This window comes from Streptomyces sp. RB17 (assembly GCF_009604455.1).
In the GTDB taxonomy this organism is placed as follows: Bacteria; Actinomycetota; Actinomycetes; order Streptomycetales; family Streptomycetaceae; genus Streptomyces.
Genome location: NZ_WEGL01000003.1, coordinates 564,612 through 889,673, shown reverse-complemented (window position 1 = coordinate 889,673; position 325,062 = coordinate 564,612). Strand labels below are relative to the sequence as shown.

At 70.6% G+C, this 325,062-nt stretch carries 325 protein-coding genes, 5 tRNA genes, 1 rRNA gene, 2 pseudogenes and 1 riboswitch (1 of these 334 cut by a window edge); of the genes and pseudogenes, 238 read left to right on the top strand and 95 right to left on the bottom strand.

Annotation, left to right across the window (positions count from 1 at the left end; genetic code table 11):
- From rrf to SRB17_RS17840, 10 genes are all read left to right on the top strand, one after another.
- Positions 1 to 114, top strand: a 5S ribosomal RNA gene (rrf, locus tag SRB17_RS17885); the annotation flags it as partial.
- Positions 115 to 173: 59 nt separating this feature from the next.
- Positions 174 to 818: an HAD family hydrolase gene (locus tag SRB17_RS17880; RefSeq protein ID WP_153539586.1), complete on the top strand. Its 645-nt coding sequence runs from the start codon at positions 174 to 176 to the stop codon at positions 816 to 818.
- A gap of 93 nt (positions 819 to 911) precedes the next feature.
- Complete coding sequence (locus SRB17_RS17875) at positions 912 to 1,637, top strand: VC0807 family protein (RefSeq protein WP_153539584.1); 726 nt, start codon at positions 912 to 914, stop codon at positions 1,635 to 1,637.
- A gap of 80 nt (positions 1,638 to 1,717) precedes the next feature.
- The gene (locus SRB17_RS17870) at positions 1,718 to 2,932 is read left to right on the top strand and encodes an MFS transporter (protein WP_153539582.1); all 1,215 of its coding nucleotides are present in this window, start codon (positions 1,718 to 1,720) and stop codon (positions 2,930 to 2,932) included.
- Positions 2,883 to 4,055 carry an acetoin utilization protein AcuC gene (locus SRB17_RS17865; RefSeq protein WP_153539580.1) on the top strand — a complete coding sequence of 391 codons (1,173 nt, stop codon included), beginning with the start codon at positions 2,883 to 2,885 and terminating at the stop codon, positions 4,053 to 4,055. The genes SRB17_RS17870 and SRB17_RS17865 overlap by 50 nt, the downstream gene beginning before the upstream one ends.
- 144 nt (positions 4,056 to 4,199) lie before the next feature.
- The gene (locus SRB17_RS17860) at positions 4,200 to 5,015 is read left to right on the top strand and encodes a phosphatase (RefSeq protein ID WP_153539578.1); all 816 of its coding nucleotides are present in this window, start codon (positions 4,200 to 4,202) and stop codon (positions 5,013 to 5,015) included.
- Between the two features lie 129 nt (positions 5,016 to 5,144).
- Positions 5,145 to 5,357 carry a helix-turn-helix domain-containing protein gene (locus SRB17_RS17855; RefSeq protein WP_153539576.1) on the top strand — a complete coding sequence of 71 codons (213 nt, stop codon included), beginning with the start codon at positions 5,145 to 5,147 and terminating at the stop codon, positions 5,355 to 5,357.
- A gap of 147 nt (positions 5,358 to 5,504) precedes the next feature.
- Entirely contained in the window at positions 5,505 to 5,603 is a 99-nt protein-coding gene (locus SRB17_RS17850; RefSeq protein ID WP_003948845.1) for a 30S ribosomal protein bS22, read from the top strand.
- A 213-nt stretch (positions 5,604 to 5,816) separates the two neighbouring features.
- Complete coding sequence (locus SRB17_RS17845; protein WP_153539574.1) at positions 5,817 to 6,878, top strand: NAD-dependent epimerase/dehydratase family protein; 1,062 nt, start codon at positions 5,817 to 5,819, stop codon at positions 6,876 to 6,878.
- 24 nt (positions 6,879 to 6,902) lie between these two features.
- The gene (locus SRB17_RS17840) at positions 6,903 to 7,994 is read left to right on the top strand and encodes a lysophospholipid acyltransferase family protein (RefSeq protein WP_153539572.1); all 1,092 of its coding nucleotides are present in this window, start codon (positions 6,903 to 6,905) and stop codon (positions 7,992 to 7,994) included.
- Positions 7,995 to 9,053: 1,059 nt separating this feature from the next.
- On the opposite strand, the gene SRB17_RS17835 is transcribed toward SRB17_RS17840, so the two are convergent.
- From SRB17_RS17835 to SRB17_RS17825, 3 genes are all read right to left on the bottom strand, one after another.
- Positions 9,054 to 10,283: a DUF5667 domain-containing protein gene (locus SRB17_RS17835; RefSeq protein WP_323375802.1), complete on the bottom strand. Its 1,230-nt coding sequence runs from the start codon at positions 10,281 to 10,283 to the stop codon at positions 9,054 to 9,056.
- A 235-nt stretch (positions 10,284 to 10,518) separates the two neighbouring features.
- Positions 10,519 to 11,295 (bottom strand): ECF subfamily RNA polymerase sigma factor, BldN family, encoded by a 777-nt coding sequence (locus SRB17_RS17830; protein WP_323375800.1) that lies wholly within the window; start codon positions 11,293 to 11,295, stop codon positions 10,519 to 10,521.
- 407 nt (positions 11,296 to 11,702) lie between these two features.
- A complete protein-coding gene (locus tag SRB17_RS17825) occupies positions 11,703 to 12,623 on the bottom strand; it encodes an HAD family hydrolase (protein ID WP_153539569.1) in 921 nt (306 codons plus the stop codon).
- Positions 12,624 to 12,752: 129 nt separating this feature from the next.
- On the opposite strand from SRB17_RS17825, the gene SRB17_RS17820 reads away from it, so the two are divergent.
- The 10 genes from SRB17_RS17820 (at position 12,753) to SRB17_RS17775 (ending at position 28,021) form a co-directional block, all read left to right on the top strand.
- On the top strand, positions 12,753 to 13,043 hold the full coding sequence (locus SRB17_RS17820; RefSeq protein WP_153539960.1) for a glutaredoxin family protein: 291 nt from the start codon (positions 12,753 to 12,755) through the stop codon (positions 13,041 to 13,043).
- A 280-nt stretch (positions 13,044 to 13,323) separates the two neighbouring features.
- Complete coding sequence (locus SRB17_RS17815) at positions 13,324 to 14,088, top strand: redox-sensing transcriptional repressor Rex (protein ID WP_323375798.1); 765 nt, start codon at positions 13,324 to 13,326, stop codon at positions 14,086 to 14,088.
- Entirely contained in the window at positions 14,085 to 15,848 is a 1,764-nt protein-coding gene (locus tag SRB17_RS17810) for a glutamyl-tRNA reductase (protein WP_153539567.1), read from the top strand. Before SRB17_RS17815 ends, SRB17_RS17810 begins: the two co-directional genes overlap by 4 nt.
- Positions 15,845 to 16,804: a hydroxymethylbilane synthase gene (gene hemC, locus SRB17_RS17805; RefSeq protein WP_153539566.1), complete on the top strand. Its 960-nt coding sequence runs from the start codon at positions 15,845 to 15,847 to the stop codon at positions 16,802 to 16,804. Before SRB17_RS17810 ends, hemC begins: the two co-directional genes overlap by 4 nt.
- A complete protein-coding gene (locus SRB17_RS17800) occupies positions 16,801 to 18,513 on the top strand; it encodes a uroporphyrinogen-III synthase (protein WP_153539564.1) in 1,713 nt (570 codons plus the stop codon). Before hemC ends, SRB17_RS17800 begins: the two co-directional genes overlap by 4 nt.
- A 410-nt stretch (positions 18,514 to 18,923) precedes the next feature.
- The gene (locus SRB17_RS17795) at positions 18,924 to 19,622 is read left to right on the top strand and encodes an Abi family protein (protein WP_153539562.1); all 699 of its coding nucleotides are present in this window, start codon (positions 18,924 to 18,926) and stop codon (positions 19,620 to 19,622) included.
- Positions 19,623 to 19,676: 54 nt separating this feature from the next.
- On the top strand, positions 19,677 to 21,860 hold the full coding sequence (locus SRB17_RS17790) for an N-6 DNA methylase (RefSeq protein ID WP_153539560.1): 2,184 nt from the start codon (positions 19,677 to 19,679) through the stop codon (positions 21,858 to 21,860).
- Between the two features lie 94 nt (positions 21,861 to 21,954).
- A complete protein-coding gene (locus tag SRB17_RS17785; protein ID WP_323375796.1) occupies positions 21,955 to 23,568 on the top strand; it encodes a class I SAM-dependent DNA methyltransferase in 1,614 nt (537 codons plus the stop codon).
- On the top strand, positions 23,568 to 24,791 hold the full coding sequence (locus SRB17_RS17780) for a restriction endonuclease subunit S (protein WP_153539558.1): 1,224 nt from the start codon (positions 23,568 to 23,570) through the stop codon (positions 24,789 to 24,791). Before SRB17_RS17785 ends, SRB17_RS17780 begins: the two co-directional genes overlap by 1 nt.
- Positions 24,788 to 28,021: a type I restriction endonuclease subunit R gene (locus SRB17_RS17775; RefSeq protein WP_153539556.1), complete on the top strand. Its 3,234-nt coding sequence runs from the start codon at positions 24,788 to 24,790 to the stop codon at positions 28,019 to 28,021. Before SRB17_RS17780 ends, SRB17_RS17775 begins: the two co-directional genes overlap by 4 nt.
- 64 nt (positions 28,022 to 28,085) lie before the next feature.
- On the opposite strand, the gene SRB17_RS17770 is transcribed toward SRB17_RS17775, so the two are convergent.
- Positions 28,086 to 28,262 (bottom strand): DUF397 domain-containing protein, encoded by a 177-nt coding sequence (locus SRB17_RS17770; protein ID WP_153539554.1) that lies wholly within the window; start codon positions 28,260 to 28,262, stop codon positions 28,086 to 28,088.
- Positions 28,259 to 29,092 (bottom strand): helix-turn-helix transcriptional regulator, encoded by an 834-nt coding sequence (locus tag SRB17_RS17765; RefSeq protein ID WP_323375794.1) that lies wholly within the window; start codon positions 29,090 to 29,092, stop codon positions 28,259 to 28,261. Before SRB17_RS17765 ends, SRB17_RS17770 begins: the two co-directional genes overlap by 4 nt.
- 127 nt (positions 29,093 to 29,219) lie before the next feature.
- On the opposite strand from SRB17_RS17765, the gene SRB17_RS17760 reads away from it, so the two are divergent.
- From SRB17_RS17760 to SRB17_RS17750, 3 genes are all read left to right on the top strand, one after another.
- The gene (locus SRB17_RS17760; protein WP_323375793.1) at positions 29,220 to 29,693 is read left to right on the top strand and encodes an ATP-binding protein; all 474 of its coding nucleotides are present in this window, start codon (positions 29,220 to 29,222) and stop codon (positions 29,691 to 29,693) included.
- 345 nt (positions 29,694 to 30,038) lie between these two features.
- A complete protein-coding gene (locus SRB17_RS17755) occupies positions 30,039 to 30,959 on the top strand; it encodes a helix-turn-helix domain-containing protein (protein ID WP_323375791.1) in 921 nt (306 codons plus the stop codon).
- A 258-nt stretch (positions 30,960 to 31,217) separates the two neighbouring features.
- On the top strand, positions 31,218 to 31,898 hold the full coding sequence (locus SRB17_RS17750) for a hypothetical protein (RefSeq protein WP_153539548.1): 681 nt from the start codon (positions 31,218 to 31,220) through the stop codon (positions 31,896 to 31,898).
- A gap of 45 nt (positions 31,899 to 31,943) precedes the next feature.
- Here SRB17_RS17750 and SRB17_RS17745 read toward each other — a convergent pair whose 3' ends face one another.
- On the bottom strand, positions 31,944 to 32,936 hold the full coding sequence (locus SRB17_RS17745) for a phospholipase D-like domain-containing protein (protein ID WP_153539546.1): 993 nt from the start codon (positions 32,934 to 32,936) through the stop codon (positions 31,944 to 31,946).
- A gap of 230 nt (positions 32,937 to 33,166) precedes the next feature.
- Between SRB17_RS17745 and hemB the strand changes: the two genes are divergently transcribed.
- Positions 33,167 to 34,159, top strand: a complete 993-nt coding sequence (gene hemB / locus SRB17_RS17740) for a porphobilinogen synthase (protein WP_153539544.1) — start codon at positions 33,167 to 33,169, stop codon at positions 34,157 to 34,159.
- An 81-nt stretch (positions 34,160 to 34,240) separates the two neighbouring features.
- On the opposite strand, the gene SRB17_RS17735 is transcribed toward hemB, so the two are convergent.
- Positions 34,241 to 35,062 (bottom strand): DUF4253 domain-containing protein, encoded by an 822-nt coding sequence (locus SRB17_RS17735; RefSeq protein WP_153539542.1) that lies wholly within the window; start codon positions 35,060 to 35,062, stop codon positions 34,241 to 34,243.
- A gap of 142 nt (positions 35,063 to 35,204) precedes the next feature.
- Here SRB17_RS17735 and SRB17_RS17730 point away from each other — a divergent pair, with 142 nt between their 5' ends.
- Positions 35,205 to 36,359, top strand: coding sequence for a hypothetical protein (locus tag SRB17_RS17730; RefSeq protein WP_323375789.1), 1,155 nt, complete (start codon positions 35,205 to 35,207; stop codon positions 36,357 to 36,359).
- A 110-nt stretch (positions 36,360 to 36,469) separates the two neighbouring features.
- On the opposite strand, the gene SRB17_RS17725 is transcribed toward SRB17_RS17730, so the two are convergent.
- Positions 36,470 to 36,856 (bottom strand): VOC family protein, encoded by a 387-nt coding sequence (locus SRB17_RS17725; protein WP_153539540.1) that lies wholly within the window; start codon positions 36,854 to 36,856, stop codon positions 36,470 to 36,472.
- A gap of 72 nt (positions 36,857 to 36,928) precedes the next feature.
- On the opposite strand from SRB17_RS17725, the gene SRB17_RS17720 reads away from it, so the two are divergent.
- Positions 36,929 to 37,969, top strand: coding sequence for a YafY family protein (locus SRB17_RS17720; protein WP_323375787.1), 1,041 nt, complete (start codon positions 36,929 to 36,931; stop codon positions 37,967 to 37,969).
- Here the strand turns inward: SRB17_RS17720 and argS are convergent.
- Positions 37,905 to 39,683 carry an arginine--tRNA ligase gene (gene argS, locus SRB17_RS17715; protein WP_153539538.1) on the bottom strand — a complete coding sequence of 593 codons (1,779 nt, stop codon included), beginning with the start codon at positions 39,681 to 39,683 and terminating at the stop codon, positions 37,905 to 37,907. The two genes, SRB17_RS17720 and argS, sit on opposite strands and share 65 nt — an antisense overlap.
- A 149-nt stretch (positions 39,684 to 39,832) precedes the next feature.
- Between argS and lysS the strand changes: the two genes are divergently transcribed.
- On the top strand, positions 39,833 to 41,575 hold the full coding sequence (gene lysS, locus SRB17_RS17710; protein WP_323375785.1) for a lysine--tRNA ligase: 1,743 nt from the start codon (positions 39,833 to 39,835) through the stop codon (positions 41,573 to 41,575).
- Positions 41,576 to 41,650: 75 nt separating this feature from the next.
- Here the strand turns inward: lysS and SRB17_RS17705 are convergent, their stop codons facing one another.
- From SRB17_RS17705 to SRB17_RS17695, 3 genes are all read right to left on the bottom strand, one after another.
- Positions 41,651 to 42,880 carry a DUF2637 domain-containing protein gene (locus tag SRB17_RS17705; RefSeq protein ID WP_153539536.1) on the bottom strand — a complete coding sequence of 410 codons (1,230 nt, stop codon included), beginning with the start codon at positions 42,878 to 42,880 and terminating at the stop codon, positions 41,651 to 41,653.
- A 119-nt stretch (positions 42,881 to 42,999) separates the two neighbouring features.
- Positions 43,000 to 43,914, bottom strand: coding sequence for a DUF3558 domain-containing protein (locus SRB17_RS17700; RefSeq protein WP_194294034.1), 915 nt, complete (start codon positions 43,912 to 43,914; stop codon positions 43,000 to 43,002).
- Between the two features lie 113 nt (positions 43,915 to 44,027).
- A complete protein-coding gene (locus SRB17_RS17695) occupies positions 44,028 to 44,852 on the bottom strand; it encodes a DUF3558 domain-containing protein (protein WP_323375783.1) in 825 nt (274 codons plus the stop codon).
- 223 nt (positions 44,853 to 45,075) lie between these two features.
- On the opposite strand from SRB17_RS17695, the gene SRB17_RS17690 reads away from it, so the two are divergent.
- Positions 45,076 to 46,269 carry an RtcB family protein gene (locus tag SRB17_RS17690; RefSeq protein WP_153539534.1) on the top strand — a complete coding sequence of 398 codons (1,194 nt, stop codon included), beginning with the start codon at positions 45,076 to 45,078 and terminating at the stop codon, positions 46,267 to 46,269.
- Between the two features lie 82 nt (positions 46,270 to 46,351).
- On the opposite strand, the gene SRB17_RS45435 is transcribed toward SRB17_RS17690, so the two are convergent.
- From SRB17_RS45435 to SRB17_RS17680, 3 genes are read right to left on the bottom strand one after another with little or no spacing between them, the layout of a single operon-like run.
- The gene (locus SRB17_RS45435) at positions 46,352 to 46,519 is read right to left on the bottom strand and encodes a hypothetical protein (protein WP_194294033.1); all 168 of its coding nucleotides are present in this window, start codon (positions 46,517 to 46,519) and stop codon (positions 46,352 to 46,354) included.
- Positions 46,519 to 47,280, bottom strand: coding sequence for an SDR family NAD(P)-dependent oxidoreductase (locus SRB17_RS17685; RefSeq protein WP_153539532.1), 762 nt, complete (start codon positions 47,278 to 47,280; stop codon positions 46,519 to 46,521). Before SRB17_RS17685 ends, SRB17_RS45435 begins: the two co-directional genes overlap by 1 nt.
- A gap of 55 nt (positions 47,281 to 47,335) precedes the next feature.
- Positions 47,336 to 47,674, bottom strand: coding sequence for a YnfA family protein (locus SRB17_RS17680; RefSeq protein ID WP_153539530.1), 339 nt, complete (start codon positions 47,672 to 47,674; stop codon positions 47,336 to 47,338).
- Between the two features lie 153 nt (positions 47,675 to 47,827).
- Here SRB17_RS17680 and SRB17_RS17675 point away from each other — a divergent pair, with 153 nt between their 5' ends.
- Complete coding sequence (locus tag SRB17_RS17675) at positions 47,828 to 48,292, top strand: hypothetical protein (RefSeq protein WP_153539946.1); 465 nt, start codon at positions 47,828 to 47,830, stop codon at positions 48,290 to 48,292.
- Between the two features lie 73 nt (positions 48,293 to 48,365).
- Here the strand turns inward: SRB17_RS17675 and SRB17_RS17670 are convergent, their stop codons facing one another.
- On the bottom strand, positions 48,366 to 48,770 hold the full coding sequence (locus SRB17_RS17670; protein ID WP_153539528.1) for a winged helix-turn-helix transcriptional regulator: 405 nt from the start codon (positions 48,768 to 48,770) through the stop codon (positions 48,366 to 48,368).
- Positions 48,771 to 48,904: 134 nt separating this feature from the next.
- Here SRB17_RS17670 and SRB17_RS17665 point away from each other — a divergent pair, with 134 nt between their 5' ends.
- From SRB17_RS17665 to SRB17_RS17645, 5 genes are all read left to right on the top strand, one after another.
- Entirely contained in the window at positions 48,905 to 49,795 is an 891-nt protein-coding gene (locus tag SRB17_RS17665; RefSeq protein WP_153539526.1) for an NADP-dependent oxidoreductase, read from the top strand.
- Between the two features lie 100 nt (positions 49,796 to 49,895).
- Positions 49,896 to 50,981 carry an LLM class flavin-dependent oxidoreductase gene (locus SRB17_RS17660; protein WP_153539524.1) on the top strand — a complete coding sequence of 362 codons (1,086 nt, stop codon included), beginning with the start codon at positions 49,896 to 49,898 and terminating at the stop codon, positions 50,979 to 50,981.
- Positions 50,978 to 51,625, top strand: coding sequence for an FMN reductase (locus tag SRB17_RS17655; protein ID WP_153539522.1), 648 nt, complete (start codon positions 50,978 to 50,980; stop codon positions 51,623 to 51,625). Before SRB17_RS17660 ends, SRB17_RS17655 begins: the two co-directional genes overlap by 4 nt.
- A gap of 92 nt (positions 51,626 to 51,717) precedes the next feature.
- Entirely contained in the window at positions 51,718 to 52,437 is a 720-nt protein-coding gene (locus SRB17_RS17650) for a response regulator transcription factor (protein WP_323375831.1), read from the top strand.
- Entirely contained in the window at positions 52,438 to 53,847 is a 1,410-nt protein-coding gene (locus SRB17_RS17645) for a sensor histidine kinase (protein WP_153539521.1), read from the top strand.
- Positions 53,848 to 53,904: 57 nt separating this feature from the next.
- Here SRB17_RS17645 and SRB17_RS17640 read toward each other — a convergent pair whose 3' ends face one another.
- From SRB17_RS17640 to SRB17_RS17630, 3 genes are all read right to left on the bottom strand, one after another.
- Positions 53,905 to 55,731, bottom strand: a complete 1,827-nt coding sequence (locus SRB17_RS17640; RefSeq protein WP_153539520.1) for a phosphatidylglycerol lysyltransferase domain-containing protein — start codon at positions 55,729 to 55,731, stop codon at positions 53,905 to 53,907.
- A gap of 153 nt (positions 55,732 to 55,884) precedes the next feature.
- Positions 55,885 to 56,121 carry a hypothetical protein gene (locus tag SRB17_RS17635; protein WP_323375779.1) on the bottom strand — a complete coding sequence of 79 codons (237 nt, stop codon included), beginning with the start codon at positions 56,119 to 56,121 and terminating at the stop codon, positions 55,885 to 55,887.
- Positions 56,122 to 56,281: 160 nt separating this feature from the next.
- Positions 56,282 to 56,905, bottom strand: coding sequence for a CGNR zinc finger domain-containing protein (locus tag SRB17_RS17630; protein WP_153539516.1), 624 nt, complete (start codon positions 56,903 to 56,905; stop codon positions 56,282 to 56,284).
- A gap of 80 nt (positions 56,906 to 56,985) precedes the next feature.
- On the opposite strand from SRB17_RS17630, the gene SRB17_RS17625 reads away from it, so the two are divergent.
- Positions 56,986 to 57,762 carry an MBL fold metallo-hydrolase gene (locus SRB17_RS17625; RefSeq protein WP_153539514.1) on the top strand — a complete coding sequence of 259 codons (777 nt, stop codon included), beginning with the start codon at positions 56,986 to 56,988 and terminating at the stop codon, positions 57,760 to 57,762.
- Between the two features lie 142 nt (positions 57,763 to 57,904).
- On the opposite strand, the gene SRB17_RS17620 is transcribed toward SRB17_RS17625, so the two are convergent.
- Positions 57,905 to 59,323, bottom strand: a complete 1,419-nt coding sequence (locus SRB17_RS17620; RefSeq protein ID WP_153539512.1) for an MFS transporter — start codon at positions 59,321 to 59,323, stop codon at positions 57,905 to 57,907.
- Between the two features lie 248 nt (positions 59,324 to 59,571).
- Between SRB17_RS17620 and SRB17_RS17615 the strand changes: the two genes are divergently transcribed.
- Positions 59,572 to 60,453, top strand: coding sequence for a helix-turn-helix transcriptional regulator (locus SRB17_RS17615; protein WP_153539510.1), 882 nt, complete (start codon positions 59,572 to 59,574; stop codon positions 60,451 to 60,453).
- Between the two features lie 187 nt (positions 60,454 to 60,640).
- On the opposite strand, the gene SRB17_RS17610 is transcribed toward SRB17_RS17615, so the two are convergent.
- Complete coding sequence (locus SRB17_RS17610; RefSeq protein WP_323375777.1) at positions 60,641 to 61,540, bottom strand: LysR family transcriptional regulator; 900 nt, start codon at positions 61,538 to 61,540, stop codon at positions 60,641 to 60,643.
- 78 nt (positions 61,541 to 61,618) lie between these two features.
- Between SRB17_RS17610 and SRB17_RS17605 the strand changes: the two genes are divergently transcribed.
- The gene (locus SRB17_RS17605; RefSeq protein WP_228396092.1) at positions 61,619 to 62,644 is read left to right on the top strand and encodes an EamA family transporter; all 1,026 of its coding nucleotides are present in this window, start codon (positions 61,619 to 61,621) and stop codon (positions 62,642 to 62,644) included.
- Positions 62,553 to 63,164, top strand: a complete 612-nt coding sequence (locus tag SRB17_RS17600) for an NAD(P)-dependent oxidoreductase (protein WP_228396125.1) — start codon at positions 62,553 to 62,555, stop codon at positions 63,162 to 63,164. The genes SRB17_RS17605 and SRB17_RS17600 overlap by 92 nt, the downstream gene beginning before the upstream one ends.
- On the opposite strand, the gene SRB17_RS17595 is transcribed toward SRB17_RS17600, so the two are convergent.
- Both SRB17_RS17595 and SRB17_RS17590 read right to left on the bottom strand, forming a co-directional pair.
- On the bottom strand, positions 63,161 to 64,348 hold the full coding sequence (locus tag SRB17_RS17595; protein ID WP_153539508.1) for an SPFH domain-containing protein: 1,188 nt from the start codon (positions 64,346 to 64,348) through the stop codon (positions 63,161 to 63,163). The genes SRB17_RS17600 and SRB17_RS17595 overlap by 4 nt on opposite strands.
- Before the next feature lie 11 nt (positions 64,349 to 64,359).
- On the bottom strand, positions 64,360 to 64,611 hold the full coding sequence (locus SRB17_RS17590; protein WP_153539506.1) for a hypothetical protein: 252 nt from the start codon (positions 64,609 to 64,611) through the stop codon (positions 64,360 to 64,362).
- A gap of 119 nt (positions 64,612 to 64,730) precedes the next feature.
- Between SRB17_RS17590 and SRB17_RS17585 the strand changes: the two genes are divergently transcribed.
- Positions 64,731 to 65,222 carry an NUDIX hydrolase gene (locus SRB17_RS17585; protein WP_153539504.1) on the top strand — a complete coding sequence of 164 codons (492 nt, stop codon included), beginning with the start codon at positions 64,731 to 64,733 and terminating at the stop codon, positions 65,220 to 65,222.
- Between the two features lie 113 nt (positions 65,223 to 65,335).
- On the opposite strand, the gene SRB17_RS17580 is transcribed toward SRB17_RS17585, so the two are convergent.
- Positions 65,336 to 65,653, bottom strand: coding sequence for a hypothetical protein (locus tag SRB17_RS17580; protein WP_153539502.1), 318 nt, complete (start codon positions 65,651 to 65,653; stop codon positions 65,336 to 65,338).
- Between the two features lie 24 nt (positions 65,654 to 65,677).
- A complete protein-coding gene (locus SRB17_RS17575) occupies positions 65,678 to 65,938 on the bottom strand; it encodes a hypothetical protein (RefSeq protein ID WP_153539500.1) in 261 nt (86 codons plus the stop codon).
- Positions 65,939 to 66,203: 265 nt separating this feature from the next.
- On the opposite strand from SRB17_RS17575, the gene SRB17_RS17570 reads away from it, so the two are divergent.
- Positions 66,204 to 66,902, top strand: a complete 699-nt coding sequence (locus SRB17_RS17570; RefSeq protein ID WP_228396091.1) for a hypothetical protein — start codon at positions 66,204 to 66,206, stop codon at positions 66,900 to 66,902.
- Between the two features lie 33 nt (positions 66,903 to 66,935).
- Here the strand turns inward: SRB17_RS17570 and SRB17_RS17565 are convergent, their stop codons facing one another.
- Complete coding sequence (locus tag SRB17_RS17565; protein ID WP_153539498.1) at positions 66,936 to 68,708, bottom strand: SpoIIE family protein phosphatase; 1,773 nt, start codon at positions 68,706 to 68,708, stop codon at positions 66,936 to 66,938.
- A 180-nt stretch (positions 68,709 to 68,888) separates the two neighbouring features.
- Positions 68,889 to 69,326: a hypothetical protein gene (locus tag SRB17_RS17560; protein WP_003974483.1), complete on the bottom strand. Its 438-nt coding sequence runs from the start codon at positions 69,324 to 69,326 to the stop codon at positions 68,889 to 68,891.
- 573 nt (positions 69,327 to 69,899) lie between these two features.
- Between SRB17_RS17560 and hemL the strand changes: the two genes are divergently transcribed.
- The 8 genes from hemL to SRB17_RS17515 all read left to right on the top strand — a co-directional run bounded on the left by hemL (position 69,900) and on the right by SRB17_RS17515 (position 78,183).
- The gene (gene hemL / locus SRB17_RS17550) at positions 69,900 to 71,225 is read left to right on the top strand and encodes a glutamate-1-semialdehyde 2,1-aminomutase (RefSeq protein WP_153539496.1); all 1,326 of its coding nucleotides are present in this window, start codon (positions 69,900 to 69,902) and stop codon (positions 71,223 to 71,225) included.
- A gap of 59 nt (positions 71,226 to 71,284) precedes the next feature.
- Positions 71,285 to 71,944, top strand: a complete 660-nt coding sequence (locus SRB17_RS17545) for a histidine phosphatase family protein (protein WP_153539934.1) — start codon at positions 71,285 to 71,287, stop codon at positions 71,942 to 71,944.
- Positions 71,945 to 72,100: 156 nt separating this feature from the next.
- The gene (locus tag SRB17_RS17540) at positions 72,101 to 73,384 is read left to right on the top strand and encodes a hypothetical protein (protein ID WP_153539494.1); all 1,284 of its coding nucleotides are present in this window, start codon (positions 72,101 to 72,103) and stop codon (positions 73,382 to 73,384) included.
- A 115-nt stretch (positions 73,385 to 73,499) separates the two neighbouring features.
- Positions 73,500 to 74,090: a TlpA family protein disulfide reductase gene (locus SRB17_RS17535; RefSeq protein WP_228396090.1), complete on the top strand. Its 591-nt coding sequence runs from the start codon at positions 73,500 to 73,502 to the stop codon at positions 74,088 to 74,090.
- 1 nt (position 74,091) lies between these two features.
- A complete protein-coding gene (locus tag SRB17_RS17530) occupies positions 74,092 to 74,862 on the top strand; it encodes a cytochrome c biogenesis CcdA family protein (protein ID WP_323375773.1) in 771 nt (256 codons plus the stop codon).
- A 3-nt stretch (positions 74,863 to 74,865) separates the two neighbouring features.
- Positions 74,866 to 76,590 (top strand): cytochrome c biogenesis protein ResB, encoded by a 1,725-nt coding sequence (gene resB / locus SRB17_RS17525; RefSeq protein WP_153539492.1) that lies wholly within the window; start codon positions 74,866 to 74,868, stop codon positions 76,588 to 76,590.
- A complete protein-coding gene (ccsB, locus tag SRB17_RS17520; RefSeq protein ID WP_323375771.1) occupies positions 76,587 to 77,687 on the top strand; it encodes a c-type cytochrome biogenesis protein CcsB in 1,101 nt (366 codons plus the stop codon). The genes resB and ccsB overlap by 4 nt, the downstream gene beginning before the upstream one ends.
- Before the next feature lie 25 nt (positions 77,688 to 77,712).
- Positions 77,713 to 78,183: a hypothetical protein gene (locus SRB17_RS17515; protein WP_228396089.1), complete on the top strand. Its 471-nt coding sequence runs from the start codon at positions 77,713 to 77,715 to the stop codon at positions 78,181 to 78,183.
- Between the two features lie 14 nt (positions 78,184 to 78,197).
- Here SRB17_RS17515 and SRB17_RS17510 read toward each other — a convergent pair whose 3' ends face one another.
- From SRB17_RS17510 to SRB17_RS17490, 5 genes are all read right to left on the bottom strand, one after another.
- Entirely contained in the window at positions 78,198 to 79,613 is a 1,416-nt protein-coding gene (locus SRB17_RS17510) for a condensation domain-containing protein (RefSeq protein ID WP_323375770.1), read from the bottom strand.
- Positions 79,614 to 79,782: 169 nt separating this feature from the next.
- Positions 79,783 to 80,748, bottom strand: a complete 966-nt coding sequence (locus SRB17_RS17505; RefSeq protein ID WP_323375768.1) for an isopenicillin N synthase family dioxygenase — start codon at positions 80,746 to 80,748, stop codon at positions 79,783 to 79,785.
- 139 nt (positions 80,749 to 80,887) lie between these two features.
- On the bottom strand, positions 80,888 to 81,238 hold the full coding sequence (locus tag SRB17_RS17500) for a hypothetical protein (protein WP_153539490.1): 351 nt from the start codon (positions 81,236 to 81,238) through the stop codon (positions 80,888 to 80,890).
- The gene (locus SRB17_RS17495; RefSeq protein WP_323375766.1) at positions 81,235 to 81,882 is read right to left on the bottom strand and encodes a DUF6232 family protein; all 648 of its coding nucleotides are present in this window, start codon (positions 81,880 to 81,882) and stop codon (positions 81,235 to 81,237) included. Before SRB17_RS17495 ends, SRB17_RS17500 begins: the two co-directional genes overlap by 4 nt.
- A 208-nt stretch (positions 81,883 to 82,090) precedes the next feature.
- A complete protein-coding gene (locus SRB17_RS17490; protein ID WP_153539487.1) occupies positions 82,091 to 83,065 on the bottom strand; it encodes a quinone oxidoreductase family protein in 975 nt (324 codons plus the stop codon).
- A gap of 146 nt (positions 83,066 to 83,211) precedes the next feature.
- Here SRB17_RS17490 and SRB17_RS17485 point away from each other — a divergent pair, with 146 nt between their 5' ends.
- From SRB17_RS17485 to SRB17_RS17465, 5 genes are all read left to right on the top strand, one after another.
- Positions 83,212 to 83,544: a transcriptional regulator gene (locus SRB17_RS17485; protein ID WP_323375765.1), complete on the top strand. Its 333-nt coding sequence runs from the start codon at positions 83,212 to 83,214 to the stop codon at positions 83,542 to 83,544.
- A gap of 99 nt (positions 83,545 to 83,643) precedes the next feature.
- Entirely contained in the window at positions 83,644 to 84,939 is a 1,296-nt protein-coding gene (locus tag SRB17_RS17480; protein ID WP_323375764.1) for a hypothetical protein, read from the top strand.
- Positions 84,936 to 86,567, top strand: coding sequence for a vWA domain-containing protein (locus SRB17_RS17475; RefSeq protein ID WP_228396088.1), 1,632 nt, complete (start codon positions 84,936 to 84,938; stop codon positions 86,565 to 86,567). Before SRB17_RS17480 ends, SRB17_RS17475 begins: the two co-directional genes overlap by 4 nt.
- Positions 86,554 to 87,309, top strand: coding sequence for a hypothetical protein (locus SRB17_RS17470; protein WP_153539485.1), 756 nt, complete (start codon positions 86,554 to 86,556; stop codon positions 87,307 to 87,309). Before SRB17_RS17475 ends, SRB17_RS17470 begins: the two co-directional genes overlap by 14 nt.
- Positions 87,310 to 87,401: 92 nt before the next feature.
- Positions 87,402 to 88,349 carry a DMT family transporter gene (locus tag SRB17_RS17465; RefSeq protein WP_153539482.1) on the top strand — a complete coding sequence of 316 codons (948 nt, stop codon included), beginning with the start codon at positions 87,402 to 87,404 and terminating at the stop codon, positions 88,347 to 88,349.
- Here SRB17_RS17465 and SRB17_RS17460 read toward each other — a convergent pair.
- Both SRB17_RS17460 and SRB17_RS17455 read right to left on the bottom strand, forming a co-directional pair.
- Positions 88,246 to 89,127 (bottom strand): LysR family transcriptional regulator, encoded by an 882-nt coding sequence (locus SRB17_RS17460; protein ID WP_153539480.1) that lies wholly within the window; start codon positions 89,125 to 89,127, stop codon positions 88,246 to 88,248. The genes SRB17_RS17465 and SRB17_RS17460 overlap by 104 nt on opposite strands.
- Positions 89,127 to 89,414, bottom strand: coding sequence for a PLD nuclease N-terminal domain-containing protein (locus SRB17_RS17455; RefSeq protein ID WP_153539478.1), 288 nt, complete (start codon positions 89,412 to 89,414; stop codon positions 89,127 to 89,129). The genes SRB17_RS17460 and SRB17_RS17455 overlap by 1 nt, the downstream gene beginning before the upstream one ends.
- Positions 89,415 to 89,478: 64 nt before the next feature.
- Here SRB17_RS17455 and SRB17_RS17450 point away from each other — a divergent pair, with 64 nt between their 5' ends.
- Positions 89,479 to 90,936, top strand: coding sequence for a menaquinone biosynthesis decarboxylase (locus SRB17_RS17450; protein WP_153539476.1), 1,458 nt, complete (start codon positions 89,479 to 89,481; stop codon positions 90,934 to 90,936).
- Positions 90,933 to 91,835 carry a menaquinone biosynthesis prenyltransferase MqnP gene (mqnP, locus tag SRB17_RS17445; RefSeq protein WP_323375762.1) on the top strand — a complete coding sequence of 301 codons (903 nt, stop codon included), beginning with the start codon at positions 90,933 to 90,935 and terminating at the stop codon, positions 91,833 to 91,835. Before SRB17_RS17450 ends, mqnP begins: the two co-directional genes overlap by 4 nt.
- An 18-nt stretch (positions 91,836 to 91,853) precedes the next feature.
- On the opposite strand, the gene SRB17_RS17440 is transcribed toward mqnP, so the two are convergent.
- Complete coding sequence (locus SRB17_RS17440) at positions 91,854 to 92,462, bottom strand: rhomboid family intramembrane serine protease (protein WP_153539473.1); 609 nt, start codon at positions 92,460 to 92,462, stop codon at positions 91,854 to 91,856.
- A 96-nt stretch (positions 92,463 to 92,558) separates the two neighbouring features.
- Between SRB17_RS17440 and SRB17_RS17435 the strand changes: the two genes are divergently transcribed.
- The 7 genes from SRB17_RS17435 (at position 92,559) to SRB17_RS17405 (ending at position 97,274) form a co-directional block, all read left to right on the top strand.
- The gene (locus SRB17_RS17435) at positions 92,559 to 93,239 is read left to right on the top strand and encodes a UbiX family flavin prenyltransferase (protein WP_323375761.1); all 681 of its coding nucleotides are present in this window, start codon (positions 92,559 to 92,561) and stop codon (positions 93,237 to 93,239) included.
- Positions 93,240 to 93,320: 81 nt separating this feature from the next.
- A complete protein-coding gene (locus tag SRB17_RS17430; protein WP_153539471.1) occupies positions 93,321 to 93,776 on the top strand; it encodes an Lrp/AsnC family transcriptional regulator in 456 nt (151 codons plus the stop codon).
- A 41-nt stretch (positions 93,777 to 93,817) separates the two neighbouring features.
- Positions 93,818 to 94,981, top strand: coding sequence for an aminofutalosine synthase MqnE (mqnE, locus tag SRB17_RS17425; RefSeq protein ID WP_153539469.1), 1,164 nt, complete (start codon positions 93,818 to 93,820; stop codon positions 94,979 to 94,981).
- Between the two features lie 26 nt (positions 94,982 to 95,007).
- On the top strand, positions 95,008 to 95,667 hold the full coding sequence (locus SRB17_RS17420; protein WP_153539467.1) for a UdgX family uracil-DNA binding protein: 660 nt from the start codon (positions 95,008 to 95,010) through the stop codon (positions 95,665 to 95,667).
- Between the two features lie 16 nt (positions 95,668 to 95,683).
- A complete protein-coding gene (locus SRB17_RS17415) occupies positions 95,684 to 96,208 on the top strand; it encodes a GNAT family N-acetyltransferase (RefSeq protein WP_153539465.1) in 525 nt (174 codons plus the stop codon).
- A gap of 84 nt (positions 96,209 to 96,292) precedes the next feature.
- Entirely contained in the window at positions 96,293 to 96,604 is a 312-nt protein-coding gene (locus SRB17_RS17410) for a DUF4229 domain-containing protein (RefSeq protein WP_153539463.1), read from the top strand.
- Positions 96,605 to 96,614: 10 nt separating this feature from the next.
- Positions 96,615 to 97,274 (top strand): TetR/AcrR family transcriptional regulator, encoded by a 660-nt coding sequence (locus SRB17_RS17405; protein WP_194294032.1) that lies wholly within the window; start codon positions 96,615 to 96,617, stop codon positions 97,272 to 97,274.
- A 92-nt stretch (positions 97,275 to 97,366) separates the two neighbouring features.
- Here the strand turns inward: SRB17_RS17405 and SRB17_RS17400 are convergent, their stop codons facing one another.
- Positions 97,367 to 98,227, bottom strand: a complete 861-nt coding sequence (locus tag SRB17_RS17400) for a MaoC family dehydratase (RefSeq protein WP_153539461.1) — start codon at positions 98,225 to 98,227, stop codon at positions 97,367 to 97,369.
- A gap of 308 nt (positions 98,228 to 98,535) precedes the next feature.
- Between SRB17_RS17400 and SRB17_RS17395 the strand changes: the two genes are divergently transcribed.
- Together SRB17_RS17395 and SRB17_RS17390 are read left to right on the top strand one after the other, a co-directional pair.
- Positions 98,536 to 100,488 (top strand): AMP-dependent synthetase/ligase, encoded by a 1,953-nt coding sequence (locus SRB17_RS17395; RefSeq protein WP_323375759.1) that lies wholly within the window; start codon positions 98,536 to 98,538, stop codon positions 100,486 to 100,488.
- A gap of 145 nt (positions 100,489 to 100,633) precedes the next feature.
- Positions 100,634 to 101,542 carry a LysR family transcriptional regulator gene (locus SRB17_RS17390; protein WP_323375757.1) on the top strand — a complete coding sequence of 303 codons (909 nt, stop codon included), beginning with the start codon at positions 100,634 to 100,636 and terminating at the stop codon, positions 101,540 to 101,542.
- Here the strand turns inward: SRB17_RS17390 and SRB17_RS17385 are convergent.
- The gene (locus SRB17_RS17385) at positions 101,466 to 101,966 is read right to left on the bottom strand and encodes an ATP-binding protein (RefSeq protein ID WP_323375754.1); all 501 of its coding nucleotides are present in this window, start codon (positions 101,964 to 101,966) and stop codon (positions 101,466 to 101,468) included. The genes SRB17_RS17390 and SRB17_RS17385 overlap by 77 nt on opposite strands.
- 161 nt (positions 101,967 to 102,127) lie before the next feature.
- On the opposite strand from SRB17_RS17385, the gene SRB17_RS17380 reads away from it, so the two are divergent.
- Both SRB17_RS17380 and SRB17_RS17375 read left to right on the top strand, forming a co-directional pair.
- A complete protein-coding gene (locus SRB17_RS17380; protein WP_153539909.1) occupies positions 102,128 to 102,937 on the top strand; it encodes a helix-turn-helix domain-containing protein in 810 nt (269 codons plus the stop codon).
- Positions 102,934 to 103,179, top strand: coding sequence for a DUF397 domain-containing protein (locus SRB17_RS17375; RefSeq protein WP_153539456.1), 246 nt, complete (start codon positions 102,934 to 102,936; stop codon positions 103,177 to 103,179). The genes SRB17_RS17380 and SRB17_RS17375 overlap by 4 nt, the downstream gene beginning before the upstream one ends.
- Positions 103,180 to 103,181: 2 nt before the next feature.
- Here the strand turns inward: SRB17_RS17375 and SRB17_RS17370 are convergent, their stop codons facing one another.
- The 3 genes from SRB17_RS17370 to SRB17_RS17360 are packed head-to-tail and all read right to left on the bottom strand — an operon-like array spanning position 103,182 to position 104,908.
- Positions 103,182 to 103,853 (bottom strand): class I SAM-dependent DNA methyltransferase, encoded by a 672-nt coding sequence (locus tag SRB17_RS17370; protein WP_153539454.1) that lies wholly within the window; start codon positions 103,851 to 103,853, stop codon positions 103,182 to 103,184.
- Between the two features lie 30 nt (positions 103,854 to 103,883).
- Positions 103,884 to 104,198, bottom strand: coding sequence for an AzlD domain-containing protein (locus SRB17_RS17365; RefSeq protein ID WP_153539452.1), 315 nt, complete (start codon positions 104,196 to 104,198; stop codon positions 103,884 to 103,886).
- The gene (locus SRB17_RS17360; RefSeq protein WP_153539450.1) at positions 104,195 to 104,908 is read right to left on the bottom strand and encodes an AzlC family ABC transporter permease; all 714 of its coding nucleotides are present in this window, start codon (positions 104,906 to 104,908) and stop codon (positions 104,195 to 104,197) included. The genes SRB17_RS17365 and SRB17_RS17360 overlap by 4 nt, the downstream gene beginning before the upstream one ends.
- Before the next feature lie 68 nt (positions 104,909 to 104,976).
- On the opposite strand from SRB17_RS17360, the gene SRB17_RS17355 reads away from it, so the two are divergent.
- Positions 104,977 to 105,540 (top strand): helix-turn-helix domain-containing protein, encoded by a 564-nt coding sequence (locus SRB17_RS17355; protein WP_153539448.1) that lies wholly within the window; start codon positions 104,977 to 104,979, stop codon positions 105,538 to 105,540.
- 131 nt (positions 105,541 to 105,671) lie between these two features.
- Here SRB17_RS17355 and SRB17_RS17350 read toward each other — a convergent pair whose 3' ends face one another.
- A complete protein-coding gene (locus SRB17_RS17350) occupies positions 105,672 to 105,875 on the bottom strand; it encodes a cold-shock protein (protein WP_003992177.1) in 204 nt (67 codons plus the stop codon).
- A gap of 298 nt (positions 105,876 to 106,173) precedes the next feature.
- On the opposite strand from SRB17_RS17350, the gene SRB17_RS17345 reads away from it, so the two are divergent.
- From SRB17_RS17345 to SRB17_RS17320, 6 genes are all read left to right on the top strand, one after another.
- A complete protein-coding gene (locus tag SRB17_RS17345; RefSeq protein WP_323375751.1) occupies positions 106,174 to 107,022 on the top strand; it encodes a menaquinone biosynthesis protein in 849 nt (282 codons plus the stop codon).
- A gap of 98 nt (positions 107,023 to 107,120) precedes the next feature.
- Positions 107,121 to 107,546 (top strand): hypothetical protein, encoded by a 426-nt coding sequence (locus SRB17_RS17340; protein WP_153539445.1) that lies wholly within the window; start codon positions 107,121 to 107,123, stop codon positions 107,544 to 107,546.
- Positions 107,547 to 107,688: 142 nt separating this feature from the next.
- Entirely contained in the window at positions 107,689 to 108,432 is a 744-nt protein-coding gene (locus SRB17_RS17335) for a prepilin peptidase (RefSeq protein WP_153539443.1), read from the top strand.
- Positions 108,433 to 108,552: 120 nt separating this feature from the next.
- On the top strand, positions 108,553 to 109,752 hold the full coding sequence (gene mqnC / locus SRB17_RS17330) for a cyclic dehypoxanthinyl futalosine synthase (RefSeq protein WP_323375749.1): 1,200 nt from the start codon (positions 108,553 to 108,555) through the stop codon (positions 109,750 to 109,752).
- A gap of 7 nt (positions 109,753 to 109,759) precedes the next feature.
- Positions 109,760 to 110,365 carry a hypothetical protein gene (locus SRB17_RS17325; RefSeq protein ID WP_153539441.1) on the top strand — a complete coding sequence of 202 codons (606 nt, stop codon included), beginning with the start codon at positions 109,760 to 109,762 and terminating at the stop codon, positions 110,363 to 110,365.
- Positions 110,366 to 110,477: 112 nt separating this feature from the next.
- Complete coding sequence (locus tag SRB17_RS17320) at positions 110,478 to 111,173, top strand: demethylmenaquinone methyltransferase (RefSeq protein WP_323375745.1); 696 nt, start codon at positions 110,478 to 110,480, stop codon at positions 111,171 to 111,173.
- 15 nt (positions 111,174 to 111,188) lie between these two features.
- On the opposite strand, the gene SRB17_RS17315 is transcribed toward SRB17_RS17320, so the two are convergent.
- Together SRB17_RS17315 and SRB17_RS17310 are read right to left on the bottom strand one after the other, a co-directional pair.
- Positions 111,189 to 111,497: a PASTA domain-containing protein gene (locus SRB17_RS17315; RefSeq protein WP_323375744.1), complete on the bottom strand. Its 309-nt coding sequence runs from the start codon at positions 111,495 to 111,497 to the stop codon at positions 111,189 to 111,191.
- 109 nt (positions 111,498 to 111,606) lie between these two features.
- Entirely contained in the window at positions 111,607 to 112,125 is a 519-nt protein-coding gene (locus tag SRB17_RS17310) for a GNAT family N-acetyltransferase (RefSeq protein ID WP_323375742.1), read from the bottom strand.
- 96 nt (positions 112,126 to 112,221) lie between these two features.
- Between SRB17_RS17310 and SRB17_RS17305 the strand changes: the two genes are divergently transcribed.
- Positions 112,222 to 113,514 carry a geranylgeranyl reductase family protein gene (locus SRB17_RS17305; protein WP_323375741.1) on the top strand — a complete coding sequence of 431 codons (1,293 nt, stop codon included), beginning with the start codon at positions 112,222 to 112,224 and terminating at the stop codon, positions 113,512 to 113,514.
- 7 nt (positions 113,515 to 113,521) lie between these two features.
- On the opposite strand, the gene def is transcribed toward SRB17_RS17305, so the two are convergent.
- Both def and SRB17_RS17295 read right to left on the bottom strand, forming a co-directional pair.
- Positions 113,522 to 114,148: a peptide deformylase gene (gene def, locus SRB17_RS17300; protein WP_153539438.1), complete on the bottom strand. Its 627-nt coding sequence runs from the start codon at positions 114,146 to 114,148 to the stop codon at positions 113,522 to 113,524.
- A gap of 151 nt (positions 114,149 to 114,299) precedes the next feature.
- Positions 114,300 to 115,097, bottom strand: a complete 798-nt coding sequence (locus SRB17_RS17295) for a C40 family peptidase (RefSeq protein WP_153539437.1) — start codon at positions 115,095 to 115,097, stop codon at positions 114,300 to 114,302.
- Between the two features lie 752 nt (positions 115,098 to 115,849).
- Between SRB17_RS17295 and SRB17_RS17290 the strand changes: the two genes are divergently transcribed.
- From SRB17_RS17290 to nuoN, 14 genes are read left to right on the top strand one after another with little or no spacing between them, the layout of a single operon-like run.
- The gene (locus SRB17_RS17290; protein WP_003992243.1) at positions 115,850 to 116,209 is read left to right on the top strand and encodes an NADH-quinone oxidoreductase subunit A; all 360 of its coding nucleotides are present in this window, start codon (positions 115,850 to 115,852) and stop codon (positions 116,207 to 116,209) included.
- A gap of 13 nt (positions 116,210 to 116,222) precedes the next feature.
- Entirely contained in the window at positions 116,223 to 116,777 is a 555-nt protein-coding gene (locus SRB17_RS17285) for a NuoB/complex I 20 kDa subunit family protein (RefSeq protein WP_007383964.1), read from the top strand.
- Positions 116,774 to 117,544 (top strand): NADH-quinone oxidoreductase subunit C, encoded by a 771-nt coding sequence (locus tag SRB17_RS17280; protein ID WP_323375738.1) that lies wholly within the window; start codon positions 116,774 to 116,776, stop codon positions 117,542 to 117,544. The genes SRB17_RS17285 and SRB17_RS17280 overlap by 4 nt, the downstream gene beginning before the upstream one ends.
- The gene (locus tag SRB17_RS17275) at positions 117,541 to 118,881 is read left to right on the top strand and encodes an NADH-quinone oxidoreductase subunit D (protein ID WP_323375736.1); all 1,341 of its coding nucleotides are present in this window, start codon (positions 117,541 to 117,543) and stop codon (positions 118,879 to 118,881) included. The genes SRB17_RS17280 and SRB17_RS17275 overlap by 4 nt, the downstream gene beginning before the upstream one ends.
- Positions 118,878 to 119,744, top strand: coding sequence for an NADH-quinone oxidoreductase subunit NuoE (nuoE, locus tag SRB17_RS17270; RefSeq protein WP_323375734.1), 867 nt, complete (start codon positions 118,878 to 118,880; stop codon positions 119,742 to 119,744). Before SRB17_RS17275 ends, nuoE begins: the two co-directional genes overlap by 4 nt.
- Positions 119,741 to 121,090, top strand: a complete 1,350-nt coding sequence (gene nuoF, locus SRB17_RS17265; protein WP_323375732.1) for an NADH-quinone oxidoreductase subunit NuoF — start codon at positions 119,741 to 119,743, stop codon at positions 121,088 to 121,090. The genes nuoE and nuoF overlap by 4 nt, the downstream gene beginning before the upstream one ends.
- Positions 121,087 to 123,591, top strand: coding sequence for an NADH-quinone oxidoreductase subunit G (locus SRB17_RS17260; RefSeq protein ID WP_153539435.1), 2,505 nt, complete (start codon positions 121,087 to 121,089; stop codon positions 123,589 to 123,591). The genes nuoF and SRB17_RS17260 overlap by 4 nt, the downstream gene beginning before the upstream one ends.
- The gene (nuoH, locus tag SRB17_RS17255; protein ID WP_153539434.1) at positions 123,588 to 124,952 is read left to right on the top strand and encodes an NADH-quinone oxidoreductase subunit NuoH; all 1,365 of its coding nucleotides are present in this window, start codon (positions 123,588 to 123,590) and stop codon (positions 124,950 to 124,952) included. Before SRB17_RS17260 ends, nuoH begins: the two co-directional genes overlap by 4 nt.
- Positions 124,945 to 125,583, top strand: coding sequence for an NADH-quinone oxidoreductase subunit NuoI (gene nuoI, locus SRB17_RS17250; protein ID WP_153539433.1), 639 nt, complete (start codon positions 124,945 to 124,947; stop codon positions 125,581 to 125,583). The genes nuoH and nuoI overlap by 8 nt, the downstream gene beginning before the upstream one ends.
- Complete coding sequence (locus SRB17_RS17245; protein ID WP_153539432.1) at positions 125,583 to 126,425, top strand: NADH-quinone oxidoreductase subunit J; 843 nt, start codon at positions 125,583 to 125,585, stop codon at positions 126,423 to 126,425. The genes nuoI and SRB17_RS17245 overlap by 1 nt, the downstream gene beginning before the upstream one ends.
- Entirely contained in the window at positions 126,422 to 126,721 is a 300-nt protein-coding gene (nuoK, locus tag SRB17_RS17240; RefSeq protein ID WP_023547474.1) for an NADH-quinone oxidoreductase subunit NuoK, read from the top strand. Before SRB17_RS17245 ends, nuoK (SRB17_RS17240) begins: the two co-directional genes overlap by 4 nt.
- 15 nt (positions 126,722 to 126,736) lie before the next feature.
- A complete protein-coding gene (gene nuoL / locus SRB17_RS17235) occupies positions 126,737 to 128,683 on the top strand; it encodes an NADH-quinone oxidoreductase subunit L (protein WP_323375731.1) in 1,947 nt (648 codons plus the stop codon).
- 5 nt (positions 128,684 to 128,688) lie between these two features.
- Complete coding sequence (locus tag SRB17_RS17230; protein WP_153539431.1) at positions 128,689 to 130,260, top strand: NADH-quinone oxidoreductase subunit M; 1,572 nt, start codon at positions 128,689 to 128,691, stop codon at positions 130,258 to 130,260.
- Entirely contained in the window at positions 130,257 to 131,906 is a 1,650-nt protein-coding gene (gene nuoN / locus SRB17_RS17225; RefSeq protein ID WP_323375730.1) for an NADH-quinone oxidoreductase subunit NuoN, read from the top strand. The genes SRB17_RS17230 and nuoN overlap by 4 nt, the downstream gene beginning before the upstream one ends.
- Before the next feature lie 36 nt (positions 131,907 to 131,942).
- On the opposite strand, the gene SRB17_RS45430 is transcribed toward nuoN, so the two are convergent.
- Positions 131,943 to 132,101, bottom strand: coding sequence for a hypothetical protein (locus SRB17_RS45430; RefSeq protein ID WP_194294030.1), 159 nt, complete (start codon positions 132,099 to 132,101; stop codon positions 131,943 to 131,945).
- Between the two features lie 149 nt (positions 132,102 to 132,250).
- Here SRB17_RS45430 and recQ point away from each other — a divergent pair, with 149 nt between their 5' ends.
- Positions 132,251 to 134,233 (top strand): DNA helicase RecQ, encoded by a 1,983-nt coding sequence (gene recQ, locus SRB17_RS17215; protein ID WP_153539429.1) that lies wholly within the window; start codon positions 132,251 to 132,253, stop codon positions 134,231 to 134,233.
- Between the two features lie 27 nt (positions 134,234 to 134,260).
- Here recQ and SRB17_RS17210 read toward each other — a convergent pair whose 3' ends face one another.
- The 8 genes from SRB17_RS17210 to fahA form a co-directional block, all read right to left on the bottom strand.
- Complete coding sequence (locus SRB17_RS17210; protein ID WP_416237062.1) at positions 134,261 to 137,026, bottom strand: fumarate reductase/succinate dehydrogenase flavoprotein subunit; 2,766 nt, start codon at positions 137,024 to 137,026, stop codon at positions 134,261 to 134,263.
- Between the two features lie 11 nt (positions 137,027 to 137,037).
- On the bottom strand, positions 137,038 to 137,826 hold the full coding sequence (locus tag SRB17_RS17205) for an ABC transporter ATP-binding protein (protein WP_153539427.1): 789 nt from the start codon (positions 137,824 to 137,826) through the stop codon (positions 137,038 to 137,040).
- Positions 137,810 to 138,721 (bottom strand): ABC transporter permease, encoded by a 912-nt coding sequence (locus SRB17_RS17200; protein WP_228396087.1) that lies wholly within the window; start codon positions 138,719 to 138,721, stop codon positions 137,810 to 137,812. Before SRB17_RS17200 ends, SRB17_RS17205 begins: the two co-directional genes overlap by 17 nt.
- On the bottom strand, positions 138,718 to 140,073 hold the full coding sequence (locus tag SRB17_RS17195) for an ABC transporter substrate-binding protein (protein ID WP_153539426.1): 1,356 nt from the start codon (positions 140,071 to 140,073) through the stop codon (positions 138,718 to 138,720). The genes SRB17_RS17200 and SRB17_RS17195 overlap by 4 nt, the downstream gene beginning before the upstream one ends.
- Before the next feature lie 14 nt (positions 140,074 to 140,087).
- Positions 140,088 to 140,315, bottom strand: a complete 228-nt coding sequence (locus SRB17_RS17190) for a 4Fe-4S dicluster domain-containing protein (protein ID WP_153539424.1) — start codon at positions 140,313 to 140,315, stop codon at positions 140,088 to 140,090.
- Between the two features lie 46 nt (positions 140,316 to 140,361).
- Positions 140,362 to 141,150: a GntR family transcriptional regulator gene (locus tag SRB17_RS17185; protein ID WP_153539422.1), complete on the bottom strand. Its 789-nt coding sequence runs from the start codon at positions 141,148 to 141,150 to the stop codon at positions 140,362 to 140,364.
- 133 nt (positions 141,151 to 141,283) lie between these two features.
- Positions 141,284 to 142,222 carry a M56 family metallopeptidase gene (locus SRB17_RS17180; RefSeq protein WP_153539420.1) on the bottom strand — a complete coding sequence of 313 codons (939 nt, stop codon included), beginning with the start codon at positions 142,220 to 142,222 and terminating at the stop codon, positions 141,284 to 141,286.
- Between the two features lie 209 nt (positions 142,223 to 142,431).
- Entirely contained in the window at positions 142,432 to 143,649 is a 1,218-nt protein-coding gene (gene fahA / locus SRB17_RS17175; protein ID WP_153539418.1) for a fumarylacetoacetase, read from the bottom strand.
- 305 nt (positions 143,650 to 143,954) lie between these two features.
- Between fahA and SRB17_RS17170 the strand changes: the two genes are divergently transcribed.
- The 3 genes from SRB17_RS17170 to SRB17_RS17160 all read left to right on the top strand — a co-directional run bounded on the left by SRB17_RS17170 (position 143,955) and on the right by SRB17_RS17160 (position 147,399).
- Positions 143,955 to 145,199: an ATP-grasp domain-containing protein gene (locus tag SRB17_RS17170; protein WP_323375829.1), complete on the top strand. Its 1,245-nt coding sequence runs from the start codon at positions 143,955 to 143,957 to the stop codon at positions 145,197 to 145,199.
- 47 nt (positions 145,200 to 145,246) lie between these two features.
- A complete protein-coding gene (locus SRB17_RS17165; RefSeq protein ID WP_323375728.1) occupies positions 145,247 to 146,449 on the top strand; it encodes an FAD-dependent oxidoreductase in 1,203 nt (400 codons plus the stop codon).
- A 137-nt stretch (positions 146,450 to 146,586) separates the two neighbouring features.
- Positions 146,587 to 147,399, top strand: coding sequence for an HAD family hydrolase (locus SRB17_RS17160; RefSeq protein ID WP_153539414.1), 813 nt, complete (start codon positions 146,587 to 146,589; stop codon positions 147,397 to 147,399).
- Positions 147,400 to 147,608: 209 nt separating this feature from the next.
- Here SRB17_RS17160 and SRB17_RS17155 read toward each other — a convergent pair whose 3' ends face one another.
- A complete protein-coding gene (locus SRB17_RS17155) occupies positions 147,609 to 148,100 on the bottom strand; it encodes a transglycosylase SLT domain-containing protein (RefSeq protein WP_153539412.1) in 492 nt (163 codons plus the stop codon).
- 4 nt (positions 148,101 to 148,104) lie between these two features.
- Positions 148,105 to 148,287: riboswitch (cyclic di-AMP (ydaO/yuaA leader) on the bottom strand.
- Between the two features lie 564 nt (positions 148,288 to 148,851).
- On the opposite strand from SRB17_RS17155, the gene SRB17_RS17150 reads away from it, so the two are divergent.
- The 4 genes from SRB17_RS17150 to SRB17_RS17135 all read left to right on the top strand — a co-directional run bounded on the left by SRB17_RS17150 (position 148,852) and on the right by SRB17_RS17135 (position 153,483).
- On the top strand, positions 148,852 to 149,862 hold the full coding sequence (locus tag SRB17_RS17150; protein WP_323375726.1) for a polyprenyl synthetase family protein: 1,011 nt from the start codon (positions 148,852 to 148,854) through the stop codon (positions 149,860 to 149,862).
- A gap of 394 nt (positions 149,863 to 150,256) precedes the next feature.
- Positions 150,257 to 151,456: a LolA family protein gene (locus SRB17_RS17145; protein ID WP_153539410.1), complete on the top strand. Its 1,200-nt coding sequence runs from the start codon at positions 150,257 to 150,259 to the stop codon at positions 151,454 to 151,456.
- Positions 151,457 to 151,526: 70 nt separating this feature from the next.
- Positions 151,527 to 152,558, top strand: a complete 1,032-nt coding sequence (locus SRB17_RS17140; RefSeq protein ID WP_153539407.1) for an ABC transporter ATP-binding protein — start codon at positions 151,527 to 151,529, stop codon at positions 152,556 to 152,558.
- Positions 152,545 to 153,483, top strand: a complete 939-nt coding sequence (locus tag SRB17_RS17135; RefSeq protein WP_153539405.1) for an ABC transporter permease — start codon at positions 152,545 to 152,547, stop codon at positions 153,481 to 153,483. The genes SRB17_RS17140 and SRB17_RS17135 overlap by 14 nt, the downstream gene beginning before the upstream one ends.
- Here the strand turns inward: SRB17_RS17135 and SRB17_RS17130 are convergent.
- The gene (locus SRB17_RS17130) at positions 153,480 to 154,079 is read right to left on the bottom strand and encodes a flavodoxin family protein (RefSeq protein WP_153539382.1); all 600 of its coding nucleotides are present in this window, start codon (positions 154,077 to 154,079) and stop codon (positions 153,480 to 153,482) included. The genes SRB17_RS17135 and SRB17_RS17130 overlap by 4 nt on opposite strands.
- 325 nt (positions 154,080 to 154,404) lie before the next feature.
- On the opposite strand from SRB17_RS17130, the gene SRB17_RS17125 reads away from it, so the two are divergent.
- Complete coding sequence (locus SRB17_RS17125) at positions 154,405 to 155,379, top strand: hypothetical protein (protein ID WP_416237064.1); 975 nt, start codon at positions 154,405 to 154,407, stop codon at positions 155,377 to 155,379.
- Between the two features lie 12 nt (positions 155,380 to 155,391).
- Here the strand turns inward: SRB17_RS17125 and SRB17_RS17120 are convergent, their stop codons facing one another.
- The 3 genes from SRB17_RS17120 to SRB17_RS17110 form a co-directional block, all read right to left on the bottom strand.
- Positions 155,392 to 155,871 carry a VOC family protein gene (locus tag SRB17_RS17120; protein WP_153539378.1) on the bottom strand — a complete coding sequence of 160 codons (480 nt, stop codon included), beginning with the start codon at positions 155,869 to 155,871 and terminating at the stop codon, positions 155,392 to 155,394.
- 162 nt (positions 155,872 to 156,033) lie between these two features.
- Complete coding sequence (gene rarD, locus SRB17_RS17115; protein WP_153539376.1) at positions 156,034 to 156,987, bottom strand: EamA family transporter RarD; 954 nt, start codon at positions 156,985 to 156,987, stop codon at positions 156,034 to 156,036.
- Positions 156,988 to 157,097: 110 nt separating this feature from the next.
- Positions 157,098 to 157,952: an SDR family oxidoreductase gene (locus SRB17_RS17110; protein WP_153539374.1), complete on the bottom strand. Its 855-nt coding sequence runs from the start codon at positions 157,950 to 157,952 to the stop codon at positions 157,098 to 157,100.
- A gap of 97 nt (positions 157,953 to 158,049) precedes the next feature.
- Here SRB17_RS17110 and SRB17_RS17105 point away from each other — a divergent pair, with 97 nt between their 5' ends.
- Entirely contained in the window at positions 158,050 to 158,454 is a 405-nt protein-coding gene (locus tag SRB17_RS17105) for a winged helix-turn-helix transcriptional regulator (RefSeq protein WP_153539372.1), read from the top strand.
- A 17-nt stretch (positions 158,455 to 158,471) separates the two neighbouring features.
- Here the strand turns inward: SRB17_RS17105 and SRB17_RS17100 are convergent, their stop codons facing one another.
- The 5 genes from SRB17_RS17100 to SRB17_RS17080 all read right to left on the bottom strand — a co-directional run bounded on the left by SRB17_RS17100 (position 158,472) and on the right by SRB17_RS17080 (position 165,571).
- Positions 158,472 to 159,533: a 2-oxoacid:ferredoxin oxidoreductase subunit beta gene (locus SRB17_RS17100; protein ID WP_153539370.1), complete on the bottom strand. Its 1,062-nt coding sequence runs from the start codon at positions 159,531 to 159,533 to the stop codon at positions 158,472 to 158,474.
- The gene (locus tag SRB17_RS17095; protein WP_323375723.1) at positions 159,526 to 161,454 is read right to left on the bottom strand and encodes a 2-oxoacid:acceptor oxidoreductase subunit alpha; all 1,929 of its coding nucleotides are present in this window, start codon (positions 161,452 to 161,454) and stop codon (positions 159,526 to 159,528) included. Before SRB17_RS17095 ends, SRB17_RS17100 begins: the two co-directional genes overlap by 8 nt.
- A 268-nt stretch (positions 161,455 to 161,722) precedes the next feature.
- A complete protein-coding gene (locus tag SRB17_RS17090; RefSeq protein ID WP_323375827.1) occupies positions 161,723 to 162,382 on the bottom strand; it encodes a response regulator transcription factor in 660 nt (219 codons plus the stop codon).
- Between the two features lie 163 nt (positions 162,383 to 162,545).
- A complete protein-coding gene (locus SRB17_RS17085) occupies positions 162,546 to 163,889 on the bottom strand; it encodes a sensor histidine kinase (protein WP_153539366.1) in 1,344 nt (447 codons plus the stop codon).
- A gap of 500 nt (positions 163,890 to 164,389) precedes the next feature.
- Complete coding sequence (locus tag SRB17_RS17080) at positions 164,390 to 165,571, bottom strand: sensor histidine kinase (RefSeq protein WP_153539364.1); 1,182 nt, start codon at positions 165,569 to 165,571, stop codon at positions 164,390 to 164,392.
- A gap of 190 nt (positions 165,572 to 165,761) precedes the next feature.
- Here SRB17_RS17080 and SRB17_RS17075 point away from each other — a divergent pair, with 190 nt between their 5' ends.
- From SRB17_RS17075 to SRB17_RS16975, 21 genes and pseudogenes are all read left to right on the top strand, one after another.
- Positions 165,762 to 166,181, top strand: coding sequence for an NADH-quinone oxidoreductase subunit A (locus tag SRB17_RS17075; protein WP_323375721.1), 420 nt, complete (start codon positions 165,762 to 165,764; stop codon positions 166,179 to 166,181).
- On the top strand, positions 166,172 to 166,774 hold the full coding sequence (locus tag SRB17_RS17070) for an NADH-quinone oxidoreductase subunit B (protein WP_153539362.1): 603 nt from the start codon (positions 166,172 to 166,174) through the stop codon (positions 166,772 to 166,774). The genes SRB17_RS17075 and SRB17_RS17070 overlap by 10 nt, the downstream gene beginning before the upstream one ends.
- The gene (locus SRB17_RS17065; RefSeq protein ID WP_323375719.1) at positions 166,771 to 168,297 is read left to right on the top strand and encodes an NADH-quinone oxidoreductase subunit C; all 1,527 of its coding nucleotides are present in this window, start codon (positions 166,771 to 166,773) and stop codon (positions 168,295 to 168,297) included. Before SRB17_RS17070 ends, SRB17_RS17065 begins: the two co-directional genes overlap by 4 nt.
- The gene (locus tag SRB17_RS17060; RefSeq protein WP_323375718.1) at positions 168,294 to 169,262 is read left to right on the top strand and encodes a complex I subunit 1 family protein; all 969 of its coding nucleotides are present in this window, start codon (positions 168,294 to 168,296) and stop codon (positions 169,260 to 169,262) included. Before SRB17_RS17065 ends, SRB17_RS17060 begins: the two co-directional genes overlap by 4 nt.
- 80 nt (positions 169,263 to 169,342) lie before the next feature.
- On the top strand, positions 169,343 to 169,837 hold the full coding sequence (locus tag SRB17_RS17055; protein WP_153539878.1) for a 4Fe-4S binding protein: 495 nt from the start codon (positions 169,343 to 169,345) through the stop codon (positions 169,835 to 169,837).
- Positions 169,834 to 170,478 (top strand): NADH-quinone oxidoreductase subunit J, encoded by a 645-nt coding sequence (locus SRB17_RS17050; protein WP_153539360.1) that lies wholly within the window; start codon positions 169,834 to 169,836, stop codon positions 170,476 to 170,478. The genes SRB17_RS17055 and SRB17_RS17050 overlap by 4 nt, the downstream gene beginning before the upstream one ends.
- Positions 170,478 to 170,852: an NADH-quinone oxidoreductase subunit NuoK gene (nuoK, locus tag SRB17_RS17045; RefSeq protein ID WP_153539358.1), complete on the top strand. Its 375-nt coding sequence runs from the start codon at positions 170,478 to 170,480 to the stop codon at positions 170,850 to 170,852. Before SRB17_RS17050 ends, nuoK (SRB17_RS17045) begins: the two co-directional genes overlap by 1 nt.
- Positions 170,849 to 172,843 carry an NADH-quinone oxidoreductase subunit L gene (locus SRB17_RS17040; RefSeq protein ID WP_323375717.1) on the top strand — a complete coding sequence of 665 codons (1,995 nt, stop codon included), beginning with the start codon at positions 170,849 to 170,851 and terminating at the stop codon, positions 172,841 to 172,843. The genes nuoK (SRB17_RS17045) and SRB17_RS17040 overlap by 4 nt, the downstream gene beginning before the upstream one ends.
- A gap of 6 nt (positions 172,844 to 172,849) precedes the next feature.
- Positions 172,850 to 174,424: an NADH-quinone oxidoreductase subunit M gene (locus SRB17_RS17035; RefSeq protein ID WP_323375715.1), complete on the top strand. Its 1,575-nt coding sequence runs from the start codon at positions 172,850 to 172,852 to the stop codon at positions 174,422 to 174,424.
- Positions 174,421 to 175,941: an NADH-quinone oxidoreductase subunit N gene (locus SRB17_RS17030; RefSeq protein WP_153539356.1), complete on the top strand. Its 1,521-nt coding sequence runs from the start codon at positions 174,421 to 174,423 to the stop codon at positions 175,939 to 175,941. The genes SRB17_RS17035 and SRB17_RS17030 overlap by 4 nt, the downstream gene beginning before the upstream one ends.
- A 192-nt stretch (positions 175,942 to 176,133) precedes the next feature.
- Complete coding sequence (gene htpX, locus SRB17_RS17025; protein WP_323375713.1) at positions 176,134 to 176,997, top strand: zinc metalloprotease HtpX; 864 nt, start codon at positions 176,134 to 176,136, stop codon at positions 176,995 to 176,997.
- A 63-nt stretch (positions 176,998 to 177,060) separates the two neighbouring features.
- Positions 177,061 to 177,393 carry a gas vesicle protein GvpO gene (gene gvpO, locus SRB17_RS17020; protein ID WP_228396119.1) on the top strand — a complete coding sequence of 111 codons (333 nt, stop codon included), beginning with the start codon at positions 177,061 to 177,063 and terminating at the stop codon, positions 177,391 to 177,393.
- Between the two features lie 65 nt (positions 177,394 to 177,458).
- On the top strand, positions 177,459 to 177,920 hold the full coding sequence (gene gvpJ / locus SRB17_RS17015) for a gas vesicle protein GvpJ (protein WP_323375711.1): 462 nt from the start codon (positions 177,459 to 177,461) through the stop codon (positions 177,918 to 177,920).
- Entirely contained in the window at positions 177,917 to 178,642 is a 726-nt protein-coding gene (locus SRB17_RS17010; protein WP_323375709.1) for a GvpL/GvpF family gas vesicle protein, read from the top strand. The genes gvpJ and SRB17_RS17010 overlap by 4 nt, the downstream gene beginning before the upstream one ends.
- A gap of 54 nt (positions 178,643 to 178,696) precedes the next feature.
- Positions 178,697 to 178,963, top strand: a complete 267-nt coding sequence (locus SRB17_RS17005) for a gas vesicle protein GvpG (protein ID WP_153539352.1) — start codon at positions 178,697 to 178,699, stop codon at positions 178,961 to 178,963.
- A 27-nt stretch (positions 178,964 to 178,990) separates the two neighbouring features.
- Positions 178,991 to 179,614 (top strand): ABC transporter substrate-binding protein, encoded by a 624-nt coding sequence (locus SRB17_RS17000; RefSeq protein WP_153539350.1) that lies wholly within the window; start codon positions 178,991 to 178,993, stop codon positions 179,612 to 179,614.
- Between the two features lie 16 nt (positions 179,615 to 179,630).
- Complete coding sequence (locus SRB17_RS16995) at positions 179,631 to 180,746, top strand: SRPBCC family protein (protein WP_153539348.1); 1,116 nt, start codon at positions 179,631 to 179,633, stop codon at positions 180,744 to 180,746.
- Between the two features lie 75 nt (positions 180,747 to 180,821).
- Positions 180,822 to 181,142 (top strand): annotated as a pseudogene (locus SRB17_RS46365) (gas vesicle protein); the annotation flags it as partial.
- 290 nt (positions 181,143 to 181,432) lie between these two features.
- Positions 181,433 to 182,263, top strand: coding sequence for a GvpL/GvpF family gas vesicle protein (locus tag SRB17_RS16985; protein WP_323375708.1), 831 nt, complete (start codon positions 181,433 to 181,435; stop codon positions 182,261 to 182,263).
- Positions 182,260 to 182,508, top strand: a pseudogene (locus tag SRB17_RS46360) (gas vesicle protein); the annotation flags it as partial. The gene SRB17_RS16985 and the pseudogene SRB17_RS46360, both read left to right, overlap by 4 nt.
- Positions 182,509 to 182,608: 100 nt before the next feature.
- The gene (locus SRB17_RS16975) at positions 182,609 to 183,013 is read left to right on the top strand and encodes a gas vesicle protein K (RefSeq protein ID WP_323375707.1); all 405 of its coding nucleotides are present in this window, start codon (positions 182,609 to 182,611) and stop codon (positions 183,011 to 183,013) included.
- Between the two features lie 82 nt (positions 183,014 to 183,095).
- Here SRB17_RS16975 and SRB17_RS16970 read toward each other — a convergent pair whose 3' ends face one another.
- The 3 genes from SRB17_RS16970 to SRB17_RS16960 all read right to left on the bottom strand — a co-directional run bounded on the left by SRB17_RS16970 (position 183,096) and on the right by SRB17_RS16960 (position 185,640).
- A complete protein-coding gene (locus tag SRB17_RS16970; RefSeq protein ID WP_153539346.1) occupies positions 183,096 to 183,497 on the bottom strand; it encodes a YccF domain-containing protein in 402 nt (133 codons plus the stop codon).
- 130 nt (positions 183,498 to 183,627) lie between these two features.
- Positions 183,628 to 184,881: an APC family permease gene (locus tag SRB17_RS16965; RefSeq protein ID WP_153539344.1), complete on the bottom strand. Its 1,254-nt coding sequence runs from the start codon at positions 184,879 to 184,881 to the stop codon at positions 183,628 to 183,630.
- A 270-nt stretch (positions 184,882 to 185,151) separates the two neighbouring features.
- The gene (locus SRB17_RS16960; RefSeq protein WP_153539342.1) at positions 185,152 to 185,640 is read right to left on the bottom strand and encodes a YajQ family cyclic di-GMP-binding protein; all 489 of its coding nucleotides are present in this window, start codon (positions 185,638 to 185,640) and stop codon (positions 185,152 to 185,154) included.
- 224 nt (positions 185,641 to 185,864) lie between these two features.
- Between SRB17_RS16960 and SRB17_RS16955 the strand changes: the two genes are divergently transcribed.
- Positions 185,865 to 185,946: transfer RNA gene (locus SRB17_RS16955), tRNA-Tyr, on the top strand.
- Positions 185,947 to 186,010: 64 nt separating this feature from the next.
- On the opposite strand, the gene SRB17_RS16950 is transcribed toward SRB17_RS16955, so the two are convergent.
- Positions 186,011 to 186,493, bottom strand: coding sequence for a carboxymuconolactone decarboxylase family protein (locus tag SRB17_RS16950; protein WP_323375705.1), 483 nt, complete (start codon positions 186,491 to 186,493; stop codon positions 186,011 to 186,013).
- Between the two features lie 311 nt (positions 186,494 to 186,804).
- Between SRB17_RS16950 and SRB17_RS16945 the strand changes: the two genes are divergently transcribed.
- From SRB17_RS16945 to SRB17_RS46355, 3 genes are read left to right on the top strand one after another with little or no spacing between them, the layout of a single operon-like run.
- Positions 186,805 to 187,158: a DUF6233 domain-containing protein gene (locus SRB17_RS16945; RefSeq protein WP_323375704.1), complete on the top strand. Its 354-nt coding sequence runs from the start codon at positions 186,805 to 186,807 to the stop codon at positions 187,156 to 187,158.
- Between the two features lie 44 nt (positions 187,159 to 187,202).
- Positions 187,203 to 187,427 carry a hypothetical protein gene (locus tag SRB17_RS16940; RefSeq protein ID WP_153539340.1) on the top strand — a complete coding sequence of 75 codons (225 nt, stop codon included), beginning with the start codon at positions 187,203 to 187,205 and terminating at the stop codon, positions 187,425 to 187,427.
- A 42-nt stretch (positions 187,428 to 187,469) separates the two neighbouring features.
- Positions 187,470 to 187,682 (top strand): hypothetical protein, encoded by a 213-nt coding sequence (locus SRB17_RS46355; RefSeq protein ID WP_153539338.1) that lies wholly within the window; start codon positions 187,470 to 187,472, stop codon positions 187,680 to 187,682.
- Positions 187,683 to 187,822: 140 nt separating this feature from the next.
- Here the strand turns inward: SRB17_RS46355 and SRB17_RS16930 are convergent, their stop codons facing one another.
- Both SRB17_RS16930 and SRB17_RS16925 read right to left on the bottom strand, forming a co-directional pair.
- The gene (locus SRB17_RS16930) at positions 187,823 to 188,479 is read right to left on the bottom strand and encodes an SDR family oxidoreductase (RefSeq protein WP_153539336.1); all 657 of its coding nucleotides are present in this window, start codon (positions 188,477 to 188,479) and stop codon (positions 187,823 to 187,825) included.
- 291 nt (positions 188,480 to 188,770) lie between these two features.
- Positions 188,771 to 190,036 (bottom strand): amidohydrolase family protein, encoded by a 1,266-nt coding sequence (locus tag SRB17_RS16925; protein WP_153539334.1) that lies wholly within the window; start codon positions 190,034 to 190,036, stop codon positions 188,771 to 188,773.
- A 457-nt stretch (positions 190,037 to 190,493) separates the two neighbouring features.
- On the opposite strand from SRB17_RS16925, the gene SRB17_RS16920 reads away from it, so the two are divergent.
- From SRB17_RS16920 to SRB17_RS16880, 9 genes are all read left to right on the top strand, one after another.
- Positions 190,494 to 190,566: transfer RNA gene (locus SRB17_RS16920), tRNA-Thr, on the top strand.
- Positions 190,567 to 190,612: 46 nt separating this feature from the next.
- A tRNA-Met gene (locus SRB17_RS16915) sits at positions 190,613 to 190,685 on the top strand.
- A 90-nt stretch (positions 190,686 to 190,775) separates the two neighbouring features.
- Positions 190,776 to 190,940 (top strand): 50S ribosomal protein L33, encoded by a 165-nt coding sequence (gene rpmG, locus SRB17_RS16910; protein ID WP_003948671.1) that lies wholly within the window; start codon positions 190,776 to 190,778, stop codon positions 190,938 to 190,940.
- A 233-nt stretch (positions 190,941 to 191,173) separates the two neighbouring features.
- Positions 191,174 to 191,626, top strand: coding sequence for a MaoC family dehydratase N-terminal domain-containing protein (locus tag SRB17_RS16905; RefSeq protein ID WP_153539332.1), 453 nt, complete (start codon positions 191,174 to 191,176; stop codon positions 191,624 to 191,626).
- A gap of 7 nt (positions 191,627 to 191,633) precedes the next feature.
- Positions 191,634 to 192,062, top strand: a complete 429-nt coding sequence (locus SRB17_RS16900; protein ID WP_153539330.1) for a MaoC family dehydratase — start codon at positions 191,634 to 191,636, stop codon at positions 192,060 to 192,062.
- A gap of 113 nt (positions 192,063 to 192,175) precedes the next feature.
- Entirely contained in the window at positions 192,176 to 192,745 is a 570-nt protein-coding gene (locus SRB17_RS16895; protein WP_323375699.1) for a helix-turn-helix domain-containing protein, read from the top strand.
- Between the two features lie 82 nt (positions 192,746 to 192,827).
- Complete coding sequence (locus tag SRB17_RS16890) at positions 192,828 to 194,339, top strand: DHA2 family efflux MFS transporter permease subunit (protein ID WP_153539326.1); 1,512 nt, start codon at positions 192,828 to 192,830, stop codon at positions 194,337 to 194,339.
- A 44-nt stretch (positions 194,340 to 194,383) separates the two neighbouring features.
- A complete protein-coding gene (locus SRB17_RS16885) occupies positions 194,384 to 194,764 on the top strand; it encodes a DUF3291 domain-containing protein (RefSeq protein WP_153539323.1) in 381 nt (126 codons plus the stop codon).
- Between the two features lie 214 nt (positions 194,765 to 194,978).
- Positions 194,979 to 196,034, top strand: coding sequence for a UDP-N-acetylmuramate dehydrogenase (locus tag SRB17_RS16880; RefSeq protein ID WP_323375698.1), 1,056 nt, complete (start codon positions 194,979 to 194,981; stop codon positions 196,032 to 196,034).
- Positions 196,035 to 196,044: 10 nt separating this feature from the next.
- On the opposite strand, the gene SRB17_RS16875 is transcribed toward SRB17_RS16880, so the two are convergent.
- Positions 196,045 to 196,677: an NAD(P)-dependent oxidoreductase gene (locus tag SRB17_RS16875; RefSeq protein ID WP_153539321.1), complete on the bottom strand. Its 633-nt coding sequence runs from the start codon at positions 196,675 to 196,677 to the stop codon at positions 196,045 to 196,047.
- 106 nt (positions 196,678 to 196,783) lie between these two features.
- On the opposite strand from SRB17_RS16875, the gene SRB17_RS16870 reads away from it, so the two are divergent.
- Both SRB17_RS16870 and SRB17_RS16865 read left to right on the top strand, forming a co-directional pair.
- Entirely contained in the window at positions 196,784 to 197,395 is a 612-nt protein-coding gene (locus SRB17_RS16870; RefSeq protein WP_153539319.1) for a TetR/AcrR family transcriptional regulator, read from the top strand.
- A 44-nt stretch (positions 197,396 to 197,439) separates the two neighbouring features.
- Positions 197,440 to 198,198 carry a hypothetical protein gene (locus SRB17_RS16865; RefSeq protein WP_228396086.1) on the top strand — a complete coding sequence of 253 codons (759 nt, stop codon included), beginning with the start codon at positions 197,440 to 197,442 and terminating at the stop codon, positions 198,196 to 198,198.
- Here SRB17_RS16865 and SRB17_RS16860 read toward each other — a convergent pair.
- Positions 198,143 to 199,183 (bottom strand): adenosine deaminase, encoded by a 1,041-nt coding sequence (locus SRB17_RS16860; RefSeq protein ID WP_153539316.1) that lies wholly within the window; start codon positions 199,181 to 199,183, stop codon positions 198,143 to 198,145. The genes SRB17_RS16865 and SRB17_RS16860 overlap by 56 nt on opposite strands.
- A 136-nt stretch (positions 199,184 to 199,319) precedes the next feature.
- Positions 199,320 to 200,546, bottom strand: coding sequence for a pyridoxal phosphate-dependent aminotransferase (locus SRB17_RS16855; RefSeq protein WP_153539314.1), 1,227 nt, complete (start codon positions 200,544 to 200,546; stop codon positions 199,320 to 199,322).
- Positions 200,547 to 200,808: 262 nt separating this feature from the next.
- On the opposite strand from SRB17_RS16855, the gene SRB17_RS16850 reads away from it, so the two are divergent.
- From SRB17_RS16850 to SRB17_RS16805, 10 genes are all read left to right on the top strand, one after another.
- Positions 200,809 to 200,881: transfer RNA gene (locus SRB17_RS16850), tRNA-Trp, on the top strand.
- Between the two features lie 106 nt (positions 200,882 to 200,987).
- Positions 200,988 to 201,275 (top strand): preprotein translocase subunit SecE, encoded by a 288-nt coding sequence (gene secE, locus SRB17_RS16845; protein WP_153539312.1) that lies wholly within the window; start codon positions 200,988 to 200,990, stop codon positions 201,273 to 201,275.
- A gap of 80 nt (positions 201,276 to 201,355) precedes the next feature.
- A complete protein-coding gene (gene nusG, locus SRB17_RS16840; RefSeq protein ID WP_323375696.1) occupies positions 201,356 to 202,228 on the top strand; it encodes a transcription termination/antitermination protein NusG in 873 nt (290 codons plus the stop codon).
- A gap of 170 nt (positions 202,229 to 202,398) precedes the next feature.
- On the top strand, positions 202,399 to 202,833 hold the full coding sequence (rplK, locus tag SRB17_RS16835) for a 50S ribosomal protein L11 (RefSeq protein WP_023547415.1): 435 nt from the start codon (positions 202,399 to 202,401) through the stop codon (positions 202,831 to 202,833).
- Positions 202,834 to 202,935: 102 nt separating this feature from the next.
- Positions 202,936 to 203,661: a 50S ribosomal protein L1 gene (gene rplA / locus SRB17_RS16830; RefSeq protein ID WP_323375695.1), complete on the top strand. Its 726-nt coding sequence runs from the start codon at positions 202,936 to 202,938 to the stop codon at positions 203,659 to 203,661.
- Positions 203,662 to 203,840: 179 nt separating this feature from the next.
- A complete protein-coding gene (locus SRB17_RS16825) occupies positions 203,841 to 204,788 on the top strand; it encodes a hypothetical protein (RefSeq protein ID WP_153539310.1) in 948 nt (315 codons plus the stop codon).
- A 307-nt stretch (positions 204,789 to 205,095) separates the two neighbouring features.
- Positions 205,096 to 205,626, top strand: a complete 531-nt coding sequence (gene rplJ, locus SRB17_RS16820; protein ID WP_153539308.1) for a 50S ribosomal protein L10 — start codon at positions 205,096 to 205,098, stop codon at positions 205,624 to 205,626.
- Positions 205,627 to 205,733: 107 nt separating this feature from the next.
- A complete protein-coding gene (rplL, locus tag SRB17_RS16815; RefSeq protein WP_323375823.1) occupies positions 205,734 to 206,117 on the top strand; it encodes a 50S ribosomal protein L7/L12 in 384 nt (127 codons plus the stop codon).
- A 579-nt stretch (positions 206,118 to 206,696) separates the two neighbouring features.
- Positions 206,697 to 210,182, top strand: a complete 3,486-nt coding sequence (gene rpoB / locus SRB17_RS16810) for a DNA-directed RNA polymerase subunit beta (protein ID WP_153539306.1) — start codon at positions 206,697 to 206,699, stop codon at positions 210,180 to 210,182.
- A 100-nt stretch (positions 210,183 to 210,282) separates the two neighbouring features.
- The gene (locus tag SRB17_RS16805) at positions 210,283 to 214,182 is read left to right on the top strand and encodes a DNA-directed RNA polymerase subunit beta' (protein ID WP_323375693.1); all 3,900 of its coding nucleotides are present in this window, start codon (positions 210,283 to 210,285) and stop codon (positions 214,180 to 214,182) included.
- Positions 214,183 to 214,251: 69 nt separating this feature from the next.
- Here the strand turns inward: SRB17_RS16805 and SRB17_RS16800 are convergent, their stop codons facing one another.
- Both SRB17_RS16800 and SRB17_RS16795 read right to left on the bottom strand, forming a co-directional pair.
- Entirely contained in the window at positions 214,252 to 214,464 is a 213-nt protein-coding gene (locus SRB17_RS16800) for a hypothetical protein (protein WP_153539304.1), read from the bottom strand.
- A 98-nt stretch (positions 214,465 to 214,562) separates the two neighbouring features.
- On the bottom strand, positions 214,563 to 215,378 hold the full coding sequence (locus SRB17_RS16795; protein WP_153539302.1) for a hypothetical protein: 816 nt from the start codon (positions 215,376 to 215,378) through the stop codon (positions 214,563 to 214,565).
- A 286-nt stretch (positions 215,379 to 215,664) separates the two neighbouring features.
- Between SRB17_RS16795 and rpsL the strand changes: the two genes are divergently transcribed.
- The 6 genes from rpsL (at position 215,665) to SRB17_RS16765 (ending at position 223,981) form a co-directional block, all read left to right on the top strand.
- Positions 215,665 to 216,036, top strand: coding sequence for a 30S ribosomal protein S12 (gene rpsL, locus SRB17_RS16790; RefSeq protein WP_003948652.1), 372 nt, complete (start codon positions 215,665 to 215,667; stop codon positions 216,034 to 216,036).
- 2 nt (positions 216,037 to 216,038) lie between these two features.
- A complete protein-coding gene (gene rpsG, locus SRB17_RS16785) occupies positions 216,039 to 216,509 on the top strand; it encodes a 30S ribosomal protein S7 (protein WP_003992340.1) in 471 nt (156 codons plus the stop codon).
- Between the two features lie 39 nt (positions 216,510 to 216,548).
- Positions 216,549 to 218,675, top strand: a complete 2,127-nt coding sequence (fusA, locus tag SRB17_RS16780; protein ID WP_153539298.1) for an elongation factor G — start codon at positions 216,549 to 216,551, stop codon at positions 218,673 to 218,675.
- Positions 218,676 to 218,831: 156 nt separating this feature from the next.
- Positions 218,832 to 220,025, top strand: coding sequence for an elongation factor Tu (gene tuf / locus SRB17_RS16775; RefSeq protein ID WP_225824999.1), 1,194 nt, complete (start codon positions 218,832 to 218,834; stop codon positions 220,023 to 220,025).
- Positions 220,026 to 220,244: 219 nt separating this feature from the next.
- Complete coding sequence (locus SRB17_RS16770) at positions 220,245 to 223,259, top strand: glycosyl hydrolase 115 family protein (protein ID WP_416237061.1); 3,015 nt, start codon at positions 220,245 to 220,247, stop codon at positions 223,257 to 223,259.
- Positions 223,260 to 223,282: 23 nt separating this feature from the next.
- The gene (locus SRB17_RS16765; RefSeq protein ID WP_153539294.1) at positions 223,283 to 223,981 is read left to right on the top strand and encodes a serine/arginine repetitive matrix protein 2; all 699 of its coding nucleotides are present in this window, start codon (positions 223,283 to 223,285) and stop codon (positions 223,979 to 223,981) included.
- On the opposite strand, the gene SRB17_RS16760 is transcribed toward SRB17_RS16765, so the two are convergent.
- A complete protein-coding gene (locus SRB17_RS16760; RefSeq protein ID WP_153539292.1) occupies positions 223,978 to 224,439 on the bottom strand; it encodes an ATP-binding protein in 462 nt (153 codons plus the stop codon). The two genes, SRB17_RS16765 and SRB17_RS16760, sit on opposite strands and share 4 nt — an antisense overlap.
- Positions 224,440 to 224,577: 138 nt before the next feature.
- On the opposite strand from SRB17_RS16760, the gene SRB17_RS16755 reads away from it, so the two are divergent.
- From SRB17_RS16755 to SRB17_RS16560, 40 genes are all read left to right on the top strand, one after another.
- The gene (locus tag SRB17_RS16755; RefSeq protein ID WP_153539290.1) at positions 224,578 to 225,423 is read left to right on the top strand and encodes a helix-turn-helix domain-containing protein; all 846 of its coding nucleotides are present in this window, start codon (positions 224,578 to 224,580) and stop codon (positions 225,421 to 225,423) included.
- Positions 225,420 to 225,662 (top strand): DUF397 domain-containing protein, encoded by a 243-nt coding sequence (locus SRB17_RS16750; protein ID WP_153539288.1) that lies wholly within the window; start codon positions 225,420 to 225,422, stop codon positions 225,660 to 225,662. The genes SRB17_RS16755 and SRB17_RS16750 overlap by 4 nt, the downstream gene beginning before the upstream one ends.
- Positions 225,663 to 225,707: 45 nt before the next feature.
- On the top strand, positions 225,708 to 226,916 hold the full coding sequence (locus tag SRB17_RS16745; RefSeq protein WP_323375691.1) for a hypothetical protein: 1,209 nt from the start codon (positions 225,708 to 225,710) through the stop codon (positions 226,914 to 226,916).
- 430 nt (positions 226,917 to 227,346) lie between these two features.
- The gene (gene rpsJ, locus SRB17_RS16740; RefSeq protein ID WP_003948644.1) at positions 227,347 to 227,655 is read left to right on the top strand and encodes a 30S ribosomal protein S10; all 309 of its coding nucleotides are present in this window, start codon (positions 227,347 to 227,349) and stop codon (positions 227,653 to 227,655) included.
- A 16-nt stretch (positions 227,656 to 227,671) separates the two neighbouring features.
- Positions 227,672 to 228,316 carry a 50S ribosomal protein L3 gene (gene rplC / locus SRB17_RS16735; protein WP_129307396.1) on the top strand — a complete coding sequence of 215 codons (645 nt, stop codon included), beginning with the start codon at positions 227,672 to 227,674 and terminating at the stop codon, positions 228,314 to 228,316.
- Between the two features lie 8 nt (positions 228,317 to 228,324).
- Entirely contained in the window at positions 228,325 to 228,978 is a 654-nt protein-coding gene (rplD, locus tag SRB17_RS16730) for a 50S ribosomal protein L4 (protein WP_153539286.1), read from the top strand.
- Positions 228,978 to 229,397 (top strand): 50S ribosomal protein L23, encoded by a 420-nt coding sequence (rplW, locus tag SRB17_RS16725; RefSeq protein ID WP_153539284.1) that lies wholly within the window; start codon positions 228,978 to 228,980, stop codon positions 229,395 to 229,397. The genes rplD and rplW overlap by 1 nt, the downstream gene beginning before the upstream one ends.
- A 40-nt stretch (positions 229,398 to 229,437) precedes the next feature.
- Positions 229,438 to 230,274, top strand: a complete 837-nt coding sequence (rplB, locus tag SRB17_RS16720; RefSeq protein ID WP_153539282.1) for a 50S ribosomal protein L2 — start codon at positions 229,438 to 229,440, stop codon at positions 230,272 to 230,274.
- A 12-nt stretch (positions 230,275 to 230,286) separates the two neighbouring features.
- Positions 230,287 to 230,568: a 30S ribosomal protein S19 gene (rpsS, locus tag SRB17_RS16715; RefSeq protein WP_023547380.1), complete on the top strand. Its 282-nt coding sequence runs from the start codon at positions 230,287 to 230,289 to the stop codon at positions 230,566 to 230,568.
- Positions 230,569 to 230,611: 43 nt separating this feature from the next.
- Positions 230,612 to 230,959, top strand: coding sequence for a 50S ribosomal protein L22 (gene rplV, locus SRB17_RS16710; protein WP_019329637.1), 348 nt, complete (start codon positions 230,612 to 230,614; stop codon positions 230,957 to 230,959).
- On the top strand, positions 230,959 to 231,777 hold the full coding sequence (gene rpsC, locus SRB17_RS16705; RefSeq protein ID WP_055706471.1) for a 30S ribosomal protein S3: 819 nt from the start codon (positions 230,959 to 230,961) through the stop codon (positions 231,775 to 231,777). The genes rplV and rpsC overlap by 1 nt, the downstream gene beginning before the upstream one ends.
- A gap of 5 nt (positions 231,778 to 231,782) precedes the next feature.
- Complete coding sequence (rplP, locus tag SRB17_RS16700) at positions 231,783 to 232,202, top strand: 50S ribosomal protein L16 (protein WP_030788270.1); 420 nt, start codon at positions 231,783 to 231,785, stop codon at positions 232,200 to 232,202.
- Positions 232,202 to 232,426, top strand: a complete 225-nt coding sequence (gene rpmC / locus SRB17_RS16695; RefSeq protein ID WP_023547377.1) for a 50S ribosomal protein L29 — start codon at positions 232,202 to 232,204, stop codon at positions 232,424 to 232,426. The genes rplP and rpmC overlap by 1 nt, the downstream gene beginning before the upstream one ends.
- The gene (rpsQ, locus tag SRB17_RS16690; RefSeq protein WP_153539280.1) at positions 232,426 to 232,710 is read left to right on the top strand and encodes a 30S ribosomal protein S17; all 285 of its coding nucleotides are present in this window, start codon (positions 232,426 to 232,428) and stop codon (positions 232,708 to 232,710) included. The genes rpmC and rpsQ overlap by 1 nt, the downstream gene beginning before the upstream one ends.
- A 95-nt stretch (positions 232,711 to 232,805) precedes the next feature.
- Positions 232,806 to 233,174, top strand: coding sequence for a 50S ribosomal protein L14 (gene rplN, locus SRB17_RS16685; RefSeq protein ID WP_003998823.1), 369 nt, complete (start codon positions 232,806 to 232,808; stop codon positions 233,172 to 233,174).
- Between the two features lie 2 nt (positions 233,175 to 233,176).
- On the top strand, positions 233,177 to 233,500 hold the full coding sequence (gene rplX, locus SRB17_RS16680) for a 50S ribosomal protein L24 (RefSeq protein ID WP_153539278.1): 324 nt from the start codon (positions 233,177 to 233,179) through the stop codon (positions 233,498 to 233,500).
- Positions 233,500 to 234,057 carry a 50S ribosomal protein L5 gene (gene rplE, locus SRB17_RS16675; protein WP_153539276.1) on the top strand — a complete coding sequence of 186 codons (558 nt, stop codon included), beginning with the start codon at positions 233,500 to 233,502 and terminating at the stop codon, positions 234,055 to 234,057. Before rplX ends, rplE begins: the two co-directional genes overlap by 1 nt.
- 5 nt (positions 234,058 to 234,062) lie before the next feature.
- Positions 234,063 to 234,248 (top strand): type Z 30S ribosomal protein S14, encoded by a 186-nt coding sequence (locus SRB17_RS16670; protein WP_003948630.1) that lies wholly within the window; start codon positions 234,063 to 234,065, stop codon positions 234,246 to 234,248.
- Positions 234,249 to 234,461: 213 nt separating this feature from the next.
- Positions 234,462 to 234,860, top strand: a complete 399-nt coding sequence (gene rpsH / locus SRB17_RS16665; protein ID WP_004984520.1) for a 30S ribosomal protein S8 — start codon at positions 234,462 to 234,464, stop codon at positions 234,858 to 234,860.
- A gap of 24 nt (positions 234,861 to 234,884) precedes the next feature.
- The gene (gene rplF / locus SRB17_RS16660; RefSeq protein WP_153539274.1) at positions 234,885 to 235,424 is read left to right on the top strand and encodes a 50S ribosomal protein L6; all 540 of its coding nucleotides are present in this window, start codon (positions 234,885 to 234,887) and stop codon (positions 235,422 to 235,424) included.
- A gap of 3 nt (positions 235,425 to 235,427) precedes the next feature.
- Positions 235,428 to 235,811, top strand: a complete 384-nt coding sequence (rplR, locus tag SRB17_RS16655; RefSeq protein ID WP_014674380.1) for a 50S ribosomal protein L18 — start codon at positions 235,428 to 235,430, stop codon at positions 235,809 to 235,811.
- 43 nt (positions 235,812 to 235,854) lie between these two features.
- Positions 235,855 to 236,460, top strand: coding sequence for a 30S ribosomal protein S5 (gene rpsE, locus SRB17_RS16650; RefSeq protein WP_015658456.1), 606 nt, complete (start codon positions 235,855 to 235,857; stop codon positions 236,458 to 236,460).
- 2 nt (positions 236,461 to 236,462) lie between these two features.
- A complete protein-coding gene (gene rpmD / locus SRB17_RS16645) occupies positions 236,463 to 236,645 on the top strand; it encodes a 50S ribosomal protein L30 (protein ID WP_003974250.1) in 183 nt (60 codons plus the stop codon).
- Positions 236,646 to 236,647: 2 nt separating this feature from the next.
- Complete coding sequence (gene rplO / locus SRB17_RS16640) at positions 236,648 to 237,103, top strand: 50S ribosomal protein L15 (protein WP_030745257.1); 456 nt, start codon at positions 236,648 to 236,650, stop codon at positions 237,101 to 237,103.
- 244 nt (positions 237,104 to 237,347) lie between these two features.
- Entirely contained in the window at positions 237,348 to 238,661 is a 1,314-nt protein-coding gene (secY, locus tag SRB17_RS16635; RefSeq protein ID WP_323375689.1) for a preprotein translocase subunit SecY, read from the top strand.
- Positions 238,661 to 239,323 carry an adenylate kinase gene (locus SRB17_RS16630; RefSeq protein ID WP_153539272.1) on the top strand — a complete coding sequence of 221 codons (663 nt, stop codon included), beginning with the start codon at positions 238,661 to 238,663 and terminating at the stop codon, positions 239,321 to 239,323. Before secY ends, SRB17_RS16630 begins: the two co-directional genes overlap by 1 nt.
- Positions 239,324 to 239,424: 101 nt before the next feature.
- Complete coding sequence (gene map, locus SRB17_RS16625) at positions 239,425 to 240,261, top strand: type I methionyl aminopeptidase (protein WP_153539270.1); 837 nt, start codon at positions 239,425 to 239,427, stop codon at positions 240,259 to 240,261.
- Between the two features lie 173 nt (positions 240,262 to 240,434).
- Positions 240,435 to 240,656: a translation initiation factor IF-1 gene (gene infA, locus SRB17_RS16620; protein ID WP_003948620.1), complete on the top strand. Its 222-nt coding sequence runs from the start codon at positions 240,435 to 240,437 to the stop codon at positions 240,654 to 240,656.
- Between the two features lie 59 nt (positions 240,657 to 240,715).
- Positions 240,716 to 240,829, top strand: coding sequence for a 50S ribosomal protein L36 (rpmJ, locus tag SRB17_RS16615; protein WP_003998809.1), 114 nt, complete (start codon positions 240,716 to 240,718; stop codon positions 240,827 to 240,829).
- 192 nt (positions 240,830 to 241,021) lie between these two features.
- Positions 241,022 to 241,402, top strand: coding sequence for a 30S ribosomal protein S13 (gene rpsM, locus SRB17_RS16610; RefSeq protein WP_116148529.1), 381 nt, complete (start codon positions 241,022 to 241,024; stop codon positions 241,400 to 241,402).
- A 65-nt stretch (positions 241,403 to 241,467) separates the two neighbouring features.
- Positions 241,468 to 241,872 carry a 30S ribosomal protein S11 gene (gene rpsK, locus SRB17_RS16605; RefSeq protein ID WP_003956432.1) on the top strand — a complete coding sequence of 135 codons (405 nt, stop codon included), beginning with the start codon at positions 241,468 to 241,470 and terminating at the stop codon, positions 241,870 to 241,872.
- A 150-nt stretch (positions 241,873 to 242,022) separates the two neighbouring features.
- Positions 242,023 to 243,045: a DNA-directed RNA polymerase subunit alpha gene (locus tag SRB17_RS16600; RefSeq protein ID WP_003966937.1), complete on the top strand. Its 1,023-nt coding sequence runs from the start codon at positions 242,023 to 242,025 to the stop codon at positions 243,043 to 243,045.
- A gap of 117 nt (positions 243,046 to 243,162) precedes the next feature.
- Entirely contained in the window at positions 243,163 to 243,657 is a 495-nt protein-coding gene (rplQ, locus tag SRB17_RS16595) for a 50S ribosomal protein L17 (protein WP_153539268.1), read from the top strand.
- Between the two features lie 74 nt (positions 243,658 to 243,731).
- Positions 243,732 to 244,586, top strand: a complete 855-nt coding sequence (gene truA / locus SRB17_RS16590) for a tRNA pseudouridine(38-40) synthase TruA (RefSeq protein ID WP_323375687.1) — start codon at positions 243,732 to 243,734, stop codon at positions 244,584 to 244,586.
- 427 nt (positions 244,587 to 245,013) lie between these two features.
- Entirely contained in the window at positions 245,014 to 246,429 is a 1,416-nt protein-coding gene (locus tag SRB17_RS16585; protein WP_323375817.1) for a glycosyltransferase family 2 protein, read from the top strand.
- Positions 246,429 to 247,451 carry a glycoside hydrolase family 26 protein gene (locus tag SRB17_RS16580; RefSeq protein WP_153539266.1) on the top strand — a complete coding sequence of 341 codons (1,023 nt, stop codon included), beginning with the start codon at positions 246,429 to 246,431 and terminating at the stop codon, positions 247,449 to 247,451. Before SRB17_RS16585 ends, SRB17_RS16580 begins: the two co-directional genes overlap by 1 nt.
- Positions 247,448 to 249,220, top strand: a complete 1,773-nt coding sequence (locus SRB17_RS16575; protein ID WP_153539264.1) for an ArnT family glycosyltransferase — start codon at positions 247,448 to 247,450, stop codon at positions 249,218 to 249,220. Before SRB17_RS16580 ends, SRB17_RS16575 begins: the two co-directional genes overlap by 4 nt.
- A gap of 40 nt (positions 249,221 to 249,260) precedes the next feature.
- On the top strand, positions 249,261 to 250,565 hold the full coding sequence (locus tag SRB17_RS16570; RefSeq protein ID WP_153539262.1) for a UDP-glucose dehydrogenase family protein: 1,305 nt from the start codon (positions 249,261 to 249,263) through the stop codon (positions 250,563 to 250,565).
- The gene (locus SRB17_RS16565) at positions 250,566 to 251,321 is read left to right on the top strand and encodes a polyprenol monophosphomannose synthase (protein WP_153539260.1); all 756 of its coding nucleotides are present in this window, start codon (positions 250,566 to 250,568) and stop codon (positions 251,319 to 251,321) included. It begins immediately after the preceding gene.
- Positions 251,322 to 251,328: 7 nt separating this feature from the next.
- Positions 251,329 to 251,946, top strand: coding sequence for a GtrA family protein (locus SRB17_RS16560; protein WP_153539258.1), 618 nt, complete (start codon positions 251,329 to 251,331; stop codon positions 251,944 to 251,946).
- Here SRB17_RS16560 and SRB17_RS16555 read toward each other — a convergent pair.
- Positions 251,891 to 252,766, bottom strand: a complete 876-nt coding sequence (locus SRB17_RS16555; protein ID WP_153539256.1) for a hypothetical protein — start codon at positions 252,764 to 252,766, stop codon at positions 251,891 to 251,893. The genes SRB17_RS16560 and SRB17_RS16555 overlap by 56 nt on opposite strands.
- Before the next feature lie 257 nt (positions 252,767 to 253,023).
- On the opposite strand from SRB17_RS16555, the gene rplM reads away from it, so the two are divergent.
- From rplM to SRB17_RS16535, 4 genes are all read left to right on the top strand, one after another.
- Positions 253,024 to 253,467 (top strand): 50S ribosomal protein L13, encoded by a 444-nt coding sequence (gene rplM, locus SRB17_RS16550; RefSeq protein WP_276110719.1) that lies wholly within the window; start codon positions 253,024 to 253,026, stop codon positions 253,465 to 253,467.
- Between the two features lie 42 nt (positions 253,468 to 253,509).
- Positions 253,510 to 254,022: a 30S ribosomal protein S9 gene (rpsI, locus tag SRB17_RS16545; protein ID WP_100827765.1), complete on the top strand. Its 513-nt coding sequence runs from the start codon at positions 253,510 to 253,512 to the stop codon at positions 254,020 to 254,022.
- 146 nt (positions 254,023 to 254,168) lie between these two features.
- A complete protein-coding gene (glmM, locus tag SRB17_RS16540; protein ID WP_323375685.1) occupies positions 254,169 to 255,527 on the top strand; it encodes a phosphoglucosamine mutase in 1,359 nt (452 codons plus the stop codon).
- A 102-nt stretch (positions 255,528 to 255,629) separates the two neighbouring features.
- Complete coding sequence (locus SRB17_RS16535; protein ID WP_153539247.1) at positions 255,630 to 256,187, top strand: hypothetical protein; 558 nt, start codon at positions 255,630 to 255,632, stop codon at positions 256,185 to 256,187.
- Here SRB17_RS16535 and SRB17_RS16530 read toward each other — a convergent pair.
- Complete coding sequence (locus SRB17_RS16530) at positions 256,184 to 257,131, bottom strand: DUF389 domain-containing protein (RefSeq protein ID WP_153539245.1); 948 nt, start codon at positions 257,129 to 257,131, stop codon at positions 256,184 to 256,186. The two genes, SRB17_RS16535 and SRB17_RS16530, sit on opposite strands and share 4 nt — an antisense overlap.
- Before the next feature lie 22 nt (positions 257,132 to 257,153).
- Positions 257,154 to 258,122, bottom strand: a complete 969-nt coding sequence (coaA, locus tag SRB17_RS16525; protein WP_153539840.1) for a type I pantothenate kinase — start codon at positions 258,120 to 258,122, stop codon at positions 257,154 to 257,156.
- Positions 258,123 to 258,339: 217 nt separating this feature from the next.
- On the opposite strand from coaA, the gene glmS reads away from it, so the two are divergent.
- Positions 258,340 to 260,187, top strand: a complete 1,848-nt coding sequence (glmS, locus tag SRB17_RS16520; protein ID WP_153539243.1) for a glutamine--fructose-6-phosphate transaminase (isomerizing) — start codon at positions 258,340 to 258,342, stop codon at positions 260,185 to 260,187.
- A gap of 15 nt (positions 260,188 to 260,202) precedes the next feature.
- Here the strand turns inward: glmS and SRB17_RS16515 are convergent, their stop codons facing one another.
- The gene (locus SRB17_RS16515) at positions 260,203 to 260,982 is read right to left on the bottom strand and encodes an SDR family NAD(P)-dependent oxidoreductase (protein ID WP_153539241.1); all 780 of its coding nucleotides are present in this window, start codon (positions 260,980 to 260,982) and stop codon (positions 260,203 to 260,205) included.
- A gap of 92 nt (positions 260,983 to 261,074) precedes the next feature.
- On the opposite strand from SRB17_RS16515, the gene SRB17_RS16510 reads away from it, so the two are divergent.
- The 7 genes from SRB17_RS16510 to SRB17_RS16480 all read left to right on the top strand — a co-directional run bounded on the left by SRB17_RS16510 (position 261,075) and on the right by SRB17_RS16480 (position 267,496).
- Positions 261,075 to 261,446, top strand: coding sequence for a holo-ACP synthase (locus SRB17_RS16510; protein WP_153539239.1), 372 nt, complete (start codon positions 261,075 to 261,077; stop codon positions 261,444 to 261,446).
- A 44-nt stretch (positions 261,447 to 261,490) separates the two neighbouring features.
- On the top strand, positions 261,491 to 262,924 hold the full coding sequence (locus tag SRB17_RS16505) for an NAD(P)H-hydrate dehydratase (RefSeq protein ID WP_153539237.1): 1,434 nt from the start codon (positions 261,491 to 261,493) through the stop codon (positions 262,922 to 262,924).
- 216 nt (positions 262,925 to 263,140) lie between these two features.
- Entirely contained in the window at positions 263,141 to 264,043 is a 903-nt protein-coding gene (locus tag SRB17_RS16500) for a L,D-transpeptidase family protein (RefSeq protein ID WP_416237060.1), read from the top strand.
- 55 nt (positions 264,044 to 264,098) lie between these two features.
- A complete protein-coding gene (gene alr / locus SRB17_RS16495) occupies positions 264,099 to 265,262 on the top strand; it encodes an alanine racemase (RefSeq protein WP_153539235.1) in 1,164 nt (387 codons plus the stop codon).
- Between the two features lie 161 nt (positions 265,263 to 265,423).
- The gene (locus SRB17_RS16490; protein WP_323375683.1) at positions 265,424 to 266,683 is read left to right on the top strand and encodes an alpha/beta hydrolase; all 1,260 of its coding nucleotides are present in this window, start codon (positions 265,424 to 265,426) and stop codon (positions 266,681 to 266,683) included.
- Positions 266,649 to 267,161: a tRNA (adenosine(37)-N6)-threonylcarbamoyltransferase complex ATPase subunit type 1 TsaE gene (gene tsaE / locus SRB17_RS16485; protein ID WP_153539231.1), complete on the top strand. Its 513-nt coding sequence runs from the start codon at positions 266,649 to 266,651 to the stop codon at positions 267,159 to 267,161. Before SRB17_RS16490 ends, tsaE begins: the two co-directional genes overlap by 35 nt.
- A gap of 128 nt (positions 267,162 to 267,289) precedes the next feature.
- Entirely contained in the window at positions 267,290 to 267,496 is a 207-nt protein-coding gene (locus SRB17_RS16480; RefSeq protein ID WP_153539228.1) for a hypothetical protein, read from the top strand.
- Here the strand turns inward: SRB17_RS16480 and SRB17_RS16475 are convergent.
- Complete coding sequence (locus SRB17_RS16475) at positions 267,493 to 268,032, bottom strand: hypothetical protein (protein WP_323375682.1); 540 nt, start codon at positions 268,030 to 268,032, stop codon at positions 267,493 to 267,495. The two genes, SRB17_RS16480 and SRB17_RS16475, sit on opposite strands and share 4 nt — an antisense overlap.
- 128 nt (positions 268,033 to 268,160) lie before the next feature.
- Between SRB17_RS16475 and tsaB the strand changes: the two genes are divergently transcribed.
- The 5 genes from tsaB to SRB17_RS16450 all read left to right on the top strand — a co-directional run bounded on the left by tsaB (position 268,161) and on the right by SRB17_RS16450 (position 270,788).
- A complete protein-coding gene (tsaB, locus tag SRB17_RS16470) occupies positions 268,161 to 268,817 on the top strand; it encodes a tRNA (adenosine(37)-N6)-threonylcarbamoyltransferase complex dimerization subunit type 1 TsaB (protein ID WP_323375680.1) in 657 nt (218 codons plus the stop codon).
- Positions 268,818 to 268,834: 17 nt separating this feature from the next.
- The gene (gene rimI, locus SRB17_RS16465; RefSeq protein ID WP_153539834.1) at positions 268,835 to 269,308 is read left to right on the top strand and encodes a ribosomal protein S18-alanine N-acetyltransferase; all 474 of its coding nucleotides are present in this window, start codon (positions 268,835 to 268,837) and stop codon (positions 269,306 to 269,308) included.
- Positions 269,301 to 270,389, top strand: coding sequence for a tRNA (adenosine(37)-N6)-threonylcarbamoyltransferase complex transferase subunit TsaD (tsaD, locus tag SRB17_RS16460; protein WP_153539226.1), 1,089 nt, complete (start codon positions 269,301 to 269,303; stop codon positions 270,387 to 270,389). Before rimI ends, tsaD begins: the two co-directional genes overlap by 8 nt.
- Entirely contained in the window at positions 270,386 to 270,649 is a 264-nt protein-coding gene (locus tag SRB17_RS16455) for a hypothetical protein (protein ID WP_323375679.1), read from the top strand. The genes tsaD and SRB17_RS16455 overlap by 4 nt, the downstream gene beginning before the upstream one ends.
- A 66-nt stretch (positions 270,650 to 270,715) precedes the next feature.
- Positions 270,716 to 270,788: transfer RNA gene (locus SRB17_RS16450), tRNA-Arg, on the top strand.
- A gap of 40 nt (positions 270,789 to 270,828) precedes the next feature.
- Here SRB17_RS16450 and SRB17_RS16445 read toward each other — a convergent pair.
- The gene (locus SRB17_RS16445) at positions 270,829 to 271,677 is read right to left on the bottom strand and encodes a hypothetical protein (RefSeq protein ID WP_194294029.1); all 849 of its coding nucleotides are present in this window, start codon (positions 271,675 to 271,677) and stop codon (positions 270,829 to 270,831) included.
- Positions 271,678 to 271,944: 267 nt separating this feature from the next.
- Between SRB17_RS16445 and SRB17_RS16440 the strand changes: the two genes are divergently transcribed.
- From SRB17_RS16440 to SRB17_RS16415, 6 genes are all read left to right on the top strand, one after another.
- Positions 271,945 to 272,976 carry a LacI family DNA-binding transcriptional regulator gene (locus SRB17_RS16440; protein ID WP_153539222.1) on the top strand — a complete coding sequence of 344 codons (1,032 nt, stop codon included), beginning with the start codon at positions 271,945 to 271,947 and terminating at the stop codon, positions 272,974 to 272,976.
- A gap of 201 nt (positions 272,977 to 273,177) precedes the next feature.
- The gene (locus SRB17_RS16435; RefSeq protein ID WP_153539830.1) at positions 273,178 to 274,233 is read left to right on the top strand and encodes an LCP family protein; all 1,056 of its coding nucleotides are present in this window, start codon (positions 273,178 to 273,180) and stop codon (positions 274,231 to 274,233) included.
- Positions 274,215 to 274,937, top strand: a complete 723-nt coding sequence (locus tag SRB17_RS48495; RefSeq protein ID WP_153539220.1) for an FG-GAP repeat domain-containing protein — start codon at positions 274,215 to 274,217, stop codon at positions 274,935 to 274,937. The genes SRB17_RS16435 and SRB17_RS48495 overlap by 19 nt, the downstream gene beginning before the upstream one ends.
- A 75-nt stretch (positions 274,938 to 275,012) precedes the next feature.
- Positions 275,013 to 275,309, top strand: a complete 297-nt coding sequence (locus SRB17_RS16425; RefSeq protein ID WP_267133434.1) for an integrin alpha — start codon at positions 275,013 to 275,015, stop codon at positions 275,307 to 275,309.
- Between the two features lie 110 nt (positions 275,310 to 275,419).
- Positions 275,420 to 275,776, top strand: coding sequence for a YciI family protein (locus SRB17_RS16420; protein WP_153539218.1), 357 nt, complete (start codon positions 275,420 to 275,422; stop codon positions 275,774 to 275,776).
- Between the two features lie 45 nt (positions 275,777 to 275,821).
- Entirely contained in the window at positions 275,822 to 277,099 is a 1,278-nt protein-coding gene (locus SRB17_RS16415) for an RNA polymerase sigma factor (RefSeq protein WP_323375677.1), read from the top strand.
- A gap of 62 nt (positions 277,100 to 277,161) precedes the next feature.
- Here the strand turns inward: SRB17_RS16415 and SRB17_RS16410 are convergent, their stop codons facing one another.
- Positions 277,162 to 278,397 (bottom strand): THUMP-like domain-containing protein, encoded by a 1,236-nt coding sequence (locus tag SRB17_RS16410; RefSeq protein WP_323375675.1) that lies wholly within the window; start codon positions 278,395 to 278,397, stop codon positions 277,162 to 277,164.
- A gap of 90 nt (positions 278,398 to 278,487) precedes the next feature.
- Between SRB17_RS16410 and SRB17_RS16405 the strand changes: the two genes are divergently transcribed.
- The 4 genes from SRB17_RS16405 (at position 278,488) to groL (ending at position 282,621) form a co-directional block, all read left to right on the top strand.
- Positions 278,488 to 279,471 (top strand): polysaccharide deacetylase family protein, encoded by a 984-nt coding sequence (locus tag SRB17_RS16405; protein WP_153539214.1) that lies wholly within the window; start codon positions 278,488 to 278,490, stop codon positions 279,469 to 279,471.
- Between the two features lie 65 nt (positions 279,472 to 279,536).
- A complete protein-coding gene (locus SRB17_RS16400; protein WP_194294044.1) occupies positions 279,537 to 280,328 on the top strand; it encodes a polysaccharide deacetylase family protein in 792 nt (263 codons plus the stop codon).
- Between the two features lie 237 nt (positions 280,329 to 280,565).
- Positions 280,566 to 280,874, top strand: coding sequence for a co-chaperone GroES (gene groES / locus SRB17_RS16395; RefSeq protein WP_020132158.1), 309 nt, complete (start codon positions 280,566 to 280,568; stop codon positions 280,872 to 280,874).
- Positions 280,875 to 280,995: 121 nt separating this feature from the next.
- Complete coding sequence (groL, locus tag SRB17_RS16390) at positions 280,996 to 282,621, top strand: chaperonin GroEL (protein WP_153539212.1); 1,626 nt, start codon at positions 280,996 to 280,998, stop codon at positions 282,619 to 282,621.
- Between the two features lie 88 nt (positions 282,622 to 282,709).
- Here the strand turns inward: groL and SRB17_RS16385 are convergent, their stop codons facing one another.
- The 3 genes from SRB17_RS16385 to SRB17_RS16375 all read right to left on the bottom strand — a co-directional run bounded on the left by SRB17_RS16385 (position 282,710) and on the right by SRB17_RS16375 (position 285,138).
- A complete protein-coding gene (locus tag SRB17_RS16385; protein WP_153539210.1) occupies positions 282,710 to 283,417 on the bottom strand; it encodes an ester cyclase in 708 nt (235 codons plus the stop codon).
- Between the two features lie 77 nt (positions 283,418 to 283,494).
- Positions 283,495 to 284,268 (bottom strand): SDR family NAD(P)-dependent oxidoreductase, encoded by a 774-nt coding sequence (locus SRB17_RS16380; protein WP_153539208.1) that lies wholly within the window; start codon positions 284,266 to 284,268, stop codon positions 283,495 to 283,497.
- A 201-nt stretch (positions 284,269 to 284,469) separates the two neighbouring features.
- Positions 284,470 to 285,138, bottom strand: coding sequence for an MOSC domain-containing protein (locus tag SRB17_RS16375; protein WP_153539206.1), 669 nt, complete (start codon positions 285,136 to 285,138; stop codon positions 284,470 to 284,472).
- 80 nt (positions 285,139 to 285,218) lie between these two features.
- On the opposite strand from SRB17_RS16375, the gene SRB17_RS16370 reads away from it, so the two are divergent.
- The gene (locus tag SRB17_RS16370; protein ID WP_323375673.1) at positions 285,219 to 286,130 is read left to right on the top strand and encodes a LysR family transcriptional regulator; all 912 of its coding nucleotides are present in this window, start codon (positions 285,219 to 285,221) and stop codon (positions 286,128 to 286,130) included.
- Between the two features lie 107 nt (positions 286,131 to 286,237).
- Here the strand turns inward: SRB17_RS16370 and SRB17_RS16365 are convergent, their stop codons facing one another.
- The gene (locus tag SRB17_RS16365) at positions 286,238 to 286,567 is read right to left on the bottom strand and encodes a WhiB family transcriptional regulator (RefSeq protein WP_153539204.1); all 330 of its coding nucleotides are present in this window, start codon (positions 286,565 to 286,567) and stop codon (positions 286,238 to 286,240) included.
- Between the two features lie 380 nt (positions 286,568 to 286,947).
- Between SRB17_RS16365 and SRB17_RS16360 the strand changes: the two genes are divergently transcribed.
- The 4 genes from SRB17_RS16360 to SRB17_RS16345 all read left to right on the top strand — a co-directional run bounded on the left by SRB17_RS16360 (position 286,948) and on the right by SRB17_RS16345 (position 292,432).
- Positions 286,948 to 287,559, top strand: coding sequence for a response regulator transcription factor (locus SRB17_RS16360; protein ID WP_003948568.1), 612 nt, complete (start codon positions 286,948 to 286,950; stop codon positions 287,557 to 287,559).
- Between the two features lie 1,345 nt (positions 287,560 to 288,904).
- Positions 288,905 to 289,492: a sigma-70 family RNA polymerase sigma factor gene (locus tag SRB17_RS16355; RefSeq protein ID WP_030641278.1), complete on the top strand. Its 588-nt coding sequence runs from the start codon at positions 288,905 to 288,907 to the stop codon at positions 289,490 to 289,492.
- 164 nt (positions 289,493 to 289,656) lie between these two features.
- Complete coding sequence (gene guaB, locus SRB17_RS16350; RefSeq protein WP_153539202.1) at positions 289,657 to 291,162, top strand: IMP dehydrogenase; 1,506 nt, start codon at positions 289,657 to 289,659, stop codon at positions 291,160 to 291,162.
- A gap of 145 nt (positions 291,163 to 291,307) precedes the next feature.
- The gene (locus SRB17_RS16345; RefSeq protein WP_323375671.1) at positions 291,308 to 292,432 is read left to right on the top strand and encodes a GuaB3 family IMP dehydrogenase-related protein; all 1,125 of its coding nucleotides are present in this window, start codon (positions 291,308 to 291,310) and stop codon (positions 292,430 to 292,432) included.
- Positions 292,433 to 292,496: 64 nt separating this feature from the next.
- Here the strand turns inward: SRB17_RS16345 and SRB17_RS16340 are convergent, their stop codons facing one another.
- Both SRB17_RS16340 and SRB17_RS16335 read right to left on the bottom strand, forming a co-directional pair.
- Positions 292,497 to 293,060, bottom strand: coding sequence for a hypothetical protein (locus SRB17_RS16340; protein ID WP_153539198.1), 564 nt, complete (start codon positions 293,058 to 293,060; stop codon positions 292,497 to 292,499).
- Between the two features lie 145 nt (positions 293,061 to 293,205).
- Complete coding sequence (locus SRB17_RS16335) at positions 293,206 to 294,414, bottom strand: nucleotide sugar dehydrogenase (protein ID WP_153539195.1); 1,209 nt, start codon at positions 294,412 to 294,414, stop codon at positions 293,206 to 293,208.
- A 281-nt stretch (positions 294,415 to 294,695) separates the two neighbouring features.
- Between SRB17_RS16335 and SRB17_RS16330 the strand changes: the two genes are divergently transcribed.
- From SRB17_RS16330 to SRB17_RS16290, 9 genes are all read left to right on the top strand, one after another.
- Positions 294,696 to 296,405: a glycerol-3-phosphate dehydrogenase/oxidase gene (locus SRB17_RS16330; RefSeq protein ID WP_323375670.1), complete on the top strand. Its 1,710-nt coding sequence runs from the start codon at positions 294,696 to 294,698 to the stop codon at positions 296,403 to 296,405.
- A gap of 195 nt (positions 296,406 to 296,600) precedes the next feature.
- Positions 296,601 to 298,727, top strand: a complete 2,127-nt coding sequence (locus tag SRB17_RS16325) for a protein kinase domain-containing protein (protein WP_153539193.1) — start codon at positions 296,601 to 296,603, stop codon at positions 298,725 to 298,727.
- Between the two features lie 162 nt (positions 298,728 to 298,889).
- On the top strand, positions 298,890 to 301,823 hold the full coding sequence (locus tag SRB17_RS16320; protein WP_323375669.1) for a protein kinase: 2,934 nt from the start codon (positions 298,890 to 298,892) through the stop codon (positions 301,821 to 301,823).
- Positions 301,824 to 301,972: 149 nt separating this feature from the next.
- Complete coding sequence (locus tag SRB17_RS16315; protein ID WP_153539191.1) at positions 301,973 to 303,733, top strand: serine/threonine-protein kinase; 1,761 nt, start codon at positions 301,973 to 301,975, stop codon at positions 303,731 to 303,733.
- Between the two features lie 134 nt (positions 303,734 to 303,867).
- Entirely contained in the window at positions 303,868 to 306,102 is a 2,235-nt protein-coding gene (locus tag SRB17_RS46350) for a serine/threonine-protein kinase (protein ID WP_153539189.1), read from the top strand.
- Between the two features lie 79 nt (positions 306,103 to 306,181).
- Positions 306,182 to 307,795 (top strand): serine/threonine-protein kinase, encoded by a 1,614-nt coding sequence (locus SRB17_RS16305; protein ID WP_153539187.1) that lies wholly within the window; start codon positions 306,182 to 306,184, stop codon positions 307,793 to 307,795.
- A gap of 60 nt (positions 307,796 to 307,855) precedes the next feature.
- On the top strand, positions 307,856 to 308,749 hold the full coding sequence (locus tag SRB17_RS16300) for a serine/threonine-protein kinase (RefSeq protein WP_153539185.1): 894 nt from the start codon (positions 307,856 to 307,858) through the stop codon (positions 308,747 to 308,749).
- A gap of 136 nt (positions 308,750 to 308,885) precedes the next feature.
- Positions 308,886 to 310,499, top strand: a complete 1,614-nt coding sequence (locus tag SRB17_RS16295) for a succinic semialdehyde dehydrogenase (RefSeq protein WP_153539183.1) — start codon at positions 308,886 to 308,888, stop codon at positions 310,497 to 310,499.
- 75 nt (positions 310,500 to 310,574) lie between these two features.
- Positions 310,575 to 312,359, top strand: a complete 1,785-nt coding sequence (locus tag SRB17_RS16290; RefSeq protein WP_323375667.1) for a GMC family oxidoreductase — start codon at positions 310,575 to 310,577, stop codon at positions 312,357 to 312,359.
- 111 nt (positions 312,360 to 312,470) lie between these two features.
- On the opposite strand, the gene SRB17_RS16285 is transcribed toward SRB17_RS16290, so the two are convergent.
- Complete coding sequence (locus SRB17_RS16285; RefSeq protein ID WP_153539181.1) at positions 312,471 to 313,502, bottom strand: LAETG motif-containing sortase-dependent surface protein; 1,032 nt, start codon at positions 313,500 to 313,502, stop codon at positions 312,471 to 312,473.
- Positions 313,503 to 314,183: 681 nt separating this feature from the next.
- A complete protein-coding gene (locus SRB17_RS16280; protein WP_153539179.1) occupies positions 314,184 to 314,462 on the bottom strand; it encodes a chorismate mutase in 279 nt (92 codons plus the stop codon).
- 315 nt (positions 314,463 to 314,777) lie between these two features.
- Between SRB17_RS16280 and guaA the strand changes: the two genes are divergently transcribed.
- On the top strand, positions 314,778 to 316,358 hold the full coding sequence (guaA, locus tag SRB17_RS16275; protein WP_323375665.1) for a glutamine-hydrolyzing GMP synthase: 1,581 nt from the start codon (positions 314,778 to 314,780) through the stop codon (positions 316,356 to 316,358).
- A 3-nt stretch (positions 316,359 to 316,361) separates the two neighbouring features.
- Here guaA and SRB17_RS16270 read toward each other — a convergent pair whose 3' ends face one another.
- The gene (locus SRB17_RS16270; protein WP_153539177.1) at positions 316,362 to 316,835 is read right to left on the bottom strand and encodes a pyridoxamine 5'-phosphate oxidase family protein; all 474 of its coding nucleotides are present in this window, start codon (positions 316,833 to 316,835) and stop codon (positions 316,362 to 316,364) included.
- Between the two features lie 140 nt (positions 316,836 to 316,975).
- Between SRB17_RS16270 and SRB17_RS16265 the strand changes: the two genes are divergently transcribed.
- Complete coding sequence (locus tag SRB17_RS16265; protein WP_153539175.1) at positions 316,976 to 317,770, top strand: class II aldolase/adducin family protein; 795 nt, start codon at positions 316,976 to 316,978, stop codon at positions 317,768 to 317,770.
- Positions 317,771 to 317,844: 74 nt separating this feature from the next.
- Here the strand turns inward: SRB17_RS16265 and SRB17_RS16260 are convergent, their stop codons facing one another.
- A complete protein-coding gene (locus SRB17_RS16260; protein ID WP_153539173.1) occupies positions 317,845 to 318,732 on the bottom strand; it encodes a DUF4429 domain-containing protein in 888 nt (295 codons plus the stop codon).
- Positions 318,733 to 318,922: 190 nt separating this feature from the next.
- Between SRB17_RS16260 and SRB17_RS16255 the strand changes: the two genes are divergently transcribed.
- The 3 genes from SRB17_RS16255 to SRB17_RS16245 all read left to right on the top strand — a co-directional run bounded on the left by SRB17_RS16255 (position 318,923) and on the right by SRB17_RS16245 (position 321,392).
- Positions 318,923 to 320,203 carry a hypothetical protein gene (locus SRB17_RS16255; RefSeq protein ID WP_323375663.1) on the top strand — a complete coding sequence of 427 codons (1,281 nt, stop codon included), beginning with the start codon at positions 318,923 to 318,925 and terminating at the stop codon, positions 320,201 to 320,203.
- A 22-nt stretch (positions 320,204 to 320,225) separates the two neighbouring features.
- Positions 320,226 to 320,714, top strand: coding sequence for a hypothetical protein (locus tag SRB17_RS16250; protein WP_323375661.1), 489 nt, complete (start codon positions 320,226 to 320,228; stop codon positions 320,712 to 320,714).
- 147 nt (positions 320,715 to 320,861) lie between these two features.
- On the top strand, positions 320,862 to 321,392 hold the full coding sequence (locus SRB17_RS16245) for a DoxX family protein (RefSeq protein WP_153539169.1): 531 nt from the start codon (positions 320,862 to 320,864) through the stop codon (positions 321,390 to 321,392).
- A gap of 99 nt (positions 321,393 to 321,491) precedes the next feature.
- Here the strand turns inward: SRB17_RS16245 and SRB17_RS16240 are convergent, their stop codons facing one another.
- Positions 321,492 to 321,710: a hypothetical protein gene (locus tag SRB17_RS16240; protein ID WP_323375658.1), complete on the bottom strand. Its 219-nt coding sequence runs from the start codon at positions 321,708 to 321,710 to the stop codon at positions 321,492 to 321,494.
- A complete protein-coding gene (locus SRB17_RS16235) occupies positions 321,697 to 323,163 on the bottom strand; it encodes a PspC domain-containing protein (protein WP_153539167.1) in 1,467 nt (488 codons plus the stop codon). The genes SRB17_RS16240 and SRB17_RS16235 overlap by 14 nt, the downstream gene beginning before the upstream one ends.
- Positions 323,164 to 323,337: 174 nt before the next feature.
- Here SRB17_RS16235 and SRB17_RS16230 point away from each other — a divergent pair, with 174 nt between their 5' ends.
- Positions 323,338 to 324,663, top strand: coding sequence for an ATP-binding protein (locus SRB17_RS16230; RefSeq protein WP_194294043.1), 1,326 nt, complete (start codon positions 323,338 to 323,340; stop codon positions 324,661 to 324,663).
- Positions 324,660 to 325,062 carry the 5' portion of a LuxR C-terminal-related transcriptional regulator gene (locus SRB17_RS16225; protein ID WP_153539162.1) on the top strand. 341 nt of this gene lie beyond the right edge of the window, so only the first 403 of its 744 coding nucleotides appear in the window; the start codon lies at positions 324,660 to 324,662; its stop codon lies beyond the right edge, outside the window. The genes SRB17_RS16230 and SRB17_RS16225 overlap by 4 nt, the downstream gene beginning before the upstream one ends.

Genomic DNA, 325,062 nt, shown 5'->3' with positions numbered 1-325,062 from the left:
GGTGGTCATAGCGTGAGGGAAACGCCCGGTTACATTCCGAACCCGGAAGCTAAGCCTCACAGCGCCGATGGTACTGCAGGGGGGACCCTGTGGGAGAGTAGGACACCGCCGAACAATTCTTGAGAAAGGCCCACGCCACAGGCGTGGGCCTTTCTGCGTTTATGCTCGACTGTATGCGCTATGACCTTGTCATCTTCGACAACGACGGGGTGCTCGTCGACAGCGAGCCCATTTCCAATCGGCATCTGGCCACTTATCTGACCGAGCTGGGGCACCCGACGTCGTACGAGGACTCCATCCGGGACTACATGGGCTCGGCGATGCACCGGGTCCATGAGCTCGTGCTGGAGCGGACGGGGCAGCGGCTGCCGGACGACTTCGATGACGTCTTCCACGCGCGCGTGTTCGCCGCGTTCGAGCGGGAGTTGCAGCCGGTGGCGGGCGTGGCCGGGGTACTGGAGAAGCTGGCCGCGGACGGGGTGCCGTACTGCGTGGCTTCCTCGGGGAGTCATGCGCGGATACGGGTCGGGCACCGTACGACCGGGCTCGACCGGTGGTTCCCGGAGGAGCGCATCTTCAGCTCCGAGGACGTGGGGCGGGGCAAGCCGGCGCCCGATCTCTTCCTGTACGCGGCGGAGCGCATGGGGGCGGCACCGGATCGGTGCCTGGTCGTGGAGGACTCGCCGCTGGGCGTGCAGGCGGGCGTGGCGGCCGGGATGACCGTCTACGGGTTCACCGCGATGACGCCGGCGGCGAGGCTGGCGGGCGCCGACCAACTCTTCTCCTCCATGGGCGAGTTGGCTGATCTGCTCGTCTGACGGAAGCCATCGTCCGGTGCCTGACAATTGTCATGCGGACGTCCGGACGATCGTTTCTACTGGCGGACCCCGGCCGGCGGAGAAGCTGAGGGCATGACGAAGACCACGGGGGCCCAGGGCCGGACCGAGCAGCAGCAGAAGCAGAACCCGAGCGTGCTGGACAACTTCAAGCCGCTTCTCCTGGACGTGGCGGTGCCGCTCGGCTCGTACTACGTCTTCAAGGACGCCTTCGGGATGAGCACGTTCGCGGCGCTCGCCTGGAGCAGTGTGGTCCCGGCGGTGCGGACCGTGTGGGGGCTGGTGAAGGAGCGGAAGACCAACGCCCTGGCCAGCCTCATCCTGGTCGTCAACGTCGTCTCCCTGCTGCTGAGTTTCGTCTCCGGTGACCCGCGGCTGATGCTCGCCAAGGACAGCGGGGTCAGCAGTGTCATCGCTTTCGGGATCCTCGCCTCCGTCTGGCTGGGCCGGCCGATGATGACCGCGGGTATGAAGCCGTTCCTGGTGAAGGGCGACACGGCCAAGGAGGCCGCCTGGGAGCGGCTCGTGTGCGGGGCGTCGGTCCGGTCCGGGGCCTTCCGGCGCAAGGAGAAGGCGTTCTCGGTCGTCTGGGGGCTGGTGCTGCTCGCCGAGTGTGTCGCCCGGGTCGTGGGTGCGTACACCATTCCCGTGGACACGATGGTGTGGCTGGGCAGCGTCTTCCTCGTCGGGGCGATGGTGCTCGGGTTCGTGATCAGCGGGGGCCTGGCCGCCGAGCCCATGGAGAAGCTGCTGGCCGCCGAGGTCGACGCCGGCAAGGCCGAAGTGGCCGTCGCCGCCTGACGCGACGAAAGCAAAGCTGAAGGAAATTCACCTTTGGTTGAATCTACCCACAGGTAGCCCGGGGCCCTACGCTCGCCGCCATGACTGATGTGCTGCGGCGCGGTAGGGCCTCGCTGGCGTTCGGCTTCTTCGCCCAGGGCGCCACCTTCGCCCTGCTGGTGACGCGGATCCCGGCCATCCAGGACCGGTACGGCGTCTCCGACGCGCTGCTGCCGGTCTTCCTGGCCGCCGTGCCGATCCTCGCCGGTGTCGGCAGCGTGACCACCGAGCAGCTGGTGAAGCGAATACGGCCCAGCCGGCTTCTGCGGTGGTCCCAGCCGGTCGTGCTGCTGGCGCTGCTCGGCGCCGGGGCGGGTGGGGACATCGCGGAACTGGCGGTGGCGCTGGGCGCGTTCGGGCTGGCCGTGGGCGCGCTTGACGCCTCCATGAACATGCTCGGGGTGAGCCTGCAGCGGTCGTACGGGCGCAGCATCATGCTCAGTTTCCATGCCGCGTACAGTCTGGGCGGCATCCTGGGTGCCTCGCTGGCGTGGGTCGGGGCGCACTGGCATCTCGCGCTGTGGGTGTCGTACCTGCCGGTGGTGGCCGTGCTGTTGCCGGCGACGCTCGTGGGGAGCCGGTGGTACGTCGACGGGGATCCGGCGCCCCTGGAGGAACGGCAGGGCGGCGAGGGCGGGGGCGTCGTGTTCAAGCTGCTGCTGCCGCTGTGTCTGGTGATGACCTTCGCCTACATCGGTGACTCGACCGTCTCCAACTGGAGCGCGAAGTATCTGAAGGACGTGCTGGGCAGCTCGGAGCAGCTGGCGACGGTGCCGTACAACGTGTACATGGTGACCACGCTGCTGGGGCGGGCCATCGGGGACTTCGGGGTGCGGCGGTTTGGGGCCGTGGCGGTCGTACGGCTCGGGACGCTGGTGGCGGCCGCGGGGTTCGCGGTGGTGGCCTCGGCGCCCGGGGCCTGGGTCGGGATGCTCGGGTTCACGCTGTTGGGTCTGGGACTGTGCGTGCTGGTGCCGCAGACGTTCGCGGCGGCGGGGCGGCTGTTTCCCGGGGCTTCGGATGCTGCTGTCGCGCGTCTGAATATTTTCAATTACGTGGGTTTTCTGGTCGGTTCGCCGTTGGTGGGGGCGCTGGGCGATGCCTGGAGCTATCGGGGGGCCATGCTCGTGCCGATGGTGTTGGTACTGGTGACGTTGGTGTACGCCAGATCGTTCGCCGCTCAACCGGACCGATACGGTGGCGGTCATGAGCGGCCGCGCACAGCTGATGTGGGACGAGGCAGTAACGGGCTATGACTTCGGCCCGGACCATCCGATGGATCCGGTCCGGCTGGCACTGACCCGGAAACTGGTGGGCGCCTTCGGGCTCGACCGGGAGATGGAGGTCGTCGCGGCGAAGCCGGCCGGGGAGTCGACGCTGCGGCTGGTCCACCGGCAGGACTACATCGACGCCGTGAAGGCCGCGTCGGCCGATCCGTCGGGGGCCGATGGGTCGTACGGGCTGGGGACTCTCGATGATCCGGCGTTCGCGCGGATGCACGAGGTGTCCGCGTTGATCGCCGGGCAGTCGGTGGGGGCGGCGGAGGCGGTGTGGCGGGGGGATGCCGATCACGCCGTGAACTTCGCGGGCGGGCTGCATCACGCGATGCCCGGGGGCGCGTCGGGGTTCTGCGTGTACAACGACGCCTCGCTGGCCATCGCCCGGCTGCTGGAACTGGGGGCCGAGCGGGTCGCGTACGTGGATGTCGACGTGCATCACGGGGACGGGGTGCAGGCGGCGTTCTGGGAGGACCCGCGGGTGCTGACGATCTCGCTGCACGAGCATCCCCGTACCTTGTTCCCGCAGACCGGGTGGCCGGAGGAGACGGGCGCCGGGGCCGGTGAGGGGGCGGCCGTGAATGTCGCCCTGCCGGCGGGGACCGGGGACGCGGGGTGGCTGCGGGCGTTTCACGCGGTGGTGCCGGAGTTGCTGGCGGAGTTCGGGCCGCAGGTGCTCGTGTCGCAGCACGGGGCGGACACGCACTTCGAGGATCCGCTGGCGCATCTCGCGGTGTCGCTGGACGCGCAGCGGGCCGTGCAGGTGGCGTGTCATGAGCTGGCGCATGAGTACGCCGGGGGGAAGTGGGTCGCGCTGGGGGGCGGTGGGTACGCGGTGGTCGAGGTCGTGCCGCGGTCGTGGACGCATCTGGTGGGGATCGCGGCGGGGAGGCCGGTGGCGCCGGAGACGGTGATTCCCGACGGGTGGCGTCAGGAGGTGTTCGCTCGGACCCGGCAGTTGGGGCCGCAGCGGATGACGGATGGGCGGTGGCCGGTGAACTGGGCTTCGTGGGAGTCGGGTTACGACCCCGCGGATCGGCTGGATCAGGCGGTACGGGCCACTCGGCGGGCGGTGTTCCCGCTGCGGGGCTTGCTGCCCTGAACCAACCAGAGGGCTGGGGGAGCAGGAGACGCATGTGCGCGTGGCCCCCGCCGAGCGGCAGGGCACCGCAGTTGTTTACGCCAACCGTGCGCATTTCTCCGGATTCCGGCCCCTCCCCGTCTCCGATGCGTCACCATCGCACCCATGTCGACCAGCGGAGCTCTGCGTGCGCATCTGCTGGCTGCTCGGCTTGCCGGGGAGGTGGGGACCTCTCGGGAGGAGAGTCTGCGGAGTTATCGGCTGTTCGCGGCCCGGGATCCGCGAGTGCTGATCGGGATTGATCCCGAAGGAGCCTGGGGACAGCCGGAATTGCTTGAGCTGATGGCGGAGAAGTGCGGTGTTTCGGGCGATCCTCGGCACACTTCGGGGCCGGATGTGATCGATCCGGAGCGGACGCTGGCCGCGCTGGATGCCTTCGCGGGCCGGATCCGGGAGGTGGCCGGGCGCGGCGCGCCCGTGTTGTTCGGGACCGGGCATCCGCAGCGGCTGCTCGGGTTCTACGCCGGCTTGGCGGACGCGCTCTCGGCGGCGGGGTGTGACGTGCTCACCCCCGCGCAGGGTCACTGTGTCGACATATTGACCCGGTTCGGTCTACGTACGTATCACCTCGGCTACGCACGGCGCGTTGGGTTGGTGCGGGAAATCGACGCCGGGCGCCCCGGTTGTGAGCCGGGCGTGCACAGTCATTCACCGCTGCCGGTTCGGGTCGTGCTGGAGGCCGCGGCGGAGGGCGGAGGGCCGTTGCCCGAGTTGGTCGTCGGGGATCACGGGTGGGTCTGCGGTGCTGGTCAGCTGGGGTTCGAGGCCATCGGGCTCGCTGACACCGACGATCCGGCACTGTTCGTGGGGGAGGCGGAGGGGCGCGTGTCCGCCGTCGTTCCGGTTGATGACGGCGTGCGGTCTGAGTACTACCGGCCGCTCATCCGCTACGTACTCAAACGAGCGTGTCTGTCACAGTAGGCCTGCGATGGGTGCACCTCTTCCCCACTTGCATCACCCGCCCCTACATTGGGGAGTGAGCACGCAACGACGAAGAGTCACCGGAAGGGGAAGCCGGGGGCCGTCGAGTGCGGAAGGTTCAGGTGTGTCATGGCTGCAGCTGACGAGAGGCCTCTGAACGAGGTCGTGTTCCTTACCGTGGCGGAGGTCGCCTCGGTGATGCGAGTGTCGAAGATGACCGTGTACCGCCTGGTGCACAGCGGTCATCTGCCCGCGATCCGGGTCGGGCGGTCGTTCCGTGTCCCGGAGCAAGCGGTACACGAGTACCTCCGTGACAGCTATGTGGGGGTGGAGACGGTCTGACGGCGACCCCGCGGTGACCGCCGGGTGACCCGGGGTGCCCCCCTCGATTACGACCTCAGCGCTCGGTTGGGTAGGCTAGCCCCTCGTAGGTCGTGTGGGCCCATGGCGCCCAAACAACCGAGTGATGAGAAGTGAGCGAGGGTAGTCGTGGGCTCTGTTATCAAGAAGCGGCGCAAGCGGATGGCCAAGAAGAAGCACCGCAAGCTGCTCAAGCGCACGCGCGTTCAGCGTCGCAACAAGAAGTAAGCGGCGTCGCGAGAGCGTGTCACGCGTATCTGTGGCCTCCCATCGGCACGATGGGAGGCCACAGGCATATCCGGGGAACCGGGCGATGCCCGGGGAACCCGGCATGTGCCGATGAGTGAATTTCCGTCACTTCGTGCATCGGGCGGTCATCACAGCGCAACATCGACCCGCTAGGTTGGCCGTACGCATCACGTACGAGGGAAGGCGCTGATCTTGGGGAAGGTCGTGCTCGTCACCGGAGTGGCCCGGCAACTGGGCGGCCGGTTCGTACGGCGGATCCAGCGAGATCCGGAGGTCGACCGGGTGATCGCCGTGGACGCGGTGTCGCCGGCGCACCATCTGGGCGGCGCGGACTTCATCCAGGCCGACATCAGGCAGCCGACCATCGCCCGCGTGCTGGCCGAGACGGGCGCCGACACGGTCGTCCACATGGACGTGACCGGCACGGCGCTGGGCAGCGGAAACCGGGCCACGGTCAAGGAGACCAACGTCATCGGCACCATGCAGCTGCTCGGCGCCTGCCAGAAGTCGCCGACCGTGAAGCGACTGGTGATCAAGTCCAGTACGAACGTGTACGGGTCCGCGCCGCGGGATCCGGCCGTGTTCACCGAGACGACCCCGGCCAAGTCGCTGCCGAGCGGTGGGTTCGCCAAGGACACCGTCGAGGTCGAGGGATATGTGCGCGGGTTCGCCCGGCGGCGGCCGGACGTCGCCGTGTGCGTGCTGCGGTTCGCCAACATCCTCGGGCCCGCCGCCGACACCCCGCTCGCCTCCTACTTCGCGCTGCCCGTCCTGCCGACCGTGTTCGGCTACGACCCGCGGCTGCAGTTCGTGCACGAGGACGACGTCGTCGAGGTGCTCAGGATCGCCTCCCACGAACCGCGCCGGGGCACCCTCAACAGCGGCACGTTCAACATCGCCGGGGACGGAGTGCTGCTGCTCTCGCAGTGCTCCCGGCGGCTCGGGCGGCCGACCGTGCCGCTGCTGCTGCCGGCGGTCACCTGGGCGGGTTCGCTGGTGCGTACGCTCGGTATGACGGACTTCTCGCCGGAGCAGATCCGGCTGCTCACGCACGGACGGGTGGTGGACACGGTCCAGATGCGCGACACGCTGGGCTTCACGCCCAGGTACACGACGGCGGAGACGTTCGCGGACTTCGCACGCGGCCAGGGCCCCGGACTGGTGCCGCCGGAGGTCCTCGGGGGGGCCGTCGACCGGATCGCCGCGCTGGCCGCGAGGGGCGGCGGCCGGCCCACGACGCACAGCGCCGACTAGCGCCAACCGAGGAGCGCAGCAACGATGGCGGACGCCAAGGTCATTCCGTTCGACGACGACCGGTCCCGTGGGAGCGCCGCACAGCGCCCGGCGCGGCGCCGCGGCACGGGCAGCCGGCGCGGCACCCTCGGCGAGTCAGGGGCCGGTGAGATGGGTGAGGTCCAGCCCCTGCCGGGCCGGGGCCGGGCACGGGAAGATGGGCCTGTGAGCCGCGAGGAGAAGCCGGAGAAGCCGCTGGAGCGCTCGGGTGCCGACGCGCAGGACGGCGGCCGGGACGGTGGCCTGGAGCGGCGTGTGGCGGCCGGGCTGGCCTTTCTGCGGCGCCGGCTGACCGGGGACTACGACGTCGACGACTTCGGCTACGACGAGGAGCTGACCGACCAGGTCCTGATGTCGCTGCTGCGGCCGGTGTACGAGAAGTACTTCCGGGTCGAGGTGAAGGGCATCGAGAACATCCCGGCGAAGGGCGGGGCGCTGATCGTCGCCAACCACTCCGGGACGCTGCCGCTGGACGGGCTGATGATGCAGGTCGCGGTGCACGACCACCATCCGGCCGACCGTCATCTACGACTGCTGGCGGCCGACTTGGTCTTCGTGCTGCCCCTGGTCAACGAGCTGGCCCGCAAGCTGGGGCACACCCTGGCCTGCGCGGAGGACGCCGAGCGGCTGCTGGCCCAGGGTGAGCTGGTCGGTGTGATGCCGGAGGGTTTCAAGGGCATCGGGAAACCTTTCAGCGAGCGGTACAAGCTGCAGCGGTTCGGGCGGGGCGGCTTTGTGTCGACCGCGCTGCGGCAGGGGGCGCCGATCATTCCGTGCTCGATCGTGGGGGCGGAGGAGATCTACCCGATGATCGGCAACGCGAAGACGCTGGCGCGGGTGCTGGGGTTTCCGTACTTCCCGTTGACGCCGACGTTTCCGTGGCTGGGGCCGCTCGGTGCGATTCCGCTGCCGACCAAGTGGACGATTCAGTTCGGGGAGCCGATTCTGACGGACGGGTATCCGGCGGAGGCGGCCGAGGATCCGATGCTGATGTTCAACCTGACGGATCAGGTGCGGGAGCAGATTCAGCACACGCTGTACAAGCTGCTGGTGCAGCGACGCTCGGTGTTCTTCTGATTCCTTTGCCCACCCGCCCACCCGACTCGGTCGGCTGGAAGGTCACCGTAGAGGGCACCCTGCTGGCTCGGCGCTGTCGGGGCGTCCGGGCGCTGCGGGTGCCCTGCCGGGCTTCCCACCGGCCCGCCCGTGACCGTCGTGCTGAGACCACCCGCGACCGTCGTGCTGAGACCGCCGGTGACTGTCGGACTGGGACCGCCCGTGACCGTCGTGCTGGGGCCGCCGGTGACTGCCGGGCTCGGAGGGCACCTGTGACCGTCGTGCTGGGGCCGCCGGTGACTGTCGGACTTGGACCGCCCGTGACCGTCGTGCTGGGGCCGCCGGTGACTGCCGGGCTCGGAGGGCACCTGTGACCGTCGTGCCGGGGCCGCCGGTGACTGTCGGGCTCGGCCTGCCCACGTCTGTCAGGCTGAGACCACTCGTGACTGCCGGGCTCAGAGGGCACCTGTGACCGTCGTGCCGGGGCCGCCGGTGACTGTCGGGCTCGGCCTGCCCACGTCTGTCAGGCTGAGACCACTCGTGACTGCCGGGCTCGGAGGGCACCCGCGACCGTCGAGCTGAGACCGCCGGTGACTGTCGGACTGGGACCGCCCGTGACTGTCAGGCTGAGACCACCCGCGAGTACCGGGCTCGGCCTGCCCACGACTGCCGCCTGGGACCACCCGCGACTGCCGGGCTCGGCCTGCCCACGACTGCCGCCTGGGACCACCCGCGACTGCCGGGCTCGGCCTGCGCACAACTGCCGGACTCGGACCACCCGTGATTTGTCGGCCTGGGACAGCCCGTGACCGTCGGCTCGGAGGGCACCCGAAAGGCGAGCTGACCCGCCAGGCGGCGTCGTCGGGCGCCCGGCCTTGCGGCGCCGGCCGTCGGCCGGGCGGCTCGGCGAGTGGCGCGAGCAGGCTGGCGCGGACCAGTTCGGTGTCGCCAGGCGGGTTTTCCGTGAGGTAGGCCTTCACCTCGTCGGGCGTCCCGCTGAAGGTCGGTTCGTAGTCCGGATACGGCACCGGGGGCACCCCGCTCGGGTGGGGTGCCCCCGGTGCCGTATCCGTGGCGGTGTCAGTGGGTGTCCTCGCCCTCGATGCCCAGGCCCGGGAGGAGACCGGGGAGGAGCGGGGGGAGGGTGACGTCCGGGGCCGGCGCCGGGGACTTGCTGGTGGACGGGGTGCCGCTGCCCGTGCCCGTCTTCGGCGGCTCCAGCAGGCCGCCCGTGCTGCCGCCGAGCAGGCCCTCGCCGCTGCTGCCGGTGGCCGAGCCGCTCGGGTCGCCCGGGCGTGCGTGCTTGCCGGAGGACGGGGTGGTTCCGGAAGAGCTGGGTGCCGTCGACCGGTGGCCGCCGGAGGAGCCGGCGGATGCCGAGCCGGAGCCCTGGTGCTTGCCGTCGCCGCCCTTGGCGGGCGGCTGCGGGAGCAGGGACTGCAGCGGGGCGACCTCTTGGTCTATGGCGTCGAACACCGACGAGACCTGTTGTTTGACGTCTCCGAGCTGCACGGGCAGTTTGTCGCTCAGCGCGGTCCACGCCTCGCGGTGGGAGCGGGAGAACGTGGACAGCGCCTGGATGGGGCCGAGGGAGCCGGGGTCGGCCTCGTAGGCCTCGTGGAGCAGCCGATGGCCCTCGGAGACGTCCTGCTGCATGCCGGAGAGCGTGCGGCGGATCTCGCTGATGGACTCGTGGTCGAGCTGGCCGCCGCGGCCGCGCTCCATCAGCCGACGGGCCTCGTTGAGCCGGGTGGAGGCCTGGTCGAGGTAGGTCTGGCCGCGCTGGTCGGCGCCGTCGGTCAGGTAGTGGAGCTTGAAGTCCTCGATGCCGCGTTTGAGGCCGTAGAGGGAGTCACCGGGCAGGGCGTCCGAGCTGGCGGCGGCGACTCCGCCGAAGGCTCCCGCGGCCACGCCCACGCTGAGCCCGCCCGCCGCGAGCCCCTTGGTCAGCCGGGACCGCGGGCGGAGTTTGCCCAGCGGGCTCGCCCGGTGCGCGCCCCGGGACCGGGAACGCTGTTCCGGTACCGACGCGTCCGCCGCCCCCGTGCCCTCCTGGAGCATGGCCTCCATCGCGGCCACCAGCTGGGCCCGCTGCACGACCTTGACCTCGGGGTCGAGTTGCGGCTTCGGCAGCGCGCCGAGGTCCGCGGCCAGAGCCAGCAGCTCGCCCCGTTCGGTCTGTTCCTCGGCGGTCGGCGGGGGTCCCGCCGGGCCTACGGACTGCTCGGCCGCCGTGTCCCGGTCGGACTGTTCTTCCAGGGCCTGGGCGAAGGCGTTCGCCCGCCGGTGCGCCGATACGTTCGCGATCACTGGCGGCACCTCCTCTCGTCATGACGGTCGACTCCCCAGGGGGTCCTGAGGGTTGCACGCCCGCGACCACTTCACACGATCGAGCGATCAGGGTCGGCCAGGACGTGACCACAGGGAGCCTGTATCCCGCACAACGACTGGCGCGGCACTTGGGTTACGGACGGCGGATGCCCGGATCGTAAAGGCAACGGGCGTTCACGGAACGTGAGTTGAGTGTTGCCGAGAGTCGCCTTGTTCAGCGGGCGTCGTCCGGCAGCAGACGGGCGAGCGTGCGCACGGCACGGTACTGGAGGGTCTTGATCGCGCCCTCGTTCTTGCCCATGACGCGGGCCGTCTCGGCGACGGAGAGGCCCTGGAGGAAGCGGAGCGTCACGCACTCCTGCTGCTGCGGGTTGAGCCGGCGTACGGCGTCCAGCAGCGCGGCGTTCGACAGGGACTCCAGGACGGAGTCCTCCGGGGAGCGCTCGACCTCGTTGGCGTCGAGCATCTCGCCGGTGGTGACCTCCAGGCGGAAGCGGCTGGACTTGAAGTGGTCGGCGACGAGGTTACGGGCGATCGTCACCAGCCACGCGCCGAAGTCGCGGCCCTGCCAGGTGAAGGTGCCGATCCTGCGCAGGGCCCGCAGAAAGGTCTCGCTCGTCAGGTCCTCGGCGGTGGCCCGGCCGCCGACGCGGTAGTAGATGTACCGGTAGACCGTGTCGCTGTACTGGTCGTACAGCCGGCCGAAGGCCTCGGCCTCGCCGGCCTGGGCCCGCTCGACCAGGTCCATCATCCGGGCGCTGTCGCTGTCGGCGGCCGGACGGCGGGCGGTGGCGCCGGCGGAGCGCCCTCGTCTGCCGACGGCCGCGCCGCTCTCGGCCAGTGCGTAGCACGGGCCTGCGGGCGCGGCGCCGGCGAAGGCGGGGACGGCGTACGCGGTGGGGACGAGGCCGCGCAGCGTCTCTCTCGCCGCGGCGACTGTTGCGCGCAGCGTAGCCAGGCCCGAGGCGTCAACCCCGACGTGTGGGTACACGGGACTCCCAGAGGCAGAGCTTCCATCACGTGCAGTGCGGGACCGTTCACCCGTCGTAGCGACGGAGGGGTACCGGTTTGCGTCTGAGGAGAATAACGCTTCGTACAGGCACTGCTACACCGAGTTGCTCAAATCATCGATTGCGTCGCTTCTGTTACCGATTGACGCCTCATCAAGTGCCGCAGCCTGATCGCTTGGTGACCAGAATCTGGCCGGTTTCGGTGAGGTACAGCGCGTGTTGAAGTGGCCGCGGCATAATCCGGGCGCGGCGGGACAGTGCCCCGAAGGGGCGCGGGGCTGTGTCGATGTGCGGCTCCGCCGCGTGGGCGCGACCGGCTACGACGGACCCGCACCCGCCGGACGGCCGTTGGTCCTGCGGCGGTGATCCGCGTCAGCCGACCCGGGACCTATCGGCGTCGTCGGCTCAAAGCAATGGCCGCCGCTGTGCCACCGGCCACCGCTCCGACGCCCGCCGCCGCCGGAATGCCGACCTTCGCCGCCTTCCGGCCGGTGCGGTAGTCCCGCAGCCGCCAGTCCTTCTCACGCGCGTGCCTGCGCAGCTTGGCGTCGGGGTTGATGGCGTAGGGGTGGCCGACGAGGGACAGCATCGGGATGTCGTTGTGGCTGTCGCTGTAGGCGGCGCAGCGGGAGAGGTCGAGGCCCTCCGCGGCCGCCAGGGCGCGGACCGCCTCCGCCTTCGCCGGCCCGTGCAGGGGCTCGCCGACCAGCTTGCCGGTGTAGACGCCGTCCAGCGACTCGGCCACCGTGCCGAGCGCGCCGGTCAGGCCCAGGCGGCGGGCGATCACCTGGGCGATCTCCACCGGGGCCGCCGTGACCAGCCACACCTTCTGTCCGGCGTCCAGGTGGGCCTGGGCCAGGGCGCGGGTGCCGGGCCAGATGCGGTCGGCCATGTACTCGTCGTAGATCTCCTCGCCGATCGACTCCAGCTCGGCGACCCGGTGGCCCTTGACGATCGACAGCGCCGAGTCGCGGGCGTCCTGCATGTGCTCGGGGTCCTCGACGCCGGCCAGCCGGAACCAGGCCTGCTGCCAGGCGAACTTGGCGAGGTCGCGGGTCTCGAAGAACTTCCGCTTGTACAGGCCCCGGCCGAAGTGGAACAGTGCGGCGCCCTGCATGACGGTGTTGTCGAGGTCGAAGAAGGCAGCCGCCCTGTCGTCACCGATCACCGGGAACTCCGGCTCCGTCGGTGTCACCGGCGGAGCCTCCTGCGAGGACTTGCGGGCAGCCTCCGCCGAGGCCTCGCCTGCCAACACGCTGCGCGCCGTGGCGGAGCGCCTACGGGGAGTGAGCCATCCGAGAGCGGCCATGTCGTGAGCATAGCCAGTTTGTTCGGTGCTTCCGGCAGTGGCGGGGTTGGATGCGTGTGAACTCTCCGCGACCGGGCCGTTAAAGGGCTGATCCGAAGCCGATCCGAAGTGTGCGCAGTGCGCGCGACAATGGCCGGTATGAGTCCCCTTTTCCGGCGCAAGGCCGACCCCGTCGATCCCCGTGACCGGCTCGTCACGCTGATCCGCAAGCCCGGCTGTCATCTCTGCGACGACGCACAGGTCGTGATCGAGAAGGTCTGCGGAGAACTGGGCGTGTCCTGGGAGCGGAAGGACATCACCGAGGACCGGGCTCTCCACGACCAGTACTGGGAGCAGATCCCGGTCGTACTGATCGATGGTGAACAGCACACCTTCTGGCGCGTGAACGAGGAGCGGCTGCGCCGGGCACTGACCGACTAGTCCAAACCGGCCGGAAAGTCGCTTAGGATCGACGGCGGTCTGATCTCGGGGGCGGGATTCATGAGGAGAGTGTGCGGTTTTGCCCCCAGTAACGAAGGAACGCCGGTGCGTATGCGCCGGTTCCCGTCGAGGGCGCGAAAGGTGCGTGACCCCGGTCACTTCTGCCGGGCAAATCGGACACCATCTTTGTGCACGCGTTCACAAAGACATAGCCTGCTGTCGACGGGGCGGTCTGGGGACGTATGACCGCCTGCAGCCCCGCTCTACCCGCAGGAGCACCGTGGCAACTGGCCGAACACACCGACCGGCGACCCGTAGCCGAGGGATTCCCGAGGCCACCGTCGCCAGGCTTCCGCTGTACCTCCGAGCCCTGACCGCACTGTCGGAGCGCTCGGTACCCACGGTCTCCTCCGAGGAGCTCGCGGCCGCGGCGGGGGTCAACTCCGCCAAGCTGCGCAAGGACTTCTCGTACCTGGGCTCCTACGGAACGCGCGGTGTCGGCTACGACGTGGAGTATCTCGTCTACCAGATCTCCCGTGAACTCGGTCTGACCCAGGACTGGCCGGTCGTGATCGTCGGTATCGGTAACCTCGGCGCCGCCCTGGCCAATTACGGCGGGTTCGCCTCCCGTGGTTTCCGGGTGGCCGCGCTGATCGACGCCGATCCGGCGATGGCCGGAAAGCCGGTCGCGGGCATCCCCGTGCAGCACACGGACGACCTCGAGAAGATCATCAAGGACAACGGGGTGTCCATCGGCGTCATCGCCACCCCCGCCGGTGCCGCCCAGCAGGTCTGCGACCGGCTCGTGGCCGCCGGGGTCACCTCCATCCTGAACTTCGCGCCGACCGTGCTGTCCGTCCCGGACGGCGTCGACGTGCGCAAGGTCGACCTCTCGATCGAACTCCAGATCCTCGCCTTCCACGAGCAGCGCAAGGCCGGCGAGGAGACCGCGGCCGGTGACGTCGGCTCCCTGCCCGCCGCCACCCGTGACGCTTCCGCCGACCAGGGGCCGGACGGGGACGTACCCGCCGTGATGCCGGCATGAGTCTCCTCGTCGTCGGGCTGAGCCACCGCAGCGCGCCGGTCAGCGTGCTGGAGCGGGCCGCGCTGAGTGCGGACGCCCAGATCAAGCTGCTGCAGGACACGGTCGCCGCCGAGCCGGCCACCGAGGCCGCGGTGCTCGCCACGTGCAACCGCATCGAGCTGTACGCCGACGTGGACAAGTTCCACGCCGGTGTCGCCGAGCTGTCCACGCTGCTCGCCCAGCACAGCGGTGTCGGCCTGGAGGAGCTCACCCCCTACCTGTACGTGCACTACGAGGACCGGGCCGTCCACCACCTGTTCTCGGTGGCCTGCGGCCTGGACTCGATGGTCGTCGGCGAGGGGCAGATCCTCGGCCAGATCAAGGACTCCCTGGCCAAGGCGCAGGACCTGCACACCGCGGGCAAGCTGCTGAACGACCTGTTCCAGCAGGCCCTCAGGGTCGGCAAGCGTGCCCACTCCGAGACCGGCATCGACCGCGCCGGGCAGTCCCTGGTCACCTTCGGCCTGGAGCAACTGGCCGTCGGCGGGGCCGTCGAGGACTGGGCCCGGGGCAAGAAGGCGCTGGTCATCGGCGCCGGGTCGATGTCCTCGCTGGCCGCCGCGACGCTGGCGCGGGCCGGGGTCGCCGAGGTCGTCGTCGCCAACCGCACCTTCGAGCGCGCCGACCGGCTCGCGCACCTGCTCGAAGAGCAGTATGGACAGGGCCTGGCCGAGGCCGACGACAACGCGGTGACCGCCCGCGCGGTACGGATGGACGCCCTGCCGGGCGAGCTGACACGTGCCGACGTCGTCGTCTCCTGTACCGGCGCGACCGGCCTGGTGCTCACGGCGGAGACGATCGCCCAGGCGGTCGAGGGCCGCACCGGCGCCCCCGTCGCCGAGGCCGCCGACAGCGCTCGTACGACCGATGACCGCGGCGCCCGTACGACCGGTGACGGCAGCGCCCGTACGGCCCCGAAGGCCACCGTGGCGCCGCTGCCGCCCGCCGGCGTCGGCAGCGACGAGAACTGCCCGCTGGACCTGGCCGCCGTGCAGCCCGGCTTCTCCCTTATGGGCGAGGCCGCCGTCGCCGGCATGGACGCGGCGACCCTGGAGCAGCACGCGGCCTGGGCCGCCGGAGGCACGACCGCCCGCCCGGGCCGCCGTACCCCCGAGGCGGACGCCGAGCTGATCACGGCGCTCGCCGCGACCGCCGCGACGGTGGGCCGGATCCCCGAGCGGCGCAGGCCGGAGCCGCCGGCCGAGCGCCCGGCGCCCCTCTTCTTCCTGCTCGACCTGGCCATGCCCCGGGACATCGACGCGGCCGTGCACCGGCTGGCCGGGGTGCGCCTTGTGGACATCGAGTCGCTGGCGGACGCTTCCGTCGACGCGCCGATGGCGGCCGATGTGGACCAGGTCCGGCGTATCGTCTCCGACGAGGTCGCGGCCTTCGGCGCGGCACTGCGGGCGGCGCACATCACGCCGACCGTGGTCGCGCTGCGCACCATGGCCGCCGACGTCGTCGCCGGTGAGATCGCGCGGCTCGACGGCCGCCTGCCCGACCTGGACGAACGCCAGCGCGGTGAGATCCGCCAGGCCGTGCACCGGGTCGTCGACAAGCTGCTGCACGCGCCGACCGTACGGGTCAAGCAGCTCGCGGCCGAGCCCGGCGGCGCCGGGTACGCGGACGCGCTGCGCACCCTGTTCGACCTCGACCCCGAGACGGTCGCCTCCGTCTCCCGGGCCGGGGACAGCACAGACACGAAGGACCGACCGGCATGACTGAGAAGGCACTGAGACTGGGGACCAGGCGGAGCAAGCTCGCCATGGCCCAGTCCGGGCAGGTGGCGGAGGCCGTCCGCCGGGTGACCGGGCGACCGGTCGAGCTGGTCGAGATCACCACGTACGGCGATGTCTCCCGCGAGGCCCTCGCGCAGATCGGCGGCACCGGCGTGTTCGTCACGGCGCTGCGCGACGCGCTGGTACGGGGCGAGGTCGACTTCGCGGTTCATTCGCTCAAGGACCTGCCGACCACGCAGCCCGAGGAACTGGTCCTGGCCGCCGTACCGGTGCGCGAGGACCCGCGGGACGTGATCGTCGCGCGCGATGCCCTCAAGTTCACGGACCTGCCGCGCGGGGCGCGCATCGGCACCGGTTCGCCGCGCCGCATGGCGCAGCTGAACGCGTACGCCCGCGCCCACGCGCTGGACATAGAGACGGTCCCGATACGCGGCAACGTCGACACCCGCATCCAGTACGTCCACGACGGCGAACTCGACGCCGTCGTCCTGGCCGCCGCCGGACTGAACCGGATCGGCCGGATCGACGAGGTGACCGACTTCCTGTCGGTCGACACGGTTCTGCCCGCCCCCGGCCAGGGGGCCCTGGCGATCGAGTGTGCCGCGGGCAACGCGGACCTGATCGCGGCGCTCGGCGCACTCGACGACCCGTTCACCCGGGCCGCCGTGACCGCCGAACGGTCACTGCTCGCCGCCCTGGAGGCCGGCTGCAGCGCCCCTGTGGGTGCACTGGCCGACCTTTTGGCCGACGGGCAGTTTGTCAAGGAAATGCGCCTGCGGGGCGTCGTCGGCACGACCGACGGCACCCGCATGGTGCAGTTGTCCACCACCGGTCCCGTGCCCCAGACGCACGACCAGGCGTGGGCACTCGGTCGCGAACTCGCCACCGAGATGCTCGCCCAGGGCGCGGCCGGTCTGATGGGGGAGCGAGCACATTGAGCCCCACCGCCCTTCCTGCCGCCGGTCCTGAACACGGGCACGTCACCTTCCTCGGTGCCGGACCCGGAGATCCGGGACTGCTGACTCTGCGCGCCGTGGAGGCGCTGTCGAACGCGGACGTCCTGGTCGCCGAGCACGAGGTGCTCGACGTGATCCGGACGCACGCCCGACAGGGCGTCTCCGTGGTCCAGACGGACGCAGACCCTTCTTCGGTCTCGCCGCCGGGCACGGGCACGCCCCAGCTGACGGTCGTTGACGGCACGTCAACAACCGCCGCTGTCCCGGCCGCTGCCCGGGATGCCGCTCATCTTGTCATGGAGGCTGCGCGGGGCGGCAGGCGGGTCGTCCGTGCGGTGTCCGGGGACCCGGGACTTGATACGTACGCGGCCGAGGAAATGCTCGCCTGCGCCGCCGCCGGGGTGCCCTTCGAGGTGGTCCCGGGCGTCGCGGCCGCGGTCGGTGTGCCCGCGTACGCCGGTGTGCCGCTGCGGGACGCCGAGGGCGCGGACGTCCGGTTCGTGGACGCCCGTACGGCCTCGGACCGCTGCTGGACCGAGGTGGGTGCGTCCGACGGCACGGTCGTCGTCTCCACGACGCTCGACTCGGTGGCCGCGGCGGCCGGTGAACTCGTGTCCGCCGGCCGCAAGCCGGACACCCCGCTGACGGTGACGATCGCCGGTACGACGACCCGCCAGCGCACCTGGACGGCGACGCTCGGCACGATCGCGCAGACCCTGAAGCAGGCGAAGGTGCTGCCGTCGCCGGACGGCGGCCGGCCGGTGATAGCCGTGGTCGGTGAGCGTTCCGCCGCCGCCCGACGCGACCAGCTGTCGTGGTTCGAGTCCAAGCCGCTGTTCGGCTGGAAGGTGCTCGTGCCGCGTACGAAGGAGCAGGCGGCGTCGCTCTCCGACCAACTGCGGTCCTACGGCGCGGTGCCGCACGAGGTCCCGACGATCGCGGTGGAGCCGCCGCGCACGCCCCAGCAGATGGAACGTGCCGTCAAGGGCCTGGTCACCGGCCGCTACGAGTGGATCGCCTTCACCTCGGTCAACGCGGTGAAGGCGGTGCGGGAGAAGTTCGAGGAGTACGGCCTCGACGCCCGCGCCTTCGCGGGCATCAAGGTGGCCGCGGTGGGCGAGCAGACGACCAAGGCGCTGGTCGCCTTCGGCGTGAAGCCGGACCTGGTGCCGAGCGGCGAGCAGTCGGCCGCCGGTCTGCTGGAGGACTGGCCGCCGTACGACCCGGTGTTCGACCCGATCGACAGGGTCTTCCTGCCCCGCGCCGACATCGCGACGGAGACGCTGGTCGCCGGTCTGATCGAGCTGGGCTGGGAGGTCGACGACGTCACGGCCTACCGCACCGTGCGCGCCTCGCCGCCGCCGGCGGAGACCCGGGAGGCCATCAAGGGCGGTGGCTTCGACGCGGTCCTCTTCACGTCCTCCTCGACGGTGCGGAACCTGGTCGGCATCGCGGGCAAGCCCCACAACGTGACGGTGATCGCCTGCATCGGCCCGGCCACGGCGAAGACGGCCGAGGAGCACGGTCTGCGGGTCGACGTCATGGCACCGGAGCCGGCCGTGCACAAGCTGGCCGAGGCGCTGGCCGACTTCGGGCTGAAGCGACGGGCCGCCGCGCTGGAGAACGGCGACCCTGTGACGCGGCCGAGCGAGCGAAGGCCGGGGGCGCGGAGGCGCCGGTCGACCACATGAAGCCCCATGGGTGATGGTCTGCCGTGAGCAGATCGATGAACGCCCCCGCCGTCCCTCAGGGGATACGGCGGGGCGTTCTTGTGTCGCATGCGGTCCTCGAAAGGTTTTCATTCCGTGCGATCCGAGTGAGCGATGCCTGAGAACCGGGCTTCTCAGGCATGCCGCACTCGAATGCGTTGACCCTGCCCTGCCGGACTACTACTCTGGTTCGTGGGCGGTGCGGCGAAGCGGCGTCAGCGCAACTTGCCTTGCCCTAGAAGCAGTTGTGCCCCCGAGTCCGCCTGAGTCGAGCAGGCGGATCGAGGGTCACAACCAAGCACTGCCAAGGGCTGTATGCGATGCAGTGACAGTTGTCCAAGGCTTACTCGACAGACCCTACCACGGACGGGTCACGGGGGAAAGGATGCGCGATGACGCAGGGTGAGCGTGGGGCGGATGAGCAGGGCCGGTTAATCGAGGCCATCTCTCCCGAGCGGTTCCAGCCTTTCCTGCACAAGTGCGGAGGCGACCGCACCCGTGCTCTGCGCCTGTACGCGTGGGACTCCGAAGTGGCCAGGGCCCTGCAGAGTCCCCTGCGTGACTTGGAGGTCAGCCTGCGGAACCGGCTCCACCGCCAGCTCGTAGGCCGTCATGGTCAGGAGGCCTGGTGGGATGTGCCGAAAGCCCGGCCCAACTACAAGGGCCAGGACATGTTGGAGAGCGCGCGAGAGACGCTGGAGAACAGGCGCCCGTACCGTCCCTTCGGTCCATGCGACATTGTGGCGCAGCTTCCGTTCGGCTTCTGGGTCAGCCTTCTCGGGCGTGGCGGCAGTGACAACTACGAGATGAAGTACTGGAACTCCTCGCTGCGCCATCTGTTCCGTGCCCACCGCGGTGGTCGGGACGACTTGTACAAGAAGTTCCAGTTCATGCTCACCTTGCGGAACCGGATCGCCCACCACGAGTGCATCTTCCAGCGGCACCTCGAGCAGGACCTGGACACTGCGCTGACGCTGCTGCGGTACGTGTCGCCGGAGATGGCCGAACGGCATGAGAAGTACGGCCAGGTGCCCGAGGTGCTGGCGCGCAGGAGGGCGGTGCTGTCGGGTCAGGAGCCTGTGCGGTTGTGACAGCCGCGAACGTCGACGGCAAAGGCCGTCACGAGGAAGACGCAAGCTGATGGGATGGGAGCTAGTGTGAGCACGCGGGCGCTGGGTGAAGCGGAGGGGGTCTCGCTGGTTTCCCTGGGCGAGATCAAGGAACTCGCTGAAGTCGGCCGGCCCACCGTCAGCAACTGGAGGCGCAGGTTCTCCAAGGACTCTCCTCAGGTGGGGGGCGACAGGCGCCCGCCGTTCCCGGATCCGGTGGGTGGCAGCGACAGCAGGCCCCTTTTCGACGCGGAGGACGTGGCGGCCTGGCTGGATTTGCGGCCCGTCCCGGACGCGGAGCCCGGCGAGGACGGCTCCCTGCCGACCTACGGCGACCGGTTCCGACGCGGCCTGCGGCTACGCGGACTCGTCGCCCTGCGTCACGAACTGGGCTCGGCGGAGCGGCTCATCACCGACGCGCTGGCCGTATGCGCCATGGCAGCGCAAGGCGACGACCGGCACGCGGAGGCCTTCTCGGACGAGTTGCTGACGGATGTGGAAACCGCCGACCCACGTGTTGCCCGTGCGGTACGGCAGCTCATCCAGGAACTGGGCTCGCCGGGAGCCGCCGCTGACACGGTGCTGGGTCTGGCCGAGCGGCTGGAGTCGGACCTGATCACGGACTCGACGCCGCCCACGCTCGCGGAGCTGATCAGCATACTGGCCGGCCCGCTGGACGTCGTGTCACCCGGTCCCGACCACCCCACGGTGATCAACCTGTGCGCCGGCACCGGGGAGCTGTTGTTCGGCCTCGGTGACATCCGTGGGCACGAAGGCATCCTCGCGGTGGAGCCCGATCCGCTGCGCCGCAAACTCATCAGCTACCGGCTCCTCGCGCACCACTGCACTGGCGTGAACGTCTGCGCGGACCCCGAGGAACTGGATACCTTGCGGCCGTCTGTGCGGCGGGACCCCGACCTGGATCCGGAACACCCCTGGGATACCACGTCCGGTGAGGTCGTCCTCGCCGACCCGCCCTATGCCGCGGGCGAGCGGGAATTCGACGACAAGGGATCGCTCAGCTGGGCCCTCGAAGCCGTGCGCCGCCTGAACCCCGGCGGCCGGGGCCTGGTCGTCGTACCGTCCTGGACCTTGAGTCGACCGCGTGGCACGACGCCCACACCGAATGCGCGGATGCGCGAGGAACTGCTGAGCCAGGACGTGGTCGCGGCGGTCATCCAGTTGCCGCGGCGTATTCACCGATTCCGCACAGGAGCGGAACACGCGCTGCTCGTGCTGCGCAGCCAGGCAGCCCCGAAGAACCAGGGCCGGGTGCTGCTGGTCGATGCCGACCGGATCGCCCGCCGGGTCGGAGGTGCGTGGCCGGCGTACGTCGCGAAAGTGCTGGAGGACGGAAGGTCACCCGTGGCCGAGGAGGCCAGGGACTTTCCCGTATCGGCCACGGGCCCGAGGGGAGAAGCCCTTCTCGACGGCCGATCGGTCCTGCCGGCGCACCGGCTCGGCACGAAGGAACAGGGCCTTGACCACTTCTCCGCCACCCGGGACGCACGACGCGAAGCCGCGACGGCTCTGCCCCAGCTCAAGGAGTGGATCGGCGATCTCGGTGTCGCCAGGCGGGTCCCCGGCACCGAAGTGGCACACCGCAGGGTCGGCGAGCATCTGCGGGCGGGCCAGCTCAGGCTGCTGGCCGGGCACCGGATCCGCGAGTCGGACATAGGGGACGCCGGTCTGATGGTCGTTGGCCGCGAGGAGATGCTCGGCGCCCTGCCGCTCGGGCAGCGGCGGATCGCGTTGGAAGACCTAGCCGAGTACCCGCAGGCCCAGACCACCGAGCGCGGCGACGTCTTCCTGCTCACCGAGCACGGGGTACGCACGCTGGTGGACGATGCGGGCGGCTGTGTACTGCTCGCACCCGTTCAAGGGCTACGGATCCCGGCGTACCGGAAGTTCCTGGCCGGGAAAGTACTGCCCGAGGAGGTGTGGATGCGCCCGCACCCGCTCGCCCAACTGCTCGCAGCCCCGCGCAACCAGCATCGTGGCAGCGGCTCGCTGGTGCGCAGGGTGAGCGTGCGGGACATGGACCTGCCCGAGCTGCCGCCCGAGGAGGTCGCCGAGTTGGAGGCGATCCTGACCGAGACGGACCGGCAGCGAGCCGACGTACGGCGGCAACTGGCGGCGCTGGACAACCTGGCCCTGCGGCTGGCGGCCGGAGTCGCCGACGGGGACCTGGCGCTGCGCCGCAGACCCAGCAGTATCTGAGGCGCTGCAGGGCGTGTCGATGAACATCACGGCAGCGCCGTCCACTACGGCGTACGACGAAGAACACCACGATCAGGAAAGAAGTGAGGCACCCGTGCCGCCACGGAAGAAGAAGACGGCTGAACCCCAGGACATGAAGAAGGTGCTCTGGGCGGCGGCGGACAAGCTGCGCGGCAGTCTGGACGCCGCCGGGTACAAGCACTTCGTCCTGGGCCTGGTCTTCCTCAAGTACGTCTCCGCCGCCATGGCCGAGAAGCGGGCCCAGCTGGAGGCCGAGCTGCGCGAGGAGGGCGGCTGGAGCGAGGAGGACATCCTCGCCACGCTGGAGGAGCGCCGCGAGTACACGGGCTCCGGCATCTTCTACGTGCCGCCGGCCGCCCGCTGGGAGAGCGTGTTGGAGCGGGCGAAGGGCACGGTCGAGGGCGAGAGCGTCGGCGAGACCATCGACGCTGCCATGCGCGCCATCGAGAAGTTCAACCCGGCGCTGAACAGGACCCTGCCGAAGATCTACAACAGCGGCCAGGTGGATGAGGAACGCCTCGCCGGCCTGGTGAAGCTGCTGGACCGGCTGGTCTTCCAGGAACAGCTGGGCGAGGACGGCAGGCGCAAGGGCGCGCGGGACATCATGGGCGAGGTCTACGAGTACTTCCTCGCCGAGTTCGCCCTGAAGGAGGGCCGCAAGGGCGGCGAGTACTTCACCCCCGAGAGCGTGGTGAAGCTGCTGGTCGAGGTGCTGGAACCGAAGCAGGGCGAGCGGGTCTACGACCCGGCATGCGGCTCGGGCGGCATGTTCGTCCAAGCGGAGAAGTTCATCGAGACACACGGCGGCAACCCACTGAACGTCGCCGTCTACGGCCAGGAACTCAACCAGACCACTTGGCAGCTGGCCCACATGAACCTTGCGATCCACGGGGTCGAGGCCAAGCTGGGCGACGAGCCGGCCGACACGTTCCGCAACGACCAGCACCCGGAGCTGAAGGCGGACGTGGTCATGGCCAACCCGCCCTTCAACATCTCCGACTGGGGCGGGGAACTACTCGGCATGGACAAGCGGTGGGTGTACGGCACCCCACCGGTCGGCAACGCGAACTACGCCTGGCTCCAGCACATGATCAGCAAGCTGGCTCCGGGTGGGCGTGCCGGTGTCGTCCTGGCGAACGGCTCGATGAGCAGCAAGCAGTCGGGCGAGGGCGACATCCGCCGCGCGATCGTCGAGGCAGACCTCGTGGCCTGCATGATCGCCCTGCCGGGCCAGCTGTTCCGGTCCACTCAGATCCCGGCCTGCCTCTGGTTCCTCGCGGAGGGCAAGGGGCGGCACTCGGCGTGGGCGCCGGGGCGCAAGGGCGAGGTGCTGTTCATCGACGCGCGCGAGTTCGGTGAGATGGAGAACCGCACGCTGAGAAGGCTGACGGAGGAGGAGATCGTCCACCGGATCGGCGACACGGTGCGTGCGTGGCGGGGCGTGGAGGGGGCTGGCCCTTACGAGGACGTGCCGGGCTTCTGCGTGAGCGCTTCGCTGGACGTCATCGCCGAGCACGACTTCGTGCTGACGCCGGGGCGGTACGTGGGTACGGCCGAGGCGGAGGTGGATCCGGACGCGGAGCCGGTGGAGGAGAAGATCGCGCGCCTGACGGCTCTGCTGCGGGAGCAGTTCGCGGAGTCGGAGCGGTTGGCGAAGGTTGTGGATTCGCAGTTGGGGAGGGTTTGATGGGGGAGTGGCGGGAGTCAATCCTCGGTGATGTGTTGTCCGTTGATCACGGGTACGCCTTTCTCGGTCCGGCAATGCACGATGAATTGACCGGTAAGCCGGTCATTGTGAGCATCGGGAACTTCTCTTACTCGGGGGGGTTTCGCTTCTCTAGTACCAGAGTTCGCGAATATAGGGCGGAGTACCCGGCTGAATTCGAACTCAATCCCGGCGATCTGGTCGTCGTGATGACCTGCCAAACAGCTGGCGGGGAAATTCTCGGAATTCCGGGGATTATTCCCGATGACGGCAGGGTTTATTTGCATAATCAACGAATTGGTAGGGTTCGCCTTCGAGGTGAATCGCTTAGTGAGCGGTTCGCTTACTATCTATTCTTGACGCCTGAAGTGAAGAGTCAACTGGTGTCCAGTGCTTCGGGAACGAAGATCCTTCACACCTCGCCGCAGCGCATCGCTGCGGTCAGGTGCCTCCTGCCGCCTCTTCGAGAGCAGCAAGCCATCGCCGAAGTGCTCGGCGCCCTGGACGACAAGATCGCGCTCAACGAGCGGATCCGTGAGACCACTCTGGGTCTAGCCAGTGCCTGTTACGAGGCGGCCGGGATCGGCGATGAGCCGGAGCGTATCGGTGACCTCGCCGATCTCTTCGACGGTCCGCACGCCACTCCACACAAGACGGAGACTGGCCCCTGGTTCCTCAGTATCAGCAGCCTTAAGAACGGCTATCTCGACCTCTCCGAGTCGGCGCATCTCTCCGAAGAAGACTTCCCCCGCTGGACGCGGCGCGTGCAACCGCAAGCCGGAGATGTTCTCTTCTCCTACGAAACGCGGCTCGGTGATGCAGCGCTCATGCCGTCCGGTATTCGTAGCAGCCTCGGGCGTCGGATGGCGTTGCTGCGCAGCAAGTCCGCTACCGTCAGCGGTTCCCTGCTGCTGCATGCATACCTCAGTCCTGCGTTCCAAGAGGAGATCAAGCGGAGGACCGTCCACGGCGCTACAGTCGACCGACTGCCACTCAAGGAGATGCCTGGCTGGCGCATTTCGCTGCCCGCTCAAGGAGCGCGAGAGCGACTGTCCGGAAAGCTCGACGTGCTGCACGCCTCCGTAGCACAGGGCGCCAACGAGAACCGCACCCTCGCCGACCTCCGCGACACCCTCCTCCCTCAACTGCTCTCCGGAAAGCTCCGCGTCAAGGACGCGGTCCGAACCGTCGAGGAGGCCGTATGACCGCAGGTGCCGAGCCGCCGCTCGGTGAGCCGCGGATAGATCGGCTCACCGAGAAGGAGCTGGAGTCGCACGCGCTCGAACTGCTCGCCGAGTACGGGTGGCAGCACATTCCGGGGCCGGAGCTCGGCCCCGCCTACGGCGTGCGGGCGGACTGGGACGATCTGATCCTCCGCCCCCGCCTGCTCAAGGCGATCCGGGGCCGCTACCCGCGCCTGCCCGACCACGTCGCCGACGACGCCCTCACCGAACTGCTGCGCTGGCACACCCGGAACGACCTCCGCGAGAACCACCGTTTCTACGAGCGTCTGACCGGCGGGGTCCGCATCCCCTACGACGACCCCGCCACCGGCGAGAAGCGGCACGCCACCATCCGCCCCGTCGACTTCGCCGACCCGCACGGCAACGACCTCGTGGCCGCCTCCCAGGTACGGGTGCGCAGTACCAAGAACCGGACTTTCGTCTTCGACATCGTTCTGTACGTCAACGGCTTGCCCCTCGCCGTCGTCGAGCTGAAGAAGGCCGACAGCAACGACCACGCCCGAACCGCGTACGACCAGCTCCAGGGCTACCGGCGTGAGCTGAAAGAGACCGGCACCTTCCACACGCTCCTCGTCACCCTCGTCTCCGACGGCATCACCGCCCGCATGGGCACCCCGTTCACGCCCTGGCAGCACATGGCCCCTTGGCACGCCGACGAGCACGACGTGATGCTCCGCAAGGACGAGCGACAGGACGGTCGTGCCCTGGAGCGGATGATCTACGGCGCGTTTGAGCCCAACCGCTTTCTGGACCTGATCGCGAACTTCCTGTCCTACTCCGCTCCGGAGTCCGGCGCCGTCGACACGGTCAAGCTCGCCAAGGCCCACCAGTACATCGCCGTCAATGCCGCCGTGCGGGCCACCGAGTCCGCTGTGGCGACCGACGGTCGTGCAGGCGTTGTCTGGCATACACAGGGCGCCGGTAAGAGTGAGGAGATGCTGTTCTACGTCGTCAAGGCGACGCGGAGTCCTGAGCTGGCCAAACCGACGTTCGTTCTCCTCACCGACCGCATCGACCTGGACACCCAGCTCCGTAAGACCTTCACCACCAGCCGCACTCTGGAGAAGGTCATCGGCGAACCGCCGGAGAAGGCGGACGACGCCGGCCAACTGCGGCAACTCCTCCAACGGCAGGCCGGCGGGGTCATCTTCACCACGCTGCAGAAATTCCGCCTCACTGAAGAGGAGCGAGCAGCCGGTGTCCGGCACCCGCTCATCTCCCCCCGCCGCGACGTGATCGTGGTCGTCGACGAGGCCCACCGCAGCCACTACGACTTCATCGACGGCTACGCCCGCAACCTGCGTGACGCCCTGCCCAACGCCACCTTCATCGCGTTCACCGGCACGCCCATCGAGAACCGCGTCGGTAGCACCCGGGGTGTCTTCGGTGAGGACATCCACACCTACGACCTCACCCAGGCCGTGGACGACGGAGCGACCGTCCCCGTCTTCTACGAGCCGCACCTGGTCCGGGTACGCCTGCCCGCCGACGTCGACCTCGATGACCTGGACGCACGCGCTGAAGGATTGATAGAGGGGCTGTCGGAGGAGGAGAAACGCAAGGCTCGTCGGGAGTTCGGGAAGTACGAGAACCTGATCGGCGCTCAGGATCGGATCAGGGAACTCGCCGGAAAGGTGCTCGCCCACTGGGACGCGCGCAGCAGCGAGATGGTCAAGCTCACCGGTCACCGGGGCAAGGGAATGATCGTCTGCGCGTCCCGGGTCATCGCGGCTCGGCTCTTCGAGGAGATCATCCGCCAGCGGCGTGACTGGGAGGGTGAGCGAGACCCGCAGACCCAGTTGCTGACGGACGGCAGCGGCCGGATCAGGGTGGTGTTCACCGGCAATCCGGCCAAGGACGACGAGGAGGTCGCCGACTACGTCCGCACCCCCACTCAGCTCAAGAAGATCCAGCAGCGGGTGACCGACGCGGACGACGAACTGGAACTCGTCATCGTCCAGTCCCTGTGGCTGACCGGGTTCGATGCTCCGCCGCTGCACACCCTCTACCTCGACAAGCGCATGCGAGGCGCGGCGCTCATGCAGGCCATCGCCCGCGTCAACCGCACCTGGCCCGGCAAGCCGTCCGGCCTGGTCGTCGACTTCCAGGGCGTGATCCGTGAGATCAAAGAAGCCCTGGCCGAGTACTCCGAGCAGGATCAGAAGCACCCGATGCTCGGCGCGGACCTCGATGGGGCCGTCAAGCTCGTACGGGAGAGTCACCAGCACATCGACGCGCTCCTCGCCGACTGCGCCTGGCGGAGCATCCGAGACGCGGGCGGGCCCAGCGCCTACCGGGAAGCCCTGACGGAGACGCTGGAGTTCCTGATCACGCCGGAACCAGGACTGGAACCCGGCAAGGCCACCCGAAGGCAGCGGTTCATGCACCACGCCAACCTGCTGCGCCAGGCTTTCTCCCTCTGCCCGACCGACCGGCGTGTGCAGGACCTGCTCCCCGACATCCGCTTCTTCGAGGCCGTACGCACCTCGCGCGAGAAGTACGCCATGGACGAGAGGGAGGAACAGGGACTCGCCACGGCCGCTGACGTACGCCTGCTGATCGCCCAGTTCAACGAGTCCGTCGTCGCCACGGACGGCGTGGTGGACATCTACGACGCGGCCGGCCTGACCAAGCCCGACCTGTCCCACCTGGACGACCGGGTGCTGCGCGACCTCCAGGCCAGCAAGCACCCCAACCTCGCCATCGCGGCACTGCGGCGCGCACTGATGAAGGAGATCAAGGACGCCCACCCGAACAACATCACCCGGCAGCACACCTTCACCGAGAAGATGAAGCGTGCAATGAACCGGTACACCAACGGCCTGCTCACGGCCGCCGAGTTCATGAAGTTCCTGGTGGACCTGGCGCGGGAGGTGTCGGCCGACCGCGGCAGGGCGAAGAAGCTCGGTCTGAGCGAGGACGAACTCGCCTTCTACGACGCCCTCGCCGCCGACCCTTCTGTGCTGGAGGAGATGGAGGGCAGCGTCCTCGCCAAGATCGCTCACGAGCTGTACGAGCAGATTCGGAAGGACGTTACGGTCGACTGGAAGGTGAAGGAGCAGGCCCGGGACCGGATCATGGCCCGAGTGCTGCGTCTGCTGCGCAAGCACGGCTATCCGCCGGGCAAGCGGCCTGCGGCGATCGAGCGAGTGCTGAAGCAGGCGGAGGAGATGGCGGAGGGCCTGGCCTGATCAACAGGGGTGTGCCCTCGCAGCCACGGCGGCGGATTCGAGGGCACGGTCGCCCGCTGGTGTGTCAGCGCCCGGAGGCGTACGGCAGGAAGGTCGCCCACGCGGTGGGAGTGAGGGCGAGGCGGGGGCCGGTGGGGTTCTTGGAGTCGCGGACGAGGATCTGGTCGGGAATGGTTGCCACTTCGACGCAGTCGGGGCCCTCGTCCGTGCTGTAGCTGCTCTTTATCCACTCCAGCTTCATGTCTCTCCAAGCGCTTTCTCGATGAGGGCCATCGACTCCCGTGGGTCGAGAGCCTGTGCCCGGATGATTCCATAACGCATATCGAGGAGTTGCACCTCCTTCGGGGCGGCGATCACCCGGCTGATGTGCTGCACCTCTACGTGCCCAACCGTGGTGCCGTCCTTGAGCCTGAGTAACCTGAACGACCCGGCAAGGCCTGAGTTCTGCTCACGTCCAAGTGGCAGTACCTGGAGGTCGACGTTGCGGAACTCGGAGACCTCCAGCAGTCGTTCCAGCTGCGCTCGCATGACCATCCTGCCGCCGATGGGCCGGCGGAGTGTCGACTCGCACTGGACAAAGCTGAAGACAGGCCGGGCCATGGTCTCGTTGACGATCTCCTGACGTGCGACTCGGGCCGCCAATCGTTGGTCCAACTCTTCTGCGGTGAAGGGTGGCCGGCGAGCGCTGAACACGGCCTGCGCGTACTCCTTGGTTTGCAACAACCCATGAACGACCGAGTTGTTGTAGGCGCACAGCTCGACCGCATCCGCCTCCAGCTTCTTCAGGTCCCGCACCTTCTTCGGGTACCGGACCTCCGCCAAGTCCTTCTTCATCGCGGCGACCCTGCCGCCCGCGCCCAGCACCTCGTCCGCCGCGTCCAAGTACTCCGGCCGGGGAATCCGCCGCCCCCGCTCCACCGAGGAGACCAGCTCCTCGCCGTACCCGATGGCCGTCCCGAACTCCGCCTGGGTGAGGCCGGCCGCCTCCCGCCACAACTTCAGCTGCCGTGAGACCGTCCGCATCACAGCCCCTGCCTCGTCGTCCTCCAGCCCCGCGTCCCAGTCGCTCACGTAAGCCGTCCTCCCGTCACCACTCACCCCGTACGGCCCGGACGGAACCGGACACCACACGGACAGCCCCCGTCCGCACGGGCCGCCGTTCTTCACAGGCTAAGCACGCTTGGACACGCTGAGTGACGTGAACGAGCAAATCTCCACCCTCCACATTCCGGCGCGTCAGTTCTGCGTCCCTCTCTCCGCGACCCGGCGCGGCGCACGCCTCGGCAGGCTGCTGGCAACCGAGCAACTGCGCTCCTGGGGGCTGCCGTTGGACCCCGCGCGGCTGATCGTTTCCGAGCTGACGGCGAACGCCGCGCTGCACGGCCGGGTTACCGGCCGGAGCTTCCGGCTCGCTCTCGCGGTGACGGCCGCGGGAGTTCTGCGCATCGAGGTCACCGACACGCGTGGTGACGTACTGCCCGTTCCGCAGACCGCCGCCACCGGACCGGCCGAGTGCGGCTACGGCCTGCTACTGGTCGAGGAGTTGGCGGATCGATGGGGTGTGCGCAGCGGACCGGTGCCGTGCAAGACGGTCTGGGCGGAACTGGACCTGGCGACCGGCGCCGGGAAGTACGTGTCCCGGTCGCACGCGGGCCGGGGCTGCGGGCGGTAAAAGACCAAAGAACCCTGGAAAAAAACCAACCAACCAAACCAAACCCCGCGTAGGTCACTCGCGCGGGTGAAACAGGTCGGTCTGGCTGGCGCGGCGGCGGCTCGGGCGTGCAGTCTCGCCCCGAGGCAATTGCCTCCGTCACAACTCCACAAGCCCACACATGCATCGGCCCCCGCCGGGACTGGCATCCCAGTGCGAGGGCCTGACCAACGAGGAAGCAAACCCTTCCCTATGGCTGAGAAGAAGCCTAACGCTGCTCCGCGCCCGATTCAGGGTGTTCGGCGATCCACCACCCACTCCGGTGTCACCCACGTACGTACGTACCAGTCCGGCCAGTACGTGGTCGTGGGCAACCACCTCGCCCAGCACCGCGAGCTGTCGCTGACCGCCATCGGGCTCGCGACCCACATCCTGTCGGTGCCCGAGGGCACCCCGGTCGACATCCGCAGCCTCGCCGAACGCTTCCCCGAGGGGCGGGACCGGATCGCGGCCGCACTGCGCGAGCTGGAGGCGCACGGCTATCTGGCGCGGGTCCGCGAGCACACGGAGTCGGGCCGTCTGATCACACGGACGTACGTCCACCACGCACCTGCCGCCGCCTCGGGTGCCGCTTCTCCCGCTCCCCTTCGTGTGGCCGGGCGCCCCGCGACGACCCGTAGCCGCGACCGTCGGCCAGTGGCGGGTACGGACGTACAGGCAGCGCCCGAGGAGGGCGACCGAGCCCTCCATCCGCAGCCTCCCGAACCCGTACCCGCGCTCGTGCGGCCGCCCGCGCCGGACACCCCTGCCGACTGCACCGAACCTCCTGCGCCCACAGCAGCATCCACGACGTCGACACAGAGGGGCCGCCGCGACCAGCGGAACGACCGGGCCGTTGCCCTCCTCGCAGGCCTCCGCCGTGCCGATAACCGCCTCATCCTCTCCCGCCACGACGTGGACAGGCTCGCGCCGGCCGTCGCTGCCTGGTTCGACGGCGGGGCGACGGCAGCCGTCATCCACCGCGCCCTGACCGAGGGCCTTCCCGCCGTGCTGAGGAATCCGGCGAAGCTGATCGCTTACCGTCTCGATGAGCTGCTGCCCGTACCGCTCCCCGCCCGTCCCACGCCCTCACCGAACGTCACGCCGGGGAGCGGCCCCGCCCGTCGATCCGATCCTCTTCAGAACTGCGACGGCTGCGAGCGCGCCTTCCGCTCCCCGCGCCCCGGCCGCTGCCGTGACTGTCGTGCTGACCGGTGGGTGCCAGGCGAGGACGAATGCGCCGCATGAGCCTGCAGTCCTGGCCCGTGGCCTCTCCTCAGCATCGACTACGGCGACACGGCCGAGCACGTCGCCCAGGCGCGATTACGCCGTTTCTCCTGGGACATCTGCCCGCTGCCTCTCCGGGGCCACTCCTGACCGAATCATCTTCTTCGTCAGCGCGCGTCTGCGATGCTGATCGGCATGGGTGGGGAAGATCGACGACGTGATGGTGCGGCCCGCTGGTTACGGCGGCGTGCTGCCGCGATGGTGTTGACGTGTGTCGGGGTGGGAACCGCCGTCCTGCACGTCCTGGAACCCGATCTCAAGATCGACGGCATCACGGTGATGCTGCTGGTGGTGGCCGCGGTGCCGTGGCTCGGAGAGCTGTTCCGCAGTATCGAGGTGCCGGGTCTCGGAAGGATCGAGTTCCGGGAGATCGAGCGCAGGATCGAGGCCGTCCAGCGGACGGCGAACGCGGCTCTCGTCGGGGACGGTCCCGAGGGCGGCGCAGTGGACGACAGCGCGGCTTGGGACATGGTCAAGGAACTGGCCGCCGAGTACGTGAACGTACGCCTGGAGCTGTCCAGCGGCCGGGCGCGGACCCGCCGGATGGACCAGGTCTTCGCCCGTCTGGTGCGCGCGACGCAGCGCGTGCGGGACTTCGACGCGGGCGCGCTGCTGGGATCCCAGGACGCCGGACTGCGCCTGGCCGCCTATGCGCGCCTGTATGTGCTGCCCGAGCCCGAGGTGCTGGACGCGTTGGTCGACGCGGTGACCGGCGAACCGCTCCCCTTCAACCAGTACTGGGGGCTGCAGGCCGTCGGGAGAGGCGTGGAGGACGTGGGAGCGGAAAATGTTCCGTTCGGTGTGGTGCGGCGCTTGGAGGACTGCCGTTCCCGGATGCGGCACGCCCCCGACCGGGTCGAGCTGATCGATCGCATCCTCGAGGATCTCGGTGAACGCTGAGCGGCAGGCGGGTGCCAGACGGCATCTGCCTGCCGCTCGCGCCCGTCAGGCCGCCGTGCCGCCCGCGTAGTCGCTGTTGAACGTCGTCTCGATCGTCTGGGCCACCGGTTCGGCCACGCCCGTGCCGGTCAGGATGATGCCGAGCTCCCGGTTGTTGCTCAGGGAGTTGCTGCTGATGTTCATGGAGCCGGCCTCGACCTCCTGGGTGGACAGGCCGTAGTCGGCGACCATGGCCTTGGCGTGGATGTAGAAGCCGTTGGGGTCGGAGTAGCCGACGACGGTGCCGCCGGCGGCCTTGACGGCGGAGACCTCGCTGGAGTAGCTGGAAGGACTCTCCAGGACCACGCGGACCTTCACGCCGGCCTTGGCGCGGGCCACGATCGCGTTGACCACCGTGCTGTCGCTGAACTCCAGCTCCTCCACGTCCAGGGTCTTGGTGGCGGAGTTGATGAAGGACACCAGGCGGTTGCGGGAGTCGGTGGGGGACCACAGCAGGTGGTCACCGTCGGTGGGGGTGATCGAGGTCGCCGTGTAGTCGGCGTTGAAGACCTTCTCGATGGAGGCGACGTCGCGCGTGTCGTCGGTGAAGACGCCGTAGTCGCGGCTGGTCGTGTAGTACTGCGCCGTCAGATTGCCGGTCATGACCAGCGACTTGACGCCGTCGACGGTGATCGTCTTCTGGTGGGTGTAGACGTAGGCGGAGGACGACCAGACCACGCCTATGCCCGCGTTCTTCAGGGACGTGTACGCCGAGTTGTTGGCGCTCTGGTGCTGGCGGTCGAGGATGACGCGGACCGTGACGCCCTTGTTCTTCAGGGCTATGAGGTCGTTGACGGCCGTGGTGTCCTCCAGCTCGTACATGGTCATGTCGAGCGTGCTGGTGGCCGAGTTGATGAAGTCGTAGATCGTGGGCTGACTGCCCGTCTGGGAGAAGGCGAAGGCCGAGTAGCTCGCGGCGTTGGCGGGGACGGCCGTGGCGACGACGGCGGTACCGGCGGTCAGGGCGATGGCCGCGCGGGTGAGAACCTTCCGCAGCATGCGTGACTCCTAGGTGAGCGCACGGGGAGGGGGTGGCGCGGGCATGACACCACGCGCGTAGAACGCTGGGGAGGCGCGCGGATCCAGGGATCGCCAGGGAAGCGCAAAGTCTTCGTATGGAGGCGCCGGTTTGCCCGTGAATGGGCCTACTGCGGGCTGCCTATGAGCCGGTGACCGGGCCGACACGGCGTCGGCAAAGACGGGGGCCGGGCGGGCGTAGCGTAGAAGGCATGACGAAGTACGGATCCTTCCCCGGTACGCGTCCCCGGCGGCTGCGCACGTCGCCCGTCATGCGCCGCATGGTCGCCGAGACGCGCCTGCACCCGGCCGACTTCATCCTCCCGGCGTTCGTCCGGGAGGGCGTGGGCGAGCCCGTGCCGATCGCCGCCATGCCCGGAGTCGTCCAGCACACCCGCGACAGCCTGAAGAAGGCCGCGCTGGAGGCCGTGCAGGCCGGGGTCTCCGGGATCATGCTGTTCGGTGTGCCGGAGGAGGGGAAGAAGGACGCCCTCGGGACCGCGGGCACCGATCCGGACGGGATCCTGCAGGTCGCTCTGCGCGACGTGCGGGCCGAGGTCGGCGACGACCTGCTCGTCATGTCCGACCTGTGCCTGGACGAGTTCACCGACCACGGGCACTGCGGCGTCCTGGACGCCGAGGGCCGCGTCGACAACGACGCGACCCTGGAGCGGTACGCCGAGATGGCCCAGGTGCAGGCCGACGCCGGTGCCCATGTCGTCGGGCCCAGCGGGATGATGGACGGCCAGATCGGCGTCGTCCGCGACGCGCTCGACCAGATCGGGCGCGAGGACGTGGCGATCCTCGCCTACACCGCCAAGTACTCGTCCGCCTTCTACGGCCCCTTCCGCGAGGCCGTCGCCTCCTCGCTCCAGGGCGACCGCAAGACCTACCAGCAGGACCCCGCCAACTGGCGTGAGTCCCTGCGGGAGCTGACCCTCGATCTGGAAGAGGGCGCGGACATGGTCATGGTCAAGCCGGCCGGGCCGTACCTGGACATCCTCGCCCGGGTCGCGGACGCCGTCGACGTGCCTGTGGCCGCCTACCAGATCTCCGGCGAGTACTCGATGATCGAGGCCGCCGCCGAGAAGGGCTGGGTCGACCGCGACCGCGCCATCTTCGAGACCCTGACCGGCATCAAGCGGGCCGGGGCGCGGAACATCCTCACCTACTGGGCGACCGAGGCGGCGCAGAAGCTGCGCTGAGCCGGAGTGCGGACACGCTGTGACCCCCGGGCCGGCCCGGACTGGGGCCGGCCCGGGGGCCGCACGTCTACGGAGGTGGGGTCAGTCCCACCAGAAGGTCCAGGCGGGCGCGCCGATCAGGTCCTTCGCGTACCCGCGGAGGGTGTCCCGCTCGCCCTGCAGGACGTTGTCCGGGCAGAACGCGAAGTGCTCCGCCGCCACCGCCTCGGCGTCCTCCTGTGTGGTCGGCGGGGCCGCCACGGACACGACGAGGGTGTCCAGGCCGAGGGCCACCACCCGTATGCCGAACCGGTCCTCCCAGGAACGCAGCACCGCGCAGATCCGGGCCACGTCGCTCTCGTAGTTCACCGGCCCGGTCCAGCCGATCGCCGCCGGTATGTCGGCGGACCGGCGGGCCGGGACCAGGGCGAGGTGCGCCTGCTCGACCTCCGGGCCCGGATCGCGGGCCAGCACGTCGGCGACCTGGGCGGCGCGGGTGTCCGGGTCCGCGCAGAGGGCGGCGTGGGCGGGCGCGAGGCCGGGCCACCGGTCCCCGAACGGATCGATCTCCTCCGCGAGCTCGCCGTCCTCCGTCTCCTCCTCCCAGTACTCCGCCAGGACGTCCTCGGCGTCGTGATCGCCCGGGTACGACGTCTCGCCGGGCAGCAGCACCCAGTCCGCCATGCCGCCCCGCGAGGCGGCCAGGTCCACCAGCACCGGCAGCAGACCGGCGCGCGCCGCCGGAGCGCCCAGCGCCATCCATGTGCCCGGCGCGGCGGGCTTCTGCGCGTGCCACAGCAGGGGTTCGTGCCAGGGGCCGTCGTACGTCAGGTCGACGAGCCTGCCGGGCGGCAGCTGAAGTCCGAGGGAACGGCCGCTGGGGTCGGTGGCCAGCCTGGGCAGCGGGTTGGGAAGAGTCGCCATGCCCGTGACTGTAAGGCCCGCCACTGACAACGCCGTTGAGCTGCGTCTGCGATGAACCCAGGGGGCCCGCAGCCGCTCTTACCGGATGGTGTTGTGATGGGCGTGGACACGGTGACCGGCGTGACGGGAAGGACGGAGGAACGTGCGGATCGGGCGTTACCCGGTGCGGTGGCACATCGTGCTGCTCACCCTGTGGACGGCCGTCTGGTTCGCGGTGGCCGAGCGCCACGCGGCCGTGTCCTGGCACTATCTGCGCCAGGGCGAACAGCTGCTCTTCGGCCAGGCCTCCGGTGGCGGCCTCGCCCTCTACGCCAACCACCCCCAGCTGCAGATCGGCCCCGTCAGCTTCCTGGTCGCCGGACTCTTCGCCCCCTTCCCGCCCGACCTGGGTGAGAAGCTGGCCGACGCGTTCATGTCGGGCCTCGGCCTGTACATGCTCGTCCTCATCGGCCGCGCCGCCGCCGACCACTACCTCGGCACAGGCGTCAACCACAGACGCCTCCAGCAACGCGTCCTGGTCGCCGGGGCGGCCTTCATCCCCATGTGGGTCGAGGTCGCGGTCCGCTTCGCCCACCTCGACGACGTCCTGGCCCTGTTCTTCACCACGCTCGCGGTCCGCGCACTGGTCCGGGGCAAGGCGACGGCGGTGGGCGTCTTCCTGGCCCTGGCGGTCGACTCCAAACCCTGGGCGGTCGGCTTCCTGCCGCTGCTGCTCGCCCTGCCCCGCCCGTCCCGCCTGCGCTCCGCCACCTGGACCGTGGCCCTGGTGGCGGCAGCCTGGCTCCCCTTCTACCTGACCCACCTGGAAACCCTGCACGCGGCCCGCTTCACCATCCCCAACCAACCCGCGTCCTCCCTGCGCTGGTTCGGCGTGGACGACCCCGCGACCCCCTGGTGGGACCGCCCCGCCCAGATGGCGCTCGGCATGGGCCTGGGCGCCCTGGCGGTACGACGGGGCCGCTGGCCGGCGGTGGTCTTCCTGGCGGCCGACGCCCGCATCCTCCTCGACCCCAGCGTGTACACCTACTACAACGCCTCGGTCCTCCTGGGCACCCTGCTCTGGGACTCCATCGGCCAACGCCGCCTGGTCCCGTGGGTCAGCTGGATCGCGCTGATCTCCCTCTACGGCAGCGCGCTGGTGATCCCGTCGGCCTCCACCCGGGGCTTCGTCCGCCTGGCGTTCTGCATCGGCGCGGCGGCGTACGTGCTGCTGTGGCCCCAACGAACACCACGCGGCGACCGCCGGGGACGCCGAGCACGCCGCGATCCCGTTCACGACACCCTCATCAACAACTGACCGGAGCCGGCGTTCTGCTCTCCCGGCGTTGACGAGCGGCCCAACGGTCACTTGGGAGGGGAGGGGAGAGCAGCCAACGTGACGGGGCGGACACTCACAGAGCCCTCGTGTCAAACCAGTGTCGTGATGCAGAACGGGTGCCCGGCAGGATCGAGCAGCACCCGCCACCGCTCCCCGCCCGGCTGGAACTCGGGTTTGTCCGCGCCCAGTTCGAGCAACCGCTTCTCGGCGGCGTCCAGGTCGTCCACGCCCAGCTCGATGTGCGCCTGCTTCTCCTGGGCCGGGTCCGGCCAGGTGGGCCGGCGGTAGTCGGCGAGGCGGTTGAAGCCGAGGCCGGTCGAGCCCTCCTTGCCGAGGAAGACGAAGTCGTCGCTGGAGAAGAGGACGGACATGCCGAGCAACTCGCCGTAGAAGCGGGCCATTTCGGCGGGGTCGGAGCAGTCGAAGGTGACGGCGGCGTAGCGGAACGCAGGTGTGGACGAGGTCTCTGTGGTCATGAGGAGGACGCTAGGGCATGACCAGGACAGTTCCGGTCCTGGTCATGTCGATCCTGTGCCAGACTTCCCGCCGTGCTCAGCTCCTCCGCCCGCCTCCTCCGCCTGCTGTCCCTGCTGTCCTCCCGTCCCTCCTGGACCTGCACCGAACTGGCGGAGCGCATGGAGGTCACCGACCGTACGGTCCGCCGGGACATAGCGAGGCTCCGGGACCTCGGCTACTCCGTCGACTCGGAGGCCGGCCCCTGGGGCGGTTACCGCCTCCGCGCAGGTTCCCGCGTTCCGCCGCTGATCCTCGACGACGAGGAGGCGCTGGCCGTGGCGGTCGGCCTGCGCGAGGCCGCGCTGAGCGACGCGCTCGGCGGCGACCAGGCGGCCCTCTCGGCGCTGCTGAAGCTGCGTCAGGTGCTGCCCAGGCACATCGCGGACCGCCTCGGCGACCTGGACGACGCCTTCGTACGCCTGCCCGGCCCCGACGGACCGCAGATGCGACCGGGCCTGCTGCTGGAACTGGCCGTGGCGTGCCGGCGTCGCGAGCGCGCCCGGCTGTCGTACACCGACGGGGAGGGCAGGACCACGGTCCGGGACGTCGACCCCTACCGACTCGTCCATGCCGCCCGGCGCTGGTACGTCGTCGCGCGGGACGTGGCCCGGGGCCAGTGGCGCACCTTCCGCGCCGACCGTATCGACCGCTTCCAGCCGACCGGCCACCCCGCCGACCTCACCGACCCGCCGGACCCCGCCCAGCTGGTCTCCCGCAACATCGCGAACGGCCCCTATCCCCTGTCCGCGACCATCCGCCTCCCGCTGCCCATGCGGGAGGCACTCCGACTCGTCCCCGCCACGATCGGCACCCACCGCCCCGACGGCCCCGATGCCACCGTCATCGACATCGGCGGCCCCGACCCGGACGGCCTCGCCCGCTACCTCCTCACCCTGGGCTCACCCCTCCGAGTCCTCCAGCCGGACTCGGTACGACAGGCCCTGGAGCGCCATGCGCGCCGGCTTGCCGAGGAAAACGCTGCCCAGGGACAGACCCGGAAGGCGTGCGTCAGAGCTTTTCCGGCGTCCGGATGCCCAGCAGGGCCATGCCCCGGTGCAGAGTGCGGGCCGTGATGTCGCACAGGAAGAGGCGGTTCTCCACCTGCTGCGGCGTCTCGGCCTTCAGGACCGGGCACTTGTCGTAGAAGGACGTGTACAGGGACGCCAGCTGGTACAGGTACGCCGTCAGCTTGTGCGGGGCGTACTCGCCGGCCGCCTCCGCCACCGTCGCCGCGAAGGCGTCGACGTGCAGCCCGAGGGCGCGCTCGGCGTCGGACAGTTCCAGCTCCGGGTGCGCGGCCGGGCGGGTCTCGCCGGCCTTGCGGAGGATGGACTGGATCCGGGCGTAGGCGTACTGGAGGTAGACGGACGTGTCACCGTTCAGGGACACCATCTGGTCCAGGTCGAACTTGTAGTCCCGGTTCGCCGACGTCGACAGGTCCGCGTACTTCACCGCGCCGATGCCCACCTGGGCACCCCGCTCGGCGATCTCCTCCTCGGACAGGTCCTGGGCCTTCTCCCGTACGACGGCCGAGGCGCGGTCGATCGCCTCGTCGAGGAGGTCGACCAGGCGGACCGTCTCGCCCTCACGCGTCTTGAACGGCTTGCCGTCCTTGCCGAGGACCGTGCCGAAGGCCAGCTGGAAGGCGGTGACGTCCTCGTTCAGCCAGCCGGCCCGCCGCGCCGTCTCGAAGACCATCTTGAAGTGCAGGGCCTGGCGGGCGTCCACCACGTAGAGCAGGGTGTTCGCCTTCAGGCTGAAGACGCGGTCACGGATCGCGGACAGGTCCGTCGCCGCGTAGCCGTAGCCGCCGTCCGACTTCTGGACGATCAGCGGGACCGGGTTGCCGTCCGGGCCCTTGATGTCGTCGAAGAACACGCACAGGGCGCCCTCCGAGCGGACGGCCACCCCCGACTCCTCCAGCGACCGGCACGTCTCGGCCAGCATGTCGTTGTAGCCGGACTCGCCGACGATGTCGGGGTCGCTGATCTCCATGTCCAGCTTCTCGAAGACGGAGAAGAAGTAGATCTTCGACTCGTCCACGAACTTCTGCCACGTGGCCAGGGTGCGCGGATCGCCGGCCTGGAGGTCGACCACCCGGCGGCGGGCCCGCGTCTTGAACTCCTCGTCGGAGTCGAACAGCTTCCGCGCGGCCTTGTAGAGGCGGTCGAGGTTCGACATCGCCTCCTCGCCCGAAGCCGCCGTGTCCTCGGTGGACGCCTTGTGGTCCAGCTCGTGCGGGTGCTCGTCCAGGTACTGGATGAGCATGCCGAACTGAGTGCCCCAGTCGCCGATGTGGTGGCGGCGGATCACGTTCTCGCCGGTGAACTCCAGGAGCTGGACCACCGAGTCGCCGATCACCGCCGACCGCAGATGACCTACGTGCATCTCCTTCGCCACGTTCGGCTGCGCGTAGTCGATCACCGTCGTGCCCGGCCGCTCGGCGGTCGGCACGCCGAGGCGGCCCGTCTCGTCCGCGTACCGCGCGGCCAGGTTCGCGGTGATCGCCCGGTCCGCGATCGTGATGTTCAGGAAGCCGGGGCCCGAGACCTCGACGTCCTTGATCAGCTCGTCACCCGTCACCACCTGGGAGACGACCCGCGTCGCCAGCTCCCTCGGGTTCGCCTTCGCCTTCTTGGCCAGCGCAAGGATCCCGTTGGCCTGGAAGTCGGCCCGGTCGCTTCGTCGCAGCAGCGGGTCCGCGCCGGCGGCCTCCGGCAGGGTGGCCGAGAGGGCGGACGCGAGGTGCTGCTGGACGTTGTCGTTGAGGGACGTGACCGAGGCCATAGGAATGGGTGCCGTTCTCCTCGTGGGGATGGATAGACCCAGCCAGTATCCCACGGCAGGTAAAGCCGTTTTCGCCGTCGCATCCCGGTCTGTGAGAATGGAGTGTCACCCCGATCAGACGGAGTGCCACCCCGTTCAGAAAGAAGGACGTGCCGATCGTGGCTCAGAGCACCGAGACCACCGACTGGGTCTCCCGTTTCGCGGATGAGGTCATCGAGGAGTCGGAGCGCCGGGCCCCGGGCAAACCGGTCGTCGTCGCGTCCGGACTCTCGCCGTCGGGCCCGATCCACCTCGGCAACCTGCGCGAGGTCATGACCCCGCACCTCGTCGCCGACGAGATCCGCCGCCGCGGATTCCAGGTCCGGCACCTGATCTCCTGGGACGACTACGACCGCTACCGCAAGGTGCCCAAGGGCATCGCCGGGGTCGACGAGGACGGCTGGACCGAGCACATCGGCAAGCCGCTCACCTCCGTGCCGGCGCCGCGCGGATCGTCGTACCCGAACTGGGCCGAGCACTTCAAGGCCGCCATGATCGCCTCGCTCGCCGAGCTGGGCGTCGAGTTCGACGGCATCAGCCAGACCGCGCAGTACACCTCCGGCGCCTACCGCGAGCAGATCCTGCACGCCATGAAGCACCGCGGCGACATCGACGCGATCCTCGCCCAGTACCGCACGAAGAAGGCCCCGAAGAAGCAGCAGCAGAAGGCCGTCGACGAGGCCGAGCTGGAGGCCGAGGAGGGCTCGGGCGCCGCGTCCGAGGACGACGGCAGCTCCGGCTCCGCCGGGTACTTCCCGTACAAGCCGTACTGCGGCAGCTGCGAGAAGGACCTGACGACCGTCACCTCGTACGACGACGACACCACCGAGCTGGCCTACACCTGCACCGCGTGCGGCTTCACCGAGACCGTCCGGCTCAGCGAGTTCAACCGCGGCAAGCTGGTCTGGAAGGTCGACTGGCCGATGCGCTGGGCCTACGAGGGCGTCGTCTTCGAACCGAGCGGCGTCGACCACTCCTCGCCGGGCTCCTCCTTCCAGGTCGGTGGCCAGATCGTCGGCATCTTCGACGGCAAGCAGCCCATCGGACCCATGTACGCCTTCGTGGGCATCAGCGGCATGGCGAAGATGTCCTCCTCGCGCGGCGGGGTCCCGACCCCCGCCGACGCGCTGAAGATCATGGAGCCGCAGATCCTGCGCTGGCTCTACGCCCGCCGCCGGCCCAACCAGTCCTTCAAGATCGCCTTCGACCAGGAGATCCAGCGGCTCTACGACGAGTGGGACAAGCTCGCCGGAAAGGTCGCCGACGGCTCCGCCCTGCCGGCCGACATCGCCGCCTACACCCGCGCGGTCGGCACGGCCGCCGGTGAGCTGCCGAAGACGCCGCGCCCGCTGCCGTACCGCACGCTCGCCTCGGTCGCCGACATCACCGCCGGCCACGAGGACCAGGCGCTGCGGATCCTCTCCGAGCTGGACCCGGAGCGGCCGCTCGCGTCCCTCGACGAGGCACGGCCGCGGTACGACAGGGCCGAGGCCTGGATCAACACGCACGTCTCCGCCGACCAGCGGACCATCGTGCGCGACGAGCCCGACGCCGAGCTCCTGAAGTCCCTCGACGAGGCCTCCCAGCAGTCCGTACGGCTGCTGCTCGACGGACTCGCCGAGCACTGGTCGCTCGACGGACTGACCCACCTCGTCTACGGCGTGCCCAAGGTGCAGGCCGGGTTCCCGGCCGACGCCACCCCGAAGGAGCTGCCGCCCGAGATCAAGACCGCTCAGCGGTCCTTCTTCGCCCTGCTCTACCACCTGCTCGTCGGGCGGGACACCGGGCCGCGCCTGCCCACGCTGCTGCTCGCGGTGGGGCAGGAGCGGGTGCGGCGGCTGCTCGGGGAGTAGGCCGCGACGTACGAGGAGGGGGCGCCCGGTGACACCGGGCGCCCCCTCCTCGTACGCGTCACGGCCTCCTGCGCGTCACGCGATGTGGTCTTCTTCGAGTTCCGCGGAGTGGCGCTGCTGGAAGCGCTCCGCGAGGGCTTTCAGCTCGCTGGGGCTCAGCGTCGTCCCGAACGTCGCCTGGATGTTGTCGCCAAGGACCCGGGGCGTGGGGTAGCTGCCGTCGATCGACTGGCGGAAGACCTGGTAGTAGGCCTCCTCGTCCGGCTCCGGGGGGCCACCGCCCTCGCCCAGCTCCCGGGTGCGGTTCGGGCCCACCGGAATGGGGAAGCTGCCGGTCTCCTCGGAAGAGGGCTGCTGGAAGTCCGCCGGCTGCTGGTCCTCGTACCACTCCTCGTACTGCTCGTCGGGAGCGTACTGGGGTTCCTGCATCATCGGGTCGTAGGCGGGGTCGTAGCCGCCGTGGTAGTCGACCTGGCGCGGGGTCTGGAACCAGGGGCTCTCGTCCGGCTCGACGCTCCCCGGCCGCCCGGGGCTCTCGCCGGTCAGTTCCGGGCGCTGCTCGCCGGAAGGTGCCGCCTGATGAGGGACGAGCGCCGCCCCAGCGGGACGACCACCCGAAGCCACGGCAGGTATCAGAGTCGGCTCTATGCCCGCCGCCGCAAGCCCCGCCGCGGCCGTCTCCACCAACGGCACGCCGTACCTCGCCAGCCTCAACGGCATCAAGGACTCCACCGGAGCCTTCCGGCGCCAGGCGCGGCCGAACCTGGAACGGAGCCTGGCCTGGTAGACGAGACGTTCCTGCTCCAGCTTGATCACCTGGTCGTAGGAACGCAGCTCCCACAGCTTCATACGGCGCCAGAGGAGGAAGGTGGGGACGGGGGAGAGGAGCCAGCGGGTCAGGCGGACGCCCTCCATGTGCTTGTCCGCCGTGATGTCCGCGATCCGCCCGATCGCGTGCCGGGCCGCCTCCACCGCGACCACGAACAGCACCGGGATCACCGCGTGCATGCCGACGCCCAGCGGGTCCGGCCAGGCGGCCGCGCCGTTGAACGCGATCGTCGCCGCCGTCAGCAGCCACGCCGTCTGACGCAGCAGCGGGAAGGGGATACGGATCCAGGTCAGAAGCAGGTCCAGGGCCAACAGGACACAGATGCCCGCGTCGATGCCCACCGGGAACACATACGAGAAGTTCCCGAAACCCTTCTTGAACGCCAGCGCCCGGACGGCCGCATAGGAGCCGGCGAAGCCGATCCCGGCGATGATCAAGGCGCCGCTCACGACCACGCCGATGAGAACGCGGTGCATCCGAGACAGCTGCGGTGGCGCGGCCACGCGTACTCCCCTCCCCTTGCCAGTTGTTGCGCGCAACAGGGTGGCACACGCGAACGGCGAACGTGGTACCGGTCAGGGCATCAGCCCCCGGGTCAGCCCTTCCCCGCGGCCGACTTGGACGGAGAAGCGGTGGAAGAGGCCGACTTGGACGGGGACGTGGAGGCGGACTTCGAGGGGGAAGCCGACTTCGACGGAGCCGACGTCGCGGAACCCCCCGACGACGAGCCGTCGTTGGCGGACGACACCGCCCCGACCACCTCCTTGATCGCGCCCTCCGCGGCCTTCGTCAGGTCGTCGGCGTCCGGAGTCTTCTCACCCGCGAGACCGGCGCCGTTGAAGTCGAGCGTGACCACCACGTTCTCGACCCGGGCGACCACCGTCTGCTGCTTGAACAGACCTTCCTTCTTCTTCAGGTCGTAGCGCACGGCCGTCGCCTCCGCGCCCGTGCCGGACAGCGGAATCTCCTTGGCGTTCTGTGCGCCGGCCACCGCCGCGGCGTCCTTGACCTGCTGCCCGAAGTACGTGTGGGCCTGCGTGTCACCGGCACCGCGCGTGCTGTCCGAGTCGAAACGGAGCAGGGACACGTTCAGCCACCGGAACTGCGAGCCCTTCACCCCGTTGTTGTCCAGGCTGCTCCACGAGCACGACGCACGCGACGACGGATCGTCCGAACTGCCCTTCTTGCCCGACGTGTCCTTCGGTACGAGATCCGTCAGGGTCTTCTTCGACAGCACCGCGCACGCATCGGGCAGCTTCGTGTACGCGGCCGCCTGCACGGTCGGGGACGCGCTCGCCGAGGGCTTGGTGCTCCCACCCGCGGACTGCTGCGCGCCGCCGTCGGAGCCCTTGCCCTTGGCATCGCCCGAGTCCGACGAACAGGCGGCGGTGATCAGCACCGCCGGCACGGCTGCCGCGCAGACAAGCACACGGCTCAGGCGCTTGCCACGCATTCCTCGCTTGGCACGGTCGTCTCGCTGGGCTGCTCGCTGCATGGTTCCTTCACTCATGACGCTTTGTGTTCGTGCGGGTTCCTGCGGGGGCCCACGGTACGCGGTGAAGGAGCTGTGCGGTTTCCGTTCGGGCGCTTTGCGCACGGCACGGCGAGCGACGCCCGAGGCCGTCAACCGCCCAGCGCGTCGTCCAGTTGAGAGGCCAGTTTACGGGCCCTGTCCTGCATTTCCTTGCTGTCCGGGACCGTTCCGACCGCCGTCGGCTGCTCCTCGTACTCGATGGTGACGACGACATTGGACGTGCGGAACACCACAGTCACCGTCCGCTGTTCGACGGTCGAACCGGACGAACCGAGCTGGTCGTCGATATACGCCTCGTCACCGAGATCCGACAGCACGCGCGGCTGCAGATCGGCCGCGGCGGAACCGGAGGGGGAGCCGGAAGGCGATCCTGAAGGAGTGGCGCCGCCACTCGCAGAGGACGAGGGGGACTCACTGGACGAGGGCGAGCCACTGGGTGAAGGCGATGACGTCGGCGTCGGCGCGGGGAGGTCGGCGGCCGACTCCTCGCCCTCGAACAGGTTCTTCGCCTGATCGTCGTCGCTGACCGTGTTGTCGTAGGACACCACGCGCTCGAAGTCGACCGAGAGGCGGTCGGTGGCATCCGCGGACTCCACCTTCCAGCGGCAGCCGACCTTGCGATCGGTGTCGTAAGTGAGGGCGGCCTGCCCCTGATAGGCCTTGTCCCGCTGGGCGGGATCGGCGATCTGCTTGATGCCGGGCAGCAACGAGTCCAGCGTGTCGTGACCGACCGCGCCGCACGGCTCCGGGAGCGTGCGGTACTTGCCCGGCTGGGCGACGGCCGTGGCCGAACCGGCGGCGCCCGGATTGGCGTTGTCCGTCGTACTGTCGCTCGCCGAGCCGCTCGAGCAGCCGGCCAGCAGCAGTGCCGCGAGGAGGGCGGCGGTGCCGGTTACGTACGCCTTCCGCTGCACGGTCGGGCTCCTCTCGGGTGTGCGCTCGCTCGGTGCTCAAGTGTCCCCGCTGGTTATTCGCTTGCCGCAGCGGGGCGTCCCCTGGAGACAATGTGTATCGCACGCGCTGCTGTGGCCGCCGGTTCCTTGTCCGCTTTCACCGGCCCTGGTCTCACTTTTCTTTTTGTCGCCTATAAGCCTTGCGTAAGTCCTTTGTTGTCGTTTTCGGGGGAATGAGGAACGTATGTCGTACGTGGAGATGCCGGGCGCGAAGGTCCCGATCCGGATGTGGACCGACCCGGCGACGGTCGAGGACGTGGCTCTGCGCCAGCTCCAGAACGTGGCGACCCTTCCCTGGATCAAGGGCCTGGCCGTGATGCCCGACGTGCACTACGGCAAGGGCGCGACGGTCGGCTCCGTCATCGCCATGCGGGGCGCGGTGTGCCCGGCGGCGGTGGGGGTGGACATCGGGTGCGGGATGTCGGCGGTGAAGACGTCGCTGACGGCCAATGATCTGCCGGGTGACCTGTCGCGGCTGCGGTCGAAGATCGAGCAGGCGATTCCGGTGGGACGGGGGATGCACGCGGATCCCGTGGAGCCGGGGGACTTCCATGGTCTGGCGACCGCTGGGTGGGGTGAGTTCTGGGGGCGGTTCGACGGGGTCGCCGATGCTGTGAAGTTCCGGCGGGAGCGGGCGACTTTGCAGATGGGGACGCTCGGATCGGGGAATCACTTTACAGAGCTCTGTATAGATTCGCAGGGTGACGTGTGGCTGATGCTCCACTCCGGCTCCAGGAACATCGGCAAGGAACTCGCCGAGCACCACATCGGCGTGGCCCAGAAGCTCCCGCACAACCAGGGTCTGGTCGACCGTGACTTGGCGGTCTTCGTCTCGGACACCCCGCAGATGGCGGCCTACCGCAACGACCTGTTCTGGGCGCAGGAGTACGCCAAGTACAACCGCACGCTGATGATGGCGCTCCTGAAGGACGTGATCCGCAAGGAGTTCAAGAAGGCCAAGCCGACCTTCGAGCCGGAGATCTCCTGCCACCACAATTACGTTTCGGAGGAGCGGTACGACGGAATGGACCTGCTCGTGACCCGCAAGGGCGCGATCCGCGCCGGCTCCGGCGAGTACGGGATCATTCCGGGTTCCATGGGCACGGGGTCGTACATCGTGAAGGGCCTGGGAAACGAGAAGGCCTTCAACTCGGCCTCGCACGGCGCGGGTCGGCGGATGAGCCGCAACGCGGCCAAGAAGCGCTTCTCCACGAAGGACCTGGAGGAGCAGACCCGAGGTGTGGAGTGCCGCAAGGACTCCGGCGTCGTGGACGAGATCCCGGGCGCCTACAAGTCGATCGACCAGGTCATCGACCAGCAGCGGGACCTGGTGCAGGTCGTGGCGAAGCTCAAGCAGGTCGTCTGCGTGAAGGGCTAGGTGCGGTGAGGGGCGCGGCGAGTGTTCGCTGCGCCCCTCAGCCTGTCCAGTCGGGCTCTCGCCCGTGTGGGTTGATCGTGGGTCACTTCGCGTGGCGGACCGCGTAGATCATGACGAAGGCCACGATGTGGATGCCGAAGAGGAAGTAGCCCAGGAAGTACCAGACCTTGCGTTCGTCCCTGGTCTCCTGGGCCAGGCGGCGCTGTTCCAGGGAGTCGGCGGAGACGGGGGTCTCGGGAGACTCGGGCATCACGGCTCCCTGTGGATCTTGGTGTTGGACGCCTGGGCGCGGGGGCGCAGGACGAGCAGGTCGACGTTGACGTGGCTCGGGCGGGTGACCGCCCAGGTGATGGTTTCCGCCACGTCGTCGGCCGTGAGGGGGTCGGCCACGCCCTCGTAGACCTTGGACGCCTTCGCCTCGTCGCCGGCGAAGCGGGTCAGGGCGAACTCCTCCGTCTTCACCAAGCCGGGGGCGATCTCGATGACCCGGACGGGCTGGCCGACGATCTCCAGGCGGAGGGTCTCGGCGAGGACGTGGGAGCCGTGCTTGGCGGCGACATAACCGGCACCGCCCTCGTACGTGCCGTGGCCGGCGGTGGAGGAGACCACGACCACCACGCCGTCGCCGCTCGCCACCAGCTTGGGCAGCAGGGCCTGGGTGAGGTTCAGGGTGCCGATGACGTTCGTCTCGTACATCGTGCGCCAGTCCGCCGGGTCGCCGGTGGCGACGGGGTCCGCGCCGAGGGCGCCGCCCGCGTTGTTGACCAGGACGCCGATGGTCTGGAAGGCCGTGGCGAACTCGTCGACGGCCGCGCGGTCGGTGACGTCCAGCTGGTAGGCGACCGCCGAGTGGCCCGCCGTGGTCAGCTCCTCCGCGAGTGCCTCGATGCGGTCCTTGCGGCGGGCGGTGAGGACGACGCGGTAGCCGGCCGCGGCGAGCTGCCGGGCCGTGGCGGCGCCGATGCCGCTGCTCGCACCGGTGACGACGGCGATGCGGGAGGCGGGGGCCATGGGCAGCTCCTCGGGGAGGGTCGGGTGGCGGGGCTCCGTCCAGCGTAAGTGAGGCTCAGGCGCCGTTCCTCGGGGCCCACATGATCACGGCCATCCCGGCGAGGCAGATCAGCGCGCCCACGATGTCGTAGCGGTCGGGGCGGTAGCCGTCCGCGATCGCACCCCAGAGCAGTGAGCCTGCGACGAAGATGCCGCCGTAGGCGGCCAGGATGCGGCCGAAGTGGGCGTCCGGCTGGAAGGTGGCGACGAAGCCGTACGCGCCGAGGGCCAGGACCCCGCCGGTCATCCACAGCCAGCCCCGCTGCTCGCGTACGCCCTGCCAGATCAGCCAGGCGCCGCCGATCTCGAAGACTGCGGCGACGACGAACAGGGCGGCGGAGCGGAGGATCGACATGGTCAGCAGCTTGGCATGCGGCGCGCGGGAGCCCGGGCGCGGCCTGTCGCCTCTTTGGACGTCACCTGTTGGACGGCGCCTGGTGGCCGGTCCGCGTGGCATACATCCGTACGGCAGTCGGATCGGATGTGTGGAGTGGTGAGCGGCGTGCGGATGCGGACCTGGGGCGTGGCGGGGGCGTTGGCCGGTGTGGTGCTGGGGGCGGGGGCCGCCGTGGCCGCCCCGGAGCCCGTGCCGGAGGCCGACCTCGCCTTTCACGGAACCGCCGTGATGAACGGCGACACGGTGGTGGTCAGGCTGACCCCGCGCAACAGCGGCCCGGCGGCCGTGCCGGACGCGACCGTGCGGCTGCGCTGGTCGGTGCCGCTGGCCGGGGAACAGCAGCTGCCCGCGCGGTGTGCCCGGGAGGACGACCGGACGGTGGTGTGCGGGACGGGCCGGCTGGCCGCGAGCGGGGTGGGTGAGCGGCTGGATGTGCCGGTGCGGCTGAAGGAGGAGCCGTCGGAGGTCACGCTGGAGGTCGGCGCGGCGTGGGTCGGTGGCACGACGGACAGGGATCACGCGAACGACCGGATGCAGGTGCTGGTGCTGGACACGGGGGACTCGTACGCCTTCTGAGGCCCAGCCCGACCCCGCCAGGCGCCAGGCCGGGCCCGGCGCGGCTCGGCCCCGCCCGGCCTCGCCTCGCCGGTCAGGCGGGGTCCTCCGCGTCGTAGCGCTCGCGGGCCGTCCGTACCTCCTCGAAGTGGGTCTCGGCCCAGTCCTTCACGGCGGTCAGCAGGCCGGCGAGGCTGCTGCCGAGCGGGGTGAGCTCGTAGTCGACGCGGACGGGGACGGACGGGGTGACCGTGCGGCTGATGATGCCGTCCCGTTCGAGGGTCCGCAGGGTCTGGGTGAGCATCTTGGGGCTGACGCCGGCGATCGTGCGGCCGAGGTCGCTGTAGCGCTTGGTGCCGCCGGACAGGGCGGCGATGACCAGGCTGACCCATTTGTCGCTGAGCCGGCCGAGCAGCTGGTGGGAGGGGCATTCGCGGAGGAAGGCGTCATAGTCGGCGCGGGCCTGCTCGCGGCGCTCGGCGGCGGTCATGGTCGCCATGGGCTCTTCCCTTCGGGGCAGCTACGCACTCTGAGGTAACTACTTTCTCATGGATAGTAGCTCTCCTACGGTTGGCGGTGCGGCGGAACGGTGCCGTGAAGTCATCAACTGGGTTGTGATTGGGGAGAGTTGTCATGCGTGCTGCTGTGGTGCGGGCGTTCGGCGGGCCGGAGAGCGTGGAGATCGCGGACGTCGCGGTGCCGGAGCCGGGGAAGCGGCAGGTGCGGATCAAGGTGGCCGCGGGTGCGCTGAACCCGGTGGACGCGGCCGTGCGTGCCGGCGTCTTCGGCGGGGCCGGCAAGACCCTCGGGCTCGGCTGGGACGTGGCCGGCACGGTGGACGCGGTGGGTGCGCCCGCCTCCTGGGAGGCCGGCGATCCGGTGGTGGCGCTGGTGGCGGGGGTCGCGGATCCGCTGGGCGCTCATGCCGAGTACGTCGTCGTGGACGCGGAGGCCGTGGCCGCGGCGCCCGCCTCGGTGGACGCGGTGCACGCGGGCACCCTGCCGCTGAACGGGCTGACCGCGCTGCAGGCCCTGGACCTGCTGGGCCTCGCGCCGGGCGACAGGCTGCTGGTGACCGGGGCCGCGGGTGCGGTCGGCGGGTTCGCGGTGCAGCTGGCCGCGCATCGGGGGATCGAGGTGACCGGGCATGCCCGGGCGGGCGACGAGGAGCTGGTGCGCTCGCTGGGTGCCGCGCGCTTCACGGCGGACGGGGCCGAGCCGGGGAGTGTGGACGCGGTGCTGGACGCCGCTGTGCTGGGGGAGCCCGCGCTGGCGTGGGTGCGGGACGGGGGCGCGTTCGTCGCGGTCCGTGACGGGGCGCTGCCCGAGCCGGAGCGTGGGGTGCGGATGGCGAACGTGTGGGTGCGGGGCGACGGTGCGCAGCTCGCGGAGCTGGTCCGGCTGGTGGACGAGGGCGTGCTGACGCTGCGGGTGGATCGGACGTACGCCTTGGAGGAGGCGGCCAAGGCGCATGCGCGGCTCGCGGAGGGCGGGGTGCGGGGGCGGCTGGTTCTCGTGCCCTGACCTTGGGAGCGAGGGCTCGCGGGGGTCCGGAATAACCCGGCCGGGGTGACCGTTCAGGCGGATATAGTTGAACCGTCAACAATCTGGAGGGTGAACGGCCATGCAGTTCGGGATCTTCACGGTCGGCGACGTCACGCCGGACCCCACCACGGGGCGCACGCCGACCGAGCGCGAGCGGATCAAGGCCATGGTCGCCATCGCGCTCAAGGCCGAGGAGGCCGGCCTGGACGTCTTCGCCACCGGCGAGCACCACAACCCGCCGTTCGTGCCGTCGTCCCCGACGACCATGCTCGGATACGTGGCGGCGCGGACGGAGAAGCTGGTCCTCTCCACGTCCACCACCCTGATCACCACCAACGACCCGGTGAAGATCGCGGAGGACTTCGCGATGCTCCAGCACCTGGCCGACGGGCGCGTCGACCTGATGATGGGCCGTGGCAACACCGGGCCGGTCTACCCCTGGTTCGGCCAGGACATCCGGCAGGGCATCGACCTCGCCATCGAGAACTACGCCCTGCTGCGCCGCCTGTGGCGCGAGGACGTCGTCGACTGGGAGGGCAAGTTCCGCACCCCGCTGCAGGGCTTCACCTCCACGCCGCGCCCGCTGGACGGCGTACCGCCCTTCGTCTGGCACGGCTCCATCCGCTCCCCGGAGATCGCCGAGCAGGCGGCCTACTACGGCGACGGCTTCTTCCACAACAACATCTTCTGGCCCGCCGACCACACCAAGCGCATGGTCGAGCTGTACCGGACCCGGTTCGCCCACTACGGGCACGGCACGCCCGAGCAGGCGATCGTCGGCCTGGGCGGCCAGGTGTTCATGCGGCGGAACTCCCAGGACGCGGTGCGCGAGTTCCGCCCGTACTTCGACAACGCGCCGGTCTACGGCCACGGGCCCTCCCTGGAGGACTTCACCGACCAGACCCCGCTGACCGTCGGCACCCCGCAGCAGGTCATCGAGAAGACCCTGTCCTTCCGCGAGTACGCCGGTGACTACCAGCGCCAGCTGTTCCTGGTGGACCACGCCGGGCTGCCGCTGAAGACCGTGCTGGAGCAGATCGACATGCTCGGCGAGGAGGTCGTGCCCGTGCTGCGCAAGGAGTTCGCGAGCGGCCGCCCGGCGGACGTTCCCGAGGCGCCGACCCACGCTTCCCTGAAGGCGTCCAAGGAGGTGACCGCCGCATGAAGCTCGTCGTCGTGTCCGCGGGACTGAGCGTCCCGTCCTCCACCCGGCTGCTGGCCGACCGGCTGGCCGCCGCGGTGGACCGGCGGACGCCGGTCGGCATCGAGGTGATCGAGCTGCGGGATCTCGCTGTCGAGATCGCGCACAACTTCACCAACGGGTTCGCCGGGAAGGGCCTCGCCGCCGCCCAGGAGGCGGTGGCGGGGGCCGACGGGCTGATCGTCGTCACACCGGTGTTCTCGGCGTCGTACAGCGGGTTGTTCAAGTCGTTCTTCGACGTGCTGGACAAGGACGCGCTGGTGGGCAAGCCGGTGCTGATCGCGGCCACCGGCGGTACGGCCCGGCACTCGCTGGTGCTGGAGCACGGGCTGCGGCCGCTGTTCGCCCATCTGCGGGCCGTGATCGTCCCCACGGGGGTGTACGCGGCGTCGGAGGACTGGGGCGAGGAAGGGCTCGCCGGGCGGATCGAGCGGGCGGCGGGGGAGCTGGCCGGCCTGATGACGGGGCTGCGGGCGGCCGCGCCGGAGCGGGAGGCCGAGCCGCCGGTCGTGCCGTTCGAGGAACAGCTCGCCCGGCTCGGCGCCCAGACCCCGGCGCTCGGCCAGGGTGAGAAGACGGTAGGGCGGCGGGCCGGGTTGCCCGTGTGACGGTGAGAGGGGGGTAAAAAGGGTGATCGTAGGTCCGCTCGCCCCGACCGAACGGCCGAAGGCCTTGGCAGACTGGGTGCGTGCCCCAGACTGTGCTGCTCGCTGAAGACGACCGTGCCATCCGCCACGCCCTGGAGCGTGCCCTGACCCTGGAAGGGTACGAGGTGACGGCGGTGGCCGACGGCGTCGAGGCGCTGGCGCAGGCCCACAAGACGCCGCCGGACGTCCTCGTGCTCGACGTGATGATGCCGGGGATCGACGGCCTCCAGGTGTGCCGCGTGCTGCGCGCCGAGGGCGACCGCACCCCGATCCTCATGCTCACCGCGCTCGTGGAGACCGCCGACCGCATCGCGGGCCTCGACGCCGGCGCCGACGACTACGTGGTCAAGCCGTTCGACGTCGAGGAGGTCTTCGCCCGGCTGCGCGCCCTGCTCCGCCGCACCAGCCCGGTGCCCGTGGGCGGCGGCGCCGCCGGCGGTGAGAACGGCGGCCGGGAGCCCCAGCTCTCCGACCGGCAGGTCGAGGCCGCCGGCATCCGCATGGACCTGCAGGCCCGCCGGGCCTGGCGCGGCAAGCGCGAGCTGGAGCTGACCCGCACCGAGTTCGAGCTGCTGGAGCTGCTCGTGCGCAACGCGGGCATCGTCCTCGACCACTCCACGATCTACGACCGCATCTGGGGGTACGACTTCGGGCCCGGCTCGAAGAACCTCGCCGTCTACGTCGGCTACCTGCGTCGCAAGCTCGACGAGCCCGGCGCCCCGCAGCTGATCCACACCGTGCGGGGCGTGGGTTACGTGCTCCGGGAGGATTAGATGGGCCGGCTGCGGCGGCTGCTGGCGCCCGGCCGGCCCAAGCTGGTCTCCCTGCGCACCACCTTCGCCGTCTCCTTCGCGGCCGTCACCGCCGCCGTCACGATCCTCGTCGGCATCCTGTCGTACGGCAGCGCCGCGCGGCTCGTCCGGGTCGACCAGCAGTCGGTGTTCACGCAGGTCGTGCAGGACGTCCAGGGTGAGGTACGGCAGCACGAGATGGTCCCCGAGGACTTCTCCTCCTCCCGTCCCGGGCACGACCTGGTCCGGCCCGCCCGCACCGATGTGCAGGTGCTGGGCGCGCAGGGCCAGATCGTGGACCACGGCAACCCGAGTCTGCCCGTCACCTCCCGTGACAAGGCGATGGCGCTGGCGACGACGGCCGGGAAGGTCGTCGAGCACAAGGACGTACCGGTGGACGGGGACCTGTTCCGCATCGCCACCGTCTCGCTCGGCGACGGTCGGGGCGCGGTCCAGGTCGCGCAGGAGTTCAGCGACACCGAGGATCTGCTGCGGACGCTGCAGCAGCGGACGCTGATCCTGATGGCGGCGGTCGTGGTGGCGGCCGGTCTGTTCGGCTGGTGGCTGGCCCGCCGGATCACCCGGCGCCTGGTGATGCTCACCTCCGCCGCGGAGGACGTGGCCCGCACCCGCCGGCTGGGCATCGAGGTGCCGGTGGCCGGGCTGGACGAGGTGGGGCGCCTCGGCCGCGCCTTCGACCGCATGCTGGGCCGGCTCGCGCAGTCCGAGGAGGACCAGCGGCGGCTGGTGCAGGACGCGGGACACGAGCTGCGCACCCCGCTGACGTCCCTGCGCACCAACATTTCGCTACTGCGCCGCATCGACGAACTCCCGCCCGCGACGCGTGACGACCTGGTCGCCGACCTCACCCAGGAGGCGCGCGAGCTGACCGACCTGGTCAACGAGCTGGTCGACCTCGCGGCCGGGCAGTCCGACACCGAGCCGCCGCAGCGGGTGGACCTCGCCGACATCGCCGAGGACGTCGTGGGGCTCGCCAAACGCCGTACCGGACGCGAGATCGTGCTGCGCACCAGCGGCGACACGACGACCGACGGGCGGCCCGGGATGCTGCAGCGGGCCATGTCGAACCTGGTGGAGAACGCGGCCAAGTTCGACCGGGACGGGAAGGGGCCCATCGAGCTCAGCATCACCGGGCCGGTGCGGCCGGGGACCGTGCGGGTGGAGGTGCTGGACCGGGGGCCGGGTATCGCCGAGGGCGACCTGATCCGCATCTTCGACCGCTTCTACCGCGCCGCGGACGCGCGCTCCCTGCCGGGGTCCGGGCTGGGTCTGTCCATCGTCCGGGAGGTCGCCATGGCGCACGGGGGAGCGCCGTTCGCCTTCCGGCGGGAGGGGGGCGGCGCGGTGATCGGTTTTACCGTGGGTGGATGAGCGGCGCCGGTACGGCCGTCGCCGGGTGTGGGTCCGTGGGTGGCGGGTCGCTGCGGCTCAGGACTTCCGGCCGCCCATCCCCGGCAGCGTGAGGAAGCCCTCCGCGCGGGCGCTCGCCAGGCCGATCCTCGGGATGTCGCTGCTCTTGGCGAACAACAGGAAACGCGGCTCCCACACCGGGCGGTACTTGGCGTTGGCGCGGTAGAGGGACTCGATCTGCCACCAGCGTGAGAAGAAGGTGAGAGTGGAGCGCCACAGGCGCAGCACCGGGCCCGCGCCCAGGCGGGCGCCGCGCTCGAAGACCGAGCGGAACATCGCGAAGTTCAGCGACACCCGCTTGATGTCCAGTTCCTTTGCGCGCAGCAGGAGCTCCACGACCATGTACTCCATCAGGCCGTTCTCGCAGTCGCGGTCGCGACGCATCAGGTCCAGCGAGAGGCCGTGCTCGCCCCAGGGGACGAAGCTGAGCAGGGCGCGTGGTTCGTCGTTCGCGTCGCGGCACTCCAGCATCACGCAGCGGCCGTCCGCCGGGTCGCCGAGCCGGCCGAGGGCCATGGAGAACCCGCGCTCGGTGGCGCCGTCGCGCCAGCGGTCGGCGCACTCGATCAGCTGGGCCATCTCCTCGGCGGGCATGTCCTCGTGGCGGCGGATGCGGACCGTGTAGCCGGCCCGCTTGACCCGGTTGTGGGCCTGGCGGACCACGCGCATCGCCCGGCCCTCGAGGGTGAAGTCCGCGATGTCCACGATCGCCTCGTCGCCCAGCTCCAGCGCGTCCAGGCCGTGCCGGGCGTAGATCGTGCCGGCTTCCTCGCCGGCGCCCATGACGGCCGGGGTCCAGGCGTGCCGGCGGGCCTCGGTGAGCCAGGCGTCGATGGCGCCGGGCCAGGCCTCGGGGTCGCCGATCGGGTCGCCGGAGGCGAGGGAGACCGCGCCGATCACGCGGTAGGTGACGGCCGCCTTGCCGGTGGGGGAGAAGACGGCGGCCTTGTCGCGGCGCAGCGCGAAGTAGCCGAGGGAGTCCCGGGCGCCGTGCTTCTCCAGCAGGGCCCGCAGCCGGGCCTCGTCCTCCTCGGTGAGCAGCTTCCGGCCGCGCGGGGAGCGGAAGCAGGCGTACAGGACCAGGCAGAAGGCCGCGGCGAGCAGGACGTTGACGACGATGTCGGCCCAGCGGGGCGCGTGCACGGAGTCGACCCGGTCGGCGAGCGGGCCGACGCTGATGCCGCGCAGCAGGGTGTAGGCGAGCTCTTCGCCCCAGGGGGCGTGGGGCAGCTTGTTGGTGGCGTGCACGAGCAGCGTGCCGACACCGCCGGTCACCAGGATCCCGCCGGCGCCGACGGCGAGGGCGAGCTTGGGGTTGGAGGGGTCGCCGACGGCGTTGAACTCACGGCGGCCGACCAGCAGCGCGGCCACGAAGAGGCCGGTGAGGGCGGTGGAGACCCAGTTGAAGGCGTGGTCGCGGAACGGGTGCTGGGTGAGCGCGAGGGCGTACAGCACGAACAGGGGGCCCGCGCACAGCAGGTTGACGACCCAGGCGGCCCGCTTCCCGCGCCGCATCACCAGCGCCAGGAAGATCGCCGCCGCGGCCGAGACCAGGCCCGCGGTGGCCAGGTACGGCGTGAAGAACTGACCGGCGTGGTGCACGTGCGCATGCACGTGGCGGGCGGTGAAGAGCTTGCCGTCGTTGTGTTCCTGCACCTCTTTGCGGAACGGCAGCGACATGACCGCGATGATGTTGAAGACGGCGATCAGCCGCAGGTACCAGACGGTGGCCGAGGCCGCCCGCGCACGCAGGCGGGGGCCGGGCACGGGCAGCTGCGGCGCGCGGCGCGTGCCGCGCTGTGCGGGGACCTGTGGGGAGGGCAGGGTCTGCGCTTGAGCGGGCATGGTGACTGGTCACCTTGAGGGGGAAGGGGGACGGGACGGCCCCGGCCGGGGCCATCCTGACCCTACAGTCTGTAAGGTAGCCCGGTCGGGCGGTGTTCGGGAGAGGAGCGTACCGACAACCGCTCTTACCCGGCCCTTCCCGTGCCGCGCCTCTTACCCGGCGCTTCCCTCGCCGCGCCGGGCCGCCGCCAGGTGCCAGGCCAGGTTGCCGACCGCCGCGCCGGCCGCGACCACGGCGACGATCACCCCGCCGGTCGCGAGGCCGTCGCTGAACAGATGCGGCCGCCGGTCGAGGCTGTGCAGCCCGAACCCGCACAGCTCGTACACGCCGACGGCGGCGACGAGAAGACTGACGGCCAGCAGGATCAGGGTCGGCGCCAGACTGCGCACACAGACCTCCCCGCCGGCTTTCGTTTCCGTGCCCTGCATGGGATCCCCCGATGAACAGACGAATGAACAGCCCTGCGACCGCTGGCGGTTGGGAACCTACAATACGTAGGGTCCGCCGGGGGTGCTGACGACGGCGTGGCGGGTCTCCGGCCGGTTTCGCTCAGTCCTCCTCGGTACGCCCCGTCCGGCGGGCGTAGGCGCGGGCCGCGCGGGCGCGGTCGCCGCAGCGGGTGGAGCACCAGTGGCGGCGGCCGTGGCGGAGCAGGTAACGGTTGCAGGGCGCCGAGCCGCAGGCGGTGAGGCGGTCGGCGTCGGGGCCGGTGAGCAGTTCGGCGGCGTCGGCGGCGAGGGTGGCCAGGGCGTGCTCGACGATCTGGGTGGTGGGGTGGGCCGTCGAACGGTACAGGCCGTGCTCGGGCGACCACTGCAGCAGCAGGGCGGCCGGGACGAGGGTGAGGGCCTCGTTGACGGCGGCGAGGGCGTCGGCGGGGGCGGGGCGGCCCTCGATGCGGGACGCGAGCAGGGGGCGGATCCGCTCGCGCAGGGAGCGCAGTCGGCTCGCGCATGTGTCGCGCAGTTCGGCGTCGGCCGGGGCGAGGCCGCGGTCCACCAGCCAGCGCTGGGCCGCGCCGGGCGTGTCGAGCAGGTCCGCCCGCTGTCCGCCCGGCAGGACCAGCGCGCTGTTGGCCAGGTCGAGGGCGGGGTGTTGGGCGGCGCCGGGCGCGGGCGGCAGGGCCGGCTCCGCGCTCTGTTCGACGGGGGTCACTCGACTCATGGTTCTCATGGTACGGCTTGCCCTCATCCGTGAGAGACCGGTAGCGTCCATCACGGATGACAATCCTTCTATCCGTGAGGTGTACCGCCATGGCTGCTGCCCGCTCCGATGATTCCGGTGAGCTGATTCCCGTTCGCGTCCTCGGCGGCCCCACCGTCCTCATCGAGTACGGCGGACTCCGTTTCCTCACCGACCCCACCTTCGACGACCCCGGCGACTACCCGTCCCCCAGCGGCCGCACCCTCACCAAGACCGCCCCGCCCCGCACGAGTGCCGCCGAGCTCGGCCCGGTGGACGTCGTCCTGCTCTCGCACGACCAGCACGCCGACAACCTCGACCACTCCGGCCGGGCCGTGCTCGCCGCCACCCCGCGCACCCTCACCACCCCGGCGGCGGCCGCCCGGCTCGGCGGCACCACCGAGCCGCTCACCCCCTGGCAGTCCGTCGACCTGCCCCGCCCCGACGGCGGCGCGGTCACCGTGACCGCCGCCCCGGCCCTGCACGGCCCCAAGGGCTCCGAGCCGCTCGTCGGCGAGGTCACCGGCTTCCTGCTGACCTCCACCGACCTGCCCGGCGTCTACGTCAGTGGCGACAACGCCTCCCTGGAACTGGTCCAGGAGATCGCCGACCGGTACGCCCCGGTCGACACCGCCGTCCTCTTCGCCGGCGCACCCCGGATGCCCGTCCTCGACGACGCCCTCCTCGTCCTCGACGGCGAGGGCACGGCCACCGCCGCCCGGCTGCTCGCCGCCCGCCGGGTGGTCCCGGCGCACTGCGACAGCTGGGCCCACTTCACCGAGACCCGCGACGACGTGGTGGCGGCGTTCGAGGAGGCGGGACTGGCGGACCGGCTCCAGCTGGACTGAGCCGGGAGACGCTCAGGGCGCCGGGCCGCACGGCAGTAAGGCCGCCGGAGGAGTCCCGCTCGACGTCGATCCGTCGGGCGTGCGCCGCGGTCTCGGCCATGAGCGGGAACTCCTCGGGCGCCGGCGCGGAGGCGGCCGCCGCTCAGCGCACCCGCCGCCGCAGGAACACCCCTGCGGCCAGGGCACCGAGCAGGACCAGACCCGCGTTCACGGCGATCGCGGTCTTCAGTCCGGCAAGCACACCCGCGGCGCCCGCGCCGGACATGGCGGCCGTGGCGACGGCGCTCATCACCGGCGTGCCCATGGTGATCCCGATCTGCTGGGTCATCGTGGCCAACCCGGTGGCCAGCCCCTGCTCGCCGTCGGCCACACCGGACGTCGCCGTGACCATGAAGCCGACGATCACCAGCATGTTGCCCACACCCCCGGCGAACGTGGCGGCCAGCAGCAGCCAGAGCGAGGAACGGCCGGTGCCGAGGCCGAGCAGGGCCGCCGTGAACACCGCCTGGACGAGCCCGCCGGCGACCAGCGCGGCCGTCGCGCCGGTCCGCCCGATGACCCGCGGGGCGATCGCGCCGCCGACGACCGTGCCGATGCCCAGCACCCCGAACGACAGCCCGGCGGCCAGCGGGGAGAAGCCGAGCACCTCCTGGAGGTAGAGGGTCAGCAGGAACACCAGGGACGTCTCCGTGACGAACGCGATCAGTCCGGCGACATTGCCCCAGGCCACCGTCCGCCTGCCGAGTACACCGAGCGGCACCAGCGGCTCCGGCACCCGGCGTTCGACGGCCCGGAAGACGAGCAGCAGGAGCACCCCGGCGGCCAGCGGCAGCAGGGCCGCGGGCGAGCCCCAGCCGTGTTCGCCGGCCTGGGTGAGACCGAGGACGACGGCCAGCAGACCGAGCGTGACGGTGACGGCGCCCGGCACGTCCAGCCTCGGCCGCGTCTCGGGCCGGGACTCGGCGACGACGGCGGGCGCGACCAGCAGGACGGCGAGGGCGACCGGCACGTTGATGAAGAACGACCACCGCCAGGACAGCAGGTCCGTCAGCAGCCCGCCGAGGATCGCGCCGGTGGTGAAACCGGCCGACATCAGCGCCCCGTTGAGACCGAGCGCCTTCTCCCGCAGCGGGCCCTCGGGGAAGGACGTGGTCAGCAGCGACAGGCCCGCCGGGGTCACCGCGGCCGTGGCCAGGCCCTGGAACACGCGGGCCGCGATCAGCACCTCGGGGCTCTGTGCCAGCCCGCCCGCCAGCGAGGCCGCGCCGAGGACCACCAGCCCGCCGAGGAACAGCCGACGGCGGCCGAACAGGTCCGCGACCCGCCCGGACAGCAGGGTGAACCCGGCCGCGCACAGCGCGAACGAGGTGCCGATCCACTGCAGACGCGCCAGCGGGAAGCCCAGACCCGCGCCGATCACCGGCAGCGCCACGTTCAGGATCGAGAAGTCCACGGCCAGCATGAACTGGGCCGCGAGCAGCACCACCAGCACCAGGCGGAGGCGAGGGGTGAGGACGGTGGGGGCGGCGGTGCCCGCCCGTTGCCCGGCGAGGGTGGACATGACGTGGTCCTTTCTCCGACAGGGGTTGCGGAGAACGAGACTCGCCCGGCCCGGCCGCCCCAGCCAGAACCGTCCGCTGACGGGCCGACGTGAGGGTGGTCATCGCATGACCACCCTCACGGCTCCCGGCCACTCGTCCCGACGGGCATGATGGGGAACGGCCGCACCGCGACCGGCGTCACCGCGCAGCACACCGAAACCGACGCGACCCGCACGACCAGGGCACGCCCGACATCCGGGAGGCACCGATGGACGCCCCGTCCGAGCTGGGGGACTTCCTGAAGTCCCGCCGGGCCGCGCTGCGGCCGGAGGACGTCGGGCTCGCGACCGCGCCGAGCCGTCGCCGGGTGGCCGGGCTGCGCCGCGAGGAGCTGGCCCTGCTCGCCGGGGTCAGCATCACCCACTACACCCGCCTCGAACAGGGACGCGCGGCCGGCGTCTCCGACTCCGTGCTGGAGGCGATCGCCCGCACCCTGCGGCTCAGCGAGGACGAGACCGCCCACCTCAGGGACCTGGCCCGCCCCGCAGGCGCCCGCCGCCCCGCCGCCGTACCCCGCGCGGAACGGGCGACCGCCTCGGCCCGGCAGCTGCTCGCGGCCATGACGGACGTCCCCGCGCTCATCCTGGACCGGCGCGGTGACGTCCTCGCCTGGAACCGGCTCGGCCGTGCCCTGCTCGCCCCGCATCTGTCCTGGGAGGCCCCGGACACCCCCGGCGAGCGCCCCAACCTGATCCGCATGCTGTTCCTGGACGAGCGGTACCGGGACCTGTACGCCGACCGGAAGGAGGAGGCGCTGCTCGCGGTCGCCTCCCTGCGCCTGGTCGCGGGCCGGCACTCCGACGACCGAGCCCTGGCCGAACTGATCGGGCAACTGTCCATCCAGAGCCGCGAGTTCGCCGCGCTCTGGGCCCGGCACCCGGTCCGCACCTGCACCTCGGGCGCCAAGACCCTGCACCATCCGGCGGTCGGCACACTGGAGCTGAGCTTCGAGAACCTGTGCCTGCCCGGCGCCTCGGGGCAGCGTCTCATCGCCTACACGGCCGAGCCCGGCTCCCCGTCCGACGCGGCCCTGCGCCTGCTGGCCGGTGCGGCGCCGGACCCGGTCGGGAGCGCGCCGGTGGCTGTCTGACCCCTGCGGCCCTGCGTCTGCTGGCTGGTGCGGCGCCGGATCCGGTCGGGAGCGCGTCGGTGGCTGTCTGACCCCTGCGGCCCTGCGTCTGCTGGCTGGTGCGGTGCCGGATCCGGTCGGGAGCGCGTCGGTGGCTGTCTGACCCCTGCGGCCCTGCGCCTGCTGGCTGGTGCGGTGCCGGACCCGGTCAGGAGCCCGCCGGCGGGTGTCTGACCCCGAGGACCTCCAGCATCGCGCGGGTCGCCGGGCTCGGATTGAACCGGCTCCACGCCAGGTACTCGAGCCGCCGTGGTCCGTCGACCACCGGGACCAGGGCCAGCCGGGGATCGTCCGCGGCGAGCGGCCGGATGAACGCCGACGGCAGCAGGGCGATGCCGAGCCCGCGCCCGATCAGCCGGGTGATCAGCTCCACGACGCCCGCCTCGTACGCCACGTCACGGGACAGACCCGCGGCGGCGAACGCCCGGTCGGACTGGGCGCGGGCGGGCGTCCCGGCCACGAAGTCCACGAACGTCTCGCCGGCGATCTCCGCCAGCGTGACCCGGGCGGCGCCCGCCAGCCGGTGCCCGGCCGACACCACCAGGACATGCCGGTCGTGATCGAGCACGACGGTCTCCACACCGGCCGGCCGCTCACCCTCCGGCAGGCCCAGGAAGGCGATGTCCAGCTCCCCGGCGCGGATCGCCGCCGCCATCTCGTCACTGCGTCCGGACCGCAGCACGACGCTGACCTCCGGATGCCGGGCACGGTACCGCTGCAGCAGGTCGGGTACGTCGACGGCTGCCGTGGTCACGATCACGCCGACCGCCAGCCGCCCGCGCACCACGCCGGTCGCGGCGGCGGCGTCCGCGACCGCGCGGTCGGCGGCCGCCAGGCATTCGCGCGCGCCCACGAGGAACGCCGCGCCGGCGCCGGTCAGTTCCACCCGGCGGCTGGACCGGGCGAACAGCCGCACCCCCAACTCCCGCTCCAGCGCGGCGATCCGGTGGCTCAGCGCGGACTGCACCACCTGACACCGCTCCGCGGCACGGGTGAAGTTGAGGGTGTCGGCGACGGCGACGACGTACCGCAGCTGCTGAAGGTCCACGGATCAATCGTGCTGGTTCATGGCTGCGATGACAACCATGCTTTGGAATCATGGTGGTGCCCGGCCGACACTTCCCCCATGCACCGGTACAAGGCCCAGGCGGCGACCGTCCTGCTGACCGCGCTCGCCCCCGCGTCCTGGGGCACCACCTATGTGGTCACCACGCGGCTGCTCCCGCCCGGGCACCCCCTGTTCGCGGGCCTGATGCGGGCCCTGCCCGCCGGACTGCTCGCGCTGGCGATCACCCGGGTGCTGCCGCGCGGGGAGTGGTGGTGGAAGACCGTGGTCCTCGGCGTCCTCAACATCGGCCCCATGCCGTTGCTGTTCGTGGCTGCCGAACGCCTGCCCGGCGGAGTGGCCGCCACCCTCGGCGCCGCCCAGCCGCTGCTGGTCGCCGGCCTCGGCCTCGCGCTGCTGCACGACCGGCCCACGGCCTGGCGGCTGACCTGGGGCGTGCTCGGCGTGCTCGGCGTCGGGCTCGTCGTGCTCGGACCACAGGCCCGGCTGGACGCCGTCGGCGTGCTCGCCGGCCTCGGCCACACGGCCACCATGGCCGCGGGGGTCGTCCTCACCAAGCGCTGGGGCCGGCCTGCGGGCGTCGGCCCGCTCACCCTGGCCGGCTGGCAACTGACCGTCGGCGGGCTGCTGTTGCTCCCTCTCACCCTCGCGGTCGAGGGGGTGCCGCAGCGGATCGACGCGGGCGCCGCCGGCGGCTATCTGTGGCTCGGCAGCATGGGCGGACTGATCGCGTACACGCTGTGGTTCCGCGGGATCGGCGGGCTGCCGGTCGCCGCGTCCGCGCCGCTGGTGCTGCTGTCACCGCTGGTCGCGACCGCCATTGGCATCGCGCAGGGCGAATCGCTGAGCCTGCCGCAGGCGCTGGGCTTCGCCCTGGCGCTGATCGCGCTGGTGGCCGCGCAACTCGGCCCGGCGGCACGGAAGAAGACCGAGACGAAGGAGGAGTTCCGCAATGCCGAAGGGCATGACGATCGCCGTCCTCGGAGCCACCGGGATGGTCGGCGGCCGAGTGGTCGGCGAGGCGAGGAGGCGCGGACACCGCGTGCTGGCGCTGTCCCGGAAGCCGCCGGCGAGCGACGACCCTGAGGTGACGCCGGTCGCGGTGGACGCGACCGACCCGTACGCCGTACAGCGGGCACTGACCGGCTCCGACGCCGTCGTACTGGCCGTGCGGACGTCCCCCGCCGACCAGGAGTTCCTGGTCGGCGCCACCCGCGCGGTGCTGGACGCCGCCGCCCGGCCCGGCACCCGTGTTCTCGTGATCGGCGGCGCGGGCGCCCTGAGCAGCCCCGGCGACCGGGACCTGCCGGTCGCCGAGAACCCCGCGTACGTGCCCGACGCGTACCGCGCCGTGGCGCGCGCAGGCGTCGCCCAACTGCACACCTGCCAGGCCCACACCGGCGCCGACTGGGTCTACCTGAGCCCGCCGGCCGTACTGGAACCCGGCGAACGCACCGGCCGCTACCGGCGCGGCACCGACACCCTGCTCCTCGGCGCCGACGGGGAGTCCCGCGTCAGCGCCGAGGACCTGGCGGTGGCGGTGCTGGACGAGCTGGAGCGTCCGGGGCCGGACCGCCACATCACGGTCGTGGCGGCAGACCGCTAGTCCATGTCCACGGGACCGTCGTCCGACTTCCGCTCCTTGCCGGAGTGCAGCTGCAGCAGGCCGTTGACGTCGCCCCTGGTGCCCTGGCCGCCCTGGCCGTCCTTGTCCTGGCCCAGGCCCTGCCGGACCGAGTCGAGGATCGTCAGACCCTGGGACACCAGGCCGGCGGCGATCTCGCCGAGGCCGTCGGCGCCGTTCAGGACGTTGACGTTGGCGCCGGCCAGGCCGCCGGCGGCCTCCTTCACGATCTGCGGGAGCTGGTCGATCAGCATCCGGTCGAGCGCGACCCGGTCGTAGGAGGCCGCGGCCTCCGCCTGGATCTTCATGCGCTGGGCCTCGGCGGCGGCGAGGATCCTGACCCGCTCGGCCTCGGCCTCGGCGGGCCTCACGACCTCGGCCACCAGCTGCTGCTGGCGCAGCTTGGCCTGGCGTTCGGCCAGCTCGGTCTGGGCGGCGAGCACCTCCTGCTGGGCGTGGGCCTGCGCCAGCGGTCCGGCCTGCGCGGCCTGCGCCTGGGCGCGGTCCACCTCGGCCGAGTACTCGGCCTTGACGATGGCGGTCTGCCGGGCGTACTCGGCCTGCTTACGGGCCGCCTCCTGCTCCTTCTCGACCGCGGCCTGGGTGGCCTGGGCCTGGGCGATCTGGGCCTGCCGCTGGATCGCCGCCTTGTGCGGAGCGGACATCGCGGCGATGTAGCCCGTGTCGCCGTCGTCGATCGACTGGATCTGCAGCGAGTCCACGATCAGGCCGATCTTGGCCATCTCCACCTTGGAGGTGTCCAGCACCTCGGCGGCGAGCTTCTGCCGCTCGGTGACGATCTCCTCGACCGTCATCGAGCCGATGATGGCCCGCAGGTGGCCGGCGAAGATCCGGCCGGTGAGCACGGACATCTGCTCCTGGTCGGAGAGGAAGCGCTGACCGGCGTTGATGATGCTCTCGTGGTCGTTGCCGACCTTGAACGCGATGACCGCGCGGACGTGCAGCGAGATGCCCTGCTTGGTCACGCAGGTCTCGGTGACCTCGGCCTCACACATCGACAGGGTGAGGAAGCGGACCTTGCGAAAGACCGGAAGCACGAATTTCCCGTGGCCGGTGACCACGCGGAACGGAGCGCCCCCCAGCCCCCGCCGGCCCCCCGAGATCAACATCGCCTCGTCGGGAGCGGGAACGCGGTATCCGAACATGCCTGTACTCCTCAGCTTGCGCCGGCGGCGTCTGCGCCGAGCGCGTCCAATGGATCCACCCACTCGATGACGCCGACCTCGCGGCATCCCCGTGATTCGATCACGAGGACCGTAGCGCCCGCGGGCAGGGGATCCTCGGACCACGCCAGGAACGTCTCGGAGCCGCCTCTGACCCGCACCAGGACCTCACCGGGCCCCGCGGATCCCCGCGTTCCGATGAGCACCTTGCCCATGCAGCCGACCACGGCCTCGTCCTGCGGCATCACCGGCCGTCCTCCTCGTTCTGACCTGAGAATTCCGACGATAGACCGGCCGGGGCCGGTTCCCAACGGGTGGGAGACAACGGTGTTCCGGTCCCGTCTCCCCGGCGACACTGGGCGTCATGCCGTACACCCCGCCGCTCTGGCCGGTCTCCGTGAAAGGCGTCGCTTTCGACGCGCGCGATCGCGTGCTGCTGCTGCGCAACGAGCGCGACGAGTGGGAGCTGCCCGGAGGCCGCCTGGAGATCGGCACCGGTGACGCTGCGCAACCGCCGGACACCGACCCCGAGGCGGCCCTGGAGCGCGAGATCCGGGAGGAGACCGGCTGGGAGGTCGTCACCGGTCCGCTCATCGACGGCGGCGTGTGGATCCACGAACCGATCCCGGGGCGCCGCGTACTGATCGTGACCTACGGCTGCACGGTCCTGACCCCGCAACGGCGGCCGGCCGTCAGCCACGAGCACCGGGAGGCGGGCCTGTTCACCGCGCAGGAAGTGCCGCACCTGACCATGCCGGACGGCTACAGGCGGTCCGTCGCCGCCTGGTACGCCGTGCGGCTCCCCGGCGGATCCCGGCTCAGGGCCGGACCAGGCAGTACGGGGCAGTACGGCTGATGCGGTGACCCGTACCGTCCTGTCCGAGTCCGGCTGCAACGAGCCGATGAGCGAGGGAAGTTCGTGTTCCGGCACGTCGCAGCGCGGCCGTGCCGCTGGTCGAGCGGAAGCGGTCAGTCTTCCGACGGTGCCTCCTGTGCTTTCGCCCGGCCCTGCTGTTCCTCCTCCTCTTCCTCCTCCTGCTCCTCCATCATGCGAATGCCCCCGTGCGTCAGCGAGACGGCGGCGGGGGTGCGGTGCGAGGTCCATTCCACGTTGATCAGGCCCTCGTCGGCCAGGTATTCGCAGGCGGCGGAGAGATCCTCGTCGGGCAGGCCCAGCGCGGCACGGAGCGTCGATCCGCTGACCTCGGGACGGTTGTGCTCGACGGCCTCGTACAGGGATCGCAGGACCGCCTTCCGGTTGTTCTTGCGTTCGCGGAGTTTCGTCATGCTGTCGTTCCTCACGGACCCGGGTCACACCTCGTCGACATGTGCCTGTGCCTGCTCTTTCGAGGTGCTGGCCGCGAGCCAGGACTGTGCGGGTTCCGCGGCGCGCGCGGTGTCGAGGGTGAGATGGAGCCGGGTGCCTTCTCCGCCGCCGGCGGGGTAGCTGCGCTGCTCGGTCGAGGCGAAACAGCGGCGGAGGACTTCGGCGACGCGACGGGCGACCTCCGGGGTCGCGGCGACGATGCGGACCTCGGCGTGGTCCTCGGAGGGCAAGGGCTTGTGCTCCATACGGACCTCCTGGCAGGCGACGGGTACGCACCACGAGTGCGGTCGCTGTCCGAGACGCCGAGCGACGGTGGCGGGGCAGCGACGTGTTTCCACGGCGCCCCTCTTCTGAAGGGTATGCCGGGTGAGCGCGGCCGTGCCTGCTGCCGGCCGGGAGTACCGTGGAGACACCGAGGGCATGCCGCGCACCGGCTCCGACACCGGTGCCGCTCTCGGGGATCGACGACACCGGGGCGGCCATCGTCGCACCGGGGGCAGGGTCTGCCCCATGACCGCGCACATGCTCCTCCCGACGATTCCGGCGGCCCCGACGACCTCGGACCTCCCCGCGTCCCGGCCCGCACCGAGCATGCGGCGCAGGCGCACTCCGGGCCGGCCGAAGCGGGAGCAGGGATCCTCGCCGTACGAGGGCGAACGCATCCACCCACTGACACGCGGTCAGGTGGGTGACCGCCTGCAGGAGCTGGGCGACCTGTACGCGGAGGTCTCCGGTGGCGGCCCATGGGCGTGGAACCAGGCGCGTGCCGCCTTTCTGCGGCATCTCTCCGCCGACGCACGACGGCCGGGGTTCTCGCTGCTGATCGCCGAGAGCACCGCCCTGACCGGATGCGCCTACGGCTTTCGCGCGGGCGGCGCGGGCCCCTGGTGGGCGGGCTTCGACGGGCACGTCCGGGGGAGCCTGCTCCGCCGCGTCGCCCCCGGGCGGCTCTTCGTCGTCGCCGGGATCGTCGTCCCGTCCCGTGTGCGCCGGGAGTACCAGGACCGTGCGTGGAACCTCGCGCGGCGCCTGCAGCGTCGGCTGCTCGCCGACGACGGCGCCGCGCTCGGTGTCACGCTGGCGGACTCGCGGGACGACGGGGCCGTTGAAACCTTGTGGTCCTGGGGGTGGCGGAGCGCCGGAGACGACACTCTCACGGCCTTGCCGCCCTGCCCGTTCCGCGTTCTGGTGCTGGCTCCGGGGACGTGAGCACTGCCGTCGTCCATCACGCCTCGGCCCAGGTCAGGGCATGGGCAGGCGCAGGGCGAGGAGGGCGATGTCGTCCGTGCTGCCCGGGGGCATCCGGGCGGACAGCTGGTCGCAGAGGGTGTCCAGGGGTTCGTGCGCGAGGGCGAGGGCGTGGCGGCGCAGTCGGCCGAGCCCGGTGTCCAGGTCGCTGCCGGGAACCTCGATCAGGCCGTCGGTGTAGAGCAGGAGCGTGGACCCCGGCGCCAGGGCGTGGGCGGCGCTCGGCCGGTGAATGCCGCTCACGTGGGTTCCGAGGATCAGTCCCTGACCGGCTTCGAGGTACTGCGCGTTTCCGTCGGGGGTCAGCAGAAGGGGCGGCGGGTGCCCGGCACTGGTCCAGTGCAGCGTGCAGGGGCCGGTGTCCGGACCGTCCACCCGGGCGAGGACGAGGGTGGCCATCGGCACGCTCGTGATGGCGTGCATGGCATCGTCGAGCCGGTCCACGACGGCACCCGTCGGCCCGGTGTGGTCCCAGGCGAGGGAGCGCAGGATGCCGTGCAACTGCGCCATGCCGGCCGCGGCGGTCAGATCGTGGCCCACGACGTCGCCGATGACCAGGGCGAGCGTGCCGTCCCGCAAGGTGAACGCGTCGTACCAGTCCCCACCGACCTGCGAGCCGGCCGGAGCGGGCTGGTACCGGGCGGCCAGCTGGATGCGGCCGTGCTCGGGCAGCGGGGGAAGGAGGTTGCGCTGCATGGCCTCGGCGACCTCGCGCTGCCGGCCGAACCGGCGGGCGTTGTCGATGACCGGGCCGACCCGGCGGCCGATGTCGCTCGCCACGTCCAGATCGCCGGTGTCGAAGGGCCGTGCCGGGTCGCTGCGCACCAGTGTCAGGGCTCCGGTGACCTCCCGTCTGGCGCTCAGCGGCACCGTGATGACCGAGGTCGCGCCGGTCGCTTCGAGGAAGGCGTGGTGGACGGCGGCCAACGGGGAGTCGGGCGGTTCCTTCATGTCCGAACGGTCCTGCAGGACGGGACCGCCTCCGTTCAGCACCTGGACCAGGGGCGAGCGGGCCGCCTCCCCGGCCGGCGACGGAAGGTGGCCGCGCCAGTCCTCCTGCCCGGCGTCGCGGCCCTCCGTGCCGGTCACGGCCACCCGGTGTACCTGACGGGAGCCGACCAGCAGGTCCACCGCCGCGCAGTCGGCGAATCGGGGAACCAGGAGCCGGCTCAACCGGGCGAGTGCCTCGTCCACCTCCAGGGTCTGACCGAGCACCTCGGTGATCTCCGCGACGAGCGTCAACCGCTCGGCGAGGCTCTCCAGAGCGGTCGTACGAGCGGCTCGTTCCGCCTGTTCGGCAGGTTCCTCCGCCGGCCCGGCACGTTCCGCGCGTTCCCTGTGGGCGCGGCGGTCCGCAGCGGTCTCGACGATGAGCACGACCATGCCCAGGGGGACATCGTCCCGCGTCAGAGGAGTGGCCGACCAGGAGATCGGGATCAGCCGTCCGTCGCCCCGCAGGTACCTGTCGTCGTCCCCGCGCGCCGGACGCCCCTCGGCCAGTGCCTGCAGCAGTGGGCAGTGCTCGCGTGGGATCCGGGCGCCTCCCGGATCCCGGTGGCACAGGTCGTGCAGGTCCTGCCCGTACATCGCCGCTGCCGCGCGGCCCAGCAGTCGCTCGGCGGCGGGGTTGACCGCGACGATCCGCCCTGCCGGGTCGGCCACGATCACGGCCGTGCCCAGCTGCTCGACGACCCGCTGCCACAGTCCCGGTTCCGCCGCCGACAGCCGCCACTCGTGGTCTCCGCCGGGCCTCACGTCCTCCACCATGCCGCTCTCCCCCTCACGCCGCACCCCACCACCGGGGCCTCGGCCCCCGGGGCCGTCCGGGATGGTCCCCGCGGGAGAAACCCCTATGCCCTCAATGTGCCCTGGCGGCCTGACGGCCCTCCTGCGCACATGACGAGGGCGGGGTCCGAAAACCCCGCCTATACACCGTGAAACCCCAGCTCAGGGCCAAACAAGGCAATACGGCTGATGCCCCGCCTCATGCAGCCGATGCGAGAAGTCCTGCCACTCGTGCAGCAACTGGTACACATTGAACGCGTCCCGCGGCCCGCCCCGGTCCGGCACCGTCGACCAGATGAAGGCCGCCGCGCCGACCGCTTCCTCGCCGATGCCGCGCAGGGGGTCGACGACGGTCATGGGGAGCTTGACGACCGCGTAGTCGGGGTGGAGGACGACGAGTTCCAGGGGTGGGACCTTGTGCAGGGGGACGCCCTCGATGCCGGTCAGCACCATGGCCGCCATGGTCTCCGGCTTGATCTTGGTGAACATGCCGTTCATGCCCAGCTCGTCGCCACCGAGTTCCTCGGGGCGCATGGAGATGGGCACGCGGGCCGCGGTCGCGCCGTCCGGCGCGCCGAAGTATTTGTACGTCACCCCCACCCGACCACCATTTCTGCTCCCCGCCCTCAGGCGGTCGGCCCGGTGGTCGAGCCGGCGGTCGACGGGCCGCTCCAGCTGGCGGTCCAGCTGCCGGTCCGTCTGCCGGTCGTACCTCTCGGGCTCACCCGGTACACCCTGTGTCTGACGTGCGTCACTCTGCCGTGCTTCGGTCGCTTCCTCCGCGTCGCGCCGGTGCCTTCCCCGCCGGGCACGCCGAGGACCCAGGTCATCAGTCCCCTCGCCCAGTCCGCCACCGCGATGCATATCTCCACCCGACTGCTTTTCTAGGACGCGTGGCCCCCGCCGCGCAACCCGATCATCGTGTCAGTGACCTCCCCCACGGCCGCCCGCCGAAACGTGCGGGTGAACAACAGTCCACGGGTTCTTCCCGGCCCCTGAGTATCTTCCGATCATTACGTGCGTAAGAGCTGTGTGTATCACGTCTCAGTCTCGCAGATGGCACGCGCGCGACGCTGCGGACCGGAGGTCGGCCGCGGTACGGCCGGGCCGCGGCCTACCCTGAGGAGGTCACCCAAGCAACCGGAGTCCGAGAAGTCGGAGAAGTCGCACGTCATGAGCGCCCAGAGCGAAACGCCCTATCCCTACGATGCGCCCGCCTCCCAGGCGCTCTTCGACCGCGCCTCCGCCGTCACCCCGGGCGGTGTGAACTCCCCGGTGCGCGCCTTCCGCGCCGTCGGCGGCACCCCCCGCTTCATGGTGTCCGGCCGCGGCCCCTACCTGACGGATGCGGACGGCCGGGAGTACGTCGACCTCGTCTGCTCCTGGGGGCCGATGATCCTCGGGCACGCGCACCCCGAGGTCATCGCCGCCGTCCAGGAGGCCGTCGCCCGCGGTACGTCCTTCGGCACGCCCGGTGCGGGCGAGGTCGCGCTCGCCGAGGAGATCGTCGCCCGGGTCGAGCCGGTGGAGCAGGTCCGGCTGGTCAGCAGCGGGACCGAGGCGACCATGAGCGCCATTCGGCTCGCCCGCGGGTTCACCGGGCGGTCCAAGGTGATCAAGTTCGCCGGCTGCTACCACGGGCATGTGGATGCGCTGCTGGCTGCCGCCGGGTCGGGGGTCGCCACGTTCGCGCTGCCCGACACCCCCGGTGTCACCGGTGCCCAGGCCGGCGACACGATCGTGCTGCCGTACAACGACCTGGAGGCCGTGCAGGAGGCCTTCCACCGGCACCCCGGCGAGATCGCGTGCGTGATCACCGAGGCCTCCCCCGGCAACATGGGCGTCGTGCCGCCGGACCCCGGGTTCAACCAGGGGCTCAGGGACGCCTGCCACAAGAACGGCGCGCTCTACATCTCCGACGAGGTGATGACCGGGTTCCGGACCAGCCGCGCCGGGTGGTACGGGGTCGACGGGGTCAAGCCCGACCTCATGACCTTCGGGAAGGTCATGGGTGGCGGCTTCCCGGCCGCCGCCTTCGGTGGGCGCGCCGATGTGATGGCGCACCTCGCGCCCGCGGGGCCCGTCTACCAGGCCGGCACCCTCTCCGGCAACCCCGTCGCCACCGCCGCCGGGCTCGCCCAGCTGCGGCTGCTCGACGACGCCGCGTACGACACGGTGAACGCGGTGTCCGCGCAGATCCAGGGCCTGGTCGGTGAGGCGCTGAGCAAGGAGGGCGTCGCGCACCGGGTGCAGACCGCCTCCAACATGTTCTCGGTGTTCTTCACCGACCGGCAGGTCCGGGACTACGACGACGCCAGACGCCAGGAGTCGTTCCGCTTCACCGCGTTCTTCCACTCGCTGCTGTCGAACGGCGTCTACCTGCCGCCGTCGTCCTTCGAGTCCTGGTTCGTGTCCACGGCCCACGACGAGCGGGCCGTCCAGAAGATCGCCGACGCCCTTCCGGCGGCGGCCCGGGCGGCTGCGGAGGCCACCGCGTGAGCACCAGCATCGGCAACAGCGACGGCAGCAGGGACAAGGACGTCACGGTCGTCCATCTCATGCGGCACGGCGAGGTCGAGAACCCGACCGGGATCCTGTACGGGCGGCTGCCCGGCTACCACCTGTCCGAGCTGGGGCGGCGGATGGCCGACCGGGTCGCCGAGCACCTCGCCCCGCGGGACGTGACGTACGTCTGCGCCTCACCGCTGGAGCGGGCGCAGGAGACGGCCGGCCCGATCGCCAAGGCGCACGGTCTCGACCTCGACACCGACGAGCGGCTCATCGAGGCCGACAACGTCTTCCAGGGCAAGACCTTCGGCGTCGGCGACGGCGCGCTGCAGCGCCCCGGCAACTGGAAGCATCTGGTCAACCCGTTCCGGCCGTCCTGGGGTGAACCGTACGTCGACCAGGTCGTGCGGATGACGGCCGCGCTGAACGCGGCGAAGGACCAGGCGCGCGGCCATGAGGCGGTGCTGGTCAGCCATCAGCTGCCGATCTGGATCGTGCGGTCGTACGTCGAGCGGCGGCGGCTGTGGCACGATCCGCGCAAGCGGCAGTGCACGCTGGCCTCCCTGACGTCCTTCACCTACCTCGGCGACAAGATCGTGTCGGTCGGCTACAGCGAGCCCGCCATCGATCTGGTCCCGGCCCATCTGCGGGCCGGTGCCAAGCCGCAGAAGGGCAAGGGGGCCGCCCAGGGGAAGGCCTTCGGGGCCTGAGCAGGCCCGGGCGCCGTTTTCTGACGGTCCGTTTGGTGTTGCTTAGGTTGCCTTTGCCGCAACTATTGCGAAAAACATAAGAATTATCGGAACCTCTCCGATCGTCGTGTCCTCTCAGTGGGTGACCACCAACAGGCGCGATGATCGGGGAACTCCATGCGCACCGTCTCCCGGACCTTCTCCCGCCGGGGAATACTCGGCCTCGGCGCGGGTGCCGCGGCCGCCGCCACCCTCGCCGGTTGCGGGAGCCACACGTCGTCGGACGGCACCGGGGCCTCGGACGGTTCCGGCGGCGGAAAAAGCGGCGGAAAGAGCGGCGGCAAGGGCGGCGACGCGAGCGGCGCGCCACAGGGCCGCCTCATCGGCGACGGCTCCACGTCCTTCACCGGCAAGCAGCCGCACCAGCCGGTCAAGCCCGAGCCGCTGGAGCCCGGCCAGACCCCGCCGCAGTTCGTGGTCTTCTCCTGGGACGGGGCCGGCGAGGTCGGCAACGGACTCTTCCCGCGCTTCCTGGACCTCGCCAAGGAGCACGGTGCCTCCATGACCTTCTTCCTCTCGGGGCTGTATCTGCTGCCCGAGTCGAAGAAGCGCCTGTACGCCCCGCCGAACAACAGGATCGGCGCCTCCGACATCGGCTACCTCAACGACGAGCACGTCAAGGCCACCCTGACCAATGTCCGCAGGGCCTGGCTCGAGGGTCACGAGATCGGCACCCACTTCAACGGCCACTTCTGCGGCGAGGCCCGCACCTCGGTCAAGTGGTGGACGCCCCAGCAGTGGCACAGCGAGATCGAGCAGGCCAAGTCCTTCGTGAAGAACTGGAAGACCAACACCGGCTGGCACGATCTGCCCGCGCTGCCCTTCGACTACGACAAGGAACTCGTCGGCGGCCGTACGCCCTGTCTGCTCGGTCAGGACAACCTGCTGCCCACCGCCCGTGAACTGGGCTGGCGCTACGACGCCTCCTCGCCCGGCGGCCTGCAGATGTGGCCGGTGAAGAGGCACGGGCTGTGGGACCTGCCGCTCCAGGAGGTCCCCTTCCCCGGCCGCAAGTTCCAGGTCCTGTCGATGGACTACAACATGATGTACAACCAGTCGCAGAACTCGACCAAGGCGCCGGCCTACAACTACCCGGCCTGGCGTGAGCAGTCGGCCGGGGCGTACATCGCCGGCTTCAAGCGGGCATACGAGACAAACCGGGCGCCGTTCTTCATAGGCAACCACTTCGAGCACTGGAACGGCGGCATCTACATGGACTCCGTCGAGCAGGCCTTCAAGCACATCGCCCGCGAGAAGGAGAAGGGCGCCGACGTCCGGCTGGTCTCCTTCCGGCAGTTCGTCGACTGGATCGACGTACAGAAGCCCGAGATCCTCGCCAAGCTGCGCACGCTGGCCCCGGGTCAGACGCCGGCCGGTGGCTGGAAGACCTTCCTGGCCTAGCCTCTCGGCGGCGCCCCTGTCGGAAATGTCCCGTGTAAATACGCCCTGAAATGCGGTTTTCCGCCCGGCAGGGGGGCGCCACAGATCGCCGGAACGGACATGCGAAACTTTTCACATGAGTACCCGTAGCCGCGCCCTCCTGCTCAGCGCCATGGCCGCCGCAGCGGCCCTGACCCTGTCCGCGTGCGGCAAGGGCGGCACCTCCGGCGGCGGTGGCAACACCAACTTCGTCACCGGCCACAACGGCATCGCCACCGTCGCGGCGGGCAAGCGCGCGAGCGCCCCGGACCTGTCCGGCAGGACCATCGACGGCAAGACCCTGGACGTCGCCGACTACAAGGGCCAGGTCGTCGTCATCAACGTCTGGGGCTCGTGGTGCGGGCCGTGCCGCGAAGAGGCGCAGTACTTCTCCAAGGTGTCGAAGCAGTACCAGGGCAAGGGCGTGCAGTTCGTCGGCATCAACACCCGGGACACCAGCACCACTCCCGCCGTCGCCTTCGAGAAGGAGCACGGGATCAGCTACCCGAGCCTGTACGACCCCACGGGCAAGCTGATGCTCCGCTTCCAGAAGGGCACCCTCAACCCGCAGCTGATCCCCTCCACGCTCGTCATCGACAAGCACGGGAAGGTCGCCGCGCGGGCCCTGGAGGCGCTCGACGACACCGCCCTGCTGAAGATGCTCAAGCCGGTCCTCGCGGAGAAGTGACGTGAGCGCACTCGTGACGCTGGCCGCGACGGGCCAGAACGAGACGGTGCGCAGCGGCGCCCTGCTGATCGCCCTGCCGGTCGCGCTGCTCGGCGGGCTCGTCTCGTTCTTCTCGCCCTGCGTGCTGCCGCTGGTCCCGGGATACCTCTCCTATGTGACGGGCGTCGCGGGCACCGATCTCGCCGATGCCCGACGCGGGCGGATGGCCACCGGCGCGGCGCTGTTCGTCGTCGGCTTCACCGCCGTGTTCGTCTCCGGCGGGGCGCTCTTCGGCTTCTTCGGCTCCACCCTGCAGGAGTACAAGGACACGCTGTCCAAGGTGCTCGGCGTGCTCATGATCCTGCTGGGCGTGTTCTTCATGGGACTGATGCCCTGGCTGACCCAGCGTGAGTTCCGGTTCCACAAGCGGCCGACCGCCGGGCTGATCGGCGCGCCCCTGCTCGGCGCCCTGTTCGGCATCGGCTGGACGCCCTGCATCGGCCCCACCCTGGCCTCCGTGATCGCCCTGTCCTCCCAGCAGGCGAGCGCCGGCCGGGGCGCGATACTGACCGTCGCCTACTGCCTGGGCCTCGGCGTCCCCTTCGTGCTCACCGCCATAGCCTTCCGCAAGGCCCTCGGTGCCTTCGGCTGGGTCAAACGCCACTATGTCTGGGTGATGCGCATCGGCGGCACGATGATGATCGCGACCGGTGTGCTGCTGCTGACCGGGGCCTGGGACAGTCTGGTGCAGCAGGTGCAGACCTGGTCCGACGGCTTCACTGTGGGGATCTGATCGATGAGCAAGACCGAAACCGACAACAGCCAGGACGAGGCGAGCCGCGACCAGGAGGACCTCGGCGCGGCCGGCTCCCAGCTGTCCACCGCCCCGCGCGAGGAGCTGTCCGCCGCGCCCGGACTCGGCGTCATCGGCTGGGCCCGCTGGTTCTGGCGGCAGCTGACCTCCATGCGGGTCGCGCTGCTGCTGCTCCTCCTGCTCTCCCTCGGCGCGATCCCCGGCTCGCTGATCCCGCAGACCGGCGCCGACCTCAACAAGGTCGACGACTTCCGCAAGGCCCACAAGACGCTCGCGCCGGTCTACGACAAGCTCGGCCTGTTCCATGTCTACAGCTCGGTGTGGTTCTCCGCGATCTACATCCTGCTGTTCGTCTCCCTCATCGGCTGTATCGTCCCGCGCACCTGGCAGTTCGTCGGCCAGCTGCGCGGCCGGCCGCCGGGCGCCCCCAAGCGGCTGAACCGGCTGCCCGCCTACACGACCTGGCGTACGAACGCCGACCCCGAGCAGGTCCGCGAGGCCGCTCTCGCCCTGCTGAAGAAGCGCCGCTTCCGCGCCCACATCGCCGGTGACGCCGTCGCCGCCGAGAAGGGCTATGTGCGCGAGCTGGGCAACCTGGCCTTCCACATCGCCCTGATCGTGCTGCTGGTCGCCTTCGCCTCCGGCCAGCTGTACAAGTCGGACGGCACCAAGCTGGTGGTCGAGGGCGACGGCTTCTCCAACGCGCTGTCGCAGTACGACGACTTCAAGTCCGGCAGCCTGTTCCAGAACGACGACCTGGTGCCGTTCAGCTTCGACCTGCAGAAGTTCACGGGCACCTACGAGGTGAGCGGCCCCAACCGGGGCACGCCGCGCACCTACGAAGCGAAGATCGACTACAGCCAGGGCGCGTACGGGAAGCAGAAGTCGACCACCGTCAAGGTCAACCAGCCGCTGCACATCGGCGACTCCAAGGTCTATCTCGTCAGCCACGGCTACGCACCGGTCATCACGGTCCGCGACGGCAAGGGCAAGGAGGTCTTCCACGACGCCGTGCCGCTGCTGCCGCTCGACGGGAACGTCACCTCCAACGGTGTGATCAAGGTGATGGACGGCTACAAGAACGCCCAGGGCCAGAACGAACAGCTCGGCTTCCAGGCCTTCTTCGTGCCCACCTTCGACCCGAAGGCCGGCACGATGCTCTCCCAGTTCCCCGCGCTGGTGAACCCGCTGCTCGCGGTCAACGCCTACCACGGTGACCTCGGTGTCGACTCCGGCATCCCGCAGAGCGTGTACCAGCTGGACAAGACGCACATGAAGGCGTTCAAGGACGGCAAGGGCCAGCTGCTGAAGAAGCTCCTGCAGCCGGGCGACACCATGACGCTGCCCAACGGCGCCGGGTCCATCACCTTCGAGAAGGACATCAAGGAATGGGCCGGCTTCGAGATCGTCCAGGAGCCCGGCAGCGGCTGGGCGCTCGGTGGTGCCCTCACCGCGATCTTCGGTCTCGCCGGATCCCTGTTCATCCAGCGCCGCCGGGTCTGGGTGCGCGCGGTGCAGGGCCCCGACGGCGTGACCGTCGTCGAGATGGCCGGGCTGGGCCGCAGCGAGTCCGCCAAGGTGCCCGAGGAGCTGGGCGATCTCGCCGGAATCCTCTACGACCAGGCGCCGGGGGCACCCGACCCCGACGACGACCCTTCAGAATCCCCCGACACCCCAGTCGTACCTGCCGAAGGGGCTGAGAAGTGACTCTCGCCGCCGCAACCGATCTCGCCACCGCAACCAACGAACACCTGGCGAGCATCAGCAACACGCTGATCTACTCGTCGATGGCCGTCTACACCCTGGCCTTCTTCGCGTACATCTTCGAATGGCTCCTCGGCAGCCGCAGCAAGGTGGCCCGCACGGCCGCCGCGCTGACGGCGGACACGGAGACCTCCGCCAAGGCCCCCGCCGTCACCGTGAAGAAGGCCGGGGGCACCGCCGTGCTGGAGCGGCCCAAGGTCGTCGTCCGCTCGGCCTCCGGTGCCCGCGACGTGCCGGACGGCCCCGGTGCGCACGGCGGGGACGCGCAGGGCGACCTCTACGGGCGCATCGCCGTCTCGCTCACCGTGCTCGCCTTCCTGGTGGAGCTGGCCGGCGTCGTCGCCCGCGCGGCCTCCGTGCAGCGGGCGCCGTGGGGCAACATGTACGAGTTCAACATCACCTTCTCCACGGTGGCCGTCGGCGTGTACCTCACGCTGCTGGCCCTGAAGAAGAACGTGCGCTGGCTCGGGCTGTTCCTGATCACCACGGTCCTGCTGGACCTGGGCCTCGCCGTCACCGTCCTGTACACCGCGAGCGACCAGCTGGTCCCCGCCCTGCACTCGTACTGGCTGTACATCCACGTCTCCACCGCGATCTTCTGCGGCGCGGTGTTCTACGTCGGCGCGGTCGCCACGATCCTGTACCTGTTCAAGGACGCGTACGAGACCAAGCTGCAGACCGGCGGCAAGCCGGGCGCCTTCGCCACCTCGGTGCTGGAGCGGCTGCCCGCCTCCGCCTCGCTGGACAAGTTCGCCTACCGGGTCAACGCGGCCGTCTTCCCGCTGTGGACGTTCACGATCATCGCGGGCGCGATCTGGGCCGGCGACGCCTGGGGCCGCTACTGGAACTGGGACCCGAAGGAGACCTGGTCCTTCATCACCTGGGTCGCCTACGCCTGCTACCTGCACGCCCGCGCGACGGCCGGCTGGAAGGGCCGCAAGGCCGCCTACCTGGCGATGATCGCCTTCGGCTGCTGGCTGTTCAACTACTACGGCGTCAACATCTTCGTCAGCGGCAAGCACTCCTACGCGGGCGTGTGAGCCGAGAGGCGCCCACACTGGTGTCATGAGCGGTTCCATCGCACAGGGCACCAGCCAGACCCACGGGAACACGCACATACTCCACTTCCTGGTGCGGCTCCCGAGGCCCATGGAAGACGTCTGGCCGGCGGTGGCCACCCCCGAGGGACTCGGGGCGTGGTGCACCGCCGTCGACATTCTGCAGCCCCGCCTCGACGGCGCGGTCACCCTGCGTGACCTGGGCTCCGGCCGGGTCACCGCCTGGGACGTGGACCGGGTCGCGGAGTACACCGTCGAGGACGGTGGCCGGATCCGGTTCCATCTGGAGAGGGGCGGCGACACCGGGAGCGTGCTGCGCTTCACCCACGAGTTCCGGGGCGAGGGGGCGTCGGAGTCGGGCTGGCGCAACAGATTCGAACGCCTGATTGAAGTCCTGGAGTCCTCGCAGGGTCTCACCGCACAGCGGCCCCCGCAGCCCTCCGAGCCTTCGGAGCCCCTTCCCGGGCAGCTCACCTAGGGCGGCGCAGGCGCTCAGGACACCGCGGACAGGCTGCCGTGGGCCACCGAGGCGATGTGGTCCCGCAGCCGCTCGACGTACAGCCGCAGGTTCTTCGCCGCCTCGTCCGTGTCCGGATACCGGCTCGCCAGCCACAGCCCCTCGTGCAGCCGGTTCACCCACACGCACACCTGGTCGCCGTACGACACCCGCAGCAGCGCGTGCGCCCGCTGCTCGGCCCAGCGCAGGGCGCCGGGGACGGTCCGGGTGTCGACGTAGGAGACGATGGAGTACAGGTCCGGCGAGGTCGGCCGGAAGTCCGCGCCGAGCAGGGTCAGCACGCGGGCCAGCGGCATCCGGGCCAGCGACCGGTTGGCCTGCAGCTCCGCGCGCACCGCCCGCAGGGTGTCCGGGAAGCCCGCCGCAGGGCCCACCGGGACCTCGATCGGGGCGCCGCCCACGTACCAGCCCACCGAGTCGCTCCAGCGCGACTTCACCCGGGTGTGGAACGGCACCACCGTCCGGTACACCGGCTGTCCCCCCAGCTCGTGCACGATCAGCCCGGTCGCGGCCAGCAGACCGACCAGGCTGCCGCCGTAGGGCCTGCAGTACGCCTCGAACGCCGCCGCCTCGGCCGCGTCCGCCAGCGGCTCGCACAGCATCCGCTGCCTGGGCAGCGGGCCGCCCGGCTGCAGGCCGAGGTCGACCGGGAAGCCCGGCAGGATGCCGTCGCAGCGCTGGATGAACGCGCGCCAGCGGGCGACGATCGCGTGCCGGGCGTCGATGCCGTCCGCGTCGGCCCGCTCGATCTCGCAGAAGTCGACGTAACTGGCCACCGGGCCGGCGGAGTCGGGGTCGGTGCCGGCGAGGCCCGCGGCGTACAGCTCGTGCACCTCGGCGGCGATCCGGGTCAGGGAGTAGGCGTCGACGTTGCTGTGGTCGAAGGCCATGTACACGCTGGCGCCGTCGTCCCGTACGACCGCCGTGTAGATCAGGTTCGGCCAGCGCAGCGCGTCCGCGACGGTGTCGAAACGGTCCTGGAGGTGCCGGACCAGCTGGTCCGCGTCCGGGAAGTCGCCGGCCTCCTCCCGGTGCAGGGACACGTCGGCGGCGTCCAGGGTGAACCGGCGCAGTTCGCCTCCCGTGGGGCCCGCCCAGCGGAAGCCGCTGCGCAGCGTCTCGTGCCGTACTGTCCAGGCGCGCAGCGCCTCCTGGAGCACGTCGAGGTCGACCGGACCCGGCAGGTCGAAGGCGGTGCCCAGCCAGGTCGGCACGAACAGCCCGTCCTCCCGGACGCACCTGGCGGTCCTGATGTGCGACTCCTGGATGTAGGCGGGCGGCCGGGAGTCCTCCGGCAGTGCCGTCGCCGCCGCCACGGTCGCCGGACTCAGCGTCCACTCGACGAGCCGTCCCGGCCGGACCTCGCAGCGCTGGATGTCGGTGATTCGCACACGTCTCCCATCGAAGAAGGGGCCCCTGGTTGCGGGCCCCCTTCAAGGGCAATCTCGTGGGACGCGGCCGGGACATGCCCGTCGGGTTCATTTCAACGGAACGGGTGGTGGATCGAACGGGGAAGCGAATGCGGACGGTGACGTGCCGGGGTCCGGTCGGCGCGAGGGTTCATCCGACGCTGATCGAGTCCAGCTTCTCGCGCAGGTACACGTGCGAGTCGACCGGCGGGTACGCCACCCGGCCCACCGGCGCCGGCACGGACTCCACGCGGGTGCCCGGGGTGCACTCGCCGAAGTACACGAGCGACATCAGCTCCTCGGCGGGCGCGTCGACGGGCGGGGGCAGCACCCGGTGCCGCCCGGACCGCCACCGGTCGCCGGTCCAACGGGCCAGCAGGTCACCGACGTTGATGGTGAATGCGTCCGGGTCGTACGGCGCGTCCTGCCAGCCGCCGGCGTCGGTGTACACCTGCAGTCCGCCCTTTCCGGCCTGCCGGTCGAGGACGGTCAGGGTGCCGAAGTCGGTGTGCGGCCCGATCCGGAACTGCCCGGGCAGCGGCTCGCCGACGACGTCCGTCCCCGGGTACCAGTTGATGTTGAAGCCGTACGTCGGACGGTCCATGTGGCGGGAGAAGAAGTCCCGTTCGAGCCCCAGCGCGTACCCGAGCAGCGACAGCAGCTCCTTCTCCAGGGCGGCCATGCGCGACAGGTAGGTCCGGCACAGCATCCGGAGCTCCGGCACCTCGGCCGGCCACACATTGGGCGCGTACCACTCGGCGTCGACGACCGGGTCCTCGAACGGCTCGTCCGTCGCGAAGGTCAGCGACTCCTTCAGGTCGGGCGGTGTCTCGGTGCCCTCCGCGTACCCGTTGGCCTCGGCGCCGGGCCCGAGCCAGCCCCGGCCGCCGACCTTCGCCTCGTACCGCTGCTTGACCTCGACGGGCAGCAGGAAGAACCGCCGCGCCGCCCGCCGGATCCCGGCCCGCAGTTCCGGTTCCACGCCATGCCCGGTCACCAGCAGGAAACCGGCCGTCTGCAGCGCTTGGTCGACGGTACGGGCGAGGGTGGCGCGGCTCTCCTCCTCGCCGTCGAGCCAGGGCCGCAGGTCGATGGTGGGAACACGCGCGTCGGTCACCGATGTCCTCGTTCCACAGCTCGGGGTCCTCCGGACCAGGATCTCCACGCCGTGCTCGGCCGGCCACTCGTGGCGTGCATCGTGGCGTGCCTCAGGCGTGCATCGTGGCGTGCATCGAGGGGTCCGCCGTGCCTTGCCGCTATCCGCCGATCATCCCGATGACCGCCCGTACCGCCTCGGCCACGGGCTGGCCGACCGCCCCTACGGTGGCGGCGATGCCCGCGATCGCCATCAGCGCCCGGTGCCGCTCCTGTGCGGGCACGGCGGTGTCGGGGCTGAGGGCGGGCAGGGACTCGTCCAGGAGCTGGGCGCTGGGCGCCGGCACCTGCGCCCGCAACTCGGCGATGAGCCGGTGCAGTTCGGCGAGGGCGGCGACCAGGGCCGGGTCCGGCCCGGCTCCGCCGCCCACCTGGTTCTTGACGATGCCCTGGTTGCCCTGGCCGCCGTACATGTTCACGTTGTCGCCGTAGTAGTAGTTGCCGCCGCTCATCCGCCGATCCCCACGTTTCCGCTGCCGCCGTACATGTTGACGTTGTCGCCGAAGTAGTAGTTCTTCGGCGAGACGGTGAGGCTCTCCACCGTGACCTTGAACTCGACGTCCGGATGATCGATGGCGTAGGAGATCTGGCCGACGATCTGGTCCAGGTAGCGCGGGTCCTGGCTGGTGACGAGCGCGGTCGACGCGCCCGAGGTCTCGATGGCGAGGACGTGCTGAGGGGCGGCGGTCAGGACGCCGATCATCTCGATCAGGAAGTAGATCTCGGCGGCGGCGGCAACGATCCAGACGAACACGACATAGCCGGCGGCGCCGGAGTTGCCGCCCCCTCCGCCCGCGTTGATGGAGGCCAGCAGTCCCGGCAGCATCGCGAGGAAACCGACGATCATCGTGACGGCGGTGTACCGCAGGAACCGCAGCACCGCCTCCTTGCGCTTGGGGCGCATGACGAAGGTGTACACGCGGGCGATGTTCGCCAGCGGGTACACCGCCGCCCCGATCCACAGGATCCGCTTGCTGACCCGCAGGTCGAGCCGGACCGGCGCCGGATGCGCCGGCGGCGCGGGGACGTCCGGCATGCCCGGCGCCGCGGCGGGCCCGGCGGCCGGTGCGGTGGGCTGGGATGTCGGGGCCGGCACGGTGGGTGTGGATGTCGGCCGCGCGGGTGCGGGTGGCGGATCCTGGGCCGGGCGCTCGGGCGGCTGGCCGTTCTGCATCTGCTTCTGTCCCCCAGAGGTCGGATGATCCCTCGCAACTCGTGACGACCATTAACGACACCCGTGGTGGGGGATGGCAAGTCGTTATGGGCGGCGAAGTGCGAAGGATTCGGGAACAGTTGACGAAGGATCAGTCCGCCACGCGCAGCAGCAGCTTCCCGGTGCTGGACCGTCCGCCCATCAGCCGGTGCGCCTCCGCCGCCCGGGCGAGCGGGAACTCGGCCATCACCGGCAGGGTCACCGTGCCGTCGACCGCCCTCGCCAACGCTCGCTCCGTCAGCCGCCGCAGCGCGTCCGGCGCGGTGCGGGCCAGGCTCAGGATGGAGAAGCCGGAGACCGAGACGCCGAGCGGGTACAGCTCGGGCTGGCCCACGCTCCACGGCTCGGCGCCGCTCGCGTTGCCGTAGGAGACCAGGCGTCCGAAGACCGCCAGCGAGGCCAGTCCGGCGCGCAGGGTGTCGCCGCCGACGGGGTCCAGCACCAGGTCGGCGCCGCGCCCGCCGGTCGCCGCGCGCACCGGCTCCTGGAAGGCGCCGACGAACACCTCGTCGTAGCCGTGCTGCTTGGCGTGGGCGGCCTTCGCGGCCGAGGACACCACCCCGTACACCGCCCCGGCGCCCGCCGCCCGCGCGAGCTGCCCGACCGCCGTGCCGACCCCGCCGGCCGCGCCCTGGACGAGGACCGACTCGCCGGGCTGGAGCCGGCCGACGGTGTGGACGAGGGCGTACGCCGTGGGCAGGACCGTCGGCAGGGCCGCGGCGGTGCGCAGGTCCAGGCCGGCGGGGACCGGGAAGACGGTCGACGCCTCGGCCACCGCCACCTCCGCGTACGCGCCGCCCTCGGTGAGCGCGACCACCTCCTGGCCGACGGCCAGGTCCGTGACGCCGGCCCCGAGCGCACGGACGCGGCCGGAGACCTCCAGGCCGGGCACGTAGGGCAGTGCGGGCACCCGGTAGCCCTCCGCGCGGGCCTTGAGGTCGGCGAAGTTCACGCCGGTGTAGGCCACGTCGATGCTCACCTGCCCCGGGCCGGGTTCCGGCACCTCGGCCGTCACCAGCCGCAGCACCTCGGGACCGCCGTACTCCGGGAACTCCACCGCGCGCATGACACACCCCTGGCTCGACTCGACTGCTCGGTCCGACTGTTCAATCAAAAGCGAACACTCGTGAGTGTATGGTTTTCATCGAACACTCGGCAAGCGGATACGGAAGATGCGGAAGAAGCGGAAGAAGCGGAAGAGGGGAGCGTGACGTGGCCGCCGGCAGTCACCGGGCCGCCCCGGAGCACACCCACCCCGACGACGTGCCCGTCCTCACGGCGCTCGCCGCCCTCGCCGACCCCGTGCGCCTGACCCTGGTCAGGGAGCTGGCCGGCTCCGGCGACTGGACCCGCAGCTGCGGCAGCTTCGACGTGCCGGTCGGCAAGGCCGCCCTCAGTCACCACTTCGCGGTGCTGCGCGGGGCCGGCCTGGTGGAGCAGCGGGACGAGGGGCCCCGGCGGGTCAACCGCCTGCGCCGGGCCGAGTTCGAGGCCCGCTTCCCGGGGCTGCTCGGCCTCGTGCTGCGTGCCGACCAGCCCTCCTGACGGTTCTTCACATTTCCTTTGCCCAGGGTTGGTTGGGCGTTCCATCGGTCATCGTCCGGTCGGCGGACGATCCTGTCCCCGCTGACGCAGGAGACACGGGTGGCCACACACAGAGCCGAGACCGAAAGACCCCGTCAGACCGGCGAGCCCCGGCTGCGGGTCGGGGAGCCGGCGCGCGCGCCGGTCGCCACGGCGCGCCGGTGGTTCCCGCGCGCCGTCGCCGCCGTCACCGCCCTGTGCGCGATCGTCGTCCTCGCGCAGGGCCACGTCGGCCTGCCCCTCACCCACATCGTCACGATCGAGGCCAAGATGGCCTCGAAGGCCGACTACTTCGAGGATCCCGAGGTCCAGCGGCTGCTCGTGCGGCACGGCTTCCGCGTGCACATCACCCGCATGGGCTCGCGCGGGATCGCCGCCCAGAGCTACGACGGCTACGACGTCGTCTTCCCCTCCGGGCAGCCCGCCGCCGACCTGATCACCAGGAAGCGCGCGGCCGAGGGTCACCCGGCGACGACGTACCGCCCGTTCGTCAGCCCGGTCGTGCTCGGCACCTACCGCGAGTACGCCGAGACGCTGCAGGACGCCGGGATCGCCACCCCGTTACCGGGGGTGCCCGCCGGATCCAAGCCGCTCTACTACTCGCTGAACATGCAGAAGTTCCTGCAGGCGACCGCCGACAACCGGCGCTGGGACACGCTCGGCACCGGCCGGGACGGCCACCGCGTCGGCATCGACCGGCACGGCATCCACAACGGCAACAAGGTGCTCGCCCAGACCTCCGACATCTGCGAGGCCAACTCCGCCGGCACCTATCTCGGGCTCGTCTCCTACGTCTGGAACCACGACAACATCCCGCAGGACGCGGCCGAGGCGACCCGGTTCGCCGAGCGGATAAGGCTCCTCCTCAACGACCAGGGCATGCCGTCCTCCGAGAAGAACGAGACCTACGTCTCCGCCGAGGGCAAGAGCATCGCGCCGATCGCGGTGATCTACGAGCACCAGTTCCTGGCTCACCAGATCGCCACCCAGGCCGACACCGGGCATGTCGACAGCGAGCGCGTGCTCCTCTACCCGTCGGCGCGGTTCATCACCGAGCCGCAGCTCATCGCGCTCACCCCGGACGGCGACCGGCTCGGCGACCTGATCAGCAAGGACCCGGCGCTGCAGCAGCGGGCGATGGAGCTGGGCTTCCGGGTCCGCGATGCCGAGGGCGCCTCCGCCACCAGCGACTCGCTGACCCGGTTCCTCACCGACCACCACATCCAGGCGCCCGTCCTGTCGGACGACGACACCAAGGCGGTGCTGCCCCGGCTCGATCTGCTGGAGAAGATGATCGAGATCGTCGGCGACTGCGACCCCGTGGCACAGTCGGCGGCCGGCGGGGAGGCACCATGACCGCCCGCGGCATCATGACCGCCCGCGGCGCCATGGCCGCCCGTGGACTGCGGGCCGCCCTGTGCCTGGTCCTGCTCGCCGCGCTCGGCGGTCTCGTCTCCTGCTCCGGCGGGGGCGACGGCCCCGACACCACCCTGCACGTCCTGGCCAGCGACGAACTCACCGACATGCGGCCCCTGTTGGACCAGCTGCGGCAGGACACCGGGGTCCGCCTCGACATGGACTACCGGGCGACCAACGATGCGAGCGACACCCTGCTGACCGGCCGCCACTCCTACGACCTGGCCTGGCTGTCCTCCGACCGCTACTTCCGGCTGAAGGCCAAGAAGGCCGCCGCGGGCAGCCACCCGGCCACCGTCGTGCAGAGCACCTCGATCATGCGCTCCCCGGTCGTCGTCGGCCTCACCCGCGACGTGGCCCGCACGCTGCGCGCCAAGGCGCCCGGCGGACGCCTGTCCTGGGCGGACCTCGCCGACGCCGCCGCCACCGGCACCGTACGGTTCGGCATGGCCGACCCCCGGCACAGCAACAGCGGGCTCTCGGCGCTGGTCGGCGTCGCCACCGCCGCGGCCGGCACCGGCAGCGCGCTGCGCCCGCAGGACGTCAGCTGCGACCGGCTGCGCGGCTTCCGCTCCGGGCAGACCCTGACGGCCGAGAGCTCCCACGCCCTGCTGGACTCCTTCGCCGAGCACCCCGGCCGCACCAACGCCCTGATCACCTACGAGTCCGAACTGCTCACCCTGAACGCCTCCGGCCGCCTCAAGCAGCCCCTGGAGATCGTCCACCCGGCCGACGGCATGGTGCTGTCCGACTATCCGCTGCTGCTGCTCGACCAGCGTGGCCGGGACGCCTACGACCGGGTGGTGAAGTGGCTGACCGCCGCCGACCACCAGCGGGAGATCATGCGGCGGACGCTGCGCCGCCCGGTCAGTACCGAGGTGCCCCGCGACCCCCGGCTCACCGCGCCCCTGGACAACGCCCTGTACTTCCCGGACGACCCGGCCGTCCTCGACCGGCTCCTCGCCGACTACGGCGACCCCCGGCGCCGCGTCGCCGACCAGGTGATCTTCCTGCTGGACTTCTCCGCCTCCATGCGGGGCTCCCGGACCACCGCGCTCAGGGCGGCGTTCGCGGGGCTCAGCGGGGCGGACTCCTCCGCCACGGGCAAGTTCGTGCGCTTCTACCAGGGCGAGAAGCTGACCGTGATCCGCTTCGGCGGGCGCCCGCTGGACGAGCGCACCGTCACCGTGCACGGCGACGCCGACCTCAGGGCCCTGACGGACTTCGTCGCCGACGGCGGCTACGACGGCTCGACGGCCGTGTGGTCCGCTCTGGACCACGGCTACGGCGCCGCGGAGACGACCCTGCGCGAGGACCCGGGGCGGGCCGTGGCCGTCGTGCTGATGACCGACGGCGAGAACAACGCGGGCATCGACCGCGCGACCTTCGTCAGCCGCTACCGGGCCCGGCCGGCCGACGCCCGCGCCGTGCACACCTACCCCGTCCACTTCGGTGACGCCGACGCGACCGAACTGCGCCAGGTCGCCTCGGTGACCGGCGGCCGCATGGTCGACGCCCGGCACTCGTCCCTGTCGACCGCGTTCAAGGAGATCCGTGGCTGTTCTTGACGGCACCTGGTGGAGCGCCTGGTGGGGCGCGATGACATGGTGGCTGGTGGGTTTCGCCGGCCTTCTCGTGCTGGCCGTGCTCGTCGTACGGCAGGCCCTCGGGCGGATCAGGAAGGTACCCGAGGACCCCAACTACCTTCCGCTGTACCTGGACACGGACGCCGTCATGGGCCTGTTCAAGATGGGCAACTACCGGTCGGCGCTGCGCAGGGAGGTCGAGGAGCGGCGGGTGCGCAACACCGGCTGCCTGGCGGTGATCCCGCTGGTGTCGCTGCTGTTCCAGCTGTCCGGGGACAGGACCACCGAGGTCGTCGCCACGTACGTGGAGCAGGCCGAGCCGATCTCGGTGCTCGGCCTGCTGCTGTCCGTTCTGCAGCGCAAGGACGCGCTCGCGCAGGTGCGGCTGCGGCCGGGCTCCGCGACGGTCACGCCGAACCGCGCCCTGCTCGGGACGGGGGTCGCCGGTGAGGTGGCGCTCAGCGAGATCGGCGAGTTCGTCATGATCAACGGCCGGTTCGAGGCGCAGGGCGCCCACGGTGAGACCCTGGTGATGCGGGCCCCCTACGGAGACGGCGCGCAGTCCGCGCACCTGCGGGTCGTCCTGCGCGTCGACGGACTGCGCACCGCGGACCGGCAGTTGCCCGAGGGCCAGTTCCAGGCCCACTGCCTGGGCAAGGTGACGACCTGGCGTCCCGACACCCGCGAGGTCGTGCTCCAGTACCCGGTGGCCGTCTTCCAGTGAACTGGGGGTATCGGCACGGCCGATACCCCCATCGGCAGCGCCCCGCACTGGCGCGTGGACCGGAGCCGGGGGCTGTTCGTAGCGTCATCGGCATGACCTCAGAGACCAGGGGCACGGCCCAGCTGACCACCGCCATGATGCTCTCCGGCACCCTCGGCGTGTTCGTCGTCGAGTCGGGAGCCTCGCCCTTCGACGTCGTCTTCTTCCGCGTCCTGTTCGGCGCGCTCGCGCTCGGCGGCTATGTCGCCGCCCGCGGCTGGCTGCGCGACCACGGCTTCACGCGCCGCACGCTCGGACTCGCCGTGCTCGGCGGGGTGTTCATCGTCCTCAACTGGGTGCTGCTGTTCTCGTCGTACCGGAACACGTCCATCTCGGTGGCCACGGTCGTCTACCACACGCAGCCCTTCTACGTGGTCGTCCTCGGCGCCCTGCTGTTCCGCGAACGGCTCACCGCCGCGAAGGTCGGCTGGATCGCCGTGGCCTTCGCCGGGCTGGTCCTGGTCTCGGGCGTCACCCCCGGCGACTTCACGAGCGGAGGCTCGTACCTGCTCGGCATCGGCCAGGCCCTCCTCGCCGCCCTGCTCTACGGCCTGTCCACGCTGGTCACCAAGCGGATCACCGGTGTCCGCCCGCACCTGATCGCCCTCGTCCAGGTCCTCGTCGGCATCCCGCTGCTGCTGCCCTTCGCGGACTTCGGCGCGATGCGGGGGACCGGCTGGGACTGGGGCTGGCTGGTCGGACTCGGGCTGATCCACACCGGGGTGATGTACGTCCTCATGTACGCCGCGTACGCCGAGCTGCCGACCGCGAAGATCGCCGTACTGGCCTTCGTGTACCCGGCCGTGGCGATGCTGATGGACTGGCTGGTCTACGGCCACCACATCGGGCTCGTCCAGGCGCTCGGCGTCCCGCTGATCGTGACGGCGAGCCTGAAGGTCACGCTTGCTCGGCCACGAGTGTCCGCGCCCGCTCCACGAACAGCCGTGCATGCGCCGGAAGCCGCTTCCCGGCCCGCCACGCCAGCTGCGTGCGAAGCGTGAACGGCGGCTCCCAGTCCAGTCGTACGAGAGAACCCTCCGCGAGTTCGGCGGCGACCGTCACCTCGGGCAGCAGCGCGATCCCGAGGCCGGCCGCCGCCGCGCGCTTGGTGGCCTCGATCGTGCCGAACTCCATGAAGTCCACGTGCCGGACGGACGTGAGCTCCCGCTCGAACAGGTCCCGGTAGGCGCAGCCGGGCTCGGTGGCCAGCAGGGGCTGACCCGTCAGGCCGGCGGTCGTCACGGGGGAGTCGCTCAGCGCGTGCCCCGGCGCCGCGACCAGCGCCAGCGGCTCCACCGCGAGCACGGCGGACTCCAGCCCCGGGTGCTCGGTCTCCTCCTCCATCAGAAAGCCGACGTCGTAGGTGCCCTGACGCAGTGCCTGGCGGGTCTCGTCGCCGATGGTGGTGCGCAGCGCGAGCCGCACCTTGGGGTGGCGGTGGTGGAAGTACTCCAGGAGCGGCGGCAGCCGGTAGGAGGTCAGGGACTCCATGGTGCCGACGGTGAGGGTGCCGGACGGCTCCTCCGGCTCGACGACGGCCGCCCGGGCCTCCTCCGTCAGCTCGATGATCTGCCGGGCGTACGGCAACAGCCGCTCACCGGCCTCGGTGAGCCGGATCCGGCTGCCGAGCCGGTCGAACAGCTCGACGCCGAGGGAGGACTCCAGGGTGCGGATCTGACCGGTCACGCTGGACTGCGCGTACGACAGCTCGGCCGCGGCCTGGGTGAAGCTCAGCACCGTGGCGACCTTCTCGAAGGTGAGGAGCAGCCGGAGTTCCATCAGCCCTGCTCGGGGTCGTCCTTCTTCAGGGACTTGAGGAACTCGGGGTTGTCGTCGGGGGCGATCCACTGCCCGGGCGCGGCGGCGCCCGCCGGGACCGGCTGCCGGGCCCGGCCGGTGATCAGCCAGGCCACCGGTCCGACCAGCACCTCCCCGAAGAGCAGGATGATGATCACCCACATCACCTTCGGCAGATGCCGCACCTCTTCCTCAGGGGTGTTCAGACAGTCCACGAAGGCATAGATCCACAGCGCCAGCACCAGCAGGAACGGCAGATACCTGAGCATGGCGTGCAGCGTATACGAGCGCCCCGTCGCCGTCCGTTTCTTTCGGTCGGCGATACTTGACCGCATGGCTTACGACGATCTTCGCTCCCTGCTGCGGGCGCTGGAGCGCGAGGGCGACCTCAAACGCATCAAGGCCCAGGTCGACCCGTATCTGGAAGTCGGGGAGATCGTCGACCGGGTGCAGAAGTCCGGCGGCCCCGCCCTGCTCTTCGAGAACGTGAAGGGCTCGGCGATGCCCCTCGCCATGAACGTCTTCGGTACCGACCGCCGCCTGCTGAAGGCGCTCGGCCTGAAGTCGTACGGCGAGATCTCCGAGAAGATCGGCGGCCTGCTGCGGCCCGAGCTGCCGCACGGCTTCGTCGGTGTGCGCGAGGCCTTCGGCAAGCTCGGCGCGATGACCCACGTGCCGCCGAAGAAGGTCAAATCCGACAGCGCCCCCGTGCAGGAGGTCGTCCTGCACGGCGACGAGGTGGACCTCGACCGGCTCCCGGCGCTGTTCACCTGGCCGAAGGACGGCGGCTCCTTCTTCAACCTGGGGCTCACGCACACCAAGGACCCGGAGACGGGCGTCCGCAACCTCGGGCTCTACCGCCTCCAGCGCCACGACAGGCGCACCATCGGCATGCACTGGCAGATCCACAAGGACAGCCGCAACCACTACCAGGTGGCCGCGAAGAGGGGCGAGCGGCTGCCCGTCGCCATCGCCTTCGGGTGCCCGCCCGCCGTCACCTATGCCTCCACCGCTCCCCTCCCCGGCGACATCGACGAGTACCTGTTCGCCGGGTTCGTCGCGGGCAGGCGGATCGAGATGGTCGACTGCAAGACGGTCCCGCTCCAGGTGCCGGCGAACGCCGAGGTCGTCCTGGAGGGCTGGCTGGAGCCGGGCGAGATGCTGCCCGAGGGCCCGTTCGGCGACCACACCGGCTTCTACACCCCGCAGGAACCCTTCCCGGCGCTGAAGATCGACTGTGTGACCATGCGGAAGCGCCCGCTGCTCCAGTCGATCGTGGTCGGCCGCCCGCCGACGGAGGACGGGCCCCTCGGCCGGGCGACGGAGCGTTTCTTCCTCCCGCTCCTGAAGATCATCGTCCCGGACATCGTGGACTACCACCTGCCCGAGGCCGGCGGCTTCCACAACTGTGCGATCGTCTCGATCGACAAGAAGTACCCCAAGCACGCGCAGAAGGTCATGCACGCGATCTGGGGCGCCCACATGATGTCCCTGACCAAGCTGATCGTGGTCGTGGACTCCGACTGCGACGTGCACGATCTGCACGAGGTCGCCTGGCGTGCCCTCGGCAACACCGACTACGCCCGTGACCTCACCGTCGTCGAAGGCCCTGTCGACCATCTCGACCACGCCTCCTACCAGCAGTTCTGGGGCGGCAAGGCGGGCATCGACGCGACGAAGAAGTGGCCCGAGGAGGGCTACACCCGCGACGGGGGCTGGCCGGACATGGTCCTGTCGGACCCGGCTACGGCGGCCCTGGTGGACCGCCGCTGGAAGGAGTACGGCCTGTGAGCAGCGCTTCCGCCGCGATCCCCCAGCCGGGACGCACGAAGGCCTTTCTGCGCCTGGTGATGATCGAGCACTCGATCTTCGCACTGCCCTTCGCCTACATCGCCTCCCTCACGGCGATGTACGAGTGGGACAGGAACATCCACTGGGGCCGGCTGCTGCTGGTCACCGTCTGCATGGTCGGCCTGCGCACGTTCGCGATGGCGGTCAACCGGATCATCGACCGCGAGATCGACGCCCGGAACCCCCGTACGGCCCACCGCGAGCTGGTGACCGGCGCGATGTCGGTACGGCACGCCTGGACCGGCGCCCTGATCGCCCTGGTGATCTTCCTGGGCGCGGCGGCCCTCCTCAACCCCCTGTGCCTGGCCCTGGCGCCGGTGGCGGTGATCCCCATGGTGATCTACCCCTACGGCAAGCGGTTCACGAACTTCCCGCAGGCGATCCTCGGCCTCGCCCAGGCCATGGGCCCGGTCGGCGGCTGGCTCGCCATCTCCGGCACCTGGTCCTGGGACGCGGCCATCCTGGGCCTCGCCGTCGGCATCTGGATCGGCGGCTTCGACCTGATCTACGCCTGCCAGGACATCGAGACCGACCGCGAGATCGGCGTCATGTCGGTCCCGGCCCGCTTCGGCATCCCGGCGGCCATCTGGGGCGCACGGGCCTGCCACGCGATCACGACGGCGCTGTTCGTCTGGTACGGCGTCGCCACCGGCGCGGGTGCCTTCTTCTGGCTGGGCCTGCTGATCGTCGCGGGCGCGTTCCTCTACGAGCACTCGATCGTCCGGCCGCACGACCTCTCCCGCCTGAACAGGGCCTTCTTCAGCGTCAACGGTTTCATCGGCATCGCCCTGTTCGTGTGCGCGCTGCTCGACCTGCTGGTGCGGGGGCTGAGCCTCTGACCGGCGGCGCCGGCGCCACTACGGCACGAGCTCGGCGCGCTCGCTTCCCCTCCGGCGCCGGAACAGGAACGCCGCCGCCACACCCGCCGCCAGCCCGATGAGATGGCCCTGCCAGCTGACGTGGGCCTGCCAGGGGGCGAGCCCCGTGAGGATCGAGGTGCCCCAGACGGCGCCGACCAGCAGGCCGGCCAGGATGTTCAGTGGCCGGCGCTCGACGAAGCCGCCGACCAGCAGAAAGCCGAAGAGGCCGAAGATCAGTCCGGAGGCGCCCGCCGTGTTGCTGTGCGCCGGGGCCACGAGCCAGACGCCCAGGCCGTCGACCACGATGACCAGGGCGCAGACCGCCGCGAACCGGCGCAGACCGCCGAGGGCCGCCAGAAAGCCGAAGACCAGCAGGGGCACACTGTTGGCGGCGACATGGCCGAAGCCGAAGTGGACGAAGGCGGCGGGCACGATGTCGATCAGTTCGGAGGCGGTGCGCGGCATGATCCCGAAGCCGTCCAGGGCGTGGCCGCTGACCGTGTCGACCACTTCGAGCAGCCACAACAGCGCCACCCAGCCCAGCATCAGCTTGGCGGCCGCCTTCGCGCGGTCCCGCTGCGACCACTCCAGCCCGGTGCCCGGCATGACCATCCCCACCCCTCGTCCGTGTGCGTCTGCGGCGGGCCCGGCCCCCCTCGGCCGGATCGATCCCGCCTTGCGACGCCGGATAGGCTCGGTGTCGTGAACCGAGTCAAGCCAGGAGAGACGTCGCGTACGCCTTGGATCGTAGGGGTGTCCGGCGCATCCGGCACCCCGTATGCCGCCGCCGTGCTGCGTGCGCTCCTCGCTGCGGGGGAGAGCGTGGATCTGGTGGTCTCCCGCGCCTCGCGGCTGACGCTGCTGGACGAGACGGGCATCTCGTTCCGGGACGCCCACTGGCAGGACGACCTGCGGGAATGGCTGGCCCGGGGGGCCGACGGCAAGCCCGGGACCTTCGACGTGGACATCAGCGGGGTGCGGTACTGGAGCGCGGGCGACCTCGCCGCCGGGCCGTCCTCGGGGTCGTACCCGGCGAAGGGGATGCTGATCGTGCCCGCCTCGACGGCCTGTGTGGCGGGTGTCGCGCTGGGCCTGTCCAAGGATCTGCTGCAGCGGGCGGCGAGCGTCACCCTCAAGGAGCGCCGCCCCCTTGTCGTGGCCGTGCGCGAGACCCCGCTGAACGGCCAGACCCTGAGGCACCTCGTGGCGCTGGACGACGCCGGGGCGAGCGTCGTACCGGCCTCGCCCGCCTTCTACGCGGGGGCCACCCACATCCAGGACCTGGTGGACTTCGTCGCCGGGCGGGTGCTGGACGCGGCGGGCGTCGGGCACGGCCTGTACCGGCGCTGGAAGGGCGAACTGGGCGGCGGCACGGACCGGTAGCGCACGTCGCGGTACGTCTTGGCAGTACGTCTCATCACTTCAGGAACTCTTCAGACCTCTTCAGTGGAAGGCTTCGATCGCATGGACGCGGTGGACAGGCAGCTCATCCAGGCCCTGAGGGAGAACGGCCGGGCCTCGTACGCGGAGCTGGGGCGCCTCGTCGGCCTGTCGGGCCCCAGCGTCACCGACCGCATCAACCGTCTCGAGGCGGCCGGTGTCATCACCGGCTACCGCGCCACGGTGAACGCGGCCTCCCTCGGCCTCGGCGTCACCGCGCTGATCGGCATCTCGCTCTCCGACGCCGCCGACCACGAGGACGTGGCCCAGCGGCTGCGGGACCTCCCGGAGATCGAGGACTGCTGGTTCATCGCCGGCGACGACTCCTACATGCTCAAGGTGCGGGCCGCGGACGTGGACGGCCTGGAGCGGATCATCCGCCGGCTCAGCGGCACCAAGGGCGTCTCGCGCACCCGTACCACGATCGTGCTCTCCACCAAGTGGGAGAACCGGGTCGGGGAACTGCCCGAAGAGGTCTAGGGATACCGTTGGTCGGGCTGTCGTAGAAAGGGCGTGTTGGCATGGACGTCGGGCTCAAGCGCGAGCTGGAGGAGAAGGTCCGCTCCGGTGAGCGGCTGTCCCGCGAGGACGGCATCGCGCTGTACGAGTCGGACGACCTGGCGTGGCTCGGCGGTCTCGCCCACGAGGTGCGCACCCGCAAGAACGGTGACGTGGTCCACTTCAACGTCAACCGGCACCTCAACATGACCAACGTGTGCACGGCCTCCTGCGCCTACTGCTCCTTCCAGCGCAAGCCGGGCGAGAAGGACGCGTACACGATGCGCATCGAGGAGGCCGTCAAGCTCGCCAAGGCGATGGAGTCGGAGAACCTCACCGAGCTGCACATCGTCAACGGCCTGCACCCGAACCTGCCGTGGCGTTACTACCCCCGCTCGCTGCGCGAGCTGAAGGCCGCCCTCCCGAACGTCTCCCTGAAGGCCTTCACGGCTACGGAGATCCACCACTTCGAGACGATCAGCGGCCTGTCCGCCTCGGAGATCCTGGACGAGCTGATCGACGCGGGCCTGGAGTCGCTGACCGGCGGCGGCGCGGAGATCTTCGACTGGGAGGTCCGGCAGCACATCGTGGACCACCGGACCCACTGGGAGGACTGGTCCCGCATCCACCGCCTGGCGCACGAGAAGGGTCTGAAGACCCCGTGCACCATGCTGTACGGCCACATCGAGGAGCCCCGCCACCGCGTGGACCACGTCCTGCGCCTGCGCGAGCTGCAGGACGAGACGAACGGCTTCCAGGTCTTCATCCCGCTGCGCTACCAGCACGACTTCGTGGACATGAAGGACGGCAAGGTACGCAACACCCTCCAGGCCCGCACCCAGATGGCGACCGGCGCGGAGGCCCTGAAGACCTTCGCGGTCTCCCGGCTGCTGTTCGACAACGTCCCGCACGTGAAGGTCTTCTGGGTGATGCACGGCGTGCAGACCGCCCAGCTGGCCCTGCAGCACGGCGCGGACGACATGGACGGCTCGGTGGTCGAGTACAAGATCACGCATGACGCGGACAACTACGGCACCCCGAACAAGCTGACCCGCGAGGATCTGCTGGACCTGATCCGCGACGCCGGCTTCCGTCCGATGGAGCGCAACACGCGGTACGAGATCATCCGCGAGTACGACGGCCCCGACCCGGCGCGCAGGGAGTCGCCGCAGCCGATGCGGGTCTGACTTTTCGGCGGGGGTACCCGGCACGCATGGCTGCTACGAAGGCCCCCGAGGACGCATACACCGCCGCCCCCTTCGTCCCTGAGGGCGCCGGTCTCACCGCCCTGCGCAAGGCCGCTGCCGACTGCCGTGGTTGCCCCCTGCACGAGAACGCCACCCAGACGGTGTTCGGGGCGGGCAACGCGCACGCGCGCGTGATGCTCGTCGGTGAGCAGCCCGGCGACCAGGAGGACCGGCAGGGCAAGCCGTTCGTCGGTCCGGCCGGGCGGCTGCTGGACAAGGCGCTCGCGGAAGCCGGTATCGATCCCGGCGACGCCTACGTGACCAACGCGGTCAAGCACTTCAAGTTCACCCGGGCCGAGCCGCGCAAGCGCCGGATCCACAAGGCGCCGAGCCTGCGCGAGATGACCGCCTGCGGCCCCTGGCTCGCGGCGGAGCTGGCGCTGGTCGAGCCCGAGCTGATCGTGGTGCTGGGCGCGACGGCCGGGAAGGCGCTGCTGGGGTCGTCGTTCCGGGTGGGCGAGGTGCGCGGGACCGTCCTGGAGCGCGAGATCCACGGGCGGCCCGAGCGGCTGGTGCCCACCGTGCACCCGTCCTCCGTGCTGCGGGCGCAGGACGACGAGGACAGGAAGGCCGCGTACCAGGGGCTGGTCGCCGATCTGAAAGTGGCTGCACGCGCCCTCGGGTAATGGCTACACTGCCCGCATGCCACTTACTTTCACGCTGGACCCCGCCATCACCCCGGCCCTGCGCGACGGCATCCTCGACCTGTGGACGGACGTCTCGAACGCGGGCGGCGCCGTGGGCTTCGTACCGCCGGTGAGCCGGGAGGACGTCCGGCCGGAGCTGGTGAAGCACTTCGCGGCCATGGCCGAGGGGCGCAACCGGCTGCTCGTCGGCTGCGACGAGTCGGGCGCCCCGGCCGCGACCGCGTTCTTCGCCTTCAACACGCACCGGCTCCAGCAGCACTGGGTGTGGCTGTACACGGTGATGGTCGACCCGAGGCACCAGGGCAAGGGGTACGGCCGTGACCTGCTGGCGGCCGCCGCGGACGCGGCCCGCACCTTCGACGGCATCGAAGCGATCCGGCTGACCTGCCGGGGCGGACTCGGCCTGGAGCGGTTCTACGGCTCCTGCGGCTACAAGGAGGTCGGCCGGATCCCCGGCGCCATCCGGGTGGCGCACGGCGACGACCGCGACGACATCATCATGCTCCTGCCCCTCCACTGACTCCGCTGACCCCGCTGCAAGATCCCTCCCCGTCCGTGCTTCACTGGACGACGACCCCTTTTGGAATCGGACGAGTGGATTGAGATGCTCCGCTACACGCTGATGCGCCTCGGCATCTTCGCCGGCTGCCTCGTGGTCGTCTGGGGAGCCGTCTACTCCGGCATCTTCCCGCGCGGCTTCGGCAGCTCCAACGGCCTGTGGGTGCTGCTGCTCGCCCTGGTCCTGTCGGCGCCGATCAGCTGGGTGGCGCTGCGCAAGGAGCGGGACCGGGCCTCCGTGAAGATCGTGACCAGGGTCGACCGGATGAAGGCCAACCTGGAGGCCAACCGCAGCCAGGAGGACGGCGCCGTCGACGACGCCGCGAGGGCGCAGGGCGAGGCGGCCGCGTCCAACTAGTCTTGCCCTCATGGGTGGGGCAGGGGCAGCGAAGACCAAGCGGATGCCGCGTGCGGTGCGGGAGCAGCAGATGCTCGACGCCGCCGTACGCATCTTCGGGCAGCGCGGCTACATGGCCGCCTCCATGGACGAGATAGCCGAGCTCGCCGGCGTCTCCAAGCCCTTGGTCTATCTGTACCTGAACTCCAAGGAAGACCTCTTCACCGCCTGCATCCGGCGCGAGGCAACCGCCCTGACGGAGGCGGTCCGCGCCGGCGTACGCACGGACCTGCCCGCCGACCGCCAGCTCTGGGACGGCCTTGGGGCCTTCTTCGCCCACACCGCCGAACACCCCGACGCCTGGTCCGTGCTCCACCTCCACGCCCGCACCCACGGCGAGCCCTTCGCGGCCGAGGTCGCCACGATGCGCAAGGAGATCGTCGCGTTCGTCACCCGCCTGGTCGCGATAGCGGCGAGGGAGGCTCACCGCGACCCCGACCTCCCCGAGCACGAGGTCGCCGGCCTCGCCGAGGCCCTGGTGGGCGCGGCGGAGTCCCTGGCGGCGTGGGCCAACGCAACGCCGGGTGCAACCGCCCGACAAGCGGCGACCACCCTGATGAACTTCGCCTGGGCGGGGCTGGGAAATTTGATGAGCGGCCACCGATGGACTCCGCCGACGGGAGAAACCTGAGGGGCGCGGGGCCGTGCTTGATATGCGGCTCCGCCGCGTGGGCGCGAGCAACGCCCTCAACTCGCCCTAAAGGCAGCCTGGTCACCCGGGATTCAGTCGAACACCGGTCGGCGTTCTCCAAGCAGCGGCCGCACCTCTCCCGACAGGTGGAGCCGGGCACCCGCACCCCGCAGTTCGAACCGGCCGGCGCCGTCCGTGCCGTACGCCACCGTCCCGGGCAGCAGCACCGGCGCCCGGAACCGGGCCCGGACCTCGGTCGCGTCGGGTGTGCCATGGGCGGCCAGGCAGCGGGCCACCGTCCACATGCCGTGCGCGATGGCCCGCGGGAAGCCGAAGAGGCGGGCGGTGAGCGGGTGCAGATGGATGGGGTTGCGGTCACCGGAGGCCGCGCCGTACCGCCGGCCCACGTCCGCGGCGAGCCGCCACTCGGCGACGACGGGCAGCGGAACCCGTTGCTCCGCCCGGGGTTCGCCGGCCCCGCCGGTGCGATGCCGCGCGAGATACGTGCTCCGCGACTCCCATACGACCTCCCCGCCGGCCCGCAGCCCGGTGACCACCGTGGCCTCGGTGCCGCGCCGGTGCGGGGCCAGCCCCTCGACGTGCACGGCGAGTTCGTACTCCCCGCTCGCCGGAAGGGAGGTGTGCCGGACGATCTCGATCGACGTGTGGACGAGCCCCGGCAGCGGCAGCGGGAAGGCCCCGTCGCTCATCAGCCGCAGGGCCAGAGGGAAGCCGAGGAGGTGCGGGTAGGTGACGGGAAGGGCGCCGTCGGCCGAGCCGGTGGGAAAGCCGCACACCCGCTCATAGGCAACCAGCCGCCCCTGATCGACCCGCACCCCGCCGAGCACCAACCGCTCTCGCGGGAACTCCGCCTCCGGAGACGGCCGCTTGAAGGGGGAACGCAACACGCCACCCGCGAGATGCAGCAACTGACCCACCACGTCCAGCCCCATCCTGCTTACTCTGGAGTAATGTTACCGCCGGTAAGCCTACGGCACGAGTCGCGCCCCGAAGGGGCGCGGGGAACCGCGCGAGCAACCACCACGCACCCGCACCAGGCAATGACGAGAAGCCGCCACGGCGGGAAGCCCAAAAGTGAGCCCCCGTCACATAACCCCCGACGCTGCACACCCCCGGCCCCGTACCACCCCCGAACCCGCACAACCCCCTCACGGAGGCCCCGTACGATCACCTCCCTAACCTGCGGTAACCCCTTTCCGCCAAGGCACCGCAGGTACACGCACCGCCAGAGGAGCCGCCCGTGTCCACCCCCATCCCGAACACCCCCGTCTCCTCCGGCACCCCCGTCTCCGCCATCGACTACGACGGCCGCCCGGTGCTCGTGGAGCCCTGGGTCCAACGCCTGGACGGCGCCGTACGGGAGGCGTCCGTACCGCCCTTCGTGCCTCCGGTGAAGCACGGCTCGCTCGCGGACCTGCCGTTCGACAACGCGGACGCCGCCCCCGCCGCGATCGTGCTCAGCCGCAGACTGCAGGACGGCCGCTGGACGGACGTCACGGCCGCCCACTTCGCCGAACAGGTCCTCGCCGTGGCCAAGGGACTGATCGCCGAGGGCCTGGTACCGGGCGACCGGATCGCCGTGATGGCCCGTACGACGTACGAGTGGACGCTGCTCGACTTCGCCGCCTGGGCCGCCGGCCTGGTCACCGTGCCGATCTACCCGACCTCCTCCGTCTTCCAGACCCGGTGGATCCTGCACGACTCCGGCGCGGTCGCCCTGATCACCGAGACCGCCCCCCAGGCCGCCGCCCTCGGCCCCGAACTCCAGCACCTGCCCGACCTGCGCCATCTGTGGGTGATGGACAAGGAGCACGTGACCCGGCTCGCCGAGGCCGGAGTGCAGGTGCCGGACGGCGAAGTGGCCGTACGCCGCGGCATGCTGGGCCCCGACACCCTCGCCACCCTCATCTACACCTCGGGCACCACCGGCCGCCCCAAGGGCTGTGCCCTCTCGCACGGCAACTTCTTCGCCGAGGTCGACAACGCCATCGAGCTGCTCTACCCGGTCTTCAAGGCCAAGGACGAGGAGCCGTCGGTCCTCCTCTTCCTGCCCATGTCCCATGTCTTCGGGCGCATGGTGGCCATCGCCTGCGTCCGGGCCCGCGTCCGCCTCGGCCACGCGCCGAGCCTCGCCGCCGAGGACCTGCTGCCGGACCTCGCCGCGTTCAAGCCGACGTGCCTGCTGACCATCCCGTACATGCTGGAGAAGGTGTACAACTCGGCCCGCGCGAAGGCGGAGTCGGGCGGCCGGGTCGCCGCCTTCGACCGGGCCGCGGCGGTCGCCGTCCGCTACGGCGAGGCGCTGGAGTCCCGGCAGACCGGCACCGGTGGCGGCCCGAGCCGCTCCCTGAAGACGGCCCGCGCCTTCCACGACCCGCTGGTCTACCGCAAGCTCCGCGCGGCCATGGGCGGTCGCGTCCGGTACGCCATCTGCGGCGGCTCCCCGCTCGGCCGCCGCCTCGCCGCCTTCTACGCCGGAGCGGGCATCGAGATCTTCGAGGGCTACGGCCTGACCGAGACCACCGGCGCCACCACCGTCACCCCGCCCCTCAAACCCCGTCTGGGCACGGTCGGCTGGCCGCTGCCCGGCACCCGCGTCCGCATCGCCGCCGACGGCGAGATCCTCGTCTCCGGCGACCACGTCCTGCGCGGCTACTGGGACCCACAGGCCGGCGGAGTCGTCCCCGCGACGCGGGACGGCTGGTTGCCCACCGGAGACATCGGTGAACTGGACGACGAGGGCTATCTCACCATCACCGGCCGCAAGAAGGAGCTGCTGATCACGGCCGGCGGCAAGTCGGTGGCCCCGGCCCCGCTGGAGAACTGGCTGCGCCAGCACCCGCTGATCTCCCAGGTGATGCTGGTCGGCGACGCCCGCCCGTACGTCGGGGCCCTCATCACCCTCGACCTCGACGGCATCGTGCACTGGCGCCAGATGATCGGCAAGCACCCCGTACCGCCGGAACTGCTGGTCGACGACCCGGAGCTGGCCGCCGTCCTGCAGCGCGCGATCGACGAGGCCAACAAGCTGGTCTCGCGCCCCGAGTCCATCCGCCGCTTCGCCGTACTCCCCGTGGACTTCACCGAGGAGGCCGGCCACCTGACGCCGTCGATGAAACTCCGCCGCACCCAGATCATGACCGACTTCGCACCCGAGGTTCAGGGCCTCTACGGCCCGACCGCGGGGCCCTGAGGGCCGAGGGTCGGCACCCGCTCCTCGCGCGCGAAGCGGGTTGCCGCCTGGGTTCGGCCGTTCCCAGGCACTGATCCTGGTACGGGCCCTGATTCCAGTCAATCCTTTGGTTTCCTCGCCAACCCCAAGCGTTAACTTGGGTGTTGTGACTCTCGACGACCTCCGTGTGTTCGTGGCCGTGTGCCGCGCCGGCAGCCTCAGTTCCGTCGCCAGGGACCTCGGTTGCACCCAGTCCGCCGTCAGCCAGCACGTGAAGCGGCTGGAGCGGGAGACGGGGGTGGCACTTCTGGAACGGCTGCCAAGGGGCGTCGTACCGACCCAGGCCGGGCGCATACTGGAGGCCGCGGCGGCCGAGGGGATCTCGGGCCTCGACCTCGCCGTGCGGCAGCTCCGCGATCTCCTCGCCGGCCACAGCGGGTACGTCCGTGTCGCCACCGGCGCCACCACCGTCCGGCACTTCATGTCCGAGGCGGTGGTCGCCTTCCGCCGCCGCCACCCCGAGGTCAACCTGGAGTTCCGCACGGTCAGTTCGGGGCGCGGCACCTTCGACGCCCTGGCCGACGGCACCCTGGACCTGGCCTGGATCACCGTCGGCTCCCCGGTGCGCGGCATCGAACAGCGGACGGTCGCGGAACTGCCGTGGCTGCTCGCGGTCCCCGCGGACGACCCGCTGGCCGGGCGGCCCCATCTCGACGCGCCCGACCTGACCGGCGTACGGCTCATCCGGCTGCCCCCGAACTCCACCTCCGCCGTCCACCTGGACGCGGCCTGCGCCGAACTGGGCGTCCGCTTCACCTACGACACGAGCGTCGCCGACTGGGACACGGCGCTGCTGCTGGCCGAGCTGGGGGTGGGCCGGGCGGTCGTCCCCGCGGTACCGGGGCTGCCGATCCCGGGGACGGGCGAGCTGAGGCTCGTCCCGCTACCGGGCTTGCGCCCGCTGCCCGTCGGCTGGGCCGTCCGCCGCTGGGACTCCCTCAGCCCTCCGGCCCGGGCCTTCGCGCACACGGTCGCGGAGTTCCGGACCGGGATCGCGGGCGCCGGGGCGGGCTGAGCGAGAGTTCGGCCCACACCGTTTTGCCGACGGTGCGCTGGGTCACGCCCCACCGGCTCGACAGCACCAGCACGAGGACGAGCCCCCGACCGTTCTCGTCCTCCAGCCCGCCGTCCAGGAACCGCAGTTCCCGGTCCCCACGGGCGTCACTCACCTCGATACGCACGGTGTCCCTCTCGGGGAGCAGTCGCAGGCGCAGCTCGAAGTCCCGGCCGGGCACACGACCGTGGGTGACGGCGTTGGCGGCCAGTTCGGCGACGATCAGCTGCGCGGTGCAGTTCGGGTCGCTGTCGTGGGGGTATCCCCAGGTGGCGAGCTGGGTGGAGACGAGCCGCCGGGCCAGCCGGGCGCCGAGCGGGGTGGCGCTGAGGCGCTGGACGAGTTCGGTGGTCTCGGTCGTGGGGGTGGAGATTTCCAGATTCACGTCACCGAGAGTGGTCGGTTCTCCCTACGCTGACCAGGGGAGTGCCGGCGACTGAGGGTAGTCGTACGGGTGCGGTTCGTTTGCTGTACGAGTCGTCGGAGGGTGGCGTGACAGGGGAGCAGGAGCGGAGGCCGGAGACGCCTGCGGAGGTCAACGGGGCGATGGGTGTCTTCGTCGTCATCGGCAAACAGTTGAAGCTGCTCAGGGAGCGGGCGGGGCTCAGCCAGCGGGAGTTCGGCGACCTGGTGGGCTACGGCCCCGACCAGATCTCGGCGATGGAGAGGGGCGTACGGACACCAAGGCCGGAGTTCCTGCGGAAGGCGGACGAAATCCTCAACGCCGGGGGGCTGTTCATCGAGGTCATCCCGCAGGTCGAGGAGGCGATGGCCAAGGCGCGGACGAGGCATCCGGAGTGGTACCGGGGGTATGCGGCGCTGGAGGCCCAGGCGGTCTCCCTTCATGACTACAGCACCATGGGCGTGCTGGGGCTGCTTCAGACCGAGGCGTACTCACGGGCGGTGTTCACACAGCGACACCCGCCCCTGGGCGAGGAGACCATCGAGAAGCGGGTGGCGGACAGGCTCTCGCGCCAGCAGATTTTCGAGCAGTGGCCGCCACCGGAGTTCAGCTTCGTCATGGAACAGGCTGTACTGGAACGACCCATCGGTGGCCCGGAGGCGCACGCGGAGCAGCTCCGTCAGTTGCTGCGAATCGGCCGCATGCGGAACGTGCAGCTCCAGGTGATGCCGACGGGCCGCGCGGAACATCCGTGCCTGGACAACTCGTTCACCCTGCTGACGCCGAAGGGGAAGGAGCAGGTGTGCTACATGGAGAGTCAGGGTTACCCACGTCTGATCACCGACAGGGAAGAGGTCCGCGTTCTCGCCGCTCGCTATGGGATCATCCGTGCTCAGGCTCTCAACCCGCACGAGTCCCTGGACCTGATCGAGAAGATGCTGGAAGAGCGATGACCATAGAGCAGTTGACCTGGTTCAAGTCGAGCTACAGCAGCGGCGAAGGCGGACAGTGCCTCGAACTCGCCTACAACTGGCGCAAGTCCAGCCACAGCAGCGGCGAAGGCGGCGACTGCCTGGAGGTAGCCCCCCACACCACCGCCATCCACATCCGCGACTCGAAGCAACCCGCCGCCCACCTCACCGTCACCCCCGCCACATGGACCGCTTTCCTCACGGCGGCGGCCAAGCGCTCGTAGCCTTACGCGCCTGCCGGACCCGCGGAAGCGCCCGGCTTACGGGCGTACAGGACGGCCTGCGGGACCGCTTCGCCGAGTTGCTCGTCCGGTTCGCGCACGGTGGTGGAGCCGAGCGCGAACCCGGCGTCGCCGAGCAGCGCGGCGATCCGCTCGGGGCGGCGCCGCTGGAAGTCGAGCACGACGGGGCGGCCCCACGGCCGGTCGTGGCGGCGCGGCTCCTCGCCCACCTGGAAGGCGACGAGGAGGTGCCCGCCGGGGCGCAGCACCCGATGGAACTCGGCGAACAGCGCTGGCAGTTCAGCGGCCGGGGTGTGGATGCTGGAGTACCAGGAGACGGCACCGGCCAGCGAGGCGTCGGCGATGGCCAGGTCCAGCATCGAGCCCTGTTCGAAGCGCAGGTCCGGATGGCGTCGGCGGGCGATGGCGAGCATGGACGCCGAGAGATCCAGGCCGAAGACGTCGACGCCGAGGGAGCCGAGGTACGCGGTGGCCGCACCGGTACCACACCCGAGGTCGGCCACGGTTCCCTCGCCGACCATCTCGGCGAACCCACGGAGCAACGCCCGGTCCAACGGCCTGTGCGTGAGGTGATCCGCGAGGTGCTCGGCGTAGTCCTCGGCAATGGCGTCGTAGAAGTCACGGGTGGCGGCAAGGAAGTCGGAAGCATCGCGCATGCCCCGGACGCTAGCGAACCCCACTGACAATCAGGCGACCCCGGCCACCCTCAGCAACGCCGTGACCGCCGCCGCCCCCACGACCACGACGACGAACGGCGCCCTGCGCCACGCCAGAAGCAGCCCCACCAGTACCCCGGCCGGCCGAGCGAACCCGGCGAAACCCCCGCCCTCGGTCAACGCCCCCGTGGCCAACAGGGCGACCAGCAGCACCACCGCCCCGGCCGACGCCAGCTCCTGGACCCGTGCCGGTATCGCGACCCGCCCGTGCAGCACCGGCCCCACCAGCCGAAAGGCGTACGTGCCCACGGCCAGCGCGAGAACGACGACAACCGTGGCGCTCATCCGGCGGCCCCCACGGACTCCACAGACCGCCGCCGGTGCAGGAAGAGTCCGGCGAGGGCGAGCAGCACCGGCACCCCCGGCGGCACGGCAGGCGTGACCGCCAGAGCCACCGCCGCCCCGGCCAGCGCACACCGCCGTACCACCGCGTCCGCCCGCACCTGCGGCAGCACCAGCGCCACCAGCACCGCGGGGAACGCGGCATCGAGTCCGTACCGCGTGGTGTCGCCCAGCGCGCCCCCGGCGAGCGCACCACCCAGCACCCCGATGTTCCAGACGGCGAACAGACCGAGCCCGGAGATCCAGAACGCCCTCCGCTGCCGTACCGGATCGGACTGGGCGAGGGCGAAGGCGACCGTCTCGTCGGTGACCAGATGGGCGCCGAGGAGACGGCTCGCCCGGCCGGTGCCGATGATGTCCGCCACAGCCAGACTGAACGCGGCGGTACGGGTGTTGAGCAGGAGCCCCGTCGCCGCGGCGGCGGCCGGCCCGCCCCCGGCGAGCAGCACACCCACCGCGCTGAACTGGGCCGAGCCGGCGTACACCACCAGGGACATCACCACCGGCACCCACACCGGCAGCCCCCCGGCGACCGAGACGGCGCCGAAGGAGACGCCGACGACGCCGCTGGCGAGCCAGACGAGTGAGCTGTCGCGCACCAGGGAGGTGCCGTCGGACAGCCGAGGGGTTCGAGTTCGTTGTGCCGAACGCATGTTTTCTACACTGGTACGGAGAGTGGCCGTGCGTCAAGCCGAACGATCGTACCGATGGAGCGAACAGCATGTCCGAGCCTCCCGCCCGGCTCCCGCTGGAGTGGATCGCCGCATCGCTCAAGCGCGAGCGCACCCGCACCGGCCTGTCCCTGTCCGAACTGGCCAAACGTGCCGGAATCGCGAAGTCCACGCTCTCCCAGCTGGAGGCGGCGAGCGGGAATCCGAACGTGGAGACGCTCTGGGCGCTCGCGGTCGCGCTGGGGGTGCCGTTCAGCGCACTGGTGGAGCCGCCGGTGTCGAGTGTCCAGGTGATCCGGGCCGGCGAGGGCCCGTCGGTCGCCTCGGGGCAGGCGGAGTATGTCGCCACCCTGCTGTCCGCCAGCCCTCCCGGGGCCCGGCGGGACATCTACCGCCTGTGCACCGAGCCCGGGGCGGTGCGCAGTTCGGAACCGCACATTCCCGGCACGGTCGAGCATCTGATCGTCGGCTCGGGCCGGGTCAAGGCGGGTCCGGCGGGGGAGGAGGCCGAACTCGGTCCCGGTGATTACATGACTTATCGGGGCGATGTGCCGCACTCGTACGAGGCGCTGGAGCCGGGCACGACCTTCGTCCTCGTCATGCAGCACACGTAACAGGACGCGGCGAACGCCGAGAATTCCCCCAGAATTCACATACCGCGTCGGCTGGAAAGGCAGGAGCCCCGTCGCCGGAACGGCGCGGGGCTCCTTGGGTACTGCTCTCAGGTTCTGCGATCAGGCAGTGATCAGACGGGGGTGACGTTCTCCGCCTGCGGACCCTTCGGGCCCTGCGTCACGTCGAAGCTCACCTGCTGGTTCTCCTCGAGGGAGCGGAAGCCGGAGGCGTTGATCGCGGAGTAGTGAACGAAGACGTCGGGGCCGCCGCCCTCCTGGGCGATGAAGCCAAAGCCCTTTTCGGCGTTGAACCACTTAACGGTTCCGGTAGCCATAAGCCCTCCTTGGGCTCAAAAGGGTTGCCCTGCTCCAGAACCTGCAAGTGTGAAACGGTGCTGCACAACTGCATACGTCTGAAAACGACGAGAGCCTGCGGTTACATGCTCCGCAGGCTCTGTACTGCAAGGGAAACCAAACTGCAACTTGCGAGCAAGCCTAGCATCCGCGCAGCGGAAAGCAATAGAGGTCAAGATCACGTCACTCGGATGTTTGAACATCCGCTGCGCCATTTGACGGCGGGCTGACGGTGGGGCCGGTCCCGGCACCGTACAGGACGGGGTCTAGTCTCGCGATGTGGACAATTCTCGCACCCGGCCGCGCGTCGGCCACATCCAGTTCCTGAACTGCCTGCCCCTCTACTGGGGGCTCGCGAGAACCGGCACCCTACTCGACTTCGAGCTCACCAAGGACACCCCGGAGAAGCTCAGCGAGCAGATCGTGCGCGGCGACCTCGACATCGGCCCCGTCACCCTGGTCGAGTTCCTGCGCAACACCGACGACCTGGTCGCCTTCCCGGACATCGCCGTCGGCTGCGACGGCCCGGTGATGTCCTGCGTGATCGTCTCGCAGGTCCCGCTCGACCGCCTGCACGGCGCCCGCGTCGCCCTCGGCTCGACCTCCCGCACCTCCGTCCGCCTGGCCCAGCTCCTGCTCGCCGAGCGCTACGGCGTCCAGCCCGACTACTACACCTGCCCGCCCGACTTGAGCCTGATGATGCAGGAGGCCGAGGCCGCCGTCCTCATCGGTGACGCCGCGCTGCGGGCCAATCTGCTGGACGGCCCGCGCTACGGCCTCGAGGTGCACGACCTCGGCGCGCTCTGGAAGGAGTGGACGGGCCTGCCGTTCGTCTTCGCGGTCTGGGCGGCCCGCCGGGAGTACGTGGAGCGCGAGCCGCTCATCACCCGCCGGGTCCACGAGGCGTTCCTCGCCTCCCGCAACCTCTCCCTGGAGGAGGTCGGCAAGGTCGCCGAACAGGCTGCCCGCTGGGAGGCCTTCGACGAGGCGACCCTGGCCCAGTACTTCACCACCCTCGACTTCAGCTTCGGCAGCCCCCAGCTGGAGGCGGTCGCCGAGTTCGCCCGCCGTGTCGGCCCGACGACCGGCTTCCCGGCGGACGTGAAGGTGGACCTGCTGGCGCCGTAGGCGGCCGGCAGCCCACGGCGGCCCTCGCTCAAATCCCTTCCCCCGGTGCCCTGTTCGATTACCGTCAGGTCGTTGATCGACTCCAGGGAGGGGATCTGATGCGTCGCTACGGCGTCGTGTTCGCGGCAGCCGCGGTCACTGCCGCGCTGACGATGACGGGTGCTTCGTCCGCTTCGGCCGCGACCGAGGTCAAGAGGTGCACCACGTCCGACGGGGGAGCCCTCGGCGCGATGGTGTGGAACTGGAAGAGCAGGAAGGAGATCGCCGTCCAGCAGACCGTCGTGGACAAGGCGGCGGACACCGCCTACGTGCGGGTCCGGCTCGACATCACGACGGGCAAGGGCGACCGCTACGACTACCCGTGGCACAACAACCGCGACGGCAAGGGCAAGAGCAAGACCTTCCCCGGAACCGCCACGCACAAGGACGGCATCGTCAGCGCCCGCATCCAGGTCGAGGACGTCCGGGGATCCAGCCCGCTGGCCACCTGTTACAGCGGCAAGACGTACAACCCGTACTACTAGGGCAGCATAGGAAGTCGTACGGACTCATGGGCCCGGCCCCGCAAGCAGCCGGGACCGGGCCCACGGGCTGCCGTGCCGGCGCGTCCGGACACCGGGACGACGCGATGGGGCACGGTGGGCGCTACGGGAGCGGGGGGACCGGATGGGCACAGGGGCGCTGGCGGCCGTCGCCGCGTTGTGGGGCGCACTCGTGGGCGCCCTGCTGCCCCGTGCCGCCTACCGCTTCGCCGTACCGTCCGGTGAGCCCTGGCGGGACCACTGCCCGGACGGCCATCCGATCCGCGGCTGGATCGGCCGGCTCGCGTGCGGCGCGTGCGGGGGAGAGATCCGCCGTGGGGACGTACCTCCCGCCGCCGCCCTCCCCGCTTCCCTCGTCACCGCACTGACGTGCGCCGCCCTCGCCGCCGCCACGGGCACCCGGCCGGAGCTGGCGGTCTGGCTGCTGCTCGCGCCGGTCGGGGTGCTGCTGGCCGTGGTCGACTTCCGGGTGCAGCGGCTGCCCGACCCGCTGACCCTGCCGCTCGCCGCCTCCGCGCTCGCCCTGCTGGGCCTCGCCGCACTCCTGCCCGAGCACGCCGGCCACTGGCTCACCGCGCTGTACGGCGCCCTCGTGCTCGGCGCCGGCTACTACGCGCTGTACCTCATCAACCAGGCCGGCATGGGCTTCGGCGATGTGAAGCTGGCCGTCGGCATGGGCGCCGTACTCGGCTGGTACGGCTGGCCCACCGTCCTGCTCGGCGCCTTCGCCGGCTTCCTGCTCGGCGCGCTGTACGGCGCTGTGCTCGTCGTCGTACGGCGGGCGGGACGGAAGACCGCGATCCCGTTCGGCCCCTTCCTGCTGGCCGGGGCCCTCGCCGGGCTGCTGGTCGGCGCGTACGCGGCCTGACGTCTTTACGGTGAAAGCGCTGGCGTAGGCTGGTTCGGTCCGCCCACCCGTCGCCCACCACCACCCTTGTACGAGCGCTTCGCGCGCACCTTCCAATTTCCTTGACGAAAGGGACGCCCGGTGACCGAGAAGGCCGACCTCCAGTCCGTGCTCGACCGAGCCGCAGCGGGCGGACGCATCACGCCCGAGGAAGCCCTCGACCTGTACCGGGACGCCCCCCTGCACGCGCTGGGCGCCGCCGCAGACGCCGTACGCCGCCGCAAGTACGCCGGCATCGAGCACATCGCGACGTACATCATCGAGCGGAACATCAACTACACGAACGTGTGCGTCACGGCGTGCAAGTTCTGCGCCTTCTACGCGGCTCCCAAGGACACGGAGAAGGGCTGGACCCGCGACCTCGACGACATCCTGCGCCGGTGCGCGGAGACGGTCGAGCTGGGCGGCACCCAGATCATGTTCCAGGGCGGCCACCACCCGGACTACGGCGTGGAGTACTACGAGAAGCACTTCAAGGCCATCAAGGACGCCTTCCCCCAGCTGGTCATCCACTCCCTCGGCGCCTCCGAGGTCGAGCACATGGCCCGTATCTCCGGCGTGTCGGTGGAAGAGGCCATCACCCGGATCCACGAGGCCGGCCTCGACTCCTTCGCGGGTGCCGGCGCCGAACTCCTCCCCGAGCGGCCCCGCAAGGCCATCGCGCCCCTCAAGGAGTCCGGCGAGCGCTGGCTGGAGATCATGGAGACCGCACACCGGCTGGGCGTGGAGTCCACCTCGACCATGCTGATGGGCACGGGTGAGACGAACGCCGAGCGCATCGAGCACCTGCGGATGATCCGGGACGTACAGGACCGCACGGGCGGCTTCCGCGCCTTCATCCCGTACACCTACCAGCCCGAGAACAACCACCTGAAGGGCCGCACCCAGGCCACGCTCTTCGAGTACCTGCGGATGATCGCGATCGCCCGCCTCTTCCTCGACAACGTCCAGCACATCCAGGGCTCCTGGCTGACCACCGGCAAGGAGGTCGGCCAGCTGTCGCTGCACTACGGCGCGGACGACCTCGGCTCGATCATGCTGGAGGAGAACGTGGTCTCCTCGGCCGGCGCCAAGCACCGCTCCAACCGCCTGGAGATCATCGACCTCATCCGCAAGGCGGGCCGCGTCCCGGCGCAGCGCGCCACGACGTACGAGCACCTGGTCGTCCACGACGACCCGGCGAACGACCCCGTCGACGAGCGGGTGATGTCCCACATCTCGTCCACGGCCATCGAGGGCGGAACGGCCCACCCCGAACTGAAGCTGCTGGCAACCAACTGAGGCAGTTTTGCTGACGATTCACGGGGACTCCAGGGGCCACGCCCTCGCCGTCGACGGCGAGCTGATCGCGGGCGCCGGCCCGCTGGAGGAGCTGGTCGCCGCCCACCCGCACGCGCGCGTGCGCACCTGGCCCGGCATCCTCACCCCCGGGCTCGTCAACAAGCACGGCACCGAGCTGCTGGAGGAGTCGTACCACCCGGATCCCCGGGAGGTCGACGAACTGGGCACCGAACCGCTGACCGGCGACGCCCTCACGGCGCTCGCGCTCGACGACGCCCGCTGGGGCGCGAGCGCCCGGCGCGGCGTGCAGCGCATGCTGGCGCACGGCACGGTCGCGGCGGCCTGCGAACCGTTGCGCAACCAGGCGGTCATCGACGCCGCACGGCGCACCGGACTGGTGCTCGCGGGCCGTGCCGCTCGCCCGGCCGGTGTCCCGTCCCTCGACCCGTTCGCCACCGGAGTACCGGCGGTGTTCGCCCCTGCCCGCGACCGGGGCTCGGCCGCCCGCTTCGCCGTCTTCGACGTCCGCGACGAGGAGGAACTGACCGAACGGGGAGCGGGCACGTGCGTGGCGACGGTGCTGGCAGGCCGACTGGTGTTCAGACGCCGCTGACTCCGTCGACGGCCTCCCCCGCGAACGCCTCCCTGTGCGGCCGGGTGGAGGATGTCGCGGCACGGGAGAAGCCCAGGCTCCTCCCGCGAGAGCGGGCTGCAACAATGGGCGGGTGACCCGCGCTTCCCTGAACAAGCAGCCGCACGAAGTCGCCTCGATGTTCGACGACGTGGCGGAACGGTACGACCTGACGAACGACGTGCTGTCGCTCGGCCAGGACCGGGTGTGGCGCAAGGAGGTGGCGAAGGCGGTCGACGCGCGCCCCGCGCAGAAGATCCTCGACCTGGCCGCCGGTACGGCGACCTCCTCGCTGCCCTTCGCGCGCACGGGCGCGTACGTCGTCCCGTGCGACTTCTCGCTCGGGATGCTGCAGGTCGGCAAGAAGAGGCACACCTGGCTGCCGTTCACGGCCGGCGACGCGACGCGGCTGCCGTTCAAGGACGACACCTTCGACGCGGTGACGATTTCCTTCGGGCTGCGCAACGTCCAGGACACGGACGCGGCCCTCGCGGAGATGTACCGGGTGACCCGGCCCGGCGGACGGGTGGTGATCTGCGAGTTCTCGCACCCGACCTGGGCGCCCTTCCGGACCGTCTACACCGAGTACCTGATGCGGGCGCTGCCGCCGGTGGCGCGGGCGGTGTCCTCGAACCCGGACGCGTACGTCTACCTCGCCGAGTCCATCCGCGCCTGGCCCGACCAGCCCGCCCTCGCCGAGCGGCTGCGCAAGGCGGGCTGGTCGAAGGTGGCCTGGCGCAACCTCACCGGGGGTGTGGTCGCGCTGCACCGGGGCTTCAAGGAGAGCTGAGGCGCTGCACGGGGGCTAGCGGTTGATGGTCTCGAAGGCGTCCCCGGGCTCACCGAGCTCGCGCTGCAGTCCGCCCGTGGGCGGCCGTGGGATGCGTGGCTCGCGCACGCCACCGCCGCCCTCGCCCTCACCGAAGTCGAACCACACGTACACCATGGAGTCCCGGGGCACCTCGGCGCCGGGCTGCGGGTACTGGCGTACGACGTAGTCCACGACCGCGAGGTGGAAGTCGGGGCGGTCCGGCGCATTGAGGAACAGGCCCTGCGCCCGGGCCGATTCGCGCGCGTCCACGGCCATCAGTCCGACCAGCCGCGGCACGCGCACTTCGGGTGTTTTGGGTGTTATGCGCACAGATGTCACCCCCAGCGGTACTGGAAGGGTAACTCCCGTGCGCCCCGGCCGGAAGGAGCCGGTGTCTTTCTGTGACAGATGACTACTCTGTGTCGCCGAGGCTCAGCCGGAAACAGAGGGCGTCCTCGTCCAGAGTGGGATGCGGATAGCTCTCCGCCGGGCGCATACCGAGCCGCCGGGTCACCGCGATCGACCGTTCGTTGCCCGGCCGGACCATCGCCACCACCTCCTTGACCCCGGCCGTCCGCACCCGCTCGAGCGTCTCGCGCGCGGCCGCGGTGACGTACCCCTTGCCCCAGTGCGCGCGGCCGAGCCGCCAGCCGATCTCCATCTCGCCCACCGGCCCCCAGTCCGGCCGCCAGGGCTGCGCCCCGGTGAAGCCGATGACCTCGCCGGCCTCGTCCAGCATGGTCCACAGGCAGAAGCCGAGCTCGGCGTCGTGCCGCCGCTGCCGCGCGGTGAGTTCCTCGTAGACCGACAGGGCCGCCGGCTTGCCGCCGTAGAACTCCATGACCTCGGGGTCGTCGAAGACCCGGTGCCAGGCGATCGCGTCCTCGTGGGTGGGAACCCGCAGCCGTACCGCGGGGAGTGGTCGGTTCACAGGGCAGCCCTTCAGCCGGGTGATCAATTCTGCTGAATAGACTGCCCATGTCCAGTGCCGGTCGGCACACAGATTTCGAACTGGGGAGATCCCGCCGTGACCGTCGAGACCGAGCCCCTCTCCGAGAACACCGCCGATGTGATCGTCGTGGGCGCGGGGCCGGCCGGCTCCACGACCGCGTACCACCTCGCCAAGGCCGGCCTCGACGTCCTGCTCCTGGAGAAGACCGAGTTCCCGCGCGAGAAGGTGTGCGGCGACGGCCTCACCCCGCGCGCGGTCAAGCAGCTCGTCGCCATGGGCATCGACATCTCCGAGGAGGCCGGCTGGCTGCGCAACAAGGGCCTGCGCATCATCGGCGGCGGCTCCCGCCTCCAGCTGGACTGGCCGGATCTCGCCGCCTACCCGAACTACGGACTGGTCCGTAAGCGCGACGACTTCGACGAGCAGCTCGCCCGCAACGCCCAGAAGGCGGGGGCGCGGTTGTTCGAGCGCTGCAACGTCTCCGGCCCCGTCATCGACGACCGCACCGGCCGCATCACCGGCGTCACCGCCAAGCTCGGCGAGGAGAAGCGCGAGGTCAGCTTCCACGCGCCGCTCGTGGTGGCCGCCGACGGCAACTCCACCCGCCTGTCCCTCGCGATGGGCCTGCACCGCCGCGAGGACCGTCCGATGGGCGTCGCGGTCCGGACGTATTTCGAGAGCCCCCGCCACGAGGACGACTACCTGGAGTCCTGGCTGGAGCTGTGGGACCGCCGCGGCGCCCAGGACCGGCTGCTGCCCGGCTACGGCTGGATCTTCGGCATGGGTGACGGCACCTCGAACGTCGGCCTCGGCGTGCTGAACACCTCCGCCTCCTTCAAGGAGCTGGACTGGCGCGAGATCCTCAAGGCCTGGTGCGCCTCCATGCCGGAGGACTGGGGCTACACCCCGGAGAACATGACCGGCCCGATCCGCGGCGCCGCCCTCCCCATGGCCTTCAACCGCCAGCCCCACTACACGCGCGGCCTGCTGCTCGTCGGTGACGCCGGCGGCCTGGTGAACCCCTTCAACGGCGAGGGCATCGCCTACGCCATGGAGTCCGGCCAGATCGCCGCCGACGTCATCGTCCAGGCCCACGCGCGGGCCACGCCCGCCCAGCGCGAGATCGCCCTGCAGCGCTACCCGCGCGTCCTCAAGGACACCTACGGCGGCTACTACACGCTCGGCCGTGCCTTCGTGAAGCTCATCGGCAACCCGAAGGTCATGCAGATCGCCGCCCAGCGGGGTCTCACGCACCCGATGCTGATGAAGTTCACCCTCAAACTCCTCGCGAACCTCACCGACCCCACGGGCGGCGACGCGATGGACCGCATCATCAACGGCCTGAGCAAGGTGGCCCCGAAGGCGTGAGCCTCTTCTAGGCCGGGCTCAGCTCCTCGGCCCTGGCGGCCCGGCGGGCGAACACCTCGTCCCGTCGGTCCGCCATCTGCCGCAGGGCATCCTTTTTCTCCCGCTTGGAGAGCCGATCCAGGTAGATGTACCCGTTGGTGTGGTCGGTCTCGTGAATGAGGCAGCGCGCGAAGTACCCCCTGCCCTCGATGGCAATCGGGCTGCCGTCCTTGTCCTGCCCACGCACAACGGCCCGGTCCGGCCGCGGTACGGCCATCACGGCACCCGGCACCGACAGGCAGCCCTCGCCCTCCTCCAGCAACCGCCGCCCGCTCGTGGGCGTTTCGAGCACCGGATTGACGATGTGTCCGACATGCCGGACTCCGTCGTCATCGGGGCAGTCGTACACGAACAGCCGCAGATCGACCCCTACCTGGTTCGCGGCAAGTCCCGCCCCTTGGGCGACATACAGGGTGAGGAACATGTCGTCGATGAGCGCGGCGAGGTCGGGCCCGAACTCCGTCACGTCCCGGCAGGGCTTGTGCAGGACCTCCTCGCCGACCTCGGTGATCCGGCGCACCGCACCACGCCCGGCCTCGGGGGCGTGGCGGGGGTAGCGGTCGGCGGGCCTTCCCTGTACGAACACGCGTGGCATGACGCGCTCTCCTTCGCTCATGGACGGACCGCCGTACGGCGGCCCGCGCAGAGCATGCCAGGAAGGGCCCTGTGGCGCGCCGGGAACGACGCCAGGGCCGCTGCCCCCGAGCGGCTGCGGCCCTATGCGCGTTGAGAGGTGTGCGAGGTGCTCAGAGCACCCGCACGGCGCCGGTCGGCGGGTCGTACGACAGCGGCTTCTCGACGATGCCGGTGGACGGGTTCTGCGCTCCGACGAACATACCGTCGCCGACGTACACCGCCACGTGGTACGCGCTGCCCGCGCTGCCCCAGTAGAGGATGTCGCCCGGCTGCAGGTTGCTCAGCGAGACCTGCGTGCCGGCGGTCGACTGGTCCTGGGAGACACGCGGCAGGCTGACGCCGATCTGCTTGAAGGCGGACTGCACCAGGCCGGAGCAGTCGTAGGCGCTCGGGCCGGAGGCGCCCAGGACGTAGGACTTGCCGATCTGCGCCTTCACGAAGGAGATGACGGACGCGGCCGAACCGGTGGCCGTGGACGTGCTCCCGGTGTCCGTGGCGGCGAGCGTCGTCCGCTCCGCGTTGCGCGAGGCACGCTCGGCGGCGGCCTTGCGGGCGGCCTCCTCGGCCTTCTTCTTGGCCTCGGCGGCCTTCTGCTTCGCCTCGGCGAGGTCCGCCTTGGCCTGCTTCGCGGCCTTTGCGGCGGCCGCGTCACGCTCGGCCTGCAGCTGGTAGTTCGCGGCGGCCTGCTGGGTGGCGTCCGCGGACTGGGCCGCCTGGGCGGCCAGGTCGGCCGTCAGGGTGGGCAGTTCGAGGGTCTGCGTCACCGGCTCGGCCGCGTTCGCCGAGCCGGACGCCCCGGCGACTGCCAGGGTGCTGAGGACGCCACCGGCAACTCCGGCCCGCATCGCGAGGGACGACGCGCTGCGGCGGGGCTTCCGGTGGCTGCGTATGTGAGCGGTGTGGGACATGGGAATAAGCGGTACCAGGGGCTCCTTCATATCTTCAAGAAACGTGTGCTGCGCCACAGTTGCTCAATCGAGACCTGGAATCCCAGGCGTGTCGCTCTTTATTGACGCCGTAACGGACATTGCGGACGTCGGTGATCAAGGGCTTGATCACGGTCTTTGATCATTACGCCCGAATTGCCCCCCGCCTACCATCGGTTGAGGTCATTGGCCAAGCCCGGTTCTCAGAGTCCTCTCATTGATGTGGCGGAGGTCACGGAACGGTCACCGGAAACGTGGCGTCCCGCGCGTGAGGGGCTCGTGAACGCGTGCACGCGTTCGGACCCGCGTCCACATCGCGTCCCGCACCTCCCTCTGATGTGTGAACGCGCCCATTTAGCAGGCGCCTGCGTCCCACGCCAATTTGCATGCAGCGGAACTCTCTTGATATGGAGACGCATCCTCCGGCCTGCGATGACGAGCGAGAATGTCACTTCTGGTGATCAACTGAACGCTTCGCGTATGAAGATCACTCATCATCCGACTTCATGATCCTTCGTCAGGTGGTGGAGATCACAAAGCTCGTGCAATACCCCGTGTCGCAGATCACAGAGCCGCGGGCATAAGATGCGTGGCAACTGGGCTTGTGACCTGCTTCACATGTTCTCGATCTTCGCCCGGGACGGCGGGGTTTGTGGGACCGGTGAGGCGGAAGTGAGTGCAGTGCACCAGTGCAACCGCCAGCAGTCAGCGCCGACTGAGAGGAGCGAGGAGCGGTGAACGCGTATGCGCCCATCCTCGTACTGGGAGCCCTCGGGGCAGGCTTTGCGATCTTCTCCGTGGTCATGGCCACGCTGATCGGTCCGAAGCGGTACAACCGCGCCAAGCTCGAGGCCTACGAGTGCGGTATCGAGCCGACCCCCACGCCGGCCGGCGGCGGGCGCTTCCCCATCAAGTACTACCTGACGGCGATGCTCTTCATCGTCTTCGACATCGAGATCGTCTTCCTCTACCCCTGGGCCGTCACCTTCGACGCCCTGGGGATTTTCGGGCTCGTGGAGATGCTGCTCTTCGTGCTCACCGTCTTCGTCGCGTACGCGTACGTATGGCGGCGCGGCGGCCTGGAATGGGACTGAGGGGCCTTAGGACATGGGACTCGAAGAAAAGCTGCCGAGCGGCTTCCTGCTGACCACCGTCGAGCAGGCCGCGGGCTGGGTGCGCAAGGCGTCCGTCTTCCCGGCCACCTTCGGCCTCGCCTGCTGCGCCATCGAGATGATGACCACCGGCGCCGGCCGGTACGACCTGGCGCGCTTCGGCATGGAGGTCTTCCGCGGCTCACCGCGCCAGGCCGACCTCATGATCGTCGCGGGCCGGGTCAGCCAGAAGATGGCGCCGGTGCTCCGCCAGGTCTACGACCAGATGCCCAACCCGAAATGGGTGATCTCCATGGGCGTCTGCGCCTCCTCGGGCGGCATGTTCAACAACTACGCGATCGTCCAGGGCGTCGACCACATCGTCCCGGTCGACATCTACCTGCCGGGCTGCCCGCCCCGCCCCGAGATGCTGATGGACGCGATCCTCAAGCTCCACCAGAAGATCCAGTCCTCCAAGCTCGGCGTCAACGCCGAGGAAGCGGCCCGCGAGGCGGAGGAGGCGGCGCTCAAGGCCCTGCCCACGATCGAGATGAAGGGGCTGCTGCGGTGAGCGACGCGAACGGCAACGGCACGGGCGGCGTGAACGGGTCCGCGAACGGGGTGAACCCCGAGAAGGACCTCTCCGCCTCCAACCTCCCCGGCCGGCGCGGCCAGGGCGGCGAGGAGATCCGCGTCCAGCGCGGCATGTTCGGCGCCAACAACGGCGGCGACACCTCCGGCTACGGCGGGCTGGTCCGCTCGGTCCGACTCCCGGGACCGGCGACCCGCCCCTACGGCGGCTGGTTCGACGAGGTCGCCGACGAACTGGAGGGCGCCCTGGAGGAACAGGGACTGCTCCCGGAGAACGCCGTCGAGAAGACGGTCGTCGACCGCGGCGAGCTCACCTTCCACATCGAACGCGAGCACCTGCTCCGCGTCGCCCGCACCCTGCGCGACGACCCGGCCCTGCGCTTCGAACTGTGCACCGGCGTCAGCGGCGTCCACTACCCGCACGACAAGGGTCGCGAGCTGCACGCCGTCTACCACCTGCGCTCGATCACCCACAACCGGCTGATCCGCCTCGAGGTCAGCGCCCCCGACGCCGACCCGCGCATCCCGTCCCTCGTCTCCGTCTATCCGACGAACGACTGGCACGAGCGCGAGACCTACGACTTCTTCGGAATCGTCTTCGACGGTCACCCGGCCCTGACGCGGATCATGATGCCGGACGACTGGCAGGGCCACCCGCAGCGCAAGGACTACCCCCTCGGCGGCATCCCCGTCGAGTACAAGGGCGCCCAGATCCCGGCTCCGGACCAGCGGAGGTCGTACTCGTGAGCACGCAGTCAGCATCCGCCGCGTCGGCCGCTTCGGCGCGGGAGACCACCGAGGGCACCGTCTACACGGTCACCGGTGGCGACTGGGACGAGGTCGTCCAGTCCGCGACCCGCGCCGACGACGAACGCATCGTCGTCAACATGGGTCCCCAGCACCCCTCCACCCACGGGGTGCTCCGGCTGATCCTGGAGATCGAGGGCGAGACGGTCACCGAGGCCCGCTGCGGCATCGGCTATCTGCACACCGGCATCGAGAAGAACCTCGAGTACCGCACGTGGACGCAGGGCACCACCTTCGTCACGCGCATGGATTACCTGACGTCCTTCTTCAACGAGACCGCCTACTGTCTCGCCGTCGAGAAGCTCCTCGGCATCGAGGACGACATCACCGAGCGCGCCAAGATCATCCGAGTGCTCCTGATGGAGCTGAACCGGTTGTCCTCCCACCTGGTGTGCATCGCCACCGGCGGCATGGAGCTCGGCGCCACCACGATCATGATCTACGGCTTCCGTGATCGTGAAATGATTCTCGACCTCTACGAGCTCATCACGGGCCTCAGGATGAACCACGCGTACATCCGCCCCGGCGGACTCGCCCAGGACCTGCCGCCCGGCGCGGTGGACCAGATCCGCGAGTTCGTGAAGAAGATGAAGAAGAACCTCCCGGAGTACGACAAGCTCGCCACCGGGAACCCCATCTTCAAGGCCCGCATGCAGGACATCGGCTATCTCGACCTGGCCGGCTGCATGGCCCTCGGCGCCACCGGCCCGATCCTGCGCTCCACCGGTCTGCCGCACGACCTGCGCAAGGCACAGCCGTACTGCGACTACGAGACGTACGACTTCGAGATCCCGACCGCCGACAGCTGCGACGCCTACGGCCGCTTCCTGGTCCGCCTGGAGGAGATGCGCCAGTCGCTCAGGATCGTCGAGCAGTGCCTGGACCGGCTCCAGCCCGGCCCGGTCATGGTCGCCGACAAGAAGATCGCCTGGCCCGCCCAGCTCGCCCTCGGACCGGATGGACTCGGCAACTCCCTCGACCACATCAAGAAGATCATGGGCACCTCCATGGAGGCCCTGATCCACCACTTCAAGCTCGTCACCGAGGGCTTCCGCGTCCCGCCGGGACAGGCGTACGCGGCCGTCGAGTCCCCCAAGGGCGAACTCGGTGTCCACGCCGTCTCCGACGGCGGCACCCGCCCCTACCGGGTCCACTTCCGCGACCCGTCCTTCACCAACCTGCAGGCCATGGCGGCGATGTGCGAGGGCGGCCAGGTCGCCGACGTGATCGTCGCCGTCGCGTCCATCGACCCCGTGATGGGAGGCGTCGACCGGTGACCACCTCTTCTTCGGAGCGGGGCGTCAGCCTGGGCATGCCCGAACTGCCCGCGCCGGCCTACCCGGACGACGTCCGGGCCAGGCTGGAGGCGGACGCGCGCGAGGTCATCGCGCGCTACCCGGACTCCCGGTCCGCCCTGCTCCCGCTGCTCCACCTCGTGCAGTCGGAGGAAGGCCATGTCACGCGCACCGGAATGCAGTTCTGCGCGGACATGCTGAACCTCACCACGGCCGAGGTGACCGCCGTCGCCACCTTCTACACCATGTACCGGCGCAAGCCCTCCGGCGACTACCAGGTGGGCGTGTGCACCAACACGCTGTGCGCGGTGATGGGCGGAGACGCGATCTTCGAGACCCTCCAGGAACACCTGGGCGTCGGCAACGGCGAGACCACCGACGACGGCAAGGTCACCCTGGAGCACATCGAGTGCAACGCGGCCTGCGACTTCGCGCCGGTCGTGATGGTCAACTGGGAGTTCTTCGACAACCAGACGCCGGGCAGCGCCAAGCGCCTGGTCGACGATCTGCGCGCGGGACGGCCCGTACAGCCCACGCGCGGGGCGCGGCTGTGCACGTTCAAGGAGACCGCGCGGATCCTCGCCGGCTTCCCCGACGAGCGGCCCGGGGCCGTCGAGGAGGGCGGCGGTGCGGGACCCGCGTCGCTGGTGGGCCTTCGCCTGGCAAGGGGAGAGGCCGCACCCGCGCGCGTGGTCCATCCGCGCGGAGGTCCGCATGGGGAACCGCAGGACAGGGTGCACGAGCCGTCGCCGGCCGAGCACCTCAGTTCCCATGACGCGCCGCTGGACACATCGGCCTCCGACCCGGCTCACCCCGCAGGGCCTACTGCAGAGGAGGGGGAGTGATGACCGTGGCACCCGAACTCAAGGACTCGAGCCCCGAGAAGCTGCTCGCACCCGTGCTGTCGGCCTTCTGGGACGAGGACCGGTCCTGGACTCTGGACGTCTACCGGAGGCACGAGGGGTACGAGGGGCTCCGCAAGGCGCTCGCCATGTCACCGGACGACCTGATCGCGTACGTCAAGGACTCCGGTCTGCGCGGCCGCGGCGGCGCGGGATTCCCGACCGGAATGAAGTGGCAGTTCATTCCGCAGGGTGATGGAAAACCGCACTATCTAGTTGTCAACGCCGACGAGTCGGAGCCCGGGACCTGCAAGGACATCCCGCTCCTCTTCGCGAACCCGCATAGCCTCATCGAGGGCATTGTGATCGCGTGTTATGCCATCAGGTCGTCGCATGCCTTCATCTATCTGCGTGGTGAAGTCGTCCCCGTTCTGCGGCGGTTGCACGAGGCCGTGCGCGAGGCCTACGCGGCGGGCTACCTCGGCGAGAACATCCTGGGCAGCGGGCTGGACCTCCAGCTCACCGTGCACGCGGGCGCCGGCGCGTACATCTGCGGTGAGGAGACCGCACTGCTGGACTCGCTCGAAGGCCGCCGTGGTCAACCGCGGCTCCGTCCCCCCTTCCCTGCGGTGGAAGGCCTCTACGCCTGTCCGACTGTTGTGAACAACGTCGAGTCGATCGCGTCGGTTCCCGCGATCCTGAAAAACGGGAAAGACTGGTTCAGGTCGATGGGCAGCGAGAAGTCCCCGGGCTTCACGCTCTACTCGCTCAGCGGCCATGTCGCCAGCCCCGGCCAGTACGAGGCCCCGCTCGGCATCACGCTCCGCCAGCTCCTCGACATGAGCGGCGGCATCCGGCCCGGGCACCGCCTGAAGTTCTGGACGCCGGGCGGCTCCTCGACGCCGATGTTCACCGACCAGCACCTCGACGTCCCGCTTGATTACGAGGGCGTCGGCGCCGCCGGGTCGATGCTCGGCACCAAGGCCCTGCAGTGCTTCGACGAGACGACCTGCGTGGTGCGGGCGGTGACCCGCTGGACCGAGTTCTACGCCCACGAGTCCTGCGGCAAGTGCACGCCCTGCCGCGAAGGGACGTACTGGCTGGTGCAGTTGCTACGGGACATCGAGGCCGGCAAGGGCGTCATGTCCGACCTCGACAAACTCAACGACATCGCCGACAACATCAACGGCAAGTCCTTCTGCGCCCTCGGCGACGGCGCCGCGTCCCCGATCTTCTCCTCACTGAAGTACTTCCGCGAGGAGTACGAGCAGCACATCACGGGCCGGGGCTGTCCCTTCGACCCGGCCAAGTCGACGGCCTGGGCGGACCGCCCGGAGGTGAACGCATGACCGTGACCACCAGTGTTCCCACGGGTGGGGGAGAGGCGTCGGTCCCGCCGGAGGACCTCGTCACGCTGACGATCGACGGCGTCGAGATCAGCGTGCCCAAGGGCACCCTGGTCATCCGGGCCGCCGAACAGCTCGGCATCGAGGTCCCGCGGTTCTGCGACCACCCCCTGCTCGACCCCGCCGGTGCATGCCGTCAGTGCATCGTCGAGGTCGAGGGCCAGCGCAAGCCGATGGCGTCCTGCACCATCACCTGCACCGACGGCATGGTGGTGAAGACCCAGCTCACCTCGCCGGTCGCGGAGAAGGCCCAGCACGGTGTGATGGAGCTGCTGCTCATCAACCACCCGCTGGACTGCCCGGTCTGCGACAAGGGCGGCGAGTGCCCACTGCAGAACCAGGCCATGTCGCACGGCAACGCCGAGTCCCGCTTCGACGGCAAGAAGCGGACGTACGAGAAGCCCGTTCCGATCTCCACACAGGTGCTGCTCGACCGCGAGCGGTGTGTGCTGTGCGCCCGCTGCACCCGGTTCTCCAACCAGATCGCGGGCGACCCGATGATCGAGCTCATCGAGCGTGGCGCACTCCAGCAGGTCGGCACCGGCGAGGGCGACCCGTTCGAGTCGTACTTCTCCGGCAACACCATCCAGATCTGTCCGGTCGGCGCGCTCACCTCGGCGGCCTACCGCTTCCGCTCCCGCCCCTTCGACCTCGTCTCCTCGCCGTCGATCTGCGAGCACTGCTCCGGCGGCTGCGCCACCCGCACCGACCACCGGCGCGGCAAGGTCATGCGGCGGCTCGCCGAGAACGACCCCGAGGTCAACGAGGAGTGGATCTGCGACAAGGGACGCTTCGCGTTCCGGTACGCGCAGCAGAAGGATCGTCTCGACACCCCGCTCGTCCGGGGCGCCGACGGCGTCCTGGAGCCCGCGTCCTGGCCGGAAGCCCTGGACGCTGCGGCGCGGGGCCTGGCCGCCGCCCGCTCCCGGGCCGGTGTCCTCATCGGCGGTCGGCTGACCGTCGAGGACGCCTACGCGTACAGCAAGTTCGCGCGCGTGGCGCTCGACACGAACGACATCGACTTCCGCGCGCGCGTGCACAGCGGCGAGGAGGCTGACTTCCTGGCCTCCCGGGTGGCCGGCCGCGGCCGTGACCTCGACGGCACGGGCGTCACGTACACCTCTCTGGAGAAGGCGCCCGCGGTCCTGCTGGTCGGCTTCGAGTCGGAGGAGGAGGCGCCCGGCGTCTTCCTGCGGCTGCGCAAGGCCTGGCGCAAGCGCAAGCAGAAGGTGTTCGCGCTGGCCACACACGCGACCCGGGGCCTTGAGAAGGCGGGCGGCACCCTGCTGCCGGCCGCGCCCGGCACCGAGACCGAGTGGCTGGACGCCCTCGCGAGCGGCGTCGGCCTGGAGGAGCCCGGTACCCGCGCCGCCGAGGCCCTGCGCACCGAGGGCGCCGTCATCGTCGTCGGTGAGCGGCTCGCCACGGTCGCAGGCGGCCTCACCGCCGCCGTACGCGCCGCCGCGGCGACCGGCGCCCAGCTGGTGTGGATCCCGCGCCGGGCCGGCGAGCGCGGCGCCGTCGAGGCGGGCGCGCTGCCGTCGCTGCTGCCGGGCGGCCGCCCGGCGACCGACCCACGCGCGCGGGAAGAGGTCGCCGCCGTCTGGGGGCTCGCCGAACTCCCGCTGCGCTACGGCCGCGACACCCACCAGATCATCGAGGCCGCCGCTACCGGCGAACTGTCCGCGCTGGTGGTCGCCGGGGTGGAGGTCGCCGACCTGCCCGACCCGGCACGCGCGCGTGAGGCACTCGACAGTGTCGGCTTCCTGGTGTCGCTGGAGCTGCGGCCCAGCGAGGTCACCGAGCACGCCGACGTCGTCCTGCCGGTCGCGGCGGTCGCCGAGAAGGGCGGCACCTTCCTCAACTGGGAGGGCAGGGTGCGTTTCTTCGACGCCGCCCTCAAGCCCGACCAGATGACCCGCCGCCTGGCACCGACCGACGCGCGCGTGCTGCAGATGCTGGCCGACGCCATGGACATCCACCTGGGCCTGCCGGATCTGCGCACCACGCGCGCGGAGATCGACCGGCTCGGCCCCTGGGACGGCCCGCGCGCCGTGGACCCCCAGGAGTCCGCGGGCGTATTGCCCCGCCCGGCCGCCGGCGAGGCCGTGCTCGCCGGGCACCGGCTGCTGCTCGACCAGGGCGTCCTCCAGGAGGGGGACGAGGCGCTCGCCGGAACCCGGCACGCCGCGCACGCGCGCGTGTCGGCGGCGACGGCGGCCGAGGCGGGCGTCAAGGACGGCGACGCCCTCGCCGTCACCGGCTCTGCCGGCACCACCGAACTCCCGCTGCGGATCACCGAGATGCCCGACCGGGTGGTCTGGCTTCCGTTGAACTCCGTCGGCGCCGGCGTCGCCTCCGACACCGGGGCACGGCCCGGCTCACTCGTCCGCATCGGCCCGGCGGCATCCGCCGAACAGGCCCCCAAGGAGGTGGAGGCATGAGCCCGTACCTCGCAGCTGAAGACCTCTCGATGTTCGGCCGCGACCCCTGGTGGCTGGTCGTCGTCAAGGCCGTGTTCTGCTTCGCCTTCCTGATGGTGACCGTGCTGTTCTCCATCGTCTGGGAGCGCAAGGTCGTCGCCTGGATGCAGTTGCGCATCGGCCCGAACCGGCACGGCCCCTGGGGCATGCTCCAGTCGCTCGCCGACGGCGTGAAGCTGATGCTCAAGGAAGACCTCATCGTCAAGCGCGCCGACAAGGTGGTCTACGTCCTGGCGCCGATCGTCGCGGCCATTCCGGCCTTCATGGCGATCGCGGTGATCCCCTTCGGCCCGGCCGACAACGAGATCTCGATCTTCGGCACGCGCACCACGATGCAGCTGACCGACCTGCCGATCGCGGTGCTCTACCTCCTCGCGGTCGCCTCCGTCGGCATCTACGGCATCGTCCTGGCGGGTTGGAGTTCCGGATCCACCTACCCGCTCCTCGGCGGCCTGCGCTCCTGCGCGCAGATGATCTCCTACGAGATCGCCATGGGCGCGGCGTTCGCCTCCGTGTTCCTGTACTCGGGATCGATGTCGACGTCCACGATCGTGGCCCAGCAGCACGACCGCTGGTACATCCTGCTGCTGCCGGTCTCGTTCATCCTCTACATCGTCACGATGGTCGGCGAGACCAACCGCGCCCCCTTCGACATGCCGGAGTCCGAGGGCGACCTGGTCGGCGGGTTCAACACCGAGTACTCGTCCATCAAGTTCGCGATGTTCATGCTCGCCGAGTACGTGAACATGGTGACGGTGTCGGCCGTGTCGACCACGCTGTTCCTCGGCGGCTGGCGCGCCCCCTGGCCGATCAGCTCCTTCTGGCAGGGTGCCAACCACGGCTGGTGGCCGCTGCTCTGGTTCGTGATCAAGGTCCAGCTGCTGCTGTTCTTCTTCATCTGGCTGCGCGGCACGCTCCCTCGCGTCCGCTACGACCAGCTGATGAAGCTCGGCTGGAAGGTCCTCATCCCGGTCTCCGTGACCTGGCTGATGCTGGTGGCGACCGTACGGGCCCTGCGCAACGAGCACTACGACTTCCCGAGCATCGCCCTGCCCGTCCTCGGCGCAGTTCTCGCCCTGGTGGTGATCTCCTTCGTCGTCGACATGTTCCGGGAGAAGGCCAAGGCGGCCGAACAGCCCGCCGCCGAGCCGGCCGGATTCGACGCGATGGCGGGCGGATTCCCCGTACCACCACTGCCCGGACAGGAGTTGCCGCCGGTGCCCAGGCGCCGCTCGCACCGCGAGCGAGAGTTGATTGTCAGTGGCGGGGCGGACACTGTCAGTGACGGATCTTCGGATGGAAAGGAGGCGTCGGATGGCTGAGGAGCCCAAGGAGACCAAGCCCGGTTTCCAGAACCCCGTGGCCGGCTTCGGCGTGACCTTCAAGGCCATGTTCAAGAAGCGGCTGACCGAGCAGTACCCGGAGCAGAAGAAGACCACGGCTCCGCGGTTCCACGGACGGCACCAGCTCAACCGCCATCCGGACGGCCTGGAGAAGTGCGTCGGCTGCGAGCTGTGCGCCTGGGCCTGCCCCGCCGACGCCATCTACGTGGAGGGCGCCGACAACACCGACGAGGAACGCTACTCGCCGGGCGAGCGGTACGGCCGCGTCTACCAGATCAACTACGCCCGCTGCATTCTGTGCGGCCTGTGCATCGAGGCGTGCCCCACGCGCGCGCTGACGATGACCAACGAGTTCGAGCTGGCCGACTCCAGCCGCGCCAACCTCATCTACACGAAGGAACAGCTCCTCGCCGGCCTCGAAGAGGGCATGGTCGACACGCCGCACGCGATCTTCCCGGGGACCGACGAACAGGACTACTACCGGGGTCTGGTCACCCAGGCCGCGCCCGGCACGGTCCGCCAGGTCGCCCTGTCCAAGGGCGAGGTCCCGCAGGAGGCCGCGTCGACCTTCGGCGAGGACGAACCGGCCTCGGAGAAGGTGATCGGCTGATGACGACGCAGCTCGCCGCCTACACCACGTCCACAGGCGAGGCCTTCCAGTTCTGGGTCCTCGGTACCGTCGCGTTGATCGGCGCCCTGTGCACCGTCTTCATGAAGAAGGCCGTGCACAGCGCGCTCTGTCTCGCCGGGACCATGATCGTCCTGGCGGTGTTCTACCTCGCCAACGGCGCCTACTTCCTGGGGGTCGTACAGATCGTCGTCTACACCGGCGCGATCATGATGCTGTTCCTGTTCGTGGTGATGCTCGTCGGCGTCACGGCCGCGGACTCGCTGAAGGAGACCATCAAGGGCCAGCGCTGGCTGGCCCTTCTGTGCGGTGTCGGCTTCGGAGTCCTGCTGTTCGCAGGCATCGGGAACGCCTCCCTGAAGGACTTCGCCGGCACCGGCCAGGCGAACGCCAACGGCAATGTGGAGGGCCTCGCCTCCCTCATCTTCACCAAGTACGTCTTCGCCTTCGAAATCACCGGCGCCCTGCTCATCACCGCCGCCGTCGGCGCCATGGTGCTCACCCACCGCGAGCGCACCGAGCGCGCCAAGACCCAGCGTGAGCTGTCCGAACAGCGCGTACGCGACGGGAAGAACGTCCCGCCGCTGCCCGCCCCCGGTGTCTACGCACGGCACAACGCGGTCGACATCGCGGGCCTGCTGCCCGACGGCACCCCGTCCGAGCTGACCGTCAGCAAGACGCTGCGCGAGCGCGGCCAGATCCGTGACGTGTCGGCGGAGGCGCTCAACGACCTGCGGGCGCTGGAGCAGCGCGCACAGGAACGTCTGGAGCGCACGGCGATCGAGCCGGCGACGTTCAAGCGGCCCGAGGAGGCGTCGAAGTGAACCCGGTCAACTACCTCTACCTCGCCGCCCTGTTGTTCACGATCGGCGCGACCGGCGTACTCATCCGGCGCAACGCCATCGTGGTCTTCATGTGCATCGAGCTGATGCTGAACGCCTGCAACCTCGCGTTCGTCACCTTCTCCCGGATGCACGGCAACCTCGACGGCCAGATCATCGCCTTCTTCACGATGGTCGTCGCCGCCGCGGAGGTCGTGGTGGGCCTCGCGATCATCGTGTCGCTGTTCCGTACCCGCCACTCGGCCTCGGTCGACGACGCCAGCCTGATGAAGCTGTAAGGGGTCGGAAGAATCGTGGAGAACCTGATCGCGCTGCTCATCGCGGCGCCCCTGCTCGGAGCGGCCGTCCTCCTGGTCGGCGGCCGACGGCTCGATGCCGTCGGCCACTGGATCGGCACGCTCCTGTCGACCGCGTCCTTCGTGTTCGGCGTGATCCTCTTCGCCGACCTGCTCGGAAAGAACGCCGAACACCGCACACTGACCCAGCATCTGTGGACATGGGTCTCGGTCGGCAGCTTCCAGGCGGACGTCACCTTCCGCCTCGACCAGCTGTCGATGACATTCGTCCTGCTCATCACGGGCGTGGGCTCGCTGATCCACCTGTACTCGGTCGGGTACATGGAGCACGACGAGCGCCGCCGCCGCTTCTTCGGCTACCTGAACCTGTTCCTCGCCGCGATGCTGCTGCTCGTCCTCGCCGACAACTACCTGCTGCTGTACGTCGGCTGGGAGGGCGTCGGCCTCGCGTCGTACCTGCTGATCGGCTTCTGGCAGCACAAGCCCAGCGCCGCGACGGCCGCGAAGAAGGCCTTCCTGGTCAACCGCGTCGGCGACATGGGCCTGTCGATCGCGATCATGCTGATGTTCACCACCTTCGGCAGCTTCGCCTTCGGTCCGGTCTTCGGACACGCCGGCGACACGTCCGAGGGCAAGCTCACCGCCATCGCGCTGATGCTGCTCCTCGCCGCCTGCGGCAAGTCCGCCCAGGTCCCGCTGCAGTCCTGGCTCGGGGACGCCATGGAGGGCCCGACCCCGGTCTCGGCCCTGATCCACGCGGCGACGATGGTGACCGCGGGCGTGTACCTGATCGTCCGTTCCGCCGCGATCTTCAACGCCGCCCCCGACGCCCAGCTGGCCGTGACCGTCGTAGGCGCCGTCACGCTCCTCTTCGGTGCGATCGTCGGTTGCGCGAAGGACGACATCAAGAAGGCGCTGGCCGGCTCGACCATGTCGCAGATCGGCTACATGGTGCTGGCGGCCGGCCTCGGCCCCATCGGCTACGTCTTCGCGATCATGCACCTGGTGACGCACGGCTTCTTCAAGGCCGGGCTGTTCCTCGGCGCCGGTTCCGTCATGCACGGCATGAACGACGAGGTCGACATGCGCCGCTACGGCGGCCTTCGGAAGTACATGCCGATCACCTTCGTCACCTTCGGTCTCGGTTACCTCGCCATCATCGGCTTCCCGGGCCTGTCCGGCTTCTTCTCCAAGGACAAGATCATCGAGGCGGCGTTCGCCAAGGGCGGCACCGAGGGCTGGATCCTCGGCGGCGCGGCCCTGCTGGGCGCGGCCATCACCGCCTTCTACATGACGCGCGTGATGCTGATGACGTTCTTCGGAGAAGAACGCTGGCGGCACGCCCCGAGCCCGTCCCCCGCCGAACCGAGCGTGGAGCCCGCCGCCGAGATCCACGGCGAGCACGCCGAGCCGCACCCGCACGAGTCGCCCAAGGTCATGACGATCCCCATGATCGTGCTGGCGGTGGGATCGGTGGCCGGCGGCTTCTTCTTCAACCTCGGCGACCGCTTCCTGCACTGGCTGGAGCCGGTCACCGGGCACAGCGAGGGCCACTCCCCGGTCAGCGCGGCGGCGGTCACCGGCGCCACCATGGTCTGCCTGGTCATCGGCGTCGGCATCGCCTGGGCACAGTACGGCCGCAAGCCCGTCCCGGCCGTCGCCCCGCGCGGCTCTCTGCTCACCCGCGCGGCCCGCCGCGACCTGCTCCAGGACGACTTCAACCATGTCGTCCTGGTACGCGGCGGCGAGCATCTGACGCGCTCCCTGGTCTACGTCGACCACACCCTGGTCGACGGTGTCGTCAACGGCACGGCGGCCGGCTTCGGCGGCCTGTCCGGACGGCTCCGCCGGATCCAGAACGGCTTCGCCCGCTCCTACGCGGTCTCGATGTTCGGCGGTGCGGCACTCCTGGTCGCCGCGACCCTGCTGATGAGGGCGGTCTGATACCGATGTCCTTTCCTCTCCTGACAGCGACGGCGGCGCTCCCGGCCGTAGGCGCGGTCGCCACGGCCGCCGTACCGGCCGCGCGGCGCACCGCCGCCAAGTGGCTGGCGCTGCTCGTCTCGCTCGCCACGCTCGCCCTGGCGATCACCGTCCTGGTCCGTTTCGACCCGGGCGGCGCCCGCTACCAGCTCACCGAGTCCCACGCCTGGATCAAGAACTTCGGGGTGAGATACGAGCTGGGGGTCGACGGTATCGGGGTGGCGCTGATCGCCCTGACCGCCGTACTGATCCCGTTCATCATCCTCGCCGGCTGGCACGACGCGGACCCGCTGGAGACGGGCAGCCGCCGCTGGCGCCCCACCCAGGGCTTCTTCGCGCTGATCCTGGCCGTCGAGGCGATGGTGCTGATCTCCTTCGAGTCCACCGACGTGTTCCTCTTCTACATCTTCTTCGAAGCCATGCTCATCCCGATGTACTTCCTCATCGGCGGCTTCGGAGACCGCGCCCACGCGCAGGGCGAGGAAGCGGCCTCGACGCAACGGTCGTACGCGGCCGTGAAGTTTCTCCTGTACAACCTGGTCGGCGGCCTGATCATGCTGGCCGCGGTGATCGGCCTCTACGTGGTGGCCGGAAACTTCAGCCTCCAGGAGATCGCGCAGGCCCGCGCGAACGGCTCGCTGCACATGGCGACGAGCACCGAACGCTGGCTGTTCCTGGGCTTCTTCTTCGCGTTCGCGGTGAAGGCTCCGCTGTGGCCGCTGCACACCTGGCTGCCCAACGCAATGCAGGAGGCCACCGCCCCGGTCGCCGTCCTCATCACCGCGGTCGTCGACAAGGTGGGCACCTTCGCGATGCTCCGCTTCTGCCTCCAGCTGTTCCCCCAGGCCAGCAAGTGGGCGACACCCGTCATCCTCGTCCTGGCGCTGATCAGCATCGTCTACGGCGCACTGCTCGCCGTGGGCCAGCGGGACATCAAACGTCTGGTCGCCTACGCGTCGATCTCGCACTTCGGCTTCATCATCATGGGCATCTTCGCGATGACCAGCCAGGGCCAGTCCGGCGCGACGCTCTACATGGTCAACCACGGCATCTCCACGGCCGCGCTGATGCTGGTCGCCGGCTTCCTGATCTCCCGGCGCGGCTCGCGGCTCATCGCCGACTACGGAGGCGTGCAGAAGGTTGCGCCGGTGCTCGCCGGAACCTTCCTGATCGGCGGCCTCGCCACCCTCTCGCTGCCCGGCCTCGCCCCGTTCGTCAGCGAGTTCCTGGTCCTCGTCGGCACGTTCGCGCGTTACCCGGCGATCGGCATCATCGCCACCTTCGGCATCGTCCTCGCCGCGCTCTACACCCTCGTCCTGTACCAGCGGACGATGACGGGTCCGGTGAAGCCCGAGGTGTCGGCGATGCCCGACCTTCGCGCGCGTGAACTGGTCGTTGTCGCCCCGCTGATCGTGCTGCTGATCTTCCTGGGCGTCTACCCGAAGCCCGTCACGGACATCGTCAACCCTGCGGTCAAGCAGACCATGTCCGACGTACACAAGACCGACCCCAAGCCCTCGGTGGAGGCGGCCAAGTGAGCGCAACAGTCGTCCACAGCCTGTGGACAACCGCGGCCGACCCGATCGCGAAGATCCCGGCACCGAAGATCGAATACGGACAATTGTCACCGACGCTGATCGTCGTCGGTGCGGCGCTGGTCGGGGTGCTGATCGAGGCGTTCGTCCCGCGCAAGTCCCGCTACTACGCCCAGGTGTTCGTGTCCGTCGTCGCACTGTGCGCCGCGTTCGCCGCGGTGGTCGCGCTGGCCGCCGACGGCTACGGCACCACCAAGGCGCACATCGCGGCCATGGGGGCGATCGCGGTCGACGGCCCGTCCCTGTTCCTGCAGGGCACGATCCTGCTGGCCGGTCTCGTCGGCCTCTTCACCTTCGCCGAGCGGCGCCTGGACCCGGCCGCACACGGCAACCGCGTCGACTCCTTCGCCGCGCAGGCCGCCTCCGTACCGGGCAGCGACAGCGAGAAGGCGGCGGTGAAGGCGGGTTTCACCACTACGGAGGCCTTCCCGCTCCTCCTCTTCGCGATCGCCGGCATGTTGGTGTTCCCCTCGGCCAACGACCTGCTGACCCTGTTCGTGGCCCTGGAGGTCTTCTCCCTGCCGCTGTACCTGCTGTGCGCGCTGGCCCGCCGCAAGCGGCTGATGTCGCAGGAAGCCGCGGTCAAGTACTTCCTGCTCGGCGCGTTCGCCTCCGCGTTCACGCTGTTCGGCATCGCCCTGCTCTACGGCTACTCGGGCTCGGTGTCGTACGCGCGCATCGCCCAGGTCGTCGACGGCACGGTCACCAACGTCGACCCGGCACTCGCCAACACCATGGGCAACGACGCGCTGCTGCTCCTCGGCAGCGCCCTGATCGTGATGGGCCTGCTGTTCAAGGTGGGCGCGGTGCCGTTCCACATGTGGACACCGGACGTCTACCAGGGCGCGCCGACGCCCGTGACGGGCTTCATGGCAGCGGCGACGAAGGTGGCCGCGTTCGGCGCTCTGCTGCGGCTGCTGTACGTCGTCCTGCCCGGGATGCGCTGGGACTGGCGGCCGGTCATGTGGGCAGTGGCGATCATCACCATGCTCGGCGGCGCGATCATCGCGATCACCCAGACCGACATCAAGCGGCTGCTGGCGTACTCGTCCATCGCGCACGCCGGATTCATCCTCGCGGGTGTCATCGCCACGTCGAAGGACGGCGTCTCGTCCGTCCTCTTCTACCTGGCGGGCTACTCGTTCGTGACGATCGGCGCGTTCGCGGTGGTCACGCTGGTGCGCGACGCGGGCGGCGAGGCGACCCACCTGTCCAAGTGGGCGGGTCTCGGCCGTCGCTCCCCGCTGGTGGCGGCGGTCTTCGCCGTTTTCCTCCTGGCCTTCGCCGGCATCCCGCTGACCTCCGGATTCGCCGGGAAGTTCGCCGTGTTCAAGGCGGCGGCGGACGGCGGTGCGGCCCCGCTGGTCGTGATCGGTGTGATCTCCTCCGCGATCGCCGCGTTCTTCTACATCCGTGTGATCGTGCTCATGTTCTTCAGCGAGCCGAGGCCGGAAGGCCCGACCGTGGCCGTCCCGTCCCCGCTGACCACGGCGGCGATCGGCGTGGGCGTCGCGGTGACGCTGGTGCTCGGTGTGGCGCCGCAGTACTTCCTGGACCTGGCGAGCCAGGCAGGAGTGTTCGTGCGCTGAGGTTCCCTTGCAAACGCCGCTGCCCGGCACCCTTGTTCAGACGAGGGCCGGGCAGCGGCGTGTTGCCGAGGTCACTGACTCTTGTTGCTCCAGCGGCAGCTCGGCCTTCTCGTTCTCGACCCGTTCGAGGCCGACGGTGAAACGATGGATGACCTCGAACTCCGACAACGGGAGGACAAGGGTCGCGTCGATCAACTCTGCCTCGGCAGTCGCTACACGTTGGCGTCCGGTTACACAGGAGAACGACCGAGCCTGTGGATAACTCCGAGGCTGTCGGTCCCGCCCCCTATCGTGGAGGCAGTGGTCGAGGAGCGACACACGGGGGACCGACGGGGGCCAGGACGATGGGTGCGACGGGCGGGATCAGCGAGATGCCACAGGTGACCGAGGGGCCGGGCGCGGCCGACAGCGAGGCGCTGGCCACGCTGCACCGGGTCTTCGGGTACGAGGCCTTCCGGGGCGAGCAGAAAGCGATCATCGAGCATGTGGTGGCGGGCCGCGACGCCGTCGTCCTCATGCCCACCGGCGGCGGAAAGTCGCTGTGCTACCAGATTCCGGCCCTGGTCAGACCGGGTGCGGGCGTGGTGATCTCGCCGCTGATCGCGCTCATGCAGGACCAGGTGGACGCCCTGCGTGCCCTCGGCGTTCGCGCCGGCTTCATCAACTCCACGCAGGACTTCGACGAGCGGCGCATGGTCGAGGCCGAGTTCCTCGCCGGCGAGCTGGATCTGCTGTACCTGGCGCCGGAGCGGCTGCGCCTGGAGGGCACGCTGGACCTGCTCTCGCGCGGCAAGATCTCCGTCTTCGCGATCGACGAGGCGCACTGCGTGTCCCAGTGGGGCCACGACTTCCGCCCCGACTACCTCACCCTGTCCCTGCTCGGGGAGCGCTGGCCGGACGTCCCGCGGATCGCCCTCACCGCCACGGCCACCCACGCCACCCACCAGGAGATCACCCAGCGGCTGAACCTGCCGGCGGCCCGCCACTTCGTCGCCAGTTTCGACCGGCCCAACATCCAGTACCGGATCGTGCCCAAGGCCGACCCCAGGAAGCAGCTGCTCGCCTTCCTGCGCGAGGAGCACGCGGGCGACGCCGGCATCGTGTACTGCCTGTCACGCAACTCGGTGGAACGGACGGCGGAGTTCCTGACCGCCAACGGCATCGACGCGGTGCCGTACCACGCGGGGCTGGACGCGGGCATGCGCGCCGCCCACCAGGCCCGGTTCCTGCGCGAGGACGGCCTGGTCGTGGTGGCGACCATCGCCTTCGGCATGGGCATCGACAAGCCTGACGTACGGTTCGTCGCGCACCTGGACCTGCCCAAGTCGATCGAGGGCTACTACCAGGAGACCGGCCGCGCGGGCCGCGACGGACTGCCGTCCACGGCCTGGATGGCGTACGGCCTGAACGACGTCATACAACAGCGCAAGCTGATCCAGTCCGGTGAGGGCGACGAGGCGTTCCGCCGCCGGGCCACCGCCCACCTCGACGCCATGCTCGCGCTGTGCGAGACGGCCCGCTGCCGCCGTGGGCAGCTGCTCGCCTACTTCGGCCAGGATCCCGATGCGGCGGGTTGCGGCAACTGCGACACCTGCCTCACCCCGCCGGAGACCTGGGACGGCACGATCGCCGCGCAGAAGGTGCTGTCGGCGGTGGTACGGCTGCAGCGGGAGCGTGGGCAGAAGTTCGGCGCGGTGCAGATCGTCGACATCCTGCTCGGCAAGCGCACCGGCAAGGTCATCCAGTTCGACCACGACCAGCTGTCCGTCTTCGGTATCGGGCAGGACCTCACCGAGGCCGAGTGGCGGGGCGTCATCCGCCAGCTGCTGGCACAGGGGCTGCTCGCGGTCGAGGGGGAGTACGGCACTCTGGTGCTCACCGAGGCGAGCACCACCGTGCTGCGGGGCGCGCGGGAGGTGCCGCTGCGCAAGGAGCCGAAGAAGCCGGCCGCCTCCCGGTCCCGGTCGGCCGGCCCCTCCGGTGGCGAGCGCAAGACCAAGGACGCCGCGGCCGAGCTGCCCGCCGAGCTGCTGCCCGCCTTCGAGGCCCTGCGTGCCTGGCGCACCGAGCAGGCCCGTGAGCAGGGCGTCCCGCCGTACATCATCTTCAACGACGCCACCCTGCGCGGGATCGTCACCCTGAGGCCCACCTCGGTGCGCGAACTGGCCACGGTGAGCGGCGTTGGCGAGAAGAAGCTGGCGACGTACGGGGAGGGCGTGCTGGCCGTACTGGCGGCCCTGGACGACCCGGCCCCGCCCGCAGGCGACGCGCCGGACGCCGACTGGCCGGAGCCGACCGAGGAGCCGGGGCCGGACGACTGGATATAGCCCACTGCCCGCCGGTCGGAGCGGCTGTCACAGCCCCCGAGCCGCGTACGCCCTGACGTCCGCGTCCGAGTCGGCCGTGGCCGTTGCCAGGGCGGCGCGGGCCTCCTCCGTGGCCCGGTGCCGGGTCAGGGCCAGCACCGCCGCCTTGCGCACGTCGGCGTTGGGGTCGGTCAGCGCCTTGGCCAGGGCGGGCACGGCGGTCTCGGCCGACGCGGCCGACAGCGCGGTGGCGGCGCCGGAACGGACCTGCCATGCCCGGTCGGTCAGCGCGGCCACGGCGCGGTCGGTGAGCGGGACCGGGCAGCCGGTGCCGGCCAGCGCGGCGAAGGCGGTACCACGCACCAGGGGATCGCTGTCCTCGGTGAGCCGGTCCAGGGCGCCGGTCAGCAGCCTCCGGTCGGCTGCGGTCGGGGACGCCGAGCCGACGGCGGCCAGGGCCTTGGCCACCGTGACCCGGATCTCCCGGGAGGGATCGTCCGCGGCATCCGCCAGCGGCCCGACCGCGTCGACGGAGACGAGCGCCCGTACGGCCTCGGTGCGGACTGAGATGTCGGAGTCGTCCAGCGCTGTCGCGAACACCCCGGCCCCACCGAGGCGCAGGGCGCGCAGCACATCGAGGGCGGCGGCGCGGACCACGGGGTCGGCCGCGGTGAGGGCGTCGGTGAGAGTGGTGCCGAGGGCGGGATCGGGTGGCAGGGTCTCGACCAGCTCGCGCAGCGAGGCAGCGGCGGCTGCGCGGACCTCGGCGTCGGGATCGGACAGGGCGCCGGCCAGGGCCTGCCCGGTGCCGGGCGGCACGGTCTCGGTGAGGACCGCGACAGTCGTACGGCGGACGGCGGGGTCCGGGTCGGCCAAGTAGGGCTCGATCAAGGTGAGTTCGGGTTCCGCCTCGGCCAGCTCCAGCAGTTCCAGGAGCCGTGGCGAGGCGGTACCTGCCAGGTCGGCCCGGTCGGCGGAGTCGGTGGCACGCGCGGGCGTCGGTCCCGTGGCGACCGGGGCCGCCTCGCGCGGCCCGGCCGTGGCCACGTCCTCGGGACGGACCTCGCCCAGCCGGCGGGAGGTGCCGCCGACCGGTGCGAACTCCTCGACCGGGACCAGATACGGAGCCACGGGACGGGCCGTGAACTCCATCGCACCAGAGGGGGACTTGTGCAGATCGAGATGGTGGAACCAGGAGACGTCGTCGCGGCCGGGGTGGTCGAGACGGTCGTGGTAGAGGCCCCAGCGGGACTCGGTGCGGGCGAGCGAGGCACGGGCGGCCATCTCGGCGCAGTCACGGATGAAGCCGGCCTCGGCGCAGCGCATCAGCTCGTGCGGGGTGCGGGCACCCATGGCGGCGATGTCGGCGCGCATCCGCTCGAAGGCCTCCAGAGCGAGGGAGAGCCGGGCACCGGACTTCGGCGGTGCCACGTAGTCGTTCACGAAGCGGCGCAGCTTGTACTCGACCTGGGGCTGCGGCGGGCTGTCCGGGTTGCGCAGCGGGCGGTAGATGAACTCGTGCGCCTCGCGCACCTGGTCCAGGGGAAGCTCCCCGGTGTACGCGGTGTACTGGGCGGCGTCCGCGCCCGCGAGGTCGCCGAAGACGAAGGCGCCGATCATGTAGTTGTGCGGGACGCAGGCGAGGTCGCCGGCGGCGTACAGGCGCGGGACGGTCGTACGGGCGTGGTCGTCGACGCGGACGCCGGAGGCGGAGTGGCCCCCGCACAGGCCGATCTCGGAGATGTGCATCTCGATGTCGTGGGTGCGGTAGTCGTGTCCGCGGCCGGCGTGGAAGGTGCCCCGGGTGGGCCGTTCGGTGGAGTGCAGGATCGACTCCAGGGCGGAGATCGACTCCTCGGGGAGGTGGCTGAGCTTCAGGTAGACCGGACCGCGGTCGCCGGCCACCTCGGCGGCGAACTCGGCCATCATCTGCCCCGACCAGTAGTCGGAGTCGACGAAGCGCTCGCCGTGCCGGTTGACCTGGTAGCCGCCGAAGGGGTTGGCGACGTAGGCGCAGGCCGGGCCGTTGTAGTCCTTGATCAGCGGGTTGATCTGGAAGCACTCGATGCCGGTCAGCTCGGCGCCCGCGTGGTAGGCCATGGCGTATCCGTCGCCGGCGTTGGTGGGGTTCTCGTAGGTGCCGTAGAGGTAGCCGGAGGCGGGCAGGCCGAGCCTGCCGCACGCGCCGGTGGCGAGGATGACCGCACCCGCGCGGACGGTGACGAAGGCGCCGGTACGGGTGTGGAAGCCGGCGGCGCCCACGGCCCGCCCCTCGGCGGTCAGGACCCGGACCGGCATCACCCGGTTCTCGATCCGGATCCGCTCCCGCATCTCGCGCCGCCGCAACTGCCGGTACAGGACCTTTTTGACGTCCTTGCCCTCTGGCATGGGCAGTACGTACGAGCCGGAGCGATGCACCTGGCGCACCGCGTACTCACCGTGCTCGTCCTTCTCGAACTTGACGCCGTACGACTCCAGCCGTTGCACCATCGCGAAACCGAGGATGGCGGTCTGGCGGACGGTGGACTGGTCGACGATGCCGTCGTTGGCGCGGGTGATCTCGGCGACGTAGTCGTCGGGTTCGGCGCGGCCGGGGATGACCGCGTTGTTGACGCCGTCCATGCCCATGGCGAGCGCGCCGGAGTGGCGGACGTGGGCCTTCTCCAGCAGAAGGACGTCGGCGCCGCGCTCGGCGGCGGTCAGGGCGGCCATCGTGCCGGCCGTTCCGCCGCCGATGACGAGGACGTCGCAGGTCAGTTCATCGGCGTCGGCGACGGCGGGAATCTCCAGGGGGGTGGACGCGGGAGTGGTCACCGGGGTGCCTTTCAGGAGCCGAGCGAGGTGAGGATGTCGCGGCGCAGGACCATGCGGGCCGGGTTCTCCACGGCCCGGCGATCGCGCGGTCCGGGCACGTCCCGTACGGCGGCCACCCGGCCGGAGCCGAGCAGGGCCACACGGTCGCCGAGGAAGAGGGCCTCGTCGACGTCGTGCGTGACGAAGACGACGGTCGCGCCCGTCCCTCGCAACACCTCCACCAGCAGGTCCTGCATGCCGGAGCGGGTCTGGGCGTCGAGGGCGCCGAAAGGCTCGTCCATGAGGACGGCACGCGGACTGTCGGCCAGCGCACGGGCCAACTGGGCACGCTGGCGCTGCCCGCCGGACACCCGGTGCGGCAACTGCCCAGCCTGCTCGCTGAGTCCGACGCGGGCGAGCCAGGACTCGGCCCGGGAACGGCGTTCGGAGCGTGGTACGCCGCTGATGGCGAGCGGCAGTTCGACGTTCCCGCGCAAGGTGCGCCAGGGCAGCAGCGCGTCCTCCTGGAAGACGAGCGCGCGGTCGGCCGACGGCCCCGTCAGCGGGACGCCGTCCACTTCGGCCGCGCCGCCCAGCGGAGGCAGCAGCCCGGCGAGCGTGCGCAGCAGCGTGGACTTGCCGCAGCCTGACGGGCCGACGACGGTGAGGATCTCGCCGGGCGAGACGTCCAGGTCGACGTCGTACAGCACCGGTGCGTCCGGGCGGCCGAGCACGGCGTCCCGGAAGGTGAGCCGGGTGCCCGCTGCTGCGCCCGCTTCCCCCGTGGCGGGAGCGGTGACGGTCTCAGACGAGGTGCTCATCGCGGGCCTCCTCGGTGTGATTCTGGCCCTGCTGCTCGGGCTGGGCCTGGTGCTCGGAATCGCCGTCGGCACGAACGGCGGCGACAGGCCGGGGCACGCGGGTGCGGCCTCCGGGCACGTACGAGGTGCGGGGCAGCCAGCGGGTCAGGCGCCGGCCGAGGAGTTCCACGGCCGTGGAGGTGATCCAGCCGAGGACGCCGATGGTGGCCATGCCGACGAAGACGCCCGGGTAGTTCACCACCGTGTAGTCCTGCCAGGTGCGGTAGCCGACCCCGTACTGGCCGGAGATCATCTCGGCGGAGATCACGCAGATCCACGACACACCGATGCCGACCGACAGCCCGCTGAAGATGCCGGGCAGTGCGCCCGGCAGCACGACCGAACCGAGGATCCGCAGCCGCCCACCGCCCATGGTGCGCACCGCCTCTTCCCAGACGGGGGTCAGCGCGCGGACCGCGTGCCGGGTGGAGACCAGCACGGGGAAGAAGGCAGCGGTGCAGGTGATGAAGACGATGCCCTGCTCGTTGGAGGGGAAGAGGAGGATTGCGACCGGGACGAGGGCGATCGCCGGGATCGGGCGGATCACCTCCAGGACCGAGCCGAGCAGGCCTTCGACGAGGCGCGAACGGGCCACGAGCACGCCGGTCACCACGCCCAGGACGGCGGCCAGGGCGAAGCCGGTGAGGATCCGGGTGAGGCTGTCGGTGAGGTCGGTCCAGTAGTCGCCTCCGGAAAGTCGGCGGCTGAAGGCGCGGGCCACGTCGGTGACCGTCGGGAACTGCGAGAAACGCAGCCACAGATCGACTTTCAGGCTGGTCAGCAGCTGCCACAGCCCGAGGAAAGCGGCCAGGGAAACCGTCCGCAGCGCATACCGGGGGAGGGGCCACCGGGTCATGAGGCCCGCTCCAGGACCTCGCGGTACGACACCGTGCGGGCGCCGCCGTGGGCGGTGACGTAGGCCTGCGCTGTCGCCGGTGTGACGAAGGGCAGCAGTTGGTCGCCATCGGCCACCCACACCGCCTTGTCCGCGAACCACAGTGTGCCGGTGGTGGCGTCGGGCACGTAAGCGGCGCGGATGCCGCCCTGGTGCCCGGCCACGTACACCAGCAGCGCTTTCGCGGACTTGAAGGAGACGGTCTTCTCGCTCTCCTTGGGCCACACCTCGCTCGCGGCCGGCGCGGGAGCGGAAGTGAGCCGCTTGGCGTAGGAGGCGCCGAGGGCCTTCTTGACGTACCGGTCGTCGACGAAGGAGTCCACGTCGATGTCGCCGGTCAGCTTGGCGGCCTTCAGCACGGAGACGTCCTGCTTCAGCGCGGAGACGAGCTGCGGCTTGACGGCCGGGTCGAAGGTGGCGATGCCGTGGGCGCCGTTGTACAGGTAGACGACCTCGGCGGGCAGGCCTGTGGCCTTCGCGACCTTCTCGGCGGCGGGCACGGGGTGGGCGTTGAGGTAGTCCGTCGCATCCGCCTGGGCCTTGATGAAGGCCTCCAGGACGGCCGGATGCCGCTTGGCGAAGTCCTCGCGGGCGGTGACGCCGTGGAAGGTGGGCAGGTTCAGCTGGGCGCCGTCGTACAGGGCCTTCGCCTTGCCCTGGTAGGCGAGCAGGCCCGGCCAGGCGACGAACTGCGACAGCGCGTCCACGCCGCTGGAGGAGAGCGCCGAGGCGCCGACGGCAGGCTGCTGGTTGAGTTCGGAGATGCCCTTGTCCGGGTCGATGCCGGCGCGCTGCAGGGCCCGTACGAGGGTGCCGTCCGCGGCGGAGCCGACGCTCGTGGAGACCTTCTTGCCCTTCAGGTCCTGTAGGGAAGTGAGCTGCGAACCGGGTGCGGTGACGACCGTGTTGAGGCCGCCACGCAGGTTGTAGCCGGTCACCGAGACCAGGTGGGTGGGGCGGCCGAGCTCCTTGCCGCGGGCGGCGTTGAGCAGCAGCGGGAAGTCACCCATCGAGCCGATGTCGATCTTGTCGGCGGTCATCTGGGCGGTCATCTGGGCGGTGATCGGGGCGCCGGTGGCGTAGTCCTGCCAGGCGACCTTGTAGGTGTGGCCGTCGTGCAGGGCGTTGAGCTGCTTCTCGAAGGAGCCGAGGGAGCGCAGCAGCGTGCCGGCGGTGACGGTGTTGATGGTTTTGGACTGGTAGCCGACGGTCACGGTGACCGTGGAGCCGCTGCCCGCCTCGGCACTGCCGACGCAGGCGGACAGGGGAAGGAGGAGCGCGGCGGCGGATGCGGCGGCTGCCGTTCGTTTCATGGTGGTTGTGCCTCTCACCGGAGCAGGTAGGGGATGTTGACGGTGACGGCTCCGGTGGGGCAGCGGGCCGCGCACGGGCCGCAGTACCAGCATTCGTCGACGTGCATGTACGCCTTGCCGTTGGTCTCGTCGATGGCCAGGGAGTCCAGCGGGCACATGTCCACGCAGAGCGTGCAGCCGTCGATGCACTTCGACTCGTCGATGGTCACGGGCACGTCGGCCCGCTGGGGTGCCAAGGGCATGGCTGTCTCCAGGAAGCGTGCAGGCAGGGGTGTGTGCGGCGGTGTTCTACGACCGGTGGAGCAGGCCGCTCATGGTGATCCGGTCGCCGCGGAAGCGGATGAACTCCAGGTCGACGGGGCGGCCGTCGGCGAGGTGGGTGAGGCGTTCCAGCATCAGTACGGCGGCGCCGCGCGGAGCCTGGAGCACGGCGGCGGAGTGGGCGTCCGCCGTCACCGCCTCCAGGGTGATCTCGGCGTGGCCGAGGGGCCGGCCGGTGATGGCTTCCAGGAGGCGGAAGACATCGGTGTTCTCCAGGTCGGCGCCGAGCAGGGCGGTGGCGATGTCGAGCGGGATGTAGGTGAGGTCGAGGGAGAGGGGCAGGCCGTTCAGGCGACGCAGGCGCTCTATGTAGAGGACGTCGGCGCCGGCGGGGACGTGGAGGCGGTCGGCCACCGGGGAGGGAGCGGGGGCGGGGCCCATGGTGCGGACCTCGTTGGTGACGCGGCCGTGTTCGCGGAGGGTTTCCGCGAGGCCCATCAGACGGTCGAGACCGTGCGGGTACTTCCGGGCGACGACCACGGTGCCGACGCCGGGCAGCCGTTCCACCAGGCCCTCGGCCCTGAGGAGGTCCAGAGCCTGACGGACGGTGTTGCGGGAGGCTCGGTAGTCGGTGGCGAGGGTGGACTCGTGGGGGAGGGGGCCGTTCTGGAAGGCGCCGGTGAGGATCTGGCGGCGCAGCAGATCGGCGAGTTGCCGGGCCCGGTCCGCGCGCAGCCTACGACGCGCGCGGTGGGCGGCGACGGTGGTCGCGGCGCCCTGACCGGCGTGGTCGCGGGGGCGGTCGGTGGGTGGCATGGCTGGAACCATACCGATGCAGTAGGGAAAGTCGTGTTGCCGAAGTGTTGCGCCAGGTGAGGGAACATTGGACGCGCCCCTGAGCTGCGGGTTTTCCGCTCCGGCCGGGAAGATCTGCCACCCGGCCGGCCCGTCAGGACAGTGCCGTCAGCCCCGGGGCGAACGTGATCAGTAGGGGTAGCAGCGGCACCAGGGCGGCCGCTGTCGTCGTCAGGGCCCGGTGCCGGCGCAGCAGTCGTGGCGGCGGTTCCAGCAGGCGGTCCACGCGTTCGCCGAGGAGGTGGCGGCTGGAGTCGCAGGACAGGACGCCCCGGTGCTGGTTCAGCTCGATCAGCGCCAGGGCCGTGGTGAGGTGGCCGCAGTGCCGGGACGCCGTGTCGTCGGCGGCCAGTTCGACCAGGCGGTGCGTCTGGTCGCAGAAGTGGGCGAACAGCGGCACGCGCGGGAAGCCCGTGGCGAGCGCGGTGGACAGGTGCAGCAGCCAGTCGTGGTGGGCACGCGCGTGCCCGCGCTCGTGGGTGAGGACGGCGTCCAGCTGGTGGTCGGTGAGCCGGTGGAGCGCGCCGGTGGTGACGACCAGCTGCGGCGGGTGTCCGGGCATCCACCAGGCGTCCGGGTACTCGTCCTCCAGTACGAGCATCGGGCCGCGTGCCGCCGGCAGTCCGGCCGGCAGGTCGGGGGCGCGTTCCCGCAGCTGCGCGCGGGCCTGGCCACGGCTGCGGCGGGCCTCGACGAGTTCTCGTGCCAGCATCGCCGTCGTCCAGGCGGCCCCGCAGGCCAGCAGCACGGTGAGGACGGCGGCCCACACCGGCGCGGAGGAGAGGTCGTAGGCGGCGGTGACGGAGGGCGGTGCGGGGGCGAACACGCGGTCGCGGACGGTGTGGAAGACGGCCGCCGCGCCCAGGACCAGTGCGGTCAGGCAGCACAGCAGGACGGTGGCGACCAGGCACTGCCACACCCACAACGCGACGACGGGTTCCCGCTCGGGCCAGGCGGCACGGGTCAGCGCGCGCGGAGCCGGCAGAGCGGCCGTCAGGGCGACGACGCTCAGCAGGAGCAGGCAGACGGTCATGCCGGGGCTCCGGTTCCTGGTCGGAGAGTTGTTCGCGTGCCGGGTGGTGCGGAGCGACGCGCCGGGGGCGCGTCGCGTGCGTGCCTGCCCAGTATGACGGTGAGGGGCGGCGAGAGTCAGCCCTCGGCGGTGATCGGTCCCGCACGTTCCTGCTGCACGGCGCCGGTCACCCGGCGTCGCTCACCCGGCCGCCCTCACTGCGGCGCCTCTCATCCCGCCACGACCCGCCCGCTCACCTCCCCCAGCCCGACCCGGCGCCCGTCCGCACCGGGGGCCCAGGCCGACAGGGTCACCACGTCGCCGTCCTCCAGGAAGGCACGCTTGCCGTCCGGGAGTTCGAGGGGGTCGCGGCCGTTCCAGGTCAGTTCCAGCAGCGAGCCGCGCTGACGCTCGTCGGCGCCGCTCACGGTGCCCGAGCCGTACAGGTCGCCGGTGCGCAGCGAGGCGCCGTTCACCGTCATGTGGGCGAGTTGCTGGGCGGCGGTCCAGTACATGGTGGAAAAAGGCGGCTCGGAGACCACATGGCCGTTGATGGCGACGGAGATCCGCAGGTCGTAGCCGCCGGGCTCGACGCCGGGTGCCGAGTCGTCCAGGTAGGGCAGCAGCGGGTGCGTACGCTCCGGAGGCGCCACGCGCGCGTGCTCCAGCGCTTCCAGCGGGGTGATCCACGCCGACACCGAGGTCGCGAAGGACTTGCCGAGGAACGGGCCGAGCGGCACGTACTCCCAGGCCTGGATGTCCCGCGCGGACCAGTCGTTCAGCAGGCACAGCCCGAAGACGTGGTCGCGGAAGTCGCCGAGCGCGACCGGCCGGCCCAGCTCGGACGGCACGCCCACGACGAAGCCGACCTCGGCCTCGATGTCCAGCCGGATCGACGGGCCGAAGAGGGGCGCCGGGTCGGCCGGTGCCTTGCGCTGCCCGGACGGCCGTACGACGTCCGTGCCGGAGACGACGACGGTGCCGGAGCGGCCGTGGTAACCGATCGGCAGGTGCTTCCAGTTGGGGGTGAGGGAGTCCTCGGCGTCCGGGCGGAAGATCCGGCCGACGTTGCGGGCGTGGTTCTCCGAGGCGTAGAAGTCGACGTAGTCCGCCACCTCGAAGGGCAGGTGCAGGCTCACCTCCGACAGGGGGTGGAACAGCGGTTCCAGCGTCTCCCGGTGCTCGGGGTCCGTGACCCAGGCCGTGACGGAACGCCGTACCTCCGTCCAGGCCGGGCGGCCGGCGGCCAGGAGCGCGTTGAGGGTGGGCCGCGCGAGCAGCGCGTGGTGCGGTGCGCCGAGGGCGGCGGCCGCGGCACCCGCGTCGAGGACGTGGTCCCCGAGCCGGACTCCGACCCTGCGCTCCGTGCTGCCGGCGGGCGCGAACACGCCATAGGGAAGGTTGTGCGGGCCGAAGGGGTCGCCCTCGGGGACGTCGAAGGGGGGCATGGGGTGCTGCCTCACTCTCATCCGGGCCGTGCATGGCGCTCGTTCCATGTGGTCGCGCCACACGTTACGGCCGTGATGCGTGTCTTGGGCAGAGCCTCCTGCCGCACCCGCCACGGTGTCCGAAAGGTGTGTGTCGAAGGGCCTTCGAAAGGTTGCTCGCACCCTGTCTAAAGAGTTCGCAATGTCCGGATAAGCCTTGTCGGAGGCGGCAATTCCGGCTTAGCGTCCTTTGGGGACACGGACGGGGTGGGTCCGTTCCAATGGGGGGACACGTGGGGGGACCCGTGGCCGGAGACACCGTCGGTGTGCCGTTCGAGGTGGACCGGGACGTACCGGGACTGATCGTCAAGTTCGGCGACTATCCGCTGCACCACGGCGGCGTCGGCGCGATCCGCAGCCTGGGCCGGCTCGGCGTGCCCATGTACGCCATCACCGAGGACGCGTACACGCCCGCGGCATCCTCCCGTTATCTGAAGAAGGCCTTCGTGTGGCCGACGACCGGGGCGGAGGACCCGGGCCACCTGGTCGAGGGCCTGCTGCGCATCGGCCGTCGCATCGGCCGCCCCGCCGTCCTCGTCCCGACCGACGAGGAGGCCGCCGTACTGATCGCCGAGCACCAGGACGATCTTGCCGGTGCCTTTCTCTTCCCGCGCGTCGATCCCGCGCTGCCGCGCCGGCTCGCCAGCAAGCAGGGCCTGTACGAACTGTGCGTGGAGCACGGCGTCGCGAGCCCCGCGTCGGCGTTCCCGGAGTCGTACGAGGACATCGTCGCCTTCGCCGAGACGGCGCGCTTCCCGGTGGTGGCCAAGAACCGGGAGGCGTTCGTCCGGCGTAGACAGCCCGCCGTCAACGGCACCACGCGGATCGCCACCCGCGAGGGCCTGCTCACCCTCGCGCGTGACTGGGGCGCGCGGCCGGGCGTGATCCTGCAGGAGTACCTGCCGCGCGAGGAGGCCGAGGACTGGATCGTGCACGCCTGCTTCGATCAGGACGCAAGCCCCCTCGCCCTGTTCACCGGCGTCAAGGTCCGCTCGTGGCCGCCGCACGCCGGCATGACGGCGAACGCGTACGTCGTCGACAACCCGGAACTCACCGACCTCGCCGCACGTTTCATCAAACAGATCGGCTACAGCGGCATCATCGACCTCGACCTGCGCTTCGACCGGCGCGACGGACAGTACAAGCTTCTCGACTTCAACCCGCGCATGGGCGCCCAGTTCCGGCTGTTCGAGAACGAGTCGGGTGTGGACGTCGTACGCGCCATGCACCTGAATCTGACCGGCCGCCCCGTTCCGGAGGGGGAACAGCGCGCCGGCCACCGCTACATCGTGGAGAACATCGACCTCCCCGCCCTTCTCGCCTACCGCCGCAGCGGCTATACGACGCCGCACGCGCCGGCGAAGGCGAGCGGGACGGAGCTGGCCTGGCTCGCGGGTGACGACCCGCTGCCGTTCCTCACGATGCTCGCCCGCTTCGTGCGCCCGGGCGCGAAGCACCTCTATCAGTTGTGGCGGACCAACCGCCGCGGCAGCGGCACCTCCACGAAGTAGGCAAAGCCACGCCAAGAGTGGCGCACCATGTCCTGGGGAGGGACTTCGTGACTCGACCGGTTGCAGTCATCGGGGCCGGGCCGTTCGGCCTGTCCACCGCCGCCCATCTGCGGGCGCGCGGCGTCCCCGTCCGCGTCTTCGGTGACCCCATGGTCAGCTGGCGTGACCACATGCCCGAGGGCATGCTCCTGAAGTCGACCCCGGCCGCCTCGAACCTCGACTGCCCGCAGCCCGGGCACACGCTCGCCGACTACTGTGACGCGGCCGGGATCCGCCGTCTGGTGAGCGACGAGGACATCATCCCGGTGGAGACGTTCATCGCCTACGGCGAGTGGTTCCAGCAGAAGCTCGTCCCCGGCCTGGAGCGGGTACGGGTCGTCTCCGTGGACCGCGACAAGAGCGGCGGCTTCGAACTGAAACTGGACTCGGGGGAGATGTTCACCGCGCGCGCGGTTGTCGTCGCCACCGGCCTGTCGGGCCTCGCGCACCTGCCGGCGGAGCTCGCGGGAGCCGCAGCCGACGGACCGGCGCCCACCGGCCCGGTCTCGCACAGCTCCCAGCACCACGACCTGAGCCGTTTCGCCGGCAAGGAGCTGATCGTGGTCGGCTCCGGCCAGTCCGCGCTGGAGACGGCGGCGCTCGCCGCCGAGGCGGGGGCACGCGTGCGTGTCGTCGCGCGCGGCCGCGGCCGGGTCGCCTTCGGTGCCCCGCCCTGGAAGCAGCCCAAACTGCGCCCGGAGTCCCCGTTCGGCCGCGCCTGGTCGCTGTGGGCGTTCAGCTACTACCCACACCCCTACCGATACCTGCCCGAGGCCACCCGCCACTTCCTCGTCCGCCGCGTCCTCGGACCGCTCGGCGCCTGGTGGCTGCGCGAGCGCTTCGAGAGCGCGGTGCAGGTGCAGGACGTCGAGCGCGTCCTGGCCGCCGAGGTTCCGGACGGCAGCCCCGTCCTCACCGTCCGCACCCACGGCGGGCACCCCGAGCGGCTCACCGCCGACCACGTCATCGCCGCCACCGGCTACCGCGTCGACATCGCGGCGATGGACTTCCTCGGGCACGAGCTGCGCACCCGGCTCGCGGTGAGCCGCGGTACGCCGAAGCTCGGCCCCGGCTTCGTCTCGTCCGTTCCCGGCCTGTACTTCACCGGTCTGCCGGCGGCGTCGTCGTACGGCCCGGTGATGCGCTTCGTCTGCGGTACGGAGTTCGCCTCGCCGCGCCTGACGAATCACCTGGCGTCGGCCCACGGCTGAGGCCGCCCGGCGCCCGGATCTCCTTCGCCGGCGCTGATCAACGAGGAGGGGGAGGACATCACTTGGGGCGGACCAGTACGTAAGTGCGCAGGGCGACAGGATGAGTCGGCGGGGCTCGGTATCCGTATTCTCTGATCATGGCAGCCTCCCCCGCATTTTCACTGATCGCCACCGACCTGGACGGAACACTGCTACGCGGCGACGACACCGTCTCCGACCGGTCGCTGGCCGCGCTCGGGCGGGTGGCGCGGGCCGGTGCCCGGCACCTGGTGGTGACGGGCCGCCCGGCCCCGCGGGTACGGCAGCTCCTCGCGCACCTGGGCTGCACGGGGCTCGCGGTGTGTGCGCAGGGCGCACAGGTCTACGACGCCGGGACCGGCCGCCTGCTGTGGTCGGTCCGGCTGGACCGGGAGCTGGCCGAGACCGCCCTCGGCAAGATCGAGGCCGAAGTGGGGCAGGTGTACGCGGCCGTCGACCAGGACGGGGCCGACGGGCTCACGCTGATCGAGCCCGGGTACCGGATGCCGCACCCGACCCTGCCCGCGGTACGGGTCGGCCGGCGCGACGACCTGTGGTGCGCGCCGATCAGCAAGGTGCTGCTACGCCATTCCGCCCTGTCTGACGACGAGTTGGCGGCCATCGCGCGCGCGGTGGTGGGCTCGCTGGCCACGGTCACCATGTCCGGGCCGGGGACCGTGGAGCTCCAGCCGTCCGGGGTGACCAAGGCGACCGGTCTCGCGCTGGCCGCGGAGCGCCTCGGTATCGCGGCGGGGGAGGCGCTGGCGTTCGGCGACATGCCCAACGACATCCCGATGTTCGACTGGGCCGGACGCGGGGTTGCCATGGCCAACGCGCATCCCGAACTGAAGGCGGCGGCCGACGAGATCACCCTGTCGAACGAGGACGACGGCATCGCCGTCGTCCTCGAAAGACTGTTCCCGACCGACTGACCGGCATATCAGTACCCGACCGCCGTCCCCGGTCAGTACCGGCCGCCGTCCCCGGTCAGCGGCCGGCCGTCTCCGGTCAGTACCCGTCCGGTCGGCCGTCCCCGGTCACTACTCGGCCGTCCACGGAAGCAGCGACGGCCGCCCGGTGTGCCCGTCCGTCAGGTGTGGGAACAGCCGGGCGGCCGATGCCGTGCCGGTCAGCGGGAACGTCAGTACGCGCTGGACACGTTGTCGATCGACCCGTACCGGGCGGCGGCGTAGTTGCAGGCTGCGGTGATGTTGGCGACCGGGTCGTAGGGGTCGAAGGAGGTGCCGGCCACGTGGTAGGCGTTGAAGGTCGGGTCGATCACCTGGAGCAGTCCCTTGGACGGGATGCCCTTGGCGGCGTTGGAGTCCCAGAGGTTGATGGCGCGCGGGTTGCCGGAGGACTCCCGCATGACGTTGCGGTAGATGCCGTTGTAGGTGCCCGGAATACCCTTCTGGGTCATGATCGCGAGGGACTCGCGGATCCAGCCGTCGAGGTTGTTCGAGTAACCGGCGGGGCTGGTGGAGACCGTCGTGGAGGTCGTGCCGGTGGCCGCGGAGGCGCTGGTGGCGCCGATGAGCGGCAGGGCGAGGACGGCGGCACCGGTGCCGGCGACGGCGAGCACACGGGCGAAGCGGTTGGTGCGGGGGCGGCGGTGCCGAGCAGTAGCAGGCATGGCGAAGTCCTCTCCGGCGCCTGCGAGGTGAGCTGTCGGGTTCGGGCGGGGAGGTGCCCGGCCGCGCCTTCGTGTGAAGGCACGGCTTCACCCCTAGCCGTTCCGGTGCGGCGTGTGCCGACCGGCCCGGCGGACTTACCTGGGTCCCCCGCTCCTGCCGTACGAATGAGTTCGTCGATGGGTCTTGCAGGCGGCGGCAGGATTCGGCGTCCGCCTGATGGCCCGGAACGTATGCGAGAGCACATGTCAGGAACAAGTACCTGATGCACACAAAGCACTGTTTGACCTTTGTCTGTGCCGTATGTGGTACTTGATCCTTTGCGGTTGCCAACGCTCAACTCGCGGACCGGGCAAGGGGAGAGGCTGACCTGACGTGCCCTCGGCGCCGGAGGTCACCGTGACCCAATTCACGAAATAACAAAGTAGTTCAAACCGGACATGAGGGGTTCGCGTGGATCGGTCGGCGGGTGGCGGAACCCGTGACGTGGTGCCTGTCGTTGTCCGGGATGTACCCATTACTCCGCTCGCCCCCGGCTCGCGACAAACCGTGCGAGTTCCTGTTAAGTCGATACATATCTGTTCTTATCACTTGATCAAAAACATACCGGTCGTGATCCGATACCGCCCAGGCTGGACCGGTGGGCGCTATCGGTGATCGAAACAGGACCGGATACGCTGACTTGAGTGATGGCAGCGACCTATCGACAAACCGTGTAATCGCCAGCAGACACCAGCAGACAGGAGACCCCTCGTGACCGTCGTCGGGCCGTTCGGGCTGAGCGTGCGGGACCAGGCTCTGGAAGCCGATGTCCAGGCCGGATTGGCGGCTGTCGAGGAAGGCTTGCTCGAGGCCACCAAGAGCGAGGTCCCGTTCATCACGGAGGCCGCGCAGCACCTCGTGCGAGCCGGCGGGAAGCGGTTCCGGCCGCTGCTCGTGATGCTCGCGGCCCAGTTCGGCGACCCCTACGCGCCGGGCATCGTGCCGTCGGCCGTGGTCGTGGAGCTGACCCACCTGGCCACGCTGTACCACGACGACGTCATGGACGAGGCCGCCGTGCGGCGCGGCGTGGACAGCGCCAACACCCGCTGGGGCAACTCCGTCGCGGTCCTCACCGGCGACTTCCTGTTCGCCCGCGCCTCCCAGATCCTCGCCGACCTCGGCCCCGAGGCGGTCCGGGTGCAGGCCCTCGCCTTCGAGCGGCTGGTCACGGGCCAGATCCTGGAGACCGCTGGCCCCTCCGACGGCCGCGACCCGGTCGATCACTACCTGGACGTGCTCGGCGGCAAGACGGGCTCGCTGGTGGCGGTGTCGTGCCGGTTCGGCGCGATGATGTCCGGTGCCGACGAGACGGTCGTCGACGTCCTCACCCAGTACGGCGAGCGGCTCGGGGTCGCCTTCCAGCTCGCCGACGACGTCCTGGACATCGCCTCCGACTCGCACGAGTCCGGCAAGACCCCGGGCACCGACCTGCGCGAGGGCGTCCCGACCCTGCCCGTGCTCCGGCTGCGCGAGCGCGCCGCCCGCCTCGGGCTGGCCGAGGACATCGCCCTGTGCGAACTGCTGGACTCCGACCTCAGCGACGACGCCCGGCACGCCGAGGCGCTGGCCGCGCTGCGCACCCACCCCGCGCTGGAGCAGGCCCGCCGGGACACGGTCCGGTACGCCGAGGAGGCCCGGTCCGCGCTGGCTCCGCTGCGGGAGTGCGACGCCAAGGCCGCACTGATGGAGCTGTGCGACGCGGTGGTCCACCGCGCCGGCTGATCCGGCCGCCTGCCGCACCCCACCGGACCGGACCACGCCTCCGGCCGTACGAGGGGCCCGCTGCCGGCTGTGCGCCTCTCGGCGCGTCCGGCCGTGCTCCTTGCCCCGTTCAGGGCCGAGCGGCCGGTGCATCCGTACGCTCCCTGCACCCCTTGCACCCCCGTACGCCCCCCTCCGTTCCGGTGACACCCCTACGGGTCGGTGGAGTTCCAGGGCCTTCATGTCATACCGCAGGCGTATGCGGAGTTGGCTCCGAGGTCTGACGCATCTTCATGGCTCATTTGGTGAGATGGAAACCACGGAAATCACCACTCCTCACCGATTCGGGTGAGAATGGCGGCTCAGGTGGACCAGAGTGAGAACAGCCGCCGCCGACGACGGAGGTAAGGCACACATGGCACCGTACGAATCCGACGACACAGTGGACGCCGCGCGCGACGAGGAGCGGCGCGCCGGACGCCGCAGGGCCGCCCGTTACGCGGTCCCGGTCGCCGTGGTGGGGGTCGCGGCGGCCACGATCGGTCTGGTCCCGGCGCTCGCCGCCTCCGGCGACCCGGACCTGCCGAGGATCACCGCACAGCAGCTCATCGAGAAGATCGCCAAGTCGGACGTGCAGCAGCTGTCCGGTACCGTGCGGATCGACACCGACCTCGGCCTGCCGGACCTCGGCGGCCTGGAGAACAGCCTGGCCTCCGGCGTCGCCAAGGGCTCCGGCGACGGCTCCTCCGCCGACCCGCAGTCCCAGCTCACCTCGCTGGTCTCCGGCACGCACACGCTGCGCGTCGCCGCCGACGGCCCCGAGAAGCAGAAACTGTCGCTGCTGGAGAGCGGCTCCGAGTACAGCCTCATCCACAACGGCAAGAACGTGTGGGGCTACAACAGCAAGACCAACGAGGTGTACCACGGCACCTCGGCCGACGCCGGCAAGGAGCGCCGGGCCGAGCCGCCGGCCACGCCGAAGGACTTCGCCGACCAGGCGCTGAAGTCGGTGGACGGCACCACGTCGGTCACCGTCGACGGCACCGAGCGGGTCGCCGGCCGCGACGCCTACAAGCTGCTGATCAAGCCCAGGCAGTCCGGCACCACGGTCGGCGCCGTCAGTATCGCCGTCGACGCGAAGACGGGCATGCCGCTGAAGTTCACGCTGACACCGAAGAGCGGCGGCGCCGCCGTCCTCGACGTGGGCTTCACCCAGGTCTCCTTCGCCGAGCCGGCCGCTTCCACCTTCACCTTCACCCCGCCCAAGGGCGCGAAGGTGACGCAGGAGAAGCAGGATTCGGCGGCTCGCAAGCACGCGCCCGCGTCCGGCGAGGACTTCGGCCGGGGCATGAACGGCTCCGCTGTCCTCGGCAAGGGCTGGACGTCCATCGCCACCTTCGACACCGGCGCCAAGGGCGGCCTGCCGACCGGCTCCCGGGGCGGTGACCTCGGCGGCTTCCTCGGCTCGCTCGGCGACAAGGTCTCCGGAAAGTTCGGCAAGGGCACGGTCTTCTCCACCCGCCTGGTCAACGCCCTGATCACCGACGACGGCAAGGTGTACGCCGGCGCGGTCACCAAGGACGCCCTGGTGAAGGCGGCGAACGAAGGGAAGTGATCCTGTCCGGGCACTACGGACCGTGACCGTGCGTTGACCCTTCACGGGAGCACGAATCGAGGGGGAGCCGATGGACGGACCGTCCGCGACGGAGCGGGAAGCGGGGGGCGCGGGGAAGCGTGCCCCAGGGGAGGTCGAGGACGCGGGGAAGCCTGCCCCGGGGCAGGTGGAGGCGAGTGTCATCGCCACCCGGGGCCTCACCAAGCGATACCGCGGCGGACAGCTCGCCGTCGACGGCCTCGACCTGACCGTCCCGGCGGGCAGCGTCTTCGGCTTCCTCGGTCCGAACGGCTCGGGCAAGACCACCACCATTCGCATGCTGATGGGCCTGATCCAGCCCACGGCCGGCACGGCACGCGTGCTGGGCCGCCCGATGCCCCGGGCGGCCCGGTCCGTCCTCCCGCAGGTCGGCGCGCTCATCGAGGGCCCCGCGCTGTACGGCTTCCTCTCCGGCCGCGACAACCTGCTGCGCTACGACGCCGCCGACCCGACCGCCGACCCCCGTACCCGGCGCGCCCGCGTCGCCGCCGCCCTGGACCGGGTGGGTCTCGCGGCCGCCGCCGGCAAGAAGGCGAAGGCGTACTCGCTGGGCATGAGACAGCGCCTCGGTCTGGCCGCCGCGCTGCTCCAGCCGCGCCGGCTGCTCGTCCTGGACGAGCCCACCAACGGCCTCGACCCACAGGGCATGCGGGAGATCCGCTCCCTGATCCGGGAGCTGGCCGCCGATGGCACGACGGTCTTCCTCTCCTCCCATCTCCTCGACGAGATCGAGCAGGTCTGCACCCATGCGGCGGTCATGGCGCGGGGCCGGCTCGTCACCCAGGGTGCGGTGGCCGACCTGGCGGCAGGGGCGCGCGGCCGGCTGGTGGTGACCACCCCGGATCCGGCCGAGGCGGCCCGGGTGCTGAAGGAACAGGGGGTCGGGGACGTCACCGCCGACGGCGACCGGGTCACCGGCGAACCACCCGCGCGGGACCTCGCCGAGGTGAACGCGGCCCTGGTCGCTGCGGGAGTCCGGGTCCGGGGGTTCACGGTCGAACGGGCCTCGCTGGAGGACGCGTTCGTGGCACTGACGGGGGAGGGCTTCGATGTCGCCGGCTGAGACGGTCTCCGGATCCGAGACGGTTCCCGGGGCCGGGACGGCCCCCGGGGCCGGGACGGCCCCCGGGGTCGCCGCCGTGCGTCGGCCGAGCCCCCTGTGGGTGTTCGGGCTGCTGCGCAGCGAGCTCGTCACGACCCTTCGCCGCTGGCGCACGCTCGCCCTGCTCGGGGTGCTGGCCGCCGTGCCGGTGCTGGTCGGGATCGCGGTGAAGATCCAGACGGGCGGCGGCAGGACGCCGGACCACAGCGGGCAGGGCCCGGCGTTCATGACGCAGATCACCAACAACGGCCTGTTCCTGGTGTTCACGGCGCTGGCCGCGACCCTGCCGTTCTTCCTGCCCATGGCCGTCGGGGTCGTCGCGGGCGACGCGATAGCGGGCGAGGCGAGCGCGGGCACCCTGCGCTATCTGCTGGTCGCCCCGGCCGGCCGTACCCGGCTGCTGCTCACCAAGTACACGACGGTGCTGGCCTTCTGTGTGCTGGCCACGCTGGTCGTGGCGGGCTCGGCGCTGGTCGTGGGCGCGCTGCTCTTCCCGCTGGGCGACCTCACGACCATATCGGGCACCCGGATCAGCTACGCCGACGGGCTCGGCCGGGCCCTGCTGATCGCACTGGTGGTCGCCGCCTCACTGGTCGGCCTGGCGGCGCTCGGCCTGTTCGTGTCGACCCTCACGAACAGCGGCATCGCGGCCATGGCGACGACCGTCGGCATACTCATCACGGTCCAGATCCTCGACCAGATACCCCAGTTGCACGCGCTGCGGCCGTACCTCTTCTCGCACTACTGGCTGTCCTTCGCCGACCTGGTGCGCGACCCCGTCTACTGGGACGACCTGGTGAAGAACCTCGGCCTCCAGGGGCTGTACGCGGCCGTGTTCGGCTCGGCGGCCTGGGCGCGGTTCACGACGAAGGACATCAGCGCCTAGGGCAGGCCGGCAGACGTCTCGTACGGGAAGCGTGCGAAGGGCGCGTCCTGTGCGAAGAAGGTCTTCGCACGTGCCAGCGCGTCGGCGTCCTTCAGTACGTCACCCCGAGCGCTGCCGTTGCCCAGCAGCACGCCGCCGAAGCGCATCCCCATGTAGGCGGCCGAGTTGTTGAGCGTGCCGGCATAGGGGTCGGCGACCGACGGCTCGTCATGGGCGAGCGCGGCGATGCCCCAGAGGGTGCGCCCGGCCAGGGTCGCCTTGAAGTCGACGCCCGGGGTGCGCAGCCAGCCCGACCAATAGTCCAGGTAGCGCTTGGTCAGGCCGGACAGCGAGTACCAGTAGAGCGGCGAGGCGATCACGATGTCGGTGGCCGCCAGCGTGGCATCCAGCAGCAGACCGGTCGCGCTGTCGGAGGGCGGCCGCACGTGGTCGCTGTCGTGCCGCAGGTCCACGAAGTCGGGCAGCGGGTGCTCGGCCAGGCGGATCCAGCGCTGTTCGACGTCACCGGGCAGCTGCTCGGCCGCCGCGCGGGCCAGCAGTTCGGTGTTGCCCTCGGCGCGGGCGCTGCCCAGGACGAAAAGAAAACGACGACTCATGGGTCCCCCGGAGGCGTGCTGTCGCATCACTGAATAAAGACTCATGCATTTTATGCACACGCAAGAAGTTCGCGCCAGAGTGCGCCGCCAGGGTGCGTCCAGGTGCGCCAGGGTGCGGCTGGTGCGAGGCTGTGACGCTGCGGTGACGCGGAAACCGTAGGGAGCCGACACACTGGTCGGCAGGGCGCGTACGACCGGATCGCGACGCCGGGGGAGTGAGGGAAGACCGATGTCTCGAGTCAGCTTCGAGAAGAAGCGGGCGCAGCAGCCCGTGGCGCATCCGGCAGTGGTGGCGGTCCGGGTGTTCGGCGCGGGAGGCGCGTCGGTGGGCGGGACGTCGGTGGTGGCGGCGCCGGGCGAGGAGATCCAGCAGGCCGTCCTCAATCACCTCCAGCGCCTGGCCATCAGCATCGGTGCGCCCATACGCGCCACGATCCACGACGACCTCGCGGGCTGCGTGGTTCCCCTGGAGGTCTCGGCGGACGGCTCCAGCCGGGTCACGGGACAGGCGGTACGCGTGGCCGCGCAGGCGAAGTCGGGCGCGGCGGGCGTGGCTTCGCCGCAAGGGATGCGGGATGTGCCCCCGGCGAAGCGGCCCGCGCCCGTGCCGGCCGGGACCGTGCAGGCGCCGACGGGACAGTTCGGTCCCGCGCCGGTCATGTCGGTCGCGGAGACCCCGGCACCCGTCCTGTCGGCCACCAGGGCCCCGGCGCCCGTCATCGACGTGGTCGAGCCCGAGCCCGCCCCCACCACCCCGGCTCCCACCCCCGCCCGGGGCTTCGACGCCGTCGCCGAGGAGGTGCTCGGGGACGAGCCCGTGACCGAGACGGCGGAGGGAGCCGAGTTGCTCACCGAGCCGATGACGCGGATCAACGAGGCCGTGCGGTCCGGCCGTATCGAGGCGGCGGCGCAACTCACCGACCGCACGGTCACCGAGGCGGCCACCGTGCTTGGCCCCGGCCATGCCGAGGTGCTGCACCTGCGCGAACTGTCCGCCTACATCGCCTACTTGGGAGGCGACCCGGTCCGTGCCTGCCGGCAGTCACTGGACCTCGCCCGGCTGCGCCGGCAGGCGCGGGACGCGGAGGCCGCGTACGGCAACGTCCAGAGCGCGGCGACCGCGTGGCGTGCGGTGCGCGATCCCGAGGAGGGCCTGCGGCTGGGCCGCGACCTCATCGAGTTGTGGGCGGACCTCACCTCCGAGCCGGGTCCCGCCGCCGACGACCCGCGCCCGCTGGAGTCCGCCCGAGCCCGCATGGTCCGCCTGACCGACCGGGCGGCCCGCGCCGCACAGCCGTAACCGGCGGCAGCCCTACTGCACGCAGAACTCGTTGCCCTCCGGGTCCGCCATCACCACCCACTCGCCGGCGGGCTCCTTCACCTCGCGCAGCACCCACGCACCCAGCCCGCGCAGCCGTGCCACCTCGTCGGCGCGCTGCCCGGCCCCGGCGTGCAGATCGAGATGGAGCCGGTTCTTGACGGTCTTCGCCTCCGGCACGCGCTGGAACAGCAGCCGGCGCCCGAGCCCGGTGCCGGTCTCCGGGTCGCACGGGTCGTCGGGGTGCCGTACGGCGATCAGGTCACGGAAGGCGGGCCGGCCGTGGTACTCGACGGTGGCCTCGCCGGGCAGCGCGCCGAGGGACAGCAGCCGTTCGATCAGGGCGCCGTTGTCCTCGGCGGTGTAGTGCAGCGCGGCGGCCCAGAAGTCGGCCTGGGCGTGCGGGTCGGCGGCGTCGACGACGAGCTTCCAGTGCAGCGGGGCAGGGGCCTCGGTGGGTGACTGAGTCAACATGCTCACCACTTATAGCGGCGAGCACCGACAACGGCGGCGCTCACCGGATCGGACACCCACCGGAGCGGACCGCCGCCGTTTCATGCACCTTCCCGCTTCGGGCACCCCGCTTCAGTCACCCTCCCGCTTCAGGCACCCCCCCCGCTTCACAGACCCGCCTGTTCAGGTCTCCACCGCCGCCGCCGAGTTCTGCGTGTCCACCCGGGGCAGGTCGAGCGGCTTCCTGGGCCTGCGCGCGGAGCGCAGCGCGTCGCCCGTGAGCAGCGTCAGCGCCAGCCAGACCAGCGCGAAGCCGGCCCAGCGCTCGGGCGGCATGGCCTCGTGGAAGTAGAAGATGCCGAGCAGGAACTGGAAGACGGGCGCCAGGTACTGCAGCAGGCCCAGCGTGGACAGGGGCACGCGGATCGCCGCCGCGCCGAAGCACACCAGGGGCAGCGCGGTGACCAGGCCGGTGGAGGCGAGCAGGGCGGCGTGCCCGGTCCCGTCGTTGAGGAAGCTGGCGTCGCCGTGCGCGCCGAGCCACAGCAGATAGCCGAGCGCGGGCAGGAACTGGATCGCGGTCTCGGCGGCCAGCGACTCCAGGCCGCCCAGGGCGACCTTCTTCTTGACCAGGCCGTAGGTGGCGAAGGAGAACGCGAGGACGAGCGAGATCCACGGCGGACGGCCGTAGCCGACGGTCAGGACGACGACGGCGGCGAGGCCGGTGGCGACCGCCGCCCACTGCACGGGCCGCAGCCGCTCCTTGAGCAGCAGCACGCCCATCGCGATGGTCACCAGCGGGTTGATGAAGTACCCGAGGGAGGCCTCGACCACGTGGCCGGAGTTCACGGACCAGATGTAGAGGCCCCAGTTCACGGTGATGACGGCGGCGGCCACGGTGATCAGCCCGAGCCGGCGCGGCTGGCGCAGCAGCTCTCCGGCCCACGCCCAGCGCCGTACGAAGAGCAGGGCGACGGCGACGACGACCAGGGACCACACCATGCGGTGGGCGAGGATCTCCACCGCACCGGCGGGCTTCAGCAGGGGCCAGAACAGGGGCACCAGGCCCCACATGCCGTAGGCGGCGAAGCCGTTCAGCAGGCCTATTCGGTGCTCACCGTTGGACTTCCCGGCCATGGGCCCCTCCCTCTCGCTTCAGGCACGCGAGAAGGAAGGTAGCGCCGAGCGGCCCCGACTGTCATGCCCGTATCGCCATACGGTCATGACAGGCCGGAGGGGCGGACGGGTCAGCCCTTGAGGGCGGCGGTGACGGCCTCCGCCAGCGGGGTGGTGGGCCGGCCGATCAGCCGCGACAGGTCGCCGGAGGAGACAACCAGCTCGCCCTTCTCTGCCGAGGCGTCCACGCCGGCCAGGATCGCGGCCAGCGGTCCGGGCAGACCGGCGCCGGCCAGGATGCCGGCGAAGGCCTCCGGGGAGACCGGGTTGTAGACGATCTCCTTGCCGGTCTGCCGGCTCAGCTCGGCCGCGTACTCGGCGAAGCCCCAGGCCTCGTCGCCGCCCAGCTCGTACGTCGCGTTCTCGTGGCCCTCGCCGGTCAGCACCGCGACCGCGGCGGCGGCGTAGTCGGCGCGGGCGGCCGAGGAGACCCGGCCGTCGCCGGCGGCCTGGACGACCGCGCCGTGCTCCAGTACCGGGGCCAGGTTCTCGGTGTAGTTCTCGTGGTACCAGCCGTTGCGCAGCAGGGTGTAGGGCAGGCCGGAGGCGAGCAGCACCTCCTCCGTCGCCCGGTGGTCGTCCGCGAGCGCGGCGGTGAGGCTGCCGGGGGCGCTCGTGTAGGCGAGCAGCGCCACGCCGGCGGCCTGTGCGGCGTCGATGACGACCTTGTGCTGCTGCACCCTGCCCTTGTCGAACTCGTTGCCGGAGACCAGCAGGACCTTGTCGCCGGCGGCGAACAGGCCGTCGAAGGTCTCGGGCGCGTTGTAGTCGGCGACGGCGAGCTTCACTCCGCGGGCGGCGAAGTCGGCGGCCTTGGCCGCGTCCCGTACGACGGCGGTGATCCGCTCCGCCGGAACCTTATCCAGCAGCTGCTCCACGACGTGCCGGCCGAGGTGTCCGGTGGCTCCGGTGACGACGATGCTCATGGTTCAGAACTCCTTGGGGATGCGACTCTCGTATGGCACTCACCCTAGGAGGGGCACTAACCAAGTGAAAGTACCCACTTTGAAGTAAGGTACTTGCATGTCGGTAAGTGAGTGGAAGGGCGACGGCGAGGCCATGTGCCCCCACCGCCTGGTCCTGGAGCATGTGACCAGCCGCTGGGGTGTGCTGGTGCTGATCCAGCTCCTGGACCGCCCGTACCGGTTCAGCGAGCTGCGCCGGGCGATCGGGAGCCTCGGCGGGCGTGGCGTCAGCGAGAAGATGCTCACCCAGACCCTGCAGACCCTGGAGCGCGACGGTCTCGTCCACCGGGACGCCAAGCCCGTCATCCCGCCACGCGTCGACTACTCCCTGACCGGGCTGGGCCGCGAGGCGGCGGAACAGGTGCGCGCGCTGGCCCGGTGGACCGAGCAGCGCATGGACGACGTGCTCAGCGCCCGCCGGGCATACGACGAGGCCCGGGACGTCAGGTCCCGGGCCTCATAGCCAAACCGAGGGCGCTCTCAGCCGACGACCGTCCAGGTGTCCCCGCCCGCCAGCAGTGCGGCCAGGTCGCCCTTGCCCTTCTGCTCGATCGCGGTGTCCAGCTGGTCGGCCATCGCCGTGTCGTAGACCGGCCGGTCGACCGAGCGGAAGACACCGATCGGGGTGTGGTGCAGCGTGTCGGGGTCGGCGAGCCGGGAGAGCGCGAAGGCGGTGGTCGGGGACGCGGCCTGGGCGTCGTGGACCAGGATGTCCGCCTCGTTCTCCGGCGTCACCGTGACGACCTTGGGATCACCGGTGGCCTGATCGCGTACGACCCCGCGGGCACCGTCGGCCCCGAAGCGGATCGGCTGCCCGTGCTCCAGGCGGATCAGGGCCTCCTCGGCCTGCTGCTTGTCCTTGAGGGCGTCGAAGGCGCCGTCGTTGAAGATGTTGCAGTTCTGGTAGATCTCGATCAGCGCGGTGCCCGGGTGGTCGGCGGCCGCGCGCAGCACCTCGGTCAGGTGCTTGCGGTCGGAGTCGATGGTGCGGGCGACGAAGGACGCCTCCGCGCCGATCGCCAGCGACACCGGGTTGAACGGCGCGTCCAGCGAGCCCATCGGCGTCGACTTGGTGATCTTGCCGAGTTCGGAGGTCGGGGAGTACTGGCCCTTGGTCAGGCCGTAGATCCGGTTGTTGAACAGCAGGATCTTCAGGTTGACGTTGCGGCGCAGCGCGTGGATCAGGTGGTTGCCGCCGATCGACAGCGCGTCGCCGTCACCGGTGACCACCCACACCGACAGATCCCGCCTGCTGGTGGCCAGGCCGGTGGCGATCGCCGGGGCGCGGCCGTGGATGGAGTGCATCCCGTAGGTGTTCATGTAGTACGGGAAGCGGGAGGAGCAGCCGATGCCGGAGACGAAGACGATGTTCTCCTTGGCCAGCCCCAGCTCCGGCATGAAGCCCTGCACGGCGGCGAGGATCGCGTAGTCACCGCAGCCGGGGCACCAGCGCACCTCCTGGTCCGACTTGAAGTCCTTCATCGACTGCTTGGCCTCGGCCTTGGGGACCAGTTGCAGCAGCCCGTTGCCGGCGTCAGTCATCGATGGCCTCCTTCAGAGCCTTGGCGAGCTGTTCCGCCTTGAACGGCATGCCGTTGACCTGGTTGTAGGAGCGGGCGTCGACCAGGTACTTCGCCCGGATCAGGGTGGCGAGCTGCCCGAGGTTCATCTCGGGGATCACCACCTTGTCGTACCTCTCGAGGATCGTGCCGAGGTTGCGCGGGAAGGGGTTGAGGTGGCGCAGATGGGCCTGCGCGATTCCCTCGCCGGCCGCCCGCAGCCGTCGTACCGCCGCGGTGATCGGCCCGTACGTCGAGCCCCAGCCCAGCACCAGAGTGCGTGCGCCGTGCGGGTCGTCGACCTCGATGTCGGGGACCTCGATGCCGTCGATCTTGGCTTGTCGGGTGCGGACCATGAAGTCGTGGTTGGCCGGGTCGTAGGAGATGTTGCCCGTGCCGTCCTGCTTCTCGATGCCGCCGATGCGGTGCTCCAGACCCGGGGTGCCCGGGATCGCCCAGGGCCGGGCGAGGGTCTGCGGATCCCGCTTGTACGGCCAGAAGACCTCGGTGCCGTCGTCCAGGGTGTGGTTCGGGCCGGAGGCGAACTGCACCCGCAGATCGGGCAGTTCGTGCAGGTCCGGGATCCGCCACGGTTCGGAGCCGTTGGCCAGGTAACCGTCGGACAGCAGCATCACCGGGGTGCGGTAGGTCAGCGCGATCCGGGCCGCCTCCAGCGCCGCGTCGAAGCAGTCCGCCGGCGTCTTCGGCGCGACGATCGGCACCGGGGCCTCGCCGTTGCGGCCGAACATCGCCTGCAGCAGGTCCGCCTGCTCGGTCTTGGTCGGCAGACCCGTGGACGGACCGCCGCGCTGGATGTCGACGACCAGCAGCGGCAGCTCCAGGGAGACCGCGAGGCCGATCGTCTCGCTCTTCAGCGCGATACCGGGACCGGACGTCGTCGTCACCGCGAGCGACCCGCCGAACGCCGCGCCCAGCGCCGCGCCGATGCCCGCGATCTCGTCCTCCGCCTGGAAGGTCCGCACGCCGAAGTTCTTGTGCTTGCTCAGCTCGTGCAGGATGTCCGAGGCCGGGGTGATCGGGTACGAGCCCAGGAACAGCGGCAGGTCCGCCTGCTGGGACGCGGCGATGAGGCCGTAGGCCAGGGCGAGGTTGCCGGAGATGTTCCGGTAGGTGCCGACCGGGAAGGCCTTGGCGGCCGGGGCGACCTCGTAGGAGACCGCGAAGTCCTCCGTGGTCTCGCCGAAGTTCCAGCCCGCCCGGAACGCGGCGATGTTGGCCGCCATGATCTCCGGCTTCTTGGCGAACTTCGACTTCAGGAACGTCTCGGTGCCCTCGGTCGGCCGGTGGTACATCCACGACAGCAGACCCAGCGCGAACATGTTCTTGCTGCGCTCGGCCTCCTTGCGGGAGAGGTCGAACTCCTTCAGCGCCTCCACCGTGAGCGTGGTCAGCGGCACCGGGTGGAGGTTGTAGCCGTCCAGCGAGCCGTCGTCCAGCGGGGAGGCGGCGTAGCCGACCTTCTGCAGGGCGCGCTTGCTGAACTCGTCCGTGTTGACGATGATCTCGGCGCCGCGCGGCAGATCGCCGATGTTCGCCTTCAGCGCGGCCGGGTTCATGGCGACCAGGACGTTCGGCGCGTCACCCGGGGTGAGGATGTCGTGGTCGGCGAAGTGCAGCTGGAAGCTGGAGACGCCGGGCAGGGTGCCGGCGGGAGCGCGGATCTCGGCGGGGAAGTTGGGCAGGGTGGAGAGGTCGTTGCCGAAGGACGCGGTCTCCGAGGTGAACCTGTCACCGGTGAGCTGCATACCGTCACCCGAGTCCCCCGCGAACCGGATGATCACCCGGTCCAGGCGCCGTACGTCCTTGACGCCGCCCGGTTTGCGCTGCTCTCCGACGACGGCTCCGTCGGCCTGCTCCGCCTGGCTGCTGACCTGGCTGGTCACTGAACTGGACCTCCTTCGAGGCGGCTGTCCGGGGCGTGGTCGTCCCACGGACCATCCCAGGATCAACCCTACGTCGGTTAGGGTCGCCTTCCCGATGCGATCCACAGAATGGACGACATCGAGTCGGCCTGTGGCGCTCTCCGGTCGGCATGGCGCTGAGGTGTCGGGGCGTCCTTCCCCGGTCGTCTCCTCCGGTCCTCCCTCCGGGTACCCGGTCCTCCCGTAGGGGCCTGGCCTTCGGACGCCCTGTGGGCACAGTGTCTTCGGGTCAGGAGTTCAGATAGGTCAGTACGGCCAGAACACGCCGGTGGTCGCCTTCGCTCGGGGCCAGCCCGAGCTTCAGGAAGATGTTGCTGACGTGCTTCTCCACGGCCCCGTCACTGACCACCAGCTGCTTGGCGATCGCCGAGTTCGTGCGCCCCTCCGCCATCAGCCCGAGCACCTCGCGCTCCCGCGGGGTGAGCCCGGCCAGCACGTCCTGCTTGCGGCTGCGGCCGAGCAGCTGCGCGACCACCTCGGGGTCCAGCGCCGTACCGCCCTCGGCCACCCGCACCACCGCGTCCACGAACTCGCGCACCTCGGCGACCCGGTCCTTGAGCAGATAGCCCACGCCCCGGCTGGAACCGGCCAGCAGTTCGGTGGCGTAGCGTTCCTCCACGTACTGCGACAGCACCAGCACGCCGAGCCCCGGATGCGCCTTCCGCAGCCGTACGGCCGCCCGCACGCCCTCGTCGGTGTGCGTCGGCGGCATCCGTACGTCCGCCACCACGACGTCGGGCAGCCCGCCCTGTGCGTCCAGGTCGGCGACCGTCTTGACCAGCGCCTCCGCGTCCCCGACACCGGCCACGACATCGTGCCCGCGGTCGGTCAGCAGCCGGGTCAGGCCCTCCCTGAGCAGCACTGAGTCCTCGGCGATGACCACCCGCACCCTGTCCTCCACGATCTCCTGGCCCCCCAAAAGTCCCTACGCAGGTCCCGTACGGAGGTCCAGCATTCCAGCATCCGGTGTCCGTCGCCCGCCGCGTCGGCACAATCCCGCATCCGGGGTGGGGCGCGAGCGTGCTGCCGCCGGTGAAGCGGGGTCTTCCGCGTCAGGTTCGCCAGGGCAGTTCCGCGATCACCCGGGTGGGGCCGCCTGCCGGGGAGTCCACCACGAAGACGCCGTCCACCGCGTCCAGGCGGCCGGCCAGACCGGCCAGACCCGAGCCCCGCGAGACGTCCGCGCCTCCCACGCCGTCGTCGATCACCTGCAGCATCAGCTTGTCCTCGGTGCACCACACGTCGACCGAGGCGGACCGGGCCCGGCTGTGCTTGCTGATGTTCTGCAGCAGCTCGGAGACCGTGAAGTAGGCGATGCCCTCGATGGCCGGCGCCGGACGGGCCGGCAGATCGACCTCCACCCGCACCGGCACGGTGCAGCGGGAGGCGACCGAGGACAGCGCCGCGTCCAGACCCCGGTCGGTCAGCACGGCCGGATGGATGCCGCGGGCGAGATCGCGCAGCTCCTGCAGCGCCGTCTTCACCTCGCCGTGCGCCTCGTCCACCATCCGCGCCGCCGCCTGCGGATCCTCCCGCAGCTTCTCCTTCGCCAGCCCCAGATCCATCGCGAGGCTGACCAGCCGGGCCTGGGCGCCGTCGTGCAGGTCCCGCTCGATGCGCCGCAGATCGGCGGCGGCCGCGTCGACCACGACTCCGCGGTCCGACTCCAGCTCCACCACCCGAGCCGACAGCGGCGACGGCCCCAGCAGGCCCCGGACCAGCAGGCCGTCCACCGTCGTCAGGGCCCGTACGATCCACGGCGCGGCCAGCGTGATCAGCAGCCCGACCAGCGCGGTCACGGTGATCTCGAAGGGGTTGTCGAGATAGACGCTGTGGTGCGCGTCGCCGTACAGCTGGATGCCGCCCTGGCCGGCGTACGCCGGGAAGACCCAGAACCACAGCGGGTACGTCAGCAGCGTCCAGCCCATCGTCCACAGGGTCACCGCCACCGAGAACGAGAACACCGCCCACGGGAACTGCACCAGCGCGTACAGCAGGTTCCGCCAGGAGGTGCCGCTCTTGAGTACGGCGCCCATCCAGGCCAGCGCTCCCGGCTTGCGCATCCGCAGCGGCTCGGGCTCGGCCACGTCCAGCCGCAGCAGCCCGCGCGCCCGCGCCCGTTCCAGCGCGCCGAAGCCGCGGCAGCCGGCCAGCGCCGCCGCGAGCACCGGGACGCCGAGGAAGGTCACCAGCAGGCCCGCGCCGAGCGACACCATGGTCACCGTCCAGGTGAACAGCACGATCGAGAGCGGCAGGCTCAGCAGGACGTAGCCGAACTCGCGCCAGCTGCGCGCCTCGAACGGTGCCCGCAGGGCGGGAGGCAGCCGGTGGCCGGTTCCGGTGGACCGTCCGTCCTCCCGCCGGTACCCGTACCCGTGTCCGTACTCCGTGGCCATCGATTCCGTCCCGTTCTCGTCGTGTGAGCGGCGGTTCAGCCGTGTCTCCAGGGTCGTGCGGCGGGGGTCTGCGGGCCATGGAGGTCGTCGGCGTCTTGGGGCGGGGGTTTTCCCCACCACTTGCCTCCGGCGGTCGGCCGGTTGCCTGGTGCCGGCGGCTTTGTTGGTGCGGTCGGCTTGTGGGGGCGTGGTGTGCGATCGCCGCAGGGGGTGCTGCCGGTGGGCGGGTGCGGGGGTGTTGTGGCTGGTCGCGCAGTTCCCCGCGCCCCTGGGGGGTTGCCGCCGGCCGCGTCCGCAGGGGAGCTGTAGGCGCAGTGCCCGCAGGGAGCCGTAGCCGCCGCGCCCGCATGGGGGAGTCCCGTGGCCGTCGCTCCCGCATGGGGGAGTCCCGTGGCCGTCGCTCCCGCATGGGCCCCGTGGCCGTCGTGCCGGCATGGGAGCCGTGGCCGTCGTACGCGCATGGGAGCCGTGGCCGATGTACGCGCGTGCGGAGGTGTCGGCTACTCCGTTCGGTCGCGCCAGGGCAGCTCCGCTGTGACCACCGTCGGGCCGCCGGGCGGGGAGTCGAGGACGAACAGGCCGTCCACCGCGCCCAGCCGGTCCGCCAGGCCGCGCATGCCGGTGCCGCCATCGAGGCGGGCGCCGCCCCGGCCGTCGTCGTGGACCTGGATGAGCAGCCGGTCCTCGGCGCGCCACACGTCCACCGAGGCGGACCGGGCCCCGCTGTGCTTGCTGACGTTCTGCAGGAGTTCGGAGACCGTGAAGTAGGCGATGCCCTCGATGGCCGGAGCCGGGCGGTACGGCAGGTCCACGGTCACCTTCACCGGCACCGTGCAGCGGGTGGCGACCGAGGACAGGGCCGCGTCCAGGCCCCGGTCGGTCAGTACGGCCGGGTGGATGCCGCGGGCGAGATCGCGCAGCTCCTGCAGGGCCAGCTTCACCTCGCCGTGCGCCTCCTCCACCATCGCCGCCGCGGTGTCGGGATCCTCCAGCAGCTTCTCCTTGGCCAGACCGAGCCCCATGGCCAGGTTCACCAGCCGCGCCTGGGCGCCGTCGTGCAGGTCCCGCTCGATGCGCCGCAGATCGGCGGCGGCCGTGTCGACCACGACCCCGCGGTCGGACTCCAGCTCGGCGATACGGCGCTCCAGCTCGTCCGAGGGCGACAGCAGCCCGCGCACCAGGAAGCGGTCCACGTTCGCCAGGCCCCGCGCCAGGTACGGCAGCACCGGCCACAGCACGAACAGCGAGGTCAGCACGGTGCAGAAGGTGAGGATGCCCCAGGGCAGCCGGATCACGTCGTACAGCAGCGTCCGCCAGCCCACCGGGTCCTTCAGCGCCATCCACAGCCGCTGCATCGGCCCGCCGCTCTTCGCGAGCGGCAGCGGCGTCGGCTCCTCCACGCGGACCCCGAGCAGCCATCGCGCGCGAGCCCGCTCCAGCTTCCCCAGCTGCCGGGCGCCCAGCAGACCGAGCGCCAGCAGCGGAAGGCCGACGACGGTGATCGTCAGGGACCCGCCGACGGACAGCGCGGTGATCGCGTAGACGAAGCCGAACACCGTCACCGGCAGGTTCAGCAGGAGATACGCGATCTCCTTCCAGGTGTGCGCGGCGTACGCCGGCCGGATCGGGGGCAGGCGGTCGGTGCCGTCGGGCCGGCCGGCGGCGGAGCTGGTAGCGGTCATACCGGTCAGCCTGCCGTGCCGGGCACGCTGCGCGCCATGCGGTACGCCGCCCTCCGCCGACGGGGGAAAACCCCACCCCGGTCCGGTCTCGGTGTCTCACGCCGTGACGGGCTGCTTACCGGTTCTTTATCAGGGCCTAGACTCCCGTGCGTACAGAACGTCGAATGATGTCAGGGAGCGAGGTCGGACGGTGCGGGAGACGTTGGGGGACTCGACGGCCGCCGCGGCGAACGTCATCGCGGCCGGCTACTTCCAGTCCTACTCGGTGGTGGGCCTGCTCGCCCTCGTCGGCGTGCTGTTCGTCGCGGTCGCCTTCGGCGCGGGCCGCCTGCTGCGTCCGGTCGTGCCGACCCCGGAGAAACTCCTGACCTACGAGTGCGGCGTCGACCCGGTGGGCGAGGGCTGGGCCCACACCCAGGTCCGCTACTACGTCTACGCCTTCCTGTACGTGATCTTCGCGATCGACTCGGTCTTCCTGTTCCCCTGGGCGACGGTCTTCGCCGCCCCCGGCTACGGCGCGACGACGCTCGTGGAGATGTTCGTCTTCCTCGGCTTCCTCGCCGTGGGCCTGCTGTACGCATACAAGAAGGGCGTCCTGGCATGGACGTGACCCCCACCCCTGTCCCGCTCCCGGAGCCGAAGCGGCTGGGCGCGCTCGCCCGGCTGGCCCCCGAGCCGATGAAGGTGGTCCTGAACTGGGGCCGCCGCTACTCGCTCTGGGTCTTCAACTTCGGCCTCGCCTGCTGCGCGATCGAGTTCATCGCCGCGTCGATGGCCCGCCACGACTTCATCCGCCTCGGCGTGATCCCCTTCGCACCGGGCCCGCGCCAGGCCGACCTGATGGTGGTGTCGGGCACGGTCACGGACAAGATGGCACCGGCCGTCAAGCGCCTGTACGAGCAGATGCCCGAGCCGAAGTACGTCATCTCCTTCGGCGCCTGCTCCAACTGCGGCGGCCCCTACTGGGACTCCTACTCCGTCACCAAGGGCGTCGACCAGATCATTCCGGTGGACGTGTACGTCCCCGGCTGCCCGCCGCGCCCCGAGGCGCTGCTCCAGGGCATCCTCAAGCTCCAGGAGAAGATCGCCCGCGAGTCGCTGGGCGAGCGGTACGGCTCCGGTTCCGCCCGGCCGTCCGCGGCCGCCCTGACCAGCGACCTGGTAAAGCCTCCGGTACCGGCCGCCGAAGGTGATGCGCGGTGACCGCCGGCTGGCTGCCCGCCCCGGTCGAGGAGCTCTTCGGTACGGACGCCACGGCCGAGGAGTCGTACGAGCTCCTCACCGTGGACGTACCGCCGTCCTCCTGGCTCACCGCCCTGGAGACGGCCCGTACGACCCTGGGCTGCACCTACTTCGACTGGCTGAGCGCGGTCGACGAACCGGGCACGGGTTTCCGCGTCTCCGCCCACGTCGTCGCCCTGGGCCCGGTCCGCCGCCTCCTCGTCCGTACGACCGTCCCGCACGAGGCGCCGACGCTGCCCTCCGCCGTCGGCGTCTACGCGGGCGCCGCCTGGCACGAGCGCGAGACGCACGAGATGTTCGGCGTGGTGTTCGAGGGCCACCCGGGCCTGGAGCACCTGCTCCTCCCGGAGACCTTCGAGGGCCACCCGCTGCGCAAGGACTTCGTCCTCGCCGCGCGTGTCGCCAAGGCCTGGCCCGGTGCGAAGGAGCCGGGCGAATCCGAGCACGGCGGCCCGAAGCGCCGCCAGATGCTCCCCCCGGGCGTACCGGACCCCAACGAGTGGGGTCCCCTGAAGGGCCAGCTGCCCCCTGCCCCGGCCCGCCCGGCACGGGGCGCGGGCCGCGCGGCGGGCGAGCGTCCGGCAGCTCGCGCGGGTGCGGCCGGCGAACGTCCGGTACGGCGAACCCGCACGGCGGCACAGGGCTCGGCGAGCCAGGCCGGTGAGGCGGCGGGGGCTCCTGGGACCACTGGGGCCGGCCGGGCTGAGGGGGCGGATGCTGGAGCCGCTGGGGCCGGCGGGGCTGTCGGAACCGGTGGGACTGGCGGGGCTTCCGGGGCTGAGGGTGCTGCCGGTGCCCGGCCGCGTCGGATGCGGAGCGCGAGCGAGGGCTCGGCGAGCCAGACGCGGGCACCTCAGGACGCGGCCGAACTCAAGCGGACCGCGGCCGAGGGCGACGCGACCAGTGCCGCGTCGGCTGCGGTGCAGGGCCCGGCTGCCGAGGCCTCCGTGGCCCATGAGCCCGGTCCGGTCCCGGCCCGTCCGCGCCGCGCCCGCAGCGCGTCGGAGGGCTCGGCCTCACAGCTGGCCGAGGCTCCGGAACCGACGGCACCGGCTGCGGACGAGTCGACGGAACCTGCTATGGGTGAGTCGAAGGCACCGGCCACGGGTGAGTCGGCGGCGCCGGACAGCGCCGCACGTCCCGACCGCCGGAGCACGGCCCCGCGCAGCTCGGACGCCCCGTGGCACCACGCCCGCCCGGCCTTCGAGGAGCCCGAACAGGCCCCGGCGGAGCGGGAGCGGACCGCTGCGGAGCCCGAACAGGCCCCGGCGGAACCGGAGCCGACGACTGCGGAACCCGAGCGGAGGCCGGCCGGGCCCGGGGGAACCCCCGCCGAGCCCGGGCAGACAGCGGAGCAACCCGGACGTCCCGCCACCACCGGTGACGAGCCCGCCGCCCCCGACAACACCGGCCCGAACCCCGACCCCGGCACCAACGCCGACCCCGATTCCGACGACGACAACCCCGCAGGAGGCCCGCAGTGAACGGCGTGCTGGACGTCGCCCTGCGACTCCTGGTCGTGTTCGTCGTCTTCCTCACCTTCCCGCTGATCGTCGGTCAGACGGAGCACAAGGTGATGGCGCACATGCAGGGCCGCCTCGGCCCGATGTACGCGGGCGGCTTCCACGGCTGGGCCCAGCTCATCGCGGACGGCGTGAAGTTCGCGCAGAAGGAGGACGTGGTCCCGGCCGGCGCCGACCGCCGCGTCTTCCAGCTCGCCCCCGCCGTGGCCCTGCTGCCGTACCTGCTCGTGCTGCTCGCCATCCCGATCGGCCCGAGCAAGGGCGCCGTCGGCCAGGTCCTGGACGCGGGCGTGTTCTTCGTGCTCGCGGTGATGGGCGTCGGCGTGCTCGGCTCGCTCATGGCCGGCTGGGCCAGCGCGAACAAGTTCTCCCTGCTCGGCGGCCTGCGCACGGCCGCCCAGTTGCTCGCCTACGAACTGCCGATGCTGCTCGCCGCCGCCTCGGTCGCGATGGCGGCGGGCACCGTCTCCCTGCCCGGCATCCTGCACGCCTTCCACTGGTGGTGGGTGCCCTGGCAGATCACCGGCGCGGTCGTCTTCTTCGTCGCCGGACTCGCCGAGCTGCAGCGCCCGCCGTTCGACATGCCGGTCGCCGACTCGGAGATCATCTTCGGCGCGTACACTGAGTACACCGGACTGCGTTTCGCACTCTTCCTCCTCGCCGAGTACGCCGGGATCGTCGTCCTGTGCGGCCTGACCACCGTCCTCTTCCTGGGCGGCTGGCACGGCCCGTGGGCCCACGACGGCCTGGGCTGGCTGTGGACCCTGCTGAAGGCCGCGATCCTCGCCTTCCTCGTCATCTGGCTCCGCGTCACCTACCCGCGCCTGCGCGAGGACCAGCTCCAGAAGCTGTCCTGGACCCTCCTCGTCCCGCTCTCCCTCGCCCAGATCGCCCTCACCGGCATCGTCAAGGTGGTGATCTCCTAGTGGCTGAGTCTCTTCCGCCCACCCGGCCCCGGATCCCTGGCAGCGGCCTCGCCAAGGGCCTGGCCGTCACCCTCCGCACGATGACCAGGAAGACGGTCACCGAGCAGTACCCGGACGCCCAGCCCGAACTGCCGCCCCGCACGCGTGGCGTGATCGGCCTGTTCGAGGAGAACTGCACGGTCTGCATGCTGTGCGCCCGCGAGTGCCCCGACTGGTGCATCTACATCGACTCGCACAAGGAGACGGTCCCGCCCGCCGCCCCGGGCGGCCGCGAGCGCAGCCGCAACGTCCTCGACCGGTTCGCCATCGACTTCTCCCTGTGCATGTACTGCGGTATCTGCATCGAGGTCTGTCCTTTCGACGCGCTGTTCTGGTCCCCGGAGTTCGAGTACGCCGAGACCGACATCCGCGACCTCACCCACGAGCGGGACAAGCTTCGCGAGTGGATGTGGACCGTGCCGGCCCCGCCGGCCCTCGACCCCGCCGCCGAGGAGCCGAAGGAGATCGCCGCCGCCCGCAAGACCGCCGAGAAGCTGGCGGCCGCCCAGGCCGAACCGGGGGAGGGCGCGTCATGACCCTCGCCTCGACCACCGTTCCGGCCGCGGGTCACCCCGGCGTGCACCTCGCCGCGGCCGCGCACGGCTTCCTGTCCCCGACCGGCGTCGAGATCGCCTTCCTCCTCGTCGGCCTGGTCACCTTCGGCGCCGCGCTGGTCACCGTCACCACCCGCCAGCTGGTGCACGCCGCCCTGTGGCTGGTGGTCGCGCTCGGCGGTCTCGCCGTGGAGTACCTGCTGCTCACGGCCGAGTTCATCGCCTGGGTGCAGGTCCTGATCTACGTCGGCTCCGTCGTCGTCCTCCTGCTGTTCGGTCTGATGCTCACCAAGGCCCCCATCGGCCGCTCCCCGGACGCCGACTCCGGCAACCGCTGGGCCGCGCTGACCGTCGCGGTCGCCGCCGCCGTCGCCCTGGTCTGGGTGGTCGTCGACGCCTTCCGCACCACCTGGATCGACCTGAACGGCCCGGCAGCGGGCTCCACCCGGGTCACCGGCGAGAGCCTGTTCCGGAACTGGGTGCTGCCCTTCGAGGCGCTGTCCGTGCTGCTCCTCGCGGCCCTGGTCGGCGCGATCGTGCTGTCCCGCAAGGCGAAGGCGGACGAGAGCGCCACACCCCCGGCCGTCGTGGTCACCCCCGGCGAGAAGGAAGGCGCCCGCTGATGCACCTCGCCTACCCGGCCGTACTCTCCGCCCTTCTGTTCTGCACCGGCCTGTACGGCGTTCTCGCCCGCCGCAACGCGATCCTCGTGCTGATGTCGGTCGAGCTGATGCTCAACGCCGTCAACCTCAACCTCGTCGCCTTCGACGTCTGGCTCAGCCGGGCGGCCAAGGACACCCTGCACTCCGGCCAGGCGCTGACCCTGTTCACCATCACCATCGCCGCTGCAGAGATCGGCATCGGCCTGGCGATCGTGCTCGCCGTCTACCGCAACCGCGGCACCTCCGACATCGACAAGCTCCGCGACACCGCCGAGGGCCCCGGCACCGAGGGACCGGGCTCCTCCGCGGCCGAGAAGGCTGAGGCCACCGCGTGACCACGACCACCCTCGCCGCCCTCGTCCCCCTTCTGCCGTTCCTCGGCGCCGCGGCCGGACTGCTGCTCGGCCGCACCGCGCCCGGGTTGGTCCGCCCGCTCGCCGTGCTGCCACCGCTGGCCTCTCTCGTGCTGGCCGCGCTGGTCGCCGCACGTCAGGGCGGTGGCCAGGCCATCACCGCCCACGCCGAGCTGACGCCCACCGGCTCGGTCCCGATCGAGCTGGCCCTGTACATCGACGGCTTCGCGGCGCTCGTCGCGATCCTGGTCGCGTTCGTCGCGGCCTGCGTGCAGATCTACTCGACCGGCTATCTGCGCGACGACCCGCGCTACCCCTCATACGCCGCCCTCGTCTCCCTGTTCACCTCCGCGATGCTCCTGGTCGTCTACTCCGGCGATCTGATCGTGCTGCTGGTCGGCTGGGAAGTCATGGGCATCTGCTCCTACTTCCTGGTCGGCCACTACTGGGAGACCCCCGAGGCCCGCGCCGCCTCCCTGAAGTCCTTCCTGGTCACCAAGCTCGGTGACGTGCCGTTCCTCATCGGCCTGTTCGCGCTCGCCACCGACGCCGGCTCGTTCCGGATCACGCGCGTCCTCGGCGCCGTCGCCGCCGGCAACCTGCACCACCCGACGGTGATCGCCCTGCTGCTCCTCGCGGGCGTCGCGGGCAAGTCGGCACAGTTCCCGCTGCACACCTGGCTCCCGGACGCGATGGCGGGCCCCACGCCCGTCTCGGCGCTGATCCACGCCGCGACGATGGTCGCCGCCGGTGTCTACTTCGTCGCCCGTCTCCTTCCGGTGTTCGAGGCCTCCCAGGCCGCGATGGTCGTCCTCGCCGTCATGGCCGCCGTGACCATGACCGGCTCCGGTCTCGCCGCGCTCGCCCAGGACGACATCAAACGGGTCCTCGCCTACTCGACGATCGGCCAGCTCGGCTACATGACCGGCGCCCTCGCCGTCGGCGACCGCGGTGCCGCCGTCTTCCACCTCCTGTCCCACGGCGCCTTCAAGGCGCTGCTGTTCCTCGCGGCCGGCGTGATCATCCACGCCGCCGGCACCAACTCACTGGCCGCCATGTCGCGCATGCACGGCCTGCGCGACCGCGTCCCGGACGCCTACTGGACGATGACCGTGGCGCTCCTCGCGCTCGCCGCGATCCCGCCGTTCAGCGGCTTCTTCTCCAAGGAGTCCGTGCTCGGCGCCGCCGAGCACGTGGTCGACGGCCACCCGGAGCACGCCCCCTTCGCCGCCGGCTGGATCGTCCTCGTCGCCGGACTGCTCACCGCCCTCCTCACCGCCGCCTACGCGACCCGGCTGTGGCTGCTGGCCTTCCGCGGCCGGGGCGCCGAGGCGCCCGACCACGGCCGCCAGCCGCTGACGATGACCGTGGTGCTGTGGGTCCTCGCCGTGCCGTCCCTCGCCTTCGGCGGGCTCGCCTACCGTGCGCTGCCCGGCTGGTTCGACGGCCGCGACCTGACCCCGACCCTGCTCACCTCCGTCCTCGGCACCGGCCTCGCCGTGGTCGGCGGGCTGCTCACCTACGGCGCCTGGCAGCGCACCACCCAGCTCGCCGCCCGGGTCCCGCTGGGCGCGGTCGCCGCCCACCCGGAGGAGGACGCCGGGCTGGTCGAGGCCGAGGCCATCGCCACCCATGCGCCGGCCTACGGCGACATCGCCTACGCGCCCGACCCGGCGGACCCGGCGCGGCTGCTGCTCGGCCCGCTGCGCCGCCACGCGGCCGCCGGCTTCCACCTGGACGCCGTGTACGCGGCGCTGTTCGTCCGCCCGGTCCAGGCCGGAGCGAGCCTCGTCCGGTTCCTGGACCGTGAGGTCGTCGAGACCTACGTAGGCGGCGCGGCCGCCCTGCCCCGGTTGCTCGGGGCCGCCGTACGGCGGGCGCAGACCGGCAATGTGCAGACCTATGTGAGCGCTCTGCTCGCCGGCACCGTCGTCCTGGCGGTCGCCGTCGTCCTCGTCGCCACGGGAGCGTGAGCAGGCGTGATCGATATCAACGAGTCCGTGATGCAGTTCCTTCTGGCATTCGTCGTCGTCGGCCCGCTCCTCGGTGCCGTCGCCGCCCTCCTCCCGGCCCCGCCCGGGCTGAAGGGGAAGTCGCCCGAGCAGGCCGTGCTGCGGCACGGTGTGACCGTGACCGGCGCGATTCTCGTCGCCGCGATCGTCCTCGCGCTCGGCTTCGACCACGGCCATCCGTCGAGGATGCAGGCCACGACCGACATCAGCTGGATCCCCGCGCTCGACGTGCGGATCCACCTCGGCATCGACGGCATCTCCCTCCCCCTTGTCGTCCTGACCGCGCTGCTGACCTTCCTCTGCGCGCTGTACTCCTACTTCAAGCCTCCCGCGGGCGGCTCCCCGAAGGCGTTCGTCGCGCTGCTGCTCCTGCTCGAGTCCGGCACCCTCGCGACCTTCGCCGTCCTCGACCTGCTGCTGTTCTTCCTCGCGTTCGAGATGGTGCTCATCCCGATGTACTTCCTCATCGCCCGCTGGGGCGGCGAGGGCCGGACCCGGGCCGCGTGGAAGTTCATCCTGTTCACGCTGCTCGGCTCCGTCGTCATGCTGCTCGGCCTGCTCCTGATCGGGATCAAGGCGGGCACGTTCGACATGGTGGCACTCGCCACTGACAACGGCCGGTCGCTGCCCGCATCCGTGCAGGTCATCGCCGTTCTCGCGATCGGGATCGGGCTCGCCGTGAAGTCGCCGATGTGGCCGCTGCACAGCTGGCTGCCCGACGCTCACACCGCCGCGCCGACCGTCGGCTCGGTCCTGCTGGCCGGCGTCCTGCTGAAGATGGGTACGTACGGGTTCGTCCGGATCCTGTTGCCGATCGCCCCGCACGGCTTCCATACCTTCGCGCCGTACCTCGCCGCCTTCGCCGTGGTCGGGATCATCTACGGATCCCTGGCCTGCCTGGCCCTTGCCAAGCGCGGCGCCAAGGGCGACCTGAAGCGGCTGATCGCCTACTCCTCCGTCGGTCACATGGGCTTCGTCCTGCTGGGCATCGCCACCATGACCCCGACCGGCGTCAACGGCGCCCTGTTCGCCAACATCGCCCACGGCCTCATCACCGGCCTCCTCTTCTTCCTGGTCGGCGCCCTGAAGGACCGCACCGGTACCACCGACCTCGACACCCTGGCCGAGGAGACCGGTGCCGCGCTGTACGGAAGGGCCCCGCGCCTCGGCGGTCTGCTCGCCTTCGGCGCGGTCGCCTCGCTCGGGCTGCCCGGACTCGCCGGGTTCTGGGGCGAGATGCTGGCCCTGTTCGGCGCGTTCAAGCCCGCCGCCGACCTCAGCCGGCCGGCCTTCCTCACCTTCATGGCGATCGGCGCGTTCGGCACCCTGCTGACGGCCGCGTACATGCTGATCGTGGTCCGCCGGGTCTGCATGGGCGGAGTCGAACAGGAAGTCCCGAAGCTCGCCGACGTATGCGGGTACGAGTTCGCGGCCTGGACCCCGCTCGTCGCCCTCACCGTCGTCGCCGGACTGTGGCCGAGGGCGCTGCTCGGCCTGACCGACCCGGCCGTGCACCAGCTCCTCGCAGGAGGCACCCGATGAGCGCCCAGCCCCTCGCCGAGTCGCTGGTGCAGTCCGTCGACTGGCTCGCCGTCGCCCCGCCGGTCATCGCCGCCGCGGTGGGACTCGTCGTGCTGGTCGCCGACCTGTTCCTGCCCGAGGCCCGCAAGGCCGTCCTCGGCTGGGTCTCGGTCGCCGGACTGGCGGTGGCCGCGCTGATGCTGCTGCCCCTCCTGGACGGCGACCGCAGCACCTTCTGCCTGACCGGCGGCGGTACGCGCGCGTGCAGCTACACCGCCGACCACTTCACACTCGTCGTCCAGTTCCTGGTCCTCGGCGGCGCGCTGCTCGCCGCGCTGCTGTCGGTCACGAACCTCCAGGACGACCAGCGGCGCGTTCCGCCGGGCGAGTTCTGGTTCCTGCTGCTGTCCTCCGCGGCCGGCGCCGCCCTGCTGCCCGCCTCCCGCGACCTGGCCACCCTGATCGTCGCCCTGGAGGTCGCCTCCCTGCCCGCCTTCGCCCTCGTCGGCATCCGGCACGGCGACAAGCGGTCCTCCGAGGCCGCCCTGAAGTTCTTCCTGTCCTCGGTGACGGCCACCGCCGTCAGCCTGATGGGCGTCAGCTTCGTCTACGCCTCCACCGGCAGCCTCTACCTCACCCAGGTCGCCCAGCGACTGCCCCACGTCGGCGGACAGCTGCACACGCTCGCCCAGGCTGGTGTCGTGCTCACCCTGATCGGCTTCGCCTTCAAGACGGCCGCCGTCCCCTTCCACTTCTGGGTGCCCGACACCTACGTCGGCGCGCCGCTGGCCGTCGCCGCCTACCTGTCGGTCGTCGGCAAGGCGGTCGGCTTCTCCGGGCTGATCCTCGTCACTGTCGTCGCGTTCCCGTCGTACGCCGACGTCTGGGGTCCCGCGCTCGCCGCCCTGGCCGCGCTCACCATGACCGTCGGTAACGTCGGTGCCCTGCGCCAACAGGCCACGCGCGCGTACAGTGCCGTACGGCTGCTCGCCTGGTCCTCCGTCGGCCAGGCCGGCTACCTGCTGGTGCCGATCGCCGCCGCCGGCTACGCCAAGGACCCGCAGAAGGCGATCGGCTCCACGGTGGCGTACGCGCTGATGTACGGCGCCGTGAACCTGGGCGCGTTCGCGGTGGCCGGCGTGGTGGGCCGTAGCCGGGCCCTGAACCGCGTCAGCGACTACCGGGGCCTGTACGCCACGAATCCGCTGACGGCCCTCCTCCTGGCGTTCTTCCTGCTGTGCCTGGCCGGGCTGCCGCCGGGTGTCATCGGGCTGTTCGCCAAGGTCACCGTGTTCTCGGCGGCCGTCGACGCGGGCCTCGGCTGGCTCGCCGTCGTCATGGCAGTCAACGTGGTGATCGCCCTCTTCTACTACCTGCAGTGGACGGCTCTGCTGTTCCGCGCCCCCGAGGGCGAACCCGCCCGCCACCGGGTCCCGGCCCCCCTCACGGCGGCCCTCGCCCTCACCGGCGTACTCGGCGTCGCCCTGTCCGGAGCACCCCAGCTGGTCCTCCGCTTCGCGGCCACCGGACTGTTCTGAGGATTCGGCCACGCGCGCGTGGGACACCCGCAGACCCCACGCGTGCGTGGCCGTACGCGCCCCCGTCACCCGTACGGCCCGGCGCGCAGCCGCACCCACCAGGGAACTCGCAGCCGCCGCCTGGCGTTGTCACAAGCGGGAGGGTCCACTGGACCAAAGTGTTCCCCAGCTGCACGACTTGGAGGGCGCACGGTGCACCGCCGGCACAACGGGCTCAGGACCGCAGTACTCCTCGGGGGACTGTCCGCACTCATCATCGTCATCGGCAGCCTCTTCGGCCGCACCGGCCTGATCGTCGCGGTCCTGGTGGCCCTCGGGACGAACGCGTACGCGTACTGGAACAGCGACAAGCTGGCGCTCCGCGCGATGCGTGCCCGCCCGGTCAGCGAGTTCGAGGCCCCCGTGCTGTACCGCATGGTCCGCGAGCTGTCCACGCAGGCCCGCCAGCCCATGCCGCGCCTCTACATCTCGCCCACGGAGGCCCCCAACGCCTTCGCCACGGGCCGCAATCCGCGCAACGCGGCCGTGTGCTGCACCGAGGGCATCCTGCGCCTGCTGGACGAGCGCGAGCTGCGCGGTGTCATCGGCCATGAGCTGAGCCACGTCTACAACCGGGACATCCTCATCTCCTCGGTGGCCGGCGCGCTCGCCTCGGTGATCATGTTCCTGGTGAACTTCGCCTGGCTGATCCCGGTCGGCCGCTCGGACGACGACGACGGCCCCGGCCTGCTCGGCATGCTCCTGATCATGATCCTCGGCCCGCTCGCCGCCACCCTCATCCAGCTGGCCATCAGCCGCTCCCGCGAGTACGAGGCGGATGCTTCCGGCGCCCAGCTCACCGGCGACCCGCTCGCCCTCGCCAGTGCCCTGCGCAAGCTGGAGGCCGGCACCCAGCAGCTTCCGCTGCCCCCCGAGCCACGGATCGAGACCGCCAGCCACATGATGATCGCGAACCCGTTCCGCGCGGGCCAGGGGATGACCAGGATGTTCTCCACGCACCCGCCGATGGCGGAACGTATCGCCCGGCTCGAGCAGATGGCAGGCCGCAACCGGTGAGGCCCGAGCCCTGATGGAGATGGGCATGGCCAGGCGTAAAGTTGAAGAAGAGGTAGAAGGTGACTGATCACGAACGACCGTAAGCCGGACACAGCACGTACCCCGTCGGGCAAGGAGCCCGCGCCGGAACGCGTGTCCGCGCCCGATGCGATGCGGAGCGCGATGGAGCAGCTCGCCGAGTTGCTGGGGCGGGCTCCGGAGTCGGTTTCGGCGCTGAAACCGACCGATGTCGGCTGGGAAGCCGAAGTCGAAGTCGTGGAGCTGGAGCGCGTGCCGGAGACGAGCAGTGTCATGGCCGGCTACCAGGTCGTACTGGACCCCGCGGGCAAGCTGCTCGGGTACGAGCGCATACACCGTTACACCCGCGCGCAGGTCGACAGAGAGGGCCGCGGCTAGGGCTGCCTTGGGACCACAGGACACCCGCTGAGCCCTTCCCCTTCGTTCGAAGGGAAAGAGAAGTCGTGACTGTTGTGCCGCAGGGCGGTGGCGCCGTTGCCGGGCCGGCCGGAGGTTCCGGAGGCCTGTACGACGTGCTGGAGCTGGTCCTCGATCGAGGACTGGTCATCGATGCGTTCGCCCGCGTGTCCCTCATAGGCATCGAAATCGTGAAGGTCGACGCTCGCGTGGTCGTGGCCAGCGTCGACACCTATCTGCGCTTCGCCGAGGCCGCCAACCGGCTGGATCTGGAGACGGGCCGCAAGGCCCCCGCCCAGCTGACCGACGTGGCGGAGAAGCTCTCCGAGGGCGGCGCCCGCGGCAAGAGCAAAGGGGCGCTGACCGGGGCGGTCCAGGCATTCACCGACTCGTTCCAGAAGGGTCAGGCGGACGAGGACGAGCGGAGTTCCGGACGCGACCGGGAGAAGCAGCACGAACACACCGAACGCGGCTCGGGCCGTCGTTCCTCCAGGGAGCGGGAGGAGTGAGCACCCGGATGTCCCTGTATGTGTACGCGATCACCAAGAGCTCGCATCCGCTGGACCTGGCCGGCATCAAGGGCGTGGGCGAATCGCCCGCCGAACTGCGCACGGTACGCGGCGACTCGCTGTGCGCCGTGGTCAGCGAGACCCCGGACGACCTCGCGGTCTCACGCCGGGACCTGGCGGCGCACCAGGAGGTTCTCGGTCACCTGTGGGGCGGCGGCGCCGTCCTGCCGCTGAGCTTCGGGTACGTGGCCTCGGACGAGGACGCCGTACGCGCCGTACTGGAGGCGCGTGCCGAGGCGTTCTCGCAACGCCTCGAAGAGCTCACCGGACGGGCCGAGTTCAACGTCAAGGGCACGTACGACGAGGACTCGGTGCTGCGCGCCGTCCTGCAGACGTCCGAGCAGGCCCGCGCGCTGAACGAGGCGACCCGCGACGGCGGCGGGACCTACGACGACCGGCTGGCCTTCGGGGAGCTCCTGGCCCAGGAGGTGCAGACCCGGGAGAACGCGCTCGCCACCGAGGTGCTCGCCGCCCTGCGGCCTCTCGCGTTGGCCGAGAAAATCGCTGAGCCCTCCCAGCAGTACTTCGTGAACGTCTCCTTCCTGGTGGACGAGGAGCGGTCCAAGGACTTCACCCGTACCGCGCAGGAGCTGGCCGAGCGGTACGGGGAGGACGTCGACATGCGGGTACGGGGGCCGCTGCCGCCGTACAGCTTTGCCTGACCGGCTGCCCATGACCTGCCCGGCCGGCACGAACGGACAGCACGAGGAGGCGGTATGGGAGGACTGATCAGCGAGATCCTGGCACTCCCGGCTGCCCCCGTGCGGGGGGTCTGGTGGGTGCTCGACAAGGTCGTACGCGCCGCCGAGGACGAGTACTACGACCCCACGCCCGTTCAGGAGGAACTCGTGCGCCTGGAGGAGGGGCGCACCGAGGGTCGTATCGACGAAGAGGAGTTCGCCCGGCGCGAGGAGGAGTTGATGCACCGCCTGGAGGAGATCCGGGCCTACGACCTGCGGCGCGGCGGGCAGAGGGGGCTGTGAGGCGACGGAGAGGAAAGAAGTCCAATTATGAACAATGCCAAGATCGGCGCGGCAGTCCTCGGCGGATACGTGCTGGGCCGGACGAAGAAGGCCAAGTTCGCCCTGAGCCTGGCCGCGCTGCTGGCCGGATCCCGGATCAGGCCCGGACAGCTCGTCAGGGCCGTACAGGACTCCCCCTTCCTCAGCAACATCACTGAGCAGATGCGCACCGAGCTGACGGGCGCGGGCAAGGCCGCGGCGACGTCCGTGCTGACGGCGAAGGCCGACAGCCTGGCCGACGCCCTCCACGAACGCACCGCGGGACTGCACGGAAAGGCGCATCCGGACGGTGAGAGGCACCGTGACGAGGCAGAACCGGCAACCGAGCCGCGCCAGGACGAATCCCGTGAGGACGAGGAGCGCGAGGACGAGGAGCGCGAGGACGAGAGCGGTCGGGAGAAGACACGCGAGGACGAGACCGGCCGGGCGGAGACACGCGCGGCCGGCGAGCGCCGGAGCGAAGGCCACAAGGGTGAGGCCCGCCGGAGCGAGGGGCGCGCAAGGAAGACGCAGCACCGCGAGTCGGCTCAGGACGGGGGCGAGCCGCGCCGCAGGAGGACGACGTCCAGGACGACGGGGGCCCCGAGCCGTTCCAAGAGCGGCAGCGCATGAGCGAGGAGGCCTGACGATGGCGGACGGCAAGACGCCGGAACGCGGCTCGGGCGGAACCGGGACCCTCGGCAAGGTCCGTGAACAGGCACTGCAGAACCCTGGCGCGAACCGGCTGAAGGAAGAGGTCGAGCACTACCTGGAAGCCCGGCTCGAATTGATGCTGGAGGGCGTGGGCCATCGTCTCGGCGAAGGCGCACGCAAACTGACCGAGATACACCTCGGTCCCCGCGCGCTCACCACCGCCGCGGCCAGGAGCGGAAAGAAGCTCCTCGAGCACGCGCCGTCGGGCCAGGCGCTGACCTCGACCGCGTCCCACGCCAAGGACACACTCCTGGACAAGGCCAAGGACGTCGCCGAGAAGCGGCACGACAAGGCCCCGGAGAGCCCGGGCACCGGCAGGGGCCTGACCATCATCGAGGACATCGACATCGGCGTGCCCGTACGCGAGGCCTACGACCAGTGGACGCAGTTCACGGAGTTCGAGCGGTTCGCCAAGGGCGTGGTCGACGTCGAGCAGGAGGACGAGATCACCACCCACTGGGAGGTGAGGATCGCCAGGGCGGGCCGTCGCTGGCGGGGCATGATCACGGAGCAGGTGCCCGACGAACGGATCGCCTGGACGTCCGAGGGGGAGAAGGCCACCACCAAGGGCGTCGTCACCTTCCATCCCCTCGGCGAGAACCTCACCAAGGTGCTGCTCGTCCTGGAGTACTTCCCCAAGGGCGTGGTCGAGCGGGTCGGCGGCCTGGTACGGGCCCAGGGGCGCCGCGCCCGGCTGGATCTGAAGCTCTTCCGCACCTTCGTGATGATGCGCGGAGAGGCCACCGGAGCCTGGCGCGGGGAGATCCGTCAGGGCAAGGTCGTGCGCGGTCCGCAGGAGGCCGAGGCGGCTGAGGAGCAGTACGAGGACAAGGAGGAAGGCGAAGAGGAAGAGGCGGAAGAGGAGGAGCCCGAGGAGGCCTACGACGAGGACGAAGACGAGGACGAAGACGAGGAGGAGGAAGGGGAGGAAGACGCGGAGGCGGAAGGCGGAGAGAGCGACGACCGCTCCTACGACGACCGCTACTACGACGAGGCGGAGGAGGAACCCGCCGAGAGCCGCTCCGCCGAGACCCGCCGGCGCCGCGGATAGATCCCGCCGCCGAGATGCGTGAGCCGCAGGCCTCCCGCAGCGCCGGGCCGCCCAGGGAAACGAGGTCGAGATGCCGTGACCGAGCACGAGCCCGCCGTCCCGAGGTCGTTGCACCCCCTGTCGCCGTACGATCAGGGATCGAGCGCGAACCTGGCCGACATTCTGGAACGCGTGCTCGACAAGGGCATCGTCATCGTCGGCGACATCAAGATCAACCTCCTCGACATCGAGCTGCTCACCATCAAACTCCGGCTTCTCGTGGCCTCCGTCGACAAGGCCAGGGAGATCGGTATCGACTGGTGGGAGCACGACCCCGCCCTTTCGTCCCGGGCCGACGGCCGACGCAGCCTCCGGGAGCAGAACGAGCGCCTGCGCGAAGAAGTGGACGTGTTGCGCAGACAGCTCGGTGAGTCCCGGTCGGAACTGCCCGAGGGTGGATCCGGCAGCCGTCGCCGGTCCCGTGACGCCGGTGTCGCGGGTGACGCCGATCAGGCCCGGCGAGCGACGCGTGCCGAGCCGCGCCGTAAACGCCGTAAAGCCGAGGACGTCGATGACGTCGAGGTCGTCGAGGACGTCGAAGGCGACGAGGACGACGAGGACGACGAGGACGACGAGGACGACGAGGACGACGAGGACGACGAGGACGACGAGCGAGACGAGCGCGACGAGGACCGGAGCTGAGAACGGTGGACGAGCCGCTGTGCTATGCGTACGCCGTGGTCGGATCGTCCGCCACGCCGGAGCGGACGGCGCTCGCCGCTGTCCGGGGAGTGGCGGACGCCCCGGTCACCCTGGTCCGCACGGGTGGGGTGGCCGCCGCGGTGAGCGCGGTGCCCCGGGACGAGTTCTCGGAGGCGGCGCTGAAGACCGGTCTGGAGGACATGCGGTGGCTGGAGGCGACCGCCCGGGCCCACCACCTGGTGATCGAGACCCTGGCCCGGTACAGCACGGTCCTCCCCCTGCGGCTGGCGACCGTGTATCTCGACGAGAACCGGGTCCGGGACATGCTGCGCGAGCAGGAGGCGTCCCTCACCACGCTGCTGAACCGGCTCGCCGACCACGACGAATGGGGCGTCAAGGTGTACGCCGAGGTGCCGCCCACGTCTGAGCCCGTCCCCGCGCAAGCCGGCGGGCCGGCCGACGCGGCGAACGAATCGGTGAACCCCGGACGCGCCTATCTGCGCAGTCGCAGGCACCAGCGGCAGGAGCGGGAGGACGCGTGGCGGCTCGCCGAGGAGGCCGTCCGGCGCACGGAGGAGCAGGCCCGCGGCCTCGCGGTCGAACGCACCCGGCACCGGCCGCAGGAGGGCACACTGGCCCAGGTTCCGGGCGTGAACGTCGCCAATGACGCCTATCTGGTCCCGCGCCGTCTGACCGAGACGTTCCGCACCCGGATGCTGCACGCCGCGGACGGCTTGCACGGGGTCCGCGTGGACGTCACCGGGCCCTGGGCGCCGTACTCCTTCACCACCCCGCCCGGGCCCGGCGTGCAGGTGGGGGAGGCCGGGCGGCGGTGAGCGAGTACGGCGCGTACGACGACCGTCCGGTCCGTCAGCAGCAGGTGGCCCTGATCGACCTGCTGGACCGGCTGCTGAGCGGTGGTGTGGTGCTCACCGGAGATCTCGTCCTGTCCATCGCCGACATCGATCTCGTGAGGATCTCGCTGCGCGCCGTGGTGGTCGCCGTCCGCGAGCAACTCGACGAGCAGTGGGCGACGTTCGTTCCGCCGCGGCAGGCGCTGACAGACGATCACGGGGGGCCTGGGGGGCCCGGGGAATACGACGGATACGAGGGATATCAGGGATACCAGGGACAGGGCGGACAGGGCGGACAGGGCGGACAGGGGGGACACGGGGGTTCCGGTGACGAGCCCCGCTGACCGCCCGTCCCCCGATCGACTGCGCGAGATCGCCGACGCCGCGGACCGGGCCTTCTCGCTGCTGCCCGCCCGCCCGGAAGAGGTCTCCCCGTCGCTCACCGGCCCTGTCCGGGGCGCCGCGCGCCGGCTCCGCGCCGACCCGGACACGGTGGAGCGGGACCTCGTCAGGCTCGTGCTGACCATCGTGGAACTGCTGCGCCAGCTGATGGAGCGACAGGCCCTGCGCCGCGTGGACGAGGGTGACCTGACCGAGGAGCAGGAGGAACGTCTCGGCCTGACCCTGATGCTGCTGCACGACCGGATGGCCGAACTGTGCGACAGCTACGGCCTCACCCTGGCCGACCTCAACATCGACCTCGGACCGCTGGGCACACTGCTTCCGCCGTGACCGGCGACCGGCGCAGGCGATCAGCGGACGTCGCAGATGGTCAGCGCGGCCGTGGCACGCGGTCAGCGGCCGTGGCAGGAGGTCAGCGGCCTGCGAAACCCTGGTCCGACGGCACGACCTCGCGCCCGAGCGGCATGAGGGAGATCGGGATGAGCTTGAGGTTCGCCCAGCCGAAGGGGATCCCGATGATCGACAGGAACAGCGGGATGCTCGTGATCAGGTGGCCCAGCGCCAGCCACCATCCCGCGAAGATCACCCAGATCACGTTGCCGATGAAGGAGCCCGCCCCCGCGTCGGGCCGGTCCACGGTGGTCCGGCCGAACGGCCACAGGACGAAGCCGGCGATGCGCAGCGACGCGATGCCGAACGGGATGGTGATGATCAGGACGAAACAGATCAGGGCAGCGATGAGATAACCGATCGCCATCCAGAAGCCGCAGAAGACGAGCCACAGGATGTTGAGCAGCAGGTTGAACACCTTCATGATCGGTACCTCTCCAGGTCGGTCCGCCGGCATGCCTGCTGCCACAAGTATCAGCGCGTCGGGCGTTCGGGCAGAACCGCAGCACCCCTGTGGCGTGATCGGGAACGTTCGGAGACGATCCCGTTCGGCGTCACTCGGTGTGCCGTCGCCGCGCCCACCGGCGTACGCCGTAGGCCGCGACGCCCACCGCGAGCACGCCCGCCCCCGCGACCACCGAGACGGCGGGCAGCGCGAAGGCGAGCGTGGCGCAGCCCAGCAGGCCCAGCACGGGCGTCGCGCGGGCCGACGGGGCCGGACTCAGGGTCCACGCCGAGGCGTTGGCGACGGCGTAGTAGGCGAGCACGCCGAAGGAGGAGAAGCCGATCGCACCGCGCACGTCGACCGTCGCGGCCACTACGGCGACCACCGCGCCCACGGCGAGTTCCGCCCGGTGCGGCACCCGGGAACGCGGGTGTACGGCCGCCAGTGTCCCCGGCAGATGCCCGTCCCGGGCCATGGCGAGCGTCGTACGGGACACGCCGAGGATCAGTGCGAGCAGCGAGCCGAGCGCCGCCACCGCCGCCCCGGCCCGCACCACCGGCACGAGCTCCGGCACGCCGGCCGCCCGTACCGCGTCGGCCAGCGGCGCCGTCGCGTGCCCCAGCCGGTCCGTACCGAGGACGGCGAGCACCGCGACGGCCACGCACGCGTACACCACAAGCGTGATCCCCAGGGCCAACGGGATCGCACGCGGAATCGTGCGCGCCGGATCCCGTACCTCCTCCCCGAGGGTCGCGATCCGCGCGTACCCGGCGAACGCGAAGAACAGCAGCCCCGCCGCCTGCAGCACCCCGCCCGCGCCCGACGACAGCCCGATGCCCAGCCGTCCGGCGTCGGCCCGCCCGGAGGCCAGGCACACGACCACCACGGCCGCGAGCACGGCCAGCACCACCGCCACGATCAGGCGCGTCAGCCACGCCGACTTCTGGATCCCGCCGTAGTTCACGGCCGTCAGGGCCACCACGGCCGCGACCGCCACCGCGTGCGCCTGCCCCGGCCAGACGTAGGCGCCCACGGTGAGCGCCATGGCCGCGCAGGACGCCGTCTTGCCGACCACGAAGGCCCAGCCCGCGAGATAGCCCCAGAAGGGGCCCAGCCGTTCCCGTCCGTACACGTACGTGCCGCCGGAGGCCGGATAGCGGGCGGCGAGCCGGGCGGAGGACATGGCGTTGCAGTACGCCACGACGGCCGCGAGCGCCAGCCCGGGAAGCAGCCCCGATCCGGCCGCGCGCGCGGCGGGCTCCAGGGCCGAGAACACGCCGGCCCCGACCATCGAGCCGAGCCCGACGACCACGGCGTCCCGCACGCCGAGGGTGCGTCGCAGTGCGGTGCCGGAAGGTGTCATGCGATGCACCGTACTGACCTCCGCAACCGGGTGTTGGACCGCTGACATCGTCCTCGTCAACAGGCCACGAACACGCGGTCACCAGGCGATGAACGCACGCGACGGCAGCACGGAGGGGCGGGCACCGCTCGGGGGCGCCCGCCCCTCCGTGCTGCCGCAGATGTCCTGCCGGTTTCCTGCCGGTGGTCGTACGGCCGTTCTGCCGGTGTTTGTACGGCAGTTCAACCGGCGCTTCTACGGCACTCCTACCGGTAGTTCCTATCGGCAGTCCTACCGGTAGTTGACGAACTGCAGCGCGAAGTCGAAGTCCTTGCCCTTCAGCAGCGCGATCACGGCCTGCAGGTCGTCACGGCTCTTGGAGGAGACGCGGAGTTCGTCGCCCTGGACCTGGGCCTTCACGCCCTTCGGGCCCTCGTCGCGGATGATCTTCGCCACCTTCTTCGCGTTGTCCTGGGAGATGCCCTCCTCGATCGACGCGAAGATCTTGTACTCCTTGCCGGACAGCTGGGGCTCGCCCGCGTCCAGCGCCTTCAGGGAGATGCCGCGCTTGATCAGCTTGGACTGGAAGACGTCGAGGACAGCCTTCACCCGGTCCTCGGAGTTGGCCTCCATGAGGATCTTTTCACCGGACCACGAGATCGAGGCACCCACGCCCTTGAAGTCGTAGCGCTGCGAGATCTCCTTGGCGGCCTGGTTGAGGGCGTTGTCGACCTCCTGCCGCTCGACCTTCGAGACGATGTCGAAACTGGAGTCGGCCATGTCCTGTGGCTCCTTGTATCGGGGTGCGTATCGGGTGCGTGCCGGCGTGCGCGGGGCGGCCGCCGGACCCGGCAGGGCGCCGGGCCGCATCCGCACCAGCCTAGCCACCCCACGAGCCGGGGGCGGAGATCAATCGGGTGGCGAAGCACCCCCGTGTATCGGGTATTGTTTACGTCGTCGCCAGGGAGCACCGCCGAGGAGCGGTTCGATCTGGTGGCCGACCCGGCGGTGTGCCCGAGCGGCCAAAGGGAGCAGACTGTAAATCTGCCGGCTCAGCCTTCCCAGGTTCGAATCCTGGCGCCGCCACACGGTAATGAGAGCCCCGTGACCTGCGAGAGCAGGTCACGGGGCTCTCATCGTTGCGGGCCCTTCAGTGGAACTTGGCGATCATTCCCGCCTCGTAGTCGCCGGCGGGCTGCTGGGTGATGACGTTTCCGCGGTTGAAGGCGTTGATGACGGCGATCTGGGCCACCAGGTCGGCGAGCTGGTCCTCGTCGTAGTACTTGGCCGCGTTCGCCCAGACCTCGTCGGGGACGCCGCCGGCCGCGTCGGCGATGCGGGTGCCCTGCTCCGTCAGCTCCAGCGCGGCGCGCTCGGCGTCGGTGAAGACCTTGGCCTCCCGCCAGGCGGCGACCAGGTGGAGGCGTACGGCGCTCTCGCCGGCCGCGGTGGCTTCCTTGGTGTGCATGTCGATGCATCCGGCACAGCCGTTGATCTGGCTGGCGCGGAGCATCATCAGTTCGCGCGTCGAGGCCGGCACGGTCGACTCCGAGAGCGCCATGCCCGCGGCGATGATGTGCTTCATGGCCTTGGCCGCGACCGGTGCGGCCATGACGTTCAGACGAGCTTCCACGGTGTACTCCTGGGTGGTTGCCGGTTCGTACGCCCTCTAGGACAGGGCGGCCCCGCACCCTGTGACAGGAACGGATGTGACCTGCGTCTCAACGATCGAGGCAGTGTTCGCCCGGCCTCCGTCAGCTCGCCGCGAGCGGGCGCTACCGCAGGTTCACTGCCGCCGGGCGAGTGGCGTCGTCGAGGTGCAAGAACGCCACCCCGTCGGCGGGTGGGCCGGCGCGAGTTCCTCAGCCTTCGTTGCCGCAGGACGGTCGCAGTGGCCGCATCCCACTGGTCGCACTTCCGGGTCTCTTCACTAGAATCGAACACGTGAACGATGAACGTCCGCTGACGCGTCTCGACATGCTGCGTTTCGCCCGCCGCGTCGTCGAACATCAGGCCGCGCGGCAGCTCGCCCTGATGGACCGGTGGATCGCGGACGAAGAACGCCGGGAGGCCGAACGGCAGCGCCGCCTCACCGTCCGGCAGGCCGCTCCGGACTGGCTGATCGAGCGCGGCCTGAACGGCCGCACCACGGTGTACGTCCACGTCGGCGGCTGTACGAGCGCCGGCGGGCGCGCCAAGGGGATCAGCCGGGACGAGGCGGTACACGCCCTCACCGAAGGAGATGTCGACCCATGCCCGCTGTGCCGCCCCGACACCGCACTGGGAATACTGGAATGACCGGTCCGGGTGCGGGCCCGGGCGGTCCGGACGATGCTGGAGCCATGGCCGGGAAACGACCCATCATCGTGCACCTGCCGTCCCCGACCGGCGGCCGCCGGGTCCGGGTGGACGGCGAGATCCTCGGCCTGGCCCACAACGTGGGGGACCTGGTGGAGTTCCTGCGCCGCGCGGGGCTGGAGATCGAGCCGGAGCAGGTGGCCGACTCGCCGCTGATCGACTGGCGTGGGGCGGGCCCCGACCGCTGGGAAGCCGAGACCCGTACGTGACAGCGGTGTCGCGTCCGGCGGCGGTGCGGGCACACTGACGGCATGTCCTCCCGACGCAGAAGCTGTCCTGTGTGCCACCGCGACATCGCCGTCGTCGCGGGACGCTACGCGCGGCACGACCCGCCCGGGGCGCGGGAGAACGGGGAGCTCGTCTCCTGCGCCGGGTCACGGCGACAGGCCCAACTCGAAGCTGTCCAGCCGGCGTTGGACGGTTACGCCGTACCGGAGTTTCCCGGGCAGCTGCCTCTGTTCTGAGTGTGCGCAGGGGCGGAGGGGGCCGACTCGCGTGTGGGTGGGTCGATTCGGGGGAGAGGGATGGATCTGACGGTGTGACAGGCGGTCGGTGGTGAAGGCTCGGTGGCGGGGTCCGTCCGTTCAACGGCCGGTGACCGGCCTCAGTTCCCGGCCACCGACTTGACCGCGACCGACACCGGCGCCGATCCGCTGATCAGCTCCAGCGTCAGGCCGGTCGTCGCCGGGGTGTCCACCAACTCCGCGAGTACGGCGGCCACATCGTCCCGAGGGATCGCGCCGCGCCCGGTGTGCGCCTCCAGACGGACCTGACCGGTACCGGCGTCGTCCGTCAGCGAGCCGGGGCGCAGGATCGTCCAGTCCAGGGCCGTCTGGCGGGTGATGTACGTGTCCGCCTCGCCCTTGGCGCGCAGATACGCGTCGAAGACACCGTCGCCCTGGTGCGCGGGATCCGCTCCCATCGAGGACACGACCAGGAAACGGCGCACGCCCGCGCGCACGGCCGCGTCCGCGAACAGCACGGCCGCGCCCCTGTCCACCGTCTCCTTGCGGGCCGCCCCGCTGCCCGGGCCCGCGCCGGCCGCGAAGACCGCCGCGTCGGCGCCCTGCAGGTGCGCCGCGACCTCCTCCACCGAGGCGGACTCCAGGTCGAGCAGCACCGGTTCGGCACCGGCCGCCCGCAGATCGTCGCCCTGTTCGGACGTGCGGATGATCCCCGCGACCTCGTCCCCGCGCGCGGCGAGCAGGCGCTCCAACCGCAGCGCGATCTGACCATGACCACCAGCGATGACAATGCGCATGAATCCGACCGTACGCCGGAAGGTGCGCATCCGCCGCACGAGTTGACCGGCGTGGCAGGAACGCGCCGGGCGCGTGCCCATGTGTGCCCACAGGGCCACGCCGTGCCACGCCGTGCACCTACGGGCCCGCGCCGTGCACCCACACGCCCGCCCATGCACCCACACCCCTGCGCCGTGGGCCCACGGGATCACGCCCGGCGCGCACACTCACCCGCGCGCCCCCGGCCCCCACCTCAGACCGCACCCACCTCAACCGCCACCCCCTCACCACGCGCCTCCGACCGCGCCCCCTCACGACAACTCGCCCCGCCCCTGTCGCGGCAACCCGAGTTCCGCGGTGGCCGCCGAGTTGCAGTACTCGCGTACCGCGCTCGTGCGGGCCACCACTCGGCCCCGGTGGACCACGATCCGGCTGTAGGCGAGGGACAGGGCGCCGGCCAGGCGGTTGCCGCGTACGGCGAGGAGGTCTGCGGGGAAGCCGGCCTCCACGCGTACCTCCGGCAGGCCCAGCATCGCGCGGGCCGAGGTGCTCACGGCGTCGTAGGCGTCCTCCGGGCGCAGGCCGTGGGCGGAGGCGAGGAGGTAGGCCGCTTCCAGGGGGTCACCGCGCCCGACGGGGTTGGAGGCGTCGCGCAGGGCGCCGCTGCCGGCCGACACGCGCACCCCGGCCGCGCGCAGCAGCCGTACCGGGGCGGCGCCCCGGCGGTCGGTTCCGCAGCAGCCGCCCTGGGGCAGACATACGACCATCACACCTGCCGCCGCGAGTTGGTCGGCGGCGCGGGCGGCGGCCTCGGCGGGGAGGCGGGCGAGACCGGCGCACGGACCGATCGTCACGCCGGGGCGCAGGCCCCCGGCCATGGCCGCGAGCCGGGACAACCGGGCCGGGTCGGAGGCGTCCGTGTGCAGGTCCACCGGGCAGCCGTGCTCGGAGGCCACCTCAAGCACGGTCTCCACATAGCCCGTGGGATCGGGGTCCAGGTCGGGGCAGCCGCCCACCACGGACGCGCCCATCTTGACCGCGTCGCGCAGCATCGCCAGCCCGTCGGCTCCGGCCACCCCGGTCAGCAGCCTTGGCATCGCGACCGTCGTCAGCTCGGCGAGCCCCCGCAGCGAGCGCCGCGCCTGCAGGACGGCGCCCAGCGCGCCGAGCCCTTGTACGTCGCCCACGCGCACGTGCGCGCGTGCCGCCGTCGCCCCATGGCCGAGCTGCAGCAGGGCCGCCTCCGTCGCCCGGCGCTGGACGTCCCCGGGGGCGTACGACACCGGCCCGGAGCGCTCGGCGGACAGTGCGGCATCAGCGTGGGCGTGCGGTTCGGCCGGGGCCGGCAGGAGCAGATAGCCGTTCAGGTCCACGCGCGTGGCGCCCGTCCGGGCGGGGCCCGGCGCCAGACTGCCGGCCGTGCCCACCGCCTCGATGCGCCCGCGGCCCAGCCGTACGTCCACCGTCCGGCCGTCGGTGAGTTGCGCCCCGCACAGCAGCAGGGCGGCCGGGTCGGACTGGCCCGAGGATCCCGAGGAGTTCGACGGCGGGTGGGGCTGCGGCTGACTGTCGGGCATCGCGCTCCAGGATGGGGGCGGGGGCTCGGGCGGGCCTGCGTGAGACACCGGGGGCGCGGGCGCCAAGATCACGCAGAGCGAGTCGAGCCTAGGGTGGCGAGCGGCGCCGGGCGCGCAAGGGCGCAATAGTCGTACCGGTGTGGTCCACCCTTGGCGTACACGTGTGGCCCACCCACCGTGACTCCTGTCGCCCACCCGCGTGGCGCCCGCCGCCCACCCGCCGACGACCTTCCCGACGACGTCCACGCGCGTGTGCCGTCGCTTTCGTTCCACGGGCCACGGGCCACGGGGCACTCGGCGATCGGTCCACGCCCGCCGGCCCTGGGCGATCGCCTCCTGCCCGTCCGCCCCGCCTGCGGCTCATGAGGCCGCTGCGGACCTTGGGAGGGCGTTGTCGCGGGCTGCCGGATACGGATTTGGGTGAACGGCGGCGGACCGTGTAATGTCTTCATCGCTCGCCCCAATAGCTCAGTCGGCAGAGCGTCTCCATGGTAAGGAGAAGGTCAACGGTTCGATTCCGTTTTGGGGCTCTGGTGTGAGAGGTACCTGCCGAAAGGTGGAGCCCGATCGCACCGCAGCGGTGTAGCTCAGTCGGTAGAGCAAGCGGCTCATAATCGCTGTGTCACCGGTTCAAGTCCGGTCACCGCTACTCACAGTAGCCGATTGCGGGGTCGGTCCTTCGATCGGCTACTCTTTCTTGCGTTGAATTAGTCCACCCGTTCGTCTTAGGAGCACTCACGTGGCTGCCACCGACGTCCGCCCGAAGATCACGCTGGCCTGCGTGGAGTGCAAGGAGCGGAACTACATCACCAAGAAGAACCGGCGTAACAACCCGGATCGCCTTGAGATGAAGAAGCACTGCCCTCGCTGCAATGCGCACACCGCGCACCGCGAGACGCGATAAACAGGCTCGTCCGCGAGGCCGTCCCCTTCCGAGGGGGCGGCCTCGCGGCGTTTCACCGCCCCACCGCCCCACCGCTCCATCGGTGCCTCGTGCCGTACGGGCGCTCGGCTTCGGCGGCGCTTCGGCTTCACCCGCGTTTCGGCGGGCGCGCCTCGACCGTCCCCCCGCGCATTCCCCGGCGGGATTCGGGCTAATTTGGGGCCATCACAGCAGACATCAGGAGGTGCCGGGCCATGGCGCTCGACCAGTCCTTCGTAGGACGGACCTACCCGCCCACAGCGCCCTACGAGGTGGGCCGGGAGAAGATCCGCGAGTTCGCCGAGGCGGTGGGCGAGACCAACCCGGTCTACACGGACCCGGAGGCCGCGAAGGCGTTCGGTCATTCCGATGTGATCGCCCCGCCGACCTTCGTGTTCGCCATCACCTTCCCGGCCGCGGGGCAGATCGTCGAGGACCCGCAGCTCGGCCTCGACTACAGCCGCGTGGTGCACGGCGACCAGAAGTTCGCCTACAGCCGCCCGGTGCGCGCCGGCGACCGGCTCACGGTCACCTCCACCATCGAGGGCATCAAGTCGCTCGCGGGCAACGACATCCTGGACATCCGCGGCGAGGTGCACGACGAGGCGGGCGAGCACGTCGTGACCGCCTGGACCAAGCTCGTGGCCCGCGCGGCCGAGGAGGCGTGAGGACCTGATGACGGCGAAGATCGCGTACGACGACGTCGAGGTCGGCACCGAACTGCCGGCGCGGACCTTCCCGGTGACCCGTGCCACGCTCGTGCGCTACGCGGGTGCCTCCGGGGACTTCAACCCGATCCACTGGAACGAGAAGTTCGCCAAGGAGGTCGGCCTGCCGGACGTCATCGCGCACGGCATGTTCACCATGGCCGAGGCGGTCCGCGTGGTCACCGACTGGACCGGGGACCCGGGCGCGGTCGTGGAGTACGGCGTCCGCTTCACCAAGCCGGTCGTCGTGCCGAACGACGACAAGGGTGCGCTGATCGAGGTCAGCGGCAAGGTCGCGGCCAAGCTGGACGACAACACCGTCCGCGTGGACCTGACGGTGACCAGCGGCGGCCAGAAGGTGCTGGGCATGTCCCGGGCGGTCGTACGGCTGGCCTGACGGCTGAAGCGGTAGCGGTGAGGTAAGGGGCGTCCTCCCTGGTGGGGCGCCCCTTACATGCGTCCGGGCGAGGGGCCTTGCAAAGTTAGTGATTGAGCACTAACTTACTCCTCGTGGTCAGGATGAGTGCAGAGGAGCGACGCGAGAGCGTCATTCGCGCGGCGATCGCCGAGTTCGCGCAGAAGGGCTACTACGGCACGTCCACGGAGGCGATCGCCAGCCGCGTCGGCGTGTCGCAGCCGTACCTCTTCCGGCTCTTCGCGGGCAAGAAAGCGATCTTCGCCGCTGCGTCCCTCCGGTGCGTGGAGGACACCTGCCGGGTCTTCGAGGAAGCCGCCGAGGGGCTGCGCGGCGAGGAGGCCCTGCAGGCCATGGCGAACGCCTATGTGCGGCTGATCACGGAGCAGCCCGAGAAGCTCCAGATGCAGATGCAGACGTACATCACGGTCGCGGCCGCCGAGGCGGAGGGCGACCACGAGTTCGGTGAGGCCGTACGGACCGCCTGGATGAAGCTCTGGGACACCGTTCACCTGCCGCTGGGGGCGGACGACGGCGAAACCACGACCTTCCTGGCGTACGGGATGCTCATCAATACCCTGACCGCCATGGGGTTTCCGCCGGAACACCGGGTCTGGCAGGGGATCGACACGCAGGCCCGGCCATCCGGGCGGCCGGAGGAGTAGCGCGACGAGGCGGCGGCCCGCCTCTTTCATGACCGCAAAAGTTAGTTATCAATAACTAACTAGATCGCTCTCTGGGGGAGAGATGTCACAGCAGACCGCACCGGGCGAGACCGCACCGAGCCCCGGCCGCGCGAGCGCCGCCTGGGCCCTCGTCATCACCAGCGTCGCTGGCTTCATGGCGGCCCTCGACAACCTCGTCGTCACCACCGCCCTGCCCTCCATCCGCAAGGACCTCGGCGGCGCCCTGGACGACCTCGAGTGGACCGTGAGCGCCTACACGCTCACCTTCGCCGTCCTGCTGATGTTCGGCGCGGCGCTCGGCGACCGCTTCGGGCGCCGCCGGCTCTTCATCGCCGGACTCGCCGTCTTCACCGGCGCCTCGGCCGCCGCGGCCATGGCCCCCGGCATCGGCTCCCTGATCGCCGCCCGCGCGGTCCAGGGCGTCGGCGCGGCCGTGATGATGCCGCTCACGCTGACCCTGCTGACCGCGGCCGTGCCCGCCGCCAAGCGCGGGATGATGTACGGCATCTGGGGTGCCGTCAACGGGCTCGCCGTCGCCTCCGGACCGCTCATCGGCGGCAGCCTCACCGAGCACGTCTCCTGGCACTGGATCTTCTGGCTGAACGTGCCGCTCGGCCTGATCACGCTGCCGCTCGCCCGGCTGCGCCTCGCCGAGTCCCACGGCACCGGGGCCCGGCTCGACGTCCCCGGCACCCTGCTCGCCAGCGGCGGCCTCTTCGGGATCGTCTACGGCCTGGTCCGCGGCCCCGCCGACGGCTGGACCGACACCGTGGTCCTGACCGCGCTGTTCGCGGGCGGCGCGCTGCTGACCGGGTTCGTCCTGTACAGCTCCCGCGCGGCCAACCCCATGCTGCCGATGCGGCTGTTCCGGTCCCGCGCCTTCTCCGGCATCAACGCGGCCAGCCTGCTGATGTTCGTCGGCATGTTCGGCTCGATCTTCCTGCTCAGCCAGTACATGCAGGGCGTGCTCGGCTACTCGCCCACCGAGGCCGGCCTAAGGATGCTGCCCTGGACCGGCATGCCGATGCTCGTCGCGCCTATCGCCGGGATCCTCTCCGACCGCATCGGCGGCCGCCCGGTCGTCGCCGCGGGCCTGTTCCTGCAGGCCGTCGGTCTCGGCTACATGGCCGCCGTGGCCACCACGGACGCCTCCTACGCCGCCCAGCTGCCCGCCCTGGTCGTCAGCGGGGTCGGCATGGCCCTGTACTTCGCGCCGGCGGCCAATCTGGTGATGTCCAGCGTCCGCCCGCAGGAGCAGGGCATCGCCTCCGGGGCCAACAATGCGCTGCGCGAGGTGGGCGGCGCGCTCGGCATCGCGGTGATGTCGTCGATCTTCTCCGCACAGGGCGGCTACGAGAGTGCGCAGAGCTTCGTGGACGGTCTGCGGCCCGCCCTGGTCACCGGCTCGGCGGTGGTCGCCCTCGCCGCGGTCGCGGCGCTGCTGATCCCGGGCCGGCGCAGCGCCGCCCGCCTCGCGGCGGGGGACGGGCCGACGCCCGCGACCGGCCTGGAGGCCGCTGCCACCGAGGCTCCCGCCGCGGCGACCGCCGCCCTGGAGAGCACCGCCCGCTGAGACCCGGCCCGGAACCTCACCACCCTCGCCCCAAGGAGTTCGCGATGCCCGCTCTTCCCTGGATCGTGCCGAACACCCCGCCGCAGGGCACCGAGGTGCACGTCTTCGCCTCGCGCTTCGAGACCCGCTCCCTGTGGGGCGCCCTGCGCTTTCTCGCCCGCACCCCGGCGGTGTGGCGGCAGGTCGGCAAGGCGCCCGGCGCCTACGGTGCCACCCTCAAGGCACAGCCCCTGCGGCGGACCTTCTGGACGCTGTCCGGCTGGGAGTCCGCCGACGCTCTGAAGGCCTTCGCCCGCTCCGGCGCTCACCGGCCCGCCTCCCGCGGACTGGCCTCGCAGATGCGCGACGTCGCCTTCGCCACCTGGCAGACCTCCGCCGACCAACTGCCGCTGAGCTGGGAGGAGGCGGAGCGGCGGCTCACGTAGACCGTGGTCGGCGGTCCCGGTACGTCGTGCACGCGCGCGTGGCCTTCGAGAGGAGACCACGCGCGCGTGTACGCGTATGCCAGGGGCCGACGGACATCAGGAGCGCACGCACGCGTACGCGCGTGTCGGCTCGCGCGGGTGGGGTGGGCCGGGGCTGCTGGGCGCCGCCCGTCTGGATGCCGGGCCGGTGGAGGTGTCTCGTAGTCTTGGGCCCGTGCAGGTACTCCACGACGCCCCCCTTGCCCCGCTGACCAGCTTCCGGCTGGGCGGTCCCGCGACGCGGCTGGTCACTGCGGTGACCGACGCCGAGGTGATCGCCGCCGTCCGGGAGGCCGACGACAGCGGGACGCCGCTGCTGGTCATCGGCGGCGGATCGAACCTGGTGATCGGCGACAAGGGCTTCGACGGCACCGCCCTGCGCATCGCCACGCGCGGTGTCGAGCTGCGTGGTACGACGCTGGAGCTCGCGGCCGGAGAAGTGTGGACGGACGCCGTCGCCCGCACGGTCGAGGCGGGGCTCGCCGGCATCGAGTGCCTGGCCGGCATCCCCGGATCCGCTGGCGCCACGCCGATTCAGAACGTGGGTGCCTACGGTCAGGAGGTCTCCTCCACCATCACCGAGGTCATCGCCTACGACCGGCGCGCCGGCGAGACCGTCACGCTGACGAACGAGGAGTGCGCCTTCTCGTACCGCCACAGCCGCTTCAAGGCGGACCCCGAGCGCTATGTCGTGCTGCGCGTCCGCTTCGAGCTGGAGGACGCGGGCGGGCTCTCCGCGCCCGTGAAGTACGCCGAGGCGGCCCGCGCGCTCGGCGTCGAGCCGGGGGACCGGGTGCCGCTGCCCGCCGCCCGCGAGACCGTGCTGAAGCTGCGCGCCGGGAAAGGCATGGTGCTCGACGCCGAGGACCACGACACCTGGTCCGCCGGATCCTTCTTCACCAACCCGATCCTCACCGACGAGCAGTTCGCCGCGTTCCACGCGCGCGTGCGCGAGCGGCTGGGCGACGGCGTCGAGCCGCCCGCCTACCCGGCGGGGGAGGGCCGTACGAAGACCTCCGCGGCCTGGCTGATCGACAGGGCGGGCTTCACCAAGGGCTACGGCACCGGACCGGCCCGCATCTCGACCAAGCACACCCTCGCCCTCACCAACCGGGGCGCCGCCACCACGGAGGACCTGCTGGCCCTGGCCCGCGAGGTGGTCGCCGGCGTCCGCGAGGCCTTCGGGATCACGCTCGTCAACGAGCCGGTGACGGTCGGCGTCAGCCTGTAGACAGGCGGGTCTAGTAGGCCACCCCCACCCCCTGCTTCACCGTCCCCCCGTCGTCGATCATCGCCAGCATCGCGTGCGCGACGTCGGCGCGCGCGATGAAGCGGCCCTGGCGCGGGAAGCCGCCCACGACGGTGCGGTAGTGGCCGGTGAGCGGCTTGTTCTGCAGGCGGGGCGGCCGTACGGACGTCCAGTCCGTGCCGCTGCGGGCCAGTTCGGCCTCCATCCCGCGCAGGTCGGTGTAGACGTCCTTCAGGACGGCCGACACCAGGCCGCGCATCGCACGGTCCAGCGCGCCGTCGCCCTCGGGAGCGGGGCCGACGGGTCCGGCACTGACCACGAGCAGCCGTCGTACGCCCTCCGCCTCCATGGCGCGCAGGACCGTACGGGTCAGCCGGGTGGCGACCCCGGCGTCCTTGCGGCTGCGCGCGCCCAGGCCGGACAGGACCGCGTCCCGGCCACTGACGGCGGCGCGCAGCTCCTCGGGATCGGCGAGGTCGGCGCGGAACACCTCCAGCGCGTCCCCCGTGACGTCGAGCCGGGCCGGATCGCGGACCACGGCCGTCACCCGGTGGCCGGCGCCGAGCGCCTGGCGCACGATCTCGCGGCCGATGCCGCCGGTGGCGCCGAAAACGGTGAGGTTCATGTGTGCTCCCGTGCTCGGGATGATGGGTGGGTAAGTATTCACTCACCCCTGTTGACCTCTAGAGTGGGTAAGTACTCACCCACCCGTCAAGCCCGATTGGACGCCCATGGAGCCGAAGCCGGCGCGTGTCCGCATCCTCGACGCCGCCCACGAGCTCATGCTCACCGTCGGACTCGCCCGCGCCACCACCAAGGAGATCGCCCGCGCGGCCGGCTGCTCCGAGGCGGCCCTCTACAAGTACTTCGACAGCAAGGAGGAGCTGTTCGTGCGCGTGCTCGCCGAGCGGCTGCCCCGGCTCACACCCTTGCTCAACAGCCTCGCCGCCGAACCGGGACAGGGCACCCTGGAGGGCAACCTCACCGAGATCGCCCGCGAGGCCGCCCTCTTCTACGAGCAGAGCTTCCCGATCGCCGCCTCCCTGTACGCCGAGACCCAGCTCAAGCGGCGCCACGACGACGCCCTGCGCACCCTCGGCTCCGGCCCGCACCGGCCCATCCAGGACCTGGACGCCTATCTGCGCGCCGAACAGGCCGTCGGCCGCGTCCGCGCCGACGCCGACACCTTCGCGGCCGCCTCCCTGCTGCTGGGCGCCTGCGCGCAGCGCGCGTTCGCCTACGACATGACCGACACGGGGGAGCGACCGCCGGTCGACGCGTTCGCCGCGCGGCTCGCGAAGACGCTGCTGGGCGGAATCTCCGTTGCGCCGGCCTCCGCCTGAGCCGCAGCTGGGGGCATGACCATCGGCTCCGGGAGCACGGCCGTATGCGGTTGAGACTGCGCGAGTTCCGCCCCCGCACCGGTGCGCGCGAACACCGGGTCGTCCAGCCTTGGCACTCCCTGCGCCACACCTCGTTGCGTGCCCCGGAACCCATCGGGTACCTGCTCGGCGATCACGACGGGCTGAACCGGCTGGCGGGCCTGTTCTCCTTCGCCGCCTACTCCCGGCACACGATCGTCCATGTGCCGCTGCGGGACGGCGTCCCGCCCGACGAGGGGGTCGGCGAGCTGGTCGACCTCGTTCTGGTCCACCACTCGCTCGGCCTGCGCGCCGGCCAGTGGCCCGAGCTGCGCCGGAAGCTGCGGGACGGGAGCCCGCTGACCGTCCGGACGGACGAGTCGCGCACCGCGCGGGACGCCGCCGCCTGGCGTGAACGCGCGGGACGTGCCGGCTTCCGGGACGAGCTGCGGCACGCCACGCACGCGCGTACGTTCTTCCTCTTCGGCAGCCGGGACGTGTTCGCCGAGACGGCCACCTGGTTCGCGCGCGCGGCGGGCCACGGGCCGTACCAGCAGGGCGTCGCCAAGGGGCACATGCGGATGACGGGGGAGATCCCGGCGCTGGTGCAGCCGCCCGGCGGTGGGCACCCCGTCGACGTGCTGATCTGCTTCAAGGCCTATCCGCCCTACGCCCACTTCAGACGGCCGGGCGAGCCCTTCGGACGGCAGGCCGGCCCCGCCGCCGGCCTCAGCCGACCGGGCGGGTCAGCCACTCGTCCACGCCGGCCAGCAGCCGCGCCCTGACGTCCTCCGGGGCGGCCGAGCCCCGCACCGACTGGCGTGCCAGCTCGGCGAGTTCGGCGTCGGAGAAGCCGTGCGCGTGCCGTGCGATCTCGTACTGGGCGGCCAGCCGGGAGCCGAACAGCAGCGGGTCGTCGGCGCCGAGCGCCATGGGCACGCCGGCGTCGAAGAGCGTCCGCAGCGGCACGTCCTCGGGCTTCTCGTACACGCCGAGCGCCACGTTCGAGGCCGGGCACACCTCGCAGGTCACGCCCCGGTCGGCGAGCCGCTTCAGCAGCCGCGGGTCCTCCGCCGCGCGCACCCCGTGCCCGATCCGCGAGGCGTGCAGGTCGTCCAGGCAGTCGCGCACCGACGCCGGGCCGGTCAGCTCGCCGCCGTGCGGGGCCGACAGCAGCCCGCCCTCGCGCGCGATGTGGAAGGCCCGGTCGAAGTCCCGCGCCATGCCCCGCCGCTCGTCGTTGGAGAGCCCGAAACCGACCACGCCCCGGTCCGCGTACCGCACCGCGAGGCGGGCCAGCGTACGGGCGTCCAGGGGGTGCTTCATGCGGTTGGCGGCGACCAGCACGCGCATGCCGAGCCCGGTCTCCCGGGAGGTGGTCTCCACCGCGTCCAGGATGATCTCCAGTGCCGGGATCAGCCCGCCCAGCCGGGGCGCGTACGACGTCGGGTCCACCTGGATCTCCAGCCAGCGCGAGCCGTCCTTCAGATCCTCCTCGGCGGCCTCCCGGACCAGACGCCGGATGTCCTCCGGTGCGCGCAGACAGGAGCGCGCCGCGTCGTACAGCCGCTGGAAACGGAACCAGCCCCGCTCGTCCGTGGCGCGCAGCTTCGGCGGTTCGCCGCTGGTCAGTGCCTCCGTCAGGGCATCGGGCAGGCGTACGCCGTACTTGTCGGCCAGTTCCAGGACGGTCCCCGGCCGCATCGAACCGGTGAAGTGCAGGTGCAGATGGGCTTTCGGCAGCTCAGAGAGGTCACGTACACGCTCCATCCCAGGATCCTGCCGTACGCACCCGGCACATCGGTAGCCGTTTCCCCGTACGTGGTCTTGCTCGCACAAACGAACTGGGGCACCCCGAACGTCCAGGGGGTGCCCCAGTCCAAAAATGGACGAGAAACGGACCGGCTCAGGCCTTGGCCTCCGCCAGCAGCTTCTGGATGCGGCTCACGCCCTCGACGAGGTCCTCGTCGCCCAGCGCGTACGACAGCCGCAGATAGCCCGGCGTGCCGAAGGCCTCGCCCGGGACGACCGCGACCTCGACCTCCTCCAGGATCAGCGCGGCCAGCTCGACCGTGTCCTGCGGGCGCTTGCCGCGGATCTCCCTGCCGAGCAGGGCCTTGACCGACGGGTAGGCGTAGAACGCGCCCTCGGGCTCCGGGCAGACCACGCCGTCGATCTCGTTGAGCATCCGCACGATGGTCTTGCGGCGCCGGTCGAAGGCCTCGCGCATCTTCGCCACGGCCTCGAGGTCGCCGGAGACGGCGGCCAGGGCGGCCACCTGGGCGACGTTGGAGACGTTCGAGGTGGCGTGCGACTGCAGGTTCGTCGCGGCCTTCACGACGTCCTTCGGGCCGATGACCCAGCCCACGCGCCAGCCGGTCATGGCGTACGTCTTGGCCACACCGTTGACGACGATGCACTTGTCGCGCAGCTCGGGCAGGAGGGCCGGCAGGGACACCGCGGCGGCGTCGCCGTACACCAGGTGCTCGTAGATCTCGTCGGTGAGCACCCACAGGCCGTGCTCCACGGCCCAGCGGCCGATCGCCTCGGTCTCGGCCTCGGAGTAGACCGCGCCGGTCGGGTTGGACGGGGAGACGAAGAGCACGACCTTCGTCTTCTCCGTGCGCGCCGCCTCCAGCTGCTCGACCGAGACCCGGTAGCCGGTGGTCTCGTCGGCCACGACCTCCACCGGGACACCGCCGGCCAGGCGGATCGACTCCGGGTACGTCGTCCAGTACGGCGCCGGGACGATGACCTCGTCGCCCGGGTCGAGGATCGCGGCGAACGCCTCGTAGATGGCCTGCTTGCCGCCGTTGGTGACCAGGATCTGCGAGACGTCCGGCTCCCAGCCGGAGTCGCGCAGCGTCTTCGCGGCGATCGCGGCCTTCAGCTCGGGCAGGCCTCCCGCCGGCGTGTAGCGGTGGTACTTCGGGTTCTTGCAGGCCTCTACGGCCGCCTCGACGATGTAGTCCGGGGTCGGGAAGTCGGGTTCACCGGCGCCGAAGCCGATCACCGGACGCCCGGCGGCCTTCAGGGCCTTGGCCTTGGCGTCCACGGCGAGGGTGGCGGACTCGGAGATCGCGCCGACTCGGGCGGAGACCCGGCGCTCGGTGGGTGGGGTTGCAGCGCTCATGGAGCCCATCGTTCCAGACCGGAAATGTCCCCGGCACGTGGGTTTCACAGACTGAACAAGGAGGAGTCGAGACGTGAACACGGGTCCGAATCCCGCCGCCGGCCAGGACGATCTTTGGTCAAGTGGCCCCGGACGGGCACTTTCTGTTCGACGCCGGGGCCCGGACCACGTACACTCTCACCTCGTTGGCCTTCAGAAGCCGCCGCCGAAACCGGTGCACACCGCGCACCCGTCCGGATGCGGTACGTTGGGGGACACACAAAGGGTCGTAGCTCAATTGGTAGAGCACCGGTCTCCAAAACCGGCGGTTGGGGGTTCAAGTCCCTCCGGCCCTGCTACACACACCGCCAGGATGTGTGCGCGTGTACGTACAGCAATGCACCGCCGTGCGGCTCAGAAACCGGGCGCGGCACGGCCACGACCCGGGACCAGGTGAGGACTATGACGGACGCCGTGGGCTCCATCGACACGCCTGATGCCCAGGACGAGGCGGTCGAGGCCAAGAAGAAGGCCCGCAAGGGCGGTAAGCGCGCCAAGAAGGGCCCGCTGAAGCGTCTCGCCACCTTCTACCGCCAGATCATCGCGGAGCTCCGCAAGGTCGTCTGGCCGACGCGCAACCAGCTGACGTCGTACACCACTGTGGTGATCTTCTTCGTCGCCATCATGATCGCGCTGGTGACCGTGATTGACTATGGGCTCAACCACGCGGCCAAGTACGTCTTCGGCTGAGCCAAGAGCGAAGGGCGCCGTGGTACCGGCGCCCGTTTTCGCATGTTCCACCCCTATGTATCCAGGAAGAAGCAGCCACCGTGTCTGACCCGAACCTGAACGACGACGCCATCGAGTCGCGCGCGACCGCTGCCGAGATGGTGGACGACGAGCTCGACATCGTCGAGGGCGCGGACGAGCAGGACGAGTTCGAGGCTGCCGAGGCCGAGGCGGGGGAGCCGGCCGAAGAGGCTGCCCTGAACGTCGAGGACGAGGACGGGGACGCGGAGGAGGCCGAAGAGGCCGCCGCCGAGGCCGAGGCCGAAGAGGCCGCCGAGGAGGAGCCGGCCGCGCCCGTCGACCCCGTCCAGGCCCTGCGCGAGGAACTGCGTTCCCTGCCCGGCGAGTGGTACGTCATCCACACCTACGCCGGCTATGAGAACCGCGTGAAGACCAACCTGGAGCAGCGCGCCGTCTCGCTGAACGTCGAGGACTACATCTTCCAGGCCGAGGTGCCGCAGGAAGAGGTCGTCCAGATCAAGAACGGCGACCGCAAGACGATCAAGCAGAACAAGCTGCCGGGTTACGTCCTGGTCCGCATGGATCTGACCAACGAGTCCTGGGGCGTCGTCCGCAACACCCCGGGCGTCACCGGCTTCGTCGGCAACGCCTACGACCCGTACCCGCTGACCCTGGACGAGATCGTCAAGATGCTCGCCCCGGAGGCCGAGGAGAAGGCCGCCCGCGAGGCCGCCGAGGCCGAGGGCAAGCCCGCGCCGCAGCGCAAGGTCGAGGTCCAGGTGCTGGACTTCGAGGTCGGCGACTCGGTCACCGTCACCGACGGCCCGTTCGCCACGCTGCAGGCGACCATCAACGAGATCAACCCCGACTCGAAGAAGGTCAAGGGCCTGGTGGAGATCTTCGGCCGCGAGACGCCGGTCGAGCTGTCCTTCGACCAGATCCAGAAGAACTAGTCCAATTCTGGACGTCGCTCTTCCGCGCAGGTCAGGCGGGCTGTCTCAGCCGGTCTGACCTGCGCGGTTTTTGGCCGCACATCTATACCCGCTATCGTTGTGCGGTATGCCTGCGTCAGGATCGCGATCCTTGTGCGGGCATGGACCCGAATGAAAGGACCCGGAGAGCTATGCCTCCCAAGAAGAAGAAGGTCACGGGGCTCATCAAGCTCCAGATCCAGGCCGGTGCCGCCAACCCGGCCCCGCCGGTCGGCCCCGCGCTGGGTCAGCACGGCGTGAACATCATGGAGTTCTGCAAGGCCTACAACGCCGCGACCGAGTCGCAGCGCGGTTGGGTCATCCCGGTGGAGATCACGGTCTACGAGGACCGCTCCTTCACCTTCGTCACCAAGACGCCGCCGGCCGCGAAGATGATCCTCAAGGCCGCGGGCATCGAGAAGGGCTCCGGCGAGCCGCACAAGACCAAGGTCGCCAAGATCACCGAGGCGCAGGTCCGCGAGATCGCCCAGACCAAGATGCCCGACCTGAACGCGAACGACCTGGACGCCGCCGCGAAGATCATCGCCGGTACCGCGCGCTCCATGGGCGTCACGGTCGAGGGCTGACCCCAAACCCCCTAGCAGTCATGCGGCCGTAGCCGGTCGCACGTGGCAGGGCCTGCTCGGCCCAGGGACCACGACTCCTTTCAGAACACACAGGAGCAAGTTGTGAGCAAGCGCAGCAAGGCTCTCCGCGCTGCGGACGCCAAGGTCGACCGGGACAAGCTGTACGCCCCGCTCGAGGCCGTCCGTCTCGCCAAGGAGACCTCCACGACCAAGTTCGACTCCACCGTCGAGGTCGCCTTCCGTCTGGGTGTCGACCCGCGCAAGGCCGACCAGATGGTCCGTGGCACCGTGAACCTTCCGCACGGCACCGGTAAGACCGCCCGGGTCCTGGTCTTCGCGACCGGTGACCGTGCCGAGGCCGCGCGTGCCGCGGGCGCCGACATCGTCGGTGCCGACGAGCTGATCGACGAGGTCTCGAAGGGCCGCCTGGACTTCGACGCCGTCGTCGCCACCCCGGACCTCATGGGCAAGGTCGGCCGCCTCGGCCGCGTCCTCGGCCCGCGTGGTCTGATGCCGAACCCGAAGACCGGCACCGTCACCCCCGACGTCGCCAAGGCCGTCACCGACATCAAGGGCGGCAAGATCGAGTTCCGCGTCGACAAGCACTCGAACCTGCACTTCATCATCGGCAAGGCGTCCTTCGACGACAGCAAGCTGGTGGAGAACTACGGCGCCGCGCTGGAGGAGATCCTCCGTCTGAAGCCGTCCGCAGCCAAGGGTCGCTACATCAAGAAGGCCGCCATCAGCACCACGATGGGCCCCGGCATTCCGGTCGACTCCAACCGCACCCGCAACCTCCTCGTCGAGGAGGACCCGGCCGCCGTCTGAGCCCCCCGCTCACCCCGGTAGCCGCGTCAGGTACGCGTAAGTAGAGGGCGGGCCCCGCAACCTTCCAGGTGCGGGGCCCGTCCTTTCTTCGTACGGGCTTTCTTTGTACGGCCTTTCGGACGACTGTCAGTCGCCGGCGCTACGGTGGCAGGCACTCGACTTGCATGGGGGTAGACAAGATGAAGAGCACGACGGCGCGCCGGACGGCCCTTTCCGTGGCCGTGGTGGCCGCGCTGACCGGGGTGGCCGCCTGCGGCTCCTCGAAGGGCGACAAGGCGGCCGACGGCGGCGCGATCCATGTCAGCCCCATCGCGGCGGTGCTGCGCACCACCGAGCAGTCCACCGACAAGGCGGACTCGGCCAAGGTGCGCTCCACGATGTCCTTCGGCAACCTGATGTCGGCGACCGGAACCGGCGCCCTCACCTGGGCCCACGGTCTCAAGGGCAACATGACCCTCACGTACACCGGCGGTCAGATGGCCGAGATGATGCGCGCGGCCGGCACGTCGACGATGGAGGCCCGGTATCTGCCGGACGCGTACTACGCGCACATGAGCGACACCTTCGCCCAGAAGACGGGCGGCAAGCACTGGGTCAGGTACGCGTACGCCGACCTCGCCAAGTACGGCGGCGCCTCCGGTTCGTATGTGAAGGACCAGTTCCAGAACTCCACGCCGAACCAGTCGGTGAAGCTGCTGCTGGCCTCCCACGACGTGAAGAAGGTCGGCGAGGAGACCGTCTCCGGCGTCCGTACGACGCACTACGTGGGCACGGTGAACGTCGCCGACTTCGCGGGCAAGAGCAGCAACCTCAGCGCGGACCAGCTGGCCGCCCTGAAGAAGCAGCTCGACCAGGCGGGCATCACCACCGACACCGTCGACATCTGGATCAACGACCAGAACCTGCTGATGAAGAAGACCGAGCGGGCGGACACGGCCAAGGGCACCCTGACCAGCACCGCCTACTACAGCGACTACGGCGTGCCGGTCTCCGCCGAGGCGCCGCCGGCCGGTGACACCAAGGACTTCAAGGACCTGATGAAGTCCCTCGGCGTCCCCGGCTCGGGCAACACGTCGAGCGGCTCCGCCACCAGCGTTCCCGGGGCCGGCACCGGCATCAGCTCCTGAGTCCTCGCGCGACCGGGGTGTCGTAGAGCCCGATTTGCTCGACGCTGCCCCGCTCCCGTACTCTCTTCCCGAAGCCAAAGACCGCTGGTCGTTGCCGTGCGCTCGAACGAGGGCGCGGTGGCCGAAGGATCCGCTGAAAAGTGGGCGACCCGCGCAGGTGAAGTGGAAGTACTCCCGGAGTGCGCGCGCCGAGCGCGTGTGCGACCGGTCGAGTTCGCCCCGAGCGCCTGCGCCGGGGCGTTTCGTTTTCCCCAGTCCTCCTTCGGGTCCGCGCGGTCCGAATCACCCGGAAGGAGGCCGAGGCTCTATGGCGACGCCCGAAAAGGCTGCCGCGGTTGCCGAGCTGACGGACAAGTTCCGCAGCTCCAACGCCGCCGTGCTGACCGAGTACCGCGGTCTCACCGTGGCGCAGCTCAAGACGCTGCGCCGGTCGCTCGGTGAGAACGCCCAGTACGCCGTGGTGAAGAACACGCTGACCAAGATTGCGGCCAACGAGGCCGGGATCACGCTGGACGACCAGCTCTTCGCTGGTCCGACGGCTGTTGCCTTCGTCACCGGTGACCCGGTGGAGTCGGCGAAGGGTCTCCGTGACTTCGCCAAGGACAACCCGAATCTCGTCATCAAGGGCGGTGTCCTTGACGGCAAGGCGCTGTCCGCCGACGAGATCAAGAAGCTTGCGGACCTCGAGTCCCGCGAGGTTCTGCTCGCCAAGCTGGCGGGCGCCATGAAGGGCAAGCAGACGCAGACTGCTCAGCTCTTCCAGGCGCTCCCGTCGAAGCTCGTCCGCACCGTGGACGCGCTGCGCGCCAAGCAGGCCGAGCAGGGCGGTGCCGAGTAATTCGGCTCGCATCATGACCGCCGCCTGAGGCAGTGGTCGTAGCGGGCCGAACGTACGCCCGCCAGTCATGTACATCCGGCACCTGCCGAATCAATGGAAGGAAAGCCATCGTGGCTCTCACCCAGGACGAACTGCTCGCCGAGTTCGAGGGCATGACCCTCATCCAGCTCTCCGAGTTCGTGAAGGCGTTCGAGGAGAAGTTCGACGTCACCGCCGCCGCCGCGACCGTCGTCGCGGGCCCGGCCGGCCCGGCCGCCCCCGCCGAGGCCGTCGAGGAGAAGGACGAGTTCGACGTCATCCTCACCGGCGCCGGTGACAAGAAGATCCAGGTCATCAAGGTCGTGCGTGAGCTGACCTCGCTGGGTCTGAAGGAGGCCAAGGACCTCGTCGACGGCACCCCGAAGCCGGTCCTCGAGAAGGTCAACAAGGAAGCCGCCGACAAGGCCGCCGAGGCCCTCAAGGGCGCCGGCGCCTCCGTCGAGGTCAAGTAAGACCTTCGCGACCGCAGAGACGGCCTCCTAGGGCCGCGGACGTGAGAACGTCCCCCCTGGGGCTGTAACGCGAACGCACCGAAGGGCGATCATCCATCTGGGTGGTCGCCCTTCGGCGTTCCCCGGGGCCCGGCATGGGCTGCCTTGCACCTGTGTTCGTGAGGGGTAAGGTGATCTTCGCCGTGTCTCCGGACGGAGGGGTTCCGGCTGGAGACCCTTGACGAACCGCACGCAGCGCGCAATTCTCAGGACGCGTCGTCACAAGGATCCGAATCCGAGGCATGGATCGACGGCGAAGAGGGCAGTATGAACGTGCGTTGAGGGCAGGCATGCCGAGGGCGTTGACAAGAGCGGTGAGCACAGCGAGGGTCTCGACAAACCCGCACTGGACATCAGTGTGCCAAGTGGCTACACTGACCCTTTGCGCTGCCTGTTAGCTGTCCCCTGCCCGTCACCAGGGGTCTGCCCTCACTCGAGCACTGACGACAAAAGCTCCTTTGACCTGGGGTTTCTGTCTCTGTGTACGGGGGAGGGGCCGGTACGCGTGTAGTGAGTCCGAGCCCTCGGAAGGACCCCCTCTTGGCCGCCTCGCGCAATGCCTCGACCGCGAATATGAACAACGGCGCCAGCACCGCCCCGCTGCGCATCTCCTTTGCAAAGATCAAGGAGCCTCTCGAGGTTCCGAACCTGCTCGCGCTGCAGACCGAGAGCTTCGACTGGCTGCTCGGCAACACCGCTTGGCAGAGTCGGGTCGAGGAGGCTCTGGAGAACGGTCAGGACGTCCCCACCAAGTCCGGTCTGGAGGAGATCTTCGAGGAGATCTCCCCGATCGAGGACTTCTCCGGGTCGATGTCCCTGACGTTCCGGGACCACCGCTTCGAGCCGCCCAAGAACTCCATCGACGAGTGCAAGGAGCGCGACTTCACGTACGCCGCCCCGCTCTTCGTCACCGCGGAGTTCACCAACAACGAGACCGGTGAGATCAAGTCCCAGACGGTCTTCATGGGCGACTTCCCGCTCATGACGAACAAGGGCACCTTCGTCATCAACGGCACCGAGCGTGTCGTGGTGTCCCAGCTGGTCCGTTCCCCCGGTGTCTACTTCGACTCCACCATCGACAAGACGTCCGACAAGGACATCTTCTCCGCCAAGATCATCCCGTCCCGGGGCGCCTGGCTGGAGATGGAGATCGACAAGCGCGACATGGTCGGTGTCCGCATCGACCGCAAGCGCAAGCAGTCGGTCACCGTGCTGCTGAAGGCGCTCGGCTGGACGACCGAGCAGATCCTCGAGGAGTTCGGCGAGTACGAGTCCATGCGCGCCACCCTGGAGAAGGACCACACCCAGGGCCAGGACGACGCGCTGCTCGACATCTACCGCAAGCTGCGTCCGGGCGAGCCCCCCACGCGTGAGGCCGCGCAGACGCTGCTGGAGAACCTGTACTTCAACCCGAAGCGTTACGACCTCGCCAAGGTCGGCCGCTACAAGGTCAACAAGAAGCTCGGTGCGGACGAGCCGCTGGACGCCGGCGTGCTCACCACCGACGACATCATCGCCACCATCAAGTACCTGGTGAAGCTGCACGCCGGCGAGACCGAGACGACCGGCGAGTCCGGCCGTTCCATCATGGTCGAGACCGACGACATCGACCACTTCGGCAACCGCCGTATCCGCAGCGTCGGTGAGCTGATCCAGAACCAGGTCCGTACGGGTCTCGCCCGTATGGAGCGCGTCGTGCGCGAGCGCATGACCACCCAGGACGTCGAGGCGATCACGCCGCAGACCCTGATCAACATCCGCCCGGTCGTGGCGTCGATCAAGGAGTTCTTCGGCACCTCGCAGCTGTCCCAGTTCATGGACCAGAACAACCCGCTGTCGGGGCTGACGCACAAGCGTCGTCTGAACGCCCTCGGCCCGGGTGGTCTCTCCCGTGAGCGGGCCGGCTTCGAGGTCCGTGACGTGCACCCCTCGCACTACGGCCGTATGTGCCCGATCGAGACGCCGGAAGGCCCGAACATCGGTCTGATCGGCTCGCTCGCCTCCTACGGCCGGGTCAACGCGTTCGGTTTCATCGAGACGCCGTACCGCAAGGTCGTCGACGGTCAGGTCAGCGACGAGGTCGACTACCTGACCGCCGATGAGGAGGACCGCTTCGTCATCGCGCAGGCCAACGCGCCGCTGAACGAGGAGATGCGGTTCGCCGAGGCCCGCGTGCTGGTCCGCCGCCGTGGCGGCGAGGTCGACTACGTCGGCCCCGAGGACGTGGACTACATGGACGTCTCGCCGCGCCAGATGGTGTCGGTCGCGACCGCCATGATCCCCTTCCTCGAGCACGACGACGCCAACCGTGCCCTCATGGGCGCGAACATGATGCGCCAGGCCGTGCCGCTGATCAAGTCGGAGGCGCCGCTCGTCGGCACCGGCATGGAGTACCGCTCCGCGGTCGACGCCGGCGACGTGGTCAAGGCCGAGAAGGACGGTGTGGTCCAGGAGGTCTCCGCGGACTACATCACCACCGCCAACGACGACGGCACGTACATCACGTACCGCCTGGCCAAGTTCTCCCGGTCCAACCAGGGCACCTCGGTCAACCAGAAGGTCATCGTCAACGAGGGCGACCGCGTCGTCACCGGCCAGGTCCTGGCCGACGGCCCGGCCACCCAGAACGGCGAGATGGCCCTCGGCAAGAACCTGCTCGTGGCGTTCATGCCGTGGGAGGGTCACAACTACGAGGACGCGATCATCCTGTCGCAGCGCCTCGTGCAGGACGACGTCCTCTCCTCGATCCACATCGAGGAGCACGAGGTCGACGCCCGTGACACCAAGCTCGGCCCCGAGGAGATCACCCGGGACATCCCGAACGTCTCCGAGGAGGTCCTCGCCGACCTCGACGAGCGCGGCATCATCCGCATCGGTGCCGAGGTCATCGCCGGTGACATCCTCGTCGGCAAGGTCACCCCGAAGGGTGAGACCGAGCTGACCCCCGAGGAGCGTCTGCTGCGCGCGATCTTCGGCGAGAAGGCCCGTGAGGTCCGTGACACCTCGCTGAAGGTGCCGCACGGCGAGACCGGCAAGGTCATCGGCGTGCGCGTCTTCGACCGCGAGGAGGGCGACGAGCTGCCGCCGGGCGTGAACCAGCTGGTCCGCGTCTACGTCGCGCAGAAGCGCAAGATCACCGACGGTGACAAGCTCGCCGGCCGTCACGGCAACAAGGGTGTCATCTCCAAGATCCTGCCGATCGAGGACATGCCGTTCCTGGAGGACGGCACCCCGGTCGACATCATCCTCAACCCGCTGGGTGTGCCGTCCCGAATGAACCCGGGACAGGTCCTGGAGATCCACCTCGGCTGGCTCGCCAGCCGCGGCTGGGACGTCTCCGGCCTCGCGGACGAGTGGGCCCAGCGCCTGCAGGCCATCGGCGCCGACCAGGTCGCCCCGCGCACCAACGTCGCGACCCCGGTCTTCGACGGTGCCCGCGAGGACGAGCTGGCGGGTCTGCTGCAGCACACCATCCCGAACCGCGACGGCGAGCGCATGGTGCTCCCGTCCGGCAAGGCGCGGCTGTTCGACGGCCGCTCCGGTGAGCCGTTCCCGGACCCGATCTCGGTCGGCTACATGTACATCCTGAAGCTGCACCACCTGGTCGACGACAAGCTGCACGCCCGTTCGACCGGTCCGTACTCGATGATCACCCAGCAGCCGCTGGGTGGTAAGGCGCAGTTCGGTGGCCAGCGGTTCGGCGAGATGGAGGTGTGGGCCCTCGAGGCCTACGGTGCCGCCTACGCCCTCCAGGAGCTGCTGACCATCAAGTCCGACGACGTCACCGGCCGCGTGAAGGTCTACGAGGCCATCGTCAAGGGCGAGAACATCCCCGAGCCCGGCATCCCCGAGTCCTTCAAGGTGCTCATCAAGGAGATGCAGTCGCTCTGCCTGAACGTGGAGGTGCTGTCCAGCGACGGTATGTCCATCGAGATGCGTGACACCGACGAGGACGTCTTCCGCGCTGCGGAGGAGCTCGGAATCGACCTGTCCCGGCGCGAGCCGAGCAGCGTCGAAGAGGTCTGACGGGAGTCCGGCAGGGGCCTCACCACCGTGAGGCCCCCGCCGACCCCCAGGCCCCCGTTTCAGACCAAAGACTTTCGACCCTGAGAGGGATTGACGCATAGTGCTCGACGTCAACTTCTTCGACGAGCTCCGGATCGGCCTGGCCACCGCTGACGACATCCGTCAGTGGAGCCACGGCGAGGTCAAGAAGCCCGAGACCATCAACTACCGCACCCTCAAGCCCGAGAAGGACGGACTCTTCTGCGAGAAGATCTTCGGTCCGACCCGGGACTGGGAGTGCTACTGCGGCAAGTACAAGCGCGTCCGCTTCAAGGGCATCATCTGCGAGCGCTGTGGCGTCGAGGTCACGCGCGCCAAGGTGCGCCGTGAGCGGATGGGCCACATCGAGCTGGCCGCGCCCGTCACCCACATCTGGTACTTCAAGGGTGTCCCGTCGCGCCTCGGCTACCTGCTGGACCTGGCGCCGAAGGACCTCGAGAAGGTCATCTACTTCGCCGCGTACATGATCACGTACGTGGACGAGGAGCGCCGTACCCGCGACCTGCCCTCCCTGGAGGCGCACGTCTCGGTCGAGCGCCAGCAGATCGAGAACCGCCGCGACGCCGACCTGGAGGCCCGCGCCAAGAAGCTCGAGGCCGACCTGGCCGAGCTGGAGGCCGAGGGTGCCAAGGCCGACGTGCGCCGCAAGGTGCGCGAGGGTGCCGAGCGCGAGATGAAGCAGCTGCGCGACCGTGCGCAGCGCGAGATCGACCGCCTCGACGAGGTGTGGACCCGGTTCAAGAACCTCAAGGTCCAGGACCTCGAGGGCGACGAGCTGCTCTACCGCGAGCTGCGTGACCGCTTCGGCACGTACTTCGACGGCTCGATGGGTGCCGCGGCGCTGCAGAAGCGCCTGGAGTCCTTCGACCTCGAGGAGGAGGCCGAGAGGCTCCGCGAGATCATCCGCACCGGCAAGGGCCAGAAGAAGACCCGTGCCCTCAAGCGGCTGAAGGTCGTCTCCGCGTTCCTGCAGACGTCCAACAGCCCCAAGGGCATGGTCCTGGACTGCGTCCCGGTCATCCCGCCGGACCTGCGTCCGATGGTGCAGCTGGACGGTGGCCGCTTCGCGACCTCCGACCTGAACGACCTGTACCGCCGTGTCATCAACCGCAACAACCGACTGAAGCGCCTTCTCGACCTCGGTGCGCCCGAGATCATCGTGAACAACGAGAAGCGCATGCTCCAGGAGGCTGTCGACGCGCTCTTCGACAACGGCCGTCGTGGCCGCCCGGTGACGGGCCCCGGCAACCGTCCGCTGAAGTCGCTGTCCGACATGCTCAAGGGCAAGCAGGGCCGCTTCCGTCAGAACCTGCTCGGCAAGCGTGTCGACTACTCGGCGCGTTCCGTCATCGTCGTCGGCCCGCAGCTGAAGCTGCACCAGTGCGGTCTGCCCAAGGCGATGGCGCTGGAGCTGTTCAAGCCGTTCGTGATGAAGCGCCTGGTGGACCTGAACCACGCGCAGAACATCAAGAGCGCCAAGCGCATGGTGGAGCGCGGCCGTACGGTCGTGTACGACGTCCTCGAAGAGGTCATCGCCGAGCACCCGGTCCTGCTGAACCGTGCTCCCACCCTGCACCGCCTCGGCATCCAGGCCTTCGAGCCGCAGCTGGTCGAGGGCAAGGCCATCCAGATCCACCCGCTCGTCTGCACCGCGTTCAACGCGGACTTCGACGGTGACCAGATGGCCGTGCACCTGCCGCTGTCCGCGGAGGCGCAGGCCGAGGCCCGCATCCTGATGCTGTCCTCGAACAACATCCTCAAGCCGGCCGACGGCCGTCCGGTGACGATGCCGACCCAGGACATGGTCCTCGGTCTGTTCTTCCTCACCACCGACGGCGAGATGCGTGACGTCAAGGGCGAGGGCCGCTCGTTCGCGTCCGTGGCCGAGGCGATCATGGCGTTCGACGCCGGCGAGCTCTCGCTGCAGTCGCGCGTGGACATCCGCTTCCCGGTGGGCACCATCCCGCCGCGCGGCTGGACCCCGCCGGCCCGCGAGGAGGGCGAGCCGGAGTGGCAGCAGGGTGACAGCTTCCGCCTGAACACCACGCTGGGCCGTGCGCTCTTCAACGAGCTGCTGCCCGAGGACTACCCGTTCGTCGACTACGAGGTCGGCAAGAAGCAGCTCTCCGAGATCGTCAACGACCTCGCCGAGCGCTACCCGAAGGTCATCGTGGCGGCGACGCTCGACAACCTGAAGGCGTCCGGCTTCTACTGGGCCACCCGTTCCGGCGTCACCGTGGCCATCTCCGACGTCGTCGTCCCCGACGCGAAGAAGGAGATCGTCAAGGGTTACGAGGCCCAGGACGAGAGGGTCCAGAAGCAGTACGAGCGCGGTCTGATCACCAAGGAAGAGCGCACCCAGGAGCTCATCGCGATCTGGACCAAGGCGACCAACGAGGTGGCCGAGGCGATGAACGCGAACTTCCCGAAGACCAACCCGGTCTCGATGATGGTGAACTCGGGTGCACGAGGCAACATGATGCAGATGCGTCAGATTGCCGGTATGCGTGGTCTGGTGTCGAACGCGAAGAACGAGACGATCCCGCGTCCGATCAAGGCGTCGTTCCGTGAGGGTCTGTCCGTGCTGGAGTACTTCATCTCCACGCACGGTGCCCGTAAGGGTCTGGCGGACACCGCCCTGCGTACCGCCGACTCGGGTTACCTGACCCGTCGTCTGGTCGACGTCTCCCAGGACGTCATCATCCGCGAGGAGGACTGCGGCACCGACCGTGGCCTCAAGCTCCACATCGCGGAGCGCGGCGCGGACGGCGTGCTGCGCAAGGCGAACGACGTCGAGACGTCCGTGTACGCGCGCTGCCTCGCCGAGGACATCGTGGTCGACGGAAAGGTGCTGGCCCCGGCCGGTACCGACCTCGGCGACGTGCTCATCGACGAGCTGGTCAAGCACGGCGTCGAGGAGGTCAAGACCCGCTCGGTCCTGACCTGCGAGTCCGCCGTCGGCACCTGCGCGATGTGCTACGGCCGTTCGCTCGCCACCGGCAAGCTGGTCGACATCGGTGAGGCGGTCGGCATCATCGCCGCCCAGTCCATCGGTGAGCCCGGTACCCAGCTGACGATGCGTACCTTCCACACCGGTGGTGTGGCCGGTGACGACATCACCCAGGGTCTGCCGCGTGTCGTCGAGCTCTTCGAGGCCCGTACCCCGAAGGGTGTCGCCCCGATCTCCGAGGCGAGCGGCCGCGTCCGCATCGAGGAGACCGAGAAGACCAAGAAGCTCGTCGTCACCCCGGACGACGGCAGCGACGAGACGGCCTTCCCGATCTCCAAGCGTGCCAAGGTCCTGGTCAGCGAGGGCGAGCACGTCGAGGTGGGCCAGCAGCTCACCGTGGGTGCCACCAACCCGCACGACGTGCTGCGCATCCTGGGCCAGCGTGCCGTCCAGGTTCACCTGGTCGGCGAGGTCCAGAAGGTCTACAACTCGCAGGGTGTGTCGATCCACGACAAGCACATCGAGATCATCATCCGGCAGATGCTCCGCCGCGTGACGATCATCGAGTCCGGCGACGCCGAGCTGCTGCCCGGCGAGCTGGTCGAGCGCTCGAAGTTCGAGACCGAGAACCGTCGTGTGGTCCAGGAGGGCGGTCACCCGGCCTCCGGTCGTCCGCAGCTGATGGGTATCACCAAGGCCTCGCTGGCGACGGAGTCCTGGCTGTCGGCCGCCTCCTTCCAGGAGACGACCCGAGTCCTGACGGACGCGGCGATCAACGCCAAGTCCGACAGCCTCATCGGCCTCAAGGAGAACGTCATCATCGGTAAGCTCATCCCGGCCGGTACGGGCCTGTCCCGCTACCGCAACATCCGGGTCGAGCCGACCGAGGAGGCCAAGGCCGCGATGTACTCGGCCGTCGGCTACGACGACATCGACTACTCGCCGTTCGGCACCGGCTCCGGCCAGGCCGTTCCGCTGGAGGACTACGACTACGGTCCGTACAACCAGTAAGCGAGCAGCTTGAACCGAAGGGCGGTCACCCCGTGGGGTGGCCGCCCTTCGGCGTTCCCGGAACGCCGTTCAGGCGCGCGGCTCGCGCAGGGTCCAGTGCCCGTCCGCGTCGCCCCGTACCGCACGGCGCTCCGGGGCGGCGAGGTTCAGCCGCGCCCTGCCCCGCCCGGTGGCCAGGGGGTGGTCCGGGTGCAGGTCCGGCGTGAGCAGGTGGACGGTGAACCGGCCGCCGCCGTGGTGTTCGAACTCCAGCGCGCGGGAGGGGCCGTCCCGCCGGACCACCTCGGTGCCCAGGCCCTTCAGCGGCAGCTCCGGCTCCAGGAGCCGGGCCTCACCCGCCGGGCGTACCGCGATCCGCCACCGGCCGGGTGCACGGACGTTCAGGGCAGCTCGCCGCCGACCGGCGCGGGCACGGCGACCCGGACCCGGACGGGGCCTTCATGGAGCGTCCCGAGACCAGCCTCCGCCACCGGACGCCGGACCGTCCCGCGACGGCCACGGAGTAGGCGCAGGGCGCCGCCTCGGACACCAGCAGCGCCGGCCCGGCCCCCGGGTGGCACGGCGAGCCGCAGCTCGGTGGAGCCCGTGCCGCGGGTCCAGGAGACGTCGGTGCCGGCGAGGCGGGCCGTCTCCAGCCGCTCCAGGGCCGCGCGGCCGCCCTCCAGCAGGTCCGGGACACGGCCCGGCGCGCTCCGCCGGGCCTCCTCGTACGCCTCCACCGCGGTGCGCAAGTCCGCGAGGTCGTCCGGGTCGGCCGACGGCCCCGGTGTGTACGGGTGCAGGCGCAGCAGCTCGCCGTAGGACGTGACGGCCTGCTGGGCCGCCTGCTGCGCCCGCTCCGCGCCCTCGGCCCGCACCCGCTCGGGCGCGGCGTCCACGGACGGCGGCACCGACCGGCGCCGTACGGTCCGGGGTGCCGCCGAGAACCGGCGGGCGGCCGGCGCGGGCGCCGCCACCAGGGACGCGTACCACAGACACGCCGTCACGCCCGCGGAGAGCAGGTTCCCGGCGGTGTACAGCAGTACGAAGTTGAGCAGCCCGCTGAGCAGCCCGTAGCGCAGATACCTGACCCGTGGCGGGCGGCCGGACCTGCCCGGCGCCCCCGTGCTGAGCGTGCGCCGGGCCCGGCGGCGATGGCAGTGGCCGATTCGGCCATGTTTCCACCGTTTCGGCTGCCGGATTCCGGCAAGGAGCAAGGGGTGACACGACGGAAGGCCTTGACAGCGCGGCCGACGTGATAGAGGCGGAGCCCATTTGTTTTGACCACAGCGAATGAGGTAGGTACGCTCAGACCTTGTGCCTGGGGTGTGCCCTGGCTCTCGTGCGTGCCTTCAGACCGCACGGCGAGTCATGAGCGGCCACCGTAATCTGTGCTCTTTTCGCCTCGCGGCGGGAATCCGCCGGATTCGACACACCCGACCGCGTGGGTCGGCGAAGTTCCAGGTTAGCTGTACCCATCGGCACACAGAAACCGGAGAAGTAGTGCCTACGATCCAGCAGCTGGTCCGCAAGGGCCGGCAGGACAAGGTCGAGAAGAACAAGACGCCCGCACTCGAGGGTTCCCCTCAGCGTCGTGGCGTCTGCACGCGTGTGTTCACGACCACCCCGAAGAAGCCGAACTCGGCCCTCCGCAAGGTCGCGCGTGTGCGACTGACCAGCGGCATCGAGGTCACCGCTTACATTCCGGGTGAGGGACACAACCTGCAGGAGCACTCCATCGTGCTCGTGCGCGGCGGCCGTGTGAAGGACCTGCCGGGTGTTCGCTACAAGATCATCCGCGGTTCCCTCGACACCCAGGGTGTCAAGAACCGCAAGCAGGCTCGCAGCCGTTACGGCGCCAAGAAGGAGAAGTAAGAATGCCTCGTAAGGGCCCCGCCCCGAAGCGCCCGGTCATCATCGACCCGGTCTACGGTTCTCCTCTGGTGACCTCCCTCATCAACAAGGTGCTGCTGAACGGCAAGCGCTCCACCGCCGAGCGCATCGTCTACGGCGCCATGGAGGGTCTGCGTGAGAAGACGGGCAACGACCCGATCATCACGCTGAAGCGCGCGCTGGAGAACATCAAGCCGACCCTCGAGGTCAAGTCCCGCCGTGTCGGTGGTGCGACGTACCAGGTTCCGATCGAGGTCAAGCCCGGTCGCGCCAACACCCTCGCGCTGCGCTGGCTCGTCGGTTACTCCCGCGCCCGTCGCGAGAAGACCATGACCGAGCGTCTGCTCAACGAGCTCCTCGACGCCTCCAACGGCCTGGGTGCCGCTGTGAAGAAGCGCGAGGACACGCACAAGATGGCCGAGTCCAACAAGGCCTTCGCGCACTACCGCTGGTAGTCGCTACCCACATCGAGACCGAGAGAAGACTGAAGCCTTATGGCTACCACTTCACTTGACCTGGCCAAGGTCCGCAACATCGGGATCATGGCCCACATCGACGCGGGCAAGACGACCACCACCGAGCGGATCCTGTTCTACACCGGTGTGTCTTACAAGATCGGTGAGGTCCACGACGGCGCTGCCACCATGGACTGGATGGAGCAGGAGCAGGAGCGTGGCATCACGATCACCTCTGCTGCCACCACCTGCCACTGGCCGCTGGAAGACGTCGACCACACGATCAACATCATCGACACCCCGGGTCACGTCGACTTCACCGTCGAGGTGGAGCGCTCCCTGCGCGTGCTCGACGGTGCCGTGACGGTGTTCGACGGCGTCGCCGGCGTGGAGCCCCAGTCCGAGACGGTGTGGCGTCAGGCGGACCGCTACGGCGTGCCGCGTATCTGCTTCGTCAACAAGCTCGACCGGACCGGTGCCGAGTTCCACCGCTGCGTCGACATGATCTCTGACCGCCTGGGCGCTCAGCCGATCGTGATGCAGCTGCCGATCGGTGCCGAGGCCGACTTCAAGGGCGTCGTCGACCTGGTGACGATGAAGGCCCTGGTCTGGTCCGCCGAGGCCACCAAGGGCGAGATGTACGACGTCGTCGACATCCCGGACACGCACACCGAGGCTGCCGAGGAGTACCGCGGCAAGCTGCTCGAGGCCGTGGCCGAGAACGACGAAGAGATCATGGAGCTGTACCTGGAGGGCACCGAGCCCTCCGTGGAGCAGCTGTACGCCGCGATCCGTCGTATCACCATCGCGTCCGGCAAGGGCACCGGCACCACTGTGACCCCGGTGTTCTGCGGTACCGCGTTCAAGAACAAGGGCGTCCAGCCCCTGCTCGACGCGGTCGTGCGCTACCTGCCTTCCCCGGTTGACATCGAGGCCATCGAGGGCCACGACGTCAAGGACCCGGAGATGGTCGTCAAGCGCAAGCCGTCCGACGACGAGCCGCTGTCGGCGCTGGCGTTCAAGATCATGAGCGACCCGCACCTCGGCAAGCTCACCTTCGTCCGGGTTTACTCGGGCCGCCTGGAGTCCGGCTCTTCGGTGCTGAACTCCGTCAAGGGCAAGAAGGAGCGCATCGGCAAGATCTACCGCATGCACGCCAACAAGCGTGAGGAGATCGAGTCGGTGGGCGCCGGCGACATCGTCGCCGTCATGGGCCTGAAGCAGACCACCACCGGTGAGACGCTGTCCGACGACAAGAACCCGGTCATCCTGGAGTCCATGGACTTCCCGGCGCCGGTCATCCAGGTCGCCATCGAGCCCAAGTCGAAGGGCGACCAGGAGAAGCTGGGCGTCGCGATCCAGCGCCTGGCCGAGGAGGACCCGTCCTTCCAGGTCCACTCGGACGAGGAGACGGGCCAGACCATCATCGGTGGTATGGGCGAGCTGCACCTCGAGGTGCTGGTCGACCGTATGCGCCGTGAGTTCAAGGTCGAGGCCAACGTCGGCAAGCCGCAGGTCGCGTACCGCGAGACGATCCGCAAGGCCGTCGAGCGCGTGGACTACACCCACAAGAAGCAGACCGGTGGTACCGGTCAGTTCGCCAAGGTGCAGATCGCGATCGAGCCGATCGAGGGCGGCGACGCCTCGTACGAGTTCATCAACAAGGTGACCGGTGGCCGTATCCCGAAGGAGTACATCCCTTCGGTGGACGCCGGTGCGCAGGAGGCCATGCAGTTCGGCATCCTCGCCGGCTACGAGATGACCGGCGTGCGCGTCATCCTGATCGACGGTGGCTACCACGAGGTCGACTCCTCCGAGCTCGCGTTCAAGATCGCCGGTTCGCAGGCCTTCAAGGAGGCCGCGCGCAAGGCCAGCCCCGTGCTGCTCGAGCCGATGATGGCCGTCGAGGTCACCACGCCCGAGGACTACATGGGTGAGGTCATCGGCGACATCAACTCCCGCCGTGGCCAGATCCAGGCCATGGAGGAGCGGGCCGGTGCCCGCGTCGTGAAGGGCCTCGTGCCCCTTTCGGAGATGTTCGGTTACGTCGGCGACCTGCGCAGCAAGACGTCCGGCCGGGCCAGCTACTCCATGCAGTTCGACTCCTACGCCGAGGTTCCGCGGAACGTCGCCGAGGAGATCATCGCGAAGGCCAAGGGCGAGTAACGCACCGCGTTCACACGCCGTAGGCTTGACTCCGGAGCCTCAAGGGGCATTCCGCCGTAAACGCGGAGGAATGCCCCGGGTTCCGGGCCTTTACAGCAAAGATCACCTGGCGCCGATGAAGTAAGGCGTACAGAACCACTCCACAGGAGGACCCCAGTGGCGAAGGCGAAGTTCGAGCGGACTAAGCCGCACGTCAACATCGGCACCATCGGTCACATCGACCACGGTAAGACGACCCTCACGGCCGCCATTACCAAGGTGCTGCACGACGCGTACCCGGACCTGAACGAGGCCACCCCGTTCGACAACATCGACAAGGCGCCCGAGGAGCGCCAGCGCGGTATCACCATCTCCATCGCGCACGTCGAGTACCAGACCGAGGCGCGTCACTACGCCCACGTCGACTGCCCGGGTCACGCGGACTACATCAAGAACATGATCACCGGTGCCGCCCAGATGGACGGCGCGATCCTGGTGGTCGCCGCGACCGACGGCCCGATGCCGCAGACCAAGGAGCACGTGCTCCTGGCCCGCCAGGTCGGCGTTCCGTACATCGTGGTCGCCCTGAACAAGGCCGACATGGTGGACGACGAGGAGATCCTGGAGCTCGTCGAGCTCGAGGTGCGTGAGCTCCTCTCCGAGTACGAGTTCCCCGGCGACGACGTTCCGGTCGTCAAGGTCTCCGCTCTCAAGGCCCTCGAGGGCGAGAAGGAGTGGGTGGACTCCGTCCTCAACCTGATGAACGCCGTCGACGAGTCGATCCCGCAGCCGGAGCGCGACGTCGACAAGCCGTTCCTCATGCCGATCGAGGACGTCTTCACGATCACCGGTCGCGGTACGGTCGTCACCGGCCGTATCGAGCGTGGTGTCCTGAAGGTCAACGAGACCGTCGACATCATCGGCATCAAGACCGAGAAGACCTCCACCACGGTCACCGGCATCGAGATGTTCCGCAAGCTGCTCGACGAGGGCCAGGCCGGTGAGAACGTCGGTCTCCTCCTCCGTGGCATCAAGCGCGAGGACGTCGAGCGCGGCCAGGTCATCATCAAGCCGGGCTCGGTCACCCCGCACACCGAGTTCGAGGCCCAGGCCTACATCCTGTCCAAGGACGAGGGTGGCCGCCACACGCCGTTCTTCAACAACTACCGTCCGCAGTTCTACTTCCGTACGACGGACGTGACCGGCGTGGTGACCCTCCCCGAGGGCACCGAGATGGTCATGCCGGGTGACAACACCGAGATGAAGGTGGACCTCATCCAGCCCGTCGCCATGGAAGAGGGCCTGAAGTTCGCCATCCGTGAGGGTGGCCGCACGGTGGGCGCCGGCCAGGTCACCAAGATCGTCAAGTAAGTTCCGCTTGCTTGAGGGTCACCTGACCTGAGGTCTCCGACCTGGAAGAGGCCCGTACGACTTCGGTCGTACGGGCCTCTTTGTCGTTGGATAGCACCCTCTGGCGCTCGGGCCTTCGAAAGTATTCGTCGCGTACGACCCGTTCCCCGCGGCGCTCCCTCTCTCCAGTATTTGTCATGCCGCTGAGCAAATAGGGAGTGGAGGGGCTGTCGTATGTCCATGGCACGCAGAACGGTGCTCGGGGCGGGGCTTGCCGCTGTGCCGGTGCTGACGTCGGGGGTCGCGTGGGGCGCCGGGGGCGACGGCCCGGAGGTGACGGAGCCGGGGTCGTACATCTCCTTCACAGGCGGGGCGTTCGCCCTGGTCGGCGCGCCCGTGGTGGTCAGCCCCGAGGATCACCCCGGCGTCGTACGGGTCGCGGGCGACCTGCGCGACGACCTCGAACGCGTCACGGGCGTCCGCCCGGGCTCGGCGATGGGGCGGTTCCCGGTCATCCTCGGCACCATCGGCCGCAGCCCGCTGGTCGACGGCCTGGTCAGCTCCGGGAAACTGGACGTGACAGGCGTGCGCGGGCGGTGGGAGACCTCGCTGCAGACGGTCGTGGAGCATCCGATGCCCGGCGTGGAGCGGGCGTTCGTCATCGCCGGCAGCGATCCGCGAGGCGCGATCTTCGGCGCGTACGACGTCTCGTACGGCATCGGCGTCTCGCCCTGGCACTGGTGGGACGACGTGCCGCCGGTGCGGCGCACCGGGGTGTGGGTGCGGCCGGGCCGGTTCACCCAGGGCAGCCCGGCGGTGAAGTACCGGGGCTTCTTCATCAACGACGAGAACCCGGCGCTCGGCACCTGGGCGCCGGCGTACTTCGGCCCCGGAAAGGCGCCCGGACACCCGGACGGCTTCAACTCCGCCTTCTACTCAAGGGTGTTCGAGGTCCTGCTGCGCCTGAAGGGCAACTACCTCTGGCCCGCGGTCTGGGGCCGGGCCTTCGCGGAGGACGACCCGGAGAACCACCAGCGGGCCGCGGAGTACGGCGTCGTCATAGGCACCTCTCATGAGGCGCCGATGATGCGTGGCATCGAGGAGTGGAACCGCCACGCGACCCCGGGGCACGACCCCTACGGGGGCACGGGCGAATGGTCGTACCGCCGCAACGCGGAGGCGCTGCGCGCGTACTGGCGCGCCGGCATCCAGCGCATGGTCGACCAGGGCTTCGAGGGAGTCGTGACCCTCGGCATGCGCGGCAACGGCGACACCAGCCTGCCCGACGGCGACGGCATCGAGCTGATGCAGCAGATCATCGCCGACCAGCGGCGGATCATCGAGGAGGTGACGGGCAGACCGGCCGCCGAGACTCCGCAGGTCTGGACGCTCTACAAGGAGGTGCAGCGGTACTGGGACCGGGGCCTGCGCGCGCCGGACGATGTCACGGTGGTCCTCACGGACGACAACTGGGCGAACATCCGCAAGCATCCGGACGGCGTCCGGGGCGGCGGCTTCGGCCTGTACTACCACTTCGACTACGTCGGCGCGGGCCGCAACTACAAGTGGGTGGACACGGCGAACATCCGCAACGTCTGGGACCAGCTCCACCAGGCGCACGCCTACGGCAACCACGGTCTGTGGGTGGCGAACGTGGGCGATCTGAAGGGCAACGAGCTGCCGACGGAGTTCTTCCTGACGTACGCCTGGAATCCGGACGGCTGGCCGCTGGAACGCCTCGGTGAGTGGGAGGAGCGTTACGCCCGCCAGAACTTCGGCGACACGTCGGCCCGGGAGATCGCCTCGGTCCTGTCGGCGTACGGCCGCCTCCAGGCCCGCCGCAAGCCGGAGTTGCTCAACCGCCGCATCACCCTGTCCGCCGACGGCCAGGTGGTCTACGACGACCAGCAGAGCCCGTACTACTTCGCGCACCGGGAGCTGGAGCGGGTGACGGGAGAGTGGCGGGAGCTGGGCGGGCGCGCGGAGCGGATCGCGCGCCGGCTGCCCCCCGAACGGCAGGATGCCTGGTTCGAGCTGGCCGGCTACGAGGTGACGGCGACCGCGAACCTGTACGCGCTGCGGGCGGCGGAGTTCGAGAACCTGCTGTACGCGCGGCAGGGCAGAGCGGCGACGAACGACCGGGCGGCTGCGGCGGAGGCGGCCCTGGCGAGGGACTTCGCGCTTGCGGACCGCTTCAACTCGGCCGTGGCGAAGGGAAAATGGAAAGGCTTCCAGACCCAGCCGCACATCGACTACGGCGATGTGGACCGGTACGGCCCCAACGCGCCCTGGCAGCAGCCGGAGAAGGACAACGTGGCTCTGCCGGACGTGTTGTTCCCGGCGGTACGGCGGATCGAGGTGCCCTCGGGCGCCGAGCTGGGCGTGTCGGTGGACGGGGCGGAGGACGCGGGGGAGTGGTGGCCCGGTGGTTCTGCCAGGGACGCGTCCCTGCCGTCGTTCAGCCCGTACCAGACGCGGCCGCAGCAGTACGTGGAGGTCTTCAACAGGGGCCGTACGCCCTTCGACTACGAGGTGCGGTCCTCGGCACCCTGGCTGGTGGTGGACCACCCGCGTGGCCGGGTGGAACAGCAGGTCCGGCTGGAGGTCCGGGTGGACTGGACGAAGGCTCCGGCAGGCCCCGCGGAGGGCACGCTGACGGTGAACGGGGCGGGGGCTTCGGTGACGGTGAGGTGTGTGGCGGAGCGACCTTCCGCCCGGGGCTTGCGTGGCTTCGTCGAGGCGGGCGGCTATGTGGCGATCGACGCTGAGCACTACGACCGGGCGGTGGGCGGCTGGCGCCGGCTCGACGGCATCGGGCGCACCGGCGCGGGCATGACCCCGTGGCCGGTGACGTCCCCGAGCCGCACGCCGGGAGGCTCCTCACCGTGCCTGGAGTACGAGGTGAGCCTGCCGTCCGATCCCGGTGAGGTGACGGTGTGGGCGTACGTCTCGCCGCGCAACCCGGCTCTGCCGGGCGTCACGGGCCTGTCCTACGGCGTCTCGCTGGACGACGGCCCGATCCGGACGGTGGACATCACGGCCGGCGCGGACGACGGCGCGCTGAACACGGTCTGGGCCCGCAACACGTCGGACAACGTGAACCGCACGGCCACCCGCCACTCCGTGGGGTCGGCCGCGGTGCACCGGCTGACGTTCTGGATGGTGGATCCGACGGTGGTGGTGCAGCGGTTGGTGATCGATACGGGCGGGTTGCCCGAGCTGTATCTGGGCCCGGTGGAGAGCCGGCGCGTATAGCGATTGCCGTACGATGCGCCCTCATGGCGATACAGAATCCGTATCCGTGGGGACCCCCGTACGGCGGCCCGCCGCCTTCGCCGGTGAACATCCCGGCGAAGGACGTGCGGCCTCGGCGCATCTGGTACGTGGTGGCGGCGCTGCTGGGGCTCGTACTGGCCGGTGCCGGTATCGCCTTCATCGTGGTGGCGGGGAAGAGCATCGTGGACTCGATCGACACCGCCCACAGCTTCTCCAGCGGTGACTCGCGGACGTTCCGCTTCGTCCAGGGGGAGACCAAGGCGATCTACGTCTCGCAGTCCGGGCAGGGCCATGTCGTCTGCCGGATCCCCCAGATGCGGTCCGGGTCGATGACCCGGCCGAGCAGCACCTTCCGCATCACCCTCGGTTCCCGCACCTGGGACCGCGTGCTCGAGGTGAAGCCCGGCAGCAGCGGCGACTACACGCTCACCTGCACCTCGGAGCTGCCGGCCGAGTTCGCGCTGGGGGACAAGCCCCGGGTGGGGGACACGGTCGGGAGCATCGCCGTGGGCATCGGCTGCTTCATCGCCGCGCTCGCCGCGACCGTGACCATCACCGTCGTCACCGCGGTTCGCCGCGGCAGCCACCGCCGCCGGCTGGCCGCCGCGTCGGCCCCTCCGCCGCAGTGGGGTGCACCGCAGCAGTGGGGCGCACCGCCCTCCGGTCCCGGTCCGTGGCCCCCGGCCGGCCCGATGTCCTAGCGCGACACCTGTTTCACCGTGGCGCCGGGGACGGTGATCTCGGCCCATACGGTCTTGCGCGGCGGCCTGCCCGGCGAGACGCCCCAGCGGTCGGCCAAGGCCTCCACGAGGACCAGTCCCCGGCCCGAGTCGGCCTCGGCCGAAGGGGGTTGCGTCCGGGGCATGCGGTCACCGCGCGTGTCGGTCACCTCGATGCGGAGCGTCTCGCCGACGACGTAGAGCGTGAGCCGGAAGCTCCTTCCGGGCACCCGGCCGTGGGTCGCGGCGTTGGCCGCCAGCTCGCCCACGACGTGCGCCGCCGGGTCCAACGGGAGTCCCCAGTTGCGGAGTTGTTCCGTGGTCAGGAGGCGAGCCAGGCGTGCGCCGCGACGGGTGGGGGACAGGAGGACCGTGAAGTTCGGGATGGGGCTGGCGAGTTCGGCCGGAGCGTGGGCAGCCTCGGCGGTTTCCTGATTCATGTCACTCAGCGTGGCCGTGTGTGCTTCCGTGGGTGAGTCACAACGCCTGCACGTACGGTGACTGTCCCGGCTTTTGTCCCGGCTGTCTCGGCTGTCTCGCGCGTTGTACGGGTACGAGTGCGCGTCGGAGGAGGGGTCATGGGCGACGGTGTGGACGAGGCGGGTTGGGACGTCGAGCCGGGGGACGAGATCGAGCCGGTGGTGCAGGCGGTGGGGCGCCTGCTCAAGGTGTGCCGGGAGGCGGCCGGGATGAGCGTGGCCGACCTGGCCGAAGCCCTGGGCTACGGCGAGGACATGATCCGCAAGATCGAGCGCGGGGCGCGGATCCCTCGGCCGGAGCTGCTGGATCGGGCGGACCGGATCCTGAAGGCGCAGGGGCATCTGCGGGCGTTCATGGAGGACATGCGGAAGGCCCGGTATCCCAAGAAGGTGCGCGAGCTGGCGGAGCTGGAGGGGCGGGCGGTGGAGATGCTGCTGTACAGCCACCACAACATCCATGGCCTGCTGCAGACGGAGGAGTACGCGCGAGCGCTGCTCCGCACCTGGCGTCCGGCCTACTCGCCGGACCAGCTGGAGCGCATGGTGGCCGCTCGCGTAGCCCGGAAGTCCGTCTTCGAGCGCTCGCCCGCACCGGAGTTCAGCTTCGTCCAGGAAGAGGTGACGCTCCGTCGCCCGGTCGGGGACACAATGGTGTTGCGCCGACAGCTCGAACACATGCTGGAGGTCGCGCAGTTGCCTTCCGTGGAGCTTCAGGTGATGCCGACCGCCCGCGCGAACCACCCCGGGACGGCCGGTCTGATCGAAGTGCTGAAGTTCGTGGACGGGACGGGAGTTGGCCGTACCGACGGTGACTTCTCAGGCCGCCCCGTCTCGAGCCCGAGGCAGCTCCGTGTCCTCGACCTGCGCTATGGCATCATCCGGGCTCAGGCGCTCACGCCAGAGGAGTCTCTGGTCTTCATCGAGCAGGCACTGGGAGAACTATGAGCACCCCGGAACTCCACTGGTTCAAGAGCAGCTGTAGCGACAGCAGCAACGGCAATGACTGCCTCGAGGTAGCCCTCACCTGGCACAAGAGCAGCTACAGCAGCAGCAGCAACGGCAACGACTGCGTCGAGGTGGCCGAAGCCCCCACCACCATCCACATCCGCGACTCCAAGAACCCCACCGGCCCCCGCCTCGCCCTCGCGCCGGAGGCCTGGTCGGAGTTCGTACGTGCACTCTGACGCCACCGGCACCGCCACCGATCTTGTCCGACCGAAAGTGAAGCCGTGAGCGCCGTCCCACCCTCCGACCACCCCGACGAGTCCTCCATACCCGACGAGCAGTGGGAGGCGTTCCTGCGCGAGGCCGCCGAGGACGGTGGCAGGAACGCGCCGAAGGAGCCGTCCGCGCGGGCGCGGATGGTGACGCGTCGGCTGCAGGCGGTACCGGACCAGGCTGCCGAGGGCGGTCGTCGGCGGTGGCGGCGGAAGCAGGCGCAGCCCACGCTGCCGCCGGGATGGCGCACCGGTCCGGCCTGGCGGGAGACGAACGGGCGGAGCGGTCGGCGCCGTGCCGTGGGCTCGGCGATCGGAGTGGTGCTGGCGGTGGCGGTGGCCGTCGTAGCCGTACGGCCCTCGCTGCTGGACCGGCTTCCCGGCCGCAGCCACGACTCGGGGTCCTCGGCCTCGCCGCTGCCTGCCGAGACGGCGTTGCCGTCCGGTGCTCCGGGCACGGTCGACCACACCGGACTGCCCACCCGCAACGAACCGTTCCGCGGTTCGCCCGCCGTGCGGTGGGCCGACGGAGCGGACGCCATCGAGGTGCCGCACGCGAAGGCCGTGGCCGGGATGAGCCAGGACGACGTGGCCCTCGCCCTGCGCCGCACCAAGGAGTTCCTGGTCGACACCAATCTGGACCCGGCCGTGCTGCGCGGCGGGCAGCCCGACGCGGCGCTGGCCCTGCTCGACCCGCAGCAGCCGCACACGCTGTCCGGCCTGCGGCGCTCGCTGCGCACCCCGGACCGCCGGCGCAACCCCCTGGATCTGGTGACCCGCTTCGACCCGGCGGAAGTGGCCCTCGCCGGTGACGTGATCAAGGTGCGCGGCCATATGACGTTCTCCGCCGGTGCCGCGGGCGAGGTGCGGGTGCACGCGGACTACACCTTCGTCTACCCGCTGGTCCGGGCCGGTGGAAAGGGAGGCGGCGCCGGTGCCGACGATGTCGTGGCACGGACGATCATCCGCCGCGACCTGACCATGGTCCTGCTCGACCCGCGCAAGTGGATCTCGACCGAGGGCAAGCTCGGGGTCCGGTCGTCCGACAGCGAGTTCTACAACACCGAGTGCGACGTCCACGACGGCTACTACCACCCCGTCTTCCCGGACGGCGCCCCCACGGGCGCCCCGGCCACGGGCCCCGCCGTGGACCCGTACGACCGCAGCAAGTCCGTGACGGACGACCATGACAAGGGCTGCGGGACGGTCACCCGCACCTGACGAGGTCCCGGTTTGACCTACGTCACCTTGGGGGTATTCTCTCCGGCCCGATTGGCATCCGCCCCGCCCGATATGGCAGACTGTCCGAGTTGCTCGGTCGAGTGTTGATGCTGCGCGCCTCCCGCCGGGAGGACTGGAAGCGAGTCCCACAGTACTCGTCGCCCTAACTGCCCACGGGCAGCACTGGGGCGGACGTACGGGAATCTTCCGGGAAGCGTGGGCGCGGCACCGGCCAGGCGCCCGGTGGGCCCGAGGTCCCCGGTCCGCGGTTCCGGAAGGGCCGTGCGCATTCCTGCAGGGATGTTCGAACAAGGGACATCTGTGTCAGCGGGAGCGCGACACGCCCGACCGCGTGGGTCGGAGAAACGAAGGCAGCAGAAGGAATCCGCCGGGTTCCAGAGCCATAGAGAGACAGGACTACTGAGTAGCCATGGCGGGACAGAAGATCCGCATCCGGCTCAAGGCCTACGACCACGAGGTCATCGACTCCTCGGCGAAGAAGATCGTCGAGACGGTGACCCGCACTGGTGCGTCGGTCGCGGGCCCGGTGCCGCTGCCCACTGAGAAGAACGTGTACTGCGTCATCAAGTCGCCGCACAAGTACAAGGACTCGCGCGAGCACTTCGAGATGCGCACGCACAAGCGCCTGATCGACATTCTCGACCCGACCCCCAAGACCGTTGACTCTCTGATGCGACTCGACCTGCCGGCCGGTGTCGACATCGAGATCAAGCTCTGAGGCTGGTGGGCTGAGAATGGCTAAGCAGATCAAGGGCATCCTGGGCGAGAAGCTCGGCATGACGCAGGTGTGGGACGAGAACAACCGTGTTGTTCCGGTCACCGTCGTCAAGGCCGGCCCGAACGTCGTCACCCAGGTCCGTACGAACGACGTGGACGGCTACGAGTCCGTTCAGATCGCCTTCGGCGAGATCGACCCGCGCAAGGTGAACAAGCCCCTCAAGGGCCACTTCGCCAAGGCCGACGTCACCCCCCGTCGCCACCTCGTCGAGATCCGCACCGCGGACGCCTCCGAGTACACGCTGGGCCAGGAGATCACCGCTGAGGTGTTCGAGGCCGGCGTGAAGGTCGACGTGACCGGCAAGAGCAAGGGCAAGGGCTTCGCCGGTGTCATGAAGCGTCACAACTTCAAGGGCCTCGGCGCCGGACACGGCACCCAGCGCAAGCACCGCTCTCCCGGTTCCATCGGTGGCTGCGCCACCCCGGGCCGCGTGTTCAAGGGCCTCCGCATGGCGGGTCGCATGGGCAACGAGCGGGTCACCACCCAGAACCTGACCGTCCACGCCGTTGACGCGGAGAAGGGTCTGCTGCTCATCAAGGGCGCGGTTCCCGGTCCGAACGGCGGCCTCGTCCTGGTCCGCACCGCGGCCAAGGGGGCCTGAGGTAACCGATGAGCACTGTTGACATCCTTTCGCCGGCGGGCGACAAGGCCGGTTCCGTCGAGCTCCCCGCGGAGATCTTCGACGCCAAGGTCAGCGTTCCGCTGATCCACCAGGTCGTCGTCGCGCAGCTGGCCGCTGCCCGTCAGGGCACGCACAAGACCAAGACCCGCGGTGAAGTCCGTGGTGGTGGCAAGAAGCCGTACCGCCAGAAGGGCACCGGTCGCGCCCGTCAGGGTTCGACCCGCGCGCCGCAGTTCGCCGGCGGTGGCGTCGTCCACGGCCCGCAGCCGCGTGACTACTCGCAGCGCACCCCGAAGAAGATGAAGGCCGCCGCCCTGCGCGGTGCCCTCACCGACCGGGCGCGTCACAACCGCATCCACGTCGTCTCCGGCGTGGTCGAGGGCGAGACCCCCAGCACCAAGGCCGCCAAGTCGCTGTTCGGCAAGATCTCGGAGCGCAAGAACCTGCTCCTGGTCGTCGACCGCGCCGACGAGGCCGCGTGGCTTTCCGCCCGCAACCTGCCCCAGGTCCACATCCTGGAGCCGGGCCAGCTGAACACGTACGACGTTCTCGTCTCGGACGACGTGGTCTTCACCCAGGCCGCTTTCGAGTCCTTCGTGTCTGGCCCCAAGGCCGCTGACACCGAAGGGAGCGAGGCCTGATGGCTACGCGTCACCCGAGCATTGCCTCGAAGGCGGCCAAGGCCGCCAAGGCCGCGCGCGTCGCCAAGGCGCGTCGCCACGCCACCGAGGGCAAGAACACCGTCGAGACCCCGCTGAGCAAGTCGTACACGGACCCCCGTGACGTCCTGCTGAAGCCGGTCGTCTCCGAGAAGAGCTACGCGCTCCTCGACGAGAACAAGTACACGTTCATCGTCGACCCGAACGCCAACAAGACCCAGATCAAGCAGGCCGTCCAGGCGGTCTTCGACGTCAAGGTCACCGGGGTCAACACGATCAACCGCCAGGGCAAGCGCAAGCGGACCCGCACCGGCTTCGGCCAGCGCGCGGGCACCAAGCGCGCGATCGTGACCCTCGCCGAGGGCGACCGTATCGACATCTTCGGCGGTCCGACCGCCTAAGGGCGGTCCGGATCGTCCGATATCGGACGAGGACTGAGAAATGGGAATCCGCAAGTACAAGCCGACTACGCCGGGCCGTCGTGGCGCCAGCGTCGCCGACTTCGTCGAGGTCACGCGGTCCACGCCGGAGAAGTCGCTGGTCCGCCCGCTGCACAGCAAGGGCGGCCGTAACAACGCCGGTCGTGTGACCGTTCGCCACCAGGGTGGCGGACACAAGCGCGCCTACCGCGTGATCGACTTCCGTCGTCACGACAAGGACGGCGTGCCGGCGAAGGTCGCGCACATCGAGTACGACCCCAACCGCACCGCGCGCATCGCGCTGCTGCACTACGCCGACGGCGAGAAGCGCTACATCCTCGCCCCGCGCAACCTGCAGCAGGGCGACACCGTGGAGAACGGTCCCGGGGCCGACATCAAGCCGGGCAACAACCTGGCCCTCCGCAACATCCCGGTCGGTACCACGATCCACGCGATCGAGCTCCGTCCCGGTGGCGGTGCCAAGTTCGCCCGCTCCGCCGGTGCCTCCGTGCAGCTGCTCGCGAAGGAGGGCTCGATGGCCCACCTCCGCATGCCGTCCGGCGAGATCCGCCTGGTCGACGTCCGCTGCCGCGCCACCGTCGGTGAGGTCGGCAACGCCGAGCAGAGCAACATCAACTGGGGTAAGGCCGGCCGTAAGCGGTGGCTGGGCGTCCGCCCGACCGTCCGTGGTGTCGTGATGAACCCGGTCGACCACCCGCACGGTGGTGGTGAGGGCCGGACCTCCGGTGGCCGCCACCCTGTGTCCCCGTGGGGCAAGAAGGAAGGCCGTACTCGTTCGCCCAAGAAGGCGTCGAACAAGTACATCGTCCGCCGCCGCAAGACGAACAAGAAGCGCTAAGGACGGGTTGAGATGCCTCGTAGCCTGAAGAAGGGGCCCTTCGTCGACGACCACCTGATCAAGAAGGTGGACGCCCAGAACGAAGCCGGCACCAAGAACGTCATCAAGACCTGGTCCCGCCGCTCGATGATCGTCCCGGCCATGCTGGGCCACACGCTGGCGGTGCACAACGGCAAGACCCACATCCCGGTGTTCGTCACCGAGTCGATGGTCGGCCACAAGCTCGGCGAGTTCTCGCCGACGCGCACCTTCCGGGGTCACGTCAAGGAAGACCGGAAGTCGAAGCGCCGCTAGTAGCGGATCGCATTCAGACACGTAAGTAACTGAAGGGACAACCATGGAAGCCAGGGCCCAGGCGCGGTACATCCGCGTCACGCCCATGAAGGCCCGCCGCGTGGTGGACCTCATCCGTGGCATGGACGCCACGGAGGCCCAGGCTGTTCTGCGATTCGCTCCGCAGGCAGCCTCCGTGCCGGTCGGCAAGGTGCTCGACAGCGCCATCGCCAACGCCGCGCACAACTACGACCACACCGACGCCGACAGCCTCTACATCTCCGAGGCGTACGTCGACGAGGGTCCGACCCTGAAGCGGTTCCGTCCGCGTGCCCAGGGCCGTGCCTACCGGATCCGCAAGCGGACCAGCCACATCACCGTGGTCGTCAGCAGCAAGGAAGGAACCCGGTAATGGGCCAGAAGGTAAACCCGCATGGGTTCCGGCTCGGTGTCACGACCGACTTCAAGTCGCGTTGGTACGCCGACAAGCTGTACAAGGACTACGTCAAGGAAGACGTCGCCATCCGTCGGATGATGACGTCCGGCATGGAGCGCGCCGGTATCTCGAAGGTGGAGATCGAGCGCACCCGTGACCGCGTGCGTGTGGACATCCACACCGCTCGTCCCGGCATCGTCATCGGCCGCCGTGGCGCCGAGGCCGACCGCATCCGCGGCGACCTCGAGAAGCTCACGGGCAAGCAGGTCCAGCTGAACATCCTCGAGGTCAAGAACCCCGAGACCGACGCTCAGCTGGTTGCCCAGGCCGTTGCCGAGCAGCTCTCCTCCCGCGTCTCCTTCCGCCGTGCCATGCGCAAGAGCATGCAGTCGGCGATGAAGGCCGGCGCCAAGGGCATCAAGATCCAGTGCGGTGGCCGCCTCGGCGGCGCCGAGATGTCCCGCTCGGAGTTCTACCGCGAGGGCCGTGTGCCCCTGCACACGCTCCGCGCGAACGTGGACTACGGCTTCTTCGAGGCCAAGACGACCTTCGGCCGCATCGGTGTGAAGGTCTGGATCTACAAGGGCGACGTCAAGAACATCGCCGAGGTCCGCGCCGAGAACGCTGCGGCCCGTGCGGGTAACCGCCCGGCCCGCGGTGGTGCCGACCGCCCGGCCCGTGGTGGCCGCGGTGGCGAGCGGCGCGGTCGCAAGCCGCAGCAGGCTGCCGGCGCCGAGGCCCCCAAGGCCGAGGCTCCCGCCGCTCCGGCTGAGAGCACCGGAACGGAGGCCTGACCGACATGCTGATCCCCCGTAGGGTCAAGCACCGCAAGCAGCACCACCCCAAGCGTCGGGGTGAGGCCAAGGGCGGTACCACGGTCGCGTTCGGCGAGTACGGCATCCAGGCCCTCACGCCGGCGTACGTGACCAACCGCCAGATCGAGGCGGCTCGTATCGCGATGACCCGCCACATCAAGCGTGGCGGCAAGGTCTGGATCAACATCTACCCGGACCGCCCGCTCACGAAGAAGCCGGCCGAGACCCGCATGGGTTCCGGTAAGGGTTCGCCGGAGTGGTGGATCGCGAACGTGCACCCGGGCCGGGTCATGTTCGAGCTGTCCTACCCGAACGAGAAGATTGCGCGTGAGGCTCTCACTCGTGCGGCTCACAAGCTGCCGATGAAGTGCCGCATCGTCAAGCGCGAGGCAGGTGAAGCGTGATGTCGGTCGGTACCAAGGCGTCCGAGCTGCGCGAACTGGGCAACGAGGAGCTTCTGGCGAAGCTCCGCGAGGCCAAGGAAGAGCTGTTCAACCTCCGCTTCCAGGCGGCGACGGGCCAGCTCGAGAACCACGGCCGTCTGAAGGCGGTCCGCAAGGACATCGCCCGGATCTACACCCTCATGCGTGAGCGTGAGCTCGGCATCGAGACGGTGGAGAACGCCTGATGAGCGAGAAGAACGTGACTGAGAACACTGAGGCGCGCGGTTTCCGCAAGACCCGTGAGGGCCTCGTCGTCAGCGACAAGATGGACAAGACCGTCGTCGTCGCCGTCGAGGACCGCGTCAAGCACGCGCTGTACGGCAAGGTCATCCGCCGTACCAACAAGCTCAAGGCGCACGACGAGCAGAACGCCGCGGGTGTCGGCGACCGCGTCCTCCTGATGGAGACCCGGCCGCTGTCCGCGACGAAGCGCTGGCGCGTCGTCGAGATCCTCGAGAAGGCCAAGTAATTCCTGCGGGGCAAACCCGCAGGTCAGTTCCGCCAGGCTCCGGGGGCCGTTGAAAGACGGCCCCCGGGGAACCGGCAGACGATCAGGAGATAGACGTGATCCAGCAGGAGTCGCGACTGCGCGTCGCCGACAACACTGGTGCGAAGGAGATCCTTTGCATCCGTGTGCTCGGTGGCTCCGGTCGCCGCTACGCGGGCATCGGTGACGTCATCGTCGCCACCGTCAAGGACGCGATCCCCGGTGGCAACGTGAAGAAGGGTGACGTCGTCAAGGCGGTCATCGTTCGCACCGTCAAGGAGCGCCGCCGTCCGGACGGCTCGTACATCCGCTTCGACGAGAACGCCGCCGTCATTCTGAAGAACGACGGCGACCCTCGCGGCACCCGCATCTTCGGCCCGGTCGGGCGTGAGCTGCGCGAGAAGAAGTTCATGAAGATCATCTCGCTGGCTCCGGAGGTGCTGTAAGCATGAAGATCAAGAAGGGCGACCTGGTCCAGGTCATCACCGGCAAGGACAAGGGCAAGCAGGGCAAGGTCATCGCGGCCTACCCCCGCGAGGACCGTGTCCTGGTCGAGGGTGTCAACCGGGTCAAGAAGCACACCAAGGCCGGTCCGACCGCCAGCGGTTCGCAGGCCGGCGGCATCGTGACCACCGAGGCGCCGATCCACGTCTCCAACGTCCAGCTGGTCGTGGAGAAGGACGGCAACAAGGTCGTCACGCGTGTCGGCTACCGCTTCGACGAAGAGGGCAACAAGATCCGCGTTGCCAAGCGGACGGGTGAGGACATCTGATGGCTACCACCACCACTCCGCGTCTGAAGCAGAAGTACCGCGACGAGATCGCGGGCAAGCTGCGTGACGAGTTCAAGTACGAGAACGTCATGCAGGTTCCCGGCCTCGTCAAGATCGTGGTCAACATGGGTGTCGGCGACGCCGCCCGTGACTCGAAGCTGATCGAGGGCGCGATCCGCGACCTGACCACCATCACCGGTCAGAAGCCGGCCGTCACCAAGGCCCGCAAGTCCATCGCGCAGTTCAAGCTGCGTGAGGGTCAGCCGATCGGTGCCCACGTCACGCTCCGTGGCGACCGCATGTGGGAGTTCCTGGACCGCACCCTGTCGCTCGCGCTCCCGCGCATCCGCGACTTCCGCGGCCTGTCCCCCAAGCAGTTCGACGGCCGTGGCAACTACACCTTCGGTCTCACGGAGCAGGTCATGTTCCACGAGATCGACCAGGACAAGATCGACCGTACCCGGGGTATGGACATCACCGTGGTCACCACGGCGACCAACGACGCTGAGGGCCGTGCGCTCCTTCGTCACCTCGGCTTCCCGTTCAAGGAGGCGTGAGCGAGATGGCGAAGAAGGCTCTGATTGCCAAGGCTGCTCGCAAGCCCAAGTTCGGTGTGCGTGGCTACACCCGCTGCCAGCGCTGCGGCCGTCCGCACTCCGTGTACCGCAAGTTCGGCCTCTGCCGCGTGTGCCTTCGTGAGATGGCTCACCGTGGCGAGCTGCCGGGCGTGACCAAGAGCTCCTGGTAGTCCCGGTAATTCGGGATCACCAAGGCTCTCGGTAAGTAGATAGGGCGGTCAGACGCCCAGCCCGCATGCCTTAGGCTTGTGGGGTTGGGCGTCTGTCGCCGCCCATACGACTTACTACGCCGTAGGTCCACCGCGCCGCACCCGTCCCGTCTCGGATCGGGGAGAGGGATGGCGCACCAGGAAACCCCGGCGAGAGAGGCCGAAGGCCAATTCATGACCATGACTGATCCGATCGCAGACATGCTGACGCGTCTGCGGAACGCGAACTCGGCGTACCACGACTCCGTGGCGATGCCGCACTCGAAGATCAAGTCGCACATCGCGGAGATCCTCCAGCAGGAGGGCTTCATCACGGGCTGGAAGGTCGAGGACGCCGAGGTCGGCAAGAACCTCGTCCTGGAGCTGAAGTTCGGCCCCAACCGTGAGCGCTCCATCGCGGGCATCAAGCGGATCTCCAAGCCCGGTCTCCGGGTGTACGCGAAGTCCACCAACCTGCCGAAGGTGCTCGGCGGCCTCGGCGTGGCGATCATCTCCACGTCCCACGGGCTCCTCACCGACAAGCAGGCCGGCAAGAAGGGCGTGGGTGGGGAAGTCCTCGCCTACGTCTGGTAGCAGAAGGGAACGGAGGAAACAGCTATGTCGCGCATCGGCAAGCTCCCCATCGCGGTTCCCGCCGGCGTGGACGTCACCATCGACGGCCGTACGGTCTCGGTCAAGGGCCCCAAGGGCTCGCTGACCCACACCGTCGCGGCTCCGATCGACATCGCTAAGGGCGAGGACGGCACCCTGCAGGTGACCCGCCCGAACGACGAGCGTCAGAGCAAGGCCCTGCACGGCCTCTCCCGCACGCTGGTGGCGAACATGATCACCGGCGTGACCCAGGGTTACGTGAAGAAGCTCGAGATCAGCGGTGTCGGTTACCGAGTGACCGCCAAGGGTTCGAACCTGGAGTTCGCTCTCGGTTACAGCCACCCGATCCTGGTCGAGGCCCCCGAGGGCATCTCCTTCAAGGTGGAGACCCCGACCCGTTTCTCGGTCGAGGGCATCGACAAGCAGAAGGTCGGCGAGGTTGCGGCCAACATCCGCAAGCTGCGCAAGCCCGACCCGTACAAGGCCAAGGGCGTCAAGTACGAGGGCGAAGTCATCCGCCGCAAGGTCGGAAAGGCGGGTAAGTAAGCCATGGCATACGGGCAGAAGATCCTCAAGGGCGACGCCTACAAGCGCGCCGCGATCAAGCGCCGTCACATCCGGATCCGCAAGCGGATCTCCGGTACGGCGGAGCGCCCCCGTCTGGTCGTGACCCGCTCCAACCGCCACATCGTGGCGCAGGTGATCGACGACCTGAAGGGCCACACCCTCGCGTCGGCGTCCACCCTGGACGCATCGATCCGCGGTGGCGAGGCCGACAAGTCCGCGCAGGCCAAGCAGGTCGGCGCCCTGGTCGCCGAGCGTGCCAAGGCCGCCGGTGTCGAGGCCGTCGTGTTCGACCGTGGTGGTAACCAGTACGCCGGCCGCATCGCGGCTCTGGCGGACGCCGCCCGCGAGGCCGGGCTCAAGTTCTGAGCCACGGTTCCGTAGCTAGCGGAAACAGAGAGAGGTAATTCCAATGGCTGGACCCCAGCGCCGCGGTGGCGGTGCCGGTGGCGGCGAGCGGCGGGACCGGAAGGGCCGTGACGGCGGCGCTGCTGCCGCCGAGAAGACCGCGTACGTTGAGCGCGTTGTCGCGATCAACCGCGTCGCCAAGGTTGTGAAGGGTGGTCGTCGCTTCAGCTTCACCGCGCTGGTCGTGGTGGGCGACGGTGACGGCACCGTGGGTGTCGGATACGGCAAGGCCAAGGAGGTGCCGGCCGCCATCGCCAAGGGCGTTGAGGAGGCCAAGAAGCACTTCTTCAAGGTCCCCCGGATCCAGGGCACCATCCCGCACCCGATCCAGGGTGAGAAGGCTGCCGGCGTCGTGCTGCTCAAGCCCGCGTCCCCGGGTACCGGTGTTATCGCCGGTGGTCCGGTGCGTGCCGTGCTCGAGTGCGCCGGTATCCACGACATCCTGTCGAAGTCGCTCGGCTCCGACAACGCGATCAACATCGTGCACGCGACCGTGGAGGCCCTCAAGGGCCTGCAGCGTCCCGAGGAGGTCGCGGCCCGCCGTGGTCTGCCGCTCGAGGACGTCGCCCCCGCGGCTCTTCTCCGTGCGCGTGCCGGGGCGGGTGCGTAATCATGGCGCAGCTCAAGATCACGCAGGTCAAGTCCTACATCGGCAGCAAGCAGAACCACCGTGACACCCTGCGCTCCCTTGGTCTCAAGGGCATCAACACGCAGGTCGTCAAGGAGGACCGCCCCGAGTTCCGCGGCATGGTGCACACCGTCCGCCACCTCGTGACGGTCGAGGAGGTCGACTGATCATGGCGGAGCAGAACCCGCTCAAGATCCACAACCTCCGTCCGGCCCCCGGCGCCAAGACCGCCAAGACCCGTGTCGGTCGTGGTGAGGCGTCGAAGGGTAAGACGGCCGGTCGTGGTACCAAGGGTACGAAGGCCCGTTACCAGGTTCCGGAGCGCTTCGAGGGTGGCCAGATGCCGCTGCACATGCGCCTCCCGAAGCTGAAGGGCTTCAAGAACCCGTTCAAGACCGAGTACCAGGTCGTGAACCTCGACAAGCTGGCCGCGCTGTACCCCGAGGGTGGCGAGGTCACCGTCGAGGGCCTGGTGGCCAAGGGTGCCGTTCGCAAGAACAGCCTCGTCAAGGTCCTCGGCCAGGGCGAGGTCTCCGTGGCGCTGCAGGTGACGGTCGACGCCGTCTCCGGCTCCGCCAAGGAGAAGATCACCGCCGCCGGCGGTACGGTCACCGAGCTGGTCTGAGTCCCTCAGGTCTTTCGATGACATGAACGATCCCGACCGGGGATACTCCACAAAAGGGGTATCCCCGGTCGGTCGTTCCTAGGGGGGTGCTCTCGCCGGTAAGGTGGCCAGCACTGCCTACTTTCATCGGGTGCTTCCCATGGGGCACCCTGAGCGGCAGTTGACCGTTAGCTATTCGTCTGTATCCGTCGAACCTCAAGACCGTCACCCTTGACGCACTTGCGCGGGGGTCGCAGGAGGCACCGTGCTCACCGCGTTCGCCCGGGCGTTCAGGACGCCCGACCTGCGCAAGAAGCTGCTCTTCACGCTGGCCATCATCGTGGTCTACCGGGTCGGTACCCACATTCCGATCCCCGGCGTCAACTACAAGGCCGTCCAGCAGTGCGTGACCGAGGCACAGGGCAACCAGGGCCTGTTCGGCCTCGTGAACATGTTCAGTGGCGGTGCGCTGCTGCAGATCACGGTCTTCGCGCTCGGCATCATGCCGTACATCACGGCCAGCATCATCCTTCAGCTGCTGACCGTGGTCATCCCGCGCCTGGAAGCCCTCAAGAAGGAGGGCCAGGCGGGTACGTCGAAGATCACGCAGTACACCCGTTACCTGACCGTGGCCCTGGCCATTCTGCAGGGCACCGGCCTGGTCGCCACCGCCCGCAGCGGCGCGCTCTTCAACGGCTGCTCCGTCGCCTCGAGCATCGTCCCGGACCAGGCGATCTTCTCGACCATCACGATGGTCATCTGCATGACCGCCGGTACGGCCGTCGTAATGTGGCTCGGTGAGCTGATCACCGACCGCGGCATCGGCAACGGCATGTCGATCCTGATGTTCATCTCGATCGCCGCGACCTTCCCGTCCGCGCTGTGGGCGATCAAGAAGCAGGGCACCCTGGCCGGCGGCTGGATCGAGTTCGGCACGGTCATCCTGGTCGGCCTGGTCATGGTCGGGCTCGTGGTCTTCGTCGAGCAGGCCCAGCGCCGCATCCCGGTCCAGTACGCGAAGCGCATGATCGGCCGTCGGTCCTACGGCGGTACGTCCACGTACATCCCGCTCAAGGTGAACCAGGCCGGTGTGATTCCGGTCATCTTCGCCTCGTCGCTGCTCTACATCCCGGCACTCGTGGCGCAGTTCGCGGGGAGCAAATCGAACTGGGCCATCTGGGTCAAGGACAATCTGACCAAGGGCGACCACCCGATTTACATCGTTTCGTACTTCTTGCTCATCGTTTTCTTCGCGTTCTTCTACGTGGCGATCTCCTTCAACCCCGAAGAAGTCGCCGACAACATGAAGAAGTATGGTGGCTTCATCCCGGGCATCCGGGCTGGCCGACCGACCGCTGAGTACCTCAGCTACGTGCTCAACCGGATCACCTGGCCGGGTTCGCTGTATCTGGGTCTGATCGCTCTCGTACCGACAATGGCGTTGGTGGGCTTCGGGGCAAGCCAGAACTTCCCGTTCGGTGGTACCAGCATCCTGATCATCGTGGGTGTCGGTCTCGAGACGGTGAAGCAGATCGAGAGCCAGCTCCAGCAGCGCAATTACGAAGGGTTCCTCCGCTGATGCGTATCGTCCTCGTCGGGCCGCCGGGCGCCGGTAAGGGAACGCAAGCCGTCCGCCTCGCCGAGAAGCTGGCCATCCCGCACATCTCCACGGGCGACCTGTTCCGGGCCAACATCAGCCGGCAGACCGAGCTGGGCAAGCTCGCGAAGTCCTACATGGACGCGGGCAACCTCGTCCCGGACGAGGTCACCATCGCGATGGCCAAGGACCGCATGGAGCAGCCGGACGCCGAGAAGGGCTTCCTGCTGGACGGCTTCCCGCGCAACGTCTCGCAGGCCGAGGCGCTGGATCAGCTCCTGGAGACCGAGGACATCACGCTGGACGCCGTCCTGGACCTGGAGGTCCCGGAGGACGAGGTCGTGAAGCGGATCGCCGGCCGGCGCATCTGCCGCAACGAGTCGTCGCACGTCTTCCACGTGACGTACAGCCCGCCGAAGAAGGAGGGCGTCTGCGACGTCTGCGGCGGTGAGCTCTACCAGCGCGACGACGACTCCGAGGACACCGTCCGCAAGCGGCTCGAGGTCTACCACACGCAGACCGAGCCGATCATCGACTACTACAAGGCGCAGGGCCTGGTCGTGACGATCTCCGCCCTGGGCCCCGTGGACGAGATCACGCAGCGGGCCCTGGAGGCCCTCAAGCGCGAGAAGGCCGAGAGCTGAACAGCCCGGCTCTTCCGGCCGCGGCGCCCTCCCCGGGTGCCGCGGCCGTACTGTTGTACAGATACCCCAGTCGATGTGAGTGACGGAGAGCGCAGGCCCCCATGGTGCAGATCAAGACGCCCGAGCAGATCGCGAAGATGCGTGCGGCGGGCCTGGTCGTAGCCGCCGTCCACGCCGCGACCCGTGAGGCCGCGGTGCCCGGCGCCTCCACCAAGGACCTGGACGAGGTCGCCCGCAAGGTCCTCGCCGAGCACGGTGCCAAGTCGAACTTCCTGGGGTACGGCGGTTTCCCCGCGACCATCTGCACGTCAGTGAACGACGTCGTCGTCCACGGCATCCCCTCCGACGACGTCGTCCTCAAGGACGGCGACATCATCTCCATCGACTGCGGCGCGATCGTCGACGGCTGGCACGGCGACGCGGCCTACACGGCGTTCGTGGGCTCGGGCCACGCTCCGGAGCTGGTCGAGCTCTCCCGGGTGACGGAAGAGTCCATGTGGGCCGGCATCGCGGCGATGAAGCAGGGCAACCGCCTGGTCGACGTCTCCCGCGCGATCGAGACGTACATCCGCCGCCAGCCCAAGCCGGGCGGCGGCCGGTACGGCATCATCGAGGACTACGGCGGCCATGGCATCGGCACCGAGATGCACATGGACCCGCATCTGCTGAACTACGTCGACCGGCGCCGCGGCAAGGGCCCCAAGCTGGTGCCCGGCTTCTGCCTCGCGATCGAGCCGATGGTCTCCCTCGGCACCCCGCGCACCGAGGTGCTCTCCGACGACTGGACGGTCATCACGACGGACGGCACCTGGTCCTCGCACTGGGAGCACTCGGTCGCCCTGACCACGGAGGGCCCCCTGGTCCTGACCGCCCCCGACTGCGGCAAGGCCAAGCTGGCGGAACACGGCATCACGACCGCCCCGGACCCGCTCGGCTGACGGCGGTCCCCGATCCGCTTGCATAGTGATCTCGCGCGTGGGGCAGACTCCCTCGATTCGCCTTTCGCAGTGCGCCGTCGTAGACTGACTCGTCGGCTCTTGTGCACCCTCATGCCTTCAAGCGTGAGACGGTGACGTGAGTCGATCAAGGTAGTCGATTCGAAGGGCGAAGCGTGGCCAAGAAGCAAGGTGCCATCGAGATCGAGGGCACTGTCGTCGAGTCTCTGCCGAACGCCATGTTCAAGGTCGAGCTCCAGAACGGCCACCAGGTCCTGGCACACATCAGCGGCAAGATGCGTATGCACTACATCCGTATCCTCCCTGACGACCGGGTCGTGGTGGAGTTGTCTCCGTACGACCTGACCCGTGGCCGGATCGTCTACCGCTACAAGTAGATCTTGCCCGCATCCCGCTCACACGGGGTGGTGGCACTGACCCGGAGAACCTCAATCCAATGAAGGTCAAGCCGAGCGTCAAGAAGATCTGCGACAAGTGCAGGGTGATCCGCCGTCACGGTCGGGTCATGGTCATCTGCGAGAACCCGCGCCACAAGCAGCGCCAGGGCTGACGCACGACCGTAACCCTCTGCACCTCTATCGCAGGGATTCGCGCGACGCGAGCTGAATATGTTCATACGCAGAACCCGAGCCACACCAGCTCGACACCCCCGGTTCGGAGGCCGGGGACCCGGTTCGTACCTGATACGGCGGCCGGGAACCGGTTCTGCGGAAGACCTCCGAAGATCACCAGGAGCCATTGAATGGCACGCGTTTCCGGTGTTGACATCCCGCGCGAAAAGCGCGTGGAGGTCGCCCTCACCTACGTGTTCGGCATCGGCCGGACCCTCTCGCAGGAGACGCTGGCTGCGACCGGCGTCGACCCGAACACCCGCGTTCGTGACCTGACCGAAGAGCAGCTGGTCGCGATCCGCGAGTACGTCGACAACAACATCAAGACCGAGGGTGACCTCCGTCGCGAGATCCAGGCCGACATCCGCCGCAAGGTCGAGATCGGCTGCTACCAGGGTCTCCGTCACCGTCGCGGTCTGCCCGTCCGCGGTCAGCGCACCAGCACCAACGCCCGTACCCGCAAGGGCCCGCGTCGCGCCATCGCCGGCAAGAAGAAGCCGGGCAAGAAGTAGTCCGCAGCGGACACCTGTCCACGGTCTTCGCTGTAGGACCGACCACCTCCCGTAGGAGTTAGTAGATGCCCCCCAAGGGACGTCAGGGCGCTGCCAAGAAGGTGCGCCGCAAGGAAAAGAAGAACGTCGCTCACGGCCACGCGCACATCAAGAGCACGTTCAACAACACGATCGTCTCCATCACGGACCCGTCCGGCAACGTGATCTCCTGGGCCTCCGCCGGCCACGTCGGCTTCAAGGGCTCCCGGAAGTCCACGCCGTTCGCCGCGCAGATGGCCGCCGAGTCGGCTGCCCGCCGCGCCCAGGAGCACGGCATGCGCAAGGTCGACGTGTTCGTGAAGGGCCCGGGTTCCGGTCGTGAGACCGCTATCCGCTCCCTGCAGGCCACGGGCCTCGAGGTCGGCTCCATCCAGGACGTCACCCCGACCCCGCACAACGGCTGCCGTCCGCCGAAGCGCCGTCGCGTCTGACGCACCGGCTGCTTCAGGGCTTTTCGGGCGGTACGGCTCCGTAAAAGGGTCGTACCGCCCGTACCCTTGCAGTACCCCCGTGTTTCTCGGGCACGGGTTCCGTCGGGCGTCATATAGCGGGCGTCCACGACTGAAGGATCTGATCCACACATGCTGATTGCTCAGCGACCCTCGTTGACCGAAGAGGTCGTCGACGAGTTCCGCTCCCGGTTCGTGATCGAGCCGCTGGAGCCGGGCTTCGGCTACACCCTCGGCAACTCCCTCCGCCGTACTCTCCTGTCGTCGATCCCCGGCGCTGCTGTCACCAGCATCCGCATCGACGGTGTCCTGCACGAGTTCACCACCGTGCCGGGCGTCAAGGAGGACGTCACCGACCTGATCCTCAACATCAAGCAGCTGGTCGTCTCCTCGGAGCACGACGAGCCGGTCGTGATGTACCTGCGCAAGCAGGGCCCGGGTCTGGTCACCGCCGCCGACATCGCGCCCCCGGCCGGTGTCGAGGTGCACAACCCCGACCTCGTCCTCGCCACGCTGAACGGCAAGGGCAAGCTGGAGATGGAGCTGACGGTCGAGCGTGGCCGCGGTTACGTCTCCGCCGTGCAGAACAAGCAGGTGGGCCAGGAGATCGGGCGTATCCCGGTCGACTCGATCTACTCGCCGGTTCTGAAGGTCACGTACAAGGTCGAGGCCACGCGTGTCGAGCAGCGCACCGACTTCGACAAGCTGATCGTCGACGTCGAGACCAAGCAGGCGATGCGTCCGCGTGACGCCATGGCCTCCGCCGGCAAGACCCTGGTCGAGCTGTTCGGTCTCGCCCGCGAGCTGAACATCGACGCCGAGGGCATCGACATGGGCCCGTCCCCGACGGACGCCGCCCTTGCCGCCGACCTGGCGCTGCCGATCGAGGAGCTGGAGCTCACCGTTCGGTCGTACAACTGCCTCAAGCGCGAGGGCATCCACTCCGTGGGTGAGCTCGTGGCTCGTTCCGAGGCCGACCTGCTCGACATCCGCAACTTCGGTGCGAAGTCGATCGACGAGGTCAAGGCGAAGCTGGCCGGCATGGGCCTGGCCCTCAAGGACAGCCCGCCCGGATTCGACCCGACCGCCGCCGCGGACGCCTTCGGCGCGGACGACGACGCGGACGCGGGTTTCGTGGAGACCGAGCAGTACTGATCTCCACCACCTCCGGGGTTCGCGTCGGCGGACCCCGGATCTTCGACAGGCGACCGCCTGCTCGGATACTGACCCCGGTACCTGACACGGCCGGGGCAGACACACAGGAGAAGAACAATGCCGAAGCCCACCAAGGGTGCCCGTCTGGGCGGCAGCGCCGCGCACGAGAAGCTGCTCCTCGCGAACCTGGCGAAGAGCCTCTTCGAGCACGGCCGTATCACCACCACCGAGGCGAAGGCCCGCCGCCTGCGCCCGTACGCCGAGCGTCTGATCACCAAGGCGAAGAAGGGCGACCTTCACAACCGCCGTCAGGTGCTCCAGGTCATCACGGACAAGGGCATCGTCCACACGCTCTTCACCGAGATCGGCCCGCGGTACGAGAACCGTCCGGGTGGCTACACCCGTATCACCAAGGTCGGTAACCGCCGTGGCGACAACGCGCCCATGGCCGTCATCGAGCTGGTCGAGGCGCTGACGGTGCAGCAGAAGGCCGTGGGCGAGGCCGAGGCCGCCACCAAGCGTGCGGTCAAGGAGGCCGACGAGGCCAAGGCTGCGGAGACCACCGAGGCGCCGGCCGAGGAGGCCGCTGCCGAGGAGTCGAAGGACGCCTGAGGCTCTGCCTGACGCTGGAAGCGGGTCCGCCCTTCGGGGCGGGCCCGCTTTCGCGTACCTGAGAGGATTTCCACGTGAGCGAAGAAGTACAGCCCGGGTTCGTCCGTATCCGCCTCGACCTCTCCTACGACGGCACCGACTTCTCCGGCTGGGCCAAGCAGGCCGGCGGCCGGCGGACCGTACAGGCGGAGGTCGAGGACGCGCTGCGGACCGTCACCCGGTCCCGGGAGACGTACGAGCTGACCGTCGCCGGACGCACCGACGCCGGGGTGCACGCACGCGGGCAGGTGGCGCACGTCGATCTGCCCGAGGGGGTCTGGCGGGAGCACCACGAGAAGCTGCTCAAGCGGCTCGCCGGGCGGCTGCCGAAGGACGTGCGGGTATGGGCGCTCAGGGAGGCGCCGAGCGGCTTCAACGCGCGTTTCTCGGCGATCTGGCGGCGCTATGCCTACCGGGTCACGGACAACCCCGGGGGAGTGGACCCGCTCCTGCGCAACCACGTCCTGTGGCACGACTGGCCGCTCGACGTGGACGCCATGAACGAGGCCGCGCGGGCGCTGCTCGGCGAGCACGACTTCGCCGCGTACTGCAAGAAGCGGGAGGGGGCGACCACGATTCGCACGCTGCAGGAGCTGAGCCTGGTGCGCGGCTCCGACGGGATCATCACGGCCACCGTCCGGGCCGACGCGTTCTGCCACAACATGGTGCGCTCGCTGATCGGCGCGCTGCTGTTCGTCGGGGACGGCCACCGCGGCCCCGAGTGGCCCGGGAAGGTGCTGGCCGCGGGGGTGCGGGACTCCGCCGTGCATGTCGTACGGCCGCACGGGCTGACCCTGGAGGAGGTCGGCTACCCCGCCGACGAGCTGCTGGCCGCCCGCAGCAAGGAGGCGCGGAACAAGCGCACGCTGCCCGGCGCGGGCTGCTGCTGAACCTTCGCTTCTGCCCGGTGGAAGCGGAGGTGAAACTCACAATTAACCTGCATGTTGCAGGTAGATGTCCGGCCTTGCGGGGCATAGCGGACATGAGTCTCCTTCAATCCCTTACGAAATTCACACTGCTCATATAACCTCGCGTTTCCTGGCCATGTGTTCGACAGGGGCGGCCGGGTAAGGGTGGGGGTTTCAACGGGCCGTTGTCGGCCCGGGGGTTGGATTTTTCATGACATCAGTTGGTGCCGCGCGCACCGGGGGGCGCCGGGCTGCCGCGCGTCAGGGCGGCGGGCGGCGGAGAGCGGGCCGGGGCGGCGCCCCGTTGGGGCTGCTGCCGGTGCCGCCGACGGACCGGGAGAAGTACTCCTATGCCCACCGGTATCTGTGGATCCTGACGATCAGTTCGCTGGTCAGCTTCTGCTGCCTGGTGGTCAGCCAGTTCAAGCTGGCGGCGTCGACACCGGTGCTGTGGATCTACACGCCGCTGCTGGTCTTCACGGTGATCTACTACCTGGTGTCGTTGCGGGTGAACGGCTTCACCCGGGACTTCGACATCAACCACCACCGGCGGCTGGTGCAGAACTGGCGGCCCGAGGTCTACCCCTCGGTCGACGTGTTCCTGCCGGTGTGCGGGGAGCCCATCGAGGTGCTGCACAACACCTGGCGGCATGTGCGGGCGATGGCCGACCGGTACCCCGGGGTGTGCGTGCCGTTCGTGCTGGACGACGGCGCGAGTCCCGAACTGGCGGCCATGGCCCGGGACTTCGGGTTCCGCTACGGCACGAGGGAGAACCGGGGCTGGTTCAAGAAGGCCGGCAACCTCCACTACGGCTTCGAGCGGTCCGACGGGGCGTTCATCCTCATCCTGGACGCGGACTTCACGCCGCGGGCGGATCTGCTGGAGGAGCTGCTGCCGTACATGGACGCCGACCCGCGCATCGGGATCGTCCAGTCCCCGCAGTACTTCCGCGTGCTCGACTCGCAGAACTGGATCGAGCGCGGGGCGGGCGCGGTGCAGGAGCTGTTCTACCGCTCCGTCCAGGTGTCCCGGCAGGGCAGCGACGGCGCGATCTGCGTGGGCTCCTGCGCGATCTACCGGCGGGCGGCCCTGGAGACCAACGGCGGTACGACGCTGATCGAGCACTCGGAGGACGTGCACACCGGTTTCGACCTGCGGCGGCTCGGCTGGGACCTGCGGTATGTGCCGGTCGCGGTGTCCACCGGTGTGTGCCCGGACAGCGCGGGCGCCTTCTTCAACCAGCAGTACCGCTGGTGCTCGGGCTCGATGAGCCTGCTCGGCAGCGGCAAGTTCTGGAAGGCGAGAATCAGGCTCTCCAGCCGCCTGTGCTACATGTCCGGGTTCTTCTACTACATCCACACCGCGCTGTTCACGTTCGCCGCGCCGGTCATCCCGATCGTGCTGCTGCTGTTGATGCCGGAGAAGCTCAAGGTCGAGCATCTGCTCCTGGTGCTGCCCAGCGTCCTCTACACCACGATCATCTTCCCGATGTGGCACCGGGCGCCCTACCGCCTGGAGGCCTGGGCGGCGCGCATGATGTACGGCTGGGCGCATGTCTTCGCCATCTGGGACATCCTGCGCAGGAACCGCATGGGCTGGCAGCCGACCGGTTCGTCCGGCGCCAAGAAGAACAAGACGCGGCGCTTCTGGATCGGCATGTGGGTGTGGAGCGGCGGCACCGCGCTGGTCTGGGTCACCGCGGCGGTGTACCGCACCTTCACCATGAACGCCCCGGACTTCGCCCTGGTCCTGTCGTCCGGGCTGTTCTACGCGCTGGTGGTGGGCCGCGTGCTGGTCCAGCCGCGCGCGGAGGTGGCCGCCTGATGGGGCTGAAGGAACGTTTCCGCACGCTGCGCGCGGCCCTGGCCGGCTGCCTGGTCGGCGTCCTCGCCCTCAGCGGCTGCTCGCTGCTCGGCGACCACGCCGGCGACGCGTCACCGTCCGACGGCCCGGCGACCGCGCAGCACCCCGCGGGCGGCAAGGACGTCCCCTACGACGTCACACCGCTGCTCAAGCCGGCGAAGAAGTACTACGGGGCGGCCGTGCAGGACGCCCCGACCTCCATGAAGAACGTCGACGCGTACACCAGGACGACCGGCAAGCAGCCGAACCTCCTGGAGTACTACGCCGGCTGGGGCGACGGCTTCGACGCCACCGGCGTGCGCAAGGCCTGGGCCGAGGGCGCGCTGACGCTGATGTCCTGGGAGCCCTTCGGCACCACGGTCGCCGACATCGCGGCCGGCAAGTCGGACGCCTACCTCAAGGAGTACGCGACCGCGGTCCGCAGGCTGAACCTGCCCGTGGTGATCGACTTCGCGGACGAGTTCAACGGCCAATGGGAGAAGTGGGGCACGGACCACGTGACCCCCGCCCAGTACGTGGCCGCCTGGCGGCACATCCACGACACGTTCGTCGACGCCGGCGCCACCAACGTGATCTGGGCCTGGTCGCCCAACATCGTCAACCCGGTCCGGAACGTGAAACTGAAGCCCTACTACCCCGGTGACGCCTACGTCGACTGGGTCGGACTGATCGGGTACTTCACCCTCGGCCAGGACAACGCCTTCGACAGCGTCTTCGGGCCCACCCGCGACCAGATCCGCACCTTCACCAAGAAGCCCATGCTCCTGCTGGAGACCGCCGCCATGCCCGGCGAGCGGCGCCGCGCCGATGTCCGCAACCTGTTCGCGGGCGTCGAGGCGGACGACGACATGATCGGCTTCATCTGGTTCGACTACAAGAAGCGCGCCGACTGGCGGCTGGAGGCGAGCCCGCTGGCACTGCAGGAGTTCAAACGCCTGGCCGCCGACGACCGTTTCGGCTTCGACGTTCGGAAGCCGTCATGACCTCTCGACCCGAGCACTACACGCCCCAGCCGTACGACCCGTACGCCGAGGAAGCGGCGCAGGACGGCTGGTTCAACTCCGACGGGTACATCCCGCGGCAGCCGCAGGGCTACGACATCCCCGAGACGTACGACTACGACACCCGGACCTACCCGTACCAGCAACTGGCGGACCAGCAGACGTTCGCCCTGCGGACGGTGGCGGTACCGGAGAGGGCGGCGGAGCCGGAGTACCACGTACCCGAGACGCCGGACGCGGGCTGGGACGACACTCCGAGCCGCCGCCGGGCGTGGCTGAGCCGCGGTCTGCTCGCCGTCCTGCTGGTCATCCAGGCGCTGCTGTCCCTGCGGCTGTCCAACACCGCCTTCCAGGACGAGGCGCTGTACCTGGCGGCCGGGCACAACATCATCGATCACTGGGCGAACGGCACCCCGCTGCACAGCGGCTACGACTCCTACTTCTCCGGCTCACCGATGCTGTACCCGGTGCTGGCGGCCTTTGTGGACGGCCACTTCGGCCTGACCGGGGCACGGGCGCTCAGCCTGCTGTGCCTGCTGGGGGCCTCCGCACTGCTGTACTCCTTCACCCGGCGCCTGTTCAACGAGCGGGTCGCGCTGGTGGCGACCGCGCTGTTCGCGGTGACCCAGCCGACGATCGTGCTGGGCTGGTTCGCGACCTACGACGCCCCGGCGATCTTCCTGCTCGCGCTGTCCGCGTGGATCATCGTCCGCACCGGCCGTGCCCCCGTGGCCGCCGTGCTGCTCGCCGCACCGGTCATGGTGCTGGCGGTCGCGGTGAAGTACGCCTCCGCCCTGTATGTGCCCACCCTGCTCGTCCTCGCGGCGCTCACCGCCTGGCACCACCGCGGCCTGCGCTGCCTGCCGCGTGCGCTCCTGCTGGGTGCCGGCACCGCTGGGCTGGCCGGGCTCGGCCTCATGTACACCGACGTGCTCGCCGGTGTGCGGCAGACCACCACCGATCGCGCCCACGGCACCGACACGGCGTCCGCGCTGCTGGAGAAGTCCCTGGAATGGGGCGGCCTGATGTTCGCCGTCGCCGTCGCGGGCTCCGTCGCGTACGCGCTGCGCGGGCGGATGAACGAGTCACCGCGCTCCTACGGCCTGGACGGCCCAGGCTGGCGCTGGCGCGCCCTGCTCGGCGTCACCCTGACCGGCACCGCGCTGCTGGCCCCGGCGTACCAGATCCATCTGCACACCTCCGTCTCGCTCTACAAGCACCTGGACTTCGGTCTGCTGTTCGCCGCGCCCATGGCGGGCATCGGCGTGATCCGCCTGGTCGGCAAGCACTTCCGGTATCCGCAGCTCGGCATCATGCTCTGGGTCACCGCGCTGTGCCTCGGCGTGGCGCAGTCCGAGTGGCGGTACGGGCTGTGGCCCGACTCCACGGCGGTGGTCAAGGCGATCGAGCCGCACCTGAGTCCCGGGGGCCACTACCTCGGCGAGACCTACGAGGTGCCCGTCTACTACCTCCGGGACAAGACCAACCACTCCCAGTGGACCTCCACCTACGGCATCGGCTACGCGGACAAGAAGGGCGTGGTCCACCACGGCGACGAGGGGTACCGCCTCGCTCTGCGGGACGGCTACTTCGACCTCGTCGTCCTGGACGGTGTCGGCACCCCGGACCAGGACGCCTCCATCGAGCGGCACGTGACCGCGAGCGGCCACTACCGGCTGGTCGGCAGGATTCCGTTCCGGCTCAGCTCCGGCGCCACCGGCACGTACCGGATCTGGGTCAGAACCTCCTGACTCCGCCCTCCCTTCCGCCCCGTACACGAAAGGCCGTCCCATGCGGCTCACCGTCATCGGCACCGGCTACCTGGGTGCCACCCACGCCGCCTGCATGGCGGAACTCGGGCACGAGGTGCTCGGGGTCGACGTCGACCCGGACAAGGTCGCCGCGCTGCGGTCCGGACGCGTGCCGTTCCACGAGCCGGGGCTGCCCGAGCTGATCGCGCGGCACACGGCGAGCGGGCGGCTGCGGTTCACCACGTCGTACGAGGAGGCCGGTGCCTTCGGCGAGGTGCACTTCGTGTGCGTCGGCACCCCGCAGCGGGCGGGCTCCGACGGCGCCGACCTGACGTACGTCGACGCGGCCTTCGCGGCGATCGCCGCGCACGCGGCCGAGGACGCGCTGCTGGTCGGCAAGTCGACCGTGCCCGTGGGGACGGCCCGGCGGCTGGCGGACACGCATGGCATCGAGGTCGCCTGGAACCCGGAGTTCCTGCGGGAGGGCTTCGCCGTCGAGGACACGCTGCGGCCGGACCGGCTGGTGTTCGGGGTGGCCTCCGCGCGAGCCGAAGCGGTCCTGCGCGAGGTGTACGCCCCCGTCCTGGCCGCCGGGACCCCGCTCGTCACCGCGGACTTCCCGACCGCCGAGCTGGTCAAAACGGCCGCCAACGCCTTCCTCGCCACCAAGATCTCCTTCATCAACGCCATGGCCGAGGTGTGCGAGGCCGCGGGCGGTGACGTCGGGATCCTCGCCGAGGCCCTGGGACACGACGACCGGATCGGCCGGAAGTTCCTGCGGGCCGGGGTCGGGTTCGGCGGGGGCTGCCTGCCCAAGGACATCCGTGCCTTCGCGCACCGCGCCGACGAGCTGGGGGTCCGCCTCGCGTTCCTCCGCGAGGTCGACGCGATCAACATGCGGCGCCGCGACCGGGTGGTCGAGCTGGCCCGCGAGCTGTGCGGGGGAGCCGTTCTGGGCGCCCGGGTCGCCGTACTGGGGGCGGCGTTCAAGCCGGACTCCGACGACATCCGCGACTCGCCCGCGCTGAACGTGGCCGCGCGCCTGCAGCTCGACGGCGCCGATGTCACGGTCCACGACCCCGAGGCGATGGACAACGCCCGCAAGTCCTTCCCCCTCCTCGGGTACGCGATGTCGGCCGAGGAGGCGTTGCTCGGGGCCGATCTCGTGCTGCATCTGACCGAGTGGCCACAGTTCCGGGAGATCGACCCGGTGCGGGCCCGGTCGCTGGTTTCCCGTCCGCGGATCGTGGACGGGCGGGGGGTGCTCGACGCCGACAGGTGGACGGCGGCGGGCTGGCAGTTCCGGGCACTGGGCAGACCGGTGCCGGCAGGGGAGGGAGTCTGAATGGACACGTCGTACCGCACCGCGCGGGTCACCGTGGTCATGCCCACGTACAACGAGGCGGCGAATCTGCCGCGCATGGCCGAAGCGGTCCTGGGGCTGCCGCTGGACGGCCTGCACCTGAAGATCGTCGACGACTCCAGCCCGGACGGCACCGGGCGGATCGCCGAGGACCTGGCCGAGAAGCACAACTGGGACGGCCGGTGGCGGATGAGCGTGCTGCACCGCACCGAGAAGGACGGGCTGGGACGTGCCTACGTGGCCGGCATGAGCGCCGCGCTGGAGGAGGGCGCCGAGTACGTCGTCCAGATGGACGCCGACGGCAGCCACCCGGTGGAGGCGGTGCCGCGGATGCTCGGTACGGCCGTCGCCTCCGGTGTCGGCCTGGTGATCGGCAGCCGGTACGTCGAGGGCGGTGCGCTCGACGAGGAGTGGGGCAGGCACCGAGTGCTGCTGTCCCGCTTCGCCAACCGCTACGCCCGCGCCGTGCTCGGCACCAAGATCCGGGACATCACCGCCGGCTTCAACCTGTGGTCCGCGCGGACCCTCCGGGACGTCGACCTCTCCACCCTGGACAGCGGCGGCTACAGCTTCCAGGTGGAGCTGAAGTACAAGGCCGTCCGCGCCGGTCACAGCGCCGTCGAGATCCCGATCCGGTTCGAGGAGCGCACGGAGGGCGTGTCCAAGATGAACCTCGCGACGCAGATCGAGTCGGCGCTGGTGCCGCTGCGACTGCGGCTGCGCGACCGACGGGGCTGACGTCTCCATGGGCGGACGGCACGCGGTTCCCTCGCGGCTGGGGAACCTCTACCGCGAGATCGCGAAGTTCGGCCTGGTGGGGCTCTCCGGATTCGTCCTCAACCTCGCGGCCTTCAACATCATCAGGAGCGTCGCCCACTGGCAGCCGGTCAGGGCGAGTGTCGTGGCGACGGCCGTCGCCATCATGGGCAACTACCTGGGCCTCCGGTACTTCGCGTACCGGGACCGCGGTCAGGACGACCGGGCCGGCCGGAGGAAGGAGCTGGGTCTCTTCCTCTTCTTCAGCGGGATCGGCCTGGTCATCGAGAACGCGGTCCTCTACCTGGCCACCTACGGATTCGGCTGGGACGGCGCGCTCGCCAACAACGTCTGCAAGTTCTTCGGCATCGGCATCGCGACCCTGTTCCGCTTCTGGTCCTACCGCACGTGGGTCTTCAGGACGGCCGCCCGCCCACCGGAACGTACGGCAGTGGTCTCGCGCGGCCGGGCCCCCGCCTTCCCCGACTCGCCGGCCGAGCCCTCCGAACCCCTCTGGGGCGTCTCCGGGGAAGCAGCAGGGGTGTCCTGGCTCACCGGTTCGCCGCCGCCGACGCCTGGGCCTGGCCGCGGCGGTAGATCTGGTTGAAGATGAACTGCTGCAGGTCGTTGCCGGCGGAGAAGACCTTCGTGTCCTTGCTGGTGACGTTCTTGCCGTCGAGGAAGCCGCCGGTGGTGAAGTAGGCGTAGCGGCCGACGGAATTCGTGGTGGTCAGGCAGACCGCGCTGTTGCAGAAGCTCTTCACGCCCTTGCCGGGCAGGGAGCGCACCATGGCCTTCTTCTTGGCCTGCTGCCTGACCGTCGTGGCCTGCGCCTGGTCGTCGAAGACGGCGACGCCGACGGTGAACGCGACGCCGCCGTTGGTGTAGGTCGCGCGGATCAGCCGGGTGCAGCGGCCCGAGGTGAGGATCTTCGGCAGGTTGCCGCCGGCGGCGGAGGCGCAGTTCGTGGTGTCGGCCGTGGCGCCCTTCTTGTACACGGTGTCGCCCATGGTCAGCTGGGTGCCCGGGAAGAGGGTGTCGGCGCTGAGCGGGGCCGTGTCCTTCTTGGCGCTGGCTATGAAGTCCCTCGGGTCCAGCGGCGGCGGGGCGCTGGTGGGCGCGAAGGACGGCGTGGCCGAGCCGCTGGGCAGGGAGGCGCTGGCGGGCAGGCTGCTGGGGCCGGCCACCGGGTCGCCGCCGCCGTTCGCGGAGACGACGGCCATCGCGACCGCGGTGCCTATCGCGACCGTGGCGACCGCCCCGCCGACGACGAAGAGCAGCTTGCGGCGCTTGTTGCGGGTCTCCGAGGCCTCGGCGAGCGCGGCCCAGTCCGGGGTCCCGTCGTCACCGCCGGTGTTCCAGGACTGCTGGGAATGCGGTTTCCAGGGATCCCACTGAGACTGGGGTCCCCCCTGCCCGTAACTCATGGGGCGCATCTTAGACGGCGGCCGGGAGTGGGCACGCCGATCGCTCGTTTTGACCCTCACCGACGACCCCGGTATTCTGCTTGTTCGTTGTGTATTGGCTTGCTCATTCTCACGGGACGGGCCCTTACACCGGTCCACCGGGCCGATGACCAGCGACCCCATGTACGCGGTATGCGTCGCCGCCGTGCGGTCAAGGCTGTCGTGATCGTTTCGGTGACCTGTTCAGGACCATTCACTCGAAGCGAAGGCTACGAACCGTGCGTACGTACAGCCCCAAGCCCGGCGATGTGACGCGCCAGTGGCACGTCATCGACGCTCAGGACGTTGTCCTGGGTCGTCTCGCCACCACTGCTGCCACTCTTCTCCGGGGCAAGCACAAGCCGATCTACGCCCCCCACGTCGACGCTGGTGACTTCGTCATCATCATCAACGCGGACAAGGTGCACCTGTCCGGCAACAAGCGGACCCAGAAGATGGCGTACCGCCACTCCGGCTACCCGGGTGGTCTGCGCTCGGTCCGCTACGACGAGCTGCTCGCGAAGAATCCCGAGAAGGCCGTCGAGAAGGCCGTCAAGGGCATGCTCCCCAAGAACACCCTGGGCCGTCAGATGCTCTCCAAGCTGAAGGTCTACTCGGGCGACCAGCACCCGCACGCTGCCCAGCAGCCGGTGCCGTTCGAGATCACCCAGGTCGCGCAGTAAGTCCGGCCACCCCCTAAGACTGAAGAGAATCTGAGGAGAATCGTGGCCGAGACCACTGCCGAGCAGCCGATCGAAGAGATCGACATCGAGAGCTACACCACCGAGTCCGAGGTCCCCGTCGAGGGCGAGTACACCTCGGAGTCCCTGGCCTCCCGCTTCGGCGAGCCCCAGCCGGCCGCCGGCCTGGGCCGCCGCAAGAACGCCATCGCCCGCGTCCGGATCGTTCCGGGCACCGGCAAGTGGAAGATCAACGGTCGCACCCTCGAGGACTACTTCCCGAACAAGGTGCACCAGCAGGAAGTCAACGAGCCCTTCAAGGTGCTCGAGCTCGAGGGTCGTTACGACGTCATCGCCCGCATCGCGGGTGGCGGTGTCTCCGGTCAGGCCGGTGCCCTCCGCCTCGGTGTCGCCCGTGCCCTGAACGAGGCCGACGTCGACAACAACCGCGGCCCGCTGAAGAAGGCCGGCTTCCTCAAGCGCGACGACCGTGCGGTCGAGCGCAAGAAGGCCGGTCTGAAGAAGGCCCGCAAGGCTCCGCAGTACAGCAAGCGCTAAGCGTCGCCTGCTCGTACTCCGAACGCCCCGGCGGCACGCCACCTGTGCCGTCGGGGCGTTCGTTTATCCCAGGCAAGGGCGTATAACGACACGAGACGCTGAGCCGCTCAACGGCTTGTGTGATCGCAGTTTCCTCAGGAGGACAAGTGGGACGACTCTTCGGCACGGACGGCGTGCGCGGTGTCGCCAACGCGGACCTGACGGCCGAGATGGCGCTCGGGCTGTCCGTCGCGGCGGCCCACGTGCTGGCCGAGGCGGGCACCTTCGAGGGCCACAAGCCGACGGCGGTGGTCGGTCGGGACCCGCGGGCGTCCGGGGAGTTCCTGGAGGCGGCCGTGGTCGCGGGCCTGGCCAGCGCCGGCGTGGACGTGCGATGCGTCGGTGTGCTGCCGACGCCCGCGGTGGCGCATCTGACCGGCGCACTCGGCGCCGACCTGGGCGTGATGCTCTCCGCCAGCCACAACGCCATGCCGGACAACGGCATCAAGTTCTTCGCCCGCGGCGGCCACAAACTCGCCGACGAGCTGGAGGACCGGATCGAGGCGGTGTACGAGTCCCACCGGCACGGTGAGCCCTGGGAGCGGCCGACGGGCGCGGGCGTGGGCCGCGTGCGGTCGTACGACGAGGGCCTCGAGAGCTACGTCGTCCACCTGCTGTCCGTCCTCCCGAACCGGCTCGACGGACTGAAGGTGGTCCTGGACGAAGCGCACGGCGCGGCCTCGGGGGTCTCGCCGGAGGCGTTCTCCCGGGCGGGCGCCGAGGTCGTCACGATCGGCGCGGAGCCGGACGGGCTCAACATCAACGACGGCTGCGGTTCCACGCATCTGGACCGGCTGAAGGAGGCGGTCGTCGAGCACCGCGCGGACTTCGGCATCGCGCACGACGGCGACGCCGACCGGTGCCTGGCCGTGGACCACACCGGCGAGGAGGTCGACGGCGACCAGATCCTCGCCGTGCTCGCGCTGGCGATGCGGGAGCGTTCCGCGCTGCGCTCCGACACCGTCGTCGCGACCGTGATGTCCAACCTGGGCTTCAAGCTGGCGATGGAGAAGGCCGGGATCCACCTGGTGCAGACCGCCGTCGGCGACCGGTATGTGCTGGAGGAGATGAAGGAGCACGGGTACGCGCTCGGCGGCGAGCAGTCCGGGCACGTCATCGTCCTCGACCACGCGACCACCGGTGACGGCACGCTGACCGGGCTGCTGCTGGCGGCGCGGGTCGCCGAAACCGGCCGTACGCTGCGGGAGTTGGCGTCCGTGATGGAGCGGCTGCCGCAGGTCCTCATCAACGTGCCGGACGTGGACAAGTCCCGGGTACGGACCTCGGGCGAGCTCGCGGCCGCCGTCACCGAGGCGGAGCGGGAGCTGGGGGAGACGGGACGGGTGCTGCTCCGGCCGTCCGGCACCGAGCCGTTGGTACGGGTGATGGTCGAGGCCGCGGACATCGACCAGGCGCGGTCGGTGGCCGGCCGGCTGGCCGACGCGGTGAAGTCGGCGCTGGGGTGAACCCCAGGGTGTAACGCAGAGTGCACCATCGACGACAGGCTGTTTCTCTTGTGATCGAGGCCGCACCGCGCGGCACCCTCCTCGACGGAAGAGCGGCAGATCATGAAGACCGTGCTCAACACCCTGAAGCGAGCGGCCGGACCCGTCCTGGTGGCGGGTCTTGTCGTCGCCTCGACCGCCACCCCGGCCGCCGCCCAGACGCCGGGCTCCACGGCGTACCGGATCTTCGGCGGCTTCGCCGGGGTCCAGGCGAACAATGGCTTCAACAACAACGTCACAGCCAGCCCTTCCGGTCCTGAGCCCGGTGCCCATCTGATCTTCTCGGACACGGCGGGCATCGCGGCAGGCCCGGGCTGCACCCGGATCACCGGATCCACCACCAGCGTCGACTGCGGCAGCCTCGCCACCGTCACCCGGATCGGCATCCAGCTGGGCGACCGGGACGACACCTACAACGGGTCCGCGGTCAGCGTCAACAGCATCGTCGACGCCGGCACGGGCAAGGACTCCGTGGTCACCGGCGGCGGCAGCGACACGGTCAGCGTGCAGGACAACGCCCCTATGGACAACGTGAACTGCGGCGTGCAGCCGACCGGCGGTGCCGACACGGTGTACCGCGACCCCGGCGACACCGTCGTGGGCTGCGAAAGGGTGTTCTAGAATCCGCCGGCCTTCGCCGTACGCGCACGCTGCCTGGCCCACAGCCACTGCTGAGCCAGCAGCGTGAGCGTGCCGGCGAGCACGATGCCCAGCAGGTTCAGCAGGAGCTGGTCGGTCGAGCCGAGTGTCTGGCTCGTGTCGCCGTAGGCGAGGGCCACCGCCGCGTTGGCCGCGGCCGGGACCGTCGTCACCGAGATGGCCACGCCCACCAGGGCGCCCGACTTTGCGGAGGTCAGCGAGAGCGTGCCCGCGATGCCGGCCAGGACCGCCACGATGAAGGAGAAGGCGTCCGGGGCGTACACGAAGGCCGTGTTGGGCCGCTTGCCCTCCAGCTGTGACTTGTCGAACAGGCCGACGGCGTCCATGAAGAGGCTGAAGCCGACGGTCACCGCCATCGCCACCCCGAAGCCCACCAGCAGCGCGGTCAGCGAGCGCAGCGCGAGCCGCGGATGCCGCCGCACCAGGGCGGTGCACACACCTGCCAGCGGACCGAACTCCGGGCCCACCGCCATCGCGCCGACGATCAGGATGGCGTTGTCCAGGACGACACCGCAGGCCGCGATCATCGTCGCCAGGGTGATGAACGCGAGATAGGTCACCGACAGCGTCGACTCCTCGTGGGTCGCCTCGGTCAGCCCCTCCCACAGCACCGCGTCCACGCCCTCGCCCGGCGCCTCCTCCTCCGCCTTGTCGGCGCGCCGGGAGAGCATCAGGCCGATGTCCTCCACGGCGATCGCGCCGGTCTCGTCCAGTCCCAGCCGGCGCAGTCCGTGGATGAGTTCGTCGCCCGCCTCGCGCGCAACGTCGCACAGGACGACGTCACCGGCGGGATCGCGGGCGGTTCCCGGCAGCACCACGAGGTGGGTGGTGCCGACCGTCTTCTCGATCAGCCGCACCACCTCGTCCGTCTTCTCGGCGGGGGTGATCAGGCGCAGATGCAGCATGCCGCCCATCCAACCGGACGGACTACAGCTTGCGCAGCCTCAGCCGCTGTACCTTGTGGTCCGGGCCTTTGCGGACCACAAGGGTGGCCCGGCCGCGGGTGGGGGCGATGTTCTCGACCAGGTTGGGCTTGTTGATCGTCCGCCACAGGGTGCGGGCGTAGTCGAGGGCCTCCTCCTCCGAGACCTGGGTGTACTTGCGGAAGTACGAGTCGGGGTTCTGGAAGGCGGTCTGGCGCAGCTTCTTGAAGCGGTTGAGGTACCAGCGCTCGATGTCCTCGGCGCTCGCGTCGACGTACACGCTGAAGTCGAAGTAGTCGGCGAGGCCGACCCGGGTGCGGCCGTCCTTGCCGGGCAGGGCGGGCTGCAGGACGTTCAGGCCCTCGACGATCAGGATGTCGGGGCGGCGGACCGTGAGCCTCTGGTCCGGGACGATGTCGTAGATGAGGTGGGAGTAGACGGGGGCCGTGACCTCGTCCTTCCCGGCCTTGATGTCGGCGACGAAGCGGGTCAGGGCCCGGCGGTCGTACGACTCGGGAAAACCCTTCCGCGACATCAGGCCGCGTGCCTGAAGCTCCCGGGTGGGCAGCAGGAAGCCGTCCGTCGTCACCAGCTCCACGCGCGGGTGCTCGGGCCAGCGCGAGAGCAGGGCCTGCAGCAGGCGGGAGACGGTGGACTTGCCGCAGGCCACCGAGCCGGCGACGCCTATGACGAACGGGGTGCCGGACTGGGAGCCCTGCTCGCCGAGGAAGGTGTTCAGCGCGCCTCTGAGGCGATCCGTGGCGCCGACGTAGAGGTTGAGGAGCCGGGAGAGCGGGAGGTAGATGTCCCGCACCTCGTCCAGGTCGATCACATCGCCCAGACCGCGCAGCTTCTCCACCTCCTCGGCGGTGAGCGGCAGCGGCGTCTTGTCGCGCAGCGCGCTCCACTCGGCGCGGGTGAGGTCGACGTAGGGAGTCGCCTCCGGCCTGTGCCGGTGGGCGCTCCGGGGCATCGAGGAGACCGGTGAGATCACAGTCCATTGTTAACGGAGTTTGAACACGACGGCGGGTGGGGTCCGTCACGCTGCCCGACCCCGCACCGAGTTCCCCCTGTGGGTCGCCGTCGAAGGCCTATTCGATCAGAAACGGCCTTCGTACGACGGTGGGAATTTCCGATATCGGGCAGGCGGCGCCCAGTTCGGGCCGTTCCCGGGTCGTAGGCTGCGGCTCATGTGCGGAATCGTTGGATACGTAGGGTCACAGTCGGCGCTCGACGTCGTGATGGCCGGGCTGAAGCGGCTGGAGTACCGGGGCTACGACTCGGCGGGTGTCGCCGTGCTGGCCGACGGCGGGCTGGCCGGGGCGAAGAGGGCCGGGAAACTGGTCAACCTGGAGAAGGAGCTGGCCGAACGGCCGCTGCCGACGGGCTCGACGGGCATCGGCCACACCCGCTGGGCCACGCACGGCGGGCCGACCGACGCCAATGCCCATCCGCATCTCGACAACGCGGGGCGCGTCGCCGTCGTCCACAACGGCATCATCGAGAACTTCGCGGTCCTGCGGGCCGAACTCGCCGAGCGCGGCCACGAGCTGACGTCCGAGACGGACACCGAGGTCGTCGCCCACCTGCTCGCCGAGGAGTTCTCCTCGTGCGCGGACCTCGCGGAGGCCATGCGGCTGGTGTGCCGGCGGCTGGAGGGCGCGTTCACGCTGGTCGCGGTGCACGCCGACGCGCCGGACGTGGTGGTCGGCGCGCGCCGGAACTCGCCGCTGGTGGTGGGCGTCGGCGAGGGTGAGGCGTTCCTGGCCTCGGATGTCGCCGCGTTCATCGCCCACACGCGCTCGGCGATCGAGCTGGGCCAGGACCAGGTGGTGGAGCTGCGCCGCGACGGGGTCACGGTGACGGGCTTCGACGGCCGCCCGGCCGAGGTCCGCAGCTACCACGTGGACTGGGACGCGTCGGCCGCCGAGAAGGGCGGCTACGACTACTTCATGCTCAAGGAGATCGCCGAGCAGCCCAAGGCGGTCGCCGACACGCTGCTGGGCCGTATCGACCCCTCGGGCTCGCTGACGCTGGACGAGGTCCGCATCTCGCCCTCCGAGCTGCGCGAGATCGACAAGGTCGTCATCGTCGCGTGCGGTACGGCCTTCCACGCCGGCCTGATCGCCAAGTACGCCATCGAGCACTGGACGCGCATCCCCTGCGAGGTGGAGCTGGCCAGCGAGTTCCGCTACCGGGACCCGATCCTGGACGGCCGCTCCCTGGTCATCGCCATCTCCCAGTCCGGCGAGACCATGGACACCCTGATGGCGCTGCGGCACGCCCGCGAGCAGGGCTCCAAGGTGCTGGCGATCTGCAACACCAACGGCTCGACGATCCCGCGCGAGTCCGACGCGGTGCTGTACACGCACGCCGGGCCGGAGGTCGCGGTCGCGTCCACCAAGGCCTTCCTGACCCAGCTGGTGGCCTGCTACCTGGTGGCGCTGTACCTGGGCCAGGTGCGCGGCACCAAGTGGGGCGACGAGATCCAGGCGGTGATCAAGGACCTGTCCCGTATCTCGGTGGAGGTCGAACGGGTCCTGGAGACGATGCGGCCGGTGCGCGAGCTGGCCCGGAGCCTGGCGGCGAAGAACACGGTGCTGTTCCTGGGCCGCCATGTGGGCTACCCGGTCGCCCTCGAAGGGGCGCTCAAGCTGAAGGAACTCGCCTACATGCATGCCGAGGGCTTCGCGGCGGGCGAGCTGAAGCACGGTCCGATCGCGCTGATCGAGGAGGACGTGCCGGTGGTGGTCGTCGTCCCCTCCCCGCGCGGCCGCTCGGTCCTGCACGACAAGATCGTCTCCAACATCCAGGAGATCCGGGCGCGGGGTGCCCGCACGATCGTCATCGCCGAGGAGGGGGACGAGGCGGTGGTCCCCTACGCCGACCACCTGATCCGCATCCCGGCCACGCCGACCCTGCTGCAGCCGCTGGTGGCGACGGTGCCGCTCCAGGTCTTCGCGTGCGAGTTGGCCACCGCCAGGGGGAACGAGGTGGATCAGCCCCGGAATCTGGCGAAGTCGGTGACGGTGGAGTAGCCCTTCGGGGCGCGGTCAGTGCACCGAGAAGCCGCCGTCCACGGAGATCGACTGGCCGGTGACGTAGGCGGAGGCGCGGCTTGCGAGGAAGACGGCCGCGCCTTCGAAGTCCTCGGCGAGGCCGTTGCGGCCGGTCATCGTGCGGGCGGCCAGGGCGGCCACCTTCTCCGGGTCGGACGACAGACGCTGGTTGAGGGGCGTCATCACGAAGCCCGGCACCAGGGTGTTGACCGTGACGCCGTACGGCGACCAGGCCTCGGCCTGCGAGCGGGCGAGCGACTCCAGCGCGCCTTTCGACACGCCGTACGCCCCGCTCTGCACGAAGGCGCGGTGGGCCTGCTGGGAGGTGATGTGGATGATCCGGCCGAAGCCGCGCTCCGCCATGCCGGGCCCGAACCGCTGTCCCAGCAGGAACGGCGCCTCCAGGTTCACGGCCATGGTGGTGTCCCACACGTCCTCGCCCAGCTCGCCCATCGGCGGCCGCAGGTTGATCCCGGCGGAGTTGACGAGGATGTCCGGCTCACCGAAGACACCGGCCGCCTCCTCGGCCGCCGCACGCACACCGTCGCGCGTGCCCAGATCGGCAGCCACCCAGCCGGCCCGGCAGCCCTCGGCCGTCAACTCGCCGACGGTCTCGGCCAGTTGTTCCTCGGTGCGGGCCACGACCACCACCCTCGCGCCGGCCCGCGCCAGCGCCCCGGCGACGGCCCGGCCGATGCCGGAACTGCCTCCGGTCACCATGGCGACACGGCCGTCCAGCGAGAAGAGTTCGGAGAGATAGGCCCGGGACGTCATGGACGGAGCGTAGACCGCACGCGTCCGGCCCGGCAGCCGGATATCGGCAGGTGGGCGGGTGTCGCCGGGTCCGCGATCGTAGGCTGCCCGGCATGAGCATCATCGGAGTGGGGATCGACGTCGCCGAGATCGACCGGTTCCGCGCGTCGTTGGAGCGGACGCCCGGGCTGGCCGATCGGCTGTTCGTGGAGAGTGAACTGCTGCTGCCCAGCGGGGAGCGGCGCGGGATCGCCTCGCTCGCGGCCCGGTTCGCCGCCAAGGAGGCCCTGGCGAAGGCGCTGGGGGCGCCGCCCGGTCTGCACTGGACCGATGCCGAGGTGTTCGTCGAGGACAGCGGTCAGCCCCGGCTGCGGGTGACGGGCTCCGTCGCCGCCCGGGCGGCGGCACTGGGGGTGACGTCCTGGCACGTCTCGCTGAGCCATGACGCGGGCGTCGCCTCGGCCGTGGTGGTCGCCGAGGGCTGAGCACCGGGTGTGGGTGACGGCCGTTCCGGGGCAGACTCGGTGCCATGCGGAGTGCGTACAGCGTGGAGACGGTAAGGGCGGCCGAACGGGCACTGATGGCGCGGCTGCCGGAGGGTGCGCTGATGCAGCGGGCCGCCGCGGGACTGGCCGCCGCAAGCGCCGAGTTGCTCGGACGGGTGTACGGCAGCCGGGTGGTGCTGCTCGTCGGCAGCGGCGACAACGGCGGGGACGCGCTGTACGCGGGGGCGCGGCTGGCCCGGCGCGGGGCCGGGGTCACGGCCGTGCTCCTGACGCCCGAACGGGCGCACCCGGGCGGGTTGGCCGCGCTGCGGCGAGCGGGGGGAGCGGTCGCCGCGGCGGATTCCGCCGGCGGGCTGATCGAGCGGGCCGACCTCGTCGTGGACGGGATCGTCGGAATCGGCGGCAAGGGCGGGCTACGGCCCGAGGCCGAGGCCCTGGCCCAGGCCGCCGAGCGCTCCCGGGCCGCGGTGGTGGCCGTGGACCTGCCGAGCGGCGTCGAGGCCGACACCGGAGAGGTGCGGGGAGCCGCCATCCGGGCCGATCTGACGGTGACCTTCGGGACGTACAAGCCGGGGCTGCTGATCGATCCGGGGCGGGAGTACGCGGGCGTGGTGCGGCTGGTCGGCATCGGTCTCGAACTGCCCGCCGAGACCGAGTTGCACGCCCTGCAACATGCCGACGTGGCACGGCTGTTGCCGGTGCCGGCCGCGGAGAGCGACAAGTACCGGCGCGGGGTCGTCGGCATCGCCGCCGGCTCCGCCCGCTACCCCGGCGCCGCCGTGCTCGCCGTCTCCGGGGCGCTGCGGGGCGGTGCGGGGGCCGTGCGGTACGTCGGGCCGGCCGGGGAGGCGGTCATCGCCCGCTTCCCGGAGACACTGGTGTCCGACCGGGGGCCGGCGAAGGCGGGGCGCGTACAGGCCTGGGTGGTCGGGCCGGGGGCCGGGGAGGACGCGGCGACCGTGGCCGAGGTGCTCGGGGCGGACGTGCCGGTGCTGATCGACGCGGACGGGCTGCGGCTGGCCGAGCGGGACGCGGTGCGCGCGCGTACGGCACCGACCCTGATGACGCCCCATGCCGGGGAGGCGGCCGCGCTGCTCGGGGTACGGCGGGAGGAGGTCGAGGGGGCTCGCCTGGCCGCGGTGCGGGAGTTGGCGGCGGTGTACCGGGCGACCGTACTGCTGAAGGGTTCCACGACCCTGGTCGCCGACGCCGCGGGCGGTGCCGCGCGGGTGAACGCCACGGGGACGTCCTGGCTGGCCACAGCGGGCAGCGGCGACGTGTTGTCGGGCCTCGCCGGATCCCTGCTGGCGGCGGGGTTGTCCGCGCTGGACGCGGGGAGTACGGCGGCGTATCTGCACGGCCTGGCCGGAAGGTTCGCGTCGGACGGGGCACCGGCGGGGGCACACGACGTCGCTGCGCACATCCCGGAGGCCTGGAGGGACGTGCACACGCTGTAGCCGCCGGCACGGCAGCGCCCTGAAGGGGCGCGGGCCCCTGTCGATATGCGGCTCCGCCGCGTGGGCGCGACCAGCCACGATGTACCCGCGGTCGCCAGACCACCGCGCGCCCCGAGACGGTGGGCGACCACGGCGGGCGTACCCCGATCCGCCCCTAGGGTGATCCCACCGCGTGGCACCCGCTGATCCGGCGGAGCCCCACGCTTGGCTGATCGCATGATCAGCAGACGAATCGCGTCCAGGGGCGTCGCCGTGCTGCTCGCCACCGCGACGACCCTTCCAGCGGCCGGCACCGCCATGGCCTCCCCCGCGGTCGGCGCCCCCGCCGCCCGCGTCCCCACGCCCTCCGCCCCCGCCCCCGGCCTTGTCCCCGGTGTCGCCCCCGGGGCCGGGCAGTCCTGGCAGATCGACACGCCCGACCGGGCGTTGCCGCCGAAGGCGTACACACCCACCGCCGCAGAGCCCAGGGCCGCGGCGCCGGGGACGTACGACCTCGTCGAGTACGTGCCGCCCACCGGCGCCGTCGCCAAGGTGGCGTGCAGCAAGCAGACCGGGCCGTATCAGCGGCAGGTCGAGCGGTGGCTGAAGCTGAGGGTCGACGGGAAGCAGTCCGCCGCGGACTGCAAGGCCATCCGGGCGTTCCAGGTCAAGCACAAGATCAAGCCCGCCATCGGGTTCGCCGGACCCGTCACCTGGTCGACCATGGTGCTCGTGTCGGCGAGGAAGAACCCGAACGCCGCCAAGAAGTGCCCCGTCCGGTCGTACAAGGTCGCCTGCGTCGATCTGGACCGTCAGCTCACCTGGGTGCAGAAGGGTTCCAAGGTGGTGTTCGGCCCGGTGCCCATGCGGAGCGGACGCAAGGGCTACATCACTCGCAAGGGCTGGCACACCATCTACTGGCGGCACAAGAACCACGTCTCGACCCTCTACAACGAACCCATGCCGTACGCCCAGTTCTTCGACGGCGGCCAGGCCTTCCACGCCGTCTACGGCAGCATTTACACGACCGTCGGCTCCATGGGGTGCGTGAACCTGAAGCTCTCCGATGCGGCCACGTTGTGGAACGTGCTGAAGAAGGGCGACCACGTCTACGTGTGGGGGAGGCGGCCGGGTACCTGAGGTTGCTGAGACTGCGACCGGGGCCGGGACGGCCCTCTGAGAGACTGGGGGCGCGATGAGTGAGACTGCGACTGTGCCGACCGCCCCCCTGCGCGCCCGCGCCGAGATCGACCTGGGCGCCCTGCGGGCCAATGTGCGTGCCCTGCGCGCCCGGACGCCGAACGCGGCCCTGATGGCCGTCGTCAAGTCCGACGGCTACGGCCACGGGGCGCTGCGGTGCGCCCGCGAGGCCCTCGCGGCGGGCGCGACCTGGCTCGGCACGGCCACGCCCGAGGAGGCCCTCGCGCTGCGCGCGGCCGGGCTGCCGGGTCGCATCCTGTGCTGGCTGTGGGTGCCGGGCGGCCCCTGGCGGCAGGCCGTCGAGGCCGACGTCGACGTGTCGGTGAGCGGCATGTGGGCGCTGCGGGAGGCCGTCGCGGCCGCCCGGGAGGCCGGGCGGCACGCGCGCGTGCAGCTCAAGGCCGACACCGGACTCGGCCGCAACGGCTGCCAGCCGGGCGACGACTGGGCCGAACTGGTCCGGGAGGCCCTGCGCGCCGAAGCCGACGGACTCGTCCGCGTCACCGGGCTGTGGTCCCACTTCGCCTGCGCCGACGAGCCCGGCCACCCCTCCATCGCCGCCCAGCTCGCCCAGTTCCGGGAGATGCTGGCGTACGCCGAGGAGCAGGGCGTGCGCCCCGAGGTGCGGCACATCGCCAACTCGCCCGCCACGCTCACCCTGCCGGAGACCCACTTCGACCTCGTCCGCCCCGGCATCGCCATGTACGGCATCTCGCCCAGCCCGGAGCTGGGCACCCCGGCCGACTTCGGGCTGCGCCCGGTGATGACGCTCAGCGCCTCGCTGGCGCTGGTCAAGCACGTGCCGGGCGGGCACGGCGTCAGCTACGGCCACCATTACGTCACGCCGGGCGAGACCACCCTCGGCCTCATCCCCATCGGCTACGGCGACGGCGTCCCCCGGCACGCCTCCGGCACCGGTCCGGTGCTGGTGGACGGCAAGTGGCGCACGGTCGCGGGCCGGGTGGCCATGGACCAGTTCGTGGTGGACCTCGGCGGCGACGAGCCCGAGGTGGGCAGCGAGGCCGTGCTGTTCGGGCCCGGCGACCGCGGTGAGCCGACCGCCGAGGACTGGGCGCAGGCCTGCGGCACGATCGCATACGAGATCGTCACGCGCATCGGAATCCGGGTTCCGCGCGTCTATGTGAACGAGTCCGTCTGAAGGGGTGACCGCGTTCACATGAGCGGGGAAGGAGTCCGGTAACCCGCTCGGGAGCGCGACCCGCATCACGTGTAACTCCGGTCATACCTGTTACGGCGGCAGCACAGGCACCATCGGTCGCACCATCGAGCGAACTGCAGTACGGCGAAGAGGAGCGGTACGTGAGCGAGAGCAGTGCGGAGGCCGTGGCGGACGTCGTCGCCTCGGCGGCCGCCGCCTCCGCCGCTGGGGCGGCCGGGAGCTGGCGCAGGGCGACCGGCATCGCCGGCACCGCGATAGGCGTGCTCGCCGCGGGCGCGGCGGCCGGAGTCGCCATCGAGCGGATGACGGTCGGCCGTGGCATGCGCAGGAAGGCCCGGCTGGCGCTGGACTCCGCCGGCCCCTACGGCACCCTGCGCGGCACCCCGGGCAAGGCGATCGCCGACGACGGCACCGAGCTGTACTACGAGGTCGACGAGGTCGAGCCCGACCCGGGGCCGAACGTCTCCCCGCGCCGGCGCCGGCTCTTCGGCCGCAAGGCCCCCGCCCCGGTCACCGTCGTCTTCTGCCACGGCTACTGCCTCAACCAGGACTCCTGGCACTTCCAGCGCGCGGCCCTGCGCGGGGTCGTCCGGACCGTGCACTGGGACCAGCGCAGCCACGGCCGCTCCGGACGGGGCGTGGCCCAGGCCCGGGACCGGGTGCCGCTCACCATCGACCAGCTCGGCCGCGATCTGAAGGCCGTCCTCGACGCGGCCGCACCCGAGGGCCCGATCGTGCTGGTCGGCCATTCGATGGGCGGCATGACGGTCATGGCGCTCGCCGCCCACTTCCCCGAGCTGATCCGGGAGCGGGTCGTCGCCACCGCCCTCGTCGGTACCTCCTCCGGGCGGCTCGGCGAGGTCAACTTCGGGCTGCCGCTCGCCGGCGTCAACGCGGTGCGCCGGATCCTGCCCGGAGTGCTGAAGGCGCTCGGGCAGCAGGCGGAGCTGGTGGAGAAGGGGCGCCGGGCCACCGCCGATCTGTTCGCCGGGATCATCAAGCGGTACTCGTTCGCCGGGCGTGACGTCGACCCCGCCGTCGAGCGGTTCGCGGAGCGGATGATCGAGTCCACACCGATCGACGTGGTCGCCGAGTTCTACCCGGCCTTCACCGACCACGACAAGACCGAGGCGCTCGCCTGCTTCCGCGACAAGCCGGTGCTCGTGCTGGCCGGCGTCCAGGACCTGGTCACGCCCAGCGAGCACAGCGAGGCCATAGCCGACCTGCTGCCCGACGCCGAACTGGTCCTCGTCCCGGACGCCGGGCACCTGGTCATGCTGGAACACCCGGAAGTGGTCACCGACCGCCTCGCCGACCTGCTCACCCGCGCGGGTGCGGTACCCGCAGGGGCTACGGTTATGGGCTATGGAAGCACCAGCAGCACCGCGGAACCCCGCTGAGACCCGGCTGACGATCACCTCGCCCGAGCAGATGCGCGAGCTGGGCCGCAGGCTGGCCAAGCTGCTGCGCGCGGGTGACCTGGTGATGCTCAGCGGTGAGCTCGGCGCGGGCAAGACCACGCTGACCCGCGGGCTCGGCGAGGGGCTCGGCGTGCGCGGCGCGGTCACCTCGCCCACCTTCGTGATCGCCCGGGTGCACCCCTCCCTGGGCGACGGCCCGCCCCTCGTCCACGTGGACGCCTACCGGCTCGGCGGCGGCCTGGACGAGATGGAGGACCTCGACCTCGACGTCAACCTGCCCGACTCGGTGATGGTCGTGGAATGGGGCGAGGGCAAGGTCGAGGAGCTGACCGAGGACCGGCTCCAGGTCGTCATCCACCGTGCCGTCGGAGACACCACGGACGAGGTACGGCACGTCACCGTGACCGGGCTGGGGGAGCGCTGGGCGGACGCCGGCCTGGAGACGCTGGCGGCCTGAGCGCCGCGCCAGGATTCCGACAGGCCGTCGGCAACATGTTGCGCACGAGGTCCCGGGCGTGGTCACATGGTATCCAGCCCGTAGTTAGGCGTACCTAACTACGCCGCCCCCGTACGTCAGGAGGCGCCATGACCGCGACCAGCCCCACCGGGGTCTCCATGCACGACCTGCTGGCGTCGTGCGAGGCGGCGAAAACGGTCTCCTGTCCACCCCGGGACCCGGAAGCGCGCCCCCAGGCCCGGGGCCGTGCCGAACATCCGGCCACCGCCGCGGGGGCTCGACCGGCCACGGCGAACCCGCAGCCGCCGGACGGCACGTCGCGGCACGGCGGTTAGCGGATCACCACGACCTTCACCCCGATGGTCGCGAACGCCCACATCGCCTCCCCGTCCACCCGGGTCTCCCGGATCCCCCCGGTCCGCACGTTCGGGTCGGCGGCCGTCCGCGGAGCGAGTGCCGCGCTGAAGCCGATCACCAGCCCGTCCACGCTGGTGAACCGGACCACGTGCTCGACAGGGGTCCCGTCCGTGCCGGTGGTCGCGCTCGACCGGGACGTGACCCAGTAGGAGCCCGGCAGCGGATCCACCGAGCCGGGGGTGACCTTGAAGCTGCGCTCCAGGTAGTTCCCGCGGTCGACCAGCCAGACCCGGTCGTCGTCCACCGAGTACACGACCCGTTCACCCGTACCGGACCCGACGGGCACCGTCGCCGGGTCGTGCCGGTACCGCGGAAGCGAGGGGGACGCGTTCGGCCCGGGTCTGCCGCCCAGGCTCGCCGGTGCGGTCGCCTGGGCCTGGTAGGCGAGGAAGCCCACGGCTCCGAGGGCCGCCGCGGTGAGGCCGGCCACGATCGCCGAGCTGGTCCTTGCCACGTGCGCCCCACCTCTGCCTGGTGCGATATGCCTCGCGTCATATGTCGTACTTCGTACAGACCGTAGCAGTCGGTGACCGTACGCCCAGGACGGCGATGTACGCGGCGCGGGCGCCGTAGGCTGTTCGCGTGCTCTTGCTCGCTCTGGATACCGCAACACCCGCCGTCACCGTCGCGCTGCACGACGGCACGGACGTCATCGCCTCGTCGAGCCAGGTGGACGCGCGCCGGCACGGAGAGCTGCTGCTGCCGGCCGTGGACCGTGTGCTCGCCGAGACCGGGCTCAAGCTGGACGCCGTCACCGGCGTCGTCGTCGGCATCGGCCCCGGCCCGTACACCGGCCTGCGCGTCGGCCTGATGACCGCCGACACCTTCGGTCTGGCGCTCGGCGTCCCCGTCCACGGCCTGTGCACGCTGGACGGCCTCGCCTACGCCACCGACATCGAGAAGGGCCCCTTCGTCGTGGCGACCGACGCCCGGCGCAAGGAGGTCTACTGGGCGACGTACGCCGACTCCCGCACCCGGCTGACCGGCCCGGCCGTGGACCGGCCGGCCGACATCGCCGAGCGGGTCGCGGGCCTCCCGGCGGTGGGCGCGGGCGCGCTGCTCTACCCGGACACGTTCCCGAGCGCCCACGAGCCCGAGCACGTCTCGGCCGCCGCCCTCGCCTCGCTCGCCGTGGAGAAACTGGCCGCCGGCGAGGAGCTGCCGGCCCCCCGGCCGATGTACCTGCGCCGCCCGGACGCCCAGGTTCCCAAGAACTACAAGGTGGTCACCCCGAAGTGACCGTACGACTGCGCGAGATGCGCTGGTGGGACATCGACCCGGTCCTGGAGCTGGAGAAGGACCTGTTCCCCGAGGACACCTGGTCCCGGGGCATGTTCTGGTCCGAGCTGGCCCACGCCCGGGGCGCCGAGGCGACCCGGCGCTATCTCGTGGCCGAGACCGACGGCCGTATCGTCGGCTACGCCGGACTGGTCGCCGCCGGCGAGCAGGGCGACGTCCAGACCATCGCGGTGGCCCGCGACCACCAGGGCACCGGCCTCGGCGCCCGTCTGCTCACCGAGCTGCTGCGCGCGGCGACCGCCTTCGAGTGCCACGAGGTGATGCTCGAATGCCGGGTGGACAACGTCCGCGCGCAGAAGCTCTACGAGCGCTTCGGCTTCGAGCCGATCGGCTTCCGGCGCGGTTACTACCAGCCGGGCAACGTGGACGCCCTGGTCATGCGCCTGAGCGACCCTTCCGCTTCAGTACGAGAAACCGAGACCCATGACTGACGAACCCCTCGTCCTCGGCATCGAGACCTCCTGCGACGAGACCGGCGTCGGCATCGTCCGCGGCACCACCCTGCTGGCGGACGCCGTCGCCTCCAGCGTCGACGAGCACGCCCGCTTCGGCGGTGTCGTCCCCGAGGTGGCGTCCCGCGCCCATCTGGAGGCGATGGTGCCGACCATCGACCGGGCGCTGAAGGAGGCCGGTGTCTCCGCCAGGGACCTCGACGGCATCGCCGTGACCGCGGGGCCCGGTCTCGCGGGCGCCCTGCTCGTCGGCGTCTCGGCGGCCAAGGCGTACGCCTACGCCCTCGGCAAGCCCCTGTACGGCGTCAACCACCTCGCCTCGCACATCTGCGTCGACCAGCTGGAGCACGGCCCGCTGCCCGAGCCGACGATGGCCCTGCTGGTCTCCGGCGGCCACTCCTCGCTGCTGCTGTCCTCCGACATCACCTCCGACGTCCGCCCGATGGGCTCGACCATCGACGACGCGGCCGGCGAGGCCTTCGACAAGATTGCCCGCGTGCTGAACCTGGGCTTCCCGGGCGGCCCGGTCATCGACCGCTACGCGCGCGAGGGCGACCCGGAGGCGATCGCCTTCCCGCGAGGCCTGACCGGCCCCCGCGACCCGGCGTACGACTTCTCCTTCTCCGGTCTGAAGACTGCCGTGGCCCGCTGGATCGAGGCCAGGCGCGCGGCCGGCGAGGAGGTCCCGGTCCGCGATGTGGCCGCCTCCTTCCAGGAGGCCGTCGTCGACGTCCTGACCCGCAAGGCCGTCCGCGCCTGCAAGGACGAGGGCGTCGACCACCTGATGATCGGCGGCGGTGTCGCGGCCAACTCCCGGCTGCGCGCACTCGCCCAGGAGCGCTGTGAGAAGGCCGGCATCCGCCTCCGCGTCCCCCGCCCCAAGCTGTGCACGGACAACGGCGCGATGGTGGCCGCGCTCGGCGCCGAGATGGTCGCCCGGGGCCGGGCCACCTCCGGCCTGGACCTGTCGGCCGACTCCTCCCTGCCGGTCACGGACGCGCACGTCCCGGGCAACCACGACCATGTGCACGAGGTCAGCAAGGAGAACCTGTACTCGTGACCGTCGCGCTGATGTGGGAGGCCCGGGCCGTCGCGGGCCGGGGCGGGGAACTGCTGGCCTGGGTGCGGGAACAGCCGCTGGCCCCGGAGCCGTTGCGCCGGGAGACCCTGCGCGCGCCCGGGGACCGGGTGCTGGTCATCACCTGGTGGGACGCGCCGTACGACGCCGGGATCCCCGAACTTCCCGAACCCGAGCCCGAGTTGGTGACCCGGGCGGTGCACCGGTGGCGGTTCGAGTCGGTGGCCGACGACTGGAGTTGAGATGTCCGGCCGGACTGGGCTATGATCATCACACAGCGAACGGCCGGAAAACGGTGCGAACGCAGTGCGTTGGTGGTCCAAGGAAAGACGTCCCGCTTCCTGCGGGGAGATGCAGGTGCAAGGCCTGCCCGGCGCTCCACAGAAACCCCGCCCCGGGACATCCGGGGCGGGGTTTCGTGTCACCTGCGCCCGGCCTCCTCCCGCCGGACCGCCTCCGTCTCACCGTCCGCGAACGCCGGTGCTGTGGCCCGCCGCTCCTTCAGATGGGCGTACGCCATCAGGCCGAACAGCACCGCGAGCAGCACCGCCGAGGATCCGGCGGTCCCCAGGTTCAGACCGCCCTTGGCGACCGGCTTGGTCAGGAGGTCGCCGGCCGTGGCGCCCAGCGGACGCGTCAGCACGAACGCGATCCAGAAGAGCAGGACGTTCGGCACGGCGGGGACCCTCATCAGGGCGACCAGGACGAGCAGCAGGCCGGTCACCAGGGCCGCACCGCCCAGATAGCCCAGGCCCGAGCTGTCGGACAGGAAGTCGCCCATCGAGGTGCCGAGGGTGTTGGAGACCAGGATCGCCGACCAGAACAGGGCCTCGCCCCGGAAGGTGACGATCTCGGTGATCTGGAAGGTCATCCCGCTCAGCTTCCAGCCGAGGAAGATCAGCAGCAGGATGGAGATCAGGATCGCGGCGCCCTCCGGGTAGCCGAGGCCCAGTCCCTGCGGACCCCAGCCCAGCCTGGTCGCGCCGTCCGAGAGGTACTTCGCGCTGGCGTCCCGGTTCATGAAGTCGGACATCGTGGTGCCGGCCATGGAGGTCGACAGGATCACCGTCCAGTAGAAGAACGGGTTGTAGCGGGACGCGCGCAGCTGGATCACCAGTGTCACCACGAAGACGAGGAACAGGGCGATGGTGGTGAGGAAGTAGCCGAGCTTGAGCGTCTGGGAGAACAGGTCTCCCGCGGTCTCGCCCAGGGTCGTCGCCGCGATCTTCATGATCCAGAACGCGAGGGTGACCTCGGGCAGCTTCTTCATGACGGATTTCGTGCTCGCCGAAGACGTCGTCAAGGTTGCTCCTGTGAGGGGGTGTCAGGTGATCATCGACCCTTCCAAGGGCAACCTGAACGCATCCTGAACACGCGCCGCACAGGGCTTGCTTTTTGCCAGGGTTCGCGCTGGGGGCCCAATCCGACTCAACTCCGGTCTCCCGAATATTTCGACCCAGTTACCGAATGTTCCGGGAAACCTGAGGAAGTCCGCAGGCCTTCGTCACGGTGGGCCCGCGGCGTTACGATCGCGGGCATGAAGCCTTCGAAGCCCGCAGAACCGCAGACGGCGACCCTCGCCGAGATCGCCCGTGAGGCCGGGGTGTCGGCTCCGACTGTTTCGAAGGTGCTCAACGGCCGCGCCGATGTAGCCCCCGCGACCCGCACCCGGGTCGAGGAGCTGCTGCGCGTCCACGGCTACCGGCGCCGCCGCGCCGAGGCCTCCCGCTCCCCGCTGATCGACCTGGTCTTCCACGAGCTGGAGAGTGCCTGGGCGATGGAGGTCATCCGGGGCGTGGAGAACGTGGCCCGGGACGCCGGGCTGAGCGTGGTGCTGTCGGAGTCGGCCGGCCGGCTCACCCCGGGACGGACCTGGGCCGACCAGGTGGCCGCGCGCCGCCCGCACGGTGTGGTGCTGGTGCTCTCCGGGCTCGACGAGTCCCAGCGGGCCCTGCTGACCAGCCGCTCCATCCCGTTCGTGGTGATGGACCCGGCCGGCGACCCGGGCCCCGACGTGCCGTCCATCGGCGCCACCAACTGGCAGGGCGGGCTCGCCGCCACCCGCCATCTGGTCGAGCTCGGCCACACCCGGATCGGTGCGATCAGCGGGCCGTCCCGGATGATGTGCAGCCGGGCCCGGGTCGACGGCTACCGCGCCGCCCTGGAGACGGCCGGCCTGCCCGTCGACCCCTCGCTGATCGTGGTCGGCGACTTCCACCACGACGCCGGCTACCGGCTGGGCCTGACGCTGCTGCGCCGCCCCGACCGGCCGACGGCCGTCTTCGCGGGCAACGACCTGCAGGCGCTCGGCCTGTACGAGGCCGCCCGTGAGCTGGGCCTGCGCATCCCGGAGGACCTCAGCGTGGTCGGCTTCGACGATCTGCCGGTGGCCCGCTGGGTCGGCCCGCCGCTGACGACCGTACGGCAGCCGCTCACCGAGATGGCCGAGGCCGCGGCCCGCCTGGTGCTGGAGCTGGGCCGCGAGCAGGAGGAGCGGGCGGCGACCCGGGTGGAGCTGGCGACCAGCCTCGTCGTCCGCAGCAGCACGGCGGCGCCCGCGGCCGTGTGACGCGGTGGCCGAAAGCCCCGTACAACGGGCCGGTGCCGGGCGGTGGTTCGGTGACGTTCGGTGTCAACGCGGCCTGGAGCGGCGGCAATCCGGTACCCACGGTGACGCTGGGATGAGAAAATCCGAAGAAAACCGAATCTCACCGCTTCCGCTAACAGTCCCCTAATAATTCGGACTTACGTTCCTGGCGTGACGCGACACATGGAGCACCACGAGGAGCACGGCGAAGCGGGTAGACAAGTGGGCCGGCGGTCGGGAGCGCTGAAGATCGTCGGCCTCACTCTGGCGGGCGCCCTGGTGCTGGGTTCGGCTGCGGTGGGCTGGGCGTACTGGCATCTGAACCACAACATCAAAAGCGTCGACATCAACAGCGCGCTCGGTGACGACCGGCCCGCCCGTGCGGTGACCACCCCGTCCGCGAGCGCCTCGGCCGCCGCCTCCCCGCTGCCGACCGGCTCCCTGAACATCCTGGTCCTCGGCTCGGACTCGCGCAGCGGCAAGGCCAACAAGGAGCTCGGCGGCGGCGACAGTTCCGGTGCCCGCTCGGACACGGCGATGGTGGTGCACATCGACGCGGGGCGTACGAGGGCCACCGTCGTCAGCATCCCGCGCGACACCCTCGTCACCCGCCCGTCCTGCCCGCTCGCCTCCGGCGGCTCCTCGGCGGTGGCCTACGGCGCGATGTTCAACAGCGCCTACGCGGTGGGCGGGCCGGTGTGCGCGGTGAAGACCGTCGAGTCGATCACGGACGTCCGCATGGACCACTACGTCGAGATCGACTTCTCCGGCTTCGCCAGGCTGGTCGACGCGCTCGGCGGGGTCGACGTGACCACCACGCAGGACATCGACGACGACATGAGTCATCTGCACCTGAAGGCCGGCCTCCACCACCTCGACGGCAAGCAGGCCCTCGCGCTCGCCCGCACCCGGCACGGCATAGGCGACGGCAGCGACCTCGGCCGCATAGGGCTGCAGCAGATGCTGGTCAAGGCCCTGCTGGAGCAGATGGCCGCCACGAACCTGCTCACCGACCCGGCCAGGCTGTACCGGGTCGCCGACGCGGTCACCGCGAGCCTCACCACCGACACCGGCCTGGACTCCCTGGGCGAGCTGATGCGGCTCGGCCAGAGCCTGAAGGACCTGACCGCCGACCATGTGAGGACGGTCATGATGCCGGTCGTCACCGCCCCCTCCGACCACAACCGGGTGATCGCGAAAGAACCGGCGGCGAGCGACCTGTGGGCCTCCCTGCGCTGACCCGTACGACCCTGCCGGTGTCCCACGGGTCCGCTGCGGTGACCGGGTCGCCGTACGACAGGGAGCCTTCCGGTGTTCTGCTTGCGTTCACCCGCCCGCTGGGCGCTGCCCCTGGCCCTCACCGCCCTCGGGCTCGCGGTCCGACCGCGTACGCCTCGAAGACGGTCGCGCCCGTCCGGGACGACTTCAACGGCGACGGATACCCCGACCTGGCCGTCGCCGCCCCGAACGGCACGATCGACGGCCGGTCCGCGGCGGGCTGCGTCACCGTCATGCATGGCGGCCCGCACGGCCTGTCCACCGGCCGGCGCACGATCCTCAGCCGGGCCACGGGCGCCATACCCGGCAGCCCGGCCGCGGGACAGAGGTTCGGCCTCCAGCTGTCCAAGGGCGACCTGGACGGCGACGGCTACGCGGACCTCGTCGTCGGCACCGGCTCGGCGTCCGCCGACGCGGTCGTGGTGTGGGGGCGGCCCGCACGGCCTGTCCGGCGGCGCGCCGATCGCCGCCACCGACACCCAGACCGGCGACTTCGACGGCGACGGGCGCCTCGACCTCGCCGTGTTCCGCACCGGCTTCGCCCCCGGCGACGACCCACACGGCATCACCGCCGCCCTCTGGAAGGGCCCGCTCACGCGCACCGGCACCCCGGTGTCCCGGACCCCGCTCGACCCCGAGCACCTCCAGTACATCGACATCCATGACGGCTCGGCCTCTACGGGAGCGGCCCCGCCGGCCTCGCGCAGCCCGCCGACTGGCACACGACGGGCGACAGCGCCGTGCTCGGCGACGTCAACGGCGACGGCATCGACGACGTGGCGATCGGCGCGCCCGGTGAGAACAGGTCCGAGGGGGTGGTCGACGTGCTGCGCGGCAGTCGTTCCGGGCTGACCGGCAGCGGCAACGGGTACGCCGACCTGGCCTCCTCGGCCACCGGTGAGGACGGCGGCGACGGCGCGGTCTGGGTGCTGCGCGGACGCCCGGCCGGCCTGGTCACGGACGCGGCCCTGGTCATCGGGCCGAGGGCGGTCGGGGCGCCGTACGTGAAGGCCGGATTCGGTTTCGAGCTGAAGTGATCACGGATGGCGGAAAGAATTTCCGCTGAGCGTGTCGATCCGGGTGTCTCCCGTTCGACGCATGGGTGAGTGGCGGGGAGAGGCCCCGCCGCCCGACCGAAGGAGCCACCATGCCCCGCTACCTGTCGCTCGTGCGCATCGACGAGTCCTCCGTCCCCGCCGAGGGCCCCAGTCCCGAGCTGATGCAGCGGATGGGCGAGCTGATCGAGGAGGTCACCAAGGCCGGCGTCATGCTCGACACCGCCGGGCTCACCCCGACCGCCCAGGGCGCCAGGGTGCGCTGGGAGGGCGGCAAGATCTCCGTCACCGACGGGCCGTTCACCGAGACCAAGGAGGCCGTCGGCGGCTACGCGATCATGCAGTGCAAGGACAAGGCCGAGGCCCTGGAGTGGGCCAAGCGGTTCCTGCAGGTCCACGAGGACTTCTGGACCGTGACCTGTGAGGTGCGGGAGATCGCCGAGGGCTGAGCCGTACCTGGCCCCGGGGCGCCCGGGGGTGTTGCATGGTGGGTTGTGGAACCACAGCCCACCACGGCGCCCACGGCGGCGCACGCGATCGAGACCGTCTTCCGCCTGGAGTCGCCCCGCGTCATCGCCGGCGTCGCCCGGATCGTCCGGGACGTCGGCCTCGCCGAGGAGCTGGCGCAGGACGCGCTGGTCGCCGCCCTGGAGCAATGGCCGCGCGACGGCGTGCCCGGCAACCCCGGGGCCTGGCTCATGGCCACCGCCCGGCACCGCGCCGTCGATCTGATCCGGCGCCGCGAGACCTACGCCCGCAAGCTGCAGGAGATCGGCAGGGATCTCTCGCAGTCGGCCCCCGTCTCGTACGACGAGCCCACCGACCCGGACGACATCGACGACGACCTGCTCCGGCTGGTGTTCACCGCCTGCCACCCGGTGCTGTCGCGCGAGGCCCGCATCGCGCTCACCCTGCGCCTGGTCGGCGGCCTGAGCACGGCCGAGATCGCCCGCGCCCACCTCGTCCCGGAGCCGACGATCGCCCAGCGCATCGTCCGCGCCAAGCGCACCCTGGCGAAGCAGAACGTGGCCTTCGAGGTGCCCTACGGCCCCGACCGCGAGGCCCGCCTCGGCTCCGTCCTTGACGTCATCTACCTGATCTTCAACGAGGGGTACGCGGCGACCGCCGGCGACGACCTGCTGCGCCCCGGCCTGTGCGAGGACGCGCTGCGCCTGGCCCGCGTGCTGTCCGCGCTGATGCCCAAGGAACCGGAGGTGCACGGCCTGACCGCGCTGCTGGAGTTCCAGGCGTCCCGCACGGCCGCCCGCACCGACCCGGACGGCGAGCCGGTGCTGCTGAAGGACCAGAACCGCCGCCGCTGGAACCGCATGCTCATCGCCCGCGGCATCCGCGCCCTCGACCGGGCCGGTGCCACGGCGAGCGGCGCCCCGGGCCCGTACGCCCTCCAGGCGGCCATCGCCGCGTGCCACGCGCACGCCTACCACTACGAGGAGACCGACTGGCGTGCCATCGCCACCCTGTACGGCCTGCTGGCGGCCCGCGCCCCGTCCCCGGTGGTCGAGCTGAACCGCGCGGTCGCGGTGTCGATGGCCGACGGTCCGGCCGAGGCCCTGAAGCTGGTGGACGCCCTGACCGCCGAACCCGCCCTGCGCGACTACCACCTGCTGCCCAGCGTCCGCGGCGACCTCCTGGCCCGCCTCGGCCGTACGGCGGAGGCACGGGCGGAGCTCGAGCGGGCGGTGGCGCTCACGCGCAACGCACGCGAGCGGCAGCTGTTGCTCTCGAAACTGCATTCCCTTGCTGATGAATGACGGTTCACAGGTGCGCGGCTGCCACGCAACCGGCGTCGCCACTGCCCTGGGCGCGCTGCGCGCTACGGCTGCGCAGTAGCCGCGGGCGGTGTCGCGGGGGCCCCGATCAGCATGGCCGGCGCCCCCGCGACCCGGGTGAGGAACACGGTCGCCGCGTTCGGCCCCTGCGGCTTGACCTTCCTGCGCAGTTCCTCCGGCTCGACGGCCGACCCGCGCTTCTTCACGGTCAGCGTGCCGACCTCGCGCTCCCGCAGCAGGGCCTTCAACTTCTTGACGTTGAACGGGAGCCGGTCGGTGATCTCGTAGGCGGAGGCGTACCCGGTGGGGCGCAGGTCGTCGGCGGTGACATAGGCGATGGTGGGGTCGATCAGGCCGCCGTCCAGCTGCTCGGCCGCCTCGGCGACCAGATGGGCGCGGATGACGGCGCCGTCGGGCTCGTACAGATAGCGCCCCACCGGCCGGACCTGTGGGTCGGGCAGCCCCTTGCCGAGGAGGGTGCGCGGGCCGGGCAGCAGGGTGGCGCGGACCAGGCCCGGCTCGGTGCCGAACCACACCACCGCCTCCTTGACGTCCCCGCCGTCCGAGATCCACTCGGCCTCGGCGTCGGCGGGCACGGCCTCGTGCGGAATGCCGGGCGCCACCTTCAGCGCCGCGCTGGGTGCGGTGCGGGCGGCCTCGATCGCCCAGGAAAGGGGTGGGGAGTACGCCTCCGGGTCGAAGATCCGCCCGCCCGTGCCGAAAGCCTGGGGGGACCCCCGTCGCGCGGCCCCTCCTGATCGCCCGCCCCGCCGGGCGGGGTCCACGAACACGGCGTCGTACCCGCCCGTGTCCACCTGCGTGACGTCCGCCTCGCGCACCTCGATCAGCTCGCCCAGTCCCAGCACCTCGGCGTTCGCCCGTGCCACGGCGGCGGTCACCGGATCCCGGTCCACGGCGAGCACCCGGATCCCCGCCCGCGCGAACGCGATCGCGTCGCCGCCGATCCCGCAGCACAGGTCGGCGACCGAGGTCACGCCGAGGTTCCTGAACCGCTCGGCCCGGTAGGCGGCGATGCTCGTCCGCGTCGACTGCTCGACCCCGTTCGGCGTGAAGAACATCCGCCCCGCGTCCGCCGCCCCGAACTTCGCCACCGCGCGCTGCCGCAGCCGGGCCTGGCCGAGCGCGGCCGACACCAGCTCGGCGGGGTGGTCGCGGCGCAGCCGGGTGGCGACGGCGAGTTCGTCGGCCGGGGCGGTGTCGCGGACCTCGTCGAGGAGGGCGCGGCCTTCGGGGGTGAGGAGGAGAGCGAGGTCGTTCACCGGGTCATTGTCGGCCAGTCGGTGGATGGTTCGCCCCCGGTGGCGGTGTCGCCCCGGGTTCCGGGGCGGGGCCTGGGAGGATCCGACATCATGCGAGCAGTCGGACAAAACGATAAAAAACAGGCCGGTCGTGGGTGTCTGGCCCTCGGCCGCGGAGCCGCCGCGCTGGCCTGTTGCGCCGTTCTGGCCGGCTGCGCCGGGCCCGACGCGTCCCGGCACCCGTCCAGCCAGGCCGGCCCCGGCGCGCCCCGCCCCGCGTCCCACCATGCCGGCCCCGACGCGAGCCGCCGCGATTCCGGACAGGGTGGTCCCGCACAGGGCCTGACTCCCCAGGCCCGCCAGGCCGCCGAACACGCCCGCCTGGTCGCCGCGGCCAGACGCTGGCGGCTGGCGCAGGTCCCGCTGACGCCGCCCCCGCCCCCCGAGCGGAAACCGGAGATCACCGCGCGGGCCGGCTTCGAGGTGAAGCACCAGGAGGACTGGGACCTGCCGCCGGTCTTCACCACGATCCCCACCGAGCAGAAGATCGTCTTCCTCACCATCGACGACGGCTCGGAGAAGGACCCGGAGTTCCTGCGGATGATGCAGGACCTGAAGATCCCGTACACCGCGTTCCTCAGCAACTACCTGGTCAAGGACGACTACGGCTACTTCCGGACGATGCAGTCCTACGGCCACACCCTCAACAACCACACCCTGCACCACCCGTACCTGCCGGGTCTGTCCTACGAGCAGCAGAAGACCGAGATCTGCGACATGCAGGACATCATGGAGAAGCAGTTCGGCAGGCGCCCGACGGTCTTCCGCCCTCCTTACGGCAACTACAACCAGGACACCCTGCGCGCCGCCAGGTCCTGCGGCATCAGGTACGCGCCGATCTGGAACGAGGAGGTCTACGTCGACCACTGGGAGTACCGCGAGGACGACCAGAAGCTCCACCGCGGCGACATCGTCCTCACCCACTTCCGCGGCCGCTCCGACTGGAACGGCACGATGGTCGACGACATGCGCCGCTTCCTGGACAAGGTCACGCGCGAGGGCTACGCCGTCGCCCGCCTGGAGGACTACCTGTGAGGCGGGCCGCGGGGCACCGAAGAGCGGGATCCGGGCGGCGCCGCCCCGGCCGGTACTCCGTCGCGCTGCTCGCCTCGGTCCTCCTCCTCACCGGCTGCGCCCAGTCCGTCGACCCCATCGAACGCCTCGGCAGAAAGGCCGCCGAGGAAGTGCACCCGCACGGACCCGGCCCCGACCAGGCCTACCGCCGCTGGGGCCTGACCGAGCCCCTCGCCCGCCCGCCCCTGCACCCCGCCGACCCCCTCGCCCTCTCCCCGCAGGCCGGGGGCCGGGCCCTGCCCCGCGTCGTGGACCACGTCCCCACACACGACCGGGTCGTGTTCCTCACCTACGACGACGGCGCCGAGAAGGACCCCCGCTTCGTCGACATGGTCCGCGAACTCCGGCTGCCGGTCAGCATGTTCCTCACCGACAGCATCGTCGGCCCCGACTACGGCCACTTCGCCCGCCTGCACGGGCTCGGCGCCGGCATCCAGAACCACACCCTCGACCACCGCGCGCTCTCCGGCCTGCCGTACGCCGGACAGCGCGCCGAGATCTGCGGCCAGCAGAACCGCCTCCGCTCCCGCCTGGGCGTCCACCCCCGCCTCTTCCGCCCGCCGTACGGCTCGTACGACCCCACCACCCTGCGCGCGGCGGCCCACTGCGGCATCGCCACGATCGTCCTCTGGCGCGCCGCGATGACCCCGGCCGACCTCGTCTACACCCACGGCGAGCACCACCTCCGCCCCGGCGACATCATCCTGGTCGGCCCGGACGAGACGACGGGCCCGAGCCTTCGGGAACGCACGGCGCAGGTACTGCGGAGGGTTCAGCAGAGGGGACTGACGGTGGGGCGGCTGGAGGACTACCTGTAGGGGGTTTCAGGTGACCGCGCACAGGGGGACTGCCGGGCCGGTATCCGCGACGCGCCGCACGGCATTGGCACTCCGCTTGACCGAGTGCTAATCGCGGTCATAGTCTCGGCTCTGGCACTCGACGCGTGAGAGTGCCAACAAAGCGACGGGCAGGTCCGGCACCCGCGACGACGGATCGACCTGGTCGCCACCTCAGACAGATAACCCCGTGAGATCTCCGAAGGGGGAGGTCGGATCGTGACGACCACCAGCTCCAAGGTTGCCATCAAGCCGCTCGAGGACCGCATCGTGGTCCAGCCGCTCGACGCCGAGCAGACCACCGCCTCTGGCCTGGTCATCCCGGACACCGCGAAGGAGAAGCCCCAGGAGGGCGCCGTCCTCGCCGTGGGCCCGGGCCGCTTCGAGAACGGCGAGCGCCTTCCGCTCGACGTCAAGGTCGGCGATGTCGTCCTCTACAGCAAGTACGGCGGCACCGAGGTGAAGTACAACGGCGAGGAGTACCTCGTCCTCTCGGCGCGCGACGTGCTCGCGATCATCGAGAAGTAATCACCTCGAGCACATTTTGCTCTTGAGCTGCGCCCCTGGCCCCCGCGACCGATAACGAAGCCGGGCGCCCGGGGCGCAGTTGTCTTTACTCCCACAGATTTCCGAGAGGGCTTCCGCTGTCATGGCGAAGATTCTGAAGTTCGACGAGGACGCCCGTCGCGCCCTTGAGCGCGGCGTCAACAAGCTGGCCGACACGGTGAAGGTGACGATCGGCCCCAAGGGCCGCAACGTCGTCATCGACAAGAAGTTCGGCGCCCCCACCATCACCAACGACGGTGTCACGATCGCCCGCGAGGTCGAGATCGAGGACCCGTACGAGAACCTCGGCGCGCAGCTGGTGAAGGAGGTGGCGACCAAGACCAACGACATCGCGGGTGACGGCACCACCACCGCCACCGTGCTGGCCCAGGCCCTGGTCCGCGAGGGTCTGAAGAACGTCGCCGCCGGTGCCTCCCCGGCCGCCCTGAAGAAGGGCATCGACGCGGCCGTCGCCGCCGTCTCCGAGGCCCTCCTGGCCTCCGCCCGTCCGATCGACGAGAAGTCCGACATCGCCGCCGTGGCCGCGCTGTCCGCCCAGGACCAGCAGGTCGGCGAGCTCATCGCCGAGGCGATGGACAAGGTCGGCAAGGACGGTGTCATCACCGTCGAGGAGTCCAACACCTTCGGTCTGGAGCTGGACTTCACCGAGGGCATGGCCTTCGACAAGGGCTACCTGTCGCCGTACTTCGTGACGGACCAGGAGCGCATGGAGGCCGTCCTCGACGACCCGTACATCCTCATCAACCAGGGCAAGATCAGCTCCATCCAGGACCTGCTGCCGCTGCTGGAGAAGGTCATCCAGGCCGGCGCCTCCAAGCCGCTGCTGATCATCGCCGAGGACGTCGAGGGCGAGGCCCTGTCGACCCTGGTCGTCAACAAGATCCGCGGCACCTTCAACGCCGTCGCGGTGAAGGCCCCCGGCTTCGGCGACCGCCGCAAGGCGATGCTGCAGGACATGGCGATCCTCACCGGCGCCACGGTCATCTCCGAGGAGGTCGGCCTCAAGCTCGACCAGGTCGGCATCGACGTGCTCGGCTCCGCCCGCCGCGTCACCGTCACCAAGGACGACACCACGATCGTCGAGGGTGCCGGCAAGCAGGAGGAGCTGACCGGCCGGGTCGCGCAGATCAAGGCCGAGATCGAGAACACCGACTCCGACTGGGACCGCGAGAAGCTCCAGGAGCGCCTCGCGAAGCTGGCCGGCGGCGTGTGCGTGATCAAGGTCGGCGCCGCCACCGAGGTGGAGCTGAAGGAGAAGAAGCACCGTCTGGAGGACGCCATCTCCGCGACCCGCGCCGCGGTCGAGGAGGGCATCGTCTCCGGTGGTGGCTCCGCCCTGGTGCACGCCTCCAAGGTCCTCGAGGGCAACCTCGACAAGGCCGGCGACGAGGCCACCGGTGTCGCGGTCGTCCGCAACGCCGTGGTCGAGCCGCTGCGCTGGATCGGCGAGAACGCCGGCCAGGAGGGCTACGTCATCGTCTCCAAGGTCAAGGACCTGGAGCAGGGGCAGGGCTACAACGCCGCCACCGGCGAGTACGGCGACCTGATCAAGGCCGGCGTCATCGACCCGGTCAAGGTCACCCGCTCCGCCCTGGAGAACGCAGCCTCCATCGCCTCCCTGCTGCTCACGACCGAGACCCTGGTCGTCGAGAAGAAGGAAGAGGAAGAGCCGGCCGCCGCGGGCCACGGCCACGGCCACGCCCACTGAGCCAAGTGCTCCTGACGAAGGCCCGGCACCCTCGCGGTGCCGGGCCTTCGCCCTGTGCGGGACGTGGTCTGTGCGGGACGTGGTGCCCCTACTGCTCCAACTCGTCCAGCGCACCCAGCTGTTGCATCAGCCCCAGCTGGTCGTGCTGCCACCACATCTCGGCGATCTTGCCGTCGTCCGTGAGGCGGAACAGGGTCAACCCGGTCATGGTGACCTGCCTCCCGGTGGGCGGGATGCCGAGAAAGTCGCCGTTGTGCGTGGCGTTCCAGGTCCACCGTGCGCAGGCCCGGTCGCCCTGGGTGAGCACGTCCTCGAGCGTGAACGTGAAGCCGAAGCCCCCGCGCCACATCCGGAACTCGCTGCGGGCGTTGTCCAGCCCGATGGTGTCCTGGGGGTTCACCGGATCGTGGCTGTGGATGTCCTCGTCCAGCAGGTCGTTGAGTGGCGGCAGTTCACCGGAGGTCTGCAGCGCCGCGAAGAACCGCCGCACCGTGTCCTCGGCCAGCCGCTCGTCCCGTACGACGTCCAGATCGATGAACGTCGGCGTCTCGTCGCAGAGGGCGACCATCCCCTGGAAGATCTTGTCGGTCTCCGGGAGATGCGAGTTCCGCATCGCCTCCTCGTACGACGGGAACTCCACCATTTCGACGATGTGCGACGCGTCCGAACGGTCCTTGCCGACCAGGGCGTGCGTCGCCGTCCGCTTCCCCTTGGTCTGCGCGACCCAGTCGTCCATGAGCCGGTTCATCTCGTCCAGCCGACTGGTCCTGCACTCGATGAGCTGTACGAAGGTCATGACGCCGCCTCCCGGCCCCCCTGGCCCGGTCTGTGTCACGCTCATTTTCGCACCGGGACGGCAGCGCCACCTGTCCGCTACCGCGGCCCGTACTTCCGCCCCGTCTTCGACGTGATGCCGCCCAGCAGCCCCCGCGGGGTGACCTTCACCAGGCCCATCAGCGCCTTGTAGCGGGGGTCGGGGATGGACAGGGACTTGCCGCGGGCCAGGTCGGCGAGGGCCGCCGCGACCAGTTTGTCGGCGTCCAGCCACATCCAGCCGGGGATGTTGTCCGTGCCCATCCCGGCCCGCTGGTGGAACTCGGTGCGCACGAAACCGGGGCACAGGGCCATCAGGCGGACGCCGCTGCCGGCGAGGTCCTTCGCCGCGCCCTGGGTGAACTGCACGACCCACGCCTTGGAAGCGCCGTAGGTGCCCCGCGGGACGAAGGCCGCCACCGAGGCGACATTGACCACTCCGCCCCTGCCCCGCTCGCGCATCGCCCCGGTCGCCGCCGAGGTCAGCCGGAGCACCGCCTCGCAGTGCACCTTGAGCATCCTCAGCTCGTCGGCCATGGGCACGTCGAGATAGCGGCCCTTGTTGCCGAACCCGGCGTTGTTGATCAGCAGGTCGACCGGGTTCTTCCGGTCGCCGAGGCGGTCGGCCACCGTCTCGATGCCCTTGTCCTCGGACAGGTCGGCGCTCAGCACCTCCACCTCGATGCCGTGCCGGTCGTGCAGTTCGGTCGCCTGTTCGCGCAGCCGTCCGGCGTCCCGCGCCACCAGGACGAGGTTGTGCCCGTCAGCCGCCAGCCGCCGCGCGAACGCGGCACCGATCCCCGCGGTCGATCCCGTAATCAGAGCCGTTGTCATGGCCCAAGGGTATTGACCCGGAGCGAGCGCGTCCGCTCCCCTCGGCCACGGGAGTTGGCCGGTGCCGGTCCCGGGCGGTGGCCCGTGGGGTGGCGTGTGGGGGGCCCTGGCGGGGGTGCGCCGGCGCGGCGTGTGCCCCGCACTGCCGCCCGGGTCCACCCGGCCGGCGGGCGTTCCGCCCTGCGCGAGGCCGACCGCCCCTCAGCCCTCCTGCCCGGACACGTAGGTGCGAGCCTTCTTCAGCGTCTCCGGGTGCAGCGCCTCGCCCGCCGCGAGCACCCGCGGCAGCAGCTCCCGCTCGGTGGTGACCGCGCGGAACTGCATCGCCGCCGTCACCCCGTGGCCCGGCCGGTGCACGATCTCGATCGGGTTGCCCGCCCGTATCTCACCCGGTTCGATCACCCGGAGGTAGGCACCCGTTGCGCCCTTCTGTGTGAACCTCTTGACCCAGCCGCGCTCGCCCATATGGCCCTGGAACGTACGGCACGGGATACGACCCGAGGTCACCTCCAGGACCACCCCGGAACCGATCCGCCAGCGCTCGCCGATCAGCGCCCCGGAGACGTCCAGACCGTCCGTCGTCAGGTTCTCCCCGAAACATCCGTTGGCCAGCGACCGTCCGAGTTCGCGCTCCCAGTCGTCGAGATCCTCGCGCGCGAACGCGTACACCGCCTGGTCGTCCCCGCCGTGATGGCGCAGCTCGCACACCGCGTCCCCGGCCAGCCCGCTCCCGCCGACCCCCTTGGGACCCGGCGCCGCCACCCGCACCGGCCCGTCGGCCGGCTTCTTGTCGATGCCCGTCACGCCCTCCGCCTGGTCCGTGTACGGCACCGGCTGCGGACGGCCCAGATTGACCGAGAGAAGCTTCATGAGCGCACGCTACGCGACCCCACCTCAAAGCGTCGAGCGAATATCACGCCTCATCCCCAAGTTACCCTTATGCTCGAAGGGTGATAGAGGCCCGTCATCTTCGCGTCCTGCGTGCCGTCGCCGCCACCGGTTCCTTCTCGGCGGCGGGGCGCGAACTCGGCTGCACCCAGCCCGCCGTCAGCCAGCAGATGAAGGCCCTGGAGACCTCGGTCGGCACCCCGCTGCTGGTCCGCAGCGGCCGCGAGATGCGGCTGACCCAGGCCGGGGAGGCCCTCGTCAGGCACGCCTCCGGCATCCTCGCGGGGCTCACCGCGGCCGAGGAGGAGGTCGCCGCCATCGCGGGCCTGCGGGCCGGCCGGGTCCGGCTGGTTTCCTTCCCCAGCGGCAGCTCCACCCTGGTCCCCACCGCCCTGGCCGCCCTGCGCGCCGCCCACCCCGGCACCCGCGTCTCCCTGGAGGAGGCCGAGCCGCCGAGGTCCGTCGAGCTGCTCCGCGAGGGTGACTGCGACCTGGCCCTGGCCTTCCGCTACGAGGGGGCGGCCGTCGCCGAGGACTGGGACGACCTGGTCGTACGACCCGTGCTGACGGACCGCCTGGTGGCGCTGGTGCCCGAGCGGCACCGCCTCGCGCGCGCGGAGAGCGTCGCCATCGGCGAGCTGGCCCAGGAGCCCTGGATCGCGGGCTGCCCGCGCTGCCGCGGCCAGCTGGTCGAGGTGTGCGAGGGGGCCGGTTTCACCCCGCGCATCGACTTCGCCACGGACGACTATCCGGCGGTGGTCGGCCTGGTCGGCGCGGGCCTGGGCGTCGCCGTCCTGCCCCAGCTGGCGGTGGAGTCGGTACGGCCCAGGGGCGTGCGCACGGTACGGCTGGAACCGGCGGTACGGCGCGAGATCGTCGCCCTCACCCTGCCCGACCTGGCCCAGGTGCCGGCCGTGGCGGCGACGCTGGAGCAGCTGGCCCGAGCGACGGGGCGCGGCCAGGCCCGCGAATAGGCGCCCCGGGGCCGGGCGCCGGCAGAGTCAAGGGCACGCGCGTGGTGAAGCGGCGTGCCCTGGTGGGTGGAGCGCGCCCAGCGGGCTCTTGATGCTGAAACGTTCCTTCAGTGGTTCGGGGCGGTGTCCGCTCCGGTGGCCGAAGCGGTCACCAGGCGGTTGCGCGCGCGCCCCATCAACTCCTCGCGCTCGTCCTCGGTCAGGCCGCCCCAGACGCCGTACGGCTCGCGCACCGCCAGCGCGTGCGCCGCGCACTCCGCGCGGACCGGGCACCTCATGCAGACCTCCTTGGCCGAGTTCTCGCGAGCGCTCCGAGCCGCCCCGCGCTCGCCCTCGGGGTGGAAGAAGAGCGAGCTGTCCACGCCGCGGCAGGCAGCCAGCAGCTGCCAGTCCCACAGGTCCGCGTTCGGTCCGGGAAGGCGGGAGAAATCTGCCATTACGTGACCCCTTGTAGCCGTTCTGAGCGGATACGGTGCCAACGACCGTACATCTCCGGTCTAAGGAGATGAAAATATGACTCATTGCGAATCTAGCCTCGGACACCTCGAAACGGGAAGAAAAGCGGCCAAAAGGGGCATAGTTGTGATGAAAACTTGTGGGTCCGTTGTTCATGTCTGCACCGTGTCGAGGCCCTCACGTAGAGTGCCGAAGACGGCACGTAGCCCCGTAACTCTTTCGAGTGACCGTCGTTGAGAGTGCGGAGGCGGTTGAAAACAGAAGCGCTCGGGCAGGCGTCCGAGACGGTCGACCGCACAGGTGACGATTCCGTACCAGCCTGGAGGCTCAAGGTGACGCGCATCAGCTGCGGAGGGCGGTCATGACATCCGTCCTCGTCTGCGACGACTCCCCGCTTGCCCGAGAAGCGCTCCGCCGCGCGGTCGCGACCGTGCCCGGTGTCGAGCGTGTGACGACGGCGGCCAACGGCGAGGAAGTCCTCCGCCGCTGGGGCGCCGACCGCTCCGACCTCATCCTGATGGACGTGCGCATGCCCGGCCTGGGCGGCGTGGAAACCGTGCGCCGGCTGCTGTCCGCCGACCCCGGCGCGCGGATCATCATGCTCACGGTCGCCGAGGACCTGGACGGCGTGGCCCTCGCGGTCGCCGCCGGCGCCCGGGGCTACCTGCACAAGGACGCCTCGCGCGCGGAGCTGCGCGCGACGGTGACGCAGGCCCTCGCCGACCCGACCTGGCGACTGGCCCCGCGTCGGCTCCGCTCGGCCGAGATGGGCGCCGCGCCCACGCTCACCGCGCGCGAGATCCAGGTCCTGGAGGGCATGAGCCACGGCCGTTCCAACGCCGAGATCGGCCGCGAGCTCTTCCTCTCCGAGGACACCGTCAAGACGCACGCGCGGCGCCTGTTCAAGAAGCTCGGTGCCTCGGACCGGGCCCACGCGGTGGCGCTCGGCTTCCGCTGGGGACTGGTCCGGTAGACCGTGCCCAGCCCTGCGGGGCGGGGCCGGCCCGGCGCCGGGCGCGACTCATGGAGCCGGACGCGTGTCGCCTCCCTGGCGGCAGCGGGATGCGTCACCGGGCCCTCGGGGAGCCCCCGGTCCGACCGCCGACCCGAACGCGACGCATGTACGGCACCGCGCCGCGCTCAGGCGCCGGAGGACCGTGCCCTGGCCCTGCCCGGCGCCGGACCACCGCGCTCTTCGGCGGTGCGATCGGCCCCGGGCCGCATCGGCGCGCCCTCGCGGCACGCACGCGTGCACGGAGCCGCCCTGCGGCACCGCCGCCGTACGGGTGTGTTCTGCCCGGCCTTGCGGCGCGTGGCGGTGGCATGGACCGACCCGCATGCGGGACGTGGACGTGCGGCACGCACGCGTGCACGGAGCCGCCCTGCGGCACCGCCGCCGTACGGGCGCGTTCTGCTGGGCCCTGCGGTGCGTGGTGTCGGTGGCATGGACCGATCCCATGCGGGATGTGGACGGCCGCCGGTGTGTGGCATGGGTGGCGGCACTCCTCGGTTCTGCTGCCGTACGGGCGTGGCGCGCCCGATCCTGTGGTGCGTGGCGGTGGCATGGTCCGGTCGCGCATGCGGGACACATGGGCGCCCGCCGGTGCGTGGTGTGGGCGATCGCCGCTGCGTGGGTGGGCGGCAGCGCTCCTCGGCTCAGCTGCCGTACCGGTGCGGCGCGCCCAGCCCTGCGGTGCGTGGCATGGATTACCGCCCTGCGGGGGCCTGGCGCCCACGCGTGTGCGGACGAGCAGCCCATGCGGGACGGGGCTCCCACGCGGAGCACGATCGCCCATGCGAGCGTCATGCGTGGTGCGGACGGCCGACCGTCGGCGGAGCCGGTGTCGTACCCGCGTGTCCCGGGCTGTTCGAGGAGTCGGGGAGGTGGGGTGACATGCCCTGGCGGGGGTTCCGGTTGGCCGTGGAGAGGGCCGTGAGGTGTGGTCGCGGGGTGGACCCGGTCACATTCGGGGAGCCGCGCGGCAGGCGGTCGGCCGGGTGGCCGGCCGGGTGTGCGAGTGGAGGTCCACGTCGTCGTCGGCCGTGGTCGGCGGCGCCCGGGGAGGTGCGGGGCGTCCCCCGCCTACGACTCCACGGGGCGGGTGGGCGGGTGGTGCGCAAGGCGGCCCGCCGGACGCGCGCTGCTCGTTTCGGCGCGGATGCCGCATCCTTGAGGTGTGGAGTCTCTCGGGGACGAGTCGGTCGAGCGGAAGGGGAGGGCGCAGGAGATGAGTGCCGGCGCGCCTGCTCATAACGCTTCGGTGCACAACCACGAGCACAATGCGACGGACCGGACGGCCACAAGGCACGATGGACCGATGCGCGACGACGAGGCGGGCACGGCCCATGGGGCGATCGGTGCGCTCGTCCATCGCGCCGTCGACGGGGACGAGCAGGCCACGCACGATCTGCTCGCCCATGTCCACCCGCTGGCGCTGCGCTACTGCCGGACCCGGCTGTCCCGGCTGCCCGGCGACGCGCGTCACTTCGTCGAGGACCTCGCCCAGGAGGTCTGCGTCGCGGTCCTGCTGGCGCTGCCCCGCTACCGCGACACCGGCCGCCCCTTCGAGGCGTTCGTCTTCGCCATCGCCTCCCACAAGGTCGCCGACCTGCAGCGGGCCGCGATGCGCCACCCCGGGTCGACCGCGGTGCCGTCCGACGAGATGCCCGAGCGGCCGGACGACTCCCTCGGCCCCGAGGAGCGCGCCCTGCTCAGCAGCGACGCCGAGTGGGCCAAGAAGCTGCTGGCCAACCTGCCCGAGAACCAGCGCGAACTGCTCCTGCTGCGCATCGCCGTGGGCTTGACCGCGGAGGAGACGGGGCAGATGTTGGGAATGTCACCCGGCGCGGTCCGGGTCGCCCAGCACCGGGCGTTGAGCCGCCTGCGCGCGCTCGCCGAGCAGTAACACCCTTGTCCGGAGCCTCCGCAGCTCCCTTTGTTGAACAGGCATGCTTCCGCTTCCGTACGAACATACGAAGCCTGAAGTCACCCCGTACCGTGGAATTTGCTAGCGATGCTTCCCGTTAGCATGGACATCCGCACCGATCAAGGCCATTTGGGGAAGGTGTCATGACTGCAAACGTCGACGGAGTGCCCGGTAAGTTCGCGACACTCGGGCTGACCTACGACGACGTGCTGCTGCTGCCGGGTGCATCCGAGGTGCTCCCCAACGCGGTCGACACCTCGTCCCGCATCTCCCGCAACGTCCGGGTGAACATCCCGCTGCTGTCGGCGGCGATGGACAAGGTGACCGAGTCCCGCATGGCGATCGCGATGGCCCGGCTCGGCGGTGTCGGCGTGCTGCACCGCAACCTGTCCGTCGAGGACCAGGTCAACCAGGTCGACCTGGTGAAGCGGTCGGAGTCCGGGATGGTCACCGACCCGATCACGGTGCATCCAGAGGCGACGCTCGGCGAGGCGGACGCCCTGTGCGCGAAGTTCCGCATCAGCGGTGTTCCGGTCACCGATCCGGCCGGCAAGCTGCTCGGCATCGTGACCAACCGCGACATGGCCTTCGAGAGCGACCGCAGCCGCCGCGTGCACGAGGTCATGACCCCGATGCCGCTGGTCACCGGCAAGGTCGGCATCTCCGGCCCGGAGGCCATGGAGCTGCTGCGCAAGCACAAGATCGAGAAGCTGCCGCTGGTCGACGACGAGGGCGTCCTGAAGGGCCTGATCACGGTCAAGGACTTCGTCAAGGCCGAGCAGTACCCCAACGCCGCCAAGGACGCCGAGGGCCGGCTGCTCGTCGGCGCCGCGGTCGGCGCCAGCCCGGAGGCGCTGGAGCGTGCCCAGGCGCTCGCCGAGGCCGGTGTGGACTTCCTGGTCGTGGACACCTCGCACGGCCACAACAGCAACGCGCTGAGCTGGATGTCGAAGATCAAGTCCAGCGTGTCCGTCGATGTGATCGGCGGCAACGTCGCCACCCGCGACGGCGCCCAGGCGCTGATCGACGCGGGTGTGGACGGCATCAAGGTGGGCGTGGGCCCGGGCTCCATCTGCACCACCCGCGTGGTCGCCGGCATCGGCGTCCCGCAGGTCACCGCCATCTACGAGGCATCCCTCGCGGCCCGTCCCGCCGGTATCCCGCTGATCGGCGACGGCGGCCTGCAGTACTCCGGTGACATCGGCAAGGCGCTGGCCGCCGGCGCCGACACGGTGATGCTGGGCAGCCTCCTCGCCGGCTGCGAGGAGTCGCCGGGCGAGCTGCTCTTCATCAACGGCAAGCAGTTCAAGTCGTACCGCGGCATGGGTTCGCTGGGCGCCATGCAGTCCCGCGGCCAGGGCAGGTCGTACTCGAAGGACCGCTACTTCCAGGCCGACGTGACCGCCGACGAGAAGCTCGTGCCGGAGGGCGTCGAGGGCCAGGTGCCCTACCGCGGCCCGCTCGCCAACGTCCTGCACCAGCTCGTCGGCGGCCTGCGCCAGACCATGGGCTACGTCGGCGCCGCCACGATCGAGGAGATGGAGTCCAAGGGCCGCTTCGTACGGATCACGTCGGCGGGCCTGAAGGAGAGCCACCCGCACGACATCCAGATGACGGTCGAGGCGCCGAACTACAGCGGTCAGGGCTGAAACGGCGTCCCCACGCGCGCGTGACGGACATCGACGGCGGCTCCGGAATCCCCGGGGCCGCCGTTGTCGTACCTGCGGAGGGCTTCTGTCGTACCCGTCGGCGATACTGGAAGGCGCTGCAACGCATAGGGAAAGGCCTACAGACGTGACTGAGATCGAGATCGGGCGCGGCAAGCGCGGCCGCCGGGCGTACGCCTTCGACGACATCGCCGTCGTCCCCAGCCGCCGTACGCGGGACCCGAAGGAGGTCTCGATCGCCTGGCAGATCGACGCCTACCGCTTCGAGCTGCCCTTCCTGGCCGCCCCCATGGACTCCGTCGTCTCCCCGGCCACCGCGATCCGCATCGGCGAGCTGGGCGGCCTCGGTGTGCTCAACCTCGAGGGTCTGTGGACGCGGTACGAGGACCCGCAGCCGCTGCTGGACGAGGTCGCCGAGCTGCCGGCCGAGCAGGCGACCCGCCGCCTGCAGGAGATCTACACGGCTCCCATCAAGGAGGAGCTGATCGGCGCGCGCATCAAGGAGGTGCGCGACTCCGGCGTGGTCACGGCGGCCGCGCTCTCCCCGCAGCGCACCGCCCAGTTCTCCAAGGCGGTCGTGGACGCGGGTGTGGACATCTTCGTCATCCGCGGTACGACGGTCTCGGCGGAGCACGTCTCGTCCTCGCACGAGCCGCTGAACCTGAAGCAGTTCATCTACGAGCTGGACGTCCCGGTGATCGTCGGCGGCTGTGCCACCTACACCGCGGCCCTGCACCTGATGCGCACCGGCGCGGCCGGCGTCCTGGTCGGCTTCGGCGGCGGCGCCGCCCACACCACGCGCAACGTGCTGGGCATCCAGGTCCCGATGGCGACGGCGGTCGCGGACGTGGCGGCGGCCCGCCGTGACTACATGGACGAGTCCGGCGGCCGGTACGTGCACGTGATCGCGGACGGCGGTGTCGGCTGGTCCGGCGACCTGCCCAAGGCGATCGCCTGCGGCGCCGACGCGGTGATGATGGGCTCCCCGCTGGCCCGCGCCACGGACGCGCCCGGCAAGGGCCACCACTGGGGCATGGAGGCGGTCAACGAGGAGCTGCCCCGCGGCCAGAAGGTCGACCTGGGCACCGTCGGCACCATCGAGGAGATCCTCACCGGCCCGTCCCACACCCCGGACGGCTCGATGAACTTCTTCGGCGCCCTGCGCCGCGCGATGGCCACGACCGGCTACAGCGAGCTGAAGGAGTTCCAGCGGGTCGAGGTGACCGTCGCGGACAGCCAGCACCGCCGCTGACGCGGACGACGTACAGGGCCCGGCCACCGAGGAGGTGGCCGGGCCCTGCCGCTTGCGGGAAGCGTTACGCGGCGGCCTTCCTGGTGCCGGAGAACGCGGCGAACCCGGCGATGCCGAAGAAGAGGAAGGTCAGCGGGTCGGCGTCCTTCTTCCAGGCTTCCTGGACCAGGCCGAGGTGATCGAAGAAGACCTCGGAGAAGCCCGCGTGTACATAGTCGGCGATGATCATGGCCTCGCCGACCAGCTGGCCGACGTAGACCGAGCCGAGCGCGAGGACGGCGGCGACCACCGGCAGGGCAGGGTTGCGGCCACCAGCCTTGCCCGCCGCGACACCCACGACGAAGCCGACGCCGACGGCCGCGTAGCCGATCTCGTGCTTGGTGGCGCCGATGATGACGCCGTAGAGAGCCGCGGCGGCCACGGCGGCGACGACCGCGGCGACCAGCCCGAGGACGAGGTTGTTCTGGCCCGGTGCGGGCGGCGCGGGCGGGGCGAAAGCGCCGGGCTGGGGAACGGGGGCGCCCGCCTGGGGCGGGTACGGCGCGCCGGCCGCGGCCTGCTGCGCGTACGGGTTGCCGTCGACCGGACCGGGCTGCGGCGACTGCGGCGGTGGAGCTGACTGGCTCATGACAGGAATCCCCCCGATGTGAAGCACGACTGAAGACGGAAAACGGAAAACGGAAAACCCCCGGCACACGCGTGTGCGGCGAGTCCGGGGGAGATTAACAGCCGGGGACGACAACGCCCCAGGCTGTTTTCCGTTCGTGACCGGCTCAGAGCCGGTGCGCCGCCCCCGTGGGGGTGGCCCCGCGTGTGTCCAGCAGCAACTGGGCCTTCACCGACAGCCCCTGCAGGTCGTAGGTGCGGTGCTGCTGGAGCAGGATCGTCAGGTCGGCGTCGGCGGCGGCCTCGTAGAACGAGTCCGCGCGCGGGACCGGCCGGTCCAGGACGTTCCACGCGGGCACGTACGGGTCGTGATAGCTCACCGAGGCGCCCAGTTCCATCAGCCGGATCGCGATCTCCTGGGCCGGTGTGCCCTGCTGGTCGGCGAGGTCGGCCTTGTAGGTGACGCCGAGCAGCAGCACGCGCGCGCCGCGGGCGGACTTGCCGTGCTCGTTGAGAAGGGTGGCCGCGCGCTGGACGACGTACCGGGGCATCCGGCTGTTGACCTGCTGGGCGAGCTCCACCATCCGCAGGGTGCGGGTGGCGTGGCCGGTCAGGTCCTGCGCCACGCCGTGCCCGCCGACGCCCGGGCCCGGCCGGAACGCCTGGAAGCCGAAGGGCTTGGTCTCCGCGCACCGGATGACGTCCCACAGGTCGACACCCAGCTCATGGCAGAGCACGGCCATCTCGTTGACGAGCGCGATGTTGACGTGCCGGAAGTTGGTCTCCAGCAGTTGTACGGTCTCCGCCTCGCGCAGCCCACGCGCGCGTACCACCTTGTCGGTGAGCCGGCCGTAGAAGGCGGCGGCCGACTCGGTGCAGGCGGAGGTGAGGCCGCCGATGACCCTGGGGGTGTTGGCGCGGGCGTGGTCGCGGCTGCCGGGGTCGACCCGGCTGGGCGAGTAGGCGAGGTGGAAGTCGCGGCCGGCGCGCAGCCCCGAGCCCTCCTCCAGCAGGGGGCGCAGGAACTCCTCGGTCGTGCCGGGGAGCACCGGCGACTCAAGGATGACCGTGGTGTGCGGGCGCAGCTGCTCGGCGAGGGCGCGGGCGGCCGCCTCCACCTGGCCGAGGTCGAGTCCGCCGTCGGCGCCGCGCGGGGTCGGCGCGCAGATCACCGCCGTGCGCACCCGGCCGAGCTGGGCCGGGTCGGTGCCGGGCCGGAACCCTCCGGAGTGCATCCGGCGCAGCTCGGCGGGGCTGAGCGAGCCCGCCTCGGGGCCGGTGGCGTAACCGATGGTGGGGATGCCTGCCGCGACAGCGGTCTGGGCGAGCGGCAAGCCGTAGGGGCCGAGTCCGATGACGGCGAGGTCTGCGGGCATGGCGTGGGGCGTCCTTCCCGATAGCCGAAGCGGGACAGGCACGCAACCGCTGTGAACAGGATCAGCGCGTGCAATGTCAGACTAGGTACACATATGACTGTTATGTGTGATTCTGTTCGTGTGTCTTCCGACGGTTGCGTGCGAGTTGTCCACAGGTTGGGAACGCGCGGTGGCTCAAGTCGGGCAAGCCGGTCAGAATTTGGGCAGGAGGAGGGGAGTAGCCGGGCTTCGCCCACCGGGGTGCGGCCCACGCGAGCGAGTCTGCGACAGCGGGAGGCAGCGTGAGGACAGCGACTCTGGGGCCGACGCAGCGCGCCGAGGCGCTGGCGGCGATGGCGGAGCGGGAGCTGGACGTGCTGGTGATCGGCGGCGGAGTCGTCGGCGCGGGCACCGCGCTGGACGCTGTCACGCGCGGACTGTCCACCGGTCTGGTCGAGGCCCGCGACTGGGCGTCCGGCACCTCCAGCCGGTCCAGCAAGCTGATCCACGGCGGTCTGCGCTATCTGGAGATGCTCGACTTCGCGCTCGTCCGCGAGGCCCTGAAGGAGCGCGGACTGCTCCTGGAGCGGCTCGCCCCGCACCTGGTCAGGCCGGTGCCGTTCCTGTACCCGCTGCAGCACAAGGGCTGGGAGCGGCTCTACGCCGGCTCGGGCGTCGCGCTCTACGACGCGATGTCCATGGCCCGAGGCCACGGCCGGGGCCTGCCCCTGCACCGCCATCTGACCCACCGTCAGGCCCTCCGCGTCGCCCCCTGCCTGAAGAAGGACGCCCTGGTCGGCGCCCTGCAGTACTACGACGCCCAGATGGACGACGCCCGCTTCGTGGCCACCCTGGTGCGCACGGCGGCGTCCTACGGCGCGAAGGTGGCCAACCGCGCGCGCGTGACCGGGTTCCTGCGCGAGGGCGAGCGAGTGGTCGGCGCCCGGGTGCAGGACGTGGAGGGCGGCGGGGAGTACGAGATCCACGCCCAGCAGATCGTCAACGCGACCGGGGTGTGGACCGACGACACACAGGCCATGGTGGGGGAGCGGGGCCAGTTCCACGTCCGCGCCTCCAAGGGCATCCACCTCGTCGTGCCCAAGGACCGCATCCACTCCACCACCGGCCTGATCCTGCGCACCGAGAAGTCCGTCCTGTTCGTCATCCCCTGGGGCCGGCACTGGATCGTCGGCACCACCGACACCGACTGGAACCTCGACAAGGCCCACCCGGCCGCGTCCAGCGCCGACATCGACTACCTGCTGGAGCACGTCAACTCGGTGCTCGCGGTGCCGCTCGGCCGCGACGACGTGCAGGGCGTGTACGCCGGTCTGCGCCCGCTGCTCGCCGGGGAGTCCGACGCCACCAGCAAGCTGTCCCGGGAGCACACGGTCGCTCATCCGGCACCGGGACTCGTGGTCGTGGCGGGCGGCAAGTACACCACCTACCGCGTGATGGCGAAGGACGCGGTCGACGAGGCGGTGCACGGCCTGGACATGCGGGTCGCCGACAGTGTGACCGAGGAGACCCCGCTGCTGGGCGCGGAGGGCTACCAGGCACTGTGGAACGCGCGGGCCCGCACAGCCGCCCGCGCCGGGCTCCACGTGGCCCGTGTGGAGCACCTGCTGAACCGGTACGGCTCGCTGGCCGAGGAGGTCCTGGACCTCATCACCGCCGACCCCGGCCTGGGCGAGCCGCTGCAGGCGGCCGACGACTATCTGCGCGCCGAGGTGGTGTACGCCGCCTCGCACGAGGGCGCCCGGCACCTGGACGACGTCCTCACCCGCCGCACCCGCATCTCCATCGAGACCTTCGACCGGGGCACCCGCAGCGCCCGGGAGGCGGCCGAACTGATGGCACCGGTCCTCGGCTGGGACAAGGACCAGGTCGAGCGCGAGGTCGAGCACTACGAGAAGCGGGTGGAGGCCGAGCGCGAGTCCCAGCGCCAGCCCGACGACCTGACGGCGGACGCGGCGAGGCTGGGAGCGCCGGACATTGTCCCGCTCACATGACGGGGCGCGGCTGAAACCGGCGCGAGCGGGTGCCCGGCGGCAGCCGAACGCCCGTCACCCCCGGCGAAACCAGGCGCATTTCATCGAAACCGGTGCACCGGCTCCCGCCCGCGGCGAAGGGCCCCCTGGGCGTTGGCCACTTGTCGAGTGAGAGACAATGGAGGCTCTGTCAGGGCGGGTGGTATGAGGGGACGCATGTCGGAGGCGGAGCGGGCGGGCACATCTCGTCAGGGGACTCGTCAGGACCGGAGCGAGCGTCGTCTCCTCGCCGGGCGGTACCGGCTGGGAGACGTGCTGGGCCGCGGCGGCATGGGCACGGTCTGGCGCGCCGAGGACGAGACCCTGGGCCGGACGGTCGCCGTCAAGGAACTGCGGTTCCCGTCGAACATCGACGAGGAGGAGAAGCGGCGGCTGATCACGCGCACCCTGCGCGAGGCCAAGGCCATCGCCCGGATCCGCAACAACAGCGCGGTGACGGTCTTCGACGTGGTCGACGAGGACGACCGGCCCTGGATCGTCATGGAGTTGGTGGAGGGCAAGTCCCTCGCCGAGGCCATCCGCGAGGACGGCCTGCTGGAACCGAAGCGCGCCGCCGAGGTGGGGCTCGCCGTCCTCGACGTGCTGCGCTCCGCGCACCGCGAGGGCATCCTGCACCGGGACGTGAAGCCGTCGAACGTGCTCATCGCCGAGGACGGCCGGGTCGTGCTCACCGACTTCGGCATCGCGCAGGTCGAGGGCGACCCGTCCATCACCTCCACCGGCATGCTCGTCGGCGCCCCCTCCTACATCTCCCCCGAGCGCGCCCGCGGCCACAAGCCGGGGCCGGCGGCCGACCTGTGGTCGCTCGGCGGCCTGCTGTACGCGGCGGTCGAGGGCGTGCCCCCGTACGACAAGGGCTCGGCGATCGCCACCCTCACCGCGGTGATGACCGAGCCCCTGGAGGAGCCCAAGAACGCGGGCCCGCTCAAGGACGTCATCTACGGCCTGCTCACCAAGGACCCGGCCGAGCGGCTCGACGACGCGAGCGCCCGGGCCATGCTCAACGCCGTGATCCACCGGCCCGAGCCGGAGCCGATGGACGCCACGCGGGTGGTGCCGCTGCCGCCGCAGCCGGGCTCGTCCGAGGGCAGGCGGGGCGAGGAGGCCGGGGAGAAGCTGCGCGGCGCGCTGCGTTCGGTCCGCAAGGCGGCCGGGGCGGCGACGGCAGCCGCGTCCGCCCGGACGAAGAGCGGTGGCGACACGGCCGCGCCGGGCGCCGGTGAAGCCACGGGTGCGAGCGGTGCCGCCGCCGGCGGGTCACGTCCCGCCGCCCAGGGCGGGGCTCGGCCGGCCACCTCCGGTGGAGCACGGCCGGCCACCTCCGGTGGGGCTCGGCCCGCTTCCGCCACGGGGTCCGGCGCCGGATCCGCCGGCAGACAGGCGGGTCCTGCCGTCGGCGCCTCCGGCCCCTCGGGTGCCTCCGGCGTGCCGGACTCCAGCGCGAACAAGCCGAGTTCGGGCTGGCCCGTGGTGCCACCGCCGGACCTGGACCTGCGGACGCGGCAGGTGCCGAGGGCGCCGCTGACCGATGTCGTGCCCAAGCGCACGCTGGTGATCATCGCGGTCGTCGTCGCCCTCGCCGTGCTCGGCACGGTCCTGGCCATCGCCCTGAGCGGCGGCGGCAAGGACGGCAAGAGCGGCGGGGCCAGGGCGGCGGCGAGTACCAGTGCGTCCACCAAGCAGGACAAGGGTGACAAGAGCACCGGCAGCGGGGCGCGGGCGGATGGGTCGGGCCCGTCGTCGTCCGGGACCGGTTCCGCCTCGGGCACCGCCGTCGACACCGGCGCGTCCACCGACGACTCGGGTTCGGCCGACTCCGGCAAGTCCGGTGCCAAGAACGGCGGGAGCGCGCCCGTGGTCTCGACCCGCAAGGGCGGCCAGGGCTACTCGATCGGGCTGCCCAAGGGCTGGTCGTACCAGTCCACCGGCGCCGCGGGCGACCGCTACACCGGTCCCGACGGGCAGAAGCTGCTCATCGGCTGGACCAGCAGCCCCAAGAGCGACCCGGTGGCTGACTGGGAGAACCAGGAGCGCTACATGGTGCGTTCCCAGTACCACAAGATCCGGATAGAGAAGGTCGACTACCGCAGCTGGAACACGGCCGACTGGGAGTTCACCTATGCCGACGGCGGCACCAAGTACCGCACCATCGACCGTGGGTTCGTGGTCAACGGCCATCTCGGTTACGGACTGATGTACACAGCGAAGGCCGCGAACTGGGACAGCGGGTTGCGCAAGGACACCTGGAAGACGCTCACGGCCTCCTTCGAGCCCAAGGCGTAGGAGCCTGGCCCCGGTTCGGGGCGTGAGAATCCGTCATCCACTCGGTGCGGGTTGCCTCCGGCACGTATCGTGAATGGTTGCAGACCGTACGCAGCCGGAAGTGTGTGCGAAACGGGTCGCGAGGCGAACGGATGTGACCGACCGGGCGGCCGGGGAGGCAACGTGGACGACTACGCGGGTCGGGTGCTCGCCGACCGCTACCGCCTGCCGTCGCTGCCCTCCGACGAGTACGAACTCACCGAGACCCGCGCCTTCGACACCTACAGCGGTCAGGAGGTGCTCGTCCGGCAGGTGCCGTTGCCGGAGGTCGTCGAGGCGGAGGTGCTCGACGCGGAGGGGCTGCCCGAGGGGTTCACCGCGCGTGAGCGCGGGGCCGGCGGGGCCGGGGGCCGACGGACGCCGGACGCCCGGACCGCCACCCGGCGGCCCGCCGACCCGGCCGTGCGGCGTGCCGTCGAGGCCGCGCAGGCCGCGGCCCGCATCCCCGACCACCCGCGCCTGGACCAGGTCTTCGACGTGTTCGCCGAGGGCGGTTCGCTGTGGATCGTCAGCGAGTGGGTGGCCGCGCGCCCGCTGGCCGCGCTGCTCGCCGAGCAGCCGCTGTCGCCGTACCGGGCGGCCGAGGTCGCCGCCGACGTGCTCATGGCGCTCCGGGTGCTGCACGGCCATGGCTGGGTGCACCGCAACATCACCGCCCGCACGGTGCTCGTCTGCGACGACGGCCGCGTGATGCTGACCGGCCTCGCCGTCGGCGCCGCGGAGGAGGCGTTGTGCGGGTACGACCCGGTGCCCGCCCAGGAGGGACAGGAAGAGGCGGCCGGCGGGGGAGCGGGGACGGAGGCCGGGCCGACCGGTCCGGGCGCCGTTCCAGATGCCGGTCCCGGGGCGGCCGTTCGGGCTGCCGGCGGCCAGGGCGTTCCTCCGGGGGCGGGCGGCGGCCTGGATGTGCCTCCGGGGCCGGGTGGTCCGGGAGCAGGCCGGGGCCCGGGTGGGACTCCCTTTGCCGGAGCCCCCGGGGACTCCCCCGGCATTGGCGACCGGCCGAGCGGTATGGCCGGTGATGCGGCCGCAGCGGGCGGTGTGCCGTCCGCGCACGTCGACCCCGAGGTTGCACGCCGGGCCGCGATCCAGGCACGGGCGGCCGGAGGGCTGCCGGTACCGGGAGCGAACGGGGTGTCCGGCGGGACCGGGGTGCCCGGCCCGGCGGGGCAAGGGCCCCTGGAGAACGGTACGGACATCCGCGCCGCCCGCGCCGGCGCCATCGCCGCGTACCGCGCGGGTGCCCGGGCCGCCGCCCGGGTGCAGGAGGCCCGGCAGAGCGGGCGCGCAGCCCTGCCCGGGGCCCGGCCGCCCGCCGAGGGCGACGCCGGCGCCGCCCGGGCCGACGGCACGCCGCAGCCGCCGTACTCCGGTGGTCCGGGCAGTACGACCCCGCCCGGACGCATCGCCGACCCCTACGGAGTACAGGGTGCCCCCTGGCACGGCGCCTCACCGCGCCCCGCTGCCGGAGGCGCCTCCCGGGCCCTGGGCAGCGCCCCACAGCGCCCCGGACTCCCCTCGGCGAACCCGAGCCACGGCCACCCGACCGTCCCCGGCCAGGCCCCCGCCCCTGACCCCGCCACCCCCGCCCGCCGGGGTTCCGATCTGCCCCCTTACGGCACCGGTCCGGCCCGCCAGGGCCTGACCCCGCCCTCGGGTGCCACCGGCCCGGCTCACCTCCCGGACTCGCCGTCGCGCGACATCGGCCCCGTCCGACAACAGCACAGGGCCCCCGGCACCACCCACCACAGCGGCCTCCACCCCACCCACCCCCAATGGACCGCCTCCGGAGCGGCCGGTGTCCGGCGTGATCCCGGGACCGCCCTGGCTGCCGAGCGGGCGCGGCAGGTGCGGATGACCGTCGTCGGGCCGGTGACCGAGCGGTGGGCGCCGGAGCAGGCCGGGCCCGTGCACGAGAACTGGCAGCTGGCGGCGCCGATCGGGCCCGCCACTGATCTGTGGGCGTTGGGCGCGCTGCTGTTCCGGGCCGTGCAAGGGCACGCGCCCTACCCCGAGGAGTCGACGGCCGAGCTGGTGCAGCTGGTGTGTGCCGAGCCGCCCGCCTTCGCCGAGGAGTGCGGCCCGCTCCGGCCGGTCGTCGAGTCGCTGCTGCGCCAGGACCCCACCGAGCGCCTGGACGTCGAGGAGCTGAGCGGCTGGCTGCGCTCACTGGTGCGTTCCGCGCCCGAGCCGGACGCCGGCACCCATGTCGTACCGGTGCCGCCCGCCGACCCGAGCCGGCTGCCGATCGTCCGGCGCCGCGGTGAGCTGGTGCGGCGCCGGCGTGTGGGGCTGCCCGACACCCATCCGCACGGCCGGCACAAGCGCGCCCGGGAGGAGGCGCGTTCGCCGCGCAGTCTCGGGCGGACCCTGCTCCTGCTGATTCTGCTTCTGCTGGCCGGCGCGATCGCCTACGCGATGCTGTTCATGCCCAAGCACGGGGAGAGCGGGGCGGCGGGGAGCACGGACCGCACGGGCAGCGCGGGGGAGGCCGGTCCCGCGCCCCCGGCCACCCACCAGCCCCCTGCCGAGCAGGGCGGCAGCCCCTCCGCGTCCGCGCCCGCCACCGAGACCCAGCCCCAGACCGGCGGCGACGCGTCCGTCGCCGACGGCTTCACCCTGCGCAAGGATCCGGAGGGGTTCCAGATCGCCGTCGCCAAGGGCTGGGGCCGCACCCCGAAGAACGGCAGCGGCCAGGTGATCTACGCGCACGGGAACTTCGAGCTGATCGTCGTACCGGGCAGGGACAGCGCGGCGGCGTACGGCAGTGACCCGATGAGCTACCAGCGGGACAAGGAGAGCGAGCTGCAGCCGTACCGCGACTCCAGCTGGGCCACGGCCACCGGTCTGAGAACCATCGAGGTGGGCGGGCGGACCATGGCCGAGGGACAGTTCACCTGGACCGACGGCCAGGGCCGCGACCTGTTCGTGCGCAACATGGCGATCCTGCTGAACGGCCGCTACCACCTCATCCAGGTGCGCGGCCCGGAGGCTCAGCGCGACGAGGTGACACAGCTCTACGAGCAGGCCACGGCGACGTACCGCTACACGGGTTGAGCGCCCTGTATACCGGTCGACCGGTCCTGGCCGATTCCGGCGGCGACAAGCGTCACAGTGCTGTCACCTTGGTACCCCGCTGGTTCCCTGTCGGTTGACCGGTCCTTAGTCTGACCCTGTCAAGAGCATTGCGGGGCAACGTGAATCAGATGCAGGGCCTGCTCATAGCGGGCCGCTACCGGCTCGCCGATTCCATCGGCAGCGGCGGCATGGGCCGGGTGTGGCGCGCCCACGACGAGGTGCTGCACAGGACGGTCGCCGTCAAGGAGTTGACCGCGGCGCTCTACGTCTCCGACGGTGACCGGGCCGTGCTGCTCGCCCGCACCCGGGCCGAGGCGCGCGCCGCCGCGCGCATCAACCACTCCGCCGTCGTCACCGTGCACGACGTCCTCGAACACGACGGCCGCCCGTGGATCGTCATGGAGCTGGTCGAGGGCAACTCGCTGGCCGACGAGGTCAAGGAGCGCGGGCGGCTGGAGCCGGGGGAGGCCGCCCGTATCGGGCTGTGGGTGCTGCGGGCGCTGCGCGCCGCGCACTCCGCCGGGGTGCTGCACCGGGACGTCAAGCCCGGCAACGTCCTCCTCGGCCGGGACGGCCGGGTCCTGCTCACCGACTTCGGCATCGCGCAGATCGAGGGCGACTCCACCATCACCCGCACCGGAGAGGTCGTCGGCTCGGTCGACTATCTCGCGCCCGAGCGGGTGCGCGGCCACGACCCCGGCCCGGCCTCGGACCTGTGGGCGCTCGGCGCCACGCTGTACACGGCGGTCGAGGGCCGTTCGCCGTTCCGCCGCACCTCACCGCTGAGCACCATGCAGGCGGTCGTCGAGGAGGAGGCCGACGAGCCGCGCCACGCCGGTGCGCTCGGCCTCGTGATATCCGCCCTGCTGCGCAAGGAACCGGAGCGCCGGCCGAGCGCGGAGGAGGCCGAGCAGATGCTCGCCGAGGCGGCGGAGGGCCGCCGCCCGCACACGGCCCACGCGTTCATCCCGACCCAGGGCTCGGGCCTGCTCACCGGCGGGCCGGGCACCTCGGGTCACGGCCCCACGGGCCCCACCTCCGGCTACGGCCCCACGGGCCCCACCTCCGGCTACGGCCCCACGGGACCCACCTCCGGCTACGGCTCCACGGGGACCGTCCACGGCCACGGCCCCGGAGCACCGGGGGGTCCGGGCCGTCCCATGACCGGGCCGACGGCCGTGGCGCCCACGCCGCAGGGCCCGGCGCCGGTACGGCCCCGGCCCCGCCGCCGGCTGCGCACCCTCGCCCTCGTCGTCGCCGCCGCGGCGGTGCTCGGCGGTGGCGCGGCGGTCGCCTTCCAGGAGTGGGGCGGCAGGGCGCAGAACACCGGGTCGAGCGGGGGCGCGGGCCCGGCCACGGACTCGCCCTCGGCGAGCGGCAGCGCCACGCCGGGCCGCAACGGAACCGTGCCCGCCTCGTGGAAGGCCTACCCCGACCCCTGGGGCTTCACCGTCTACCTGCCCAAGGGGTGGAAGCGGAAGGTCGTCGGTGTCCCGGGCGGTGCCGACGGTCTCCGGCAGGTCGACTACACGCCCGACGGCGGCAAGCACTTCGTCCGTATCGCCATCGACACCTCGCCGGACTTCAAGGACGCCTACTCGCACCAGCTCTCTCTGGAGGTACAGCTCTCGAAGCGGCTGGTCGCTTATCACCGCGTCCGGCTGGAGAAGAACATCTACCGTGATCTCGCCGGCTCCGTCTGGGAGTGCACCTGGACCGACCTGCCGAAGGTCACGCCCTTCCCGGGACCGCGGCGCGCCGTCGAGGAGACGTACATGTCCCGGGAGGGCACCGAGTACGCGATCTACATCTCGTCGCCCGCGGCGGACTGGGCGAAGACGAGCAAGCAATTCACAGCAGTGCTGCAGGGCTGGCAAGAGCCGCAGTGACCGTTCTCTCGGACGGCGGCGGCCGGAAGCACTGCTGACGGCGTCTCATACGGCCGAAAATGGCTGGTCGATCGGCCCTGCTTGGCCGATCGGCGCCCCGGAGGGCCCGGGTCCGGTGAGGCATGATGGGGCCCATGGGGACCGAGGGCGCCGACTTCCGGGTGATCGCGGGCCGTTACCGTCTGGAGGCACGTATCGGGCGCGGCGGCATGGGCGTCGTGTGGCGGGCCGTGGACCAGGTCCTGGGCCGACGCGTCGCGGTCAAGGAACTCCTCCCGGACGACTCCCTCCCCGAGGAGGACGCGCGGCGCCGCCGGGAGCGTACGTTCCGTGAGGCACGGGCGGTCGCCCAGCTGCGGCATCCGCACATCATCGTCGTGCACGACGTGGTGGAGCAGGACGAACGCCCCTACCTCGTCATGGAGTTGGTCGACGGAGGCTCGCTCGCCGACCGCATCTCCCGGCAGGGCCCGGTCGACGCCGGCGAGGCCGCGCGGATCGGCATCGCCCTGCTCGGCGCGGTACGCACCGCGCACGAGGCGGGGGTGCTGCACCGGGACATCAAGCCCGCGAACGTGCTGATCGAGTCCGGTACCGGCCGGGTCGTGCTGACCGACTTCGGTATAGCGCAGGTCGCGGGCGCCACCACACTCACCGAGACCGGCTCCTTCGTCGGCTCGCCCGAATACACCGCGCCGGAGCGGATGTCCGGTGTCCGCACCGGGCCGGAGTCCGACCTGTGGTCGGTCGGCGCGCTGCTGTGCACGGTGCTCAGCGGCGAGTCGCTCTTCCGGCGCGACTCGCTCGGCGGCATCCTGCACGCCGTGGTCGCCGCCGACATCCGGCCCCCCGTCGAGGCCGAGCCGCTGCTGCCGGTCGTACGGGGGCTGCTGGAACGCGACCCCGACCGGCGCCTCGGTGCGGCCGACGCCGAGCAGATGCTGTGGGCGTTCCTCGAGACGGGGCGGACCCCGGAGGCGCCGGGCGCGCCGGCCCCCGGGCGAGGCCACCGGATCGGCGGGGGCCGGGCACCGAGGCCGGGAGTGGCGGGGGGCTGGACGCAGAGGTCCAGGGCGGCGGGGAGCCGTATGCCGGGGTCCGGGGCGCCGGGGAGCCGTCCATCGGAATCCGATGCGGCGCAGGTGCACACGCCCGGGTCCGATGCGGCCCGTGGCCGTAGGTCGGGGTCCGATGCGTCCCACGGCCGTCCATCGGGGTCCGATGGGGCCCCGGACGGTACGCCGGCGATCGATGCGGCGCAGGGCGGTACGCCGGGGTCCGATATGGCCCGGGGGCATACGTCGGGGTCCGATGCGGTGCAGGGGCGTACGCCGGGGTCCGGGCCGCCGGGGAGCCGTCCATCGGAATCCGATGCGGCGCAGGGGCCCAGTTCGGGGTCCGAGGCGGCCCACGGCCGTACGTCGGGTTCCGAGGCGGCCCAGGACCGTACGTCGGGTTCCGAGGCGGCCCAGGATCGTACGTCCGGGTCCGACGCGGCCGGGCCGCGTGTACCGAGGCCGGATGCGGCCTCGGGGGCTGCGCCGTGGGCCGATGCGGCCCGGAGCCGTACGCCGGAGGGCGCCGCAGCCCACACGCCGACCCGGCAGGACCCTCCGCTCGGCGGACCCCAGCCGCCGCCCACCGCGGCGGCCGCGGCGGAGCCCCCGGCCCGCACGTCCACGCGCGGGGTGCTGGTCGCGGCCCTGCTCGTCGCCGCCCTGGCGGGGGCCGGTGTGTCGGCGGCGGCGCTGCTGTTGCACGGGAGCGGGCACGGCGGCGGTGGCAGCCCCGGCGGGACGGCGACCTCCCCGGCGACCGGGACCGGAACGAGCCCGTCCGCGCCGCCGTCCCCGTCCCCTTCGCCCACTCCCACCGGCCCGTCGCCCAGCGGGACCCGCCCCACGGCCTCGGCCGGCTCGCACACCGCGCCCTCCGGATACCGCACGGCCTGGGACCCGGCCGGCTTCTCCCTCGCCGTACCGGAGGACTTCACCCGCAGTCCGCAGGGCGAGCGCGTCTTCTACCTCTCACCCGGTGAGACCTTCCGCCTCGGCATCAAGGCCGCTGATCCCCAACCGGGTGGTCCGCAGGCGGTGATGGACAGGTCGGCCGCCAACGGCCCGGCCACAAATCCCGGTTACCACGACGGCCGGGTCACCCCCACCTCGCACGGCGGACACCCGGCGGCACTCTGGGAGTTCACCTGGAACGGCTTCAGCGCGGCGGAGGGACCGCGCCACACCTACGACCTGTGCTGGGAGGAGGGCGGGCGGATGTACGACGTGTGGGTGTCGGCGCCGGTCGGCAAGGTGCGGGAGGCCCGGGAGTACTTCGACGTGGCGGTCGACACCTTCCGGGCGGGTTCCTGAACGGCCGCTCGGTCACGGGTCTGTGACCGGTTCGTATTCCCTGTGGCTGTCGGAGCCGGTGGCGCGATATGGATGATGCATGAGCAGTGACGGGGGAGCCGGTCACGGGACCGACGACACGACGAGTTTTGTTCTGCAACCGCCGCAGCCGCGCGCGCACCCGATCCCGCGGCCGGCTGCGGAGCCCCTGGCGACCCAGGATCCCGGCGCCGGGCGGCTCATCGCCGGCCGGTACCGGCTGCTCGGCAAGCTGGGCCACGGCGGGATGGGCACCGTGTGGCGGGCCAAGGACGAGACGGTGGACCGGGAGGTCGCCGTCAAGGAGCCACGCGTACCGGACCACCTTCCCGAACGGGAACGCGCCAACGCCTTCGAGAGGATGCGCCGTGAGGCCCGCGCGGCGGCTCGTCTCGACCACCCGGCGGTGGTGAACGTCCACGACGTCGCGATCGTCGAGGACCGGCCCTGGATCGTGATGGAGCTGGTGCGCGGCCGCAGCCTCGGCGACGTCCTGCGCGAGGGCACGCTGGATGCGCGCGAGGCCGCCCGGGTCGGCCTGCAGGTGCTCGGTGCGCTGCAGGCGGCGCACGCGGCGGGCGTCCTGCACCGGGACGTCAAGCCCGACAACGTCCTGCTCGGCCGGCACGACCGGGTGGTCCTCACGGACTTCGGGATCGCCCAGATCGAGGGGGACACGCGGCTCACGGACACCGGCGGCTTCGTCGGCTCGCCCGAGTACATCGCGCCGGAGCGGGTGCTGGGGCAGCGGCCCGGCCCGGCGAGCGACCTGTGGTCCCTGGGCGTGCTGCTCTACACGGCCACCGAGGGCGTCTCGCCGTTCCGCCGCAGCAACACCCCGGCCACCCTCCAGTCGGTCCTCAACTCCACCCCGGCCGCGCCCGCGTCCGCCGACGGCCCGCTGGCCGAGGTCATCAACGGGCTGCTGCACAAGGACCCCGCGCACCGGCCCCAGGCGGACCGGGTACGGGCGCTGCTGGAGGAGGCGGCCGAGCCCCCGGCACCGCCGGTACCCACCCAGCCCGTCCAGGTGGTCGCCCGCGCCACCCCGGTCGGTCGCCTCGGGCGCAGGGTCTGGATCGGCCTGGGCGCGGCACTGGTGGCCGCGGCGCTGGCGGTGTACCTCGTCCTCGCCGATCCCTTCGCCGGCCCCCTCCCCGACGGCTGGGCGAAACGCCCGGACCCGAAGCTGGGCGCCACCCTCGCCGTCCCGGCGGGCTACCAGGTCACCAGGCCCGCCAAGGACGACAGCGACAAGAACTGGGTGAGGTACACCGACTGGAGCGGCGGCATCTGGGTTCTCCTGGAACTGTCGAAGAAGGCCGACGACTCCTCCCACGAGATCAAGAACTCGGCGGCGGCCCAGATGTACGCCGACAACGAGAAGTTCAAGAGCGACGGCGAGTACGACATGTCGATGCCCGCGGGACCGAGGACGGCTCCGGACGACAACATCACCTACCACGGCAAGCCGGCGGCCCAGAACACGGTCTCCTACACCACGACCGACAGCGAGAACCCGCGCCCGCGCGAGACACAGGTCTTCTACTACAGGACGTCCTCGGGCGACATGTACGCACTCACCATCAGCTACCCCGGCAAGGGCGACTTCACGGCCCGCGGCCGGGACGTGGCCAAGGCGGCGATCGCCAACCTGGACATCAACAAGCTGTGACCGCCGGGTTCCGAGGGTCCCGCTTCGACAAGGGCCTGGTGCTCGCGGTACTCATGTGACATGAGTGGAGACGGCGAACGCCCGCCCGACGCACCTCTGATCGGTGGCCGCTACCGGCTGGCCGGCCGCCTCGGGTCCGGGCCCACCGGGACCGTCTGGCGGGCCCTGGACGAACAGGAGCCGGACCGCGAGGTCGCCGTCAAGGAGCCGCTGCTGCCCGGCGATCCGGCCGACGACGAGGACAGCCGCCGTATCGCCCACCGGCTCTACCGGGAGGCCCGCGCCGCGGCCCGGGTGCGCCATCCCTCCGCCGTCACGGTGTACGACGTCGTCACCGACGGCCATGTCCCCTGGATCGTCATGGAGTTGGTGACGGGCGAGTCGCTGCGGGAGGTCCTGCGGCGCGGCCCCCTCCCGCCCGCCGAGACCGCCCGGATCGGGCTCGCAGTCCTCGGTGCCCTGCGCGCCGCCCACGCCGTCGGCATCGTGCACCGGGACGTCAAACCGGCCAACGTCCTGCTGGAGTCCGGCACCGGGCGGGTGGTCGTCACCGACTTCGGGACCGGCGACGGACACCCCACGGACGCGCCCGCCGGTTTCGTCGCCCCCGAGCGTGCCGCGGGCCCCGGTGCCGGCCCGGCCTCCGACCTGTGGTCCCTCGGCGCCCTGCTGCGCACCGCCCTCGCGGACACGGACCCTGGCCCGCTGGCCCCCCTGCTGGACCGGCTGCACGCCCACGAGCCGGAGGCACGCCCCGGCGCGGCGGAGGTCACGGCGGCCCTGCAGGACTACCTCGGCCTCACACCCGTACCGGACCCGGTGCCCGAAGCCGCCCCCGAGCCCCCTTCGCCGCCAGCCCCCGACCCTTCTTCGTCCGCACCCTCCGACCCCCCACGCCGCACCCCGCGCACCGCACTCGGCCTCCTCCTCGCGAAAAAAGCCGGACTCGAATGATCCTTCTGGCCGCCACCGTGCCCACGCGCTGATCAGCACATTCACTGCCAGTGATCACTGGCAGTATGTGAGCAGTCGGTGAATCCCCGTTACCGACGGGTACACAAAGGCTGCCCCCGGGCATACCCTGCGCGTCATGACGGACACGCAGGCCCCGGACAGCACCGGCACCAACCCCCTCGCGCCCGCCCCCGAGGGCGTGCGCACCGCCGCCGACGTGGTCACCCCGGAACTGGTGGCCCAGCTCACCAAGGGCGTCGCCGGCTCCGGCCGTACCGCCAATCACACCCCGTTCACCGGCGAGAAGCTGGCCGACCTGCCCGAGTCCACCCCCGAGGACGTCCGGGGCGCCTTCGAGGCCGCCCGCGCCGCCCAGGCGGTGTGGGAGAAGACTCCCGTACGGCAGCGGGCCGCCGTCCTGCTGCGCTTCCACGACCTGGTGCTGGAGCGGCAGGCCGAGGTGCTCGACCTGATCCAGCTGGAGACCGGCAAGGCCCGCCTGCACGCGCACGAGGAGGTGCAGGCCGTCGCCGTCGCGGCCCGTCACTACGGCCGCAAGGCCCCCGCCTATCTGCGGCCCAAGCGGCACACCGGCGCCGTCCCCACGCTCACCAAGGTCACCGAACTCCGCCACCCGCGCGGCGTCGTCGGCCAGATCGCCCCCTGGAACTACCCCCTGGAGCTGTCCGTCGGCGACGCGCTGCCCGCCTTCGTCGCCGGCAACGCGGTCGTGATGAAGCCGGACACCGAGACCTGCCTGACCGCCCTGTGGGCGCGCGACCTGCTGATCGAGGCCGGTCTGCCCGAGGGCGTCTTCCAGGTCGTGCTCGGCGAGGGCCCGGTCGTCGGCCCGGAGCTGGTCAAGCACGCCGACTACGTCTCCTTCACCGGCTCCACCCGCACAGGGCGCGAGGTCGCGCAAGGCGCGGCTGCCCGCCTGGTCGGCGTCTCCCTCGAACTCGGCGGCAAGAACGCCATGCTGGTGCTGGACGACGCCGACATCGAGAAGGCCGCCGCCGGTGCCGTACGGGCCTGCTTCTCCTCCGCCGGACAGCTCTGCATCTCCATCGAGCGGCTGTACGTCCACGAGTCGATCGCCGACGCCTTCCTGGAGCGCTTCGCCGCCCGCACGAAGGCCATGCGGCTCGGCAACTCCCTCGCCTACGGCGCCGACATGGGCTCGCTGGTGGGTGAGCGCCAGCTGAAGACCGTCGAGCGGCATGTGGAGGAGGCCGTCGCCAAGGGCGCCACGGTGATCGCGGGCGGCAGGGCCCGCCCCGACATCGGCCCCTACTTCTTCGAGCCGACCATCCTCGACGGCGTCGAGGACTCCATGGCCGTGTGCGAGGAGGAGACCTTCGGCCCGGTCGTCTCGATCTACCGGTTCACGACCGAGGACGAGGCGGTCGAGCGCGCCAACGCCACGCCGTACGGCCTCAACTCCTCGGTCTGGACGCAGAGCGCCCAGCGCGGCCGGAACGTCGCCGCCCGCCTGCGCACCGGCACGGTCAACGTCAACGAGGGCTACGCACCCGCCTACGGCAGCGTCCAGTCCCCGATGGGCGGCATGAAGGACTCCGGCCTCGGCCGCCGCCACGGTTCCGAGGGCATCCTCAAGTACACGGAGGCCCAGACGGTGGCCCAGCAGCGCGTGCTGCCGATGGCACCCTCGCTGGGTATGACGGACGAGGGCTACGCCCGCTTCATGAGCACGAGTCTCCGGCTGATGAAGGCATTCCGGTTCAGGTAACCGACCTCAGGGGCGCGGGGAACTGCGCGCCCAGCCACCGACGGCCCGCACGCGAAACTCAACGAGGAGACACCCGTGCCGCAAGACGCCCACGCCTACGACTACGACGTCCTGATCGTCGGCTCCGGTTTCGGCGGTTCCGTATCTGCCCTCCGCCTGACCGAGAAGGGCTACAAGGTAGGCGTCCTGGAAGCCGGCCGCCGCTTCACCCGGGACTCCCTGCCGAAGAACTCCTGGGACCTGAAGAACTACCTCTGGGCCCCCAGGCTCGGCATGTTCGGCATCCAGCGCATCCACCTGCTGGGCAACGTCATGGTCCTCGCCGGCGCAGGCGTCGGCGGCGGCTCGCTCAACTACGCCAACACCCTCTACGTACCGCCGAAGGCCTTCTTCGACGACCCCCAGTGGCGGAACATCACCGACTGGCAGGAGGAGTTGAAGCCGTACTACGACCAGGCCCAGCGCATGCTCGGCGTACGGCTCAACCCGACGATGACCCCCTCCGACGTCCATCTGAAGGCGGCGGCGCAGCGGATGGGCGTCGGCGACACCTTCCACCTCGCCCCCGTCGGCGTCTTCTTCGGCGACGGCAAGGACGCGGACGGCAAGGCGCAGGCCGGGCCCGGCGAGCAGGTGAACGACCCGTACTTCGGGGGCGCCGGTCCGTCCCGCAACGCCTGCACCGAGTGCGGCGAGTGCATGACCGGCTGCCGGCACGGCGCGAAGAACACCCTGAACGAGAACTACCTCTACCTCGCCGAGAAGGCGGGCGCGGAGGTCCACCCCCTGACGACGGTCGTGTCCGTCACGGACGACTCGCGCGGCGGCTACGCGGTGGCGACCCTGCCGACGGACCGCAGGAAGAAGGGCGAGGGCCGGCTCTTCACCGCGCGCAGGGTCGTCCTCGCGGCCGGCACCTACGGCACGCAGACCCTGCTGCACCGGATGAAGACGGGCGGTCAGCTGCCGTATCTCTCCGCCCGGCTCGGCGACCTGACCCGCACCAACTCCGAGGCGCTGGTCGGCGCGCAGACCGACAACCGCCGCTACCGCAAGGCGACCGGCGAGGCCAGGGCCGACTTCACCCGCGGCGTGGCGATCACCTCCTCGGTCCACCCGGACGAGAACACCCACATCGAGCCGGTCCGCTACGGCAAGGGCTCGAACTCCATGGGCGGCCTGTCCATACTCCAGGTGCCCTACGCCGAGGGCTCGTCCCGCGCGCTGGCGTGGCTGGCGAACGCGGCCCGGCACCCGCTGCTGGTCCTGCGTTCCCTGTCCAACCGGCGCTGGTCCGAGCGGACCATCATCGGCCTGGTCATGCAGTCGCTGGACAACTCCCTGACGACGTACCTGAAACCGGACGGCGTCGGCAAGGGCCTGCTGACCGCCCGCCAGGGCCACGGCGCCCCCAACCCCAAGCAGATCAAGGCCGCCACGGAGGCCGCCTCCGCGCTCGCCGCCGAGATCAACGGCTTCGCCGGCAGCAACGTCGGCGAGCTGATGGGCACCCCGCTCACCGCGCACTTCCTCGGCGGCTGTCCCATCGGCGACTCCCCGGAGACCGGCGTGATCGACCCCTACCACCGCCTCTACGGCCACCCGGGCATCTCCGTCGTGGACGGCGCCGCGGTCTCGGCGAACCTGGGCGTGAACCCGTCGCTGACGATCACCGCACAGGCCGAGCGCGCGATGTCCTTCTGGCCGAACAAGGGCGAGGCGGATCCGCGTCCGACGCCGGGAGCGGCGTATGAGCGGCTGAAGCCGGTGGAGCCGCAGGCCCCGGCGGTACCCGCGGAGGCCTTCGGCGCGCTGCGCCTGCCGTTCCTGGGGATGCCGGCGGTGCCGCCGAAGCAGTAGGGCGAGTACGCCGAAGGGGCCTGCACCCCCCTCCTGGTGCAGGCCCCTTCGGCTGTGCGACGGCGCTTGTGCGGCTGCCGCTTGTGCGGTTGCCACTTATGCGGTTGTCGCTTACGCGGCGGCGTTCGAACCGGCGCCCTTGCGGCGGCGGACGGCGAACACCGCTCCGGCGCCGACGACGACGGCGACACCGCCGACGAGACCGATGGTCGGCAGCATGGAGCTGGAACCGGTCTCGGCGAGCGAGCCGGTGACGTCCTGGGTGTTGGTCTTGCTCGGCTTCTGGGTGGGAACCGGGACCTTGCCACCCTCCTGGGGCTTCGTCCCGCCGGTGTCGGTGCCGGCCTTGACGATCTTGATCAGGTAGCTGGCCTGGTCCGAGCCGATGCAGTTCTCCTCGTCGTCGAAGTACATCCCGCCACCGATGGTCAGGCCCTGACCGATCGGCGCGTTGGCCTTCACGTTCAGCCGGAGCTGGTAGTTGACCGTCTGGCCGGCCTTGATGTCGGCGAGGTCGAGGTAGCCGTTGGAGTGGCCGGCGCCGTCCTCGACGTCGTACCAGGCGCCGTCGTACTTCACCTGGAGCTGGACCTGGCTGGTCTTGAACGCGTACTCGGCGTTCGGGTCGCTCGGTCCGACGCCCGCGTAGAAGATGACGTCCTTGAGGTCGGCCGACGTCGGGTTCTTGACGCCGAGCGTGAAGGGGTGCCAGCCGCTGCCCACGGCGATCTCGCCGGGCAGGCCGCTGAGCGAGGCGTGGATCTTGGACTTGTAGCCGGCGTCGTCCTCCTCGCAGATCCCGGACGGCGTGGTCGGCTCGTCGCTGGGCTCGGCGCTCTCGCTGGGTGAGGTGGACGTGGACGCGGAGGCGGATGCCGACTCGGACGTGGAGGCGGACGCCGACGTGCTCGCACTCGCGGAGTCGGAGGGGGACGGGCTTTCCGACGTCTGGTCCGCGGGCGAGCTCTCGTCGGCGGCCGGGCTGGTGCTCGGGTCGGCCGCGGGAGTCGTCTCGGTCGTGGTCGAGCTGCTGACCGAAGGGCTCGGGGAGTCGTCGGCGAACGCGGCAGGAGCGCAGACCAGGGCGAGCGGCGCGAGGGCAGCCGTCGCGGCCGCGGTCATCATGGCGCGGCGAAGCTTCATTGAGGACCTCTGTGGGGCTCGCGTGCTGCGGTGCGGCAGCACGTGGTCGGAGGCCTCCGTGTGTGGGGCACGGGCATGGCCGTTGGTTGCACAGGTGAGACCCGTGACCCGTGAGGAGGGTTGTGCGCCGACCGGCGGAAGGCCCGTGTGAAGCGGGTCACATTCGACCTCGGCGTGGCGAGGTTCGGGACATGGCGAGCGCCCCGGACATGACGAAGGGCCCCGCGGGACGGAGAGACCGCGGGGCCCTTCTTTCGGTCAGCACCGGCGTCAGGGCAGCGCCGGTGCCTGGGGGCGGCGCCGGGGGGTTGCGCCGCTGGTTCATCGGTCCTGGCCCCGAGGGGCGGACGGTGTGAGCAGCAGTGCCGTCGTCGGCGCGGGACCTGGCAGGTGACCCGGCACTGGTGCGTCTGTGCGGTTTTCCGCCGGTCGGCCCCGGGCGTCCCCGGGGCCGACCGTTCTCTTGGGTGACCGGGCTGCTGTCCCCTGCCGTCCGGTCACATCCCTGGAGCGAGGTCCCACGGCGTACGGCACGACCCGTACGCCTCATCGCTCCAGCGAGCCACGCGTGGTTCTGTCGGGCCCGCCCCTGGCTGGCACGGACAACCCGCTCAACGAAGCGCCGCGCGAGCCGGTCACGCGCCGTACGGGTGAGACGGCGCTCGAACTCGGATGCGACGCTCAGATGCGGCCCCGGCACAGCTCCAGCAGGGTCATCGCGAGACCGGTGCCCGGCTTGCCGAGGGCCTCGCGGTAGCGGCCGAGGATCTCCATCTCACGGGAGAGGTGCACCCGGCGTCCGCCGGAGGCGATGCGGGTCTGCTGGACGACGGCGGAGACGGCCATCCGCTCCTGGATGAGACCGATGATCCGGTCGTCGAGCACGTCGATGCGTTCACGGGCGCCGGCGATGGTCTCTTCCGGGGTCGAGGTGGTCTCTTCCGGGGTGGTGGTGGTCATGTCGGGGGCTCCTGAGGAAGGTGGCTGGGACGCCCCGGAACGGCAGGACCCGGAAACGACAGGCGCCCCGGGCCTTGTCGGCCCGGGGCGCCTGGGAAGTCGCTTGGCGGTTCGCTCAAGCAGCACGACCATGGCAGCCGGCGGGCCGGATGCCATAGGTAAAGACGAAGGTCGAGTGCTTGCGCATGGCGCTCAGTATGCCATGGCGACGTCCAGCACGAGCCGCGAGGTCCCGGAGACGTCCAGGAGAAGCCTCCCCGGCCACACCGTTAGACTCGTTAGCACAGACCCCGCCCGACCACCAGAAGGCACCCCGTGTCATCAGCGACTTCCACTGCCGCCTCCCCCGACACCGTCCTGGTCGTCGACTTCGGCGCGCAGTACGCCCAGCTCATCGCCCGTCGCGTCCGCGAGGCGCGGGTCTACAGCGAGATCGTGCCGAGCACCATGCCGGTGAAGGAGATGCTCGCCAAGAACCCCGCGGCGATCATCCTCTCCGGCGGCCCCTCCTCGGTGTACGAGGAAGGCGCCCCGCGTCTCGACCGCGAGATCTTCGAGGCCGGCGTCCCCGTCTTCGGCATGTGCTACGGCTTCCAGCTGATGGCGCAGGCCCTCGGCGGCACCGTCGACAACACCGGCGCCCGCGAGTACGGCCGTACCGACCTGCACGTCTCCAGGACGTCCTCCACCCTCTTCGAGGGCACCCCGGACGAGCAGCACGTGTGGATGTCGCACGGCGACGCCTGCTCCGCCGCCCCCGAGGGCTTCACGGTCACCGCGTCCACGGACGTCGTCCCGGTCGCCGCGTTCGAGAACGACGAGAAGCACCTCTACGGCGTCCAGTACCACCCCGAGGTCATGCACTCCACGCACGGCCAGCAGGTGCTGGAGCACTTCCTGTACCGGGGTGCCGACCTGAAGCCCGAGTGGACGACCGGCAATGTGATCGAGGAGCAGGTCGCCGCGATCCGCGAGCAGGTCGGCGACAAGCGCGCGATCTGCGGTCTGTCCGGCGGTGTGGACTCCGCCGTGGCCGCAGCCCTCGTCGCGCGGGCCATCGGCGACCAGCTGACCTGCGTGTACGTCGACCACGGCCTGATGCGCAAGGGCGAGACCGAGCAGGTCGAGAAGGACTTCGTGGCCGCGACCGGCGTCAAGCTGGTCGTCGTGGACGCCGAGGAGCGCTTCCTCACCGCGCTCAAGGGTGTCTCGGACCCCGAGGAGAAGCGGAAGATCATCGGCCGCGAGTTCATCCGCGTCTTCGAGCAGGCGCAGGCGGACATCATCGCCGACGAGGGCCCGGCCGTGGAGTTCCTGGTCCAGGGCACCCTCTACCCGGACGTGGTCGAGTCCGGCGGCGGCACCGGCACCGCCAACATCAAGTCGCACCACAACGTCGGCGGCCTGCCCGAGGACCTCGAGTTCAAGCTGATCGAGCCGCTGCGCAAGCTGTTCAAGGACGAGGTCCGCATGGTCGGCCAGGAGCTGGGCCTGCCGGACGAGATCGTCCAGCGCCAGCCGTTCCCGGGCCCCGGCCTCGGTATCCGCATCGTCGGCGAGGTCACCAAGGAGCGCCTGGACCTGCTCCGCGACGCCGACGCGATCGCCCGCGAGGAGCTGACCGCCGCCGGCCTCGACCGCGACATCTGGCAGTGCCCGGTGGTGCTGCTCGCGGACGTCCGCTCCGTCGGCGTCCAGGGCGACGGCCGCACCTACGGCCACCCGATCGTGCTGCGCCCGGTGTCCTCCGAGGACGCCATGACCGCCGACTGGTCCCGGCTGCCCTACGACGTCCTCGCCCGCATCTCGACCCGGATCACCAACGAGGTCAGCGACGTCAACCGGGTCGTCCTCGACGTGACCTCGAAGCCGCCGGGCACCATCGAGTGGGAGTAGTCCCTACGTGCGCCTGAGCGTGCGCAGGGGCTCACCGGGCGTCCAGACCTGGATGACGAGGTACTTCTCGTCCTCGACGTAGGTCCGCACGACCTCCGTCAGCTCGGTGCGGAAGAGGTGGAACGGCTGCGGCGGTTCCGCCTCTTTCACGTAACCGGACTTCCGCTCGCCCTCGACCTCGTACGCCCGCCCCGCGATCCGTACGTCCCCGCCGTCCGTCCCCGTGCCCTCGCCCGGGTTCGCCTGAAGCGCGAAGCGGGGATCGCGCCGCAGGTCGAGGGCTTTCAGCGAGCCAGCCATCATGCCGAGCCACAGCTCGCCGCCGCGGAAGTCGGCCTCCAGACCGGACGTGCGCGGCGAGCCGTCCTTGCGCAGGGTCGCGAGGACGTGATGGCGGAAGGCGCCGAAACGCTCCTCGACGAGCCGCGCCGTACCGGGTTCGGCGGCGGCGAAGGCCGCCCAGTTCACCGATGTCATGCGGGCCAGTCTCACCGGCAAACCGGACATCCTCTGTCGTGTATCCGCCGCGTACGTCATCTTTACAAATCAGCTCTGCCCTTTTGCGCTGACCGGCGGTAGCTTCCGGCCCGTACAGCAATCCCAGCGCTGGAGGACCTATGCACGGGCCCACCCCTCCCCTGCCGCTGCCCACCGACCGGCTGCAGTTCGCCATGCCGCCGATGTTCGACTCGGTGGCGGACGAGCGCCGGCACCGCAAGGAGCGGCTCGCCGGTGCCCTGCGGATCTTCGGGCGGGCCGGGCTCGAGGACGGGGTCTCCGGGCACATCACCGCCCGCGACCCGGAGTTCTCCGACTGCTTCTGGGTCAACCCCTTCGGGATGCCGTTCAAGCACGTCACCGTCGGCGATCTCGTCCTCGCCAACCAGGACGGGCAGGTCGTCGAGGGCCGCTACCACGTCAACCAAGCCGCCTTCACCGTGCACGCCCAGGTCCACGCCGCCCGCCCGGACGTCGTCGCCGTCGCCCACTGTCACTCCGTGTACGGCCGCGCCCTCGCCGCGCTCGGCGAGCTGATCGACCCCATCACCCAGGAGAGCTGCGCCTTCTACGAGGACGTGGCGCTCTACGACGCCTACTCCGGCGTCACCGTCGACGTGGAGGAAGGCCGCCGGATCTCCGGGGCGCTCGGCTCCCGCAAGGCGCTCGTGCTGCGCAACCACGGACTGCTCACCGTCGGCGACTCGGTGGACGCCGCCGCCTGGTGGTTCCTGTCCATGGAACGCTCCTGCCAGGTGCAGCTGACGGCCAAGGCGGCCGGCCGCCCGGTCCTCATCGACCACAAGCTGGCCGTCGCCACCCGCGAACAGCTCGGCGGCGACCTGGTGGCCTGGATCAACTACCAGCCCCTGTGGCAGGACATCAGCCGCAGCGAACCTGACCTGCTGAGCTGAACCCTCCGGGGCTGCTCAGCCGAAATCCTCCGGGGGCCTGCTCAGCCGAGTCCTCCAGGGGCTCCTCCGGGGGCTCAGCCGAACCCCCTGAGCACCGCCGCCTTGGTCATCGCGAACTCCTCGTCCGTGAGCACCCCGTCCCGGTGCAGCTGCCCCAACTCCCGCAGCCGGCGCAGCAGTACGTCATGGTGGTCGGCCTGTCCCGGTACGGCCGCTCGCCGGTGGTCCCGGCCGTCGCACCCGGCACCCGTGCGGGTGGAGGGATGCGGCAGCCGGGCGGTGACGGCCGTCGCGACCAGCGCGGTCAGCAGATCGCGCCGCACGCTGCCCCACAGGTCCAGGGTGTAGGGGTCCCGCTCGGGCGGCAGCTTGGAGAACACCGTCTCCGGGGTCACGAACCGCAGAAAGCCGTCCTCGTACCCGGAGTTGGGCAGCCATTCCACCTGTACCAGGTCGCCGAGCGCGATGATCCGCGGGCCGGTCGCGCGTTTGACCCGGTCGGAGGTGTCGGCCCAGTCGATGCGCACGTGCGTGCCGTCGAAGGAGACCGTGCCGTCGGAGGACCGCACGGACACCGGCACCGGCGGTCCCGGCAGCAGATAAGCGGTCGTCGGCTCCTTGGGGATCCGGTCGAGGAGCAGGGCGTGCCGGATCTCCTCGGCGACGTACTCCGCGACCCCGCCGCGGTCCGCGTCCACCGTCAGCCGGTAGGGGTCGGCCGGGTCCGGCAGCCGCCCGCCCGTCGCCTGCAGCAGCGGGTCGGCGCCCTCGCGCAGCCTCATCCGCAGCCGGCCACGCCTGCGCTCGGGTTCCCAGACCACCTCCGAGACCGCCTCCAGCGGCACGGAGATCTCCCCGTAGGTCTGCCGGAACAGCGGCACGCAGCGGTGCAGTCCGGGGGTGATCCGGATCGTGCTGCCGTCGAAGGCCCAGGTCCCGTCCCGCTGGATGATCTCGGCCATAGGGAGATTCTCGCAGCCGGGTCAACACGGTGGCTCGAACTTCACCCGCCGTGACCCGGCCCGGCGGTCCCGGACGGCCCGGCGTAGGGCACAATTCGCTGTCGACGCAGCGCAGTTGCGTGGCGGCGCGTCCTTCCATCGGGGACCCGCCGGTCGTGCCGGAAGGTCGTGGGGAAGGCGGGCGTCGGTCGTGGCGGTGCAGGAGGCGAGACAGGGCACGGGTGCCGACGGGATCCACGAGGGCGGCTGCACCTGTGGGGACTGCCCGCACGGCGCCCGGGAGGGACACCGGCGGGCCGTGGCCGCGTTCCTGCGCCGGCGTGACGAGTTCGCGGCCGGGCAGGGGCTGCCGGCGGCCGTGGCGCACTCGGCCTCGGCGTCCCGCCAGTGGGTCTCCGAGGAACTGACCCAGCGGGCGGATGCCGTCGCCGCACGAGGCCGCGCCGAGGGCGAGGCCTGGCTCGCCCGGCTGTGGCTGCGGACGGTGTGCGTCGTGTGGGGCGCGGTGCTCGCGCTGCTGCTGGGCGAGGCGCTCACCGCGGTCGGCGCGGGCTGGACCGGTGCCCGCACCGCGGCCCTGACCGCCGCGCTCGTCGTCGCCGGTGTGCTCAGCGCCGCCTCCTGGCTGCACCGGGCGCGCGGCGGGGCGCTGGCCCCGGTGGTCGGCGAGGACAACCGGATGTCCACCTCCCGTACGATCGCCGCCTGCTGGCTGCTGTTCATCGGCTACGCCGTCCTGCTGCTGGCCGTCCGGCTGGCCGCCGCCTCCCACCACACCGAACGCGACGCGCTGATCTCCGGCCTCGGCCTCGCGCGTGGCGCGGGCGTGGTGACCGTGCTCGCCGTGGTGTGCGGCATCGCCGTCCTGGTCCGCCGCGTGGTGGGCCTGCGCATCCTCGGGCAGCGGCTGCAGAAGGTGCCGGCGCACCGGCCGCGCGCCGCCGACCTGCTCACCGACGACTCCGGCCGGGGCGCCTTCACCGACATCCAGTACGTCGCCGTCAGCGCCGTCGCCCTGCTGTTCGCCGCCGTACGGCTGGCCCGCCGCCCCGACCAACTGCCCGACCTGCCCTGGGGTCTGGGCGTGATGGTACTGATCTCGGCCGCTACCTACCTGGCGGGCAAGTACGCCGAGGGCGGCCGCCCGGTCGTCCTCTCCGTGGTCCGCGCCCGTGAACCCGGCGACCTGGACGGGCCGATCCGCACCGGCGACGACATCGAGATCCGTGGCGCCGGTTTCGTGCCGCCCGGAGCCCACAGCGCCGACCGGCTCTCCCGCATGGTGGTCCGCATCGGCAGCGTCGACGTGCACGTCCCGCTGGTCCCCGTCACCGGCGGCTTCAGCAACCCCACCGACAGCGTCCTGACCGTGCCCGTACCGGCCGATGTCGAGCCCGGCGCGGTGGAGGTACAGGTGGTCACCGCGGCCGGGGTGGCGACCAACCGCTGTATCGTCCAGGTGACGGAGTGAGCGGCGGGGGAGTGGCGGACCGGTGGGCGACGACATCCTGTCGGTGATACCGACCGACCCGCACTGGCAGCCGGCACCGGACGCCGGGAAGCGCGCCGCGGCCCTGGTCCTGGAACTGGTCTCCGGCTCTCCCGACGACGCCCACACCGACCCCGGCGACGTCGGACTGGACGTCGACTGGTACGAGGCGATCACCGCCGTCGACTGCGGCTCGAACCTGCTGAGCATCCGTTGCCCGCACTGCGCCGGATCCCTCGACCCCGAGTGGTACCGGGACCTGCTCGACGCGTACGACGAGCGGGGCGAGGGCCTGCCCACCCTCGACATCACCACCCCGTGCTGCTCCACCGCCACCTCCCTGGACCGACTGGACTACGACTGGCCGTGCGGGTACGCCCGCTTCGAGATCGCCGCCTGGAATCCACAGCGCCCCCCGCTCACCCCCGAGGAACTCACCACCGTCGCCCGCGCCCTCGGCCATCCCGTGCGGCAGATCCTGGCCCGCATCTGAACGAGGTCCGACGGGCCTTTTCCGGCCTCTTCGCACCAGGGACCGAAATCCGGAAAAACATCCGGGTTGGGATTGAACTGCGCGCCCTCGTCATACGTATGGTCAAGTGAGGGGCGGGACGGCGGGCGAGAGGGGCGGTTTGCGACGATGAGTCATGGCATTCGCACGGACACGCACATGAACCGGCTGAACGGCTCCGGCGGCTGGCGGGACGCCGCCGGCCACTACGCCCTCCTGCCACTGCGCGTCTTCCTCGGCGTCACCTTCATCTACGCCAGCCTGGACAAGCTCACCAGCAGCTCCTTCCTGAAGTCGGGCGGGGCCGGATCCATCGGTGACACCATGCGCTCGGCCCGCGACTCCGCCGCCATCCCGGCCCTGGTCGACCTGGCCCTGAAGTCCCCGGTCGGCTTCGGCTACGCCATCGCCCTGGGCGAGCTGGCCGTCGGCATCGCCACCCTGCTCGGTATCCTCGCCCGGCTGGCCGCGCTCGGCGGCGCGCTGATCTCGTTCAGTTTCTGGATGACCGTGAGCTGGTCGACGACCCCCTACTACTACGGCAACGACCTCGCCTACCTGATGGCCTGGATCCCCCTGATCCTCGCCGGCGCCCCCTACCTCTCCGTCGACGCGGCCTGGCGAGCCCGCCGCCGACAGCGACTGGGCGGCTACCGCTAGGCGCTCCGCCGAAGCGCGGTGTTGAACCCGCGGTGATGAACCCGCGGGCCGGTGGGGGCTGGTCGCGCAGTATCCCGCGCCCTCACGGGGCGCGACACCTCACCGGACTTCGCCGCTTCCGACGTCGCCCCGCCTGCGTATCCCCCGGGCCACGGCTGCCGTGGCACCGGCGAGGAACAGGCCGCCCACGATCAGCGGCACGACCGCGAACCACGGCGTCTCCCACAGCCGGCCCGCGTCTCCCGCGAAGACCACGCCCGTGGCCGTGAGGAAGAGCCCGGCGACCAGCCTCCCGGGCTGGAACTCATGACGCAGCACGATCGACCTCCACCTGTCCCGCCCCGACCTTCAGCGTGAGGTCCAGCGTGCCCGCGTCCTTGGCGCCCTTGGCCGGTGCCAGCGTCACGTTCTTGAGCCTGCGCGGCTGCACGTCCACGTCCTTCCTGCTGTCCCCGGGCAACCGGATGTCGCCGACGCCCACCTCGATGTTCATCCGCACGGTCGCGTCCGCCGGCACGATCACCTTCAGTTGGCCCGCACCCACGTGGGCGTCCGTCGCGACCGTCCGTCCCTTGCCCGGATGGACCCGGCTCAGGTCCAGCGTGCCGCGCCCCGTGCCGAGGTCGTACGTCGGCTGTACCTGTGCCGTCGCGGCGGGTGTCCAGGAGGTGTGTCTCCAGTGGGTGGTGATGTCCTTGGGCATGGCCGCGGCCCCGGCGAGCAGCGCCGCTGTGACGATCGCCAGGAAGACCGTCCCGGCTCCCGTACGGCCCAGGAACGCGCTGACCGTGATGCCCAGGCCGAAGACCGCCAGCGCGCACGCCAGGCCGGTCTGCAGACTGGTGCCCAACGGGTGCGTGTCCCAGGTCAGCCCGGTGCCCAGGCCGCCCGCCACCAGGGCGAGCAGGAACACCCAGCCGCCGATCCAGCGCGGGCCGCGGGGTCGCGGAGGAGGCGCACTGGGCCGCGGCTGTGTGGAGCCCTGGTGACCGTGGTGGGTCCAGGGGGTGGCGATGCCGACGTCGACCACCGAGGTGAGGTCCCGGTTGCGGGCGTCGCCGGGCCCCCAGAGATAGCCGGTGCCGCCGACGTGGGTGCCGTCCTTGACGATCGGGTCCCGCCACCACGACGGGTAGATGGCGACGACGGGCGGAGCCTTGGCCTCCGGTGGCGCGTCGGCAGCCGCCTGGGCGGCGAGCGGGTCGGGGTCGGGGGCGCCGCGGCGCCGCGACCAGTACCCTGCGCCGGCGAGCAGCAGGGAGAGCACCACGGCGAAGGCCAGCACCCCGCCGTTTCTCAGCATGGTCAGGAAGACTCCGCAGCCGACCAGGGCGAACAGCACGGCGGCGAGCGCCTGACCGTCGACCCGGCCCGTCAGCAGCTTGCGGACCTCGTTCTCCTCCTCGTCCTCGTACGGCACCAGCAGCCAGGCGAAGCCGTAGAAGATGAGGCCGATGCCGCCGGTCGCGGACAGCACGGCCAGCGTGATCCTGAAGATCACCGGGTCCATGTCGGTACGCCGGCCGAGGCCCGCGCACACGCCCGCGATCATCTTGTGCCCGCGGTCGCGCCGGAACGGCTCGGGGGCTCCGGCGCCCGGCTGCTGCTCCTGATCCTGCTGCTGTGCGTCGGCGTGCGTACCGGCGCCGGCGCCGGCCGCTCCCGACTTCTCCGTCGAGGCGGGCGCGGCATCCGTCGGTCCGGTGCCCGGGGCCGGGCGCGGGCCGGTGCCGGATCCCGGACCCGTCGCGGCGTGCTCGTGATCCGTCATGTGTCCATGGTGACCGCCCGGCCGCCGCGGCGGCAGTCGGGACGACCCTGGCCGAACCCTGAAATCGGCCCCGAGACGAGGCGGGGAACCGTTCGAGCCGCCCCCGGCCGGCCCTGTCCGGCGCTCCCCGACCGGCCCCGAGGAAGATCAGGGGTGTCTCGGGGGCCGACCCTGATGCCCGGCCCCGCCGGGCATGTGACCATCGTTGGCATGCCGGAAGCCGCAAGCCTGCCAGTCGACGACCCGCGGCCGCCGCGCAAGCTCTACCGCAGCAGCGACGGACGCTGGCTCGGCGGAGTGGCGCGGGGTCTCGCCGGGCATCTCGGGCTGCCTGTCATCTGGGTCCGGCTCGCGTTCGTCGGCCTGTTCATGGCCAACGGTCTCGGCGCGCTGCTGTACGCGGCGTTCTGGTTCTTCGTCCCCCTCGGTGTCGGCGGCGTCGGAGACCACAAGCCTGCGCTGGTCGCCACCGAGAGCGGCGCCGGCGGCCGCCGCAGACTTGTGGCCCGCAAGCCGGACCGTGGGCAGATCGTCGCGCTGCTCCTCATGGTCATCGTGTCCATCGTCTTCGTGGGCAGCGTGAACCTGACCAGCGCGGCCAAGGCGTATCTGCTGCCCGCCGTCCTCGTAGCGGCCGGTGTCGCCCTCGTCTGGCGCCAGGCGGACAACGCCCGCCGGGCCCGCTGGGTCGAGGCCGGCCGCCGGCGCCGCACCCTCACCCTGCTGCGCGCGGCCGGGGGTGTCCTGCTCGTCACGGCCGGTGTGTCCGCCATCTTCTGGCTGCAGGGCTCGGCCGCCCATCTCGGCGCGGTCCTCCAGGCGGCCCTCGCCGTCCTCGTCGGCATCACGCTGCTCGCCGGCCCGTATCTGGTCCGCATGACCCAGGACCTGTCCGAGGAACGCCTGATGCGCATCCGCGCCCAGGAGCGTGCGGAGGTCGCCGCCCACGTCCATGACTCCGTGCTGCACACCCTCACCCTGATCCAGCGCAACGCCGACAACGCGAACGAGGTGCGCCGCCTCGCCCGAGCCCAGGAGCGCGACCTGCGCACCTGGCTGTACAAGCCGGAGGGCACCGGCAAGGACGAGGCCGACGAGCCGGACACGGTCGCCGAGGCGGTGCGGCGCAACGCGGCCGAGGTGGAGGACAAGCACGGTGTGCCCATCGAGGTCGTCGTCGTCGGCGACTGCCCGCTGGACGAGAGGACAGGCGCGCAGATGCAGGCCGCGCGCGAGGCGATGGTGAACGCCGCCAAGTACGGTGGCGAGGGCGGTGCCGTACAGGTCTACGCCGAAGTCGAGGGGAGGACGGTCTTCGTGTCCGTGCGCGACCGTGGCCCCGGCTTCGACCCGGACTCGATACCCGCCGACCGGATGGGCGTCAGAGAATCGATCATCGGCCGCATGGAGCGCAACGGCGGCACGGCCCGGCTGCGGTCGGTGCCGGGCGGCGGCACGGAGGTCGAGCTGGAGATGGAGAGGGCGGAGAAGACGTCATGAGCGACGCGACCGAGGCGAACGGCACGGCGGGCGTCCCCGAGGGGACCGGGCCCGGAGCTGCCGACGGCGGCGCGGGCGGACGGCACGTACAGGTGGTGCTCGTGGACGACCACCGGATGTTCCGCACCGGCGTCCAGGCCGAGATCGGGCAGACCGCCGAGACCGGCGTCGAGGTGGTCGGCGAGGCCGCGGACGTCGACCAGGCGGTCACGGTCATCACCGCCACCCGGCCCGAGGTGGTCCTCCTCGACGTCCATCTGCCGGGCGGCGGCGGCGTCGAAGTGCTGCGCCGGTGCGCGGCGTTGATGGCGGACGCCGAGCGGCCCGTGCGCTTCCTCGCGCTGTCCGTGTCGGACGCGGCGGAGGACGTGATCGGTGTGATCCGCGGTGGCGCCCGCG

Bases quoted from the DNA above. Each gene is read 5' to 3' on its own strand.
- SRB17_RS16260 (WP_153539173.1), bottom strand. From the start codon at position 318,732: ATGGCCGAGATCATCCAGCGGGACGGGACCTGGGCCTTCGACGGCAGC.
- nuoK (WP_153539358.1), top strand. From the start codon at position 170,478: ATGCACCTCGCCTACCCGGCCGTACTCTCCGCCCTTCTGTTCTGCACC.
- SRB17_RS16435 (WP_153539830.1), top strand. From the start codon at position 273,178: ATGGAGCACCACGAGGAGCACGGCGAAGCGGGTAGACAAGTGGGCCGG.
- SRB17_RS16670 (WP_003948630.1), top strand. From the start codon at position 234,063: ATGGCGAAGAAGGCTCTGATTGCCAAGGCTGCTCGCAAGCCCAAGTTC.
- SRB17_RS17120 (WP_153539378.1), bottom strand. From the start codon at position 155,871: ATGTTGACTCAGTCACCCACCGAGGCCCCTGCCCCGCTGCACTGGAAG.
- SRB17_RS17775 (WP_153539556.1), top strand. From the start codon at position 24,788: ATGACCGCAGGTGCCGAGCCGCCGCTCGGTGAGCCGCGGATAGATCGG.
- SRB17_RS17260 (WP_153539435.1), top strand. From the start codon at position 121,087: ATGACCGTGACCACCAGTGTTCCCACGGGTGGGGGAGAGGCGTCGGTC.
- rpsG (WP_003992340.1), top strand. From the start codon at position 216,039: ATGCCTCGTAAGGGCCCCGCCCCGAAGCGCCCGGTCATCATCGACCCG.
- SRB17_RS17135 (WP_153539405.1), top strand. From the start codon at position 152,545: ATGTCGCCGGCTGAGACGGTCTCCGGATCCGAGACGGTTCCCGGGGCC.
- SRB17_RS16865 (WP_228396086.1), top strand. From the start codon at position 197,440: ATGCGGTTGAGACTGCGCGAGTTCCGCCCCCGCACCGGTGCGCGCGAA.
- SRB17_RS16630 (WP_153539272.1), top strand. From the start codon at position 238,661: ATGCGTATCGTCCTCGTCGGGCCGCCGGGCGCCGGTAAGGGAACGCAA.
- rplR (WP_014674380.1), top strand. From the start codon at position 235,428: ATGGCATACGGGCAGAAGATCCTCAAGGGCGACGCCTACAAGCGCGCC.
- SRB17_RS16265 (WP_153539175.1), top strand. From the start codon at position 316,976: ATGCACGGGCCCACCCCTCCCCTGCCGCTGCCCACCGACCGGCTGCAG.
- SRB17_RS17465 (WP_153539482.1), top strand. From the start codon at position 87,402: ATGACCTCAGAGACCAGGGGCACGGCCCAGCTGACCACCGCCATGATG.
- SRB17_RS16295 (WP_153539183.1), top strand. From the start codon at position 308,886: ATGACGGACACGCAGGCCCCGGACAGCACCGGCACCAACCCCCTCGCG.
- SRB17_RS17050 (WP_153539360.1), top strand. From the start codon at position 169,834: ATGACCCTCGCCTCGACCACCGTTCCGGCCGCGGGTCACCCCGGCGTG.
- SRB17_RS17860 (WP_153539578.1), top strand. From the start codon at position 4,200: ATGTCGACCAGCGGAGCTCTGCGTGCGCATCTGCTGGCTGCTCGGCTT.
- SRB17_RS46350 (WP_153539189.1), top strand. From the start codon at position 303,868: ATGGGGACCGAGGGCGCCGACTTCCGGGTGATCGCGGGCCGTTACCGT.
- SRB17_RS17535 (WP_228396090.1), top strand. From the start codon at position 73,500: ATGAGTACCCGTAGCCGCGCCCTCCTGCTCAGCGCCATGGCCGCCGCA.
- SRB17_RS16855 (WP_153539314.1), bottom strand. From the start codon at position 200,546: ATGAGCGCTGCAACCCCACCCACCGAGCGCCGGGTCTCCGCCCGAGTC.
- SRB17_RS16530 (WP_153539245.1), bottom strand. From the start codon at position 257,131: ATGCTGCATCTGCGCCTGATCACCCCCGCCGAGAAGACGGACGAGGTG.
- SRB17_RS16600 (WP_003966937.1), top strand. From the start codon at position 242,023: ATGCTGATTGCTCAGCGACCCTCGTTGACCGAAGAGGTCGTCGACGAG.
- SRB17_RS17565 (WP_153539498.1), bottom strand. From the start codon at position 68,708: ATGGTGGAGGACGTGAGGCCCGGCGGAGACCACGAGTGGCGGCTGTCG.
- SRB17_RS16905 (WP_153539332.1), top strand. From the start codon at position 191,174: ATGGCGCTCGACCAGTCCTTCGTAGGACGGACCTACCCGCCCACAGCG.
- SRB17_RS17770 (WP_153539554.1), bottom strand. From the start codon at position 28,262: ATGAAGCTGGAGTGGATAAAGAGCAGCTACAGCACGGACGAGGGCCCC.
- SRB17_RS17665 (WP_153539526.1), top strand. From the start codon at position 48,905: ATGCGTGCTGCTGTGGTGCGGGCGTTCGGCGGGCCGGAGAGCGTGGAG.
- SRB17_RS17810 (WP_153539567.1), top strand. From the start codon at position 14,085: ATGAGTCTCCTCGTCGTCGGGCTGAGCCACCGCAGCGCGCCGGTCAGC.
- rpsQ (WP_153539280.1), top strand. From the start codon at position 232,426: ATGAGCGAGAAGAACGTGACTGAGAACACTGAGGCGCGCGGTTTCCGC.
- SRB17_RS17365 (WP_153539452.1), bottom strand. From the start codon at position 104,198: ATGAGCGCCACGGTTGTCGTCGTTCTCGCGCTGGCCGTGGGCACGTAC.
- SRB17_RS16440 (WP_153539222.1), top strand. From the start codon at position 271,945: ATGAAGCCTTCGAAGCCCGCAGAACCGCAGACGGCGACCCTCGCCGAG.
- SRB17_RS16280 (WP_153539179.1), bottom strand. From the start codon at position 314,462: ATGACCACCACCACCCCGGAAGAGACCACCTCGACCCCGGAAGAGACC.
- rpsE (WP_015658456.1), top strand. From the start codon at position 235,855: ATGGCTGGACCCCAGCGCCGCGGTGGCGGTGCCGGTGGCGGCGAGCGG.
- SRB17_RS17450 (WP_153539476.1), top strand. From the start codon at position 89,479: ATGGCTTACGACGATCTTCGCTCCCTGCTGCGGGCGCTGGAGCGCGAG.
- rplP (WP_030788270.1), top strand. From the start codon at position 231,783: ATGCTGATCCCCCGTAGGGTCAAGCACCGCAAGCAGCACCACCCCAAG.
- SRB17_RS16900 (WP_153539330.1), top strand. From the start codon at position 191,634: ATGACGGCGAAGATCGCGTACGACGACGTCGAGGTCGGCACCGAACTG.
- SRB17_RS17190 (WP_153539424.1), bottom strand. From the start codon at position 140,315: ATGCCCTTGGCACCCCAGCGGGCCGACGTGCCCGTGACCATCGACGAG.
- SRB17_RS16315 (WP_153539191.1), top strand. From the start codon at position 301,973: ATGCAGGGCCTGCTCATAGCGGGCCGCTACCGGCTCGCCGATTCCATC.
- SRB17_RS17670 (WP_153539528.1), bottom strand. From the start codon at position 48,770: ATGGCGACCATGACCGCCGCCGAGCGCCGCGAGCAGGCCCGCGCCGAC.
- SRB17_RS16765 (WP_153539294.1), top strand. From the start codon at position 223,283: ATGGCGATACAGAATCCGTATCCGTGGGGACCCCCGTACGGCGGCCCG.
- SRB17_RS17545 (WP_153539934.1), top strand. From the start codon at position 71,285: ATGCGGCACGGCGAGGTCGAGAACCCGACCGGGATCCTGTACGGGCGG.
- nuoH (WP_153539434.1), top strand. From the start codon at position 123,588: ATGAGCCCGTACCTCGCAGCTGAAGACCTCTCGATGTTCGGCCGCGAC.
- fusA (WP_153539298.1), top strand. From the start codon at position 216,549: ATGGCTACCACTTCACTTGACCTGGCCAAGGTCCGCAACATCGGGATC.
- SRB17_RS16535 (WP_153539247.1), top strand. From the start codon at position 255,630: ATGAAGACCGTGCTCAACACCCTGAAGCGAGCGGCCGGACCCGTCCTG.
- SRB17_RS16870 (WP_153539319.1), top strand. From the start codon at position 196,784: ATGGAGCCGAAGCCGGCGCGTGTCCGCATCCTCGACGCCGCCCACGAG.
- SRB17_RS17405 (WP_194294032.1), top strand. From the start codon at position 96,615: ATGGGTGGGGCAGGGGCAGCGAAGACCAAGCGGATGCCGCGTGCGGTG.
- rplE (WP_153539276.1), top strand. From the start codon at position 233,500: ATGGCTACCACCACCACTCCGCGTCTGAAGCAGAAGTACCGCGACGAG.
- SRB17_RS17655 (WP_153539522.1), top strand. From the start codon at position 50,978: ATGAAGCTCGTCGTCGTGTCCGCGGGACTGAGCGTCCCGTCCTCCACC.
- SRB17_RS17880 (WP_153539586.1), top strand. From the start codon at position 174: ATGCGCTATGACCTTGTCATCTTCGACAACGACGGGGTGCTCGTCGAC.
- groL (WP_153539212.1), top strand. From the start codon at position 280,996: ATGGCGAAGATTCTGAAGTTCGACGAGGACGCCCGTCGCGCCCTTGAG.
- SRB17_RS16995 (WP_153539348.1), top strand. From the start codon at position 179,631: ATGGCGGACGGCAAGACGCCGGAACGCGGCTCGGGCGGAACCGGGACC.
- SRB17_RS17840 (WP_153539572.1), top strand. From the start codon at position 6,903: ATGGCGGACGCCAAGGTCATTCCGTTCGACGACGACCGGTCCCGTGGG.
- SRB17_RS17110 (WP_153539374.1), bottom strand. From the start codon at position 157,952: ATGAGCATCGTCGTCACCGGAGCCACCGGACACCTCGGCCGGCACGTC.
- SRB17_RS17350 (WP_003992177.1), bottom strand. From the start codon at position 105,875: ATGGCTACCGGAACCGTTAAGTGGTTCAACGCCGAAAAGGGCTTTGGC.
- rpsC (WP_055706471.1), top strand. From the start codon at position 230,959: ATGGGCCAGAAGGTAAACCCGCATGGGTTCCGGCTCGGTGTCACGACC.
- rplF (WP_153539274.1), top strand. From the start codon at position 234,885: ATGTCGCGCATCGGCAAGCTCCCCATCGCGGTTCCCGCCGGCGTGGAC.
- tsaE (WP_153539231.1), top strand. From the start codon at position 266,649: ATGGAAGCACCAGCAGCACCGCGGAACCCCGCTGAGACCCGGCTGACG.
- SRB17_RS16505 (WP_153539237.1), top strand. From the start codon at position 261,491: ATGCGGAGTGCGTACAGCGTGGAGACGGTAAGGGCGGCCGAACGGGCA.
- SRB17_RS17605 (WP_228396092.1), top strand. From the start codon at position 61,619: ATGCACCGGTACAAGGCCCAGGCGGCGACCGTCCTGCTGACCGCGCTC.
- SRB17_RS16960 (WP_153539342.1), bottom strand. From the start codon at position 185,640: ATGGCCGACTCCAGTTTCGACATCGTCTCGAAGGTCGAGCGGCAGGAG.
- SRB17_RS17155 (WP_153539412.1), bottom strand. From the start codon at position 148,100: ATGCCTGCTACTGCTCGGCACCGCCGCCCCCGCACCAACCGCTTCGCC.
- coaA (WP_153539840.1), bottom strand. From the start codon at position 258,122: ATGCCCCGGAGCGCCCACCGGCACAGGCCGGAGGCGACTCCCTACGTC.
- SRB17_RS16365 (WP_153539204.1), bottom strand. From the start codon at position 286,567: ATGGCAGATTTCTCCCGCCTTCCCGGACCGAACGCGGACCTGTGGGAC.
- secE (WP_153539312.1), top strand. From the start codon at position 200,988: ATGACGGACGCCGTGGGCTCCATCGACACGCCTGATGCCCAGGACGAG.
- SRB17_RS17660 (WP_153539524.1), top strand. From the start codon at position 49,896: ATGCAGTTCGGGATCTTCACGGTCGGCGACGTCACGCCGGACCCCACC.
- SRB17_RS17055 (WP_153539878.1), top strand. From the start codon at position 169,343: ATGACCAGGAAGACGGTCACCGAGCAGTACCCGGACGCCCAGCCCGAA.
- SRB17_RS17820 (WP_153539960.1), top strand. From the start codon at position 12,753: ATGGCCGGTATGAGTCCCCTTTTCCGGCGCAAGGCCGACCCCGTCGAT.
- SRB17_RS17005 (WP_153539352.1), top strand. From the start codon at position 178,697: ATGGGAGGACTGATCAGCGAGATCCTGGCACTCCCGGCTGCCCCCGTG.
- SRB17_RS17420 (WP_153539467.1), top strand. From the start codon at position 95,008: ATGGCTGCTACGAAGGCCCCCGAGGACGCATACACCGCCGCCCCCTTC.
- SRB17_RS17690 (WP_153539534.1), top strand. From the start codon at position 45,076: ATGTCGTACGTGGAGATGCCGGGCGCGAAGGTCCCGATCCGGATGTGG.
- SRB17_RS16385 (WP_153539210.1), bottom strand. From the start codon at position 283,417: ATGACCTTCGTACAGCTCATCGAGTGCAGGACCAGTCGGCTGGACGAG.
- SRB17_RS17515 (WP_228396089.1), top strand. From the start codon at position 77,713: ATGAGCGGTTCCATCGCACAGGGCACCAGCCAGACCCACGGGAACACG.
- SRB17_RS17600 (WP_228396125.1), top strand. From the start codon at position 62,553: ATGGTCGGCGGCCGAGTGGTCGGCGAGGCGAGGAGGCGCGGACACCGC.
- map (WP_153539270.1), top strand. From the start codon at position 239,425: ATGGTGCAGATCAAGACGCCCGAGCAGATCGCGAAGATGCGTGCGGCG.
- rpmC (WP_023547377.1), top strand. From the start codon at position 232,202: ATGTCGGTCGGTACCAAGGCGTCCGAGCTGCGCGAACTGGGCAACGAG.
- SRB17_RS16270 (WP_153539177.1), bottom strand. From the start codon at position 316,835: ATGACATCGGTGAACTGGGCGGCCTTCGCCGCCGCCGAACCCGGTACG.
- rpsH (WP_004984520.1), top strand. From the start codon at position 234,462: ATGACCATGACTGATCCGATCGCAGACATGCTGACGCGTCTGCGGAAC.
- SRB17_RS17825 (WP_153539569.1), bottom strand. From the start codon at position 12,623: ATGGCCGCTCTCGGATGGCTCACTCCCCGTAGGCGCTCCGCCACGGCG.
- SRB17_RS17205 (WP_153539427.1), bottom strand. From the start codon at position 137,826: ATGAGCACCTCGTCTGAGACCGTCACCGCTCCCGCCACGGGGGAAGCG.
- mqnE (WP_153539469.1), top strand. From the start codon at position 93,818: ATGGACGTCGGGCTCAAGCGCGAGCTGGAGGAGAAGGTCCGCTCCGGT.
- SRB17_RS46355 (WP_153539338.1), top strand. From the start codon at position 187,470: ATGTCCTCCCGACGCAGAAGCTGTCCTGTGTGCCACCGCGACATCGCC.
- SRB17_RS17105 (WP_153539372.1), top strand. From the start codon at position 158,050: ATGTCGGTAAGTGAGTGGAAGGGCGACGGCGAGGCCATGTGCCCCCAC.
- SRB17_RS16380 (WP_153539208.1), bottom strand. From the start codon at position 284,268: ATGACAACGGCTCTGATTACGGGATCGACCGCGGGGATCGGTGCCGCG.
- rplW (WP_153539284.1), top strand. From the start codon at position 228,978: ATGGCTACGCGTCACCCGAGCATTGCCTCGAAGGCGGCCAAGGCCGCC.
- SRB17_RS17625 (WP_153539514.1), top strand. From the start codon at position 56,986: ATGGCTGCTGCCCGCTCCGATGATTCCGGTGAGCTGATTCCCGTTCGC.
- SRB17_RS17245 (WP_153539432.1), top strand. From the start codon at position 125,583: ATGACGACGCAGCTCGCCGCCTACACCACGTCCACAGGCGAGGCCTTC.
- SRB17_RS16760 (WP_153539292.1), bottom strand. From the start codon at position 224,439: ATGAATCAGGAAACCGCCGAGGCTGCCCACGCTCCGGCCGAACTCGCC.
- SRB17_RS17335 (WP_153539443.1), top strand. From the start codon at position 107,689: ATGGGCACAGGGGCGCTGGCGGCCGTCGCCGCGTTGTGGGGCGCACTC.
- SRB17_RS16970 (WP_153539346.1), bottom strand. From the start codon at position 183,497: ATGAAGGTGTTCAACCTGCTGCTCAACATCCTGTGGCTCGTCTTCTGC.
- SRB17_RS16355 (WP_030641278.1), top strand. From the start codon at position 288,905: ATGCGCGACGACGAGGCGGGCACGGCCCATGGGGCGATCGGTGCGCTC.
- rplK (WP_023547415.1), top strand. From the start codon at position 202,399: ATGCCTCCCAAGAAGAAGAAGGTCACGGGGCTCATCAAGCTCCAGATC.
- SRB17_RS17370 (WP_153539454.1), bottom strand. From the start codon at position 103,853: ATGCGCGATGCTTCCGACTTCCTTGCCGCCACCCGTGACTTCTACGAC.
- SRB17_RS16245 (WP_153539169.1), top strand. From the start codon at position 320,862: ATGAGTCATGGCATTCGCACGGACACGCACATGAACCGGCTGAACGGC.
- SRB17_RS16825 (WP_153539310.1), top strand. From the start codon at position 203,841: ATGAAGAGCACGACGGCGCGCCGGACGGCCCTTTCCGTGGCCGTGGTG.
- def (WP_153539438.1), bottom strand. From the start codon at position 114,148: ATGCCACGCGTGTTCGTACAGGGAAGGCCCGCCGACCGCTACCCCCGC.
- SRB17_RS17140 (WP_153539407.1), top strand. From the start codon at position 151,527: ATGGACGGACCGTCCGCGACGGAGCGGGAAGCGGGGGGCGCGGGGAAG.
- SRB17_RS17705 (WP_153539536.1), bottom strand. From the start codon at position 42,880: ATGCACCGCGTTCTCATCGGCGTGGTCGTGAGCGGCGCCTTGATCATC.
- SRB17_RS16340 (WP_153539198.1), bottom strand. From the start codon at position 293,060: ATGAGCCAGTCAGCTCCACCGCCGCAGTCGCCGCAGCCCGGTCCGGTC.
- SRB17_RS17780 (WP_153539558.1), top strand. From the start codon at position 23,568: ATGGGGGAGTGGCGGGAGTCAATCCTCGGTGATGTGTTGTCCGTTGAT.
- SRB17_RS16570 (WP_153539262.1), top strand. From the start codon at position 249,261: ATGCGGCTCACCGTCATCGGCACCGGCTACCTGGGTGCCACCCACGCC.
- hemC (WP_153539566.1), top strand. From the start codon at position 15,845: ATGACTGAGAAGGCACTGAGACTGGGGACCAGGCGGAGCAAGCTCGCC.
- SRB17_RS17675 (WP_153539946.1), top strand. From the start codon at position 47,828: ATGCGGACCTGGGGCGTGGCGGGGGCGTTGGCCGGTGTGGTGCTGGGG.
- SRB17_RS16965 (WP_153539344.1), bottom strand. From the start codon at position 184,881: ATGACACCTTCCGGCACCGCACTGCGACGCACCCTCGGCGTGCGGGAC.
- SRB17_RS17000 (WP_153539350.1), top strand. From the start codon at position 178,991: ATGAACAATGCCAAGATCGGCGCGGCAGTCCTCGGCGGATACGTGCTG.
- SRB17_RS16750 (WP_153539288.1), top strand. From the start codon at position 225,420: ATGAGCACCCCGGAACTCCACTGGTTCAAGAGCAGCTGTAGCGACAGC.
- SRB17_RS17080 (WP_153539364.1), bottom strand. From the start codon at position 165,571: ATGACCGCTACCAGCTCCGCCGCCGGCCGGCCCGACGGCACCGACCGC.
- recQ (WP_153539429.1), top strand. From the start codon at position 132,251: ATGGGTGCGACGGGCGGGATCAGCGAGATGCCACAGGTGACCGAGGGG.
- rplQ (WP_153539268.1), top strand. From the start codon at position 243,163: ATGCCGAAGCCCACCAAGGGTGCCCGTCTGGGCGGCAGCGCCGCGCAC.
- rpmJ (WP_003998809.1), top strand. From the start codon at position 240,716: ATGAAGGTCAAGCCGAGCGTCAAGAAGATCTGCGACAAGTGCAGGGTG.
- SRB17_RS16405 (WP_153539214.1), top strand. From the start codon at position 278,488: ATGCGAGCAGTCGGACAAAACGATAAAAAACAGGCCGGTCGTGGGTGT.
- SRB17_RS16940 (WP_153539340.1), top strand. From the start codon at position 187,203: ATGGCCGGGAAACGACCCATCATCGTGCACCTGCCGTCCCCGACCGGC.
- SRB17_RS17295 (WP_153539437.1), bottom strand. From the start codon at position 115,097: ATGTCCCACACCGCTCACATACGCAGCCACCGGAAGCCCCGCCGCAGC.
- SRB17_RS17130 (WP_153539382.1), bottom strand. From the start codon at position 154,079: ATGAGTCGTCGTTTTCTTTTCGTCCTGGGCAGCGCCCGCGCCGAGGGC.
- SRB17_RS17360 (WP_153539450.1), bottom strand. From the start codon at position 104,908: ATGCGTTCGGCACAACGAACTCGAACCCCTCGGCTGTCCGACGGCACC.
- SRB17_RS16285 (WP_153539181.1), bottom strand. From the start codon at position 313,502: ATGAAGCTTCGCCGCGCCATGATGACCGCGGCCGCGACGGCTGCCCTC.
- SRB17_RS16480 (WP_153539228.1), top strand. From the start codon at position 267,290: ATGACCGCGACCAGCCCCACCGGGGTCTCCATGCACGACCTGCTGGCG.
- SRB17_RS17685 (WP_153539532.1), bottom strand. From the start codon at position 47,280: ATGGCCCCCGCCTCCCGCATCGCCGTCGTCACCGGTGCGAGCAGCGGC.
- rplX (WP_153539278.1), top strand. From the start codon at position 233,177: ATGAAGATCAAGAAGGGCGACCTGGTCCAGGTCATCACCGGCAAGGAC.
- rplC (WP_129307396.1), top strand. From the start codon at position 227,672: ATGGCTAAGCAGATCAAGGGCATCCTGGGCGAGAAGCTCGGCATGACG.
- SRB17_RS17490 (WP_153539487.1), bottom strand. From the start codon at position 83,065: ATGCGCGCGGTGGAGTTCCCGGAGTACGGCGGTCCCGAGGTGCTGCGG.
- alr (WP_153539235.1), top strand. From the start codon at position 264,099: ATGAGTGAGACTGCGACTGTGCCGACCGCCCCCCTGCGCGCCCGCGCC.
- rpmD (WP_003974250.1), top strand. From the start codon at position 236,463: ATGGCGCAGCTCAAGATCACGCAGGTCAAGTCCTACATCGGCAGCAAG.
- SRB17_RS17680 (WP_153539530.1), bottom strand. From the start codon at position 47,674: ATGTCGATCCTCCGCTCCGCCGCCCTGTTCGTCGTCGCCGCAGTCTTC.
- rarD (WP_153539376.1), bottom strand. From the start codon at position 156,987: ATGGCCGGGAAGTCCAACGGTGAGCACCGAATAGGCCTGCTGAACGGC.
- rplO (WP_030745257.1), top strand. From the start codon at position 236,648: ATGGCGGAGCAGAACCCGCTCAAGATCCACAACCTCCGTCCGGCCCCC.
- SRB17_RS17615 (WP_153539510.1), top strand. From the start codon at position 59,572: ATGGACGCCCCGTCCGAGCTGGGGGACTTCCTGAAGTCCCGCCGGGCC.
- SRB17_RS16580 (WP_153539266.1), top strand. From the start codon at position 246,429: ATGGGGCTGAAGGAACGTTTCCGCACGCTGCGCGCGGCCCTGGCCGGC.
- SRB17_RS17160 (WP_153539414.1), top strand. From the start codon at position 146,587: ATGGCAGCCTCCCCCGCATTTTCACTGATCGCCACCGACCTGGACGGA.
- SRB17_RS16930 (WP_153539336.1), bottom strand. From the start codon at position 188,479: ATGCGCATTGTCATCGCTGGTGGTCATGGTCAGATCGCGCTGCGGTTG.
- rplV (WP_019329637.1), top strand. From the start codon at position 230,612: ATGGAAGCCAGGGCCCAGGCGCGGTACATCCGCGTCACGCCCATGAAG.
- rimI (WP_153539834.1), top strand. From the start codon at position 268,835: ATGCGCTGGTGGGACATCGACCCGGTCCTGGAGCTGGAGAAGGACCTG.
- rpsK (WP_003956432.1), top strand. From the start codon at position 241,468: ATGCCCCCCAAGGGACGTCAGGGCGCTGCCAAGAAGGTGCGCCGCAAG.
- SRB17_RS17745 (WP_153539546.1), bottom strand. From the start codon at position 32,936: ATGCTGCGGAAGGTTCTCACCCGCGCGGCCATCGCCCTGACCGCCGGT.
- glmS (WP_153539243.1), top strand. From the start codon at position 258,340: ATGTGCGGAATCGTTGGATACGTAGGGTCACAGTCGGCGCTCGACGTC.
- SRB17_RS17700 (WP_194294034.1), bottom strand. From the start codon at position 43,914: ATGAGTGAAGGAACCATGCAGCGAGCAGCCCAGCGAGACGACCGTGCC.
- SRB17_RS17030 (WP_153539356.1), top strand. From the start codon at position 174,421: ATGAGCGCCCAGCCCCTCGCCGAGTCGCTGGTGCAGTCCGTCGACTGG.
- SRB17_RS17570 (WP_228396091.1), top strand. From the start codon at position 66,204: ATGACCGCGCACATGCTCCTCCCGACGATTCCGGCGGCCCCGACGACC.
- SRB17_RS16890 (WP_153539326.1), top strand. From the start codon at position 192,828: ATGTCACAGCAGACCGCACCGGGCGAGACCGCACCGAGCCCCGGCCGC.
- rplB (WP_153539282.1), top strand. From the start codon at position 229,438: ATGGGAATCCGCAAGTACAAGCCGACTACGCCGGGCCGTCGTGGCGCC.
- SRB17_RS17855 (WP_153539576.1), top strand. From the start codon at position 5,145: ATGGCTGCAGCTGACGAGAGGCCTCTGAACGAGGTCGTGTTCCTTACC.
- SRB17_RS17430 (WP_153539471.1), top strand. From the start codon at position 93,321: ATGGACGCGGTGGACAGGCAGCTCATCCAGGCCCTGAGGGAGAACGGC.
- SRB17_RS17790 (WP_153539560.1), top strand. From the start codon at position 19,677: ATGGGAGCTAGTGTGAGCACGCGGGCGCTGGGTGAAGCGGAGGGGGTC.
- SRB17_RS16325 (WP_153539193.1), top strand. From the start codon at position 296,601: ATGTCGGAGGCGGAGCGGGCGGGCACATCTCGTCAGGGGACTCGTCAG.
- SRB17_RS17580 (WP_153539502.1), bottom strand. From the start codon at position 65,653: ATGACGAAACTCCGCGAACGCAAGAACAACCGGAAGGCGGTCCTGCGA.
- SRB17_RS16875 (WP_153539321.1), bottom strand. From the start codon at position 196,677: ATGAACCTCACCGTTTTCGGCGCCACCGGCGGCATCGGCCGCGAGATC.
- nuoI (WP_153539433.1), top strand. From the start codon at position 124,945: ATGGCTGAGGAGCCCAAGGAGACCAAGCCCGGTTTCCAGAACCCCGTG.
- SRB17_RS17400 (WP_153539461.1), bottom strand. From the start codon at position 98,227: ATGGGGCTGGACGTGGTGGGTCAGTTGCTGCATCTCGCGGGTGGCGTG.
- SRB17_RS16235 (WP_153539167.1), bottom strand. From the start codon at position 323,163: ATGACGGATCACGAGCACGCCGCGACGGGTCCGGGATCCGGCACCGGC.
- SRB17_RS17620 (WP_153539512.1), bottom strand. From the start codon at position 59,323: ATGTCCACCCTCGCCGGGCAACGGGCGGGCACCGCCGCCCCCACCGTC.
- SRB17_RS17410 (WP_153539463.1), top strand. From the start codon at position 96,293: ATGCTCCGCTACACGCTGATGCGCCTCGGCATCTTCGCCGGCTGCCTC.
- fahA (WP_153539418.1), bottom strand. From the start codon at position 143,649: ATGCCCCCCTTCGACGTCCCCGAGGGCGACCCCTTCGGCCCGCACAAC.
- SRB17_RS17865 (WP_153539580.1), top strand. From the start codon at position 2,883: ATGAGCGGCCGCGCACAGCTGATGTGGGACGAGGCAGTAACGGGCTAT.
- SRB17_RS16500 (WP_416237060.1), top strand. From the start codon at position 263,141: ATGATCAGCAGACGAATCGCGTCCAGGGGCGTCGCCGTGCTGCTCGCC.
- SRB17_RS17500 (WP_153539490.1), bottom strand. From the start codon at position 81,238: ATGAGCGGCGGCAACTACTACTACGGCGACAACGTGAACATGTACGGC.
- SRB17_RS16755 (WP_153539290.1), top strand. From the start codon at position 224,578: ATGGGCGACGGTGTGGACGAGGCGGGTTGGGACGTCGAGCCGGGGGAC.
- SRB17_RS16860 (WP_153539316.1), bottom strand. From the start codon at position 199,183: ATGGAGCGTGTACGTGACCTCTCTGAGCTGCCGAAAGCCCATCTGCAC.
- SRB17_RS17195 (WP_153539426.1), bottom strand. From the start codon at position 140,073: ATGAAACGAACGGCAGCCGCCGCATCCGCCGCCGCGCTCCTCCTTCCC.
- SRB17_RS17540 (WP_153539494.1), top strand. From the start codon at position 72,101: ATGCGCACCGTCTCCCGGACCTTCTCCCGCCGGGGAATACTCGGCCTC.
- SRB17_RS45435 (WP_194294033.1), bottom strand. From the start codon at position 46,519: ATGCCCGAGTCTCCCGAGACCCCCGTCTCCGCCGACTCCCTGGAACAG.
- SRB17_RS17340 (WP_153539445.1), top strand. From the start codon at position 107,121: ATGCGTCGCTACGGCGTCGTGTTCGCGGCAGCCGCGGTCACTGCCGCG.
- SRB17_RS17200 (WP_228396087.1), bottom strand. From the start codon at position 138,721: ATGACCCGGTGGCCCCTCCCCCGGTATGCGCTGCGGACGGTTTCCCTG.
- rplJ (WP_153539308.1), top strand. From the start codon at position 205,096: ATGGCGACGCCCGAAAAGGCTGCCGCGGTTGCCGAGCTGACGGACAAG.
- SRB17_RS17355 (WP_153539448.1), top strand. From the start codon at position 104,977: ATGTCCGAGCCTCCCGCCCGGCTCCCGCTGGAGTGGATCGCCGCATCG.
- SRB17_RS16335 (WP_153539195.1), bottom strand. From the start codon at position 294,414: ATGCCCGCAGACCTCGCCGTCATCGGACTCGGCCCCTACGGCTTGCCG.
- SRB17_RS17595 (WP_153539508.1), bottom strand. From the start codon at position 64,348: ATGTTCGGATACCGCGTTCCCGCTCCCGACGAGGCGATGTTGATCTCG.
- SRB17_RS17230 (WP_153539431.1), top strand. From the start codon at position 128,689: ATGTCCTTTCCTCTCCTGACAGCGACGGCGGCGCTCCCGGCCGTAGGC.
- SRB17_RS17735 (WP_153539542.1), bottom strand. From the start codon at position 35,062: ATGGCGACTCTTCCCAACCCGCTGCCCAGGCTGGCCACCGACCCCAGC.
- hemB (WP_153539544.1), top strand. From the start codon at position 33,167: ATGACGAAGTACGGATCCTTCCCCGGTACGCGTCCCCGGCGGCTGCGC.
- SRB17_RS17285 (WP_007383964.1), top strand. From the start codon at position 116,223: ATGGGACTCGAAGAAAAGCTGCCGAGCGGCTTCCTGCTGACCACCGTC.
- rpsS (WP_023547380.1), top strand. From the start codon at position 230,287: ATGCCTCGTAGCCTGAAGAAGGGGCCCTTCGTCGACGACCACCTGATC.
- guaB (WP_153539202.1), top strand. From the start codon at position 289,657: ATGACTGCAAACGTCGACGGAGTGCCCGGTAAGTTCGCGACACTCGGG.
- SRB17_RS17455 (WP_153539478.1), bottom strand. From the start codon at position 89,414: ATGCTCAGGTATCTGCCGTTCCTGCTGGTGCTGGCGCTGTGGATCTAT.
- SRB17_RS16230 (WP_194294043.1), top strand. From the start codon at position 323,338: ATGCCCGGCCCCGCCGGGCATGTGACCATCGTTGGCATGCCGGAAGCC.
- argS (WP_153539538.1), bottom strand. From the start codon at position 39,683: ATGGCCTCGGTCACGTCCCTCAACGACAACGTCCAGCAGCACCTCGCG.
- SRB17_RS17590 (WP_153539506.1), bottom strand. From the start codon at position 64,611: ATGCCGCAGGACGAGGCCGTGGTCGGCTGCATGGGCAAGGTGCTCATC.
- rpsJ (WP_003948644.1), top strand. From the start codon at position 227,347: ATGGCGGGACAGAAGATCCGCATCCGGCTCAAGGCCTACGACCACGAG.
- SRB17_RS17585 (WP_153539504.1), top strand. From the start codon at position 64,731: ATGCCGTACACCCCGCCGCTCTGGCCGGTCTCCGTGAAAGGCGTCGCT.
- SRB17_RS17795 (WP_153539562.1), top strand. From the start codon at position 18,924: ATGACGCAGGGTGAGCGTGGGGCGGATGAGCAGGGCCGGTTAATCGAG.
- SRB17_RS16565 (WP_153539260.1), top strand. From the start codon at position 250,566: ATGGACACGTCGTACCGCACCGCGCGGGTCACCGTGGTCATGCCCACG.
- SRB17_RS17145 (WP_153539410.1), top strand. From the start codon at position 150,257: ATGGCACCGTACGAATCCGACGACACAGTGGACGCCGCGCGCGACGAG.
- SRB17_RS17375 (WP_153539456.1), top strand. From the start codon at position 102,934: ATGACCATAGAGCAGTTGACCTGGTTCAAGTCGAGCTACAGCAGCGGC.
- SRB17_RS16770 (WP_416237061.1), top strand. From the start codon at position 220,245: ATGGCACGCAGAACGGTGCTCGGGGCGGGGCTTGCCGCTGTGCCGGTG.
- SRB17_RS17460 (WP_153539480.1), bottom strand. From the start codon at position 89,127: ATGGAACTCCGGCTGCTCCTCACCTTCGAGAAGGTCGCCACGGTGCTG.
- SRB17_RS16445 (WP_194294029.1), bottom strand. From the start codon at position 271,677: ATGAAGAAGCTGCCCGAGGTCACCCTCGCGTTCTGGATCATGAAGATC.
- rplD (WP_153539286.1), top strand. From the start codon at position 228,325: ATGAGCACTGTTGACATCCTTTCGCCGGCGGGCGACAAGGCCGGTTCC.
- SRB17_RS17645 (WP_153539521.1), top strand. From the start codon at position 52,438: ATGGGCCGGCTGCGGCGGCTGCTGGCGCCCGGCCGGCCCAAGCTGGTC.
- SRB17_RS16555 (WP_153539256.1), bottom strand. From the start codon at position 252,766: ATGAGTTACGGGCAGGGGGGACCCCAGTCTCAGTGGGATCCCTGGAAA.
- SRB17_RS16560 (WP_153539258.1), top strand. From the start codon at position 251,329: ATGGGCGGACGGCACGCGGTTCCCTCGCGGCTGGGGAACCTCTACCGC.
- SRB17_RS17180 (WP_153539420.1), bottom strand. From the start codon at position 142,222: ATGACCGTCTGCCTGCTCCTGCTGAGCGTCGTCGCCCTGACGGCCGCT.
- SRB17_RS17440 (WP_153539473.1), bottom strand. From the start codon at position 92,462: ATGCCGGGCACCGGGCTGGAGTGGTCGCAGCGGGACCGCGCGAAGGCG.
- SRB17_RS16925 (WP_153539334.1), bottom strand. From the start codon at position 190,036: ATGCCCGACAGTCAGCCGCAGCCCCACCCGCCGTCGAACTCCTCGGGA.
- SRB17_RS16515 (WP_153539241.1), bottom strand. From the start codon at position 260,982: ATGACGTCCCGGGCCTATCTCTCCGAACTCTTCTCGCTGGACGGCCGT.
- SRB17_RS17380 (WP_153539909.1), top strand. From the start codon at position 102,128: ATGGGTGTCTTCGTCGTCATCGGCAAACAGTTGAAGCTGCTCAGGGAG.
- SRB17_RS16300 (WP_153539185.1), top strand. From the start codon at position 307,856: ATGAGTGGAGACGGCGAACGCCCGCCCGACGCACCTCTGATCGGTGGC.
- tsaD (WP_153539226.1), top strand. From the start codon at position 269,301: ATGACTGACGAACCCCTCGTCCTCGGCATCGAGACCTCCTGCGACGAG.
- SRB17_RS17870 (WP_153539582.1), top strand. From the start codon at position 1,718: ATGACTGATGTGCTGCGGCGCGGTAGGGCCTCGCTGGCGTTCGGCTTC.
- SRB17_RS16420 (WP_153539218.1), top strand. From the start codon at position 275,420: ATGCCCCGCTACCTGTCGCTCGTGCGCATCGACGAGTCCTCCGTCCCC.
- hemL (WP_153539496.1), top strand. From the start codon at position 69,900: ATGAGCGCCCAGAGCGAAACGCCCTATCCCTACGATGCGCCCGCCTCC.
- resB (WP_153539492.1), top strand. From the start codon at position 74,866: ATGAGCAAGACCGAAACCGACAACAGCCAGGACGAGGCGAGCCGCGAC.
- SRB17_RS17630 (WP_153539516.1), bottom strand. From the start codon at position 56,905: ATGAGAACCATGAGTCGAGTGACCCCCGTCGAACAGAGCGCGGAGCCG.
- SRB17_RS17070 (WP_153539362.1), top strand. From the start codon at position 166,172: ATGGACGTGACCCCCACCCCTGTCCCGCTCCCGGAGCCGAAGCGGCTG.
- SRB17_RS17100 (WP_153539370.1), bottom strand. From the start codon at position 159,533: ATGACTGACGCCGGCAACGGGCTGCTGCAACTGGTCCCCAAGGCCGAG.
- SRB17_RS17415 (WP_153539465.1), top strand. From the start codon at position 95,684: ATGCCACTTACTTTCACGCTGGACCCCGCCATCACCCCGGCCCTGCGC.
- rpsM (WP_116148529.1), top strand. From the start codon at position 241,022: ATGGCACGCGTTTCCGGTGTTGACATCCCGCGCGAAAAGCGCGTGGAG.
- SRB17_RS16360 (WP_003948568.1), top strand. From the start codon at position 286,948: ATGACATCCGTCCTCGTCTGCGACGACTCCCCGCTTGCCCGAGAAGCG.
- SRB17_RS17475 (WP_228396088.1), top strand. From the start codon at position 84,936: ATGACCGCCCGCGGCATCATGACCGCCCGCGGCGCCATGGCCGCCCGT.
- SRB17_RS16885 (WP_153539323.1), top strand. From the start codon at position 194,384: ATGCCCGCTCTTCCCTGGATCGTGCCGAACACCCCGCCGCAGGGCACC.
- SRB17_RS17640 (WP_153539520.1), bottom strand. From the start codon at position 55,731: ATGCCCGCTCAAGCGCAGACCCTGCCCTCCCCACAGGTCCCCGCACAG.
- SRB17_RS17875 (WP_153539584.1), top strand. From the start codon at position 912: ATGACGAAGACCACGGGGGCCCAGGGCCGGACCGAGCAGCAGCAGAAG.
- SRB17_RS17725 (WP_153539540.1), bottom strand. From the start codon at position 36,856: ATGACCACAGAGACCTCGTCCACACCTGCGTTCCGCTACGCCGCCGTC.
- SRB17_RS16510 (WP_153539239.1), top strand. From the start codon at position 261,075: ATGAGCATCATCGGAGTGGGGATCGACGTCGCCGAGATCGACCGGTTC.
- SRB17_RS16375 (WP_153539206.1), bottom strand. From the start codon at position 285,138: ATGAAGCTTCTCTCGGTCAATCTGGGCCGTCCGCAGCCGGTGCCGTAC.
- SRB17_RS17185 (WP_153539422.1), bottom strand. From the start codon at position 141,150: ATGCCACCCACCGACCGCCCCCGCGACCACGCCGGTCAGGGCGCCGCG.
- SRB17_RS16575 (WP_153539264.1), top strand. From the start codon at position 247,448: ATGACCTCTCGACCCGAGCACTACACGCCCCAGCCGTACGACCCGTAC.
- SRB17_RS17575 (WP_153539500.1), bottom strand. From the start codon at position 65,938: ATGGAGCACAAGCCCTTGCCCTCCGAGGACCACGCCGAGGTCCGCATC.
- SRB17_RS16305 (WP_153539187.1), top strand. From the start codon at position 306,182: ATGAGCAGTGACGGGGGAGCCGGTCACGGGACCGACGACACGACGAGT.
- SRB17_RS17085 (WP_153539366.1), bottom strand. From the start codon at position 163,889: ATGGCCACGGAGTACGGACACGGGTACGGGTACCGGCGGGAGGACGGA.